Source organism: Enterobacter sp. LU1, assembly GCF_008271405.2.
GTDB classification, from domain to species: Bacteria; Pseudomonadota; Gammaproteobacteria; order Enterobacterales; family Enterobacteriaceae; genus Enterobacter; species Enterobacter hormaechei_C.
Genome location: NZ_CP043438.2, coordinates 1,433,111 through 1,888,565, shown reverse-complemented (window position 1 = coordinate 1,888,565; position 455,455 = coordinate 1,433,111). Strand labels below are relative to the sequence as shown.

Annotated in this window: 426 protein-coding genes, 4 tRNA genes, 4 pseudogenes, 2 CRISPR repeat arrays, 1 riboswitch and 1 other annotated feature (2 of these 438 cut by a window edge); of the genes and pseudogenes, 202 read left to right on the top strand and 232 right to left on the bottom strand. The window is 55.8% G+C overall.

From position 1 onward, the window contains the following. The 5 genes in view from FZF21_RS09085 to FZF21_RS09065 are tightly spaced (at most 35 nt apart) and all read left to right on the top strand, a layout consistent with a single transcriptional unit that may run on beyond the window. Positions 1-1,371, top strand: partial view of a TonB-dependent hemoglobin/transferrin/lactoferrin family receptor gene (locus FZF21_RS09085; protein WP_149120978.1) — the 3' portion only. 612 nt of this gene lie to the left of the window's left edge; the window shows 1,371 of its 1,983 coding nt (coding positions 613-1,983); the start codon falls outside the window, past its left edge; the stop codon is at positions 1,369-1,371. Positions 1,372-1,406: 35 nt separating this feature from the next. Beyond that, positions 1,407-2,435: a hematinate-forming heme oxygenase ChuS gene (chuS, locus tag FZF21_RS09080; protein WP_023296351.1), complete on the top strand. Its 1,029-nt coding sequence runs from the start codon at positions 1,407-1,409 to the stop codon at positions 2,433-2,435. Further along, on the top strand, positions 2,432-3,250 hold the full coding sequence (locus FZF21_RS09075; RefSeq protein ID WP_032104821.1) for a hemin ABC transporter substrate-binding protein: 819 nt from the start codon (positions 2,432-2,434) through the stop codon (positions 3,248-3,250). Before chuS ends, FZF21_RS09075 begins: the two co-directional genes overlap by 4 nt. Then, positions 3,250-4,242: an iron ABC transporter permease gene (locus FZF21_RS09070; protein WP_063945793.1), complete on the top strand. Its 993-nt coding sequence runs from the start codon at positions 3,250-3,252 to the stop codon at positions 4,240-4,242. The genes FZF21_RS09075 and FZF21_RS09070 overlap by 1 nt, the downstream gene beginning before the upstream one ends. After that, positions 4,235-5,014, top strand: a complete 780-nt coding sequence (locus FZF21_RS09065; protein WP_015570728.1) for a heme ABC transporter ATP-binding protein — start codon at positions 4,235-4,237, stop codon at positions 5,012-5,014. Before FZF21_RS09070 ends, FZF21_RS09065 begins: the two co-directional genes overlap by 8 nt. On the opposite strand, the gene selO is transcribed toward FZF21_RS09065, so the two are convergent. From selO to thrS, 14 genes are all read right to left on the bottom strand, one after another. Next, positions 5,011-6,453 carry a protein adenylyltransferase SelO gene (selO, locus tag FZF21_RS09060; protein ID WP_039270979.1) on the bottom strand — a complete coding sequence of 481 codons (1,443 nt, stop codon included), beginning with the start codon at positions 6,451-6,453 and terminating at the stop codon, positions 5,011-5,013. The genes FZF21_RS09065 and selO overlap by 4 nt on opposite strands. 61 nt (positions 6,454-6,514) lie before the next feature. Further along, positions 6,515-7,228 (bottom strand): EAL domain-containing protein, encoded by a 714-nt coding sequence (locus FZF21_RS09055; protein WP_032104825.1) that lies wholly within the window; start codon positions 7,226-7,228, stop codon positions 6,515-6,517. Between the two features lie 293 nt (positions 7,229-7,521). Next, positions 7,522-7,986 carry an NlpC/P60 family protein gene (locus tag FZF21_RS09050; protein ID WP_015570730.1) on the bottom strand — a complete coding sequence of 155 codons (465 nt, stop codon included), beginning with the start codon at positions 7,984-7,986 and terminating at the stop codon, positions 7,522-7,524. A gap of 72 nt (positions 7,987-8,058) precedes the next feature. Next, on the bottom strand, positions 8,059-8,814 hold the full coding sequence (gene btuD, locus FZF21_RS09045; protein WP_032619830.1) for a vitamin B12 ABC transporter ATP-binding protein BtuD: 756 nt from the start codon (positions 8,812-8,814) through the stop codon (positions 8,059-8,061). Beyond that, positions 8,814-9,365, bottom strand: a complete 552-nt coding sequence (locus FZF21_RS09040; RefSeq protein ID WP_017384653.1) for a glutathione peroxidase — start codon at positions 9,363-9,365, stop codon at positions 8,814-8,816. Before FZF21_RS09040 ends, btuD begins: the two co-directional genes overlap by 1 nt. 33 nt (positions 9,366-9,398) lie before the next feature. Then, the gene (btuC, locus tag FZF21_RS09035) at positions 9,399-10,379 is read right to left on the bottom strand and encodes a vitamin B12 ABC transporter permease BtuC (RefSeq protein ID WP_017693588.1); all 981 of its coding nucleotides are present in this window, start codon (positions 10,377-10,379) and stop codon (positions 9,399-9,401) included. A 103-nt stretch (positions 10,380-10,482) separates the two neighbouring features. Next, positions 10,483-10,782: an integration host factor subunit alpha gene (ihfA, locus tag FZF21_RS09030; RefSeq protein WP_003857805.1), complete on the bottom strand. Its 300-nt coding sequence runs from the start codon at positions 10,780-10,782 to the stop codon at positions 10,483-10,485. Positions 10,783-10,786: 4 nt separating this feature from the next. Beyond that, positions 10,787-13,174: a phenylalanine--tRNA ligase subunit beta gene (gene pheT / locus FZF21_RS09025; RefSeq protein WP_015570734.1), complete on the bottom strand. Its 2,388-nt coding sequence runs from the start codon at positions 13,172-13,174 to the stop codon at positions 10,787-10,789. 15 nt (positions 13,175-13,189) lie between these two features. Further along, complete coding sequence (gene pheS, locus FZF21_RS09020; protein WP_003857809.1) at positions 13,190-14,173, bottom strand: phenylalanine--tRNA ligase subunit alpha; 984 nt, start codon at positions 14,171-14,173, stop codon at positions 13,190-13,192. Positions 14,174-14,235: 62 nt separating this feature from the next. Further along, positions 14,236-14,360 (bottom strand) — a sequence feature (Phe leader region). Beyond that, positions 14,311-14,355 carry a pheST operon leader peptide PheM gene (pheM, locus tag FZF21_RS09015; RefSeq protein ID WP_001386830.1) on the bottom strand — a complete coding sequence of 15 codons (45 nt, stop codon included), beginning with the start codon at positions 14,353-14,355 and terminating at the stop codon, positions 14,311-14,313. (Overlaps the previous feature by 45 nt.) A 117-nt stretch (positions 14,361-14,477) precedes the next feature. Continuing rightward, positions 14,478-14,834, bottom strand: coding sequence for a 50S ribosomal protein L20 (rplT, locus tag FZF21_RS09010; protein ID WP_000124850.1), 357 nt, complete (start codon positions 14,832-14,834; stop codon positions 14,478-14,480). A gap of 50 nt (positions 14,835-14,884) precedes the next feature. Next, positions 14,885-15,082, bottom strand: a complete 198-nt coding sequence (gene rpmI / locus FZF21_RS09005) for a 50S ribosomal protein L35 (protein ID WP_001124225.1) — start codon at positions 15,080-15,082, stop codon at positions 14,885-14,887. Between the two features lie 97 nt (positions 15,083-15,179). After that, a complete protein-coding gene (gene infC, locus FZF21_RS09000) occupies positions 15,180-15,722 on the bottom strand; it encodes a translation initiation factor IF-3 (RefSeq protein WP_023616141.1) in 543 nt (180 codons plus the stop codon). 3 nt (positions 15,723-15,725) lie between these two features. Continuing rightward, a complete protein-coding gene (gene thrS / locus FZF21_RS08995; RefSeq protein WP_003857814.1) occupies positions 15,726-17,654 on the bottom strand; it encodes a threonine--tRNA ligase in 1,929 nt (642 codons plus the stop codon). Positions 17,655-17,975: 321 nt separating this feature from the next. Between thrS and yncL (FZF21_RS08990) the strand changes: the two genes are divergently transcribed. Then, positions 17,976-18,068, top strand: coding sequence for a stress response membrane protein YncL (yncL, locus tag FZF21_RS08990; RefSeq protein WP_071842885.1), 93 nt, complete (start codon positions 17,976-17,978; stop codon positions 18,066-18,068). Positions 18,069-18,166: 98 nt separating this feature from the next. Further along, complete coding sequence (gene yniD, locus FZF21_RS08985) at positions 18,167-18,274, top strand: small membrane protein YniD (RefSeq protein WP_003857815.1); 108 nt, start codon at positions 18,167-18,169, stop codon at positions 18,272-18,274. A 149-nt stretch (positions 18,275-18,423) separates the two neighbouring features. On the opposite strand, the gene FZF21_RS08980 is transcribed toward yniD, so the two are convergent. After that, the gene (locus tag FZF21_RS08980; RefSeq protein ID WP_015570736.1) at positions 18,424-18,657 is read right to left on the bottom strand and encodes a hypothetical protein; all 234 of its coding nucleotides are present in this window, start codon (positions 18,655-18,657) and stop codon (positions 18,424-18,426) included. 262 nt (positions 18,658-18,919) lie between these two features. After that, positions 18,920-19,678: a YdiY family protein gene (locus FZF21_RS08975; RefSeq protein WP_026080717.1), complete on the bottom strand. Its 759-nt coding sequence runs from the start codon at positions 19,676-19,678 to the stop codon at positions 18,920-18,922. A gap of 296 nt (positions 19,679-19,974) precedes the next feature. Between FZF21_RS08975 and pfkB the strand changes: the two genes are divergently transcribed. The 3 genes from pfkB (at position 19,975) to FZF21_RS08960 (ending at position 22,255) form a co-directional block, all read left to right on the top strand. Further along, the gene (gene pfkB, locus FZF21_RS08970; protein ID WP_047737655.1) at positions 19,975-20,907 is read left to right on the top strand and encodes a 6-phosphofructokinase II; all 933 of its coding nucleotides are present in this window, start codon (positions 19,975-19,977) and stop codon (positions 20,905-20,907) included. 91 nt (positions 20,908-20,998) lie between these two features. Continuing rightward, positions 20,999-21,289, top strand: coding sequence for a type V toxin-antitoxin system endoribonuclease antitoxin GhoS (gene ghoS, locus FZF21_RS08965; protein WP_003857822.1), 291 nt, complete (start codon positions 20,999-21,001; stop codon positions 21,287-21,289). A gap of 105 nt (positions 21,290-21,394) precedes the next feature. After that, complete coding sequence (locus FZF21_RS08960) at positions 21,395-22,255, top strand: fructosamine kinase family protein (protein ID WP_015570740.1); 861 nt, start codon at positions 21,395-21,397, stop codon at positions 22,253-22,255. 36 nt (positions 22,256-22,291) lie between these two features. On the opposite strand, the gene FZF21_RS08955 is transcribed toward FZF21_RS08960, so the two are convergent. Next, entirely contained in the window at positions 22,292-22,828 is a 537-nt protein-coding gene (locus FZF21_RS08955) for a YniB family protein (protein ID WP_015570741.1), read from the bottom strand. 141 nt (positions 22,829-22,969) lie between these two features. Here FZF21_RS08955 and hxpB point away from each other — a divergent pair, with 141 nt between their 5' ends. The 4 genes from hxpB to tcyP all read left to right on the top strand — a co-directional run bounded on the left by hxpB (position 22,970) and on the right by tcyP (position 26,736). Further along, positions 22,970-23,641 carry a hexitol phosphatase HxpB gene (gene hxpB / locus FZF21_RS08950; protein WP_045329688.1) on the top strand — a complete coding sequence of 224 codons (672 nt, stop codon included), beginning with the start codon at positions 22,970-22,972 and terminating at the stop codon, positions 23,639-23,641. Between the two features lie 128 nt (positions 23,642-23,769). Then, on the top strand, positions 23,770-24,531 hold the full coding sequence (kduD, locus tag FZF21_RS08945; RefSeq protein WP_017384658.1) for a 2-dehydro-3-deoxy-D-gluconate 5-dehydrogenase KduD: 762 nt from the start codon (positions 23,770-23,772) through the stop codon (positions 24,529-24,531). Positions 24,532-24,626: 95 nt separating this feature from the next. After that, positions 24,627-25,217: a metal-dependent hydrolase gene (locus tag FZF21_RS08940; RefSeq protein ID WP_045329686.1), complete on the top strand. Its 591-nt coding sequence runs from the start codon at positions 24,627-24,629 to the stop codon at positions 25,215-25,217. A gap of 127 nt (positions 25,218-25,344) precedes the next feature. Further along, on the top strand, positions 25,345-26,736 hold the full coding sequence (gene tcyP, locus FZF21_RS08935) for a cystine/sulfocysteine:cation symporter (protein WP_045329684.1): 1,392 nt from the start codon (positions 25,345-25,347) through the stop codon (positions 26,734-26,736). 48 nt (positions 26,737-26,784) lie between these two features. Here tcyP and cedA read toward each other — a convergent pair whose 3' ends face one another. After that, the gene (gene cedA / locus FZF21_RS08930) at positions 26,785-27,024 is read right to left on the bottom strand and encodes a cell division activator CedA (RefSeq protein ID WP_015570744.1); all 240 of its coding nucleotides are present in this window, start codon (positions 27,022-27,024) and stop codon (positions 26,785-26,787) included. Positions 27,025-27,226: 202 nt separating this feature from the next. Here cedA and katE point away from each other — a divergent pair, with 202 nt between their 5' ends. Then, on the top strand, positions 27,227-29,476 hold the full coding sequence (gene katE, locus FZF21_RS08925) for a catalase HPII (protein WP_017384660.1): 2,250 nt from the start codon (positions 27,227-27,229) through the stop codon (positions 29,474-29,476). Positions 29,477-29,565: 89 nt separating this feature from the next. Here the strand turns inward: katE and chbG are convergent, their stop codons facing one another. From chbG to osmE, 7 genes are all read right to left on the bottom strand, one after another. Beyond that, positions 29,566-30,315 carry a chitin disaccharide deacetylase gene (gene chbG, locus FZF21_RS08920; protein ID WP_045334058.1) on the bottom strand — a complete coding sequence of 250 codons (750 nt, stop codon included), beginning with the start codon at positions 30,313-30,315 and terminating at the stop codon, positions 29,566-29,568. Between the two features lie 11 nt (positions 30,316-30,326). After that, positions 30,327-31,682, bottom strand: coding sequence for a 6-phospho-beta-glucosidase (locus FZF21_RS08915; protein WP_017693596.1), 1,356 nt, complete (start codon positions 31,680-31,682; stop codon positions 30,327-30,329). Positions 31,683-31,791: 109 nt separating this feature from the next. Beyond that, positions 31,792-32,610 carry a transcriptional regulator ChbR gene (gene chbR / locus FZF21_RS08910; RefSeq protein WP_017384663.1) on the bottom strand — a complete coding sequence of 273 codons (819 nt, stop codon included), beginning with the start codon at positions 32,608-32,610 and terminating at the stop codon, positions 31,792-31,794. 29 nt (positions 32,611-32,639) lie between these two features. Continuing rightward, on the bottom strand, positions 32,640-32,987 hold the full coding sequence (chbA, locus tag FZF21_RS08905; RefSeq protein WP_003857835.1) for a PTS N,N'-diacetylchitobiose transporter subunit IIA: 348 nt from the start codon (positions 32,985-32,987) through the stop codon (positions 32,640-32,642). A 47-nt stretch (positions 32,988-33,034) separates the two neighbouring features. Next, positions 33,035-34,393 (bottom strand): PTS N,N'-diacetylchitobiose transporter subunit IIC, encoded by a 1,359-nt coding sequence (chbC, locus tag FZF21_RS08900; protein WP_017384664.1) that lies wholly within the window; start codon positions 34,391-34,393, stop codon positions 33,035-33,037. Between the two features lie 80 nt (positions 34,394-34,473). Beyond that, positions 34,474-34,791, bottom strand: coding sequence for a PTS N,N'-diacetylchitobiose transporter subunit IIB (gene chbB / locus FZF21_RS08895; RefSeq protein ID WP_015570750.1), 318 nt, complete (start codon positions 34,789-34,791; stop codon positions 34,474-34,476). Positions 34,792-35,072: 281 nt separating this feature from the next. Next, positions 35,073-35,417 (bottom strand): osmotically-inducible lipoprotein OsmE, encoded by a 345-nt coding sequence (gene osmE / locus FZF21_RS08890; RefSeq protein ID WP_003857836.1) that lies wholly within the window; start codon positions 35,415-35,417, stop codon positions 35,073-35,075. A 231-nt stretch (positions 35,418-35,648) separates the two neighbouring features. Here osmE and nadE point away from each other — a divergent pair, with 231 nt between their 5' ends. Next, positions 35,649-36,476, top strand: a complete 828-nt coding sequence (gene nadE, locus FZF21_RS08885) for an ammonia-dependent NAD(+) synthetase (RefSeq protein ID WP_003857837.1) — start codon at positions 35,649-35,651, stop codon at positions 36,474-36,476. 115 nt (positions 36,477-36,591) lie between these two features. Further along, positions 36,592-37,470, top strand: coding sequence for an excinuclease Cho (cho, locus tag FZF21_RS08880; protein ID WP_072204511.1), 879 nt, complete (start codon positions 36,592-36,594; stop codon positions 37,468-37,470). Here the strand turns inward: cho and ves are convergent. The 7 genes from ves to FZF21_RS08845 all read right to left on the bottom strand — a co-directional run bounded on the left by ves (position 37,448) and on the right by FZF21_RS08845 (position 45,027). After that, on the bottom strand, positions 37,448-38,005 hold the full coding sequence (gene ves, locus FZF21_RS08875) for an environmental stress-induced protein Ves (RefSeq protein WP_017384666.1): 558 nt from the start codon (positions 38,003-38,005) through the stop codon (positions 37,448-37,450). The genes cho and ves overlap by 23 nt on opposite strands. A 167-nt stretch (positions 38,006-38,172) precedes the next feature. After that, the gene (spy, locus tag FZF21_RS08870) at positions 38,173-38,667 is read right to left on the bottom strand and encodes an ATP-independent periplasmic protein-refolding chaperone Spy (RefSeq protein ID WP_015570753.1); all 495 of its coding nucleotides are present in this window, start codon (positions 38,665-38,667) and stop codon (positions 38,173-38,175) included. Between the two features lie 337 nt (positions 38,668-39,004). Next, on the bottom strand, positions 39,005-39,970 hold the full coding sequence (astE, locus tag FZF21_RS08865) for a succinylglutamate desuccinylase (RefSeq protein ID WP_045141489.1): 966 nt from the start codon (positions 39,968-39,970) through the stop codon (positions 39,005-39,007). A gap of 9 nt (positions 39,971-39,979) precedes the next feature. Next, positions 39,980-41,305, bottom strand: a complete 1,326-nt coding sequence (gene astB / locus FZF21_RS08860; RefSeq protein WP_047737659.1) for an N-succinylarginine dihydrolase — start codon at positions 41,303-41,305, stop codon at positions 39,980-39,982. Further along, positions 41,292-42,779 carry a succinylglutamate-semialdehyde dehydrogenase gene (gene astD, locus FZF21_RS08855; protein WP_017384669.1) on the bottom strand — a complete coding sequence of 496 codons (1,488 nt, stop codon included), beginning with the start codon at positions 42,777-42,779 and terminating at the stop codon, positions 41,292-41,294. Before astD ends, astB begins: the two co-directional genes overlap by 14 nt. Further along, complete coding sequence (gene astA / locus FZF21_RS08850; RefSeq protein WP_015570755.1) at positions 42,776-43,810, bottom strand: arginine N-succinyltransferase; 1,035 nt, start codon at positions 43,808-43,810, stop codon at positions 42,776-42,778. The genes astD and astA overlap by 4 nt, the downstream gene beginning before the upstream one ends. Beyond that, a complete protein-coding gene (locus tag FZF21_RS08845; RefSeq protein ID WP_045141487.1) occupies positions 43,807-45,027 on the bottom strand; it encodes an aspartate aminotransferase family protein in 1,221 nt (406 codons plus the stop codon). Before FZF21_RS08845 ends, astA begins: the two co-directional genes overlap by 4 nt. A 433-nt stretch (positions 45,028-45,460) precedes the next feature. Between FZF21_RS08845 and xthA the strand changes: the two genes are divergently transcribed. From xthA to FZF21_RS08815, 6 genes are all read left to right on the top strand, one after another. Next, positions 45,461-46,267 carry an exodeoxyribonuclease III gene (gene xthA / locus FZF21_RS08840; protein ID WP_015570756.1) on the top strand — a complete coding sequence of 269 codons (807 nt, stop codon included), beginning with the start codon at positions 45,461-45,463 and terminating at the stop codon, positions 46,265-46,267. A gap of 6 nt (positions 46,268-46,273) precedes the next feature. Further along, on the top strand, positions 46,274-46,957 hold the full coding sequence (locus FZF21_RS08835) for a TVP38/TMEM64 family protein (protein WP_149120979.1): 684 nt from the start codon (positions 46,274-46,276) through the stop codon (positions 46,955-46,957). Between the two features lie 15 nt (positions 46,958-46,972). Further along, positions 46,973-48,133, top strand: coding sequence for an ABC transporter substrate-binding protein (locus FZF21_RS08830; protein ID WP_236298399.1), 1,161 nt, complete (start codon positions 46,973-46,975; stop codon positions 48,131-48,133). After that, positions 48,106-49,635: an ABC transporter permease subunit gene (locus FZF21_RS08825; protein ID WP_032670969.1), complete on the top strand. Its 1,530-nt coding sequence runs from the start codon at positions 48,106-48,108 to the stop codon at positions 49,633-49,635. The genes FZF21_RS08830 and FZF21_RS08825 overlap by 28 nt, the downstream gene beginning before the upstream one ends. Beyond that, positions 49,635-50,255 carry an ATP-binding cassette domain-containing protein gene (locus FZF21_RS08820; RefSeq protein ID WP_149120981.1) on the top strand — a complete coding sequence of 207 codons (621 nt, stop codon included), beginning with the start codon at positions 49,635-49,637 and terminating at the stop codon, positions 50,253-50,255. The genes FZF21_RS08825 and FZF21_RS08820 overlap by 1 nt, the downstream gene beginning before the upstream one ends. A gap of 73 nt (positions 50,256-50,328) precedes the next feature. Beyond that, positions 50,329-51,636, top strand: a complete 1,308-nt coding sequence (locus tag FZF21_RS08815; protein WP_047737736.1) for a sulfurtransferase — start codon at positions 50,329-50,331, stop codon at positions 51,634-51,636. On the opposite strand, the gene FZF21_RS08810 is transcribed toward FZF21_RS08815, so the two are convergent. Then, the gene (locus FZF21_RS08810; RefSeq protein ID WP_047737670.1) at positions 51,633-52,250 is read right to left on the bottom strand and encodes a CDP-alcohol phosphatidyltransferase family protein; all 618 of its coding nucleotides are present in this window, start codon (positions 52,248-52,250) and stop codon (positions 51,633-51,635) included. The two genes, FZF21_RS08815 and FZF21_RS08810, sit on opposite strands and share 4 nt — an antisense overlap. Beyond that, positions 52,240-52,812 carry a carboxymuconolactone decarboxylase family protein gene (locus FZF21_RS08805; protein ID WP_039271064.1) on the bottom strand — a complete coding sequence of 191 codons (573 nt, stop codon included), beginning with the start codon at positions 52,810-52,812 and terminating at the stop codon, positions 52,240-52,242. Before FZF21_RS08805 ends, FZF21_RS08810 begins: the two co-directional genes overlap by 11 nt. 75 nt (positions 52,813-52,887) lie before the next feature. Between FZF21_RS08805 and FZF21_RS08800 the strand changes: the two genes are divergently transcribed. After that, on the top strand, positions 52,888-53,304 hold the full coding sequence (locus FZF21_RS08800) for a pyrimidine (deoxy)nucleoside triphosphate diphosphatase (RefSeq protein ID WP_047737673.1): 417 nt from the start codon (positions 52,888-52,890) through the stop codon (positions 53,302-53,304). Here FZF21_RS08800 and FZF21_RS08795 read toward each other — a convergent pair. After that, positions 53,264-53,536 (bottom strand): YnjH family protein, encoded by a 273-nt coding sequence (locus FZF21_RS08795; RefSeq protein WP_003857857.1) that lies wholly within the window; start codon positions 53,534-53,536, stop codon positions 53,264-53,266. The genes FZF21_RS08800 and FZF21_RS08795 overlap by 41 nt on opposite strands. A gap of 225 nt (positions 53,537-53,761) precedes the next feature. On the opposite strand from FZF21_RS08795, the gene gdhA reads away from it, so the two are divergent. Continuing rightward, positions 53,762-55,105 (top strand): NADP-specific glutamate dehydrogenase, encoded by a 1,344-nt coding sequence (gene gdhA, locus FZF21_RS08790; RefSeq protein ID WP_017384680.1) that lies wholly within the window; start codon positions 53,762-53,764, stop codon positions 55,103-55,105. A 113-nt stretch (positions 55,106-55,218) separates the two neighbouring features. Here gdhA and FZF21_RS08785 read toward each other — a convergent pair whose 3' ends face one another. The 3 genes from FZF21_RS08785 to FZF21_RS08775 form a co-directional block, all read right to left on the bottom strand. Next, complete coding sequence (locus FZF21_RS08785; protein ID WP_017384681.1) at positions 55,219-57,141, bottom strand: DNA topoisomerase III; 1,923 nt, start codon at positions 57,139-57,141, stop codon at positions 55,219-55,221. Between the two features lie 4 nt (positions 57,142-57,145). Beyond that, positions 57,146-58,189: a selenide, water dikinase SelD gene (gene selD / locus FZF21_RS08780; RefSeq protein WP_047737676.1), complete on the bottom strand. Its 1,044-nt coding sequence runs from the start codon at positions 58,187-58,189 to the stop codon at positions 57,146-57,148. Positions 58,190-58,305: 116 nt separating this feature from the next. Beyond that, complete coding sequence (locus tag FZF21_RS08775) at positions 58,306-58,857, bottom strand: NAD(P)H nitroreductase (RefSeq protein WP_023296329.1); 552 nt, start codon at positions 58,855-58,857, stop codon at positions 58,306-58,308. 167 nt (positions 58,858-59,024) lie between these two features. Between FZF21_RS08775 and sppA the strand changes: the two genes are divergently transcribed. The 4 genes from sppA (at position 59,025) to FZF21_RS08755 (ending at position 64,084) form a co-directional block, all read left to right on the top strand. Continuing rightward, a complete protein-coding gene (sppA, locus tag FZF21_RS08770) occupies positions 59,025-60,881 on the top strand; it encodes a signal peptide peptidase SppA (protein WP_047737678.1) in 1,857 nt (618 codons plus the stop codon). Positions 60,882-60,943: 62 nt separating this feature from the next. Then, positions 60,944-61,960, top strand: a complete 1,017-nt coding sequence (gene ansA / locus FZF21_RS08765; RefSeq protein WP_023303507.1) for an asparaginase — start codon at positions 60,944-60,946, stop codon at positions 61,958-61,960. A 9-nt stretch (positions 61,961-61,969) separates the two neighbouring features. Continuing rightward, positions 61,970-62,611 carry a bifunctional nicotinamidase/pyrazinamidase gene (gene pncA, locus FZF21_RS08760; RefSeq protein WP_017384686.1) on the top strand — a complete coding sequence of 214 codons (642 nt, stop codon included), beginning with the start codon at positions 61,970-61,972 and terminating at the stop codon, positions 62,609-62,611. Between the two features lie 219 nt (positions 62,612-62,830). After that, positions 62,831-64,084 (top strand): glycoside hydrolase family 18 protein, encoded by a 1,254-nt coding sequence (locus FZF21_RS08755; RefSeq protein ID WP_047737684.1) that lies wholly within the window; start codon positions 62,831-62,833, stop codon positions 64,082-64,084. Positions 64,085-64,134: 50 nt separating this feature from the next. On the opposite strand, the gene FZF21_RS08750 is transcribed toward FZF21_RS08755, so the two are convergent. Together FZF21_RS08750 and msrB are read right to left on the bottom strand one after the other, a co-directional pair. After that, positions 64,135-64,407, bottom strand: coding sequence for a YeaC family protein (locus FZF21_RS08750; protein WP_017384688.1), 273 nt, complete (start codon positions 64,405-64,407; stop codon positions 64,135-64,137). Between the two features lie 41 nt (positions 64,408-64,448). Continuing rightward, complete coding sequence (gene msrB, locus FZF21_RS08745) at positions 64,449-64,862, bottom strand: peptide-methionine (R)-S-oxide reductase MsrB (RefSeq protein WP_045329655.1); 414 nt, start codon at positions 64,860-64,862, stop codon at positions 64,449-64,451. A 341-nt stretch (positions 64,863-65,203) separates the two neighbouring features. Between msrB and gapA the strand changes: the two genes are divergently transcribed. Both gapA and FZF21_RS08735 read left to right on the top strand, forming a co-directional pair. Continuing rightward, positions 65,204-66,199 carry a glyceraldehyde-3-phosphate dehydrogenase gene (gene gapA, locus FZF21_RS08740; RefSeq protein WP_006809136.1) on the top strand — a complete coding sequence of 332 codons (996 nt, stop codon included), beginning with the start codon at positions 65,204-65,206 and terminating at the stop codon, positions 66,197-66,199. A 74-nt stretch (positions 66,200-66,273) separates the two neighbouring features. Further along, positions 66,274-67,158 (top strand): D-hexose-6-phosphate mutarotase, encoded by an 885-nt coding sequence (locus FZF21_RS08735; protein WP_032104146.1) that lies wholly within the window; start codon positions 66,274-66,276, stop codon positions 67,156-67,158. A 66-nt stretch (positions 67,159-67,224) separates the two neighbouring features. Here the strand turns inward: FZF21_RS08735 and FZF21_RS08730 are convergent, their stop codons facing one another. Then, a complete protein-coding gene (locus FZF21_RS08730; RefSeq protein ID WP_017384691.1) occupies positions 67,225-67,971 on the bottom strand; it encodes a MipA/OmpV family protein in 747 nt (248 codons plus the stop codon). Between the two features lie 432 nt (positions 67,972-68,403). Here FZF21_RS08730 and yeaG point away from each other — a divergent pair, with 432 nt between their 5' ends. The 3 genes from yeaG (at position 68,404) to FZF21_RS08715 (ending at position 72,311) form a co-directional block, all read left to right on the top strand. Next, entirely contained in the window at positions 68,404-70,338 is a 1,935-nt protein-coding gene (yeaG, locus tag FZF21_RS08725) for a protein kinase YeaG (protein ID WP_006809140.1), read from the top strand. Positions 70,339-70,427: 89 nt separating this feature from the next. After that, positions 70,428-71,711, top strand: coding sequence for a YeaH/YhbH family protein (locus tag FZF21_RS08720; RefSeq protein ID WP_017384692.1), 1,284 nt, complete (start codon positions 70,428-70,430; stop codon positions 71,709-71,711). Positions 71,712-71,810: 99 nt separating this feature from the next. After that, a complete protein-coding gene (locus tag FZF21_RS08715) occupies positions 71,811-72,311 on the top strand; it encodes a YbaK/prolyl-tRNA synthetase associated domain-containing protein (protein WP_047737687.1) in 501 nt (166 codons plus the stop codon). A gap of 20 nt (positions 72,312-72,331) precedes the next feature. Here the strand turns inward: FZF21_RS08715 and yoaI are convergent, their stop codons facing one another. Continuing rightward, a complete protein-coding gene (gene yoaI, locus FZF21_RS22190; protein ID WP_017384693.1) occupies positions 72,332-72,433 on the bottom strand; it encodes a small membrane protein YoaI in 102 nt (33 codons plus the stop codon). Positions 72,434-72,719: 286 nt separating this feature from the next. On the opposite strand from yoaI, the gene FZF21_RS08710 reads away from it, so the two are divergent. From FZF21_RS08710 to FZF21_RS08700, 3 genes are all read left to right on the top strand, one after another. Then, a complete protein-coding gene (locus FZF21_RS08710) occupies positions 72,720-74,051 on the top strand; it encodes a glycoside-pentoside-hexuronide (GPH):cation symporter (RefSeq protein WP_015570785.1) in 1,332 nt (443 codons plus the stop codon). Between the two features lie 15 nt (positions 74,052-74,066). Next, a complete protein-coding gene (locus tag FZF21_RS08705) occupies positions 74,067-76,103 on the top strand; it encodes a glycoside hydrolase family 31 protein (RefSeq protein ID WP_063157896.1) in 2,037 nt (678 codons plus the stop codon). A 106-nt stretch (positions 76,104-76,209) separates the two neighbouring features. Then, positions 76,210-76,656 carry a DUF441 domain-containing protein gene (locus FZF21_RS08700; RefSeq protein ID WP_003857881.1) on the top strand — a complete coding sequence of 149 codons (447 nt, stop codon included), beginning with the start codon at positions 76,210-76,212 and terminating at the stop codon, positions 76,654-76,656. On the opposite strand, the gene FZF21_RS08695 is transcribed toward FZF21_RS08700, so the two are convergent. Then, on the bottom strand, positions 76,640-77,431 hold the full coding sequence (locus tag FZF21_RS08695) for a helix-turn-helix transcriptional regulator (protein ID WP_017384695.1): 792 nt from the start codon (positions 77,429-77,431) through the stop codon (positions 76,640-76,642). The two genes, FZF21_RS08700 and FZF21_RS08695, sit on opposite strands and share 17 nt — an antisense overlap. A gap of 99 nt (positions 77,432-77,530) precedes the next feature. Here FZF21_RS08695 and FZF21_RS08690 point away from each other — a divergent pair, with 99 nt between their 5' ends. Continuing rightward, a complete protein-coding gene (locus tag FZF21_RS08690; protein WP_017384696.1) occupies positions 77,531-78,718 on the top strand; it encodes a CynX/NimT family MFS transporter in 1,188 nt (395 codons plus the stop codon). Positions 78,719-78,749: 31 nt separating this feature from the next. Here the strand turns inward: FZF21_RS08690 and FZF21_RS08685 are convergent, their stop codons facing one another. Beyond that, positions 78,750-79,457 (bottom strand): CTP synthase, encoded by a 708-nt coding sequence (locus FZF21_RS08685; protein ID WP_023296323.1) that lies wholly within the window; start codon positions 79,455-79,457, stop codon positions 78,750-78,752. A gap of 151 nt (positions 79,458-79,608) precedes the next feature. Between FZF21_RS08685 and FZF21_RS08680 the strand changes: the two genes are divergently transcribed. Then, positions 79,609-79,953: a DUF488 domain-containing protein gene (locus tag FZF21_RS08680; protein ID WP_015570789.1), complete on the top strand. Its 345-nt coding sequence runs from the start codon at positions 79,609-79,611 to the stop codon at positions 79,951-79,953. On the opposite strand, the gene FZF21_RS08675 is transcribed toward FZF21_RS08680, so the two are convergent. Both FZF21_RS08675 and FZF21_RS08670 read right to left on the bottom strand, forming a co-directional pair. Beyond that, positions 79,954-80,259: a hypothetical protein gene (locus tag FZF21_RS08675; RefSeq protein ID WP_015570790.1), complete on the bottom strand. Its 306-nt coding sequence runs from the start codon at positions 80,257-80,259 to the stop codon at positions 79,954-79,956. 80 nt (positions 80,260-80,339) lie between these two features. Next, positions 80,340-80,594 carry a DUF333 domain-containing protein gene (locus FZF21_RS08670; protein ID WP_045341642.1) on the bottom strand — a complete coding sequence of 85 codons (255 nt, stop codon included), beginning with the start codon at positions 80,592-80,594 and terminating at the stop codon, positions 80,340-80,342. A gap of 311 nt (positions 80,595-80,905) precedes the next feature. On the opposite strand from FZF21_RS08670, the gene FZF21_RS08665 reads away from it, so the two are divergent. Continuing rightward, complete coding sequence (locus FZF21_RS08665) at positions 80,906-81,934, top strand: sensor domain-containing diguanylate cyclase (RefSeq protein ID WP_045141474.1); 1,029 nt, start codon at positions 80,906-80,908, stop codon at positions 81,932-81,934. Positions 81,935-81,979: 45 nt separating this feature from the next. Further along, positions 81,980-82,078, top strand: coding sequence for a YoaK family small membrane protein (locus FZF21_RS08660; RefSeq protein ID WP_015570793.1), 99 nt, complete (start codon positions 81,980-81,982; stop codon positions 82,076-82,078). A gap of 128 nt (positions 82,079-82,206) precedes the next feature. Here the strand turns inward: FZF21_RS08660 and FZF21_RS08650 are convergent, their stop codons facing one another. Then, positions 82,207-82,455 carry a GlsB/YeaQ/YmgE family stress response membrane protein gene (locus FZF21_RS08650; RefSeq protein ID WP_003857896.1) on the bottom strand — a complete coding sequence of 83 codons (249 nt, stop codon included), beginning with the start codon at positions 82,453-82,455 and terminating at the stop codon, positions 82,207-82,209. Positions 82,456-82,824: 369 nt separating this feature from the next. On the opposite strand from FZF21_RS08650, the gene yncL (FZF21_RS08645) reads away from it, so the two are divergent. Further along, positions 82,825-82,917 carry a stress response membrane protein YncL gene (gene yncL / locus FZF21_RS08645; RefSeq protein ID WP_071524166.1) on the top strand — a complete coding sequence of 31 codons (93 nt, stop codon included), beginning with the start codon at positions 82,825-82,827 and terminating at the stop codon, positions 82,915-82,917. A 124-nt stretch (positions 82,918-83,041) separates the two neighbouring features. After that, complete coding sequence (locus FZF21_RS08640; protein ID WP_023296321.1) at positions 83,042-84,541, top strand: cyclic diguanylate phosphodiesterase; 1,500 nt, start codon at positions 83,042-83,044, stop codon at positions 84,539-84,541. A 4-nt stretch (positions 84,542-84,545) separates the two neighbouring features. Here FZF21_RS08640 and FZF21_RS08635 read toward each other — a convergent pair whose 3' ends face one another. Both FZF21_RS08635 and icd read right to left on the bottom strand, forming a co-directional pair. Then, positions 84,546-84,791, bottom strand: coding sequence for a YmjA family protein (locus tag FZF21_RS08635; RefSeq protein ID WP_022650806.1), 246 nt, complete (start codon positions 84,789-84,791; stop codon positions 84,546-84,548). Positions 84,792-84,866: 75 nt separating this feature from the next. Then, complete coding sequence (gene icd, locus FZF21_RS08630; RefSeq protein WP_003857898.1) at positions 84,867-86,117, bottom strand: NADP-dependent isocitrate dehydrogenase; 1,251 nt, start codon at positions 86,115-86,117, stop codon at positions 84,867-84,869. A 117-nt stretch (positions 86,118-86,234) separates the two neighbouring features. On the opposite strand from icd, the gene rluE reads away from it, so the two are divergent. Genes rluE through purB form a run of 5 tightly spaced genes read left to right on the top strand, consistent with a single transcriptional unit; the run spans position 86,235 to position 90,570 of the window. Then, complete coding sequence (rluE, locus tag FZF21_RS08625) at positions 86,235-86,897, top strand: 23S rRNA pseudouridine(2457) synthase RluE (protein WP_017693618.1); 663 nt, start codon at positions 86,235-86,237, stop codon at positions 86,895-86,897. Beyond that, positions 86,897-87,370 carry an NUDIX hydrolase gene (locus FZF21_RS08620; protein WP_032619915.1) on the top strand — a complete coding sequence of 158 codons (474 nt, stop codon included), beginning with the start codon at positions 86,897-86,899 and terminating at the stop codon, positions 87,368-87,370. Before rluE ends, FZF21_RS08620 begins: the two co-directional genes overlap by 1 nt. 40 nt (positions 87,371-87,410) lie before the next feature. Next, positions 87,411-88,523, top strand: coding sequence for a tRNA 2-thiouridine(34) synthase MnmA (mnmA, locus tag FZF21_RS08615; protein ID WP_032667904.1), 1,113 nt, complete (start codon positions 87,411-87,413; stop codon positions 88,521-88,523). Positions 88,524-88,550: 27 nt separating this feature from the next. Next, a complete protein-coding gene (hflD, locus tag FZF21_RS08610) occupies positions 88,551-89,180 on the top strand; it encodes a high frequency lysogenization protein HflD (protein ID WP_006809213.1) in 630 nt (209 codons plus the stop codon). Between the two features lie 19 nt (positions 89,181-89,199). Then, positions 89,200-90,570 carry an adenylosuccinate lyase gene (gene purB, locus FZF21_RS08605; RefSeq protein WP_017693620.1) on the top strand — a complete coding sequence of 457 codons (1,371 nt, stop codon included), beginning with the start codon at positions 89,200-89,202 and terminating at the stop codon, positions 90,568-90,570. 86 nt (positions 90,571-90,656) lie between these two features. On the opposite strand, the gene FZF21_RS08600 is transcribed toward purB, so the two are convergent. Continuing rightward, on the bottom strand, positions 90,657-91,049 hold the full coding sequence (locus FZF21_RS08600; RefSeq protein ID WP_167497061.1) for a hypothetical protein: 393 nt from the start codon (positions 91,047-91,049) through the stop codon (positions 90,657-90,659). Positions 91,050-91,523: 474 nt separating this feature from the next. Here FZF21_RS08600 and phoP point away from each other — a divergent pair, with 474 nt between their 5' ends. The 3 genes from phoP (at position 91,524) to FZF21_RS08580 (ending at position 94,872) form a co-directional block, all read left to right on the top strand. Continuing rightward, positions 91,524-92,195: a two-component system response regulator PhoP gene (gene phoP, locus FZF21_RS08590; protein WP_026094318.1), complete on the top strand. Its 672-nt coding sequence runs from the start codon at positions 91,524-91,526 to the stop codon at positions 92,193-92,195. Then, entirely contained in the window at positions 92,196-93,659 is a 1,464-nt protein-coding gene (phoQ, locus tag FZF21_RS08585; RefSeq protein WP_015570801.1) for a two-component system sensor histidine kinase PhoQ, read from the top strand. It abuts the gene before it with no gap. A 91-nt stretch (positions 93,660-93,750) separates the two neighbouring features. After that, positions 93,751-94,872 (top strand): cupin domain-containing protein, encoded by a 1,122-nt coding sequence (locus FZF21_RS08580; RefSeq protein ID WP_017384706.1) that lies wholly within the window; start codon positions 93,751-93,753, stop codon positions 94,870-94,872. A gap of 91 nt (positions 94,873-94,963) precedes the next feature. On the opposite strand, the gene FZF21_RS08575 is transcribed toward FZF21_RS08580, so the two are convergent. Beyond that, a complete protein-coding gene (locus FZF21_RS08575; RefSeq protein WP_047737704.1) occupies positions 94,964-95,455 on the bottom strand; it encodes a transposase in 492 nt (163 codons plus the stop codon). A gap of 97 nt (positions 95,456-95,552) precedes the next feature. Then, positions 95,553-96,776, bottom strand: a complete 1,224-nt coding sequence (gene pepT / locus FZF21_RS08570; RefSeq protein ID WP_006809220.1) for a peptidase T — start codon at positions 96,774-96,776, stop codon at positions 95,553-95,555. A 237-nt stretch (positions 96,777-97,013) separates the two neighbouring features. On the opposite strand from pepT, the gene potA reads away from it, so the two are divergent. Genes potA through potD form a run of 4 tightly spaced genes read left to right on the top strand, consistent with a single transcriptional unit; the run spans position 97,014 to position 100,822 of the window. Next, positions 97,014-98,162 carry a spermidine/putrescine ABC transporter ATP-binding protein PotA gene (potA, locus tag FZF21_RS08565; RefSeq protein WP_180240388.1) on the top strand — a complete coding sequence of 383 codons (1,149 nt, stop codon included), beginning with the start codon at positions 97,014-97,016 and terminating at the stop codon, positions 98,160-98,162. After that, positions 98,146-99,003, top strand: a complete 858-nt coding sequence (gene potB, locus FZF21_RS08560) for a spermidine/putrescine ABC transporter permease PotB (RefSeq protein WP_047737711.1) — start codon at positions 98,146-98,148, stop codon at positions 99,001-99,003. The genes potA and potB overlap by 17 nt, the downstream gene beginning before the upstream one ends. Continuing rightward, a complete protein-coding gene (gene potC, locus FZF21_RS08555; RefSeq protein ID WP_015570805.1) occupies positions 99,000-99,791 on the top strand; it encodes a spermidine/putrescine ABC transporter permease PotC in 792 nt (263 codons plus the stop codon). Before potB ends, potC begins: the two co-directional genes overlap by 4 nt. Then, on the top strand, positions 99,788-100,822 hold the full coding sequence (gene potD / locus FZF21_RS08550; protein WP_015570806.1) for a spermidine/putrescine ABC transporter substrate-binding protein PotD: 1,035 nt from the start codon (positions 99,788-99,790) through the stop codon (positions 100,820-100,822). Before potC ends, potD begins: the two co-directional genes overlap by 4 nt. Positions 100,823-100,856: 34 nt before the next feature. Here the strand turns inward: potD and cobB are convergent, their stop codons facing one another. From cobB to lolC, 5 genes are read right to left on the bottom strand one after another with little or no spacing between them, the layout of a single operon-like run. Next, positions 100,857-101,678: a Sir2 family NAD+-dependent deacetylase gene (gene cobB, locus FZF21_RS08545; protein WP_006809226.1), complete on the bottom strand. Its 822-nt coding sequence runs from the start codon at positions 101,676-101,678 to the stop codon at positions 100,857-100,859. A 14-nt stretch (positions 101,679-101,692) separates the two neighbouring features. Then, positions 101,693-102,604 (bottom strand): N-acetylglucosamine kinase, encoded by a 912-nt coding sequence (nagK, locus tag FZF21_RS08540; RefSeq protein WP_032670943.1) that lies wholly within the window; start codon positions 102,602-102,604, stop codon positions 101,693-101,695. Positions 102,605-102,658: 54 nt separating this feature from the next. Further along, a complete protein-coding gene (gene lolE, locus FZF21_RS08535) occupies positions 102,659-103,903 on the bottom strand; it encodes a lipoprotein-releasing ABC transporter permease subunit LolE (protein WP_017384711.1) in 1,245 nt (414 codons plus the stop codon). Continuing rightward, positions 103,903-104,604 (bottom strand): lipoprotein-releasing ABC transporter ATP-binding protein LolD, encoded by a 702-nt coding sequence (lolD, locus tag FZF21_RS08530; protein WP_015570809.1) that lies wholly within the window; start codon positions 104,602-104,604, stop codon positions 103,903-103,905. Before lolD ends, lolE begins: the two co-directional genes overlap by 1 nt. Beyond that, a complete protein-coding gene (gene lolC, locus FZF21_RS08525; protein WP_017384712.1) occupies positions 104,597-105,796 on the bottom strand; it encodes a lipoprotein-releasing ABC transporter permease subunit LolC in 1,200 nt (399 codons plus the stop codon). Before lolC ends, lolD begins: the two co-directional genes overlap by 8 nt. Positions 105,797-106,052: 256 nt before the next feature. Here lolC and FZF21_RS08520 point away from each other — a divergent pair, with 256 nt between their 5' ends. From FZF21_RS08520 to FZF21_RS08510, 3 genes are all read left to right on the top strand, one after another. Beyond that, complete coding sequence (locus FZF21_RS08520) at positions 106,053-107,126, top strand: acyltransferase family protein (RefSeq protein ID WP_047737715.1); 1,074 nt, start codon at positions 106,053-106,055, stop codon at positions 107,124-107,126. A 145-nt stretch (positions 107,127-107,271) separates the two neighbouring features. Then, positions 107,272-110,718, top strand: a complete 3,447-nt coding sequence (mfd, locus tag FZF21_RS08515) for a transcription-repair coupling factor (RefSeq protein WP_149120982.1) — start codon at positions 107,272-107,274, stop codon at positions 110,716-110,718. A 144-nt stretch (positions 110,719-110,862) separates the two neighbouring features. Further along, on the top strand, positions 110,863-111,828 hold the full coding sequence (locus tag FZF21_RS08510; RefSeq protein WP_023303432.1) for a L,D-transpeptidase family protein: 966 nt from the start codon (positions 110,863-110,865) through the stop codon (positions 111,826-111,828). 77 nt (positions 111,829-111,905) lie between these two features. Here FZF21_RS08510 and bhsA read toward each other — a convergent pair whose 3' ends face one another. After that, complete coding sequence (gene bhsA / locus FZF21_RS08505; protein WP_006809234.1) at positions 111,906-112,163, bottom strand: multiple stress resistance protein BhsA; 258 nt, start codon at positions 112,161-112,163, stop codon at positions 111,906-111,908. 245 nt (positions 112,164-112,408) lie between these two features. Here bhsA and comR point away from each other — a divergent pair, with 245 nt between their 5' ends. After that, complete coding sequence (gene comR / locus FZF21_RS08500) at positions 112,409-113,044, top strand: TetR family copper-responsive transcriptional repressor ComR (RefSeq protein ID WP_047731318.1); 636 nt, start codon at positions 112,409-112,411, stop codon at positions 113,042-113,044. A 60-nt stretch (positions 113,045-113,104) separates the two neighbouring features. Here the strand turns inward: comR and FZF21_RS08495 are convergent, their stop codons facing one another. The 8 genes from FZF21_RS08495 to hinT all read right to left on the bottom strand — a co-directional run bounded on the left by FZF21_RS08495 (position 113,105) and on the right by hinT (position 119,188). Further along, positions 113,105-113,644, bottom strand: coding sequence for a glycine zipper 2TM domain-containing protein (locus FZF21_RS08495; protein WP_017384715.1), 540 nt, complete (start codon positions 113,642-113,644; stop codon positions 113,105-113,107). Between the two features lie 193 nt (positions 113,645-113,837). Further along, positions 113,838-115,142 carry an NAD(P)/FAD-dependent oxidoreductase gene (locus FZF21_RS08490; RefSeq protein ID WP_017693633.1) on the bottom strand — a complete coding sequence of 435 codons (1,305 nt, stop codon included), beginning with the start codon at positions 115,140-115,142 and terminating at the stop codon, positions 113,838-113,840. Between the two features lie 236 nt (positions 115,143-115,378). Then, a complete protein-coding gene (gene ycfP / locus FZF21_RS08485) occupies positions 115,379-115,921 on the bottom strand; it encodes an alpha/beta hydrolase YcfP (RefSeq protein WP_006809239.1) in 543 nt (180 codons plus the stop codon). 31 nt (positions 115,922-115,952) lie between these two features. Further along, positions 115,953-116,978, bottom strand: a complete 1,026-nt coding sequence (gene nagZ / locus FZF21_RS08480) for a beta-N-acetylhexosaminidase (RefSeq protein WP_032653224.1) — start codon at positions 116,976-116,978, stop codon at positions 115,953-115,955. Positions 116,979-116,989: 11 nt separating this feature from the next. Then, positions 116,990-117,814 (bottom strand): thiamine kinase, encoded by an 825-nt coding sequence (thiK, locus tag FZF21_RS08475; protein WP_039271102.1) that lies wholly within the window; start codon positions 117,812-117,814, stop codon positions 116,990-116,992. After that, on the bottom strand, positions 117,795-118,439 hold the full coding sequence (gene lpoB, locus FZF21_RS08470) for a penicillin-binding protein activator LpoB (protein WP_085929697.1): 645 nt from the start codon (positions 118,437-118,439) through the stop codon (positions 117,795-117,797). Before lpoB ends, thiK begins: the two co-directional genes overlap by 20 nt. A gap of 13 nt (positions 118,440-118,452) precedes the next feature. After that, positions 118,453-118,827: a YcfL family protein gene (locus FZF21_RS08465; RefSeq protein ID WP_003857939.1), complete on the bottom strand. Its 375-nt coding sequence runs from the start codon at positions 118,825-118,827 to the stop codon at positions 118,453-118,455. Position 118,828: 1 nt separating this feature from the next. Further along, positions 118,829-119,188, bottom strand: coding sequence for a purine nucleoside phosphoramidase (hinT, locus tag FZF21_RS08460; RefSeq protein WP_006809243.1), 360 nt, complete (start codon positions 119,186-119,188; stop codon positions 118,829-118,831). 353 nt (positions 119,189-119,541) lie between these two features. On the opposite strand from hinT, the gene fhuE reads away from it, so the two are divergent. Next, on the top strand, positions 119,542-121,731 hold the full coding sequence (gene fhuE, locus FZF21_RS08455) for a ferric-rhodotorulic acid/ferric-coprogen receptor FhuE (protein WP_017384719.1): 2,190 nt from the start codon (positions 119,542-119,544) through the stop codon (positions 121,729-121,731). Between the two features lie 141 nt (positions 121,732-121,872). Here the strand turns inward: fhuE and ptsG are convergent, their stop codons facing one another. The 14 genes from ptsG to yceD all read right to left on the bottom strand — a co-directional run bounded on the left by ptsG (position 121,873) and on the right by yceD (position 134,200). Further along, positions 121,873-123,306 (bottom strand): PTS glucose transporter subunit IIBC, encoded by a 1,434-nt coding sequence (gene ptsG, locus FZF21_RS08450; RefSeq protein WP_006809245.1) that lies wholly within the window; start codon positions 123,304-123,306, stop codon positions 121,873-121,875. A gap of 297 nt (positions 123,307-123,603) precedes the next feature. After that, positions 123,604-124,398 carry a metal-dependent hydrolase gene (locus FZF21_RS08445; protein ID WP_015570819.1) on the bottom strand — a complete coding sequence of 265 codons (795 nt, stop codon included), beginning with the start codon at positions 124,396-124,398 and terminating at the stop codon, positions 123,604-123,606. Positions 124,399-124,408: 10 nt separating this feature from the next. Continuing rightward, entirely contained in the window at positions 124,409-125,413 is a 1,005-nt protein-coding gene (gene holB / locus FZF21_RS08440) for a DNA polymerase III subunit delta' (RefSeq protein WP_015570820.1), read from the bottom strand. Further along, the gene (gene tmk / locus FZF21_RS08435; RefSeq protein WP_015570821.1) at positions 125,410-126,051 is read right to left on the bottom strand and encodes a dTMP kinase; all 642 of its coding nucleotides are present in this window, start codon (positions 126,049-126,051) and stop codon (positions 125,410-125,412) included. Before tmk ends, holB begins: the two co-directional genes overlap by 4 nt. Next, positions 126,041-127,063 carry a cell division protein YceG gene (gene yceG / locus FZF21_RS08430; protein WP_017384722.1) on the bottom strand — a complete coding sequence of 341 codons (1,023 nt, stop codon included), beginning with the start codon at positions 127,061-127,063 and terminating at the stop codon, positions 126,041-126,043. The genes tmk and yceG overlap by 11 nt, the downstream gene beginning before the upstream one ends. A 2-nt stretch (positions 127,064-127,065) precedes the next feature. Further along, positions 127,066-127,875 (bottom strand): aminodeoxychorismate lyase, encoded by an 810-nt coding sequence (gene pabC, locus FZF21_RS08425; protein ID WP_047737719.1) that lies wholly within the window; start codon positions 127,873-127,875, stop codon positions 127,066-127,068. Between the two features lie 121 nt (positions 127,876-127,996). Beyond that, a complete protein-coding gene (fabF, locus tag FZF21_RS08420; RefSeq protein WP_003857950.1) occupies positions 127,997-129,238 on the bottom strand; it encodes a beta-ketoacyl-ACP synthase II in 1,242 nt (413 codons plus the stop codon). Positions 129,239-129,329: 91 nt separating this feature from the next. Beyond that, the gene (gene acpP / locus FZF21_RS08415; protein ID WP_003857954.1) at positions 129,330-129,566 is read right to left on the bottom strand and encodes an acyl carrier protein; all 237 of its coding nucleotides are present in this window, start codon (positions 129,564-129,566) and stop codon (positions 129,330-129,332) included. A gap of 154 nt (positions 129,567-129,720) precedes the next feature. After that, complete coding sequence (gene fabG / locus FZF21_RS08410; protein WP_003857956.1) at positions 129,721-130,455, bottom strand: 3-oxoacyl-ACP reductase FabG; 735 nt, start codon at positions 130,453-130,455, stop codon at positions 129,721-129,723. 12 nt (positions 130,456-130,467) lie between these two features. After that, positions 130,468-131,397 carry an ACP S-malonyltransferase gene (gene fabD, locus FZF21_RS08405; protein ID WP_015570824.1) on the bottom strand — a complete coding sequence of 310 codons (930 nt, stop codon included), beginning with the start codon at positions 131,395-131,397 and terminating at the stop codon, positions 130,468-130,470. A gap of 15 nt (positions 131,398-131,412) precedes the next feature. Further along, entirely contained in the window at positions 131,413-132,366 is a 954-nt protein-coding gene (locus tag FZF21_RS08400; RefSeq protein WP_045338050.1) for a beta-ketoacyl-ACP synthase III, read from the bottom strand. A gap of 6 nt (positions 132,367-132,372) precedes the next feature. Continuing rightward, positions 132,373-133,407 carry a phosphate acyltransferase PlsX gene (plsX, locus tag FZF21_RS08395; protein ID WP_202816776.1) on the bottom strand — a complete coding sequence of 345 codons (1,035 nt, stop codon included), beginning with the start codon at positions 133,405-133,407 and terminating at the stop codon, positions 132,373-132,375. An 81-nt stretch (positions 133,408-133,488) separates the two neighbouring features. Further along, a complete protein-coding gene (gene rpmF / locus FZF21_RS08390) occupies positions 133,489-133,662 on the bottom strand; it encodes a 50S ribosomal protein L32 (protein ID WP_003857964.1) in 174 nt (57 codons plus the stop codon). A 16-nt stretch (positions 133,663-133,678) separates the two neighbouring features. Next, positions 133,679-134,200 carry a 23S rRNA accumulation protein YceD gene (gene yceD / locus FZF21_RS08385; RefSeq protein WP_003857966.1) on the bottom strand — a complete coding sequence of 174 codons (522 nt, stop codon included), beginning with the start codon at positions 134,198-134,200 and terminating at the stop codon, positions 133,679-133,681. 140 nt (positions 134,201-134,340) lie between these two features. Between yceD and FZF21_RS08380 the strand changes: the two genes are divergently transcribed. Further along, positions 134,341-134,925: a nucleoside triphosphate pyrophosphatase gene (locus FZF21_RS08380; protein WP_032653209.1), complete on the top strand. Its 585-nt coding sequence runs from the start codon at positions 134,341-134,343 to the stop codon at positions 134,923-134,925. A 77-nt stretch (positions 134,926-135,002) separates the two neighbouring features. On the opposite strand, the gene rluC is transcribed toward FZF21_RS08380, so the two are convergent. Next, complete coding sequence (rluC, locus tag FZF21_RS08375) at positions 135,003-135,950, bottom strand: 23S rRNA pseudouridine(955/2504/2580) synthase RluC (RefSeq protein WP_003857970.1); 948 nt, start codon at positions 135,948-135,950, stop codon at positions 135,003-135,005. Positions 135,951-136,520: 570 nt separating this feature from the next. On the opposite strand from rluC, the gene rne reads away from it, so the two are divergent. Then, entirely contained in the window at positions 136,521-139,637 is a 3,117-nt protein-coding gene (gene rne / locus FZF21_RS08370; RefSeq protein WP_045347281.1) for a ribonuclease E, read from the top strand. A 40-nt stretch (positions 139,638-139,677) separates the two neighbouring features. Here rne and FZF21_RS08365 read toward each other — a convergent pair whose 3' ends face one another. Beyond that, positions 139,678-140,631, bottom strand: coding sequence for a LysR family transcriptional regulator (locus FZF21_RS08365; RefSeq protein WP_032671510.1), 954 nt, complete (start codon positions 140,629-140,631; stop codon positions 139,678-139,680). Positions 140,632-140,725: 94 nt separating this feature from the next. On the opposite strand from FZF21_RS08365, the gene FZF21_RS08360 reads away from it, so the two are divergent. Then, on the top strand, positions 140,726-141,937 hold the full coding sequence (locus FZF21_RS08360; protein ID WP_063945807.1) for an MFS transporter: 1,212 nt from the start codon (positions 140,726-140,728) through the stop codon (positions 141,935-141,937). 75 nt (positions 141,938-142,012) lie between these two features. On the opposite strand, the gene flgL is transcribed toward FZF21_RS08360, so the two are convergent. The 11 genes from flgL to flgB form a co-directional block, all read right to left on the bottom strand. Beyond that, complete coding sequence (gene flgL / locus FZF21_RS08355) at positions 142,013-142,966, bottom strand: flagellar hook-associated protein FlgL (protein WP_017384730.1); 954 nt, start codon at positions 142,964-142,966, stop codon at positions 142,013-142,015. A gap of 16 nt (positions 142,967-142,982) precedes the next feature. Then, a complete protein-coding gene (gene flgK / locus FZF21_RS08350; protein ID WP_017384731.1) occupies positions 142,983-144,623 on the bottom strand; it encodes a flagellar hook-associated protein FlgK in 1,641 nt (546 codons plus the stop codon). 75 nt (positions 144,624-144,698) lie between these two features. Beyond that, on the bottom strand, positions 144,699-145,652 hold the full coding sequence (gene flgJ / locus FZF21_RS08345) for a flagellar assembly peptidoglycan hydrolase FlgJ (RefSeq protein ID WP_063933326.1): 954 nt from the start codon (positions 145,650-145,652) through the stop codon (positions 144,699-144,701). After that, the gene (locus tag FZF21_RS08340; protein ID WP_017384733.1) at positions 145,653-146,750 is read right to left on the bottom strand and encodes a flagellar basal body P-ring protein FlgI; all 1,098 of its coding nucleotides are present in this window, start codon (positions 146,748-146,750) and stop codon (positions 145,653-145,655) included. Positions 146,751-146,762: 12 nt separating this feature from the next. After that, positions 146,763-147,461 (bottom strand): flagellar basal body L-ring protein FlgH, encoded by a 699-nt coding sequence (gene flgH / locus FZF21_RS08335; protein ID WP_003857987.1) that lies wholly within the window; start codon positions 147,459-147,461, stop codon positions 146,763-146,765. A gap of 57 nt (positions 147,462-147,518) precedes the next feature. Further along, a complete protein-coding gene (gene flgG, locus FZF21_RS08330) occupies positions 147,519-148,301 on the bottom strand; it encodes a flagellar basal-body rod protein FlgG (protein ID WP_000625853.1) in 783 nt (260 codons plus the stop codon). A gap of 11 nt (positions 148,302-148,312) precedes the next feature. Beyond that, positions 148,313-149,068, bottom strand: coding sequence for a flagellar basal body rod protein FlgF (locus tag FZF21_RS08325; protein WP_003857990.1), 756 nt, complete (start codon positions 149,066-149,068; stop codon positions 148,313-148,315). Between the two features lie 20 nt (positions 149,069-149,088). Beyond that, positions 149,089-150,339 carry a flagellar hook protein FlgE gene (gene flgE, locus FZF21_RS08320; protein WP_045615689.1) on the bottom strand — a complete coding sequence of 417 codons (1,251 nt, stop codon included), beginning with the start codon at positions 150,337-150,339 and terminating at the stop codon, positions 149,089-149,091. Between the two features lie 26 nt (positions 150,340-150,365). Further along, positions 150,366-151,076, bottom strand: a complete 711-nt coding sequence (gene flgD / locus FZF21_RS08315; protein ID WP_003857994.1) for a flagellar hook assembly protein FlgD — start codon at positions 151,074-151,076, stop codon at positions 150,366-150,368. A gap of 11 nt (positions 151,077-151,087) precedes the next feature. After that, positions 151,088-151,492, bottom strand: a complete 405-nt coding sequence (gene flgC, locus FZF21_RS08310) for a flagellar basal body rod protein FlgC (protein WP_003857997.1) — start codon at positions 151,490-151,492, stop codon at positions 151,088-151,090. A gap of 3 nt (positions 151,493-151,495) precedes the next feature. Beyond that, positions 151,496-151,912: a flagellar basal body rod protein FlgB gene (gene flgB, locus FZF21_RS08305; RefSeq protein ID WP_003857999.1), complete on the bottom strand. Its 417-nt coding sequence runs from the start codon at positions 151,910-151,912 to the stop codon at positions 151,496-151,498. 157 nt (positions 151,913-152,069) lie between these two features. On the opposite strand from flgB, the gene flgA reads away from it, so the two are divergent. From flgA to flgN, 3 genes are all read left to right on the top strand, one after another. Further along, positions 152,070-152,729, top strand: a complete 660-nt coding sequence (gene flgA, locus FZF21_RS08300; protein ID WP_023296301.1) for a flagellar basal body P-ring formation chaperone FlgA — start codon at positions 152,070-152,072, stop codon at positions 152,727-152,729. A gap of 93 nt (positions 152,730-152,822) precedes the next feature. Continuing rightward, positions 152,823-153,116: a flagellar biosynthesis anti-sigma factor FlgM gene (gene flgM / locus FZF21_RS08295; protein ID WP_003858002.1), complete on the top strand. Its 294-nt coding sequence runs from the start codon at positions 152,823-152,825 to the stop codon at positions 153,114-153,116. A gap of 4 nt (positions 153,117-153,120) precedes the next feature. Then, positions 153,121-153,546, top strand: a complete 426-nt coding sequence (flgN, locus tag FZF21_RS08290; protein ID WP_003858003.1) for a flagella biosynthesis chaperone FlgN — start codon at positions 153,121-153,123, stop codon at positions 153,544-153,546. A 59-nt stretch (positions 153,547-153,605) separates the two neighbouring features. Here flgN and murJ read toward each other — a convergent pair whose 3' ends face one another. The 4 genes from murJ to rimJ form a co-directional block, all read right to left on the bottom strand. Then, positions 153,606-155,141, bottom strand: a complete 1,536-nt coding sequence (murJ, locus tag FZF21_RS08285; RefSeq protein WP_017384735.1) for a murein biosynthesis integral membrane protein MurJ — start codon at positions 155,139-155,141, stop codon at positions 153,606-153,608. Between the two features lie 129 nt (positions 155,142-155,270). Beyond that, positions 155,271-156,194, bottom strand: coding sequence for a Gfo/Idh/MocA family oxidoreductase (locus tag FZF21_RS08280; RefSeq protein ID WP_047736782.1), 924 nt, complete (start codon positions 156,192-156,194; stop codon positions 155,271-155,273). 2 nt (positions 156,195-156,196) lie between these two features. Continuing rightward, complete coding sequence (locus FZF21_RS08275; protein ID WP_023303423.1) at positions 156,197-156,847, bottom strand: YceH family protein; 651 nt, start codon at positions 156,845-156,847, stop codon at positions 156,197-156,199. 9 nt (positions 156,848-156,856) lie between these two features. After that, positions 156,857-157,441: a ribosomal protein S5-alanine N-acetyltransferase gene (gene rimJ, locus FZF21_RS08270; RefSeq protein ID WP_039271122.1), complete on the bottom strand. Its 585-nt coding sequence runs from the start codon at positions 157,439-157,441 to the stop codon at positions 156,857-156,859. A gap of 236 nt (positions 157,442-157,677) precedes the next feature. On the opposite strand from rimJ, the gene mdtH reads away from it, so the two are divergent. From mdtH to FZF21_RS08225, 9 genes are all read left to right on the top strand, one after another. Beyond that, positions 157,678-158,886, top strand: a complete 1,209-nt coding sequence (mdtH, locus tag FZF21_RS08265) for a multidrug efflux MFS transporter MdtH (protein WP_149120983.1) — start codon at positions 157,678-157,680, stop codon at positions 158,884-158,886. Positions 158,887-158,985: 99 nt separating this feature from the next. After that, positions 158,986-159,546, top strand: coding sequence for a lipoprotein (locus FZF21_RS08260; RefSeq protein ID WP_017384739.1), 561 nt, complete (start codon positions 158,986-158,988; stop codon positions 159,544-159,546). 128 nt (positions 159,547-159,674) lie between these two features. Then, positions 159,675-160,721 carry a dihydroorotase gene (pyrC, locus tag FZF21_RS08255; RefSeq protein ID WP_017384740.1) on the top strand — a complete coding sequence of 349 codons (1,047 nt, stop codon included), beginning with the start codon at positions 159,675-159,677 and terminating at the stop codon, positions 160,719-160,721. A gap of 74 nt (positions 160,722-160,795) precedes the next feature. Next, complete coding sequence (dinI, locus tag FZF21_RS08250) at positions 160,796-161,041, top strand: DNA damage-inducible protein I (protein ID WP_003858011.1); 246 nt, start codon at positions 160,796-160,798, stop codon at positions 161,039-161,041. 274 nt (positions 161,042-161,315) lie between these two features. Then, the gene (gene bssS, locus FZF21_RS08245) at positions 161,316-161,570 is read left to right on the top strand and encodes a biofilm formation regulator BssS (protein ID WP_015570838.1); all 255 of its coding nucleotides are present in this window, start codon (positions 161,316-161,318) and stop codon (positions 161,568-161,570) included. A 114-nt stretch (positions 161,571-161,684) separates the two neighbouring features. After that, entirely contained in the window at positions 161,685-162,803 is a 1,119-nt protein-coding gene (gene solA / locus FZF21_RS08240) for an N-methyl-L-tryptophan oxidase (protein WP_047736784.1), read from the top strand. Between the two features lie 50 nt (positions 162,804-162,853). Further along, positions 162,854-162,967 (top strand): YceO family protein, encoded by a 114-nt coding sequence (locus FZF21_RS08235; RefSeq protein WP_032668750.1) that lies wholly within the window; start codon positions 162,854-162,856, stop codon positions 162,965-162,967. A 226-nt stretch (positions 162,968-163,193) separates the two neighbouring features. Then, entirely contained in the window at positions 163,194-163,760 is a 567-nt protein-coding gene (locus FZF21_RS08230; RefSeq protein WP_047736786.1) for a cytochrome b, read from the top strand. A gap of 1 nt (position 163,761) precedes the next feature. Further along, a complete protein-coding gene (locus tag FZF21_RS08225; protein WP_017384744.1) occupies positions 163,762-164,340 on the top strand; it encodes a YceI family protein in 579 nt (192 codons plus the stop codon). 38 nt (positions 164,341-164,378) lie between these two features. Here FZF21_RS08225 and FZF21_RS08220 read toward each other — a convergent pair whose 3' ends face one another. Further along, the gene (locus FZF21_RS08220) at positions 164,379-165,428 is read right to left on the bottom strand and encodes a rhodanese-related sulfurtransferase (RefSeq protein WP_015570841.1); all 1,050 of its coding nucleotides are present in this window, start codon (positions 165,426-165,428) and stop codon (positions 164,379-164,381) included. A gap of 218 nt (positions 165,429-165,646) precedes the next feature. Between FZF21_RS08220 and FZF21_RS08215 the strand changes: the two genes are divergently transcribed. The 3 genes from FZF21_RS08215 (at position 165,647) to FZF21_RS08205 (ending at position 168,404) form a co-directional block, all read left to right on the top strand. Further along, positions 165,647-166,573, top strand: coding sequence for a Kdo(2)-lipid IV(A) acyltransferase (locus FZF21_RS08215; protein WP_003858019.1), 927 nt, complete (start codon positions 165,647-165,649; stop codon positions 166,571-166,573). A 141-nt stretch (positions 166,574-166,714) separates the two neighbouring features. Next, complete coding sequence (gene mdtG, locus FZF21_RS08210) at positions 166,715-167,950, top strand: multidrug efflux MFS transporter MdtG (RefSeq protein WP_017384746.1); 1,236 nt, start codon at positions 166,715-166,717, stop codon at positions 167,948-167,950. A gap of 79 nt (positions 167,951-168,029) precedes the next feature. Beyond that, positions 168,030-168,404 (top strand): MysB family protein, encoded by a 375-nt coding sequence (locus tag FZF21_RS08205; protein WP_003858026.1) that lies wholly within the window; start codon positions 168,030-168,032, stop codon positions 168,402-168,404. Between the two features lie 7 nt (positions 168,405-168,411). Here the strand turns inward: FZF21_RS08205 and FZF21_RS08200 are convergent, their stop codons facing one another. The 3 genes from FZF21_RS08200 to mdoG form a co-directional block, all read right to left on the bottom strand. Continuing rightward, positions 168,412-168,639, bottom strand: coding sequence for a YceK/YidQ family lipoprotein (locus FZF21_RS08200; protein WP_003858030.1), 228 nt, complete (start codon positions 168,637-168,639; stop codon positions 168,412-168,414). Positions 168,640-168,723: 84 nt separating this feature from the next. Further along, a complete protein-coding gene (mdoH, locus tag FZF21_RS08195) occupies positions 168,724-171,252 on the bottom strand; it encodes a glucans biosynthesis glucosyltransferase MdoH (RefSeq protein ID WP_015570846.1) in 2,529 nt (842 codons plus the stop codon). Continuing rightward, entirely contained in the window at positions 171,245-172,798 is a 1,554-nt protein-coding gene (mdoG, locus tag FZF21_RS08190; protein WP_015570847.1) for a glucans biosynthesis protein MdoG, read from the bottom strand. Before mdoG ends, mdoH begins: the two co-directional genes overlap by 8 nt. Before the next feature lie 255 nt (positions 172,799-173,053). Between mdoG and mdoC the strand changes: the two genes are divergently transcribed. Further along, positions 173,054-174,193 carry a glucans biosynthesis protein MdoC gene (gene mdoC, locus FZF21_RS08185; protein WP_017384749.1) on the top strand — a complete coding sequence of 380 codons (1,140 nt, stop codon included), beginning with the start codon at positions 173,054-173,056 and terminating at the stop codon, positions 174,191-174,193. Between the two features lie 41 nt (positions 174,194-174,234). Here mdoC and ymdB read toward each other — a convergent pair whose 3' ends face one another. The 5 genes from ymdB to csgB all read right to left on the bottom strand — a co-directional run bounded on the left by ymdB (position 174,235) and on the right by csgB (position 176,665). Further along, positions 174,235-174,771, bottom strand: a complete 537-nt coding sequence (gene ymdB / locus FZF21_RS08180; protein WP_015570849.1) for an O-acetyl-ADP-ribose deacetylase — start codon at positions 174,769-174,771, stop codon at positions 174,235-174,237. Positions 174,772-174,851: 80 nt separating this feature from the next. After that, positions 174,852-175,172 (bottom strand): type 1 fimbrial protein, encoded by a 321-nt coding sequence (locus tag FZF21_RS08175; protein WP_017384751.1) that lies wholly within the window; start codon positions 175,170-175,172, stop codon positions 174,852-174,854. A gap of 153 nt (positions 175,173-175,325) precedes the next feature. Further along, entirely contained in the window at positions 175,326-175,658 is a 333-nt protein-coding gene (gene csgC, locus FZF21_RS08170; RefSeq protein ID WP_017384752.1) for a curli assembly chaperone CsgC, read from the bottom strand. A gap of 56 nt (positions 175,659-175,714) precedes the next feature. Continuing rightward, positions 175,715-176,170: a curli major subunit CsgA gene (gene csgA / locus FZF21_RS08165; protein ID WP_003858043.1), complete on the bottom strand. Its 456-nt coding sequence runs from the start codon at positions 176,168-176,170 to the stop codon at positions 175,715-175,717. Positions 176,171-176,209: 39 nt separating this feature from the next. Continuing rightward, positions 176,210-176,665 (bottom strand): curli minor subunit CsgB, encoded by a 456-nt coding sequence (gene csgB, locus FZF21_RS08160; RefSeq protein WP_017384753.1) that lies wholly within the window; start codon positions 176,663-176,665, stop codon positions 176,210-176,212. Between the two features lie 743 nt (positions 176,666-177,408). On the opposite strand from csgB, the gene csgD reads away from it, so the two are divergent. Genes csgD through csgG form a run of 4 tightly spaced genes read left to right on the top strand, consistent with a single transcriptional unit; the run spans position 177,409 to position 179,756 of the window. Then, positions 177,409-178,059: a biofilm master transcriptional regulator CsgD gene (gene csgD / locus FZF21_RS08155; RefSeq protein ID WP_017384754.1), complete on the top strand. Its 651-nt coding sequence runs from the start codon at positions 177,409-177,411 to the stop codon at positions 178,057-178,059. Between the two features lie 4 nt (positions 178,060-178,063). Beyond that, complete coding sequence (csgE, locus tag FZF21_RS08150) at positions 178,064-178,453, top strand: curli production assembly/transport protein CsgE (protein WP_032619945.1); 390 nt, start codon at positions 178,064-178,066, stop codon at positions 178,451-178,453. A gap of 26 nt (positions 178,454-178,479) precedes the next feature. Continuing rightward, positions 178,480-178,896: a curli production assembly/transport protein CsgF gene (gene csgF / locus FZF21_RS08145; RefSeq protein WP_003858054.1), complete on the top strand. Its 417-nt coding sequence runs from the start codon at positions 178,480-178,482 to the stop codon at positions 178,894-178,896. A 26-nt stretch (positions 178,897-178,922) separates the two neighbouring features. Then, positions 178,923-179,756 carry a curli production assembly/transport protein CsgG gene (gene csgG / locus FZF21_RS08140; RefSeq protein ID WP_003858055.1) on the top strand — a complete coding sequence of 278 codons (834 nt, stop codon included), beginning with the start codon at positions 178,923-178,925 and terminating at the stop codon, positions 179,754-179,756. A 43-nt stretch (positions 179,757-179,799) separates the two neighbouring features. On the opposite strand, the gene FZF21_RS08135 is transcribed toward csgG, so the two are convergent. The 4 genes from FZF21_RS08135 to ghrA all read right to left on the bottom strand — a co-directional run bounded on the left by FZF21_RS08135 (position 179,800) and on the right by ghrA (position 182,713). Beyond that, positions 179,800-180,282 carry a DUF1097 domain-containing protein gene (locus FZF21_RS08135; protein ID WP_074173090.1) on the bottom strand — a complete coding sequence of 161 codons (483 nt, stop codon included), beginning with the start codon at positions 180,280-180,282 and terminating at the stop codon, positions 179,800-179,802. Between the two features lie 96 nt (positions 180,283-180,378). Beyond that, on the bottom strand, positions 180,379-180,933 hold the full coding sequence (locus FZF21_RS08130) for a molecular chaperone (protein ID WP_023303414.1): 555 nt from the start codon (positions 180,931-180,933) through the stop codon (positions 180,379-180,381). A 19-nt stretch (positions 180,934-180,952) separates the two neighbouring features. Then, a complete protein-coding gene (locus FZF21_RS08125) occupies positions 180,953-181,690 on the bottom strand; it encodes a phosphatase (RefSeq protein WP_003858061.1) in 738 nt (245 codons plus the stop codon). Positions 181,691-181,774: 84 nt separating this feature from the next. Beyond that, complete coding sequence (gene ghrA, locus FZF21_RS08120; protein ID WP_017384758.1) at positions 181,775-182,713, bottom strand: glyoxylate/hydroxypyruvate reductase GhrA; 939 nt, start codon at positions 182,711-182,713, stop codon at positions 181,775-181,777. 229 nt (positions 182,714-182,942) lie between these two features. On the opposite strand from ghrA, the gene FZF21_RS08115 reads away from it, so the two are divergent. Beyond that, positions 182,943-183,030, top strand: a tRNA-Ser gene (locus tag FZF21_RS08115). Between the two features lie 120 nt (positions 183,031-183,150). On the opposite strand, the gene FZF21_RS08110 is transcribed toward FZF21_RS08115, so the two are convergent. Then, positions 183,151-184,056, bottom strand: coding sequence for a LysR family transcriptional regulator (locus FZF21_RS08110; protein ID WP_017384759.1), 906 nt, complete (start codon positions 184,054-184,056; stop codon positions 183,151-183,153). A gap of 109 nt (positions 184,057-184,165) precedes the next feature. Between FZF21_RS08110 and FZF21_RS08105 the strand changes: the two genes are divergently transcribed. From FZF21_RS08105 to FZF21_RS08095, 3 genes are all read left to right on the top strand, one after another. Beyond that, entirely contained in the window at positions 184,166-185,026 is an 861-nt protein-coding gene (locus FZF21_RS08105) for a pirin family protein (protein WP_047736792.1), read from the top strand. A 19-nt stretch (positions 185,027-185,045) separates the two neighbouring features. Further along, positions 185,046-185,723 carry an isochorismatase family protein gene (locus tag FZF21_RS08100; protein WP_003858068.1) on the top strand — a complete coding sequence of 226 codons (678 nt, stop codon included), beginning with the start codon at positions 185,046-185,048 and terminating at the stop codon, positions 185,721-185,723. Between the two features lie 137 nt (positions 185,724-185,860). Beyond that, positions 185,861-185,948: transfer RNA gene (locus FZF21_RS08095), tRNA-Ser, on the top strand. Positions 185,949-186,192: 244 nt separating this feature from the next. Here FZF21_RS08095 and FZF21_RS08090 read toward each other — a convergent pair. The 5 genes from FZF21_RS08090 to efeU all read right to left on the bottom strand — a co-directional run bounded on the left by FZF21_RS08090 (position 186,193) and on the right by efeU (position 192,697). Beyond that, entirely contained in the window at positions 186,193-187,698 is a 1,506-nt protein-coding gene (locus FZF21_RS08090) for an alanine/glycine:cation symporter family protein (protein WP_047736794.1), read from the bottom strand. Between the two features lie 418 nt (positions 187,699-188,116). Then, positions 188,117-188,908, bottom strand: coding sequence for a phosphate starvation-inducible protein PhoH (phoH, locus tag FZF21_RS08085; protein ID WP_047736796.1), 792 nt, complete (start codon positions 188,906-188,908; stop codon positions 188,117-188,119). 500 nt (positions 188,909-189,408) lie between these two features. After that, positions 189,409-190,692: an iron uptake transporter deferrochelatase/peroxidase subunit gene (gene efeB, locus FZF21_RS08080; protein ID WP_023296295.1), complete on the bottom strand. Its 1,284-nt coding sequence runs from the start codon at positions 190,690-190,692 to the stop codon at positions 189,409-189,411. Between the two features lie 3 nt (positions 190,693-190,695). Then, positions 190,696-191,823 (bottom strand): iron uptake system protein EfeO, encoded by a 1,128-nt coding sequence (gene efeO / locus FZF21_RS08075; RefSeq protein ID WP_039271135.1) that lies wholly within the window; start codon positions 191,821-191,823, stop codon positions 190,696-190,698. 40 nt (positions 191,824-191,863) lie between these two features. Continuing rightward, entirely contained in the window at positions 191,864-192,697 is an 834-nt protein-coding gene (gene efeU / locus FZF21_RS08070; protein ID WP_023303410.1) for an iron uptake transporter permease EfeU, read from the bottom strand. A 251-nt stretch (positions 192,698-192,948) separates the two neighbouring features. Between efeU and FZF21_RS08065 the strand changes: the two genes are divergently transcribed. Continuing rightward, entirely contained in the window at positions 192,949-194,133 is a 1,185-nt protein-coding gene (locus FZF21_RS08065; RefSeq protein WP_017384766.1) for a nucleoside transporter C-terminal domain-containing protein, read from the top strand. Positions 194,134-194,204: 71 nt separating this feature from the next. On the opposite strand, the gene FZF21_RS08060 is transcribed toward FZF21_RS08065, so the two are convergent. Then, positions 194,205-194,624, bottom strand: coding sequence for a DUF3574 domain-containing protein (locus tag FZF21_RS08060; protein WP_033487255.1), 420 nt, complete (start codon positions 194,622-194,624; stop codon positions 194,205-194,207). A 72-nt stretch (positions 194,625-194,696) separates the two neighbouring features. Continuing rightward, complete coding sequence (putP, locus tag FZF21_RS08055) at positions 194,697-196,205, bottom strand: sodium/proline symporter PutP (protein WP_017384768.1); 1,509 nt, start codon at positions 196,203-196,205, stop codon at positions 194,697-194,699. Between the two features lie 422 nt (positions 196,206-196,627). Here putP and putA point away from each other — a divergent pair, with 422 nt between their 5' ends. Together putA and FZF21_RS08045 are read left to right on the top strand one after the other, a co-directional pair. Next, complete coding sequence (putA, locus tag FZF21_RS08050) at positions 196,628-200,590, top strand: trifunctional transcriptional regulator/proline dehydrogenase/L-glutamate gamma-semialdehyde dehydrogenase (RefSeq protein ID WP_149120984.1); 3,963 nt, start codon at positions 196,628-196,630, stop codon at positions 200,588-200,590. Positions 200,591-200,690: 100 nt separating this feature from the next. Then, on the top strand, positions 200,691-201,086 hold the full coding sequence (locus tag FZF21_RS08045) for a lysozyme inhibitor LprI family protein (protein WP_047736801.1): 396 nt from the start codon (positions 200,691-200,693) through the stop codon (positions 201,084-201,086). Here the strand turns inward: FZF21_RS08045 and rutR are convergent. Further along, positions 201,083-201,721, bottom strand: a complete 639-nt coding sequence (rutR, locus tag FZF21_RS08040; RefSeq protein WP_023324433.1) for an HTH-type transcriptional regulator RutR — start codon at positions 201,719-201,721, stop codon at positions 201,083-201,085. The genes FZF21_RS08045 and rutR overlap by 4 nt on opposite strands. A 245-nt stretch (positions 201,722-201,966) precedes the next feature. Between rutR and rutA the strand changes: the two genes are divergently transcribed. Genes rutA through rutG form a run of 7 tightly spaced genes read left to right on the top strand, consistent with a single transcriptional unit; the run spans position 201,967 to position 207,401 of the window. After that, positions 201,967-203,058 carry a pyrimidine utilization protein A gene (rutA, locus tag FZF21_RS08035; protein WP_023296289.1) on the top strand — a complete coding sequence of 364 codons (1,092 nt, stop codon included), beginning with the start codon at positions 201,967-201,969 and terminating at the stop codon, positions 203,056-203,058. Next, entirely contained in the window at positions 203,058-203,747 is a 690-nt protein-coding gene (gene rutB, locus FZF21_RS08030) for a pyrimidine utilization protein B (protein ID WP_023296288.1), read from the top strand. Before rutA ends, rutB begins: the two co-directional genes overlap by 1 nt. An 11-nt stretch (positions 203,748-203,758) precedes the next feature. Then, a complete protein-coding gene (gene rutC, locus FZF21_RS08025) occupies positions 203,759-204,145 on the top strand; it encodes a pyrimidine utilization protein C (protein ID WP_015570870.1) in 387 nt (128 codons plus the stop codon). 7 nt (positions 204,146-204,152) lie between these two features. Beyond that, entirely contained in the window at positions 204,153-204,953 is an 801-nt protein-coding gene (gene rutD / locus FZF21_RS08020; protein WP_023296287.1) for a pyrimidine utilization protein D, read from the top strand. A gap of 9 nt (positions 204,954-204,962) precedes the next feature. Then, on the top strand, positions 204,963-205,553 hold the full coding sequence (locus tag FZF21_RS08015) for a malonic semialdehyde reductase (RefSeq protein WP_062934089.1): 591 nt from the start codon (positions 204,963-204,965) through the stop codon (positions 205,551-205,553). Between the two features lie 12 nt (positions 205,554-205,565). Beyond that, positions 205,566-206,057: an NADH-dependent FMN reductase RutF gene (gene rutF / locus FZF21_RS08010; RefSeq protein WP_015570873.1), complete on the top strand. Its 492-nt coding sequence runs from the start codon at positions 205,566-205,568 to the stop codon at positions 206,055-206,057. Between the two features lie 21 nt (positions 206,058-206,078). Further along, complete coding sequence (gene rutG / locus FZF21_RS08005) at positions 206,079-207,401, top strand: pyrimidine utilization transport protein G (RefSeq protein WP_032670921.1); 1,323 nt, start codon at positions 206,079-206,081, stop codon at positions 207,399-207,401. Positions 207,402-207,459: 58 nt separating this feature from the next. Here rutG and FZF21_RS08000 read toward each other — a convergent pair whose 3' ends face one another. The 4 genes from FZF21_RS08000 to FZF21_RS07985 all read right to left on the bottom strand — a co-directional run bounded on the left by FZF21_RS08000 (position 207,460) and on the right by FZF21_RS07985 (position 209,523). Then, positions 207,460-207,981, bottom strand: coding sequence for a GNAT family N-acetyltransferase (locus FZF21_RS08000; protein ID WP_032647926.1), 522 nt, complete (start codon positions 207,979-207,981; stop codon positions 207,460-207,462). 6 nt (positions 207,982-207,987) lie between these two features. Then, positions 207,988-208,257 carry a DUF1778 domain-containing protein gene (locus FZF21_RS07995; protein WP_015570876.1) on the bottom strand — a complete coding sequence of 90 codons (270 nt, stop codon included), beginning with the start codon at positions 208,255-208,257 and terminating at the stop codon, positions 207,988-207,990. Positions 208,258-208,330: 73 nt separating this feature from the next. Continuing rightward, entirely contained in the window at positions 208,331-209,236 is a 906-nt protein-coding gene (locus FZF21_RS07990; RefSeq protein ID WP_032653183.1) for a DMT family transporter, read from the bottom strand. A gap of 116 nt (positions 209,237-209,352) precedes the next feature. Next, complete coding sequence (locus FZF21_RS07985) at positions 209,353-209,523, bottom strand: general stress protein (RefSeq protein WP_001273664.1); 171 nt, start codon at positions 209,521-209,523, stop codon at positions 209,353-209,355. 391 nt (positions 209,524-209,914) lie between these two features. On the opposite strand from FZF21_RS07985, the gene wrbA reads away from it, so the two are divergent. Further along, positions 209,915-210,511, top strand: a complete 597-nt coding sequence (gene wrbA / locus FZF21_RS07980) for an NAD(P)H:quinone oxidoreductase (protein WP_006809323.1) — start codon at positions 209,915-209,917, stop codon at positions 210,509-210,511. Positions 210,512-210,529: 18 nt separating this feature from the next. Then, entirely contained in the window at positions 210,530-210,757 is a 228-nt protein-coding gene (locus FZF21_RS07975; protein WP_006809324.1) for a YccJ family protein, read from the top strand. A gap of 32 nt (positions 210,758-210,789) precedes the next feature. On the opposite strand, the gene agp is transcribed toward FZF21_RS07975, so the two are convergent. Continuing rightward, a complete protein-coding gene (gene agp, locus FZF21_RS07970) occupies positions 210,790-212,031 on the bottom strand; it encodes a bifunctional glucose-1-phosphatase/inositol phosphatase (protein WP_045333952.1) in 1,242 nt (413 codons plus the stop codon). Between the two features lie 152 nt (positions 212,032-212,183). Here agp and FZF21_RS22185 point away from each other — a divergent pair. Then, positions 212,184-212,279 (top strand): annotated as a pseudogene (locus tag FZF21_RS22185) (transcriptional regulator); the annotation flags it as partial. A 78-nt stretch (positions 212,280-212,357) separates the two neighbouring features. Here the strand turns inward: FZF21_RS22185 and FZF21_RS07960 are convergent. Then, on the bottom strand, positions 212,358-212,717 hold the full coding sequence (locus tag FZF21_RS07960; protein WP_017384779.1) for a helix-turn-helix domain-containing protein: 360 nt from the start codon (positions 212,715-212,717) through the stop codon (positions 212,358-212,360). A 100-nt stretch (positions 212,718-212,817) separates the two neighbouring features. On the opposite strand from FZF21_RS07960, the gene FZF21_RS07955 reads away from it, so the two are divergent. Beyond that, positions 212,818-213,567: an SDR family oxidoreductase gene (locus tag FZF21_RS07955; RefSeq protein ID WP_017384780.1), complete on the top strand. Its 750-nt coding sequence runs from the start codon at positions 212,818-212,820 to the stop codon at positions 213,565-213,567. A gap of 1 nt (position 213,568) precedes the next feature. On the opposite strand, the gene FZF21_RS07950 is transcribed toward FZF21_RS07955, so the two are convergent. Continuing rightward, complete coding sequence (locus tag FZF21_RS07950) at positions 213,569-214,072, bottom strand: DedA family protein (protein ID WP_017384781.1); 504 nt, start codon at positions 214,070-214,072, stop codon at positions 213,569-213,571. 159 nt (positions 214,073-214,231) lie between these two features. Beyond that, a riboswitch (M-box (ykoK) riboswitch) is annotated at positions 214,232-214,401 on the top strand. 60 nt (positions 214,402-214,461) lie between these two features. On the opposite strand from FZF21_RS07950, the gene FZF21_RS07945 reads away from it, so the two are divergent. After that, positions 214,462-215,463, top strand: coding sequence for a magnesium transporter (locus tag FZF21_RS07945; RefSeq protein ID WP_015570882.1), 1,002 nt, complete (start codon positions 214,462-214,464; stop codon positions 215,461-215,463). Positions 215,464-215,505: 42 nt separating this feature from the next. Here the strand turns inward: FZF21_RS07945 and FZF21_RS07940 are convergent. Then, a tRNA-Ser gene (locus tag FZF21_RS07940) sits at positions 215,506-215,593 on the bottom strand. Between the two features lie 254 nt (positions 215,594-215,847). On the opposite strand from FZF21_RS07940, the gene FZF21_RS07935 reads away from it, so the two are divergent. Continuing rightward, positions 215,848-216,366, top strand: a complete 519-nt coding sequence (locus FZF21_RS07935) for a LuxR C-terminal-related transcriptional regulator (protein ID WP_023303404.1) — start codon at positions 215,848-215,850, stop codon at positions 216,364-216,366. Between the two features lie 40 nt (positions 216,367-216,406). Here FZF21_RS07935 and FZF21_RS07930 read toward each other — a convergent pair whose 3' ends face one another. Next, positions 216,407-218,020, bottom strand: a complete 1,614-nt coding sequence (locus FZF21_RS07930) for a mechanosensitive ion channel domain-containing protein (RefSeq protein WP_149120985.1) — start codon at positions 218,018-218,020, stop codon at positions 216,407-216,409. A gap of 173 nt (positions 218,021-218,193) precedes the next feature. Between FZF21_RS07930 and FZF21_RS07925 the strand changes: the two genes are divergently transcribed. Genes FZF21_RS07925 through FZF21_RS07915 form a run of 3 tightly spaced genes read left to right on the top strand, consistent with a single transcriptional unit; the run spans position 218,194 to position 220,987 of the window. After that, positions 218,194-219,201: an ABC transporter substrate-binding protein gene (locus tag FZF21_RS07925; protein ID WP_063945836.1), complete on the top strand. Its 1,008-nt coding sequence runs from the start codon at positions 218,194-218,196 to the stop codon at positions 219,199-219,201. Next, a complete protein-coding gene (locus tag FZF21_RS07920; protein WP_017384785.1) occupies positions 219,198-220,229 on the top strand; it encodes an iron ABC transporter permease in 1,032 nt (343 codons plus the stop codon). The genes FZF21_RS07925 and FZF21_RS07920 overlap by 4 nt, the downstream gene beginning before the upstream one ends. After that, entirely contained in the window at positions 220,226-220,987 is a 762-nt protein-coding gene (locus FZF21_RS07915) for an ABC transporter ATP-binding protein (protein ID WP_032671209.1), read from the top strand. Before FZF21_RS07920 ends, FZF21_RS07915 begins: the two co-directional genes overlap by 4 nt. Before the next feature lie 60 nt (positions 220,988-221,047). On the opposite strand, the gene FZF21_RS07910 is transcribed toward FZF21_RS07915, so the two are convergent. Next, a tRNA-Ser gene (locus FZF21_RS07910) sits at positions 221,048-221,135 on the bottom strand. 144 nt (positions 221,136-221,279) lie between these two features. After that, positions 221,280-222,908: an ABC transporter substrate-binding protein gene (locus FZF21_RS07905; RefSeq protein ID WP_045333948.1), complete on the bottom strand. Its 1,629-nt coding sequence runs from the start codon at positions 222,906-222,908 to the stop codon at positions 221,280-221,282. 270 nt (positions 222,909-223,178) lie between these two features. On the opposite strand from FZF21_RS07905, the gene yccA reads away from it, so the two are divergent. Further along, on the top strand, positions 223,179-223,838 hold the full coding sequence (gene yccA / locus FZF21_RS07900; protein ID WP_003858127.1) for an FtsH protease modulator YccA: 660 nt from the start codon (positions 223,179-223,181) through the stop codon (positions 223,836-223,838). An 88-nt stretch (positions 223,839-223,926) separates the two neighbouring features. Continuing rightward, on the top strand, positions 223,927-224,256 hold the full coding sequence (gene tusE, locus FZF21_RS07895; RefSeq protein ID WP_047736814.1) for a sulfurtransferase TusE: 330 nt from the start codon (positions 223,927-223,929) through the stop codon (positions 224,254-224,256). Here the strand turns inward: tusE and yccX are convergent. Then, positions 224,253-224,534, bottom strand: coding sequence for an acylphosphatase (yccX, locus tag FZF21_RS07890; protein ID WP_017693676.1), 282 nt, complete (start codon positions 224,532-224,534; stop codon positions 224,253-224,255). The two genes, tusE and yccX, sit on opposite strands and share 4 nt — an antisense overlap. A 93-nt stretch (positions 224,535-224,627) precedes the next feature. On the opposite strand from yccX, the gene rlmI reads away from it, so the two are divergent. Both rlmI and hspQ read left to right on the top strand, forming a co-directional pair. Continuing rightward, positions 224,628-225,818 (top strand): 23S rRNA (cytosine(1962)-C(5))-methyltransferase RlmI, encoded by a 1,191-nt coding sequence (gene rlmI, locus FZF21_RS07885; RefSeq protein WP_017693677.1) that lies wholly within the window; start codon positions 224,628-224,630, stop codon positions 225,816-225,818. 60 nt (positions 225,819-225,878) lie between these two features. Continuing rightward, positions 225,879-226,196, top strand: coding sequence for a heat shock protein HspQ (hspQ, locus tag FZF21_RS07880; RefSeq protein WP_003858136.1), 318 nt, complete (start codon positions 225,879-225,881; stop codon positions 226,194-226,196). A 32-nt stretch (positions 226,197-226,228) separates the two neighbouring features. Here hspQ and FZF21_RS07875 read toward each other — a convergent pair whose 3' ends face one another. Then, positions 226,229-226,642 (bottom strand): CoA-binding protein, encoded by a 414-nt coding sequence (locus FZF21_RS07875; RefSeq protein WP_006809337.1) that lies wholly within the window; start codon positions 226,640-226,642, stop codon positions 226,229-226,231. Between the two features lie 171 nt (positions 226,643-226,813). On the opposite strand from FZF21_RS07875, the gene FZF21_RS07870 reads away from it, so the two are divergent. Together FZF21_RS07870 and mgsA are read left to right on the top strand one after the other, a co-directional pair. After that, the gene (locus tag FZF21_RS07870; protein ID WP_047736816.1) at positions 226,814-227,476 is read left to right on the top strand and encodes a DUF2057 family protein; all 663 of its coding nucleotides are present in this window, start codon (positions 226,814-226,816) and stop codon (positions 227,474-227,476) included. Positions 227,477-227,556: 80 nt separating this feature from the next. Further along, complete coding sequence (mgsA, locus tag FZF21_RS07865) at positions 227,557-228,015, top strand: methylglyoxal synthase (RefSeq protein ID WP_003858146.1); 459 nt, start codon at positions 227,557-227,559, stop codon at positions 228,013-228,015. A 53-nt stretch (positions 228,016-228,068) separates the two neighbouring features. Here mgsA and helD read toward each other — a convergent pair whose 3' ends face one another. Next, positions 228,069-230,123, bottom strand: coding sequence for a DNA helicase IV (gene helD / locus FZF21_RS07860; RefSeq protein WP_045338026.1), 2,055 nt, complete (start codon positions 230,121-230,123; stop codon positions 228,069-228,071). 122 nt (positions 230,124-230,245) lie between these two features. Between helD and FZF21_RS07855 the strand changes: the two genes are divergently transcribed. Then, positions 230,246-230,692 (top strand): YccF domain-containing protein, encoded by a 447-nt coding sequence (locus tag FZF21_RS07855; protein WP_149120986.1) that lies wholly within the window; start codon positions 230,246-230,248, stop codon positions 230,690-230,692. Positions 230,693-230,710: 18 nt separating this feature from the next. Continuing rightward, positions 230,711-232,873, top strand: a complete 2,163-nt coding sequence (yccS, locus tag FZF21_RS07850; RefSeq protein ID WP_015570895.1) for a YccS family putative transporter — start codon at positions 230,711-230,713, stop codon at positions 232,871-232,873. Here yccS and FZF21_RS07845 read toward each other — a convergent pair. After that, complete coding sequence (locus FZF21_RS07845) at positions 232,830-233,456, bottom strand: TfoX/Sxy family DNA transformation protein (protein ID WP_047736820.1); 627 nt, start codon at positions 233,454-233,456, stop codon at positions 232,830-232,832. The genes yccS and FZF21_RS07845 overlap by 44 nt on opposite strands. A gap of 217 nt (positions 233,457-233,673) precedes the next feature. Here FZF21_RS07845 and sulA point away from each other — a divergent pair, with 217 nt between their 5' ends. Then, the gene (sulA, locus tag FZF21_RS07840) at positions 233,674-234,183 is read left to right on the top strand and encodes an SOS-induced cell division inhibitor SulA (protein ID WP_026094322.1); all 510 of its coding nucleotides are present in this window, start codon (positions 233,674-233,676) and stop codon (positions 234,181-234,183) included. A 356-nt stretch (positions 234,184-234,539) separates the two neighbouring features. Next, positions 234,540-235,592 carry a porin OmpA gene (ompA, locus tag FZF21_RS07835; RefSeq protein ID WP_017694761.1) on the top strand — a complete coding sequence of 351 codons (1,053 nt, stop codon included), beginning with the start codon at positions 234,540-234,542 and terminating at the stop codon, positions 235,590-235,592. Positions 235,593-235,657: 65 nt separating this feature from the next. On the opposite strand, the gene matP is transcribed toward ompA, so the two are convergent. Further along, positions 235,658-236,110: a macrodomain Ter protein MatP gene (gene matP / locus FZF21_RS07830; RefSeq protein ID WP_006809347.1), complete on the bottom strand. Its 453-nt coding sequence runs from the start codon at positions 236,108-236,110 to the stop codon at positions 235,658-235,660. 186 nt (positions 236,111-236,296) lie between these two features. Here matP and FZF21_RS07825 point away from each other — a divergent pair, with 186 nt between their 5' ends. Continuing rightward, positions 236,297-238,057, top strand: coding sequence for a Lon protease family protein (locus FZF21_RS07825; protein ID WP_047736822.1), 1,761 nt, complete (start codon positions 236,297-236,299; stop codon positions 238,055-238,057). Between the two features lie 68 nt (positions 238,058-238,125). Next, entirely contained in the window at positions 238,126-238,644 is a 519-nt protein-coding gene (gene fabA, locus FZF21_RS07820; RefSeq protein ID WP_000227926.1) for a bifunctional 3-hydroxydecanoyl-ACP dehydratase/trans-2-decenoyl-ACP isomerase, read from the top strand. 71 nt (positions 238,645-238,715) lie between these two features. On the opposite strand, the gene rmf is transcribed toward fabA, so the two are convergent. The 6 genes from rmf to rlmKL form a co-directional block, all read right to left on the bottom strand. Beyond that, the gene (gene rmf / locus FZF21_RS07815; protein ID WP_003858162.1) at positions 238,716-238,883 is read right to left on the bottom strand and encodes a ribosome modulation factor; all 168 of its coding nucleotides are present in this window, start codon (positions 238,881-238,883) and stop codon (positions 238,716-238,718) included. A gap of 254 nt (positions 238,884-239,137) precedes the next feature. After that, on the bottom strand, positions 239,138-239,704 hold the full coding sequence (gene pqiC, locus FZF21_RS07810) for a membrane integrity-associated transporter subunit PqiC (RefSeq protein WP_017384809.1): 567 nt from the start codon (positions 239,702-239,704) through the stop codon (positions 239,138-239,140). Continuing rightward, positions 239,701-241,341 (bottom strand): intermembrane transport protein PqiB, encoded by a 1,641-nt coding sequence (pqiB, locus tag FZF21_RS07805; protein ID WP_015570901.1) that lies wholly within the window; start codon positions 241,339-241,341, stop codon positions 239,701-239,703. The genes pqiC and pqiB overlap by 4 nt, the downstream gene beginning before the upstream one ends. 4 nt (positions 241,342-241,345) lie before the next feature. Further along, positions 241,346-242,599 carry a membrane integrity-associated transporter subunit PqiA gene (pqiA, locus tag FZF21_RS07800; RefSeq protein WP_017693685.1) on the bottom strand — a complete coding sequence of 418 codons (1,254 nt, stop codon included), beginning with the start codon at positions 242,597-242,599 and terminating at the stop codon, positions 241,346-241,348. A gap of 13 nt (positions 242,600-242,612) precedes the next feature. Then, complete coding sequence (locus FZF21_RS07795) at positions 242,613-244,520, bottom strand: ABC transporter ATP-binding protein (protein ID WP_023296269.1); 1,908 nt, start codon at positions 244,518-244,520, stop codon at positions 242,613-242,615. Positions 244,521-244,532: 12 nt separating this feature from the next. After that, a complete protein-coding gene (gene rlmKL / locus FZF21_RS07790) occupies positions 244,533-246,641 on the bottom strand; it encodes a bifunctional 23S rRNA (guanine(2069)-N(7))-methyltransferase RlmK/23S rRNA (guanine(2445)-N(2))-methyltransferase RlmL (RefSeq protein ID WP_040118285.1) in 2,109 nt (702 codons plus the stop codon). Positions 246,642-246,739: 98 nt separating this feature from the next. On the opposite strand from rlmKL, the gene FZF21_RS07785 reads away from it, so the two are divergent. Further along, the gene (locus FZF21_RS07785; RefSeq protein WP_017384813.1) at positions 246,740-247,849 is read left to right on the top strand and encodes a YcbX family protein; all 1,110 of its coding nucleotides are present in this window, start codon (positions 246,740-246,742) and stop codon (positions 247,847-247,849) included. Here the strand turns inward: FZF21_RS07785 and zapC are convergent. Then, positions 247,846-248,388 carry a cell division protein ZapC gene (gene zapC, locus FZF21_RS07780; protein WP_015570906.1) on the bottom strand — a complete coding sequence of 181 codons (543 nt, stop codon included), beginning with the start codon at positions 248,386-248,388 and terminating at the stop codon, positions 247,846-247,848. The two genes, FZF21_RS07785 and zapC, sit on opposite strands and share 4 nt — an antisense overlap. A gap of 166 nt (positions 248,389-248,554) precedes the next feature. Beyond that, positions 248,555-249,565 carry a quinone-dependent dihydroorotate dehydrogenase gene (gene pyrD, locus FZF21_RS07775; protein ID WP_015570907.1) on the bottom strand — a complete coding sequence of 337 codons (1,011 nt, stop codon included), beginning with the start codon at positions 249,563-249,565 and terminating at the stop codon, positions 248,555-248,557. Between the two features lie 249 nt (positions 249,566-249,814). Between pyrD and ssuE the strand changes: the two genes are divergently transcribed. The 5 genes from ssuE to ssuB are packed head-to-tail and all read left to right on the top strand — an operon-like array spanning position 249,815 to position 254,055. Continuing rightward, positions 249,815-250,390: an NADPH-dependent FMN reductase gene (gene ssuE / locus FZF21_RS07770; protein ID WP_003858180.1), complete on the top strand. Its 576-nt coding sequence runs from the start codon at positions 249,815-249,817 to the stop codon at positions 250,388-250,390. Next, the gene (locus tag FZF21_RS07765) at positions 250,383-251,345 is read left to right on the top strand and encodes a sulfonate ABC transporter substrate-binding protein (RefSeq protein ID WP_047736824.1); all 963 of its coding nucleotides are present in this window, start codon (positions 250,383-250,385) and stop codon (positions 251,343-251,345) included. The genes ssuE and FZF21_RS07765 overlap by 8 nt, the downstream gene beginning before the upstream one ends. Continuing rightward, the gene (gene ssuD, locus FZF21_RS07760) at positions 251,342-252,487 is read left to right on the top strand and encodes an FMNH2-dependent alkanesulfonate monooxygenase (RefSeq protein WP_017384817.1); all 1,146 of its coding nucleotides are present in this window, start codon (positions 251,342-251,344) and stop codon (positions 252,485-252,487) included. The genes FZF21_RS07765 and ssuD overlap by 4 nt, the downstream gene beginning before the upstream one ends. 9 nt (positions 252,488-252,496) lie before the next feature. Continuing rightward, positions 252,497-253,288 (top strand): aliphatic sulfonate ABC transporter permease SsuC, encoded by a 792-nt coding sequence (gene ssuC / locus FZF21_RS07755; protein ID WP_003858185.1) that lies wholly within the window; start codon positions 252,497-252,499, stop codon positions 253,286-253,288. Further along, complete coding sequence (gene ssuB, locus FZF21_RS07750; RefSeq protein ID WP_015570909.1) at positions 253,285-254,055, top strand: aliphatic sulfonates ABC transporter ATP-binding protein; 771 nt, start codon at positions 253,285-253,287, stop codon at positions 254,053-254,055. Before ssuC ends, ssuB begins: the two co-directional genes overlap by 4 nt. Before the next feature lie 100 nt (positions 254,056-254,155). Here ssuB and pepN read toward each other — a convergent pair whose 3' ends face one another. After that, on the bottom strand, positions 254,156-256,768 hold the full coding sequence (gene pepN / locus FZF21_RS07745; RefSeq protein ID WP_015570910.1) for an aminopeptidase N: 2,613 nt from the start codon (positions 256,766-256,768) through the stop codon (positions 254,156-254,158). Positions 256,769-257,022: 254 nt separating this feature from the next. On the opposite strand from pepN, the gene pncB reads away from it, so the two are divergent. The 4 genes from pncB (at position 257,023) to FZF21_RS07725 (ending at position 262,834) form a co-directional block, all read left to right on the top strand. After that, the gene (gene pncB / locus FZF21_RS07740; protein ID WP_015570954.1) at positions 257,023-258,225 is read left to right on the top strand and encodes a nicotinate phosphoribosyltransferase; all 1,203 of its coding nucleotides are present in this window, start codon (positions 257,023-257,025) and stop codon (positions 258,223-258,225) included. 168 nt (positions 258,226-258,393) lie between these two features. Then, positions 258,394-259,794, top strand: coding sequence for an asparagine--tRNA ligase (asnS, locus tag FZF21_RS07735; RefSeq protein WP_015570955.1), 1,401 nt, complete (start codon positions 258,394-258,396; stop codon positions 259,792-259,794). A 606-nt stretch (positions 259,795-260,400) separates the two neighbouring features. Then, a complete protein-coding gene (gene ompF, locus FZF21_RS07730) occupies positions 260,401-261,459 on the top strand; it encodes a porin OmpF (protein ID WP_015570956.1) in 1,059 nt (352 codons plus the stop codon). Positions 261,460-261,643: 184 nt separating this feature from the next. Continuing rightward, positions 261,644-262,834 (top strand): amino acid aminotransferase, encoded by a 1,191-nt coding sequence (locus FZF21_RS07725; protein ID WP_017384820.1) that lies wholly within the window; start codon positions 261,644-261,646, stop codon positions 262,832-262,834. Positions 262,835-262,887: 53 nt separating this feature from the next. On the opposite strand, the gene FZF21_RS07720 is transcribed toward FZF21_RS07725, so the two are convergent. From FZF21_RS07720 to cmoM, 7 genes are all read right to left on the bottom strand, one after another. Then, the gene (locus FZF21_RS07720) at positions 262,888-263,535 is read right to left on the bottom strand and encodes an MBL fold metallo-hydrolase (RefSeq protein ID WP_017693691.1); all 648 of its coding nucleotides are present in this window, start codon (positions 263,533-263,535) and stop codon (positions 262,888-262,890) included. Between the two features lie 20 nt (positions 263,536-263,555). Then, on the bottom strand, positions 263,556-264,107 hold the full coding sequence (locus FZF21_RS07715; protein ID WP_003858202.1) for a YcbK family protein: 552 nt from the start codon (positions 264,105-264,107) through the stop codon (positions 263,556-263,558). 175 nt (positions 264,108-264,282) lie between these two features. Beyond that, positions 264,283-266,106 carry a L,D-transpeptidase gene (gene ldtD / locus FZF21_RS07710; RefSeq protein ID WP_032682248.1) on the bottom strand — a complete coding sequence of 608 codons (1,824 nt, stop codon included), beginning with the start codon at positions 266,104-266,106 and terminating at the stop codon, positions 264,283-264,285. A 179-nt stretch (positions 266,107-266,285) separates the two neighbouring features. Next, complete coding sequence (mukB, locus tag FZF21_RS07705) at positions 266,286-270,734, bottom strand: chromosome partition protein MukB (protein ID WP_017693693.1); 4,449 nt, start codon at positions 270,732-270,734, stop codon at positions 266,286-266,288. Beyond that, positions 270,734-271,438, bottom strand: coding sequence for a chromosome partition protein MukE (gene mukE / locus FZF21_RS07700; RefSeq protein ID WP_149120987.1), 705 nt, complete (start codon positions 271,436-271,438; stop codon positions 270,734-270,736). The genes mukB and mukE overlap by 1 nt, the downstream gene beginning before the upstream one ends. After that, positions 271,419-272,741 (bottom strand): chromosome partition protein MukF, encoded by a 1,323-nt coding sequence (gene mukF, locus FZF21_RS07695; RefSeq protein ID WP_015570962.1) that lies wholly within the window; start codon positions 272,739-272,741, stop codon positions 271,419-271,421. Before mukF ends, mukE begins: the two co-directional genes overlap by 20 nt. A 3-nt stretch (positions 272,742-272,744) precedes the next feature. Further along, positions 272,745-273,524, bottom strand: coding sequence for a tRNA uridine 5-oxyacetic acid(34) methyltransferase CmoM (gene cmoM, locus FZF21_RS07690; RefSeq protein ID WP_003858212.1), 780 nt, complete (start codon positions 273,522-273,524; stop codon positions 272,745-272,747). 120 nt (positions 273,525-273,644) lie between these two features. Between cmoM and elyC the strand changes: the two genes are divergently transcribed. Next, positions 273,645-274,424 (top strand): envelope biogenesis factor ElyC, encoded by a 780-nt coding sequence (gene elyC, locus FZF21_RS07685; protein WP_015570963.1) that lies wholly within the window; start codon positions 273,645-273,647, stop codon positions 274,422-274,424. Here the strand turns inward: elyC and FZF21_RS07680 are convergent. The 13 genes from FZF21_RS07680 to FZF21_RS07620 all read right to left on the bottom strand — a co-directional run bounded on the left by FZF21_RS07680 (position 274,401) and on the right by FZF21_RS07620 (position 289,324). Next, positions 274,401-275,294, bottom strand: coding sequence for a YcbJ family phosphotransferase (locus tag FZF21_RS07680; protein ID WP_003858216.1), 894 nt, complete (start codon positions 275,292-275,294; stop codon positions 274,401-274,403). The two genes, elyC and FZF21_RS07680, sit on opposite strands and share 24 nt — an antisense overlap. A 142-nt stretch (positions 275,295-275,436) precedes the next feature. Next, positions 275,437-276,183, bottom strand: a complete 747-nt coding sequence (gene kdsB, locus FZF21_RS07675) for a 3-deoxy-manno-octulosonate cytidylyltransferase (protein WP_015570964.1) — start codon at positions 276,181-276,183, stop codon at positions 275,437-275,439. Beyond that, positions 276,180-276,362, bottom strand: coding sequence for a protein YcaR (gene ycaR / locus FZF21_RS07670; RefSeq protein WP_003858220.1), 183 nt, complete (start codon positions 276,360-276,362; stop codon positions 276,180-276,182). The genes kdsB and ycaR overlap by 4 nt, the downstream gene beginning before the upstream one ends. Positions 276,363-276,407: 45 nt before the next feature. Beyond that, on the bottom strand, positions 276,408-277,637 hold the full coding sequence (locus FZF21_RS07665; protein ID WP_015570965.1) for a winged helix-turn-helix domain-containing protein: 1,230 nt from the start codon (positions 277,635-277,637) through the stop codon (positions 276,408-276,410). Between the two features lie 43 nt (positions 277,638-277,680). After that, positions 277,681-278,658: a tetraacyldisaccharide 4'-kinase gene (gene lpxK / locus FZF21_RS07660; RefSeq protein WP_015570966.1), complete on the bottom strand. Its 978-nt coding sequence runs from the start codon at positions 278,656-278,658 to the stop codon at positions 277,681-277,683. Next, on the bottom strand, positions 278,655-280,403 hold the full coding sequence (gene msbA, locus FZF21_RS07655) for a lipid A ABC transporter ATP-binding protein/permease MsbA (RefSeq protein ID WP_063945838.1): 1,749 nt from the start codon (positions 280,401-280,403) through the stop codon (positions 278,655-278,657). The genes lpxK and msbA overlap by 4 nt, the downstream gene beginning before the upstream one ends. A 36-nt stretch (positions 280,404-280,439) precedes the next feature. Further along, positions 280,440-282,704: a ComEC family protein gene (locus FZF21_RS07650; protein ID WP_047736837.1), complete on the bottom strand. Its 2,265-nt coding sequence runs from the start codon at positions 282,702-282,704 to the stop codon at positions 280,440-280,442. A 212-nt stretch (positions 282,705-282,916) separates the two neighbouring features. Next, positions 282,917-283,204 (bottom strand): integration host factor subunit beta, encoded by a 288-nt coding sequence (gene ihfB, locus FZF21_RS07645; RefSeq protein WP_003858233.1) that lies wholly within the window; start codon positions 283,202-283,204, stop codon positions 282,917-282,919. A gap of 170 nt (positions 283,205-283,374) precedes the next feature. Next, a complete protein-coding gene (gene rpsA / locus FZF21_RS07640) occupies positions 283,375-285,048 on the bottom strand; it encodes a 30S ribosomal protein S1 (protein WP_003858235.1) in 1,674 nt (557 codons plus the stop codon). 111 nt (positions 285,049-285,159) lie between these two features. Beyond that, positions 285,160-285,843 carry a (d)CMP kinase gene (cmk, locus tag FZF21_RS07635; protein WP_015570968.1) on the bottom strand — a complete coding sequence of 228 codons (684 nt, stop codon included), beginning with the start codon at positions 285,841-285,843 and terminating at the stop codon, positions 285,160-285,162. 185 nt (positions 285,844-286,028) lie between these two features. Further along, complete coding sequence (gene aroA, locus FZF21_RS07630; RefSeq protein ID WP_017384828.1) at positions 286,029-287,312, bottom strand: 3-phosphoshikimate 1-carboxyvinyltransferase; 1,284 nt, start codon at positions 287,310-287,312, stop codon at positions 286,029-286,031. Between the two features lie 68 nt (positions 287,313-287,380). After that, positions 287,381-288,469, bottom strand: a complete 1,089-nt coding sequence (gene serC / locus FZF21_RS07625) for a 3-phosphoserine/phosphohydroxythreonine transaminase (RefSeq protein WP_017384829.1) — start codon at positions 288,467-288,469, stop codon at positions 287,381-287,383. A 162-nt stretch (positions 288,470-288,631) separates the two neighbouring features. Further along, positions 288,632-289,324, bottom strand: coding sequence for a DUF421 domain-containing protein (locus tag FZF21_RS07620; RefSeq protein WP_017384830.1), 693 nt, complete (start codon positions 289,322-289,324; stop codon positions 288,632-288,634). Positions 289,325-289,451: 127 nt separating this feature from the next. Between FZF21_RS07620 and ycaO the strand changes: the two genes are divergently transcribed. From ycaO to pflA, 4 genes are all read left to right on the top strand, one after another. After that, positions 289,452-291,212, top strand: coding sequence for a 30S ribosomal protein S12 methylthiotransferase accessory factor YcaO (gene ycaO, locus FZF21_RS07615; RefSeq protein ID WP_015570974.1), 1,761 nt, complete (start codon positions 289,452-289,454; stop codon positions 291,210-291,212). Positions 291,213-291,618: 406 nt separating this feature from the next. After that, on the top strand, positions 291,619-292,476 hold the full coding sequence (focA, locus tag FZF21_RS07610; protein WP_017384832.1) for a formate transporter FocA: 858 nt from the start codon (positions 291,619-291,621) through the stop codon (positions 292,474-292,476). A gap of 51 nt (positions 292,477-292,527) precedes the next feature. Next, positions 292,528-294,810 (top strand): formate C-acetyltransferase, encoded by a 2,283-nt coding sequence (pflB, locus tag FZF21_RS07605; protein WP_015570975.1) that lies wholly within the window; start codon positions 292,528-292,530, stop codon positions 294,808-294,810. 204 nt (positions 294,811-295,014) lie between these two features. Beyond that, positions 295,015-295,755 (top strand): pyruvate formate lyase 1-activating protein, encoded by a 741-nt coding sequence (gene pflA / locus FZF21_RS07600; protein WP_003858250.1) that lies wholly within the window; start codon positions 295,015-295,017, stop codon positions 295,753-295,755. Positions 295,756-295,791: 36 nt separating this feature from the next. Here the strand turns inward: pflA and FZF21_RS07595 are convergent, their stop codons facing one another. The 10 genes from FZF21_RS07595 to lrp form a co-directional block, all read right to left on the bottom strand. Next, the gene (locus FZF21_RS07595) at positions 295,792-296,313 is read right to left on the bottom strand and encodes an anti-virulence regulator CigR family protein (protein ID WP_017384833.1); all 522 of its coding nucleotides are present in this window, start codon (positions 296,311-296,313) and stop codon (positions 295,792-295,794) included. 122 nt (positions 296,314-296,435) lie between these two features. Next, entirely contained in the window at positions 296,436-297,584 is a 1,149-nt protein-coding gene (locus FZF21_RS07590; RefSeq protein WP_003858254.1) for an MFS transporter, read from the bottom strand. 274 nt (positions 297,585-297,858) lie between these two features. After that, positions 297,859-298,722 (bottom strand): dimethyl sulfoxide reductase anchor subunit family protein, encoded by an 864-nt coding sequence (locus FZF21_RS07585; protein WP_017693703.1) that lies wholly within the window; start codon positions 298,720-298,722, stop codon positions 297,859-297,861. Position 298,723: 1 nt separating this feature from the next. Next, positions 298,724-299,341, bottom strand: a complete 618-nt coding sequence (locus FZF21_RS07580; RefSeq protein WP_017384835.1) for a DMSO/selenate family reductase complex B subunit — start codon at positions 299,339-299,341, stop codon at positions 298,724-298,726. A 10-nt stretch (positions 299,342-299,351) separates the two neighbouring features. Further along, a complete protein-coding gene (gene dmsA / locus FZF21_RS07575; RefSeq protein ID WP_015570977.1) occupies positions 299,352-301,796 on the bottom strand; it encodes a dimethylsulfoxide reductase subunit A in 2,445 nt (814 codons plus the stop codon). 211 nt (positions 301,797-302,007) lie between these two features. Beyond that, a complete protein-coding gene (gene serS, locus FZF21_RS07570) occupies positions 302,008-303,300 on the bottom strand; it encodes a serine--tRNA ligase (RefSeq protein WP_003858266.1) in 1,293 nt (430 codons plus the stop codon). 92 nt (positions 303,301-303,392) lie between these two features. Then, complete coding sequence (gene rarA, locus FZF21_RS07565) at positions 303,393-304,736, bottom strand: replication-associated recombination protein RarA (protein WP_023296220.1); 1,344 nt, start codon at positions 304,734-304,736, stop codon at positions 303,393-303,395. Between the two features lie 9 nt (positions 304,737-304,745). Next, positions 304,746-305,360 carry an outer membrane lipoprotein chaperone LolA gene (lolA, locus tag FZF21_RS07560; protein ID WP_003858270.1) on the bottom strand — a complete coding sequence of 205 codons (615 nt, stop codon included), beginning with the start codon at positions 305,358-305,360 and terminating at the stop codon, positions 304,746-304,748. A gap of 127 nt (positions 305,361-305,487) precedes the next feature. Beyond that, positions 305,488-309,156: a DNA translocase FtsK 4TM domain-containing protein gene (locus FZF21_RS07555; protein ID WP_039271201.1), complete on the bottom strand. Its 3,669-nt coding sequence runs from the start codon at positions 309,154-309,156 to the stop codon at positions 305,488-305,490. 135 nt (positions 309,157-309,291) lie between these two features. Next, entirely contained in the window at positions 309,292-309,786 is a 495-nt protein-coding gene (gene lrp, locus FZF21_RS07550) for a leucine-responsive transcriptional regulator Lrp (RefSeq protein WP_000228469.1), read from the bottom strand. A gap of 543 nt (positions 309,787-310,329) precedes the next feature. Here lrp and trxB point away from each other — a divergent pair. The 7 genes from trxB (at position 310,330) to FZF21_RS07515 (ending at position 318,286) form a co-directional block, all read left to right on the top strand. After that, complete coding sequence (gene trxB, locus FZF21_RS07545; RefSeq protein ID WP_023324402.1) at positions 310,330-311,298, top strand: thioredoxin-disulfide reductase; 969 nt, start codon at positions 310,330-310,332, stop codon at positions 311,296-311,298. A 114-nt stretch (positions 311,299-311,412) separates the two neighbouring features. Continuing rightward, positions 311,413-313,179, top strand: a complete 1,767-nt coding sequence (cydD, locus tag FZF21_RS07540; protein WP_047737738.1) for a cysteine/glutathione ABC transporter permease/ATP-binding protein CydD — start codon at positions 311,413-311,415, stop codon at positions 313,177-313,179. Continuing rightward, positions 313,179-314,900 (top strand): cysteine/glutathione ABC transporter ATP-binding protein/permease CydC, encoded by a 1,722-nt coding sequence (gene cydC / locus FZF21_RS07535; protein ID WP_047737741.1) that lies wholly within the window; start codon positions 313,179-313,181, stop codon positions 314,898-314,900. Before cydD ends, cydC begins: the two co-directional genes overlap by 1 nt. Before the next feature lie 45 nt (positions 314,901-314,945). Continuing rightward, positions 314,946-315,650 (top strand): leucyl/phenylalanyl-tRNA--protein transferase, encoded by a 705-nt coding sequence (gene aat / locus FZF21_RS07530; protein ID WP_047737743.1) that lies wholly within the window; start codon positions 314,946-314,948, stop codon positions 315,648-315,650. A 284-nt stretch (positions 315,651-315,934) separates the two neighbouring features. Then, a complete protein-coding gene (gene infA / locus FZF21_RS07525; RefSeq protein WP_002211347.1) occupies positions 315,935-316,153 on the top strand; it encodes a translation initiation factor IF-1 in 219 nt (72 codons plus the stop codon). A 172-nt stretch (positions 316,154-316,325) separates the two neighbouring features. Continuing rightward, positions 316,326-317,134: a CRISPR direct-repeat array (repeat unit 28 nt; unit sequence TTTCTAAGCTGCCTGTACGGCAGTGCAC). A gap of 238 nt (positions 317,135-317,372) precedes the next feature. Next, on the top strand, positions 317,373-317,816 hold the full coding sequence (locus FZF21_RS07520) for an antitoxin Xre/MbcA/ParS toxin-binding domain-containing protein (protein ID WP_023296216.1): 444 nt from the start codon (positions 317,373-317,375) through the stop codon (positions 317,814-317,816). Further along, a complete protein-coding gene (locus tag FZF21_RS07515; RefSeq protein ID WP_032647883.1) occupies positions 317,813-318,286 on the top strand; it encodes an RES domain-containing protein in 474 nt (157 codons plus the stop codon). Before FZF21_RS07520 ends, FZF21_RS07515 begins: the two co-directional genes overlap by 4 nt. A 22-nt stretch (positions 318,287-318,308) precedes the next feature. On the opposite strand, the gene cas6f is transcribed toward FZF21_RS07515, so the two are convergent. The 7 genes and pseudogenes from cas6f to clpS all read right to left on the bottom strand — a co-directional run bounded on the left by cas6f (position 318,309) and on the right by clpS (position 325,432). After that, complete coding sequence (gene cas6f, locus FZF21_RS07510) at positions 318,309-318,863, bottom strand: type I-F CRISPR-associated endoribonuclease Cas6/Csy4 (protein WP_023296214.1); 555 nt, start codon at positions 318,861-318,863, stop codon at positions 318,309-318,311. A gap of 9 nt (positions 318,864-318,872) precedes the next feature. Continuing rightward, positions 318,873-319,871, bottom strand: coding sequence for a type I-F CRISPR-associated protein Csy3 (csy3, locus tag FZF21_RS07505; RefSeq protein ID WP_149120988.1), 999 nt, complete (start codon positions 319,869-319,871; stop codon positions 318,873-318,875). Positions 319,872-319,884: 13 nt separating this feature from the next. Next, positions 319,885-320,130, bottom strand: a pseudogene (locus FZF21_RS07500) (type I-F CRISPR-associated protein Csy2); the annotation flags it as partial. After that, positions 320,126-320,557: pseudogene (gene cas1f, locus FZF21_RS07495) on the bottom strand (type I-F CRISPR-associated endonuclease Cas1f); the annotation flags it as partial. The pseudogenes FZF21_RS07500 and cas1f, both read right to left, overlap by 5 nt. 263 nt (positions 320,558-320,820) lie before the next feature. Then, a CRISPR array of direct repeats spans positions 320,821-321,751; the repeat unit is 28 nt; unit sequence TTTCTAAGCTGCCTGCACGGCAGTGAAC. 177 nt (positions 321,752-321,928) lie between these two features. Then, the gene (locus tag FZF21_RS07490; RefSeq protein WP_047737756.1) at positions 321,929-322,372 is read right to left on the bottom strand and encodes a hypothetical protein; all 444 of its coding nucleotides are present in this window, start codon (positions 322,370-322,372) and stop codon (positions 321,929-321,931) included. A 432-nt stretch (positions 322,373-322,804) separates the two neighbouring features. Beyond that, the gene (clpA, locus tag FZF21_RS07485) at positions 322,805-325,084 is read right to left on the bottom strand and encodes an ATP-dependent Clp protease ATP-binding subunit ClpA (protein ID WP_006809407.1); all 2,280 of its coding nucleotides are present in this window, start codon (positions 325,082-325,084) and stop codon (positions 322,805-322,807) included. A 27-nt stretch (positions 325,085-325,111) separates the two neighbouring features. After that, on the bottom strand, positions 325,112-325,432 hold the full coding sequence (gene clpS, locus FZF21_RS07480; RefSeq protein WP_006174393.1) for an ATP-dependent Clp protease adapter ClpS: 321 nt from the start codon (positions 325,430-325,432) through the stop codon (positions 325,112-325,114). A 267-nt stretch (positions 325,433-325,699) separates the two neighbouring features. Here clpS and cspD point away from each other — a divergent pair, with 267 nt between their 5' ends. Then, a complete protein-coding gene (cspD, locus tag FZF21_RS07475; protein WP_006809408.1) occupies positions 325,700-325,921 on the top strand; it encodes a cold shock-like protein CspD in 222 nt (73 codons plus the stop codon). 70 nt (positions 325,922-325,991) lie between these two features. On the opposite strand, the gene macB is transcribed toward cspD, so the two are convergent. After that, on the bottom strand, positions 325,992-327,932 hold the full coding sequence (macB, locus tag FZF21_RS07470; protein ID WP_015570984.1) for a macrolide ABC transporter ATP-binding protein/permease MacB: 1,941 nt from the start codon (positions 327,930-327,932) through the stop codon (positions 325,992-325,994). After that, the gene (gene macA, locus FZF21_RS07465; RefSeq protein WP_017384842.1) at positions 327,929-329,044 is read right to left on the bottom strand and encodes a macrolide transporter subunit MacA; all 1,116 of its coding nucleotides are present in this window, start codon (positions 329,042-329,044) and stop codon (positions 327,929-327,931) included. Before macA ends, macB begins: the two co-directional genes overlap by 4 nt. Positions 329,045-329,203: 159 nt before the next feature. On the opposite strand from macA, the gene FZF21_RS07460 reads away from it, so the two are divergent. Continuing rightward, positions 329,204-330,160 (top strand): VirK/YbjX family protein, encoded by a 957-nt coding sequence (locus FZF21_RS07460; RefSeq protein WP_047737761.1) that lies wholly within the window; start codon positions 329,204-329,206, stop codon positions 330,158-330,160. Here FZF21_RS07460 and FZF21_RS07455 read toward each other — a convergent pair. Continuing rightward, the gene (locus FZF21_RS07455; RefSeq protein ID WP_017693708.1) at positions 330,157-331,815 is read right to left on the bottom strand and encodes an ATP-dependent endonuclease; all 1,659 of its coding nucleotides are present in this window, start codon (positions 331,813-331,815) and stop codon (positions 330,157-330,159) included. The genes FZF21_RS07460 and FZF21_RS07455 overlap by 4 nt on opposite strands. Positions 331,816-332,105: 290 nt before the next feature. Here FZF21_RS07455 and aqpZ point away from each other — a divergent pair, with 290 nt between their 5' ends. The 8 genes from aqpZ to FZF21_RS07415 all read left to right on the top strand — a co-directional run bounded on the left by aqpZ (position 332,106) and on the right by FZF21_RS07415 (position 342,279). After that, on the top strand, positions 332,106-332,801 hold the full coding sequence (gene aqpZ / locus FZF21_RS07450) for an aquaporin Z (RefSeq protein ID WP_026080729.1): 696 nt from the start codon (positions 332,106-332,108) through the stop codon (positions 332,799-332,801). Between the two features lie 177 nt (positions 332,802-332,978). Continuing rightward, a complete protein-coding gene (locus FZF21_RS07445) occupies positions 332,979-333,878 on the top strand; it encodes a lysine exporter LysO family protein (protein ID WP_015570988.1) in 900 nt (299 codons plus the stop codon). Between the two features lie 144 nt (positions 333,879-334,022). Continuing rightward, complete coding sequence (gene hcp / locus FZF21_RS07440; RefSeq protein WP_047737765.1) at positions 334,023-335,675, top strand: hydroxylamine reductase; 1,653 nt, start codon at positions 334,023-334,025, stop codon at positions 335,673-335,675. Between the two features lie 10 nt (positions 335,676-335,685). Continuing rightward, positions 335,686-336,654 (top strand): NADH oxidoreductase, encoded by a 969-nt coding sequence (hcr, locus tag FZF21_RS07435; RefSeq protein WP_017384848.1) that lies wholly within the window; start codon positions 335,686-335,688, stop codon positions 336,652-336,654. A 313-nt stretch (positions 336,655-336,967) separates the two neighbouring features. Beyond that, positions 336,968-338,686, top strand: a complete 1,719-nt coding sequence (gene poxB, locus FZF21_RS07430) for a ubiquinone-dependent pyruvate dehydrogenase (RefSeq protein WP_017693711.1) — start codon at positions 336,968-336,970, stop codon at positions 338,684-338,686. A gap of 38 nt (positions 338,687-338,724) precedes the next feature. Next, positions 338,725-339,726: a low-specificity L-threonine aldolase gene (gene ltaE, locus FZF21_RS07425; RefSeq protein ID WP_015570991.1), complete on the top strand. Its 1,002-nt coding sequence runs from the start codon at positions 338,725-338,727 to the stop codon at positions 339,724-339,726. A 10-nt stretch (positions 339,727-339,736) separates the two neighbouring features. Continuing rightward, on the top strand, positions 339,737-341,173 hold the full coding sequence (locus FZF21_RS07420) for an SDR family oxidoreductase (RefSeq protein ID WP_063135296.1): 1,437 nt from the start codon (positions 339,737-339,739) through the stop codon (positions 341,171-341,173). A gap of 92 nt (positions 341,174-341,265) precedes the next feature. Further along, the gene (locus FZF21_RS07415) at positions 341,266-342,279 is read left to right on the top strand and encodes an NAD(P)-dependent oxidoreductase (RefSeq protein WP_017384852.1); all 1,014 of its coding nucleotides are present in this window, start codon (positions 341,266-341,268) and stop codon (positions 342,277-342,279) included. 146 nt (positions 342,280-342,425) lie between these two features. On the opposite strand, the pseudogene FZF21_RS07410 reads toward FZF21_RS07415, so the two are convergent. Beyond that, positions 342,426-343,100, bottom strand: a pseudogene (locus FZF21_RS07410) (PKD domain-containing protein); the annotation flags it as partial. Between the two features lie 100 nt (positions 343,101-343,200). On the opposite strand from FZF21_RS07410, the gene FZF21_RS07405 reads away from it, so the two are divergent. Beyond that, on the top strand, positions 343,201-343,839 hold the full coding sequence (locus tag FZF21_RS07405; protein ID WP_047737774.1) for a hypothetical protein: 639 nt from the start codon (positions 343,201-343,203) through the stop codon (positions 343,837-343,839). Here FZF21_RS07405 and FZF21_RS07400 read toward each other — a convergent pair. The 3 genes from FZF21_RS07400 to FZF21_RS07390 all read right to left on the bottom strand — a co-directional run bounded on the left by FZF21_RS07400 (position 343,836) and on the right by FZF21_RS07390 (position 345,878). After that, positions 343,836-344,459: a helix-turn-helix domain-containing protein gene (locus FZF21_RS07400; RefSeq protein ID WP_047727942.1), complete on the bottom strand. Its 624-nt coding sequence runs from the start codon at positions 344,457-344,459 to the stop codon at positions 343,836-343,838. The two genes, FZF21_RS07405 and FZF21_RS07400, sit on opposite strands and share 4 nt — an antisense overlap. 268 nt (positions 344,460-344,727) lie before the next feature. Further along, on the bottom strand, positions 344,728-345,558 hold the full coding sequence (locus tag FZF21_RS07395) for an N-acetylmuramoyl-L-alanine amidase (RefSeq protein ID WP_040117433.1): 831 nt from the start codon (positions 345,556-345,558) through the stop codon (positions 344,728-344,730). Then, entirely contained in the window at positions 345,555-345,878 is a 324-nt protein-coding gene (locus tag FZF21_RS07390; protein WP_006174327.1) for a heavy metal-binding domain-containing protein, read from the bottom strand. Before FZF21_RS07390 ends, FZF21_RS07395 begins: the two co-directional genes overlap by 4 nt. Before the next feature lie 97 nt (positions 345,879-345,975). On the opposite strand from FZF21_RS07390, the gene FZF21_RS07385 reads away from it, so the two are divergent. From FZF21_RS07385 to artJ, 6 genes are all read left to right on the top strand, one after another. Beyond that, positions 345,976-346,494, top strand: coding sequence for a lipoprotein (locus tag FZF21_RS07385; RefSeq protein ID WP_015571007.1), 519 nt, complete (start codon positions 345,976-345,978; stop codon positions 346,492-346,494). Between the two features lie 226 nt (positions 346,495-346,720). Then, positions 346,721-347,449 carry an arginine ABC transporter ATP-binding protein ArtP gene (artP, locus tag FZF21_RS07380; protein WP_006809439.1) on the top strand — a complete coding sequence of 243 codons (729 nt, stop codon included), beginning with the start codon at positions 346,721-346,723 and terminating at the stop codon, positions 347,447-347,449. 18 nt (positions 347,450-347,467) lie between these two features. Further along, positions 347,468-348,199, top strand: a complete 732-nt coding sequence (gene artI, locus FZF21_RS07375; RefSeq protein ID WP_006174322.1) for an arginine ABC transporter substrate-binding protein ArtI — start codon at positions 347,468-347,470, stop codon at positions 348,197-348,199. Positions 348,200-348,205: 6 nt separating this feature from the next. Further along, the gene (artQ, locus tag FZF21_RS07370; protein ID WP_003858367.1) at positions 348,206-348,922 is read left to right on the top strand and encodes an arginine ABC transporter permease ArtQ; all 717 of its coding nucleotides are present in this window, start codon (positions 348,206-348,208) and stop codon (positions 348,920-348,922) included. Next, the gene (artM, locus tag FZF21_RS07365; RefSeq protein ID WP_003858369.1) at positions 348,922-349,590 is read left to right on the top strand and encodes an arginine ABC transporter permease ArtM; all 669 of its coding nucleotides are present in this window, start codon (positions 348,922-348,924) and stop codon (positions 349,588-349,590) included. The genes artQ and artM overlap by 1 nt, the downstream gene beginning before the upstream one ends. 179 nt (positions 349,591-349,769) lie before the next feature. Continuing rightward, positions 349,770-350,501: an arginine ABC transporter substrate-binding protein ArtJ gene (gene artJ / locus FZF21_RS07360; RefSeq protein ID WP_015571008.1), complete on the top strand. Its 732-nt coding sequence runs from the start codon at positions 349,770-349,772 to the stop codon at positions 350,499-350,501. Positions 350,502-350,577: 76 nt separating this feature from the next. On the opposite strand, the gene FZF21_RS07355 is transcribed toward artJ, so the two are convergent. The 11 genes from FZF21_RS07355 to nfsA all read right to left on the bottom strand — a co-directional run bounded on the left by FZF21_RS07355 (position 350,578) and on the right by nfsA (position 361,537). Then, complete coding sequence (locus FZF21_RS07355; protein WP_047737777.1) at positions 350,578-352,047, bottom strand: HAMP domain-containing sensor histidine kinase; 1,470 nt, start codon at positions 352,045-352,047, stop codon at positions 350,578-350,580. Next, positions 352,031-352,738: a response regulator transcription factor gene (locus tag FZF21_RS07350; RefSeq protein WP_022650690.1), complete on the bottom strand. Its 708-nt coding sequence runs from the start codon at positions 352,736-352,738 to the stop codon at positions 352,031-352,033. The genes FZF21_RS07355 and FZF21_RS07350 overlap by 17 nt, the downstream gene beginning before the upstream one ends. A 313-nt stretch (positions 352,739-353,051) precedes the next feature. Next, on the bottom strand, positions 353,052-354,182 hold the full coding sequence (rlmC, locus tag FZF21_RS07345) for a 23S rRNA (uracil(747)-C(5))-methyltransferase RlmC (protein ID WP_040117432.1): 1,131 nt from the start codon (positions 354,180-354,182) through the stop codon (positions 353,052-353,054). A 40-nt stretch (positions 354,183-354,222) separates the two neighbouring features. Beyond that, a complete protein-coding gene (locus FZF21_RS07340; RefSeq protein ID WP_085929694.1) occupies positions 354,223-354,720 on the bottom strand; it encodes a YbjO family protein in 498 nt (165 codons plus the stop codon). Between the two features lie 42 nt (positions 354,721-354,762). After that, the gene (gene potI / locus FZF21_RS07335) at positions 354,763-355,608 is read right to left on the bottom strand and encodes a putrescine ABC transporter permease PotI (protein WP_032668746.1); all 846 of its coding nucleotides are present in this window, start codon (positions 355,606-355,608) and stop codon (positions 354,763-354,765) included. Then, entirely contained in the window at positions 355,605-356,558 is a 954-nt protein-coding gene (potH, locus tag FZF21_RS07330; protein ID WP_017693731.1) for a putrescine ABC transporter permease PotH, read from the bottom strand. The genes potI and potH overlap by 4 nt, the downstream gene beginning before the upstream one ends. Before the next feature lie 9 nt (positions 356,559-356,567). Further along, entirely contained in the window at positions 356,568-357,701 is a 1,134-nt protein-coding gene (gene potG / locus FZF21_RS07325; protein WP_017693732.1) for a putrescine ABC transporter ATP-binding subunit PotG, read from the bottom strand. A 143-nt stretch (positions 357,702-357,844) separates the two neighbouring features. Continuing rightward, the gene (gene potF / locus FZF21_RS07320; RefSeq protein ID WP_015571013.1) at positions 357,845-358,957 is read right to left on the bottom strand and encodes a spermidine/putrescine ABC transporter substrate-binding protein PotF; all 1,113 of its coding nucleotides are present in this window, start codon (positions 358,955-358,957) and stop codon (positions 357,845-357,847) included. A 350-nt stretch (positions 358,958-359,307) separates the two neighbouring features. Further along, the gene (locus FZF21_RS07315) at positions 359,308-359,784 is read right to left on the bottom strand and encodes a YbjN domain-containing protein (RefSeq protein ID WP_003858385.1); all 477 of its coding nucleotides are present in this window, start codon (positions 359,782-359,784) and stop codon (positions 359,308-359,310) included. 63 nt (positions 359,785-359,847) lie between these two features. After that, positions 359,848-360,750, bottom strand: a complete 903-nt coding sequence (gene rimK, locus FZF21_RS07310; protein WP_017384877.1) for a 30S ribosomal protein S6--L-glutamate ligase — start codon at positions 360,748-360,750, stop codon at positions 359,848-359,850. Positions 360,751-360,814: 64 nt separating this feature from the next. Further along, positions 360,815-361,537: a nitroreductase NfsA gene (gene nfsA / locus FZF21_RS07305; RefSeq protein ID WP_045327987.1), complete on the bottom strand. Its 723-nt coding sequence runs from the start codon at positions 361,535-361,537 to the stop codon at positions 360,815-360,817. A 184-nt stretch (positions 361,538-361,721) separates the two neighbouring features. Between nfsA and FZF21_RS07300 the strand changes: the two genes are divergently transcribed. Then, positions 361,722-361,991 carry a GrxA family glutaredoxin gene (locus FZF21_RS07300; protein WP_006809455.1) on the top strand — a complete coding sequence of 90 codons (270 nt, stop codon included), beginning with the start codon at positions 361,722-361,724 and terminating at the stop codon, positions 361,989-361,991. Between the two features lie 30 nt (positions 361,992-362,021). Here FZF21_RS07300 and FZF21_RS07295 read toward each other — a convergent pair whose 3' ends face one another. Then, positions 362,022-362,396: an inner membrane protein YbjM gene (locus FZF21_RS07295; RefSeq protein WP_017384878.1), complete on the bottom strand. Its 375-nt coding sequence runs from the start codon at positions 362,394-362,396 to the stop codon at positions 362,022-362,024. Positions 362,397-362,670: 274 nt separating this feature from the next. Between FZF21_RS07295 and FZF21_RS07290 the strand changes: the two genes are divergently transcribed. Then, entirely contained in the window at positions 362,671-364,356 is a 1,686-nt protein-coding gene (locus FZF21_RS07290; protein WP_026080732.1) for an aspartate:alanine antiporter, read from the top strand. Positions 364,357-364,644: 288 nt separating this feature from the next. Here the strand turns inward: FZF21_RS07290 and FZF21_RS07285 are convergent, their stop codons facing one another. Then, complete coding sequence (locus FZF21_RS07285) at positions 364,645-365,202, bottom strand: TetR family transcriptional regulator (RefSeq protein WP_063946121.1); 558 nt, start codon at positions 365,200-365,202, stop codon at positions 364,645-364,647. An 82-nt stretch (positions 365,203-365,284) separates the two neighbouring features. Here FZF21_RS07285 and FZF21_RS07280 point away from each other — a divergent pair, with 82 nt between their 5' ends. Then, on the top strand, positions 365,285-366,499 hold the full coding sequence (locus FZF21_RS07280; protein WP_040117426.1) for an MFS transporter: 1,215 nt from the start codon (positions 365,285-365,287) through the stop codon (positions 366,497-366,499). Beyond that, the gene (locus FZF21_RS07275) at positions 366,489-367,301 is read left to right on the top strand and encodes a Cof-type HAD-IIB family hydrolase (protein WP_047737781.1); all 813 of its coding nucleotides are present in this window, start codon (positions 366,489-366,491) and stop codon (positions 367,299-367,301) included. Before FZF21_RS07280 ends, FZF21_RS07275 begins: the two co-directional genes overlap by 11 nt. Before the next feature lie 90 nt (positions 367,302-367,391). Here the strand turns inward: FZF21_RS07275 and FZF21_RS07270 are convergent, their stop codons facing one another. Beyond that, complete coding sequence (locus FZF21_RS07270; protein WP_017693739.1) at positions 367,392-368,624, bottom strand: MFS transporter; 1,233 nt, start codon at positions 368,622-368,624, stop codon at positions 367,392-367,394. Positions 368,625-368,791: 167 nt separating this feature from the next. Between FZF21_RS07270 and FZF21_RS07265 the strand changes: the two genes are divergently transcribed. From FZF21_RS07265 to deoR, 3 genes are all read left to right on the top strand, one after another. Continuing rightward, a complete protein-coding gene (locus FZF21_RS07265) occupies positions 368,792-369,520 on the top strand; it encodes a phosphatase PAP2 family protein (RefSeq protein ID WP_032653080.1) in 729 nt (242 codons plus the stop codon). A gap of 7 nt (positions 369,521-369,527) precedes the next feature. Then, positions 369,528-370,136, top strand: coding sequence for an undecaprenyl-diphosphate phosphatase (ybjG, locus tag FZF21_RS07260; protein WP_015571025.1), 609 nt, complete (start codon positions 369,528-369,530; stop codon positions 370,134-370,136). A gap of 67 nt (positions 370,137-370,203) precedes the next feature. Further along, a complete protein-coding gene (gene deoR / locus FZF21_RS07255) occupies positions 370,204-370,962 on the top strand; it encodes a DNA-binding transcriptional repressor DeoR (protein ID WP_017384886.1) in 759 nt (252 codons plus the stop codon). 86 nt (positions 370,963-371,048) lie between these two features. Here the strand turns inward: deoR and dacC are convergent, their stop codons facing one another. Further along, positions 371,049-372,254 carry a serine-type D-Ala-D-Ala carboxypeptidase gene (gene dacC / locus FZF21_RS07250; RefSeq protein ID WP_023296184.1) on the bottom strand — a complete coding sequence of 402 codons (1,206 nt, stop codon included), beginning with the start codon at positions 372,252-372,254 and terminating at the stop codon, positions 371,049-371,051. A gap of 243 nt (positions 372,255-372,497) precedes the next feature. On the opposite strand from dacC, the gene FZF21_RS07245 reads away from it, so the two are divergent. Beyond that, complete coding sequence (locus FZF21_RS07245) at positions 372,498-373,124, top strand: glutathione S-transferase family protein (protein ID WP_017384888.1); 627 nt, start codon at positions 372,498-372,500, stop codon at positions 373,122-373,124. Here FZF21_RS07245 and FZF21_RS07240 read toward each other — a convergent pair whose 3' ends face one another. Next, entirely contained in the window at positions 373,125-374,243 is a 1,119-nt protein-coding gene (locus FZF21_RS07240) for a PQQ-dependent sugar dehydrogenase (RefSeq protein ID WP_017384889.1), read from the bottom strand. Between the two features lie 106 nt (positions 374,244-374,349). Further along, entirely contained in the window at positions 374,350-374,733 is a 384-nt protein-coding gene (gene bssR / locus FZF21_RS07235; protein ID WP_003858412.1) for a biofilm formation regulator BssR, read from the bottom strand. Positions 374,734-374,950: 217 nt separating this feature from the next. Between bssR and rimO the strand changes: the two genes are divergently transcribed. Continuing rightward, positions 374,951-376,276 carry a 30S ribosomal protein S12 methylthiotransferase RimO gene (rimO, locus tag FZF21_RS07230; protein WP_017693743.1) on the top strand — a complete coding sequence of 442 codons (1,326 nt, stop codon included), beginning with the start codon at positions 374,951-374,953 and terminating at the stop codon, positions 376,274-376,276. Between the two features lie 63 nt (positions 376,277-376,339). Here the strand turns inward: rimO and gsiD are convergent, their stop codons facing one another. The 5 genes from gsiD to iaaA are packed head-to-tail and all read right to left on the bottom strand — an operon-like array spanning position 376,340 to position 382,562. Continuing rightward, on the bottom strand, positions 376,340-377,251 hold the full coding sequence (gene gsiD, locus FZF21_RS07225; RefSeq protein WP_015571027.1) for a glutathione ABC transporter permease GsiD: 912 nt from the start codon (positions 377,249-377,251) through the stop codon (positions 376,340-376,342). 1 nt (position 377,252) lies between these two features. Continuing rightward, positions 377,253-378,173 (bottom strand): glutathione ABC transporter permease GsiC, encoded by a 921-nt coding sequence (gene gsiC, locus FZF21_RS07220; RefSeq protein WP_006809475.1) that lies wholly within the window; start codon positions 378,171-378,173, stop codon positions 377,253-377,255. A gap of 5 nt (positions 378,174-378,178) precedes the next feature. After that, the gene (gsiB, locus tag FZF21_RS07215; protein ID WP_015571028.1) at positions 378,179-379,717 is read right to left on the bottom strand and encodes a glutathione ABC transporter substrate-binding protein GsiB; all 1,539 of its coding nucleotides are present in this window, start codon (positions 379,715-379,717) and stop codon (positions 378,179-378,181) included. A 23-nt stretch (positions 379,718-379,740) separates the two neighbouring features. Next, positions 379,741-381,612: a glutathione ABC transporter ATP-binding protein GsiA gene (gene gsiA / locus FZF21_RS07210; RefSeq protein ID WP_023296179.1), complete on the bottom strand. Its 1,872-nt coding sequence runs from the start codon at positions 381,610-381,612 to the stop codon at positions 379,741-379,743. 11 nt (positions 381,613-381,623) lie between these two features. Next, positions 381,624-382,562, bottom strand: coding sequence for a beta-aspartyl-peptidase (gene iaaA, locus FZF21_RS07205; protein ID WP_017384893.1), 939 nt, complete (start codon positions 382,560-382,562; stop codon positions 381,624-381,626). A gap of 189 nt (positions 382,563-382,751) precedes the next feature. Here iaaA and moeA point away from each other — a divergent pair, with 189 nt between their 5' ends. Together moeA and moeB are read left to right on the top strand one after the other, a co-directional pair. After that, positions 382,752-383,984 carry a molybdopterin molybdotransferase MoeA gene (gene moeA / locus FZF21_RS07200; RefSeq protein WP_063946119.1) on the top strand — a complete coding sequence of 411 codons (1,233 nt, stop codon included), beginning with the start codon at positions 382,752-382,754 and terminating at the stop codon, positions 383,982-383,984. 1 nt (position 383,985) lies between these two features. Beyond that, the gene (moeB, locus tag FZF21_RS07195; RefSeq protein ID WP_063933201.1) at positions 383,986-384,738 is read left to right on the top strand and encodes a molybdopterin-synthase adenylyltransferase MoeB; all 753 of its coding nucleotides are present in this window, start codon (positions 383,986-383,988) and stop codon (positions 384,736-384,738) included. Positions 384,739-384,824: 86 nt separating this feature from the next. Here moeB and fsa read toward each other — a convergent pair whose 3' ends face one another. Next, complete coding sequence (fsa, locus tag FZF21_RS07190; protein ID WP_017384896.1) at positions 384,825-385,487, bottom strand: fructose-6-phosphate aldolase; 663 nt, start codon at positions 385,485-385,487, stop codon at positions 384,825-384,827. A gap of 127 nt (positions 385,488-385,614) precedes the next feature. Here fsa and FZF21_RS07185 point away from each other — a divergent pair, with 127 nt between their 5' ends. From FZF21_RS07185 to FZF21_RS07170, 4 genes are all read left to right on the top strand, one after another. After that, positions 385,615-386,514: a glycyl-radical enzyme activating protein gene (locus tag FZF21_RS07185; protein WP_063946118.1), complete on the top strand. Its 900-nt coding sequence runs from the start codon at positions 385,615-385,617 to the stop codon at positions 386,512-386,514. A gap of 4 nt (positions 386,515-386,518) precedes the next feature. Then, complete coding sequence (locus FZF21_RS07180) at positions 386,519-388,951, top strand: formate C-acetyltransferase/glycerol dehydratase family glycyl radical enzyme (RefSeq protein WP_149120989.1); 2,433 nt, start codon at positions 386,519-386,521, stop codon at positions 388,949-388,951. Between the two features lie 165 nt (positions 388,952-389,116). Beyond that, entirely contained in the window at positions 389,117-389,932 is an 816-nt protein-coding gene (locus FZF21_RS07175; RefSeq protein ID WP_017384898.1) for a Cof-type HAD-IIB family hydrolase, read from the top strand. Between the two features lie 150 nt (positions 389,933-390,082). Beyond that, a complete protein-coding gene (locus FZF21_RS07170) occupies positions 390,083-391,339 on the top strand; it encodes a DUF1479 domain-containing protein (RefSeq protein ID WP_149120990.1) in 1,257 nt (418 codons plus the stop codon). Here the strand turns inward: FZF21_RS07170 and FZF21_RS07165 are convergent. Next, a complete protein-coding gene (locus FZF21_RS07165; RefSeq protein WP_047737791.1) occupies positions 391,336-392,409 on the bottom strand; it encodes a LacI family DNA-binding transcriptional regulator in 1,074 nt (357 codons plus the stop codon). The genes FZF21_RS07170 and FZF21_RS07165 overlap by 4 nt on opposite strands. 286 nt (positions 392,410-392,695) lie before the next feature. Between FZF21_RS07165 and FZF21_RS07160 the strand changes: the two genes are divergently transcribed. Both FZF21_RS07160 and FZF21_RS07155 read left to right on the top strand, forming a co-directional pair. Continuing rightward, positions 392,696-393,997, top strand: a complete 1,302-nt coding sequence (locus tag FZF21_RS07160) for an MFS transporter (RefSeq protein ID WP_015571039.1) — start codon at positions 392,696-392,698, stop codon at positions 393,995-393,997. A gap of 17 nt (positions 393,998-394,014) precedes the next feature. Continuing rightward, the gene (locus FZF21_RS07155) at positions 394,015-396,378 is read left to right on the top strand and encodes a glycoside hydrolase family 31 protein (protein ID WP_149120991.1); all 2,364 of its coding nucleotides are present in this window, start codon (positions 394,015-394,017) and stop codon (positions 396,376-396,378) included. An 83-nt stretch (positions 396,379-396,461) separates the two neighbouring features. On the opposite strand, the gene FZF21_RS07150 is transcribed toward FZF21_RS07155, so the two are convergent. Then, positions 396,462-398,057, bottom strand: coding sequence for an ABC-F family ATPase (locus tag FZF21_RS07150; RefSeq protein ID WP_023296172.1), 1,596 nt, complete (start codon positions 398,055-398,057; stop codon positions 396,462-396,464). Positions 398,058-398,279: 222 nt separating this feature from the next. Between FZF21_RS07150 and ldtB the strand changes: the two genes are divergently transcribed. Further along, positions 398,280-399,200 carry a L,D-transpeptidase gene (ldtB, locus tag FZF21_RS07145; protein WP_015571042.1) on the top strand — a complete coding sequence of 307 codons (921 nt, stop codon included), beginning with the start codon at positions 398,280-398,282 and terminating at the stop codon, positions 399,198-399,200. Between the two features lie 41 nt (positions 399,201-399,241). Here ldtB and FZF21_RS07140 read toward each other — a convergent pair whose 3' ends face one another. The 6 genes from FZF21_RS07140 to FZF21_RS07115 form a co-directional block, all read right to left on the bottom strand. Beyond that, complete coding sequence (locus FZF21_RS07140; RefSeq protein WP_015571043.1) at positions 399,242-399,958, bottom strand: GntR family transcriptional regulator; 717 nt, start codon at positions 399,956-399,958, stop codon at positions 399,242-399,244. Between the two features lie 14 nt (positions 399,959-399,972). Then, the gene (locus tag FZF21_RS07135) at positions 399,973-401,295 is read right to left on the bottom strand and encodes a PTS transporter subunit EIIC (protein ID WP_023296170.1); all 1,323 of its coding nucleotides are present in this window, start codon (positions 401,293-401,295) and stop codon (positions 399,973-399,975) included. A 51-nt stretch (positions 401,296-401,346) separates the two neighbouring features. Further along, on the bottom strand, positions 401,347-402,723 hold the full coding sequence (locus FZF21_RS07130) for a glycoside hydrolase family 1 protein (protein ID WP_047737798.1): 1,377 nt from the start codon (positions 402,721-402,723) through the stop codon (positions 401,347-401,349). A 184-nt stretch (positions 402,724-402,907) separates the two neighbouring features. After that, entirely contained in the window at positions 402,908-404,278 is a 1,371-nt protein-coding gene (locus tag FZF21_RS07125) for an efflux transporter outer membrane subunit (protein ID WP_149120992.1), read from the bottom strand. Positions 404,279-404,281: 3 nt separating this feature from the next. Then, positions 404,282-406,222, bottom strand: a complete 1,941-nt coding sequence (locus FZF21_RS07120) for a MacB family efflux pump subunit (RefSeq protein ID WP_149120993.1) — start codon at positions 406,220-406,222, stop codon at positions 404,282-404,284. Then, on the bottom strand, positions 406,219-407,376 hold the full coding sequence (locus FZF21_RS07115) for an efflux RND transporter periplasmic adaptor subunit (RefSeq protein WP_101677586.1): 1,158 nt from the start codon (positions 407,374-407,376) through the stop codon (positions 406,219-406,221). Before FZF21_RS07115 ends, FZF21_RS07120 begins: the two co-directional genes overlap by 4 nt. A gap of 700 nt (positions 407,377-408,076) precedes the next feature. On the opposite strand from FZF21_RS07115, the gene iroB reads away from it, so the two are divergent. From iroB to FZF21_RS07095, 4 genes are all read left to right on the top strand, one after another. Continuing rightward, the gene (gene iroB / locus FZF21_RS07110) at positions 408,077-409,192 is read left to right on the top strand and encodes a salmochelin biosynthesis C-glycosyltransferase IroB (protein ID WP_017384908.1); all 1,116 of its coding nucleotides are present in this window, start codon (positions 408,077-408,079) and stop codon (positions 409,190-409,192) included. Positions 409,193-409,333: 141 nt separating this feature from the next. Continuing rightward, complete coding sequence (gene iroC, locus FZF21_RS07105) at positions 409,334-412,993, top strand: salmochelin/enterobactin export ABC transporter IroC (RefSeq protein ID WP_047717914.1); 3,660 nt, start codon at positions 409,334-409,336, stop codon at positions 412,991-412,993. 101 nt (positions 412,994-413,094) lie between these two features. Continuing rightward, a complete protein-coding gene (locus FZF21_RS07100) occupies positions 413,095-414,324 on the top strand; it encodes an esterase family protein (protein WP_017384910.1) in 1,230 nt (409 codons plus the stop codon). Between the two features lie 83 nt (positions 414,325-414,407). After that, complete coding sequence (locus tag FZF21_RS07095; RefSeq protein WP_047737804.1) at positions 414,408-415,352, top strand: alpha/beta hydrolase; 945 nt, start codon at positions 414,408-414,410, stop codon at positions 415,350-415,352. A 44-nt stretch (positions 415,353-415,396) separates the two neighbouring features. On the opposite strand, the gene iroN is transcribed toward FZF21_RS07095, so the two are convergent. From iroN to mntR, 7 genes are all read right to left on the bottom strand, one after another. After that, entirely contained in the window at positions 415,397-417,571 is a 2,175-nt protein-coding gene (gene iroN, locus FZF21_RS07090; protein WP_023303341.1) for a siderophore salmochelin receptor IroN, read from the bottom strand. Positions 417,572-417,917: 346 nt separating this feature from the next. Beyond that, entirely contained in the window at positions 417,918-418,898 is a 981-nt protein-coding gene (locus tag FZF21_RS07085; protein WP_244323627.1) for an aldo/keto reductase, read from the bottom strand. 162 nt (positions 418,899-419,060) lie between these two features. Next, positions 419,061-420,584 carry an efflux transporter outer membrane subunit gene (locus FZF21_RS07080; protein WP_045328026.1) on the bottom strand — a complete coding sequence of 508 codons (1,524 nt, stop codon included), beginning with the start codon at positions 420,582-420,584 and terminating at the stop codon, positions 419,061-419,063. After that, positions 420,584-422,155, bottom strand: a complete 1,572-nt coding sequence (locus tag FZF21_RS07075; protein ID WP_015571056.1) for a DHA2 family efflux MFS transporter permease subunit — start codon at positions 422,153-422,155, stop codon at positions 420,584-420,586. The genes FZF21_RS07080 and FZF21_RS07075 overlap by 1 nt, the downstream gene beginning before the upstream one ends. Beyond that, positions 422,152-423,246 carry an HlyD family secretion protein gene (locus FZF21_RS07070; protein ID WP_015571057.1) on the bottom strand — a complete coding sequence of 365 codons (1,095 nt, stop codon included), beginning with the start codon at positions 423,244-423,246 and terminating at the stop codon, positions 422,152-422,154. Before FZF21_RS07070 ends, FZF21_RS07075 begins: the two co-directional genes overlap by 4 nt. A 101-nt stretch (positions 423,247-423,347) precedes the next feature. Beyond that, positions 423,348-424,457 (bottom strand): anion transporter, encoded by a 1,110-nt coding sequence (locus FZF21_RS07065; protein ID WP_045328028.1) that lies wholly within the window; start codon positions 424,455-424,457, stop codon positions 423,348-423,350. Then, complete coding sequence (gene mntR, locus FZF21_RS07060) at positions 424,454-424,927, bottom strand: manganese-binding transcriptional regulator MntR (protein WP_022650657.1); 474 nt, start codon at positions 424,925-424,927, stop codon at positions 424,454-424,456. The genes FZF21_RS07065 and mntR overlap by 4 nt, the downstream gene beginning before the upstream one ends. A gap of 183 nt (positions 424,928-425,110) precedes the next feature. Between mntR and mntS the strand changes: the two genes are divergently transcribed. Both mntS and FZF21_RS07050 read left to right on the top strand, forming a co-directional pair. Next, a complete protein-coding gene (gene mntS, locus FZF21_RS07055; RefSeq protein WP_017384915.1) occupies positions 425,111-425,239 on the top strand; it encodes a manganase accumulation protein MntS in 129 nt (42 codons plus the stop codon). Positions 425,240-425,508: 269 nt separating this feature from the next. Further along, positions 425,509-427,092, top strand: a complete 1,584-nt coding sequence (locus tag FZF21_RS07050) for a phosphoethanolamine transferase (RefSeq protein WP_017384916.1) — start codon at positions 425,509-425,511, stop codon at positions 427,090-427,092. A gap of 114 nt (positions 427,093-427,206) precedes the next feature. Here FZF21_RS07050 and ompX read toward each other — a convergent pair whose 3' ends face one another. After that, positions 427,207-427,725, bottom strand: coding sequence for an outer membrane protein OmpX (gene ompX / locus FZF21_RS07045; protein WP_003858450.1), 519 nt, complete (start codon positions 427,723-427,725; stop codon positions 427,207-427,209). Between the two features lie 354 nt (positions 427,726-428,079). Here ompX and rhtA point away from each other — a divergent pair, with 354 nt between their 5' ends. From rhtA to ybiO, 6 genes are all read left to right on the top strand, one after another. Then, entirely contained in the window at positions 428,080-428,967 is an 888-nt protein-coding gene (rhtA, locus tag FZF21_RS07040) for a threonine/homoserine exporter RhtA (protein WP_047737810.1), read from the top strand. Between the two features lie 298 nt (positions 428,968-429,265). Next, positions 429,266-429,769: a DNA starvation/stationary phase protection protein Dps gene (gene dps / locus FZF21_RS07035; RefSeq protein WP_000100801.1), complete on the top strand. Its 504-nt coding sequence runs from the start codon at positions 429,266-429,268 to the stop codon at positions 429,767-429,769. Positions 429,770-430,130: 361 nt separating this feature from the next. Further along, on the top strand, positions 430,131-430,874 hold the full coding sequence (gene glnH, locus FZF21_RS07030; RefSeq protein WP_003858455.1) for a glutamine ABC transporter substrate-binding protein GlnH: 744 nt from the start codon (positions 430,131-430,133) through the stop codon (positions 430,872-430,874). 93 nt (positions 430,875-430,967) lie between these two features. Next, positions 430,968-431,627 carry a glutamine ABC transporter permease GlnP gene (gene glnP, locus FZF21_RS07025; protein WP_003858462.1) on the top strand — a complete coding sequence of 220 codons (660 nt, stop codon included), beginning with the start codon at positions 430,968-430,970 and terminating at the stop codon, positions 431,625-431,627. After that, a complete protein-coding gene (glnQ, locus tag FZF21_RS07020; protein ID WP_023296158.1) occupies positions 431,624-432,346 on the top strand; it encodes a glutamine ABC transporter ATP-binding protein GlnQ in 723 nt (240 codons plus the stop codon). The genes glnP and glnQ overlap by 4 nt, the downstream gene beginning before the upstream one ends. A 120-nt stretch (positions 432,347-432,466) precedes the next feature. Then, positions 432,467-434,677, top strand: a complete 2,211-nt coding sequence (gene ybiO, locus FZF21_RS07015; RefSeq protein WP_047737811.1) for a mechanosensitive channel protein — start codon at positions 432,467-432,469, stop codon at positions 434,675-434,677. A 45-nt stretch (positions 434,678-434,722) separates the two neighbouring features. Here the strand turns inward: ybiO and rlmF are convergent, their stop codons facing one another. Beyond that, positions 434,723-435,634 carry a 23S rRNA (adenine(1618)-N(6))-methyltransferase RlmF gene (rlmF, locus tag FZF21_RS07010; protein ID WP_017384919.1) on the bottom strand — a complete coding sequence of 304 codons (912 nt, stop codon included), beginning with the start codon at positions 435,632-435,634 and terminating at the stop codon, positions 434,723-434,725. A 242-nt stretch (positions 435,635-435,876) separates the two neighbouring features. Here rlmF and mcbA point away from each other — a divergent pair, with 242 nt between their 5' ends. From mcbA to ybiJ, 3 genes are all read left to right on the top strand, one after another. After that, on the top strand, positions 435,877-436,140 hold the full coding sequence (gene mcbA / locus FZF21_RS07005; RefSeq protein WP_003858470.1) for a DUF1471 family periplasmic protein McbA: 264 nt from the start codon (positions 435,877-435,879) through the stop codon (positions 436,138-436,140). Between the two features lie 123 nt (positions 436,141-436,263). Beyond that, complete coding sequence (locus tag FZF21_RS07000) at positions 436,264-436,530, top strand: DksA/TraR family C4-type zinc finger protein (protein ID WP_017693765.1); 267 nt, start codon at positions 436,264-436,266, stop codon at positions 436,528-436,530. 285 nt (positions 436,531-436,815) lie between these two features. Next, the gene (ybiJ, locus tag FZF21_RS06995; RefSeq protein WP_003858474.1) at positions 436,816-437,076 is read left to right on the top strand and encodes a DUF1471 family protein YbiJ; all 261 of its coding nucleotides are present in this window, start codon (positions 436,816-436,818) and stop codon (positions 437,074-437,076) included. A gap of 116 nt (positions 437,077-437,192) precedes the next feature. Here ybiJ and ybiB read toward each other — a convergent pair whose 3' ends face one another. Beyond that, positions 437,193-438,155 carry a DNA-binding protein YbiB gene (ybiB, locus tag FZF21_RS06990; protein WP_017693766.1) on the bottom strand — a complete coding sequence of 321 codons (963 nt, stop codon included), beginning with the start codon at positions 438,153-438,155 and terminating at the stop codon, positions 437,193-437,195. Between the two features lie 255 nt (positions 438,156-438,410). Between ybiB and FZF21_RS06985 the strand changes: the two genes are divergently transcribed. The 5 genes from FZF21_RS06985 to FZF21_RS06965 all read left to right on the top strand — a co-directional run bounded on the left by FZF21_RS06985 (position 438,411) and on the right by FZF21_RS06965 (position 443,781). After that, a complete protein-coding gene (locus FZF21_RS06985) occupies positions 438,411-438,947 on the top strand; it encodes a fimbrial protein (RefSeq protein WP_015571068.1) in 537 nt (178 codons plus the stop codon). 69 nt (positions 438,948-439,016) lie between these two features. Then, positions 439,017-439,691 carry a molecular chaperone gene (locus FZF21_RS06980; protein ID WP_017693767.1) on the top strand — a complete coding sequence of 225 codons (675 nt, stop codon included), beginning with the start codon at positions 439,017-439,019 and terminating at the stop codon, positions 439,689-439,691. A gap of 26 nt (positions 439,692-439,717) precedes the next feature. After that, positions 439,718-442,261, top strand: coding sequence for a fimbria/pilus outer membrane usher protein (locus FZF21_RS06975; RefSeq protein WP_149120995.1), 2,544 nt, complete (start codon positions 439,718-439,720; stop codon positions 442,259-442,261). 21 nt (positions 442,262-442,282) lie between these two features. Further along, positions 442,283-443,272 carry a fimbrial protein gene (locus FZF21_RS06970; protein WP_047718772.1) on the top strand — a complete coding sequence of 330 codons (990 nt, stop codon included), beginning with the start codon at positions 442,283-442,285 and terminating at the stop codon, positions 443,270-443,272. Between the two features lie 5 nt (positions 443,273-443,277). Continuing rightward, positions 443,278-443,781 carry a fimbrial protein gene (locus tag FZF21_RS06965; RefSeq protein ID WP_015571072.1) on the top strand — a complete coding sequence of 168 codons (504 nt, stop codon included), beginning with the start codon at positions 443,278-443,280 and terminating at the stop codon, positions 443,779-443,781. Here FZF21_RS06965 and dinG read toward each other — a convergent pair. Continuing rightward, the gene (dinG, locus tag FZF21_RS06960; RefSeq protein WP_045347398.1) at positions 443,768-445,945 is read right to left on the bottom strand and encodes an ATP-dependent DNA helicase DinG; all 2,178 of its coding nucleotides are present in this window, start codon (positions 445,943-445,945) and stop codon (positions 443,768-443,770) included. The genes FZF21_RS06965 and dinG overlap by 14 nt on opposite strands. Before the next feature lie 97 nt (positions 445,946-446,042). Further along, complete coding sequence (gene rhlE / locus FZF21_RS06955) at positions 446,043-447,425, bottom strand: ATP-dependent RNA helicase RhlE (RefSeq protein WP_017693771.1); 1,383 nt, start codon at positions 447,423-447,425, stop codon at positions 446,043-446,045. A gap of 204 nt (positions 447,426-447,629) precedes the next feature. Here rhlE and cecR point away from each other — a divergent pair, with 204 nt between their 5' ends. Genes cecR through FZF21_RS06930 form a run of 5 tightly spaced genes read left to right on the top strand, consistent with a single transcriptional unit; the run spans position 447,630 to position 453,318 of the window. Beyond that, on the top strand, positions 447,630-448,307 hold the full coding sequence (cecR, locus tag FZF21_RS06950; RefSeq protein WP_003858489.1) for a transcriptional regulator CecR: 678 nt from the start codon (positions 447,630-447,632) through the stop codon (positions 448,305-448,307). Continuing rightward, positions 448,304-449,299 carry a secretion protein HlyD gene (gene hlyD / locus FZF21_RS06945; RefSeq protein ID WP_023296152.1) on the top strand — a complete coding sequence of 332 codons (996 nt, stop codon included), beginning with the start codon at positions 448,304-448,306 and terminating at the stop codon, positions 449,297-449,299. The genes cecR and hlyD overlap by 4 nt, the downstream gene beginning before the upstream one ends. Next, positions 449,292-451,031: an ATP-binding cassette domain-containing protein gene (locus FZF21_RS06940; protein ID WP_032102648.1), complete on the top strand. Its 1,740-nt coding sequence runs from the start codon at positions 449,292-449,294 to the stop codon at positions 451,029-451,031. The genes hlyD and FZF21_RS06940 overlap by 8 nt, the downstream gene beginning before the upstream one ends. Beyond that, positions 451,021-452,154, top strand: a complete 1,134-nt coding sequence (locus FZF21_RS06935) for an ABC transporter permease (protein ID WP_045906632.1) — start codon at positions 451,021-451,023, stop codon at positions 452,152-452,154. The genes FZF21_RS06940 and FZF21_RS06935 overlap by 11 nt, the downstream gene beginning before the upstream one ends. 57 nt (positions 452,155-452,211) lie before the next feature. Then, complete coding sequence (locus FZF21_RS06930; protein ID WP_017384932.1) at positions 452,212-453,318, top strand: ABC transporter permease; 1,107 nt, start codon at positions 452,212-452,214, stop codon at positions 453,316-453,318. Here FZF21_RS06930 and FZF21_RS06925 read toward each other — a convergent pair. Next, positions 453,280-453,690, bottom strand: a complete 411-nt coding sequence (locus FZF21_RS06925) for a YbhQ family protein (protein ID WP_003858499.1) — start codon at positions 453,688-453,690, stop codon at positions 453,280-453,282. The two genes, FZF21_RS06930 and FZF21_RS06925, sit on opposite strands and share 39 nt — an antisense overlap. Before the next feature lie 133 nt (positions 453,691-453,823). Between FZF21_RS06925 and FZF21_RS06920 the strand changes: the two genes are divergently transcribed. Both FZF21_RS06920 and clsB read left to right on the top strand, forming a co-directional pair. After that, positions 453,824-454,585 carry an endonuclease/exonuclease/phosphatase family protein gene (locus tag FZF21_RS06920; RefSeq protein ID WP_017384933.1) on the top strand — a complete coding sequence of 254 codons (762 nt, stop codon included), beginning with the start codon at positions 453,824-453,826 and terminating at the stop codon, positions 454,583-454,585. Beyond that, positions 454,582-455,455, top strand: partial view of a cardiolipin synthase ClsB gene (clsB, locus tag FZF21_RS06915; RefSeq protein WP_032670294.1) — the 5' portion only. It continues 365 nt past the right edge of the window; 874 of the gene's 1,239 nt are visible here — the first part of the coding sequence; the start codon lies at positions 454,582-454,584; its stop codon lies off the right edge, out of view. Before FZF21_RS06920 ends, clsB begins: the two co-directional genes overlap by 4 nt.

Sequence of the window (455,455 nt, the reverse complement as noted above, 5' to 3'; positions counted from 1 at the left end):
CGCGGCGACATTCGCCAGAGTGACGGCGCGAGGGCGCCAAACGACGAATCCATCAACAATATGCTGGCGAAAGGCAGCTGGAAAATCGATCCGGCGCAGACGCTGAGTGGCTCCCTGCGCTACTACAACAACGACGCGCAGGAGCCGAAAAATCCGCAGACCACGGATGCCAGCAGCAGTAACCCGATGACCGATCGTTCCACCATTCAGCGCGATGCCCAGCTTGGCTACCGCATTGCGCCAGCCGGAAACGACTGGCTGAACGCCGATGCGAAAATTTACTGGTCCGAAGCGCGGATCAACGCCCAGAACATCGACGCCAGCGGCGAGTTCCGTAAGCAGACTACCAAAGGCGGCAAAGTGGAAAACCGCACCCGCCTGTTCAGCGACTCCTTCGCCTCGCACCTGCTGACCTACGGCGGGGAATACTATCGTCAGGAGCAACACCCTGGCGGCGCGACCACCGGCTTCCCGGACGCGAAAATCGACTTCAGCTCCGGCTGGTTGCAGGATGAGATCACTCTGCGCGACCTGCCGGTAACGCTTCTCGGCGGGACGCGTTACGACAACTACCGCGGCAGCAGCGACGGTTACGACGACGTGGATGCGGATAAGTGGTCATCACGCGCCGGGTTAACCGTGAGTCCAGCCGACTGGCTGATGCTGTTCGGCTCTTACGCCCAGGCCTTCCGTGCGCCAACGATGGGCGAGATGTATAACGACTCGAAGCACTTCTCTATCGGCAGCTTCTACACCAACTACTGGGTGCCGAACCCGAACCTGCGTCCGGAAACTAACGAAACCCAGGAGTTCGGTTTTGGGCTACGTTTTGACGATCTGCTGCTCGCCAACGACGCGCTGGAGTTCAAAGCCAGCTACTTCGACACCAAAGCGAAAGATTACATCTCCACTACCGTCGATTTTGCGGCGGCCACCACCATGTCCTATAACGTACCAAATGCCAAAATCTGGGGCTGGGACATGATGGCGACCTACGCGACCAGTCTGTTCAACCTGGACGTGGCCTACAACCGCACACGCGGGAAAGATACCGACACGGGCGAATACATCTCCAGCATCAACCCGGACACCGTCACCAGCAAGCTGGATATCCCCGTGGCGCAAAGCGGCTTCTCCGTGGGCTGGATCGGCACCTTCGTCGAACGTTCAACGCACATCAGCAGCAGCTACAGCGAGCAGCCTGGCTACGCAGTGAATGATTTCTACGTCAGCTATAAAGGCCAGCAGCAGTTCAAAGGCATCACCACCACCCTCGTGCTGGGGAACGCCTTCGACAAAGCCTACTGGTCACCACAAGGCATCCCGCAGGATGGCCGCAACGGCAAGATCTTCGTCAGTTATCAATGGTAATTCCCTTCGGGGCAACGATTCAGAAGGATAAGATTATGGGTCACTACACACGCTGGCTTGAGCTTAAAGAAGAACATCCGGGTAAGTACGCCCGTGATATCGCCGGATTAATGCACATCAGCGAAGCAGAGCTGGCATTTGCGCGCGTTGGACACGACGCCTGGCGGCTGCGCGGTGAAATCCGTGAGATTCTGGCAGCGCTGGAGTCGGTGGGGGAAACCAAATGCATCTGCCGTAACGAATACGCCGTTCACGAACAGGTCGGGGCGTTTACTAACCAGCACCTCGGCGGCCACGCCGGACTGGTGCTGAATCCGCGCGCGCTGGATCTGCGTTTGTTCCTCAACCAGTGGGCGAGCGCGTTCCACATAAGTGAAACGACCTCCCGCGGCGAACGTCAGAGCATTCAGTTCTTCGATCATCAGGGCGACGCTTTACTGAAGGTCTACACCACGGATCACACCGACGTTGCCGCCTGGGGCGACGTGCTGACCCGTTTTATCATTGCCGATAACCCCACTCTGGCACTGAAGGCTGTCGATGCCCCTGCGCATTCCGACGGTGCTGATGCAGGCTCGGTGGAGAAAGAGTGGCGCGCCATGACCGATGTGCATCAGTTCTTTAGCTTACTAAAGCGCCATAACCTGAGCCGCCAGCAGGCGTTTCGTCTGGTGAGTGACGATCTGGCCTGTAAAGTGGATAACAGCGCGCTGGCACAGCTGCTGGAGACGGCGCGACAGGACGGAAACGAAATCATGATCTTCGTCGGCAACCGCGGCTGCGTGCAGATCTTCACCGGTGTGGTGGAAAAACTGACGCCCATGAAGGGCTGGCTGAACATCTTCAACCCAACCTTTACCCTGCATCTGCTGGAGGAGACTATCGCCGAGACGTGGGTAACGCGTAAGCCTACGGCGGACGGACACGTTACCAGCCTGGAGCTGTTTGCTGCGGACGGCACTCAGATCGCCCAGCTCTACGGGCAGCGTACCGAAGGCGAGCCTGAGCAGAGCCAGTGGCGCCGCCAGATTGACGCCCTGACGCCAGAAGGGCTGGCCGCATGAAAAACTGGTTCGCCCTGCTCTGCGCCCTGCCGCTGGTCGCCGTCGCCGCGCCGGAGAGAATTGTCGCCCTCGGCGGCGACGTGACGGAGATCGTCTACGCCCTCGGCGCGGAGTCTTCTCTGGTTGCGCGCGACAGTACCAGCCAGTGGCCGCAGGCGACAAATGCGCTGCCTGACGTGGGGTATCTTCGCCAGCTGAATGCGGAGGGAATTTTGTCCGTACGCCCGACGCTGGTGCTGGCAAGCGACCAGGCGCAGCCCTCTCTGGCGCTGAAACAGGTTGAACAGAGCCACGTCCGGGTGGTTACCGTTCCCGGCACGCCTGACCTGCGCGCGATTGACGAAAAAGTACGGGTGATAGCTCAGGCGACGCATCATGAGGCGCAAGGGGAAACCCTGCGCAACTCGCTGCGTCAGGCGCTGGCGGCACTGCCCTCAACACCGCTCAACAAGCGGGTGCTGTTTATCCTCAGCCACGGCGGAATGACCGCAATGGCGGCCGGGCAACAGACCGGCGCGGATGCGGCAATACGCGCCGCCGGGTTGCAGAACGCCATGCAGGGCTTTACCCGCTATCAGCCGCTTTCCCAGGAGGGGGTGATGGCCAGCCAGCCGGATCTGGTGGTGATTTCGCAGGACGGTCTTAACGCGCTGGGCGGCGAAGAAAATCTGTGGAAACTGCCCGGCCTGGCGCAAACGCCAGCGGGACGAAGCAAGCAGATGCTGGCTATTGATGATATGGCCCTGCTGGGCTTCAGCGTCCGCACGCCGAAAGCCATACAACAGCTGCGTGCCAGAGCGGAGCAACTGCCCTGATGTCCCGGCGCATCACGTTATCGTTATGGCTTCTGGCGGGGTTGCTTACCGTCATGACGTTCATGGCCACCGGTTTTGGGGCGTTACGCCTGCCGGTGAACGTGCTGTGGAGCGGCAGCGATGAGACGCTACGCCAGATCTGGCTTACCATCCGTCTGCCCCGCGTGCTGCTGGCGCTGGTGATTGGCGGGTCGCTGGCGCTCGCCGGCTGCGTCATGCAGGGGCTGTTCCGCAATCCACTGGCCGACCCGGGCCTGCTCGGGATCAGCAGCGGTGCGGCGCTGGCCGTCGCCCTGTGGGTGGTGCTCCCGCTCTCGCTGCCCGCGCTGGTGATGCTTTACGCCCCTATGCTGGCGGCATTTCTTGGGGCGCTGGCAGCCACTGGCGTGATCTTCCTGCTCAGCAAGCGGCGTGACCCCTCTCTGTCACGTCTGTTGCTGGTGGGTATCGCCATCAATGCCCTGTGCGGTGCGGCAGTGGGTGTGCTTTCGTGGGTCAGCAATGACGCCCAGCTGCGTCAGCTTTCACTCTGGGGAATGGGAAGTCTTGGTCAGGCACAGTGGTCAACGCTGCTCGCCGTGACCTCGCTGATGGTGCCTGCCGTTCTGGCGATCTGGCGTTGTGCCAGCGCATTAAATTTACTGCAACTGGGTGAAGAGGAAGCGCATTACCTTGGCGTGGACGTTGCCTTTGTACAGCGAATATTACTGTTATGCAGCGCCCTGCTGGTCGCTGCGGCTGTCGCCGTCAGCGGCGTGATTGGCTTTGTCGGACTCGTGGTGCCGCACCTGATGCGCATGTGGCTGGGCGCCGATCACCGGGCAACCCTCCCCGGCACGGTACTCGCGGGCGCTTTACTGCTGCTGGTGGCGGATACGGTCGCGCGCACCCTGGTCGCTCCGGCAGAAATGCCGGTCGGCCTGCTCACCAGTATCCTTGGTGCTCCCTGGTTCTTATGGCTCATTTTTCGTCGTGGAGAACAGCATGGCTGAACGTTATACGGCTGAAAATCTTACTTTTACCCGATCTGGCCGCACGCTGACAGATAACGTTTCGCTGTCACTGTCGCAGGGAGAGCTGGTTACATTGATCGGCCCCAACGGCGCGGGGAAATCCACGCTGCTGCGGCTGCTGACCGGCTACCTGAAACCCGACAGCGGCGGCTGTTCGCTGGCGGGAAAAGCGCTGGATGAATGGCATCCGCAGACGCTGTCCCGCTATCGGGCAGTGATGCGCCAGCAGTCTCAGCCTGGATTTGACTGGCAGGTGGAGGAGATCGTTGGCATGGGGCGTGCGCCCTGGACGCGTCACCCGGAACCGTCGATTGTGCGTGAGGTGTTGCAGCTGACCGGTTGCCTGCCGCTGGCCGGCAGGCGTTATCATGCCCTCTCCGGCGGCGAGCAGCAGCGCGTCCAGCTCGCCCGCGCGCTGGCGCAGCTGTGGCGTGACGGAACGCCGCGCGGCTGGCTGTTTCTCGACGAACCCACTTCAGCGCTGGATCTCTACCACCAGCAGCATCTGCTGCGCCTGTTGAAATCGCTGACCCGTCAGGGCCATCTTCACGCCTGCGTGGTGCTGCACGATCTCAATCTTGCCGCATTATGGTCGGACCGGATCCTGCTGTTACACAACGGCAGGATTGTTTCTCAGGGCATACCGGAGACGGTTTTGCAGGCCGACGCGCTGGCACACTGGTACGGTGCGCAGGTGCACGTCGGCAGACATCCGGCGCACGCCGCACCGCAGGTTTTTCTCGCTCCTTAGCTTGAGCAGCTCACTTCCAGCCGCTTGCCCCAGTCCGGCGGGCGGCTGACATAGTCATCCTCCCGGTCGGCAAACGGCGTGCGCAGGGCGATATGCAGCCGATGCAGCTCGGTATAATCCCCCTGCTCTGCCTGCTCAATGGCCCGCTGCGCCAGCCAGTTGCGCAACACCATCGCCGGGTTAACCGCCTTCATCCGCGTCTGGCGGGTATCGTCATCAATCTGTTCCTGCTGTAAACGCGTCCGGTAAACGGCAAACCAGTCATCAAACGCCTGACGATCGATGAACTCGTCGCGCAGCGGTGACGCGGCGCTCTGCTGCGCGGTCTGGCTCAGCATACGGAAGGTTCGGGTATAGTCGCTGCCTTCACGCACCATGATGGCAAACAGCCCATTCAACAGCGCGTTATCGCCTTTTTCCTGCGTCATCAGCCCCAGCTTGTTGCGCATTAACACACCATATTCCCGCAGCAGGATCTCCTGATAGCTGTCCAGCGCATCGTTCAGGGCATCGACGTCGATAAACGGCGACAGGCTTTGCGCAAGCCGCTGAAGGTTCCACAGCCCCACCGCAGGCTGGTTGTCGAAACGGTAACGCCCCTGATAGTCCGAATGGTTACAGATGTAACCCGGCTGATAGTCATCAAGGAAGCCGTACGGACCGTAGTCAAACGTCAGCCCTAACAGGGACATGTTGTCGGTATTCATCACCCCGTGGGCAAAGCCGACGGCCTGCCAGCGGGCAATCATTGCGGCAGTGCGCGCGACAATATCACGGAACCAGAGAACATAGCGGTCCGGCTCGTTTTGCAGGTGCGGCCAGTGACGGCGAAGGGCGTAATCGGCAAGCTGGCGGACCTTATCCGGCTCGCGGCGATAGTAGAAGTGTTCAAAATGACCGAAACGCAGATGGCTTTCCGCCACGCGGACCAGCATCGCCCCCTGCTCCATCGTTTCCCGGGCCACCGGCGTGTCGCTGGTGACAATGGACAGCGCGCGTGAGGTGGGGATCCCCAGGGCATGCATCGCCTCGGAAGCCAGACCTTCACGGATGGTTGAACGCAGCACCGCGCGGCCATCCCCCATGCGTGAGTACGGGGTTAGCCCTGCCCCTTTCAGGTGCCAGTCGAGCGTTTCGCCATTCGGCAGAAGCTGTTCACCCAGCAGGATGCCGCGGCCATCGCCGAGCTGTCCCGCCCAGACGCCAAACTGATGTCCGCTGTAGACCTGAGCCAGCGGCTTCATGCCCGGGAGCAGCGTTTCGCCGCCCCAGACGCCGGCGCCTTTTTCTGGCTGAAAAAGCGTCGAAGGGATGCCAAGCGAATCCGCTAATGCATCGTTATGCCAGATAAGACGCGCGTTCTGTAATGGCGTTGGCTTAAGCGCGGTGTAAAAGCCGGGTAATTCATCGTGCCAGTGAGCAGTAAAAGACAGGGTCATAAGTCCTCCTGCTTTAAGTGTAGAGGGTTTCCCTGGACGTAAACACGGGCGAAGAAAGGGGTTATTGCTGAACGAGAGTCGTGACCCGCTCTGCCGGGACGGCAGGCCACAGGCTTCCCTGCATTGCACCGAAATTGAAGGGCAGCACGCGTTCTAAGATGCCGTGATCGTCAATTCCCGAGACCATGACCGACTGACAATGCGGCGCGATCTGCCAGAGAATGGCGCGCATAAAAGGCTCAAACGAGAGTGCCGACGCGCGCTGCTGGATAAAGTTTTTATCCAGAATCACCCGTTTGAACAGACCATCATAAACCGGTTTAAGGGAAGATGCCCCTGCACCAAAGTTAGCCAGTACTAAGGGGAAATGGATCGCCATTCTTGCCAGACAGGGATCGTCTTTCCCGTTATTTAAACCTGGATAGTTCTCATTAACAGTAAACTCAAGAAACGGATAACGCTCGAGGATTGAAACAGCGTTCTCATTAGTTAATAAAAACTCAACAATTGCAGGTGTAATATTGATCCATGCAATTAACTGATGCTGAATAAAAAATAGCTTACAGGTATCGAGTAATTGCAGTTTCTCCTGAAACAGCGCTAATTCATCTTCCTGAGAAAGATGTGGGATAACCAGTTCAGTCGGGATCCGTACGTCCGCACCCACGCCAGTAAAGTTAACCAAAATCTCTAAACCTTTAAGCAAACCTGCACTATCACGCGCCGGAAGGAGTAAAAGTTCAGACTGGTAAGCATTATCTAGCGTAATAATCATCGCGCTTGTCCTGCATTAAAGATGAGAGAGAACATCCTGGAGCAATTGCAGGCACAATTCCACTGTCTTGATTTTAATAAGATTAATTTCATTCTTTCCGTATTAATTTTCAGATTTTTCCCTGAATCTTAATTAATTTTATCCTGGTTATTGAATAATAGCCAGTTTTAGATAAAACAGGCACATGCAGCCATAAATAATTGGGCAAAAAATTTAACTTTAATCAACCCGTAAGAAAAGCCTGACGTCTATTTTCACCGCCAGGCCCTCAGCACTGCATTTTTATGCAGCGGTTAAATACGTCTGGCCTGCCAGAAGTTTTTACGCCAGTAAACATTATCCAGAGAGGAGCGCATCACGCCACGGCTGGTCGAGGCATGAATGAACTGATTATCGGTATCATAGATGCCGACATGAAGGCCGCTTTCACCAGAGCCCGTTTTAAAAAAGACCAGATCGCCGGGCAGGAGCTCGTCTTTATCAATTTCAGTGCCGATTTTCGCCTGCATACGCGTTTCACGCGGAAGCTGGAGGTCAAATTTATCGCGGAAGGTCATCAGCACGAATCCCGAGCAATCCACCCCGCCCCGGCTCATGCCGCCGTAGCGATAAGGTGTGCCGCGCCAGTTGCTGAGCTGATCGTTCAGGCTGGCAATGACCGTAATGGAATCGGAAAGCCGTGGGTTGGGCGGAGGTGCACGATGGCTGCTGCATCCTGCAAGAAAGAGCGCCGCAACAAGGAGAAACCAGAATCGCATTTCAGACGAATCCTCTGCTTTTTTTGTTCTTTCGGTAATTTAGCGTGCATCTATGCAGCTGTGCAAGAAAGGTTATTCCTGCGCCGTGGAAATGAGCATCTTGTGGCCTTCAATATCCAGCCTCCGGAACGACATGTGGTAAGCGCTCGCAAGATTGGCGGCCGTCAGCACGCTGTCGCGCGTTCCGCTGGCAATCAGTTTGCCACGCGCCAGCAACCACACCCGATGCGCGTGGCGCAACGTATGGTTCAAATCATGGCTGCTCATCACGATGGCGATCCCCTTGCGACACAGCGCGCTGAGCAGGGTATCCAGCGCTGCCTGCTGGGCAACGTCCAGCCCACTCATCGGCTCGTCCAGCAGCAGCAACCGCCCGTGAGGATTTCCCGCCGGATGGATCTGAAGGATAACGGCCGCCAGACGCACGCGCTGCCACTCGCCGCCGGAAAGCTGATTTGCCTGCCGGGTAAGCTTGTCGTCTAACCCGAGTGCCGCAGCAACCTCGTTGAGCAATCCCACCTGATTTTTGTCAGGCAGATGCAGCGTCAGGTAGTGCCAGACGGGCATCGCAAAGGGCGGAACCTGCTGCTGAACCAGATAGCTTCGACGGGAGGCAAGTGTAGCGGGTAGCCAGTCGACGAGCGATTGCCCGAGAAAGGTAATCTTTCCTTCCCCGGTGGTCAGCCCTGCCATGCGCGCCAGCAGCGTGCTTTTTCCGGCGCCGTTTGGCCCAACCAGGTGAAGGATTTCACCTGCGTTGACTGCGGCAGTCACAGGCTCAAGACGTCCCTTCCCGGCAACGTCCGTGAGCTGCATCAGCAGCGTCATTATTTCGCCAGCGCCAGCTTGATTGATTCCATCACGATAGGATCTTCAGGCGTCATGTCAGGCGAAAAACGCTGCACGACCTCACCGTCACGGCCAATCAGGAATTTTTCGAAGTTCCACAGAATATCATCCGGATAGAGCGGCGCACGGCCTTTACTTGCCATACGCTCATAGAAACCACTCTCTTCAGGCGCAACGGCGGTCGGCGCCGCGGCCACCAGTTTGGCATACAGCGGATGACGATTTTCCCCGTTCACGTCAATTTTGCTGAACATCGGGAACGTCACGCCATAGGTTGTGCTGCAAAAGGTCTTAATCTCCTCTTCGCTACCCGGCTCCTGGCCCAGGAACTGGTTGCACGGGAAGCCGAGTACGGTAAAGCCGTCTTTTTCCCAGGCTTTATGAATGTTTTCCAGCTGTTCATACTGCGGCGTAAGGCCACATTTCGACGCCACGTTCACGATGAGCAGCACCTTGCCCTTGTAGCCTTCCAGCGTGGTTTTCTCGCCGTCAATGGTCGTCACTTCGGTATTCAGAATATCAGACTGCATAGCATTCCCTCAGGTTGACTTACAGGTTGTGTTTTAACGTCCAGCTTTTAATAGTAGCCAGATAAAGACCGGTGCGCCCAGCGTTGCGGTCACCACGCCTATGGGCAACTCAGCGGCCGTCAGGGCGAGCCGGGCGATGATATCGGCAACCAGCAGCGTTGCCGCCCCGGCAACCGCCGAGGCCGGGAGCAGAGTTCGGTGGTCCGTAATGCCGCACAGGCGCAGCATATGCGGGATCACCAGCCCAATAAAGCCAATCGCCCCCGCCAGCGCCACGCTTACGCCTACCATCCAGCCAATGGCGATAACCAGCACGTTGCGCCAGAATCCAATCGGCATCCCGAGCTGGCGAGCAGACGTTTCGCCCAGCGCGAGAATATTAAGAGGCTGCGCCTGGAACGCCGTCCACAGGATGACCGGGATCAGGAGCACCATCAGCCACCCCTGACGCCAGTCAACACCCCCAAATCCCCCCATCATCCAGTACATTAACTGGCGCAGATCGAAGGAGGTAGAAAAGTAGACGGCCCAGGTCATCAGCGCACTACAGATGATCCCCAACGCTACCCCGGCAAGCAGCAGCCGACTGGTGGATAAGTGGCGGCGGGCAAAGCGCAGAAGGATAAGGGTTATCAACAGCGCGCCAAGGATGGCGCTGAGGCTAATCCCCCAGCCGGAGAGCTCGCCTCCCCCCAGCATCACGGCGGCGATAAGCCCGACGCCTGCGCCATTTGACACCCCGAGAAGCCCGGGTTCCGCCAGAGGGTTTTCAAATAATGCCTGCATGATCGTGCCGCACAGCGCCAGCGCAGCGCCAACTAAAAGGACAGCCAACGTCCGCGGCAGGCGGATCTGCCAGACAAAGAGCTGTCCTTCAGGCGTAAACCAGCTTTCCGGCCCCAGCCACCGATCGCCCGCACACAGGCTGACGGTGGTGGCGACAATCAACAGCACCCCGAGCAGACACAGGCGGCGAAGATCGGAGCGGTGCTGGCGGCGGGCAAGATCAAGCATAGACGATAGGTTATCCGGTTGAGATATCATTGATTTTACGGCGGGTTTAGCAAATAGCGCAAAGAAAAAAGGCCGCGTGAGCGGCCTTTTTAGTTAGTTCATATTACTCTGCTTTGGGCGTTGCGTTTTCGACACGGCTTTTTAACTTCTGTCCGGGTCTGAAGGTCACCACGCGGCGGGCTGTAATGGGAATATCTTCCCCCGTCTTCGGGTTACGGCCCGGACGTTGGTTTTTGTCTCGCAAATCAAAATTGCCAAAACCGGAGAGTTTAACCTGCTCACCATTTTCCAGAGCACGACGGATCTCTTCGAAAAACAGCTCTACCAGCTCTTTGGCATCCCGTTTGCTAAGCCCAAGCTTATCAAACAGATATTCTGACATTTCAGCTTTTGTAAGCGCCATAGGTTCAATCCCTCAATGATGCCTGGAATCGCTCTTTTAATGCCTCTACACATTTGGCGACGGTAGCGGCAATCTCCTCTTCTTCGAGTGTACGGCTGGTATCCTGAAGGATAAGGCTAATAGCGAGGCTCTTGAAACCTTCTGCTACGCCCTTGCCGCGGTACACGTCAAATAAGTTTACGCCAACTACCTGATTTACGCCAACTTTCTTACATTCGGCCAAAATATCTGCTGCGGGCACATTTTCAGCGACCACAACCGCGATATCACGGCGGTTTGCCGGGAAGCGGGAGACGTCCTGCGCCTGAGGAATGACGCGGTCTGCAACCGGGTTCCACTCCAGTTCGAATACGATGGTACGGCCATTCAGATCCAGCTTACGTTCCAGTTCCGGGTGAACAACCCCAATGAAACCAACACGTTTGCCGTCTAAATAGATCGCCGCACTCTGACCCGGATGCAGGGCTGGAATCGCTTCTGCGCGGAATTCAATTTCGGATAATTTACCGGTCAGATCGAGAATCGCTTCCAGATCGCCCTTCATATCGTAGAAATCAACCGTCCCTTTTGCCAGGTCCCAGTGCTCTTCAAAGCGGTTACCGCTGATGGCGCCGGCCAGCATGAGATCCTGACGGATGCCTAAATTCGCCTGAGTATCCGGTACAAAGCGCAAACCGCTTTCGAAAATACGCACGCGGTTTTGCTGACGGTTCTGGTTATAAACGATAGTACCCAGCAGTCCCGTCCACAGGGACAGACGCATCGCTGACATCTCGCTGGAAATCGGGCTTGGCAGGATCAGCGCTTCCTGACCCGGGTGGATCAGCTGTTGCAGCTTAGGATCAACGAAGCTGTAGGTGATCACTTCCTGGTAGCCTTTGTCGTTCAGCATGGTTTTCACACGCTTCAGAGACAGATCGGCCTCGCGATGGCTGCCCATCACCAGACCCGCCTGCACCGGCTCGTCAGGGATGTTGTTGTAGCCGTAAACGCGGGCCACTTCTTCCACCAGATCTTCCTCGATCTCCATGTCAAAACGCCAGGACGGCGCAACGGCTTTCCACTCGTCCTGACCCTCAGTAACTTCGCAGCCCAGACGCGTCAGAATGTCGGTCACCTGCGCATCGGCAACGTGGTGACCAATCAGACGATCCAGTTTGCTGCGGCGCAGGGTAATGGTCGCACGCTTCGGCAGCGTCGCTTCGTTGGTCACATCGATAACCGGACCCGCTTCGCCGCCGCAGATGTCGATCAGCAGGCGAGTCGCACGCTCCATCGCTTTGTATTGCAGCGCAGGATCCACGCCACGCTCGTAGCGGTGAGAAGCATCAGTGTGCAGACCGTGACGGCGTGCGCGGCCGGTGATGGAGAGCGGGCTGAAGAACGCGCATTCCAGCAGGACGTTTTGCGTCTCGTCGTTGACGCCAGAGTGCTCGCCGCCGAAGATCCCGCCCATCGCCAGCGCTTTGTTGTGATCGGCAATCACCAGGGTGTCAGCGTTCAGTTTCGCTTCGCTGCCGTCCAGCAGAACCAGGGTTTCTCCCTCTTTCGCCATGCGCACGACGATCCCACCTTCGATACGATCTTTATCAAAGGCGTGCATTGGCTGGCCCAGCTCCAGCAGAACATAGTTGGTGACGTCGACGACTGCATCGATAGAACGGATACCGCAGCGACGCAGTTTCTCTTTCATCCACAGCGGGGTTGGCGCTTTAACGTTAATACCTTTCACCACACGACCGAGGTAGCGTGGGCAGGCCTCAGGCGCGTCTACCTGTATCGGCAGCACGTCACTGATGGTTGCCTCAACCGGAGCGATCTCCGGCACGTTCAGTTCAGTCTGGTTCAGCACGGCCACGTCGCGGGCCACACCGATGATGCCTAAACAGTCAGCACGGTTTGGCGTTACGCTGATTTCGATGGTGTTGTCATCAAGCTTCAGGTATTCGCGGATATCAGTACCAACTGGCGCATCCTGCGGCAATTCAATAATGCCAGAGTGATCGTCGGAAATACCCAGTTCGGAGAAGGAGCACAGCATGCCTTCAGACGGCTCACCGCGCAGCTTAGCCGCTTTGATTTTGAAATCGCCCGGCAGCACCGCACCGACGGTCGCCACGGCCACTTTCAGGCCCTGACGGCAGTTTGGCGCACCGCAGACGATATCCAGCAGACGGTCACCGCCCACATTGACTTTTGTTACGCGCAGTTTGTCAGCGTTAGGGTGCTGACCGCACTCAACCACTTCACCCACGACCACGCCGGTGAAGGCGCCAGAAACCGGCTCTACACCGTCAACTTCCAGACCCGCCATGGTGATCTGGTTGGAAAGCGCGTCGCTGTCCAGCGTGGTGTTCACCCATTCGCGTAACCACAGTTCACTGAATTTCATTGTTCTGTCCTGCCCTTATTTAAACTGTTTGAGGAAACGCAGATCGTTTTCGAAGAACGCACGTAAATCGGTCACGCCGTAGCGCAGCATGGTCAGACGCTCCATACCCATACCGAACGCAAAGCCGGAATACACTTCCGGATCGATACCCACGTTGCGCAGCACGTTTGGATGCACCATGCCGCAGCCCAGCACTTCCAGCCATTTGCCGTTTTTACCCATCACGTCAACTTCCGCAGACGGTTCGGTGAACGGGAAGTAGGACGGGCGGAAGCGAACCTGCAAATCTTCCTCAAAGAAGTTGTTCAGGAAATCGTGCAGCGTGCCTTTCAGGTTGGTAAAGCTGATGTTTTTATCAACAATCAGACCTTCCATCTGGTGGAACATTGGGGTGTGGGTCTGATCGTAGTCGTTACGGTATACGCGACCCGGCGCGATGATGCGGATTGGCGGCTCCTGCTCCTTCATGGTGCGGATCTGCACGCCGGAAGTCTGAGTACGCAGCAGACGGGTAGCGTCAAACCAGAAAGTGTCGTGGTCAGCACGTGCCGGATGATGGCCAGGAATGTTCAGGGCATCGAAGTTGTGGTAGTCATCTTCAATTTCCGGGCCAGTCGCCACGGTAAAGCCGAGCTCACCGAAGAAACTTTCAATACGATCGATAGTACGAGTCACCGGATGCAGACCGCCGTTTTCAATACGACGACCCGGCAGAGAAACGTCAATCGTTTCTGCCGCCAGACGCGCATTCAGTACTGCGCTTTCCAGCTCGGCTTTACGCGCGTTCAGCGCCTGCTGTACCTGCTCTTTGGCTTCGTTAATCACTGCACCGGCTGCCGGGCGCTCCTCTGCTGGCAGTTCACGCAGGGTAGTCATCTGAAGGGTCAAATGCCCTTTCTTGCCCAGATATTCGACGCGGACATTGTCTAACGCGGCAACATCTGAGGCCTGGTTAATGGCGGCCGTTGCACTGGCAACCAGCTCTGCGAGATGTGACATGGTTTTCCTCATTATGTCGGTGCAGACACCGAATTGTTGGACGTATTCTCTTAACTTCAGGCACAAAAAAAGCCTCCATCGGGAGGCTTATCTGGCGCTGTTTTTCGTTTCATCTTTCACGCGCTAGCCTCCTGAAGTCAGGTGCTAAAGTAAAAGAAGAAGCGGAAAATAGCAGCATTCATGCTTGCGTTACCTTGTAGGGTAAAAACCGTTAAGACCTTATTGAAAAGCCTGCACGGATAAATGTCAATCTTCTGATGGTGTTAAATGAAAAGAGGAGGCAAAGCCCCCTCTCTCAACTGGCTTATGCCAGTGCTGCTTTCGCTTTTTCGACCAGAGCGGTGAACGCTACTTTGTCGAATACTGCGATGTCAGCCAGGATCTTACGGTCGATTTCAACAGAGGCTTTTTTCAGGCCGTTGATGAATTTGCTGTAAGAAATACCGTTCTGACGTGCTGCTGCGTTGATACGCGCAATCCACAGTTGACGGAACTGACGCTTACGCTGACGACGGTCACGGTAAGCGTACTGACCTGCTTTGATAACAGCCTGGAAGGCAACGCGGTATACGCGTGAACGCGCACCGTAGTAGCCTTTAGCTTGTTTCAAAATTTTCTTGTGACGTGCACGTGCAATTACACCACGTTTTACGCGAGCCATGTGTGCTCTCCTGTATCTATTCTAAGTTAAAAAAGTTAAACGTTAACGACTTATGCGTACGGCAGGCACGCGATGACCAGGCCCAGATCGCCTTTAGAAACCATGGCTTTTGGACGCAGGTGACGTTTACGCTTGGTAGCTTTCTTAGTCAGAATGTGACGCAGGTTAGCGTGCTTGTGCTTAAAACCACCTTTACCGGTTTTTTTGAAGCGCTTAGCAGCACCGCGTACGGTCTTAATTTTTGGCATTTTAATAACTTCCACTTCGCATTGTTAAATAAACGAAACATAGGCGAACAAAACCTATGGGGCCCGAAGGCTCCACAGATTTTGCTGCTTGAAGGCCTTACTGTTTCTTCTTAGGAGCGAGCACCATGATCATCTGGCGGCCTTCGATCTTCGTAGGGAAGGATTCGACTACTGCCAGTTCACTCAGATCGTCACGGACGCGGTTAAGCACTTCCATACCAATCTGTTGGTGGGCCATCTCACGACCGCGGAAACGCAGCGTGATCTTGGCCTTATCGCCATCTTCCAGAAAGCGAATCAGGCTGCGGAGTTTTACCTGATAATCGCCATCGTCGGTACCAGGACGGAATTTAATTTCCTTAACCTGGATAACTTTTTGCTTCTTCTTCTGTTCCTTAGAAGACTTACTCTTTTCATAAAGGAACTTGCCGTAGTCCATGATACGACAAACTGGCGGTTCGGCGTTAGGGCTGATTTCAACTAAATCTACTCCAGCTTCTTCAGCCTTTTCGATCGCTTCTCTCAGACTCACAATCCCCAGCTGCTCGCCTTCCAGACCTGTTAAGCGAACTTCCTGGGCGCGAATCTCGCCATTGATACGATTCGGACGTGCCGTTTGAACTCGTTTTCCGCCTTTAATACCTTATTCCTCCAGTTGTTGAAGACTGCGGCTGCGAATCTCTTGTTGCAGCTTCTCAATCACTTCACTTACGTCCAGGCTCCCCAGGTCTTTACCACGGCGGGTGCGAACGGCAACTTTGCCTGCTTCCACCTCTTTATCACCACAGACCAACATATACGGGACACGACGTAAAGTGTGCTCGCGGATTTTAAAGCCAATCTTCTCATTTCTCAAGTCTGCTTTTACGCGAATGCCCGCATTTTGTAGTTTCTGCGTCAATTCTTTAACGTAATCCGCCTGAGAATCGGTAATGTTCATCACCACTACCTGCACTGGCGCAAGCCAGGTTGGGAAGAAGCCCGCGAACTCTTCGGTCAGGATGCCGATGAAGCGCTCCAGTGAACCGAGAATCGCACGGTGAATCATAACCGGCACCTGACGCTCGTTGTCTTCGCCAACATAAGAGGCGCTTAAACGCTGCGGCAGGGAGAAGTCCAGCTGTACCGTTCCGCACTGCCATGCGCGATCGAGGCAGTCATACAGGGTAAATTCAATTTTCGGACCGTAGAATGCGCCCTCGCCCAGCTGGTATTCGAACGGAATACCGTTCTCTTCCAGCGCTACGGCAAGATCCGCCTCTGCGCGATCCCATGTCTCATCGCTGCCGATACGTTTTTCCGGACGCGTTGAGAGTTTGACCACGATCTTCTCGAAGCCAAAGGTGCTGTACATATCGTAGACCATACGAATACAGGCGTTAACTTCTTCACGGACCTGATCTTCAGTACAGAAGATATGCGCATCATCCTGAGTAAAGCCACGAACACGCATCAGACCGTGCAGCGCACCTGATGGCTCGTTACGGTGGCAGCTACCGAACTCCGCCATACGCAGCGGCAGATCGCGGTAGGATTTCAGACCCTGGTTGAAGATCTGAACGTGGCCCGGACAGTTCATTGGCTTGATGCAGTATTCTCGGTTCTCAGACGAAGTGGTGAACATTGCATCTTTGTAGTTGTCCCAGTGGCCGGTCTTTTCCCACAGCACACGGTCCATCATGAACGGGCCTTTCACTTCCTGATACTGGTACTCTTTCAGCTTGGAGCGCACGAACGTTTCCAGTTCACGGAAGATAGTCCAGCCGTCGTTATGCCAGAACACCATCCCCGGCGCTTCTTCCTGCATATGATACAGGTCAAGCTGCTTACCGATTTTACGGTGGTCACGCTTAGCCGCCTCTTCCAGGCGTTGCAGGTACGCGTTCAGGGCCTTCTTATCGGCCCACGCGGTACCATAAATACGCTGCAACATTTTGTTGTTGCTGTCGCCACGCCAGTAAGCGCCTGCGATTTTCATCAGTTTGAAGTGATGACAGAAGCGCATGTTCGGCACGTGCGGTCCACGGCACATGTCGACGTATTCCTGGTGATGGTACAAGCCAGGCTTGTCATCATGAGCGATGTTTTCATCAAGAATCGAGACTTTGTAGCTCTCGCCGCGCTTCACGAAGGTTTCACGCGCTTCGTGCCAGCTGACTTTCTTCTTAATGACGTCATAGTTGGTTTCGGCGAGCTCGTGCATTCGTTTCTCGAGCGCGTCGATATCTTCCTGAGTCAGGGTGTGGTCAAGGTCAACGTCGTAGTAGAAACCGTTGTCGATAACCGGGCCGATTGCCATTTTGGTGTTTGGCCACAGCTGCTTGATAGCATGGCCTAACAGGTGCGCACAGGAGTGACGAATGATCTCCAGACCTTCTTCGTCTTTCGCGGTGATGATCGCAAGCGTTGCATCGCTTTCAATCAGATCGGACGCGTCTACCAGCTCGCCGTTTACGCGACCTGCGATGGTTGCTTTTGCGAGTCCAGGACCGATATCCAGGGCAACATCCATTGGGCTAACAGCATGGTCGAAATGGCGTTGGCTGCCATCAGGAAGAGTAATTACAGGCATTTTATATCCTTATTTGCAGTGATGCCCCACACATAAGAGCATATACAAAGAAAATAATCGTGATTAAACAGTAGATTACGAAACCATCTGACCAACAATCGTCAAATTGGTTCGTCATCATGCACCTGCCGATTCAGATAAATGCGAATTTACGGCAAGCAGGGTAATGGTAACACTATTGAAAGGGCGAATGCACCTTCTGCGACCGTTTGAACCGTTCATCCTTTTGTCTGCGTTCATGAACTTTTGCTGACGGAGGCTCGCAATCCGAAAGTGCTGAGCTATTCTTGACTTGGTCCTTAAACATCGAAGGGGTATCACATGAATGTATCCAGCAGAACCGTTGTGATATTGAATCTACTTTCCGCTGCTTGCCTGGTATTGATTCTGGCTGACAGATTCCATTGGTTTTAAGCCGAACCGGTGTTCCGGCATAACCTGTTGTCCAGGGTTGAGCGCTTTCTGGCGCAGATTTTGGTAGACTAAGGGTATCAACTGACAAGGATTAGGTTATGCCAACAAAAAGATTTGCCGTGAAGCACTGGAAAATGGTCGTGGTGTTAATTGCTATTTGCGGCGCGATGTTGCTGCTGCGCTGGGCCGCAATGATCTGGGGCTAATATTTTGTCAGCGAAAACGTGCCGTGAATTTACTGAATAAATCTTAACTATCTTTACGATAATTTATGGCCCAAAACCGGTACGTCATAATCCGGTTTTCGACAGGCTGTGACAGCGTATATATTCCGTCACACGTGGCAGTTGAAATATCAGGACCACTCACCCGCCACCAGCTTGTGTACATCAAATGCATCATTCATTGACTGGCCGGTAGACTGAGAGCCAGGGGCAATGTTGGAGCCTGCTTCTACATCCGAGGCTTTAGCGATCCCGATTGGGCTGTTAACGTCACTGGCAGGTTGCGTCATATTATCAGCAGCAAATACGCCAAATGAAAGTGCGGACAGCACCATCGCTGCTGTAGCGGTTTTGATTTTTTTCATAATTTTATTCTCATACTTATTTAATGCGATATGCCTGAGGCGAGTTTTTCGCCTGTGTCGTAAGTGTAGATCTGGATCACATTCTTGCCTAGTCAAATTATTTATCAATTCGTGTCAAATAAACTGAATAAGCCCTGCCGGCTAATTATGGAGAAATTATGAAGATGAAACCAGACCCATTATTTTAAAACGCCGTTTAATATAAATAAGCACAGTTTCAGAAAATAAAAAACGGGCCGAGAATAATCCCGGCCCGACGATATTACATTTTATAACCTAAAGAAATCGTGGTTCGGCGATCGGTATGTTCCGGTGCAGAATCAGGTGGTGATGAGTTCCAGGTTACGTTGTACGCCACCTTGAGTCCAAAGTGTTCGTTGATGGCCACGTTCAACGCACTTTCTGAGTTCAGCGTTGTATCTTCAGCACCAAACACCGACACACCCTGGGTGAATTTTGCGTTGTCCGTCATCTGCCATGCATAGGTGCCCGATGCATAACCCAGCGGCTGGGTTTCATCTTCGCCGTTGGTGTACTCGTCGTAACGGACACCCGGACCGAATTCAAAACGCAGGCTGTGCACCGGCCCATTGAGGAACTGACGACCATAACCCGCAGTCACGACATCACGCTGGCGATAGCCGTTGTAGCGGTCAGTCAGCCAACTCGCCTGCCCGAACAGGTAGTCATAATCGGTCATGTTGTATCGGCTACGTCCGCCTACCGCGTATTTCTCCGATGAGCGTTGATCGTTAGCAGAGGTGTTGCTGGCATTTCCCCACAGCGACCAGGCCGTGGTGTTGCCGTACCAGGTCAGGGTGCTGTCTGCGGTCAGGGAGGAGCTTTTCGTATTACCGGATTGCGCCAGATACCCGGCATTCACGTTACCTTCAAAGGGTTTTTTGGCAGTGGAGGGATCGTCCATGACAGTAAAAACGGTATCATCGGCGGTTGCATTCAGTGACGCAAATACGCCACCCGCCAGCATCAGTGCTGCGGGTACTGTCTTCAAAAGCTTCATTTTATTTAAGGAGTCCGTACAACATAAAAAGAGACCGTCACGGTCTCGGAAACTTTCTTGCGGATCAATGACAAGGCGACCATAGAAAGGTAACAAATTATAAAAAGCCGCAAATAACATAGCAATATTTTCTTCTTTCATTTTTTGAATAAGAACGATCCCAAAACGCGTTTTATTTTATATGCCCGGCGCAGGTTATTTGTCAGCATTCATATTTAAAATCATACTGTTATTTACGTTGCCTTCCTGCCAAACGGTGCCAGACTTAAAAGAACCCATGATAAAAGGAGGTCATGATGGCTTCGATTTATACGCTGACACTCTCCCCTTCCCTCGACTCCGCGACCATGACGCCGCAAATCTACCCGGAAGGTAAGCTGCGCTGTAGCGCGCCGGTGTTTGAGCCGGGCGGCGGCGGCATCAACGTGGCGCGCGCTATTACCCATCTCGGCGGAAAAGCCACCGCCATCTTCCCCGCTGGCGGCGCCACGGGAGAACATCTGGTTGCGTTGCTGGCAGATGAACAGGTGGCCGTAGACACCGTCGATGCTAAAGACTGGACCCGGCAGAACCTGCATGTCCATGTTGAATCCAGCGGCGAGCAATATCGTTTTGTGATGCCGGGGGCGAAATTGAGCGATGATGAGTTTCGTCAACTGGAAGAGAAAGTGCTGACCATTGAAAGCGGCTCATTACTGGTGATCAGCGGTAGCCTGCCGCCGGGCGTCAAAACAGGAAAACTGACGGCGCTGGTTCAGGCGGCGCTCCAGCGCGGCATCCGCTGCATTGTCGATAGCTCGGGCGAAGCCCTGAAGGCGGCGTTAGAACCCGGACAACTTGAACTCGTTAAACCTAACCAGAAAGAGCTCAGTGCCCTGGTTAATCGAGAACTCAGCCAGCCTGATGACGTTCGTACTGCCGCAGAAGAGCTGGTACGTACGGGCAAAGCGCATCGCGTTGTGGTCTCTCTCGGTCCTCAGGGTGCGCTGGCCGTCGACAAGACGGGCTTTGTACAGGTTGTGCCACCGCCGATGAAAAGCCAGAGCACCGTGGGTGCCGGTGACAGTATGGTTGGCGCGATGGTGCTGAAGCTAGCGCAGGGCGCTTCGCTTCTGGAGATGGCACGCTATGGCGTCGCGGCAGGGAGTGCAGCCACCATAAACCAGGGAACGCGTCTGTGTTCGCTTGCGGATACCCAGAAAATTGTCGATTACCTGGCGAGAAGCTGAACCTGCTTCCCCTTCCCATGGAGGGGGAAGTCGCTAAACAGGGCATATCGACTATGCTAAGAAAACTTTCAGGATAACAACGAGGTGAATTATGAGCAGTGGTGATATCACCCGCTACGTCGTAACCGTGAATATTCATGAGGCGTCGCTGACCGAACTGAATGAACTCAACAACGCGTTCACGCGCGCCAATTTTCTGCTCACGCTGACGGACGATGAGGGCAATATCCACGATCTCGGCTCACTGGCATTTGGCCTGATAAGCCCGCTGAGTCAGGAAGAGGTGAAGGCGCTGGCCAGTAGCCTGGTGGAAAGCGTGACTGACAAAGCCACGGAAATTGATGTGGATAGCTGGGAAAACTGGCATAAAAAAGAACAATAAGTGCCCTGTACAAAATTAAACCGCTCAGTTGTGCGTTAGTTCCTGTTTTTTTATAGCCGTTTTGCGCTAACTTTATGATCTGGCAGACAACATGGGAGAGACATCATGTGGCAGGCTATCAGTCATCTTTTAAGTGAGCAGCTGGGTGAAGGTGAAATTGAACTGCGTAACGAACTGCCAGGCGGAGAGATCCATGCCGCATGGCATTTACGTTACGCCGGGCGCGATCTTTTCGTTAAATGTGATGAGCGTGAATTGCTCCCCATTTTTACTGCCGAAGCCGATCAGCTTGAGCTGTTATCGCGCAGTAAAACAGTCACCGTTCCGCAGGTATTAGCCGTCGGCAGCGATCGTGACTATAGCTTTCTGGTGATGAACTATCTTCCCGCGCGCCCTCTGGATGCGCACAACGCCTTTATTCTCGGGCAACAGATCGCCCGTTTGCACCAGTGGAGCGATCAACCTCAGTTCGGGCTCGATTTTGATAACGACCTCTCCACTACCCCACAGCCAAACGCATGGCAGCGCCGTTGGTCGACCTTTTTCGCCGAGCAGCGCATCGGCTGGCAGCTGGAGCTGGCCGCTGAAAAGGGATTAGCGTTCGGCAACATCGACGCGATTGTTGAACACATTCAGCAGCGTCTGGCTTCGCATCAGCCTCAGGCTTCCCTTCTGCACGGAGATTTATGGTCAAACAACTGTGCACTTGGGCCTGATGGTCCCTATATATTTGACCCGGCCTGCTACTGGGGCGACAGAGAATGTGACCTCGCAATGCTGCCGTTGCACCCTGAACAGCCGCCGCAAATTTATGATGGCTATCAGTCTGTCTCGCCGTTACCTGCGGGTTTCCTTGATCGTCAGCCGGTTTATCAGCTGTACACCTTGATAAACCGGGCTATTTTGTTTGGCGGGAGTCATCTGGTGAATGCCCAGCGGGCGCTGGACCGCATTCTGGCGGCATAGCGGGAGGGGGCGGCTTCACGCCCCTTCCCTTAGGATTTACAGGAAGCCAAGCAGCGTAAAGAAGAAATACCCGGCCACAATGATAATGACCGGCAGGATGTAGAGCGGGAAAAACTGCACAAAAATGGTATGACGCGGAACGACAATGCGCGATTCGATCTGCTCGCGGCTCATCCCGTCAGGGCCTTTCGCCTTCTCAAGGATCAGCTGGTCTTCCACCCCTTCGCGCAAAAAGCGGGTCTGGCGACTCATGCGCGCGCCGGAGGCCTGCAACGCCATCGCGATAAATATCAACGCATAGATTATCCAGAAACCGACATTCAGCTGGTGGTGAAAATCCGGCGTGGGCGAGTTGAACCAGAAGACGTTCAGGAACGGGGTGTTAAACCGCATCATCTCAATCATGACGTGCGCAAAATCAAGCATGACGGCATTGATGCCCGGCTGTTTTTCGCTGTGATCGTACATAAATTTGAGTACGGAGATCAGCGTTGAAATCAGGGCGGGAATGAAAATAACCCAACCAGCAATACGTTTTAAGACCGCGATGCGTCCAGCTTGTTGATACGTCATTAGTTCCTCTTCATAAAGACGCGTTATTTGTGCCTAAGTCTACCTGCTGTCGGTCATTTTCGCCCGCTCTTTGAATGCAATATGCTAAATTGCTTGTGCTTAGCACCGTTCGTCTTACCCCCAAGATAAGGAGATGTTGTAATGTCGACCCCGCGCCAGATACTTGCCGCTATTTTTGACATGGATGGATTGCTGATTGATTCCGAACCCCTGTGGGATCGGGCTGAACTGGACGTGATGGCCGGCCTCGGCGTCGATATCAGTCGTCGTAACGAGCTTCCCGATACCCTGGGGCTGCGCATCGATATGGTGGTTGACCTCTGGTATGCCCACCAGCCATGGGTTGGCCCGGATCGCGACGAAGTTACGGCGCGCATTATCAACCGCGCCATTTCTCTCGTAGAAGAGTATAAGCCTCTGTTACCGGGCGTACGCGACGCTATCGCCCTGTGCAAGGCGCAAGGGCTGAAAGTGGGGCTGGCCTCCGCCTCACCGCTGCATATGCTGGAAAAAGTGCTGACGATGTTCGGGCTGCGCGACAGCTTCGACGCGCTGGCCTCGGCCGAAAAGCTTCCTTACAGCAAGCCACATCCGCAGGTGTATATGGACTGCGCCGCGAAACTGGGGCTGGATCCGCTTACCTGTGTGGCGCTGGAAGATTCGGTTAACGGCATGGTGGCGTCCAAAGCCGCACGTATGCGCTCCATCGTTGTGCCGGCTGAAGAAGGCCGACACGACCCCCGTTTTGCCCTCGCGGATGTCAGGCTGACGTCTCTTGAAGAATTGACTGCCCGCCATCTGCGCGGGGAGTAACGCCCTCTCAGGCAGCTTCGGCTGCCTGCCTCGTCAAATCAAAACATCGTTTTAGTTTATTTGCTTTTCTCATTCCAGACTCCTATTCTTACGTGCAGAATGACAATAACCTGACTTCTGAGGCGCGTATGATACTGGATGCTTTTACTCTGGCAGGAAAAGTGGCGATGGTGACCGGGTGCGATACCGGTCTGGGGCAAGGCATGGCCATTGCCCTCGCCCAGGCAGGATGCGATATCGTGGGGGTTAACCGCAAGGTTCCTGACGAAACGGCAGCGCGCGTTACGGCGCTGGGACGACGCTTTATCGCGATTCGCGCCGATCTTGGCAAGCAGGAGAGTATTCAGAGCGTGGTGGATACCGCAGTCGCTGAGATGGGCCGCATCGATATTCTGGTTAACAATGCCGGCACCATCCGCCGTGCCGATGCGCTGGAATTTAGCGAGAAGGACTGGGACGAGGTCATCGATCTCAATCTGAAATCGGTCTTTTTCCTCTCTCAGGCAGTGGCGAAACAGTTTATCGCGCAGGGTCAGGGCGGCAAAATTATTAACATTGCCTCCATGCTCTCCTTCCAGGGCGGCATCCGGGTGCCCTCCTATACGGCGTCCAAAAGCGGCGTGCTGGGCCTCACCCGCCTGCTGGCGAACGAATGGGCAACGCTGGGCATTAATGTGAATGCTATTGCGCCGGGTTATATGGCGACCAATAACACCCGGCAGCTTCGCGATGATGAGCAGCGCAGCCAGGCGATCCTCGACCGTATTCCGGCGGGTCGCTGGGGTCTGCCGGAGGATTTACAGGGTCCGGTGGTGTTCCTGGCCTCGTCGGCCTCTGATTACGTTAACGGCCATACCCTCGCCGTAGACGGTGGCTGGCTGGCGCGCTAACCGCGCGTTTGTGACAAAGAGTTACACCGTCACCTCTTTCACACACTGTATAAAAACCCTATACTGTATGAATCGACAGTTTACCGGGTTTTATCATGACGGCGGAAGGCCACCTGCTTTTTTCACTTGCCTGTGCAGTGTTTGCCAAAAACGCTGAACTGACCCCTGTGCTGGCACAGGGGGACTGGTGGCATATTGTCCCTTCCGCCGTGCTGACCTGCCTGCTGCCGGACATAGATCATCCAAAGTCATTCCTTGGCCAGCGGCTGAAGTGGATTTCAAAACCCATCGCCAGAGCCTTTGGTCATCGCGGGTTTACCCACAGCCTGCTGGCCGTATTCGGCCTGCTTATACTCTTCTATTTGAAGGTTCCGGAGAGCTGGATCGTCCCGGCGGATGCCATTCAGGGCATGGTGCTCGGCTACTTAAGCCATATCCTCGCCGATATGCTGACGCCAGCGGGCGTACCGCTGCTCTGGCCCTGCCGCTGGCGTTTCCGTCTGCCAATCCTCGTGCCGCAAAAAGGCAACCAGCTGGAGCGCGTTCTGTGTATGGCGCTGTTTGCGTATGCCGTGTGGATGCCGCAGACATTGCCCGAAAATGGTGCAGTGCGCTGGTCATCGCAAATGATCAACTCGCTACAATTTCAGTTCAATCGTTTTATTAATCACCAGATTGAACATTAAACCGACAATATAATCACTTTTGTCATAAACCATTCCATATGGATATAAGCGCGACATCACACTTCTGATAACCTTGCGCCAACAGGTTCGGTAAAAACCGACCGTATAATAAATCAGGAGAACGGGGATGAATTTTCCACTCATCGCGAACATTGTTGTGTTCGTCGTATTGCTATTGCTTCTCGCCCAGGCTCGCCACAAACAGTGGAGCCTGGCGAAAAAGGTACTGGTCGGTCTGGTCATGGGCGTGGTGTTTGGCCTGGCCTTACACGCCATTTACGGCTCCGATAGCCCGGTACTGAAAGATTCTATTCAGTGGTTCAACATTGTCGGTAACGGCTATGTACAGCTGCTGCAAATGATCGTTATGCCGCTGGTATTCGCCTCTATTCTGAGCGCCGTAGCCCGCCTGCATAATGCCTCTCAACTGGGTAAAATCAGTTTCCTGACCATTGGTACCCTGCTCTTCACCACGCTGATTGCGGCGCTGGTGGGTGTGCTGGTAACCAATCTGTTTGGCCTGACTGCTGAAGGTCTGGTGCAGGGTAGCGCTGAAACCGCGCGTCTGACGGCGATTGAGACCAACTACGTGGGTAAAGTGGCCGATCTGACCGTTCCGCAGATGGTGCTCTCCTTCATTCCGAAGAACCCGTTCGCTGACCTGACCGGTGCAAGCCCAACCTCCATTATCAGCGTGGTGATCTTCGCGGCATTCCTGGGCGTGGCTGCGCTCAAGCTGCTGAAGGACGATGCGCCGAAAGGCGAGCGCGTTCTGACAGCCATCGATACCCTGCAAAGCTGGGTGATGAAGCTGGTGCGTCTGGTCATGCAGCTGACGCCGTACGGTGTCCTGGCGCTGATGACCAAAGTCGTGGCAGGCTCTAACCTGCAAGACATCATCAAGCTTGGCAGCTTTGTGATCGCCTCTTATCTGGGGCTGGGCATTATGTTTGTGGTGCACGGTATCCTGCTGGGCGTGAACGGCGTTAGCCCGCTGAAATATTTCCGCAAAGTCTGGCCGGTGCTGACCTTCGCCTTCACCAGCCGGTCCAGCGCGGCATCTATCCCGCTGAACGTGGAAGCACAGAACCGTCGTCTGGGCGTACCGGAGTCTATCGCCAGCTTCTCGGCCTCCTTTGGCGCCACCATCGGGCAGAACGGTTGTGCGGGTCTCTACCCGGCGATGCTGGCCGTGATGGTTGCCCCAACCGTGGGGATTAACCCGCTGGATCCGGTCTGGATTGCGACGCTCGTGGGTATCGTGACTATTAGCTCCGCCGGTGTTGCGGGCGTGGGCGGCGGCGCGACCTTCGCTGCGCTGATCGTTCTGCCTGCGCTGGGACTGCCGGTGACGCTGGTTGCCCTGCTGATCTCTGTTGAACCGCTGATCGATATGGGGCGTACCGCCCTGAACGTGAGTGGCTCAATGACCGCCGGTACCCTGACCAGCCAGTGGCTGAAGCAGACCGACAAAACGATTCTCGACAGTGAAGAAGATGCGGAACTGGCCCATCGTTAATCACGGCTGAAATAAAAAAACCGCCTGCGGGCGGTTTTTTTATGGCTGTTATTCTTCAACCTCTTCATCCTGGCGGGTCTGCACAGCCCATCGCTGCGCCGATTCCGGCACCGTAAACGCAGGGGAGCGACGGAAGTGCTCGCCAATCAGCACGAAGGCAACGTATTTACCCCGTAACATCCAGACATCGCGAAAACCATCCACTTTCAGGGCATGGTCAGGCGGCGCGGGTTCAACGCGGGGCACATAGCTAATAACCTGGCGGTTTTGTTGACGAAGAGGTTTCATAAGCGACGGGTTCACTAAAGCAAATTCTTAAAGCAGGAAATTTCTATCATAGCCGATTCTCCCCCCGCCCGTCGCGCCTGACGTGAGGCAGATGGCTCCTTTCGCTAATCACTTATCTGAAAACGCTTAGTTCGCCTGCTAATTCATCACATTGTTCTATCCTTAATAGGGTTTTCAGGAACGAACAAAGGAGAATCGTGCAATGTCGAACAATGATAAACCACATCAAGCCCCTATTCATGGCACCGAAGAATCTCAACCGGGAATGGACTCACTCGCCCCTGCGGATGGCTCTCATAAACCGTCGCCGGGCCTGTCCGCGCCGGGCGAGCAACCTACTGCACCGGGAAGCGTGAAGTCGCCCGATGCGGATAACGAGAAGTTAAAATCTCTCGACCCACACCGCAAAGGGGGTGAAGGCTATGCGCTGACCACCAATCAGGGCGTGCGTATCGCCGATGACCAGAACTCCCTGCGCGCCGGAACGCGCGGCCCGACGCTGCTGGAAGATTTCATCCTGCGGGAAAAAATCACCCATTTCGACCATGAGCGTATTCCTGAGCGTATCGTTCACGCTCGCGGCTCCGCGGCGCACGGCTATTTCCAGCCGTACAAGAGCCTGAAGGCGATCACGAAGGCGGATTTCCTTTCCGATCCGAACAAAATCACACCGGTATTTGTGCGCTTCTCTACAGTACAGGGCGGCGCGGGTTCGGCCGATACGGTGCGTGATATCCGCGGCTTCGCCACCAAATTCTATACCGAAGAGGGCATTTTCGACCTCGTCGGGAATAACACCCCGGTTTTCTTCATTCAGGATGCGCATAAGTTCCCTGACTTTGTCCATGCGGTAAAACCAGAGCCACACTGGGCCATACCGCAGGGACAAAGTGCGCATGACACCTTCTGGGACTACGTCTCCCTGCAACCGGAAACCCTTCACAACGTGATGTGGGCGATGTCTGACCGGGGGATCCCACGCAGCTATCGCACCATGGAAGGGTTTGGTATTCATACCTTCCGTCTGATTAACGCTGAAGGTAAAGCGACGTTTGTGCGTTTCCACTGGAAACCGGTCGCGGGGAAAGCATCCCTGGTGTGGGATGAAGCACAGAAGCTGACCGGGCGCGATCCGGACTTCCACCGTCGCGAACTGTGGGAATCCATTGAAGCCGGTGATTTCCCGGAATACGAGCTGGGATTACAGCTGATCCCGGAAGAGGACGAGTTCAAATTCGACTTCGACCTGCTCGACCCGACCAAGCTTATTCCTGAAGAGCTGGTGCCGGTTCAGCTGGTGGGCAAAATGGTGCTTAACCGCAACCCGGATAACTTCTTCGCGGAGAATGAGCAGGCTGCGTTCCACCCGGGCCATATTGTGCCGGGGCTGGATTTCACCAACGATCCGCTGCTACAGGGCCGTCTGTTCTCTTACACCGATACGCAGATCAGCCGTCTCGGTGGACCGAACTTCCACGAAATTCCTATCAACCGTCCGACCTGCCCGTACCATAACTTCCAGCGTGACGGGATGCATCGCCAGGATATCGATACCAACCCGGCGAACTACGAGCCAAACTCCATTAACGATAACTGGCCGCGTGAAACCCCGCCGGGGCCAAAACGTGGCGGATTTGAGTCGTATCAGGAGCGCGTGGACGGAACAAAAATTCGCGAGCGCAGCCCGTCATTCGGCGAATATTACGCTCAGCCTCGCCTGTTCTGGAACAGCCAGACCCCGATTGAACAGCAGCACATTATCGGCGGTTTCAGCTTTGAGCTGAGCAAAGTGGTGCGTACCTACATTCGCGAGCGCGTGGTCGACCATCTGGCGCATATTGATATCCAGCTTGCTCAGGGCGTGGCGAATAATCTCGGCATCACGCTGACTGACGAGCAATGCCATGCCGCACCGCCAAAAGACGTGAACGGGCTGAAGAAGGATCCGTCCCTGAGCCTGTACGCGGTACCTGGCGGGTCAATTAAAGGCCGCGTAGTGGCTATCCTGCTGAATGATAAACCGCGCGCCAGCGACGTGCTGGGGATCATGAAGGCGCTCAAAACCCAGGGCGTACATGCCAAACTGCTTTACTCCCGCATGGGTGAAGTGACAGCCGACGATGGCTCTGTCCTGCCAATTGCCGCGACCTTCGCCGGGGCACCGTCGCTGACGGTTGACGCGGTGATTATGCCGTGCGGTGACGTTGAGAGCCTGCTCGGTAACGGTGATGCCGCCTATTATCTGCTGGAAGCCTATAAGCACCTGAAGCCAATCGCCCTGGCAGGCGATGCGCGGAAGTTTAAATCTCTGCTGAAGGTACCGGATCAAGGGGAAGAAGGCATTGTCGAAGGTGATAACATTGACGATGCGTTTATGACCCGGTTGTTTGACCTGCTTGCCGCGCACCGCGTGTGGTCGCGCAGCAGTAAGATTGACCAGATACCGGCGTAAAAAAAAGCCGGGTGGCGCTGCGCTTACCCGGCCTACATTTCGATTGCTTTTGTAGGCCCGGTAAGGCGAAGCCGCCACCGGGCTTTAACTCAAAGATCCCTGAACGTCCCCAGACGATACCCACGCTCGGCAATCGCGTACTTTAACGACGCCGACGTCAGCACATCCAGTTCTGCCAGACGCGGCCAGCAGTAGGCGCTCTTACGTACGATGTTATCGACAAACGCCGGGTGCGCCATTACCTCAAGCGAGCGCTCCCCTTTTGCGGCGGAGTCATCCAGCACCTTCAGGAACAGCGCTTCGTCGATCTCGTCGCCATAAAATGCGCTGCTGAACCCCTCCGTTGACGTCACCGCGACGTCCGGCAACCCGCGCACCTCACGATCCACGCGCATCGCCACGCCTTTACGTTGCGCAAACTCTGCCACAAGCGGGAAAATCGCCGGGATCATATGCACATGATGATGGCTGTCAATATGGGTAGGCTCGCGGCCAAACACATCCACAAAGCGGTTAAACTGGCAATCCAGCTCGCGGGCAATCTCATCGAGCGGCAGAGCGTCCTGCTCCGCCATTTCCCAAATCCATTTCCCCAGCTGGCCGTCGCGCGTCAGGCCCGGCATTGGCGAAAGGGGCAACCCAAGCGTCAGCACAAAGTGCATGCCCACGCCCAGCTCGGGCAGCTCACGGCTTAACTGCGCCGCATGTTCCACCGCCTCACCGTTGATGAGCGCTGTTGTAGAGGTCACGACGCCCCGGCGACAGGCTTCAATAATGCCGTAGTTCTGCCCTTTTGACAGGCCAAAATCATCGGCATTGACGATCAGCAGGTTTTCCATCGCGCCTCCTCTTAACGGTGTGTGAGTTTCAGTTTCTCAACCGTTGCAGCAAAGTTTGGCAGCCATTTTTCATGCGCCAGGATCATCTCACTCGCGAGTTTTTCAGCGTCACGGTCAGAATGCACCAGCGGGCTGAGGTTCAGCGCCAGCAGCACGTCATTCAGTTCGCCGCTCAGGGCCGCATTGCTCGCCGCCACTTCAAAGCCTTTGATGGTGTGAATCAGGCCCATCACCTTATCGTCGAAGTGGGTAATGCGGGGATGTGGTTTTGCACCCTCGCGCCCAAGAATGCAGGTCATCTCAACGGCCCAGTCTGCCGGGATATTGTCGATGTGCCCGTGATGGGGAACGTTTACATAGTGCTCGGCCTGCTTGTCATTGTAAATGGCGTTAATCACTTCACACGCGGCATCCGAATAGTATGCCCCGCCGCGCTGCTCCAGCTCTTTCGGTTTGACGTTCAGGTTCGGATCTTTATACAAATCAAAAAGCTGCTTCTCTACTTTCTGTACAACCTGAGCGCGTGCGCCACCTTTGTAGTATTCGCCCATTTCAATGGCCAGCATCTCTTTCTGCTTGAAGTAGTAGAGCAGATACGAGCACGGCAGCAGATTCAGGGAGCGGATCAGCCCTTCGCTGAACGGCAGATCGAAAATGTTTTTCACCGAGGCCGCGGTCAGGCGACCAGAGGCGACGCCGTCGAGCAGTTCCGCAAAGCGCGATTGCCCGTTCACTATCACATCTTTGATAAAGACCATGTGATTCAGGCCGAACAGATCAATGGACAGATCATCGTTATCGGTCAGTTCCAGTACATCGCGGATGAACATCTTCATGCCAATCGGAATATTGCAGACGCCGATAAAGCGTTTGAAACCGGTGTGGCGATAGACTGCCTCGGTGACCATCCCGGCCGGGTTGGTAAAGTTGATCACCCAGGCGTTCGGGCAGATCTCCTCCACGTCTTTAATGATGTCAAAAATGACCGGAATAGTACGCAGGCCTTTAAACAGGCCACCTGCCCCGTTGGTTTCCTGGCCCAGATAACCGTGGCTCAGCGGAATGCGCTCGTCCAGCTCACGCGCCTTCAGCTGGCCGACGCGCAGCTGCGTGGTCACGAAGTCAGCATCTTTCAGTGCCAGGCGGCGATCCAACGTTTTATGCACGGTTAAGGGCACGCCCGCTTTTTCAACCATGCGTTTGCACAGTTCAAAAATAATATTCAGCTTCTCCTGACCTTCTTCAACATCCACCAGCCATAATTCGCTGACCGGTAATTCATGATACCGTTTCAGGAAACCTTCAAGTAATTCCGGGGTATAGCTGCTGCCGCCACCAATGGTTACGACTTTTAATTTCTGTTGCATAATATCTCCCTTAGCGTATCAGGTTAATCGCCTGCAAGGTATAGCGTACTCTTCCCGCTATTTGGGCAAGCCATTACGTCACTGTTCCTGGCGGATAAACCGCCGAAAGTTAATTAATTACCGTTAAATTTTTGCGGTAACTGTTCGGTGTGAATGAAGTCAATTTTTTAAAGGTTTTAATAAACAGGCTGGGGCTGCTGTAACCCGATTCGTAAGCGATATCGGTGACAGAGTAGTTAGTAATTTCCAGCTGTTTTTTGGCAAAGTTAATGCGGATTTCATTAATGATTTGCACAGGCGTTTTACGGTAATAACGCTGCGTGGCGCGCGTCAAATATTCCTGCGATTTACCCGACAGCGCCACCATATTCTCCAGGGCGTTATCGCTGAACTGTCCTTTATCGTGCATCAGCTCCACGGTACTGCGCAGCCACTGAGGAATATCATCCACCACCTGCTGTTCTTCACGGTGATGGCGGAGGCGATTCATGACGTAGAACGTCACGGTTTCAATAAATTCATCAAATTCATTGTCGCGGAAATTCAGCGAGGCGATAACCGTTTCAATCCAGGTCATAAACTCATTTTTAACGCGATACACCTGTGACGCCACAAAGCAGAACGGCACCAGCGGCAGATAGTGCTTCTCGAAGAAACGCCTGCTCACCCCTACGTTCAGAATGCGTGTCGCACCAAACTCATAAAAGCTCTGGTGATAAGATCCCATTGGCAGGAAGACGAAATCGCCACGCTCAAGCAGGACGCGCTTACCGTTGATCTCCTGATAGTAGCGGCCGGTCAGAACAATCGTGAACTCGTAGTAGTCATGCTGGTGCAGACCGCTGGCGCTCTCCGTTTTGTTGTAAATCACCACGTGAAAATTTTTGCCATTAAACAGCTGTTGCTCATGTGCGGTTTTGATTTCCATCGTGCTGACCTCCTGCTACTTCAACTGACTTATTGCATCTTCTCGTGAAGCTCGATGAGCTCCGCGACCAGCTCGCGTGCCAGCATGGAGGTCATCAGATGATCCTGCGCATGTACCAGCACCAGACTCACTTTCATCTTCCCTTCGCCCTGGTCGCTTTCGATGAGCTTCGTCTGCACCAGATGCGCTTCGTTTAACGCTGTACGGGACTGCTCCATCATGGTTTTCGCGGCAACGAAGTCGCCCTGCTTAGCCTGCTTAAGCGCCGCATACGCCAGGCTGCGTGCCTGCCCGGAGTTGATGATGAGGCCCATCACCACCTCTTCCAGATCGTTCTCTGCGGTTTCTTCGGCAACGATACTCTCTAAATCTAACATCTTTAAGCTCCTTTCCGCTGGCGCGAGTTGCCCCGCGCCGTGCAATTTTAGAATTTCAGTGCGAGGGCGATATCCTCTTCGCTCTCTTCTTCATCGATAACCGTTGCGGCCTTGTTCGCAATCGCCACGAACGGCATGTAGAGCAGGGTTGCAATCCCGAGGTTGAATATCGCCAGCAGGAAGGCCGCCACGCTACCGTTGGTGTTGAAGAACGCGCCCAGACCAGCCGGCATCGTCCACGGCGCAATGTTGGTCACCGGCGGGATAATGCCCAGGTAGTACGCCGTCAGCGTAATCGCGGCCAGCAGCGGCTGAACCAGGATGAAGGGAATGAACATCACCGGGTTCATGATAATTGGCAGACCAAACAGGATCGGCTCGTTAATCTGGAAGATGCCTGACGGCAGGGCCAGCTTCGCAACCTGACGATGGTCGGCGCGGCGAGAGACAATAAAGACCGCGATGATCAGACCCAACGTCGCCCCGGTACCGCCCAAGAAGATATAGGAGTCAAGCATCGGCTTCGCCCACACATGGAAGGTTTTACCGGCCGCCAGCGCCGCATCGACGGAGCCGTACTGCTGGTAAAGCGCGACGTTTTCCAGTGCCCATGGGGTCATAATACCGCTGTCCAGCGCCGCCAGTGCCAGTGAACCATGCACGCCAAAGAACCACAGCAGGGAGGTAAAGATGACATACGCCCAACCGACCACGCTACCCATCGACGCCAGCGGCGTTGAGATAGAGTCCATAATGATCTGGTGGAAGTTTGTGCCCCAGTGAGAGAGCGCCCAGGCAATAATCCCCATGATGGAGAGAATAATGAAGCCCGGAATCAACGCGGAAAATGAACGAGAAACGGAGGCCGGAACGCTATCCGGCAAGCGGATAACCCAGTTACGGCGAATAATGAAGGTGAACATTTCGGCCACCACCAGTCCGATAATAATACCGGAAATGATGTTTGCCCCACCCAGCCAGTTGGCGCCAACGGCGTAAGCGTCACCCACGCTGTACGGTGTGACGGTCATGAACGCGGCAATGGACAGTAAGCCTGCCGCCAGCGGATCCACTTTACGCTCTTCCGCCAGCGCCATTCCGATAAAGAAAGGCGCCATTAGCGACATAATACCCAACGTACCGTTGTATACGTTGCCGCCAATGGCTTTTAAACCATTAAGGGTTTCAATAGTTGAAGCATCTAACCTAATTCCTAATGAATAAAAAAAGGAACCTTCTCCAAAGCTCAGAAAAACGTTGTTAATTAAAACGAACATTGCCCCGGCTAATGTCAACGGCATTAATTTAATAAAGCCGTTCTTAATGGCATTAACGTGAGGCTGCTTTCCTATTTTAACAGCAAAAGGAAGGAGTACCTTTTCAAGTGAAGCGATGACTTTACTCATAGGAAAATACCCTTAAATGCCGCAACGACCGTTACGGCGTATTGTGTGTGAAATAACTCTTTGACGGGAAAAATAAAAAATTAATTAGCAGCTTTTTTAATCGCCGCAACGGCAGCTTTTAATACACCTAAACCATCAATCTTGCCGTATAAAACGGAATCGATCACTTCGACCGGCTTATTGGGTAGCAGACGCTGAATTTCTGGCAGCATATAAGCGATTTGTGGCCCGAGTAAAATAACGTCGGCTGTCTGACCCTTCTCGCCCGCCAGCGTTTCCGGAAACGCCTCAATCACCACAGGGACTTCATATTTTTCGGCCTGCGCGCGCATTTTGGAAACCAGCAGCGAAGTGGACATGCCCGCAGAGCAAAACAGATAGATATGTTTCTTTTCCATGATAACTTCCCTCTTGTTTGGCTACCCGCCGTCTCGCTATCACTCGACTCGCTATCCTGGCTGACGGGCAGTGTGCTGAACATTGTTTGTCGTTGAAGTGAGTATACGCAATGGTACAGGGAGGGGATAATTCTGGATAGACTGAAATTGTCTCTCATTGACCTGGCTTGTTGACTACCTTCACATTTCAGGCAAATAATTCGCGCCAAGAAATAAGATTCACGTATGCATAAAAAAACCGGCCTTCCGGCCGGTTTGTTAACGCTCTCAGGCAAGCAGGCTTACTGTGCCTTAGGTGCCTGTGGGTCGGTGTCGTATTCGGCACAGGTCTGGTAACCAGAATTGATCACGTGACCCGTATCATCCAGGGCGACAAAATAGGTCTCTGCCTTACCATCACGTTGACCCAGAATATAGGTCTGGCAGGTACCACGCGCGTGGATCATAGTGACTTCTGAAGAAGGTTTACCGGCAATGGCTGCAACCTGGGAACGCGTCATGCCTTTTTTGACGTCTTTTACCACTGGCTGTGTGAACTGATCTTTAGTGCGATCGTAAGCTGTACACCCTGCCAGCATAGTCAGTACCGCCGCTGCGCTTAAAATTCCTGCTACGTTCTTGTTCATATTCCGTCCTCTTGTTTATCAGCGTGTTAACTAAGCATGGGATAAAAATTACTATTGTTCAACTTTGCGAGTTACGCCAGACGAATTTCGGAAAATTCTAATAAAACAACGGTAAGCTGCTAAATCGCTGTAAAACAGTACACTCAAAACTGTGATCCTTGTCGTTTCCCCGACAAAGGGTTAGTTTTAACAGATCACACTTTCTGTTTGGTTCTGCATAGGGAGGGCGTAATGGCTCTGCAACAAGAAATTATTCAGGCGCTGGGCGCGAAACCTGCGATTGATGCCAATGAAGAGATCCGTCGTAGCGTTGATTTTTTGAAAGCTTACCTGTCTGCACACCCTTTCCTGAAGACGCTGGTGCTGGGCATCAGCGGCGGTCAGGATTCCACTCTGGCCGGTAAGCTGAGCCAGATGGCCATCTCCGAGCTGCGTGACGAGACCGGTGACACCGCGCTGCAATTTATTGCCGTACGTCTGCCGTATGGCGTGCAGGCCGACGAGCAGGACTGTCAGGATGCGATTGCGTTTATTCAGCCGGACCGTGTTCTTACCGTAAACATCAAAGGTTCGGTACTGGCCAGCGAGCAGGCCCTGCGTGAAGCCGGTATTGAACTGAGCGATTTTGTCCGCGGCAACGAGAAAGCCCGTGAGCGCATGAAAGCGCAGTACAGTATCGCAGGGATGACCAAAGGGGTCGTCGTCGGCACCGACCACGCCGCGGAAGCCATCACCGGCTTCTTCACCAAATACGGCGATGGCGGCACGGATATTAACCCCCTCTTCCGTCTGAACAAGCGTCAGGGCAAGCAACTGCTGGCGGCGTTGGGCTGCCCGGAGCACCTGTATAAGAAGGCGCCAACGGCGGACCTGGAGGACGATCGCCCTTCCCTGCCGGATGAAGCGGCGCTGGGCGTTACGTATGACAACATCGATGATTATCTGGAAGGCAAAACGCTCGACGAAGGTACCGCTAAAATTATCGAAGGCTGGTATCTGAAAACCGAGCATAAGCGCCGTCCGCCCATTACGGTGTTTGATGATTTCTGGAAAAAGTAAAAGCAAAACGGTAACTCCGCTTTGCAGGCCGGGTAAGGCGTAGCCGCCACCCGGCTCTTTTTTAACCACCGAACACCTGCTACACTGTATGCCTGAACAGTATATGGAGCAGTATGTGAGCAGGCGTCAATCCGCCCCGCGTCTTGAGTTTGAAGCGGCGGCTATCTACGAATATCCCGAGCATCTTCGCCCCTGGCTTGAGGCACTGCCTAAACAGCCTGGCGTCTATTTCTTCCACGGCGACAGCGACACCATGCCGCTCTATATCGGCAAAAGCGTGAATATCCGCAGCCGGGTGATGTCGCACCTGCGTACGCCGGATGAAGCATCGATGCTCAGGCAGTCCCGGCGGATCACCTGGATCGAGACGGCAGGCGAACTGGGCGCGCTTCTGCTCGAAGCCCGGCTCATCAAGGAACAGCAGCCGCTGTTTAACAAACGCCTGCGCCGCAACCGCCAGCTGTGTTCCTTGCAGATTAACGCAGGAAAACCGCAGATCGTTTATGCCCGGGAAGTGGATTTTTCGCATGAACCCAATCTTTACGGTCTGTTTGCCAACAAACGTGCCGCACTGCAAACCCTGCAATCCCTGGCTGATGAATTACAGCTTTGTTACGGCCTGTTAGGACTGGAAGCCACCACCCGTGGTCGCGCCTGTTTCCGCTCAGCGCTGAAACGCTGCGCCGGGGCGTGCTGTGGAAAAGAGAGCGTTGAAGAACATCATGCCCGGTTTATGGCTGGCCTTGCCTCTATCAGCGTTAACTGCTGGCCGTGGGAAGGCGCGGTGGCGCTGAAAGAAACCCGCGATGGGATGACGCACTATCACATCATCCGCAACTGGCTCTGGCTTGGCGCCGTTGAAAATCTGGATGACGCTACCGCTCTGCTGCGCACCCCTGCCGGTTTCGATCAGGATGGTTACAAAATTCTCTGCAAGCCACTGTTAACCGGAAAATATGAGATCATCGTCCTCAATGACCCGGCAGCCAGGTAATTTCACTGAACAGCAGCGACCCCTTCGTTTCCAGTAAACGGAGGGTATGACTGCCCGCTTCCCAGCTGGCGCCCTGATCGGCGGTCAGTAATTTGTCGCCCAGTTGCCAGGCGCCGCTTAATACGAATGCCACCCCACCGCGTGATGCGAAGGTAGTGAACGTCCGGGTAGCAACGCGCACCTTTGCCTGGCAGCAATCCCGTCGGGTCATGATGTTGAAGTCCATCGACATCTGCCCCTCTGTGAGCACGGCTTTCACCGCCAGATCGCCCGCAAATCGGTAAGGCTGATGATGCTTCAGGGTATGACAAAACGCCCTGCCTGCATCCAGGGTCACCTCGCCGCCCTCCAGCAGCGTAATCACCCGGTCGACGCCCGGGAACGCGGAAAATTCGCCGTTACTGGCGATGGAGGCAATACTGGCCCGCCAGAAAAAATCCCGCGTCGCGGGAGGAAAACAGCAAATCTCACGCGTCTCACCCGCACCATTACGCCAGAGACTGACCGGCATTTTACGGATATCAAAGAATTCCATGACCACTCCTGAAGGACGCACCGTGCGCCAGCGCATTTTCACAGACGTATTATCGGCAGCAGTCAGGCCAGACCTTAGGCATGGGATAAAAGAAAAACCGCCGGTCCTGTCCACAGCGTTTTCGCTTTTGTAGACAGGAGCCCGGCGGTCTTAAGAGAGTGAACCGATTATTCGGTTGGTGCAGGCATTTTACCTTCCGGCGCTGCACGTTCTGTCAGACGCTTCTCAAAATTGGCATTAAATTGCTTTTTCTGTTCCGGCGTCAGAATGTTGTAAATCTTGTTCTGGGTTTCCATGTGGGCCAGCATGCGCGCTTTATGCTGCTCGGCCATTTTGTCGATCTGCGCTTCCGCTTTTGCTTTATCGAAGCTGTCGCTGGCAATGATGTCATGCATTGCGCGGCGCTCTTCCAGCGGAGGACGTTTCATCTGGTCACGCTGGCTTTTCATGATGTCGCGTATCTGCTGCTTCTGCGCATCGGTGAGGTTCAGATCTTTAAACATCATCATCTCATGGTGCATACCCGGCTTGCCTTTATGATGCATCATCATTTTGCCTTCCGTCGGCGCGGCGGTAGTGGTCGCGGTATCGGCGGCGAACGCCATGCTGGTAGCGCCCAGAGCCAGGGTAGAGGCAACAAACAGTGCAGTTAATTTACGCATAATGTCTTTCCTTACTTTCAGTTATTCTTCGGCGCTATGCCGTGTTGACGAGATTAACTTTACGGGGTTTATCGTCAATTAGTCAGAGCAACGGTAAAACAATGAAAGTGTAAAAAACAACTTTTCGCCAATTGTGGAGAAATTAAGGAAAAAGCGTGAAGAGATGAAACAAAAATATTCAACAGGATGATTTTAAAGAGATTATGGAGAAGTATAGCGAAGTGCCGTTTAATAATAAAGCAATTCTCCAGGAATATTCCGCAAACAATACCAGAGCGCTTTTAACGCTAAGAAATTTATTCTTCATTTCCCCTCCGGTCTGCGCGAGGGGAGACGATCAGGGCATTTTTTCCAGCATCAGGCCTGCTCGCAAACCAAACGCGACCGACGGATTAGGAAATAAAACATATTCCGTGGATTTCTGTACCGCATAGCGCGTCTCACCATCTTCCGCCAGCAGGACGCCCTGGCGAAACGGCGTAAAGTTCAGCGTATGGGGCGCCATATGTAGCTGGAAAGCCTCGCTTTGACGCGTGATCTGCTGCACGACCCGATAGCGCACAACGGGTTCCCGGGAGGGTTCCGGCGCAACCCCGGCGAGCAACGCCCGAAGCGCCTGATGCGTAGGGGCAAAACGCGTCAGGTCGTTTTGCCCGAACGGCAGCGCTTTTCCCAGCTCCAGGGTGCAGGATAACGCGCCAACATTCTCGCAGGTGAAGTGGGTAAACGTGCCGCCTGGCGTCTGGTGGAAAACCAGCGCCTCCAGCCCCGCGTCGCCAAGCCAGGTCAGAAACGCCTCATCCCACGGCTGATGACGCTGCGGTAACACGCCAAAACGCACGTGGTACGAGGCGCGAATGGCCGTATGCAGATCGAGGTGCCAGCGTGTTTCCCCCGCCCCGGCAAAAAACGCCGTGACCACCTTCTCCAGCCATTGCGCGCGTGTCGTCTCAACACTCTGTGGAAACTGCGCCCAGCGACCACCAAACATGCGGTTGATGTCGCTCACGAGATACCGTTTATTTTGCGCCAGCGCAGGCGGATTTCCCAGCACCACCAGCAGACGGCAGTGCAGCGTGATCTCTGCGCGAAACAGCGCGCGCAGCAAAAGATCGACAATCTCCACGGGCGCGGTTTCGTTTCCGTGAATGCCGGTCGAAAGCAGCAGCGACAGGTCATATTCCCCCGTCGGCGTCAGTTCAAGCACGCCCCGCCCCAGCCATCGCCAGTGGAACGAGGGGCCTTCCCCCTCTTGCCGCTCCGGTGTCTCTTCGGCCAGCGTCAGCGCCAGTAAGTTTTCCATATCATCTCCTTAGCGCTGGAACGGATAAACCGATCCCAGTTGCAGGATGGTCGATAATGCATCCAGCGCCTCGCGGCCTTCGCGCAGCAGCTGCGGATCGACCAGATCGGCCTGAACCAGACGGTCGCGATAATAGCGGTCCACCCAGTCATTGAGGGTATTGAACAGCGTGTCGTTCATCATCACCGCCGGATTCACGGCCTGCATCTCCTCCGGCGTTAACACCACGCGCAGTCGCAGGCACGCCGGTCCCCCGCCGTTGGCCATACTTTCCCGCAGATCAAACACGCGCAGTTCATCAATCGGGTTATCCGCCTGCACCAGTTCGCTGAGATAGCGCCAGACGCCCTGATGGTTGCGGGACTCCTGCGGCAATACCAGCATCATGCTGCCGTCATCCCGGCTCAGCAGCTGGCTGTTGAACAGATACGTTTCGACCGCATCCTGCACGCTTACCGCCTGCGTGGGCACCTGAATCGACATAAATCCCGGCACGCGTTCGCGCAGCGTGGCCAGCAACTTTTCCTGATGGGCAAACGCCTGCTCGTGGCAGAACAGCACCTGACGGTTGGAAACGGCAATGACGTCGTTATGAAACACGCCCTGGTCGATCACCTGCGGATTTTGCTGGGCAAAAATCACCTGAGAAGGATTAACCTGGTTCAGCCGCGCAACCGCCTGGCTTGCGGCTAAAGTTTGTCTCGCCGGATAACGAACCGGCGCGGCGTGGCCGCCCTCTTCCCGTCCATAGATAAACAGCTGCAAACCCGGCTCGCCATAGTCGCCGCCCAGACGGTTGTGGTTTGCCGCCCCTTCATCGCCAAACATCGCGACCTGCGGCAGCGCCGAATGCACCTCGAAATGCGCTTCATGATTAAAAATGGCGCGCAGCACGCGCCCGGTGGTCTCCGCTTCGCTGGCGCGGTGGAATTTGTTGTTCAGGTTAGCAACGGTCAGATGCACTTTGCCGTCCAGCGTATCCGCCGACGGCGCAACGGTGGCGGCATTCGCCACCCACATCGAGGAGGCTGAACTGGCCGCCGAAAGCAGGTGTGGCGTCTGCGTGCCTGCTTTTTCCACCACCTGTTCATCCGTACCGCTGAACCCCAGCTGGCGCAGCACGTCCACGTTTGGTCGCTCCTGAGGCGGGATCACCGCCTGCGGGAAACCGGCATCGGACAGCGCCTTCATTTTCAATAGCCCCTGCTTCGCCGCCAGCTTAGGGTTCGAGACCTGGAAACGGTGCTTCGTCGAGGCTTCATTACCGAACGACAGCCCGGCATAGTGGTGTGTCAGCCCCACGAGGCCGTCAAAGTTAACCTCACGCGCTTTCATGGGCGTCACCCTCTGTAAAATCCAGCCCCGGATTCAGCGTCTCCGGCAGCGTCAGCGCCGGGGTTTCCAGGCTTGCCATCGGCCACGCGCAGTAATCGGCGGCATACCAGGCGCTGGCGCGATGGTTGCCCGACGCCCCTACGCCACCAAACGGCGCGGTGCTCGCCGCACCGGTCAGCGGTTTGTTCCAGTTCACGATCCCGGCGCGCGCTTCAAGCAGCAGTTGTTCGAATTTCTCGCGATGCGGCGATATCAGGCCGCTCGACAGGCCGTAGCGGGTGTTGTTGGCCATCTCGATCGCCGACTCAAAATCGTCATAGCGCCAGACGCACAGCAGCGGGCCAAAGACCTCTTCATCCGGCACGTTGCTCGTCGCACTCATCTCAATAATCCCCGGCGTCAGCAGCGACGTGCCCGGCTGAACCAGCTTCGGCTCCAGCAGGGTTTTCGCCCCGCGCGCCACGTGCTCCTGCCACGCTTTCAGCACGTTCAGCGCCGCCTGCGCGGAGATCAGCCCGCCGATAAACGGCTGCGGCTCGGCATCCCATTTCGCGGGAACCAGACGCGCGCTCACCTCCACCAGACGCTTCAGGAACGCATCCCCCTGCGCGCCGCGTTTAACCAGCAGGCGGCGGGCGCAGGTGCAGCGCTGTCCGGCGGTAATGAACGCCGACTGAATGGTCAGATGGACCGCGGCATCGATATCATCCGGATCTTCCACAATCAGCGGGTTGTTGCCGCCCATCTCCAGCGCCAGAATTTTTTCCGGCTGCCCCGCCAGCTGACGATGCAGCTGATAGCCCGTTCCGGCACTGCCGGTGAACAGCAGACCGTCAATGTCGCTCAGCGCACTCAGCGCCTGACCTGTTTCACGCCCGCCCTGCACCAGATTCACCACCCCCGGCGGCAGCCCCGCCTGCTCCCAGAGTTTTATGACTGCTTCTCCGGTTAAGGGGGTTAACTCACTCGGCTTGAAGATGACGGTATTCCCCGCCAGCAGCGCAGGCACAATGTGCCCGTTCGGCAGATGTCCGGGGAAGTTATACGGGCCAAACACCGCCAGCACCCCGTGCGGACGGTGGCGCAGCGTGGCGGCGCCGTCTGGCATCTCGGTATGCTGCTCGCCGGTGCGGGTATGGTACGCCTTCACCGATATCGCAATTTTGTTGATCATCGCCGTGACTTCGGTTGTTGCCTCCCAGCGCGGCTTGCTGGTTTCGCAGGCAATGATGCGGGTCAGCTCGGCTTTATTGGCCTCCAGCAGCGCAGCAAATTTCTCAACCAGCGCCTGGCGCTCGGAGAATGGCCGTTTCGCCCATGCCGGAAACGCGCGGCGTGCAGCCTGGCAGGCCTGCTCAACCTGCCCGGCGCTGGCGTCGTTCCCCGACCAGAGCACCTCCTGACCGACCGGGTTAGTTTTTGTCCGCGCGTCACCTTCGCCCGTTACCCAGTCACCGTTAATCCATAGAGTCATGCTGTTTTCTCCTCAGGGCAGAGCCGCACCAGGCGAACCGTGTCGCCAGCGTTACATTTCAGGGCATCCAGTTGCGCAGCCGTCAGTACCAGACGCTCGCATGTTGGGTTGGTTCGCACCAGCATGGCGCGGAAGTTGGTGTAATTCTCGTTCGAGACCAGGCAGGCTGGCCACTCGCCCGGCGCGGGCTGGCCTTCTGAAACCTCAACCAGGCGGCTTTTACGGATGGCGCGAACGCGGTCAATGTCGCATTCCAGCGTCGGGCCGCCGTCGAAGATGTCGACGTAGTTACGGTAGCGAAATCCCTCTTTCTCCAGCACTGCGCGGGCCGGGGCGGTTTGCGGGTGAACTTCGCCGATCACCGCCTGCGCTTCAGGCGTTAAGAAATGGGTATAAATAGGATGCTTCGGCATCAGCTCGGCGATAAACGCCTTCTGACCGGTCCCGCACAGGTAATCCGCCCGGCTAAATTCCATGGAGAAGAAGCGTTCGCCCAGACTCTCCCAGAACGGCGAGTAGCCCGTCTCATCAATCACGCCGCGCATCTCCGCGACCACTTTTTCGTTGAAGCGGTCGCGAAAGGCGGCCATAAACATAAAGCGCGATTTGGAGAGCAGATAACCGTTGCCCTCTTTGCGCCAGTCCGGATCGAGAAACAGGGTGCAGAGTTCGCTGGCGCCGGTATGGTCATTACAGAGGAAGAGCGTCGGCAGCGCGTTGTAAACGTTCAGCTCTTTCGAGGCGTGGACCATCGTGCCGACGCGGTAGTTGTACCACGGATCGTTAAGCCCGACGGCCACCTCGATGGCGCAAATCCCCGCCACGGTTCCCGTGTCGGTATCTTCCAGCACGAACACATAGCCCTGTTCGCTTTTTGGCAACGTCCCCTGCCAGGTTTGCAGGGCGCGCTCAATGCGCGCCGACAGCGTTTTTTCATCGGCAGGCAGCGAGGTTAGCCCGCCCCCTGTCTTACCGGCAAGCTGCATAAGCCCGGCGAGATCGCCGTGCGCAACGGGACGGATGACCATCATGATGACACCCCGGACTTCACCTGTTCGCAGGCCAGCGCAAAACGATCCAACCCGGTTCTGACCTCTTCCTCGCTGACGATCAGCGCAGGGGCAAACCGCACCACGTTAGCACCGGCAATTAGCACCATTACGCCCTGCTTTGCCGCTTCCTGTGAAATCAGCTTCGCTTTGCCGGCAAACTCAGGGGCAAGCTCACAGCCTATTAACAGCCCCAGACCGCGGATCTCTTTGAACAAGCCGGTCTGGTTATTGATGGCAGTAAGGCGCTCAACAAACCACTGGTGACGCTGCTTCACGCCGTTCAGCACCTCAGGGGTGTTGATGATATCCAGCACCTGTCCGGCGACAGCGGTTGCCAGCGGGTTGCCGCCGTATGTGGTGCCATGGGTGCCCACGGTCATCACGCTGGCGAATTTATCGGTGGTCAGCATCGCCCCCACCGGGAAACCGCCGCCGAGCGCTTTGGCTGTTGAGAGCACATCCGGGGTCACGCCATAGTGCATGTAGGCGTACAGCTCACCCGTGCGGCCCACGCCGGTCTGGACTTCGTCAAAAATCAGGACCGCGTTATGCCGATCGCACAGCTCGCGCAGCCCTTGCAGGAACGCTTTCTGGGCGGGCATGACGCCGCCTTCCCCCTGCATGGGCTCGACAATCACCGCACAGGTGGTGTCGTCAATCAGCTCGCTGGCAGAGTGTAAATCGTTATACGCCGCATGCCGGATATCCGGCGGCAGCGGCGCAAAATCCTGAGAATATGAGGGCTGACCACCCGCGCTGACGGTAAACAGCGTGCGGCCATGGAAGGCATTTTTAAAGGCTACGATGCCGCTCTTGTGCGCGCCGAATTTATCGTGCGCATATTTTCGCGCCAGCTTTAGCGCCGCTTCGTTCGCTTCCGCGCCGGAGTTACAGAAAAAGACTTTGTCTGCGAAAGTGGCGTCGATCAGCTTCTTCGCCAGACGCAATGCCGGTTCGTTGGTATAACCGTTGCCGGTATGCCAGAATTTCGCTGCCTGGTCATTCAGCGCCTGCCGCAGCGCCGGGTTTGCATGCCCCAGCGCATTCACCGCAATCCCACCCGCAAAGTCGATATACTCTTTGCCCTGCTGATCCCACAGGCGAGAGCCTTCCCCACGTACCGGAATAAAAGCCGCCGGAGCGTATACCGGCATCATCCATTCATCGAAATTTTCACGCGTAACTGACAGAGACATAGCGACCTCATCCGGTAAATAAAAGGTTGTTTAAATGTTAAATAATTGAGTGTTTGCACTGTGAATGTAGATTGCAGCCTTCGTGCCAGCCAGCGATAAAAATGCATAAACGGGTTGGGGTAACACAATATCAATGAGTTACAATATGGAGTTATTCACTGTTAATGCATAAATAGTGAATATTTTTACGACAAGCGGCGCTTTGCCGCATGAAAACAAGAAAGAGTATGCAGAGGCCAAATATAATTCTGGAATTGTGATCGCTCGCGAAATTTATCGGTCCTTTATGCCCTGTTCGAGGGCAAAACGCGCCGAAATGGTGCAAATATTGCACCGTCGGCATTATCTGTCGCAGTAATTGGGCGAAGCGGATAACAGACGACGTAAATTCTGCTACCATCCTTGCACTATTCACCTTGCATTGGCAGCGACTATGAAATTTGTCTCTTTTAATATCAACGGCCTGCGTGCCCGCCCTCACCAGCTTGAAGCGATTGTTGAGCAACATCAGCCAGATGTGATCGGCTTGCAGGAGACAAAAGTTCACGACGATATGTTCCCGCTCGAAGAGGTAGCGAAGCTGGGCTATAACGTTTTTTACCACGGTCAGAAAGGCCACTACGGCGTTGCGCTGCTGACCAAAGATACGCCGGTGTCGGTGCGTCGTGGCTTCCCGGGTGACGATGAAGAGGCGCAACGCCGCATCATCATGGCGGAAATTCCTTCCGCGCTCGGCAATGTGACCGTCATCAACGGCTATTTCCCGCAGGGTGAAAGCCGCGATCATGAAACCAAATTCCCGGCCAAAGCGAAGTTTTATCAGGATCTGCAAAACTACCTGACAACCGAACTCAAAAAAGAAAACCCGGTGCTGATCATGGGCGACATGAATATCAGCCCGACGGATCTGGATATCGGTATTGGCGAAGAGAACCGTAAGCGCTGGCTGCGCACCGGCAAATGCTCTTTCCTGCCGGAGGAGCGCGAGTGGATGGAGCGCCTGCTGGGTTGGGGGCTGGTGGATACTTTCCGCACGGCTAACCCGGCGACGCAGGATCGCTTCTCGTGGTTTGACTATCGCTCTAAAGGCTTCGATGACAACCGGGGCCTGCGTATTGATCTGCTGCTGGCGAGCGCCCCCCTGGCCGAACGCTGCATCGAAACCGGTATCGACTATGACATCCGCAGCATGGAAAAACCGTCCGACCATGCGCCGGTATGGGCAACGTTTAAGCTGTAAACTTCAGTGAATATTAAAAAAATCAGTCTCCTGTGCGCCCTTTTGGGCGCATTTGTTTTGACCGTTGTTTTGCTTCCTCCAGGCATGCTCTCCCTCGACACGCTAAAAATGCACCAGCAAACGTTGATCGATCGTGTGGAGCAGGCGCCTCTTCAGAGCGCGCTGATCTATTTTGCGGTTTACGTTCTGCTCTCCGCGCTGTCGATCCCCGGAGCCGCGCTTCTGACGCTGCTCGGCGGGGCGCTTTTCAGCCTGTGGGAGGCGACGCTGTTGGTGTCATTTGCCTCGACGCTCGGCGCCACGCTTGCCATGCTCGTTAGCCGTTATCTGCTGCGCGACTGGGTGCAACGGCGCTTTGCCGCACAGATGAGCACGATAGATGCGGGGATGGATCGCGACGGCGCACGCTACCTTTTTGCCCTGCGCCTGATGCCGTTGTTCCCGTTCTTTCTGGTTAATTTGCTGATGGGGCTAACCCGTCTCAGGGTGAGTCACTACTGGTGGGTCAGCCAGCTTGCAATGCTACCTGCCACCGTCATTTATCTGAACGCCGGACGCGAGCTGGGGAAACTCACCTCGCTGCGCGATATTCTGTCGCCGGGACTGCTGTTCGCCTTTACACTATTAGGGTTATTACCGCTGGTCACTCGCTGGCTGTTTTCCCGTTACATCCCTTCGATTAAAAAGTGAGGCATTATGCGCCGGGTGCGTTTTTGCGCGTTTCTGACGAGTCTGCTGCTGGCAACCTCTGCCTTCGCCGCAGAGAGCTGGCAATCCATTCAGCAACAGGCCACCGGGCAGACCGTCTGGTTTAACGCCTGGGGCGGTGACGAGGCCGTTAACCGCTACCTCGACTGGGTAAGCGGCGAGATGAAAACGCACTACGCCGTCAACCTGAAGATCGTTCATCTGGCCGATGCCGCCGACGCGGTGAAGCGGATCCAGACGGAACATGCCGCAGGACGCAGCAGTAACGGGTCGGTGGATCTACTCTGGGTAAACGGGGAAAACTTCCGCAACCTGAAAGCGGCAAACCTGCTGCTCATCGGCTGGGCGCAAACCCTGCCCAACTGGCGCTACGTCGATACCCGTAAACCGGTAACGGAAGATTTTGCCATCCCGACCGATGGGGCAGAATCCCCGTGGGGTGGCGCGCAATTAACCTTTATCGCCCGTAAAAGGAGTACGCCGACACCACCGGCAGATCCCCACGCGCTGCTGGTATACGCCCGACAGCACCCTGGCAAGGTGAGCTATCCGCGACCGCCGGATTTTACCGGCACGGCGTTTCTTGAGCAGCTACTGCTGGCGCTGACCGCCCATCCGGAGGCGCTAAAAAACGCGCCAGACAGTACCTTTGCGCAGGTCACCGCGCCGCTGTGGGATTACCTTGATACGCTGCACCCCCTGCTGTGGCGCGAAGGGAACGATTTTCCTCCGTCGCCTGCGCGCATGGATACGCTGCTGGCCAGCGGCAGCCTGAACCTGTCGCTCACCTTTAACCCCGCCCATGCGATGCAAAAGGTGGCGAGCGGTGAACTGCCTGCCGACAGCTACAGTTTCGGCTTTCTCAAAGGCATGATCGGCAACGTCCATTTTGTCGCTATCCCGGCAAACGCCAGCGCGAGCGCAGGCGCGAAGGTGGTGGCGAATTTCCTGCTGTCACCGCAGGCGCAGATCCGCAAAGCTAATCCTGCCGTCTGGGGTGACCCGAGCGTGCTGGATGGCGAAAAACTGCCTGCGAAAGCGGCAAAACAGCTTCGCGCCTTTACCCCCTCAGGCACGCCTGATGTACTTCCCGAACCTCACGCCGCCTGGGTTAACGCCCTGGAGCAGGAATGGCTTCGCCGCTACGGAACCCGCTAAGCGGGCTGGTCTGGGCGGCAATGGCGGTCATCTATCTGCCACTGCTTCCCGCCAGCGGCATGCTGCTGGCCCCGGCGTTTTCTCCCGGCAACTGGGCGACGCTGTTTGCCGACCCGCAGCTGCCGCAGGCGCTGGCCGCCACGCTGGTTTCCACGCTTATCGCGACGCTGGGCTCACTGTTTATCGCCCTGACCCTGCTTGCGCTTCTCTGGCCGGGTGAAGGCTGGCAGCGCCTGAGCACCCGTCTGCCGTGGCTGTTAGCCGTGCCGCACGTCGCCTTCGCCACCAGCGCGCTGCTGCTGTTTGCGGAAGGGGGGCAGTTTTACCGGATCTGTACGGTCTGTTCGCCGCAGCTTGACCGCTACGGTATCGGGCTTGGCCTGACGCTTGCGGTCAAAGAGAGCGCGTTCGTTCTGTGGGCAATCTACGCCGCGCTGCCTGAAAAGCGTCTCGCACAGCAGAAAATCGTCCTGCATACCTTCGGCTACGGACGAATGCAGGCGCTCAACTGGCTCGTCCTCCCGGCAATCGCCCCCGCGCTGGGCGCAGTCATGCTGGCGGTGCTGGCCTGGTCGCTTTCCGTGGTGGATGTGGCGATCGTGCTCGGGCCAGGCAACCCGCCTACGCTGGCGGTACTGGCCTGGCAGTGGCTCGCCCAGGGCGATGCACAACAGCAAACAAAGGGAACGCTGCTGTGTCTGGTGTTGCTCCTGCTGCTGGCGGCGCTTGCCGCGGTGGGATACGGCTTCTGGACGGCATGGCGGCGCGCCCAGCGTGACCCCTCCGGAATTCGTCACGCTTCGCATACTGCGCTGCCCGCACGGACGCTGGGCGGGTTACTGCCGCTGTGCGGCGTCCTCTGTGCGCTGGTTCTGCTGATGCTGGCACGCCGGGACGACATCGGCCCCGTCAGCGACAGCCTTTCACTGGGACTGCTGTCCAGCCTGACAGCGCTGGCCATCCTCATGCTCTGGCTTGAGTGGGGACCCCAGCGCGGCGCGGTGTGGGTCTGGCTGCCGCTCGCCCTCCCGGCGCTGCCCCTCGTGTCCGGGCAATATGCCGTGGCGCTGTGGCTGGGCATCGACGGCCAGTACGCTGCGGTGCTCTGGAGCCATATGCTCTGGGTTCTCCCGTGGATGCTCCTGGTGCTGCAACCGGCCTGGCGCAGGCTCGATCCCCGGCTTATCCTCACCGCCAGAACGCTGGGCTGGCGACAGGCGAAAATTTTCTGGCTGGTGAAATGCCCCCTGATGATTCGTCCGGCCCTGCTGGCCTTTGCCACCGGTTTTTCCGTGAGCATGGCCCAGTACATGCCGACCCTCTGGCTGGGAGCGGGACGTTTCACCACCCTGACGACGGAGGCGGTCGCCCTCAGCAGCGGCGGCAGCATTCCGATCCTCGCCAGCCGGGCGCTGGGTCTGTTGCTGTTGACCAGCAGCGTATTTGCCCTTGCCGCGCTGCTCTCCCGGCTCGTGGGCCGTCACAGACAAGGATTACGTTAATGCTGAACGTGAAAAATCTCACCATTGCGCCACTCTTCTGTGAGGTCAACTTCCGCGTCCCGGCGGGGGAGATTGTCACGCTGATGGGGCCCTCCGGGAGCGGAAAATCGACCCTTTTCGCCTGGATGGTGGGGGCGTTATCCGCTGATTTTATGGCGCACGGCGAGCTATGGCTGAACGATCGCCGCTGCGATATGCTCCCCGTGGAAACGCGCGGGATCGGCATTCTGTTTCAGGATGCCCTGCTGTTTGACGCCTTCAGCGTGGGGCAAAACCTGATGCTGGCGCTGCCGGCGCACATCGTCGGGCGCGCCCGCCGCAACGCGGTAGAACAGGCCCTGGACACTGCCGGGCTGGCAAACCACTACGCCAGCGATCCGGCGACCCTGTCCGGCGGCGAGCGCGCCCGGGTCAGCCTGTTGCGCGCTCTTCTCGCCCAGCCGCAGGCATTGCTGCTCGACGAGCCGTTCAGTCGACTGGATAAAACGCTGCGCGCCTCATTCCGGGCGTGGGTATTCGAGGTTACTCGCCAGCGCAGGATCCCGGTGGTGCTGGTCACGCATGATGAGGACGATATTCCGCCCGGCGGCGAGGTGATTGAGATTTCTCGCTGGCAATAATGTGCTAACGCAATGTTTTTGGCTTCAGGAGAGACGACAATGCCCCCCTCTTTTAATGACGTCAGGTTTTTCGATGAAACGTGTTTCTCAACTGACCGCGCTGGCCCTGCTCTGCGGCCTCGCCTCACTCTCCTCCACGGCGGCTGATATGCCCCACTCCCTCACGCTGGACCAGCTCCAGGCGCAAAACGGCGCGGTAATTGATACGCGCGTCAGTGCGTTCTTTAACGGCTGGCCGCAGACCCTGAGCGGAACGTCCGGGCATGAACCCGCCGCGCTTAATCTCTCTGCCAGCTGGCTTGGGGCAATGAGCGATGAACAGCTCAGCGGCTGGGCAAAACAACATCGGCTTACGCCAGACATGCCGGTTGCGCTCTATGGCAACGATGATGACAACCAGACCGTCAAAGCGCGGCTGGAGAAAGCGGGCTTTACCCACGTCTCCACCCTGAGCGATGCCCTGCAACAATCCGACCGTCTGCAACGTCTGGCGCATTTCGAACAGCTGGTTTATCCGCAGTGGATCCGCCAGTTGCAGCAGGGCAAACCCGTTACCGCCGCACCAGCCGGAGAATGGAAGGTGATCGAGGCTGGCTGGGGTGCGCCGAAGCTTTATCTCCTGAACCACATTCCCGGTGCGGGCTATATCGACACCAATGAAGTGGAAAGCGAACCGCTGTGGAATAAGGTCTCTGACGAAAAGCTGAAAGCGATGCTGGCGAAGCACGGGATCCGTCACGATACCACCGTCATTCTGTACGGTCGCGACGTGTATGCCGCCGCGCGCGTGGCGCAGATCATGCTCTACGCGGGCGTGAAGGATGTGCGGATTCTGGATGGCGGCTGGAAGGCGTGGTCCGACGCCAGCCTGCCCGTTGAGCGCGGAACGCCTGCAAAGGTGAAGCCAGCCCCTGATTTTGGCGCGCCGATCCCGGGCCAGCCCCGGCTGATGGTGGATATGGAGCAGGCCCGGGGAATGCTGCACCGTCAGGACGCGTCGCTGGTGAGCATTCGTTCCTGGCCAGAGTTTATCGGTGAAACCAGCGGCTACAGCTATATCAAGCCAAAAGGTGAGATTGCCGGTGCGCGCTGGGGCCATGCGGGCAGCGACGCGACCCACATGGAAGATTTCCACAATCCGGATGGCACCATGCGCAGCGCCGATGATATTGCCGCCATGTGGAAAACATGGAATATCCTGCCGGAGCAGCACGTTGCGTTTTACTGTGGTACCGGCTGGCGCGCGTCTGAAGCCTTTATGTACGCCCGCGCGATGGGCTGGCAGAACGTTGCCGTCTACGACGGCGGCTGGTACGAATGGAGCAGCCATCCGCAGAACCCGGTCTCCACCGGGGAGCGCGGACCGGAAAGCGCACGCTAGCGGGGAAGTGATTTCAGCGTGATATAACCGCTCCAGATGCGCGTTGTGGTGGTCAGCCAGCACAACGCGCCAAACGTCCAGGCAAACAGCGCGAAATGCGCCGGAAACAGGCAGCACAGCACAAACAGCGCGATGGTCTCCGTTCCTTCCGTTAACCCTCCGAGGTAATAAAACGACTTGTGCGCGTAGCCGGGGTTGTCGATATCATGTTTCCCCGCCAGCGCGGCAAAGGCCAGAAAGCTGCTGCCCGTACCGATAAACGCGAACAGCAGCCAGGCGGCGGCAATCGCATTTTCAGCCGGTGCGGCCAGCGCGAAGCCAAACGGCACCAGGGCATAAAACAGGAAGTCGAGGGCGATATCAAGAAACCCTCCCGCATCCGTCAGGCCACGGCGACGCGCCAGCGCGCCGTCCAGCCCGTCCAGCAGCCGGTTCAGCACTATGGCGACCAGCGCCGCCGGATACCAGCCCAGCGCCAGAAACGGTAACGCCAGCACGCCAATCGCAAACCCGGCGAGCGTTAAGCCATCAGGCGTGATAAACGGTTTATCCAGCGCGGCGGCCAGCTGATTTAACCCGGGTTTCAGCCGGGGGTGCAGATGTTTATCCAGCATGCGGTTTACCTTTAAACGTGGCGCACAGCCCCTGAGCCGGAATATCCAGCGCGGCGTTAAAGCGGGCGGAAAGATTCTGAAAGGCAATCAGAGCCGTCATTTCGGTGATGGTCTCTTCCGTAAAGTGGCGCTTCAGCAGACTTTTGATATTTTCATCCACCTGAGGCGGCGTGGCGGTGACCGCTTCCGCATAGGCCAGCGCCGCGCGCTCCTCTTCGCTGAACAGGGTGGAATTTTGCCAGTCGCTGACGGCCTGCACTTTATCCAGCGCCCCGCTCCGCTCGGCCAGACGCAGGCTGTTGGCATCAATACAAAATGCGCAGTGGCAGATCTGCGAGATCCGCGTCATTAGCAGCGATCGCAGAACCGGGGTCAATCGCGCATTGCGCCGCTCCAGATAGCCGACAAACAGCGCCACCAGCCAGAAAAGACGCGGCATACGCCCCCACCAGCGCGTGGGGTTCAGCACCGCGCCGAAGTGTTTTTTCTGCATGGCGGCGATGGGGCTGAGGCTGACGGGAAGGGTTTCCATGGGCGCAACCCAGGCGGATGTCTCTTTCACCTGATTCTCCTGATGACTGGACTCTTTGGAAGGGCACGATAATATGTCGTTTTTCGCTATTAATTATTGACGAACATGCTGAAAACACTCGATGTGGTTGCGGCCATCCTCGAAAAAGAGGGCAAGATTTTGCTGGCGCAGCGTCCCGAACATGCCGATCAGCCAGGAATGTGGGAATTTGCAGGCGGGAAGGTTGAAGCCGGTGAGACACAGCCGGAAGCGCTGATCCGCGAACTGCGCGAAGAACTCGGCATTGAAGCCGTGCCCGCGCGGTATGTGGCAAGCCACCAGCGGGAGGTGTCGCAGCGGCTGATTCACCTCCACGCCTGGCATGTGCCTGAATTTAGCGGTCAGCTGAAGGCGTATTATCACTCGGCGCTGGTATGGTGCACGCCAGAAGACGCGTTCACGTATGATTTAGCCCCGGCGGATATACCGCTGCTGGAAGCGTTTATTCTTTTACGCGACGCCAGACCAGCGGGTTTGTACTGAGGGTGCGTTCATCACGCTGGCACTGCAACAGTACGCCATCCGCCCTGACTACTGCGCCTTCGGAATAGTTTTGATCCTGATAGATACAGCACTGATTACACGGCTGCGCACGCTGGCCGCCAGCGCTAAAAACCTCTGGCGGCACGTTGACCTCGACATCCGGGCGAATGCGGTCAGCCTGTGCCCCGGCGGACACCATCAAACATAACGCGGCCATTGCGTAACGGTTCATAGACTTTATTTCCTTTGCATCGTTTATATCTATAACGGTCGATCCGGACGGGATCTTTAATTTATCTCGTCATCGCTTTTGGTTATGACGCGCGCCCTGTCATTAATTTCCCTTGCGGCATAAATTTCTGCTTGCCTCTCAAAGCGGTGCGGGTGGTATAGTCAAAAAAACGACACAAAACATCTACGCCACACGCATAAATTATTATAAGAGGTTCTTATATCTATGGATCAGACACGCTCTCTGGAAAGCTTTCTTGCCCATGTTCAGCAGCGCGACCCGCACCAAAGCGAGTTTGCCCAGGCCGTTCGTGAAGTCATGACCACCCTGTGGCCCTTCCTTGAGGAAAATCCGCGTTACCGTCAGATGGCGCTGCTTGAACGTCTGGTAGAGCCGGAGCGCGTCATCCAGTTCCGCGTGGCGTGGGTGGACGACCGCAATCAGGTGCAGGTCAACCGCGCGTGGCGCGTGCAGTTTAACTCCGCCATTGGGCCGTTTAAGGGCGGGATGCGCTTCCACCCCTCGGTGAACCTGTCGATTCTGAAATTCCTCGGCTTCGAGCAGACCTTTAAAAATGCGCTCACTACCCTGCCGATGGGCGGCGGTAAAGGCGGGAGTGATTTCGATCCGAAAGGCAAGAGCGAAGGCGAAGTGATGCGCTTCTGCCAGGCGCTGGTCACTGAGCTCTATCGCCACCTTGGGCCGGACACCGACGTTCCTGCCGGGGATATCGGCGTGGGGGGGCGTGAAGTGGGCTTTATGGCCGGGATGATGAAAAAGCTCTCCAACAACAGCGCCTGCGTCTTTACCGGCAAAGGTCTGTCGTTTGGCGGTAGCCTGATTCGCCCGGAAGCGACGGGTTATGGTCTGGTCTATTTCACCGAAGCGATGCTTAAGCGTCACGGGCTGAGCTTCGAGGGGATGCGCGTGGCGGTCTCCGGCTCCGGCAACGTGGCGCAGTACGCTATCGAGAAAGCGATGGCGTTTGGCGCGCGCGTGGTGACCGCCTCCGATTCCAGCGGTACCGTGGTGGATGAAGCTGGCTTTACGGCAGAAAAACTGGCGCGTATGTGCGAAATCAAAGCCAGCCGTGACGGTCGGGTAGCGGATTATGCCCGTGAATTTGGCCTGACCTATCTGGAAGGTAAACAGCCGTGGGGCGTGCCGGTGGATATCGCCCTGCCGTGCGCGACGCAAAACGAACTGGACGTGGATGCCGCCCGGACGCTGATTAGCAATGGCGTGAAAGCGGTAGCGGAAGGGGCAAATATGCCCACCACTATTGAAGCGACCGACCTGTTCCTGGACGCGGGCGTGCTGTTTGCGCCAGGCAAGGCGGCGAACGCTGGCGGCGTGGCAACATCCGGTCTGGAAATGGCGCAAAACGCCGCGAGAATGGGCTGGAAGGCAGAGAAAGTGGATGCCCGTCTGCACCACATCATGCTCGATATTCATCACGCCTGCGTGGAGTACGGCGGCGAGGCCTCGCAAACTAACTACGTGCGCGGGGCGAATATCGCCGGGTTCGTGAAGGTGGCCGATGCGATGATCGGACAGGGTGTGATTTAGTTTCGCTGCATTCTCGCCCTTGTAGGCCCGGTAAGCGCTGGCGTTACCGGGCTTTTTTCAGGCCGCAGAGGGGCTTTCGCCGGGTGGCGGCTTCGCCTTACCCGGCCTACGGTTTAAGCGGTTGTATTTTTGGCTGCGCTTTTCTTCTTTTTGAACGGTTTCTTCGCCCCGCCGCCCGGGGCGACCATTCCCCGGAATCGCTTCACTGGCGTACTGCGCGCCTGGTCAATCAGCTGATAAAGCGTCCCTACCAGCGGCTGCATAAAGTCCTGATAACGGCACTGCTTTTCGCTGATCTGCGTCAGCACCGACTCCCAGTGCGCGGTCATGTCCGGTCTGGCCGCCAGTTCAGGGAGGGAGTGGATGAGCGCCCGTCCCGGCTCTGTTGAGTGGATGTAACGCCCCTTCTTCTCAAGGAAACCACGCTTGAACAGTAATTCGATAATTCCCGCGCGGGTCGCCTCCGTACCCAGACCGTCGGTGGCGCGCAGGATCTTCTTCAGATCTTTATCCTGCACAAAACGGGCGATGCCGGTCATGGCCGACAGCAGCGTCGCGTCGGTGAAATGGCGCGGCGGCTGGGTTTGTCGTTCAACCACTTCGCCCTTCTCGCACAGCAGTTCGTCGCCTTTGGCCACGACCGGCAGCGGCGTGCCGTCGTTCTCTTCGTCACGTTCTTTGTTGCCGAGCAGCGTGCGCCAGCCCGCTTCCGCGAGGAAACGCGCTTTGGCGATAAATTTGCCTTTGGCAATTTCCAGTTCAATAACGCACTTGCGGAACACCGCGTCCGGGCAGAACTGCATCAGATACTGACGCGCGATCAGGTTATAGACCTTTGCTTCGTTGTCGGTCAGGTTGACGTTGCTGGTGCGCGCCGTCGGGATTATCGCGTGGTGAGCATCGACTTTTTTATCGTCCCAGCAGCGGTTATGGGTATCCGGGTTTACCGCCGGTTGCGGCAACAGATCCGGCGCATGGACGCCAATGGCATTCATCACCGAGTGGCGTCCGGCGAAGTGTTCTTCCGGCAGATAGCGGCTGTCCGAACGCGGATAGGTGATCAGCTTGTGGGTTTCGTAGAGCTTCTGGCAGATATCGAGCACGTTCTGCGCGCTAAGACCAAAGCGCTTAGCCGCCTCAATCTGCAACGCCGAAAGGGAGAACGGCAGCGGTGCGGGCTCCGTTTCCCGTTTGTCGTTATAGCTGGTGACGATTGCGGGCTGGCCGGTAATGCGGTTGACCACGTGCTCCGCCAGCGGGCGATGCAGCAGCCGTCCCTCTTCGTCCTGATATGACTCACAGGCATCGCTTGGCTGCCAGACGGCGGTAAAGCGTTCGTCTTTCGGCGTGACGATATGCGCTTTGACTTCGAAGAAGTCTTTGGCGACGAAATTTTCGATCTCTTCGTCGCGACGCACCACCAGCCCCAGCACCGGTGTCTGGACACGACCGACGGAGAGCACGCCCTGATAACCCGCGTTGCGCCCGAGAATGGTGTAGGCGCGGGTCATGTTGATCCCGTATAGCCAGTCCGCACGGGCACGCGCCAGCGCGGAGACACACAGGGGAATAAATTCGCTGTTGGCGCGCAGGCGTGAAATGGCCCGCTCTACCGCCTGAGGGTTGAGGTCGTTGATCAGGCAGCGCTGCACCTGCTGGCGCTTTTCCGGCGCCAGCTCCAGGTAGTCCAGCACTTCATCGACCAGCAGTTGCCCTTCCCTGTCCGGGTCACCCGCGTGGACCACTTCCGTCGCCTCATGCAGGAAGCGCTTAATGACGTTGAGCTGTTTGGTGACGGAAGGACGCGGTTGGAGACGCCACTTTTCCGGCACAATCGGTAGATCGTTGAGATTCCAGCGGGCGTAGCGGCTGTCGTAGACATCCGGCTGCGCCTGTTCAAGCAGGTGACCGATACACCAGGTGACCACCTGCCCGTTACCGCATTCGATAAAGCCGTCGCCTTTGCGATGCGGCCTGGGCAGCACATCGGCGATGGCACGCGCCAGACTCGGCTTTTCGGCAATGAACAACCGCATCGAATTAACGGATCTCAATCATCGGGCGACCACCGCGGGCGGTCACCAGCTCACCAATGGCCGTCAGGGTGATGCCAAACTCGGCAGCCGTCGCCTGAACGTCAGCTTCAGCTTCCGGCGTCACCGCCAGCAGCAGGCCGCCGGAGGTTTGCGGATCGCACAGCAGGTTACGCCACGCTTCCGGCATTTCGCCCATTAAATGGCCGTAGCTGGCGAAGTTGCGCTGCGTCCCGCCCGGCACCGCGCCCTGAGCAATGTACTCTTCCACGCCCGGCAGCTTCGGCACATCCTGATACCAGACCTGCGCCTGCACGCCCGCGCCCTGACAGACTTCAGAGAGGTGCCCCAGCAGACCAAAACCGGTCACGTCGGTCATGGCCTTCACGCCGTCGATATTGGCGAATGCCGCACCGGCGAGGTTCATCTGGCACATGACCTCCGTCGCAAGCCCGACGTGTTCAGGCTTAAGGAGTGATTTTTTCTCTGCGGTCGTCAGTACGCCAATGCCCAGCGGCTTAGTGAGGAACAGCTTGCAGCCCGCCTGCGCGGTGCTGTTGCGCTTCACGCGCTCGGTCGGCACCACGCCGGTGACGGCCAGGCCGAAGATCGGCTCCGGCGCATCGATAGAGTGACCACCGGCCAGGGCAATACCCGCCTGCTGGCAGGCAAAGCGTCCGCCTTCGATCACGTCGCGGGCAATCTCCGGCGGGAGGGTGTTAATCGGCCAGCCCAGAATGGCGATCGCCATAATCGGTTTACCGCCCATCGCAAAGATATCGCTGATGGCGTTGGTGGCCGCAATGCGCCCGAAGTCGAACGGGTTGTCGACAATCGGCATAAAGAAGTCAGTGGTGCTGATAATGCTGGTGCCGTTACCTAAGTCATAAACCGCTGCATCGTCACGCGTTTCGTTACCGACAAGCAGGTTCGGGTCGACAAACTTCGCCTGTTCACTGTGCAGGATGGTCTCCAGCACTTTCGGGGAAATTTTACAACCGCAACCGGCTCCGTGGCTGTATTGCGTTAAACGAATGGTTTGCTCGCTCATGGACGTCTCCTGTCATCTCAATCGCGCTATGGTAGCGCTCATTCCATAAAGAGGTAAGTATGACTGTCTGAATTCTGCGGCGGATGCTCAGAATCCAGACAGTTTAGCGCGGCTTATCAGAAACGGCTGACGAAAGGCGTGGTGTCTGGCACGCTGATGGTGCTGGAGGCTTTAAGCTGCGGGGTGCCAAGATAGAGGAAGCCGACAATTTTATCGTGCTCACCACAGGCAAAGCCATCACGCACGACCGAACTCTCGGTCAGCGGTCCGGTGCGCCAGATGCCATTGAAGCCCTGCGCGACGGCGGCCATTTGCATCGCCATTACCGCGCAGCCTGCGGACATTTCCTGCTCCCAGACCGGCACCTTATGGTCGGCCTGACATTTCGCCACGACAGCGATGATCATCGGCGCGCGGAATGGCGCACTGCGGGCTTTATCAATCCCCTTCTCATCCTGGCCTGCGGCAACAGCCCCCTGCTCCAGCAGCTGGCTGAAGCGGTCGCGCCCTTCGCCTTCAATGATAAAGAAGTGCCACGGCTGCAATGTGCCATGGTCCGGCGCACGCATTCCGGCACGCAGAATGTTTTCCAGCTGCTCGCCGACGGGTGCCGGTTCGGCCAGGCGGGAAGCGCTACGACGGTTAACAAGCAGTTCAAGTGCGTCCATTGGTTAACTCCTTTCATGAAATTTACTCACAAAATTAACACGACAGCAGAATTTGTTACAGCGTGGCAGGCGATTCCTGCTGACAAGTGGCGGTTGGGTCATTACGATAACCGCACATTACCGTCCCGTGGCGACGGAAACAGTCCTTTTCTGGTTAGGGAGAATACATGCGAACCCTTTGGCGAATCTTTGCCGGTTTCTTTAAATGGACGTGGCGACTGCTCAACTTCGTCCGCAACCTGGTGATGAACATCTTCTTCATCTTCCTGGTCCTGGTATGCGCAGGTATCTGGATGCATATCAGCAACGCAAACCAGTCGCAGCATTCGACGCGCGGCGCGCTGTTACTCGATATCACCGGGGTGATTGTTGATAAGCCATCGACCAGCAACCGTCTGGGCGTGATTGGTCGCCAGCTGTTCGGCGCAACGTCAGACCGTCTTCAGGAAAACTCCCTGTTTGATATCGTCGACACCATCCGTCAGGCTAAAGACGATCGTAACATTACCGGTATCGTGCTGGACCTGAAAGATTTTGCCGGCGCCGATCAGCCGTCAATGCAGTACATCGGTAAGGCGCTGCGCGAATTCCGCGACAGCGGTAAACCGGTTATTGCCATTGGCGACAGCTACACCCAGGGACAATATTATCTGGCGAGCTTTGCCAATAAGATCTGGCTTTCGCCACAGGGCACGGTCGATCTGCATGGCTTCGCCACTAACGGTCTGTACTACAAATCGCTGCTCGATAAGCTGAAGGTCACTACCCACGTCTTCCGCGTCGGGACCTATAAATCCGCCGTGGAGCCGTTTATCCGCGATGATATGTCCCCTGCCGCCCGTGAAGCGGACAGCCGCTGGATTGGCGAGCTGTGGCAGAACTACCTCGGCACCATTGCCGCTAACCGTCAGATTACCGCTGAGCAGGTCTTCCCGGGCGCGCGCGGCGTGCTGGACGGCCTGCGCAAGGTGGACGGCGATACAGCGAAATACGCGCTTGATAACAAACTGGTCGATCAGCTGGGTTCCAGCGCTGAAATTGAAAAAGCGCTGACCAAACAGTTCGGCTGGAGTAAAGAGGATAAAAACTACAGCGCCATCAGCATGTATGACTACGCCGCGAAAAAGCCGGACGACAGCGGTGACAGCATCGCCGTGGTGTTTGCTAACGGGGCCATTATGGACGGCGAAGAAACGCCGGGGAACGTCGGCGGGGAAACCACCGCGTCGCAGATCCGCGATGCGCGCCTGGATCCGAAAGTGAAGGCGATTGTCCTGCGGGTGAACAGCCCTGGAGGCAGCGTCAGCGCCTCTGAAGTGATCCGTGCTGAACTGGCCGCCGCGCGCGCCGCAGGCAAGCCGGTAGTGGTCTCGATGGGCGGCATGGCGGCTTCCGGGGGCTACTGGATCTCGACGCCAGCCAACTACATTGTGGCTAACCCAAGCACGCTGACCGGCTCGATTGGCATCTTCGGCGTGATCAACACCGTAGAGAACAGCCTGGATTATCTCGGCGTCCACACCGACGGCGTCTCCACCTCGCCGCTGGCGGATGTGTCCGTTACCAAATCCCTGCCGCCTGAGGTGTCTGAGATGATGCAGCTCAGCATTGAGAGTGGCTATAAACGTTTCATCACGCTTGTTGCGGACTCCCGTAAAAAGACGCCCGATCAGATTGACCAGATCGCTCAGGGCCACGTCTGGACCGGCCAGGACGCGAAGAGCAACGGCCTGGTAGACAGCCTGGGTGACTTCGACGACGCCGTGAAGAAAGCGGCGGAGCTGGCGAAGCTCAAGCAGTGGCACGTGGACTATTATCAGGACGAACCAACGTTCTTCGATATGGTCATGGACAGCATGTCCGGCTCCGTTCGTGCCATGCTGCCGGACGCGCTTCAGGCTTATCTGCCGGCGCCGGTGGCGACCGCGGCGAAAGCCATGAAAGCGGAGAGCGACAAGCTTGCAGCCTTTAATGATCCACAAAGCCGCTACGCGTTTTGCCTGACCTGTGCGAACGTGCGTTAAAAACCGTCCCCTCTTCCCGTGAAGAGGGGATTTTTTCTTTTGAAGAACAAGAACTCATTACCATGCAGAAGAAATCAATTTATGTCGCCTATACCGGCGGTACCATCGGTATGCAGCGCTCAGAAAATGGCTATATCCCGGTTTCCGGCCACTTGCAGCGCCAGCTGGCGCTGATGCCTGAATTCCACCGTCCGGAAATGCCTGACTTTACCATCCACGAATATGAGCCGCTGATGGACTCCTCCGACATGACGCCGGAAGACTGGCAGCATATTGCGGACGATATTAAAGCCCATTACGACCAGTATGACGGCTTCGTGATCCTGCACGGTACCGACACCATGGCGTTCACCGCCTCGGCGCTCTCCTTCATGCTGGAGAACCTGAGCAAGCCCGTCATCGTGACCGGCTCGCAGATCCCGCTGGCGGAACTGCGTTCAGACGGGCAGATCAACCTGCTTAACTCCCTGTACGTGGCCGCTAATTACCCGATCAACGAGGTAACGCTGTTCTTCAACAACCGGCTGTACCGCGGGAACCGTACCACTAAAGCGCACGCCGATGGCTTTGACGCTTTTGCCTCACCTAACCTGCAACCGCTGCTGGAAGCGGGGATCCATATCCGTCGTCTGGGCACGCCGCCCGCGCCAAATACCGCAGGCGAACTGATCGTTCACCCGATCACCCCGCAGCCGATCGGCGTGGTGACGATTTATCCGGGTATTTCCGCCGACGTGGTGCGCAACTTCCTGCGCCAGCCGGTGAAGGCGCTGATCCTGCGCTCCTATGGTGTGGGTAACGCCCCGCAGAACGGTGAATTCCTGAAAGAGCTTCAGGAGGCGAGCGATCGCGGGATTGTGGTGGTCAACCTCACCCAGTGTATGTCCGGCAAAGTCAATATGGGCGGCTACGCCACCGGTAATGCCCTGGCGCACGCTGGGGTGATCAGTGGTTTCGATATGACCGTTGAGGCAACGCTGACTAAACTTCACTATTTACTGAGTCAGGATCTGGATATTGATTCCATTCGCCGCGCCATGATGCAAAACCTGCGCGGTGAACTGACGCCGGACGAATAAGGAGGTCCCATGAAGCAACGCGCCCTGTTACTGGTCGATTTGCAAAATGATTTCTGTGCGGGCGGTGCGCTGGCCGTCGCGGAAGGCGACAGCACCGTAGACGTCGCGAATTCGCTGATTGAGTGGTGTAAAGCTCGTGGTGAAGCGGTGGTGGCGAGTCAGGACTGGCATCCGGCAAACCACGGCAGCTTTGCCAGCCAGCACAACGTTGAGCCTTACAGCCAGGGCGAACTGGACGGGCTGGCGCAAACCTTCTGGCCCGATCACTGCGTGCAGCAGACGGAAGGCGCTGAGCTGCATCCGCTGCTGAACCAGAAGGCCATCGACGCGGTGTTCCACAAAGGTGAAAACCCAACCATCGACAGCTACAGCGCGTTCTTTGATAACGGTCATCGTCAGAAGACGGCGCTGGACGCGTGGTTGCGCCACCATGAGATCACCGAGCTGATTGTGCTGGGCCTGGCGACGGATTACTGCGTGAAGTTCACCGTGCTGGATGCGCTCCAGTTGGGCTATACCGTGAATGTCATCACCGACGGCTGTCGCGGGGTGAATATTCAGCCGCATGACAGCGCTCAGGCGTTTATGGATATGGCCGCAGAAGGCGCAACGCTGTATACGCTGGCTGACTGGATGGAGACGCAGGCGTAAGCTTTTTAGCCGGGTGACGGCTTAGCCTTACCCGGCCTACTTTCTCTGGTTTTGTAGACCGGGTAAGCGTCAGCGCCACCCGGCATTTCTTCCCCAATCCCCATAAAGTGAACTCCCTCGCATCACAAGCGAAACGGCGATGCTATTCTCTTCAGGCTGTTTTTTCGCCACGCCTTTTCTGTGGCGTGGTTATTTTTATTCAGTCAAAGAGGAAATTATATGAAACGTTTGCCCTTGCTGGCAGCATTACCCTTGCTTTGCGCGTCACTGGCTTCCGCCGCGCCCCTGATGTCCGTGGGTTACTTCAATGGGGGTGGCGATGTTACCGCCGGACCGGGTGGCGATATTAATAAACTCGACGTCCGCCAGATCACCCACCTCAACTACTCGTTTGGTCTGGTCTATAACAACGAGAAAGACGAAACCAACGCCGCGCTGAAAGATCCGGCAAAACTGCATCAAATCTGGTTATCACCTAAGGTGGCATCCGATCTGGCGTTACTTCCTCAGCTTCGTAAACAAAACCCGAACCTGAAAGTCCTGCTTTCCGTTGGCGGCTGGGGCGCGCGTGGTTTTTCTGGCGCAGCGGCAACCAAAGAGAGTCGCGCGGTATTTATTCGCTCCGCGCAGGAGATCGTCAGTAAATACGGCCTGGACGGGATCGACCTGGACTGGGAATATCCGGTCAACGGCGCGTGGGGACTGGTCGAGAGCACCCCTGCCGACCGGGATAATTTCACCGCGCTGTTAAAAGAGATGCGTGACGCGTTTGGTAAGAAAAAGCTGGTCACGATTGCGGTGGGCGCGAATGCGGAAAGTCCGAAAAGCTGGGTGGATGTGAAAGCCATTGCCCCCCTGCTCGATTACATCAACCTGATGACCTACGACATGGCGTACGGTACTCAGTATTTTAACGCGAATCTGTATGTCTCCAGCGCCTGGCCAACGGTGGCTGCCGCAGACAAATACAGCGTCGATTTTGTGGTGAATAACTATCTGGCCGCCGGGCTGAAGCCGCAGCAGATGAACCTCGGAATTGGTTTCTATGGGCGCGTGCCGAAGCGCGCCGTTGAACCGGGTATCGACTGGAGCAAATCGGACGCGCAGAACAATCCGGTGACGCAGCCCTACTTCGGGCCGCAGGAACTGGGCCTGTTCAAATCGCTTGGCTATGATCTGACCAAAGATACCTATGTGAAATACAACGATATCGTCCGCAAGCTGCTGAACGATCCGCAGAAACGCTTTACCGAGCACTGGGACGAACAGGCGAAGGTGCCGTGGCTGTCGGTGAAATCCGCCGACGGGAAGGCGCTGTTTGCGATTTCCTATGAGAACCCGCGCTCCGTGGCGATCAAAGCGGATTACATTAAGGAGAAAGGTCTGGCTGGCGCCATGTTCTGGGAGTACGGTGCTGACGACGAAAACCAGCTCGCGAAACAGCTGGCGGAGTCGCTTGGGATCCCGCACTAAGATGTAGTGTGCCGGGTGGCGCTAGCGCTTACCCGGCCTACATGGGAGCTTTATTTGAAGGTCGCAATCGGCTTCGGCGCGATGCCGAACTCTTCTTTCAGCTCGCGCTTGCTTTTCATCACCATCTGACCGTTAGTGTCGATAGTCATGTGCTGGGCGTCGGTATTGTGACGCGCCTGCCACAGCATCACCAGCTGCAAACTGTTCTCTTTTTGCTCAGGTGTGAGCGCCACACCGTCCGGCCATTTTCCCAGCTCAACGGCCGTTACCAGACGCTGATAAACCTCCGGGGTCATACCTGCAATCATGTCATCAATATTCATGATCTCTCCCTTTCAAAGGAATAATTTGCTGAATCGTTTTTTCAACCCTTGGTCTGGTCGCCGTTTTCATCATCGGTAAAGCTCATGGAAGCCGAATTTACGCAGAAACGCTCCCCCGTCGGCTGCGGGCCATCCAGGAAGACATGCCCGAGATGGGCGTCACAATTCCCGCAGCGAATTTCGGTGCGCACCATGCCGTGCGAGGTGTCCGTCAGGTAGCGGATCGCATCATCGCTGACAGGCTCGTAAAAGCTCGGCCAGCCGCAGCCAGAATCGTACTTCGTCTGGGAGTTAAACAGCGGTGCATCACACACCAGGCAGTGGTAGACGCCTTCCCGTTTATTGTGCAGCAAACGCCCGGAAAACGGCGGTTCTGTGCCGTGATTTTGCGTCACGTAAAACTGCATCTCTGTAAGGTTTTTTTTCAAATCGTCGGGGTTACGTTGGTTCGACATATGCTTACATCTCGCTGTTGAAACAGACATCTTTTAACCCAGATTCTAACAAAACATTAACACCCGCGCGTGCACTTTTGTTCTAAACTTATGTGTCGCGAAAAGGCGGTCAGGCAATTGTGATCAATTTCACATTTTAATCCTGCGAGGCCTTTAAAATTCCGGGCGCAGCCCCCATGTGGTTGCTAGCTCAAAGGGAAAGTGAGGCGAGTCAGTCGCACAAACGTTAGTCACAGGATTGATTTGTCGCAATGATTGACACGATTCCGCTTGACGCTGCGTAAGGTTTTTGTAATTTTACAGGCAACCTTTTATTCACTAACAAATAGCTGGTGGAATATATGACTATCAAAGTAGGTATCAACGGTTTTGGCCGTATCGGCCGTATTGTTTTCCGTGCTGCTCAGAAACGTTCTGACATCGAAATCGTTGGTATCAACGATCTCCTGGACGCTGAATACATGGCGTACATGCTGAAGTACGACTCAACTCACGGTCGTTTCGACGGCACCGTTGAAGTGAAAGACGGCCACCTGGTTGTTAATGGCAAAACCATCCGCGTTACTGCTGAGAAAGACCCAGCTAACCTGAAATGGAACGAAATCGGTGTTGACGTTGTAGCTGAAGCTACCGGTATCTTCCTGACCGACGAAACTGCACGTAAACACATCACTGCGGGTGCGAAGAAAGTTGTTCTGACTGGTCCTTCCAAAGACAACACCCCAATGTTCGTTCGCGGTGCAAACTTCGAAACTTACGCTGGCCAGGACATCGTTTCCAACGCATCCTGCACCACCAACTGCCTGGCACCGCTGGCTAAAGTTATCAACGACAACTTCGGCATCATCGAAGGTCTGATGACTACCGTTCACGCAACCACCGCTACTCAGAAAACCGTTGATGGCCCGTCTCACAAAGACTGGCGCGGCGGCCGTGGCGCGGCTCAGAACATCATCCCATCTTCTACCGGTGCTGCTAAAGCAGTAGGTAAAGTACTGCCAGAACTGAATGGCAAACTGACTGGTATGGCGTTCCGCGTTCCAACTCCTAACGTATCCGTTGTTGACCTGACCGTTCGTCTGGAAAAAGCTGCTTCTTATGAAGAAATTAAGAAAGCAATCAAAGCTGCTTCCGAAGGCCCAATGAAAGGCGTTCTGGGTTATACCGAAGACGACGTTGTATCTACCGATTTCAACGGCGAAGTGTGCACTTCCGTGTTCGATGCTAAAGCAGGTATCGCACTGAACGACAACTTCGTGAAACTGGTTTCCTGGTACGACAACGAAACTGGCTACTCTAACAAAGTACTGGACCTGATCGCTCACATCTCCAAATAAGTTGAGATGAGTGCTTGATCCTAAAAGGCGACTTCGGTCGCCTTTTTTATTGTTTTTAGACAGAGGATTGCTTAATGATTAATAAAATTTTTGCACTTCCGGTAGTCGAACAACTTACCCCTGTGCTCTCCCGCCGTCAGATCGACGGTGCCGATATCATCGTCGTTGATCATCCGCGCGTTAAAGCCTCCGTAGCGCTCAATGGCGCCCACCTGCTCTCCTGGAAACCAGAAGGTGAAGAAGAAGGCCTGTGGCTGAGCGAGGCCACCTCGTTCAAAAAAGGGGCGGCGATCCGCGGCGGCGTACCGATCTGCTGGCCATGGTTTGGCCCGTCAGCGCAGCAGGGTTTACCCTCACACGGTTTCGCCCGTAACCAGCAGTGGACGCTGAAAGCCCACAATGAAGATGAAAACGGTGCGGTGTTGACCTTTGAACTCCAGGCGAATGATGAAACGCGTGCCCTGTGGCCACACGAGTTTACCCTGTATGCCCGCTTCAAGCTGGGTAAAACCTGCGAAATTGAACTGGAAGCGCACGGCGAATTCGAAACAACATCCGCCCTGCACACCTATTTCAACGTAGGCGACATTCAGGCCGTTAAGGTGAGCGGACTTGGCGATACCTTTATCGACAAAGTGGATAACGCGAAAGAAGGCAAGCTGGACGACGGCGTGCAGACTTTCCCGGATCGTACCGACCGCGTGTATCTGCACCCGGAAGCCTGTAGCGTCATCCACGACAGCGCGCTGAACCGCGGTATTGATGTGGTTCATCACCACCACAGCAACGTGGTGGGCTGGAACCCGGGCCCTGCCCTTTCCGTCAGCATGGCGGATATCCCGGATGACGGTTACAAGACCTTCGTGTGCGTGGAAACCGCGTGCGTGACCGCGCCGCAGAAAACCAGCGAAGAAAAACCGTCCCGCTTAGGCCAGACGATCAAGATTGTGAAGCGCTAATATTGTTCAGGCATCATAAAAAACAAACGGGGCGCTAGCGCCCCGTTTTAATGCATCACGTTCTGGTCAGAACTTGTAGGTCACACCCACGGAGAAGATGCCAGACCAGGACTTGTCGACCATCGGGCTGTCTTTCACTTCATCGCTCAGACGAATGTAACGGCCAGTACCGTACACATTCCAGTCACCGAGGAAGTTATACGAGGCGGTGAGTTCCAGGTACGGGTCCCAGCCATCATCCGCGCTGTAGCTCTTCAGACCACTGCGGCGAGACTCCGCTTTAGACACGCCATAGTAGTAGTCGTTGTAATTCTCGCTGCTGTACTGCACACCGATACCCGGCGTCAGCGTCACTGCGCCGTTGGTATAGCGATAAAGCCACGCCAGATCCCAGATGAAGCCGTTGCTGTTGTCCAGGGTATCGCCCGCCAGCGCAGTGCGCAGGAAGCCATACTCGGTATTATGGACGTAAGAAAGCCCCGCCATCAGTGAGCTTCTGCGTTTGTCCAGCTGACGAAGCGCATTGCTGTCGCTGTCGCCTGGTTTAAAGTGCGTTGGATCGTAATAGGCCATGATGGAGAGCTTATCGGCCGTATCGTTCCACAGATAGTAGCCACCGCCCAACCCACGGAACCAGAAGTTATCGCCTTCATAGGTGACAACGGGGACAGGATAAACGTCGCGGTCATACTGCTTGTACGGGCTGTTAATCACGCCAGCACCCGCGCCAACAGTCCACTGGCTCTCAGCCTGTACGGTGCTCGCTGCGGTAGCGGCAAGGATGCCCAATGCCAGAAGTTTGAGTTTGGTCACAATCCATTCTTTCCTGTAGTCAAATAATCAGCGGGTGAAGTGTAACCGCCATTCCCGTACATCCCAAAATTTTTTGCGCGCTAATCCGTTTGATTAACCCGTTATTTTTCATTTTTCAGATGACATCCCGCTTTCATTTATGTGACCGATAAATGAAAAACCCGCTTTTCGCTTATAACCGCAGTGGAAATTTTTGGATGAGTTATTGATATGTCATTGAAAGTAGATTTTATCCGTATGCAAGTTTTGCAATTGCCATCTACGCTTTAATTTAAGAAGAGGTTTTGCTGAACACCCTGCGGTTCATAGCCTTCGACCTGGCACACAGGTTGCTGCTCTGGCAGTGAGGTGCGAAAAATTCTCTTCCGGGAGCCTCCACTACTCATACGAACGGCTCTTATCCTGTGCTAAAAAACGAAAGGACGGCATGCCATGAATATATTCGATCACTATCGCCAGCGCTACGAAGCTGCCAAGGACGAAGAGTTCACACTGCAGGAGTTTCTTACCATTTGTCGGCAAGATCGCAGTGCCTATGCCAATGCGGCAGAACGGCTATTGATGGCTATTGGTGAGCCAAACATGGTTGATACTGCCCTGGAGCCACGGCTTTCCCGTCTCTTTTCGAATCGGGTGGTCGCCCGATACCCGGCGTTTGAAGAGTTCTATGGCATGGAAGATGCCATTGAGCAGATCGTCTCCTACCTGAAGCATGCCGCTCAGGGGCTGGAAGAGAAGAAACAGATCCTTTACCTGCTGGGTCCTGTCGGTGGGGGTAAATCCTCCCTGGCTGAACGGCTGAAAGCGCTGATGCAGCGCGTGCCGATCTATGTGCTGAGCGCCAACGGCGAGCGCAGCCCGGTCAATGACCATCCGCTGTGCCTGTTTAATCCGCAAGAGGATGCGCAAATTCTGGAAAAAGAGTTTGGCATTCCGCATCGCTATCTCGGTACGATCATGTCGCCATGGGCGGCAAAACGTCTGCACGAGTTTGGCGGGGACATCACCAAATTCCGCGTCGTGAAAGTGTGGCCGTCTATCCTCGAGCAGATCGCCATTGCCAAAACTGAACCCGGTGACGAGAACAACCAGGATATCTCGGCGCTGGTGGGTAAAGTCGATATCCGTAAGCTGGAGCATCACGCGCAAAACGACCCGGATGCCTACGGTTATTCCGGTGCGCTGTGCCGCGCCAACCAGGGGATTATGGAATTTGTCGAGATGTTTAAAGCACCGATCAAAGTGCTGCATCCGCTGCTGACCGCCACCCAGGAGGGGAACTACAACGGGACGGAAGGTATTTCCGCCCTGCCGTTTAACGGGATTATCCTTGCCCACTCTAACGAATCTGAATGGGTGACCTTCCGTAACAACAAAAACAATGAGGCGTTCCTTGACCGCGTGTACATCGTCAAAGTGCCTTATTGCCTGCGGATCTCCGAGGAGATCAAGATTTACGAAAAACTGCTCAACCACAGTGAGCTGGTTCATGCCCCTTGCGCACCGGGAACGCTGGAAACGCTGTCGCGCTTCTCGATCCTGTCGCGCCTGAAAGAGCCGGAAAATTCCAGCATCTACTCAAAAATGCGCGTGTATGACGGCGAAAGCCTGAAGGATACCGACCCGAAAGCGAAATCGTACCAGGAATACCGCGATTACGCCGGGGTCGACGAAGGGATGAACGGTCTGTCGACGCGTTTCGCGTTTAAGATCCTCTCCCGCGTCTTTAACTTCGACCACGCGGAGGTGGCCGCCAACCCGGTACATCTGTTCTACGTGCTGGAACAGCAAATTGAACGTGAACAGTTCCCACAGGAGCAGGCTGAACGCTACCTGGAGTTCCTGAAAGGCTACCTGATCCCGAAATACGCCGAGTTTATCGGCAAAGAGATCCAGACCGCCTACTTGGAATCCTATTCCGAATACGGCCAGAACATCTTCGACCGGTACGTCACCTACGCTGACTTCTGGATCCAGGATCAGGAGTATCGCGACCCGGATACCGGCCAGCTGTTTGACCGTGAATCCCTGAACGCGGAACTTGAAAAAATCGAGAAACCAGCCGGGATCAGCAACCCGAAAGACTTCCGAAACGAGATTGTGAACTTCGTGCTGCGCGCCAGAGCGCATAACAACGGCCGCAATCCGAACTGGACCAGCTACGAAAAACTGCGCACGGTTATAGAGAAGAAAATGTTCTCTAACACGGAAGAGCTGTTGCCGGTCATCTCGTTCAACGCCAAAACCTCAACCGACGAGCAGAAAAAGCACGACGATTTTGTCGACCGTATGATGGAAAAAGGCTATACCCGCAAACAGGTCCGCCTGCTCTGTGAATGGTATCTGCGCGTGCGTAAATCGTCTTAAAACAAGTGCCCGGTAACGCGCTTACCGGGCCAACAAAATGTCCGGTACTTACGGACGCTGCAAGTTGGCAAATGCAGTACGGGGGATATATGACCTGGTTTATTGACCGGCGTCTTAACGGCAAAAACAAGAGCACGGTGAATCGCCAGCGCTTCTTGCGCCGTTATAAAGCGCAAATTAAACAGTCGATCTCCGAGGCCATCAACAAACGCTCGGTGACCGACGTCGACAGCGGCGAATCCGTCTCCATCCCCAACGATGACATCAGCGAACCGATGTTTCATCAGGGGCGTGGCGGCCTTCGCCATCGCGTGCACCCAGGTAATGACCACTTCGTCCAGAATGACAGAATCGAGCGGCCCCAAGGCGGAGGCGGCGGTTCTGGCAGCGGTCAGGGGCAGGCCAGCCAGGACGGTGAAGGCCAGGACGAGTTCGTCTTTCAGATTTCAAAAGACGAATATCTCGACCTGCTGTTTGAGGATCTGGCCCTGCCGAATCTGAGAAAGAATCAGCACCGTCAGCTCAACGAATACAAAACCCACCGCGCGGGTTATACCGCAAACGGGGTGCCCGCCAACATCAGCGTGGTGCGTTCACTGCAAAACTCGCTGGCGCGACGCACGGCGATGACGGCAGGCAAACGGCGCGAACTGCGCGAGCTGGAAACCAGCCTGAAAGTGGTGGAAAACACGGAGCCGGCACAACTGCTGGAAGAGGAGCGCCTGCGAAAAGAGATCGCCGAACTGCGGGCGAAGATCGACCGGGTGCCGTTTATCGACACGTTCGACCTGCGCTACAAGAACTACGAAAAACGGCCGGAGCCTTCCAGTCAGGCGGTGATGTTCTGCCTGATGGACGTATCAGGTTCAATGGATCAGGCCACCAAGGATATGGCTAAGCGTTTTTATATTCTGCTCTATCTGTTCCTGAGCAGAACGTATAAGAACGTGGAGGTGGTCTACATCCGCCATCACACTCAGGCGAAAGAGGTGGATGAACATGAGTTCTTCTACTCGCAGGAGACCGGCGGCACCATTGTGTCGAGCGCCCTGAAGCTGATGGACGAGGTGGTGAAGGAGCGCTACGATCCGGCGCAGTGGAATATCTACGCCGCGCAGGCATCGGATGGCGATAACTGGGCGGATGACTCGCCGCTGTGTCATGAAATTCTGGCGAAGAAGATCCTGCCGGTGGTGCGTTACTACAGCTACATTGAAATTACCCGTCGCGCCCACCAGACGCTGTGGCGTGAGTATGAGCATCTGCAAGCGATGTTCGATAACTTTGCGATGCAGCACATTCGTGACCAGGATGACATCTACCCGGTCTTCCGGGAACTGTTCCAGAAACAGTCGTCCACCAGCAACGCATGACCCAACAGCCAGCGCACCCGCTGGCTGTTTTCTTTCCGCCCTCTTCGTCCCGTGCTAATGTAACAAGCTACGTATTGGCAAATCACAGGTGAAATCGTTATGTCTGATGACGTGATCGGGACGACGACCCATCAGCGGCTAATCAGCTTATTAACCGAGCAGGAGGCGCGCTTTCGCGTGGTGGCGCATGAGGCCGTTGGGAAATGCGAAGCGGTCAGTGAAATTCGCGGGACCGATCTCCGACAGGGTGCAAAAGCACTGGTCTGCAAGGTAAAAGGCAAAGGTGTTAAGAAACATATTCTGGCAATCCTCGCCGCCGATCGGCAGGCCGATCTGAGCCTGCTGGCCAGTCATTTCGGTGGGCTAAAGGCCTCGCTCGCCAGTCCGGCTGAAGTGGATGCGCTTACCGGCTGCGTTTTCGGCGCCATTCCCCCCTTCAGCTTTCACCCGGATCTGAAGCTGGTCGCCGATCCGCTGCTGTTTGAGCGCTTCGACGAGATCGCCTTTAACGCTGGCCTGCTGGAAAAGTCGGTGATTATGGATACCCAGGACTATCTGCGTATCGCCCGTCCTGAACTGGTGACGTTCCGTAAACAATAAATACAGCGGCTGGCTAACGGTCAGCCGTTTTCCAGCAGCAGCACGGAAGCAATCAAAATAATCGCGATAATAAAAAACGATGAGGAGATAATCAGCGTTTCGACAAACATAGGATCGTTCATGATGCCCTCTGCTTTGCCCATTTGCCTCTTTTTTACCCCCGCACAATGACAGTTAAATGACAATGACGCGTCCGTAAAATGACTATTTTTTCGCTGAAACGATTCGCTGTTACCTATCCTCCACCGTATAAAGTCACTGTTTAAATACTTTATTTGTTACCGGTATCACGAAAAGAAATTTACGTAACCCCGATGCCAGATCTCGCAATTGTTAACCTTTTCATCATGGTTAACCTTGTTTACGGAGCACCTCAAAAATAAACCTTACACTGGCAAGGTGAATACAATGACCGAAATAATTACCCGTAAAGAAAAGATCAGTTATGGGTTAGGCGATATGGCGAGCCATATTGGGCTGGATAACGTCATTATTTTTCTGACGTTTTACTATACGGACGTGGTGGGGCTACCTGCCGCATTCGTGGGCACCATGTTTCTTCTGGCGAGAACCGCCGATGCCATAATAGACCCGGCGATGGGCTATATCGCAGACAGGACGCGCACGCGCTGGGGCAAATTCCGCCCCTGGATGCTGTGGCTGGCGCTGCCCTTTGGCGCAAGTTGTCTGCTGACCTACGCCGTGCCGGCGTCGCTCGATCTGCACGGTAAAATGATTTTCGCCACCGTCAGCTATACCCTGATGATGCTGATGTACACCGCAATCAATATTCCCTATTGCTCCATGGGCGCGGTGATCACGCCCGACAACGATGCGCGAATTTCCCTCCAGTCCTATCGTTTTTTCCTGGCCACGCTGGGTGGCGCGCTGTCGACATTCTTTATGATGCCGCTCGCAGAGTTTTTAGGCGGCGATGATAAATTACTGGGCTACCGCTGGGCGATGGCCATTATGGCGACCATCGCGGTCATCATGTTCTGGATCTGCTTCGCCAATACGCGTGAACGTATTAAGGCTCCCGCTACCCACAATAATTATCTTGCGGAACTGCGGGATTTATTACGAAACGACCAATGGCGGGTTGTCGCCGTCCTGGTATTAACCAACATTGGTTTTGGCGTTATTCGCCTTGGCGCAATGATGTATTTCGTCACTTATTATCTCGGTAGCGCAAGCTATTTTATGTGGATGCTCGGGGCGCATATTCTCGGGAAAGCCGCAGGCAGTGCGCTGGCCAAACGTCTGACGCAGAACGTCAGCAAAGTGCAGATGTTTGGATACTGTTCCGTACTGGCGGGGGTACTCAGCATCGCCCTGTTCTTTGCGCCTAAGTCAGTGCTTATTCTGGTGCCCATGACGTTTATCGTCTCCACCCTTTACCAGGCCACCACCACGCTGATGTGGGTAATGATGGCGGACGTCGCCGATTACGGCGAATGGAAACAGGGGAAACGCATGGACGGCGTGATCTTCTCCACCTTCCTCGCCGTACTCAAGCTGGGAATGGCGATCAGCGGCGCGATTGTTGGCTGGACGCTGGGCTTAAGCGGCTATGTCGCCAACGCCCCGGAACAGACCACCACGGCCATGTACTGCATCATCGCCCTCTTCACCGTCGTGCCTGGCGTCTTGTCACTCTGCGCGTTTGCCACGCTGCGCTGGTACAAGCTCGACGACAGCACAATGCAATCCATCCATCTTGCCAAACACCCTGTTTAGAAGGACGCGTTTTCCATGAGTGAGCTGATCCAACATTCCAACAGTATCGAATGGCGTTTTGAACGCCAGATCCTGCGTATTGAACCGTGGGGTGAAAACAGCCTGCGCGTCAGGGCCACCTGCTCCCCGACTTTTGATGACGCCTTACAGGCACTGTTGCCCGCCGCCCCTTGCCAGGCTGAGATTGTCGCCGAAGCGGAAAGCCTGACGCTGCGCAACGGCAATATTACCGCGACGCTGAACCTTAAAGGTCAGCTGGCCTTCTACAATCAGCGCGGCGAACTGCTGCTGGAAGAGATGTGGCGCCAGCGTTCAACGGTGGGTATCGGTGCCAGCGAGAAGAGCCAGGATAAATATGTCAGCGCCCTGAAGCTGGATGGCCGCGAATTTAAGCCGCTAATGGGGGGGAAATATCAGCTCACCGTCCGGTTTGAATCGCGTCCGGATGAACGCATCTATGGCATGGGTCAGTATCAACAGCCGTGGCTGGATCTGAAAGGCTGTACGCTGGAACTGGCGCAGCGCAACTCCCAGGCCAGCGTGCCCTTTATGCAGTCCAGCCTTGGCTATGGCCTGCTGTGGAACAACCCGGCGATTGGTGAAGCCAGCTTTGCAAAAAATCAGACGGAATGGCGCGCCCGCGTCACAGGAGAAATGGACTACTGGATCACCGCCGCCGACACGGTGGCGGATATCACCCGCCAGTATGTGAAAGCCACCGGCACTCCGCCCTCCGCCCCGGCGTTTATCAGCGGGCTGTGGCAGTGCAAATTACGCTACCGCACCCAGCAGGAGGTGCTGGAGGTTGCGCGGGAGTATCGCCGCCGTAATCTGCCGCTATCGGTGATGGTCATCGACTTTTTCCACTGGCCGAATCAGGGCACCTGGTGCTTCGACCCCGTAGACTGGCCCGATCCTGAAGGGATGGTCGACGAGCTGCGCGAAATGGGTATTGCGCTGATGGTGTCGGTGTGGCCAACGGTAGAGGCGCGCAGCCCTCTCTACCCGCTGATGAAAGCCAAAGGCTGGCTGGTCAGCAGTGAACGTGGCGTGCAGGTCAACCTCGATTTTATGGGCAATACAACCTTCTTTGATGCGACCCATCCTGAGGCGCGGAAATTCGTCTGGGATACGGTGAAGAAAAATTACTACGACATGGGCATTAAGCTGTTCTGGCTGGACGAAGCCGAACCGGAATACCGAGCCTATGATTTTGACAACTATCGCTACCACGCCGGTCCGGTGCTGGAAGTGGGCAATCGCTACCCGCGTGACTTTGCGCAGGGCTTTTACGATGGGCTCCAGGCAAATGGTGAAACCGACATTGTTAACCTGGTACGCTGTGCCTGGGCAGGCAGCCAGCGCTTCGGCGTGCTGGCGTGGTCGGGTGATGTCCACTCCTCGTTCCATGCTTTTCGCAATCAACTCGCCGCGGGACTGAATATGGGGCTGGCGGGGATCCCATGGTGGACAACCGATATCGGTGGCTTCCAGGGAGGGAACGTTAACGACCCGGCGTTCCACGAATTGCTGATCCGTTGGTTCCAGTGGGCGGTGTTTACACCGGTTCTGCGCATGCACGGCTATCGCGAACCGCAGATCCAGCCCCCGGAGCGCTACCGTGACGGCATTCCTCAGTGTAACAGCGGTTCGCCTAATGAGCTGTGGAGTTACGGAGAAGAGAATTACGCCATCATGCAGCACTGGCTTACCGTGCGCGAAACCCTGCGCCCCTATATTGACGCGTTGTACCAGCAGGCTCATCTGCACGGAGACCCTCTCATGCGTCCGCTGTTCTGGCACTATCCGCAGGATAAGCAGAGCTGGACGTGTGAAGATCAGTATCTGTTTGGCGAAGATCTGCTGGTGGCGCCGGTTATGCAGGCCGGTCAGCGTGAGCGCGATGTCTGGCTGCCGACGGGCAATAGCTGGGTCGCTCTCAACGGTGAGCGCTACGCCGGTGGGGAGCATATCCGGGTGCCTGCGGCGCTGGAAACCATCCCGGTGTTTATCCGCGAAGGAAGTCCACTTATCCAGCAGCTGGTGGACTAACGTCAGGCAAGTGCCCAAAAATAGACAATTTTTTCAGTAAAGCCTGCCTGCCGTCGCGTTTGCGCGTAAAGTAAGCAGGCTTACTATTTTTGGCAAGGATCCCGTCATGTTCGACCCTACACTGCTCATACTTTTGGCCCTGGCTGCTCTGGGTTTTGTCAGCCACAACACCACCGTCGCGATTTCCATTCTGGTCCTGATCATCGTTCGCGTCACACCATTGAATACCTTCTTCCCGTGGATAGAAAAACAGGGGCTTACCATCGGGATCATTATTTTGACCATCGGCGTGATGGCCCCGATTGCCAGCGGAACGCTACCGGCCTCAACGCTGCTGCACTCCTTTGTAAACTGGAAATCGCTGGTGGCGATTGCGGTGGGCGTTTTTGTCTCATGGCTTGGCGGGCGCGGCGTGACGCTGATGAGCAGCCAGCCTTCACTGGTGGCCGGGCTGCTGGTGGGCACCGTGTTAGGCGTGGCGCTGTTTCGTGGCGTGCCGGTTGGCCCGCTGATTGCTGCCGGACTGGTTTCGCTGTTTATCGGGAAGTCGTAGTCAGGCTGGCGATATAGCGGGCGGGCGTCTGTCCCAGTCCTTTCTTAAACATGGTGATGAAGGCGGTGGTGGAGTCATACCCCAGCGCCTGCGCCGCCTGCTGAACCGACTTTCCGCCGATCAAAAACTGCAATGCGACAATCAGCTGGAGCTGGTGCCGCCAGCGGCGAAAGCTCAAGCCAGTCTCTTTCACCACCAGCCGCGCCAGATTGCGTTCGCTCATGGCAAAGTGGCTGGCCCACTGCGCCAGCGTCTGCCAGGCGGCAGGTTCGTTTGCCATGGTCTCACTCATCAGGCGAATTTTTGGATGCGGAGATACCGGCAGCTGTAGATGCTCCTGCGGTTGCAGGGGCAGTTCATCAAACAGGACGTCAACCAGCCTTCCGGTAGCGGGAAGAGGCAGTTCCTCCCGTGACCTGTCCGCAAGCGCCAGCACCAGCTCCCGCACCAGGGGCGATATTTTCAGCGTACAGGTACGCGTCGGCAATTCGAGCGCACCGGGTTCAATAAACAGCAGACAGAGCTGCGCGCCGGGCGTCGCCTTGTTGCTGTGCGGCGTTTGTCCCGGGATCCACACCGCATACTGGGGCGGCACCATCAGCATCGCGTTCTCCACTTCACAGGTGATCGCTCCCCCCAGCGCCATAATCAGCTGCCCTTTGCGGTGCTGATGCAGCGGAATATATTGTTCCTGTGCCACCACGCGGATGCGAAAGGCCACCGCCGCGTCGTGCTGGCTATCGGGATCGTAGCCATCGAGCCCCAGTCCGTACATAAAGTTGTCCGATATTAGCGATAAACTGTCATTTTAGCCTGATTTCAACCACGACTTAAATCGGTATGGTATGCGCTCGCCTGAACGTAAGAGACAATAATGACTACTGCTATTCAACCTTCCGGGAAACAGGGTGCGCTGCTGATTGCAGGCATCCTGATGATTGCCACGACGCTGCGCGTCACCTTTACCGGTGTCGCCCCCCTGCTCGATACCATCCGACAGGACTATGGCTTAAGCACGGCGCAAACCGGCCTGCTCACGACGCTGCCTCTGCTGGCCTTCGCCTTTATCTCTCCCCTTGCCGCAGGCGTCGCCCGGCGCCTGGGCATGGAGCGCAGCCTTTTTATCGCTCTGCTGCTGATTTGCATCGGGATTGGCGTACGTTCGCTGCCGTCGGCCTCGCTGCTGTTTATCGGTACGGCGATCGTAGGCTGTGGGATTGCGCTGGGCAATGTCCTGTTACCTGGCTTAATCAAACGTGATTTTCCGGGCCAGGTCGCAAAACTGACGGGGGCTTATTCGCTGACGATGGGAGCCGCTGCTGCCGCAGGGTCGGCGCTGATCGTCCCGCTGTCGCTGGGGAGTGGTGGCTGGCACGGGGCGCTGTTGATGCTGATGTTCTTCCCGCTGGTGGCGCTGCTGCTGTGGTTACCGCAATGGCGCCAGAAGCCGGCCGCCACCCTGACCGGAGCGGGCGCGCTGCACAATCGGGCTATCTGGCGCTCGGCGCTCGCCTGGCAGGTGACGCTTTTTCTGGGCATTAACTCGCTGATTTACTACGTCATTATCGGCTGGTTACCCGCGATTTTGCTTAGCCATGGCTACAGCGAAACGCAGGCTGGCTCCATGCACGGGCTTCTCCAGCTGGCAACCGCGGTTCCCGGTCTCGCCATTCCGCTGATCCTGCACCGTCTTAACGATCAGCGTGGCATTGCCGGGCTAGTCGCCCTGATGTGCGCCGTCAGCGCGGCCGGGTTCTGGTTCGCGCCGGGGCTGGCCGTCGTCTGGACGCTGGTGTTTGGCTTTGGATCCGGCGCCACCATGATCCTCGGCCTGACGTTTATCGGGCTGCGCGCCAGCTCGGCCCATCAGGCCGCGGCGCTCTCCGGCATGGCACAGTCGATTGGCTATCTTCTGGCGGCATGTGGCCCACCGCTGATGGGGAAAATTCATGATACCGCCGGAGACTGGCGCATTCCGCTGCTCGCCTGCGCGCTGGCCGCGGTGGTGATGGCGTTATGCGGTATGCTTGCCGGGCGTGACCGGGAGATCACACCCCGCTGACATTCAAGGCAGACCCGGAGGTCTGCTTTTTTTAACCCTGCGCCGCCCGCATCATGGCCTGTACCAGCACGACCGGGCGCCCTTGTAGCGCGGCCCGCTCATGCTGGAACAGGGTGAGGACAAAGAAAGGATGGGTTACCAGCTCTGCCGCTCGGATCTCGCCCTGCTCGTCCCAGCCCGTTACGCGCATGTCGCCCCGCTCAAGCTGGTCGGCAAACTCAGGTGAGACGCCGTAATTGCAGTGATACCCCTCCTGAATTTCCGGCTTGCCATACGCTTTAGCAATCAGCGTGTTATTCCGCAGCTCGATCGCGTCGGTTTTTTCCACCAGCGAGCAGGTCAGCGGCGCAATTACCATCCTTCCCTCGGTGTCGGTTTCGGCATGGCCTGCATCGTGCCAGCCCAGTACATTACGCGCATACTCAATCAGCGCATGCTGGAACCCGCCGCAGGTGCCGAGAAAGGGGATGCTGTTCTCACGCGCGTAACGGGCCGCAATAAACGCCGCCTCGGTGTTTTTATACGGGCTTGCCGGTACCAGCCAGATGGCATCGTACCCGACCAGGTCTTCGGGGCTGGTCAGCTCAGGCGTGGCGAGCCAGTCATAATCAGCGGTGAGCTCCAGAACCGCAGCGGCGTCGTCAATCGCCAGCGGGATCGCCTGGTGCGCAATAACATCGGGATTGTAATCACCAACCAGCGCAATGCGCAGCGTCGTTTTAACCGGGGAGAGTTCCATCAGAGATTCCTTATGCCGGAGGATTTTCAGATAACATAAGGAACCTCAGACTACCGATCTTTTGCAATTATCACAATACCTTAAATTGGGTGGATAAAAGCCGGGTGCTATAGTGTTCTTGCAGAACGTCGTAAGGAAATGAGGAGGACCCATGATTCAATGTAAACGCGTGTATGAGCAGGCGACCTCAAAAGACGGTTACCGGATCCTGGTCGACAGACTCTGGCCGCGCGGGATAAAAAAGACCGACCTCGCCTGTGATGAGTGGTGTAAAGCGCTAACGCCGTCCAGCGAACTGCGAAAAGCCTTTCACAGTGAAACGATAGATTTCACCGCGTTCAGTGAAGCCTATCGTAAAGAGCTGGCGCAGCATCCGGATGAAGGCAAACGCCTGGCGGCTCTCGCCAAACAGCAGACCGTGACGCTACTCTATGGGGCGAAAAATACGGAGCAGAATCACGCGCAGGTACTGGCGGACTGGCTGCGTAAACTGTGATTAACCGATCGCCAGCTCATCCACGTTGTGTGGCATCTCGTCGGGAGTAAGCGGCATCAGATGTTCCGGGCGAACAAACGCAAAACCGTGCTGATTATCAAAGGCGTAAACATCACCGGTGACCAGCCACAGCGCACGCGCTGACGTGGCGGGTAATTGCGTCATGACGCCGTTAACCGGGTTCACAAAACGCTGGCCCGGCTGACAAAGTCCAAACAGCTCGACGGATTTACCGATATTTCGACGGCCTGCCGCCGTACGCGCACCCACGATCATCGCCATGCTGCCCGGTTTTAACTGAAACATACTTCTTCTCGCAAACGTACTGCCAGAAACTGGCTAAGAATAATCCTAAAGAGAAGTGTATCGCAGTTTTATTGCCGTTGTCATCTGGTCGGTTGCGGGTGATCGCGGCGGTAGAGATCCCATTCATCGATCACTTCCCCGTCTGGCAATTTGCACTCGGTACGTACGCCCTGCGGGCTTTGAACAGGGATTTGCTCTCCCCCTTTCTCCAGACAGTACACTGACGCCGGGTTTGCCATACCAATAGCGTGCGGCGGTTGAGGCGCATCAGGAGGGGTTGTCTTTGTTGAGCAGGCGGCCAGCGGTAAAACCAGCGCCAGGAGAAGATATTTCATTATCATGATCCTTCAGGGTGTAAAAATGTCAGAGTAACGGGTCATCGCCGTTTTCTCCATGATTTCTCCATTAAACCTGCACGATTCCCCCTTATAGTGATGCCTGTTCTCACACTGACCAGAGAACATCATTCCGTAATCAAGATGTTTTGCCCCGATCTCAACATCGGGGCTTTTTTTAGTCTTCCCCTCATCTGCCTTCAGAAGAATCTATAAAATTAATCCTGTTCATGTTTTACTATGACCGGAGTCTATATTTTCAGCATAACATGCAGATACAGAGGTCTTCTGCATGGGAGTCATCCTGCCTCATGTCAGATATCATTCTTGCCCGTGTTTCAGAAACCCTCTCCACTGAGCAATCTCTCGACAGTCTGGTGCGTCAGCTACTGGAAATGCTGGAAATTGTGACGGATATGGAATCAACCTACCTGACGAAAGTCGATATCAATGCGCGTTTGCAGCACATTTTATATGCCCGTAACAGCAAGCAAATGCAGATCCCGGAAGGGTTCAGCGTGCCCTGGGACGAAACACTGTGTAAGCGCGCCATCGACAGCGACACGTTGTTCAGTAACGAGGTGCCCGACCGCTGGCCGGAGTGTGAAGCGGCCAAAGCACTGGGCATTACAACCTATATGAGCGTGCCGGTTCACCTGGCTGACGGTTCTCTGTATGGCACGCTTTGCGCTGCCAGCACCGCACAGAAACAGTTCAGCGAGCGTGGCGAGCAGGTAATCAGACTCTTTGCCGGTTTAATTGGTCAGTACATTCAGAAAGAGTCGCTTGTGCTTCAGCTTCGCGAAGCAAATGCGGCGCTCATTGCTCACTCTTACACCGACGCCCTCACCGGCCTGCCGAATCGTCGCGCCATTTTTGAAAACCTTACCACCCTGTTCTCACTGGCGCGCCATCTTAACCGCAGGGTCATGATGGCCTTTATTGACCTCGATGATTTCAAGCGAATCAATGACCAGTACGGGCATGAGGCGGGCGATCGCTTCCTCGTACAGGTTGGCAAGCGGCTGACTCACGAGCAAACGCAGGATGAGATTATTGGCCGGCTCGGCGGCGATGAATTTCTGGTTGCCAGCCTGAGTCACAGCGATGATGGCGACGCCAGTACAGAGGTCAACGCAATCAAAACCCGCCTCAATGGTCTTATTGCGGGCGAATACGGGTTGGGCAATGCCACTATTCTTTATCCCGGCGCAAGCCTTGGCGTCGTTATTGTTGATCCTCACAGCACGGATGAAGATAGCGCCCTGCGCACCGCAGACCTCGCGATGTATCAGGATAAAAAAGGAAAAAGCAAAACAGGCTTTGTCGCGTTAGATTAAAACCGTACACTCTACGGCCTTATACAAACTCAAACAGGTGATGGCATGAGAATAGGGATCCTCTTTCCGGTGGTTATTTTTATCACAGCGGTGGTGTTTTTAGGCTGGTTTTTCCTTGGCGGTTACGCCGCGCCGGGGGCTTAAATGAGAAAAACGACCATCATCATGTTGATTGTCGCCATCGTGGCCGTCGCCGGTACGCAGTTAGGCTGGTGGTAACGCCCAAAGTAAAAAGGCCGCCGTCAGGCAGCCTTTTTTAACACAGGTCAGATTTAGCTTTTGATTTTTCTGTAGATAAACAGAACAACCAGCGCGCCAATCACCGCGACGACAAAGCTGCCGAAGTTGAAGCCATCAACTCTGCCAAAGCCGAACAGGGTACTGATCCAGCCACCGACGACTGCACCCACAATCCCCAGAATGATCGTGACGATGAAACCGCCGCCATCTTTGCCCGGCATAATCCACTTCGCCAGGATCCCCGCAATCAGCCCAAAGATAATCCAGGATAAAATTCCCATAGCTTTCCTCTCTGTATGGTTTTTGTCATTAAATCAACGACACAGAAAAGGATAGCACAGGATCTGAGAAAGGAAATTTGTGATAAGAATCACACGGTTCGTTTGATTAAAATATGAGCAGTAAAAAAATGCCGTTCCACACTCATCGTGGGGTTGCATCTTTTACTGAGAAAGATTATCTTTCTCATTACTGAATAGTTGAGCAAATCACTCAGGTATTCAGTACGACATTGCTCACATTGCTTCCAGTATTTCTTGCCCACTCTTGAGTGGGCTTTTTTTTGCCCGAACCCACCAAAATCTGGCGTTTCTTAAGTGGAGGTGAAACGCTATTCTCTGTGGCTACTGAACAACAAAAACGTTGATAACATGAACGTATCAAGCAAGTTTGTCATCTGCCTTAATCTTGTTTCTGCCAGTACGTTACTGCTACTGCTCTCAACACGGTTTGAGTGGTTCTGAGATGAAAGGAGCCTGGCATGGTGGCTTTCCTTTCGATTCCGTGCAGCCTCAACTCTCATACTTGTAGCTTTTATGACCTGTGTTAAGATCCCTGCACCTCAGGACGTGGTGGGACAACAGGAAAATGAAGAAGGCCATTGCCGTTGCTATCATCTCAACCTTTATGGTCGTCCTGTCGCTGTATGCTGTTAACGCCATTATCGCTGAGCAGCAAAAGAACCGGCAGAGGGAGATCTCCCACACGCTCTTAAGCTATTCTGAAGAGTTAACGCAAAATATCGCCAGTACGCTTAAAAATACCTCCGCGCAGGGATGCGATAGCGCCAGTCTGAACGTCTACCGAAAATTAAAGATGCGAAGTCTCTATTTCGCCGATGTGGGGTTTATTGAAAAGGGGAAAATCACCTGCACCGCGTTTTGGGGCAAGCTGGCAAATCCCATCGCCCTTCCCTCTGAGCTGCATAATACCCAGAACGGTTTCAGCCTGGCGCAGTTTTCGCAGAAAGATTTCTTTGTCGGCAATGCGACAATCTATAACCACCTTATTATCTTCACCTCCCGTTCAGCCTACGATAAATTTGCCCCCGTTACCGCCAACTATTCGCTTCGTTCTTCCACTAAAGATTTCGGCCGCACCTTTTTCACCGTTACGCCGCCATCAGAAAACTTCAGCCGCTTACAGTCTCTGTTATTTACGCTGGCTGTGACAGAGTGCAGTACACGCTGGGATTTGTGCGTTACCGTCACACACCATGATGCCGGACTGGCTTCGCTCTCCCACGTAGTGATGGTGCTTCTGTGCTTGTTTTTATACTTTATCTGGGTATCCCTGACGCTGTTTTCTCTTCGACTTTATGAAGACCGACGTTCTCTGGAACGAACGCTGGTCAAAGCGGTAAAAGCGAATACCATCAGCGTTCATTTTCAGCCTGTTATTCGGGTTGCTGATAAGAAAATCGTCGGGGTTGAAGTGTTATCAAGATGGCAGGATAACAATCACAAAGAGGTTTCTCCTGAGCTGTTTATCCCGTTAATTAAAAAAATTGGCCTGTATAACGTTTATTATCAGAACATGATAAAGAAATCCCTGGCGGAAATTGCCGCGCTGGCCGCTGAACATCAGTTAATGATTTCACTGAACGTTGGCCGGACGGAAATTGAAGACGGCAAATTCCTGGCGGTATTACGTCATGAATGCTCAGAGAACGCGATTCCCTTATCGTTAATCAAAGTTGAGTTATCCGAAAATGGCGTTTCCACCGCGGCCATCCTTGAAGAGTTTTGTGAGGAGCTTAAATCGGCAGGCGTCAAAATTTCAATAGACGATTTTGGTGTGCAAAACTCTAATCTGGCCAGGCTATCAAATCTCAAATATGACGAAATCAAGGTGGATAAGTCGTTAGTGGACGGCATCAGCGAGCACTATAAACAGGATATCCTGGTGATCTTCAGCGACGCGCTCGCTAAACTGCACAAAACCCTGGTTTTTGAAGGGGTTGAAAGCGAAACGCAATATCAGTTCATCGCGCAGAGATACCCCGATGCCCTCGTACAAGGCTGGTACTTTTCAAAGTCGCTAACCCGGCACGACCTCGCCAGGCTGCTGGCAGACTCAGCGCGATGACGCGTTATTCATTGCCCCACTGATTCAGGAAGTTTGCAATATCGTCAATGCGCGCTTCGTCTATCTCGGCCTGGACAGCCATCTCCCGCTGCGCCTCTTCACTGATTTCCTCATTGTTGTATAAGCGAGTGAGCAGCAGCTGGAAATAGTGTGCCAGCGGCGTACGCTCTGCCTCTTCTACCGGTTTCGCCGTTTCAGTCGCATACTCGTCGACGATGTCATAATACTTGAGCGGGATATCATGGGTCATAGCGTTGTTTCCGTCTTGTGTGCATAAAAAACGGGAACCCTCAGGCTCCCGTTGTCATTTAACCCAGCGAGTGGATTACATGTTCGCGATAATCGCGTCGCCAAACTCTGAGCATTTCAGCAGTTTAGCGCCTTCCATCAGACGTTCAAAGTCATAGGTGACGGTTTTCGCGTTAATCGCGCCTTCCATACCCTTAACGATCAGGTCTGCGGCTTCGAACCATTCCATATGACGCAGCATCATCTCTGCGGACAGAATGATAGAGCCTGGGTTGACTTTGTCCTGGCCTGCGTATTTAGGTGCAGTACCGTGAGTTGCTTCGAACAGGGCGCACTCGTCACCGATGTTCGCGCCCGGGGCGATACCGATACCACCCACTTGCGCGGCCAGCGCATCGGAGATGTAGTCACCATTCAGGTTCATACAGGCGATCACGTCATACTCAGCAGGTCGCAGCAGGATCTGTTGCAGGAACGCATCGGCAATCACATCTTTAATGATGATCTCTTTACCGGTGTTCGGGTTCTTAATTTTCTGCCATGGGCCGCCGTCGATCAGTTCACCGCCGAACTCTTCGGTCGCCAGCTGGTAGCCCCAGTCTTTGAACGCGCCTTCGGTGAACTTCATGATGTTGCCTTTGTGAACCAGGGTCACAGAGTCACGATCGTTGGTGATAGCGTATTCGATGGCGGCACGCACCAGACGCTTGGTCCCTTCTTCGGAGCATGGCTTGATGCCGATGCCGCAATGCTCAGGGAAGCGAATTTTCTTCACACCCATCTCTTCGCGCAGGAATTTAATCACTTTTTCTGCATCAGCAGAGTCCGCTTTCCATTCGATACCGGCGTAGATGTCTTCTGAGTTTTCACGGAAGATAACCATGTCGGTCAGTTCCGGGTGCTTAACCGGGCTTGGGGTGCCCTGGTAGTAACGCACCGGACGCAGACACACATACAGATCCAGTTCCTGACGCAGCGCCACGTTCAGGGAGCGAATGCCGCCGCCAACTGGCGTGGTCAGAGGGCCTTTGATAGCAACGCGATAGTCGCGGATCAGGTCCAGCGTTTCGGCTGGCAGCCAGACGTCCTGGCCATAAACTTGAGTCGATTTTTCACCGGTGTAAATTTCCATCCAGGAAATTTTACGCTCGCCTTTGTAGGCTTTCTCAACAGCGGCATCAACCACTTTCAGCATTGCCGGGGTAACGTCTACGCCGATACCGTCGCCTTCAATGAACGGGATAATCGGGTTGTGAGGAACGTTAATCTTGCCGTTTTGCAGGGTGATCTTTTTACCTTCCGCCGGAACAACTACTTTGCTTTCCATTAACCTCTCCTTCGAGCGCTTCTGGTTGTTACTGATCTTATGTTAATAAATTGTAATGAGCCTTCCGATAGTACCTGATTGTCCGACGCCATGAAAGGTCTTCGTTATTAGGCTATAATGCGGCAATTGATAACGCCTGAAAATACCATGACGAAAACTTCTTTTAGAAAACACCGGGTTGAGCGATTCAGCTCACGACAAGCCACCAGAAGAACGCCAGAACCCCAGCCAACGCGGGTCATACTGTTCAATAAACCCTACGATGTATTGCCACAGTTTACCGACGAGGCCGGGCGCAGCACGCTGAAGGACTTTATTCCCGTTCAGGGAGTGTACGCGGCGGGACGTCTGGATCGTGACAGCGAAGGGTTGCTGGTGCTCACCAATGACGGCGTGCTCCAGGCCAGGCTCACTCAGCCGGGCAAGCGTACCGGGAAAATTTACTTTGTGCAGGTTGAAGGCGAGCCGGACGACGCGTCGCTGGCAAAACTGCGTAACGGCGTAACGCTGAACGACGGTCCCACCCTGCCGGCTGGTATTGAGCGCGTGAATGAACCCGAGTGGTTGTGGCCGCGCAATCCACCGATTCGTGAGCGGAAATCCATTCCCACCAGCTGGCTTAAAATAACCCTTTATGAAGGCCGCAACCGACAGGTCAGGCGCATGACTGCGCATGTGGGCTTCCCTACCCTGCGACTCATTCGCTATGCCATGGGCAGCTACACGCTGGACTCGCTGGCAAACGGGGAATGGCGGGATGTTACCCCTAAGGAGAACTGATGTTTAAACCTCATGTTACGGTCGCCTGCGTGGTCCATGCGCAGGGGAAATTCCTGGTGGTGGAAGAGACCATCAATGGCAAAGCGCTGTGGAACCAGCCTGCCGGGCATCTTGAAGCCAATGAAACCTTACGCCAGGCGGCAGCCCGTGAGCTGTGGGAGGAGACGGGTATCCGCGCCGAACCGCAGCATTTTATCCGTATGCATCAGTGGATAGCGCCTGACCAGACGCCTTTCCTGCGCTTCTTATTCGCCGTTGAACTTAACGAAACGTGCGCCACTGAACCGCACGACGACGATATCGATCGCTGCCTGTGGGTGACTGCCGAGGAGATCCTGAACGCGCCAAACCTGCGTTCGCCGCTGGTGGCGGAAAGCATCCGCTGCTGGCAGTCTGCGGCGCGCCTGCCGCTGGATGTCATTGCAGAATTTAACTGGCCGTTTACAGAGGGTGTCAATGGTGGGGGGGCGTGATAGAATACGCCGCCTTGAAGTTCAATGTCGTGAGTATTCCATGTCAGATAACAGCCAGAAAAAAGTAATCGTCGGCATGTCCGGCGGTGTCGATTCCTCCGTTTCCGCCTACCTGTTGCAGCAACAGGGCTATAAGGTGGAGGGCCTGTTCATGAAGAACTGGGAGGAAGACGATGGCGAGGAATACTGCACTGCCGCTGCGGATCTCGCCGATGCGCAGGCCGTGTGCGATAAGCTCGGCATCGAACTGCACACCGTTAACTTTGCCGCAGAATACTGGGACAACGTTTTTGAACTCTTCCTCGAAGAGTACAAAGCGGGCCGCACGCCAAACCCGGATATCCTGTGCAACAAAGAGATCAAATTCAAAGCCTTCCTGGAATTCGCCGCGGAAGACCTGGGCGCAGACTACATTGCGACCGGCCACTACGTGCGTCGCGCGGATGTGAATGGCAAAAGCCAGCTGCTGCGCGGCCTGGACGGCAACAAAGATCAGAGCTACTTCCTCTATACGCTGAGCCACGAACAGATTGCCCAAAGTCTGTTCCCGGTCGGCGAGCTGGAAAAGCCGGAAGTGCGTAAGATTGCTGAAGATCTGGATCTGATCACCGCGAAGAAAAAAGACTCCACCGGTATTTGTTTTATCGGCGAGCGTAAATTCCGCGAGTTCCTGGGGCGCTACCTGCCTGCACAGCCGGGCAAAATCGTCACCGTTGACGGCGATGAGATTGGTCAGCACCAGGGGCTGATGTACCACACTCTCGGCCAGCGTAAAGGTCTGGGTATCGGCGGCACCAAAGAGGGCAGCGAAGATCCGTGGTACGTGGTCGACAAAGACGTCGAAAACAATATTCTGGTTGTGGCTCAGGGTCACGACCACCCGCGCCTGATGTCCGTTGGACTGATCGCGCAACAGCTGCACTGGGTCGATCGCGAGCCGCTGAAAGGCACGCTACGCTGCACAGTGAAAACGCGCTACCGCCAGACGGACATCCCTTGCACCGTAACCGCACTGGATGACGATCGCATTGACGTGCGTTTCGACGAGCCGGTTTCCGCCGTTACCCCTGGCCAGTCTGCTGTTTTCTACCGCGGCGAAATTTGCCTCGGCGGTGGGATCATTGAACAGCGCCTGCCGCTGCCTGCTGTTTAAACCGTTTGCACACATAAAGGAGACCGTGTGGCGAAGAACTATTATGACATCACCCTGGCGCTGGCGGGAATTTGCCAGTCAGCCCGTCTGGTGCAACAGCTGGCGCATCAGGGTCATTGCGACGCTGATGCCCTGCACGTTTCACTCAACAGCGTTATCGATCTTAACCCAGGCTCCACGCTGGGCGTCTTTGGCGGCAGTGAAACCAATCTTCGTCTCGGTCTTGAAACTCTGCTCGGCGTGCTCAACGCCAGCAACCGTCAGGGGTTGAACGCGGAACTGACCCGCTACACCTTAAGCCTGATGGTGCTGGAACGTAAGCTTAATGCGGCAAAAGGCGCAATGAATACCCTGGGCGACCGCATCGCCGGGCTACAGCGCCAGCTCGACCACTTTGACCTCCAGTCTGAGACCCTGCTCAGCGCGATGGCCGGTATCTACGTTGACGTGATTAGCCCGCTCGGCCCGCGTATTCAGGTCACCGGTTCGCCTGCCGTATTGCAAAGCCCACAGGTACAGGCGAAGGTACGCGCTTCGCTGCTGGCAGGCATCCGTGCCGCCGTGCTGTGGCAACAGGTCGGCGGTGGCCGCCTACAGTTAATGTTTTCTCGTCATCGCCTGACGACTCAGGCAAAACAAATTCTTGCTCATTGTTAACCTCCCGGAGTTGCGAATTATGGAATTATCCTCACTGACCGCCGTATCCCCTGTCGATGGACGCTACGGCGATAAAGTCAGCGCGCTGCGCGGGATCTTCAGCGAATATGGCCTGCTGAAGTTCCGTGTTCAGGTTGAAGTACGCTGGCTGCAAAAGCTGGCCGCCCAGACAGCAATCAAGGAAGTTCCTGCTTTTGACGCAAAGGCAAACGATTACCTTGATAAAATCGTTGCTGAGTTCAGCGAAGAAGATGCCGCGCGCATTAAAACCATCGAACGCACCACCAACCACGACGTGAAAGCGGTTGAATACTTCCTGAAAGAGAAAGTGGCAAGCGTCCCTGCCCTGCACGCGGTATCTGAATTTATTCACTTCGCCTGTACGTCTGAAGATATTAACAACCTGTCTCACGCACTGATGCTCTCTACCGCGCGGAAAGAGGTAGTACTCCCTTACTGGCGTAAAATCATTGATGCGGTGAAAGCGCTGTCCGTGGAATACCGCGACATTCCGCTGCTGTCCCGTACTCACGGCCAGCCAGCAACCCCATCCACCATGGGTAAAGAGATGGCGAACGTGGCGTACCGCATGGAACGCCAGTATCGTCAGCTGGAGCAGGTTGAGATCCTCGGCAAAATCAACGGCGCGGTGGGTAACTACAACGCCCACATCGCCGCGTACCCGGAAGTGGACTGGCACCAGTTCAGCGAAGAGTTTGTGACCTCTCTGGGGATCCAGTGGAACCCGTACACCACCCAGATTGAGCCGCACGACTACATCGCCGAGCTGTTTGACTGCATTGCGCGCTTCAACACCATCCTGATCGACTTCGATCGTGACGTATGGGGTTACATCGCCCTGAACCACTTCAAGCAGAAGACCATCGCCGGGGAAATCGGTTCGTCCACCATGCCGCACAAAGTGAACCCAATCGACTTCGAAAACTCCGAAGGTAACCTGGGTCTGGCGAATGCCGTGTTGCAGCATATGGCGAGCAAGCTGCCGGTATCCCGCTGGCAGCGCGACCTGACTGACTCCACGGTGCTGCGTAACCTGGGCGTAGGTATTGGCTACGCGCTGATCGCCTACCAGTCCACCCTGAAAGGTGTGAGCAAACTGGAAGTTAACCGCGACCGTCTGCTGGACGAGCTGGATCACAACTGGGAAGTGCTGGCGGAGCCGATTCAGACCGTGATGCGTCGTTACGGCATCGAAAAACCGTACGAGAAACTCAAAGAGCTGACCCGCGGTAAACGCGTTGATGCTGAAGGTATGAAACAGTTTATCGACGGTCTGGCGCTGCCAGAAGAAGAAAAAGCGCGCCTGAAAGAGATGACCCCGGCAAACTATATTGGCCGTGCCATCGCTATGGTTGACGAGCTGAAGTAATCGCCCTTCCCCCTTTCCACCTGGAAAGGGGGCTGCTTTACATCATCGAGCCGACATTTCACGTCACATTATCTGTTTTGCCGGGATTAGAGCCTGCCGTCAGGCTGATTGTTATTTTTTGCCGTGGGATAACTTTCCGGAATATACCGTTTTAAGCCGAACGGGCACAGTTTGAACTGGCACGGGGTTTCAGCCGTGCACGGGCGATCCATCTCCTGTCGGTTGCCTGGACACGCGTTTTTCTGTTTGAACCCCATCCAGCCTATTGATGTAAAGGGCATTGCCTGCGCTATCCATACTCTACGCCGCCGATCGTTAATCAGGATCCCCTGGTTTGAAGTGGTGATGATTTCACCTGTACGAACGTAATAATCTCCCTTTAACCACAGGATATAATTCAGGCCATACTGTGTTTCAACTTTGCAAAAGATGGTTCCGCTTTCCGGGCTCGCAATAGCCTCAACAACCTTCCATTCCATAAAATCCTCTTTACTCGCTATATTGCTGTTTTGTTGTGTAAAAATGCTGCTTTTCTGGCACATCTTATGCAAATCTAATTTCGCACCATAAAATAAGCGTAGACAAAGCCAGGCATAGTGAGAACATCCTTACAAAAAAAAGGGCAATATTTACAAAACTGGCGTGCCCGTGCTGTCCAAAAAGCGACTCGCCTTCAACAGTTCATAAACGGATGGCTGTTTTATCGGGATTGCGAAAGCTTGCGAAAACAAGTCAGTTTATATTACCCGCGCCTGCTGGGGGCGCATGAGGCTTACGTGAGTTGGGTGGGTGATATGAACCAGGCTCAGGTCAACATACTTAATAATCAGGTGCCTGGCGTCATCCCCCCTGTGTTCGGGAGCATGAAAAAATCATTTAATTTCATTGCGCTGGTGTCAACCTGAATAATCAGCGTTAAACTATTCATACCATTTATAAAGGGAGAAGTGATGATGCGCGTACTGGTTGTTGAGGATAACGCATTGCTACGTCATCACCTGAAAGTTCAACTTCAGGAGATGGGTCATCAGGTGGATGATGCTGAAGACGCAAAAGAGGCCGATTATTATCTCAATGAACACCTGCCGGACATCGCCATTGTCGATTTAGGGCTGCCGGATGAAGACGGATTGTCCCTTATCCGCCGCTGGCGTAGCCATGACGTTTCCCTGCCGGTACTGGTGCTGACTGCCCGCGAAGGCTGGCAGGACAAGGTTGAAGTCCTGAGCGCTGGCGCGGATGACTACGTGACCAAACCCTTCCATATTGAAGAAGTCGCTGCGCGTATGCAGGCGCTGCTGCGCCGCAACAGCGGGCTGGCGTCACAGGTTATCTCTCTGCCGCCGTTCCAGGTGGACCTCTCTCGCCGCGAATTTTCTATTAATGATGAAGTGATCAAGCTGACCGCATTCGAATACACCATCATGGAAACGCTGATCCGTAACAACGGTAAAGTGGTGAGCAAAGATTCCCTGATGCTTCAGCTCTATCCGGATGCCGAGCTGCGCGAAAGCCACACCATTGACGTGCTGATGGGTCGCCTGCGTAAAAAAATTCAGGCGCAGTACCCGCATGACGTGATCACCACCGTGCGTGGTCAGGGCTACCTGTTCGAATTACGCTAAATGAAAGGGATATTGCGCCACATTTTACCCCTTTCGCTGCGGGTTCGCTTTTTGCTGGCAACCGCCGCCGTCGTGCTGGTGCTGTCGCTCTCTTATGGGATGGTGGCGTTGGTCGGTTATAGCGTGAGCTTCGATAAAACCACCTTCCGCCTGCTTCGCGGCGAAAGTAACCTGTTTTATACCCTGGCGAAGTGGGAGAACAACCGAATCACCGTCGAGATGCCGGAAAACCTGAATCAGCAGAGCCCGACGCTGGCGCTGATCTATGATGAAAAAGGGAAATTGCTTTGGGCCCAGCGCGATGTCCCGTGGTTGAAAAAGCGCATCCGTCCGGAATGGCTGAAAACCAACGGTTTTCATGAAATAGAAGCCGACCTCAACTCCACCAGCAGCCTGCTGCGTGACGATCGCGCCTTACAGATTAAGCTTAATGAGATCCGGGCCGAAGATGACGACACGGAGATGACCCACTCTGTGGCCATCAACCTTTACCCCGCCACCCTGAACATGCCGCAGTTAACCATTGTGGTGATCGATACCATACCGGTTGAGCTGAAACGCTCGTATATGGTCTGGAACTGGTTTGTGTATGTTCTGGCTGCCAACCTGCTGCTGGTGATCCCTCTCCTGTGGGTTGCTGCGTGGTGGAGCCTCCGCCCGATTGAATCCCTTGCCAAAGAGGTGCGCGAGCTGGAGGAACATCACCGCGAGAAGCTAAACCCGGAGACCACGCGTGAGCTGACCAGCCTGGTGCGCAACCTCAACCGCCTGCTGAAAAGCGAACGTGAACGCTACGACAAGTATCGCACGACGCTCACCGACCTTACGCACAGCCTGAAAACCCCGCTGGCCGTGATGCAGAGTACCCTGCGTTCCATGCGCAGTTCGAAAATGAGCGTGGATGACGCCGAGCCGGTGATGCTGGAACAAATCAGCCGTATTTCACAGCAGATCGGCTATTACCTGCACCGCGCGAGCATGCGTTCCGGAAGCGCCCTGTTGAGCCGTGAACTGCACCCGGTAGCCCCGCTGCTGGATAACCTCACCTCTGCGCTAAACAAGGTGTACCAGCGTAAAGGGGTCAACATCAGTCTGGATATCTCACCGGAAATTAGCTTTGTCGGTGAGAAAAATGACTTTATGGAAGTGATGGGAAACCTGCTCGATAACGCCTGCAAATATTGTCTGGAGTTTGTCGAGGTGTCCGCGCGGGTAACGGATAACGAACTGCATATTATCGTTGAGGATGATGGTCCTGGCATTCCCCGTAATAAACGCGAAGTGGTGTTCGATCGCGGCCAGCGCGCCGATACGCTGCGGCCAGGCCAGGGCGTCGGATTATCCGTCGCCAGGGAAATCGTCGATCAGTACGAGGGCAAGATTGAAACCGGTGAAAGTTTGCTGGGCGGTGCCCGTATGGAAGTCATTTTTGGCCGCCAGCATCCCGTATCGAACGATAGTTGACCCGAAATGTGAAAAATACGCGGATCTCGCAGTCAGGGGGCGGTGCTTCCGTTATAATCCGTCTCAGTAAGAGCCTGCGGAATACAAAAATATGGATTATCAATTAACGCTTAACTGGCCCGAATTTATTGAACGTTACTGGCAAAAACGCCCGGTCGTTCTTAAACGCGGGATCAGCAATTTTATCGACCCTATTTCTCCTGACGAACTCGCTGGTCTGGCGATGGAAAACGAGGTAGACAGCCGTCTGGTGAGCCACCAGGACGGGAAATGGCAGGTCAGCCACGGTCCCTTTGAAAGCTACGATCACCTGGGCGAAAACAACTGGTCTTTACTGGTGCAGGCGGTCAACAACTGGCACGAACCCACCGCAGCCTTAATGCGTCCCTTCCGCGCCCTGCCAGACTGGCGAATGGACGATCTGATGATCTCCTTCTCCGTTCCCGGTGGCGGCGTGGGTCCGCATCTGGATCAGTACGACGTGTTTATCATTCAGGGTACCGGGCGCCGTCGCTGGCGCGTGGGCGAAAAAGTGCCAATGAAGCAGCACTGCCCGCACCCGGATCTGCTTCAGGTTGATCCGTTTGAAGGGATCATTGATGAAGAGCTGGAGCCAGGTGACATTCTCTATATCCCACCGGGCTTCCCGCATGAAGGTTATTCCCTGGAAAACTCGCTGAACTATTCGGTTGGTTTCCGCGCGCCAAGCGGGCGCGAGATGATCAGCGGATTTGCTGACTATGTTTTACAGCGTGAGCTGGGCAGCTACCGTTACAGCGATCCGGACGTTCCGGCGCGTGAGCACCCGGCGGATATTCTGCCAGAGGAGCTGGATAAGCTGCGCGGGATGATGCTGGATCTGATCAACGAACCGGAGCACTTCAGACAGTGGTTTGGCGAGTTTATCAGCCAGTCGCGTCACGAACTGGACGTCGCACCGCCAGAGCCGCCGTATCAGGCAGATGAAATTTATGATGCGCTCCAGCAGGGCGATAAGCTGGTTCGTCTGGGCGGATTACGCGTACTGCGCATTGGCGAAGAGGTATTCGTCAACGGCGAGCGCCTGGACTCTCCGCATCGCCCGGCGCTGGAAGCGATTGCCAGCCATATGGTGCTGACTGCGGATACCTTTGGCGACGCACTGGACGATCCCTCCTTCCTCGCCATGCTGGCCGCGCTGGTGAACAGCGGGTACTGGTTTTTTGAGGACTGAGCCATGATGTTTGCCGGGTGGCGGCTACGCCTTACCCGGCCTACATATTGCACCCGTAGGCCCGGTAAGCGAAGCGCCACCGGGCTTTGTTTTACTTCCGCTCCCCCGCCGCAAAATCCTCAATCTCACCCGCCCAGTCTGCCGGATATACCCCTTCCCGCACGTCCCGATGAAACGTTGAATATGGCCAGTCGACGACTTTCCCGACATAGCCATGCTTCAGCGGATTGATGTAGATGTAATCCATATGCCGCCGATAATCCTGCTCATTGCGAATAGTGTGCTCCCAGAAACGCGGTTGCCAGACGTGGCGCATTTCAATGTTGCGGCTAAACGTTTTTTTGATGTCGCGCCAGCGCGCTGAAAAGTCACTGTCCCCTTCCGGCAGGGTCCAGATACAGTGCATATGTTCAGGCAGGATAACCCAGGCGTTAATGGTAAAGGGCTTCGCACGCTTAACCGTGGCGGTAGCGGAACGCAGGCTGTCGATGTGGCGAGTAAGTAAATCGCTCTGGCGGTTTTGCAGATTGACGGTGAAAAACCAGGTCCCACCGGGGATGTAGTGGCGGCGGTAGTTTGACATTGGCACTCCTTGCCCATTGCCCGGTGGCGCTGCGCTTACCGGGCCTACGATCGAAATGTAGGCCCGGTAAGGCGTAGCCGCCACCCGGCATAAAACATTACCGCTTCGCGGTTAACTCCGCTATCCGCACGATCACCTGCACCGCTTTCTCCATCCCTTCCAGCGTCACGAACTCATGCTTGCCGTGGTAGTTATATCCACCGGTAAACAGGTTCGGGCACGGCAGGCCCATAAACGACAGCTGTGAACCATCGGTACCGCCACGGATCGGTTTCATCACCGGCTCGATGTCACAATCGCGCATCGCCTGCTGGGCGATATCAAGAATATGCGGATGCTCCATCACCTTATCGCGCATATTGTAATAGCTGTCTTCGATGATGAGTTCAATATAGCAATCCGGATGCAGCCCCTTGCCGACCTTTTTCGCGATCTCCATCATCTTACGTTTGCGCGCTTCAAAGGCTTTGCGGTCGAAATCGCGGACAATATAGTGCATCTGCGCGCTGTCCACGGTCCCCTTGATGCTGGTCAGATGATAAAAACCCTCATACCCTTCCGTCATCTCCGGGCTCTCTTCGGCGGGCACTTCCGCATGAATACGCGCAGCCAGCGACAGCGCATTCACCATCACCCCTTTCGCAGACCCCGGGTGCACGTTATTCCCGACGATTTTGATCGTTACCGATGCCGCGTTAAAGTTTTCATACTCCAGTTCACCCACGCCGCCACCGTCGACGGTGTAGGCCCACTGCGCGTTAAACGCCTCAACGTCAAAGTGTTTTGCGCCTTTTCCAACCTCTTCATCCGGCGTGAAGGCCACGCGGATATCGCCATGTGGGATATTTTTGCCCTTCAGCACCGCCAGCGCCGTCATGATCTCGGCGATGCCCGCTTTGTCATCGGCCCCCAGCAAGGTTTTGCCGTCAGTGGTGATTAACGTCTGCCCCAGCAGCTGATGCAGTACCGGGAACATCACCGGCGACAGCACTTCGTCGCCAATGCCCAGCGCAATATCACCGCCGCGGTAGTTTTCAACAATCTGCGGGTTTACGTGTTTACCGCTAAAATCAGGTGAGGTATCGACATGAGAAATAAAGCCAATTGCCGGGATATCGCCGTCAATATTCGCCGGCAGCGTTCCCATCACGGTCCCTTTTTCGCTGAGCGTGACATCAACCAGCCCCATGGCCTCCAGCTGCTCTTTCAGCAGATTTAGCAGCTTCCACTGGCCTTCGGTGCTTGGCACCTGTCGGACCCCCGGCTTAGATTGGGTATCCAGCGAAACGTAATGTAAGAAACGCTCAAGTAGTTTATCCATGCAGTCACCCTCACTTTTTGTGACAACATTATCATTAAGCAGCAAAACGCAAATATTGCGTCAGGTCACTTTTATCCCGCAAACGAGAACTTTTTACGTTTATATCGTTGTGCGTTAATAAATGTAGCTTATGAATAAGTGAGAAGGATTGGCGATTCAATGGGTTTGCCGTAGAATGTCCGCCCTCATTACGAGTCACCAAGGTGGTTACACACAAACCCCGCTTCAGTCTGCTGCCTGAGGCGTCTATATGGGACAGCGCGAAAATTGAATACACAACCCCGTTCCCTTTCACCGCTGGTGCAACTGGAACGAATTCGTAAAAGTTTCGATGGCAAAGATGTCATTTCCGACCTTAATCTGACCATCAATGACGGTGAGTTTCTCACGCTGCTCGGCCCCTCCGGCTGCGGCAAAACCACCGTCCTGCGCCTTATCGCCGGGCTGGAAAGCGTCGATAACGGCCATATCCATCTTGAGAACCAGGACATAACCCAGGTTCCAGCCGAAGATCGCCACGTCAATACCGTCTTTCAGAGCTATGCCCTGTTCCCGCACATGACCGTGTTTGAGAACGTGGCGTTTGGCCTGAGGATGCAAAAAACACCGACCAGCGAGATCCCGCCCCGCGTCACCGAAGCCCTGCGCATGGTGCAGCTGGAAGAGTTTGCCCAGCGCAAGCCGCATCAACTTTCCGGCGGTCAGCAGCAGCGTGTGGCCATTGCCCGCGCCGTGGTCAACAAACCTCGCCTGCTCCTGCTGGATGAATCCCTTTCCGCGCTGGACTACAAGCTGCGCAAGCAGATGCAGAACGAGCTGAAAGCGCTTCAGCGTAAGCTCGGCATCACGTTCGTGTTTGTCACGCACGATCAGGAAGAAGCCCTGACCATGTCAGACCGTATCGTGGTGATGCGCGACGGCAAGATTGAGCAGGATGGCACCCCGCGTGAAATTTACGAAGAGCCGAAAAACCTGTTCGTCGCCAGCTTTATTGGCGAAATCAATATCTTTAACGCCACGGTGATCGAGCGTCTGGACGAGCAGCGCGTTCGCGCGAACGTGGAAGGCCGCGAATGCAATATTACCGTCAACTTTGCCGTCGAGAAGGGGCAAAAGCTCAACGTCCTGCTGCGCCCGGAAGATCTCCGCGTTGATGAGATCCACGACACGGCTGACGTCGAAGGTCTGATCGGTTACGTTCGCGAACGCAACTACAAAGGGATGACCCTCGAATCCGTTGTGGAACTGGAAAACGGCAAAATGGTGATGGTCAGCGAGTTCTTTAACGAGGACGATCCGGACTTCGACCACTCGCTGGATCAGAAAATGGTCATCAACTGGGTAGAAAGCTGGGAGGTTGTACTGGCTGATGAAGAACACAAGTAAGTTCCAGAATGTGGTGATTGCCACGATCGTCGGTTGGCTTGTGTTGTTTGTCTTTCTACCCAACCTGATGATCATCGTGACCAGCTTCCTGACCCGCGACGACGCGAACTTCGTCGCGATAGTCTTTACGCTGGACAACTACGCGCGCCTGCTCGATCCGCTCTATTTTGACGTGCTGCTGCACTCGCTCAATATGGCGCTGATTGCTACCCTCGCCTGTCTGGTGCTGGGGTATCCATTCGCCTGGTTCCTGGCCCGCCTGCCGCAAAAAGTACGGCCGCTGCTGCTGTTTTTACTGATTGTACCCTTCTGGACCAACTCGTTAATCCGCATCTACGGGCTGAAAATCTTCCTCAGCACCAAAGGTTATCTGAACGAGTTTCTGCTGTGGCTGGGGGTGATCGAGACGCCGATCCGCATCATGTTCACCCCGGGCGCGGTGATTGTCGGCCTGGTCTATATCCTGCTGCCGTTTATGGTGATGCCGCTCTACTCCAGCATTGAAAAGCTCGATAAACCGCTGCTGGAAGCGGCGAAAGACCTGGGCGCCAGTAAGTTACAAACCTTTGTCCGCATCATTATTCCGCTGACCATGCCGGGTATTATCGCCGGCTGTCTGCTGGTCATGCTGCCTGCGATGGGCCTGTTCTACGTATCGGACCTGATGGGCGGGGCGAAAAACCTGCTGATCGGTAACGTGATTAAGAGCCAGTTCCTGAATATCCGCGACTGGCCGTTCGGCTCGGCCACCAGCATAACGCTGACGGTGGTGATGGGGCTGATGCTGCTGGTTTACTGGCGTGCATCACGCCTGCTGAATAAGAAGGTGGAGCTGGAATGATCGGTCGACTGCTTCGCGGCGGTTTTATGACCGCCATTTATGCGTATCTCTATATTCCGATAATCATTTTGATCGTGAACTCCTTTAACAGCTCACGCTTCGGGATCAACTGGCAAGGGTTTACCACCAAATGGTATGGCCTGCTGATGAACAATGACAGCCTGCTACAGGCCGCTCAGCACTCGCTGACGATGGCGGTATTTTCTGCCACCTTCGCGACGCTGATTGGCTCACTGACCGCCGTGGCGCTGTACCGCTACCGTTTTCGCGGTAAGCCGTTCGTCAGTGGCATGCTGTTTGTGGTGATGATGTCCCCGGATATCGTGATGGCCATTTCACTGCTGGTGCTGTTTATGCTGCTGGGCGTCCAGCTCGGTTTCTGGTCGCTGCTGTTCTCGCATATCACCTTCTGTCTGCCGTTTGTGGTGGTAACCGTCTACGCGCGTCTGAAAGGGTTCGACGTACGCATGCTGGAAGCGGCGAAAGATCTGGGTGCGAGCGAGATGACCATTCTGCGCAAAATCATTCTGCCGCTGGCGATGCCCGCCGTGGCAGCAGGATGGCTGCTCAGCTTTACCCTGTCGATGGACGACGTGGTCGTGTCCTCCTTCGTCACCGGGCCGAGCTATGAAATTCTGCCGTTGAAGATCTACTCAATGGTTAAAGTCGGTGTTTCACCCGAAGTGAACGCGCTGGCGACTATTCTGTTGGTGTTATCGCTGGTTCTGGTAATTGCCAGCCAGGTTATTGCTCGTGATAAAACAAAATCTCAGGGGACACAGAAATGAAAAAAATGCTTGCCGCTGCGGCACTGGTGCTCGGAATGGGCGCCGCGCATGCTGATGACAGCAAAACGCTCTATTTCTACAACTGGACCGAGTATGTGCCGCCGGGCCTGCTGGAGCAGTTCACCAAAGAGACGGGCATCAAGGTGATCTATTCGACCTACGAGTCGAATGAAACCATGTACGCCAAGCTCAAAACCTATAAAGATGGCGCGTATGACCTGGTGGTGCCGTCGACCTATTTCGTCGACAAGATGCGCAAAGAAGGCATGATCCAGAAGATCGACAAAACGAAGCTAACCAATTTTTCAAACCTCGATCCTGAGATGCTAAACAAGCCGTTCGACCCGAACAACGACTACTCCATTCCGTACATCTGGGGCGCGACGGCAATTGGCGTCAACAGCGATGCCATTGATCCAAAAACGGTTTCATCCTGGGCTGACCTGTGGAAGCCGGAATACAAAAGCAGCCTGCTGTTAACCGACGATGCGCGCGAAGTGTTCCAGGTTGCGCTGCGTAAACTCGGCTATTCCGGTAACACCACCGATCCGAAAGAGATCGAAGCGGCGTATAACGAACTGAAAAAGCTGATGCCAAACGTGGCGGCGTTCAACTCGGATAACCCGGCTAACCCGTATATGGAAGGTGAAGTGAATCTGGGTATGGTCTGGAACGGCTCTGCGTTTGTGGCGCGTCAGGCCGGGACGCCGCTGGAGGTGGTCTGGCCGAAGGAGGGCGGCATCTTCTGGATGGACAGCCTCGCGATCCCGGCGAATGCGAAAAACGTCGAGGGCGCCCTGAAGCTGATCAATTTCCTGCTGCGCCCGGATGTGGCAAAAGAGGTGGCGGAAACCATCGGCTACCCGACGCCAAACCTGGCCGCGCGGAAGCTGTTAAGCCCTGAAGTGGCAAATGATAAATCGCTTTATCCGGACGCTGAAACCATCAGCAAAGGGGAATGGCAGAACGACGTCGGTGACGCGAGCCGCCTGTATGAAGAGTATTATCAGAAGCTAAAAGCAGGCCGTTAATGCACAACGGGCGACGCAATGTCGCCCGTTACTCTTACAGCCCCTTCAGGAGTTTATCCACAAAGGCTGGCACCACCTCGCTCGCCAGACCGTAATGTTTCTCTTCAAACTCGCTCCCGACCTGGCTTGGCTCCAGATTAAGCTCCACCGTATGGGCACCTTGCAGTCGCGCTTCGTGAACAAATCCTGCCGCCGGATAGACATGTCCTGAGGTACCAATGGCGATAAAGACGTCCGCCATAGCCAGGGCGCTGTAGATCTCATCCATTCCCAGCGGCATTTCGCCAAACCAGACCACATGCGGACGCAGACGCGAAGGGAACTGACAGCAGTGGCAGCGGTCTTCGTCCAGCACGTCCTCTTTCCAGTCCAGCACCTGACCACTCCATGCGCACCGCACCTTGAGCAGTTCGCCGTGCATGTGAATGATGTTGTGGTTTCCGGCCCTTTCGTGAAGATTGTCGATGTTCTGCGTGACCAGCAGAAAACGATCCCCCAGCGCTTCCTCCAGCTTTGCCAGCGCCAGGTGCGCCGCATTCGGCGCAATCTCCGGCTGCTGAAGCTGGCGACGGCGGGCGTTGTAGAACGCCTGCACCAGCGCCGGGTCGCGGGCGAAACCTTCCGGCGTCGCCACATCTTCAACTCGGTGTTCTTCCCACAGTCCGTCCGCCGCGCGGAAGGTCTGAATACCGGATTCGGCGGAGATCCCCGCCCCGGTCAACACCACCACTCTGGGTTTATCCATCGCTTCTGGCATCATCCTGTCTCTGAAAAAGATCCGCTGACGCAGGCGTTCACGTAAGCGGCGTTTATTTTTGCGAAAACGGCTGAGTCGACCCTGGCGACGCGACAGCATAATAACCTCGTAAACTAATCGGTGAGATGAAGGAATGCGGCTCCGCGCATGCCTCCTGCGTCCCCGTGTCGCGCACGCTCAATGCGCGGCACGCGGGCGACCGGCAATAAATGTCGGGGCAGACGCCCGGACAACTGTTCCGTAATCGCAGTGAAATTTGACAGCCCTCCCCCGATCACCAGCAGATCCGGATCGACGATGGTCAGGATATTCCCCAGGCACACGGCCAGCAGGTCGAGATAGCGTTCAACGTGCTCTCGCGCCTGCGCATCCCCTTGTTCCCACAGGGTAATGATTTGGGGGGCGTCATGTTTCTGATGATAGAAGTGTTCATAAAGCCATGCAAACCCACGGCCTGAAAGGTAACTCTCAATACAGCCGTGCTGACCACAACCGCAGCGGATCAACGGGAAATCACGTCCGACAACATCCAGCGCATCCACCGGCAGACGGATATGACCAAATTCGCCGGTAATGTAGCTGCGCCCGGTAATGGGCTTACCGTTAATGACTATCCCGCCCCCCACGCCGGTTCCGAGGATCAGCCCCATCACCAGCGGATAGCGACGAAACTCGTCGTCCCAGGCCTCTGAGAGAGCAAAACAGTTGGCATCGTTGTCTAAGCGCACGTCGCGCTCAAGGAGAGCAGAGAGATCGGCACGCAGCGGTTTGCCGCTGGCGGCAGGAACGTTGGCGGCATACAGCGTGCCATCGTCGGTTTCGGGCATACCCGGAATACCAATGCCGACGCTGCCTTTGACGCCAAAGCGTTCATCCGCTTGCGCCACCAGCGCGGCAATGGCGGTTAAAAATTCATCGTAGCTTTCGCGCGGCGTGGGTACGCGGGTTTCCCATTGTAGCTTAAGGTCTTTATCGAACACGCCGAGCGCAATCTTGGTGCCGCCAATATCAAATCCGTAATACATGATGCATTCCTCTGTTTGATTCAGCGGCCAAAAGACCGCTAAACCATGACGAAATTACTGGCCACTTAATACCCTCGCCGGATCAATTCGGCTTGCGCGACGCGCCGGATACCAGCTTGCCAGCAGACTCAGTAAAAGTGCTGTAACCAGCACATAAATAACGTCCAGCCAGTGCAGTTCAGACGGCAGGAAGTCAATAAAATAGATATCGCCTGACAGGAACTGATGGCCAATAAGCGCTTCAATCCCGTTGATAATCGGCGTCAGCTGAAGGGAAACCACCACGCCGATCGCCACGCCGCAGAGGCTGCCAAACAGCCCCGCCAGCAAACCGTACCAGACGAAGATGGCGCGAATAAGACCGTCTTTCGCCCCTAAGGTACGCAGCACGGCGATGTCGCCGCTCTTATCCTTAACGGCCATGACCAGCGTCGAGACGATATTAAAACACGCCACCCCAATCACCAGCACCATCGCCAGATACATAATCGCGCGGATCATCTGGATATCACGGTACATATACCCGTAAGTGCCGATCCAGCTTTTGATGTAGACATAGTTATTGGTCACGCTGCCAGCGTCACGCACCAGTTTATTGGCGTTGAAGACGTCGTTAACCTTAATGGCAATGCCCGTCACGCTGTCGCTCATATCCAGATACTGGCGCGCATCTTCCAGCGGCACCATCGCGAAGCTGTGATCGAGCTGGCCGCTCAGTTGCAAAATACCGGTGACGTGCAGACGTACGCGCTTAGGCTGCTGCAATTTGTGATCAGCGCTGGCGTTCGGGATCATGATCGAGACCCAGTCGCCCTGCTTCACCTTCAGCGCATCGGCAACGCCTTTGCCCATGATGATCTGCTGCTCGCCAGCCTTAAAGTTTGCCCATGCGCCATTTTGCACATAGCGCGGCAGCGCGCTCAGACGCTCTTCCTGACGAGGATTTACCCCTTTCACCTGAATGGCGCGCAGGTTTACTCCGCTCTCTACCAGCCCGGTAAAGTTGATGTAAGGTGCAGCCGCCGCAATGCCGGGCACCTTTTCCACTTTGTTAAGGGCATCACGCCAGCTGGACCACGGCTGGTTAACCGGCTCGATTTCACCGTGGGGGACAACGGCCAGAATGCGGTTATTCAGTTCACGCTCAAAGCCGTTCATGGCGCTTAAGCCCACGATCAACACCGCCACGCCCAGGGCGATACCGATGGTGGAGATCACGGAGATAAGGGATACCATCCCGCTCCGGCGGCGTCCGCGGCTAAAGCGTAACCCGATGAGTAACGATAACGGTGAAGCCATTACTCCGCTCCCATCAGCGTCAGTTCAGCATTCAGACGACCGTCGCGCATTTCCAGCTGACGCCCCATCCGCTTAGCCAGTTGTAAATCGTGGGTGACCACCAGAAACGCGGTTCCCTGCGCGGCGTTCAGTTCGCCGAGAAGCTGGAAAATGCTGTCTGCGTTACGCGCATCGAGGTTACCTGTCGGTTCATCCGCCAGCACCAGGCGCGGGTTGTTGACCAGCGCACGGGCGATGGCCACACGCTGACGCTCACCGCCGGAAAGCTCAGACGGACGGTGATTCCCGCGATGACCCAGCCCTACCGCTTTTAGCATGTCGCTGGCGCGGGCATTAATTTCCGCGGGTTTCTTTTTACCAATCAGCAGCGGCATAGCGACGTTTTCCAGCGCCGTAAAGTCCGGCAGCAGATGGTGGAACTGATAGATAAAGCCCAGCTCGCGGTTACGCAGCTCGGCTTTCGCCGTAGACGACATTTTACTCAGCGGCTGCCCGGAGAAGATCACATCGCCTTCGGTTGGCGTGTCCAGCCCGCCAAGCAGGTGCAGCAACGTACTTTTACCGGAGCCAGAGCTACCGACAATCGCCATCATCTCGCCTTCGCCCACGCTAAAACTCACATTGTGCAACACGTCGGTCTGCACAGTGCCTTCCTGATAGCGTTTGGACAGGTTGTCGCACTGCAACAGGATCTTATTCATAACGTAAAGCCTCAGCGGGTTGAGTGGCGGCAGCCCGCCAGGAAGGATAAAGCGTAGAAAGCAGCGCAATGGCCATCGCGGCCAGCGCAATACCGACCACCTGGAGCGGCTCGATTGCCACCGGCAGCGCCGCGCCATCAAGCAGCGCGCCGATAATCGGCATGAGATTGTTGAGCTGGCTGGCGAGCAGCGCCCCCAGCGCCGCGCCGAGCAGCGCGCCGATGATGCCAGCGCTGGCGCCCTGGACCATAAATACCGCCATGATCTGGCGCGGAGTCAGCCCCTGAGTTTGCAGAATGGCGACTTCGCCTTGCTTCTCCATCACCATCAGCCCGAGCGAGGTGATGATATTAAACGCGGCAACGGCCACGATCAGGCTCAGCAGCAGCCCCATCATGTTTTTCTCCATGCGCACGGCCTGGAACAGTTCGCCCTTCCGGTCGCGCCAGTCCTGCCATTTCGTCCCTTCCGGTAGCGTCTGCTGGCTAAGGGTATCCACCTTCAGCGGCGCATCAAGCCACAGACGCCAGCCGGTGATATTTCCCGCCGGGTAGCGCATCAGACGCGAGGCGTCCTGAATGTTAACCAGCATCTGGTAACCATCAACTTCGCTGTTCGCCGCAAACGTGCCAATCACGTTGAACAGGCGCTGGCTTGGCAGACGCCCCATCGGCGTAAACTGACTGGCTGACGGCACCATCACGCGCAGCTGATCGCCACGGTTGACCCCGAGCTGCCCGGCAAGCTGCTCGCCGAGGATGACGTTGTATTTACCCGCTTCCAGGTCGGTTTGTTTCACATTGACCAGGAACGGCGTCAGCGGATCTTTTTGCGCCGGATCGATACCCAGCATCACCCCGACCGCCACGCTACGGGCGCTTTGCAGCACCACATCGCCCGTCGTGAGCGGCGCAACGCGCGTGACACCCTGTAACTTCACCGCGCTTTCCGGCAGCTGTTGCGGATTAACGGAACCCTGAGTGGAAGAGAGAACGGCCTGCGGCATCAGCCCCAGGATATTGTTTTGCAGCTCGCGCTCGAAGCCGTTCATGACGGAAAGCACCGTCACCAGTGCCATCACGCCAAGCGTAATGCCAATAGTCGAAAGCCAGGAGACAAAGCGACCGAAGCGGTCCGCGGCGCGCCCACGCATGTAACGTAAGCCTATAAAGAGTGCGACAGGTTGATACATGAAATCCGTCTGTTTGCTGATAGCAGACCCACGAGTATATAAGCGAATCCGCTAAGCGTAAATGACTGAAACCGTAAGATTCGGTAATCATTTTTCCGAAAAATTCAGATAAATCATCATGCTACTGACTGAACTTCCGCCAGACAGCCTCCACCTTTTCCGAAAATCGTCCTGATACAGACTGTTACCCGTTACATCAGGGTTTCATTTTACAACAATCGTCCTTTCGTTTATGGCAACAAGGTCGTCACGCACAATGAAACAAAAAGCATTATGGATTAACCAGATAAAAGGTCTGTGCATCTGCCTGGTGGTGATTTACCACTCGGTGATCACCTTTTATCCTCACCTGGACGGGCTACAGCATCCGTTATCGGGCCTGCTCGCCAAATGCTGGGTCTACTTCAATCTTTACCTTGCCCCGTTCCGTATGCCGGTGTTTTTCTTTATCTCCGGCTATTTGATCCGTCGATATATTGACGAGGTGAACTGGCGCACCAGTCTCGACAAGCGGATCTGGAGCATTGTCTGGGTTTTGGCCCTGTGGGGCGTCCTGCAATGGCAGGCGCTGACTCATCTGAATGCCTGGCTCGCCCCCGAGCGAGAGCTGGCGACAGCATCCAATGCGGCCTACGCCGATTCCGTTTCAGGGTTTGTACGGGGAATGCTCACGGCCAGCACCAGCCTATGGTATTTGTACGCCTTAGTGGTCTACTTTACGCTCTGTAAGCTGCTGAGCCGCTGGAAACTGCCGATGCTGGGGCTTCTGGCGCTGGCAAGCATCGCCATCAACTTCCTGCCGTTACCGTGGTGGGGAATGAACAGCGTGGTGCGCAACATGGTCTACTACAGCCTCGGCGCATGGTACGGCGCGCAGTTGATGGCGTGGATGAAAGGGATGAATTTGCGCCGCAGCTGGCTGATCCTCATCGCCTCTGGTGCGGTGTCGGTGGTGCTGTGGTTCGCTAATGTCCCTCTGCCGCTCTCTCTGCTGTCAATCGTGGTTATCATGAAGATCTTTTACAGCTTCGAGCAGCGTTATGCCGTTCATCCCAATAATCTGCTGAACGTCATCGGTTCAAACACCATCGCGATATATACCACCCACCGCATTTTAATTGAGGCGTTTAGCCTGCTCATGATCCGCGAAATGAATGCGGCGTACTGGCCGATCTGGGCGGAGTTAACGCTGATTCTGGTCTACCCGTTTATCAGCCTGCTCGTCTGCACGCTGGTTGGGCTGGGGGCACGTAAGCTCTCGACCGCCCTCTTTGGCGATCTTTTCTTCTCCCCTCCCGCGCGGCTTTCACCACAAACTGCTACCCGTTAATCTCCTCGGCCCCCATCCGGGGGCACTTTCCCTCTTGTGCGGTTACGATTTGCTTATGTAAAACGATCGAGGATAATAAAGACATTGCGTATCAGTGATATGCCCCAATACTGTTGGTATATCCCCAAGAGACTCTGACATAGCCATGCCTGAACACTATCGTTACTCCTTGCCTGTCAAAGCGGGCGACCAGCGCCAGCTGGGCGAACTCACGGGCGCGGCCTGCGCCACCCTGGTGGCGGAAATTGCTGAGCGGCATCCAGGGCCGGTGGTGCTGGTTGCCCCGGACATGCAAAACGCCCTGCGCCTGCACGACGAAATTCGTCAGTTCACCGACAGTCTGGTATTCAGCCTGGCCGACTGGGAAACGCTTCCCTACGACAGTTTTTCTCCGCACCAGGAGATCATCTCTTCACGCCTGTCGACGCTGTATCAGCTTCCCACCATGCAGCGCGGCGTGCTGATTGTACCAGTGAACACCCTGATGCAGCGCGTCTGTCCGCACAGCTATTTGCACGGCCATGCGCTGGTGATGAAAAAAGGCCAGCGCCTGTCGCGCGATGCCCTGCGCGTGCAGCTGGACGGAGCCGGCTATCGACATGTCGACCAGGTGATGGAGCACGGCGAATATGCGACGCGCGGTGCGCTGCTGGATCTCTATCCGATGGGCAGCGATCGGCCATATCGTCTGGATTTCTTTGATGATGAGATCGACAGCCTGCGCGTGTTCGACGCTGACACCCAGCGCACGCTGGAGGAAGTGGACTCCATTAACCTACTGCCCGCCCATGAGTTCCCGACGGATAAAACCGCCATCGAGCTGTTCCGCAGCCAGTGGCGCGACAGGTTCGACGTGAAGCGCGATGCCGAACATATCTACCAGCAAGTCAGCAAGGGCACCCTTCCGGCCGGGATCGAGTACTGGCAGCCCCTGTTCTTTAACGAACCGCTGCCGGCGCTGTTCAGCTACTTCCCGGCGAATACGCTGATTGTTAACACCGGGGATATCGACGCCAGTGCCAGCCGCTTTGAAAGCGAAACGCGCGCCCGCTTTGAAAACCGGGGCGTTGACCCGATGCGTCCGCTGCTGCCGCCGGAAATGCTGTGGCTACGTACCGACGAGCTCAACGCCGAGCTGAAACGCTGGCCGCGCATGCAGCTCAAAACCGACGCGCTTGCCGAGAAGGCGGCGAACACCAATCTCGCGTTCCGGACGCTGCCTGATCTGGCCGTCCAGGCGCAGCAGAAATCCCCCCTTGATAATCTGCGTAAGTTTCTTGAGTCCTTCACCGGGCCGGTGGTCTTCTCCGTTGAAAGTGAGGGTCGCCGTGAAGCGCTGGGCGAACTGCTGGGACGGATCAAAGTTGCGCCGAAGCGCATTCTTCGCCTGAGCGAAGCGACCGGAAATGGCCGTTACCTGATGATCGGCGCCGCCGAGCACGGATTCATTGATACGCTCAATAACCTGGCGTTGATTTGTGAAAGCGACCTGCTGGGCGAGCGCGTCGCGCGCCGTCGTCAGGACAGCCGTCGCACCATCAACCCGGACACCCTGATCCGTAACCTGGCCGAACTGCACCCCGGTCAGCCGATCGTTCACCTTGAACACGGGGTGGGTCGCTATCAGGGGATGACCACCCTCGAAGCAGGCGGCATCAAAGGTGAATACCTGATGCTGACCTACGCCAACGACGCCAAACTGTACGTGCCGGTGTCGTCCCTGCACCTGATCAGTCGCTACGCCGGGGGCGCGGAAGACAACGCGCCGCTGCATAAGCTGGGCGGCGATGCCTGGGCGCGTGCGCGCCAGAAGGCGGCGGAAAAAGTGCGCGACGTGGCCGCCGAGCTACTGGATATTTACGCCCAGCGTGCGGCCAAAGAGGGCTATGCGTTTAAGCATGATAAAGAGCAGTATCAGCTGTTCTGCGACAGCTTCCCGTTTGAAACTACGCCGGATCAGGCCCAGGCCATTAACGCCGTGCTGAGCGACATGTGCCAGCCGCTGGCCATGGACCGCTTGGTCTGCGGTGACGTGGGCTTCGGCAAAACCGAAGTGGCAATGCGTGCCGCCTTCCTGGCGGTGGAAAACAACAAGCAGGTGGCGGTGCTGGTGCCGACTACCCTCCTCGCCCAGCAGCACTTCGACAACTTCCGCGACCGCTTCGCCAACTGGCCGGTGCGCATTGAGATGCTGTCGCGTTTTCGCAGCGCCAAAGAGCAGACGCAAATCCTGGAACAGGCAAGCGAAGGCAAAATCGATATTCTGATCGGCACTCACAAGCTGCTGCAAAGCGACGTGAAGTGGAAAGATCTGGGGCTGCTGATCGTGGATGAAGAGCACCGCTTCGGGGTGCGCCATAAAGAGCGCATCAAAGCGATGCGCGCCGACGTCGACATTCTGACCCTGACCGCAACGCCGATCCCGCGCACCCTGAACATGGCGATGAGCGGCATGCGCGATCTGTCGATAATCGCCACCCCACCGGCGCGCCGTCTGGCGGTGAAAACCTTTGTTCGCGAGTACGACAATCTGGTGGTGCGCGAGGCGATCCTGCGCGAAGTGCTGCGCGGCGGCCAGGTGTATTACCTGTATAACGACGTCGAAAATATTCAGAAAGCCGCCGACAGGCTGGCAGAGCTGGTACCGGAAGCGCGCATCGCCATTGGTCACGGCCAGATGCGCGAGCGTGAGCTGGAGCGGGTGATGAACGATTTCCACCACCAGCGTTTCAACGTGCTGGTGTGTACCACCATCATTGAGACCGGGATCGACATTCCGACGGCGAACACCATCATTATCGAACGTGCGGATCACTTCGGCCTGGCCCAGCTGCACCAGCTGCGCGGGCGCGTCGGGCGCTCGCACCATCAGGCCTACGCCTGGCTGCTGACGCCGCATCCGAAGGCGATGACCACCGACGCGCAAAAGCGTCTGGAAGCTATCGCCTCGCTGGAAGATCTGGGCGCTGGCTTTGCGCTGGCGACCCACGACCTGGAGATCCGCGGCGCCGGTGAGCTGCTGGGTGAAGACCAGAGCGGCTCCATGGAAACCATCGGTTTCTCGCTGTATATGGAGCTGCTGGAAAATGCCGTCGATGCGCTTAAAGCCGGACGTGAACCATCTCTGGAAGATCTCACCAGCCAGCAGACCGAAGTGGAACTGCGCATGCCTTCTCTGCTGCCGGATGATTTTATTCCTGACGTGAATACCCGTCTGTCGTTCTACAAACGCATTGCCAGCGCGAAAAGCGAAGGCGAGCTGGAAGAGATCAAAGTCGAACTGATTGACCGTTTTGGGATATTGCCCGATGCGGCGCGCAACCTGCTGGATATTGCCCGCCTGCGTCAGCAGGCGCAGAAGCTGGGCATTCGCAAGCTTGAAGGCAATGAGAAAGGCGGCGTCATTGAGTTTGCCGAGAAGAACCACGTCGATCCGATGTGGCTGATTGGCCTCCTGCAAAAACAGCCGCAGCATTTCCGTCTTGATGGCCCGACTCGCCTGAAATTTATTCAGGATCTGACGGAACGTAAAACCCGCATGGACTGGGTGCGTAACTTTATGCGTCAGCTGGAAGAGAACGCCATCGCATAACGGTTTCCCCGCCAGCGCCCGGCTGGCGGGGGGACAATTTACAAACTCTTTGCACTTCGCCCGAACTTCCCGACTATACATTCGCCATAATTATCATTAACGCCTTATAAAACAATAACCTTATCATTTGTATGGATTATGATAATGATGATTTCTTCGCGTTTTACCCGCTGGTTAACTCTGTTTGCGCTGGCCGCGACGGTTGCCGTCGCGCTCCCTGCTCGCGCCAATACCTGGCCTCTTCCGCCTGCCGGCAGCAACGTCGTAGGTGAAAACCGCTTTCACGTGGTTGAAAACGATGGCGGTTCGCTGGAAGCGATTGCCAAAAAATATAACGTCGGGTTCCTGGCGCTGTTGCAGGCCAACCCGGGGGTAGATCCGTACGTGCCCCGGGCGGGCAGCGTACTGACGATTCCGCTGCAAACCATCCTGCCGGACGCGCCGCGTCAGGGCATTGTGATTAACCTCGCCGAGCTGCGTCTGTATTACTACCCGCCGGGCAAGAACGAAGTGACCGTCTACCCTATCGGTATTGGTCAGCTGGGGGGCGATACGCTCACGCCTACCATGGTCACCACCGTCTCTGATAAGCGCGCTAATCCAACCTGGACCCCGACGGCAAATATTCGCGCCCGTTATAAAGCTCAAGGTATCGACCTGCCTGCCGTGGTGCCTGCTGGTCCGGATAACCCGATGGGGCACCATGCGATTCGCCTGGCGGCATACGGTGGGGTTTATCTTCTGCACGGAACGAATGCGGATTTCGGGATCGGGATGCGCGTCAGCTCCGGCTGCATTCGCCTGCGCGATGACGATATCAAAACGCTCTACCGCGTGATCGCCCCTGGCACGAAAGTGAATATCATCAATACGCCGATTAAAGTGTCTGAAGAGCCGGGTGGCGTCCGTCTGGTTGAGATCCACCAGCCGCTATCGAAAAACATCAATGACGATCCGCAGACGCTGCCGATTAATCTGAATGCCTCGATGGTGAGTTTTAAAACGAATGCCAACACCGATGGTGCGGTGATGGAGCGGGCGATGGAAGCACGCTCGGGGATGCCAACCGATGTCACGCGGCATCATGAGGTTGCTCAGCAGTCAATGTAAAGCAGTAATAACGACAAACGCCCTGCATGAGCAGGGCGTTTTTTATTGCAGTGGCATAACGGAGGGTTGCGTTACGCTTATTTGTAGATAACTGCGGTACCGTGCAGGGTGTTAGGACCGGTCACAGAGGTGATGCGGAATGATTTCGCACCCATTTCGTCAGCTTTTTGTGCCAGCTGATCTTCCAGAGAGCCCAGGTTAGTCCCGGCAGTGGCAGAGATGGTACCGACTTTCTGCTGGTCTGCTGGCGTGGATTGCACTTCAACAGCAGCGAAGCTTGCGAAAGAGAGTGAGCTCAGAACGGCGGCAGCGATGAGGGTTTTAACGTTTTTCATGATTTTATACCTTTAGGCAGATGATGTAGTGGTCGTTAGTTATTTAGTTAACGATCGATAGGTAAATGATAGATGTGATCCAGGTCACACGTCAACTCATTTTTATAATGGTCGTTAAATTAATTTCATTTGCCTTATATTTCATAAAGATAAAATTAAATTATTTTTCAGAAATCACCGCTGGTCGTTGCAGACGTTTATTTTTATAATGACTATTCAACAAAACAACAGAGGACCAACGGCACATGACAACCGATGTCACGCGTTGCGCGAAGAAAAGCCGTGGCCGACCAAAAGTGTTCGACAGGGATGCGGCGCTCGATAAGGCCATGACGCTCTTCTGGCAGCATGGGTATGAAGCTACGTCGCTTTCCGATCTCGTGGAAGCAACGGGCGCGAAAGCCCCTACCCTGTACGCAGAGTTCACCAACAAAGAAGGCTTATTCCGGGCCGTTCTGGACAGATACATCGCGCGCTTCGCGGCAAAACATGAAGCCCAGCTGTTCTGCGAAGAAAAAACGGTTGAGCAGGCATTGCAGGATTATTTCTCGGCAATCGCGACCTGCTATACCAGCAAAGACACGCCTGCGGGCTGTTTTATGATCAACACCTCCGCGACCCTCGCGGCATCCTCAAAAGAGATTGCCAACACGGTCAAATCGCGACATGCGATGCAGGAGGAGACGCTCAGCACGTTTCTGGCTCAGCGTCAGCAGCGCGGCGAAATCCCGGCGCATTGCCGTCCGCAGGAACTGGCCCAGTATCTGAGCTGTATTTTACAGGGGATGTCCATCAGCGCCCGTGAAGGCGCGACGCTGGAAAAATTGCAGGGGATTACGCAAACAACGCTGCGCCTGTGGCCTGAACTTCTTAAACTCTGACGCAAAAAAAAAGCTCCTCAGCCTGAGCGCATGAGGAGCTAAGTTCAGAGAACATCTTTTTTACACTTTGTTATTCAGTATCAGCTGACCATTGCTGTCGAGAGGGATCTGCGTACCAGGATCTTTATCCATGCGGATTTTGCCCTGCTGATCGCCAATTTTGTAGGTTACGTCGTAGCCCAACATTTTTTCAGACTTGTCATACACGGTTTTACAGCGCTGCTGCGTTGTAGTGTAGGTATCATTTTCCTGCATCGCGCCCTGCACCTGGTTTCCGGCATAACCGCCACCCAGCGCACCAACTACCGTCGCGACATCCTTACCACGGCCGCCACCAAACTGATGACCAATCACCCCACCAGCAACCGCGCCGAGCACGGAGCCCGCGATACGGTTTTCATCCTGAACCGGACGACGATGGGTGACAGAAACATTTCGGCACTCCTGACGAGGCGTCTTGACCGTCTCTTTGATCGGTGTAGCGGAAACCACCTGCGCATACTGCGGGCCACGATCAAGTACGTTCAGACTGGCAACGGCAGCCACACCTAACGCAGCTGCGACGCCAATCCCTATACCCGCCAACATTGATTTATTCACGGGACTTCCTCCTTTGTTGCAATTGGTAGCAATTTTGCAGCGCAATAAACGCTTCGCCAATAAGATAAAGGATCAAAATCAGGGCTGTTGGCCGGGACAACGAGGGTTTAAGAGAACTCTTAAGTGTCAGGAGCGAAATGTACAGCATGATGTGCTAAGAATTCCCTCCGGAGGGCCCGGAGGGAGAGAGAAATTAGTGCAGCTTCAGGCGTGGACGGATCACGCGGTTGATGCGGCCAACCAGCATCATCAGGCCGGTTTTGAAGTAGCCGTGCAGCGCAATCTGGTGCATACGGTACAGAGAAATGTACACGAAGCGGGCGATGCGCCCTTCCACCATCATGGAGCCGCGCATCAGGTTACCCATCAGGCTGCCCACGGTGGAGAAGTTTGAGAGCGACACCAGAGAGCCGTGGTCTTTGTAGACATAGGCTTTCATCGGTTTGCCTTTCATCTGCGCCAGGATGTTATGCAGCACGAGGCTTGCCATCTGGTGCGCGGCCTGAGCGCGAGGCGGTACAAATCCGCCTTCCGGACGTGCGCAGGAGGCACAGTCGCCAATGGCGAAGATGTCCGGATCGCGCGTGGTTTGCAGCGTCGGCTCTGTCACCAGCTGGTTAATGCGGTTCGTCTCCAGCCCACCGATATCTTTCATGAAATCAGGCGCTTTGATCCCCGCAGCCCAAACCATCAGGTCGGCCTGGATATATTCGCCGTCTTTGGTATGCAGGCCGCCCTCATCCGCGCTGGTCACCATGGTCTGGGTCAGCACGCGCACGCCCAGTTTGGTCAGCTCGTTGTGCGCCGCGCCGGAAATACGCGGCGGCAGCGCAGGCAGAATACGTTCACCTGCTTCCACCAGCGTCACATTCAGCGCTTCGTTAGTCAGCCCTTTGTAGCCGTAGCTGTGCAGCTGTTTGACCGCATTGTGCAACTCCGCCGATAATTCAACGCCCGTTGCGCCGCCGCCCACGATAGCAATGTTGACCTTGCCGTTAGCACCCATGTTGTTGGTGTACTTCAGGAACAGGTTAAGCATCTCCTGATGGAAACGACGCGCCTGATGCGGGTTATCCAGGAAGATGCAGTGCTCTTTTACGCCTGGGGTGTTGAAATCATTGGAGGTACTGCCCAGGGCCATCACCAGCGTGTCATAGGCCAGCTTGCGCTCAGGAACCAGCAACTCGCCTTTATCATCACGCAGCTCAGCCAGCGTGATGGTTTTGTTTTCACGATTGATATCCACCACCGAACCCAGCTGGAACTGGAAGTGGTGGTTACGCGCATGCGCCAGATAGCTCAGCGCATCCACGCCCTCATCCAGCGACCCGGTCGCCACTTCGTGCAGTAACGGCTTCCACAGATGACTGTGGTTACGATCCACCAGCGTGATTTTGGCTTTCTTACCGCGACCCAGCTTCTTACCCAGCTGTGTCGCGAGCTCCAGTCCGCCAGCACCACCGCCGACAATCACTATCTTTTTCAATGGCGTAGTCAACGTGACCCCCTCAAATTATTAACCAATTGTTAATTAAAAGTTATATAAATAACCCTTAATTAACAACAGGTTACTGCGCTGAAACCATTCAGATTCATTGAGAATAGCACGTCAGGCGCATTGGTCATACCAAAATTGATATGTATCAAGTTTTGATGGTTTAAAAGTAGACAACTCTGACAAAAAAGAGGCCCGGTACGCTTTCACGTACCGGGCCTTTATCAGGTTCAGGGAGATCAGCCCAGCGTTTTAAAGGCTTTAATACGCTGCAAGTGCGGGGAAATGTTTTTGAACTTATGGGTCTGCTCTTCGTCCCAGACAATTTCGTAGTAATGGTGCAGAAGCTCGGCGGCGCGGGAGCTGTTCAGCGCTTCATCGTTGCGGGAGAGGATCACCAGACACCGATCGCGGTTCTTTTCACGGAAATTGCTCACGCATTTAGTTGCGATGTCGGCGTACTCCTCCGGGCGATCGATTTTGCCTTCCATGTTTTCGTTCGGAAAGAGGTTAGGATTAAAAATGACCTGACGGATATCGCACAAAAAACCGATGCGCTCTGCCCAGTATCCTCCTAACCCCACGCCGCAGATCAGCGGGCGATCGTCGATATTGAGCTGCAACATTTTATCCACTTCTTTAAGCAGATGCTGCATGTCATGCTTCGGATGACGTGTGCTGTAACTGATCAGCCGGACATCCGGATCGATAAACTGCAATTGCAGCACTTTCTCATGATTACCAGGACTGTTTGAGTCAAAACCGTGTAAATAAATGATCATCGTCTCACCACGCTACGCCTTCCGGGATGAATTAAAGGGCTGCTTTATGTGCCTGCCAGCGCTCGTTCAGGGCTTCAAGCCGGGCGTTTACCGTTTTCCAGCGCGCCGAGTCCATCAGCTCCTGACGACTAAATGAACCTTTATGATACAATTGTGTAACACGTTCAGCATTGATCGGCGACAGGTTATCCAGCACGCTCACCGCCCCTTTACGATTATTGCAGACGAGGATCATATCGCAACCCGCATCCAGCGAAGCCTGCCCACGTTCGGCATAGCTACCCATAATTGCCGCCCCCTCCATGGATAAATCGTCAGAGAAAATTACGCCATTGAAGCCTAATTCCTGACGCAGTACGGTTTTCAGCCAGTGCGGAGAGCCGCTGGCCGGACGCGGATCGATCTCACTGTAGATGACGTGCGCAGGCATGATGGCATCCAGCTTGTTATCAGCGATCAGCGAGCGGAAAACCGACATGTCTTTAGCGCGAATGTCTGCTTCCGGGCGCGGATCGCGCGGGGTTTCTTTATGGGAATCCGCCGTCACCGCCCCGTGGCCCGGGAAATGTTTGCCGGTGGTTTTCATGCCCGCAGCATGCATACCGTCAATAAAGCGCGTCGCCATTGCCAGCGCAATACGCGGATCGTCATGATACGAACGCTCACCAATTGCCGCGCTAATGTGTCCTACGTCCAGCACCGGGGCGAAGCTGATGTCGATATCCATGGCGATCATCTCGCTGGCCATCAGCCAGCCGGCGTCCTGCGCCAGTTGACCGCCCTCTTCGATCCCCAGCAGCGCAGCAAAAGATTGCGCGGCGGGTAAACGGGTAAACCCTTCGCGGAAACGCTGCACACGCCCACCTTCCTGGTCTACGGCCACCACCAGGTGATTGCGCGACGCCGCACGGATCTGGCGAACCAGCTCACGCAACTGCTCCGGATCATGATAATTGCGGGTGAAAAGAATCAGCCCCCCTACCAGCGGATGCGCCAGAATTTCGCGCTCTTCCGCATCCAGCTCAAACCCTTCGACATCCAACATTACTGGACCCACACCTACCTCTCTTATCCTTTCGTTTGTAACTGACGCCAGGCATCATTTGCCAGCGCAATAAATTGTTTGTCATCTGTCTGCTGAAGGCGCATTTCAAACCATCCCGCCATCAGCATCAACACCCACGGACGCCAGCGCGCGACCTGCCGCGCAAGGGTGAGCGCATTGATGTTGGCGTTTCGGGCATAGGCGGTTATCAGCTGCTCGCGCGACGCCTCATCAGGCATCCAGACCGCAGCGAGTTCGAGCGCCACGTCACCGTCTCCGGCATATTCCCAGTCGATAAGTTTCTCGCCTGCCGTGGTATGAACGATATTACCCGCGTGGACATCCATATGCAGCGGCGCCAGACGTAACGCCTGCGGCTCTCCCGCTCTGCGTAGCCGCTTAAGCTGCGCCAGCCAGTAGGGCGTGCGTCGTCCAGGCGCAGCCTGCTGCCAGTAGTGATCCAGCAAAGGAAGTAACGTTACCCGCCAGCCCAGACGCGGCTGGCGATGCAGATGATACAGCATGGCTGCAAGCGCAGGCGTATCGGGAAGCTCGCTTTTGATCTCACCCGTAATAAACGCCACCGCCATCCAGTCTCTGATAAAGAGATGAGGTTGTGGCGCAAGGTCGGCGGGCAGGCGCTTCAGGGCGCGGAACTGGCGACGAAAATGGGAGGCAGGCGCGGCGGCATCGTGATGCTGACGTAAAACCAGCCGATGGTCGCCACGCTCAATAATGCAACTCGCGCCGCCAAGCCCGGCGGGGGCTTGCGGCGCGATAACACGGTACTGAGGGAAATAACGCGTCAGGACGTCATGACGCGTGCGCTTATTGTTGCGTAACGGCACCTTTACCTGACCAGATAATTTCGCCGGTCTGAACCAGCATTAACTGCATCTGCAACGACGGCGTGTTCACGTTGCCTGTCGCGTTAGAATAAAGGACATACTGCGCGCCAACGTTGCGGGCAATACCAATCGCTTTACTGCGCGAACCCAGGCTGTCCTGAGGCGACAGACCAAGCTGCTGCTTGGCGACCGCGAGCTGCTGAGCTGAGACCAGCGTAAATTTACCGTTGTTTGCCAGCGCGTTGCGCAGGGTTTCCGTCGCTTCTCCCGCATTCAGGGAACCGTTTGTACGGTTGTTCACGCTGTCCACCAGCAGCACGCTGCCGGGCGTAACGCCCTGTGCCTGCAACATTTTGCCCACCATCGGCTGCATCGCGCCGTTCCAGTCATAGTGGCGTACTCGCGGCGCAGGCTGTGCGGTGTCGTCCGGATGTTCGATCGGGCCAGGCTGCGCCGGAATGGTCGGTACAGACGGCACGGTTGGAACAGGCTGCGCTGGCGTTGTTGGCTGTTCCGTTCCCGGCTTCGCCTGATCTACCGGTGCTGGTTCTTCCGTTCGCGTCACACAACCCGCCAGAAAGAGTGCAAAAGCACTCAGGAGCGCATAACGGCTCATTGTTTTAATCAAGGTTCACTCCTTACAAATAAAGATAAAGTCTCACCTTATGTGCACCCAGATAGCTGGCGCTGCCGTAGAGCGTGACTGACGATCTTGCCGGGATGGTCACGCTGCGCGGCGCCTCAAGCGGGTGCATCTCAAGACCTCTCACGTCATACCAGTAGAAGCGATAATGCACCGTCACTGGCTCTTGCCTTTCGTTATAGAGCGTAGAGGAGGCTGAAGACTGGATTTCGCTTATGGTCAGCGAAGGTTTCTCCGCCGTGATGCCCGCAGCAAGCACTGAGGACTCCATCACCAGCGTCTGTTCTTCACTGACCGGGATGGCGGGACGCGCGCTGCACCCAACCATTACCAGCGTCACGATCAGCGCTGCAATACGCCCAGTTAACATATTAAAGACCTTTATGTGCCAGCATCGGTCCCAGTGGACGTCCACCCAGCAGATGCATATGAATATGATAGACTTCCTGGCCGCCATGGCGATTACAGTTCATGATCAGACGGTATCCGTCCTCAGCAATCCCTTCCTGCTCTGCGATTTTCGCGGCTACCGTAAGCATACGGCCCAGCGCCACTTCATGCTCGGTTTTAACGTCATTAACGGTCGGGATCAGAATATTGGGAATAATAAGGATGTGCGTCGGCGCCTGGGGAGAAATGTCGCGGAAAGCCGTGACCAGTTCATCCTGATAGACAATATCCGATGGAATTTCGCGGCGGATAATTTTACTGAAAATCGTTTCTTCAGCCATGACCTTTTCCTTTTAAGTTTAATCTGGCGTCGTGCGTCCGTTGTTAACACACATTGTCTGATTTACTGCGTGACACAAGACAAGAGTATGAGCGAGTTTCTCCTGTCCTTTCAACCTTCTCCCGTGATTTCTTTCCTGATTGTCCGCCATCTGGCTGAAGAGGCATCGCTTTAGGACATTTCTTTTCTGAAACCTTATTTCAGTTCATCCCGAAACATCTGTTTACAGCGTTAATCACAATGCGTATATTTCGCATTTGCATTTTCATGCGCATTTTTAACATAGAAAACGACGTCAGCCCGTGCTAGCGGGACTGTCGCGAATTACCTTCACCATTCACTAAGGGTTTGATGATGTCTTTCATTAATCACACCAGGGATGGGCAACATCAGCCTGCCGCAACACCTTCGTTGCTGGCCGCCTGCATTGCTATGGCATTGACGCCAACCGCCGCTTTCGCTGCTTCAACCACCGAAGATACCGTCGTCGTAGACGGGGGTTTTGACAACACACAGGATCTTTCTGCCAGCCAGGATCAGGATTACAGCGTAAAAACCACCACCACCGGCACCAAACTGTTGCTGGTTCCCCGCGACATCCCACAGTCCGTCAGCGTTATCAGCCAGCAACGTATGGCTGACCAGAATCTGCAATCCATCGGACAGGTGCTGACGAATACCACGGGCATTACGGCCCAGGTGCAGGACAGCGACCGTACCGTGTTTTACTCACGCGGCTTTTTCGTCAGCAACTACGCCTATGACGACCTGCCAACCTCCATCAGTGAAGTGTGGAACTTTGGTGATACCGCCGCGGATACCGCGATTTATGACCGCATCGAAGTGGTTCGCGGCGCCACCGGCCTGATGTCCGGCACGGGCAACCCGGCGGCGTACGTTAATATGGTGCGTAAGCACGCGGACAGCCCGGAATTTAAAGGTAACGTCTCCGCCAGTTACGGCAGCTGGGACAAGCAGCGCTACGTGCTGGATCTCCAGGCGCCGCTGGTAGAGTCAGGTAAGGTACGGGGCCGTCTGATTACGGGTTATCAGGACAACGACAGCTTCGTGGATAACTACCACTACCGGAAGAAATTCCTCTACGGCGTGATGGACGCGGATGTCACCGACAGCACCACCCTCTCGGTAGGGTATGAATATCAGGAAAGCCATACCGCCGACCCGACCTGGGGCGGGCTGCCGACCTGGTACAGCGACGGAAGTAAGACCCACTACAATCGTAGCCAGACCGTCGCACCTGACTGGGCTTATTCAGATAAAGACAGCACCCGCATCTTCGCTAACCTGACTCAGCGTTTCGATAATGGCTGGGAAGCGCACATCAACGGTATGCACGCTGAAACCAACTTCGACTCCAAACTGATGTATATGTCCGGCTATCCGGATAAAGAGACCGGCGCGGGCCTGGTAGGTTACGGCGGCTGGAACCGTGGGGAACGTAAACAGGATGCGGTTGACGCCTTCCTGCGCGGCGGCTTCGATCTCTTTGGCCGTCAGCACGAAATGATGTTCGGCGGCAGCTTCAGCCGTCAGCGTAACCATTACGACAACTCCATGCCGGATGCGGTATACGGCATGGTTGATGTCGGCAACTTTAAGAACTGGAACGGGAACATCGCCGATCCCCAGTGGACGCCGTGGAAACTCTACAGCAAGGATGATATTCGCCAGTCTTCAGCCTATTCGTCGGCTCGTTTCTCGCTGGCCGATCCGCTGCACCTGATCCTGGGCGCGCGCTACACCCAATATAACATTCGTTATAACCCGGCAGGATCGCCGAATACCCGTCTGGAAAGCACCAAAGATGATGTCACGCCGTACGCCGGCCTGGTGTATGACATCAATGAGGACTGGTCGACCTACGTCAGCTATACCTCTATCTTCCAGCCGCAGGATAAGCGCGACGCCAGCGGACGTTATCTCGACCCTACCACGGGTAAAAGCTACGAAGCCGGGGTGAAGGCGGACTGGTTTAATACCCGCCTCACCACCTCGCTGGCGATTTTCCGCATTGAGCAGGATAACGTCGCCAGCAACACCTATACCTACATGCCGAGCGGTGAGTCGATCTATGAATCGCTGGACGGGGTGGTCAGCAAAGGGGTCGAGTTCGAGCTCAACGGTGCCCTGACCGATAACTGGCAGCTGACCTTCGGCGCGACGCGTTACATCGCAGAAGATAAGAATGGAAACGCCGTCAGCGCCGATCAGCCGCGCACAACCATGAAGCTCTTCACCCGCTATCAGTTGCCAATGCTGCCGGAACTGACCGTGGGCGGCGGCGTAAACTGGCAGAACAAAGTGTGGACGGACGTGGAAGGCGGCCCGGCAGGACGTTCCCGCGCGGAGCAAGGCAGCTATGGGCTGGTGAACCTGTTCAGCCGTTATCAGGTCACCAAAGATTTTGCGGTGCAGGCTAACGTCAACAACCTGTTCGACAAAGAGTATTACGATTACGTCGGTTCTTATGTAGTGTATGGCGCGCCGCTGAACGTCTCGGTGAGCGCGAGCTACGATTTCTGAGTGACAGAAGCCCGGTGGCGCTGCGCTTACCGGCCCTACCCATCACGTAGGCCGGGTAAGACGCAGCCGCCACCCGGCACCACAAACCGCAGTAATAAAAAAGGCAGCCAGTCGGCTGCCTTAGTCTCCCCAGGTCACAGCTTAGTTGTTGCGGATGTACTCATCCATTTCGGTTTTCAGGTTATCGGATTTCGTACCGAAGATTGCCTGAACACCAGAACCTGCAACAACGACGCCCGCTGCGCCCAGTTTTTTCAGACCCGGCTGGTCTACTTTCGCAACGTCGGCAACGCTCACACGCAGACGAGTGATACACGCGTCCAGGTTAGTGATGTTCTCTTTACCGCCGAAAGCAGCTACCAGAGCAGGCGCCATTTCGCTGGTCACACCGGCTTTGCTGTCTTCCGTTGCATCTTCACGACCCGGCGTTTTCAGGTCCAGTGCTTTGATCAGCACGCGGAAGACGGTGTAGTACACCACTGCGTAGCCCGCACCCACAATTGGGAACAGCCACAGCTTGCTGCTGTTACCGGACAGAACGATGAAGTCGATCAGACCGTGAGAGAAGGACGTACCGTCACGCATACCCAGCAGGATACAGATTGGGAATGCCAGACCTGCCAGTACCGCGTGGATGATGTACAGGATCGGCGCAACGAACATGAAGGAGAACTCGATCGGCTCGGTGATACCGGTCAGGAACGAGGTCAGCGCTGCGGAGATCATGATACCGCCCACTTTTGCACGGTTCTCTGGTTTAGCAGAGTGCCAGATCGCAATTGCGGCGGCCGGCAGACCGTACATTTTGAACAGGAAGCCACCAGACAGTTTACCTGCCGTTGGGTCACCCGCCATGTAGCGTGGGATGTCGCCGTGGAACACCTGGCCTGCTGCGTTGGTGTATTCACCAATCTGCATCTGGAATGGAACGTTCCAGATGTGGTGCAGACCAAATGGTACCAGGCAGCGCTCAATGAAGCCGTAGATACCGAACGCCACAACCGGGTTCTGGTAAGCCGCCCACTGAGAGAATGTCTGGATTGCTGTACCGATTGGTGGCCAGATGAAAGACAGAACCACACCGGTGAAAATCGCGGCCAGACCAGAAATGATCGGCACAAAACGTTTACCCGCGAAGAAGCCCAGATACTCAGGCAGCTTGATGCGATAGAAGCGGTTAAACATATACGCTGCAATCGCACCGGAGATGATACCACCGAGAACACCGGTGTCCGCCAGATGCTTAGCGGCAATCTCTTCAGCAGGTAAATGCAGTACCAGCGGCGCAACCACAGCCATGGTTTTCACCATGATGCCGTAAGCAACAACGGACGCCAGCGCGGATACACCGTCGTTATTGGTGAAGCCCAGAGCAACACCGATAGCGAAGATCAGCGGCATGTTAGCAAAAACAGAACCGCCTGCTTCGGCCATCACGTGGGAAACTACGGCTGGCAGCCAGCTGAAGTTTGCAGAACCGACACCCAGCAGGATACCTGCGATAGGCAGTACGGATACTGGCAGCATCAGCGATTTACCGACCTTTTGCAGGTTAGCAAATGCATTCTTAAACATAATTGAGAGTGCTCCTGAGTATTTGTGCTTTTTTTACGTTTTCACGCATTGGCCCGGGGGGAGTACCGCGCCGTGGACAGGACATCTAAGCGCCCTTTATTTATTACACAGAGTAAAATAATTCCCTCTGAGTTTGTTTGACGGCTATCACGTTTCAGTTCAAGACGGCCAAAAAACTTGCAGATATTTACATAAAGCATGTCTGGATGTGTCTAAAAACGCCATCACCGCCCCAAATGAGGCGGTGAACTTTACTCGTTTTACTTATTAATTACGAGCCTAAAAATAACAGGCGTATCAGACAGATTGCAGGCGGGCGGGGTCGATATGGAACAGACTGGCGAAGTTTTCCGTTGTCACGCGAGCCAGCTCTTCAATACTGACACCTTTCAGAACGGCCATATACTCAGCGACATCCCGGGTCATCGCTGGCTGATTCTCTTTGCCGCGATGAGGCACCGGCGCCAGGTACGGTGAATCGGTTTCCACCAGAATACGATCCAGCGGAACATAGCGCGCCGCATCACGCAGTTGCTCGGCATTGCGGAACGTGACGATCCCCGAAAACGAGATATAAAAGCCTAAATCAAGCAGCTTACCCGCCGTTTCTCTGTCTTCAGTGAAACAGTGTAGTACGCCACCGCAATCCGTCACCTTTTCTTCCCGCAGGATCGCCAGCGTGTCGGCACGCGCATCGCGGGTATGAACGATAACCGGCTTATTCAGTTCACGGCCAATACGGATATGGTTGCGGAAGGATTCCTGCTGGCGAGGTTTCGTTTCCGGGGTGTAGAAATAGTCCAGGCCGGTCTCGCCCATCGCCACTACGCCCTCTTCTGCGGCAAGACGGCGTAAATCCTCAACGTCGTATGCTTCATCCTGATTCAGCGGATGCACGCCGCAGGAGAAGACGACATTATCGCGCTCGCCTACCAGTTCACGCATGGAGCGGTAACCCGGCAACGTGGTCGCCACGGCCAGGCAAAATTTCACATCGCGCGCGGCGGCTTTCGCCAGCACGTCGTCCACATTTTTATGCAGGGACTGATAATCCAGGCCATCGAGATGGCAGTGTGAGTCGACTAAAAACATAATGTCTCTCTCAGAGGTGGGAAACCGGCGGTATGACGCCCGGTTGCAGGTAGTGTTCGATACGCAGTAACTGGTCGGTCAGTAAAAGCTCGCGATTGAGACCGGTCACTGTCAAAAGTTGTTCACGGCTCTGGCAGATATCATGAAGGATAGCGTGCAGCGACTGCCCTGACAGGCGATTCGCCAGCGTGGTGACCAGCGCCCACACGTCAGGGTTAGTCAGAAGCGTCGCCCCCTGCTGGATTTTGAGCGCATCCAGCAGCAGTGCGGCCAGCCAGTGTAGCCGTTCCGGAGCCTGATCGCTGTTCAGCGCTGGCAGCACGCTCAGCCAGTCATGGCTGTCGAGGGCTGATTCAACCGCACGACACAGCGTTTCACGCTGAGACCACACTTCCGGCTGCAATAAGGCCAGCGCAGCCGCAGGCGCACCGCTGCACAGGCGCAACGCCGAGCGCGCCGCATCTTGTGACACCGTCACTTCTCGCTCAAGCCAGGCGAGCGCCCAGGATTCCTGAGGGACAGCGAGGTGGTGAAGACGGCAGCGACTGCGCAGCGTCGCCAGCAAGCGTTCCGGCTCGCGGCAGGAGAGGAAAAACCAGGTATTCTCTGGCGGCTCTTCCAGGGTTTTTAACAGGGCGTTGGCTGCGGCTTCCGTGAGCAGCGCGGCGTCTTTCAGCCACACCACTTTCGCCCCCCCCAGACGCGCATATTCGTACAGTTTCTCACTGACCTCACGCACCGCGTCGATACCGAGCGTATTTTTGCCCTTCTCGGGTTCGAGGGTGTAATAGTCAGGATGCGTGCCCGCCTGCATGAGCTGGCAACCCCGGCATTTACCGCAGCTTTTATGTCCTTCCGGCTGTTGGCACATCAGAAAGCGGGTGATGGCGTAAATCAACGCATCATCACCCATTCCCGGCAGCGCCTGGATCAGTAACGCATGATGCCCCCGACCAACCTGATAGCTGCCGATCAGCTGTTCAAAGTGTGGGCGCAACCATGGATACCATTTCATGCCTGCTGCTCCTGTAGCCACTGCGTAACGGTCTGCTGAATATCACGCGTAACGTCTTCAAGGGATTGCGTCGCATCGATGGTACGAATGGTCTTGTCCTGCCCGGCCAGTTCCAGATAACGCGCACGGGTGCGGTTAAAGAAATCAAAAGACTCCTGTTCAATGCGGTCCAGTTCGCCGCGGGCACGGGCGCGCTTCAGGCCCACCTCAGGAGTTACGTCCAGATACAGCGTCAGGTCAGGACGGAAATCGCCCAGAACCGCGTCGCGAAGCGTAGCCAGCATGGCCTGATCGATACCCCGGCCCCCGCCCTGATACGCCTGGGTTGAGAGATCGTGGCGATCGCCAATCACCCATTTCCCTTCTGCCAGAGCGGGTTTGATCACCGTCTCCACCAGCTGAACGCGCGCAGCATAGAACATCAGCACTTCCGCTTTGTCGGTAATAACTTCATCGCCAACGGATTTGATATCCAGAACCAGGCTGCGCAGTTTTTCCGCCAGCTGCGTACCGCCCGGCTCGCGGGTAAAGACCATGTCGGCAACGCCAAGCGACGTAAGCGTATCCACCACCACGTTACGGGCAGTTGTTTTGCCCGCCCCTTCGAGTCCCTCAATGACAATGTATTTACTGCGCATTTTTTTCCTTAAGTGCCTTCAGATAGTCCTGAACGGAGCGATTGTGGCTGGCCAGGTTGGTATTAAACGTATGCCCCCCTTTTCCGTCAGCCACAAAATAGAGATACGGCGTTTTGGCCGGGTGCGCGGCGGCCTTCAACGATGCTTCACTCGGCGTCGCGATCGGTCCAGGCGGCAGGCCGCTAATCACGTAGGTATTATACGCCGTTGGCGTCTCCAGATCTTTTCTGGAAATCCTGCCGTTGTAGTTTTCGCCCATGCCGTAGATGACGGTAGGATCGGTTTGCAAACGCATGCCGATGCGCAGACGGTTAATAAACACCGAGGCAACCTGGTCACGTTCGGCAGCAACGGCCGTCTCTTTCTCGATGATCGAGGCCATCGTCATGAACTGGTTTTGATCTTTATAAGGCAGGCCCTCTGCTCGCCCTTTCCAGGCAGCGTCTACCGCCGCGACCATTTTGTTGTGCGCGCGCTTCAGAATGGCCACATCCGTCGTGCCTGCCGTATACATCCACGTATCGGGCCAGAACCAGCCTTCCACCCACTCGGGATGTTCGAATTTTAAGGCGTCTGCCACGGTCTGGTAGCGGTCATCTTTCAGCGTATGCTTAATGTATGGCGCGTCCCGCAGCTGCCTGAGGTAATCGCTCAGACGCATACCTTCCACAAAACGCAGCGGGAACTGGGCTTCTTTACCACTCTCCAGCAGTTGCAGCATCTCGCGCACGGTCATGCCAGGGGTAAAGCGATAGGTGCCGGCCTTGAAATGGGACAGGTCCGGTTCAATACGCAGCAGCCACTGGAATACGCGTGGGCGATTGATAATTTTGTCGTCATACAGCTGCTGACCAAGCGCCTGCCGCCCGGTCCCCGCTTTCAGGGTAAAAATCGTCTCGTCTTTTATCAGGATCTGACTCTCCGCCAGCTGACGGACTTTCCACACTCCCGCTCCGCCAGCGATACCGAACGCAACGATAAGAAGGAGGACAAAGCGTAACATTTTCTTCATGACTACCTGGTTTGCTCACATAACGGGGCCAGAAACTGGAACAGCTCGCGGGCTGACCAGCATTTGCGGCCATAAGCGCGAACGGGGACAACGGGCATCAGCGCATTGCAGATTACGACTTCATCGGCAGACAGCAGCGCCTCTTCCTTAGCGTTGACTTCGACAACGCGAAAGCCTGCGCGTGCCAGCTGGTGCAGACAAAGCTGCCGCATAATGCCGTTGACGCCGGCCTGCTCCAGCGAAGGCGTGAACACATCACTGCCCTTCCGCCAGAGTAAATTAGCCGCACAGCATTCCGTAATGTACCCTTCGCTGTCAAGAACCAGCGCCTCCCCGGCCTCCGTCTGCTCAAGATGAGTACGAATAAGCACCTGTTCAAGGCGGTTGAGATGTTTTATGCCAGCGAGCATCGGGTTTCGCCCCAGACGTACCGGACTTAACGCCAGGGCTACGCCCTCTTCACGCCAGTGCGCATAATGGGAAGGATAATCTGAAACGGAAAGGACCCGCGTAGGATGCAGACAGGCAGAACCGCTATAGCCCCGGCCACCGCTCCCGCGGCTGATAATGACTTTCAGGACGCCGCTTGCTTTATCTGACGCCAGCCGACGCATTTCACTTTCAAGAATGTCCCACTGCGAGAAAGGGATCAGTAGTGCTTCGCAGGCTTTTTGTAAACGAAGGATATGGGCCCCGAGCAGACACACGCCACCGTCGAGAATACGTGCAGTCGTGAAACAGCCATCGCCAAACTGGGTCGCCCTGTCGCTTGCCGGCAGCGTTTCTTGCTCAAGGCCATTAATTAAAAACATGGTGGCTCCTTATGCGTGGAGGCTCAGTCTGGCAGGATGTGGGCAGCCGGACAAGGGGATTTCACCTAATAAAAAAGGCCCGGCAAGCGGACCTTTTTTTATCGTCAGCGACTAACCAGACTCAGACCTTTTTGAAGATCAGAGAACCGTTAGTCCCACCGAAGCCGAAGGAGTTACACAGGGTATACTCCATACCGCTAACCTGGCGCGCTTCGTGAGGAACGAAGTCCAGATCGCAACCTTCATCTGGATTATCCAGGTTGATGGTTGGCGGTACAGCCTGATCGCGCAGCGCGAGAATAGAGTAGATTGACTCTACTGCCCCCGCAGCACCCAGCAGGTGACCGGTCATGGATTTCGTGGAGCTCACCAGCACACGGCTGGCAGATTCACCGAAGATAGACTTAACAGCCTGCGCTTCTGCTTTATCGCCCGCAGGGGTAGACGTCCCGTGCGCGTTAACGTAGCCAATCTGTGCCGGGGTAATGCCCGCATCACGGATGGCGTTTTCCATCGCCAGCGCAGCGCCTGCGCCGTTCTCTGGAGGAGACGTCATGTGATAAGCATCGCTGCTCATGCCAAAGCCAACAACTTCAGCATAAATTTTCGCGCCACGTTTTTTCGCGTGTTCGTACTCTTCCAGTACGATCATGCCTGCACCGTCACCCAGCACGAAACCGTCACGGTCTTTATCCCACGGACGGCTCGCCGCCTGAGGATTATCGTTTCGGGTAGAGAGCGCACGCGCTGCACCGAAGCCACCGACGCCCAGCGGGGTACTGGCTTTTTCAGCGCCGCCCGCAACCATAGCATCTGCATCGCCGTACGCAATGATACGCGCGGCCTGGCCGATGTTATGCACGCCAGACGTACAGGCTGTCGCGATTGAGATGCTTGGGCCACGCAGGCCGAACATAATGGTCAGGTGACCTGCCACCATGTTGACAATCGTAGACGGAACGAAGAACGGGCTGATTTTACGCGGGCCGCCATTCATCAGAGATGTATGGTTTTCTTCAATCAGACCAAGACCGCCAATCCCGGAGCCGATAGCGGCGCCGATACGGGTCGCGTTCTCTTCCGTAATCTCAAGGCCAGAATCCTGCATGGCCTGAACGCCAGCGACAATTCCATATTGAATGAAGGCATCCATCTTGCGCTGTTCTTTGCGCGAGATGATCTCTTCACAGTTAAAATCCTTTACTAAGCCAGCAAATTTCGTTGCATAGGCGCTAGTATCGAAATGGTCGATTAGGCTGATGCCGCTCTGACCGGCAAGGAGAGCTTTCCAGGTGGACTCTACGGTATTGCCGACAGGAGACAACATGCCAAGTCCGGTCACAACTACACGACGCTTAGACACGCTTGTCCTCCAGGGAGGGATAAAAAAAGAGATTCGTGGGACAACAAAAGATAAAACTCAGGCGGTCGAATGACCGCCTGGAGATGTTCACTTACGCCTGGTGACCGTTGATGTAATCAATGGCAGCCTGAACGGTGGTGATTTTCTCAGCTTCTTCGTCCGGAATCTCAGTATCAAACTCTTCTTCCAGAGCCATTACCAGCTCAACGGTGTCAAGAGAATCTGCGCCCAGGTCTTCAACAAAGGAAGCGGAGTTCACAACTTCTTCCTGCTTAACGCCCAGCTGTTCGCCGATAATTTTCTTAACGCGTTCTTCGATAGTGCTCATACTCTTAAATTTCCTATCAAAACTCGCTTTCGCGATGGTTTTCGTAGTGTATAAAATGTTGAAAAATTTGCAACTAAATCCCGGCAGGTCTTACCACGATTTTACGTTATTTTGAGGCCATTTGCCCAAATAACGCAAATATTTTCGATCGTGATTAAACCATGTACATCCCGCCGTTGACGTGGAGGGTTTCACCAGTGATGTAACCCGCTTCGTCAGAGGCTAAAAATGCAACCGCGCTGGCGATTTCTTTAGGGTCGCCAAGACGACCCGCCGGAACTGCCGCCAGCGTACCCGCACGCTGCTCATCAGTCAGCGCACGCGTCATGTCCGTTTCAATAAAGCCCGGAGCAACAACGTTTACAGTAATTCCGCGGGACGCGACTTCACGCGCCAGCGACTTACTGAAACCGATCAGACCTGCTTTCGCCGCAGCGTAGTTAGCCTGACCAGCATTTCCCATGGTACCAACCACAGAACCTACAGTGATAATACGACCATGACGCTTTTTCATCATAGCGCGCATTACCGCTTTTGACAGACGGAATACAGATGACAGGTTGGTTTCGATAATATCGTTCCACTCGTCGTCTTTCATTCGCATCAGCAGGTTGTCGCGAGTGATCCCGGCATTATTGACCAGAATATCCACTTCGCCAAACTCTGCGCGAATATTTTCCAGAACAGATTCGATAGATGCTGGTTCAGTCACATTCAGTACCAGACCTTTACCGTTCGCACCCAGATAGTCGCTGATGGCCTGTGCGCCATTCTCGCTGGTCGCAGTCCCGATCACCGTCGCGCCGCGCGCAACCAGTGTTTCAGCAATAGCGCGCCCAATACCGCGGCTTGCGCCGGTCACCAGGGCAATTTTTCCTTCAAAACTCATGGTATTCCTCTTTTATTGCGAGAGTGCCGCTTTCATGGCTTCCGGCTCGTTAATCGCCGAGGCAGTCAGGGTGTCTACAATACGTTTTGTCAGACCGGTAAGTACCTTACCTGGACCAACTTCATACAGATGTTCAACGCCCTGAGACGCCATAAATTCAACGGTTTTAGTCCACTGAACCGGGCTGTAGAGCTGGCGAACCAGCGCGTTACGGATAGCCTCCGGCGCGGTTTCGCACTGCACATCGACGTTATTCACAACGGAAATCGTCGGTGCGTTAAAGGTCATTTTTTCCAGCTCAACCGCCAGCTTATCGGCAGCGGGCTTCATCAGCGCGCAGTGAGACGGTACGCTCACCGGCAGGGGCAGTGCACGTTTTGCGCCCGCAGCTTTACAGGCAGCGCCTGCACGCTCAACCGCTTCTTTATGACCCGCGATAACCACCTGGCCTGGCGAGTTAAAGTTTACCGGAGAAACGACCTGACCTTCAGCAGATTCTTCACAGGCTTTAGCGATAGAAGCATCATCCAGACCGATGATGGCAGACATGCCGCCCGTGCCCTCTGGCACCGCTTCCTGCATGAATTTACCACGCAATTCAACCAGGCGTACCGCGTCAGCGAAGGCAATCACCCCTGCGCAGACCAGCGCAGAGTATTCACCCAGGCTATGACCCGCCATCAGCGTCGGCGCTTTGCCGCCCTGCTGCTGCCATACGCGCCACAATGCGACGGAGGCTGCCAGCAGTGCCGGTTGAGTCTGCCAGGTTTTGTTCAGCTCTTCAGCGGGGCCCTGTTGGGTCAGCGCCCACAGATCATAACCCAGCGCGTCAGAGGCTTCACGGAAAGTCTCTTCAATAACCGGATAGTTTGCTGCCATTTCAGACAACATCCCAACAGTTTGCGAGCCCTGTCCCGGGAACACAAAAGCAAATTGCGTCATTTTTTAATCCTTATCCTAGAAACGAACCAGCGCGGAACCCCAGGTGAACCCGCCACCAAAGGCTTCAAGCAAGACCAGTTGGCCCCGTTTAATTCGTCCATCGCGTACCGCTTCGTCAAATGCGCACGGTACCGATGCCGCAGAGGTGTTGCCGTGGCGATCAAGCGTCACCACAACGTTATCCATAGACATGCCCAGCTTCTTCGCCGTCGCGCTGATGATACGCAGGTTCGCCTGATGCGGTACCAGCCAGTCGAGTGCGGCGCGGTCCAGATTGTTCGCTTCCAGCGTCTCATCAACGATGTGAGCCAGTTCAGTCACGGCCACTTTAAACACTTCGTTACCTGCCATTGTCAGGTAAATCGAACTGTCCGGATTAACGCGATCGGCGTTAGGCAGCGTTAACAGCTCGCCGTAGCGGCCATCGGCATGCAGGTGCGTGGAGATGATGCCCGGCTCTTCGGACTGCCCCAGCAGCACCGCACCCGCGCCATCGCCAAAAATAATGATCGTGCCGCGATCGGTCGGATCGCAGGTACGCGCCAGCACATCAGCGCCGATCACCAGCGCATATTTTACGGCGCCCGATTTTACATACTGATCGGCGATGCTCAGCGCATAGGTGAAACCCGCGCACGCTGCTGCAACATCAAATGCCGGGCAGCCTTTGATGCCGAGCATGTTCTGCACCTGGCACGCTGCGCTTGGGAAGGCATGCGTGGCAGAGGTTGTCGCCACCACAATAAGCCCGATCTGTTCTTTATCAATGCCAGCCATCTCAAGCGCTCGCTGAGCGGCTTCGTAGCCCATGGAGGACACAGTTTCGTCTGGCGCGGCGATACGACGTTCACGGATACCTGTGCGCGTGACAATCCACTCGTCAGACGTATCTACCATTTTTTCAAGATCGGCGTTGGTACGCACTTGTTTTGGCAGGTAGCTGCCGGTACCTAAAATCTTCGTATACATGTACGCTCAGTCACTTTTAGCTAATACAGATCCCAGGCGAGCGGCAATCCTCTGAGGGACTTGTCGCTGCACCGCCTGCACTGCCTGTTCAATCGCGACGGTAAATGCTCGCTGATTGGCGGCGCCATGACTCTTAATCACGATGCCGCGCAATCCTAACAGACAGGCGCCATTATACTGGTCGGGGTTGAGGTGACTGAATCGCCGCGTCAGGCTTTTTTGTAACCAACGCTTTAATAAAATCAGCCACCAGGACCTTTTTTTACCTTCTCCCTGCGATTTCAGCAGAGAAAGGAACATTCGTACGACCCCTTCCATGGTCTTCAACGTCACGTTTCCGGTGAAGCCATCACACACTAATACATCCGTTTTGCCCGTCAGCAACTCATTGGCTTCGAGATAACCAATATAGTTGATGGAGGGGACCTGTTTGAGTATTTCCGCAGCGTCGCGGATACTGTCCAGGCCTTTAGTCTCTTCTTCACCAATATTCAGTAAAGCAACGCGGGGATTGTTAATCCCGACCACGTCTTCAGCCAGCACCGACCCCATAACGGCAAACTGAGCCAGCATTGTACTATCACAATCCACGTTAGCGCCCAGATCCAGCACCACCGTTTTGCCCTTCTGCTGATGCGGTAATACCGTCACCAGCGCCGGACGCTCAATGCCCTCAATCGGCTTGAGCAATAATTTCGACAGCCCCATCAGCGCGCCAGTATTTCCCGCGCTGACGCAAGCCTGCGCTCGCCCTTCTTTCACCAGCTCCAGCGCCATTCGCATAGAGCTGCCGCGGCTATTACGAATAGCCTGCGATGGCCGGGCATCACTGGCAATAACTGACTGCGCAGGAATAATCTGCAGACGCGAACGTTGTTCAAAGTCAGCTTTTGCAAGTAATGGCGTGATTGTGTCGGGACTACCGACTAAAAGAAGTGTGAGTTGCGAATTAGAATTCAGTGCCTGCAATGCTGCAGGCACTGTCACGGTAGGGCCAAAATCTCCCCCCATGACATCTAACGCCAGGGTTAGACGTGTCAAGGTATCGTCGCAGCCTGGTTCGGTAAACTCCCCGTTTGCACGGGGAAGTTCCTCACTAAGCCTAATCACGCTGACGCGTGATTACTTAGTGATAACCTTGCGGCCGCGGTAGAAACCGTCAGCGGTGATGTGGTGACGCAGGTGTTTCTCACCAGAAGTCTTGTCTACAGACAGGCTGGTAACTGCGGTCAGCGCGTCATGGGAACGACGCATGCCACGTTTGGAACGGGTTGGTTTATTCTGTTGTACGGCCATGGACCTTACTCCTCAATTACTTACGCTTTAAGCTGGCTAATACGGCAAATGGGTTTGGTTTTTGCGCTTCATCAGGCAGTTCCCCAAAGACCATGTCCGCCTCGGACACTTCACAGTGTTCAGAATCATGCACCGGAACGACTGGCAGGGAGAGGATGACTTCATCTTCAACCAGCGCCAGAAGATCGATTTCACCGAATTCGTTAACCTCAATCGGCTCATACGCTTCCGGGAGTGCTTCAGCCTGTTCGTCAGAACGAACCGGACTAAAACAATACGTTGTGTGAACATGCTGTACAAACGGTTTCCCGCAACGCTGACATTCGAGCGTTACCGTCACCTTTGCATCACCGGTTAACACGGCGAGGCGCTGGTTGTCGATAGCGAACGACATGGAGCATTCTACATCACTGTCCACACTGACTACAGATTCGGCAATACGCTCAGCCTGATCGGAAGAATAGATTCCTTCGTAATCGAGGCGTTTTTGAGCCGTACGAACCGGATCAAGAGTCAGGGGTAATTTTACCTTTTGCATAGGGCGCGCATATTAACTTTGTAACGTCATAGAGTCAAAGAAAAAGGCAACCAGAGCTGCCTTTTGCCAATTATTCGCACACATTGCGGCCTGTAGTTTAAAATGGCTGGCATCGATACGCTATATCTGGTGATAAAAATATGCCAAATCTCGTCCTTGCTTCCACTTCACCTTATCGCCGAATGCTGCTGGAAAAGCTCGGGATCCCGTTTGAATGCGCTGCGCCGGAAGTGGATGAGACACCACAGCCGGGCGAGTCACCGCGTCATCTGGTGACCCGTCTCGCGAAAGAGAAAGCACAGTCGCTGGCCGTCCGTTACCCCGCTCATCTGATTATAGGATCCGATCAGGTTTGTGTGCTGGACGGCGAAATCACCGGCAAACCGCATACGGAAGAAAACGCCTGCCAGCAGCTTTTGCGTGCGCGGGGCAGTATCGTGACCTTTTATACGGGCCTGGCGCTTTATAATTCTGCCTCCGGTCATCTGCAAACCGAATGCGAGCCGTTTGATGTCCACTTCCGTCATCTTAGCGAGCAGGAGATTATGGATTATGTGCGTCGGGAACGTCCGCTAAACTGTGCAGGGAGCTTTAAAAGTGAAGGACTAGGGATTGCGTTGTTCGACAAGCTCGATGGCCGCGATCCCAACACGCTGGTGGGGTTGCCGCTGATTGCACTGTGCCAGATGTTAAGGCGAGAAGAGTGTAATCCGCTGACGATGTGACCGTTGCGGCCTGATGCTCACAGGGAGAGGGAGAAAAACATGTTGGCCGGGTAAGCGCAGCGCCACCCGGCACAAAATCAGCCGCGCAGAACTTTCAGACAGCGTTTGAGCTGCTCATCCAGCGGCGCTTCAATACGGATAACTTCGCCGGTATTAGGATGGGTAAATTTCAGCGCTGCCGCGTGCAGGAACAGACGCGACAGCCCTGTTCCCGCCAGCTGCTTATCAAATTCGCGATCGCCATAGCGGTCATCAAACGCAATCGGATGGCCCGCAAACTGGGTATGGACGCGAATCTGGTGGGTACGCCCCGTCACCGGACTACAGCGCACCAGCGTGGCGAATTCGTAGCGCTCTTCAACTTTAAAGCGCGTCTCAGACGGTTTCCCTTCCTGATTAACACGAACAATGCGCTCGCCGCTTTGCAGAATATTTTTCAGCAGCGGCGCCTGCACCACTTTCACGTGGGACTGCCACTGGCCGCGAACCAGCGCCAGGTAATCTTTCTGCATCCCTTTTTCACGAAGTTGCTCGTGCAAAGAACGCAGCGCAGAACGTTTTTTCGCCACCAGCAGCACGCCAGAGGTATCGCGGTCAAGACGGTGAACCAGTTCGAGGAAACGCGCTTCCGGGCGCAGCGCGCGTAACCCTTCAATCACGCCGAAGCTCAGACCGCTCCCCCCGTGTACCGCCGTTCCGGACGGTTTATTCAGCACCAGAATGTGGTCGTCCTCATAAAGGATAACGTCGCTCAGGGCCGCGACTTTTTGCAGCTTCGGAGAAACGACCTCTTCTTCACGCTCTGCAACACGTACCGGTGGAATCCGGACTTCATCGCCCGCCTCGAGCTTATACTCTGGCTTCACGCGTTTTTTGTTCACCCGCACCTCGCCCTTACGCAAGATGCGATAAATCATACTTTTTGGCACGCCCTTCAACTGGGTGCGCAAAAAATTATCGATACGTTGCCCCGCCTCGTCGTCGGCGATGGCAACCATTTTTACGGCTGGAGTCTCTGTTTTCATGGTTGGCGATTCTAAATAGCGTCAGACATTAGCGCCACTCATTTTTCTATGCTTATATTTACTTTTATCCGGACCACTCCCCTTTCGCGCAATCGATTTGGTGGTTATTAAACCAATCACCCCGTTGAAGTGAAGAAACTGTGAGTAACCGGGTGATAATTGGTAAAAGTCATCTTGCTATAACCCGGCGAGCAGTGGAATAATGAATCCGTTTTCCGCGTTAAATCCGGGTTTTGTAAGGATGTCGACGGAATGACCAATTTTGTCTGACCGATCATCCACGCAGCAATGGCGTAAGACGTATTGATCTTTCAGGCAGTTAGCGGGCTGCGGGTTGCAGTACTTCCCGGTATAAGGATTGTTCTCTGGAGAGTTTTCCCAGGCAATTCCCCTGATAATTGCGCTGTGTTTCCGTATGAAACACAGGCAACCGACACTCTGCGCCTCTTAAGCGAGCGACAACCGTGAGGTTGGCGACGTGAATAGACACGAGGCCATCGGTTCATACCCCGGAAAGCGTCACCTTGCCCGCAGCTTTGTCGTCAATGTAAGAATAACGAGTAAGTTACGATGAAAAGAATGTTAATCAACGCAACTCAGCAAGAAGAGTTGCGTGTCGCCCTTGTGGATGGGCAGCGCCTGTACGATCTGGATATCGAAAGTCCTGGACACGAACAGAAAAAAGCGAACATTTACAAAGGCAAAATCACCCGCATTGAACCAAGCCTTGAAGCTGCATTTGTCGATTACGGTGCTGAGCGTCACGGTTTCCTTCCTCTCAAAGAAATCGCCCGCGAATATTTTCCTGCAAACTACAACTCCCATGGCCGTCCGAACATTAAAGATGTTCTGCGTGAAGGTCAGGAAGTTATCGTCCAGATCGATAAAGAAGAGCGTGGCAACAAAGGTGCCGCACTGACCACCTTTATCAGCCTGGCAGGAAGCTATCTGGTATTGATGCCAAACAACCCGCGTGCGGGTGGCATCTCTCGCCGTATCGAAGGCGATGACCGTACCGAGCTGAAAGAAGCGCTGGCAAGTCTCGAGCTGCCAGACGGCATGGGCCTTATCGTGCGCACCGCAGGCGTCGGCAAATCTGCCGAAGCGTTGCAGTGGGACCTGAGCTTCCGTCTGAAGCACTGGGAAGCCATCAAGAAAGCGGCTGAGAGCCGTCCTGCTCCGTTCCTGATCCACCAGGAAAGCAACGTTATTGTGCGTGCCTTCCGTGATTATCTACGTCAGGACATCGGTGAAATTCTGATTGATAACCCGAAAGTGCTTGAGCTGGCTCGCCAGCACATCGCCGCGCTGGGTCGCCCGGATTTCACCAGCAAAATTAAACTGTACACCGGTGAAATCCCGCTGTTCAGCCACTATCAGATTGAATCCCAGATCGAGTCTGCCTTCCAGCGTGAAGTGCGTCTGCCGTCCGGCGGTTCTATCGTAATTGATACCACCGAAGCGCTGACCGCTATCGACATCAACTCCGCGCGTGCAACCCGTGGCGGCGACATCGAAGAGACCGCCTTCAACACCAACCTTGAAGCCGCTGATGAAATCGCCCGCCAGCTCCGCCTGCGCGACCTGGGTGGTCTGATTGTTATCGACTTCATCGACATGACCCCGGTTCGCCATCAGCGTGCGGTTGAAAACCGTCTGCGTGAAGCGGTGCGCCAGGATCGCGCACGTATCCAGATTAGCCATATCTCGCGCTTCGGCCTGCTGGAAATGTCCCGTCAGCGTCTGAGCCCGTCACTCGGCGAGTCCAGCCATCACGTCTGCCCGCGCTGTTCCGGTACGGGTACCGTGCGTGACAATGAATCGCTCTCCCTCTCTATTCTGCGTCTGATTGAAGAAGAAGCGCTGAAAGAGAACACCAAAGAGGTTCACGCCATCGTTCCGGTGCCGATTGCCTCCTACCTGCTGAACGAAAAACGTGCAGCGGTAAGCGCAATTGAAGCGCGTCAGGGCGGTGTTCGCTGCATCATCGTGCCAAACGACGAGATGCAAACCCCGCACTATCACGTGCTGCGCGTGCGTAAAGGCGAAGAGACAAGCACCCTCAGCTACCTGCTACCGAAGCTGCATGAAGAAGAAATGGCGCTGCCATCGGATGAAGAGCCTGCCGAGCGTAAACTGCCTGAGCAGCCTGCATTAGCAACCTTCATCATGCCGGAAGCCCCGCCGGAAGCGACGCTGGAAAAACCAGCGGCAAAACCTGCCGTGCAAAAGGCGGCCCCTGCCGCGCCAAAAGCGCAGCCTGAGCAGCCGGGTCTCCTGAGCCGCATCTTCGGCGCGTTGAAAAAAATGTTTGCTGGCGAAGAAGTTCAGCCTGAGCAGCCGAAAGAAGCGCCAAAAGAAGCGAAACCAGAGCGTCAGCAGGACCGTCGTAAGCGTCAGAACAATCGTCGCGATCGTAATGACCGCAACGACCGTAGCGATCGTAACGAGCGCCGTGATAATCGTTCCGAGAACAACGAAGGTCGTGAACAACGCGAGGACAACCGTCGCAACCGTCGCGAGAAGCAACAGCAGAACGTTGAAGATCGTGAGATTCGCCAGCAGGCGGGCGATGAGTCCGAGAAGAGCAAACAGCGTGACGAGCAGCAACCTCGCCGCGAGCGTAACCGTCGTCGTAACGACGAGAAACGCCAGGCCCAGCAGGAAGTCAAAAACCTGAACCGCGAAGCGCCTGTTGAACAGCAGGACACGGAGCAGGAAGAGCGTACTCAGGTTATGCCGCGTCGTAAGCAGCGTCAGCTGACCCAGAAAGTACGTGTGGGTGCTGTTCAGACGGAAGAAAACGACGTTATCGCGGTTGAAACAGCAGAAAGCACAACGGGTACCCAGGTTGCAAAAGTTGACCTGCCAGCCGTAGTGGAAAATCAGGTTGAGCAGGACGAAAGCAGCGAAAACCGTGACAACGCAGGTATGCCGCGTCGCTCCCGTCGTTCTCCGCGTCACCTGCGCGTGAGCGGCCAGCGTCGTCGTCGCTACCGTGACGAGCGTTACCCGACTCAGTCGCCAATGCCGCTGACTGTGGCGTGCGCCTCACCTGAGATGGCATCCGGTAAAGTCTGGATCCGTTATCCGGTTGCTCGCCCGGAGCAGGCTGTTGAAGAACAGGCTGTGACCGAAGGGGTGATTGCACCGGTAGCAGCGGTGGAAGACGTCGTGACTGAAGCGGCAACCGTGGTTGAACCGCAAGTTGTTGACACGGTGGCACCGCAGGCTGTGGAAGTGGAAACGACCCATCCTGAAGTCATTGCTGCGCCGGTTGATGCCGCTCCGCAGATCATTGCCGAAGAAGATACCGTGGTGGCTGAAGAAGTCGCGGAGGAAGCTGAGCCGGTCTCCGCAGCAGAAGAACCCGCAGACGTTACCGTCGAAACGGTGACGGAAGAGGTTGTTCAGGACGTCGAGATTCAGGTTGAGCCTGTTGTCGAAGAGGTCAAAGAGGCTGAAGTGAAATCCGAGCCGGTTGAGGTCGTTGCCGCTCCAGCACCTGCTCACGTTGCTACCGCGCCGATGACTCGCGCCCCGGCACCTGAGTATGTACCTGAAGCGCCACGCCATAGCGACTGGGTTCGTCCGGCATTCAACTTCGAAGGCAAAGGTGCTGCCGGTGGTCACAGTGCAACGCACATGGCTACTGCGCCAGCTACTCGTCCTCAGCCTGTTGAATAACGCACGCTAAGACTGAAAGCCGACCTTCGGGTCGGCTTTTTTATGGCTGTTGCAGGGGCTTTCTCATTCCGGTGACCTCCGGCATTATCTGCCGCATCAGCTCCAGAAAACGCCGCAAGCGCGCCGGATAATAACGAGACCAGGGGTAAACCAGATGTACCGGTAACGCTGCCGGCTGCCACTCTGGCAGTAGATGCACCAGTCTTCCTTCCTGAATATCATCCTGTACTGTCCAGCTGGATACCACCGCCACGCCCAGCCCGGTGAGTGCCGTATTGCGCGCCACATACAGGCTGTCGGTACTCAGGCGTGGCGTAATGGTAACCCGCGCCGGGGCAGATGATGCATCGTGGAAAAGCTCCACATGGCGTTGATAAAAAGAGCTGATGGCAATCCAGGGAAGCTGCTGCAAATCTTCCGGCGTTTTAACCGCGGGATAACGGGCCAGTAATTCCGGTGAAGCCACCACCGAGCGCGGCACTTCAGCCAGCAGCACGGACACGGTTGCCGGATCGACTTCCACACCCACCCGAATAGCACAGTCAAGGTTGTCGCCGAGGAAATCAACCGAGCGATCGTTGAGCATCCACTCTACAGAAAGCTGGGGATAGCGCTGTAAAAATTCGGTTAACGGTTTCAGAAGCTGATCCTGGCCAAACGCGTGCGGGGCGCGCACCCTCAGCACCCCAACCGGTTCATCTTCCGTCTGCCCTACCTCGTCTTCCAGCGCCAGCCAGCTGTCAATCACCCGTCGGGCATGCTGATAGCAGCGTTCGCCGTCATCGGTCAGCCGGGTCGTATGGGTTGTGCGCAGCATCAGGCGTACTCCCAGCATGGTCTCAAGCGACTGCAACCGTCGGCTCACCGTGGCCTGGGTTGTTGCCAGCTGACGTGCCGCCGCAGAAAGAGACCCCGCCTCCACAATGCGAACAAACGTTCGCATCAGTTCTACCCGATCTATACGCTCAGACCTTTTCATACCATTTTTACCCATACGCCACACGTATAAGCGTTTTACCACCGCGCCCGCTACCGTCGCAAGGCGTACTGATAAAAAATAGCCGCACACGACGAATGAGGAACATCTTATGAACACAACCACCACCCGGGCCGTAAGCCGCTGGGTAATCTTAATGCTGGCGCTCGGTGCGGGCTTTAGCGTGGCATCCATCTATTATGCCCAGCCTCTGCTGCCGCTGATGGGCTCAGACCTGCATCTGAGCATCGAAGGCATGGGCATGGTCCCGACGCTCACCCAGGCGGGTTATGCCCTGGGCATCCTGTTTCTGCTCCCGCTCGGCGATCGTCATGACCGCAGAACGCTGATCCTGATAAAAAGTGCGGCTCTGGCGCTGTTCCTGCTGGGTTGTAGCCTGACCGGACAACTGCACTCCCTGCTGCTCACCAGCCTGCTGATTGGCATGGCCGCCACCATGGCGCAGGATATTGTCCCGGCCGCAGCGATCCTCGCGCCGGAAGGCAAACAGGGAAAAACGGTCGGCACGGTGATGACCGGCCTGCTGCTGGGGATTTTGCTCTCCAGAACCGTGAGCGGCGTGGTGGGTGAGGCCTTTGGCTGGCGGGTGATGTATCAGCTGGCTGCTGCAAGCATTGCCTTTGTCGGCGCGGTGATGTGGGCCGTACTCCCACGTTTTGCTATTCACTCCACGCTGAGCTATCCCGCGCTGATGCGTTCCATGGAGCACCTGTGGCGTCGTTACCCGGCACTGCGTCGCGCGGCGCTGGCTCAGGGTTTTCTGTCGATTGCCTTTAGCGCATTCTGGTCAACGCTGGCGGTCATGCTGCTGGAACGGTATCACCTTGGCAGTGCCATAGCGGGTGGATTTGGTATTGCCGGAGCCGCTGGCGCGCTGGCCGCACCGCTGGCGGGTGGTCTTGCCGATAAGCTGGGCGCCGGTAAAGTGACCCAGTTGGGTGCCGCGCTGGTGACCCTCTCGTTTGCCCTGATGTTCCTGATGCCGGCACTGGGTGTACACGGTCAGTTGATCCTGATTGCCCTCTCAGCGGTCGGTTTCGATCTCGGCTTGCAGTCCAGCCTCGTGGCCCACCAGAACCTGGTCTACAGCCTTGAGCCGCAGGCCCGCGGACGCCTGAACGCCCTGCTGTTTACCGTCATTTTCATCGGAATGGCGCTGGGTTCGGCATTAGGCAGCAATATCTATACGCTGGCAGGCTGGTCTGGCGTGGTGGCTCTGGCAACCCTGTGTGGTGCCATTGCGCTGGCTATCAGAGTGATTGAAAGCACCCGGGTGCTGTCCGCACAGGCAGAACGTGTGTAAAAAAAATGCCCAACCCGGACGGGTTGGGCAGTCAAAACATGCCCAGTTTCAAGACATGTCAAACAGGTCAGAGTCTTATTTGTTCATCTGGAACAAAGACATACCCTGCATATCGCTAAAGGCTTTATACGAGGCCTGCAACGCCGCCTGCTGCATGGTGTAGGACGAAATCACCGAGTTCCAGTCCACGTCAACCAGGTTACTCATCTGCTGCGTCTGACCCAGCGCGCGGTCTTCACCCAGAGCGTCCAGCTTGCCCAGCTCATCCAGCTTGATGCCGAGGTCGGCGCGCACGGTCAGCACGTTGTTGAGGGAGTTGCTCAGGCCACGGTTGGCTTTATCAATAGCCGCCGTAAACGCCTCGGCTTTCGTTTCGTCCTCCCCAATCGGCGTATTCAACGCTTCAATTGCGGAGTCGAGGATCTTGAACAAATTCGTTTCCGGCGCACTACCATCTGGCTCTGGCTTTGCATTGCTGGTGAAGCTATCGAAAACTTCAGTGCCCGTATGGCTAATTTGCATCGTGCGCGCGGAGTCAACCTGCTGGCTGATTGGCGTTCCGCCGCCCTTATAATCACCCGTCGCCTGGTCGAAAGCCGCCGCTTCGGTCTTGTAACCGGAAAAAATATAGCGACCGTTACCGTCCGTGCTGTTAGCCAGGTTCATGAGCTGATCGCGAATACCTTGCAGGTTCGTGGCCAGCGAAGCGCGGTCATCGTCACTTAACGTACCGTTGCCCGCATTGACAATCTTTTCCTGAGCAGCCTGGATGGCGGTTGTCACTTGCGATAACACGTTCTCTTCCAGCGAGACTTTCGTCGTAGCGAAGGAGCGTGCCAGCGCATACTGGCTGTTTTGCGTTTGAGCCTGAGAGAGCACAACGGCCTGCGAGGCGGCAATCGGATCGTCAGACGGACGGTTGATACGCTTCCCCGTAGACATCTGCTCGCCGTAGCTGAGCCAGAGACTTTGGGAGTTCGTCACGCCGCGCATGCTTTGCTCATACATCATTTGAGTACTAATACGCATTTTTTATGCCTCAGCCTTAGCGGATATTGATCAATGCATCAAACAGCGTGCTCGCCGTTTGCAGCACCTGCGCATTCGCCAAATAGTACTGCTGATAGCGTTGCAGGTTGCCATACTCTTCATCCAGGTTAACCCCGGAGATTGACTGCTGTTGTTTGGTCAGCTGCGTCACCACGTTAACTTTGGTTTCGCTGCTGGTTTTCAGCGACGCCGTGGTGCTGCCCACCGTACTGACCAGCGCGGCATAAGCATCGTTAAAGGTTTTGTTCCCTCCCACCAATTTGGCGCTCTGTAAATCCAGCAGCTTCTGGCCATTGGTATTGTCGCTTTCGCCGCTTCCTTTCGCGGAGGCCATCGCCAGTTTGGATTCGTCGCTGATCGCTACGTCCATATTCACAATGACGTCATTCACCGGTTTGACGATGAAACTGTCTTTATTATCGGCTGAGCCGCTAATCTTAACGTTGAGACCATCAAACGACAGATTACCGCTGGCGTCAGGCTTGGCCGTGAAGCTGGTATTGTCCGACAGACGCGTGATTGTCCAGTCAGTACCGTTGTACTCAACTTTATAGTTTGTCGCCTGAACCTTTGTACTGTCCGTCATCGTGGCCGTAACGGACGCGCTTCCGGTGTTTTTACCGTTACTCAGCACTGCCGGAGAGCCAAAATCAAACAGCTTGCCGCCTGCATCCCCGTTGGCATCAAAGCCAGCCTGGTGCTGGGTATTCATGGCATCCGCAAACGCCAGCGCCATCTGGTTAAGGGTGTTTCGCGCCTGATCCAGATCCTGAGAACGGAACGTTAACAGCCCCCCAAGCGACCCCGTGGTGATCTGTTTTTCTGAGATCTCCACGTTGCCCGCTGCGGTATCCACATACGCAATTGTTGTACGCGCTGGGTCCGCACTGGATTTCACCGCCGCCAGCTGGCTGGCGTTGCTGCCCTGTACCAGGGTGTAACCGTTGGCGATAGAGATGTTGTAGGTGCCGCTGTCCTGTACGGTGACGTCCACACCGACAATCTTGTTCAGTTCACTCACCAGCTGATCGCGCTGATCGAGCAGTTCATTCGGGGATGCGCCCGCACCGACGCCAGTCAGCCGGGAGATCTGATCGTTAAGATTGGCAATCTGTTTCGCGTAGTTATTGATCTGATCGACGCTGGTAGAAATCGCCGTATTGACCTGCGCATCCTGATCGCGGAGATATTGATCGTTGGTTTTAAACTGGTTTACCAGACCATCCGCCTTCCCGAGTACCGTCTGGCGAGCAGCCGGATCTTCTGCGTTACTCACCAGCGTTTGCAGGCTTTTAAAGAAATCCTGGAGGTTGGCAGAAAGCGAGTTCGTGGTATCAGAAAGCACGTCGTCAATTTTTGACATCTGCTGGTAGCGCGTGGTCAGCCCACTGCTCTGGTTCTGCGCCGCGCGCAGCTGGTTGGTGATAAACGCATCATATTCACGCTGAACACCGGAGACATAGACCCCGTTACCCACCCAGCCACCGCCGGTCAGGGTGCTGTTTGATGCCCCCAGAATGGTGGTCTGGCGGGTATAACCTGCCACGTTGTAGCTTGAAATATTATTACTGACGGTATTGAGTGCCGACTGCGCAGCACTGAGGCCACTCATGGCGCTGTTAATCAAACTGGACATGGGGGTTCCTTTTATACGTTCAGACACGAGTCCTGATGAAGGTTATCGGCAACCTCCACCGGGACTTGAGAACTTTCAGAACAGATTTTCGAGATCTGTGCTATACGCTTTGCTGACCTTCTCAGACATGGATTTCAGCTGCTGGATCATGCTGGTCAGCTTGCGCGCATAGTTTGGATCGGTCGCGTAGCCAGCATTCTGCAATGCCTGAGCGCCCTGCTCTGGCGTGGCGGCCTGGGTCACGGCGGTGTAGCGCGGATTCCGGCTCAGCAGCCCGACATAATCCGACAACGCTTCCAGATACGAGCTGTAGACGCGGAATTTGGCTTTCACCTTCACTGCCGCACCGTTCTCATATTCGGTGGTGGTGATCTCGGTGGTCGGCCCTTTCCAGCTGGAGGTGGCCTTCACGCCAAAGATGTTGAAGCTCGGCTCACCGTTCTCCCTGCGGATCTGACGTTGCCCCCAGCCCGACTCCAGCGCCGCCTGCGCCAGAATCAGATGGTGCGGCACGCCGCTCTCTTCACTGGCAAGACGCGCCGGCAGGGAGAGCTGCGCCAGGAAGTCTTTGCTGTCGCCGGAGAGCGGCTCGTCACGCGTTTCTGTCGGCTTCGGCATCGCCTTACGCACCATCTGCGTCAGCGCCTGATTTTGATAACTGGTCACCTTTTCCAGATCAAACTTCAGCGGCACCTGCTGCGGGGCCTCTTCAGGCGGGAGCCCCTGAGCGGCTGCGGTCTGCTTCACAATCATGTCCGCCAGGCCGAGCCCCTTTCCGGCGGTCATTTGCTGGGCAATCTGCTGATCGTACATGCTGGTGTAAAGCCGCGTGGAATCGCTGCTGAACATGCCATCTTTCGGCAGGGTTTCACGCATGCTTTTCAACATCATTTGTACGAACATGCCTTCCACCTGACGGGCCACCGGGCGGATATTCGCCGCCGGATCCTTGCCCGCTTTGGTTTTCAGCTCGTTGAGCGACTGGGCATCCCAGGCGGCACTGGTCAACAGTTTGCTATCGGTCAGCATTTAGATGATTTCCAGTCTGGCGCGCAGGCATCCTGCACTTTGCATGGATTGCAGAATGGACATCAGATCCATTGGCGTTGCACCCAGCGCATTCAGAGCACGCACCACGCTGTTCAGGTTGGCGCTGGAGCGCACACTCTGCAACGAACCGCCGCTCTGTCGTAAATCAATCTGCGTTTGCGGGGTCACTACCGTCTGACCGCCACCAAACGGGGTATCCGGCTGGCTGACGTTGGCCGAGCGGTTAACCGTGACGGAGAGATTGCCCTGCGCCACGGCGCAGCTGTCCAGCGTCACTTCGCGGTTCATCACCACCGAGCCGGTACGGGAGTTGATAATGACTTTCGCATCCTGCACCGGCACGTTCACTTCCATATTCTGGATATCGGCCAGCAACCGCACCTGGTTGCTGCTGCCGGTTGACGTGCGGATCTGCACGGTACGGGCATCCAGCGCGGTGGCGCTGCCGTAGCCCCGGCTGCGGTTGATGGTGTCAGCGATCTGCTGCGCCATCGTAAAGTCTTCGTTATTCAGTTGCAGGTTAATGGTGTTGCCGGTGCCGAACTGGGTCGGCAGCTCACGTTCGATGATCGCGCCGTTGGTAATACGTCCCCCGTTCAGCTGGTTCACCTGCACGCTGCTGCCGCCCGCCGACGCGCCTGCTCCGCCAACCAGAATGTTGCCCTGCGCCAGAGCATACACCTGGCTGTCGACGCCTTTCAGCGGCGTCATCAGCAACGTACCGCCGCGCAGGCTTTTGGCGTTACCCATCGACGAGACAACCACGTCGATGGTCTGCCCCTGACGCGCAAAGGCCGGATAAGACGCGGTCACCATCACGGCCGCCACGTTTTTCAGCTGCATGTTGGTCCCGGCCGGTACGGTAATACCGAGCTGCGAGAGCATATTGTTCAGGCTCTGGGTGGTGAACGGCGTCTGGGTCGTCTGGTCACCCGTCCCATCCAGCCCCACCACCAGGCCGTAGCCAATCAGCGAGTTTTCGCGCACGCCCTGCACGCTGGTGAGATCGCGTATGCGATCGGCCTGCGCAACGGTAGCGACCAGCGACAGCGCCACGGCGAAGAGAAATTTATACATAGGTCACCTCGCTTACATCGGCGATAAGTTAAGGAAGAAGCGTTGCAGCCAGCCCATATTTTGCGCTTCGTTGATGTAGCCGTTGCCGACGTACTCAATGCGCGCATCCGCCACCTGGGTGGACGGTACGGTATTGGTGCCGCTGATGGTGCGAGGGTTAACCACACCGGAGAAGCGAATGAATTCCGTACCCTGGTTAATGGCGATCTGTTTTTCGCCCACCACGTGCAGGTTGCCGTTCACCAGAACCTGGTCAACCGTAACCGTCAGCGTTCCGCTGAAGGTGTTGCTGGCGTTCGCACCACCTTTACCGTTAAAGGTGTTGCCGCCGGAGGCTTCCACATCCGCACGGGCGTTGCCGAACAGCCCTTGCAGATAGCGCGGCACGGTGTCGAAGCCAAAATTGGTTTTGCCATCGCGGCTGGCGTTCGCCGACGAGCTCTTACTCGCACTGACGTTTTCCTGCAACACAATGGTCAGCGTATCGCCAACGTTACGCGGACGACGGTCTTCAAACAGCGGCTGATAACCGTAGTTAATCGGCTGCGCGGTCTGGAAAATAGAGCCGTTCACCACCGGCGCGGGGCCGGGAACGGGTTGGGCGGTAGTCGCACCCTGTACCAATGGTTTAGACGGGATCCAGGCACACCCGCTGAGGGTGACGGCCAGAACAGTCAGGATCGGATAACGAAACGCCGCGTTTTTTTGCATTGCCTTCATCTTCGAAAACAGGGAGCCGGTGCGACGTTTACCGCACCGGGCTACACCTTAGAGTTGCGTCAGTTTTTGCAGCATCTGGTCGGTCGTCGACACTGCTTTACTGTTAATTTCATAGGCGCGCTGGACCTGGATCATATTCACCAGCTCTTCCGCCACGTTAACGTTCGAGGTTTCCACATACCCCTGATACAGCAGCCCCGCCCCGTTCAGGCCCGGGGTACTTTCATTTGGCGTGCCGGAAGACTGCGTTTCGGTGTAGAGGTTCTCGCCGATGCTTTCCAGTCCGGTATCGTTCATGAAGGTGGTCAGGTTGAGCTGTCCAACCTGGACCGGCGCGGCCTGACCTTGCTGAGTGACGCTGACGATGCCGTCACGACCAATGGTGATACTCAGCGCGTTCGCCGGTATGGTGATCGCAGGCTGAACCTGGAAACCGCCCGCCGTCACCAGCTGGCCGTTCTGATCCACCTGGAACGAACCATCGCGGGTATAGGCGGAGGTCCCGTCAGGCAGCTGCACCTGGAAGAAACCCTGACCTTTAATGGCAACGTCTTTACTGTTGTTGGTCTGGGACAGGTTGCCCTGGCTGTGCAGACGCTCGGTGGCGACCGGGCGCACGCCGGTACCAATTTGCAGACCGGACGGCAGCGTGGTTTGCTCAGAAGACTGCGCCCCTGGCTGACGAATCGTTTGATAAAGCAAATCTTCGAAAACCGCACGCTGGCGCTTGAAACCATTGGTGCTGACGTTTGCCAGGTTGTTGGCAATCACATCCATATTGGTTTGCTGTGCGTCCAGACCGGTTTTCGCGATCCATAAAGAACTGATCATAGGGAGTCCTGTTAACTCATAGCCAGAAGTTGGTTAGCCTTGCCTGCGTTTTCATCGACGCTGCTGATGATTTTCATCTGCATTTCGAAGCGGCGGGCGCTGGCGATCATGTCGGTCATGGCTTCCACCGGTTTGACGTTACTGCCTTCCAGCACGCCGGACATCACGCGGATGGTCGGGTCGGCCTGTAACGTGGCGCCACGCGTGGCCTGCGCCGCCTGGGTCAGACGGAACATCCCGTCATCGCCACGCTGCACTTCGTTGCCTTCCGCTTTCACCAGCTTCAGACGACCGACAGGCGCAACGGTGTTCGCCGGGTCGCCCGGGTTTAACGCCGAGATCGTCCCGTCTGCCGCAATGGTCAGCTCGGACCCTTCCGGCACCGTCAACGGACCGGCTTCGCCCATCACCGGATGCCCCTGAATCGTCAGCTGCCCGGTGGCGCTTACCTGGATATTACCGTTGCGGGTATACCCTTCCCCGCCGTCCGCCGTTTGCACCGCCAGCCAGCCGTCCTGCTGAAGGGCAACGTCCAGCGGACGCGCGGTGTAATCCATCTGGCCTGGCGTCATGTCGGCGCCCGGCGTGGAGGCGGTGACCAGCGTACGCGTAGGCAATGACAGACCTTCTACCGGCACCGCACGCAGCGCGTTGAGCTGCGCACGAAAACCTGGCGTGGAGGCGTTTGCCAGGTTGCTGGCGGTAACAGCCTGCTGATTGAGCGTCTGGCTTGCTGCGCCCATCGCTGTATATATTGCGTGATCCATTGCGCTTTCCCGTCAGCTGCTTAACGCAGGTTAACCAGCGTGTTGAGGATCTGATCCTGGGTTTTGATGGTCTGCGCGTTGGACTGGTAGTTACGTTGCGCGACGATCATGTTCACCAGCTCTTTACTCAGATCGACGTTGGAGGCTTCCAGCGCGCCGTTAGTCAGCGTGCCGAAGTTACCGGAACCCGCGGTACCCAGCAGGGCAACACCGGAAGACTGCGTGGCAGACCAGACGTTATCCCCTTCGGATTTCAGGCCTTCGTTGTTGGCGAAGTTTGCCAGCACGATCTGGCCCAGCACCTGGGTCTGTTCGTTCGAATAGTTACCGACAACGGTACCGTCATCGTTGATCTGGTAGCTCACCAGATCGCCCGGCTTATAGCCGTTCTGGCTCGTCGCCACGATGTTGTTCGCACCGGTGTTTTGCTGCATGGAGCTCTGGAAACTCAGAGAGAACACGGCAGGATCCGCACCGCTAATGGTGCCTGTAGTGATATTGATAGCTGGGGTGGCATTTGGCGTAGCGCTTATTACGCCAGCAGCATTGTAGTTGTAAACTCCCGCCAGGTTACCGTTGCTGTCGAAGTTCATCTGTGCTGCTTTTCTTGCAGAAGCACCCGCTACGCTTCCATCCTGGGTATACACATCCCATTTGTTGTCAGCTGTTTTGACATAAAACAGGTTCATGTTGTGCGCATTACCCTGGCTGTCAAACACCGTCACGGTGCCTTTCTTGTTGTAAGAGTCAGGGTTGGACGGATCGAAGGCGACGGTTGGCGCGGTATCGGTGGAGTTCAGGTTGATCTGCTGAGAGGCCGTGGTGGTGGACTTCGCCGCCATCAGCGTCGTTGGGATGGAGATCGCCTGCGGATTCGCACCGGTTTGCACCGTAGGCGGCGTGCCGGCAACCGGATAACCGGTTAACTGAAGCCCCTGCATGTTCACCAGGTTACGGTTTTCATCCAGCTTGAACTGGCCGTTGCGGCTGTAGAACACGGAACCGTTGGCATCCACCATACGGAAGAAACCGTTCTGGCTGATGGCGACGTCCAGACCGCGACCGGTGTTGGTGGTCGTCCCGTCGGTGAAGTCCTGGGTGATACCCGCAACCTTCACGCCCAGGCCCACTTTAGAGCCTGCAAACATATCTGCAAAAGACGCAGAACCGGATTTAAAACCATAGGTCGCGGAGTTGGCGATGTTGTTGCCAATGACGTCCAGGTTGGTGGCCGCAGCATTCAGGCCGCTGACCGCTTGAGAAAAGGCCATGACTTACTCCTGATAAGTATTAAGGCTTAGATAATCTGCCGAACTTCGTCGAGTGTGGTGGTACCGGAGGTACCCAAATCCAGTTTGTTGCCATCGCTACCCTTGATGACGCCCTGAACCAGGGCAAACTGTAGCGGCTGAGCCACCAGCTGAGTGGTGCCGTTGCTGGCGCTAATCGCAACCTGATACGAGCCGTTAGGCGCTTTAGTGCCGTCGGTCAGGCTGCCATCCCAGGTAAAGGTATGAACGCCCGCTTTAAGCTCGCCAATCTCAATCGTGCGCACCACGTTGCCGCTGGCGTCTTTGATTGTGGCGGTGACTTTGTCGGCCGGCTGCTGCAACTCAACGCCAAACGGCGTCGTGGTGGTGGTGGACGTGCCATCGGTAGTGCTGGTGCCCGCCAGAATCGTGGTCCCCGGGATCATCACCCCGTGACCGATCAGGTTGGCGGCCTGCAAGGACTGGCTGTTATCGATTTGACCGGAGACCGAGCCGAGCGTGGTGTTCAGTTTCTCAATGCCGCTGACGGTACTGATCTGCGCAAGCTGCGTGGTCAGTTCGTTGTTCTGCATCGGATTGGTCGGGTCCTGATTTTTCAGCTGCGCCACCAGCAGGGTCAGAAAACTGCTCTGTAAATCGGAGGCATTGCTCCCGGTGAGAGAGCTGGAACCGGTCGCACTGCTGGTGCTGTTGACGCCGGTATTTGTCGGGTCATTCACGTTTACGGCGATGGACATGCGTGTCTCCTTTACTGGCCGAGAGTGAGTGTTTTGAGCATCATGCTCTTCACGGTATTAAGCACTTCGACGTTTGCCTGGTAGCTACGCGACGCGGACATGGAGTTCACCATCTCCCCGACCACATCCACGTTCGGCATTTTCACGTAGCCGCTGGCATCCGCGAGCGGGTTGCCTGGCTCGTAAACCAGCTTGTCGGGTGCCTGGCTCTCAACCACGTCCGCCACTTTTACGCCGCCCGTTGCCGCACCCGGTGCAGCATCAACCTGGAAGACAACCTGTTTAGCGCGATACGGTTGCCCGTCAGGGCCGGTCACGCTGTCGGCGTTGGCCAGGTTACTGGCGGCCACGTTCAGTCGTTTGGACTGCGCCGTTAATGCCGAACCGGCGATATCAAAAATATTCAGCAAGGCCATTTACTAATTGCCCCCCTGTAGGACGGTCATCATGCCTTTAATTTGCCCGCCGAGTAGCGTCAGACCTGTCTGGTATTGCAGGCTGTTATCGGCAAACTGTGTGCGCTCCCGGTCCATGTCGACGGTATTGCCATCAAGTGAGGGCTGATCGGGAATACGGTAAAGCAGGTCGGTCGTTGGCGCGGTCATCGCCTGAGCGGGAATATGACGTGAGGATGTCAGGGCCAGTGAGACACCCGTTCCTTCGGCACGTCCACGCTCCATCACTTTTTTGAGTTCACTGGAAAAATCAATATCGCGCGCCTGATACCCGGGGGTATCCGCGTTGGCGATATTGGCGGCTAAAATCTCCTGCCGCTGGGCGCGTAAATTGAGCGCTTCCTGCTGAAAACGTAACGCGGCGTCGAGTTTATCGAGCATGTCTCCTCCGCTGATGAGAAAATTTCAGTTCACAGCTTAAATCTCACCCCGTCTCCCCTATCGACGGAATAAGCGCAAAATGCGTCGCTATTTGTTGCGTTGATGGAAAACCACTGCGGGTAGAATTTGCTAAATTCTGGACATGGTGGAACGTGCGATGCGGACTTTTAAACGTGGCCTGGCGGCGACCCTACTGCTTTTAAGCCCTCTGGTGCAGGCTGAGGGGTTAGAGGACCAGCTCAATGCATTCTTTGCGCAGAAGCTGGCCGGTTTCAGCGATGACGTACGCGTGACCGTGCGCACCCCGCCTAACCTTTACCCTTCCTGCGAAGCCCCGTCATTTAGCGTGACCGGCAGCACCCGCTTATGGGGCAACGTGAACGTGCTGGCGCGTTGCGCCAATGAAAAACGCTACTTACAGGTTGCGGTTCAGGCGACGGGCAATTATGTTGTCGCCGCCGTTCCCATTCCCCGGGGCAGCCTGCTGCAACCTGACAGCGTAACGCTGAAGCGAGGCCGTCTGGATCAGCTTCCACCGCGGACGATGCTGGATATCAACCAGGCTCAGGAGGCGGTCAGCCTGCGCGATGTCGCTCCTGGACAGGCGATACAGCTATCCATGCTGCGCCAGGCGTGGCGGGTGAAAGCGGGACAACAGGTGATGGTGGTCGCCAATGGCGAAGGCTTTAGTATCAATAGTGAAGGAAAAGCGCTGAATAATGCCGCAGTGGCGCAAAATGCCCGGGTCAGAATGTCCTCAGGCCAGGTGGTCAGCGGCACGGTCGGTCCTGATGGGAATATTCTGATTAACCTGTAATCTTTTTAAAGATTTCGCGGCGACTGCCGATAAATATTCAACAAATGATGATGTCAGGCGCAAACGCCGCGAACCCTCGATGAGGACAACACTATGAGCATTGATCGTACATCAGCCCTGAAGCCGGTTAGCACTGTACAACCTCGCGAAACGAATGAGGCTGCCCCGCAAAAAACGCGTCTGGAAAAAACGTCGACGGCTAACAGCACCAGCGTCACGCTGAGCGATGCGCAGTCGAAGCTGATGCAGCCAGGCAGCAGCGATATCAATATGGAACGTGTTGAAGCGCTGAAAACGGCTATCCGTAACGGCGAACTGAAAATGGATACCAGCAAAATCGCTGATGCGCTGATTCAGGACGCACAGAGTTTCCTCCAGAGTAACTAACCGTATGAGTCGACTGTCAGAAATACTGGATCAGATGACGGTGGTCCTGAACGACCTGAAAACGGTGATGGATGCAGAACAGCACCACCTCTCTTCTGGTCAAATCAACGGCAGCGCGTTGCAACGCATAACTGAAGATAAAAGCTCGCTGCTGGCGACCCTGGATTATCTGGAAAAACAGCGACGCGCTGAGCAAGACGCGAAACGCAGCGCCAATGATGAGATCAACGAACGCTGGCAGACCATTACAGAAAAAACCCAGCATCTTCGCGATCTCAACCAGCATAACGGCTGGCTGCTGGAAGGACAGATTATCCGTAATCAGCAGGCGCTTGAAGTGTTAAAGCCCTATAAAGAGCCGGGGCTGTACGGTGCGGATGGTCAGACGGCCACGGCACGTATCACGGGTGGGAAAAAGATTTCGATTTGACGAAGTAGCGGCACGTCATGAAGCGGGGAGCACCTTCTGGTGAACTCCCCTTTTGGCGTTTATACCGTGCGGCGGGTGAACTCTTTCACTTTGAAGCCAAGCACCGCCAGCGTGGCAAAGTACGCCACCACACCGACCACCACCACGGCCATCAGACGCATCAGGCGGTAAGGCATGGTGCCCTGCGCCCACTCAGGCATGACATACAACATGCCAACCAGCGCGGCCGCCATCACCACTACCGCAATCGCCAGACGCAGCAGGAAGCTTGCCCAGCCCGGCTGCGGTGTGAAGATATCCTGCTTGCGCAGCTGCCAGTACAGCAGCCCGGCGTTCAGACAGGCCGCCAGACCAATCGACAATGACAGCCCCGCGTGTTTCAGCGGTCCAATAAACGCCAGGTTCATCAGCTGCGTCATGATCAGCGTCACAATGGCAATCTTAACCGGCGTTTTGATGTCCTGACGTGAATAGAAACCGGGCGCAAGCACCTTCACGACAATCAGCCCCATCAGCCCCACCGAGTAGGCTACGAGCGCACGCTGGGTCATAGCGGCATCAAAGGCGGTGAACTTTCCATACTGGAACAACGACACCGTCAGCGGTTTCGCCAGGATCCCCAGCGCCACCGCGCTTGGCAGCGCCAGCAGAAAACAGAGACGCAGGCCCCAGTCCATCAGGCGGCAGTATTCATCGTGGTTGCCGCTGGCGAAACTTTTCGACAGCGACGGCAGCAGAATAGTCCCCAGCGCCACGCCCAGCACCCCGGATGGAAACTCCATCAAACGATCGGCGTAGTACATCCAGGACACCGAGCCCGACACCAGGAAAGAGGCGAAGATGGTATTGATGATCAGCGAGATCTGGCTAACGGACACACCGAGTATCGCCGGTCCCATCTGTTTGATAACGCGCATTGCGCCCGCATCTTTGAAATTAATGCGCGGCAGAACCAGCATGCCGATTTTTTTCAGGTGCGGAAGCTGGTAAGCAAGCTGTAACACGCCGCCGACGGTCACGGCCCAGGCCAGCGCCAGCACCGGTGGGTTAAAATGCGGCGCGGCGAACAGCGCAAAGCCAATCATGCTGACGTTGAGGAACGTGGGGGCAAAGGCCGGAACGGAGAAGCGGTTCCAGGTATTCAGGATGGCACCCACCAGCGACGCCAGCGAAATCAGCAGAATATAGGGGAAGGTTATACGCAGCAGTTGGGTGGTCAGGGCAAATTTATCCGCTGTGTCAGCAAAACCCGGCGCCGTCACCATGATCACCCAGGGCGCTGCCAGCATCCCCAGGACGGTCACGATCGCCAGCGCCAGCGTCAGTAATCCGGAAACGTAGGCCACAAAGACGCGGGTGGCATCTTCGCCCTGTTTGCTTTTATATTCTGCGAGGATCGGAACAAATGCCTGTGAAAAGGCCCCTTCGGCAAAAATACGGCGCAGCAGGTTTGGCAGCTTAAAGGCGACGAAAAAGGCGTCAGTCGCCATCCCGGCGCCAAAAACCCTTGCCACAATGGCATCGCGCGCAAAGCCAAGCACGCGGGAAAACATGGTCATCGAGCTGACGGCCGCCAGCGATTTTAATAAGTTCATTAACGTGAAGTTCCACAACCCTACGGATTTCCAGGACGGGCAAGCGTTAGCGCCACCCGGCAAAGCCAACAAGCGGCGCTTAGTCTAACCGGATTTCAACGAATTACTATCGGCAGATGTTACAACGCGTTATTCCGACATGGCTTCGCGCCAGAGTCGTTCCACAATGCGCTGCGCCAGAATAGCCTGCTCCCCGGACGTTTCAGGAACCGTCTGATTCTGCACGCAGGTGATGAAGTGACGCGCGCAGCCCACAAAGCCACGCTGCTCCAGGGTGCTCTGCCAGCCGGGAACGGGTAACGTGACCACGCCATTGCCCTTCTCTTCCCGCCACTCTCGCATATCGGTGACGTCATACAGCGCGCCATCCGTAACGGCCTGCACGGACTCGCGCTGGCTGCCCGCCCGACGATGCATGCTGGTCGTCACCTGCAAATGCTCAACGGCAAAATGATGTTCGGCGTAAACCATCTCACCCTGCTCGTTGGTCAGCAGCGTGCCGCTTTGCAGCTGGGCTTTTCCGTTACTCAGCCACAGGGCCGTATCCACGACGTGGAGATAATCATCCAGCAGCGTGAAGCGCAGGTCGTTCGGTCCCACGCTGTCGGTACGGTGCTTATCCATACGCAGAGAGGCGAACGAGCCGGGCTGCGCTTTAAGCTGCTGATAGAGCGGTGCAAAACGGCGGTTGAAGCCGACCATCAGCGTCAGCTTTTTACGCGCGGCCAGCTCAATCAGTCGTTCAGCATCCTGTACATTTTCCGCAAGGGGTTTATCCACGCAGACGTGAACGCCTGCGTTCAGCAACTCGCTTACCACCTGGTAGTGCGTCGCGGTTGAAGTATGCACAAATACCGCATCACATTCACGGGCTAAATCCTGTAGCGAACCGGCATAAGGGATGCGCCAGGTTTTGCAGATGCGCTCTGCTTTCTCGCGGGTGGGCGACCACGCCCCTTGCAGCGTCCAGTCGGACGCTGCGCCTAAAACGGGCAGCCAGGCTTTTTGCGCGATCCCTCCCAGCCCCACAACACCAATGCGTAATGTTGTCACGATTAATCTCCCAGATGTGCGAGTAACGCATCCAGACGCTGCTTCAGCCCGGCAACCTCGTCTTCCAGGGCCGCCACGCGCGCGTTCAGGCTGTCGTTTGATGCTGGCGTGTCGGATTCTACGGCCAGCGCAGAGGGCTCAACGTCGCCGCTAAAAAGGTGCATGTAGCGGCTTTCACGCTTGCCCGGCTCGCGTGGCAGACGCACCACGTAAGGACCGTCCTCGCGTGAGGCTAATCGCTCCAGCGTCTGTTCAACGTCCTGCATATCCTGAAACTCATGCATGCGGGAGGCGCGCGTGCGCAGTTCACCCGGCGTCTGCGCCCCGCGCAGCAGCAGCGTGGTAATCACTGCCACTTCCGCGGCACTGAGTTTTAAATCGCCAAATTCGGAATTACAAAAGCGCTGTTCATATTTAGTGACGCGATTACCGAAGCCGCTGACGGTGCGCAGGTAGTGGCGCTTCACCAGCTCATCAAGGATATCCTGCACCTCGTGCTCGCCAAGGTTCATCACCGGCTCACGGTTCGTCTTCTGGTTGCAGGCCATCGTGACGGAATTCACGGACAGAGGATACTGTTCCGGCGTGGTGACCTGCTTTTCCAGAAGGCAGCCGACCACGCGCGCTTCGGCGCCATTTAACTGATATTTCATTTTTTCTCCTTAACGACCCGCGCTCCACTCCTGGGTGGTGAGCGCGGTGAGCACATGGTCCCGCCACTCGCCGTCAATCAGCAGATAATCTTTGGCATAGCCCTCTTTCTCAAACCCCAGGCGGGCCAGCAGATCGCCGCTGCGCTTATTGTGCGGCATGTAGTTGGCCATAATGCGATGGATATGTTGCGTGCGCTGCATGTAGCGAATCGCCGCCGTCAGCGCCTCAAACATGAGCCCCTGCCCCTGCCATTTCTGACCGATGGAATACCCGAGGTAACAGGCGTGAAACGACCCGCGTACCACGTTTGAAAAATTGGCAATGCCAACGATCTCTTTCTCTTCCGGATCGAGAAGCGCGAAATAAAACGCACTTCCCTGTTTATGAAATTCCGCAATCATACTGAGGCGCGCCTGCCAGCCAGAGGGGTAGCAGTGGCTCTCGTCCCGAACGGGTTCCCAGGGTTTTAAAAACTGGCGATTCTCGGCGTAATAATCCGCCAGACGCCAGGCATCACGCTCATGCACCAGACGAACGACCAGCCTGTCCGTCGTCAGACGCACTTTTGGCACATTACTGCGATAGCCAAACATCGTTACCACTCCTTCCCGTCGCTTCTGCTCTGCCTGTTAGCTTTACTATACCTGCGCCTGTGCCTTCTGTGAAAACAGTGACATACCATTTTGATCGCTTTTCACATTTTTCGATGAGAACTCTCTATCAAAGCACCTTTTTGATAAAAAAATATTGTCGCCAGCGGGTATGGGAAAAAGCCCGGCGACACCGCAGAATGTTAGCGTGCTTACCTTTTATTTTCCCTGGAGGGAAAATGTCCCGCGTATCACAGGCCAGGAGCCTGGGTAAATATTTCCTGCTCGTCGATAACATGCTGGTCGTGCTCGGCTTTTTTGTCGTTTTTCCGCTTATATCGATTCGTTTTGTCGATCAAATGGGCTGGGCGGCATTGATAGTCGGGATCGCGCTGGGTCTACGCCAGTTTGTACAACAGGGTCTGGGCGTGTTTGGCGGCGCAATAGCCGACCGCTTCGGCGCGAAACCGATGATCGTCACCGGCATGCTGTTACGTGCGGCGGGATTCGCCACCATGGCAATCGCTCATGAACCCTGGCTGCTGTGGTTCTCCTGTTTCCTTTCCGGGATTGGCGGCACCCTTTTCGACCCACCGCGTACCGCGCTGGTGGTTAAGCTTATCCGTCCGCAACACCGGGGGCGCTTCTTTTCGATTTTGATGATGCAGGACAGCGCTGGCGCGGTGGTGGGCGCCCTGCTGGGAAGCTGGCTGCTGCAATACGATTTCCGCCTGGTCTGCGCCACCGGCGCGGTGTTGTTTATTCTCTGCGCGCTGTTTAACGGTCTGTTTCTGCCCGCGTGGAAGCTGTCGACGGTGAAGGCGCCTGTGCGGGAAGGGCTTGACCGCGTGCTGAGCGATAAACGCTTCGTCACCTATGTGTTAACCCTGACCGGCTACTACATGCTCGCCGTGCAGGTAATGCTGATGCTGCCCATTATGGTTAACGATATTGCCGGCACGCCGGCAGCGGTGAAATGGATGTATGCCATTGAGGCCTGCCTCTCTTTGACGCTGCTCTATCCGATTGCCCGCTGGAGCGAGCGCCGTTTCCGGCTTGAGCACCGTCTGATGGCCGGGCTGTTGCTGATGACGCTGAGCATGATGCCCATCGGCCTGGTGAGTTCGCTTCAGCAACTGTTTATGCTCATCTGCACCTTCTATATTGGCTCAATCATTGCCGAGCCAGCCCGTGAAACGCTGAGCGCGTCACTTGCCGACGCCCGGGCCCGCGGCAGCTACATGGGCTTCAGCCGTCTCGGGCTGGCGCTTGGCGGCGCACTGGGTTACACCGGTGGCGGCTGGCTGTTTGATGCCGGAAAAGCGCTCCATCAGCCGGAGCTGCCGTGGGTCATGCTCGGCATGGTCGGCTTTATGACGCTGATTGCCCTCTGGTGGCAGTTCAGTGATAAACGCAGCACCCGCGGGATGCTGGAGCCTGGCGCCTGACCCTCTTTCACTATCAGTTTTTTCTGCTGGTTTCTGTTGGATCACCCTGACATACTGGCGTATCAGGACAGATGCGCCGATTTTATGTTGAGGAACGCCATGAAAAAGATCGTTATTGCCGCTGCGTTAATTGTCAGTGGTCTGCTGGTGGGATGTAACCAGCTTACGCAGTACACCGTCAGTGAGCAGGAAATTAATCAGGCGCTGGAAAAACATAATAACTTTTCAAAAGATATCGGCGTGCCCGGCCTTGCGGATGCGCATATCGTCCTGACGAATCTCGCCAGCCAGATTGGGCGCGAGGAGCCTAACAAAGTCACCCTTTCCGGCGATGCCAGCCTCGATATGACCTCGCTCTTCGGCAATCAGAAAGCGGATATCAAGCTGAAGCTCAAGGCGCTGCCGGTCTTTAATAAAGAGAAAGGGGCCATTTTCCTGCAAGAGATGGAAATCGTCGATGCAGTTGTGACGCCGGAAAAAATGAAACCGGTGCTGCAAACGCTGATGCCGTATCTCAACCAGTCGTTGCAGAACTACTTTAACCAACAGCCTGCCTATGTTCTGAGCGAAGACAAGAGCAAAGGCGAATCTCTGGCGAAAAAATATGCCAAAGGGATAGAGGTGAAACCGGGTGAAATCATCATCCCTTTCACCGACTAAACACTCCGGGCGCTCAGGCGCCCGTTTTTTTTAACGGAATAGTGTGCAAACGAAAACGTTTCCGCTTATGATTTGTGTCCGGCAAAAACAGCCCTCTTATGACTGATCTCTTTCAAGCCGGAGCTTACATGACTGTACAATCCCAGGTTCTCAAAATCCGCCGCCCAGACGACTGGCATATCCATCTTCGTGATGGCGACATGCTGAAAACCGTCGTGCCGTATACCAGCGAAATTTATGGCCGTGCGATTGTTATGCCTAACCTGGTTCCGCCAGTCACTACCGTCGAGGCCGCGATTGCCTATCGCCAGCGTATCCTTGACGCCGTTCCGGCCGGACACGATTTTACCCCATTGATGACCTGCTACCTGACGGACTCGCTGGATCCGAATGAAGTTGAGCGCGGGTTTAACGAAGGTGTATTTACCGCCGCGAAGCTCTACCCGGCGAATGCCACCACCAACTCCAGCCATGGGGTGACCAGTATTGATGCCATCATGCCTGTTCTGGAGCGTATGCAAAAACTGGGCATGCCGCTGCTGGTGCATGGGGAAGTGACCCACGCTGACATTGATATTTTCGATCGCGAAGCACGTTTTATCGAAACGGTCATGGAGCCGCTGCGCCAGCGTCTTCCGGGGCTGAAAGTGGTGTTTGAACACATTACGACTAAAGATGCCGCAGAGTATGTCCGGGATGGAAACGAGCTGATTGCCGCCACCATCACCCCGCAGCACCTGATGTTTAACCGTAACCACATGCTGGTGGGCGGCGTTCGCCCACATCTGTATTGTCTGCCGATCCTCAAGCGCAACATCCACCAGCAGGCGCTACGTGAGCTGGTCGCCAGCGGCTTCCCGCGCGCGTTCCTCGGCACGGATTCCGCCCCGCATGCCCGTCACCGTAAAGAGGCGAGCTGCGGCTGTGCAGGCTGTTTTAACGCCCCGACCGCCCTGGCAAGTTACGCAACCGTGTTTGAAGAGATGAATGCGTTAGACCATTTCGAAGCCTTCTGCTCCCTTAACGGCCCGCGTTTCTACGGTCTGCCGGTCAATGACACGTTCATTGAGCTGGAGCGCAAAGAAAGCCAGGTTGAAGCGTCGATTGCGCTCACCGACGATACGCTGATCCCCTTCCTGGCCGGTGAAACCGTAAACTGGACGGTAAAACGCTAAAAAAATCGCGCCCCCTGTTGTCAAACCGACAATATAACTGTATAAATAAACAGTATATTACACAGGGGGCATTTATGCGTATCGAAGTCACCATAGCCAAATCCACCGTCCTGCCTGCTGGCGCACTCGACGCTCTGGCGGGTGAACTATCCCGACGTATTAACAGCACTTTTCCTGAAAACGATGGCGCCGTAACGGTACGTTATGCGACAGCAAACCATCTTTCCGTCATCGGCGGCGCGAAAGAAGACAAAGAACGCATCAGCGAAATTTTGCAGGAAACATGGGAAAGCGCCGACGACTGGTTCATCACTGATTAAAATTTGCTCCCTCATTGTGTTTTTTTGCCGGGTCGCCCCGGCTTTTTTTCGTTTCGTCTCCTGAAAGTTCAAAATATTTCAGCATCTTCTTAGAAAATCGTGAACAAGATGGCGTTTTATTGTTCGAACAATCCTAAAAAGCATAAAAATGTGTTGCTACCCGTTTATTTTTTCCTTCTGAACCCTTATTAATTGATATACTGAAATTGCTTTCAGAAAAACATGCATTGAACCTCAAAGTCGTTGTCTTCTAACACGCATTAAGGGGGTTATAATGGAAAAGAATAGTGAAGTCATCCAGACCCATCCGCTTGTTGGCTGGGATATCAGCACCGTAGACAGCTACGATGCGCTGATGCTGCGTTTGCACTACCAGACCCCAAATCAGCAAAACCGTGATGAAGCGGAAGTTGGACAGACGCTGTGGCTTACAACAGACGTCGCCCGTCAGTTTATCTCTATTTTAGAAGCAGGCATCGCAAAAATAGAATCTGGCGACTATCAGGAAAATGAGTATAAACGGCATTGACCTTATGCCCCTTTTCACTCAACAGGCACCCTCGCGGTGCCTTATTTATTTCGCTCTTGTATAAGCCCACTTAGTTAATTACTCTGCTAACAAAGCGTTAGTAAAGAGAAGCCTATGAAATACGATTTAATCATTATCGGAAGCGGCTCCGTAGGATCTGCCGCCGGTTATTACGCCACGCAGGCGGGTCTGAAAGTGCTGATGATTGACGCCCACCTTCCCCCCCACTCTGAAGGAAGCCATCACGGCGATACCCGTCTGATCCGTCACGCTTACGGTGAAGGTGAACGTTATGTACCGCTGGTGCTTCGGGCTCAGACGCTGTGGGATGAGCTGACCGCCCTCACCGAAGATCGCATTTTTGAGCGCACCGGGGTCGTTAACCTGGGGCCAGCCAGCTCCACGTTTCTGGCGACCGTCGAGGAGAGCGCGAAAGCCTACCGCCTGGACGTCGAGCGTCTGGATGCAAACGGCATCATGGCGCGCTGGCCGGAAATTTCTGTCCCTGACGACTACATTGGGTTGTTTGAAGCCAACTCTGGCGTGCTGCACAGCGAAACGGCCATTAAGACCTGGATTGATCTCGCCGCCAAAGCGGGCTGCGCGCAGTTGTTCAACTGTCCGGTCACGGGCATCACCCACCATGCAGAGGGTTCAACCGTCACCACCTCTGAAGATGAATATACCGCCACGCGTCTGCTGGTGAGTGCGGGAACGTGGGTGACGAAACTGCTGCCGGACCTGCCCATCCAGCCAGTGCGCAAAGTCTTCTCCTGGTTCCAGTCTGACGGGCGTTACAGCAGTCAGAACAAATTCCCGGCGTTTACAGGCGAGTTACCCAATGGCGACCAGTTCTACGGTTTTCCCTCGGAAAAAGACGCGCTCAAGATTGGCAAACATAACGGCGGGCAGGTAATTTCCTCTGCGGAAGAACGCAAGCCGTACGGCGCTTATCCGCAGGATGGTTCCGAAGCCTTCACGTTCCTGCGTAATATCCTGCCGGGCGTAGGCGGGTTGCTTTACGGCGCAGCGTGCACCTACGACAACACCCCGGATGAAGACTTTATCATCGACACCCTGCCGGGACACGACAACACCCTGCTCATAACCGGGCTCAGCGGCCACGGGTTTAAATTTGCCTCTGTGTTAGGTGAAATCGCCGCCCAGTTTGCTCAGGGGATCGCGCCTTCGTTTGATCTCAAGCCCTTCGCGCTTTCGCGCTTTGATCGATAATACCTCTACAGGCTCCGAATAACCGGGGCCTGTTTAGCGAGAGGGGCATGATGCGCAGACTGGTGAATTACCTTATCAATAACATCCGCGAGCATTTCATGCTCTACATTGCTCTTTGGTCGCTGCTGGCGATCATTGACGTTATCTATATTGTATTCTTCTGAAAGTTCTTGCTGACGTTTATTGACACTCCTTTAAACTTATTTAACTTATATTTTTTAAAAAACGTCACCTCAAATTTATTGAACGAAGCGATTGAAATACATTGCGGAAACATATTCAAATTCGCTGAAATAAATTAAATAAAATACATTATTCATTTTTTTCAGTTGCATTATTTATTTAAGCCGTCCATTTTTATTGCTCAGTCATTTGAGAACGGAAATTCATATGCAATGGCGTAACTCCTCCCGTCGCTACGGAATAATATCCATGTGTTTACACTGGCTATTTGCACTTGCCGTCTATGCCATGTTTGGTCTCGGCCTGTGGATGGTGACATTAAGCTATTATGACGGTTGGTATCATCAGGCCCCCGAATTGCACAAAAGCATTGGGGTTCTGCTGATGATGGGTCTGGTTTTTCGCGTGATCTGGCGACATATCTCTCCGCCCCCTCCAGCAACCAAAAGCCATGGCCGACTTACCCGCATAAGCGCTGTTGGCGCACATATCGCACTCTATGCCCTGCTGTTTGCCATTCTGATCAGCGGCTATCTTATTTCGACCGCAGACGGTAAACCGATCAGCGTGTTTGGGCTTTTTGACGTCCCAGCCACGCTGGCTGACGCCGGTTCACAGGCTGACACCGCAGGTGTGGTTCATCTGTGGCTGGCATGGAGCGTGGTGATCCTGTCTGTCCTGCATGGCCTTGCGGCCCTGAAACATCACTTTATTGATAAAGACGATACGCTGAAGCGCATGCTTGGCCGTTCGTCAGTTGACTCTGGAGCATAAAATGAAAAAACGCCTGTTGGGTATCGCATTAGGTTCGCTGCTATTTACCACCGGTTCGGCCATTGCCGCTGACTATAAAATTGATAAGGAGGGCCAGCATGCCTTTGTCAATTTCCGTATTCAGCATCTGGGTTACAGCTGGTTATATGGCACATTCAATGATTTCGATGGCACATTTACTTTCGACGAGAAAAACCCTGCTGCCGATAAAGTGAACGTCACCATTAATACCAACAGCGTCGACACTAATCACGCCGAGCGTGATAAACATCTGCGCAGCGCTGAATTTCTGAACGTGGGCAAATTCCCGCAAGCTACTTTCGCGTCGACAGAGGTGAAGAAAGACGGTGATAAGCTCGCTATTACCGGTAATCTGACGCTGAACGGCGTAACAAAACCGGTCACACTGGATGCCAAATTAATTGGACAGGGCGACGATCCGTGGGGTGGCAAACGTGCTGGCTTTGAAGCCGCAGGCAAAATTCATCTGAAAGATTTTAATATCACCACGGATTTAGGCCCGGCATCGCAGGATGTTGAGTTGATTATTTCGGTGGAAGGCGTTCAGCAGAAGTCATAAAACAGGCCCGGCAGGCTTTCGCGCCGCCGGGCAGTGTTTTACTCCGGGTCCGGAATACCCAGTTTGGTATTCAGTCGGCCCCGGGATTTATTAAAGATCTTATTCCCGTTCTCGCGTCCGGCACGGCGACGACGTTGCTCTTCTTCAGGCAAGATACTCTCTTCACTGCACAGCTCGCTACAGCAGCCATTAAACTTCTCGGCACATGCAGGGCACTGAATAAACAGCAGATGACATCCGTCGTTTTTGCAGTTGGTATGCGTATCGCACGGCGTACCGCACTGGTGGCAGTGCGCGATCACGTCCTCTGAAATTCGCTCGCCCATACGCTCGTCAAACACAAAGTTCTTACCGATAAAACGCACCGGTAAACCCTGCTCACGGGCGCGACGGGCATACTCAATGATCCCACCCTCAATGTGCCAGACTTTATTAAATCCGTTGTGCTTCATCCAGGCGCTGGCTTTTTCACAGCGGATCCCCCCGGTGCAGTACATTACGATCTTTTTGTCTTTATGCTCCTGCATCATCTCAACGGCTTTTGGCAGTTGCTCGCGGAAGGTGTCGGCAGGAATTTCCATCGCATTCTCGAAGTGACCCACTTCATATTCGTAGTGGTTACGCATATCAATGAACACCGCATCCGGATCGTCGAGCATCGCGTTCACTTCAGCGGCCTTCAGGTACTCCCCCACATTAGCGGCATTGAAGCTCGGATCGTCAATGCCATCCGCCACAATACGCTCGCGCACCTTCATGCGCAGCACCCAGAATGATTTACCGTCATCATCCAGCGCAATGTTCAGGCGTAAGCCGTTAAGCGCCGGATCAAACCCGTAAAGGAGGTCGCGGAAGGCGCTGACCTTGCTTTCCGGCACGCTGATCTGCGCGTTAATCCCCTCACGCGCCAGATAGACGCGACCAAACACGTTCAGGGCGGTGAAAGCCTGGTAAAGCGCATCGCGGGTCGCCTGGGGATCATCGATGGTGAAATACTTATAGAAAGAGATCGTTGTGCGCGGTTCGGTTTCGGCCAACATACGCGCTTTCAACATCTCATTCGAAACGCGGTTGTGTAACACTGGCATGGTGTACAAGTCCTGCAATCGTTGAGAAATAAAAATCGGTCGGCATGATATAGCAAACAAAGACAATTTACATCCACACAATTTACGCTACATTTCAGTCAACCTGATTAATCAGACTTAACATTTGCATATTCTTTCATGTTTCGATGACAGACATTTTGGCTATGCCTTAAAAAATGAGACAATATCCTTTCAGGACGTTAGAACACAGGACAGACATGACCCAGTTACCGAAATTTACTGCCGCGCTTTTGCATCCCCGCTATTGGTTAACATGGTCAGGCATTGGCTTGTTGTGGCTAATTGTACAGCTGCCTTATCCCGTCATTTTCCGCATGGGTAAAGGACTGGGCCGCATTGCTCAGCAGTTTATGAAGCGTCGCGCCAGGATCGCGTATCGTAACCTTGAGCTTTGTTTTCCTCAGATGAGTGAATCTGAGCGCCACGACATGGTGGTTAAAAACTTCGAATCTGTCGGCATGGGGCTGATGGAGACCGGTATGGCCTGGTTCTGGTCGGATAAACGCATGGCGCGCTGGACGGAAGTGGCCGGGACCGGCATGGAGCCGGTGCATACTCTTCAGGCCAACCAGACTGGCGTCCTGCTGATTGGCGTTCATTTCCTGACGCTCGAAATTGGCGCGCGCATGTTCGGCATGCAGGCCCCGGGTATTGGCGTTTATCGTCCTAACGATAATCCGGTGATCGATTTGATCCAGACCAACGGACGCATGCGCTCCAATAAAAGCATGATCGATCGCAAAGACCTGAAAGGGATGATCCGCGCCCTGAAATCAGGTGAAGTGGTCTGGTATGCCCCGGATCATGACTATGGCCCGCAATCCAGCGTGTTTGTCCCGTTCTTTGCGGTGGAAGATGCAGCGACGACCACCGGGACCTGGATGCTGGCGCGGATGTCCAAAGCGGCTATCGTGCCGTTTGTACCGCGCCGTAAACCAGACGGTTCAGGCTATCAGCTCATCATGCTGGAGCCGGAACTCGCGCCACCGCTGATTGATGCAGAAACCACCGCCCGCTGGATGAACGGCGTTGTCGAGAAATGCATTATGCTCGCGCCGGAGCAGTACATGTGGTTGCATCGCCGCTTTAAAACCCGGCCTCAGGGCGTCCCTTCCCGGTATTAACCTGCGTGCGGCCTTCCGGGCCGCATGTTGTTTTAGCTTTAAAAGCTCCCCGTCATTGCGGCAATCATACCCCGGGCGCATAATTAGCAGGCTTATTACCTCACTGTTCACGGTGCCCTGCACCTCATTATGCGGATAGTTATGTCCCCCACAGATGCTCCCATAAACTGGAAACGTAACCTGACGGTTGCGTGGCTGGGTTGTTTTCTTACTGGCGCCGCCTTTAGCCTGGTGATGCCCTTCCTGCCCCTCTACGTTGAACAGCTCGGCGTCACCGGACATAGCGCCCTGAATATGTGGTCCGGCCTGGTGTTCAGCATTACGTTCCTGTTCTCCGCCATTGCGTCGCCTTTCTGGGGTGGGCTGGCGGATCGCAAAGGCCGCAAAATTATGCTGCTGCGCTCCGCGCTCGGCATGGCGATCATTATGCTGCTGATGGGGGTGGCGCAGAATGTCTGGCAGTTCCTGATACTACGCGCGCTTCTGGGCCTGCTCGGGGGATTTATCCCTAACGCCAACGCCCTGATCGCCACCCAAATCCCGCGCCAGAAAAGCGGCTGGGCGTTGGGCACGCTATCCACTGGCGGCGTAAGCGGCGCACTGCTGGGCCCACTGGCGGGCGGGCTGCTGGCCGACCACTACGGACTGCGGCCGGTATTCTTCATTACCGCCAGCGTGCTGTTCCTCTGCTTCCTGGTGACGCTTATCTGTATCCGCGAGAATTTCACGCCCGTGGCCAAAAAAGAGATGCTGCACGCCCGGGATGTGCTGGCCTCGCTGAAAAACCCAAAGCTGGTGCTGAGCCTGTTTGTAACCACCATGATTATCCAGGTGGCCACCGGTTCAATCGCGCCTATACTGACGCTCTACGTACGCGACCTGGCGGGAAACGTCAGCAATATCGCCTTTATCAGCGGCCTAATCGCCTCTGTTCCCGGCGTGGCGGCGCTACTGAGCGCGCCGAGGCTCGGCAAGCTGGGAGACCGTATCGGCCCGGAAAAGATCCTGATCTGCGCCCTGATCGTCTCCGTCCTGCTGCTGATCCCCATGGCGTTGGTGCAGTCTCCGTGGCAGCTCGGCGTCCTGCGCTTCCTGCTGGGGGCTGCGGATGGTGCGCTACTCCCGGCTGTACAGACGCTGCTGGTCTATAACTCCACCAACCAGATAGCCGGTCGTATTTTCAGCTATAACCAGTCGTTTCGCGATCTGGGTAACGTCACCGGACCGCTGGTCGGCGCGGGGATTTCGGCCAGCTTCGGTTTCCGGGCGGTCTTTATCGTGACGGCAGGCGTCGTGCTGTTCAACGCCGTTTATTCGTGGCTCAGCTTATCCCGGGCGCTACGCCCGGCGCGAATAAGACAACATCGTGACGGCTAATTTTCGCATTCATACTTGCAAAATCACATAATCAGCTATTCTTTCCCTGAATACCTTCACGAAAAACAGGGAGACACCAATGACCATGTACGCCACGCTGGAAGAAGCAATTGATGCCGCTCGCGAAGAGTTCCTCGCCGATAATCCCGGCATTGAGGAAGAAGATGCTGACGTGCAACAACTCAATATCCAAAAATACGTCCTACAGGACGGCGATATTATGTGGCAGGCCGAATTCTTTGCTGATGAAGGTGAAGACGGTGAATGTCTGCCGATACTCAGTGGTGAAGGTGCACAGGCGGTATTCGACGGCGACTATGACGAAATTGAGTTACGTCAGGAGTGGCTGGAAGAAAATACGCTGCACGAATGGGACGAAGGTGAGTTTCAGCTCGAACCGCCGCTGGATACCGAAGAGGGTCAGGCCGCAGCGGACGAATGGGACGAGCGATAAGTCACCGCTACTCGTAGGGGCCGTGGCTGGCATCGATGGGCAGCAGTAGCGTGTCGAAAATCAGCGAAAACGGCAGATCGAGCACGGTGAGATAGCGCCATGCGGAATCACGGACATCCCACTGTACGCCGGGGTAGTACTGATTCCCGTGGCCCTGCCCGGGGATGGTGCGGCTGATGATGCTGCCGCAACCGCTGAGCAGGCATGCCATCATGACGACAATGATTACTTTCATTTCTGACCTCTAAAAAAATACCGGCGATTAAGCCGGTATTTTATTTGGCGGGTGGCGCTTCGCTTACCCGCCCTACTTAACAACTTACTTCGCCTTCAGGGCCAGCGGATTGAGCTTCACGTCCTTGTAGTAGTTCACCCACGAAGAGTATCTCTCCGGCGCGGACCACACGCGGTAGTGAAGCCGTGCCATCGTCACCGGATCGCTCAACAACACCAGACGACGGTCGCGGTTAAGCTTTTCTGGCGTCTCGTTCAGCGCCTGCTCAACGTGGCGATCGCGGGCGATCTCCAGCACCTGGCTGGCGCGGTGACGCGCCGTCGCCATCGCGGTTGCCAGCGCGTTGAATGACGGGTTAAACACGGCATGCATAAAGCCATCATCCAGCGTGCGTTTGCGGTTCTGCTCCAGATAGGTATCGGTATCCACCAGCACCTGCGGCGGAGAATACTCTTCCGGGATCAGGAACAGCTTCCAGCGTTTGGTACGCAGGCCCACCGTGGAACGGCTGGAGATCACCGATACAAACGGCGACAGGATCAGCGAGAACACAATCGGCGCAAGCCAGAACAGGAAACGCAGATCCAGCCAGGCCATACCAACGGCCCACACCAGGCCCAGCAGCAGCTGAGAGCCGTGGCGCATAAAGGCTTCACTCCACGGCGTAGAGTCATCGTCACGCTGCGGTGAATTCCACACCACTTCCCATCCCAGGAACGCGCTCACCACAAACACCGTATGGAACAGCATACGCACCGGCGCCAGCAGGACCGAGAACAGCACTTCCAGCAGCAGTGAAAGGGTCACGCGGCAGAAACCACCGTACTCCTTCGAACCTTTGCACCAGATCAGAATGATACTGAGCAGCTTAGGCAGGAACAGCAGCACCATGGTCGACGCGAACAGCGCGATCGCAAGCTCCGGACGCCACTGCGGCCACACCGGGAACAGCTGGCGCGGTTGCAGGAAATACTGCGGCTCCGTCAGGGCATGCACAACCTGCAACGCGGTTGAGAGCGCCAGGAACATAAACCACAGCGGCGCAGACAGATAGGACATAACGCCCGTCAGGAACACCGCACGGTGAACAGGGTGCATCCCTTTCACCAGGAACAGGCGGAAGTTCATCAGGTTACCGTGACACCAGCGGCGGTCGCGTTTGAGTTCATCCAGCAGGTTCGGCGGCAGCTCTTCATACGAGCCAGGCAGATCGTAAGCAATCCAGACGCCCCACCCTGCACGGCGCATCAACGCCGCTTCCACAAAGTCATGCGACAGAATGGACCCGGCAAACGACCCTTCACCCGGCAGCGGTGCCAGGGCACAGTGCTCGATGAATGGCTTCACGCGGATAATGGCGTTGTGGCCCCAGTAGTGAGATTCACCCAGCTGCCAGAAGTGCAGACCGGCGGTAAACAGCGGGCCGTAAACGCGGGTCGCAAACTGCTGGCAGCGCGCATACAGCGTGTCCATACCGGATGCTTTTGGCGAGGACTGAATAATACCCGCGTTCGGGTTGGCTTCCATCAGACGGACCAGCCCGCTCAGGCAGTCGCCGCTCATCACGGAGTCCGCGTCCAGTACCACCATGTAGCTGTACTGGTTACCCCAGCGACGACAGAAGTCATCGATGTTCCCGCTCTTACGCTTCACACGACGACGACGGCGGCGGTAGAAGATCTGCCCTTCGCCCTGCACTTCAGCAATCAGCTCCATCCAGGCTTTTTGCTCTGCCACGCAGATATCCGGGTTGTAGCTGTCGCTCAGGATATAGACGTCGAAATGCGCTGCGTTACCGGTCGCCTTTACAGACTCCCAGGTAGCACGCAGCCCGGCGAATACGCGGTCAACGTCTTCGTTACAGATAGGCATGATCAGCGCGGTACGGTGCTCAGGATTGAGGGGCTCATCCCCGACCGTCGACGCGGAAATGCTGTATTTGTCACGCCCCATCAGCAGTTGCAGGAAGCCCATCAGCGCCGTCCAGAACCCGGCGGAGACCCAACAGAACAGCACCGCGAACAGCAGAAGAATGCCGCTCTGTAAAATATACGGCAGCAGCTGCATGAAGGAGACCCAGATATCCTGGCCAATCATGTCAGCAGGGTTAATCAACGCCCAGCCCTGGTACGGCAGAATGGTTTTCATGTACCAGGTGGCGACAACCGTCTGCGCCAGCGTCAGCAGCAGCAGAATGTAACGACGAATCGTTCCCACGGTACGCCATTTCTGCTCGGATGCCTGCTGTTCTTTAGTCAGACGTGACAGATAGCGCGGCGTCACGTCACGCCCACGCAGGCGATCCCAGAAGCGGCCCACCGGGTTGGTGCGCCACGGATCGGGGAACATGGAGGAACGCGTGGCCTTCGGCATCGCCTGTAGCTGGTCACGCCCTTCGTCATCCTTGATTAGCTGCCCTTCTGCCAGCGAGTCCGGCCATGCCTGCTCCAGACGTGCCTTCACTGACCCCAGCGGCGTATCATCATCACGGGAAAAGTGACGATGTTCACCATCCAGCGCGGTGTGAACCGCGCGGATGTCGCTCGCAGGGAGTGCCGCTTTTTCAATGTCCGTCAGCGGCATGGCATCAATATATTCAGATGTATTATTCATTGGCAGGTAGCTGATAGCTCCAGGTTTCACTCAGCGGCTTATCGTTACTGACCAGCGCGGCGCGCATTTCAGTGGTCTGTTTCGGATCTTTCACCTTCACGCGCAGGGTCAAACGCCACCCTTTGGTGACCGGGTTGTAACGCACGGCGTTCTCAACGATTTCACCGTTATCGCCAATGCTGGCCTGTGCCGTCACGGCAGTATCCGGGGCCAGTTTTTTCATATCCTGCCCGGTGAAGTCCACGATAAATGCCAGCGTGCCATCCGGCTGACGAATCAGATTGGACTGCTTCACGTCACCCGTCGAACGACGCGTCTGCATCACATACGCGTTATCCGGCGCATGCAGCTTGTCTTCGTCACGGCTGAAGGTGATCGCATACTTGAAGTTCATCTCTTTACCGGCTTCCGGCAGCTGATCCGGTGTCCAGTACGCCACAATGTTATCGTTGGTTTCATCGTTAGTTGGAATTTCAACCAGCTCAACCTTGCCTTTACCCCAGTCGCCTTTCGGCGTAACCCAGGCGCTTGGACGGAGATCGTAGCGGTCATCCAGATCTTCAAAGCGGGAGAACTGACGGCCACGTTGCAGCAGACCAAAGCCCTGCGGGTTTTCCATCGCAAAGCTGCTGACGGCGAGGTGTTTCGGGTTGTTCAGCGGACGCCAGATCCACTCGCCGTTACCCGCATGAATGGAAAGGCCATTGGAATCATGCAGTTCAGGACGGAAGTTGGTCGCCGGAGAGGGCTGGTTCGGCCCGAACAGGAACATGCTGGTCAGCGGCGCGACGCCCAGTTTGCCCACTTTATCGCGCAGGTAAACTTTAGACTGTACGTCAACCACCGTGTCACGCCCTGGCATGATCACGAAGCGATAAGCGCCTGTCGCACGAGGGGAGTCCAGCAGCGCATAAATTGTCAGACGTTTGTCGGTTGGTTTTGGACGTTCGATCCAGAACTCGCGAAAACGTGGAAATTCTTCACCTGATGGCAGCGCGGTATCAATTGCCAGACCGCGCGCAGAAAGCCCGTACACCTGCCCCGCGCCAATCACGCGGAAGTAGCTGGCGCCAAGCATGCTGACGATTTCGTCGTTTTTATCTTTGCTGTTAATCGGATAAAGCACCTTGAAGCCTGCGAAGCCGAGGTCTTTTACCGTGTCTTTATCGTGTTGCACATCGCCAAAATTGAAATAATCCGGGCTGTACTTGATTTTGCGTACCGCGGTCGCCGTCACTTCGTTGATGGCAACCGGCGTGTCGAAGTACATACCCTGGTGGTAAAATTCAAGCTTGAACGGGGTTTTAATATTGTTCCAGTACGCTTTATCGTGATTGAACTGGATCTGCTGATAGTCCGCGTATTTCATGTCGCGGAAAACGGAGGGCAGGTTACTTTTTGGCGCTTCGTAGCTCTTGCCCGCCATCGATTTAGCCTGTTTTGCGACATCATCGATGTTAAAGGCCAGTGCAGATGAGGTATACAGTGACAACAGCACTGCTACACCCAACCAACGCATTTTCATCATTTGTGGTTTATGTTTCATAATAAGTAAGCACTTCCCCCTTTGTGTGCTTATATCGATCCGATCCATTTTAATGGAAACTCAGGCAATCCGACAACATTATCACTGCTTTGTTCAGCTCGCTGGCTCATGGATTAAGCAAATGAAAGAACCCGCTTTTCACTTTGCGTGCTTATCCTGGAGACAGGGTGTCGGTCTTGGTGTAGGGTTGGCTCCGAATGTAACCATTATGAGCCTTAGGGATAAGGCGAAAAGTCTGAGAATGCGCAAAGTTATATGAGCACAACCCCTGTACAACGTGAATATTTCCTCGACTCGATCCGCGCATGGCTCATGCTATTGGGGATCCCTTTTCATATTTCACTGATCTATTCCAGCCACACCTGGCACGTGAACAGCCAGATGCCCTCCTGGTGGCTGACGCTGTTTAATGATTTTATCCATGCCTTCCGCATGCAGGTGTTTTTTGTCATTTCCGGTTATTTCTCTTACATGCTCTTCTTGCGCTATCCCCTCAAACGATGGTGGAAAGTGCGCGTGGAGCGCGTGGGCATACCGATGTTGACGGCCATTCCGCTGCTGACGCTGCCGCAGTTCATCATGTTGCAGCATGTTAAAGGCAAGGCGGAAAACTGGCCGAATCTCTCCTTCTATGAGAAATACAACACCCTGGTCTGGGAGCTGATTTCCCACCTCTGGTTCCTGCTGGTACTGGTGGTGCTAACCACGGTGAGTTTGTTGATCTTCAGCCAGCTGCGCCAGCGTGCGAGCACCGCATCCTCGACCTTCTTCGCCAACATCACCCTGGGCAAGCTGTCTCTGCTGTTTCTTGCGCTGGGGGTCGCGTATGCCGCCGTCAGGCGTACCCTGCTCATTGTCTACCCTCCCATTCTGAGCGATGGGCTGTTTAATTTCGTGGTGATGCAGACCCTGTTTTACATTCCCTTCTTCCTGATTGGGGCGCTGGCATTTATTCATCCTCGGCTTAAAGCGCTGTTTACCACCCCCTCCCCCTGGTGTGCGGTGGGTGCTGCGCTGGCCTTTGCCGCCTATCTTCTCAATCAGCGCTATGGCAGCGGGGACGCGTGGATGTATGAGACAGAGAGCGTGATAACGATGCTGATGGGCCTGTGGATGGTTAACGTGGTGTTCGCCCTTGGCCATCGTCTGCTGAATTTTAAATCCAGTCGCGTCACCTATTTCGTTAATGCTTCGCTGTTTATCTACCTGGTTCACCATCCGCTGACGCTGTTTTTCGGGGCGTACATAACGCCGCATATCGCCTCGAATGCGCTGGGCTTCTTCACCGGCCTGGTCTTTGTGGTTGGCATTGCCATCGTGTTGTATGAAATCCATCTGCGGATCCCGCTTTTGCGTTTCCTGTTCTCAGGCAAACCTCAGGTTAAAGCGGGATAACAAAACGGCGCCTCCAGGGCGCCGTTTTTGCACTTCAGACATCAAAATGCCTGGCTGCGCGCGGTCAAAATCCGCTGATACAGGTCGGCGGTGTGCTCATCGAAACAGACAAAAATGACTTTTTCCGGCATGGGTTTGAGGGAAAGGTAGTGATAAACGGTATTCACGGCGATTGTAGCTGCCGCTTCCTTTGGATAACCGTACACGCCGGTGCTAATGGCGGGGAACGCCATGGTCTTATACCCGTTATCCGCCGCAAGCCGCAGGCAGTTCCGATACGCCTGCTCCAGAATCTCAGCCTCATGGCGGTCGCCACCGTGCCAGACGGGTCCAACGGTATGGATCACCGCTTTGGCCGGGAGATCGCCTGCAAGCGTAATAACAGCATGCCCCGGCGGGCACTCTCCCTGCTGCTGACGCACGGTTTTGCATGCTTCAAGGAGTTGAGGGCCTGCGGCCCGGTGAATGGCACCGTCCACCCCGCCCCCACCCATCAGGGAGGAATTGGCTGCGTTGACGATCACGTCAACGTGTACCGTCGTGATATCGCCATGAATAACGTCGATTTGCGGTCTCATAAACACCCTCTGCAACCCGCCTTTTTCATCAGTGTATCGCAGAGGGAGAAGGAGAAAAACTGCCGTGAAAAAAACGTCGGTTATCGGTAATCGACCTGAACGACCGCAAGCGTTTTCTGTTCATTCAGGTATTTCATGCTGACAGCGGCCAGAGCTGAATGAGGATGATGGCCCCGGAGCGCCTCGTCATAACTGATGGTATGCGTTTTCATACGGTTATTTTCCGGACAGGAGATCGCAAACTGCTGATGCCGGGGCGTGACTTCGCACGGGTCAGCGACCACCGCGCCACGAAAATGAATCACCCCACCATTTTCTATAGTTGCTGAATAAGCCGGAGATAAAAAAGAGGACAGGATCAGTCCCAGACCAGAAATAATACACGCTGCGGATTTGAACATTATTTGTACTCCTCAATGAAATTCGTCCTTGAGGGGTAAAAACGCTCCGTTATGACGTATCAATTTAAGCAACCCGATGACTGGGTTCTTGATATCAGCATAGCTTACCTGTGCAGCGCCGCCACTTTATTAAATCATTGATTTCATGAATTATTAAAGCGTACTTACCGGTGCGTTCCACTGCTGTGATAAATGAAGCGATTTTCCATCGGAAACGGTGACGATTATTTTTACCGCATCCCCTGAACGAATATTTAAACTGATTCGCGTTAAATCAATCGGCTGATTAGCGGGTATAAAAAGAGTATTTTTCTGCCGCGATGTACTTTGTCCCGCTTGCCCCTGTCGGACAGATAACACCTCAACCTGACATTCGCAGGCGTCTGCCAGCGTGACCTGAGGAATAATGGTTGTCATATTTGCCTGCTGTGAGGTGCTGAACGTTATCTGGCTGGCAAGCGCAGCAAGGAGAATGAAGGTGCTCATGAGATCCTCCCGAAAAAAAACAGGGCACATGCCCTGTTTTTTGGTACAGAATTGAATCAGTACTGATGTGCGGTCGCGTTGTTGCCAAAGCCAACCTGGTGCACAGTCACCGTTGAGCCGGACGCTGTCTGGTCTACCGCCGCGCCGTTGCCGCCGCCGAACTGTTTCACGTTGATAACAGAGTCTTTGCTATTCCACTGGTCGATGGTGGCGCTGTTACCAAAGCCTTTTTGCAGCAGATCGATAGAACTGTCATCAGAGCCCTGACCAACATCTGCGCCGTTACCGCCACCGTGCTGGGTAATGGTCAATTCAGAATCTCGGGCGTCCGTCTGCAAAGCAAGCGCGGAGTTACCGCCGCCGTACTGGTAAATGCTCAGGGTTGAGTCAGGGCCGTTATTGCCGCCACCCCAGCCACCACCGTGGCCGCCGCCAAATTGTGGTACCGCACCTGCGAAAGCACTGCCAGAAACTACGATTGCTGCAATAACTGCCACTTTGAAAAGTTTCATGGTAAACCCCCATCGGATTGATTAAGGCGTCACACATCGCTAGCGTTGAATAACGCGAATAGCCATTTGCGACTGTCTCTGTACTACAACTGCTGTTTTCTGCGTACCATACTGCGTTATATTCGCCCTGTTACCCGAGCCTTTCTGGATAATCATGGCGGTGTTGCCAAAAGCGCCCTGCTTAATACTCGCATCGTTGCCGTTACCGGTCTGATCGATATAAGCAAGGTTATACGTCCCTGACTGATCAACATGCGCGCGGTTATTCCCGCCCTCCTGGGAAATAATGGACAGCAATTTAGAACCGCCCTGGCGTACATCAGCATTATTACCTGAGCCCTGTTGACCAATAATGGCTGCCTGATTGTATGAAGCTTTACTTAATTCATTTATCGCAAAATTATATTCAGAACTGGCTAAATCTGAATCACCTGCGATTACAAACCCAGGCGCACCCAGTAATGTAAACATCATAAACAACATTTTGTTTTTCATGCTGTCACCCTGGACCTGGCTATAAAATAGGTATGTCTTTACCCGTTAACGCGATTCGTTTTGTTAACGCCGCGTTACGGAAAAGAGTATGTCTGCCGAAACATATTTAATATCTCACCCGTGTGCCTTATTTTTATATGCTCATTCACCTCAAAGTCGTAAATCTCGCCTGAAACGACGCGACACACCACTAATGCAGAAATAAATTCTTGTCTGAGCGCCTGGACAACAGCGAGACAGGCTGTCCAACCTGTACCGGCTTCTACAGACAAACATGGCAATGTCTTTTGCCCGGTGCGTGACACGAAGCAAGTTTTCTTAAGAAAAATTTCCAGCTTAGAGAAGTCTTAACTTTTTAGCTGAGTTCATACTTTTTACCGGCTGGCTTACAATAATTAAAAGCTCAATAATTCAATTCTTTATAATATATTGTATGACTTTCAAAATCTATGCACGTTTATACACCTGTACAACTTTCCCCTTATCTTAAAATCTATTTACCCTGCAAAATACACAACTTAATATCGAATTTTACATTCTGTTACATGATTAACACTTGCTTTAAAGTTTGCAATAGCTAGATTGAAAACAGCAGTACGTTATTTGTTTTTAATTTTACCGCCTCCTTTGGAGGAAGGTTTTTTAACTACACACAGCAGTGCCACACCTGTCAGTACTTCTGGTGCCTTTTTCAATAATACGAGGGCAGCTGCCGGGTGTCATAAATAACGTGGGGTTTCATCATGTTTAATGAAGTCCATAGCTTACCCGGTCATACATTATTGTTGATCACAAAACCTTCCCTACAAGCGACAGCGTTATTGCAGCATTTAAAACAATGCCTCTCGCTTAACGGGAAACTGCATAATATTCAACGTTCTTTTGATGATATCGCTCCTGGCAGCATCATTCTTCTCGATATGATGGAAGCGGATAAAAAACTGGTCCATTACTGGCAGGATAATTTAAGCAGGAAAAACAATAATATCCGCGTATTGTTATTAAATACGCCTGATGAGTATCCTTTCCGCGATATTGAGAGCTGGCCGCATATTAACGGCGTGTTTTACGTCACTGAAGAAGAAAACCGTGTCGTGGAGGGTTTGCAGGGCATATTGCGGGGGGAGTGTTATTTCTCGCAAAAACTGGCCAGCTACCTCATTACCCACTCCGGAAATTATCGCTATAACAGTTCAGAATCTGCACTTTTGACGCACCGTGAGAAAGAGATCCTGAACAAACTGCGTATTGGTGCTTCAAATATTGAAATCGCCCGTTCGTTATTTATCAGCGAAAATACGGTTAAGACGCATCTTTATAATCTTTTCAAAAAGATAGCTGTTAAAAATCGCACGCAGGCGGTGTCGTGGGCAAACGATAACCTCAGGCGTTAATAGCATGAAACGCACCCTAAGTTGGATTGCCGCAGCAGGCATTATGCTTGCTGCCGGAAACCTTCAGGCTGTTGAGGTGGAAGTTCCCGGACTGTTGACCGACCACACCGTCACCTCTGTCGGACACGATTTTTATCGTGCCTTCAGCGATAAGTGGGAAAGCGATTATCCGGGTAACTTAACCATCAACGAACGGCCCAGTGCGCGGTGGGGAAGCTGGATCACAATAACCGCTAATCAGGACGTTATTTACCAGACTTTTTTATTCCCAACGAAAAGAGACTTCGATCAGAACGTCGCTTTCGCGCTGGCACAAACAGAAGAAGCTATTAACCGCCTACAGTTAAACAAAGCCCTTTTGAGCACAGGCGATTTAGCAAAAGATGAGTTCTAGCAACGACACCTATTTCGGAGGCTGTAATGCGTCTCGCACACACAGTGATTTCGTTAATGCTCATTGCGCCGTTGAGCTGGGCCGGAAATATGACATTCCAGTTCCGCAACCCTAATTTTGGCGGCAACCCGAATAACGGAGCCTTTATGCTTAACCAGGCTCAGGCTCAAAACTCCTATAAAGACCCCAGCTATGACGATGATTTCGGTATCGAGACCCCGTCGGCCCTGGATAATTTCACTCAGGCCATCCAGTCGCAAATATTAGGTGGCTTATTAACCAACATTAATACCGGAAAACCCGGCCGGATGGTCACTAACGACTTTATCGTCGATATTGCCAATAAAGACGGGCAGCTTCAGCTAAATGTGACAGACCGAAAAACCGGTAAAACGTCGACAATCCAGGTTTCCGGTTTGCAGACCAGTTCAACTGATTTCTAAACAACCCCGAAATAAGGACAATTATTATGCAGCGCTTTTTTATTTTAGTTGCAGTGTGCTTATTAAGCGGTTGTTTAACTGCCCCGCCAAAAGAAGCCGCTAAACCCACCCTAATGCCTCGTGCCCAGAGCTACCGGGATCTGACGCATCTGCCGGTCCCTACCGGGAAGATATTCGTCTCGGTCTATAACATTCAGGATGAGACGGGCCAGTTCAAACCGTATCCGGCCAGTAACTTCTCGACGGCCGTACCGCAGAGCGCCACCGCGATGCTGGTCACCGCCCTGAAAGATTCTCGCTGGTTTATCCCGCTGGAACGTCAGGGGCTGCAAAACCTGCTTAACGAACGAAAAATCATTCGTGCCGCGCAGGAGAATGGTACCGTTGGCGTCAATAACCGCATGCCGCTACAGTCTCTCACCGCAGCCAATATCATGGTGGAAGGCTCGATTATCGGCTACGAAAGTAACGTGAAATCGGGCGGCGCGGGTGCGCGTTACTTTGGCATCGGGGCCGACACGCAGTATCAGCTGGATCAGATTGCCGTCAACCTGCGCGTGGTTAACGTGAGCACGGGTGAGATATTATCCTCCGTGACCACCAGCAAAACGATTCTCTCTTATGAAGTGCAGGCCGGGGTGTTCCGCTTTATCGATTACCAGCGTCTGCTGGAGGGTGAAATTGGCTATACCTCTAACGAGCCGGTCATGCTGTGTCTGATGTCGGCCATCGAAACCGGCGTGATTTTCCTGATTAATGACGGTATCGATCGCGGCTTGTGGGATCTTCAGAATAAAAGTGACGTGAGTAATGCGGTGCTGGTGAAATACCGAGAGATGTCGGTGCCGCCAGAGTCATAATCGGCGGCGCATAAAAAAGGCGAGATTTCCGTCTCGCCTTTTTTTATTTACTTACCGCAGGAACGCTCTGGCTCTTCTCGCGTCGGGCCGCAAGCCAGAGGCCGCTGTTCTTCATGGCGTAGCCAAACAGTAATCCCAGCATGAGCGAAGGGACCACAAGCTTCCAGTCCCCCTGCCCCGCAAAGGTCGCGCAGGCACCCATGAACGTGCCGGGCACAAAGGACAACAGCAGATGTTTTGCCTGAACGCACATCAGGAAGGCCACAATGCCGGTGATGGCGTACCCCAGGATTTCCACATGCGGCGCCAGCGCGCTGCCTTTCATAATGACCAGCGCCCAAATCACACCGCTCATCAGAGTACAGCCGGAGATGAAGAGCCCTTTGAGACCACCCCGCGGGCAGGCGAAATAGGCCGTGCAGCCAAGAAAACCAGCCCAGCTCAACAAGCCGAGAGAGACAGCCACCCACCCCCAGAGGCCGGAGAGGATGCCAGTCGTGATTGCAATACAAAGTAGTATGTTCATGGTGTGCATCTTAGCAGATGCGCACCATAGAAATGAGATCAGAAGCACATTACGTGCAAGTTGAAATGTATCGTTGCAGGATTTTTGTGATTCAAATCACTCTTCGTTCTCTTCTTCCAGCTCGTCCCACATGGCAGCGATGGCGTCACGCGTCAGCGGAGCCAGCGTTCTCCAGAACGGCGAGGTGGCGTGGGCTTCAACTTTACCCAGGAAGGTGCCAACCCACGGAAGCAAATACGTTTCGAACAGGGTTTCAATCGCCTCGTTCTCATCATCACCTGCATTATCTTCAATCCAGGAGGCCGCCAGCAGCAGGGTACCGATATGATCGGCAGGCATATCCGTCAGCGGCATGCCGCGTTCTGACAGAAACGCCCGAACTTCCGCTTCGGTCGTACCTTCCTGCCAGGCAGAACGATACGGCGACACGCGACACTCTTCTCCCACAAACAGCGCGTTGTAATCCGTTGAAATCTGCTGCATATCGCAGCTTTTTTGCAAGCGTTCCAGCAACTCATCCTGTTCCAGCGGCCAGCTCTGCGCCAGTTTACCTTCACGAATCAGGGTAAACAGCGGAACCAGCAGCGGATCCTGCGGCTGGCGGTAATATAAGGTGCCCAGCACGCGGCAAAGGATGGAAAACTCATTCATGTTTTTATTCCGTTATTAATTAAAGATCGGCAAATTCATCAATCGGCGCCATGCCGCGCGACTCAAGGAAGTCGAGCATACGACGCGGCGTGACGTTCAGGATCTGTTCTTCCGGGAAATTCACGTCCCGCAATATTTTCAGGCACTCGCTAAAATCACCCAGCGTGAAGGCCGTGTGTGAATCAGAGCCCAGCGCCACCATGCCGCCCGCGTCACGCACGGCCGCCGCCACTTCGCGGCAGTTGGCTTCACTGCCCTTACGCGAGTGAACAAAGGAGGAGTTGTTAATCTCCAGCGCCACGCGGTGCTTCGCTGCCGCCTGCGCCACGGCCTGAATATCAATCGGGTATTTCGGATTTCCCGGGTGGCTGATAATGTGCACGTTGCCGCTGGCAATAGTGGCAATCATCGCTGCGGTGTTGGTCTCTTTATCCTGGGGCGCAAAGACCGGCTCGTGGAAGCCGGCGAGGATCAGATCTAAGGAGGTCAGCATCGGGCCGGTGCAGTCAATCTCACCGTCAGTATTTTTGATGTTCGCTTCGATGCCGCGCAGTATCCCGATACCGTCCACCAGGCGTGGCCAGATACGCATATTCACAAAATGCCAGTAGTGCGGCGCATCCGCCATATCCGGACCGTGATCGGTTATCGCAAACAGTTTAATGCCTTTCAGCTTCGCCTGAGCGATATAATCATGGAGGTTACTGTAAGCGTGGGTACTGGCGACGGTGTGCATATGCAGGTCAACGGGATACATCTTTCTCTCCTCTGCGGTTTTTCCAAAGGATAGCAGTTATCAGCGGCGAATATTAGCAAAAACCCGGCGAACGCCGGGTTTCTCTCAGTAGCCTCGCTGTCTGTCGACCTGTCCGGTCACCGCGTTGCCCTTCTCTATTTCGCTGATGGTATGCGAGATGTACGCCACGGCCTCCGCCGGTCGCGTCACGGCCGCAATATGAGGCGTCATCGCCACGCGCGGATGTGCCCAGAGCGGGCTGTCTGTCGGCAGCGGTTCGCGGCTATAGACATCCAGCATTGCGCCTTTCAGTTTACCGCTATCCAGCGCTTTCAGCAGATCGTCTTCCACAACGTGTACCCCGCGCGCCAGGTTCATTAAGTAGCTGTCTTCTGCCAACTGGTTGAGGAGCGTGCCATTGATAATGCCGACCGTTTCCGCCGTATTCGGCAGCAGGTTAATGAGGACGCGAGTCCCTTTCAGGAACGCCGGGAGTTCGTCCGTTCCGGCAAAGCTCTCGACGCCTGGATAATCCTTACGGCTCCGGCTCCAGCAGCGCAGTGGGAAGCCCCACGGCGCGAGCGCTTCGGCGACTTTCGAACCCAGTACACCCGCGCCGAGGATGCCGATGGTGAAATCTTCATGCTGATAATCCGGAAGCGGTTCCCAGTGGGATTGCTGTTTAAACGCCTGATAATCGTCGAAGCGGCGGAACCAGTGCAGCACCTGGCTCACGGCATATTCCTGCATCTGCTGCCCCATACCGGTATCTTCCAGACGAAACAGGGGAATATCCTCCGGCAGCATTTCAGGGTGTGCCTTCAGCTTACTGAGAATGGAATCCACACCCGCACCAAGAGCAAACACCGCCTTCAAACGGCGTCCCTGAAGCATTTCGACCGGGGGATGCCAGACCAGCGCGTAGTCGGCATGTTCATTATCGCCCTGTTTCCATTCGCGAACGCGTGCGCCAGGCAGTGCCGCCGTGAGCGCGTTAATCCAGTAAGCCGTATCAAAAGTGGGGTGATAGAAGATAATATCCATAGTCATTGCCTTTTATTGCGCTGTTTTATTTTCATTTTCAACTGGCTTGCCAGCATAACAAATTTATCGCTAAACCGCGTTGCTGATAAAAGAGGCGCATTTCGCACATTTCGGAATCAGGTTGCCTGAAGTTTGTCTAAACACGCTAAATTACTGAAAAAGTGGGTTGACGGCAGTACGGCTTTTCCTTACATTAGCGCCCGTCCCGACAACAACGGGATGACAATATGGTGAGGTGTCCGAGTGGCTGAAGGAGCACGCCTGGAAAGTGTGTATACGGCAACGTATCGGGGGTTCGAATCCCCCCCTCACCGCCATATTCAAGACAAGAGCTCGTACGAAAGTACGGGCTTTTTTCTTTTATATTCTCCGTAAGGAGATTCGCTCCCTGCGTTCTTTATGTCGGGTGGCGCTACGCTTACCCGACCTACAAAAAGCTAGTCTTCAACCATCTTTGCATACTCTTCGGTGAGAAAATCCACCAGCGTCCTGACCGATGGCAGCAGGCCGCGCCGGGATGGATACACCGCGTGGATCACTTCCCGTCTGGGTTCCCAGGCATTCAGCACCCGAACAAGTTCACCTGAAGCCAGCTGATCCTTCACCATCAAAATGGGCAGCTGTACCACGCCCACGCCCGCCATCGCCGCCTCCCGCAGCGCCAGCATGTCGGTAGTCACCAGGCGCGGCGTGAAGTGAATTTCTGCCTTTGCGCCCTCCGGCCCGCTCAATTCCCACTTATGCAGGTGCTTGCCCGCCCCCATACTTAACCCCGGCCACTCGCTGAGTTCAGAGGGCATCGCCGGGTTGCCCATCCGTTCAATCAGTGCCGGCCCGGCAACCAGACAGTGCCCCCTGTCCGCCAGCACCCTTAATACCAGATCGCTGTCATCAAACGGGCGCGGACGAACGCGGATCGCCACATCCACCCCCTCCGCCACCAGATCGACCCGGCGGTTGGTGGCTTCAAGCTGGAGGTTGATCCCTGGATAGCGCGCCATAAACCGTGCCAGCATGGGCCCCACGTGAACGTGCAGCAAGGTGACAGGACAGGTGATCCGGACCATACCGCGCGGCTCAGCCTGTAAAGCAGCCACCGCCTCCTCCGCAGCTTCAGCTTCCACCAGCATGGCTTTACAGTGCTGATAGAACGTCTGCCCCACCTCCGTCACCGCAAACTGCCGCGTGGTACGTTGGATCAACCGAACGCCCAGGCGTTCTTCCAGCTGCGCAATCCGACGGCTCAGTTTCGACTTAGGCTGATCGAGCGCCCGACCCGCCGCCGCAAAGCCACCATGCTCCACCACCTTCACAAACCATACGAAATCATTGAGATCCTGCATACGCCTCCATTGTTCCATTTAAGGAACAGTGAATGTCATTTTTGCTATCTACCGGGATATTAACCCTGAATATAAGCTAATTCCATCAACAGGACATCAGGAGTTAATCATGAAAAACGTAACAGGCGTGTATACCGCACCTCGTCCGCACTGGGTCGGTGACGGTTTTCCGGTTCGTTCGATGTTTTCTTACCAGACGCACGGCGAGCCCCTGAGCCCGTTCCTGCTGCTGGACTACGCCGGACCGCATATCTTCCCGGCGGACGGCGCGAAACGCGGCGTGGGCGAGCATCCTCATCGCGGCTTTGAAACGGTGACCATCGTCTACTCAGGCGAAGTGGAGCACCGTGATTCCACCGGCAGAGGCGGCGTTATTGGCCCAGGCGACGTGCAGTGGATGACGGCAGGCGCAGGCATTTTGCACGAGGAGTTCCACTCCAGCGCGTTTTCGCAGAAAGGCGGTGAACTGAAAATGATGCAGCTGTGGGTCAACCTGCCCGCCAAAGACAAAATGGCGACGCCTGGCTACCAGAGCATCACTCAGTCGGATATCCCGGTGGTCACCCTGCCGGATAACAGCGGAACATTGCGCGTGATTGCTGGCCGTTTTGGAGAGGTAACCGGCCCGGCGCATACCTTCTCACCGCTGAACGTGTTGGATCTCGCGCTGCGCCAGGGTAGCCATCTGACGCTCAATCAGCCCGAAGGCTGGAGCACGGCGCTGGTTGTCGTTGAAGGCAGCGTGACGGTGAACGGCACCACGCCTGCCGGTGAGGCGCAACTGGTCGTGCTGAGTCAGAGCGGTGACAAACTGCATCTCGAAGCCAGCAGCGATGCCAAAGTGCTGCTGATGGCCGGGGAGCCGCTGAATGAACCCATCGTGGGCTATGGCCCGTTTGTGATGAACAGTAAAACCGAAATTGCCGAGGCTATTCGCGATTTCAACTCCGGCCGCTTTGGCCAAATCTAAACGTAATAAGGAGCGCATTATGTCTACCCCTGCAAACTTCAACGGTGCACGTCCCGTTATTGACGTAAACGATGCCGTTATGCTGCTTATCGATCACCAGAGCGGGCTGTTCCAGACCGTAGGAGACATGCCAATGCCTGAGCTGCGCGCCCGTGCAGCAGCGCTGGCAAAAATCGCCTCGCTGGCGAAGATCCCGGTGATCACCACGGCGTCGGTTCCACAGGGACCGAACGGCCCGCTTATCCCGGAGATCCACGCCAACGCGCCGCACGCACAGTATGTGGCACGCAAGGGTGAGATCAACGCCTGGGATAACCCGGAGTTCGTGGCGGCGGTGAAAGCCACCGGGCGCAAAACGCTGATTATCGCGGGGACGATCACCAGCGTCTGCATGGCCTTCCCGTCCATCAGCGCGGTGGCGGACGGATATAAAGTGTTTGCGGTGATTGATGCCTCCGGCACCTACAGCAAAATGGCGCAGGAGATCACCCTGGCGCGCGTGGTGCAGGCAGGCGTGGTGCCGATGGACACGGCTGCTGTTGCTTCCGAAATTCAGCGCACGTGGAACCGTGAAGATGCGGGTGAATGGGCTGAGGTGTACACACACATCTTCCCGGCCTACCAGCTGCTGATCGAAAGCTACAGCAAAGCGCAGGACGTGGTGAAAAATAGCGAAGTGCTCGATTCGCAGCGTTAATCCTGCGCGCTGCGACATAAGCTGATTAAGGCTTAACCGAACAAGCACGAATGCTGAAAATCTGCTTGACCGTTTTAGCGCAACTCCCTATAGTAGCGCCCCGTTGCCCCCCAAGCGGTCAGGCAGCAAAACAATATGGTGAGGTGTCCGAGTGGCTGAAGGAGCACGCCTGGAAAGTGTGTATACGGCAACGTATCGGGGGTTCGAATCCCCCCCTCACCGCCATATTTAAGATGAGAGCTCGTACGAAAGTACGGGCTTTTTTCTTTTATATTCTCCGAAAAGGGGGGGATGAGAACCCCCGACTGGGGTTCGACAACTGGCGGCAGCCAGTTGGACAGACTGAGAGCATAGCGAACAGGCTGCCCGCAGGGCGAGCGAAGCGAGTCAATCCCCCCCGGTGCGACACGAGCTGCCTCACCTACAAAAAAAAGCCCGTACAAAAGCACGGGCCTGTCTCAACCATTCCTCAGCTATTCAGCTTTCCAGCCGGTTGCTTTCCCTCGGGAGCAAGTCTCTGGCCAATATTCAAACCCGCTTCATCCTTACGCTCCTCCAGCCAGTAATCCGCATTTTTAATCCCCAGCCGAACCGGGTCAAAGTGTGGATCCAACCCCTGTGCATTCTGGATTTCATAATCATTCAGGCTGGCAAACGCTTTTTTATGCAACAGAACGATGGCAATAATGTTGAGCCATGCCATCAGCCCTACGCCGATATCCCCTAATCCCCAGGCCAGATCCGCGGTGCGTACCGTGCCATATACCGTCGAAGCCATCAGACACAGCTTGAGCAGGAACGTCAGCCACGGGCGATGAATCTTACGGTTGATGTAGGCGATATTCGTTTCAGCGATGTAGTAGTAAGCAATGATCGTGGTGAAGGCAAAGAAGAACAGCGCGATGGCAACAAAGTAATTACCGAAGCCCGGCATCATACTTTCCATTGCCGTCTGGACATATCCCGGTCCTGCGGCCACGCCTGCTATTCCGGTATAGAGCGCTGCGCCGTCGACGCCCTGCACGTTATACAGCCCGGTGATCAACAGCATAAACCCGGTCGCGGAGCAGACAAACAGCGTGTCGATGTACACGGAGAACGCCTGAACCAGCCCCTGTTTCACCGGATGGCTTACGGCAGCCGCCGAGGAGGCATGTGGCCCGGTACCCTGCGCCGCCTCGTTGGAATAGACGCCACGCTTGACGCCCCACATGATGGCCTGGCCCAGAATAGCGCCAAACCCAGCTTCAAGGCCAAAAGCACTTTTCCAGATCAGCAATATAACTGAAGGAAGCTGATCAATATTGATAGCGATAATCACGCACGCCACAATAATATAGCCGAGCGCCATAAACGGAACCACCATGCTGCTAAAGCTGGCAATCCTTTTTACGCCACCAAAAATAATAAAACTCAACAGCACAGCAAGTAACGCCGCCGTGACATTTGGGCTCAGACCAAAGGCAATATCCAGGCTCGCACCAATAGAGTTTGCCTGCACACCTGGCAGTAATAATCCGCAGGAGAAAATCGTTACGATAGCAAATAACCATGCGTACCACTTCACGCCTAACCCTTTCTCAATATAAAAGGCAGGACCACCACGATATTCGCCGTTAATTTTCTCTTTATAAACCTGACCTAACGTGGATTCGACAAAAGCAGAGCTTGCCCCCAAAAATGCCACGATCCACATCCAGAAAAGCGCACCGGGTCCACCAAAGGTAATGGCGGTCGCTACACCGGCAATATTCCCTGTCCCCACGCGGCCCGCCAGCGTCATCGTCAGCGCCTGAAACGACGACACGCCTGCCTCGGTAGGACGCCCCTGAAACATCAGGGTAATCATAAGTTTTATATGCCGTAATTGCAGAAAGCGACTACGCAGCGAGAAATAGAGGCCGACACCCAGACATAAAAATATTAACGCCGGGCTCCAGATAACACCATTAATTGCACTAACCAGTTCGTTCATGTATGACCCTTAGCGTGATGTTCCAGAGGAAACGATCCCCTGGAGAGTTTCTTTTTAGAATTTTGTCTGAACAAGTACGAAACATAGATAATTACCCAAAAGACACCAACTTAATTTTTACTGTTTAGTCATGTTCTGTGACAACTTTCACGTTTAATTTTAAACCAATAATTAGCATGATCATTATATTCATCGATATTTTGTGGGTATTATAAATACATATCACATTTCCGTGACCTGTATAAAAAGCGTTCGCAGCAAATTAACAGTAATATTATTATTACCGCAAAACGGGGCGTAAATCCCGTTGAATGCTATAGGAAATAAATATGATTTAAAAAAGCCACGCGTGCAGAGGGAATAAAGGAAGCTTCCCGGCATAACGCCGGGAAGAAATGACTTAAAATGTGAAATGATCTTAGTCGGAGTACACTTCCAGCGTTCGTTGGCACAGCGCTGAGCGGACGCAGTCCTCTTTTGTGAAGCGGACCACCCCTATCATCTCATCTTCATCAAAACGTGACATGGCATCGCTCAGGCCGGACTTCACGCCCGACGGCAGGTCACACTGGGTAATATCGCCGTTGACGATAACCGTCACGTTCACCCCGAGGCGCGTTAAAAACATCTTCATTTGCGCAGCGGTCACATTCTGAGCCTCGTCAAGAATAACGACCGCATTTTCAAATGTACGTCCGCGCATATAGGCGAACGGCGCGATTTCCACCTTGCCAATCTCTGGTCGCAGGCAGTACTGCATAAAGGAAGCGCCCAACCGCTTCACCAGCACGTCATAGACGGGCCTGAAGTACGGGGCAAACTTCTCGGAAATATCGCCGGGCAGGAAGCCCAAATCTTCATCCGCTTGCAGTACCGGACGGGTAACGATGATCCTTTCCACGTCCTTATGAATCAGCGCCTCCGCCGCTTTGGCGGCGCTGATCCAGGTTTTCCCGCATCCGGCTTCCCCGGTTGCAAAGATGAGCTGTTTACTCTCGATAGCATTCAGGTAGTGCGCCTGAGCTTCATTCCGCGCCACAATTGGCGATGCATCGCGGCTGTCCCGCGCCATGCCAATGGATTCTACGCCGCTCATCTGCACAAGCGAGGTGACCGATTCTTCTTCACGCTGCTTATGGCTACGTGAATCCCGTCTCAGCACACGTTTTGCTTCACGACGAGCTTTGATCACTGCTTTCTGTCTTCCCATGGATAGCACCTTGAGTTGTTGGTATTCATCACACGCGCCAGCATCGGCACGATTATGCGCACGAACATCAGAGGGTTGGCTTCCTTGTAAGCCATTGCTTGCATTACCGGATGACGATATACAACGGCTACGCGCACCGTTATGCACGTCGGTAGAAAAAGGTTCTTGAGGTGAAGGAGAGAATTTGGTGGTGAAGAAATCGCTGCCGGAGTCTGAGCCTCCGCGCCGGGTACTGCGGTTGATGTGTTTACCTTGTCCAGTACAGGACGCAACCATTCGCGATCTCCATAGTGAGTTAGCATCACTGCCGGGAACTACCGCTGTCTTCTCTTAAGTACATCAGGAATTATCATAAATGCAACATTTATTTTACCTGAATGCAACTTTTAGGACTGCCCCTACATGGAAAATCAGTCTTATATAGAAATATTACAGAAATATAACAATAAGATAGTCCTTCGAAAAAATAATGTCCCCGCGAACTGTCGCAGGGACGATTATCAGGCTTCTATCAGACCCTGAGCGAGCCAGGCGTTCGCGTCACGCGCGCCGGGCAGGGCAAAGAAATAGCCGCCGCCGATGGGCTTAATATATTCCTCCAGCGCTTCGCCGTTGAGCCGCTTCTGCACGGTGAGGAATCCCTTCTCCAGATCGTGCTGATAGCAGACAAACAGCAGTCCCATATCAAGCTGACCGGAGTTGGTCACCCCCAGCGAGTAGCTGTAGCCCCTGCGCATCATCAGGCTGGATTGCGTCTCTTTGGTGCGAGGATTGGCGAGGCGAATATGGCTGTCCAGCGCGATGACATCCCCGTTCGGATCGCGGGCGTAGTCGGGTTCATCGTGCTCGTGCTTCATGCCGAGCGGTGCGCCGGTTTGCTTATCGCGACCGAAGATAGTTTGCTGCTCTTTCAGCGGCGTGCGGTCCCAGAACTCCACGTGGAACTGAATGATACGCACCGCCTGATAGGTGCCTCCGACCGCCCAGGCCGGTTCGCCCTGATCCGCCGTCACCCATACCACGTTCTTCATCAACGCGGTATTGCTGCTGTCCGGGTTGGCGGTGCCGTCTTTGAAGCCCAGCAGGTTGACCGGCGTCTCTTTCCCTTTACTGCGCGCGGCGTGGTCAGAGATAAAACCTTCCCGCTTCCAGCGCACGCTCAGCAGATCCGGGGTGTGCTTGATAATATCGCGCAGGGCATGGATCACCGTATCCTGGGTATTAGCGCAGATCTGCAACAGCAGATCGCCGTGGCACAGCGCCGCGTCGAGAGAATCATTCGGGAATCGCGTCATTTTTTGCAGCGCTTTCGGCTTCTGCTTCGCCAGTCCGTAGCGATCATCAAACAGCGATTCCCCCACCGACACGGTGATGGTCAGATTATCGGGAGCGATAAACGCGCCGAGGATGCCGGAATCCATCGGCGGCAGGCGCGGATTCGGTGTTTCCGGTGCGGGACCGCCGGCGGTGAGGAAGGCAATACGCGTGGTCAACAGCCTGAACAGACGCTCAAGGTCGGCTTTATCACTCGCCAGCGAATCGAAAGCCACCAGCATCATCGAGGCCTGCTGCGGCGTCAGGATCCCCGCCTGGTGCTCACCATAAAACGGCTGCGTTTCCATACGCGCATCCGGGGAGAGCGTGCCAGGGGCGCTTTGCGGTTTTGCCGCATGCGCCACCGGACAGCCTCCCGCCAGGGCAAACGCGCCGCCCAGCGCCCCTACCCCTTTTAACAACCGACGTCGGGAAGGTTCCGCCACGTCGTATTCGTCATGCTTGTTCATCGCTTAATCCAGACCCAGTACGCCACGCAGCAGGGAGAGATCTTCCGCCAGGGTGGTTATCGGGCCTTTCAGCGCGTTACGGTCAGCATCGGTCAGCTTGTCGTAGGTTTCGAACCCGTCTTTGGTGCGGTATTTCGCCAGGATAGCGTCAACTTTCTTAAAGTTGGCATCCACTTTCGCCAGCAGCTCGCCGTTCTCTTTTTGCAGCTGAGGCCGCAGCAGCTCGACAATTTTCTGTGCGCCGTCGACGTTCGCCTGGAAGTCCCACAGGTCGGTGTGGCTGTAACGATCTTCTTCACCGCTGATTTTGCTGGCGGCCACTTCTTCAATCAGGCCCGCTGCGCCACCCACCACTTTCGACGGTGGGAATGCCAGCTCGCTGATGCGTTTTTGCAGCTCCAGCACGTCGCTGTTGAGCTGCTCGGCGTATTTCTCCATCCCACTGGTGGAGTTATCGCCAAACAGGGCTTTTTCCAGACGGTGGAAGCCGGTGAATTTCGGATCGGCGGCCTTCTGCTCGTAGTCGTCTTCACGGGCGTCAATGCTGCCATCGAGGTCAGAGAACAGTTCGGCAATCGGCTCAATGCGCTCGTAGTGCTGACGGGTAGGCGCATACAGGGATTTCGCTTTTTCGATGTCGCCCGCTTTCACCGCGTCGGTAAAGGCTTTGGTGCCTGCCACCAGATCCGCTGTCTCTTTGGTGACGTAGGCTTTATAGGCGGTAATGGCGTCGCCGAGGCTCAGCAGCGCCGTGCCTTTGGCCGCGTCCGCCGTCGCTGCGCCTTTGACGATCAGCTTACCTTTCGGGTTAGTCAGCAGGCCGCAGGTCATGTCATATTCCCCGGGCTGAAGATTTGCGGTCATCTTCTGGCTGAAGCCCGGCGCGATATTCTCGCGCTCTTCCACCACCATCACGCCTTTCAGGATTTCCCACTCCAGCGCCTTCTGGCTGTGGTTCTGAATAATAAACTGCGTTTTACCGCTGTTAACCGTGATGGTCATCGGCTCGCACTGTTTATCGTTGACGGTGACTTTTACCTGCGGAATATCTGCCGCCTGAGCGGTGAAGGCAGACACGAACAGCGCGGCAATGCCTGCGCATAACGCACTACGACGGAACTGAATGGCCATGACTCTTCCCTTTAAAAGTATGTTGTAACTAAAACAGCACTTACGGCGCTACGCGCGACGTCTGCGAGCCGGTACGCGGCGGCATAGCGAACAGGATCAACGCCGGAACCAGATAGATAAAGTACATCGCCACTTCGCTGACGCTCGGCGTTTCCTGGTAGCCGAAGATCCCTTCGAGCAGGGTACCGGTCAGTGAATGGGTCGACAGGACGTTGCTGAGATCGAACGCCACGTCCTGGAAGTGGTTCCACAGACCCGCTTCGTGGAAGGCGCGGATCGCCCCTGCCGCCAGCCCTGCGGCCACCAGCAGAATAAACAGGCTGGTCCACTTGAAGAACACCCCCAGGTTAAGACGAATGCCGCCCCAGTAGAGCAGGAAGCCAAGCACAACCGCCGTGGCCAGCCCGAGCACCGCGCCCAGTGGGGGCCAGATGCCCACGTCCTGCTGAAAAGCCGCGAGCAGGAAGAACACAGACTCCAGGCCTTCACGCGCCACGGCGAAAAAGACCATCATGATCAGCGCCCAGCCGTGGTGGTTGCCTTTTTGCAAGGCGTTATCCACCGCCTGCTCAAGCTGTACCTTCACGTTACGGGAGACCTTGCGCATCCAGAACACCATCCAGGTGAGGATCACCACCGCAATCACGGCGACGATCCCTTCAAACAGCTCCTGCTCTTTCTGCGGGAACTCCCCGGTGGTTTCGTTGATGAGGATACCGAGGCCCAGGCAGAGCGCCGCAGCAAGGAAAACCCCAACCCACATGACGCCAATCCAGCGTCCGCGCTGGGTACGCTTCAGATAACTGGCGATAAGGCTAACAATCAGGGCCGCTTCAAGGCCTTCACGTAACATAATGAGAAAAGGAACAAACATGCCGACACCTTAAATGTTTATCGCGGTCAACTGATGCAAAGAAAAGTAAATTCTTGTGATAGTGATTATCATTACGGCAACAAGAAAAACAAGCGAAATGTGTTGCGTTTTGATGACCAGATGTAAACGCATTGCGGAGTAATAATTGCCTGAGTAACCGTTACGTTTATAAGGTATAACGAAAATGCCCATTTACGGTTAACCGGGGCTGTGGCTAAATGTCCGCCTCGAAAACCAACTGAAAATAAGCCATGTTTAAAATTGTCCATTTCCTGCTGGCGCTGGTGATTATTCTTGCGCTCGCCTGGCTGGTGAGTTTCGACCGCCGAAAAATTCGTATTCGTTTCGTTTTACAGCTGATCGTGATCGAAATCGCGCTGGCGTTCTTTTTCCTCCACGCAGAAAGCGGCCTGTTTATTATTAAATACGTTTCCGGTTTCTTTGAGTCGCTGCTTAAATTCGCTGCCGAAGGGACGAATTTTGTCTTTGGCGGGATGGGTGAAAAAGGGCTGGCGTTCATTTTCCTTGGCGTGCTCTGCCCCATTATTTTTATCTCGGCGCTGATTGGTATTCTTCAGCACTGGCGTATTCTGCCGATCTTTATTCGGGTGATCGGGACGCTGCTGTCAAAACTGAACGGCATGGGCAAGCTGGAATCCTTTAACGCGGTGAGTTCGCTGATCCTCGGTCAGTCGGAAAACTTCATTGCCTACAAAGGCGTGCTGGGCGATCTCTCCTCGCGTCGTCTGTTTACGATGGCTGCCACGGCCATGTCGACGGTTTCGCTGTCGATTGTCGGGGCCTATATGACTATGCTCGACGCCAGGTTTGTCGTCGCGGCGCTGATCCTGAACATGTTCAGCACCTTTATTATTCTTTCGGTCATTAACCCGGCCCGCCCGGAAGCGGAGCCGGATATCAGGCTGGAAAAACTGCACGAATCCCAGAGCTTCTTTGAAATGCTGGGCGAGTATATTCTGGCCGGTTTTAAGGTGGCGATGATTATTCTGGCGATGCTGATTGGCTTTATCGCCCTTATTAGCGCCATTAACGCCCTCTTCTCCGGCATATTTGGCATGAGCTTCCAGCAGATTCTGGGTTATGTGTTTTATCCGCTGGCGTGGCTTATTGGTATTCCGCTGAGCGATGCCTTAAGCGCGGGGAGCATTATGGCAACTAAACTGGTGGCGAATGAATTTGTGGCGATGATCGAGCTGCAAAAAATAGCCCATCAAATGTCACCGCGCGGGCTGGGGATTTTGTCCGTGTTCCTGGTGTCGTTCGCTAACTTCGCTTCCATCGGCATTGTGGCGGGGGCAATAAAAGGTCTGAATGAGCAACAGGGTAACGTGGTGTCGCGGTTTGGTTTACGCCTTGTATACGGGGCAACGCTGGTAAGCCTGCTGTCGGCGAGCTTTGCGGGGTTGGTGCTGTAAGTTTTGTGCCCGGCGGCGCTTCGCTTGCACGGGCCTACGATACAACAACGGCGGGTTTCCCGCCGTTTTCATTAAAACTGCACGCACACCGGCTGGTCGACCCGCATCACCGACTCCTGCGCGAAGCGTGACTTATAGATCCCGCGCAACGCTTCGATATTCTTCTCACTCTGCGCGTCTTTAGCGTGGATCAGCATCAATGCCTTGCTCGGCTCGCGCGCCACTTTTCCATCATTCCCCAGCCACTGACCGCGCGCATCAAATACCGTTAAACCATCGCGAAAGCGTGGCGTCACGTCCTGGTCGACAAACTGCTGCCATTCGTTGCCTGTGATTTGCGCCCCGGCAGGACGGTTTAAGCCGAAATAAAGCGTGGTCTGCTGCATCTGATTTTCTGCTTTGCAGGTTTCCACCGCCGCGTGCTGTGCGGGTGCGCTACAGCCCGCCAGCATCACGAATGCTGCCACCATTAACCCTGTTTTAATTCTCATTGATGAAGACTCACATAGGTGAAAGGACTATCCCCTCTCCCCACCGGGGAGAGGGTTAGGGTGAGGGGAAAATTACTCAGCCTGGAGCTTAGACGGCGGCGCTGAGTGATAGTGCGCGTCCGCCTCCGCAAAGCGTTTCTGCATAGACGCAGACGGCGCTTTACCCAGCAGGCTAAACACCACGATACCGAGGCTGCCGAAGATGAAGCCCGGAATGATTTCGTACAGGCCCAGCCACGCGAACTGTTTCCAGACGATAACGGTTACCGCACCGATAATCATCCCCGCCAGCGCGCCGTTGCGGGTCATGCGTGACCACAGTACAGAGAACAGCACCACCGGACCAAATGCCGCACCGAAGCCCGCCCAGGCGTAGCTCACCAGCCCCAAGACGCGGTTTTCCGGGTTTGCCGCCAGCGCAATCGCCACCAGCGCAACCACCAGCACCATAAAGCGCCCTACCCACACCAGCTCTTTCTGGCTCGCGCCCTTACGCAGGAACGCTTTGTAGAGGTCTTCGGTGATGGCGCTGGAGCACACCAGCAGCTGACAGCTCAGGGTGGACATCACCGCCGCGAGGATCGCGGAGAGCAGAATACCGGCAATCCACGGGTTGAACAGGATCTGCGCCAGCTCGATGAATACGCGCTCGGCGTTCTGGTTCACCGCGCCCGCCTGCGCCGGGTTGTTGTTGAAGTACGCGATACCGAAGAAGCCGACCGCACACGCCCCCGCCAGACACAGGATCATCCACGTCATGCTGATGCGACGCGCGTGAACGATGGTGTGGTGAGAATCCGCCGCCATGAAGCGCGCCAGAATGTGCGGCTGGCCGAAGTAGCCCAGGCCCCAGCCCATCAGAGAGACGATGGCGACGAAGTTCAACCCTTTCAGCATATCGACGTTTTCGATGCTCTTCTGCTTGATCACTTCCAGCGATTCGCCAAAGCCGCCGACGGTGAAAATGACAATCACCGGAGTCAGGATCAGGGCGAAGATCATCAGGCTCGCCTGCACGGTATCGGTCCAGCTTACCGCCAGGAATCCGCCCACGAAGGTATAGAGGATGGTTGCTGCGGCGCCGGCCCACAGGGCGGTTTCATAGCTCATGCCGAAGGTGCTTTCGAACAGGCGCGCGCCCGCCACGATGCCGGAGGCACAGTAGATGGTGAAGAACAGCAGGATCACCACCGCGGAGATAATGCGCAGGATACGGCTGTTATCTTCAAAGCGTCCGGTGAAGTAGTCCGGCAGCGTCAGGGCGTTGTTGTTGGCTTCGGTGTGCACGCGCAGACGGCCTGCCACCAGCTTCCAGTTGATCCACGCGCCAACGGTCAGGCCGATGGCGATCCAGCTTTCGGAGATACCGGAGATGAAAATCGCGCCCGGCAGGCCCATCAGCAGCCAGCCGCTCATGTCGGAAGCGCCCGCAGAGAGTGCGGTGACCATCGGGCCTAAGCTGCGCCCGCCGAGGATGTAGTCGTCAAAGTTTTTAGTGGAACGCCATGCCAAAAACCCTATCAGGATCATGCCAAAAATATAAACGAGAAATGTCACCAGCATCGGTGTGCTAATAGCCATTCAAATTCTCCAAAATGTCGAGCGACAACCGTCCGGGTTGCCTTGTTATGTCATCACCGGAACGTAGTGATGTGTGTATGTGTTTCCGTTGGGCGCGCTATCCTGCCGTATACGCATCCCACTGACAAACGATTTAACACTGCATTTACATGAATTTCATCCCTGGTTTTATACGTCTTTCCTATAGGTTGCACTCGCTCACGCTTTTACGGGTTGCACCTTTAAAAAGTGTTAAGCACCGCATAAAAACTGGGCTCAGAAACCGCCGCACGTTCTTTTTCACAGCTAACTAATCGTTAACAATCCATTCATTTTCCAGCTTGCAGACCAGGTCACATTTAACACGGTTGCACAAAGTTGCAACATGGTGGATATTTCACGCTATCAACAGAACGCTATTACAGAACAACAGGAGTTTTGGCATGGGGATGACCACCATGGGGGTTAAGCTGGATGACGCTACCCGCGAACGGATTAAAACCGCTGCGACCCGCATCGACCGCACACCGCACTGGTTAATCAAGCAGGCGATTTTTAACTATCTGGAAAGACTGGAGAGTGAAGAAGGTCTGCCGGAGCTGCCTGCCCTGCTGGCGGGTGCAGCGAACGAAAGCGAAGAGGCCGCGACGGCCGTTGAAGAGAACCACCAGCCGTTCCTGGAATTTGCCGAGCAGATCCTGCCGCAGTCCGTCAGCCGCGCCGCCATTACCGGCGCCTACCGCCGTGCCGAAACCGACGCCGTGCCGATGCTGCTGGAGCAGGCGCGCCTGCCGGAAGCCGTTGCCGCTCAGGCGCACAGCCTCGCGTATCAGCTCGCCGACAAGCTGCGTAACCAGAAAACCGCCAGCGGACGCGCCGGTATGGTGCAGGGTCTGTTGCAGGAGTTCTCCCTCTCCTCGCAGGAAGGCGTGGCGCTGATGTGTCTGGCGGAAGCGCTGCTGCGTATTCCGGATAAAGCCACCCGCGATGCCCTGATCCGCGACAAAATCAGCAACGGCAACTGGCACTCCCACATTGGCCGCAGTCCGTCCCTGTTCGTTAACGCCGCCACCTGGGGCCTGCTGTTTACCGGCAAGCTGGTCTCCACCCATAACGAAGCCAACCTGTCGCGCTCTCTGAACCGCATCATCGGCAAAAGCGGCGAGCCGCTGATCCGCAAGGGCGTGGACATGGCGATGCGCCTGATGGGCGAGCAGTTCGTCACCGGGGAAACCATTGCCGAAGCGCTGGCGAACGCCCGCAAGCTGGAAGACAAAGGCTTCCGCTACTCCTACGACATGCTGGGTGAAGCGGCGCTGACCGCCGCCGACGCGCAGGCCTACATGGTCTCTTACCAGCAGGCGATCCACGCCATCGGTAAAGCGTCCAACGGTCGCGGTATTTATGAAGGTCCGGGCATCTCTATCAAGCTTTCCGCCCTGCACCCGCGCTACAGCCGTGCGCAGTACGACCGGGTGATGGAAGAACTCTACCCGCGCCTGAAGTCCCTGACCCTGCTGGCGCGCCAGTATGACATCGGCATCAACATCGACGCCGAAGAGGCGGACCGTCTGGAGATCTCCCTCGACCTGCTGGAAAAACTGTGCTTCGAGCCGGAGCTGGCGGGCTGGAACGGGATTGGTTTCGTTATCCAGGCCTACCAGAAACGCTGTCCGTTCGTCATTGACTACCTGATTGACCTGGCCAGCCGCAGCCGTCGCCGCCTGATGATCCGTCTGGTGAAGGGCGCCTACTGGGACAGCGAAATCAAACGCGCCCAGATGGAAGGTCTGGAAGGTTATCCGGTCTATACCCGCAAGGTCTATACCGACGTCTCTTACCTCGCCTGCGCGAAAAAACTGCTCGGCGTGCCGAACCTGATTTATCCTCAGTTCGCCACCCACAACGCCCACACCCTGGCGGCGATCTACAGCCTCGCGGGTCAGAACTACTATCCGGGCCAGTACGAGTTCCAGTGCCTGCACGGCATGGGTGAACCGCTGTACGAGCAAGTGACCGGTAAAGTGGCCGACGGCAAGCTGAACCGTCCGTGCCGAATCTATGCCCCGGTAGGTACCCACGAAACCCTGCTGGCCTACCTGGTGCGTCGTCTGCTGGAGAACGGGGCGAACACCTCCTTCGTTAACCGCATCGCCGATACCACCCTGCCGCTGGACGAACTGGTGGCCGATCCGGTACAGGCCGTTGAGAAGATGGCGGCGCAGGAAGGCCAGATTGGTCTGCCGCATCCGAAGATTGCCCTGCCGCGCGAGCTGTATGGTGCAGGTCGCGTCAACTCGGCGGGTCTGGATCTCGCCAACGAACACCGTCTGGCGTCGCTCTCTTCTGCCCTGCTAAACAGCGCATTGCAGAAGTGGCAGGCCAGGCCGATCCTTGAGCAGTCCGTTGAGGACGGTGAAATGCAGCCGGTGATCAACCCGGCAGAGCCGAAGGATATCGTCGGCTACGTGCGCGAAGCCACGGAAGCGGAAGTGGAGCAGGCCCTGGAGAGCGCGGTGAACAACGCGCCAATCTGGTTTGCCACCCCGCCGCAGGAGCGTGCCGCCATTCTGGAACGCGCGGCGGTGCTGATGGAAGATCAGATGCAGCAGCTTATCGGCATTCTGGTGCGTGAAGCGGGTAAAACCTTCAGCAACGCCATCGCCGAAGTGCGCGAGGCGGTCGACTTCCTGCACTACTACGCCGGTCAGGTGCGCGATGATTTCGACAACGAAACCCACCGTCCGCTCGGCCCGGTGGTGTGTATCAGCCCGTGGAACTTCCCGCTGGCGATCTTCACCGGCCAGATTGCCGCGGCGCTGGCCGCAGGCAACAGCGTGCTGGCGAAACCGGCAGAGCAGACCCCGCTGATCGCCGCCCAGGGCATTAGCATTCTGCTGGAAGCGGGCGTACCGGCGGGCGTGGTGCAGCTGCTGCCAGGGCGCGGTGAAACGGTCGGGGCCAAACTGACCTCCGATAACCGCGTACGCGGCGTGATGTTTACCGGTTCTACCGAAGTGGCCTCCCTGCTACAACGCAACATCGCCAACCGTCTGGATGCGCAGGGCCGTCCTACCCCGCTGATCGCTGAAACCGGCGGCATGAACGCCATGATCGTGGACTCCTCCGCGCTCACCGAGCAGGTCGTCGTTGACGTGCTGGCCTCTGCCTTCGACAGCGCGGGCCAACGCTGTTCCGCCCTGCGCGTACTGTGCTTACAGGATGACGTGGCTGACCACACGCTGAAGATGCTGCGCGGTGCGATGGCGGAATGCCGCATGGGCAACCCGGGCCGTCTCACCACCGACATCGGGCCGGTGATCGACGCGGAAGCCAAAGCCAACATTGAAAATCACATTCAGACCATGCGTGCCAAAGGCCGTCCGGTGTTCCAGGCGGTGCGCGAGAACAGCGAAGATGCCCGCGAGTGGCAGACCGGCACCTTCGTGCCGCCAACGCTGATTGAGCTGGCAAGCTTCGACGAGCTGAAAAAAGAGGTCTTCGGCCCGGTACTGCACGTGGTGCGCTACAACCGTAACAACCTCAACGAGCTGATCGATCAGATCAACGCCTCGGGTTACGGCCTGACGCTTGGCGTGCATACCCGTATCGACGAAACCATTGCCCAGGTGACCGGCAATGCTAAAGTCGGCAACCTGTACGTCAACCGCAACATGGTTGGCGCGGTCGTGGGCGTGCAGCCGTTCGGCGGTGAAGGTCTCTCCGGCACCGGCCCGAAAGCGGGCGGTCCGCTCTATCTGTACCGCCTGCTGGCAAACCGTCCGGAAAATGCGCTGGGCGTGACGCTGGCGCGTCAGGACGCGGAATATCCGGTGGATGCGCAGGTGAAAGCCGTGCTGACCCAGCCGCTGGACGCGCTGATTAAGTGGGCTGAAAATCGTCCCGAGCTGCATGCGATTGCACAGCAGTACGGCGAGCTGGCGCAGGCGGGAACACAGCGTCTGCTGCCGGGTCCAACCGGTGAGCGCAACACCTGGACGCTGATGCCGCGCGAGCGTGTGCTGTGCGTGGCGGATAACGAGGAGGATGCGCTGGTGCAGCTGGCAGCCGCAACGGCAACGGGCTGTGAGGTGCTGTGGCCGGAAGATGCCCTGCATCGCGACCTCGCCAAACAGTTGCCAAAAGCGGTCTCGGCCCGCATTCGCTTTGCGAAGGCCGATGCCCTGCTGACCCAGCCGTTTGACGCGGTGATCTACCACGGTGATTCCGACCAGCTGCGCGAACTGTGCGAGCAGGTGGCGGCCCGCAGCGGCGCGATTGTCTCGGTGCAGGGCTTCGCCCGCGGGGAGACCAACCTGCTGCTGGAGCGCCTGTACGTTGAGCGCTCGCTCAGCGTCAACACCGCGGCGGCGGGCGGTAACGCCAGCCTGATGACAATCGGTTAATCGTGTAAACTCTCCCCGGTGACGCTACGCTTACCGGGGCTACAAAACAGCCCAGGCCGGATAAGCACAGCGTATCCGGCTTTTTTACATGGAGGGGATGATGAAAAGAGTATTTCTCGCAGGTGCAGCCCTGCTCATGAGCGCCAGCGCGCTGGCCGACGAGTGCGACAACGCGACCACCCAGCTTGAACTGAACACCTGTAGCGCGCAACAGTACCAGGCCGCCGATAAAAAGCTCAACGAGACGTATCAGGCCGCCATCAAACGTGCGGCATCGCCTCAGCGCGATCTCCTGAAAAAGGCGCAGCAGGCGTGGATTAGCCTGCGCGACGCGGACTGTGCGTTTATCGGTTCGGGTACGGAAGGCGGGAGCGTTCAGCCAATGATTGTTAACCAGTGTCTGGCGGAGAAAACCGCGGAGCGCGAAGCGTTTCTGGCCACGCTGATGCAGTGTGAAGAGGGCGACTTAAGCTGTCCTCTTCCGCCGGGAAACTAGCGCACGCGGATCCCTTCGATAATCATCCGCTGTACGTTTTCCAGGGTGCTCTGGAAAAACGCCTCGTCCTGGAGCGTTTTACCGGTCACCGCCTCGACCTGGGCCGCAAAGTCAGCGTAATGCTGGGTGGAGGCCCAAATCATAAAGATCAGATGATGCGGATCGACGGGCGCCAGTTTTCCGCTGGCGACCCATCCGGCAATAATGGCCGATTTATCGTCCACCAGCTGCTTTAAATCGCCGGTCAGCTCCGCCTGCAACAGCGGCGCGCCCTGCAACATCTCCAGGCAGAACAGCCTTGATGCCTGCGGGTAATCACGCGATACCTCCAGCTTCAGGCGTATGTACTCCTCTATCGCCACCAGCGGGGCCAGCTCTTCGCGAAATGCTTTAAGTGGTGCGAGCCAGATATCCAGGATCTGCTGCATCACCGCCACATACAGCGCCTCTTTCGACGGGTAGTAGTAGAGCAGATTGGTCTTGGACACCCCGGCCTGCTCCGCCACCTGCTCAAGGCGCGTACCGTGAATACCAAACTGCGAAAATGTCTCCAGCGCGGCGCTGAGGATCGCCTGTTTCTTGGCGCTCACCGCCTGCGAACGTTTACCGGGTGTTTTCACTGCGCCTTGTGTCATTTTCGCTCTCCATTTTCTGTCCTGCGCTCAGCATAGCAAAACCCCCGTCTCGCCACGACCTTCTGCACCCTCAGCGCGCATGAGTGCCTGTTTTCTGTGCAATGATTTTGACCATCCAGTCCACATTTTCGCTGTTAATTTTAACAACCATCATTTAACACATTAATAACAAAGCGATTTTCAAAACTGGCACTGCCTTTGCAAAAACATCGTGACACCTGCGACGTAATGAAGAGAGGTTCGTGATGAAAATTGGCGTATTTGTACCGATCGGCAACAACGGCTGGCTTATCTCGACCACTGCCCCGCAATACATGCCGACCTTTGAGCTGAATAAAGCCATCGTGCAGAAAGCGGAGCACTACCACTTCGACTTTGCGCTCTCGATGATCAAGCTGCGCGGTTTCGGCGGTAAGACCGAATTCTGGGACCACAACCTGGAGTCTTTCACCCTGATGGCGGGCCTGGCGGCGGTAACCTCGCGCATCCAGATTTACGCCACCGCCGCCACCCTTACCCTTCCCCCGGCAATCGTGGCGCGGATGGCCTCCACCATCGACTCCATCTCCGGCGGGCGCTTTGGCGTTAACCTGGTCACCGGCTGGCAAAAGCCGGAGTACGAGCAGATGGGGATCTGGCCGGGGGACGATTACTTCTCCCGTCGCTACGACTACCTGACTGAATATGTGCAGGTGCTGCGCGATCTATGGGGCACCGGCAAAAGCGATTTCAAAGGCGACTTCTTTACCATGAACGACTGCCGCGTCAGCCCGCAGCCGTCGGTGCCGATGAAGGTGATATGCGCCGGACAGAGCGACGCGGGAATGGAATTCTCGGCGAAATACGCCGACTTCAACTTCTGCTTCGGCAAAGGCGTTAACACCCCGGCCGCCTTCGCGCCCACCGCGGCACGCATGAAAGCGGCCGCCGACAAAACCGGGCGCGACGTGGGCTCCTACGTGCTGTTTATGGTGATTGCCGACGAAACCGACGACGCCGCGCGCGCCAAATGGGAACGATACAAGGACGGCGCGGATGACGAAGCGCTGAGCTGGCTTACCGAGCAGAGCCAGAAGGATACCCGCTCCGGCGCGGACACCAACGTTCGCCAGATGGCCGACCCGACGTCTGCCGTCAATATCAACATGGGCACCCTGGTTGGCTCGTATGCCAGCGTGGCCAGAATGCTCGACGAAGTGGCTGCCGTGCCCGGCGCCGAAGGCGTGCTGCTGACCTTCGATAATTTTCTCACCGGCGTGGAAACTTTCGGCGAGCGCATTCAGCCGCTGATGCAGTGCCGCGCCCACATCCCTGCCGTGACGAAGGAGGTGGCGTAATGACGACCCTCAACGCTCGCCCGGAAGCCATTACCTTAGACGCGCAGCGCAGCGCGCTGATCGTGGTGGATATGCAAAACGCCTATGCCAGTAAAGGCGGGTATCTGGATCTGGCCGGGTTTGACGTCTCCACCACGCAGCCGGTGATTGAGAACATCAAAACCGCCGTGAGCGCCGCACGTGCTGCGGGCATGCTGATCGTCTGGTTCCAGAACGGCTGGGACGACCAGTACGTCGAGGCTGGCGGTCCCGGCTCACCCAACTTTCACAAATCCAACGCCCTGAAAACCATGCGCCAACGGCCCGAACTCCAGGGCACGCTGCTGGCGAAAGGCGGCTGGGATTATCAGCTGGTGGATGAGCTGGTACCGGAGGCCGGCGATATCGTGCTGCCGAAACCGCGCTACAGCGGCTTTTTCAATACCCCGCTCGACAGCCTGCTGCGCAGCCGGGGCATTCGTCATCTGGTGTTCACCGGCATCGCCACCAACGTGTGCGTGGAGTCGACCCTGCGCGACGGCTTTTTCCTCGAGTATTTTGGGGTGGTACTGGAGGATGCCACCCATCAGGCCGGGCCGGATTTTGCCCAGAAAGCCGCCCTGTTCAATATCGAAACCTTTTTTGGCTGGGTCAGTAACGTCAATGATTTCTGCGACGCGCTGGATCCCCCGCTCGCCCGCATCGCCTGAGGAGAACCGCTATGCCGAAATCCGTGATTATTCCGCCGGGCACCAGCACCCCGATTGCCCCGTTTGTGCCCGGCACCCTCGCCGACGGCGTGGTGTATGTATCGGGCACGCTGCCGTTTGATAAAGACAACAACGTGGTGTTTATCGATGACCCAAAGGCGCAAACCCGCCACGTGCTGGAGACGATCAAAACCGTGATCGAAACGGCGGGTGGCACTATGGAGGACGTGACCTTCAACAGCATCTTTATCACCGACTGGAAAAACTACGCCGCGATTAACGAAATCTACGCGGAGTTTTTCCCCGGCGATAAACCGGCGCGGTTTTGCATCCAGTGCGGGCTGGTAAAGCCCGAAGCGCTGGTTGAAATTGCCACCGTTGCGCACATCGCGAAGTGAGGCGGCCATGAAACTGTCCATTTCACCGCCCCCCTTTGCGGGCGCGCCCGTGGTGGTGCTGATTGCCGGGCTCGGCGGCAGCGGCAGCTACTGGCTGCCCCAGCTCGCCGTGCTGGGGCAGGAGTATCAGGTGGTGTGCTACGACCAGCGGGGCACGGGGAATAACCCGGATACCCTGCCGGAAGACTACACCCTCGCACACATGGCCGACGAGCTTGCGCTGGCGTTAGCCGAGGCCGGGATCGCCCGTTACTGCGTGGTCGGCCACGCGCTGGGGGCGCTGGTCGGCCTGCGGCTGGCCATCGATAAGCCCGACGCCCTCACCGCGCTGGTCTGCGTCAACGGCTGGCTGACCCTCAATGCCCATACCCGCCGCTGTTTTGACGTTCGCGAACGTCTGCTGCATGCGGGCGGCGCGCAGGCGTGGGTAGAGGCACAGCCGTTGTTCCTCTACCCGGCAGACTGGATGGCCGCCCGCGCCCCGCGGCTGGAGGCCGAGCACGCGCTGGCGCTGGCCCATTTTCAGGGCAAAGCCAATCTGCTGCGCAGGCTGCATGCCCTGAAACAGGCCGATTTCAGCCGCCACGCTGCACGCGTTCGCTGCCCCGTACAGATTATCTGTTCCACCGACGATCTGCTGGTGCCGTCCGTCTGCTCCGCTGAACTGCACGCCGCCCTCCCGCACGCCCGCAAAACGGTCATGCGCCAGGGCGGGCATGCCTGCAATGTGACCGCGCCGGACATCTTTAACACTCTGCTGCTGAACGGGCTTGCCAGCCTGCTGCACAGCCCAGAACCCGCTTTGTAAGGAGCTTGAATGAGCGAAGCCATCACGCCCGCCGCGCTGGAAACGCTGTTTACCGGCGCACGTACCCATAACGGCTGGCTGGATATACCGGTCAGTGACGAGACGCTGCGCGAGATTTATGACCTGATGAAATGGGGGCCGACGTCCGCCAACTGCTCCCCGGCGCGCATTGTGTTTGTGCGAAGCCCGGAAGGAAAAGAGAAGCTGCGCCCGGCGCTCTCCAGCGGCAACCTTGAGAAAACGCTCACTGCCCCGGTCACGGCGATTGTCGCCTGGGACAGCGAGTTTTATGAGCGCCTGCCTGAACTGTTCCCACACGGCGATGCCAGAAGCTGGTTTACCTCCAGCCCCGCGCTGGCGGAAGAGACCGCCTTTCGCAACAGCTCAATGCAGGCCGCGTACCTGATTTTCGCCTGCCGCGCGCTCGGGCTGGACACCGGGCCGATGTCGGGTTTTGACCGGGAAAAAGTGGACGCGGCCTTTTTCACGGGCACGCTACTCAAAAGCAATCTGCTGATTAACATCGGCTATGGCGATATGAGCAAACTTTACGGACGCCTGCCGCGTCTGGCCTTTGACGATGCCTGCGGGCTGGCGTAAGGAGCGAACGTGATGACACCGGATAAACAAACCTTTCGCGACGCTATGGCCTGCGTCGGCGCAGCGGTCAATATCATTACCACCGACGGCCCGGCAGGCCTGGCGGGCTTCACCGCCAGCGCGGTATGCAGCGTCACGGATTCCCCGCCTACCCTGCTGGTGTGCCTGAACCGCGGCGCGTCGGTCTGGCCGATTTTCAGCGAGAACCGCACCCTGTGCGTTAACACGCTGAGTGCCGGACAGGAGCCTTTATCCAACCTGTTTGGCGGAAAAACGCCGATGGCGGACCGCTTTGCCGCTGCCCGCTGGCAGACAGGCGACACGGGCTGCCCGCGTCTGGAAAATGCGCTGGCCTCGTTCGACTGCCGCATCAGCCAGGTGGTGAGCGTTGGCACTCACGACATTCTGTTTTGCGACATCGTATCCATTGTACGCCACCCGGCGCCGCAAGGGCTGGTGTGGTTCGACCGCGGCTATCACGCACTTATGCGACCCGCCTGTTAATCCGCATTCAGGAGACAGATCATGTTCGGACTTCCCCACTGGCAGTTGAAATCGACCTCCACAGAAGAAGGCGTGGTCGCGCCGGATGAAAGGCTCCCGCTCGGGCAGACCATGGTGATGGGCGTGCAGCATGCGGTCGCGATGTTTGGTGCGACGGTGCTGATGCCCATGCTGATGGGGCTGGATCCTAACCTCGCCATTTTGATGTCGGGTATGGGTACCCTGCTGTTCTTTTTTGTCACCGGCGGGCGTGTGCCCAGCTATCTGGGCTCCAGCGCCGCCTTCGTGGGGGTGGTCATTGCAGCGACCGGGTTTAACGGTCAGGGTATTAACCCCAACCTGAGCGTGGCCCTCGGCGGCATTATCGCCTGTGGGCTGGTCTACACCCTGACCGGTCTGGTGGTGATGAAAGTCGGCACGCGCTGGATCGAGCGGATGATGCCCCCCGTCGTCACCGGGGCGGTGGTGATGGCGATAGGCCTGAACCTCGCGCCGATTGCGGTGAAGAGCGTATCCGGCTCGCCGTTTGAAAGCTGGATGGCGGTGATAACGGTGCTGTGCATCGGCGTGGTGGCGGTCTTTACGCGCGGCATGATCCAGCGTCTGCTGATCCTGGTCGGGCTGATTGCGGCCTGTCTGGTCTACGCGCTGCTGGCGAACGTGTTCGGTCTCGGCAAACCGGTTGATTTCACACTGATTCACCAGGCCGCCTGGTTCGGCCTGCCGCAGATGACCTCACCCACCTTTAACGCTCAGGCGATGATGCTCATCGCGCCTGTCGCGGTGATTCTGGTGGCTGAAAACCTGGGCCACCTGAAAGCCGTAGCGGGAATGACCGGGCGCAATATGGATCCGTATATGGGGCGGGCGTTTGTGGGAGACGGTCTGGCGACCATGCTCTCCGGCTCGGTCGGCGGCAGCGGCGTGACGACCTACGCGGAAAACATCGGCGTGATGGCTGTGACCAAAGTCTACTCGACGCTGGTCTTCGTGGCGGCGGCGGTGATGGCGATGCTGCTCGGCTTTTCCCCGAAATTCGGCGCATTGATCCACACCATCCCGGCCCCCGTGATTGGCGGCGCCTCGATTGTGGTATTTGGTCTGATTGCCGTGGCAGGGGCACGTATCTGGGTGCAGAATCATGTTGATCTGAGCCAGAACGGTAACCTGATCATGGTGGCGGTAACGCTGGTGTTGGGGGCGGGTGATTTCGCCCTGACGCTGGGCGGATTTACGGTGGGCGGGATTGGCACGGCGACCTTCGGCGCGATCCTGCTCAATGCCCTGCTGAGCCGCCGGGTGGCTGCCGCGCCGCAGGGCGCCGTGGCGACTCAGGATCCATGAGATCTGCACGTCGGGTGACGGCGACGCCTTACCCGACGTGCATGTTCCTTAAGAGCGATCACGCCTGCTCAAACAGTCGTTCGATAGATTGCGTGGGGAAGAACAGCGAACTGCTGTTTTCACCTGCCAGCGGGATAAACCCCAGCTTCAGATAAAATCGTTTGGCCCGTTCGTTAAGCGCATCCACAAAAATTCCGTGGACGCCAACAGCCTGCGAGGCCAGATAAACAACGCGCATAGCGTGTGTGACAAGCGTTGTTCCCCACTCGTTTCCCTGGAGTTCTTTATGGACAGCCAGACGCCCCAGCGTCACGCTGGGGACGTTGCTGTATGGGATGCGGCGCTGCTGAGTCTTTGAAGGAAGCATCGCTTTTTCAAAGCAACTTCCCGAGAGTGTGTAATAGCCCAGGACACGCGGATGGTCGCGTTCTTTAAGGAGGTAGCCGCGTAAAATACGCCCGCCGTGCTGACGTATCAGGTGCTCGGTAAGGAAGGCATTTAGCGAGGGTTCACCACAATCGAAATCGCCGAAATCGTAATCGGTTCCCTCTGATAACATTTCGATCGTGAGATTTGCCACGACGCTTCACTCCATGTTTCGAAGACGTTTCGCCGCTCGCTTCAGGCGTTCATTTGGCTCTGGCGGATTGTCGATGGCATCCATAACGGCAATCCATGAGGCTTCGTTTAATACGAGACGCCGATGCTGTTCGATGACTTCGGCAGCACGCTCTGACGCACTGTTCACCATAAACTGGGTGATCGTTTGGTTGGTCATCGCCGCCGCTTCTTCAATCATTGTTTTGTCTTCGTCCGACAGGCGAAGATCGATACGCTGTTTTTTGAGTGCTGGCATGGTTTCATTTATCATGTACAGTTTTCATCCGTACACATCGTAGTTAAACCTGCCCTTTATTTCAATCAAAAGCTTATTCGGCCGTTAAATCGTTCACCGCATTCCGACGCTTTCTGAGCTTTAACTCACTCACCAGCACGCCGAGAACAATAAACGCCGCGCCCACCAGCGCCAGCAGCGGCAGACGCTCCCCGGCGAGTCGCCCGAAAATACCCGCCCATACCGGTTCACCGGTATAAATGACCGTCGCCCGTGTCGGGGATACGCTGCGCTGCGCCCAGTTCATGGTGACCTGGATAATGGCGCTGAAAATGCCCAGCCCCAGCGCCACGACGATAAGCCCGGTAGACATCGGCGGGACAGACTCCCCTGCCGGCACCATCGTCGCGAACGCCACCAGCGACGCGGTGGCAAGCTGCACCACCGTCACCCGCTTGACGTCCACTTTTCCTGCCCAGGCGCTAATCAGAATAATTTCTGCCGCAATGGCAACGGCCCCCACCAGAGTGATGATCTCCCCCGGCCCCAGCGCCAGCAGATTATTTTCCGGCCCGGCTAATAAAATAAGGCCGATGAACGCCAGCACGATGCCAATGCACGACATCAGGCCCGGCATTCTGCCGAGGCACAGCCACTGCAACAGCGGCACCAGCGGTACGTACATGGCGGTGATGAAGGCAGATTTACTGCTGGAGATAGACTGGAGCCCCCACGTTTGCAGGCTGTAGCCCATGGCAATCGCCACGCCAATGGCGACACCCGCTTTAAGCTCTCTCAGGGTCAACCCGCGCAGGGTTTTCAGCGAAATAAGTGCCACGGCAATCGCCGCGGTTGCAAAGCGCAGCCCCACGAAGAAAAACGGATCGCTCATCGTGACCGCGTACTGAACGGCAAGAAAGGTTCCGCCCCAGAACATGGTGATCAAAATCAGGATCGCTTCCTGAGGCTTAATGGAGAAGGTAAAACGGGAAACGGACATGGGACACCAGCACGAAGAATCAATCCTGTAGTGTGCGATGCCTTTGATGACAGTTCAATGTAGCAGACATAAAAAAACCGCCGGGAAACCCGGCGGCAGGGAGTTGACCCGGCGTACTACTTGTTGCTGCCGTGGCTATTTTTACCCCCTTTTTTACCAGCCTCTGATGCGCGCTGAGGGTCGTTTTTGAAGTTGCCCCCGCTAGACTGGCCACCTTTACGACCTGCTTCTGATGCTCTTTCACGGTCTTCAGCGAAATTACCTGAACCACCACGATGGTTTGCCATCTCTAACCTCCAGAGTGTGAAACATTAGACATCATATTGCATTCAGTAAAAGAGGATTCTTTCACCTCGCGGCTCAAGGGCAGTGCCTTTATCTGTGCCGCGTGAAACTAAGCTTAGTGTAATGCGGCTATCCGGCAAGCGAGAGGTAATATTCTGCAACATGATCTCAGCCTTTCGTATGAAATATCGGGGAAGTCATTCATAAGCCATTCTTATATTTTGAAAAATCCGCGCCGCGAAAGTTGTTTCATTTTGCTACAAGGCGCGTATCCAAAAGATATTGTTATATATCAAAGAAATGCCGTTCATTTTTGCAGTCTGGCTGTGATGTCATATCTTTAAAGGAACGCAGCGATCCGCTGTAAGAAAAACCAACGAGGAGTGATGCAAAATGGCAAAAGTTCTGGTGCTCTATTATTCCATGTATGGACACATTGAAACCATGGCTCACGCAGTAGCAGAAGGCGCAAACAGAGTAGACGGCGTTGAGGTCGTGGTTAAACGCGTACCGGAAACCATGCAGGCGGAAGCCTTCGCCAAAGCCGGGGGGAAAACACAAAACGCCCCGGTCGCCACCCCGCAGGAGCTCGCGGACTATGATGCCATTATCTTCGGCACCCCGACCCGCTTCGGCAATATGTCCGGCCAGATGCGCACCTTCCTCGACCAGACGGGCGGGCTCTGGGCCTCCGGCGCGTTATACGGCAAGCTGGCCAGCGTGTTCAGCTCTACCGGCACGGGCGGCGGCCAGGAGCAGACGATCACCTCCACCTGGACTACTCTTGCCCATCATGGGATGGTGATTGTGCCGATTGGCTACGGCGCACAGGAACTGTTCGATGTTTCGCAGGTTCGTGGCGGGACACCGTATGGTGCGACCACCATTGCCGGTGGCGATGGTTCACGTCAGCCAAGCAATGAAGAACTTTCAATCGCCCGCTATCAGGGTGAATACGTCGCGGGTCTTGCCAAAAAACTGAACGGCTAACCCAACAGGAGGACAAGTATGCCAACTCAAGAATCCAAAGCTCACCACGTGGGCGAATGGGCAAGTTTACGCAATACCTCTCCGGAGATTGCCGAAGCCATCTTTGAAGTCGCCAATTATGACGAAAAGCTGGCTGAGCAGATTTGGGAAGAAGGCAACGATGAAGTGCTGGTTCGCGCCTTCGAAAAAACCGACAAAGACTCGCTGTTCTGGGGCGAGCAAACCATCGAACGTAAAAACGTCTGAACGTTCCCCCCGCCCACGCGGGGGGTTATCTTCTATTTCGCCGCGTTGTTCATCACCGCATTGAATTTATCGACAGGACAGAAGCCGTTGCCATCCACCGGACAGCCCTTCAGCTCCAGCGTCACGCGCTGCGCAGGGGATTGCAGCGACAGTACGCTGGCGTTACGCAGTTGATCTGAACTCTGGTAGACATACTCAATTTTCATCAGCTCCTGATTAGTGTTTTTGTCATGCCAGCGCTGGAAGACAATTTTACCGCCAATCGGGGTTCGTTCCTGCTGGTCGTGCAGCTGATAAGGCCTGAAGTCCAGCGCGGTCAGCAGCGAGGCGATGTTAGAGTCGTGCCCCACCAACAGGGTGATTTTTGGCGCTTTTGCCTGTTCGGTCACCAGCGCTTTATCAATGTACTTCACCAGCGGTTTAGCCACGTTCTGCGCCACCTCCGTCGACGTAAACAGCGAGTCCTGATAGCCGTTTTTCAGCTTCGACAGCACGCGCCACTGCTGATCGGTTTTGATTTCCCCCCAGGCCACCTGGTCTGTCGGGAAGCCTTCGTAATACTGTAGCGTGAACGCATCCACCAGCGAGTTACCCACCTTCAGCGGCCCGGAGACGCCCGGTTCTTTTTCATAATCGGCGCTGAACGTATCTTTCGCCTCCGTCAGGGAGCAGACTTTTTTCTCCTTGCAGGACGGCGAGTCGCTGTAGTTTGTCAGCTGTTCCAGCAGTTTGTAGCTTTCATCCAGCTGCATTTTCTGCCGTTCCGTCTCCATCGCTTTCAGCGCTTTCTCGCGAAACTCAGGGGAGTTATCGGTAATGACCGGATTGAAGGTGGGGTCCATGGTGCCCATTTTTTCCTGGTGATGCACAGGAACATCGCACCCGGGGAACGCGCCGGTGATAAAGAACTGCGCGGTCGCCACGGTGCGCTGGAGGCTGTTGGCGTAGGCATAGACGGTATCCGCTGGCGGGCATTCACCCGTCTTCACCATCCCCTGCTCTGCCAGCCACTCGCGCATATAGTGACCCATATACACTTCCAGTACGCCACCTTTGGTGGTGAGCTGTCCACCCGGGACGTCCCACTCCGGCCACTGCTTCGGCGTGGACTGCTCCAGCACGCTGCCGTTATTGGCAAGCGGCGCGCGCAGGTTGTGGCGGCTCATGATGAGCACCTGTTCCAGCTGATAGCCGTCCGGCGTGTCCTGCGCCTGTGCGCCAAAGGTCACGGAAAGGGTACCTGCCACGGCAACTGCGAGTAGTGCTTTTCTCATCCCTAATTCCTCACACGTTTTTAATGTCGCCCTGAGTGTGACAGATCCGTGACAGGTTTTTCGGGAAGCATTTCTCAAACTGATGATTAACGTGCTTACGGCGTGTGCCGATGAGTTTTATGAAAAAACCATACCCCACCGGAGAATTCGCTGTGAAACGTACCCGCCTTGAAGAGAGCACCTGCCCCGTCGCCCGTTCGCTGGATATTATCGGCGACTGGTGGTCGCTGCTGATTGTTCGCGACGCGCGCTACGGGGTCGCAGTCGATATTCTGGTGGCCTATCTCACCGATGAAGCGGGGATCCGCGCTACGTAAAACAGTAGCCTAACGCTGAAGCTGGTCACCGTATTCGCTCATCCAGGCGGCCAGCGGCGAGAGTGCGTCCTGAAGGGTTAGCCCCAGCTCGGTGATCTGATACTCCACGCGCGGCGGGATCTCCGGGTAGACCGTTCGCGTCACCAGACCGCGCTGCTCAAACAGGCGCAGCTGCTTCGTCAGCTCTTTCTGGGTGATGGGGGCAGCGGCACGCAGCAGATCGCCAAAGCGAACGGGCGTATTGAACACAATCAGGCGATAGAGAATGGGGATCGCCCACTTACCGGAAATCAGATTCACAAACTGCGTCATCGGGCAGGTATACGCCTCAGATTTTTTTTCGCAGCACGCTTCCAGCAGCTCTGCCATTTCACACCTCTTGCCTCGTTAGTATCCAGTTGGTACCTGGTTTCCTTTCGATACTAACGTTTCTATAGTGCTTTCTCCAGAGACATTTCAGGAGAAGAACATGGGTCGTTTAACCGATAAGTATACGTTGATTACCGGCGGCACCAGCGGTATCGGTCTCGCCACCGCGCAGGCGTTTATCGCCGAAGGGGCGCGCGTCGCCGTGACCGGACGCAACCCGGATACCCTCGCCGAAGCAGAGCGCATTCTGGGCGATAAGGCCTGGGTGATCCCAACCGACGCAGGCGATATTTCGTCGCAAAAAGCGCTGGCGGAGTCCCTCACCGCCCGCTGGCCACGCCTGGATGCGGTCTTTCTCAACGCCGGTGACGTAACGCACGCGCCGCTGGAAGTCTGGCAGGAAGAGGCCTGGGACCGTCTGATGAACATCAACCTGAAGGGACCGTTCTTTTTAATTCAGGCGCTGCTGCCGCTGCTGAATAACCCATCCTCGGTGATCCTCTGCGGCTCCGTGAGCGCGCGCATCGGCCTGCCCACCAGCAGCGCGTATGCCGCGAGCAAGGCCGCCCTGCTGTCGCTGGCGCGTACACTGTCGGCGGAGCTGCTGCCGCGCGGGATCCGCGTCAACGGTCTGAGTCCCGGTCCGGTGGAAACCCCGGCGTTTACGAAAACGGGCTTAAGCGACGAGGCGCTTAACGCGATGATGGCAGAGGTCATTAAGCTGGTGCCGCTGGGCAGAATGGGCTCGACGACCGAGCTGGCAAAAGCCGCACTCTATCTGGCCTCCGACGAGTCGAGCTACACGGTGGGAACGGAACTGCTGGTGGACGGCGGAATGGGGAGCCTGTAATTCAAAAGGCGCTGATGCCGGTGACCGCGCCGACATACAGCGCCGCCCACGCACAGGCGGAAAGCAGGCTGACGGCGTAGACCTTGACGGCGTTCAGCCTGAGCATCCCGGCCGCCAGCGGAACGATGTAACGCAACACCGCCAGGAAGCGCGACGTAAAAAGCACGATGACCCCGTTCTTTTGCAGCTGATGCTGGACCCGCAGGAACTTATTGGCATGCTTTGAGGTGAAGCGCGTGACCATCCGGGTATGCCCCATCAGTTGGCCGATATGGTAATTCAGCATCGAACCTGCCGTTGCCCCCATCACTACGGCGAGCCACGTCAGCGCAGGATGCATGCTCCCCTGGCTGACGGTAATACCCGCCAGCAGCATCACCGACGCAGGCGGCAGCACGGAGGAGATCAGCACCGTCGATTTGCTCAGCGCCATCACGAATAACAGCACAAACAGATGTGCCGGATACAGCGCAAAATGATTCAGCAGGTTATCAACCCATGCCATTTTCCCCTCCCCCGCTAATAATTTAATTGTCCATTTAAAATGAATAACCTTAAATAAACCCTCAACATTTTATTAATAAGATTTACCTAAACCGTTCTTAAACATTATTTAATTTTCTGAGCACTAAATTTAAACAGGCGTATTATCCCTCTCGTTTTACAACGATCTCGTTATGGCGAGGCTCCTGTACAAATACACGTTATCGCTCTGGTGGGTTCGAGAGAACCGGCACAGGGTAAAACAGGCACTGTCGAATCAAGGCTTTGTCAGTATAACTTCCCTTGTGGGATACGGTGTACAGTGCTGAACCCAGGACGTGGGGATCTCCTTTCCGACATGCCCTGTCTTGCTCGCCCCTGAGAGATTTTATTATTCAAAGGGAATTTACTATGTCTTACGCTATTCACAACCAAAACCTGGCTTTTAATGACAGCGCCATCGCGCAATATATGAATACCGATTTTATCGTTATCGATATTTCATTATGCGTAGCTCTGGCACGCGAGCAGTTCTTTGAAAAATTAAAAGATGATGATATTCCGTCGCATATTTTTATCGAAGATAACGGTCGCCTCGCGGGTTTAATCGCCGTACGCAAATTATTGCAGGCCACGGACACCGTGCAGCCTGTTAAGGGGTTGATGATATCGGATTTTATTCAGCTCAAACCGGAAGATGAGCGGGCGGATGTCGCCGGGCTGCTGGCGCACGCGGGTGCGGATGTGGTGCCGGTGGTGACCCACGGCAAGCTGGTGGGCTGCCTTACCGAGCGTGAAATCGCCCATCTGCTGGAAGATGACGTTACTGAAGATGCCCAGCTTCAGGGGGCGACGCTGCCGCTGGAGAAGCCCTATCTGGAAACCAGCGCCTTCAGCCTGTGGAAGAAACGCTCCGTCTGGCTGCTGCTGCTGTTTGTTGCGGAAGCGTATACCAGTTCGGTGATCCAGCATTTTGAAGAGGCGCTGGAATCTGCCATCGCGCTGGCGTTCTTTATTCCGCTGCTGATTGGCACCGGCGGAAACAGCGGGACGCAGATCACCTCGACGCTGGTGCGCGCCATGGCGCTGGGTGAAGTCCACCTTCGCGATGTGGGTCGCGTGCTGCGCAAAGAGATCAGCACCTCGTTAATGATTGCCGCCACGCTGGGTCTGGCGGGCTGCGTTCGCGCCTGGATGATGGGTATTGGGATGGAAATCACGCTCATCGTCAGCCTGACGCTGGTCTGCATTACGCTGTGGAGCGCCATCGTCTCGTCGGTGATCCCGATGGTACTGAAACGCTGCAAAATCGATCCGGCGGTGGTCTCCGCACCGTTTATCGCCACGCTAATCGACGGGACCGGGCTGATTATCTACTTCAAAATCGCGCAGTATACGCTGGGGCTGGAATAACGAAAAAACCCTGCGATATTGCTATCGCAGGGTTTTCGAATTTGGCGGAAGCGTAGAGATTCGAACTCTAGAACCCTTTCGGGTCGCCGGTTTTCAAGACCGGTGCCTTCAACCGCTCGGCCACGCTTCCAAAGTGAGGCGCACTATAAACATCTCTGAGCATGATGTAAAGCACGAAATTGCATAACATTACACGTCTTCCGTCCTCCCCTTCCGCCCCGCTGATTTCTTCGTCATCGGCTGGCTAAAATGTAAACATTTATTTTTACATTCATAACGTTTATTAGATTCGCAGGTGGTCATTTAGACTCTTTTTCGTACAACACCCATTAACCGTGGATCACTGCGATAAGAGATTAGCCATGACTTTATTTAACGACGATTATGAATTTTTTATTTATCAGTGATAACTACTACCTTTGCCAGGGTGTATCAAGCTCCCTGACATCAACCCATTTGATTCGCGATGACGCGGATATTCACGATCTTGATGGGGTCGATCAGGCGATGGATTTTATCATTGCGATTGAACAGGATAAGTTACGCAATAAAACCATTCGGCAGGTCAAAAAAGTTAAGCGTGATTACATTGTCCTGATGCATGAGATAGAAGCCAACCGCGCAGTGAGAATCGATAATATTATCTATTCGTCGATGCATTTTACTGCTCACCCTTTTCAGCAGCTGATGCGCTTTTACCGGGCGCTCAGAACACACTCCTTTACGCGACGCGAATATGACGTGCTGAAGCTGTTTCATTTGGAAAACCATGAGATCGCGAAAAAGCTGCAATTGTCACAAAAAACGACCAGCACCTACCGCGTGAGGATCCTCGAGAAATTAAATATGCGCTCAAAAAACATTCTGGCGATGACCCGTGTAAAATCGGCGATCGTCGATTAAAAGCTGTGACATTTTGCCTTGCCACGGAAAAACCGGGCCGTCACGTTTCGCCCTGAGGGGGTTTGGCTGGCGCGGTATACCAGTTCTCTTTGGCAACCATTACGCTGCCCTCTGGCTGCATAACAAAATTCGGGGACATGATCTGCACGTTAAATTCGTTAAACACATCCTGTATCTGGCTATGCAGTTCATTGCGGGCAACCGCGAGGGACTGTTCGGGCAGCAGACGGACCTGCAATTCGTAAGCGATATACCAGTCCATTAACCCTAACTGGCGTACCAGCGGCGGCTCGGAAAGGTCAATCCCTTTTGCCCGTTTCGCGGCCAGCTCCAGCATGGCATGCACCTGACGCCATGGGGTGTCATAACCGATCGTGACGCTGGCCGTCAGATTGAGGCTGCCATCGGGCTGTAGCGCGCTCAGATTGGTGATCTTACCGCTCACCACCACCGCGTTGGGCACGGTAACGACATAATTTTCCCGGGTAATAATTTTGGTCGCCAGCATGCCAATTTCACTGACCTTGCCTTCGTTATCCGCCACCCGAATGACATCGCCTTTGCGCAGAGCGCGGGAGTAAATCAGGACCAGACCGCTCATGGCATGGTTCATCACCCCTGCCGAGCCCAGCGTTAACATCAGGCCAAAGAAGACGCTAATACCTTTAAACGCCAGCGAGTTCGCACCGGGAAGAAACGGCCAGGCGGCGGAGAGAGCAAATAGCCAGACGGCAACGGAAATGAGCTTACGGGTAGCCCCCACGGTTTCCGGATGTACGCCGGGAAGTTGCAGACGACATGCCTCCACCTGATTGAGCACCATCCTGAGAAGCTTCAGAATAAATGCGGTAATGAGGAAAATGATCAGCACAATCGTCAGCCCCGGCAAGGCCGAGACAATCGCCAGGGCGATTTGCTGCACCACGCGAAGCGTCCAGTCTCCCAGCGACGTGCCCCACACCCGCGTCCACGGAAACAGACTGAACGCCCAGCTCAGCCAGACGTAAAAGCCGATCAGCCCCAGCAGGAACATCAGCAAGGCGTAAAGCCGAATCTCAATGGCGCCAATGTATCGCCGCCAGCTTTGCGGCACCCGGCTGCGATTCTCCACAATACGCCGACGGTAGACGCGCCGGAACCAGCGCCAGGAACGCCACGCGCCATAGCAGAGCAGCAACAGCCCCAGCAGGCCAGCGGCAGTTTTTACCGTAGACAGCGCCAGCCAGCCGGTATCGTATTGATCGCGCAGCGCCATTCTCTGCGCTTCCATGCGCGCCAGCACGCGCTGTGCGGCCTGATCGAGGGTAAGGTCGTCCCCTTCGTCCAAATCCCCTTCGGTCAGCAGCATCACAGGTTTACCGTTCATCACTATCAGCCGTCCCTGCTGGTTATAGCGGGTCACGGGGACGATGCTGAGCGGCTCACGCACATCCGCCTCGGTAAAATTGCGCAGGGTGTTGCGGATGCGTAAAACGCGCTCTTCCGGCGTGGTCAGGCCAAATTTCGCCTGTAGCATGACGATGGGCTGATGAAAGATATAGACCGTTCGGGCGCGCTCCTGCTCCGTAGGCGCCTGGCGGGGCTCTGCGGCATACGATGAGAAGCCGCTCAGGGCGGCAAAACAGAACGCAAACGCGAGCAGGATCTTTTTCATCCTTACTACCCCAGGTCAGAAATCTTGTTATTTTTCAGGCAACCCGCGAATGCCAGGTGGGTATGTTGAGAATAGTCCAGCCTTTCGTTTCTGCAACAAGCGACGGTGAGCGTGTTGCTCTCAATCACAATATATGTATTATGTTATAACATAACAATTTTGGATTGCGTTTTATGTTACTCAAAAAAGGGTTATTTCTGGCTTCACTGCTCACCATAGCGCCTGCCGCTTTCGCCGCTACCACCTGGCCACTCACGATTGAAAATTGCGGCGTAAAGCAGACCTTTACGCAGGCTCCTCAGCGCGTCGTGACCGTGGGTCAGCATGAAACAGAATTACTGCTCGCACTGGGGCTGGAGAAAACGATCGCCGCGACGTCAGTCTGGTTCGGCAAGCTCCCGGCCCCGCTGGAGGATGCCGGAAAAAACCTCCCCCGGCTTGCAGATAATTCCCCCTCCTTTGAAGCCGTGGCAGGGCAGAAACCTGAACTCGTTCTCGCACAGTATCACTGGCACATTGGTCCGCAGGGAGAAGTGGGAACCCGTGAGCAGTTTGCGTCGCTGGGGATTAAGACGTGGATCTCCCCTGCCGACTGCACGGATAAAACGGTAACGGAAACCTCAAACGCAGACGGAGCACGTAGCGCGCCGTTTTCACTGGCGGAAATTACACGGGAAGTGACAGATCTGGCGAGGATTTTTGATGTTTCCGCGCGAGGTGAGCAGCTCAATCGTGCGCTGGCGGAGCGTATTAAAAAGGCCCAGGCGCGCGCCTCCGCGAAACCGCTTAGCGTTGTATTCTGGTTCTCCAGCAGCCGTCTGAATGGCGATCCCTGGGTGGCCGGGAATTACGGCGCGCCTGGCTGGATCAGCCGCACGCTGGGGTTGAAGAACATTATTGACTCTCACGACGAATGGCCCGCTGTAACGTGGGAACATATAGCCCGATCGCAGCCGGACGTGATTGTTATCGCCGGGATGTCCCGCAGGCTCTACCCTGCCGATGACGTTGAGGTAAAAAAAGCGTTCTTGCGCAGTGACCCGGTGACAAAGAACATGCCTGCGGTCAGGAACAACCACATCATCGTGGTGCCAGCGATGTCGTTAAACCCTTCATTGCGTAACGTCGATGCGGTTGAGCTTATCAGCGATCGGCTGGCTTCTTTCCAGGATGAACAATGAGTCATTTCGCTTTTGACCGCCGCCAGCAGGGTTTACTGGCAGCAGGTGCCATGGCGCTGCCGCTGATGCTGGTCTTTGCCGCCAGTATCGGTGATATGCCGGTGTCGTATGCCAGTACCGGGAAAGCGATCCTCAACGGACTGGGTTTGACCTCTTATGCGTTGCCGCAAACGGAGGAAGGTATCGTCTGGCAATATCGCATGAGCCGGGCAGTAATGGCCGCGTGCAACGGCGGCGGCCTGGCGTTGTGCGGGCTGGTGTTACAGTCGATCCTGCGTAACCCTCTGGCTGAGCCTTATCTGCTGGGGATTTCCGCGGGCGCATCGCTGGGGGCCGTCTGCGTGATGCTTCTCGGCATCGGGGGGAGCGTGATTGGCGTAAGCAGCGGTGCGTTTGTCGGCTCGTGCGCCGCCTTTGCGCTCATCATGGTGATTACGAACGGGATGAGTGAAAGCCCGTCGCGCATTTTGCTGGCTGGCATTGCGGGCACCCAGCTCTTCAACGCCATGACCGCGTACGTCGTCAGTACGTCCGCCAATGCCGAGCAGTCCCGTAGCGTCATGTTCTGGCTGCTGGGAAGTCTGAGCGGCGTGCGCTGGCCTGACGCGCTGCTGGCGCTGGCCGTTACGCTTGCGGGTTTACTGGTGGTATTGCTCTTTTCACGGGCGCTGGACACCTTCACCTTCGGGGATGAGGTCTCCACCACGCTGGGGATCCCGGTTACCGCCGTGCGTATTGTCTTATTGCTGACCTGTGCCATTGTTACCGCAACGCTGGTGAGCGCCACGGGCGCAGTGGGGTTTGTCGGGCTGGTCATTCCCCATGTAACGCGCATGCTATGTGGGCCGGGCCATCGTCTATCTATCCCGCTGACGTTTCTTATCGGCGCCCACTTTATGATCCTCGCCGATATCGTCTCACGCACGCTGATTGTGCACCAGGTTCTGCCCATCGGGGTGGTGACTGCGCTGGTAGGCGCCCCCGTCTTTGTGGCGTTGCTTTATCAAAACCGAAAGGAGCATCCATGAATATTACTGTGGCCGGGTTAACCGTAACCCGACAAGCGCAGACGGTGCTTAAGGATATCGATCTCGACCTGCCATCCGGGCAGATTATCGGCCTGTTAGGGCCAAACGGCTCGGGCAAGTCGACGCTGCTGCGCTGTCTCGCCGGGCTGTTTCCACGACTCAGCGAACGCGTGGCGCTTAATGGCACAACGCTCGGCATGATGCCGCTGAAAAAACGCGCGCAGCACATGGCGTTTGTCCCGCAACATGCTGAGGTCGACGGAGAACTGACCGTTGAGGACATTGTCAGACTGGGGCGTACGCCCTACCGGAAAACATTCCAGAGAACCTCGCGCGACGATGAGGCTGCGGTTGAGCAGGCGATTGGCCTGATGCAGTTATGCCGCTTACGCCAGCGGCGATGGCACTCTTTGTCTGGCGGAGAGCGCCAGCGAAGCCAGATAGCCCGCGCGCTGGCCCAGCAGCCGCAGGTGCTGTTGCTCGATGAACCGACAAACCACCTGGACATTCAGCACCAGCTGGAGCTGATGCGGCTCGTTTCACAGCTGCCGCTTACGGTGGTGGTTGCACTGCACGATCTCAATCTTGCGGCCAATTATTGCCAGCGTCTGATCCTCCTGAAGGCCGGGCAGATCGCCGCCACGGGCGCGCCAGAAGCGGTTCTGACGCCGGCAAACATCGAGGACACCTGGTGCGTAAAAGCTCAGGTCTGCAAGGCCGACGCCGGGATCACGATAAGCTACAACATGGTGGCATGACGGAAGACTGGCGCAAAAACAAAAACCCCTGCGATATTGCTATCGCAGGGGTTTCGAATTTGGCGGAAGCGTAGAGATTCGAACTCTAGAACCCTTTCGGGTCGCCGGTTTTCAAGACCGGTGCCTTCAACCGCTCGGCCACGCTTCCTAAGTGAGGCGAACTATAAACACCTCACCGCGCGCTGTAAAGAGTGCGCGCATTCGTTCGCTTTAAAAATAGCCAAAATGCGTTTAATCGGTTGAATAGACGACAGATTGGCCGTTTTGGCAGCATAATATCCACCGCGGATCGTTAGTGCTTTTTGATGTACATATCTTTGGTGTAGTAGTACCCGAGCTTGTCTGGCGTGAACCCCCCTACCCACGGTTTCACCAGGTGCGTGCGCACGTAATGATAGACCGGGATCGCCGGTACATCCCGTCCCAGCAGATCTTCTGCCTGCTGGTAGAATTTACCGCGCTCCTCCGCCGTTTTCGATTTCGCCGCGTTCACCAGTGCCCGATCGTAGTCCGGATTGCTGTACTGAGTGGTGTTTTGGCTGTCCCCGGTACGGAAGTTGTTCAGGAAGGTTGCCGCATCGTCGTAATCGGCAATCCAGGCGTAGCGTACCGCGTCAAAGTTATGGGTGTGCATGGTATCAAGCATGGTTTTCCACTCCTGATTTTGCAGCTTCGCCTCCACGCCGAGGTTCTTCTTCCACATTGAGCTGGCGGCAATGGCAATACGCTGGTGCGATTCCGAAGTGTTATAGAGAAGATTAAAGCTGAGCGGATGGCTGTCGTTAAATCCGGCTTCGGCCAGCAGCTTTTTCGCCTCAGCAATGCGTTTATCCATCGGCCAGCTGGCGTAATCCGGGTTCTGAAGCTTGACGCCGCCAATATCCGGCTGGCTGATCAGCCATGCCGGGCGCTGGCCCTGCCCTAATACTTTATCGGCGATGATGTCTTTATCCAGCGCCAGGTTCAGCGCCTTGCGCACGCGGGCGTCGTTGAACGGCGGCCGGGTGGTGTTGAACTGATAATAATAGGTGGCAAGCTGCGGTGAAACGTCCAGCTCGCTCCCCAGCGTTTTCTTCAGCTGAGCAAACTGGTTGATCGGCACCGTGTAAACAATGTCGATTTCGCCCGCTTTGTAGCGGTTGACGTCAGCAGCTTCAGAGGAAATGGGCAGATAGGTCACCTTGTTGATGACGGTATGTTTGTTATCCCAATATTTCGGGTTACGCACCGCCACAATGCGTTCGTTAACCACCCACTGTGACAGTTTATAGGCCCCGCTGCTGACGAAGTGCTCCGGTTTGGTCCACTTATCACCGAAACGGCCCACCAGGACTTTATCAATTGGCACCAGAGACGGGTGAGCCAGCATCGCCAGGAAAGCGGCGTTAGGTTGCGTGAGCGTAACTTCCAGCGTGGTGTCATTGATGGCTTTCACCCCCAGCGACTCGGGCGCTTTTTTGCCTTCTGCGATATCAGTGCCGTTGACGATACGCATACTACCGGGATAGCTGGCATACGGAGAGGCGGTTTTCGGGTCGACCAGCCGCTGCCAGCTCCAGACAATATCTTCCGCGGTGATGGGGGTTCCGTCGCTCCAGGTAATACCCGGACGCAGATGGAACGTCCAGACGGTGTTGTCTTTATTTTCCCATTTCTCCGCCAGGCGCGGCTGGATTTCACCTGCCGGAGAGACGCTGACCAGCCCGTCGAATAAATCGCTGATAATATTGAATTCGACATCGCTTTCGACTTTATGCGGGTCGAGCGAGGCGGGTTCACTGCCGTTGTTCCTGACCAGTTCCTGCTTATCTGCCAGCTGGGTTCCTGCCGGCACGTTAGCCGCCCAGGTTGCCGTGCTGGCGCACAGGATCCCTGCGGTTAACAAAGAGAGTGTAAAGTGCGTGCGTGTTTGTGGTTTCATTTCCTTCGCCTTATTGTCTGTTTTTATGACGATCCGGAAATAACTCTTAGCGGCCTTAGGGAAATAACGCAATATTTTTCAGTGACCTATAAGAGGTTGATCTGAATACGCCCTACAAACCGCACTTCATTCTGAGTACAAAGGCTTTGCCAGAATAAAAAACCAGCATAATCCCTAAGGGGCTGAGTAAAGATGGGTAAAACCACTTTGCGTCTGCCGCGCCGTTTCCTATTCTTTGCGCTAATTACATCTGTCATAAGAGAGTGACTCATGGATCGTATAATTACTTCTTCACGCGACCGCACATCGCTACTCAGCACCCATAAGGTGCTGCGCAATACCTATTTCATGCTCAGCCTGACGCTGGCGTTTTCGGCGATCACCGCGACGGCCAGCACCGTACTGATGCTGCCTTCTCCGGGCCTGATCCTCACGCTGGTAGGTATGTACGGTCTGATGTTCCTGACCTACAAAACCGCGGATAAACCGGTGGGTATTCTCTCCGCGTTCGCCTTTACCGGCTTCCTGGGCTACATTCTGGGGCCAATCCTGAATGCCTATCTGTCTGCCGGAATGGGCGACGTGATTGGTATGGCGCTGGGCGGTACCGCGCTGGTGTTCTTCTGCTGCTCGGCCTACGTGCTGACCACCCGTAAGGACATGTCCTTCCTTGGCGGTATGCTGATGGCAGGTATCGTGATTGTGCTGGTCGGTATGCTGGCGAACATCTTCCTGCAATTGCCTGCGCTGCATCTGGCAATCAGCGCGGTGTTTATCCTGATTTCATCCGGCGCAATCCTGTATGAAACCAGCAACATCATTCACGGCGGTGAGACGAACTATATCCGCGCCACCGTGAGCCTGTATGTGTCGCTGTACAACATTTTTGTCAGCCTGCTGAGCATCCTGGGCTTCGCCAGCCGCGATTAACTCACCGTGCTGTGAACAGGGCCCCGCTTATGCGGGGCTTTGTTTTTTTGGTAGACTTAGGCGGTTTTTGACTAACGCGTGAATGAATATGTTGAATTTTGAAGGCAAAGAGATCGAAACCGATAACGACGGTTATCTGAAAGAGAGCAGCCAGTGGAGCGAAGCGCTGGCGGAGAAAATTGCGGAAAACGAAGGAATTACCCTCTCCCCGGAACACTGGGAAGTGGTGCGCTTCGTGCGAGAATTTTACCTTGAATTCAACACCTCGCCGGCTATCCGCATGCTGGTCAAAGCCATGGCGAATAAATTTGGCGAAGAGAAAGGCAACAGCCGTTATCTGTATCGCCTGTTTCCGAAAGGCCCGGCTAAACAGGCGACAAAAATCGCCGGCCTGCCAAAGCCGGTAAAATGCATTTAATAGCGAATACTGAAGTCAGCGTATTCCCGGTCGGGTTGATGCGGTTCCGTTAGCACCTTATCAACCCGCGCGCTGCGCGGTCCGCCCGCTTTCAGCCACGCCACCAGCTTCTCAACCCGATCCGCCTCACCGCAGGCCACAACCTCCACGCTGCCATCATCCATGTTACGCGCATACCCTGTCAGCCCGAGCTGAAGGGCTTCGCGCTGGGTGCTGTAGCGGAATCCGACGCCCTGTACAAGGCCATGGACCCAGGCAATGGTGCAAACATTTGACATCATCCTTCTCCTTATCCGACTGGCGCGTTGCATTTCCTCACTGAAGTCGGGAAAATGGCGGCCATTTCATTGGAATCGACAGAATAGCAAATTATGAGTGTACGTTTAGTGTTAGCCAAAGGGCGCGAGAAGTCATTACTGCGCCGTCATCCCTGGGTCTTTTCCGGCGCGGTTGCCCGCATGGAAGGTAAAGCCAGCCTCGGTGAAACCATCGATATTGTTGACCATCAGGGGAAATGGTTAGCACGCGGCGCATACTCGCCAGCATCTCAGATCCGCGCGCGCGTCTGGACGTTCGATAAAGACGAAACCATCGATATCGACTTCTTTGTCCGTCGTCTGCAACAGGCGCAGCAGTGGCGCGAGTGGCTGGCAAAGCGTGACGGGCTGGACAGCTATCGTCTGATTGCCGGAGAGTCCGACGGGCTGCCGGGCGTGACCATTGACCGCTTCGGCAATTTCCTGGTGTTGCAGCTGCTGAGCGCCGGGGCGGAATACCAGCGTGCCGCGCTGATTAGCGCCTTGCAAACCCTGTTCCCGGAATGTGCCATTTACGACCGCAGCGACGTGGCGGTACGTAAAAAAGAGGGCATGGAGCTGACGCAAGGCCCGGTCACCGGCGAACTGCCGCCTGCCCTGCTGCCTATCGAAGAACATGGCATGAAGCTGCTGGTGGATATCCAGGGCGGCCATAAGACCGGTTATTACCTCGACCAGCGTGACAGCCGTCTGGCAACGCGCCAGTACGTTGCCGATAAACGCGTGCTGAACTGCTTCTCTTATACCGGCGGCTTTGCGGTCTCTGCCCTGATGGGCGGCTGTGCTCAGGTGGTGAGCGTCGACACCTCACAGGAAGCGCTGGACGTGGCGAAGCAGAACGTTGAGCTGAATAAGCTGGATCTGAGCAAAGCGGAGTTTGTGCGCGACGACGTATTCAAACTGCTGCGTAAATACCGCGACCAGGGCGAGAAATTTGACGTAATCGTGATGGACCCGCCGAAGTTTGTTGAAAACAAAAGCCAGCTGATGGGCGCCTGCCGTGGCTATAAAGACATCAACATGCTGGCGATCCAGCTGCTGAACCCGGGCGGCGTGCTGCTGACGTTCTCCTGCTCTGGCCTGATGACGACAGATTTATTCCAAAAAATCATCGCCGATGCCGCAATAGATGCGGGTCGTGATGTACAATTTATAGAGCAGTTCCGTCAGGCCGCCGATCACCCGGTGATCGCTACCTACCCGGAAGGGCTGTATCTGAAAGGGTTTGCCTGTCGCGTCATGTAACTTGAAAAGAGAAATATTGCCCGCACATAGTGTGTATGTAATGTTTCCCGGGAGGTGACTATGATTGCCAGCAAATTCGGTATCGGCCAGCAGGTCCGCCACACCTTGCTTGGATATTTGGGTGTGGTCGTGGATATCGACCCGGAGTATTCCCTTGATGAACCGTCAGCAGACGATCTGGCCGTTGACGCAGAGCTTCGCGCCGCGCCCTGGTATCATGTGGTTATGGAGGGCGACGATGGTCAGCCTGTCCATACCTATCTTGCCGAAGCGCAGCTGAGTGGTGAACTACAGGATGAGCATCCGGAACAACCCACTATGGACGAGCTTGCTCAGACCATCCGCAAACAGTTACAGGCACCAAGACTGCGCAACTAAAGGTGTAAAAAAGCCCGTCAAACGGGCTTTTTTTATTTTGCCAGCCCCAGACGGGGAATATCGATTGCCGGACAGCGATCCATCACCACCTTCAGCCCGGCATCGCGCGCCAGCACGGCCGCCTGCTCATTAATCACGCCCAGCTGCATCCACAGCGTTTTCGCGCCAATGGCAATTGCCTCCTGCGCCACGCCCCAGGCCGCCTCTGAATTACGAAAAACGTCCACCATATCCACCTTTTCCGGCACGTCCGCGAGCGTCGCATAGCCCTGCTGGCCCAGCAGCGTTTTCCCCGCCACCTTCGGCGAGACCGGGATCACGTGATAACCCTGATCCAGAAGGTATTTCATGACCCGATAGCTTGGGCGATCCGGTTTATCGCTCGCGCCGACCAGCGCGATAGTGCGCGTGGACGTCAGAATCTCGACGATGTCGTTCTCTTTCATGCTCTTCCTCCTGGCTTTTTTCAAAGTGTACGTCAAAGCGGACATCTCAACCACGCATCCCATACAGAAGTATGAGGGCAAAACGGCAGAATATGTCTATATGTTAGTAAACGTGTTTGTCGAAAACTTTTGATACATTCTTACCGGGTAGTTTGTCTACAGGAGTCTGCTATGAAAACCGGCATTGCCTGGGCTATGGTTGTGTTAATCATGCCGGTTTGTGTTTTCGCAACCACCCTCAGACTCTCAACCGACATTGACCTGCTGGTGCTGGACGGGAAAAAAGTCTCCAGCTCCCTGCTGCGGGGTGCAGACAGTATCGAGCTGGATAACGGCCCGCACCAGGTGGTTTTTCGGGTGGAAAAGACCATTCGCCTCGCCGACAACGAACAGCAGGTGTACATTTCGCCTCCGCTGGTGGTCAGCTTTAATACCCACCTTATCAGCCAGGTCAATTTTCGTCTCCCGCGCCTTGAGACAGAAAAGGAGTCACTGGCATTTGATGCCTCGCCGCGCATTGAACTGGTGGACGGGGACTCCATGCCCATCCCGGTAAAACTGGATATTCTGGCGCTGACAAAAAGGTCAAAGGGAACAGACTATGAAGCGGACACCGAGACCTACAACAGGGCCAGCAGGCGCGCCTCGCTGCCCCAGTTCGCCACCATGATGGCGGATGACAGTACCCTGCTTTCGGGCGTATCGGAGCTGGATGTACTCCCCCCTCAGTCGCAGACCCTTACTGAGCAACGCCTCAAGTTCTGGTTCCAGAATGCCGATCCGGACACGCGCGCCCGTTTTCTGCAATGGGCGAAGCAACAACCTTCGTCGTAAGCCACATTTTTTCGTCCTTTCTCTTGCAGCATCAGCCAGTTCCCGTCATCGTGTAACGAGGTAACCTCACGGATAAGATTATGGAACTGACAACACGCACACTTCCGGCGCGCAAGCACATTGCTCTGGTTGCGCACGATCACTGTAAACAAATGCTGCTTAACTGGGTTCGTCGCCATCAGCCTCTTTTACAGCATCATGCCCTTTCTGCCACGGGAACAACCGGCAACCTGATCCACCGCGAAACCGGTCTGGAAGTGAATGCCATGCTGAGCGGCCCGATGGGGGGTGACCAGCAGGTAGGTGCTCAGATTTCAGAAGGTAAAATTGACGTTCTGATTTTCTTCTGGGATCCGCTGAACGCGGTTCCGCATGATCCGGACGTTAAAGCGCTGCTGCGTCTGGCGACGGTGTGGAACATTCCGGTAGCCACCAATCTTTCAACGGCAGATTTCATCATTGAATCGCCGCAGTTTAACGATCCGGTGGAGATTTTGATCCCGGATTATCAGCGTTATCTTGCGGAGAGACTGAAGTAGTTTTTTGCCCGGTGGCGCTGCGCTTACCGGGCCTACAGAATTTGCCCGGCGCGTTACGGCTTTCTCGCCACCGGCACGTCAATACTTTTCAAAATATCGACAAACACCGACGGCTCCTCTTTGTTGAACAAGAGCCACACGCGATGGCGCGCGCGGGTTATCGCCACGTACAGTAAACGCCGCTCCTCTGCATCCGGGAAATCTTCCGGAACAGGTAATAACGCCTCTTCCATCACGGATTCCCGCGCCGGTGCAGGGAAACCGTCACTCCCCTCTTTTAGCCCCACCACAATCACGTAGTCGGCCTGCTGCCCTTTACTGGCGTGAATGGTCATAAAATCGAGCTGAAGTTTTGGCCAGCGCGTCGCCGCTTTTTCCAGCGCCGTCGGCTTGAGGTGATGATAACGCGCCAGGACCAGAATGCGCTCATCCGGTTTCGCATAGCCGCTCAGTTTATCCAGCAGCGGTTCCAGCTGATCGTCCGCCAGCAGCGTGACGGCCTTTTTATCACCCGACGTCAGGCTGTTAAGCGGTTTCGACAGCTGATGCGGGTTCTGCTGAATAAAACGGTTGGCTATTTCGCCAATCCGCGCGTTGAAGCGGTAGGTGGTGTCCAGATCGCTGCGATCGCCTTCCCCAAAATAGTGGTGGAAGGCCGTCGTGAGGGATAGTTGCGCCCCGCTGAAACGGTAGATAGCCTGCCAGTCATCGCCCACGGCAAACAGCGACGTGTGTTTATTCTGCGCCCGCAGCGCCGAAAGCAGCGCAGCGCGCTGCGGCGAGATATCCTGAAACTCATCCACCAGAATGTGTTTCCACGGGCTGACGAAGCGCCCTTTCTCCAGAATGATAATGGCCTGATGGATCAGCCCGGAAAAATCGACCGCGTTTTCGTCTTTCAGCGCGGTTTTCCACGCTTTCAGCATCGGCGCCATCAGCTTAACCCGCTTAGAAAACACAGCGCGGATCGACTCCGGTGCGCTTTCTATCATCTCCGCCTGAGAGCCGCCGTGCATGCGCATCAGGCTTACCCACCGGTCGAGACGAGAGCCAAGCCGGCGCGCCAGCTTTTCATCCTGCCAGAAGCTGCCCTCCGGCACCTCCCAGTTGAGTTCCTCTTCAAGCCACTGACGCCAGCCTTTCGCCTGCGCCTTTTTTTCACTGCACTGCTGACGCCATGCCTTGATAAACAGCGCCTGGCGAGCCTGAGCGTCGTTCTCCAGCTTGCTGACAACAGGAACTTTTTTGCTGCCCTGTTGAATGATGTGTAAAGCGAGGGAGTGGAACGTGCGTGCCGAGATATCCTGGGTATGCAAACGCGCCTGAATGCGCTCATCCATCTCCTGCGCAGCCTTGCGACCAAAGGCCAGCAGCAAAATCTGGTCGGCAACCGCCTCGCCCGTTGTCAGAAGCCAACCCGCGCGCGCCACCAGCACCGACGTTTTGCCGCTCCCGGCACCTGCCAGCACCAATAAAGACTGCTCGCCATTCACCACGGCGCGCGCCTGGGCAGGATTGAGGGGCGATGACTCCACCGTACTGAAGAAGTCGGCATATTGCGTAAGCATCGCCTCAGTCCAGGCCTGGTTATGCGCCAGACGGCTTTTCTCGATATCGCTCAGCCAGGCCTGGCACTTCCGCCACGCGTCGCGGCAGTTATCAAATTCCTCAAGCCGCGCCACCGGTAAAGGCAATGCCGTCAGCGCCTGGGCGATTTTTTGCTGAAGCCCGGTGGTTTGCTGGCGCGTCAGCCACTTCTGCTGCGTATTGCTTAGCGCGATATCGTCCAGCACCTGTTGCAGAACCTGTGCGGCAATCACGCTCATCTCCTGGCTCCACTGCTGCCAGCGCGTGTTCAGATGATGGTGGAAGCGTTGGGTTTCCGCCCACTCGGTCCCGTGGAGTCGCACCACTTTGTCTGCCGGCAGGACGAACTCCAGCTCCCCCCATACCAGCCCTCGTTTACAATGAATGGCCAGTAGCTGATTAAACGGAATAAGGTATTCGTGGCGTTCACCGGAGACTTTCACTCCTGCATTGAGCAGGACAATCTTGTCGTAAGGGTGCTGCGCCAGGCGTTTGCCCATTGAAGTTGCTTTCAGTTCCATATCCTGCCGGATCCACGAGGTCATAATTTGTCAGACAGTTTAACTGCCAGTTTTAAGGTGCTCCAGCCCAAAAAAACGTTACAATCACCGGGCGTTAATCATATCGAAGGAAATGAGGGTTTATGCGTACCGTTCTGAATGTGTTGAATTTTGTCCTTGGCGGTTTTGCCACCACCTTTTCCTGGCTTTTTGCCACTCTGGTGAGCATCGTGCTCATCTTCACCCTTCCGCTGACGCGCTCCTGCTGGGAAATCACCAAACTGTCCCTCGTTCCTTATGGAAATGAAGCCGTACACGTGGATGAGCTGGAGCCGGAAAGAAAAAATGCCTTCATGAATACCGGCGGCACGCTGCTGAATATTTTATGGCTGATCTTCTTTGGCTGGTGGTTGTGTCTGATGCATATCTTCGCCGGTATCGCCCAGTGCATCACGATTATAGGCATTCCGGTTGGCATCGCTAATTTCAAAATTGCTACCATCGCCCTGTGGCCGGTAGGACGCCGTGTTGTCCCGGTCGAAGTCGCGCAAGCCGCGCGTGAAGCCAACGCCCGTCGCCGTTTTCAGTAATAAGGACTGGCCGCACTCATGCTAAGCCCCCTGCTTCGTCGCTATACGTGGAACAGTAACTGGCTGTATAACGTCAGGATCTTTATCGCCCTCTGCGGCACCGTCGCTCTGCCGTGGTGGCTAAATGATGTGAAGCTCACCATCCCCCTCACGCTTGGGGTGGTGGCCGGCGCGCTGGCGGATCTCGACGACCGCCTGGCCGGTCGTTTGCGTAATCTGGTCATTACGCTGGTCTGCTTCTTTATTGCTTCCGCCTCCGTTGAGCTGCTTTTCCCCTGGCCCTGGCTGTTTGCCTTAGGGCTGACGGTGTCCACCAGCGGCTTCATTTTGCTCGGCGGCCTCGGGCAACGCTACGCCACTATCGCGTTTGGCGCCCTGCTGATTGCCATTTACACCATGCTGGGCGTCTCTCTTTACGATCAGTGGTATCAACAACCGGTCCTGCTGCTGTTGGGCGCTATCTGGTATAACCTGCTGACCTTAACCGGGCATCTTATTTTTCCGGTTCGTGCCTTACAGGACAACATTGCCCGCAGTTACGAACAGCTGGCCCACTATCTGGAGCTGAAATCCCGGCTGTTTGATCCGGATATTGAAGAGGACAGCCAGGCGCCCCTGTACGATCTGGCGCTGGCAAATGGCCAACTGGTCGCCACGCTGAATCAGACCAAAGCGTCTCTGCTCACCCGTCTGCGCGGCGATCGCGGTCAGCGCGGTACCCGGCGCACACTGCACTACTACTTTGTCGCCCAGGATATTCACGAGCGCGCCAGCTCCTCGCATGTGCAGTACGCTGACCTGCGCGAGAAATTCCGCTACAGCGACGTGATGTTCCGTTTCCAGCGCCTGCTGTCAATGCAGTCTCAGGCCTGCCAGCAACTTGCGCGCTCAATACTGCTGCGCACGCCCTATCAGCACGATCCTCGCTTTGAACGCGCATTCAGTCATCTGGATGCGGCCCTCGATCGCGTTCAGGCCAGTGGGACATCGCCGGAACAGTTCAAAGCCCTGGGATTCTTGCTCAACAACCTGAGAGCCATCGATGCTCAGCTCGCCACCATTGAGTCTGAACAGGCGATGGCAATGCCGGGCAATGACGCCGACAACCAGCTTGCCGACGACAGTCTCAACGGTTTCAGCGATATGTGGCTGCGCCTGAGCCGTCATTTTACGCCGGAATCCGCCCTCTTTCGCCATGCGGTAAGGATGTCGCTGGTTCTGTGCGTCGGCTACGCGTTTATCCAGATAACAGGGTTGCACCACGGTTACTGGATCCTGCTGACCAGCCTGTTTGTCTGCCAGCCGAACTATAACGCTACCCGCCATCGGCTCGCGCTGCGTATTGTCGGGACATTAGTCGGGGTCGCCATCGGGCTGCCGGTGCTCTACTTTGTGCCATCCGTAGAAGGGCAACTGATCCTGATTGTGATTACCGGTGTACTGTTTTTCGCCTTCCGCAATGTGCAGTACGCCCACGCCACGATGTTCATCACGCTGCTGGTGCTGCTCTGCTTCAATCTGCTGGGTGAAGGCTTTGAAGTGGCCCTTCCTCGCGTTATCGACACGCTAATCGGCTGCGCCATTGCCTGGGCAGCGGTGAGCTTTATCTGGCCGGACTGGCGTTTTCGTAACTTACCGCGCGTGTCCGACAGAGCAATGAACGCCAACTGCCGCTATCTGGATGCTATTCTTGAGCAATACCATCAGGGTCGCGATAACCGTCTGGCCTATCGGATTGCCCGTCGCGATGCGCATAACACGGACGCAGAGCTGGCTTCCGTTGTCTCGAATATGTCAACTGAGCCGCGCGCCACGGCAGAAATCCGGGAGACAGCCTTCCGCCTGCTGTGTCTGAACCACACGTTCACCAGCTATATCTCTACCCTTGGCGCCCACCGTGAGAAACTGACAAATCCGGGCATCCTGGCGCTGCTGGACGACGCCGTTTGCTACGTTGATGATGCGCTTCATCATCAACCTGCGGATGAGCCACGGGTTCACCAGGCACTGGATGAACTGGTGCAACGTATCGCACACCTTGATCCTGGCACCGACAACAAAGCTCCGCTGGTCCTACAGCAAATTGGCCTGCTTATCGCTTTGCTGCCGGAAATTTGTCGGCTGCGACAGAAGATCGCTACATGGCGGAATGATGGCCCTGCGACTCAGGCAGCGCATTAAACCACTCCATAAGCTCCCGGCGAATATCCGCCGGGAGTGCCGCTTCATGTAACCCTTCGATGGCGCCTTCAAGCGCGAACAATACCCGGATACTCAGCGCTTTATTCTTAGAGCGCATTTTCAGCCAGCTCGTCTTCGCCCCCAACTGTCGTAGCGTCTCTTCATTGGTAATGCCCGCCTCCATAAGCAGGACCTCAATCTGAAAGGTCAGGTTCGGCAGATCCTTAAGCCGGTTACGCTGATGGCGCTGGTAGCGCTCTTTCCTGGCGGCATCGAGAGCAAACGAGGAGAGCTGAAGCAGCTTTTCCCTGTTTTGCCACAGACCTTCATCCACACGGTAGTAATTAAGCAGCACTGGCCGTCCTCGTTTCATCAGGGTCAGAAAAGAGGAGGCGTTTTTTACACAGTATTTTGCACTTTGCTCACAGGCGCGAAGGTACAGCTCGCCGTCAGACACCATCGCGAACACCGCTTCATCCACGGCCAGGGTATAACCGCCAAACAGGGCGCGATGATGAATTTCGCCCAGCGGAGAGAGGTATTCCTGAGATTGATAAATCCGATCATAAGATATCTTTTTCATGATAATTCCATTAAAAATCATACAGTAAACACGATATTTCTTACTAACGGATCCGTTAGCAGGAAAATAGGCAACTTATTGCCGTTGGGCAAGATGATTTTTTCAGGTTCACCAGGAATGGATGAAATTTGCGAGTCGCTTTCCGAAAATGAGGTTGATCTTTATGCACACAGGGGTTACTGTATATCCATACAGTAACTACAGGGCTGGAATGAATATGTACACTTCAGGCTATGCAAATCACTTAACACCTTCCACTTCTGCCGCAGGCAATGCTGCGCAGAATTCTATCGGGCGTGTATCGACAGGGCTTATCAGTGAAGTGGTTTACCGTGAAGACCAGCCGCTGTTAACACAACTCTTACTCCTGCCGCTTTTGCAGCAGCTCGGGCAACAGTCTCGCTGGCAGCTCTGGCTGACGCCACAGCAAAAATTAAGTCGTGAATGGGTTCAGTCGGCTGGCCTGCCGTTAGCGAAGGTGATGCAGATTAATCAACTCTCCCCTTGCGATACGGTCGAGTCGATGGTCCGGGCATTACGTACCGGGAACTATAGCGTCGTGATTGGGTGGTTGCCTGAGGATCTGTCGCAAGAGGAACATTTGCGTCTGACTGAAGCGGCTGAAGAAGGTAACGCGATGGGTTTCATCATGCGGCCGGTTCGTGGAGATTCCTATCGCAGAGGACAACATCCCGGGCTAAAAATTCACTCAAATGTGTACCATTGAGTCATTTTAAGAGTTTTCCTGGAATTTTTTTCGACCGCAGTATGCAAAAAAAGTTCAACGCGCCAAAACTGCGGCAAGGCTTGTCTGACGCGGTTCTCGTTAATTTTACTGCACAAAATTCGTTCAAAAATTGTTAAATATTAGGTATACGGAACTTTTTTTTTCATATGCCTGACGGACTTCACACTTGTAAGTTTTCAGCTACGTTGTAGACTTTACATCGCCAGGGGTGCTCGGCCTAAGCCGAAGATATCGGTAGGTTTATATTTGACCACGCCCCCCGGTGAAGGATTTAACCGTGATTCCTCCGATGGAGATATTCATGGCAAATTTTGGATGATAACGAGGCGCAAAAAATGAAAAAGACAGCTATCGCGATTGCAGTGGCACTGGCTGGCTTCGCTACCGTAGCGCAGGCCGCTCCGAAAGATAATACCTGGTATGCAGGTGGTAAACTGGGCTGGTCTCAGTTCCATGACACCGGTTGGTACAACAGCAGCCTGAACAACGATGGCCCTACTCACGAGAGCCAGCTGGGTGCAGGTGCGTTCGGTGGCTATCAGGTTAACCCGTATGTTGGCTTTGAAATGGGTTACGACTGGTTAGGTCGTATGCCTTACAAAGGCGACAACGTAAATGGCGCTTTCAAAGCTCAAGGCGTACAGCTGACCGCTAAACTGGGTTACCCAGTGACTGACGACCTGGACGTGTACACCCGTCTGGGCGGCATGGTATGGCGTGCAGACTCCAGCAACAGCATCGCTGGTGACGACCACGACACTGGTGTTTCCCCAGTATTCGCTGGTGGCGTTGAGTGGGCAATGACCCGTGACATCGCTACCCGTCTGGAATACCAGTGGGTTAACAACATCGGTGACGGTGCTACCGTTGGCGTTCGTCCAGACAACGGCATGCTGAGCGTTGGTGTTTCTTACCGTTTCGGTCAGCAGGAAGATGCGCCAGTCGTAGCTCCAGCTCCGGCTCCAGCTCCAGAAGTACAGACCAAGCACTTCACTCTGAAGTCTGACGTTCTGTTCAACTTCAACAAAGCTACCCTGAAACCAGAAGGTCAGCAGGCACTGGATCAGCTGTACACCCAGCTGAGCAACCTGGATCCTAAAGACGGTTCTGTAGTGGTTCTGGGCTTCACCGACCGTATCGGTTCTGACGCTTACAACCAGGGTCTGTCTGAGAAACGTGCTCAGTCTGTAGTTGATTACCTGGTATCTAAAGGTATCCCAGCTAACAAGATCTCCCCACGTGGTATGGGCGAATCTAACCCAGTTACCGGTTCTACCTGTGACAACGTGAAACCACGCGCTGCACTGATCGACTGCCTGGCACCAGATCGTCGCGTAGAGATCGAAGTTAAAGGTATCAAAGACGTTGTAACTCAGCCTGCGGCATAAGTTATCGTCTTATAAAAAAACCCCGCGATGCGGGGTTTTTTATTATCTGAAGAAAAGTAAAAAGCTTATTTTTTACCTAACAGTGCCTGTAGATCGTTCTTCAGCGTCGACATCTGGCTGGCATACTTCTCTTTGTGCTCGGCATCTTCAATCAGCTGCACCACCGTTTCCGACAGGGTTTTCCCGCGCCGCTGCGCAAGCCCGGCCAGACGCTGCCAGACCATGAACTCGAGGTCGATGGATTTCTTACGGGTGTGCTGATGCTCGGCATTGAAATGCCGTTTACGACGAGCACGGATAGTTTGCTTCATCCGGTTTAACAAGGCCGGATTAATGTGTTTCTCAATCCAGCCGTTGACCTGTACCGGTTCGTTTTCGAGGGTCAGCAACATATCCACAGCTTCTTGTGCCGCGCTGGCTTCGATGTAGCAGGTGATCAGCTCCCCTTCACGGTGCTTTTTGACCAGGTACTTCCATTTCCAGCCGCTTTCGAGGTTTTCCAGTTGTTGATATTTCATTGCGATCTCAGTGTTACCGTGTAACTCTGTTCAGAATATCAGTTTTTTGGCAATCTGCTGAAAAGAAATCATATCCTGTGAAACACGGCAGGCGATCCGCATGACGAAAACCCTAATCCTGATTGGGCAGAGTGCGCCGCTTACGGTATACTCCACGGTTTTACTTCTGACTAAAAAACATCAACTTTGACCATTACGAAACTTGCATGGCGTGACCTGGTTCCGGATACCGAGAGCTATCAGGAGCTGTTTGCACAGCCAGACCTCACAAAAGAACACGAATTCATACTTAGCGATACACAACCGCGTTTGCATTACGCGCTGGAGCAGATGTCATCCCCATGGGCTACATCTCCTTTCATGCTGCTCAAAGCCCCGGAAGAAGCCGAGTATCTGACGCTTCTCGGTGATGCCATGCGCCAGTTGCATCCAAAAACGAATGCCGTTTTTGGTGGTCAGTATCATATTGCCGGACGTGACGTGACCTTCGAACCTGCCACGCAGGCAGACGGACAATTCGCTGTAAAAGGCGAAGTGATCACCGCCAACTGGGTGGAAGCAGAACAGCTGTTCGGCTGCCTTCGTCAGTTCAATGGCGATATGTCACTGCAACCCGGTCTGGTACACCGCGCGAACGGTGGTGTGTTGCTCATCTCCCTTCGCACCCTGCTCGCACAGCCTTTGCTGTGGATGCGCCTGAAAACGGTGGTGATGCAGCAACGTTTTGAATGGATAGGCTACGACGATTCACGTCCGCTGCCTGTTTCCATTCCGTCTATGCCGCTGTCGCTGACCGTCGTGCTGACGGGTGACCGTGAATCTCTGGCTGATTTCCAGGAAATGGAGCCAGAACTCGCGGAGCAGGCGGTTTACAGTGAATTTGAAGACAATATTCAGATCGCCGATGCCGATGACATGGCGCAGTGGTGTCAGTGGGTTATGGCCGTGGCGGAACGTTTCGCGCTGCCCTCGCCTGCCGAGGATGCGTGGCCGGGCTTAATCCGCGAGGCCGTACGCTACACTGGCGATCAGGAAACCCTGCCGCTCTGCCCGCTCTGGATCGGTAAACAGCTGCGTGAAGTGGGCGTTATCAGCGGCAACGGTCCGTTTACTGGTGAGCAGCTTAGCCAGATGCTGGCCCAGCGTGAATGGCGTGAAGGTTATCTTGCTGACCGTATGCAGGATGAAATTCTGCTGGAACAGATTCTGGTGGAGACCGAAGGCGAACGTATCGGGCAAATCAACGCCTTGTCCGTCATCGAGTTCCCCGGACACCCGCGCGCCTTTGGCGAGCCTTCCCGTATCAGCTGTGTCGTGCACATTGGTGACGGCGAATTTACCGATATCGAACGCAAGGCCGAACTGGGCGGAAACATTCATGCCAAAGGCATGATGATCATGCAGGCATTCCTGATGTCTGAACTTCAGCTGGAGCAGCAGATCCCCTTCTCTGCCTCGTTGACCTTTGAGCAGTCCTACAGTGAAGTCGACGGCGACAGCGCCTCGATGGCAGAGCTGTGCGCCGTGATCAGCGCGCTTGCAGACGTACCGATTAATCAGAATATTGCGATTACCGGTTCCGTAGATCAGTTTGGTCGTGCTCAACCGGTGGGTGGACTGAATGAGAAAATCGAAGGCTTCTTTGCTATCTGCCAGCAGCGCGGTTTAAACGGCAAACAGGGCGTGATTATTCCGGCGCCTAACGCTCGCCATTTGAGCCTGAGCCAGGCGATTCTGGATGCGGTAGAGCAGGAACAATTCGCCGTCTGGGCCATCGAAGGGGTTGAGGATGCTCTACCCTTACTGACAAACCTGGTCTGGGACGGCGAAGGCCAGACAACCCTGATGCAGACCATTCAGGAACGTATAGCTCAGGCGACACAGCAGGATGCTCGTCATCGTTATCCGTGGCCGTTACGCTGGTTAAGTTGGTTTAGTGCTAACTGATCGGACTTGTTCAGCGTACACGTGTTAGCTATCCTGCGTCCTTCACTAAAATAAGGCTTACTGAGAACATGGTAGATAAACGCGAATCCTATACTAAAGAAGACCTTCTTGCCTCTGGTCGCGGTGAACTGTTTGGTGCGAAAGGCCCGCAGTTACCGGCCCCAAATATGCTGATGATGGACCGTGTCGTGAAAATGACCGAAACCGGCGGCAACTTTGATAAGGGTTACGTAGAAGCAGAACTCGATATCAACCCGGACCTGTGGTTCTTCGGTTGCCACTTTATTGGCGATCCGGTAATGCCTGGCTGCCTGGGCCTCGATGCCATGTGGCAGCTGGTTGGCTTCTATCTGGGCTGGCTTGGCGGTGAAGGTAAAGGCCGTGCGCTGGGCGTAGGCGAAGTGAAATTCACCGGTCAGGTTCTGCCTACCGCGAAGAAAGTCACCTACCGTATCCATTTCAAACGCATCGTTAACCGCCGCCTGATTATGGGCCTGGCGGACGGTGAAGTGCTGGTAGATGGTCGTCTTATTTATACCGCGAACGACCTGAAAGTGGGTCTGTTCCAGGATACCTCCGCTTTCTGATAACGGCATTTAGCCCCTTCCAGAAAGGCGAAACCTCCGCATTGCGGAGGTTTCTTTTTAAAGAGACGGTATCAAGCAAGTACTGCCCTGTCTCCGATGGCTTCTCGCCAGCCCCCTAGCCATTGGGACCTTTGATTCAGGGCCTGATAGGGACACATTTCTTTTGAACGTCCGGCGATGCCAGCCTGATAACCACGTTGATGAGCCCTTTCCAGGCGATCTCGTTTCTGTCTCTTCATGCCTCGTTTCCCTCATTCTTTTGTCTGGTGGAAAGAAAACAGTGATTGCAATATGTGCAAGCACAGTTAACGAATACCCCGAATCGGCGTCAGCGTCAACGTTCAAAATTCATACGGGTGTCATATTTGTGAGCTACATGGAAGATCGTTTGTACAAAAAATGTGACGCGGGACAAGTAACAAAATGAACATAAAACGAAAAAAAAGCCGCAATCAGCAAGAAGCTGAGTGCGGCTTTCGTCGATGAATTTTACTTATGGCAGCCGGGAAATCTCTCTTGCGATAGCAGCCGACTCCTGTGCCCACCCCTGCGCAAGCACTTTCACCATTTCGTCATAGCCATCTTTCTGCTGCTTCAGTTCCAGATGGAAAGGACGCTTAATCAGCTGGCCCTGATGATTCAAGAGCCACTCCCCGCTGATAACAACCGCACCATCATAGCGGCCATGGAATCCCGTCACGTTAACATTCAGAGTGTCCTGATCGCTTCCCAGAGGCTGCGAGGCGACTACCCAACCAGGAAGCTGGCTGCTCAGATTCGCCACCAGCGTATTGCGTAGCTGCTGATCCAGCGGGCTGGCCCACAGGTTATTGTTGGCAATAACGTACTGCACATCGCTGGTCTGGTAGACCACCCCGTTGCCCGCCAGATAATCTGGCACGGCAACCTGTTCAACCCACAGCAGACGGCTGCCCTGCGAGGTGCTACTCTGCGCACCGGATTGCGCGCTTAACGGCAGCTGGTAGTAGCTTTTGTTATCGCTTCCAGAGCTACAGGCCGTTAATACCAGTGCGCCTGCGATGATTAGCCATTTTTTCATTGTTTCGCCCTCTTAGGCTCAGGATCCTTTTTGTCTTTCGCTTCAAACACCAGCGCGTTGCTCTTTTCATTGAGCGTTTTCAGAACGGGCTGTAGCTCGCGTAAAACCTGATCAAGACGTTGCATATCCGCCACCATCTTGTTGTAAGCCGCTGAGCCCGGCTGGAAGCCCTGCATACTGCGATTCAGTTCGCGCAACGTTTTCTGCATATCCTGCGGCAGCTGCTGCATGGACTGGTTGGCAGTGATCTTGTTGATATTATCCAGCGTGGTTTGCAGACGTTGCATCGTCGCCTGGCTCTGATGCAGTGATCCCGTCGCGGCCTCAAGCATTGGATTCAGCGGCAGATTGTTGATCTTATCCAGCGTTTCCATCAGGCGCTGTTGGATCTGCGCCAGGCCACTGCTGACCGTAGGAATAATTTTGTAGCCGCCAAATTCACGGATCCCCGTCATTGGTGGCGCTTTTGGATAGAAGTCCATATCGACATATAACGCCCCTGTGACCAGGTTGCCAGTTTTCAGCGAGCCACGCAGACCGCGATTCATCAGATCGCTGATATGCTCCCCAATATCCTGGTCCTCGCCTATCTGGTTAATCAAACGCTCAGGCTCAATGCGGATCAGCACCGGAATACGATAATCATCATCAAGCATCTGCTTGAGTCCCGGAACAAAGTAAGGCACTTGTCCCACGGTCCCCAGACGGATACCCCGGAACTCAACTGGCGCCCCAGGCTGCAAGCCGCGTACAGAGTCCTTAAAGAACATCAGGTAGTCGATGTGATCGGTATAGAGCGCATCCTGAATGCTTTTTTGATCGTCAAACAGCCTGAAGGCGGTTTTCTCCGCCACCGGTTGTCCCAGATCGATACCTTCCGGCACATCAAAACTGACGCCCCCACCAAACAGCGTGGTGAGTGAACCCATCTCAACGCGCATCCCCGCAGAGGTCAGATCCACCGCGATCCCGCTGTCTTTCCAGAAGCGAACGTTGCTGGTCACCAAGCGATCATTAGGCGCATTGATAAAAAGCTGATAGCTGATGGTCCGTTTTTGCGGATCGAAGGTGCTTGTTTCAACCGAACCGACGCGATACCCACGGAACAGTACCGGATCGCCCGGCGAGAGCTGGCCCGCTTTTTTGCTGTCCAGAATAACGCGGATCCCTTTTGCATCCGGTGGCGCAAGCGGCGGTGAATCCAGCAGCTGATAGTTTGCTGGCTGGGCGCCTTTGTTGCCAGGCTGGAGTTCGATGTAGGCCCCTGACAATAGCGTCCCTAAGCCGCTGATCCCTTCTCTTCCGACCTGCGGTTTCACTACCCAAAAAACAGAATCTTCATGGAGCAGTTTTTCCATGCCGGCATTCAGGCGGGCCTTGATTTCAACATGGGTTAAATCATCCGTCAGGGTCGCGCTTTCCACGACACCCACATCCACGCTGCGGCTCTTGATGGTGGTTTTTCCGCCCTCAATCCCCTCTGCATTGGTGGTAATTAGCGTGACTTCCGGTCCCTGATGGCTGTAATGATAAAACAGGATCCATGCACCGATCAGCGCGGTCACGATGGGGAAAATCCACACCGGCGACCAGTTTCTGACCTTCTGCACTTTAGCCTCTCCACTCTTATTTTCCATGCTCTTACTCTTCCTCATGGCTTGAATCGGGCTCACGATCCCACGATAAACGAGGGTCGAAGGTCATGGCCGCAAACATGGTCATAATGACGACCAACGCAAACATCAGCGCCCCCATAGCGGGATAAATACTCATCAGCCCCCCCATACGCACCAGCGCTGAGAGAACTGCAATCACGAACACGTCAATCATCGACCAGCGGCCAACAAATTCCACGACCTCATAAATCAGATGCATACGCTCGCTGTCTCGCTTACCGTGCCCTTTTGCATCCCAGCAAAGCCAGGCAATGGCAATCATCTTTAAGGTCGGAACCATAATACTGGCGAGGAATATGACGCCTGCCACAGGGTATGACCCCTCGCTCCACAGCAAAATCACCCCGGCCAGTATGGTCGAGGGCATTCTGTCGCCGAGCAGATCGGTGATCATGATCGGCAAGATATTGGCGGGCAGATAGAGCATGACAGAGGTCACCAGCAGCGCCATGGTCCATTGCAGGCTATTTTTACGCCGGACGTGACCTTTTGTTTCACAGCGCGGGCACACCTCGACATCCGCGGGCAGCACGGCGGTGCAGCACGAGCAGGAGCGAAGCCCCTGACGGATACCCGGTACGCCCACCTTTACCGTCTGCGAGAGCGTCGGCGCCGGGGCAATATCGTCCCAGGCCCAGCGTCGGTCCACGCACTGGAACGCGCGCAGTTGTAGCACGCAGTACAGACACCACGGAATAAAGCTGCTGCCAATCCCCACATCGCCGTAGGCCATCAGCTTCACGAAGCTGACCAGGATACCCGCGAGAAAAATTTCCGCCATGCCCCAGCTTTTCAACTGGAACAGGATCCGCGCGAGTTTGATTTTAAGGACAGTGGGCATCCTGACGCGGTTGACCAGCAGCAGAATGACGACCAGGCAAAAAGCCGGGACGATCTGCACGAAAAGAAGAAAGAAGGTGCCAAGGCTGGCGTAATCTTCCGAGAACATCACGCCTGGTATTTCCAGTAAATCCACCTGGCTGGTCATCCCGCCCACTTTCATATAGATGAAAGGGAAGAGATTGGAGAGCAGTAACATGAATAAGGCTGCCAGCGCATAAGCCGTAGGACGCTGCCTTGGCGCGTCCCACTCGGTCGTCAGCGTAGCGCCGCAGCGCGGGCAGGCAGCCTTATGTCCGTGACCAAGCTCTGGCAACGCCACGAGCATATCGCATTGCGAGCATAATATATGCCGATCGGCATGGTGCTGGTCACACATAGATTATCCCTGTTTATGCGCCGTTTTTCAGAGACTCAAGGTACTCCCAGCGCTCAAATGCCTCTTCCAGCGCCTGTTCAGCCTGGGAGAGTTCAGCCAATACTTTCTGAGTATAGTCGTGAGGCTGCGTAAAGAATGACGCATCAGCGACCTGGATTTGCAGTGCTTCCAGTGCAGCTTCCAGCTCTTCCAGACGCTGCGGCAGCCCTTCCAGCTCGCGCTGCAAGTTATAACTCATTTTAGCAGGAGACTTTTTGACAGTTTCTGCCTTTGCAACAACAGGTTCAGCGACATTTTTGGTCTTCGCCTGTTTTTGCGCCAGCGACTGCGATTGCTGTCCACGCGCGTCATGATAGCCGCCCACATATTGCCCGATGCGTCCTTTGCCTTCGAAGATCCAGCACTCGGTCACGGTGTTATCGACAAACTGACGATCGTGGCTGACCAGCATCACGGTTCCCTGATAACCATCAATCAACTCTTCCAGCAGTTCCAGCGTTTCGACATCCAGATCGTTAGTCGGTTCATCGAGAATCAATAAGTTACTGGGTTTCAGGAACAGACGCGCCAGCAAAAGACGGTTACGTTCTCCCCCGGACAGCGCGCGCACCGGCGTCATAGCGCGTTTCGGGTGGAACAGGAAGTCCTGAAGGTAGCCCAGCACGTGACGCGGCTTGCCATTAACCATGACCTCCTGTTTACCCTCGGCGAGGTTATCCATCACCGTACGGTCTGGATCCAGCTCGGCGCGGTGCTGGTCGAAGTACGCCACTTCCAGTTTGGTACCGCAGTGGATACGACCGCTGTCGGCCTGGAGCTGACCGAGCATCAGTTTCAGCAGTGTGGTTTTACCGCACCCGTTCGGGCCGATCAGCGCAATTTTGTCGCCGCGCTGAACCTGAGCGGAGAAATCGTTCACCAGCACTTTGCCGTCAACCGAATAATTCACGTTCTCCATTTCGAAGACAATCTTGCCCGAGCGGGACGCCTCTTCCACCTGCATTTTGGCGCTACCCATGACTTCGCGGCGTTCGCTACGTTCGCGGCGCATCGCCTTCAGGGCGCGAACGCGGCCTTCGTTACGGGTACGACGCGCTTTAATGCCCTGACGGATCCATACCTCTTCCTGGGCCAGCTTGCGGTCGAACTCGGCATTTTGCAGCTCTTCCACGCGCAGGTTTTCTTCTTTCTCCAGCAGATAGGTATCGTAATCGCCCGGATAGGTCACCAGCTTGCCGCGATCAAGATCGACAATGCGCGTGGCCATGTTGCGGATGAACGAACGGTCGTGGGAGATGAAGATAATGGTACCGTTAAAGGTTTTCAGGAACCCTTCCAGCCAGTCAATCGCTTCGATATCCAGGTGGTTCGTCGGTTCGTCCAGCAGCAGCACCTTAGGCCCGCTCACCAGGGCACGACCCAGCGCCGCTTTACGCAGCCAGCCGCCGGAGAGCGCCGACAGCTCCATATCCGCTTCCAGGCCAAGCTGGGCCAGCACTTCGTTAATGCGGTTTTCCAGCTGCCACAGGCCGTGGTGATCGAGCATCTCCTGCACTTTTGCCAGCTCGTTGAGATTCTTGTCGCTCGGGTCCGTCATCACCAGATGCGAAATCTCGTGGTAACGCTTGAGGTATTCCGCCTGCTCTGAAATCCCTTCGGCCACAAAATCGTACACGCTGCCGGTGACGTTACGCGGCGGATCCTGTTGCAGACGAGAGACGATCAGATCCTGCTCGTAAACAATACGGCCGTCATCCAGCCCCTGCTCACGGTTGAGGATTTTCATCAGCGTCGATTTACCTGCGCCGTTACGGCCCACCAGACAGACGCGCTCGTTATCTTCGATATGCAGCTCTGCATTATCGAGAAGCGGTGAGTCGCTGAAAGAGAGCCACGCGCCGTGCATACTAATTAAAGACATTTATTTTTCCTTTCAGACCGCGGAGATCAGCCAGCAGTTGTGGATTTGACGGTTACGGGCAAAGTCCTGAGACAGCGTTTTTTGGCTGATTTCTTGTGCTTTCAGTCCCAGTTCGGCCAGGCCGTCGTGATCCATGCGGAATCCGCGCTTGTTATTCGAGAACATAATGGTGCCGCCTTTACGCAGCAGACGCTTCAGGTCGGTCATCAGGCGCAGGTGATCGCGTTGAACATCAAAGCTATCCTCCATACGCTTGGAGTTAGAGAAGGTCGGCGGATCGATAAAGATCAGGTCAAACTGCTCGTCGGTATCGCGCAGCCAGCCCAGCACGTCGGCCTGTAACAGGCGATGCTGACGGCCGGTTAAGCCGTTAAGACGCAGGTTGCGCTCTGCCCACTCCAGATAAGTCCGGGACATATCTACCGTGGTGGTGCTACGCGCGCCGCCAAGCCCCGCATGAACGCTGGCGCTGCCGGTATAGGAGAAAAGGTTCAGGAAGTCTTTCCCCTTGCTCATCTGGCCCAGCATGCGGCGGGCGATACGGTGATCGAGGAACAGACCGGTATCAAGGTAGTCGGTCAGGTTAACCCACAGGCGCGCGTTATATTCGCCCACTTCGAGGAAGTCGCCTTTCTCGCCCATCTTCTGATACTGATTTTTACCTTTCTGACGCTCACGGGTTTTCAGCACCAGCTTGTTTGGCGAAATGCCGAGTACGGCGATGGTGGCCGCAATCACATCCAGCATACGCTGACGCGCTTTTTGCGCATCGATAGTTTTCGGCGGGGCGTATTCCTGAACCACCACCCAGTCCGCATAGCGGTCAACCGCCACGTTGTACTCGGGCAGGTCAGCGTCGTACAGGCGATAACATTCGATGCCTTCTTGCTTCGCCCACTTCTCAAATTTCTTCAGGTTTTTGCGCAGGCGGTTGGCGTAATCTTCCGCCACGCCTGACGGTTTGCTATCCGCCGCTACTTCTGCCAGATGGTAGTTTTTCTGCACGCAGTCCAGCGGGCCGTTTTTCGCTTTGAACTGGCGATCGGCACGCAATTGCAGGCAGCTCAGCAGCTCCGGCGAGGCGCTAAACAGGGAGAGGTTCCAGCCGCCGAAATGCGCTTTCATGTTGCGGCCCAGCAGGCTGTGCAGTGCAATCAGCGCCGGCTCGCTGTCCAGACGCTCACCATACGGCGGGTTGCTGATCACCGTACCGTACGGGCCTTTTGGCAGCGGATTGGTCAGGTTCGCCACGTCCTTCACCTCGAAGGTCACCAGCTCGCCGATACCGGCACGACGGGCGTTGCTGCGCGCGCGTTCAATCACCCGTGCATCGCTGTCCGAACCGTAAAAGTGAGAGGTGTACTCCGCCAGCCCTTTACGGGCGCGGGTCTGCGCATCGTCTTTGACCTCTTTCCAGATGGCTTCATCGTGCTGCGCCCAGCCTTTGAAGCCCCAGTGGCCGCGGTGCAGCCCTGGCGCACGGTCGGTGGCCAGCATCGCGGCTTCAATCAGCAGCGTACCGGAACCGCACATCGGATCGAGCAGCGGCGTACCTGGCTGCCATCCGGAGCGCATCACGATAGCGGCAGCCAGCGTTTCTTTGATCGGCGCCATTCCGGTGCGATCGCGATAGCCGCGCAGATGCAGGCCTGCGCCACTCAGATCCAGGGAAATACTGGCCGTATCGCCGTTCAGCCAGACGTTGATACGCAGATCCGGGTTGTCACGGTCAACGTTCGGACGTTCTTTATTGCGACGCGTGAAGCAGTCCACAATGGCATCCTTAACGCGCAGGGCACCATACTGGCTGTTGCGGATCTCATCGTTGACGCCGTTGAAATGCACCGCAAAGGTAGCGTCCGGGGTGAAGATCTCTGTCCAGTCGATCATCTGTACGCCGGTGTAGAGATCAAGATCGCTGTAGACCTTGCACTCTTTCATCGGCAGCATGATGCGCGACGCCAGACGGCTCCACATCAGGCTCTGGTAAATAAGCCGCGTGTCGCCCTCAAAATGGACACCACCCTGAACCACCCGGCACTCTTTCGCGCCCAGGGCTTCCAGTTCAGTTTTTAACAGCTCTTCCAGCCCACGGGCCGTACTGGCAAACAGAGAATTCATATCGTCACTTTTACTCATAGAAAATTGTCGCGCATTATAGCTAATATGGCGTGTATGTCATAAAGTTGAAGGCTTATTTTCTTTAGCGGGAGTGTGCAGTGGCGACGTTATCCAGGCTTTTTATTCATCCGGTGAAATCCATGCGCGGCATCGGCGTCTCTCACGCGCTGGCCGATATGAGCGGATTCGCCTTTGATCGTATTTTTATGGTCACCGAGCCTGACGGTACGTTTATCACCGCACGTCAGTTCCCGCAGATGGTTCGCTTTACCCCTTCCCCGCTTCATGACGGGCTGCATTTGACTGCGCCGGACGGTTCAAGCGTCGTGATCCGCTTTGCTGATTTTGCGCCGCTTGATGCGCCAACGGAAGTGTGGGGCAATCATTTTACCGCGCGTATCGCGCCGGATAACATTAACCAGTGGCTGAGCGGCTTTTTCTCCCGTGACGTTCAGCTGCGCTGGGTTGGGCCTGCGCTGACCCGTCGCGTGAAGCGCCACGATGCGGTTCCTCTCTCCTTCGCGGATGGTTTTCCCTTCCTGCTGACCAGCGAGGCCTCGCTGCGTGATTTACAAAATCGTTGCAAAGCCAGCGTGCAGATGGAGCAGTTTCGCCCGAATCTGGTGGTGACCGGAGCGAATGCCTGGGATGAAGATACCTGGAAAGTGATCCGCATCGGCAGCGTTATTTTTGATGTCGTGAAGCCGTGCAGCCGCTGTATTTTTACCACCGTCAGCCCGGAGAAAGGTCAGAAACACCCTTCCGGCGAACCGCTGAAAACCTTGCAGTCATTTCGTACCGCGCAGGATAACGGCGATGTCGACTTCGGCCAGAACCTGATCCCCCGCTCCAGCGGCGTGATCCGCGTGGGCGACGAGGTCGAAATTCTCACCCGCGGGCCTGCCAGGGTGTACGGCGCAGGTCAGGAAGAAGAGATGGTTGACGTTGTCACCAACGTCGCTTCCGCGGTGGATATTCACTGGGAAGGCAAGGTTATCCGTGGTAACAATCAGCAGGTGCTACTGGAACAGCTGGAGCAGGCAGGTATCCGCGTACCGTATTCCTGTCGCGCGGGGATTTGCGGATGCTGTCGCATTAAACTGGTCGATGGTGAAGTAAGTGCCCTGAAGAAATCTGCGATTGGCAGTGACGGCACGATCCTGTGCTGTAGCTGTGTCCCGAAAACATCCGTACAGCTGGAAGCTTAAACTGCCTGTTCAAGGCTGAAGGAATCAACGCGCAGCTGTGGCTTCAGCCTGTCATTCATCACTTTGATGGCATCACCTAACTGCATAACTCGCCCGGCAATGGTCACGCCGGGTTGGGCCAGCAAACAGAGCGCAGCGTTTTCACCGGGTTCAACCACCAGCAAATTCACCTCTTCTTCGGTATCGCTCAGATTGACGCTCGCCGCATCGCCGATAGCCGGGGTCCAGCACATGCCGTGGGCGAGAAAATGCCAGCTTTTCGGCATTTGCGGTTTCAGGAAACGGATCGCCACCAGCGCATTTAGTACCAGTTCAGCGCGCTGTTCTTTGGAGAGATCGAACTCGCGGCATTTTTCTTCAAAAGAGAAATAGAGTGCAGCGTCGTCAACGCAAAAGCCTGAGGGAGCAAACGCGTCTGGCGTTAACATTCGGCGCGCAAAACGAGAGCGAAACAACATGCCATTGGCTAAGTCGAGCATCATACGGTCATGCTCGTCACAAAAATACCAGCGCCAGTTATCGTCAGGTTTAATTCGCATGTTTCTCTCCCGTCCCCTAAACGTACTGTACTAAAAATGTCCTGTTTGCCGCTTCGCTTATAACACTAGTAATAAAAGACTATAATGTTTAAATAAGCAACAATGACGGAATATAAAACAACCAGGGCTGGAAATAAAGCCCTGGTTGTCTGATTAAGAGAAAAGATTAGATATGCGTGACGATTTCTTTAATCAGCGGCGGCCCTTTAAAAATAAAGCCGGAATAAATTTGCACCAGCGATGCACCTGCCGCCATCTTCTCACGTGCAGCGATGACAGAGTCAATGCCACCCACGCCAATAATCGGCAGCTGACCTTTTAATTCTGCGGAGAGTGCGCGAATAATTTCGGTGCTTTTTAATTGTACCGGACGGCCACTTAATCCACCCGCTTCGTCACAGTTTTTCATTCCCTGAACGAGAGAGCGATCGAGTGTTGTATTGGTTGCAATCACACCATCAATATTATGGCGAACTAAACTGTCGGCAACCTGGATCAATTCTTCTGCCGAAAGATCCGGGGCGATCTTAACCGCGACCGGAACATATTTATGGTGGATCGCCTGTAGCGCCGTTTGTTTATTTTTAATGGCGCTAAGAAGATCGTCGAGCGCTTCGCCATATTGTAATGAACGCAGTCCTGGGGTGTTAGGCGAAGATATATTCACCGCAATATAACCGGCATAGGCATAGACTTTTTCCATACAAATCAGATAGTCATCTTTACCCTGCTCGACCGGCGTGTCTTTATTTTTGCCAATATTAATACCCAGCACGCCATCAAAATGGGCTTTCTTAACGTTCTCAACCAGATGATCGACGCCAAGGTTATTAAAGCCCATGCGGTTGATCAGCCCCTCGGCTTCAACCAGGCGAAACAGACGTGGCTTGTCATTTCCCGGCTGCGGACGCGGCGTCACCGTCCCGATTTCGATCGAGCCAAAGCCCATCGCACCGAGTGCATCAATGCATTCGCCATTTTTGTCCAGACCGGCCGCCAGGCCCAGTGGATTTTTGAAAGTCAGGCCCATGCACTGAACTGGTTTTTCCGGCACGTTTTGACGCACCAGCGCGGCCAGAGGCGTTCCTGTAATACGGCGTAACTGCTGAAATGTAAATTCATGAGCGCGCTCAGGATCGAGCTGGAAAAGGGCTTTACGAACGAAGGGGTAGTACATGAACTCTCCTGGATTCCCGGTGTGCAAACCGGGAGGGGATTATGTGCGATTCCGCCCGGAAAGGGAATTGACCTGTGGCAAAAAAAGCCACGTAAAACGCAATCGTTTACTTATCGGTTCGCTTCTTATGCATTTTTCTGCATTCATCCTGAGGATAAATCATTTAGTGGAATAACCACGCAATGTCACACTCCTGAAAATTGTTATGAATGTTAGATAAAAGCAAACAATTAGTTATAAGGAGCAACCATGCGCGTCATTACCCTGGCCGGAAGCCCCCGCTTCCCCTCTCGCTCCAGCGCACTGCTGGAATACGCTCGCGAAAAGCTTAATGCTCTGGATGTCGAAGTGTGTCACTGGAATTTGCACAATTTCGCGCCTGAAGATCTGCTCTACGCCCGTTTCGACAGCCCGGCGCTGAAAACCCTGATCGAACAACTTAAGAGTGCTGACGGGCTGGTCGTCGCGACACCGATTTACAAAGCCTCTTTTTCCGGCGCACTGAAAACGCTGCTCGATCTGCTGCCCGAACGCGCGCTGGACGGTAAGGTCGTCCTGCCGCTGGCCACAGGCGGTACGGTAGCCCATTTACTGGCGGTGGATTATGCCCTCAAGCCGGTTCTGAACGCGCTGAAAGCGCAGGAGATCCTGCATGGCGTCTTCGCTGACGACTCACAGGTAATCGACTACCAGCATAAACCCCATTTCACGCCGAATCTGCAAACCCGCCTCGACAGTGCGCTCGAAACCTTCTGGCACGCCCTGAACCGTCGGGATCGCCACGCGGCAGCATTTCATCAATCACAAGGAGTGGCGCATGTTTAAAACAGTTACCCGTATCGGGCTGGCAGGTCTGCTGGCAGTGGCGTCGCTGGCTCAGGCGGCGGAGAAAACGCCGGAGAGCCTGCGTATCGGTTATCAGAAAGGCAGCGTCAGCATGGTGTTGGCGAAAAGCCATGCGTTGCTTGAGAAGCGTTTCCCGGAGACCAAATTCTCATGGGTCGAGTTCCCTGCCGGACCACAGATGCTGGAGGCGCTGAACGTCGGGAGTATTGATTTAGGCAGCACCGGCGATATCCCGCCAATCTTTGCGCAGGCTGCCGGGGCGGATCTGGTTTACGTTGGCGTTGAGCCCGCCAAGCCGAAGGCAGAGGTTATTTTGGTGCCGGAAAACAGCGAGATCAAAAGCGTCGCCGACCTCAAAGGCCATAAGGTTGCTTTCCAGAAAGGTTCAAGCTCGCACAACCTGCTGCTGCGCGCGTTGCAGGAGGCCGGCCTTAAATTCACCGATATCCAGCCCGTTTACCTGACGCCTGCCGATGCGCGCGCGGCGTTTCAGCAAAAAAATGTTGATGCCTGGGCTATCTGGGATCCGTACTACTCCGCCGCACTGTTGCAGGGCGGTGTGCGGGTGCTGAAAGACGGCACCACCCTGAAGCAGACCGGTTCGTTCTACCTGGCGGCACGTCCTTACGCTGAGAAAAATGGCGCATTTATTCAGCAGGTGCTGGATACCTTCTCTCAGGCCGATGCGCTGACCCAAAGCCAGCGTCAGCAGAGCATCACGCTGCTGGCAAAAACCATGGGCCTGCCTGAACCGGTGATCGCCACCTATCTTGACCACCGTCCTCCCACCACCATAGCACCGATTGACGCCCACGTTGCCGCTCTCCAGCAGCAAACGGCAGACCTCTTTTATCAAAACCGCCTGGTTCCAAAGCAGGTGAATATTCGCGAACGCATCTGGCAACCCGCTGGCATTGAAGGAAAAAAATCATGAGTCTGAATCTTTTCTGGTTTTTACCCACCCACGGTGATGGACACTATCTTGGCACAGAAGAAGGCGCCCGCCCGGTCGATCACGGCTATCTACAGCAGATCGCCCAGGCGGCAGACCGCATCGGTTTTACCGGGGTACTGATCCCGACGGGCCGCTCGTGTGAGGATGCGTGGCTGGTTGCCGCGTCAATGATCCCCGTCACCCAGCGTCTGAAATTCCTGGTAGCCTTGCGCCCGAGCGTGGTGTCACCCACCGTCGCGGCGCGTCAGGCGGCAACGCTGGACAGGCTTTCCAACGGCCGTGCGCTGTTCAACCTGGTGACGGGCAGCGATCCGCAGGAGCTGGCGGGCGATGGCGTCTTTCTCGATCATACCGAGCGCTATGAAGCCTCCGCAGAGTTCACCCGCGTCTGGCGACGTCTGCTGGAAGGGGAAACTGTCACCTTCGAAGGGAAACATATCCACGTTCGCGATGCACAGCTCTACTTCCCGCCGGTACAGCAGCCGCGCCCTCCCCTCTATTTCGGCGGATCGTCGGACGTGGCGCAGGAGCTGGCGGCTGAGCAGGTCGATCTCTATCTGACCTGGGGCGAGCCACCGGAGCTGGTGAAAGAGAAAATTGCTCAGGTACGCGCTAAAGCCGCAGAACATGGCCGTACGGTACGCTTTGGTATTCGCCTGCACGTGATCGTACGTGAAACCAACGACGAGGCCTGGCAAGCCGCCGACCGTCTGATCGCTCATCTGGACGACGACACTATCGCTAAAGCACAGGCGGCGTTTGCCAAAACCGACTCCGTGGGCCAGCATCGGATGGCTTCCCTGCACAACGGCAAGCGTGAAAATCTTGAGATCAGCCCGAACCTGTGGGCCGGGGTAGGTCTGGTGCGCGGCGGTGCCGGCACGGCACTGGTCGGCGACGGTCCAACCGTAGCGGCACGCATTAATGAATACGCGGCGCTGGGGATCGACAGCTTTATCCTGTCTGGCTACCCACATCTGGAGGAGGCGTACAAGGTGGGTGAACTGCTGTTCCCGCATCTGGATGTCGCTATCCCGGAAATTCCGCAGCCACGTCAGCTTCAGTTGCAGGGCGAAGCCGTGGCGAACGCGTTTATCCCGAGAAAAGTCGCGCAAAGCTAAGGAGCCACCATGTCTGCAACCGCACAAAAATGGCTGCTGCGCGCCGCGCCGTGGTTTCTGCCCGTCGGCATTGTCCTCGTCTGGCAACTGGCGTCTTCAACTGGCTGGCTGTCGAGCCGCATTTTGCCCTCTCCGGAGGGCGTTGTGGAAGCGTTCTGGTCGCTAAGCGCCAGCGGTGAGCTGTGGCAACATCTTGCCATCAGCTCCTGGCGCGCGGTAATTGGCTTTTCGATTGGCGGAAGCATCGGCCTGACGCTGGGGCTGATCAGCGGCCTGTCACGCTGGGGTGAGCGGCTGCTGGATACCTCCGTTCAGATGCTGCGCAACGTGCCGCATCTGGCGCTTATTCCGCTGGTTATCCTGTGGTTTGGCATTGATGAGAGCGCCAAAATTTTCCTCGTGGCGCTGGGAACGTTATTCCCGATTTATATCAATACCTGGCATGGGATCCGTAATATCGATCGCGGTCTGGTGGAGATGGCCCGCAGCTATGGCCTGTCAGGTTTTGCCCTGTTTACCCATGTGATCCTGCCGGGCGCCCTGCCCTCCATTATGGTTGGGGTGCGTTTTGCGCTCGGCCTGATGTGGCTAACCCTGATCGTGGCGGAAACCATTTCGGCTAACTCCGGCATTGGTTATCTGGCGATGAACGCCCGCGAGTTCCTGCAAACGGACGTGGTGGTGGTTGCCATTATCCTTTATGCCCTGCTCGGCAAACTTGCGGACGTCAGCGCCCAGTGGCTGGAACGTAGCTGGCTGCGCTGGAACCCGGCCTACACCGCTCAGGAGGCGAAAGCATGAATACTGCACGACTGAACCAGGGAACACCGTTACTGCTGAACGGCGTGACCAAACGCTACGGCGACAACACCATTCTGAATGCACTGGATCTGCATATTCCTGCCGGACAGTTCGTGGCCGTTGTCGGCCGCAGCGGTGGCGGCAAGAGTACCCTGCTGCGTCTTTTAGCCGGGCTGGAAGCGCCAAACAGCGGTGACATTCTGGCAGGCACTACGCCGCTGGCCACGATTCAGGATGATACGCGCATGATGTTTCAGGACGCGCGTCTGCTGCCGTGGAAAACGGTGATGGATAACGTCGGGCTGGGCCTGAAGGGCAGCTGGCGGGAGGACGCCCGGCAGGCACTCGCTGCGGTAGGGCTGGAGAATCGCGCGGGAGAGTGGCCTGCGGCCCTGTCGGGTGGACAAAAGCAGCGCGTAGCGCTGGCACGCGCGCTGATTCACCGTCCCGGCCTGTTGCTGCTTGATGAACCGCTCGGCGCGCTTGATGCGCTGACGCGGATCGAGATGCAGGATCTGATTGAAACCCTCTGGCAGACGCACGGCTTTACGGTACTGCTGGTGACGCATGATGTCAGTGAAGCCGTGGCAATGGCAGACAGGGTGCTGTTAATAGAAGAGGGCAAAATTGGTCTGGATCTGACGGTAGATATTCCACGTCCTCGCCGCGTGGGATCGGCCAGACTGGCGGAGCTGGAAGCCGAAGTACTGGATCGGGTGATGAAACGTGGGGAAGCGGAGATTCAGCGGATAAAGGCTAATGCCTGATGCCCTCACCCCGGCCCTCTCCCACAGGGAGAGGGAGAAAACCGATGCCCCGCGACCCCACGTAGGCCCGGTAAGCGTAGCGCCACCGGGCTTTTTTACATCAGGCCAGCGCCTTAGCAATCTTCTCGTACAGATCGCCAGACAGATTTTCCAGCCCTTTCAGCTGCTCAAGCGCGGCGCGCATTTTCGCCTGACGCTGCGCATCGTAACGTTTCAGGCGGATCAGCGGCTCAATCAGACGAGACGCCACCTGCGGGTTACGGCTGTTAAGCTCGGTCAGCATTTCAACCATGAACTGATAACCGCTGCCGTCTTCGGCATGGAACGCGGCCGGGTTGCTGCTGGCGAAGGCACCAATCAGAGAGCGGACGCGGTTCGGGTTGCTCATGGTGAACGAACGGTGCTTCAGCAGGCTGCGTACTTTGCTGAGTACATCGGCTGCCGGGCTGGTGGCCTGAAGGATGAACCACTTGTCCATCACCAGACCATCCTGATGCCACTTGTCGTCGTACTCCTGCATCAGCGCATCGCGGCACGGTAGCTCGGCGGCAACGCTTGCGGCCAGCGCGGCCAGGGCATCCGTCATGTTATCGGCTTCGTGGTACTGCTTGCTGACCAGCGTGTTCGCCAGCTCTGCCTCACCAAACGCCAGATAGCGCAGGCAGGTATTGCGCAGGGAACGTTTACCGATATCCGCATGTTCCACCCGATACGCGTCCAGCTTGTTGGCGTTGTAAATGGCGAGGAACTCATCTGCCAGTTCGGTCGCCAGCGTGCGGGTCAGCGCTTCACGCACGGCGACGATGGCAATCGGGTCGATGATGTCAAACAGCTCGGCGATTTCAGTCGCAGACGGCAGCGTCAAAATTTCAGCCGCCAGCGCCGGGTCAATGTTCTCATCCAGCAGGATGGCACGGAACGCGTCTGCCACATGAACCGGCAGCGTCAGCGGCTGGCCCTGCTGGTAACGGTTGACGTTCAGCTTGATGTAGGTCGCCAGCAGGCTTTGTGCCGCATCCCAGCGCGAGAAATCGTTGCGCGCGTGACGCATCAGGAACGTCAGCTGCTGATCGCTCCACTTATATTCGAGTTTCACCGGCGCGGAGAATTCGCACAGCAGGGCAGGAACGGGCTGGAAATAGACGTTATCGAAGATAAAGGTCTGCTCTGCCTGGGTCACGTTCAGCACGTTATGCACCGGGTGGCCGCCCTTCTGTAAAGGGATCACGTTGCCTTCGTTGTCGTACAGCTCAACGCTGAATGGAATGTGCAGCGGATGTTTCTCTTCCTGCTCGGCCGTTGGCGGCGTGCGCTGGCTGATGGTCAGCGTGTACTGCTCGGTTTCCGGGTTGTAGTCGTCTTTGACCGTCACAATCGGCGTACCGGCCTGGCTGTACCAGCGGCGGAAATGAGACAGATCGACGTTAGAGGCGTCTTCCATCGCCTGAACAAAATCGTCGCAGGTGGCCGCACTGCCGTCGTGACGCTCAAAGTAAAGCTGCATCCCTTTCTGGAAATTCTCTTCACCCAGCAGGGTGTGGATCATACGGATAATTTCAGCGCCTTTTTCATACACCGTCAGGGTGTAGAAGTTATTCATCTCAATGACTTTATCCGGGCGGATCGGGTGCGCCATTGGGCTGGCATCTTCTGCAAATTGCAGACCACGCATGGTGCGCACGTTATTGATGCGGTTCACCGCCCGCGATCCCAGATCGGAGCTGAACTCCTGATCGCGGAAGACGGTTAAGCCCTCTTTCAGGCTCAGCTGGAACCAGTCGCGACAGGTGACGCGGTTCCCGGTCCAGTTATGGAAATATTCGTGGCCGATAACGCGTTCGATATCGAGGTAATCTTTATCCGTGGCGGTATCGGTACGCGCCAGCACGTATTTAGAGTTAAAGATGTTAAGGCCTTTATTCTCCATCGCGCCCATGTTGAAGAAATCGACCGCAACGATCATATAGATGTCGAGGTCATATTCGAGGCCAAAGCGCGTTTCATCCCACTTCATGGAGTTGATGAGGGAGGTCATTGCCCACGGTGCGCGGTCAAGGTTGCCACGGTCCACGAACAGCTCCAGCGCGACTTCACGGCCAGAGCGCGTTTTAAAGGTGTCGCGCAGGACATCGAAATCTCCCGCCACCAGCGCAAACAGATAGCAGGGTTTCGGGAACGGATCCTGCCACTGTACCCAGTGACGGCCATTCTCCAGTTCCCCTTCACCAATCCGGTTGCCGTTGGAAAGCAGGTACGGGTACAGCGTTTTGTCGGCAATAATTTTGGTGGTAAAGCGCGCCAGGACGTCCGGGCGATCCAGATACCAGGTAATGTGGCGGAAACCTTCGGCTTCACACTGGGTACACAGGGCTACGCCTGACTGGTAAAGTCCTTCCAGCGCGGTATTGGCGGCAGGGCTAATTTCATTCACGATGCGCAGGGTAAAGCGTTCCGGCAGGTTGTCGATGACCAGCTGGTTGCCTTCTTCTTTATAGTCTGACCAGGCTTCATCGTTAATATGCAGGGAAACCAGCGTCAGGTCTTCACCATCCAGACGCAGCGGCACGGCTGTCGCGCTCTGGCGCGTCACCTGGCTTACCGCCGTCACCACGGTTTTTGTGGCATCCAGGTCGAAAGTCAGATCGATATCGCTTATCAGGTATTCCGGCGCACGATAGTCGTGGCGGTATTTAGCTTGTGGCTGTTGTGTCATAGAAAACCTTATGCATCGTTTGTCGAGTAACGATTCAATATATTCCTGTTGTGTAAAACGCGCTATGCAGAATGTTCATCTTTTCAGGCACAACGCCCTTTTTAGCTACATTTTTATAACACGGGGCACGAAATGCTCTCGACCATAAAGTGTGCTTATGTTGTGATCGGGGTTCAATAAATCACTAAACAGGGTATACTCCGGAGTTGTTTATTGTACTAAACGCTCCCGTGAGAGGATGCTACAGCGCACCTATGACTCAATTCGCTTCTCCGGTTCTGCATACGTTGCTGGATACCGACGCGTACAAGCTGCATATGCAGCAAGCCGTGTTTCACCACTATCATGATGTCCATGTTGCGGCGGAATTTCGCTGCCGGGGTGACGACTTGCTGGGTATCTACGCAGATTCCATTCGTGAACAGGTCGAGGCCATGCAGCATCTGGCGCTCACCGATGACGAATATCAGTGGCTTTCAGGCCTGCCTTTCTTTAAAGCGGATTATCTGAACTGGCTGCGTGAGTTCCGCTATAACCCGGAACAGGTCACCGTCACCAATGATAACGGCAAGCTGGACATTCGTCTGACCGGCCCGTGGCGCGAGGTGATCATGTGGGAAGTGCCGCTTCTGGCCGTGATCAGCGAGCTGGCCCACCGCTATCGCTCCCCTGAAACCGGTGTGACGCAGGCGGTTGCCGCTCTGGAGAATAAACTCGTTGAGTTTTCCAGACTGACCGAAGGGCTCGATATGTCCCGATTCCGTCTGATGGACTTTGGCACGCGCCGCCGCTTCTCTCGCGAGGTTCAGGAAGCCATTGTCAGACGTCTGCAACAGGAGCCGTGGTTCGTTGGCACCAGTAACTACGATCTTGCACGTCGCCTTGATTTAACGCCGATGGGCACCCAGGCGCACGAATGGTTCCAGGCGCACCAGCAGATCAGCCCTGACCTTGCCAACAGCCAGCGCGCCGCCCTCGCCGCGTGGCTAGAGGAATACCCGGATCGGCTGGGTATTGCCCTTACCGACTGCATTACCATGGACGCGTTCCTGCGCGACTTTGGCCCTGAGTTTGCCGAACGCTACCAGGGTTTGCGCCATGATTCCGGGGACCCGGTTGAATGGGGTGAGAAAGCCATCGCCCATTACGAAAAACTGGGCATCGACCCCATGAGTAAGGTGCTGGTCTTCTCCGATAACCTTGACCTGGCGAAAGCCGTCGACCTTTATCGCCATTTCTCATCGCGGGTGAACCTGAGTTTCGGGATTGGTACGCGGTTAACCTGTGATATTCCTCAGGTGAAACCGCTGAACATCGTCATAAAACTGGTGGAATGTAACGGTAAGCCGGTCGCGAAGCTCTCCGACAGTCCGGGCAAAACCATCTGCCATGACAAAGCGTTTGTCCGCGCATTACGTAAAGCCTTCGATCTGCCTCAGGTTAAAAAAGCCAGTTAACGGCTTCGGGGGAGCCTTCATGGCTCCCCTTCTCTTATTAATTTCTTATTTCTTCTCATAAGACGGTGAAATTTACTTGTCTGATAGCGGATGGCAGGTAACATAGATATCCCCCCTATAAGGGCGGACAAGTGTTTATTTTTTCCGACTATTAACAGAGAGAATATTATGAGCGTTGTGCCTGTAGCCGACGTACTCCAGGGCCGTGTCGCCGTTGACCAGGAGGTCACCGTGCGCGGATGGGTGCGTACTCGCCGAGATTCTAAAGCTGGCATCTCCTTCCTCGCCGTCTATGACGGTTCCTGCTTTGATCCTGTACAGGCCGTCATTAATAATTCTCTGCCCAATTACAATGATGACGTTCTGCACCTGACAACCGGCTGTTCCGTGATCGTCACCGGTGTTGTGGTGGCCTCTCCGGGCCAGGGTCAGAGCTACGAAATTCAGGCGACCTCGGTGGAAGTGACCGGCTGGGTTGAAGATCCTGACACCTACCCGATGGCTGCAAAGCGTCACAGCATCGAATATCTGCGTGAAGTCGCGCACCTGCGTCCGCGCACCAACCTGATTGGTGCGGTTGCCCGCGTGCGTCATACGCTGGCGCAGGCGCTGCATCGTTTCTTTGACGAGCAGGGTTACTTCTGGGTTTCTACTCCGCTGATCACGGCTTCCGATACCGAAGGCGCAGGTGAAATGTTCCGCGTTTCAACGCTGGATATGGAAAACCTGCCGCGTACGCCGGAAGGTAAAGTCGATTACGACAAAGACTTCTTTGGTAAAGAAGCCTTCCTGACGGTTTCCGGCCAGCTCAACGGTGAAACCTACGCCTGTGCGCTGTCTAAGATCTACACCTTCGGCCCAACCTTCCGTGCGGAAAACTCCAACACCAGCCGTCACCTGGCGGAATTCTGGATGCTGGAGCCGGAAGTGGCCTTTGCCGATCTAAATGACGCGGCAGCCCTGGCAGAAGCGATGCTGAAATACGTGTTTAAAGCCGTTCTCGAAGAGCGTGCAGACGACATGAAATTCTTCGCTGAGCGTGTCGATAACGACGCCATCGCCCGTCTTGAGCGCTTCGTCTCAGCAGACTTCGCGCAGGTGGATTACACCGACGCGGTCGCAATCCTGGAAAAATGCGGTGAGAAATTCGAAAACCCGGTTTACTGGGGCGTGGATCTCTCCTCCGAGCACGAACGTTATCTGGCAGAGAAGCACTTTAAAGCACCGGTTGTGGTGAAAAACTATCCGAAAGACATTAAGGCGTTCTATATGCGCCTTAACGAAGACGGTAAAACCGTTGCCGCGATGGATGTCCTCGCGCCGGGCATCGGTGAGATCATCGGTGGCTCCCAGCGTGAAGAGCGCCTGGATGTGCTGGACGCGCGTATGCAGGAGATGGGCCTTAACCCGGCGGACTACAGCTGGTATCGCGATCTCCGTCGCTACGGCACCGTTCCACACTCCGGCTTTGGCCTGGGCTTCGAACGTCTGATTGCTTACGTAACAGGTGTTCAGAACGTACGTGATGTGATTCCGTTCCCACGCACACCGCGTAACGCAAGTTTCTAACCGACCAAATCATTAATGGCCAGCAAATGCTGGCCATTATTTTATCCTGCAATGTCAGTTTTCGTCAGTCAGAAGTAAGCGTCTTTAAACCACAACCCCGCTATTACCTCTACCTGTTACGTTTTGTTTCCACGAAATATCCTGAGACAAAAAAATAACCCCATTCTTATTGCGCTTAAAACAATTCTTACGCATTAGCATAAAAAACAATCAATTTCACAGCCATCTGGATGGCTTTTGTCAATCATAAGAAAAAATGAGCCGTTTAACTTCTGTTTATACGAAAGGCCTTTAGCTAAATTAAACATAAGGAAATCATATATATAAGAATAAAGCGGATGTTTAATTCGCCAGGCGGCACTGAAATTTGAGGTGCTTCACAAAGTTCCCAAAAATACATATTTAGTTACACATATTTTCTTTTGGTAACTGAATCTTGAAGATTGTAGCACTTTCAGTGTAGCGAAACGGTTCTATGAATGGAAAGATGCCTGTCAGACACATAAAGACACCTAACTCTCATCAATAGTTCCGGAAATATTTATTGACAGAATTTATTGGCGGCAGTGGCGAGTGTCATAAAAAAACCAATGAGGGTAATAAATAATGATGAAGCGCAATATCCTGGCAGTGGTAGTCCCTGCCCTGCTGGTAGCCGGTGCAGCAAACGCTGCTGAAATCTATAACAAAGACGGCAACAAATTAGATCTTTACGGGAAAGCAGTTGGCCTGCATTACTTCTCTGATTACGCGGGCAACGATGGCGACAACACTTACGCGCGTCTGGGCTTCAAAGGTGAAACTCAGATCAACGATCAGCTGACTGGCTACGGTCAGTGGGAATACAACTTCCAGGGTAACAACTCTGAAGGTGGCGATGCACAGAACGGCAACAAAACCCGTCTGGCATTCGCAGGTCTGAAATTTGGTGACGCAGGCTCCTTCGACTACGGTCGTAACTACGGTCTGGTCTATGACGCAATCGGCATCACCGATATGCTGCCTGAGTTCGGCGGCGACACCGGCGCGAGCGATAACTTCTTCGCAGGCCGTACGGGTGGTCTGGCGACTTACCGTAACAGCAACTTCTTCGGCCTGGTTGACGGTCTGAACTTTGGTGTTCAGTACCTGGGCAAAAATGAACGTGATGACGCAGTACGTTCCAACGGTGACGGCTGGGCAACCTCTCTGAGCTATGATTTCGACGGTTTCGGCATTGTGGGTGCTTATGGTGCAGCTGACCGTACCAACAACCAGCAGACGCTGGATTGGGGTAAAGGCGACAAAGCTGAGCAGTGGGCAACCGGCCTGAAATATGACGCGAACAACATCTACCTGGCAGCTATTTATGGCGAAATGCGTAACGCAGCGCGTCTGGGCAGCCGTGGTTTCGCTAACAAGTCTCAGGACTTCTCTGTCGTCGCTCAGTACCAGTTCGATTTCGGTCTGCGTCCATCCATCGCTTACTACAAATCTAAAGCGAAAGACGTAGAAGGTATCGGTGACGAAGACTACATCAACTACATCGACGTTGGTGCGACATACTACTTCAACAAAAACATGTCTACCTATGTTGACTATCAGATCAACCAGCTGAAAGATGACAACAAGCTGGGCATCAACAACGACGACATCGTGGCTCTGGGTCTGGTTTACCAGTTCTAATCAGCACACCTCGTTGTTATATGCTTAATGAACAGGGCTTCGGCCCTGTTTTTTTATTCCTGAGAGAAAATAATAGCGACTTTTGAAAAGCCGCACGCTTTTCGTCGCAAACGGTTGGCATTTTGTAAATCTACCGTTAACCTGATAGCGGATTTCACTTCTGTAATCACAATGGAACTTCGTCATGTTTGAGAACATTACTGCCGCTCCTGCCGACCCAATTCTGGGCCTGGCCGATCTGTTTCGTGCCGACGACCGCCCTGGCAAAATCAACCTGGGTATTGGTGTATATAAAGATGAAACCGGCAAAACTCCGGTACTGACCAGCGTCAAAAAAGCTGAGCAGTATCTGCTGGAAAACGAAACCACCAAAAACTACCTCGGTATTGATGGTATCCCTGAATTTGGTCGCTGCACCCAGGAGCTGCTGTTCGGCAAAGGCAGCACCATTGTGAGCGAAAAACGCGCCCGCACGGCGCAGACCCCAGGCGGTACCGGCGCACTGCGCGTGGCGGCAGATTTCCTGGCGAAAAACACCTCTGTGAAGCGTGTGTGGGTAAGCAATCCAAGCTGGCCGAACCACAAGAGCGTTTTTAATTCTGCGGGTCTGGAAGTGCGTGAATACGCCTACTACGACGCGGCAAACCACGCGCTGGATTTCGACGGTCTGCTGGCCAGCCTGAGCGAAGCCCAGGCGGGCGATGTGGTGCTGTTCCACGGCTGCTGCCATAACCCAACCGGTATCGATCCTACGCTTGAGCAGTGGGAACAGCTGGCTAAGCTGTCCGTTGAAAAAGGCTGGCTGCCGCTGTTCGACTTCGCTTACCAGGGCTTTGCCCGTGGTCTGGAAGAAGATGCAGAAGGTCTGCGCGCATTCGCCGCCGTCCATCAGGAGCTGATTGTCGCAAGCTCCTATTCCAAGAACTTTGGTCTGTATAACGAGCGTGTCGGCGCCTGTACGCTGGTGGCTGCTGACGAAGCAACCGTCGATCGCGCATTCAGCCAGATGAAGTCCGTGATCCGCGCTAACTACTCTAACCCACCGGCACACGGTGCGTCTGTGGTCGCGACGATCCTGAGCAACGATGCGCTGCGCGCAATCTGGGAACAAGAGCTGAACGATATGCGTCAGCGCATTCAGCGCATGCGTCTGCTGTTTGTGAACACGCTGGCTGAGAAAGGCGCTGACCGTGACTTCAGCTTCATCATCAAGCAGAACGGCATGTTCTCCTTCAGCGGCCTGACCAAAGAGCAGGTGCTGCGCCTGCGTGAAGAGTTTGGCGTGTATGCCGTTGCCTCTGGCCGCGTGAACGTTGCAGGTATGACGCCTGACAACATGGCGCCGCTGTGCGAAGCCATTGTCGCGGTGCTGTAACCTGCACCCATAAAAAAAGCCTGCATCGCGCAGGCTTTTTTATTTTACCGGGTTTACCAGACAGGCATTTCATCCTGAAGGAACGGGTTATGCAACCGCTCATCGCCCAGCGTCGACATCGGTCCGTGTCCAGGGATAAACGTCACATCATCACCTAACGGCAATAACTTCTGCTTAATCGACTGAATCAGCTGACCGTGATCGCCGCGTGGGAAATCACTGCGTCCTACGCCCCCTTTGAAAATCACGTCACCGGAAATCAGCAGGCGCGACACGTCATCAAAGAAGACAATATGGCCGGGCGTATGCCCGGGGCAATGCAACACCTGTAAAGTTACATTCCCTACGTTAACGCGATCGCCTTCGTTCAGCCAGCGGTCCGGTGTCAGTGGCTGACAGTCATCCAGACCAAACATACGGCTTTGGGCAGGTAGCCCCTGAAGCCAGAACTCATCTTCTTTTTCCGGGCCGATAATCGGCACACCGTAGTGTTCAGCCAGTTCTGCCGCTGCACCCACATGGTCGAGATGGCCATGGGTGAGTAAAATCTGCATCAGCGTTACACCGCTGGCAGCGACTTCCTGCTTGATTGTCCCGGCGTCTCCACCGGGATCGACAAGCGCGGCCAGTTTAGTTTGTTCACACCAGATCAATGAACAGTTCTGTGAGAACGCGGTAACCGGAATAATACGATAGTTCATACTGCTCCTGTGTTTCGTTATTACCAGTGCCGAACCGGCCCGGTATCAATATGCACAAAGTTGCTACGTGGGTAGTATCCTACACCACCTGCGCGCATAGATAACGCCGCTTTGCGAATATTGGCTAACGAAACGCCTTCAATATGGAAATCCATCGCCTGCCCTTTAGTGTGATAGCTTTTTTTCGCTACCCCACGGCTGTGGGCGCGCAGTTCATTGTTGGTATCCAGAGAGCGATAGCCAGAAATGAGTTGCACCGGCCTTTTGGTTCCCAGCAGTCCCTGCAAGCGGTAAAGCTGATCGAATAATCCAGGGTCGATGGCTTTGATTTTATTCGCGCGGAAATCACGGAAAAAATGGTTGAGTCTTGCTAATTCATCCTGAATATAGCCTCTGCCATCGAAAAATTCCGCTTTAAGCGTCTCACCAGTATGCAGATTGTTGAGCGTTAAAATACGCGGACGAGGTGTCGAGAGGGTGGCAAATGCTGGCGTCGGAAGGATGGCTGCTGCGCCCAGCGCAACGCCACCTAACGCCAGCAATTTGCGGCGATTAGCGTCAAATTTGTCCATGATAATCAGGTCTACAGGTAAAAGAAATTGTCAATATGCTTAGCGCACGAAGGGCACCATAACTGGCAAAGCCTGCTACGTCAAGGCGCCCAACCCCAGTGAATACGCGGCTTGCAGCCAGATCGCCTCATATTCACCATAACTTACGACAATCATTTTTACCGAACTACTTCATTTACCTGATTAATTGTTCCGCTTTTGGCAAAATTTGTGCGCCGGATCGCGCTGTCAGATCATAATTGTAAATATCTGTACGATACTGGGTGCGTCCGTCCGCGCCTACAAACGCCGTCAGATAGTAAAGATTGACCGGGATATTGTGACGGATATTGACGTAACGCGTATCCCCCTGCTTCAGGGCATCTGATATCCGCGTATCGTTCCAGCCTGCATCCTGCAACAGCATATTCGCCAGCTCCGAGGCCTTATTCACGCGAACGCAGCCCGAGCTGAGCGCGCGAGCGTCTTTCTGGAACAGATTATGGTTCGGGGTATCATGCAGGTAGATAGCGTCCGAACTTGGCATATTGAATTTGTAACGTCCCAGCGAGTTATGCGCGCCCGGTGCCTGCTGGAAACGGAACGGCATGTTCGAAGGCGTAATCGTTGACCAGTCCACCATCCAGGGATCAATCGCTTCTTTGCTGTTCCAGCCGCGCATTACCGTATAGTTATGTCGCTCCAGATAACCGGGATCATTCCAGACCTTAGGCAGGATATCTTTGCGCGCCAGCGTCGGCGGCACGTTCCACGGCGGGTTAACCACCACGTTATTCAGCGCGCTGCTCATCATTGGCGTTTTACGGTCAGGTCGGCCGACAATCACGCGGGACGCCAGCACTTCGCTACCGTCCTGATAGTAGACCAGGGAGTACGCCGGAATGTTGACCATAATGCCGGTGGATAGCGTGCCCGGCAGCAAGCGCAAGCGCTGGATATTCAACGCCAGCACCCCTGCCCGCTGGGCCGGAGAGACGTTCAACCAGTCGCGGGTAGATGGACCAATCACGCCGTCAGCGCCAAGCCCCTGCGCGGCCTGGAACTGCTTCACTGCGGCGACCAGCTCGCGATCGTAAGCGGCGGGCTTATTGCTCAACGCAACGGCCGTTTTCTCTTTTACCGGCGCCGACGGGCTAATGACCGCATTTTGCGTCTCGTCACCGGGCAGAGCAATTTTAGGGCCGCTGTCAAGAATGCCGGAGCGTTTCATAATTTCGCGGATCGCAGGCACATCGCTGCTCCACTGCCCCGGACGCAGCGTTGTAGTGCCACGCAGCTGAGGCCACGGGCGGGAATCCGCAACCAGCTCAAGAAGCGACTGATGCATCGTGGCATATTGCGGATGGGCAGGCGCAAGGCTTGCGATAAAGCGCGGCAGTTCGCCGTTATCCAGCGACAGCTGCCACTGATTAATGACGGACAGCGCAGGCGTCGCCAGCTTGTACGGTTTACTGCTGTATAACCAGCGGTTGCCGTTCACCGAAATCCCCGCCACAAACTGTAAGTAGCCCATCATGGCATCAGACAGCACCACGTCACGCGCCTGTCCGGAAACGGCAGGGTCGGTCAGGAGCTCAACCCAGGTCGTGAACTGCGGCTGAAAGCCTGCAATCGCCACTTCAGCCAGCTGCTGCTGGAAGGCTCGTACCGCCTCGCGATTTTCCCACATCGGTTTCATATCACGCGCAGCGTAAAGCAGCGTGAGCTGGTTAATATAAGCGGGAGTATAGCCCGAGGGCAGGCCGGTCATAAGCTGCTGGCGTAATGATTCAGTATCGATGCCTTCCGGCAGCGGTTTAATGCCGGCCATGATGGCCGTCGCCGGAGACTGATCCAGCGGTTGTGACAGCGACGTCGGCTGCGCGCCCATCGTCGCGGAGCTGTCAGTCGGTACAATTTCAGGCTCATCGGCCTGAGCGGTAAACAGTGGAGCAAACATCACTGTCAGGCACAAACTCAGCGCAGACAGCTGACGACCACGATTTTTCTTAAGCAACATCCCTTGCCCCCTGTTTTTCACGACATGCCCATTATTCTGGAGCTTTCCTTCAGTATAGAAAGGCATACTCGCTGCTGCCTTACCTTATGTAAAGAAGTTTAAAGATAACGCAGCCCTGAACACAAGTTAAGTGAATAAAAAAAGCGGCGCATGAGCGCCGCTATTTGTCGCACCCCGGGTTAAGAGGCGTCAGCCGTGCCCGGTAATGACTCCGGTGGCTGCGGGGCGAAACCACGCAGGCCCACGACGTGTACGTGTTCACTGTTCTGAAACACCTTACGCACCAGCTTATAGGTTGTCCCTTTTTCCGGACTGATGTTTTCCGGCGCCGCGATGATGAGCTGCATATCGAGTCGCTCGCAAAGCTCAAACAGCGTGGCGATGGAGCGGGCGTCGAGACGCGCGGCTTCATCGAGGAACAGCAGACGGCATGGCGAGATGTCTTTGCCGCGCAGACGACGCGCTTCATCTTCCCAGCTCTGCACCACCATCACCAGAATCGACATACCGGTACCGATGGCTTCACCGGTAGAGAGCGCACCGGATTCCGCGCGCAGCCAGCCGTCTGAGCCACGGTTAACCTCAACTTCCATTTCCAGATAGTTGCGGTAGTCCAGCAGCTCCTCGCCGATGGTTTGCGGCGTACGCTGGCCCATGTCAATCTGCGGATTCAGACGCTGATATAGCTTCGCCAGCGCTTCGGAGAAGGTCAGGCGGTTACTGTTGAACAGATCCTGATGCTGTTCGTGCTGTTCAGACAACACGTCCAGCAGCGTGGAGTGCGCCTCACGCACGTTCACGTTCAGCCGCACGCTGTTGACCTGGCCAAACGACACGCTTTGCAGGCCCTGGTTCAGCTGACGGATACGGTTCTGCTCGCGCTGAATGGTTTTACGAATAATATTCGCCACGCTGCGGGAGCTGATTGCCAGCTTCTGCTCGCGGGAGGTCAGCTCCTCCGTCAGTCGGCCCAGCTCGATCTCCATCTGTTCGATCGCTTCCACCGGATCGTCGGTACGGATGATGTCCTGACGAATACGCTCGCGTAAGTGCTGATAAACCGCCACGAAGAACTGAATTTTGCGCTCAGGACGCTTCGGATCTTCGGACATACGCAGCACGTCGCGCAGGTGTTCGTTATCCGCCACCGCCAGACGCAGCGCCCCCAGCGCCTTATCCGACATAGAGCGCAGTTCATCGGCTGACAGGTACGCCAGCTCGCGACGATGCAGACGACGCTCCACGTTGTTATCTTTCACCATGCGCATCACCGCGCACCACCCCGCCTTCGCGGTCACAACCTGTTCACGCATCTCATGATAGTCACGCTCCAGCTTGCGCAGGCGTCGCGTCAGGTTGTCCATCTCTGCTTCACAGAAGGTCAGCGCTTTTTCCAGCTGATTACGACGCGCGCGGTTGTTACTGAGCTGAGCATGCAGCTCATCGCGGCGAATACGCGCCCGCTCTTCTGCACCGCTGTCGGCGCGCACGCCGATGTCCTGCAACTCTTTATGCAGATCGTTTAACAGCTCTTTCTTGGTGTCGAAGGAGCTTTTCAGCGAGGCCATGACCTGGCTGTACTGGCTCAGCTGTGCGGCGTGAGTACGCATCGCTTCACGGGCGCGCGTACGCTCTGCTTCGGCCTGCTCAAGACGCTCGCGCAGCTTTTCATTAAGATCACTGTTCCCGCTCAGCATTTCTGCTGAATCGGAGTAGCCGAAGTGTGCGCGACGTTGCACCACTTCCGTCAGGGCAAACGCCTGCTGACGCGCTTCGCGCTGCACCTGCTGTGACCAGGCGTAATCTTCTTTTAACTGCTCAAACTGTTCCGGGTCGCTCTGGAGAACGGAAACCATCGGCTCCAGTTTTGCCAGCTGATTGCCGTGCTGCTGCACAAAGCGCGCCGCTTCCTGCGCTTCGTCCAGACGTTCCTGAATTTCGTCCACGCGGTCGGCGAGCGTATCGTCCGCCAGCAGGTTCAGGCGCGGCAGGATGCGGTTAAGGGCCGCAACGCCCTCTTTCGCCTGCTCGAACTGCACGCGGCTTTGCTGGTTGTCATTTTCATGGCTGGCAAGCGCACGCTCCAGCTCACCACGGCGGGTGTTGAGCTTGCGGATTTCAGCTTCCGGATCGGGCTCAAAGGCAACGCCCAGGTGGCTGCCGATAAAGCGGCTGAACGCCTGATGCAGACGCTGCGTTTTTTGAACATCAAACGACAGGGTTGCAAAACGTTCAGAAAGCGTTTCGCGCTCAGCGTGCAGGCTTTCAATACGGTTTTCACGCGCGGCGCGGCCAAACAGCGGCAGTTCCGGGAAGCGCGAATAGCGCCACTGGCGATCGGCGATTTTCACCACCACCGCTTTTTCCAGCTCGTCGACGCTGAATACGCTGTCATCAAACGACTGCGGATCCCCTTCGATGAGGTAGAGATCTTCCGGGCAGTCTTCCAGCCCTGCAAGCTGGTCCGAAATCAGCGACAGATCCGGCACCACAATCGCGTTACGGGATGGACCGTACAGCGCGGAGAAGTACGGCGCATCGTCCAGGCCGACATCGTCGTAAATTTCAGACAGCAGCACGCCGCCGAAACGCTCGGCTAAGGCATTCAGGCGCGGATCTTCTGAGCCGCCAGGCTGGCTTAAACGCTCAATCTCTTCATCGACGTCACGCTTGCGCGCACCCACTTCGTCACGCTCAACAATCGCTTCACGCTCGCGCTCCAGCAGCTGTTGCATGTATTCGGTGACGTCCTGGCTGGAGGCAAACTCCTGGCCACACTGTTCGCTGAGCTGGTTCAGGCTGCTTTGTGCAGCCAGCCAGATCGGCGCACGCTGTAAGAGCGTCTTTGAACGCGACTGAAGCTGTTCCAGCTCCTGACGCAGCGTCATGCGCTGTTCGCTGGCGTTCGATACGGTATCCGACAGGGCTGCAATACGCGCTTCCAGCTCCTGGTGCAGGGCCTCAAGCTCGTCGAAATCGTAATTTTTACCCTGACGCTTGCAGAATTCCGCCAGCAGACGCTCGGCTTCCTGCTGTTCACGCAGACGCTGTTCCAGCTCGTTCAGGCGCATGCGCAGCGGCTGCACCTGCTCGGCCAGATGGCGTTGATTGACGCCGTCGCGCAGCAACTCACGGGCAACGTCCCACGCTTCGTTACGCGCCAGCGGACCGTTAATCGCCACCACCAGCTGGTACGCCTGCTCAAACTGGCTGTGCGCCGTTTGCGCCACGCTCATTTTCTGATCGAGAGAAAGCAGTTTCTCAGTGGCTTCCTGCTCTTTGGCCTGGAAGGTATCCAGCCATTCGTCAGCGCTTTCCGGGGTCAGGTCCGGCAGATGGCACAGCTCTTTGGCACGCTGCAACGCCTGCAACGCCTGGTTGTACTGAATCGCACGCGTCTGCTGCACGTCCAGCGCCTGCTGGTAATCAGCAAGCTGGCTTTTCAGCTCATCCACTTCCAGCTCGGCGGCTTCCGCGCGGGCTTCGTTCTCTTCCTGCAATTCGGCAGCTTCGGCCACCACTTCATTTTGCTCTTCAAGACGAATTTGCAGCTCATCCAGATCGGCTTCATAGCGCTCGATTTTTTCCTGCTGACGCAGCGCGGTCTGCACCAGGTTCAGGTGATCGCTGGCCGCCTGGTAATCGGCTTCCAGATCCCCTTCCGCACCGTTGTGCTCGCCCAGTTCGCGCGCCATTTCGACATGCTTATACTGCTCAGCCACCAGCTGTTTGCGGGAGGTAAACAGCTCGCGGCGATACTCCAGCGCCTGGTCGAGATGAATACGGCGCTCGTTGGCGTGGCGCATATAGTCCGCCGCCACGTAGTTGGTGGCTTCGCTGATCAGGTGCTTAAACAGGTCGCGGTCAGACTGTGTGACGCGAATCGCTTCCAGCGTCATGCGGTTTTCACGCAGCGCGGCTTCCATATCCTGGAAGGCCTTACGCACGCCGCTGTTTTCCGGCAGCAGGTAGTCGCGCAGGGAGCGCGTAATGGCGCTGGAGATACCGCCGTACAGGGAGGCTTCAATCAGACGGTAGTATTTACTACGATCTGACGCGCTGCGCAGACGACGGGCTACCACGCCGAGATCGAACATCAGAGAGTGATAGTCGGTAATGGAGTTAAACTGCTTAAACTGCACGCCTTCGATAGCTTCCAGCTTGTCTTTCAGCTCCTGGAGCGTGAGGACGCGCGCCTGACGTTCATTCAGGGTTTCCGTCAGCAGCGCAGTTGGCTGTACGGAGGTTGGCAGCCCCTGGATCGCAAACGGTTTGATATCTACTTTACGGTCGCGGCCAGCAACCTGTTGCAGGCGCACGCCTACAACCACGCGCTGATGACGGGAGTTGATCACGTCCAGTACGGAATAACAGACGCCCGCTTTCAGCTTACCGTGCAGACCTTTATCTCGGGAGCCGCTCGTGGCGCCCGCTTCGGTGGTGTTACGGAAGTGCAGCAGGGTCAGGTCAGGGATCAGCGCCGTCACGAAGGCCGCCATGGTGGTGGATTTACCCGCCCCGTTACCGCCGGAGAGCGTTGTCACCAGCTCATCCAGATCGAAGGTTCGGGCAAAGAAGCCGTTCCAGTTAATCAGCGTTAGTGAGCGAAATTTACCGCGTTCAATCATTACTCTTCCTCCCCGCTATCCGGCTGATCCTCTTCGTGCTCGTCATTGAGCTGCAAATGGTTTTCCACCGGCATCGCTTCACCGTCACGGATCATGCGCAGCTGCGCTTCACGCGCATCGTCACCTGCACGCACGTCGGCGCCAAAACGGAAGACCGATTCGGTAATACGGAACTTGCTGCTGTCGTGACCCATGAACCAGACCATTCCCAGACGGCGCAGACGGTTCAGGGAAGAGCGAACTTTTTCCTGTAATTTCTGACGGTCCAGATCGGACCCCGTTGAGCGGTTATTGACCAGCTTGAGCAGCTTGCTTTCATCCGCCAGCGACAGCAGCTCATCGTAAAGCTCCTGCTGGGTGAAGATCCCTTCATTCGCCAGACGTTCCGGGCTGAGATAGAGGTAGCAGAGAATTTTGCCGACCATCATATCCAGTTCGGAAAGCACCGAGCGCGGAATAAGCGTGGTAGAGCGCGGACGCAGGTAGAAAAACCCTTCCGGCGCGCGGATCAGCTCAACGTTATAGCGAGCGTAAAACTCTTCCAGGTACTCCTGAAAGTCCATCAAAAAGGCGTGATTATCCAGCTCGTCAAGGCCAATGTGACGACCGGCACGCAGCTGGCTATCCAGCGCCGGAAACAACGGATTCGCCAGCGCCTGTGCCAGCTTAACTGGCATCACGTGTTCAATATTTGTCAATGACATGCGCCTGTACCTTGGCTCCGTAATCGTTAATCGGCTGCCACTTCGGCGGCAGTCCGGTGAAATCGGCTTGTGCGATGCCCAGGCGCACCGCCTGGTCTACAACAATGCGGGCAACATCGAAGTGGCGCGCGCGCGGATACTGCGCCAGATAGTCGCGTACCACGAGGCCAAGATCCAGCGGTGCTTGTCTGGTTTTGTAGACAGCGAGCTGTTCTTCGATCATCGCCGCAAGCTGCTCGCGAATTTCGTTAAATTCTTCGTATTCCAGATCCGGTGGCAGTTCACCGGTGACCTCTTCATCACGCAGCGCCATCTCTTCGTCGCGCATATCCAGCAGACGATCGGCGTTGGCGTAGGTCAGCGCCCACGGCGCATCGAAGTAGGTCTGTACCGATTGGCGCAGACGTTGAGCAAAGACGCGATTCTTATCCATATCGATGGCGGTACGGATAAATTTATGCACGTGGCGGTCGTAACCGATCCACAGGTCGATCGACTGCTGGCCCCAGCTGATAATGCGGTCAAGCTTGCTCTGCAAATCAAACACCAGACGGTCGATAAAATGCAGATCGTCGTGCGCCATCGTCGCGTCCTGAATGCGTAGCAGATTGGCCTGTAGCTTATCTCCCGCCGCCTCCAGCGTATCCTGCAACTCACGCAGCGTACCCGACGTTTCTGACAGCAAGAGTTCACAGCTGGAGATGGCCGCACGCCAGTCTTTATTAAGCAGTTGAGCGATATCGTCTTTCACCTGCTGCTGCTGTTCGTCCATCAGACGTTGAGTCAGATCGATACTGTCGAAAATCTCGGCGACCGAGTATTTCAGCGGCGCGTAAACGTTGCGATGCCAGTGGAATTCGTCACCGTTTTCATCAGCCGCGTCGGCGGCACGCTTCAGCTCGCCTGCAACAATAGAGAGCTGCATGGAGAGACGCAGCGTGGAAAATTCGCGCTGGCGGATGTAATAGTCGGTAATGCCAATGCCCAGTGGCGTAAGACGATAGATGGCGTTTCCTTCCGCCTGCTCGCTGGTAAAGCGGTTCAGCAGACGTTGACGCACCATATCATTGATTGCGTTGTTGGCACGCACGCTAATGGTTTCGCTGGTTTGCTCAAACGCATCACTGACGTGGCGGAACGCATCCACCAGTTCGCCTTCACTCATTTCGCCATCCAGGCGTTCGCCGTTTAGCGTCGCAACCGCCAGCAGGAATGAGAGTCTGTCTACCGGCAGCGAGATGGAGAAATCGTTTTTCCTGGCCCAGGCAACCAGTTCGGGGACTGTCTGGGAAAATTCACTCATAGATTATCCTTGCATCTGCGGCTTGCGCGCGGTGACGTGTATATAGCGGCCAAGGCTCAGATAAGGCTCCTGGCGGCAGTACCGCGTCTCTATTTCTGTTAAGGCGTCTAAACAGTCATCCTGTTTTTGTTTATCACGCAGATAATCATGAAACACCCTCACGCCGGTTTTGCCGGTAATTTCCCAACCGATCTCCTCCAGCCAGCCATAGACCTGCTGCGGTTCACGAGGGAAATCCGGTGAAAGCGTGCGTCGTTTCTTTTTATACATGCCCTGCTGTACATAGCCAAAATTGCCGACCAGCACGTTTCGCATTAGCAGGCCGTTGGCATTGTAAAACATCAGCGATAACGCACCGCCCGGGCGCAACATCGACCACAGCGTTTTTAACATCGCTTGTGGTTCGGCGATCCATTCGAGCACAGCATGAAACAATATCAGATCAACCTGCGTTTCCAAATGCTGCGGAATGTCCTGAGCGGCGCAATGTATAAAATGCATGTTGTCGCTCACACCTTTCTCTTCTGCCGCTCGCCCTGCGCGCGCAACCATCTCGGCAGAAAGATCGCAAAGCGTGACGTGATGTCCCCGCTGCGCCATCAGAATTGCAGTCTGACCTTCCCCACCGCCGGCATCCAGCACGCGCAACGGTCGGTCACCGAATTCAGCCAGCAGCTTGTCCAGATCCTGCCAGAGGATCGTCTGACGAAGCTGACCTTTGGTGGTGCCATAAATGTTGCGCGAAAACTTTTCCGCGATGTCATCAAAATTGCGATCCCGCATTGGGAGGGTTCCACTCACTGCAAAACCGCTATTTTGTCACACCCGCGCGGAGAATGAACCACTCTGGTGTAATATCACCGACAATCGCCTGCTGTATGGTTAAAAAAGGAACCAAAAAGGATGCTTTTTACCCTAAAAAAATATATCGGAGGCATGATGCTTCCCCTTCCCCTGCTGTTGCTTCTCATCGCGCTGGGGCTGGCATTGATATGGTTTAGCCGCTTTCAGAAAAGCGGTAAATCCCTCGTTACCGTGGGCTGGCTGGCGCTGCTGTTACTCAGCCTGCAACCGGTCGCTGACGGTTTATTACGTCCGATTGAAAACACCTACCCGACATGGCAGGGAAATCAGAAGGTGGGCTATATCGTCGTGCTGGGCGGCGGGTATACCTGGGATCCGAACTGGGCGCCCAGCTCGAACCTGATCAACAACAGCCTGCCGCGCCTGAACGAGGGGATCCGCCTGTGGCTGGCCAATCCTGGATCGAAGATGATCTTCACGGGCGCTGCGGCAAAAACCAACCCGGTCAGTACCGCTGAAGCAGGAGCAAGAGTGGCTGAATCGCTTGGCGTACCGCGTTCCGCCATCATCACGCTGGATAGCCCAAAAGATACCGAAGAAGAGGCGGCGGCGGTGAAACAGGCCATCGGTGATGTACCGTTCCTGCTGGTGACCTCTGCTTCACACCTGCCGCGCGCAATGATTTTCTTTGAGAAGCAGGGCCTGCATCCGCTTCCTGCTCCGGCAAACCAGATGGCTATTGACGCCCCGCTCAATCCGTGGGAACGGATAATCCCGTCCCCGGTATGGCTGATGCACAGCGATCGCGTCGGCTACGAGACGCTTGGCCGCCTCTGGCAGTGGCTCAAAGGTTCGTCAGGCAAGCCAGGGCAGGAGTGATTTTGCGGCCAGATCGAAACTGGCGCGATTAAAGCGCCCGGTGTTGACCAGCTGCGCCACCTCATCCCAGAGAAGATAGAGCCAGCGTCGCCAGAGAAAGGCCTCCGCAACGGGGGCGCGCTGAAGATAGTGCCAGAGCAAATCTTCCGCCGCCCCGCCCTCGCTCAGCCTGAACAGTTCGTACTCGCGCGGCGCCCAGAGCATGATCCCCGGCCCGACCATCGCCAGCAGCTGGTCGCTGCGCGAGTCTTTAAGCATACTGCGCAGCGTGAAATTGCCGTGAACCAGCACGCAGTTGTCGTTAAAGCCCTCAAACAGCGTCGGCAGACACTCCCGGGTGCGGAATAAAATACGTTTGTCCTGCATCGTTAAACCGGTGTTGTTGAACTGGTTCAGCGTGCCCCACAGCACTTCAACACGCTGGCGATACCACAGCGGCCACAGGTTTTCCTGCGTGCTGTCCACCGCGCCAACAAGGCCCCGGCTGTCCTGCCGATGCCAGGCAAGCAGAGCCTCGACAATCTGATCTTTCAGCTGTTCCCAGCGCTCCGGTGTACGCGTCGGGGCTTCAACAGAAACCCCGCGTAAACGCTCGATAAGCAGAACATCCGGGCCGGGATGCTCCTCATGGGTCATCACGCCGTAGACCGTCGGCATGCGGACAGTCCCTTCCCGCGCCAGCATCGACATTTTCCAGGCCAGCTGTCTGGCGACGCCCGGCGAGGTAAAACTTCTGGCCATCAGCGGCATGGGGTTTCCCTGACTGTCGTACAACGACCAGAGTGCGGTATCGGCCTTTTCATTCACGCATTCCACCCGGCTTAGCTTTTCGCCAAGGAGATGGCTGAGTTCAGCACGCAGCTGTTCCATATGAGATTACCCCCATTAAGACTACTGCTTTTATAATGAGCGCGCGAAACCCGGATGTCACCCGGTAGAGATCAATAATGAAAAAGAAAAGGAAAATAGCCTGGCGGGAGAGCATCCCCCCAGACGAGGGGATGCCAGCGAATTAACGCATTTCGACGCGTACGCGCTCGAGATCTTCAGGGGTATCCACGCCGGTGCCTGGGATTTCCTGGGCAACCGCAACGTGAATTTTCTCGCCGTACCACAGCACGCGAAGCTGTTCGAGCATTTCAATATGCTCCAGCGGGCTTGGTGCCCAGGCGACGTAGCGACGAATAAAGCCAGCGCGGTAGCCGTAAATACCGATGTGGCGCAGGAAGGTTTCGCCGATTGTCTCTTTCGATTGCGCGAAACGATCGCGATCCCACGGAATGGTGGCGCGGGAGAAATAGAGCGCGTAGCCCTCTGCGTCCATGACCACTTTCACCGCATTCGGATTGAACGCCTCTTCAGCGTGGTGAATCGGCACCGCGAGGGTCGCCATCCCGACCTGACGCTGTGCCAGGTTGTCGGCCACCTGACGGATAATCGCCGCCGGGATCATCGGCTCATCGCCCTGCACGTTCACAATCACCGTCTCGTCGCTGAAACCGCATTTTTCGACGACTTCCGCCAGGCGCTCGGTGCCTGACTGATGATCGGCACGGGTCATGCACACTTCCCCACCCGCGGCCTCAACCGCGCGCGCAACATCCGGGTGATCGGTGGCGACGATGACGCGTCCGGCGCCCGATTCGCGTGCCCGTTCAAGGACATGCACAATCATCGGTTTGCCATTGATATCCACCAGCGGTTTACCTGGCAGGCGCGTTGAAGCATAACGCGCAGGGATAATGACAACAAAACTCATGGTTTGATCTCTTCTGCCACCAGGGAACGGGCTTCATTTTCCAGCAGGACCGGAATACCGTCACGCAGCGGGAACGCCAGGCTGTCCAGTTTGCAAATCAGCTCTTGTTTATCCTGGCTGTAATACAGTTTGCCGTTGCACACCGGGCAGGCAATAATTTCAAGTAAACGGTGATCCATAGTTCCTCCGTATGGGTAATCGCTAAAGCTTATCACATTCCCTTTTCAGGGAGTGCCTGTTTCCCAGCCACCTCGACAGGTCGTAAACAGCCCCGCAGGCACGCGACCGAGTACAATTTCATGCGCCCCCTGCCAGCGGGCAAATTCACTGAGCGCAGTCGTTAACCCTTTTTCCAGGCCAGCCGTCACCTTTATGCCCTCTTCAAGCCAGAGCGCGATAATTTCAAGCATGCCGGTTTTACGGTGCATTTTAGCGTCCATGCGCCCGACTAGCTGGCCTTTGTGCAGCAGCGGCAAAACAAAATAACCATACTGCCGTCTGGGCGCCGGAGTGTAGCATTCCAGACGGTAGCTGAAATTAAACAACTGCCCGGCCCGCTTTCTGTCCCAGACAACGGGGTCGAACGGCGACAGCACGGCACTGTGGGTCGCCTGGAGTTTGCCCTCCTGCGCCTGCGCCAGCAGAGGGAACAAATCCGCATGCAACCACATTTCACCTAACGACTCTACCGAGACCGGCATGACGCGCTGTTCGCGCTGCCACGATTCCAGCAGTGGTTTTAGCTGCGGCTGACGCAGACGATAATAATCCGCCAGCCACTGTGGGCGGAAGATGCCAAGGCTGCGGGCGCTGTTCCCGAGCATGATGGCTTCGGCTGCGTCCTGAGACAGCAGGTCACGCGTATCGTCCCAGTGAGGCATAACACGGTGCGTGAGGTCATAGACGCGCTGAAAGTTGCGGCGCTCGACCACCATCACTTTGCCCGACGTAAACAGCCCTTCAAGATGGCGTTTGTGCGGTTTCCACTCCCACCATCCGCTTGCGCCTTTTCGCGGGTGTTCAAAATCCGCAGAGCGTACCGGCCCGTTTTCCTGAATATGGGCAATCAGTTGCTCTATTTCATCCGCGTGTTCCACCATCCACTCCTGACGGTATTTCCAGCCCATTTTGTCCGGGGCGAGCATGCGGTGACGCATCAGGGCAAAATCGCTTCGCGGGAGAAAACAGGCTTCATGCGCCCAGTATTCCATCAGTTCGCCCTGACTTAGCGCATTATCCAGCCACTGCGGAGGATAGTTTCCCAGGCGGCTAAACAGGACCAGATACGGGCTACGCGCCACGATGTTAATGGTGTCGATTTGCAGCAACGACATGCGTTGCACGGTAGAGAGGATATCAGCTGGCTGCGCGCGGCGGCGGGGCTTTTTCAGAAGCCCCTGGGCGGCAAGATGCAGGTTTCGTGCGGCTGCAAGTGAGAATTGCGGTAGAGACATGCGTTTTCCTGTCAGTCAAAGCGCCACCGGAACCGCGTAGAAGTTACTGCACTAACGCGAGCAGTTCCTTGAGCAAATGTTCCGGCTGTTCGCCGCTGAGTTCAGCGTCAACCGGCAGATACCACCAGTTTTCTTTCGCAAAGGCCCGGCATTTTACCGCGTCTTTTTCCGTCATGATCAGCGTCTGTCCCGGCGCTGCCAGCCTTTCAACCTCTTCGGCAACTAACGCCTGGTGATCGGCGAGCGGCACCCGTTTATCAAGCTTTGCGCCGCACTGCTCCAGCGTTGCGAAGAAACGCGGCGGATGACCTATACCGGCCATCGCAACCAGATGTTCCAGTTGCGCGACGTCTTTACGCACGCCGGTCAACATATTCACGGCCTGTCCGGGACGAAGATGCATCGGGATTTCGCCCGCTCTGGCTTCACCACCGTTTACAATCACAGCATCGACGCTCTTCAGGCGCGACGCACGCTCACGCATTGGACCGGCTGGCAGCCACCAGCCGTTGCCAAAACGCCGCACGCCGTCAATGACCACGATCTCTTTGTCACGCGCCAGCGCGTAATGCTGCAAACCATCATCGGTAATAACGATTTGTACGTCATGCTCCGCAAGCAGTGCCTTCACGGCATCACTGCGCACCGGCGATACCGCAACCGGCGCGCCGGTACGCTGGTAAATCAGTACCGGCTCATCACCGGCTTCAGCGGTTGTCGTAGCTGGGCTCAGCACCAGTGGATACTGCGCCGCTTTACCACCGTAACCGCGTGAGACAACTCCCGGGCGGATACCGCGTTTATGGAGCTGTTCTACCAGCCAGATCACCACCGGGGTTTTGCCGTTTCCACCCGCCGTCAGGTTGCCGACCACCACCACCGGTACCGGTGCGCGCCAGGCGCGCTTGATCCCGAGGCGGTAAAGCAGACGAATAGCACCGCTCACCAGGCCATACAGCCAGGAGAGCGGGAGAAGCAGCACCCACAGAGGGGATTCCCCCGACCAGATGCGTGCAATCATTGACCGAACTGCATTTTATGAAGCTGCGCGTAAACACCACGCTGTTCCAGCAGGTCCGCATGGCTGCCGCGTTCAACGATCACGCCATCTTCCACCACCACGATTTCGTCAGCCTGTTCGATGGTCGACAGACGGTGCGCAATAACCAGCGAGGTACGGTTTTTCTGTAATTCATCCAGAGCAGACTGGATAGCGCGTTCAGATTCCGTATCCAGTGCGGACGTTGCTTCATCGAGGATCAGAATCGAGCTGTTGCGCAGCAGCGCACGGGCAATCGCGATACGCTGACGCTGACCACCTGAGAGCAGCACCCCGTTTTCGCCAATGATCGTATCCAGACCGTTATCCATTTTGTTAATGAAGTCCATCGCATAGGCCATACGCGCCGCATTCTCAATCTCTTCACGGCTGTACTCTTCGGTACGGGCATACGCAATGTTGTTCGCCACCGTATCGTTGAACAGATGCACGTTCTGCGAGACCAGCGCGACCTGGTTACGCAGCGACTGGAGGGTATATTCCCGCAGGTCGTGACCATCAAGCAGGATCTCGCCCTGGTCGATATCGTAGAAACGGGTAATCAGGCTGGCAATGGTCGACTTGCCCGAACCGGAACGACCGACCAGCGCAACGGTTTTACCCGCCGGGATGGACAGGCTGATATCACGCAGCGCCGGCACTTCACGGCCTGGATAGGTAAAGGTGACGTTACGGAATTCCAGGTCGCCTTTAGCGCGCTCGATCACGCGTGTACCTTCATCTTTTTCCTGTTCGGAATCGAGGATGCTGAACAGCGTCTGACAGGCTGCCATCCCGCGCTGGAACTGGGCGTTGACGTTAGTCAGCGATTTCAGCGGACGCATCAGCGCAATCATGGATGAGAACACCACCGTAATGGTACCCGCAGTCAGGGTTTCCATGACGCTCGGGAAACTGGCGGCATACAGGACGAAGGCCAGGGCCAGAGAGGCAATCAGCTGAATGATCGGATCGGAAATCGACGAGGCCGATACCATTTTCATTCCTTGCAGGCGCATTCTGTTGCTGACCTTGTCAAAGCGTTTGGTTTCGACTTCCTGACCGCCGAAAATCAACACTTCCTTATGGCCTTTCAGCATCTGCTCGGCGCTGGTAGTCACCTGCCCCATCGTATTCTGCATATTTTTACTGATGTTGCGAAAACGCTTTGATACCACGCGGATCGCGATGGAGACAATCGGCGCCAGCACAATAAGGATCAGCGACAGTTGCCAGCTGTAATAGAACATCATCGCGAACAGGCCGATGATGGATGCGCCTTCACGCACAACGGTAATCAGTGCGCTGGAAGAGGACGACGCCACCTGCTCTGAATCGTAGGTAATACGCGACAGCAGGGTGCCGGTTGACTGTTTGTCAAAGAATGAGACCGGCATCCCCATCATATGGCTGAACAGCCGGCGGCGCATGGTCATCACCACTTTACCGGATACCCAGGAGATGCAGTAGCTGGATACATAGCTGGAGATTCCGCGTAAGATCATCAGCCCAATAACCACCAGCGGCATCCATAGCAGCACTGAACGATCCGTTTTACCGAAACCGTCATCCAGTAACGGTTTGAGAAGCGATAACATAAACGTATCGCTGGCTGCGTTGAGGATTAACGCTACGCCCGCCACGATCAAGCCTGCTTTGAAAGGAGCAATCATCGGCCAGAGCCGGCGGAACGTTTGCCACGTGGAGAGATCTTTGTCGTTATGCATTCAAAAAACCAGCATTTGTTGAAATAGCCGCATATTCTACCCGTTATCTACGGGCGCGCCAAACCACTGATGATACCAACGCGGTAAATAGTGTTCGCGTAAGCGACGAATTTGCCGACTATGGTGCGAAAAGGTCACAGATATCTGCCCGGAATGCGGGGTATCAAGCCAGAGATATCCCTCCGTTCGATAACGCCGGACCACTTTAATAGAAGGGAAACGCCACGCGTTATAGCGAGCCATCGAGGCCAGCGAAACCTGCCCCTCTACGCGCTGTAGCAACGGTGTTGAAGATGACGTGTTACTTCCATGATGTGGCACCTGGATCAGTGTAGACGCAAGCTGACGCCAGCGGTGGCTTAGCATTGCCAGTTCTGCCTGCGCTTCAATGTCTCCGGTCAGTAACACGCTCTGTTCGCCGTCATCGATTTTTACCACACAGGAGCGGTTGTTACCTTTCGCCGAGGTGTTTTCGGGTGGCCAGTGCACGGAGAACGTTAAACCCTGCCACTGCCATCGCTGTCCTCGAAAGCACGGAAGATGTCCGGACCAGGATAAGGGGCTCCTGATCCACATTGCGGGCCAGGCAGCTTTTAGCGATGCCAGTCCCCCCGCGTGGTCGAGATGTTCATGGCTCAGGATCGCCCCTTCCGGTTTCAGATGATGCCAGCGTAGCCAGGGGATAATCAGCTGCTGCGCACTGTCCCCACCGGGCCATGCCAGCCCGGTGTCATACAGAATGGCCTTCCCGTGACGCTCAATGACCATCGCCAGCCCCTGCCCTACATCCAGCATATGCAGGGACCAGCTGTCTGTTTTAACCCTGTGCCAGAGTGGAAAGGCCAGCACCACGCTGCCTGCCAGACAGACTGCGGGTGCTGCGCTGAAGGCCCTGAATCGCCAGCCAATGATCAGCAGCCACGGCAGTAACGTCAGGTATTGCCAGCGTTCATCAACGTCCTGCCAGCCATTCGGTAAACGCATCAATAGCCAGAAAAGCCCTGCCAGAGATTTATCAGTAGCCAGCCAGACGATACTTTCCAGCGCAGCGACCGGAAACAGATGCAGAAACATGCCGAGCAGGATCAGCGGAACTGAGATAAACGTGACCAGGGGAACGGCAAACAGGTTCGCCACCAGCGAGGAGAGGCTGAAACCATGGAAAATCAGGACCTGAAGCGGCAACAGAAGCAGCAACATTCCGACCTGCAAATACACTAGCGTAACCAGCGGCCGCAGGCACCGGCCACGTTGCCAGTGCGGGAGAGGCAACCACTGATACCAAAAAATAAGCGCGGCGACCGCAAACGCTGACAACGCCAGGCTTTGTGACAGTATCGCCAGTGGGTCGAAAATCAGGATCGCTGCCACGCAGGTAAGCCATACCTGCCAGGGCGACCACTGGCGACCGCTCATTTTTAATGCAGCCAGTACCACAAGCGCGATAACCGTGCGCAGCGCGGGCGGCTGCAAGCCCGTTAGCCATGCGTAAAACGCGGCAAAAATCAGCCCTGCCAGCAAGGGGATTTGCCAGATAATCCAGCGGCCCGGCAGGAAGAACTGAATGCCCCGCGCCAGAAACCAGATGACAGAAGCGGCCAGCGCAATATGTAATCCCGAGATTGCCATCAGATGCATCGTTCCGGTATCACGCATCAGGTTTTTTATCTCCCGCGAGACCGACAGCCGCTCCCCCATCCCCAGCCCCAGGATCACGGGTCCCCACTGATATGCTGAAAGAGTATTCTGTAGTGATGTCAGGTATTGCGCACGCAGACTACAGCCTTCGTCAACGAGCGCCGCATGGGTAAACCGTCCACTCAGCGTCTGGTGTCGGGCAAAGGCATTTTTCTGTGAATCATAGCCGCCATCGTTGAGTTCTCCGTGTACCGCCCTGAGCCGCAGGGTCATTGCCCAGCGTTGACCCACGCAGACGTTTTGCGGCAGATAGTTGCCATACAGCGCCACGCCCATGGCAGCCCACACGCGTTTTCCATTGAGTCTGACAATCCTTCCCTGATGCATCGTTGCGCCGTCCGTTGCGGTAATGACCACCTCGGCCTGCTGCGGTGCTTGCGTTAAATAGTTCATCTGCCACACGCTTTCCTGAGCGGCCAGGATCCCCCAGCACATAAAAAGCAATGCGAGGCCTGAAAACCTGAGCCATTTTCTCTGCTGTACGGATAACGCAATTCCTGCGGCAATCAGCAACCAGACAAGATGCACATCTGGCAAAACGGGTAACCAAAAGAGCGGGATTATGGCCAGAATGGCGCACATACTGATAACGTGGATCCCCATCTTCACCTCCATGTTTCAGGCGATTATGCGGCGGGACTGATGCGTCGTCAGACAGAAAAGGCGTGATTTACAGCGGGCGCTGCAACGTTTTTAAGCGTTTACAGCAAAGAGAAAATTTAAATGCGGCGCGTATTCAGAAATGCAGGGGCGGGATACAAAAAAAGCACCCTAAGGTGCTTTCTTTAAACTCAGTTTAACCCTGATGATTAAACTCAGTTACCGTAAATATTGGCGCGATCGCGCAGTTCTTTACCCGGCTTAAAGTGCGGAACATACTTTCCTTCCAGCTCCACTTTATCGCCAGTCTTCGGGTTACGCCCGGTACGTGGTGCACGATAGTGCAGAGAAAAACTACCGAAACCGCGGATTTCAATGCGCTCGCCCTGGGCAAGAGTGGTAGCCATATGCTCCAGCATCTCTTTAACGGCATCTTCCACAGCCTTGGCAGGGATATGCGGTTGCTGACTGGCAAGTCTTTCAATCAATTCTGACTTGGTCATGATTCCTCCGGTTCCTTTCAAACCCATTAGCTGAACAGCTTATTAAACAAGGGCGGCCGTAGCCGCCCTTTGTTATTGATTACAGGACGAATCCTGCAATCTGTCAAGTCTGCTCTCCATCCTTCGCGCTGTAAATGCGTTACAGCTCAAATGATGGTGCGAACCTGAACTTACTCGCCTTTAGCTGCTTTGAAAGCTTCAGCCATTGCGTTGTTAGAGAAGTTTGCATCTTCCTGTTTGTTCACAGTTGCGATTGCATCTTTCTCATCAGCTTCGTCTTTAGCACGAACAGACAGGCTGATTGCACGGTTCTTACGGTCAACACCGGTGAACTTAGCTTCAACGTCGTCACCAACGCTCAGAACCAGAGTTGCATCTTCAACGCGGTCACGTGAAGCTTCGGAAGCGCGCAGGTAACCTTCAACGCCGTCAGCCAGTTCTACGGTTGCGCCTTTAGCGTCAACAGCAGTCACTTTACCGTTTACGATTGCGCCTTTCTTGTTCAGTGCAACCCAGTTGTTGAACGGATCTTCTGCGAGCTGTTTAACGCCCAGGGAGATACGCTCACGCTCTGCGTCAACTTGCAGAACAACTGCTGCGATTTCGTCGCCTTTTTTGTATTCACGAACTGCTTCTTCGCCTGCAACGTTCCAGGAGATGTCAGACAGGTGAACCAGGCCATCGATGCCGCCGTCCAGGCCGATGAAGATACCGAAGTCAGTGATAGACTTGATTTTACCTTCAACACGGTCGCCCTTGTTGTGGGTTTCCGCGAACTGCTGCCATGGGTTGTTTTTGCACTGCTTCAGGCCCAGGGAGATACGACGACGTTCTTCGTCGATATCCAGAACCATCACTTCCACTACATCACCAACGTTAACAACTTTGGATGGGTGGATGTTTTTGTTGGTCCAGTCCATTTCGGAAACGTGCACCAGACCTTCAACGCCTTCTTCGATTTCAACGAAGCAGCCGTAGTCAGTCAGGTTGGTAACGCGACCAGTCAGTTTAGTACCTTCTGGGTAACGCTTAGCGATAGCTACCCATGGATCTTCGCCCAGCTGTTTCAGGCCGAGGGATACACGAGTACGCTCGCGGTCGAACTTCAGCACTTTAACAGTGATTTCGTCGCCCACGTTCACGATTTCGCTTGGGTGCTTAACGCGTTTCCACGCCATGTCGGTGATGTGCAGCAGGCCATCAACGCCGCCCAGGTCAACGAATGCGCCGTAGTCAGTGAGGTTCTTAACGATACCTTTGACTTCCATGCCTTCCTGCAGGTTTTCCAGCAGCTGATCGCGTTCTGCGCTGTTTTCGGATTCGATAACGGCACGACGGGAAACAACAACGTTGTTACGCTTCTGGTCCAGCTTGATTACTTTGAACTCAAGCTCTTTGCCTTCGAGGTGCAGGGTGTCACGGACTGGACGAACGTCTACCAGAGAACCTGGCAGGAACGCACGAATACCATTCAGCTCAACAGTGAAGCCACCTTTAACTTTGCCGTTGATAACACCGACCACAGTTTCAGCTTCTTCGTAAGCTTTTTCCAGCGTGATCCATGCTTCGTGACGTTTAGCTTTCTCACGAGACAGCAGGGTTTCGCCGAAGCCGTCTTCTACTGCGTCCAGAGCAACGTCAACTTCGTCACCAACCTGGATTTCCAGCTCGCCCTGGGCGTTTTTGAACTGCTCAGCCGGGATGGCAGACTCAGATTTCAGACCGGCGTCAACCAGTACAACGTCTTTGTCGATAGCAACAACAACGCCACGAACGATGGAACCCGGACGGGTTTCGATTTCTTTTAAGGATTCTTCAAACAGTTGAGCAAAAGATTCAGTCATGTTTAATCTTCAGGTTAATATTAACGTCCACCTGGCTCCGTGCCGGATGGGGTTGTTTCACATACCCGCCGTCAATCCATTGCAGCGGGGGTACTGCTAAATCGGTCGCGATTACGCGAGTGCCAGTTTTTGGCGCGCATATTGTAGCGCTTTTTCAATCACTTGCTCAATAGTTAAACTGGTTGAATCCAGCACTAATGCGTCTTGCGCGGGAACAAGTGGTGCGACGGCGCGGTTACGATCGCGGTCATCGCGCTCTTTTATCTCGGATAAAAGGCGATCAAAGTTAACACTAAACCCCTTTTCCTGCAACTGAAGCATGCGGCGTTGAGCACGTTCTTCTGAAGAGGCGTCAAGGAAAATTTTCACTGGCGCATCGGGGAATACCACGGTTCCCATGTCGCGGCCGTCGGCGATCAGCCCCGGCGCTTCACGGAAACCGCGCTGGCGACGTAACAGCGCTTCACGAACGCGTGGGAAAGCCGCCACCTGAGAGGCCGCATTGGCCACTTCCTGGGTACGGATTTCACCGCTGACATCTTCCCCTTCCAGGATCACTTCAAGGTTGCCATCGGTCGAGACAAAGCGCACATCCAGATGCGCAGCCAGCGGTACCAGCGCTTCTTCAGACGCAACATCCACATGATGATGCAGCGCAGCCAGCGCCAGCACGCGATAGATTGCTCCCGAATCTAAAAGATGCCATTGCAATGCTTCCGCCATCGCTTTGCACAGAGTACCTTTCCCTGCGCCACTTGGCCCATCAATGGTGATTACCGGGGCAATTGCCGTCATCTTTTTCTCCTTAATTAAGGCATACCGTTTACATGAACGCCGCGCATTATACGCGCCAACGTGCGCAACTGTTACCTTTGCGTGCAAATTACGGAATGATTGAAGCAGAGTGTAGAAGAAATGAAAGAGGATGAGTGTCAGAAAGCGTAAGGAAATGCCGCATCAGGTGATGCGGCATACGATCATCAGGCCAGGGTGCTAATGCGCGCCAGCTGTTCGAAGTAGTCCGGGAACGTTTTTGCCGTACACTTCGGATCAAGGATAGTGACTGGCGTATCTGACAACGCCACCAGCGAGAAACACATCGCCATGCGGTGATCGTTGTAGGTGCCAATTTCTGCAAATTGCAGTTTTGCCGGCGGCGTGACGCGAATGTAGTCTTCGCCCTCTTCTACCTCGGCCCCCACTTTACGCAGCTCGGTTGCCATCGCGAACAGGCGGTCCGTCTCTTTCACACGCCAGTTGTAAATGTTTCGCAGCGTGGTGGTGCCTTTCGCAAACAGCGCAGCGGTGGCAATGGTCATCGCCGCATCCGGAATATGGTTCATATCCATATCGATGGCGTTCAGCTCACCGTGGGTGCAGGAGATGAAGTCATCGCCCCAGGTCACCACCGCGCCCATTTTTTCCAGCACGTCAGCAAAACGGATATCGCCCTGCACGCTGTTGCGGCCAATGCCCGTCACTTTTACCGTACCGCCTTTAATCGCACCTGCGGCAAGGAAATAGGAGGCGGATGAAGCATCGCCTTCAACCAGGTAGTGGCCCGGGGACTGATACTGCTGCGCTCCGCGCACCACGAAACGCTGATAAGACTGGTTTTCCACCTCAACACCAAAGGTGTTCATCAGGTGCAGGGTGATATCAATGTACGGCTTAGAAACCAGGTCGCCTTTAATGTTGATGACGGTGTCCTGTGGTGCCAGCGGTGCGGTCATCAGCAGCGCGGTCAGGAACTGGCTGGAAACGCTACCGTCAACCTCAACATTGCCGCCAGTGAATCCCCCGCGCAGACGCAGGGGCGGGTAATTTTCCTGCTCAAGATAATCAATCTGCGCGCCGCCCTGACGCAGGGCATCCACCAGATGGCCGATCGGACGCTCTTTCATTCGCGGCTCACCGGTCAGCACAATATCGTTACTCCCCAGACACAGCGCTGCGGCCAGAGGACGCATCGCGGTACCGGCGTTACCCAGGAAAAGCTCCAGCGCTTCAGCAGAATGTAACGCGCCGCCGTTACCGGTGACTTCACAACGGGTACGATCGTCAGACAGCGCGTACTGAACGCCCAACGCTTTCAGTGCATTGAGCATATGGCGCACGTCATCGCTGTCCAGCAGATTAGTGAGGACGGTGGTGCCGTTTGCCAGAGCTGCCAGCAGCAGAGCGCGGTTCGAGACACTTTTTGAACCAGGCAGATTAATGGTGCCATCTACCCGCGCGATAGGTTGTAACGTCAGGGATTCCATGAAACTCAACTCTCAACTCAACATAATAAAAACCCCGCAGGAACGCTGCGGGGGTGAAAAACAGCCAATTAACCGTGACGACGTTCGAAGTCGATCATGAAATCAGTCAGGGCTTTAACGCCCTCCAGCGGCATGGCGTTATAGATAGAGGCGCGCATTCCGCCTACCACACGGTGGCCTTTCAGCGCATGCAGACCCGCCGCGAAGGACTCTTCCAGGAACACGTTATCCAGGTTGCTGTCCGCCAGCTGGAACGGCACGTTCATGCGCGAACGGTTAGTTTTGGCGACATCGTTACGGTAGAAATCGCTCTTGTCGATCACGCCGTACAGCAGTTCAGCCTTTTGCTGATTGATCTTATCCATCTGCGCCACACCGCCTTTTTGCTTCAGCCATTTGAAGACCAGGCCGGAGAGATACCAGGCAAACGTTGGTGGGGTGTTGAACATGGAATCGTTGTCGTTCAGGACGGTGTAATCCAGAATTGACGGGCAAGACTTATGGGCTTTCCCCAGCAGGTCTTCACGCACAATAACGATAGTCAGACCCGCAGGACCGATGTTTTTCTGGGCACCCGCGTAGATGACGCCGTAGCGGCTGACATCCAGCGGGGTGGACAGAATGGTTGAAGAGAGATCCGCCGTCACAATGACATTTTCGCCAAAGTCTGGCTCTTCGTGAATGGCAATACCGTCGATGGTTTCGTTCGGGCAGTAGTGAAGATACGCGGCGTTGTCAGAAAGCTGCCACTCACTCATCGGCTTCACGGCGCGCAGACCGTCAACGGTCACTTTGGCATCGATGACATTCGGCGTGCAATATTTGTGCGCTTCTTTTACCGCACTGGCCGCCCAGTAGCCGGCATCAACGTAATCAGCGGTGGTTTTGTCGCCCAGTAGATTGAGCGGGATACCCGCAAACTGGCCGCGTCCACCGCCGTGACAGAACAATACTTTGTAGTTCGAGGGAATGTTCAGCAGATCGCGAAAATCCTTTTCTGCTTCTTCCGCCACCTGAATAAACGCTTTACCCCGGTGGCTGACTTCCATCACCGACGTACCCAGACCGTTCCAGTCACACAGCTCCTGTTGAGCCTGTTTGAGCACGTCTGCCGGTAACATTGCCGGACCTGAACTGAAATTAAAGACTTGAGCCATTTCCCCTCACCACGCTAAAAGCCATAAGTTATAACTGTGGATATCGGTTTTATCATTCAGTGACACGCGCCGCAATGTCTAAAACTGATGGCCGAAGAAATGTGCCCCTCGTCACACAATACAATCTGCCGTACCGTTGTCACAAAACCGACAAAATCGCTGTCAGGTGTTACGTTTAGCCCGGCTAACCTTCGTCCATTCTGGATTCGTACAGCGGGGGCATAATTGATGTTCGCCCGCCTGCATAACCACGACATGACTACATTTTATGCAGGCGTACTCGCCCGCTTCAGGTACAGTTTTGTATCGCTCGATGAGCATATCCGGCAGGATGCACAGGCCGGGCTTCACCTCATCGTCGGAATAGTAATAGACGCTGATTTGACCATTCGTTTCCATAATCGCCAGACGCACCTGCCCCAGTTGCTCAACGCTGCTCAAACGGAGTTCCATAAAGAACTCAAACTCCGTCATATTGGCGCTTTGCACATTCTCCCAGGCCAGTTGACCATCTTCGACAATCACCACCGGCTTCCCTTCGAGCAGATCTTCCAGTTTCTCACTTTTCGACATCAGCCACATGACCAGCCGGTACAGCAGTGCAAGCGTCACGAAGACGATAAAGACCGGCACCATCGGCACATCGTCATAAAAGGCAACGTCCCCTGCCGCCGACCCCAGCGTCAGGATGATCAGCACTTCAAACAGCGACATCTGCCGCACGCCGCGACGTCCGGTGATTTTCAGAAACAGGAAAACGAGTACAAAGGTGTACAGGCTGCGCAGCGCTACTTCGCCTAAAAACTCAGGAGGGACTTTATCAAACGCCATCCGCTGGAGATCGAAAGCTTTCATTTTTTTATGCCTTAACAGTAGGTTACTGCTTATAAGCATAGTCCAGCCATTTATTTTCGCCGGAGATAGCACCCGTCACGCAAAACCCGTATCATTGCGCGCTTTACGTACGATAAAAGTGAACGCCATGACTCAAACGTTTATCCCCGGCAAAGACGCCGCTCTGGAAGATTCCATCGCTCGCTTCCAGCAGAAACTGACCGACCTGGGCTTTAATATCGAAGAAGCCTCCTGGCTGAATCCGGTGCCTCACGTCTGGTCCGTGCATATTCGCGACAAAGACTGTGCGCTGTGCTTTACCAACGGTAAAGGCGCGACCAAAAAAGCGGCGCTGGCCTCTGCACTGGGTGAGTATTTTGAGCGTCTGTCCACCAACTACTTCTTCGCCGACTTCTGGCTGGGCGAAACTATTGCCAACGGTCCGTTCGTTCACTATCCGAACGAAAAATGGTTCCCGCTGACCGAAAACGATGAACTGCCGGAAGGCATTCTCGATGCCCGCCTGCGCGCGTTCTACGATCCGGAAAACGAACTGACCGGCAGCATGTTGATCGACCTGCAATCCGGCAATGAGGATCGTGGGATCTGCGCCCTGCCGTTCACCCGTCAGTCTGACGAGCAGACCGTTTATATCCCGATGAACATCGTCGGCAACCTGTATGTGTCTAACGGCATGTCTGCCGGTAATACCCGCAACGAAGCGCGCGTGCAGGGATTGTCTGAAGTTTTCGAGCGTCATATCAAAAACCGCATTATTGCTGAATCCATCAGCCTGCCGGAGATCCCGGCTGACGTGCTGGCGCGCTACCCGGGCGTGGTGGAATCCATCGCCAAACTGGAAGCAGAAGGTTTCCCAATCTTTGCTTATGACGGCTCTCTGGGCGGCAAATATCCGGTTATCTGCGTGGTACTGTTCAACCCGGCAAATGGCACCTGTTTCGCCTCCTTCGGCGCGCACCCGGACTTCGGCGTGGCGTTGGAGCGTACCGTAACCGAACTGCTGCAAGGTCGTAGCCTGAAAGATCTCGATGTCTTTACTCCGCCAACCTTTGATGACGAAGAAGTCGCCGAGCACACCAACCTCGAAACGCACTTCATCGACTCCAGCGGTTTGATCTCCTGGGATATGTTCAAACAGGACGCGGACTATCCGTTCGTGGACTGGAGCTTTGCCGGTACGACGGAAGAAGAGTTCGCCACCCTGATGGCGATCTTCAACGCGGAAGATCAGGAAGTCTACATTGCCGACTATGAACACCTCGGTGTTTACGCGTGCCGTATTATTGTGCCAGGTATGTCGGACATTTATCCGGCAGAAGATTTATGGCTGGCGAACAATAGCATGGGCGCACATCTGCGTGAAACCCTGCTGGCCCTGCCAGGCAGCGAGTGGGATAAAGAAGATTATCTGAACCTGATCGCCCAGCTGGACGAAGAAGGACACGATGATTTCACCCGCGTGCGCGAACTGCTGGGTCTGGCGACCGGAAAAGATAACGGCTGGTACACCCTGCGCATCGGCGAGCTGAAAGCGATGCTGGCGCTGGCGGGCGGCGATCTGGATCAGGCTTTGGCCTGGACCGAGTGGACGATGGAGTTTAACCAGTCCGTCTTCTCCGCCGAGCGCACTAACTATTACCGTTGCCTGCAAACGCTGCTCCTGCTTTCTCAGGAAGACGACCGCGAGCCATTGCAGTATCTGAACGCCTTTGTACGTATGTACGGTGCGGATGCCGTTGAAGCTGCCAGCGCGGCGTTGAGCGGTGAAGAACCATTCTACGGCCTGCAAGCGGTTGACAACGATCTGAAAGCCTTCCCGGCGCATCAGTCACTGCTGAATGCGTATGAAAAATTGCAGAAGGCAAAAGCCGCTTACTGGTCAAAATAAGCGCATATAACATTAATGGCTGTAGGCGTATTCAATCGCCTGAGCTATATTACGGGGCAATTTCATTGCCCCTTTTTTTTTATTTTTCCGCAATGACGTTTAATTGTAATAATTAAGTTAACCACGGGTAAATATAAAAACGCTTACCTGAGCTTTACTGTTACTAATTATAATAAATACTCCATTTTAATTAACTGTTCCACGGGAGGCTGAAGGAAAAAATTCAACTCTTTTCATAACTTTTAAAATTTATTTTTATATGGATAATCAAATACTTACTCCGCTTTTGCTGTAAAACCATACACACTGCGGGCCTATAAGCCAGGCGAGATATGATCTATATCAATTTCTCTTCTATAATGCTTTGTTAGTATCTCGTCGCCGACTTAATAAAGAGAGAGTTAGTGTGAAAGCTGACAACCCTTTTGATCTATTACTCCCCGCTGCGATGGCGAAAGTTGCCGAAGAAGCGGGTGTCTACAAAGCCACGAAACATCCGATGACGACGTTCTTTCTGGCCATTACGGCTGGGGTGTTCATCTCCATCGCTTTCGTCTTCTATATCACAGCCACCACCGGCACTGCCGGGATGCCTTTCGGCATAGCGAAATTGATTGGTGGTATTTGCTTCTCACTGGGCCTGATTCTCTGCGTCATCTGCGGCGCCGACCTCTTCACCTCAACGGTGCTGATTGTGGTGGCAAAAGCCAGCGGAAGAATTACCTGGGGTCAACTGGGGCGCAACTGGCTCAACGTTTACGTTGGCAACCTGATTGGCTGTCTGCTCTTTGTTCTGTTGATGTGGCTCTCTGGCGAGTATATGACCGCCAACGGCGGCTGGGGGCTTAACGTCCTGCAAACCGCCGACCACAAAATGCACCATACATTTATCGAAGCTGTTGCTCTCGGCATCCTCGCAAACCTGATGGTCTGCCTGGCGGTCTGGATGAGCTACTCTGGTCGTAGCCTGATGGATAAAGCCATGATTATGGTTCTGCCGGTTGCGATGTTTGTTGCCAGCGGCTTTGAGCACAGTATTGCGAATATGTTCATGATCCCGATGGGGATTGTTATCCGCAACTTTGCAAGCCCGGAGTTCTGGACTGCTGTAGGTTCAACCCCGGAAAGTTTTTCACACCTGACTATTATGAACTTCATTACTGATAACCTGATCCCCGTCACTATCGGGAACATTATCGGTGGGGGTCTGTTAGTTGGGTTGACATACTGGGTCATTTACCTGCGTGGCGGCGATCATCATTAATGGTTGTCTCAGGCAGTAAATAAAAAATCCACTTAAGAAGGTAGGTGTTACATGTCCGAGCTTAATGAAAAGTTAGCCACAGCCTGGGAAGGTTTTACGAAAGGTGACTGGCAGAATGAAGTCAACGTCCGTGACTTTATTCAGAAAAACTATACCCCGTATGAAGGTGACGAATCCTTCCTGGCTGGTGCAACTGACGCAACCACCAAGCTGTGGGACAGCGTAATGGAAGGCGTTAAACTGGAAAACCGCACTCACGCGCCAGTTGATTTTGACACCTCCGTTGCTTCTACCATCACTTCTCACGATGCTGGCTACATCAACAAAGCCCTTGAGAAAATCGTTGGTCTGCAAACTGAAGCACCACTGAAACGCGCAATCATCCCGTTCGGTGGTATCAAAATGGTTGAAGGTTCCTGCAAAGCGTATAACCGCGAGCTGGACCCAATGCTGAAAAAAATCTTCACCGAATACCGCAAAACCCATAACCAGGGCGTATTCGATGTTTACACCAAAGACATTCTGAACTGCCGTAAATCTGGCGTTCTGACCGGTCTGCCAGATGCCTATGGCCGTGGCCGTATCATCGGTGACTACCGTCGCGTTGCGCTGTACGGTATCGACTTCCTGATGAAAGACAAATACGCGCAGTTCGTCTCTCTCCAGTCTGACCTGGAAAACGGCGTAAACCTGGAAGCGACTATCCGTCTGCGTGAAGAGATCGCTGAACAGCACCGTGCGCTGGGTCAGATCAAAGAGATGGCGGCTAAATACGGCTGCGATATCTCTGGTCCTGCTACCAACGCTCAGGAAGCTATCCAGTGGACCTACTTCGGCTACCTGGCCGCTGTTAAGTCTCAGAACGGTGCAGCAATGTCCTTCGGCCGCGTATCCACCTTCCTGGATGCGTACATCGAACGTGACCTGAAAGCAGGCAAAATCACTGAACAAGACGCTCAGGAAATGATTGACCACCTGGTCATGAAACTGCGTATGGTTCGCTTCCTGCGTACCCCAGAATATGATGAGCTGTTCTCTGGTGACCCAATCTGGGCAACCGAATCTATCGGCGGTATGGGCGTAGACGGCCGTACTCTGGTAACCAAAAACAGCTTCCGCTTCCTGAACACCCTGTACACCATGGGTCCTTCTCCGGAGCCGAACATCACCGTTCTGTGGTCTGAAAAACTGCCTCTGAACTTCAAGAAATTCGCCGCTAAAGTGTCCATCGACACTTCTTCTCTGCAATACGAGAACGATGACCTGATGCGTCCTGACTTCAACAACGATGACTACGCTATCGCTTGCTGCGTAAGTCCAATGGTTGTTGGTAAGCAAATGCAGTTCTTCGGTGCGCGTGCAAACCTGGCGAAAACCATGCTGTACGCAATCAACGGCGGCGTTGATGAAAAACTGAAAATGCAGGTTGGTCCTAAGTCTGAACCGATCAAAGGCGACGTGCTGAACTATGACGAAGTCATGGAGCGCATGGACCACTTCATGGACTGGCTGGCTAAACAGTACGTGACCGCGCTGAACGTTATCCACTACATGCACGACAAGTACAGCTACGAAGCCTCTCTGATGGCGCTGCACGACCGTGACGTCGTTCGCACCATGGCGTGTGGTATCGCAGGTCTGTCCGTTGCGGCTGACTCCCTGTCTGCAATCAAATATGCGAAAGTTAAACCAATTCGTGACGAAGATGGTCTGGCTATCGACTTCGAAATCGAAGGCGAATATCCGCAGTTTGGTAACAACGACGCTCGCGTTGATGACATGGCGGTTGACCTGGTAGAACGTTTCATGAAGAAAATTCAGAAACTCACTACCTATCGTAACGCTATCCCGACTCAGTCTGTTCTGACCATCACCTCTAACGTTGTGTATGGTAAGAAAACCGGTAACACCCCAGACGGTCGTCGTGCTGGCGCGCCATTCGGCCCAGGTGCTAACCCAATGCACGGTCGTGACCAGAAAGGTGCGGTTGCCTCTCTGACCTCCGTTGCTAAACTGCCGTTTGCTTACGCGAAAGATGGTATCTCTTACACCTTCTCTATCGTGCCAAACGCGCTGGGTAAAGACGACGAAGTGCGTAAAACTAACCTCGCGGGTCTGATGGATGGTTACTTCCACCACGAAGCGTCCATCGAAGGTGGTCAGCACCTGAACGTGAACGTGATGAACCGTGAAATGCTGCTCGACGCGATGGAACACCCTGAGAAATATCCTCAGCTGACCATCCGCGTATCTGGTTACGCAGTACGTTTTAACTCCCTGACGAAAGAACAGCAGCAGGACGTTATTACTCGTACTTTCACTCAGTCCATGTAAGTGGAATTGACTGAAATCACGCGTTAAAAAGCGTACAATAAAGGCTCCACGCAAGTGGGGCCTTTTTAACACCCTCGCTTCATCAGTCTCTTTTGTCCGCTATCTATACTTTAATGGATAACAGCCAAAACAGACTCGACATAGCCTTTGAGCTGTGCATCTACATAGGCCCCCGGATGGGCCAAATTCGGAGATATCACCGCAATGTCAATTATTGGTCGCATTCACTCCTTTGAATCCTGTGGCACCGTCGATGGCCCGGGGATCCGCTTTATCACTTTCTTCCAGGGCTGCCTGATGCGCTGCCTGTACTGCCATAATCGTGACACCTGGGACACCCATGGCGGTAAAGAAGTCACCGTTGAAGATCTGATGAAAGAGGTGGTGACCTATCGCCACTTCATGAACGCGTCCGGCGGTGGCGTGACGGCATCCGGCGGTGAAGCCATTCTTCAGGCTGAGTTTGTGCGCGACTGGTTTCGCGCCTGCCACAAAGAAGGCATTCATACCTGCCTCGACACCAACGGCTTTGTGCGCCGTTACGATCCGGTTATTGATGAACTGCTTGAAGTGACCGATCTGGTGATGCTCGATCTCAAGCAGATGAACGATGAGATCCACCAGAATCTGGTTGGCGTTTCAAACCACCGTACGCTGGAATTTGCCAAATACATTGCCAATAAAGGCGTCAAGACCTGGATCCGCTACGTGGTGGTGCCGGGCTGGTCAGATGATGATGACTCTGCACATCGTCTGGGTGAATTTACCCGGGATATGGGTAACGTGGAGAAAATTGAACTCCTGCCCTATCACGAGCTGGGTAAACATAAATGGGTGGCGATGGGTGAAGAGTACAAACTCGATGGCGTGAAGCCGCCGAAAAAAGAGACGATGGAGCGCGTCAAAGGTATTCTTGAGCAGTATGGCCACAAGGTCATGTATTAACGAAAAGGCCCGGTGAAAACCGGGCCTTTTTATATTCTATTTAAAGACGCCGTTAATAACGGAAGTCACAATCGCCGTACTTAGCGCAATTAAGACCAGGTCGTCACCTACCACGCGCCATTCATAGCCCGGATAGGAAGGAAGCTGACCCAGCATATCGGCTGGCACGGTTTTCTTCGCAATGCCCGGAGGCAGTGGCTTACCGCGCGCCAGGTTTTTCGCAATTCCCGGAGGCAGAGAGTCGTAGCCTGTTAAGCCGTAATTCAGTGCCAGATGGCGGGCATGATCGAAGCTCACGCGAGCATCCACATCATTACCGACATCTTTGCTGTTTTTAAAGCTCTTATCCGATTTCCCAGGGTTATCCTGACCGTTATTGTGTTTATTACCATGGTTACCAGCGTTCCCGTTACCATGATTGCCGCTATTACCTTGTCCGCCACCGTTTCCGTGACCACCACCATTCCCGTTTCCAGGATTAGCCATGGCCGGAGCCGTTGCAAACGTTAAAGCCAACACTACGGCAAGTGCGGTAGTGGAAAAACGACGAGTAGACATGATTGCTGCCTTTTAGTGGTAAACTCATTTGAATTATCGCCAGGCAGTAAAAACTCACAATAAGTAAAAGTCTTATATGTGACAGGGACAAAAAAGCCTGTCATCGACAGGCTTTTAATAAGTCATGCATGGGCCACTGGCGTTGGATGTTCGCCCACTTTGCGCAGCAGCATTAACAGATAAATAAACGACACGCTGGCGATCATAATAAACAGCAGATTGTCAGAATAATTTTGCATGAGCATAGCGGTAAACGTCGGACCCAGTAAACTGCCGATGGTGTAACTCAGCAACAAAGCCTGGTTCATTGCAACCAGCTGGTGATGCTCAACTTTCTCACAGGCCCAGGCCATCGCGACCGGATAGAGCGTAAAGCCCGCAGCTCCCAGAATGAACAGCGCAGGCGCCATTGCGGCGTTGCTGAGCATGGCGAGACAGCCCATGATGACCACGAAAACCTGGACGCGCAGCACCAGCAGACGACCAAAGCGGTCCGCCAGGCGGCCAATCGGCCACTGGCCGACAATCCCCGCGCTGACCATCACCGCCATCCAGAAACCGATCCCGGAATCACTGACGCCCTGATGGTTAAGATAGAGCGGCATCAGGCCATAGAGCGAGCCCAGCACAATCCCGGAAATAATGCAGCCGTTAACCCCCAGACGCGCCTGGCGCAGTCTCAGCATCGGCCAGACGTGGGTAGCTTCCTGATGCTCGCTGTTTTGATTCACAATGCGGGTAAAGAGCAGCGGCAGGATCGCCGCCAGAACCATGCCCGTCACCCACGGCAGCACGCTCATCAGGTCGGTTGGCAGTTTGCTGACCATCAGCTGTCCCAGAACGGTACCGACGTAGTAAACCATCATATAGGCCGCCAGCAGACGCCCGCGATTACGGGACGTTCCGCTGCACATTAGCGCACTTTCAACCACCACCCAGATCATGGCGCAGCCGACGCCCGCAATAAAGCGCCAGACCATCCAGCTCCAGAAGCCGACCATGAGGCCTAAACCGGCGCAGCCGACGGCAAAGATCAGCGACGCCAGATAATAACTGCGGTTAAAACCAAAGCGCTTAATAAGGCTGCCCGTTAATAAGGTGCCCAGCAGATTGCCCGTAAAAAAGGACGAGCTAACCATACCCACCTGCCAGGTCGGTAAGTTTTCATGGGCGAGCCATAGCGGGACGAGTGTGTTTAACACCGCGATCGCCAGGGTCAGCAAAAGCAGGCCACAGAGCAACAAAAGCACCGGGCGGGTATAGGTGGTCATGGATTAAAAACCGTGAGGAAGTTCAGATTTCGTGCGCATCATGCCACTGGCAAAAACAAAGTCAATCCACCGGTTCAGGCGTCACGCACGTTATGCGCCTTGTCGATTTAAAAAACTCATCCTGCTAATGCAAAGCCTGTTACTGATATTAATTATCTATTTGTTTTTATTTATTTCCGGGAATTTTTACAACGAAACATCAGTCGAAAAATTTCATGAATGAAAAAAGAAAAGCCGGGCGCTATGTCCCGGCTTTTTATAACAAAATCTAAAATTAGCTGGCGATAGCCATACCGACCGTCATATGCAGACCGTAAAATACGCCGCGACCAATTAACTCCCCTGCCAGCACCAGCACAAAGGCCAGGGACAGCAACGGCAGCGCAGGCGAGTAACCTTTAAGCTGAGGGGCAATCCAGCACACCAGCGCCGCCGTCAGCAGCACCACACGCCAGGCCATCAGCGAACCGTAATCCGGCACCAGCGCCGAAGCCTGCTGGATAGAGCTGTGAATGGTCGCCAGCTCCGCTCCCTGCATGAGCGCGACAACGGTACTGATTACCAGCGCCAGCAGCGAGACCGCGGGCAGCAGGCGCATCGCCCAACCATTAATGCCAGCCACACGCAGCAGCAGATAACCCAGCAGCGGCCCGCCAATAAACATGGTCAGGAAGAAGCTCATCGGCGTCCAGACGCTGTACCAGGTCGGAACGGTATCGATAGTGTTGTACACCCGGACCATCATCCAGACGAAGACAACGCCCAGTACCATGGTGACGATGAGCCACAACGCGCGTAACCCTGACGGCAGCTTTTTCACCGCTGCCAGTAACCACCCCAGCCCGCCAACGGCAAAGAAGATTGCCCCGCTGGCAATCTCGTTACTCAGCGAAGAGGCACCTACGCGGTTCAGGGAGTTAAACGCGCGCATCGGTGAGCCCAGGTGCAGCGTAGAGGCGATAAACCCAATGCCCATCAACACCCACAGGCCAAACATGCTTAACACCAAACGCTGCTGCTGTTCAGCATTGAGGTTCCCTTTTAACAGCGCCAGCGCAAGGACGATAAACCCGCCCGCCACGCACTGCCCAAAGACCGTGAAGATCATCAGCGGCCATTCATGCCATCCACTTCCCATCTCACACCTCCTTCGGGTTTGCCAGGTAGCCGGTGGTGTCACCCGTCGGACGGCTGTTGGCGTTAGGTTTAATCACAATACTCGGCTTCGTGAAGTGCGCAGACGGCAGCGGCGCGACGGCAGCAAGCTGACCGTGTTTTTTGCGCAGCTCTTCAATCGGGCCAAAGTCCAGCGCGCGCAGCGGGCAGGATTCGACGCAGATGGGCTTTTTGCCGTCCGCCACGCGGCTATGGCAGCCGTCGCACTTGGTCATGTGGCCTTTGGCGGCATTGTACTGCGGCGCGCCGTACGGGCAGGCCATGTGGCAGTAGCGACAGCCGATGCAGACATCCTCGTCCACCACCACAAAACCGTCGTCGCGCTTGTGCATTGCCCCGCTCGGGCAGACCTTGGTGCAGGCCGGATCTTCGCAGTGGTTGCAGGCAATCGACAGGTAATAGGCGAAGACATCCTGATGCCAGACGCCGTTGTCCTCCTGCCAGTCGCCGCCCGCGTATTCATAAATACGACGGAAGCTAACGTCCGGGGTCAGATCTTTGTAATCCTTGCAGGCCAGCTCGCAGGTTTTGCACCCGGTGCAGCGGCTGGAATCAATAAAAAATCCATACTGGGTTGTCATCGGTTACTCCTTACGCCTTTTCAACCTGAACGAGGTTTGTGTGGGATGGGTTGCCCTTCGCCAGCGGCGACGGACGCTGCGTAGTGAGAACGTTGATGCAGCCCGCCTGATCGATACGGTTCGCATCCGGGTTATACCAGGCCCCTTCCCCCAGCGCGACAACGCCAGGCATCATACGCGGAGTCACTTTAGCTTCGATATGCACTTCGCCACGTCCGTTGAAGATACGTACGCGATCGCCATTACTAATGCCGCGCGCTTTCGCATCCATCGGGTTGATCCACATCTCCTGTCGGCAGGCCGCTTTCAGTACGTCAACGTTGCCGTAGGTGGAGTGAACACGCGCTTTGTAGTGGAAACCGGTCAACTGAAGCGGGAATTTCGCCGTCAGCGGATCGTTGTAGTTTTCGAAGCCTGGCGTATAAATCGGCAGCGGATCGATAACATCCCCTTCCGGCAATTCCCACGTTGCAGCAATTTTTGCCAGCTCTTCGGAGTAGATCTCGATTTTGCCCGACGGCGTGGTCAGCGGATTGGCCTGCGGATCGTCGCGGAAGGCTTTATACGCCACGTGATGCCCTTCGGGATCGCGCTGCTTGTACATGCCCTGCTTGCGGAAGGTATCGAAGTCCGGCAGGTCAGGAATGGCTTTGCGTGAGAGCTCGTGCAGATGGCGCATCCACCCTTCCTGAGTACGTCCTTCAGTGAACTGCTGCTCAACGCCAAGACGTTTCGCCAGCTCGGAAGTCATCTCATAAATGGTTTTGCACTCGAAGCGCGGTTTGATGGCCTGGTCAGTGAAGATCACATAGGACATGTTGCCGCAGGAGGCGTCCAGCGCGAAATCCATCTGCTCAGACGCAGTGCAGTCTGGGAGCAGAATATCGGCATACTTGGCCGATGAGGTCATGTGGCAGTCGATCACCACAATCATTTCGCACTTCTTGTCGTCCTGCAAAATTTCATGGGTGCGGTTGATTTCAGAGTGCTGGTTGATCAGGCAGTTACCGGCGTAGTTCCAGATCATTTTGATCGGCACGTCCAGCTTATCTTTGCCCCGAACACCGTCACGCAGCGCGGTCATTTCCGGGCCGCGCTCGATCGCGTCCGTCCACATAAACATGGAGATGCTGGTCTGAACCGGATTATCCAGCGTTGGCATACGTTCAAACGGGACTTCATACGAGCCTTCACGCGCCCCGCTATTACCGCCGTGAATACCAACGTTGCCAGTCAGAATCGAGAGCATAGAAATAGCGCGGGTGGCAATTTCGCCGTTCGCGTGGCGCTGTGGTCCCCATCCCTGGCTGATATAAGCCGGTTTGGCTGAACCAATTTCACGGGCCAGCTGAACAATACGCTCGACTGGAATGCCGGTAATGGTGGATGCCCACTCAGGGGTTTTCGCTACCCCGTCGCTGCCCTGACCAAGAATGTACGCTTTGTAATGCCCGTTAGCCGGTGCGCTGGCTGGCAGGGTCTTCTCGTCATAACCAACGCAGTATTTATCAAGGAACGGCTGATCGACGAGGTTTTCAGTGATCATCACATACGCCAGCGCATTGACCAGCGCCGCATCGGTACCAGGGCGAATAGGGATCCACTCGTCTTCACGTCCCGCGCCGGTATCGGTATAGCGCGGATCGACGATGATCATACGTGCGTTGGATTTGGCGCGCGCCTGCTCAAGATAATAGGTTACCCCACCGCCGCTCATCCGGGTTTCGCCTGGGTTGTTACCGAACAACACCACCAGTTTACTGTTTTCGATATCCGACGGGCTGTTACCGTCTGCCCAGCCGCCGTAGGTGTAGTTCAGCCCCGCAGCAATCTGTGCGGAAGAGTAGTCGCCGTAATGATTGAGATAGCCGCCGCAGCAGTTCATCAGGCGCGCCACCAACGTTTTACCCGGCGGCCAGGAGCGGGTCATGGTACCGCCCAGCGTGCCGGTGCCGTAGTTGAGGTAGATGGATTCGTTGCCATACTCTTTGATCAGGCGCTGCATGTTAGTCGCGATAATATCGTAGGCTTCGTCCCAGCTAATACGCTCGAACTTCCCTTCCCCACGCTTACCGACGCGCTTCATTGGGTATTTCAGACGATCCGGGTTATAAACGCGACGGCGCATTGAACGGCCACGCAGACAGGCACGAACCTGATGTAACCCTTCGTAGTTATCATCGCCGGTATTGTCTGTTTCGACATATTTGATTTCACCGTCCACAACATGCATACGCAGAGGACAACGGCTACCACAGTTAACGGTACAGGCACTCCACACCACTTTTTCCGGGGCTGAAGCGGGAGACAGAGCCTCCGCCGCCGACGCCAGACGGGTAAAAGGGAGCGTAAAGGCGCTGCTGGCAACCGCCAGACCGCCTATTGCCGTGGTTTTCATCAACCCACGGCGAGTGACCTCGGCAGCCATTAACGCTTCAGGCGCTTTGATTTTCATAAAGACTCACTTTGGTTGCTCACAAAGAAATAAAGGGCGGCATACACCGCTATATAGTTTTATGTATAACGATATTTTTGGTTATCAGTGTTTTATGCTGACTTTCGTTCGGAGGAGTATTACTACTTTAGAGGGAGGGGTTATTGCTTCGTATCAAATCAGAGGCATAAAAAAAGCGCCCTGAGGCGCTTTTTTGTCTTAGAGCAAATAATTAGCCGATGAACTGCTGGCCTTTCATGTAAGGGCGCAGCACTTCCGGGATCTCAATGCGTCCGTCAGCCTGCTGGTAGTTTTCCAGCACAGCAACCAGCGTACGGCCTACTGCCAGACCGGAACCGTTCAGGGTATGAACCAGACGGGTTTTCTTGTCAGATTTGCTGCGGCAACGCGCCTGCATACGACGCGCCTGGAAATCCCAGACGTTGGAGCAGGAGGAGATTTCACGGTAGGTGTTCTGCGCGGGCACCCAGACTTCAAGGTCGAAGGTTTTGCAGGCACCGAAGCCCATGTCGCCGGTGCACAGCGCCATACGGCGGTACGGCAGGCCCAGCAGCTCCAGCACTTTCTCAGCATGACCGGTCATCTCTTCCAGCGCGTCCATAGACTCTTCCGGACGAACGATCTGCACCATCTCAACTTTATCGAACTGGTGCATACGGATCAGACCGCGCGTATCGCGACCGTAAGAACCGGCTTCAGAACGGAAACATGGAGAGTGCGCGGTCAGTTTGATTGGCAGATCGTCTTCGTCGATGATCTCATCACGCACGAGGTTGGTCAGCGGCACTTCCGCGGTTGGGATCAGTGCGTAGTTGCTGCTGTCTGCTTCCTCGTCCAGCGGACGGGTGTGGAACAGATCGCCGGCAAATTTCGGCAGCTGGCCTGTACCGTACAGCGTATCGTGGTTAACCAGATACGGAACGTAGGTTTCGCTGTAGCCGTGCTGCTCGGTGTGCAGATCCAGCATGAACTGCGCCAGAGCGCGATGCAGATGGGCAATTTGACCTTTCATGACCACAAAGCGAGAACCCGTCAGCTTAACCGCAGCCGCAAAGTCCAGGCCCGCGTGCATTTCGCCCAGCGTGACGTGATCGCGCACCTCGAAGTCAAACTCGCGAGGCGTGCCCCAGCGTTTCACTTCAACGTTGTCGTTTTCGTCTTTGCCGACAGGCACGCTGTCGTCAGGAATGTTCGGGATCGCCAGAGCGATATCACGAATTTCAGCCTGAAGAACATCCAGTTCAGCTTTCGCCTGATCCAGCTCTTCACCCAGTTTGTTCACTTCCAGGCGTAATGGCTCAATATCTTCCCCGCGCGCTTTCGCCTGGCCAATGGATTTCGATCGAGAATTACGCTCTGCTTGCAGATTTTCAGTTTGTACCTGCAAAACTTTACGACGCTCTTCAAGAGCGCGCAGCTTATCTACATCCAGCTTAAAGCCCCGGCGTGCCAGTTTTTCAGCGACTGCGTCTGGCTCATTACGCAGCAGATTGGGATCGAGCATGCTTATCCTGTGCTTATCGAATTAAAAAAGGAAAAAGTGACCACAGCCTGCGGCCACAGAGATATATTGCCAACATTACCGCAACGATTGAACTAACGGTAGCGTTTTATAGGGCTATTTTGATCCTGTCCGGCAAGCCAGGCGAGCTTTTCGCCAATCTTACCCTCAAGACCTCTGTTTGTGGGATGATAATAGCGGGTTTGTGCCATCTCCTGTGGGAAATACTCTTCCCCGGCGGCGTAGGCATTGGGTTCATCATGGGCGTAGCGATACTCCTGCCCGTAACCCATCTCTTTCATCAATTTGGTTGGCGCATTGCGCAGATGAACCGGCACATCGTAGTCCGGACGTTCACGTGCATCTGACATCGCCGCTTTGAAGGCGGTATACACCGCGTTACTTTTCGGCGCGCAGGCCAGATAGACAATTGCCTGCGCAATGGCACGCTCACCTTCCGCGGGTCCGACGCGGGTAAAGCAGTCCCAGGCGGAAATAGCGACCTGCATGGCGCGTGGATCGGCATTACCGACATCTTCTGACGCGATGGCCAGGCAGCGACGCGCGACATATAACGGATCGCCACCGGCGGTAATGATCCGCGCGTACCAGTAGAGCGCCGCATCCGGGGCGCTGCCGCGCACGGACTTATGTAATGCCGAGATCAGATCGTAAAAACGATCGCCTTTATTATCGAAGCGTGCGCTGCGTTCACCGGCTATTTCGGTGAGCAACTCAGGTTTCAGTACCCGCTTGCCCGCATCGTCCACTTCGGCCATATCGGCCATCATTTCCAGCGTGTTCAGCGCGCGGCGCGCATCGCCGTTGACCAGTTCCGCAATCGCCCGACGCGTGTCGTCTGGCAGAACGATATCCTGCCCGCCGTAGCCGCGCGCCTTATCCTCCATCGCCTGCGTCAGAACCTTTTCGATATCCTCTGTGGTCAGGGATTTAAGCAGGTAAACGCGGGCGCGGGAAAGCAGCGCGGAGTTGAGTTCAAACGACGGGTTTTCCGTGGTTGCGCCGATGAAGAAAATCGTGCCGTCTTCAATGTGCGGCAGAAACGCATCCTGCTGGCTTTTATTGAAACGGTGGACTTCATCGACAAACAGAATGGTGCGGCGCCCGGCATTACGGTTTTGCCGCGCGCGCTCGATCGCCTCACGAATCTCCTTCACGCCGGAGGTAACCGCCGAGATGCGCTCAACGTCCGCGTTAGCATAGCGGGCGATCACTTCAGCGAGGGTTGTTTTGCCGGTGCCGGGTGGCCCCCAGAGGATCATGGAGTGCAGATGCCCCGCCTCTATGGCGCGCGGCAAGGGTTTCCCCGCAGCCAGCAGGTGTTGCTGGCCGATGTACTGCGCTAAATTTTCTGGCCGCATACGGGCGGCCAGAGGTTGAAACGCATTATCTGAAAAATCGAGCGACAGGTTGCTCACTCATGCCTCTTACTTATTACGTTGGTCGTCCACCGTTACGCCCTGCGGCGGGGTAAAGGTGAATTTCGAAGCATCTACGGCGCCGTTTTGCTGAGACTTAAGCTGATAGCTACTGCGCTGATCGTCCTGCTCAACCGCACCGAACTGATTGATGGTACCGTTGCTGCTCACGTTAATGGTGAACTGCTTCAGGTTACCGTTGCTGCCTTTTGGCGTCAGGACGAACTCATCACCGTTTTGTTTAATGTTGTACTGCTGCCAGTCGCTGGACTGGTTACGGGCAATGAGCATAAACGGCGTATTGCTGGTCGCGTCTTTCAACCAGGTGGCGGTCGCCTGCTCAACAAACGGGTTGTAGAACCATAAGGTTTTCCCGTCGGACACCAGCACGCTTTCATCCGGCTGGGTCATGTGCCAGTTGAAGAGATTCGGGCGTTTCACCCACAAATCCCCCTGACCTTCCTGCACCGCGTTGCCACTGCCGTCAGTCACTTTTTGCGTGAAGCTGGCGTGGAAGCTGCTCACTTTATCCAGTCGGCTTTTAAGGTCGCTGGCTGCATCAGCCCAGACGCTGCTGGCAACAAAACTGGAGAGTAATGCACAGGCGATGGCGATTTTTTTCATTGTTATTCCTTAAAATACGTCTTCCCGATATGGGGGTTCCGTTTCTATTCTGGACCTGCCCGAAGGCAGGCGACAGAAGAATATGCTTAATTTTTGCTGATTTACCCTTCTTTGCAATCGCTGAAGGTTAATCAAACGGCGGTGGCGCCAGCACCTCACGGTTACCGTTATGCCCCTGTTCGCTCACAATACCCTGGGCTTCCATCTGCTCGATAATACGCGCCGCGCGGTTGTAGCCAATACGGAACTGGCGCTGGACGCCGGAGATGGACGCCTTACGTTTTTCGGTAACGAAATTAACCGCCTGGTCAAATAACGGATCCAGCTCTTCGCCGCCGTCAAAACCACCGCCGCCACCTTCGCTTTCACTGTCGGAGGTGATGCCGTCAACGTATTGCGGCCGACCGCGCGCTTTCCAGTCCTGCACCACCGCATGCACTTCCTGGTCGCGAACAAACGCACCGTGTACGCGCACCGGCGAGGTGGAGTTCGGGCCGGAATAGAGCATATCGCCCATCCCCAGCAGCGACTCTGCACCGCCCTGGTCAAGGATAGTACGCGAGTCAATTTTACTCGACACGGTAAACGCGATACGGGTCGGGATGTTTGCCTTAATAAGACCGGTGATAACGTCTACGGACGGACGCTGCGTTGCCAGTACCAGATGGATGCCCGCCGCACGCGCTTTCTGCGCCAGACGCGCAATCAGCTCTTCCACTTTCTTGCCAACGGTCATCATCAGGTCGGCGAACTCATCCACCAGCACCACGATGTAAGGCAGTTTTTCCAGCACCGGATGCTGGGTATCCATGCTGTCCCCCGGCTTCCAGTATGGGTCCGGAATCGGACGGCCCATACGTGCCGCCTCAGCGATTTTCTCGTTATAACCGGCCAGGTTACGCACGCCCAGCGCAGACATCAGCTTATAGCGACGCTCCATTTCATTGACGCTCCAGCGCAATGCGTTGGCGGCGTCCTTCATGTCGGTCACCACTTCCGTTAACAGGTGCGGAATGCCTTCGTAGACGGACAGTTCAAGCATTTTCGGGTCGATCATGATGAAACGCACATCTTCAGGCTGCGCTTTGTAGAGCATACTGAGGATCATGGCGTTCACCCCGACCGATTTACCGGAGCCGGTGGTACCCGCAACCAGCAGGTGCGGCATCTTCGCAAGATCGGCAACCACCGGATCGCCAGCGATATCTTTACCCAACACCACGGTCAGAGGGGACGGGTTGTCGCGGAATTTGGTGTTATCCAGAACTTCACGCAGATAAACGGTCTGGCGTTTCTTGTTTGGCAGCTCAAGGCCAACGTAAGGCTTACCTGGGATCACTTCCACCACGCGTACCGCCACGGTCGACAGAGAACGCGCCAGGTCACGGGAGAGGTTAGAAATACGCGCCGCTTTTACGCCTGGCGCCAGATTCAGTTCGAAACGGGTGATCACCGGGCCAGGTGAGTAGTTCACCACGTCCGCTTTAATACGGAAGTCAGCCAGACGCGCTTCCACCAGACGGGCCATCTGCTCAAGAGCAAAAGTATCCACCGGTTCGACTTCCGCTGGCGGCGGCGTTAACAGATCCAGCGACGGCAACGGCGTACTTGGTCGTTGCAGCGGACGGCTGTCTCCGTTACGCATCAGCAGCGGGTGAATCAGGCTTTCCTGCGGCTGTGGTGCTGGCTGCTGGAACTGCGGCTGCGGCGGTTGGGCCGACGGTGTATGCGGCTGCGCATAAGCCTGCGGCGCTGGCTGTTGTGGCTGCGCATTAACCTGCGGCGCTGGCGCCTGACGCACCGGTTCCGCTTCTGGCATCACGCTCGGCGTGAACAGCGGTTCGCTCGGACCGTCATCCACCAGATCTTTCATCGGTGAAAATTCAAAATCCGAGAGCGAGAACGGGTTTGCCCCCGAAGGCTGCTCACCGGAATAACGTTGCTGTTGCGTGGCCGCAAACTGACGCGCTAATTCCGCTTCGGCAGCATCATCTTCATCCTGCTGAGAATGAACATCGTGTTGGTACTCATTCCCGTAGCGTTGAGTCTGCTGGGCGGCAAACTGACGCGCCAGCTCATCCTGATGCAGTTCGTCGGCATCATCTTCGTAGTCGGACTCACGGGCTTTCTCTTCCGCCATACGCTGGGAAGGCAGTTTAATGCCATAAGAGGCCAGCTCCCGGCGCGTCGGTACGCGCACGCGATTAGGACGCGGCAATTGTGGACCAATGCCCTCTTTTACCTGAGGACGTGGCGCACCATCGGTTGCCGGGCTGAATAGCGGAGCGGACGCGGCAGCGGCTGCCGTTGCCTGCTTCACGGTTTCCGCTCTCGACGCAACGGCTGGCGCTGGGTCTACAGGTGCAACGCTCGCAGAAGGCGCTTTTACAACAGGCTCCTGCACCGGCTCAGGCACGGGCTGATACCAGGCGGCAAGCTGCTCGCGCTCTCGGGCACGGCGCTCTTCCACCTCTTCAAAATAGTACAATGGCGGACGGGATGGCTTCGCTTCCTCCACCACTTCGGGTTCAGACACCGGCGCAACGTATGGCTGTTCAGGTTCAGCAGGTTCGGGCGTATAGGCCTGATACGGCTGTTGCGGCTCGCTGGCAGGCTCAGGCGTCTGATACGGTTGCTGCCACTGTTCCTGCTGCACAGGAATATAGCTTTCAGGCTCCGGCGCAATGGTCGGTTCAGGCGTATGGACGCCTGGCGCAGTCTGCCAGTCCACCTGCGGTTGCTGGATCGCGGATTCCGGTGCCGGAACAGGCGAGGACGGCATCACGGCTTCAACAGGCGCAACATGGGCCTGCGCAGCCGTCGTTGCGGCAGCAGCAGCGGCTACCGGTTCAGTCACGGAATGACCATGCAACAGCGGATCGTATTCGTCATACTCACCCGGCGTAGCTCGATGACCAGAGAACAACACATCATCAGGATCGACGGCCGCGCCGCGATACTCAATCTGCTCCTCTTCATCCATACGTTTGCCGGAGAAAAGCGCGGCATCCGTTTTACGGCCTAACGGGTTAGCAAATTTTTCAGCAACGCGCTGGCGGCGCGCCAGAGCACCGCGCAGAATACGGGCACGGCGGGATTCACGACGCTGCACGGGTGCCTCGTCTTCCTCTTCGTACTCATCTTCATATTCATCTTCATCGACCCACGTATCATCACGACGGGTGCGATTGCTGGCAAACGTCAGCAGAGTCAGAATAAAGCTGCCGATTTTTTCGGCAATGCTCACCCAGGACCAGCCGGTAAACAGCGTCAGGCCCGCTGCCCAGATACAAAGCAGCGCCAGCGTGCCGCCGCTGCTGTGAAGCATCGGTTGCAGCGCGGAGCTCAACAGGCTGCCAATCACCCCGCCGGAGGCGAAGTACCAGATGTCATCGGCGTTGATCGCCGCCAGTCCGCAGGAGGTGAGGATCAGCGCCAGGGCGCCAATCAGGCGCAGCGAAACGGCAAAATAATCGATGTAGTCGTCGTTCTGTCGATGACGCCAGGCAAACCAGCATCCGCCAATAATGATGACGGGAAGGGTATAGGCCATCACACCGAAAATGAAGAAGAGTGTGTCCGCAAGCCAGGCGCCGGGAACGCCACCTAAATTATGGATAGGCTCATGCCATGCGGTTTGCGACCAGCTGGGGTCTGAGGGGTTGAAACTGAGTAAGGCAGCCATCAGCCAGACGGCAAAAAGGGCAATAACAATCAGTAACGCCTCAAGGAGACGACGTCCGCTGCTTAGCTTAGATAATGTGACTTCTTTGTCTTCAGTGTATTCCTGGCTCAAGAAAGGCTCTCCAGGTATCAGGCATGTCCTGCCTGTGTGCTAAAACGGACAACAGCGCCGGGACTCCCCGGCACTGTTGCTGTATGGATTAACAGGAGTGTAATCAAACTACACTGATTTTGCACCTGTTCCGTGTTAGCGCGTCTTAATAACCAGACGATTGCTCTGTTTGACCTCTTCCATCACCACATAAGTACGGGTGTCGTTCACGCCTGGCAGACGCAGCAGGGTTTCACCCAGCAGCTTACGGTAGGCGGACATATCAGGCACACGGGTTTTCAACAGGTAGTCAAAATCACCGGAAACCAGATGACACTCTTGAATTTCTTCAAGTTTTTGTACAGCGGCGTTAAATTGCTCAAACACATCTGGTGCACCACGATTCAGAGTAATCTCAACAAATACCAGAAGTGAGGCATCCAGATAATGCGGGTTCAGCAGAGCCGTATAGCCCTGAATAAAACCCTGTCTTTCCAGTCGACGCACACGCTCAAGGCACGGCGTCGGGGAAAGTCCCACACGTTTTGAAAGCTCGACGTTGGAAATACGCCCATCCTTTTGCAATTCATTAAGAATGTTACGATCGATACGGTCGAGATCTTTGCCAGGGCGCTTCTTGCTATCTACCATTATTATTGTCTCTCTGTATTCCTTCCCTACTCCTGCCTGGACCCTGTGCACATCACTGTTCAGAGCCTGGACCCGTTATTCATCACATCGCCTGGTTATGTATTAGACGCGATGTAGATTCGGGTTCTGCGGTAAGAAGACCGTTGCCCGAAAGCAGTCACAGACATCACGTATGGCGTCTGTCCACACCATGCGTAGATTTCACTGACCCGGTAAAAATGGCATTTCCGTGCATGTCTATGCGGCATGCAGTTCGTGCGTCTTTTTTTCTTCCTTGAATGTTTTCGCAAAAGCGCAGGGGATTGTCAAAGCAAAACATCGATTTTTAGTACAACATGCCGGATATTCATTACGGAGGGGTATTAATCCTCATTTTATTGCCTTATAAACGCGCGGTTTTCAGTAGCAGAAGTGATGTGACCGCCTCTGACCCATAGGGCGCGTCTATTGCATATATCGGAAGCAAAACTCTCCTGCTCTTTTTTTACGGCAACAAATTCCCTACAATCCAGCCCATTGCCTGCCAACAACAATGGGGATCTCATGGGCACGACCAAACACAGTAAGCTGCTAATCCTTGGTTCTGGACCTGCGGGATATACCGCAGCGGTCTATGCTGCACGCGCTAACCTGCAACCGGTACTGATCACCGGGATGGAAAAAGGCGGTCAGCTGACCACCACCACGGAAGTGGAAAACTGGCCTGGCGACCCGAACGACCTGACCGGGCCGCTGCTGATGGAGCGCATGCACGAGCATGCCGCCAAATTCGAAACCGAAATCCTGTTCGACCACATCAATAAAGTGGATTTGCAGAACCGTCCGTTCCGCCTGACGGGTGACAGCGGCGAATACACCTGCGATGCGCTGATCATCGCCACCGGCGCCTCTGCCCGCTATCTCGGCCTGCCGTCTGAAGAAGCGTTCAAAGGCCGCGGCGTGTCAGCCTGCGCGACCTGCGACGGTTTCTTCTATCGCAACCAGAAAGTTGCGGTTATCGGCGGCGGCAACACCGCTGTGGAAGAAGCGCTGTATCTGGCAAATATTGCCTCAGAAGTACACCTGATTCACCGTCGCGACACCTTCCGCGCGGAGAAGATCCTGATTAAACGCCTGATGGACAAAGTGGCGAGCGGCAACATTGTGCTGCATACCAACCGTACGCTGGAAGAAGTGACTGGCGATCAGATGGGCGTGGCGGGACTGCATATCCGTGATACCCAGAACACCGATAACGTCGAAACGCTGGAAGTGGCAGGCCTGTTTGTGGCAATCGGTCACAGCCCGAACACGGCTATCTTTGAAGGCCAGCTGGAGCTGGAGAACGGCTACATCAAAGTGCAGTCTGGCATTCACGGCAACGCCACCCAGACCAGCGTTCCGGGTGTCTTCGCAGCTGGCGACGTGATGGACCATATTTATCGTCAGGCGATCACCTCTGCGGGCACCGGTTGTATGGCCGCGCTGGACGCAGAACGCTACCTGGACGGGCTGGCTGAACAAGGCAAATAATCTTTACAAGTCAGTAACAAACGTAAATAAAGGCGGCCACTGGTCGCCTTTATTTTTGCTCGCGTGTAACATGCAGAGGTCTAATTTCTTATAACGTCACCTGCAAAGTACGCAATGGAAAAAACCCGTCAACAAGAGTTAACCCGCTGGCTGAAACAGCAAAGCGTTCTGTCCCGCCGCTGGCTTATGATTTCCCGCGTTTTGGGATTCATCAGCGGTCTGTTGATTGTTGCCCAGGCATGGCTGCTGGCCCGCATTCTCAACCATATGATCATGGAGAACATCCCGCGCGAAGCGCTGCTGTTGCCGTTTATCGTTCTGGTGCTGGTTTTCGTTCTGCGTGCGTGGGTGGTCTGGCTGCGCGAGCGGGTTGGGTTCCACGCCGGGCAGCACATCCGCTATGAGATTCGCCGCAAGGTACTCGATCGGCTTTCGGAAGCCGGACCTGCGTGGATCCAGGGTAAGCCAGCCGGCAGCTGGGCGACGCTGATCCTTGAGCAAATCGACGATATGCACGATTACTACGCGCGTTATCTTCCCCAGATGGCGCTGGCGGTGTTTGTGCCCCTGATGATTGTTATCGCCATCTTCCCTGTTAACTGGGTGGCGGCGTTGATCCTGCTAGGCACCGCCCCGCTCATCCCGCTGTTTATGGCGATGGTCGGCATGGGCGCGGCAGATGCTAACCGTCGTAACTTCCTGGCGCTGGGTCGGTTGAGCGGTCATTTCCTGGACCGTCTGCGCGGAATGGAAACCCTGCGGATCTTCGGTCGTGGTGAAGCGGAAACCGAAAACATTCGCCTGGCGTCGCAGGATTTCCGTCAGCGCACCATGGAAGTGTTGCGCATGGCCTTTCTCTCTTCTGGCGTGCTCGAATTTTTCACCTCCCTGTCGATTGCGCTGGTGGCGGTTTACTTTGGCTTCTCCTACCTCGGCGCGCTGGACTTTGGCCACTACGGTACGGCGGTCACGCTTTCCGCCGGGTTCCTGGCGCTGATCCTGGCCCCGGAATTTTTCCAGCCGCTTCGCGATCTCGGCACCTTTTACCATGCCAAAGCGCAGGCGGTGGGTGCTGCCGACAGCCTGAAAACCTTCATGGAAACGCCGCTGGCGAATCCGGAGCGTGGTGAGGTAACGCTGAATACGAACGATCCGGTGACCATTGAAGCACAGGATTTTTCTGTTCTGTCGCCTGAAGGCAAAGTGCTGGCCGGTCCGCTGAACTTTACCCTGCCTGCCGGGCAACGTGTGGTGCTGGTGGGTACCAGCGGCTCAGGTAAAAGCTCATTGTTGAATGCTCTGTCAGGTTTTATGGCGTACACCGGATCGCTGCGTATCAACAAAACGGAGCTGCGCGAGCTCGATCCTGATGCCTGGCGTAAACAGCTGAGTTGGGTGGGGCAAAACCCGCAGCTGCCAGCTCCGACGCTGCGCGAGAATGTGCTGCTGGCACGCCCGGATGCGCGTGAAGATGAGCTGCAATCGGTCCTCGACCGCGCCTGGGTCAGCGAGTTTCTGCCGCTGCTTGCGCAGGGTGTCGATACCGTCATTGGCGATCAGTCTGCCGGGCTGTCAGTTGGCCAGGCACAGCGCGTCGCGGTCGCCCGTGCGCTGCTGAATCCCTCTTCGCTAATGCTGCTGGACGAACCTGCGGCCAGCCTGGACGCTCACAGCGAGCAGCGCGTGATGGATGCGCTTAACGCAGCCTCACGCCAGCAAACCACCCTGATGGTGACTCACCTGCTGGAAGGTATTGCCGACTGGGATCAGATCTGGGTGATGGAAAACGGACACATTGTTGAACAAGGCGATTACGCCGCGCTTGTTGCCGCGCAGGGGCCGTTTGCGACCCTGCTGGCGAACCGTCAGGAGGATATCTGATGCGCGCCCTGCTTCCGTATCTTGCACTGTATAAACGCCACAAATGGATGCTGACGCTCGGGATCGTGCTGGCGATCGTTACTCTGCTGGCCAGCATCGGTCTGCTTACGCTTTCCGGCTGGTTCCTCTCCGCGTCTGCGGCCGCAGGCTTTGCCGGGCTGTACAGCTTTAACTACATGCTGCCTGCCGCCGGGGTGCGCGGCACGGCGATTACGCGAACTGCCGGACGCTACTTCGAACGTCTGGTCAGCCACGACGCGACCTTCCGCGTGCTGCAACACCTGCGTATTTACACCTTCAGCAAACTGCTGCCCCTCTCCCCTGCCGGGCTGGCACGTTTTCGACAGGGCGAATTACTCAACCGCGTGGTCGCAGATGTGGATACGCTGGATCACCTCTATCTGCGCGTCATTTCACCTATGGTGGGCGCGTTTGTAGTGATTGTCGTGGTCACGCTGGGGTTGAGTTTCCTGGATGTTCCCATCGCACTGACGCTCGGCGGCATCATGCTGATGACGCTGATTATTCTGCCGCCCCTGTTTTATCGTGCAGGTAAAACCACCGGGGAAAACCTGACGCGCCTGCGAGGGGAATATCGCCAGCAGCTCACCGCCTGGTTGCAGGGACAGGCCGAGCTCACCCTTTTTGGTGCCAGCAAACGGTACCGCGCCCGCATGGAAAATACGGAGCTGAACTGGCATGAAGCCCAGCGTCGCCAGTCTGAACTGACCGCGTTCTCCCAGGCGCTGATGATGTTAATTGGTGGGATTGCCGTAATCGCCATGCTCTGGATGGCCTCCGGTGGCGTGGGCGGTAACGCGCAGCCTGGCCCGCTGATTGCGCTGTTTGTTTTCTGCGCCCTGGCAGCCTTTGAAGCCTTAGCCCCGGTCACGGGCGCCTTTCAGCATCTCGGCCAGGTGATTGCCTCTGCGCTGCGCATTACGGATATTGCCGAGCAGGAGCCGGAAGTGAAGTTCAGCGCGGGTCAAACCGCTGTGCCGGAGCAGGTCGCGCTGACGCTCAGCAATGTCACTTTCGCCTACGACAAGCAGGCGCAATACGCGCTGGAAGACATCACCCTTTCTGTTGATGCCGGGCAGCGCATTGCGATCCTTGGCCGTACGGGATGTGGGAAATCGACACTTCTGCAACTTCTCACGCGCGCGTGGGACCCACAGCAGGGCGAGATTCGGTTTAACGACGTTCCGCTGTCTGGTTTTAGCGAAGCGGCCTTGCGTAAAACGGTCAGCGTCGTGCCCCAGCGGGTGCATCTGTTCAGCGCTACGCTGCGCGATAATCTTCTTCTCGCGGCGCCAAACGCCTCCGACGATACGCTGCGAGCAATGCTGGAGCAGGTTGGGCTGCACAAGCTGCTTGAAGACGACGGCTTGAACAGCTGGCTGGGTGAAGGAGGTCGACAGCTTTCCGGCGGCGAACTACGTCGTCTGGCCATTGCGCGTGCGCTGCTGCACGATGCGCCGCTGATGCTGCTGGATGAGCCGACAGAAGGACTGGATGCCACGACAGAGAGTCAAATCCTTGATTTACTGGCGAATGTGATGAAAGGTAAAACCGTACTGATGGTCACGCACCGTCTGCGCGGGCTGGTGAATTTCGATCAGATAATTGTGATGGACAACGGACACATAATTGAGCAAGGTAGTCACGCAGAGCTGCTGGCAAAACAGGGTCGCTACTACCAGTTTAAACAGCGCCTGTAGACTATATTTGTAGCGTCCTCTCTCGCGTACTGGAGTTCTGTTGTCATGCGCCTGGTGCAGCTTTCTCGCCATAATATTGCGTTCCCTTCACCGGAGGGGGCGCTGCGTGAACCTAACGGCTTGCTGGCTCTGGGCGGCGATCTTAGCCCAGCACGGCTCTTAATGGCTTACCAGCGCGGCATCTTCCCGTGGTTTTCTCCCGGCGACCCGATCTTATGGTGGTCTCCCGACCCGCGAGCCGTGCTGTGGCCTAAACAGTTTCACCTGAGCCGCAGCATGAAGCGTTTTCATGCTAAATCCCCCTTTCGCGTCACGCTCAATCACGCCTTCGGCCAGGTTATCGAAGGCTGCGCTGAAGATCGTCATGAAGGCACCTGGATAACCCGCGATATCATTATCGCCTACCACCAGCTTCATGAGCTGGGTTACGCGCATTCGATCGAAGTGTGGAGCGGCGACGACCTCGTCGGTGGCATGTACGGCGTGGCGCAGGGTACGCTGTTCTGCGGCGAGTCGATGTTCTCCCGCTCCACGAATGCGTCGAAAACCGCGCTGCTGGTTTTTAGCCAGGAATTTGCCCGACGTGGAGGACAGTTAATGGATTGTCAGGTGCTGAATGAGCATACCGCCTCGCTCGGCGCCGTTGAAATCTCCCGCCGACACTATATCGAACACCTGGAACAGTGCCGAAAGGAGACCCTACCACGCGATTTTTGGGTTCCCAGAACGCTCTTTATACCCAATGCCTAAATGTTTTCCGCATATTTTTTATGAGGGTGTTATAATTACGCCGCAGAGTAGCTTCTGCCTGTTGCCCCGCCGCCGTTTGGGACCCTCGCTTCAGATAACGTCCTTACGTTTATCCTGTCGTCTCCCCTTTACGAATGCGCTTTCCGTTCGGTTGTACCGTGACGCTTGGGCAATACGCTGAGACTGTTTTGCTGCGTTTTAAACGCGCAATTCTTTACTTAATTGAGGAATTTCGGCATTATCTTGCCGGTTCAAAACTTGGTAGTGATACCCCAGAGGATTAGATGGCCAAAGAAGACAATATTGAAATGCAGGGTACCGTACTTGATACGTTGCCTAATACCATGTTTCGCGTAGAACTGGAAAACGGTCACGTGGTAACTGCGCACATCTCCGGTAAAATGCGCAAAAACTATATCCGCATTTTGACGGGCGACAAAGTGACTGTTGAGCTGACCCCGTACGACCTGAGCAAAGGCCGCATTGTCTTCCGTAGTCGCTAATTGTTTTCGCCTGTAATGGCAGATGAATATTAAATAAGGCCGGGATATTCCCGGCCTTATTTTTTTGTTAGTACAGTCGATTATTTGAACGATTGGTTGGGTTTTGTTTCGGGTTTTGTGTTGGTTGTACGGTGGTGCGCACAATAAAATCACACAGCCTTACACTCGATGATTTCTAAGCTGCCTCTTAGGCAGTGCACTGGCGTTACGGAGCAGGAGGACAGGCCGACTTTTTCTAAGCTGCCTGTACGGCAGTGCACAATTTGCATCTTAAATGAAACTTCGCGCGCAGTTTCTAAGCAGCCTGTACGGCAGTGCACGTTCTGCTAAACAGCGGTCTGGTGCCGGTACATTTCTAAGCTGCCTGTACGGCAGTGCACTTGAGAGCGAGATGCGCCAGCTGCACGACGAATTTCTAAGCTGCCTGTACGGCAGTGCACTTGGGGGTCGCGTAGACCCCTCTTTTCGTCGATTTCTAAGCTGCCTGTACGGCAGTGCACACAGTGCTCAGGCCCTTTGCGCTGTTCATTGGTTTCTAAGCTGCCTGTACGGCAGTGCACATTGACGAATACGGAATAGAACCGAGCTCATCTTTCTAAGCTGCCTGTACGGCAGTGCACTTTGCTTTTGAGGCCATCGAGCTGGCGAGCCATTTCTAAGCTGCCTGTACGGCAGTGCACCGATTATCGTCTGGTCATCGGAATCTGGTGACTTTCTAAGCTGCCTGTACGGCAGTGCACTTGAAGTGGTGACGGGGGAGGCTGAATATACCTTTCTAAGCTGCCTGTACGGCAGTGCACGCTTTGTGTGTCCCATTTCTGTCTCACATCACCTTTCTAAGCTGCCTGTACGGCAGTGCACACCGGCAACGCCAGCCCCAGCAGGAGGCTTATTTTCTAAGCTGCCTGTACGGCAGTGCACAAAAGAAGAATTTTATTCCCCTTCCGGAAAATTTTCTAAGCTGCCTGTACGGCAGTGCACTGAAATAATACCTCTCCACCATCATGATTTTCATACAAAAAAAGCTAAAATCCCTGCTCAAACCCTTTTTTGCGCTCCAGGATATTTAACCGAAAAATCAATACATTACATTCTGGGCAAAAATCAGGGTCAATTCCCATCCTTCTTTTACCCCACCCTGAACAAAAAACACCCGTTCCATACCCCCTGACAAATGGCTATACTTACTCATGACAAATGACATCATCCAGGAGGTATCATGAGAACATGGGTTCCTGCGCAAAGGCCGGCTGATAACACGCTGTGGCGCTACGCCGGTTTACCTGCAAGTAGAGGCATGCGGTTGATTGAATATCTCAATCAAGGATTACCCGTCAGCGTCCTCGACAATATTCACGAGTGGACGGACATGTCGAAAGCGGAGATTTTACGCGTCACGGGAATCAACGAGCGTAACGTTGCCCGCCGCAAAAGTACGGGCCGGACGCTGACGCCCGACGAGAGCGAACGTGTGGCGCGTTTCGTTCGGGTACTGGATGCGGCTGTCGATTATTTCGGCAGTAAAGAAGAGGCATGGAACTGGTTGCAGTTACCGGTACGTGGGCTTGGCAATGTTGCACCTGTCGATCTGATTGCCACGGAAACCGGTGCGCTGGAAGTTACCGATTTGATTGGTCGACTGGAGCACGGAGTGTTCGCATGATTTTTTATCGTCTGGTGACAGGACGTTTTGCCAGCGAAGCATGGAGTGGAAGTGGTGCAAACCAGTATGGCGGACGCTGGAATCATAAAGGCCATCCTGCCGTGTATGTCTCCACCTCCATCTCGCTGGCTTCACTGGAAATTCTGGTGCATGTCAGAAAAGACACCGTGCTGAACCAGTACCAGCTTTTCAGCATTAATATCCCGGATGATCAGATTGATTACCTGGATAAAGCGTGGCTGCCCGAGGACTGGCAGGAAAATCCGGCGCCGGTATCAACGATGGATCTGGGTACCGGTTGGTTGCAGGCTAACAGCGCTCTCGCACTCATCTTACCCTCCTGCATCATTCCCTATGAAAACAACGCCATACTTAATCCATTGCATCCGGCATTCCGCAAAGCACTTAATTCTGTTGAGTTACTGCCTTTTAATTTTGATACCCGTCTCGCAGAAAAAACCGCACCCTGAAAGCTGATGCGGCTGTGATTTATCAGAACCAGGGAACTGTCGCTGTCGCGCTGAGTCCGTAGGTTGAAAACATGCCAACCACAGGTGCGGAAAGCAACTCACCATGACGGATAAAAAGCCTGAAAGACTGGCCCGTCGAGAGGCTACGTAAATTGAGCCAGGGTAAATCGGTCCTCGCTTCCTCCATTGTGCGTATCCTTTGCTGCGCCTCTTCTTCGGTTATCCAACCTTTTTTTACCGAACGACGCATAAGCCGCGGCGCGCTGCTTTTCACCTGGACACGGGATACGCATCGCCAGTGATATACCTCTGGCACGGCTTTAATTGCCGAGCACAGACAGTAATCGCTCAGACCTTTTCGCCATGCCAGCGATTCGAGTTCGCTTAACGCCTGGTGTTCGCCGTGCAGGCGTAACACCGCGCCGGGCTTAATACCGTGCGCAGGGAAGCTAACGCCAATATCCCCTTTCCCTCGCTGACCCAGCGCACGATGAAGTTTGGCCATCAGCGCGGCCATTAGCATCTCCTCGCTAAACTCCGGGTCGGGCAGCACGCGGATCTCAATGTAGTGATCCATAATCACTCCTTACTCGCCCTTCTCGCCGAAGACACCGCCACGGATCAGTACGGCCATCACATAATGCTGCTGCTCAACGTCGGGTTTCTGCCCTTTCGTCACCCAGTTATCAAGAAGCGTGTAGAAGTCCATTTTCTCTTTTGGCTGACGGCAGGCCACGCCGCGGCTGGTGACCGATCCATACGGTTCAACGGCTATCGCGCCAAGTTCATCCACCTTTGGATGCCAGGTATCGATCGTCCGAATCGCATTGCCGATTTTCTGCGAGTGCATGCCAGCCACATTATCAACCTGATACAGCAGGCGACTCTTGCTGCTGTTGCTGTCAAGAACCAGCTCCTGCGACGGGAAGATCTCCTGTCCGGCACCGAGCAACACCTGTGCCTCTACGTTCAACAGCACAAATCCCTCACCGCTAAGCCCTTTTTCAATTTCCTGCGCCAGCGCTTCAAGATCCTTATCGCTTGCAGAAAAATCTCGCAGTGCGTAGCAATAAGCATCAAACGTCCACGTTTTACTGCCCGTCACGCGCACGATAATTTTTTCAGCGCCGACGCGGTTACGCCATAAAAAACGCCCGTTCGCCAGGTTAGTTGCATAGCGGCGCGCCAGTTCTGCAAAGCCGTGTTCACTGATATAGCCGTCAATAACCTGCTGAAGCGCATCCTGATAGGCGCGGTCATTGCACACGGAAGGTGTTGACAGGTTGCCCAGCACGCGTAGGGTAAACTTCACCTGTAAGGTGTCAGTGTCTGCGGGCAGCGCAGCCACATCCACCCGCTGGAGGTTAGCTTTCTGAATCTCGGCATCCAGTTTTGCCGGATCGTTAGTAAGCGCGTTCTTCAGGCGGTTGGAAATCGTGCCACGCACCGCTTTTTCCTGAATGCGGATCGGTTGCCAGGTTTCACCCTGCCAGCTTCCGGAATACATCACCGCATCCGACGTCGCCAGTTTACGTTCAAATGCCAGAACAGATGCCGTTTTAACGGCAGTTGGAGCCTTTGCCATAGCTAAATCCTTTTTATTTTGAATGTGCAGATGTCACCGGCGCGCCCGCGCCCTGACAGTAATAGCCCGTTTCTGTCGTATGAAAACGCCAGAAAATTTCATTAAGAGACTGAATCCGGTGCAGACCGCACCACTCGCCCACGCCATACACCGCCTCCGTAAACGCAAAGGGTGTTTCTGCATCACGTGCGTTACTTACCATGCCGGGGGAATAGAGTTCAGAAATCCGCTGATAGCCAGTCATCAAGGGCACCAGATAATCGAATAAACTGAAAGTGTTTTGCCGCCTGCAAGCGCTTTTCTTCATTAAACCAGAAGGAGACCCAGTTCTGTAAATATTCCGTCGGACGATATTCACTCTGCGGGCATAGCCAGGAGACATCAATATCCACTTCATTCGCGGAATAGAGTGGCGTGCCATCCGTGCCACAAAAACCGACCATCACGCCCGCTCGCGCGAACTCCCGCATCGCCATTTGCGTAACGGATGTTCCCATTCCCAACATTACCGCCGTCGTATTAGCGATGGGAATATTCCAGTAAAAAGACTCTTTACCTTCCTGAGTGACATATTCAACGCGTCCACCATTTACCTGAATACGACATTTCTCCAGGTAATAGATATTGGCACGTTTTGAATGAAGAATGGTTTTTAAGTCGGATGGGGTAATGCTGTTCGCTGGCATAGCAAGTGCTTTTTATTTCAATGTGTTGAATGCGGGGTATGTTAGCGGAGATAAGATGAAGACAAATGTGACGCGTATCAAATGAATAATAATTATCGGAGTGTCGAGATAAAAAATCTCTGACATATTTAATGTATTATTTTTATGAATAATATATATGAGGGAATATGGTTGTCGGATGAATGAGTATTGAGCTTATTAAAAATACAACGAGGATTGTGGTGATAATTGTGGATTTTAAAATAGTTGGAGTGAATGTTTGGGGAGTATGCTGCCTGCACGGCGGTGAACGTGCTCAGTAACTAACATCCAGCAAGACAAATTTTCTACGCTGCCTGTACGGCAGTGAACTATTTCCGCCTCATATTGAGCGGGCTTAATGTTTTCTAAGCTGCCTGCACGGCAGTGAACAACACCCGAGACGCTAACAACCGTATCGCCATTTTCTAAGCTGCCTGCACGGCAGTGAACGCTGGCGCTCAACGTAGTCCGTAGCTGGTGAATTTCTAAGCTGCCTGCACGGCAGTGAACGTGGCTTTTTGCTGTGCGGCAGCTACTTTTTCCTTTCTAAGCTGCCTGCACGGCAGTGAACACGAGACGGGCGCAATGGTCTTTGCGCTTGAATTTCTAAGCTGCCTGCACGGCAGTGAACATCAATGCCAATATTTTTTCTTGCTGATTGCTTTTCTAAGCTGCCTGCACGGCAGTGAACTTAAGAAGTTCCTTTGCTGCCGCTTCGCCGCCATTTCTAAGCTGCCTGCACGGCAGTGAACCTGTGCCACGCGGGTGTGTCGGCATTGCGTCATTTCTAAGCTGCCTGCACGGCAGTGAACTTTCTGACCTGGTCTTCGACGTTGTCAAAGTATTTCTAAGCTGCCTGCACGGCAGTGAACATCTTGAAGCGTTTTTGTCGGAGGTTTGCGGGTTTCTAAGCTGCCTGTACGGCAGTGAACTCCGTTACCTGGCTATTGTCGGTTGATGCGCTTTTCTAAGCTGCCTGTACGGCAGTGAACCCCGTAGCGCTGGCGCATTACGACAGCTTGCATTTCTAAGCTGCCTGTACGGCAGTGAACGGCAGGGTGCTCGAAACTGATTTGGGGTTTGCTTTCTAAGCTGCCTGTACGGCAGTGAACTTTAAGGCATTGTCATTCAATCTGACTAATCATTTTCTAAGCTGCCTGTACGGCAGTGAACTGGAAGAAATCTTCGCCATCTTATTGTTCGAAAAGAAAATAATCAACATATCTACCTCAAACCCTTTTTTCTGCGGCCTTTATTCGCACAATAAAAATCAATAACTTAAAGAACTACTCGAAAAAAGGGTTTCGCCATACCCCGCCGGAGTCCCTTCCCCGACGCACGAGACTAAACTTAATTAATGATATGAACTACAGGCTTTCCACATTCAGGTGCAGCCACATCTGCCGCCATCGAATGTGTAATGTCATGCAGCAATCCTGTCAGGTGGGGCAGCATCTCGCGGTCAAAATGCGACACCAGCAGCACGTGGTTCAATGCCCGGCAGTAATCGCATTTGGTTTCGGTATCCTCCAGAAGCCACTCTTTTTCCTTCAGCCGTTCCGTCTCGTCGTCAAATTCAACCACCCGGAAATCACTCATTGATTCTGCGAGTTCGGTTTTGACTACGTCCAGATAAGCACCGAGACAACGGCAAACGGGCTGCGTTTGCGGAAGCGAATGGCAGTCCAGCAGGATTTCCGTGAGCAGATTACAGCGCTCAACAAGGGTTGGGAGATCGGGATTGAGGGAGAGTTCACTATAAAGTTGGGAGATAGACTGGTTTTCCATATTCATAATTTCCATATCAAGAGCTGAAAACTACCACCAAAAACGCCAACTTCGGGTGGCAGACTGAACCGGTTTGGCGTACCGACCATATGGAAAATCGGCGCTTCAAAAGAAGCCCCGGTTCAGCCCACCATATTTGAAGATACGGATTATACCGCACCTAAAAAAAGTGTGAACGAAACCAGTGACGTTGCTGTGCGCAACATCTTTCCATATGTGTGTAATCAGGACGCCAATCCCGACACCTGATTTTGCAGGTGCGCAGCCATTTTATTACTGTGGTTTTATCCAGCAACAGACAGCGAAAGAAACTGGAAAGCGCCTCGCAAAATTTCGTTGCGGTCTGATGCCCTCACCCTGACCCTCTCCCACAGGGAGAAGGAGAAAAGCGGACACAAAAAAGCCGGGTTAAAAACCCGGCTTTTACACTAAAGAAAATCAGTGAGCCGCTTCCGGCTTGTGCTTCGCCGCACTCTGGAAATCGTACGTCAGTTCGTTCTTCGCCTGATCCAGCCCCACCGTTACCTGACCGCCGTCCACCAGCGAGCCAAACAGCAGCTCGTTCGCCAGCGGTTTCTTCAGGTTGTCCTGAATCACGCGCGCCATCGGACGGGCGCCCATCGCACGGTCGTAGCCTTTCTCAGCCAGCCAGTTGCGGGCCTCCTGGCTCACTTCCAGCGACACGCCTTTCTGATCCAGCTGAACCTGCAACTCGACGATAAACTTGTCCACCACCTGATGGATCACCTCGGTAGACAGGTGATCGAACCAGATAATGTTGTCCAGACGGTTACGGAACTCCGGCGTGAAGATCTTCTTGATCTCTTCCATCGCATCGGTGCTGTTATCCTGGTGGATCAGGCCGATGGATTTACGCTCGGTTTCCCGCACGCCCGCGTTGGTGGTCATCACCAGCACCACGTTGCGGAAATCGGCCTTGCGCCCGTTGTTATCGGTCAGCGTCCCGTTGTCCATCACCTGCAACAGGATGTTGAACACGTCCGGGTGCGCTTTCTCGATTTCATCGAGCAACAGTACCGCGTGCGGATGCTTGATAACCGCGTCCGTAAGCAGGCCGCCCTGGTCAAAGCCCACGTAACCCGGAGGCGCACCAATCAAACGGCTGACGGTGTGACGCTCCATATACTCGGACATATCAAAGCGCAGCAGCTCAATGCCCAGCGCTTTGGAAAGCTGAACCGTCACCTCGGTTTTACCCACCCCGGTCGGGCCGGCGAACAGGAAGGAACCAACCGGCTTGTGGTCATGCCCCAGGCCAGCACGGGCCATCTTGATCGCTTCGGTTAAGGCCTCAATGGCTTTATCCTGACCAAAGACCAGCATTTTCAGGCGATTGCCGAGGGTGCGCAGCGTATCACGGTCGCTCTGAGAAACGCTCTTCTCAGGAATACGCGCGATGCGGGCCACCACGGACTCGATATCCGCCACGTTCACAGTTTTCTTACGCTTGCTGGCTGGCATCAGGCGTGCACGCGCACCCGCCTCATCAATCACGTCGATCGCTTTATCCGGCAGATGACGATCGTTGATGTATTTCACCGCCAGTTCCACCGCCGCACGGACCGCTTTCGCGGTGTAACGCACGTCGTGGTGTGCTTCGTACTTGGTTTTCAGGCCATTGATGATCTGCACCGTTTCGTCAACCGACGGCTCGGTCACGTCGATTTTCTGGAAACGACGCGCCAGCGCACGATCCTTCTCAAAGATGTTGCTGAACTCCTGGTACGTCGTGGAGCCCATCACGCGGATCTTGCCGCTGGAGAGCAGCGGTTTGATCAGGTTAGCGGCATCCACCTGGCCACCGGAGGCCGCACCTGCGCCGATGATGGTGTGGATCTCATCGATAAACAGAATGCTATTGGTGTCCTGCTCCAGCTGTTTTAACAGCGCTTTGAAACGTTTTTCGAAATCACCGCGGTATTTGGTGCCCGCCAGCAGCGAGCCAATATCCAGCGAGTAGATGGTGCAGTCGGCAATCACTTCCGGCACGTCGCCCTGCACAATGCGCCAGGCCAGCCCTTCGGCAATCGCGGTTTTACCCACGCCAGATTCCCCCACCAGCAGCGGGTTGTTCTTACGGCGACGGCACAGTACCTGGATGGCACGCTCCAGCTCTTTGTCGCGGCCAATCAGCGGGTCGATACCGCCAACGCGAGCAAGCTGGTTAAGGTTGGTGGTGAAGTTTTCCATACGATCCTCCCCGCCTGCTTGCTCTTCATTGCTGTTGATCTGTCCGCTGGGATCCGATGCCTGGTTAGGCTCGTCTTTTCGCGTTCCGTGAGAGATGAAGTTGACCACGTCGAGCCGGCTGACTTCGTGTTTACGCAGCAGGTAGGCCGCCTGGGACTCCTGCTCGCTGAAGATGGCGACCAGGACATTGGCGCCAGTCACTTCGCTACGTCCGGAAGACTGGACGTGGAAAACCGCGCGCTGCAACACGCGCTGGAAGCTGAGCGTCGGCTGCGTGTCGCGCTCTTCTTCACTGGCTGGCAGCACCGGTGTAGTTTGTTCGATGAAGGCTTCGAGTTCCTGACGTAGCGCCACCAGATCCACGGAGCAGGCTTCCAGCGCTTCGCGGGCAGATGGGTTGCTAAGCAGTGCGAGCAGCAGGTGCTCGACGGTCATAAACTCATGTCGGTGCTCACGCGCTCTGGCGAAAGCCATGTTTAAACTGAGTTCCAGTTCTTGATTGAGCATAGGCACCTCCCCCAATTTTATGCCTTATCAGGCCTTTTCCAGCGTACACAGCAACGGATGCTCGTTCTCCCTTGCATAGTCGTTCACCATCGCTACTTTGGTTTCCGCAACCTCGGCAGTAAAGATGCCGCAGATCGCTTTGCCACGATAATGAACGGTAAGCATCAGTTGCGTTGCACGTTCAACATCATAAGAAAAGAACTTTTGTAGCACGTCAATAACAAATTCCATCGGCGTGTAATCATCGTTCATTAACATAACTTTATACATAGATGGCGGTTTTAGCGCGTCGCGCACTTTATCTTCCGCCAGCTGGTCAAAATCCAGCCAATCGTTGGTCTTACCCATTATGCATAACCACTTTGAATCTACCTCAGATGTTAGATAACAATCATCTATTACTGTCATCCGCGATGTCTGTCACAAACTGTTGCAATAGCGTTAACTGCCTCAAATTTTGGTTGATTATTGTCCCAACTCCAGCGCCAAACGCTTGACGGCTTCTTCCGTTTCTCTAAATTGTACAAGCGTGAGTTGGCGAGGTTTTGAACAGCCCCCACTCCACCACCGGTTCATTCCATCTTAATTTATAAGATTTACGAAGGATGTCGAAGCATGGAAATGGGTACTGTTAAGTGGTTCAACAACGCCAAGGGGTTTGGCTTCATTTGCCCCGAAGGCGGCGGCGAGGATATCTTCGCTCACTATTCCACCATTCAGATGGATGGTTACAGGACGCTCAAAGCCGGGCAGTCCGTCCGGTTCGATGTACACCAGGGGCCAAAAGGCAATCACGCCAGTCTTATCGTGCCCGTTGAAGCAGAAACGGTTGCATAGCTCTCTGATTCATTGTGTACACCCCGCAGGCAAAATGCCAGCCCGATCGGCTGGCATTTTTATTTTCGGGTTATTCCCGCGCCAGCGCATCCACCGGATCCAGCCGCGCCGCGTTTCGTGCCGGCAGCCAGCCAAACAAAATGCCGGTAAAGGTGGAGCACAAAAACGCGGTGAGGATCGCCATCGGTGAGAAGCCAATCTCCCACCCCGGTAAAAAGAGCTGGAGCGCGAAGGCGATCATCATCGAGAGCGCAATCCCCATCGCGCCTCCCACCAGACACACCAGCACCGCTTCAATCAAAAATTGCTGGAGCACATCGCTGGCTCTGGCCCCGACCGCCATGCGAATGCCGATCTCGCGCGTACGTTCGGTCACCGACACCAGCATAATGTTCATCACCCCTATCCCGCCGACGACCAGCGAAATCACCGCCACCAGCGTCAGGAACAGCTGAAGAGTACGTGTGGTCTTTTCGGCCGTTTTCAAGAGGCCGTCCATGTTCCAGGTGAAGAAATCCTTTTTCCCGTGGCGCAACGTTAACAGCCGCTCGAGCTGCTGTTCCGCCAGCGCGCTGTCGTAGCCCTCTTTCACTCGCACGGTAATGGAGTTGAGCCAGGACTGTCCCATAATGCGCCCGGAAATGGTGCTGTACGGCAGCCAGACGCGCAGGATCTTGCTGCTGCCAAACATGGACTGTTTCTCTTCCGCCACACCAATCACCGTGGCAGGCATGTTACCCACCAGGATCACTTCCCCCACCACACGGGTTTTATTGGGGAAAAGCTGTCTGCGCGAGTTAGCGTCTAACACCACCACCTGCGCCCTGCCCGCCAGCTGTTCCGCGTTGAAGGTCGCCCCTTCGCTGAAGGTCATGCCGTAGACGTTGAAGTAATCTCCGCTGACGCCGTTAGCGCTGGCCGCCACGTCGATGTTGCCGTAGCGCAGACGCAGGTTTTGCGACACGGCAGGCGTGGCGGAGTTCACCCACGGCTGCTTCTGAATAGCCGCCAGATCGTCGTATTTCAGCGCCTGCTGATACTGCGGCTCGTCGTCGCCAAAATCTTTGCCGGGGTAAACGTCGATGGTGTTAGTCCCGATGGCGCGAATATCCGCCAGCACCAGCTGTTTCGCCGCATCGCCCACCACCACAATCGACACCACCGAGGCAATACCGATAATGATGCCGAGCATGGTCAGCAGGGTGCGCATTTTGTTGGCCGCCATCGCCAGCCAGGCCATGGTCAGCGCTTCACGAAAGCCGCTGGAGAACTGTCCCCAGCCGGTGGACGCAGGTAAGGCTTCTTTCGGCGCCGCCGCTCTGGACTGACGTGGCGGCGGGTTGCTGACCAGCTCGCCGTCGTGGATCTCAATGATGCGTTCCGCCTGCGCTGCCACCTGCGGATCGTGGGTGACAATAATCACCGTATGCCCCTGATCGCGCAGCTGATGCAGGATCGCCATCACCTCTTCACCGGAATGGCTGTCGAGCGCACCGGTTGGCTCATCAGCGAGGATCACCTGTCCGCCGTTCATCAGCGCGCGGGCAATACTCACGCGCTGCTGCTGACCGCCTGAAAGCTGCGAAGGCTGATAATCAACACGCTCCGCCAGCCCAAGACGCGTTAACAGCGCCTTCGCGCGTTCAAGGCGTTTTTTGCGCTCGACGCCCGCATACACCGCCGGCACCTCCACGTTCTGCGCCGCGCTCAGGTGTGAAAGCAGATGGTAACGCTGAAAAATAAAGCCAAAATGCTCGCGACGCAGCTTCGCCAGCGCGTCGCCGTCCAGGGTGGAAACATCCGTCCCGGCCACGCGATAGGTGCCGCTGGTGGGCTTATCCAGACAGCCAAGAATGTTCATCAGCGTTGATTTACCCGAGCCCGACGCCCCGACAATCGCCACCATTTCACCGGCTTCAACGCGCAGGGAGATGCCCTTCAGCACCTCAACCGGCCCGTCGCCGGACGGATAGCTGCGACGAATGTCATTCAGCTCAAGCAGCGCCGTCATTGCGCGGCTCCGGGCAGGGTTTCGCTGGTGACCACTTCCTCACCCTCTTCCAGCCCTTTTACCACCACCACATCGGTGTCGTTACGCGCGCCAATCACCACTTCCCGCTCGCGGGTTTCGCCGTTGCGCAGCACTTTCACCTTGTAGCGATTGTCCCCGGCGGATTCACCCAGCGCGGAGAGCGGAACCGTCAGCACGTTTTTCACGCCGGTCAGCTGAATATGCACCTGGGCGGTCATGTCCAGACGCAGCACGCCCTGCGGGTTTGGCACCTCAAAACGCGCATAGTAGAAGATGGCGTCGTTAACCTTCTCCGGCGTCGGCAGGATATCTTTCAGCACCCCTTCATAGCGGGTTTGCGGATCGCCCAGCACCGTAAACCAGGCTTTTTGCCCCGGTTTAAGGTGAATGACGTCCGCTTCGGATACCTGGGCTTTCACCAGCATGGTGCTCATATCCGCCAGGGTCAGGATGTTCGGCGCCTGCTGCGCGGCGATGACCGTCTGGCCTTGCAGGGTGGTTATCTGCGTCACTTCCCCGGCCATTGGCGCAACGATTTGCGTGTAATCGAGGTTGGTTTTCGCCGTATCCAGCGAGGCCTGATTCCGTTTGATTTGCGCATCGATGGTGCCAATCTGCGCCTGCTTCACCGCCAGCTCCGTGGCGGCTGTGTCCAGATCCTGTTTCGAGATAGCCTGCGTTTTCGCCAGCGCCTGCTGGCGCGTCAGGGTGACCTGAGCGAGATTACGCTCCGCCTGAGCCTGCGCGCGCTGCGCGCGCAGCTCCATCAGCGTCGCTTCCACTTCGCGGATTTGGTTTTGCGCCTGCTCAGGATCGATCACGCCCAGCAGCTGGCCTTTTTTAACCTTATCGCCAATCTCAACTGACAGGGTTTTAAGCTGACCGCTGACCTGCGCGCCCACGTCAACCTTACGCAGGGCATCCAGTTTCCCCGTCGCCAGCACGTTTTGTTGCAGCTCGCCAGGACGAACAATCAGCGTTTGATACTGTGGTACCGGCGCGTTCAGTACCTTCCATAACCAGAATCCGCCCGCTAACACCACTACCGCCAGCAGCAGAAACAGCTTTCTGCGTTTTCCCTTCAGGTTCATAAATATTCCAAATAATTGTTCTGGCTATCATCACCGTTGATTTTATCTAAACCACTCCTCAACGAAACCCCCGATCCCCGTAATCGTCGGGAATTGTTTACCCGATGTTGATAAAGCGCCTGCTGAAATAGCGATATTCCACCAGAAGCAGGATCTAACATGTCTTCCATCGTCGATACACCTTATTCAACGCTGCCCCAACCTAAATCGGGCTGGCAACTGTTTAAAAGCCTGGCATCGGGTTCCCTCACGCCGGGGCTGGCGTGGCAAAATCCGGCCTATCGACGTAAGTTTATGTTGCGCTCGCTGGCAACGCCGTTCACCACTGCGCGCCTGCTCGGAGATCTTGCAAAACAGCCCCGTCTGATGCAGATCCTGCGCGTGCAGCCCGGCCTGCCGTGCCGCCTGCACCGGCCGTGGCTGACCGTCAATATGGGCCGTCAGACTACGCTGGACGCATTGAACGATCACTATGAGATGATGAGCCGCCATCTTCCGGCGTCGCTGCTGAATGGCTACCTCTCCAGCCAGGGCATCACGCTGGTGACGTTAACGGGCAAAGAGGAGCAGCAGTTTAGCGTTCGCCTGAGCGCGGATGCGTTTCTGGACAAAGAAGGGGAAGCGACCCTCACTTTTTGCGACCACCAGAACACGGTGCTGGCCGAGCTGACCTTTACGCTGTGCACATACCAGGGCAAGCCAACGCTCTTCATCGGCGGAATGCAGGGGGCGAAAGCGCATGTCCCGCACGAGCACATTCAGCTGGCGACCAAAGCCTGTCACGGACTGTTCCCAAAACGTCTGCTGGTTGAAGCGGTCATGACGCTGGCAGGCGCCTTCCCGGTCGAGCAGATCCTCGCGGTGAGTAACGCCACCCACATCTACCGCAGCTGGCGCTATCGCAAGAAAAAAGAGGGAAAATTGCTGGCTGACTATGACAGCTTCTGGCGCTCCCTTGGCGGACAGCAGCAGGATAACGGCAACTTTGCCCTGCCGCTGACCATGCCACGCAAACCGATGGAAGAGATTGCGAGTAAAAAACGGTCCGAATACCGCCGCCGCTATGCCCTGCTTGATAGCCTGATCCAACAGGTTTCGCAGGCGACTGCCCGTTAATCGGCCCTCCCGCGAGCCAGCCAGAGGACGCGGGAGAACATTTTACGCAGCAGCGTGGGCACCGACTCCACGCCTCGCCTGCCCGCTTCCGTCGCAACTTCAATGGCCAAATCCGGTTTTGACGACCGATGGATAGCTTTGGCAATCACCCGGCGCATATTCATGGGCACATCTACCGGGATCATCGCCACGCGGTGAAAGACGTCGTCAAATCCCTGGCGGTACATAAAGTGCTCCATGTCCATCGCAGGCAGCGCGGTCAGATGTTCCCGCTCCTCTTCACGATCGTTATTGAGCAGGCTGCGCACGGTCGCCGCATATTTTTTACCCGCCTCATCGCCATCCACCAGTACGTGCCACTCTATCCCCATCCGGCGCGCAAATTTGATCAGCGGTTTTAAGCCAGACTGAGCAAATTCGATCACTTTGATCCCTTCGGCATCAAAGTGGTGTCCGCACTGGCGAGCCAGCTCGTTTATCACCCAGGTTTCCGTTTCCCCTTCCACCAGCAACCAGCAGCGGGCAAACAGGGAAGAGGCACGGTTAAAACGGATGTGAAACGCAATTCGTCGGCCATCTTCGGCATTTAACCCGCCGGGCCCGAGCCGGTAGGCGGTGACCCGCGAGGATTCACGCACCAGGCGGCAGACATACTCCACCGGCGTCAGGGAGAGCAGCTCTCCGGAATTCGTGGTGGTGACTCGCTGCAACGGCAGCAAATTAAGAAGATGCCACGCCACGGAAAGCATAATCGGGTGCAGCCGCGTTTCCGGATCTTCCACCAGCAGCAGCGGGCGCGCGTCCCGATCCAGGCGCACCGTCCCTTTCGCCTGTAAAAGCGTGGAGAATAAACCCAGCAGGATCACCCGATGCGTGCGCCCGCCGGGGCGGTCGATCATGCGGTTGATAATATCGAGATAGCGCCAGCTTCGTTGTTCATCGTGCGAGCGGCGACGCATCAGACGGTGGCGCGCCTGCCCCGTTCCCTGCTCGGAGAAGTAGTGCTCCAGCAGTTGCACCATGGCGGACAGTCCCTGACGGATCTGGCCGTCGGTGAGGTTCTGCGGCCGTGAGACCAGTTCACGGGCAAGGAAATCCAGTTCGCGGGCGGTCACCTCCACCTCGGGCATATTCGGCACGGTGCCGTTGCGGATCCGCCGCATAAAGCGCGCGTCTCGTAAGCGCAGCACGGGGGAGAGGCGGATAAGATGGCGGGCAAGCTCGTCAATATTGTCGAGCGGGATCGGATTTCCCTTCTCATCAAGAAATTCACGCAGGGTTAATACCCCGTCGTTTTGCGCCATTTCGCCCTCAAGGCGATAGAAAATACGCTGGAAACCATCTTCACAGGGCACCCAGCAGGGCGACATAGGGCGAAAACGACGCACGCGATGGCGACCGGGCTCGGATTCGCGGAAGGTCAGAATGATATGCAGGTGTTTCTCGCGTCCGTTGACATCCCCCGGCGGAAACCAGAAGTCATCATGAACGAAGTGGTACAAGTTCTCTTCGGGCGAAAGTAGCAGCGTCAGGGCATCCAGCAGGCTGGATTTACCCCAGGCATTTTCGCCTATCAGGACGTTGTTCTGTTCCAGTTGCAGCGACAGGCGGTTAATCCCGCGAAACCCGACAATCTCCACACGTTCGAGTAGCATACATCCCCCGCAATTCGGCCACTTTTTCCTTCAAGTTATCAGCAGTATAGCGGCAGGCTGTGGGTCACGACAGCAGAATATACGCCCCTTAATTATTGGGCTATGCTCTTATTACCTCCGATCTGAACAAGGATTGACATCACATTGCCTTAAATCAAATTTAGTGAATTTATTTGAGTGGCGAAGGGATGTTGATGGTTTCAAAATACTGGCTCTTTGAGTCGTCATCCCTTTATGGCGATATAACCCGCGCGCAGGAATGGGCGCGGACGTTTATTATTGAGGTGGTTATGTTCAGAAAATTAGCGGCAGAATGCTTTGGTACATTCTGGCTGGTGTTTGGTGGCTGCGGTAGCGCAGTACTGGCAGCCGCATTTCCGGAATTAGGTATTGGCTTTGTCGGCGTCGCGCTGGCATTCGGTTTAACTGTATTAACCATGGCATTCGCCGTGGGGCATATTTCCGGCGGTCATTTCAACCCGGCCGTCACATTAGGATTATGGGCGGGCGGACGTTTCCCGGCGAAAGATATTATTGGCTATATTATTGCCCAGGTTATTGGCGGTATTATTGCCGCGGCGGTGCTGTACGTAATTGCCAGCGGAAAAGCCGGGTTTGACGCCGCGGCCAGCGGATTTGCGTCGAACGGCTTCGGCGAACACTCTCCAGGCGGCTACTCGATGCTGTCTGCCATCGTGATTGAAATTGTGCTCACCGCAGGCTTCCTGTTGGTGATCCACGGCGCAACGGACAAATACGCGCCTGCGGGCTTTGCCCCCATCGCTATTGGTCTGGCGTTGACGCTGATCCACCTCATCTCCATTCCGGTGACCAACACCTCCGTTAACCCGGCGCGCAGCACCGCGGTGGCTATTTTCCAGGGCGGCTGGGCGCTTGAACAGCTGTGGCTGTTCTGGGTGATGCCTATTATCGGCGGTATTCTGGGCGGCGTGCTGTATCGCACCCTGCTGGAAAAACGTGATTAATTAAGTGCGGCCTGTTATGTCGGGTGGCGCTAAAGCTTACCCGACCTACGTTAGTGTGCACTTTGTAGGCCGGGTAATGCGCAGCCGCCACCCGGCTTTCTTTTGCCGCTTTACTGTACAGCCTTTATTGGGTAGTGTCTCTGGCGCTTAACTGATACTCAAAAGGACCGGCTGTTCATGTTCTCAGGACTCCTCATCATTCTTCTGCCCCTGATTGTGGGCTACCTTATTCCGCTGCGTCATGAATCGGCCTTAAAGCTTATTAATCGTTTTCTCAGCTGGATTGTTTACGTCATTCTGTTCTTTATGGGGATCAGCCTGGCCTTCCTGGATAATCTGGCGACGAACTTGCTTTCCATCCTGCATTATTCTGCGGTTACGGTAGTGGTTATTCTGCTGTGCAATATTGCTGCGCTGTTCTGGCTGGAACGCACTATTCCCTGGAAAAATCACCACCATCAGGAAAAGCTTCCCTCCCGTATTGCGATGGCGCTGGAATCATTAAAACTGTGCGGCGTGGTGGTACTCGGTTTTTTACTGGGTCTGACCGGCTGGGCATTTTTACAGCACGCAACGGAGGCCAGCGAATATACGCTTATTTTCCTGCTCTTCCTGATTGGTATTCAGCTGCGAAATAATGGCATGACGCTGAAACAGATTGTCCTTAACCGCCGGGGCATGATGGTTGCCGTTATCGTTGTGGCCAGCTCACTGGCGGGGGGAGTGATTAACGCCTTTATTCTCGATCTGCCGCTGAAAACCAGCCTGGCGATGGCGTCCGGTTTCGGCTGGTATTCGCTCTCCGGTATTCTGCTGACCGAATCGTTTGGTCCGGTGATCGGCAGCGCCGCCTTCTTTAACGATCTGGCGCGTGAGCTGATAGCCATCATGCTGATCCCCGGCCTGGTACGCCGCAGCCGCTCTACCGCGCTGGGCCTGTGCGGGGCCACCTCAATGGACTTTACCCTGCCGGTATTACAGCGTTCGGGAGGACTGGAGATGGTTCCTGCCGCCATCGTACACGGCTTTATTCTGAGCCTGCTGGTCCCCATTCTGATGGCGTTCTTCTCAGCCTGATACTGCTTTGGCGGTAGTGAACCTGCCGCCAAAATTGCGCTAAATCAATAACCCTCCACTTAGTATAAGAAAGCACTTTTCTCTGCTGTGGCACAGGCATAACCTTAAACATGTATCTCAAATATAACTTTAACAGGTGTGATTATGTTTTGTGTGCAATGTGAACAAACCATCCGTACCCCAGCAGGCAACGGCTGCTCTTACGCGCAGGGTATGTGCGGCAAAACCGCAGAAACATCCGATCTCCAGGATCTGCTGATTGCGGCGCTGCAAGGCTTGTCCGCCTGGGCCTTCAAAGCCCGTGAATATGGCATTGTTGATCACTATGTCGACAGCTTTGCGCCGCGCGCATTTTTCTCCACGCTGACCAACGTTAACTTCGATTCTCCACGCATTGTGGGCTATGCCCGCGAAGCGATTGCCCTGCGTGAAGCCCTGAAAGCGCAGTGCCTGAATGCCGACGCCAGCGCCCGCGTGGACAACCCGATGGCGGAGCTACAGCTGGTGAGCGACGACCTGGGCGAGCTACAGCGTCAGGCCGCAGAATTTACTCCCAATAAAGACAAAGCGGCGATTGGCGAAAACATCCTCGGCCTGCGCCTGCTGTGCCTGTACGGTCTGAAAGGTGCTGCGGCCTATATGGAACACGCGCACGTACTCGGCCAGTACGACAACGCTATTTACGCCCAGTACCACAAAATCATGGCCTGGCTGGGCACCTGGCCTTCCGATATGAACGCCCTGCTGGAATGCTCGATGGAAATCGGCCAGATGAACTTCAAAGTGATGAGCATTCTGGATGCCGGTGAAACCAGCACCTACGGCCACCCAACGCCAACGCAGGTCAACGTCAAAGCGACCGAAGGCAAATGCATTCTGATCTCCGGTCATGACCTGAAAGATCTCTACAACCTGCTGAAGCAGACCGAAGGCGCCGGCGTTAACGTTTATACCCACGGCGAAATGCTGCCCGCGCACGGTTACCCAGAGCTGCGTAAATTTAAGCATCTGATCGGTAACTACGGCAGCGGCTGGCAGAACCAGCAGGTGGAGTTCGCCCGCTTCCCTGGCCCAATCGTCATGACCTCTAACTGCATCATCGACCCGACCGTCGGCGCGTATGACGACCGTATCTGGACCCGCAGCATCGTCGGCTGGCCGGGCGTGAGCCACCTTGAAGGCGACGATTTCGGTCCGGTTATCGCTCAGGCGCAGCAGATGGCAGGCTTCCCGTACAGCGAAATTCCGCACCTCATCACCGTCGGTTTTGGTCGTGAAACCCTGCTGGGTGCGGCGGATTCCCTGATTGACCTCGTCAGCCGTGAAAAACTGCGTCACATCTTCCTGATCGGCGGCTGTGACGGCGCGCGCGGGGAACGTAACTACTTCACCGATTTCGCCACCCGCGTACCGGAAGACTGTCTGATCCTGACCCTGGCCTGCGGTAAGTACCGTTTCAACAAGCTGGACTTCGGCAACATCGAAGGTCTGCCGCGCCTGGTGGATGCGGGTCAGTGTAACGATGCATATTCAGCCATCATTCTGGCGGTCACGCTGGCAGAGAAACTGGGCTGCGGCGTGAACGATCTGCCGCTGTCGCTGGTGCTCTCCTGGTTCGAGCAGAAAGCGATCGTTATCCTGTTGACCCTGCTCTCTCTCGGCGTGACCAACATCGTCACCGGGCCGACCGCGCCAGGCTTCCTGACGCCGGATCTGCTGGCCATCCTGAACGAGAAATTTGGTCTGCGTTCTGTGACCAACGTTGAAGATGATATGAAGCAACTGCTGAGCGCGTAAGGAGTAACTCATGACCATGCCAACCTCACAATGTCCGTGGCGGATGCAGGTTCATCACATCCATCAGGAGACGCCGGATGTGTGGACGCTGTCGCTGCTGTGCCATGACTATTATCCGTACCGCGCGGGCCAGTATGCGCTGGTGAGCGTGCGTAATTCGGCGGATACTCTGCGCGCCTACACGATCTCCTCCACGCCGGGCGTGAGTGAGTACATTACGCTCACCGTTCGTCGTATTGATGACGGCGCAGGATCCGAGTGGCTGACCCGGGACGTGAAGCGCGGGGATTACATCTGGCTGTCTGACGCGCAGGGCGAGTTTACCTGTGACGACAAGACGGAAGATAAATTCCTGCTGCTGGCGGCGGGTTGCGGCGTGACGCCGATTATGTCGATGCGTCGCTGGCTGGCGAAATACCGTCCTCAGGCCGACGTGCAGGTGATTTTCAGCGTTCGTTCCCCGGAAGATGTGATTTTTGCCGAAGAATGGCGCAACTATCCGGTGACGCTGGTGGCCGAGCACAACGCGACGCACGGTTTTGTCGCGGGGCGCCTGAGCCGCGAGCTGCTGCAAAGCGTGCCGGATATTGCGAACCGCATCGTGATGACCTGCGGCCCGGCGCCGTACATGGAGATCGTGGAGAAAGAAGTGAAAGCGCTCGGCGTGACCCGCTTCTTCAAAGAGCAGTTCTTCACGCCTGTAGCGGAAGCGGCGACTAGCGGGATGAAGTTCACGAAGCTGCAACCGGCGCAGACCTTCTTTGGCCGCGTGGGCACCACGCTGCTTGAAGCGCTGGAAAGCAACAACGTACCGGTGGCAGCGGCCTGTCGCGCCGGGGTGTGCGGTTGCTGTAAGACCAAAGTGGTTTCCGGTGAGTACACGGTCACCAGCACCATGACGCTGACCGACGCGGAAATCGCGGAGGGCTATGTGCTGGCATGTTCGTGCCATCCGCAGGGCGATCTTGTGCTCGCATAATCTGTCGTGGTTCACCTGTAGGCCCGGTAAGCACCAGCGCCACCGGGCTTTTTTGTCCGTGCAGGCCAGCTCATTTGCCTTTGTAACTCCTGTAGGCCCGGTAAGCGTCAGCGCCACCGGGCTTTTTGCCGGGTGGCACTACGTTTACCCGGCCTACGTTGTGCCTACTGCCTGTGCGGCAGCCCGTTATTTGTTTGACTTTGCCAGGCGCGTCGCGCAGAAAAACCATCTGGACTTAAAGAATACTGAGCAGGCAATACAGCGACTTTCTTCTAAGCTTGTAAGCGATATCACATAAAGGAGACGGACAACCATGAAACAAACTGTGGCTGCATACATAGCGAAAACCCTTGAGCAGGCTGGCGTAAAGCGTATCTGGGGCGTCACTGGCGATTCTCTGAACGGACTCAGCGATAGCCTTAACAAGATGAAAACTATTGAGTGGATGCCCACCCGCCATGAAGAAGTCGCCGCCTTTGCCGCCGGTGCCGAAGCGCAGCTTACGGGTGAACTCGCCGTCTGTGCAGGTTCCTGCGGACCGGGAAACCTGCACCTCATCAACGGTCTGTTCGACTGTCACCGCAACCATGTTCCGGTGCTGGCGATTGCGGCTCACATTCCGTCATCTGAAATCGGTAGCGGCTATTTTCAGGAGACGCATCCGCAGGAGCTGTTCCGTGAATGCAGCCACTATTGCGAGCTGGTCTCATCGCCGGAGCAGATCCCACAGGTGCTGGCGATAGCCATGCGTAAGGCGATCCTGAATCGCGGGGTTTCGGTGGTTGTGCTGCCGGGGGACGTGGCGCTGAAGGCCGCACCTGAAACCGCCACCACCCACTGGTACTCTGCGCCCCAGCCAACCATTACCCCTGCCGAAGAAGAGCTGAAAAAGCTGGCACAGCTGCTGCGATACTCCAGCAATATCGCCCTGATGTGCGGCAGCGGCTGCGCCGGCGCGCATAAAGAGCTGGTGGAATTTGCCGGTAAGCTGAAGGCGCCAGTTGTGCACGCCCTGCGCGGGAAAGAGCACGTTGAATACGATAACCCGTACGATGTCGGCATGACCGGGCTGATCGGTTTTTCCAGCGGCTTCCACACCATGATGAACGCCGACACGCTGATCCTGCTCGGCACCCAGTTCCCGTACCGCGCGTTCTACCCGACGGATGCCAAAATTATCCAGATCGACATTAATCCCGGCAGCATCGGCGCGCACAGCAAGGTGGATATGGCGCTTATCGGCGATATCAAATCCACCCTCGCCGCCCTGCTGCCGCTGCTGGAAGAAAAAACGGACCGCAAATTCCTCGATAAAGCCCTGAGCGATTATCGCGATGCGCGCAAGGGGCTGGACGATCTCGCCAAACCGAGCGAAAAAGCGATCCACCCGCAGTATCTGGCGCAGCAGATCAGCCACTTCGCCGACGACGATGCCATCTTCACCTGCGACGTAGGAACGCCCACCGTCTGGGCCGCGCGCTATCTGAAAATGAACGGCAAACGTCGCCTGCTTGGGTCGTTCAACCATGGCTCAATGGCCAACGCCATGCCGCAGGCGCTGGGTGCAAAGGCGACGGCACCGGAACGTCAGGTGGTGGCGATGTGCGGCGACGGCGGGTTCAGTATGCTGATGGGGGATTTCCTGTCGGTGGCGCAGATGAAGCTTCCGCTCAAAATCGTGGTCTTTAACAACAGCGTTCTGGGCTTCGTGGCGATGGAGATGAAGGCCGGAGGCTACCTCACGGACGGCACCGAACTGCACGACACCAACTTCGCCCGCATCGCCGAAGCCTGCGGTATCACCGGTATTAGGGTGGAGAAAGCCTCAGAGGTGGACGACGCCCTGCAACGCGCCTTCGCCATCGACGGCCCGGTGCTGGTGGATGTGGTGGTCGCCAAAGAAGAGCTGGCGATCCCGCCTCAAATCAAGCTGGAACAGGCCAAAGGTTTTAGCCTCTACATGCTGCGCGCCATCATCAGCGGGCGCGGTGACGAAGTGATCGAACTGGCAAAAACCAACTGGCTCAGGTAAAACATTTCACAAGACCTCTTAAATTAAAGGGATGTGAAATGATTGATTTACGTAGTGATACCGTTACCCGTCCGGGCCGCGCCATGCTCGAAGAGATGATGGCCGCCCCGGTCGGGGACGACGTCTACGGCGATGACCCGACGGTCAACGAACTCCAGCGCTATGCGGCAGAGCTGAGCGGTAAAGAGGCTGCCCTGTTCCTGCCCACCGGCACGCAGGCTAACCTGGTGGCGCTGCTCAGCCACTGCGAGCGCGGCGAGGAGTATATCGTCGGCCAGGGGGCGCATAACTACCTGTACGAAGCCGGCGGTGCGGCGGTGCTTGGCAGCATCCAGCCGCAGCCGATCGATGCCGCACCGGACGGTACGCTGCCGCTGGACAAAGTCGCGGCGAAAATCAAAGCCGACGATATTCACTTCGCCCGCACTAAACTGCTGAGCCTCGAAAACACCCATAACGGTAAAGTCCTGCCGCGCGAATACCTGAAAGCGGCATGGGACTTTACCCGCGAGCGTAAGCTCGGCCTGCACGTTGACGGCGCACGTATCTTCAACGCCGTGGTGGAGTACGGCTGCGAGCTGAAAGCGATCACCCAATATTGCGACTCGTTCACCATTTGCCTCTCTAAAGGGCTGGGTACGCCGGTAGGTTCCCTGCTGGTTGGCAGCGCGGACTACATCAGGCGCGCAAACCGCTGGCGCAAAATGACCGGCGGCGGGATGCGTCAGGCGGGTATTCTGGCGGCTGCCGGACTGTACGCCCTGAAAAATAACGTGTCACGCCTGAAAGACGATCACGACAATGCGGCGTGGATGGCAGCGCAGCTGCGTGAAATCGGCGCAGATGTCATGCGTCACGACACTAACATGCTGTTTGTCCGCGTCGGCGATGAGCATGCTGCCGCGCTGGGCGACTTTATGAAAGCCCGAGGCGTGCTGATTAACGCCTCCCCGGTCGTACGGCTGGTGATGCATCTTGACGTTAACCGCGAGCAGCTGACCGAGGTGGTGAAACACTGGCAGGCGTTTTTACAGCGTTAAGGAGCATACCGTGCCGCAACGTATTCTGGTGCTCGGCGCCAGCGGGTATATCGGTCAGCATCTGACCACTGCGTTAAGCCAGCAGGGGCACCAGGTGCTGGCAGCGGCACGCAACACGGAACGCCTGCAAAAGCTACATTTGCCTGGCGTGACGTGTCACAACGTTGACCTTAGCTGGCCGAAAGCGCTTCCTGCGCTGCTGGAAGGGGTCGATACGCTTTACTACCTTGTCCACAGCATGGGCGAAGGCGGGGATTTTATCGCCCACGAGCGTCAGGTGGCGATGAACGTTCGTGATGCGCTGCTGCAAACGCCGGTGAAGCAGGTGATTTTTTTAAGCTCGCTCCAGGCGCCTGAGCACGAGCAGTCGGACCATCTGCGCGCCCGACAGCTGACGGCAGAAACGCTGCGGAGCGCCCGTATCCCCGTTACCGAACTGCGGGCAGGGATCATCGTCGGCGCGGGGTCCGCCGCATTCGAAGTGATGCGCGATATGGTCTACAACCTGCCTGTGCTGACGCCGCCGCGCTGGGTACGCTCGCGCACCACGCCCATTGCGCTGGAGAATTTACTCCATTATCTGGTGGCATTGCTGGCTCACCCGGCGGAGCAGCATCGCGTGCTGGAGGCGGCAGGTCCGGAAGTGCTGAGCTATCAGGCGCAGTTTGAACATTTTATGCGGGTGAGTGGCCGCCACCGCTGGCTGATCCCCATCCCCTTCCCGACCCGCTGGATATCGGTGTGGTTTTTGAATGTGATCACCTCCGTGCCGCCGACGACCGCCAAAGCGCTTATCCAGGGGCTGAAGCACGATCTGCTGGCGGACGATCGCGCGTTGCGCGCCTTAATTCCCCAGGAACTCATCCGCTTTGACGACGCGGTGCGCAACACGCTGAAAGAGGAAGAGAAGCTGGTGAACTCCAGCGACTGGGGTTATGACGCGCAGGCGTTTGCCCGCTGGCGGCCCGAGTACGGCTATTATCCGAAACAGGCGGGCTGTACGGTAAAAACCACGGCCAGCCTGGCAGCGCTGTGGGAAGTTGTGAACCAGATCGGCGGCAAAGAGCGCTATTTCTTCGGCAATATTCTGTGGCAAACGCGCGGCGCGCTGGACCTGCTGGTCGGTCACCGGCTGGCAAAAGGCCGCCCTGCCCATCCCTGGCTGAAGGTGGGCGATACCGTCGACAGCTGGAAAGTGATTATTGTTGAGCCGGAAAAACAGCTGGCGCTGCTGTTTGGCATGAAGGCACCGGGGCTGGGGCGGCTCTGCTTCACCCTCAAGGACAACGGCGACCACCGTGAACTGGACGTTCGGGCATGGTGGCATCCGCACGGAATGCCGGGTCTGTTTTACTGGTTGCTGATGATCCCGGCACACCTGTTTATCTTCCGCGGAATGGCGAAACGGATTGCGCAACTGGCAGAAGAAAAGCGGGAAAATAACTAAATAAAACTCTTAATCTTTCACCTTTCCCATTGCAACACATCGTAATTCACGAAAGAATGCGCACGAAATTCTTTTCAACACAGTGGATTGTTATGAAGGTACTGGTTACCGGGGCGACCAGCGGTTTAGGCCGAAATGCGGTCGAGTTTCTGCGCAACAAAGGCATCAGCGTGAGGGCCACCGGTCGCAATGAGGCGATGGGTAAGCTCCTGCAAAAAATGGGCGCTGAATTTGTCCATGCCGATCTGACGGAGCTGGTCTCCTCTCAGGCCAAGGTGATGCTCGCCGGTATCGATACGCTGTGGCACTGCTCCAGTTTTACCTCTCCGTGGGGTACCCAGGAAGCCTTTGATCTCGCTAACGTGCGCGCCACGCGTCGTCTGGGCGAATGGGCCGTCGCCTGGGGCGTGCGTAACTTTATTCATATCTCCTCCCCGTCGCTCTATTTCGACTATCACCACCATCGTGATATTCAGGAAGATTTCCGCCCGGCGCGCTTCGCCTGTGAGTTTGCCCGCAGTAAAGCGGCGGGCGAAGAGGTGATCGACCTGCTGGCCCAGTCAAACCCGCACACCCGCTTTACCGTGCTGCGTCCGCAGAGCCTGTTTGGGCCGCACGACAAAGTCTTTATCCCGCGACTGGCCCAGATGATGCACCACTACGGCAGCGTGCTGTTACCGCGCGGCGGCGATGCGCTGGTGGACATGACCTATTACGAAAATGCCGTTCACGCCATGTGGCTGGCGAGCCAGCCGGAATGCGATAAGCTGGTATCGGGCCGCGCGTACAACATCACCAACGGCGAACCCTGTACCCTGCGCAGCATTGTGCAAAGGCTGATTGACGAGTTAAAAATCGACTGCCGGATCCGTTCTGTTCCTTACCCGATGCTGGACATGATTGCCCGCAGCATGGAGCGCTTTGGCAGTAAATCGGCGAAAGAGCCTGCGCTGACGCATTACGGTGTATCGAAGCTCAACTTTGATTTTACGCTGGATATTTCGCGGGCGGAGAACGAGCTGGGATATAAACCGATTGTATCGCTGGATGAAGGGATAGTGCGTACGGCGGCGTGGTTACGGGATCACGGGAAGTTGCACCGGTAAGCGTTCCAGCCTCATGTAGGCCGGGTAAGCGCAGCGCCACCCGGCAAAAAACAGAGAGTGCGGACTGATGCCTTCACCCCGGCCCTCTCCCACAGGGAGAGGGTGCAGACACTAAAACGGCAACCCTGGAGGTTGCCGTTTGCTGTTTATAAGGCCGTCCAGGCTTCAGCCCATGCCAGACCTGCGCCAGGTTCATAGTACGTCGGCGCATTGTTACACCAGCCGCTGTACGGGAACGGTTTGCACTGGAACAGTTTACCGTGGTTGTTCACGATATCACCGGCGTTGTACTTGCTGTTCGCGCTCCATGCCGGGTAAGACGTATCTTCTCCGGATGGCGTTGCCGCTTTCGCTTTCACGTTCAGCAGGTAAGACGTGGTGCTGCTCAGTTCGCCATCGCTGACGGTCAGGCTCACTTCATACTGCTGCGCCGTCGCAGACTCTGGCGCTGTAAAGGTCACAACCGCTTTGTCCTGACCGGTAACAGTCTGACCATCCTGGGAACGCCAGGTATACGTCAGCGTGTTACCATCTGGATCGGTAGAGCCTTCGGCGCTCAGAGAAACCTGCGCACCCGCTTCCACTGCACCGATCGGACCGGCAATCTGCGCAACCGGCGCGTGGTTCACCACAACCGGCGTTTCATCCGGCGTTGGGGTTGGTGCCGGCGTTTCATCGTCGGATGGCGTCGGTGTTGGCGTGACCGGCGTTTCGTCCGGGGTCTCGGAAGAACCCTCGTCGTTAACAATTTTCACGTTAAAGAAGTGCTGCACGCACTTGCTGTAGTCACCGTCTTTAAATGCGCTGAACGGGGTCTGGTACGCTGATGCAGCTGATGCGCGTGACCAACAGCACGCCGGGCGTACTGATTCAGGCCACCCGCACCACCCCGGACGCGAAAATGCAGGAGAAGAAAGCCTAATGTCGACCATCTGTCTTGCGGCCCAGCGCAGCTATACAACCGGGGAAGCGGTCTGGTTTTCGTACCGTCTCCCCAGCCTGAAAAACGTATTCGGCAAAACAGTGTTATGGCTGGTCGGGCTTTGCGCCATGCTGGTTGTCGGCCTGTATATGCACGTCTACTGGAACCTGCGCCACCCGGCGCCTGAACCGTTCAACGCCAGCGTTGCGAAACCGGAAACGCAGCTTTCGGATATGCATTACGTGTACGTGAGTAAACCGTTCCCGCATCCGCAGCCTAAAGCTGCGCCAGTGCCAGTTGATGTTCCATCGATGCAGGATCTGCCGATCAACAGTGATGATGGCGACTGGCAGCAGGCGCCCGACGGCGCGGTGCCACACGACGCCTCGCGGGATACCTTACCCGGGACCGAAGCGCATGAGCACGATAACGCTCCCGCCAGCACGGGCAGTGAAGAGTCATCATTAACAGAATTATTTAAGCAGGCGCTAAAAGAGCAGGAGCGGGATTATTCTCAAGGAAAAATTCCCGCGCCGCCGGTTGACGAAACGCAGGATAATTCACAAGCCAGTGTAAAAAACAGTGGAAATAGCCGTTCTCCTTTCAGTGAAAAAGGAGACGGCGGGAGCAGGTATTAATATTTTTCAGGCAGTGCGGTAAGGTTAAGCAGTCGACCTTTTTCCACCACGATATATTGACCCTTTTTCAGATCGGAGAGGATTTTAATAATAGTGCTACGTGCCAGGTTAGTGTATTCCTGAATGTAATCATAAACGTTAATATCACGCTGTTGTTGAACAATCAGGTCGTTAATCTCATATAAAAATTCGCGGACAACGGAATACGCACTGCGGGCAACCAGAACATCATCACGTTTGCTCAGCATGCAGATGTACCAGGAAAGGACTTTGGTCAGTTCTGGCCACAGATTTTTTTCGGTCATCAGCTGGGCGAAGACCTCTTTCTTGATCGAGCGAACAACCGTATTCGTCCGAACAAGGCCGTACATATGGGTGGCGTTGTAATACATTGACGACAGCCCGAAAATGCATTGCCCGGTGACGGTGAACATGCACAGTTCGTCAGATTCACGTCGAAATTCGACTTCACCGCTGACGATAATATGAATATAGTCGGAATCAGAAGTGGAAATTTTCTGCCATTTTTTTAACGTTCTTTCTTCAACGCCTGAGGTTGCAGAAATGATCTTTTCCATTTCATGTTGCGGACGTAATTTTTTTCCATAGATGCTTAACATTGTTATACCCGATTTAAGATGTGATTTTTAAAAAGCATGGCCACGGTGTTGTTACCGAGCCATAAATATTTTTCCTGATGAAAACGTCAAGAATAAAAATAAAAGAGTGAAGCTTTTTATTAATTCGCCAAATTACTTAGCGCGCTATGTGTCCATCTTAAATCCGGATAATTTTAAGTCAATTAACTAAAAATGAAATGAGTTTGTACTTAAGATTAATCTGATAGAAACTTGCTAAAATATACTCATTCGGGGGTAATCCGAAGGTTTACCCCTGTCCGTATTTCTCTAAAAGTGCTTCGGCAATCGCCATGGTTTCCACATCCGCTACGCCATTCCATAACTGCGGACGGAAATGCATCTGGAAAACCATGATGATGCGTTTTTGCTGTTCGGGCGTACTGTTTTCTGGCACTTCGTAACCGTAGCGCGCCAGCAAATCGAGCAGTGCTGCGGTATCAACCTGCTGATAATGCGGTCGCCCGTTGATATAAAAATCTACGCGCGCCGGATCAGGCCAGGCTCCGATACCCTGCTGCGCCAGTTCGCGCCACGGAAACAGTGGCCCAGGATCGTCTTTACGCTGCGGGGCGATATCCGAGTGTGCCACCACGTTCTGCGGTTTAATGTCGTAGCGGGCGATGATGTCTCTGGCAAGCGGGATCAGCGCCGCAATTTGCCCCGGTTCGAAGGGGGTAAAGGTTTTCACGTCACCGGTTTTCCGCCAGCCGCGGTTTTCCAGCTCAATGCCGACGGAGGTATCATTTATGCGGTTGGTGCCACGCCAGAAGCTGATGCCCGCATGCCAGGCCAGTTCGCTCTCCGGGACCAGCTGCCAGATACGCGGTTTGCCCTGCGGAGCTGGCGGCTTTGCGGGGATGAGATAGTGAGAGCTGACGTTTTTATCGGTCAGGGTCGCAAGCGAGGTGTCGAAATCATCGGCGGTGTAGTGAATAACCAGCACCTTTATACGCGGGTAGGCCGCCTGCGCCTGATGGCGCGTATCCAGCTCGTAGGCGCCTTTATCAACAATGCCCTCTTCCGAGGCGCATCCTGCCAGCAACATCGCCAGCAGGAGGGTTGAGAGCGAACGCTTCATCGACGGGTCTTCACCGCCGTGCCGCTTACGCTCACCATTAGCATGCTGGCATCTTTCCCGACCGTTTCGTAGTCGATATCAATGCCCACCACCGCATCCGCGCCCAGCGCTTTGGCCTGCTCGCCCAGCTCCTTAAACGCAATCTCGCGCGCCTTACGCAGCTCTTTCTCGTACGCGCCGGAACGACCCCCGACGATATCCCGAATGCCGGCAAAGAAATCGCGGAAAATGTTTGCGCCCAGAATCGCCTCACCGGTGACCACGCCGCAGTACTCGGTAATCGGTTGACCTTCCAGGGTTGGCGTTGTTGAAAATTGCATACTTTCTCTCCTTCTTTAGCGTTCAATGCGTTAGCGACAGCATTATCGGTTCGTTACGCTATGATTGAAAGGATAGTTAATAAATAAGGAAATCAACATGCGCTACTCTGCTTTAACGCTTTTAGTGCCATGCGCGCTGGTGCTCAGCGCCTGCACAACGCCGGTCACGCCAGCCTTTAAGGATATCGGAACCCGCAGCGGCCCTTGTATTGAGGGTGGCCCGGATGCCGTGGCGCAACAATTTTATGATTACCGTATTCAGCATCGCGGTAATGACCTGACCGCCCTGCGCCCGTACCTGAGCGATAATCTGGCGAAACTGCTCACCGACGCTTCGCGCGATCCGCAGCACAACGCCCTGCTGTCATCCGATCCGTTCTCCAGCCGCGCCACGCTGCCGGACAGCGCCGACGTCGCCAGCGCGTCCACCATACCGAATACCGACGCACGCAATATTCCCCTGCGCGTGAAGCTCACCCAGGGGACGCAAACCTGGCAGGATGAGGTGCTGATGATCCGTGAAGGCCAGTGCTGGGCAATAGACGATGTGCGCTACATTGGCGGCAGCGTTCATGCCCCGGCGGGCACCCTTCGCCAGTCGATCGAGAACCGCTAACGCCTCCGTTCAATAAACGTTAACCCCGTAAAATGTCCGGCATTTCCTGCGGAATGCCGACATTTATACTCGCCCCCCATTCCCGTCGCTATTTTGTGCTATGTTTAAGAGGAAACACGGGTTATATTTAACTTTTAACGCAGAAATATTGCATAACTATTCTGTCAACGGTACTATCTGCGGCCTCAATTGCTATAGATTGCCTGGATGAGTAAAGACTGCCCCGATGAGTATTAAACTAAACGGCATTAACTGCTTCTACGGCGCACACCAGGCGCTGTTCGACATTACGCTGAGTTGCCCGGAGGGCGAAACGCTGGTTTTGCTCGGCCCAAGCGGCGCGGGAAAAAGCTCCCTTCTGCGTGTTCTTAATCTGCTTGAAATGCCCCGTTCGGGGACGCTGGCCATCGCCGGTAACCATTTTGACTTCGCGAAAACCCCGTCTGATAAAGCGATTCGTGAACTGCGTCAAAACGTGGGCATGGTTTTCCAGCAATACAATCTCTGGCCGCATCTGACGGTGGTGCAAAACCTGATTGAAGCCCCGTGCCGCGTGCTTGGCTTAAGCAAAGACCAGGCGATGGCGCGTGCGGAAAAGCTGCTGGAACGTCTGCGTCTGAAACCGTACAGCGACCGGTATCCTTTACATCTTTCTGGTGGTCAGCAACAGCGTGTGGCGATCGCCCGTGCGCTGATGATGGAGCCTGCGGTGCTGCTGTTTGACGAGCCGACCGCGGCGCTGGACCCGGAAATTACCGCCCAGATCGTGAGCATCATTCGTGAGCTGGCGGAAACTAACATTACCCAGGTCATCGTGACCCACGAGGTGGAAGTGGCGCGCAAAACCGCCAGCCGCGTGGTCTATATGGAAAACGGGTATATCGTTGAGCAGGGTGACGCGAGCTGCTTCACTAACCCGCAAACCGATGCCTTCAAAAACTACTTATCACACTAATGTGTTAGGGAAATTATAATGAAAAAAGTATTGATTGCCGCGCTGCTTGCTAGCGTCAGCCTTTCCGCTACCGCAGCCCAGACCATCCGTTTCGCCACTGAAGCGTCCTACCCTCCGTTTGAATCCATTGATGCGAACAACAAGATTGTTGGCTTCGACGTGGACCTGGCAAACGCCCTGTGTAAAGAAATCGACGCGACCTGTACCTTCAGCAACCAGGCGTTCGACAGCCTGATCCCAAGCCTGAAGTTCCGCCGTATCGACGCCGTAATGGCCGGAATGGACATCACTCCGGAGCGTGAAAAGCAGGTTCTGTTCACCACCCCTTATTATGACAACTCGGCCCTGTTCATCGGTCAGAAAGGTAAATACGCCTCCGTTGACCTGCTGAAAGGCAAGAAAGTCGGCGTGCAGAACGGCACCACGCACCAGAAATTCATCATGGATAAGCATCCGGAAATCACCACCGTGCCGTATGACAGCTACCAGAATGCGAAGCTGGACCTGCAAAACGGTCGTATCGATGCGGTGTTCGGGGACACGGCTGTTGTGACTGAATGGCTGAAAGCGAACGACAAGCTGGCCGCCGTGGGTGACAAGGTGACCGATAAAGACTACTTCGGTACAGGTCTGGGTATTGCCGTACGTCAGGGCAATACCGAGTTGCAGCAGAAATTCAACGCTGCGCTGGAAAAAGTGAAGAAAGACGGCACCTACGAAACCATCTACAAAAAATGGTTCCAGAAGTAATTCCTGATGAATGAAATTTTTCCTTTAGCAAGCGCCGCCGGGATGACCGTCGGCCTTGCCGTTTGTGCACTGATTATCGGCCTCGTACTGGCGATGTTCTTTGCGGTGTGGGAGTCCGTTAAGTGGCGCCCTGTCGCATGGCTCGGTTCAGCGCTGGTGACTGTGCTGCGTGGACTGCCGGAAATTCTGGTGGTCCTGTTTATCTATTTCGGCTCCTCACAGCTGCTGTTAACGCTGTCGGACGGCTTCACGATTAATCTCGGCTTTGCGCAGATCCCGGTGCAGATGCAGATTGAGAACTTCGACGTCAGCCCGTTCCTGTGCGGCGTGATTGCGCTCTCCCTGCTCTATTCGGCCTATGCGTCACAAACGCTGCGCGGCGCGCTGAAAGCGGTACCGCAGGGTCAATGGGAATCCGGCCAGGCGCTGGGTCTGTCGAAAGCGGCGATCTTCTTCCGCCTGGTGATGCCGCAGATGTGGCGTCATGCCCTGCCAGGGCTGGGTAACCAGTGGCTGGTACTGCTGAAAGATACCGCGCTGGTGAGCCTGATCAGCGTGAACGATTTGATGTTGCAAACCAAAAGTATCGCCACCCGTACGCAGGAGCCGTTTACCTGGTACATCGTCGCGGCGGCTATCTACCTGGTGATCACGTTGCTGAGCCAGTACGTTCTGAAGCGTATTGATCTGCGCGCAACGCGTTTTGAACGGAGACCAGGCTGATGCTGGATTATTTACCCGAACTGATGAAAGGGCTGCACACCAGCCTGACGCTGACCGTCGCGTCTATCATCGTGGCGCTGATCCTGGCGCTGATCTTCACCATCGTCCTGACGCTGAAAACGCCGGTGCTGGTGTGGATTGTACGTGGCTACATTACGCTCTTCACCGGAACGCCGCTGCTGGTGCAGATCTTCCTGATTTACTACGGCCCGGGCCAGTTCCCGTCGTTACAGGAATATCCGGTTATCTGGCATCTGCTCTCTGAGCCATGGCTCTGCGCCCTGATTGCCCTCTCCCTGAACAGCGCGGCCTATACCACGCAGCTGTTCTACGGCGCCATTCGCGCGATCCCGGAAGGCCAGTGGCAGTCCTGCGGGGCGCTGGGCATGAGCAAGAAGGATACGCTGGCGATCCTGCTGCCCTATGCCTTTAAGCGCGCCCTCTCTTCCTATTCCAACGAAGTCGTGCTGGTGTTCAAAAGCACCTCTCTGGCCTACACCATCACCCTGATGGAAGTGATGGGCCACGGACAGCTGCTGTACGGACGCACCTACGACGTGATGGTGTTCGGTGCGGCGGGTCTGGTCTATCTGGTGGTCAACGGTCTGCTGACCCTGATGATGCGTCTTATCGAGCGTAAGGCGCTGGCGTTTGAGCGCAGAAATTAATCGACTTAATGCATAAAGCTGTTTTCGTAGTGCGGGTAACCTGATGGGTTACCCGCATTTTTTTATGCATTAAATAATATTTAATCATATTTATTGCATATAAATTCATTGAGTGGCATTGTACATCCATGCCGCAGACACGGCGCATAATGACAAGATTGACAGACGGGAGCATTACAATGAAAAAGTTAGTTCTGGCCGCATTACTCGCAACCTTTGCCGCTGGCGCATCCGCCGCCGATAAAATCAATTTCGGCGTTTCTGCCACCTATCCGCCGTTTGAATCGCTGGATGCCAGCAACCAGATCGTCGGCTTCGACATCGACCTGGCGAAAGCGCTGTGCAAGCAGATGCAGGCCGACTGCACCTTTACTAACCACGCATTTGACAGCCTGATCCCGTCCCTGAAATTTAAAAAGTACGACGCGGTGATCTCCGGCATGGACATCACGCCAGAGCGCAGCAAGCAGGTCGCGTTCACCGACCCGTACTACGCGAACTCTGCGGTGGTGATTGCGAAGAAAGGGGCTTATAAATCTTTCGACGAGCTGAAAGGCAAACGCATCGGCATGGAGAACGGCACCACGCACCAGAAATACCTCCAGGACAAGCATCCTGAAGTGAAAACCGTGGCCTACGACAGCTACCAGAACGCCATTATCGACCTGAAAAATGGCCGTATTGATGGCGTATTTGGCGACACCGCGGTCGTGAATGAGTGGCTGAAAACCAACCCGCAGCTGGGTACAGCGACGGAGAAAGTGACCGATCCGCAGTATTTCGGCACTGGCCTCGGTATTGCCGTGCGTCCGGATAACAAGGCTCTGCTTGAGAAACTGAACGGCGCGCTGAAAGCGATCAAAGCTGACGGCACATACCAGAAAATCAGCGAGCAGTGGTTCCCGCAATAACCTTTTTTGCCGGGTGACCTGGCCTACGGGGGTGGTCTGTAGGCCGGGTAAGGCGAAGCCGCCACCCGGCAATTTCTTAAAGCGGCACAAAGAACCTGAACCGTGCCCCGCTCACGGACTCCATCAGCCTGATCCCCCCGCCGTGCAGCTCCAGCATTCTTTTCACGATTAACAACCCTAACCCGCCCCGGTGCTCCCGCGAGGCCTGCGGATTTAACGCTGACGGACGCTGGAACAGATCGTCCCGTAATGCGGCATCAACACCCGTTCCGCTGTCGGCCACTTCAACCTGTAACCGGTCGTTCTCCTGCCACACCGCCAGACGAATGTCTCCACCTGCTGGGGTATGGCGTATCGCATTATCCAGCAGATTCGTCACCACCCGTTCAATCATGGAAACATCGGCCAACACCTGCGGCAGCGGACCCGGGACGTCAATGTGCAGATTTAACTCACGCGTGCGGGCAGCGAGTTCAAACTTTTGCGCCACGTCGGAAATCAGTTCAGCCATGGCAAAACGCTCGCGCTGGGGCTTGATGCCGCCGTGCTCAAGACGCGCCAGCTCGAACAGCTGCTGCGACAGATGGCGTACCTTTTGCCCCTGACGCAGCGCGGTAGCGAGGTACTGCTGATTCTCCTGCGGCGACAGCGTTGCGGATTTCAGCGACAGCGTTTCCAGATAACCCAGCAGCGACGTCAGCGGGGTGCGTAAGTCGTGCGAAATGTTGGCGATAAACTCCCGGCGCTGGCGGTCGCTGTCGGCCAGCCGATCCCACTGAGAGGTGATTTTGCGCGCCAGCTCGATAAAGGTATTGCGCAGGATCGCCACTTCATCCTGGCCGGCAGGCTCAAGCGGCTGGGCCGCCAGCTGCTTAATCGCGCTGATGCTGTCCTGCTCCAGCCCGGCCACGTCCAGCGTGAGCTCTTTAACCGGGCGCGTCACCCAGTACCAGAGCAGCAACCCCGCCAGCAGACCAAACAGCGCCACCAGCAGCATCGACCACAGCGCCGTACTCCAGAGCGCTTTGTGCCAGGCCATCTCCGCCAGCGCGTTGGACTCCTCCCCCTGCAAAATAATGTACAGATACCCCTTCAGCTCACCGTCCTGCCGCAGCGGGGTGGCGCTGAAGACTTTCTTATTCTGGCTTCGGGGATCGTCGCCAAACACCGGCATCACCGTCCCGCTGAGGAAATTCTGTATCGGCGCAAGGTCAATTTTTTGCCGCTGAATGTGCCCCGGCGGGGCGGCATCGGCCAGGATATCGCCATCTGGCGAGACAACATACAGCTCGACGCTCGGATTAAAGGTCATCAGCCGGTCGAACAGCGGTTTTAAGGCGCTGCGATCCACCCTGCCCTGCGCATCCAGAATCGCTTCCCGCTGCACAATCTGCTGCGCCAGCCCACCGGAGAGCCGCTGCACCATCGCATTGCCGTACTGCATGCTACTGTAGAGCTGCACCGCACAGGCGACGGTGGCGCAGAGCAGCAGTAACGCCGTAAACAGCAGCGTCAGGCGCTGGCTCAGGCTAAAGCGACGCATCATGATTCTGCTCCGCAAATTTGTAGCCTTTGCCCCAGACGGTGCGAACGATCTCCGGCTCGGCGGCATCTTTCTCTATTTTAATGCGCAGGCGGTTAATGTGGGTATTGACGGTGTGTTCGTAGCCTTCGTGCTGATACCCCCATACCTGCTCCAGCAGTGCCAGCCGCGAAAAGACCTCTCCGGGATGGCGGGCAAAGAAATAGAGCAGTTCAAATTCGCGCGGGGTGAGATCGACGTGTTGACCGTTAAGGCGCACGGTGCGCGCCAGCGGATCGATAGTCAGTCCGTGCGCCTGAATAATGCCGTCCGTCTGCGCCTGGCCCATCGCCTGCTGACGGCGAAACAGCGCCTTAATGCGGGCAATCAGCTCCTGCACCGAGAAAGGTTTTGCCAGATAATCATCCGCCCCTGTTTCCAGGCCAGTAATACGGTCAGTTTCACTGCTGCGGGCGCTAATGATGATAATGGGCAGGTAGCGGGTCATCTGGCGGATACGGCGGCAAATCTCCAGACCATCAACATTCGGCAGCATCAGATCGAGGATCACCGCGTCCCACGGCTGTGTTTCAAGACGCTGTAAGGCGTTGCCCCCGTCGGGCTCGTGGGTAATGGCGTAGCCTTCATCTTCCAGATTAAGACGCAGGAGTGCCGCGATATCGTGGTCGTCTTCTACCAGCAGGATCTGCTTCATGGGTAAGCCTTCAATCATTTGTTATGACGTAAGCTTACCTGATTTCGAGCGGGGGAAGAGTTCACATTTTGTTGAACATTGTGCGGGGTTTATGCCGGGTGGCGGCTTCGCCTTACCTGGCCTGCGCTTTGGTTAACAACGTGAGCTGACAGGCTATTTTGCCGACCAGTTGAAAGCGCCACGCTGGCTTAAAACAGAGACGGGAGTCGCATTACTGGGTTGAGCAAACAAAGCCGGGTGGCGGCTACGCCTTACCCGGCCTACTCCGGATCGTAGGCCCGGTAAGCGCAGCGCCACCGGGCGATGTTGAGGATTAGCGCGTTTTCACCAACAACGTCAACACTTCATAATGGGCGGTATGGGGGAACATATCGAAAAGCTGAACGCGCGCAATGCGGTAGCCCGGCAGGCTGGCGATATCCTTCGCCATGGTCTGCGCGTTACAGCTGGAGTAGACAATGTACTCCGGCGCCATCTGGCTCAGGTAGTCGCAGAGCGCCTGGCCGATACCCCGGCGCGGCGGGTTCACCAGCACCAGCTCCGGCACGTTGCCCTGCCCGGTCGCGAACTGCGTGGAGTCCAGCGCCTGGAAATGCAGATTCGTTAACCCCAGCTCCGCGGCGGACTGCTTCGCGCAGGCAATCGCTTCGGCGGAGATCTCAATGCCGGTGAGCTGCATGTCTGGCGTGGCACAGTGCAGGCCAAAGCCGCCGACGCCGCAGAACAGATCCCACATGTGATGAACCTGTAACGCACGCACCCAGTCGCGCGCGGTGGCGTACAGCGCGCTGGCGACGGTGGGGTTAGTCTGGAAGAAGCTTTGCGGACGGATCCACAGCGGCACGCCGTTGAAGCTCTCCGCCAGCGCATGCTGTTCGGTGAAGAAAATCTCTTTCTCCCCTTCCATGATCGCCATATGCACCGGCTGAATATTCGCGGTGATAACCTTGAGCTGCGGAAGCTGTTCCTGCAACCCCGGAAGCGCCGCGCGCAGCTGCTCCAGCTTGTTTTCCGAACGCAGCACAAAGCGCAGCATCATCCCGCCGTCGATCTGGCTTTCGGTCAGCAAAAGGTATTTCAGCTCGCCGCGCCTGCGGGCAACGTTATAGGGCGTTAACCCCGCCCGGGCGATAAACGGTTTCAGCGCGCTAAACACCGGCTCAAACGAGGCGGGATACAGCGGGCAGTCGGTTAAATCTTCCGGGGTGCCGTCGCGGTGCAGCATCCCCAGCAGCGGCTTTTCAACGCTGCCGCTGACCACCATTTTGGCTTTATTGCGAAAGCCCTGTTCCGGGCCACTGACGGGTGCGCACCACTCGCCCACCGCGTGTGCTGTCAGCAGCTGTTGCAGGTCGGCCATTTTGGCGGTGAGTTGTTGAGAGACCGGCTGTTCTATCCACTGACAGGAGCGGCAGCGTCCGGCGTCATAGAGTGCGCACTGCATATGAAAACCTTAAGAAACACGAGGGCTGCGATTATACACATTATTGCAGGCGGAAAAACCGCCGACTGGAAGCCGGGAGATAAAGCAGGCAGAGCACCAGCATATCCGGCAGTTTTTGCATCACCAGTGAATGGAAAATCTCGCGTCGCGACTCACCGGGTATGCTGAACAGCTCCGGATAGCCATAGCCCAGCGAGGCGGCCCACAGGTAGCCTGCGGCGGTGATCTGCGTAAGCAGATACACCCAGCGCGCCCAGTTACGTCCTTTCACCAGCGAGAACGCACAGTAGATCTCAATAAACACCAGCATCAGGCTGCTGAGAAACACCAGCGTCAGATTCCACGTCTGCGCGCTGCGGTGAATAAATTCCCCCATTCCGCGCGGACCCAGCGTGTTCATTATCATCAGCACATCCAGGCAGCGGATCATAATAATGGCGAGCGCCGCCACCTGCACCAGTGCAGGGACGTTCGGACGAGCGTGCGAATGACGTGTTTTTTGTAAGAATCCCAATGTTTTTACTTCCCTGAAAAACAGTGCCGCGTCATACGCGGCACATCACTGGAAATAGTAATTCCTTCAGCCGCGTCTTGCACGCTGGATATCGCGCACACGCTGTTTTTCCGCGCGCGCCATCAAATACCAGGCGATAAATCCGACAATTCCGACCACGCCAAGGATGATGGACGCCAGGGCGTTGATCTCCGGATTCACCCCCATCCGCACGCTGGAGAAGACCAGCATCGGCAGCGTCGTCGCGCCCGGTCCCGACACAAAGCTGGCGATAACCAGATCGTCGAGCGAGAGCGTGAACGCCAGCAGCCAGCCGGAGATCACCGCCGGCATAATCATCGGCAGCGTGATGATGAAAAAGACCTTCAGCGGCGTTGCGCCGAGATCCATCGCCGCCTCTTCAATGGAGCGATCCAGCTCGCGCAGCCGCGAGGAGATCACCACCGCCACATACGCCGTACAGAAGGTGACATGTGCCAGCCAGATGGTGAGCATCCCGCGATCCGCTGGCCAGCCGATGGCGTGCGCCAGCGCGACAAACAGCAGCAGTAGCGACAGGCCGGTGATGACGTCCGGCATAACCAGCGGGGCGGTGATCATAAACGCGAAACCATTCGCCCCGCGGAAACGGCCAAAGCGCACCATCACCAGCGCGGCAATCGTGCCCAGCACGCAGGCCATCGTCGCCGCCAGCGCCGCAATGGTCAGGCTCAGCCCCACCGCGCTCATCATCGCATCATCGTGGAACAGCTCGCTGTACCAGCGCGTGGACCAGCCCGCCCAGACGGTGACCAGCTTAGAGCTGTTGAACGAGTAGATCACCAGCATCAGCATTGGCGCATACAGGAAGGTAAAGCCGATCATCAGGATCGCAATTCGCCACGGGGAGCGTACTACCGGTAAGTTGTTCATCCGTGGTCTCCCATCTGTTTCTGCTGATGTTTGTGGAACCACATGATCGGCACGATCAGCAGCAGTAACATGACGATCGCCACCGCCGAGGCCACCGGCCAGTCGCGGTTATTGAAGAACTCCTGCCACAGCACGCGGCCAATCATGATGCTGTCCGGGCCGCCGAGCAGTTCCGGGATCACAAACTCCCCGACCGCCGGGATAAACACCAGCATCGATCCGGCGATGATCCCGCCTTTGGTGAGCGGCACAATGACGCTGAAGAAAGTCTTCAACGGGCGTGCGCCGAGATCCAGCGAGGCTTCCACCAGCGAGTAATCGATTCGCGTCAGCGCCGTATAGATCGGCAGCACCATAAACGGCAGATAGGCATAGACAATCCCGATATACACCGCAAGGTTGGTGTGCAGGATCGTCAGCGGCTGGTCGATGACCCCAAGCCACAGCAGGAAGTTATTCAGTATGCCGTTATTCTTCAGGATCCCCATCCACGCGTACACGCGGATCAGGAACGACGTCCACGACGGTAAAATGACCAACAGCAGTAAAATATTTCGCGTCGACGGCTTGCTGTGCGCCACTGCCCACGCCAGCGGGTAGCCCATCAACAAGCAGCAAATCGTAGAAATAGCCGCAACCTGTAACGACTGCAAATAGGCTTCGAAATAGAGCGGATCGTCGGTCAGTTGCAGGAAATTACCGAGGTTTAAGGTCAGCGTCAGCTGCCCGTCGGCCCACTCCCACAGATCGGTATACGGTGGGATCGCCCGCGCCATCTCCGCCAGGCTGATCTTAAAGACGATCAGGAACGGCAGCAGAAACAGCAGGATCAGCCAGATATAGGGCATGGCGATGACCAGCTTGCGGCCATGCGCCATCTGCATGCGCGCCAGCCAGAGCGCGAAACCGCCCGGTTTTTTGACGCGGGCTGGAGGTTCAAGTGTGCTCATGACCGCTCCTTATACCGTCAGGACTACGCAACTGTCCGCATCCCAGCAGAGGCTCACTTCGTCGCCCCAGGTTGGCTGTCCCTTGCGATACCGGTGTTCGTTCTGTAACTGGGCGCTGAGCATCTGGCCGCTTTTCAGGCGCACATGGTAAATCGACAGATCGCCGAGATAGGCAATGTGCACCACTTCGCCCACGGCAAAGTTATAGCCATCGGCGGGCGGCTCATCGCAAAGCATGATTTTTTCCGGGCGCAGGGCAACGTAAACCGGCACGTTGTCCACCACGGAGTTATCAGAATCAACCTTCAGCGGGTGCACCAGCCCCGGCGATTCAATCACCAGACCGTCGTCCTGGCGTTCCTTCAGTAGCCCTTCGAAGACGTTCACCGAGCCGATGAACTCCGCGCTGTAGCGGGTTGTCGGGTGTTCATAGATCTCTTCCGGCTCGCCGATCTGCACGAACTTACCGCGATTCATGATCGCAATGCGCCCGGCCATGGTCATCGCCTCTTCCTGGTCATGAGTCACCATCACGCAGGTCACCCCCACGCGCTCGAGGATATCCACCACTTCCAGCTGCATCCGGTCGCGCAGCTTTTTATCCAGCGCGCCCATCGGCTCGTCGAGCAGTAATAATTTTGGACGCTTCGCCAGACTTCTTGCCAGCGCCACGCGCTGACGCTGGCCGCCGGAAAGCTGATGCGGCTTACGCTTCGCAAACTCCTGCATATGCACCAGGCTCAGCATCTCTGCCACGCGCGCGGTGATTTCGGCTTTCGGCAGTTTGTCCTGCTTCAGGCCGAAGGCGATGTTCTGCTCAACGGTCATGTGCGGGAACAGGGCATAGGACTGGAACATCATGTTTATGGGCCGCTGGTACGGCGGCACGCTGGAGAGGTCTACCCCATCCAGCACGATCTGCCCGGCGGTAGGCTGTTCAAAGCCTGCCAGCATACGCAGCAGTGTGGATTTGCCGCAGCCCGATGCGCCGAGCAAAGCAAAAATTTCACCTTTGTAGATCGTCAGGCTGACATCGTCCACGGCATGCTGGCCGTCGAAGGATTTGGTGAGGTTACGAATTTCAAGAAGCGGGGTCAGCGCTTTACGGACTTTCGCCTGCGGGCGGGGGATCGCGTCATTCACGGGGTGCTCTCCGGCATAGATCAACACTGGTGCAAACGCACCGTCAGGGTGCGCATCGCCGGGCGGCGCTAACGCTTGCCCGGCCTACGGGATCTGTCGGCCCGGTAAGCGACAGCGCCACCGGGCAACGATATCAAACGCCGTTACTTACCGCTTTTCACCTTGGTCCACGCGCGGGTACGCACACGGTCAATTTTCGGTTCCTGCACTTTCAGGGTGAAGAGCTTGGCAAACACATCGGCTGGCGGATAGATCGCCGGATTATTGCGGATTTCTTCGCTCACCAGCGGCACGGAGGCCTTGTTACCGTTGGCGTAGTAGACATGGTCGCTGATGTGGGCAATCACCTCCGGACGCATCAGGTAGTTGAGGAATTGATACGCTTCCTCTTTATTTTTCGCATCAGCTGGCATCGCGAAGACGTCGAAGAACGCCAGCGCCCCCTCCTTCGGAATGAAGTAGGAAACATTCACGCCGTTTTTGGCCTCTTTCGCGCGGTTCGCCGCCTGCCAGACGTCGCCCGCCCAGCCGATGGCCACGCAGATATCCCCGTTAGCCAGGTCATTGATGTACTGAGAGGAGTGGAAGTAGCGAATATTCGGACGCAGCTTCAGGAGCAGATCGGTCGCCGGACCGGTGTAGTCGTCGGCCTTGCTGCTGTTTGGATCTTTACCGAGATAGTTAAGCACGGTGGCGAAAATCTCTTCCGGCGCATCGAGGAAAGAGACGCCGCAGCTTTTCAGCTTCTCGAGGTTTTCCGGCTTCAGCACCACGTCCCAGCTGTCCAGCTTGACGTCCGGGCCCAGCGCCGCTTTAACTTTATCCACGTTATAGCCAATACCGGTGGTCGCCCACAGGTAAGGCATCGCGTATTTATTCTCCGGATCGTGCTTCGCCACCAGCTTCAACACGTCCGGATCGAGGTTTTTCCAGTTTGGTAATTTGCTCTTGTCCAGCGGCTGGAAGACACCGGCGGTCAGCTGACGCTCCAGGAAGCTTGCCGACGGCACCACCAGATCGAAACCGGTGCTGCCCGCCATCAGTTTGCCTTCCAGCACTTCGTTGGAATCGAATACGTCGTAGACAACCTTAATGCCGGTCTCTTTTTCAAAATTCGCGACGGTGTCCGGCGCAATATAGTCAGACCAGTTATAGACGTGCAGCGTTTTTTGTTCCGCAGCGAGCGTGCCGGCAGAGACGGCCATCAGAGCACCCGCAACCAGACCCGATAACCATTTTTTATTCAAGGCGATCATATTGTTATTCCTTCTGAAAGTTCGTTAACAAACGAACCAAAACTGTGCAGCCTGAAGATATGCAATAATCATGCATAGTTTGTCGCTCTGCCCGAAATAAAATACCCCCCTCTTCCCGGCAGGTTCCGCTCGCTTTTTTAAGCACCGCAAGAATAACTGTAGCCCGTGTCTCCGGCTATAGCCCAGACGAAAAAACGCCTTTTATCAATTTTTTATGCAGATTATGTCTACGTGATAAGCCGAAACGGCCGGAGAGGAGGTGAAAAACTCTTTAAAGAAAGGTTAAAAGCAGCAGAAAAAACGGTGTTATGCAGCCGCTCTGGCAGCGACTGCGCAAAAGTCAGACAGGCTTAGTGGAGAAAATTGGGAGATGCATCATTATTCTCGGCATCATCTTCCGCGCTATACAGCAGGTGATGTGCGTTGGCTTCCATCATTACCATGGAAATTTGCTCTTCGCTCAGGCGCATAAACCAGGCGAACTGCTTGAAGGAGAGCCCCGCGCCGGAGAATAAAGACTGGCAAACCACCAGCTTTGGCAGATTATCATCCTGTATGTCGAGAAACGCTTTCACCGTCAAAGAACTGGCGTTGATCGCTGACAGATCAGACGCCAGCGCCAGCAGCGCAGAAGGCTTTACTTCAGCCAGCGCCGAGAACAGGATCACGTCGTTAATCAGATCGATTTTGGCATCGAAAATGCCATCGAAATTTTGCATGTGAGGCAGATGCAGCGCCTGGCAGGAGTCGCATTCGAAGAAAGTAATACCGGCATCATCGAGCCATTGACGTAACGTATCCAGTGTAGGTACGACCTGTAAATCCATCGCTGTGCAGCCTCTTAAATAAAAACGTTGTCCAGATTACGCAAAAAGTGCGCGCCGATCCATTTAACCGCCCGTTTTCAGGCAAAATCCCGGCGTCGCATGGCGTTCAATCCATGCGATCATTTTACCTGCAATATCGACGCCTGTGGTTTTTTCCACCCCTTCCAGCCCCGGCGAGGCGTTGACTTCCATCACCAGCGGCCCGCGCCCGGCACGCAGCAGATCGACCCCCGCCACGTCCAGGCCCAGCGTCTGCGCTGCTTTCACCGCAATCTCGCGCTCGCGCTCGCTAATAAGGGCCACCCGCGCGATACCGCCGCGGTGCAGGTTAGAGCGGAAGTCGCCCTCTTTTGCCTGCCGCTCTATGGCGGCCACCACCTCATCGCCCACCACAAAGCAGCGGATGTCGCACCCGTTGGCCTCTTTAATATACTCCTGCACCAGAATATGGGCATTCAGACCGCGAAACGCGTCGATCACGCTTTCCGCCGCCTGACGCGTCTCCGCCAGTACCACCCCAATACCCTGCGTACCTTCCACCAGCTTAATAACCAGCGGCGCACCGCCCACCATGTCGATTAAATCGCTGGTGTCGTCCGGGGAGTGGGCAATCCCGGTGACGGGCAGATCGATCCCCTGGCGCGCCAGCAGTTGCAGCGAGCGCAGCTTATCGCGGGCGCGGGAGATCGCCACGGACTCGTTGAGCGGATAGCTTCCCAGCATTTCAAACTGGCGCAGCGCAGCCGTACCGTAATAGGTGATCTGGGAGCCAATGCGGGGAATTACCGCATCAAAATGCGGGAGTTTGCGGCCTTTGTAATGAATCGACGATGCCGCAGGGTCGATGTTCATATAGCAGGACATCGGATCGAGGATCTCAACCTGATGTCCGCGTTTCGCCGCCGCTTCTCGCAGGCGTTTACATGAATAGAGCGTTCCATCCCGGGACAATATGGCAATTTTCACCCTGCACCTCTCTAAAGACATGGTAAAAGCCTGCCTATCATACACGAGGCGCAGGAGGAATGGACTACCGCGTTGCCCAGCCCTGTTTGTGCAGGTAATCAAGAATGAACGGGCGGTTCTCCTTGATGATGGTGCGACGAATATGGTCGCTCCAGGTGTCGCGGCGGTTGTTGCTGTCGCGCGTCAGATAGTAGTTCGCCAGCTCTTCATCGTATTGATGCAGAACGTCCTGGTCGACCGGCTGGTAGTGGTTTTCATGCACCAGCATCGCAGCAGGAATGCGCGGCTTCAGATCCGGGTTATCCGCCGGCCAGCCGAGGCACAGACCAAACAGCGGCAGCACGTGTTTCGGCAGCTTCAGCAGTTCCGTCACGCTTTCGATGTTGTTACGCAGCCCGCCAATATAGACGCCGCCAAGCCCCAGCGATTCCGCCGCCGTGAACGCGTTTTGCGCCATCAGCGCCGTATCCACCACGCCCAGCAGCAGCTGTTCCGCCAGCCCCAGCTCGGCCTCGGGGCAGATTTGCAGATGACGGTTAAAATCGGCGCAGAACACCCAGAACTCAGCCGCCTGGGCAACGTGCTTTTGTCCGCCCGTCAGCGTTACCAGCTGCTCACGCATCGCCGGATCGGTAATGCGGATAATGGAGCTGCACTGCAAAAAGCTGGAGCTGGAGGTGCCTCTTGCACTGTCGATGATCGCCTCCCGCTGCGCCTGGGTAATTGGCTCATCGGTGAAATGGCGAATGGAACGGTGGGAACAAAGCAGGTCAATGGTTGGCGTCATTTTGTCTCTCTTTGTGTTGCGTAAAACGTATGGCAGCCAGTATAGGCAATGATCCACCTGATGTAATTGGCGAAACATAGCCTGACTGTATCAAAGTGACAGGTGAAACCTTCTTTCCATGACGGCAGGTTATCGTGCACTATAGGCGCTATTCGCCGTCAGGCTTGTTTTTGAGGAGAGAGAAATGTTTGCAGTAATTTTTGGTCGTCCAGGATGCCCTTACTGTGTGCGCGCGAAAGAGCTGGCAGAGAAACTGACTGAAGAGCGTGATGATTTCAACTTCCGTTATGTGGATATCCACGCGGAAGGCATCACTAAAGCCGATCTGGAAAAAACCGTGGGTAAACCGGTTGAAACCGTGCCGCAGATCTTCCTCGATCAGAAACACATCGGCGGCTGCACCGATTTTGAGGCCTACGCCAAAGAACACCTGGGCCTGTTTGCGGCTCAGTAATGCGAAGACGCCCTCACCCTGAGGGCGTTTTTATTTACGGTGCTTCCTCTGTTGCAGCAGGCTGCGCGTAAATAAGAAACAGAGCGCGCCCAGCGCACACCAGAAAACGCCACTCAGTAGCCACGCCACTTCCTGCCAGACGCTTCTCGACGAGAGAAACAGCACGCGCATCAGAAGCAGGCAGAGCGGGGCCGCAAGCATTGCCCCAATAAGCGGCATCACCACCTCGCCTTTACGCGAGAGAAAACCGGCGACTACCCCCGGCAGGATGAAGAACAACAGGCCCAGCTCGGGATGACCGGACGCTCTGAAGGCGCCTTTCACGTTAAAAGCGAGCGACATGCAAACGACCGTAAACAGCAAAAAACAGCTGATTACGCCAGCCCAGTTTCGTTTAAAGTTCAAACTATCCTCCTGACTTATCTCTATCAAATACAAAAATCGTCCGGTGGACGCCCAGTCAGATAAAGCAATGCGGCAATCCTTGCCAAAGCACGCACAGAAGTCGTGCGATAATAGGTGGCTGTCGGTAGCTATTACGATTAAACTAACCGACTGCTAGTGTTTAGGGTATTTATCAGGAAGCAGGGAGATGCAAAGTGATTCCCTGACTCTGAAAACAGTAGCCCAAATAGTCCTTTCATTCAACAACTTACTGGTAAACAAGAAGTTAGCCTCCGTGAATATAAACGTCGCAGACTTGTTAAATGGGAATTACATCCTGTTATTATTTGTGGTACTGGCGCTGGGCCTTTGTCTGGGTAAATTACGCCTGGGTTCAGTTCAACTTGGTAATTCCATTGGCGTTTTAGTCGTCTCCCTGTTATTAGGTCAACAACATTTCAGTATTAACACGGACGCGCTTAACTTAGGTTTCATGCTGTTTATTTTTTGCGTAGGCGTGGAAGCTGGTCCGAACTTTTTTTCCATTTTCTTCCGAGACGGCAAAAATTACCTGATGCTGGCGCTGGTGATGGTCGGCAGCGCCCTGCTGATTGCGTTAGGACTGGGCAAACTGTTTGGCTGGGACATCGGCTTAACGGCCGGTATGCTGGCAGGCTCGATGACCTCCACGCCGGTGCTTGTTGGCGCGGGGGATACGCTTCGTCATTCTGGCATGGCAGGCACGCAGCTTTCCTCCGCGCTAGACAACCTGAGTCTGGGCTATGCCCTGACCTATCTGATTGGTCTGGTGAGCCTGATTGTTGGCGCGCGCTATCTGCCAAAACTTCAGCATCAGGATCTCCAGACCAGCGCCCAGACCATCGCCCGCGAGCGCGGCCTGGACACGGACTCCAAACGTAAAGTTTACCTGCCGGTGATCCGCGCCTACCGCGTCGGGCCGGAACTGGTTGCCTGGACCGACGGGAAAAACCTGCGCGAGCTGGGGATCTACCGTCAGACCGGCTGCTACATCGAACGTATCCGTCGTAACGGCATTCTTGCAAACCCGGACGGTGACGCGGTGCTCCAGATGGGCGATGACATCGCCCTTGTTGGCTACCCGGACGCCCACGCGCGTCTCGATCCGAGCTTCCGCAACGGGAAAGAGGTGTTTGACCGCGACCTGCTGGACATGCGTATCGTCACCGAAGAGATTGTGGTGAAAAACCACAACGCCGTGGGCCGCCGTCTGGCACAGCTGAAGTTGACCGACCACGGTTGTTTCCTCAACCGCGTGATCCGCAGCCAGATTGAAATGCCTATCGACGATAACGTGGTGCTCAATAAAGGCGATGTGTTGCAGGTCAGCGGCGATGCCCGACGGGTTAAAACCGTTGCCGACCGTATCGGCTTTATCTCGATCCACAGCCAGGTGACGGACCTGTTAGCCTTCTGCGCCTTCTTCATTGTCGGCCTGATGATCGGGATGATAACCTTCCAGTTCAGCAACTTTAGCTTCGGCATTGGTAACGCAGCCGGTCTGCTGTTCGCCGGGATCATGCTGGGCTTCCTGCGAGCGAACCATCCCACCTTCGGCTATATCCCTCAGGGGGCGCTGAACATGGTGAAAGAGTTCGGTCTGATGGTCTTTATGGCGGGTGTCGGATTAAGCGCCGGGAGCGGCATTGGCAACGGCCTGGGCGCGGTCGGCTGGCAAATGTTGGTTTCCGGACTTATCGTCAGCCTGGTACCGGTGGTGATCTGTTTCCTGTTCGGCGCCTACGTGCTGCGCATGAACCGCGCCCTGCTCTTCGGCGCGATGATGGGCGCGCGCACCTGCGCACCGGCGATGGAGATCATCAGCGACACCGCGCGCAGCAATATCCCGGCGCTGGGCTATGCAGGCACGTACGCAATCGCCAACGTGCTGCTGACGCTGGCGGGTACGCTGATCATCATTATCTGGCCAGGACTCGGATAAATCTCAAGTTTGCGTGTGGCTGAAAAAATTTTCGTTACGCGCAGAACTTTTTACGCAGGGTGCAGTCATAACTAGTGCCACTGCTTTTCTTTGATGTCCCCAATTTGTGGAGCCCATCAACCCCGCCGTTTTGGTTCAAGGTTGATGGGTTTTTTGTTGCCTGAAGAAATACAAATTTAAGATTCAGGATTGTAGGCCGTGTAAGGCGAAGCCGTCACCCGGCAAGCAGGGTAGTCGAATCGACTCCAGGCAAAAGTTTTGGGCCGGTAACATCATGGTGCCCTTCTGCTAATCGCGTGGCATCTGCTCACGGGCAATTCGCCCCACCATCACCCGGATCTCCTCCCGGGTTAACGGCAACCGATCGGTCACAAAATGCAGCGTCATCCCCTCGATAAACGCATCCAGCGCGCGGGCGGTGGCCGGATCAAACCACTGCTCCAGCGTAGCCTGGCTCATCTTCATCCAGTCCTGCATCACCGTTTTCAGCGCGGCGCTGCGGTGCATAAACGCGTATAACTGATACATCAGCGCCATATTGTGTGGCGTGGTCACGGCTGAACTGTGGATCAGCGTGGTAATGGCCTCGCACGCCCTCTCGCGCCCCGTAACCCCCGCGAAGAAATCCCGGTACTGCTGAGACATCTGCTGCGTAAACCACGTGAATGCCTCCTCCAGAAGCGACTCCATCCCGTCGAAATAGTAGGTCATCGACCCCAGCGGCACGCCTGCGCAGGTGGCAATTTTGCGGTGCGTGACGGCATGAATACCGTGCTCAGCAATGGTGTCCAGCGTCGCCTGGAGTATCTTCTCGCGGCGGTTAGGGTCGTTCGGTGGTCTGCTCATAAAATCCTCATCCGGTTTATGTACAAATGTACACAAAGTTGCTAGTGTTGTCGCTATTGTTGTACTTCTGGTGCTGATCCCAATGACGCTAACTTCTCCTCGCAAAGCCCTGCATCTGCGCATGTGGGCGCTGTTTATGTTCTTCTTCATCCCCGGGCTGCTGATGGCTTCCTGGGCAACGCGCACCCCGGCAATCCGCGATACGCTATCCGTTTCGACGGCGGAGATGGGGATCGTGCTGTTTGGCCTGTCGATTGGCTCGATGAGCGGCATCCTCTGCTCGGCCTGGCTGGTGAAGCGCTTTGGCACGCGCGCGGTGATCCGCACCACCATGTGCTGCGCAGTGGTAGGTATGCTCGGTCTGAGCGTGGCGCTGTGGTTCGCCTCGCCGCTGATGTTTGCCCTTGGCCTGATGGTATTTGGCGGCAGCTTTGGTGCGGCGGAAGTGGCCATTAACGTCGAGGGGGCCTCCGTTGAACAGGCGATGAACAAAACGGTGCTGCCGATGATGCATGGCTTTTACAGCCTCGGCACGCTGGCGGGCGCGGGCGTAGGGATGGCGCTGACGGCGCTGGGCATTGCGGCCAATGTGCACATTTTACTCGCGGCGCTGGTCTGCATTATCCCGATCCTCACCGGCATCAGGGCTATTCCCGCAGGCACAGGACAAAATGCCTCGGACGAACAGAAGTCTGCGGCAAAAGGGTTGCCCTTCTATCGCGATTTCCAGCTGATGCTGATTGGTGTGGTGGTACTGGCGATGGCGTTTGCTGAAGGCTCCGCCAACGACTGGCTACCGTTGCTGATGGTGGACGGGCACGGATTTAGCCCCACCTCCGGCTCGCTGATTTACGCCGGGTTTACGCTCGGCATGACCGTCGGACGCTTTACCGGGGGCTGGTTTATCGACCGTTACAGCCGCGTGGCTGTCGTCCGTGCCAGCGCCCTGCTGGGTGGGCTGGGCATCGCGATGATTATCTTTGTGGATGTGGACTGGATTGCCGGCGTGTCGGTGATCCTGTGGGGACTGGGCGCCTCCCTTGGCTTCCCGCTGACCATTTCCGCTGCCAGCGATACCGGCCCCGACGCGCCGACGCGCGTGAGCGTCGTGGCGACCACGGGCTACCTCGCTTTCCTGGTGGGCCCGCCGCTGCTTGGATTCCTCGGTGAGCACTACGGGTTACGCAGCGCGATGCTGGTGGTATTAGGGTTAGTCATTATTGCCGCCCTGGTGGCGCGAGCGGTGGCAAAACCGGAAGCAGAAACAACGTCAATGGAGAAGGGATATGAGCGTTAAACTGATTGCAGTCGACATGGATGGCTCCTTCCTGAGCGATGCGAAAACCTATAACCGCGCGCGTTTTCTGGCGCAGTACGCGCGCATGAAAGCGCAAGGCATCCGTTTTGTGGTCGCCAGCGGAAACCAGTACTACCAGCTGACCTCATTTTTCCCGGAGATCGCCCATGAAATTGCCTTCGTCGCCGAAAACGGCGGCTGGGTGGTAGATGCGGGCGAAGACGTGTTTAACGGCGAACTGTCGAAAGAGCATTTTCTGACCGTCGCCACCCTGTTAAACGACGTGCCCGGCATTGAGATAATTGCCTGCGGAAAAAACAGCGCCTACACGCTGAAAACGTATAACGACCTCTTCAAAGAGATTGCTGCGAAATACTATCACCGCCTTGAAAGCGTCAGCAGCTTTGACAACCTCAACGATATTTTCTTCAAATTCGGGCTAAACGTCTCTGACGACGAAATTCCGCGCATTCAGGCGCTGCTGCATGAGAAGCTTGGCGACATCATGGTGCCGGTGACCACGGGACACGGCAGTATCGACCTGATTATCCCCGGCGTACACAAAGCTAACGGCCTGCGGATCCTGCAAGCGCGCTGGGGCATTGAGGACAGTGAAGTGGTGGCCTTTGGCGACAGCGGTAACGACGTGGAGATGCTGCGACAGGCTGGGTTTGGCTTCGCGATGGCCAATGCCAGACCGCATATTAAAGCGGTGGCCCGCTATGAAGCGCCGAACAATAATGACGAAGGGGTGCTGGACGTAATTGATAGGGTGCTGGATGGGAGGGCGCCGTTTAATTGATTCCGTGCGCTCTGGTGCCCTCACCCTAACCCTCTCCCACAGGGAGAGGGGACTGTCCCGAGCTCGCCCACGGGGGAGAGGGAATAAGAATTACGGTTGCAGGGCGTTTCCGACGCGTTTGTCTTTCAGGAATACCACCATCAGGGCAATCCACAGCACGCCGTTGGCGAGGTTAAACAGGCTGAACAGTCCGTTACCGCCGAAAGCATAGGCATGCTTGCTCACCTCAATACCGACGGTGAAAATCAGCATTTGCAGCATCCCCATCGCGGCAGACACCGTGCCTTTACTCATTTCACTGGCGAACAGCGTCAGGCGCACCAGGCCAGCATTCGCCACGCCAATACCAAACGCATAAACGCTCAGCCCCGCCGTCATCCACAGGTACGCATGGGACGAGACTACGGTCGCCACCGCCGCGATAATCAGCCCTGCCGCTATGGGCCAGCCACCCATAATAATCAGCGAACGCACGGTACGGCGCGACGTCAGACGCGCCAGCACCAGGTTACCGATAATCAGCGCGCCAAAAATCGGCACCTGTAACAGGCCATACTCATAGCTGCTAAGCTGTTCGCCGCTGATGATAATGACCGGCGACTGGGCAATCCACGCCAGCAGCGGCAGGCTGACAAAGCCCGTCGCCAGCGCGCCCGCGACAAAACGGCCGTTTTTCAGCACCGCCTTATAGTCACGCCCCAGCTCTTTAAGCGAGAGCTTTTCGCCCAGGCGGGTGGCGGTCTCCGGCATCGCACGGTGCAGCCCAAAGAAAGAGATGGCCGCAAGCGCGGCAAAGAGGACGAACATCCCTTCCCACGGCGCAACGTGGACCCATGCGGCTCCCACCAGCGGCCCCAGAAGCGGCGCAATCAGCGCCACGTTCGCCATCAGCGCGGTTATTTTGATACATACCGCCTCCTCAAACGACTCCTGAATAGCGGCGTAGCCCACGGCGCCAATAAAGCACAGGCTCACGCCCTGAAGGAAACGCAGCAGCGTGAATTGCTCAATGTTCTGCGCCAGCAGCGTGGCGAGACAGGTGACGATAAACCACACCACGCCCGTCAGCATCACCGGGCGGCGGCCAATACGATCCGACAGCGGCCCTAAAAGCCACTGTAAAAACATGCCGCCCGCCAGATAGGCGGTCATGGATGTAGGTACCCACTCAATACCTGCGTTGTACTGCTCAACCACAGCCAGCATGCCTGGCTGGATCATGTCGTTGCCGATGTAGGTAGAGAATTCGTAAAGCACCAGACACAGAGGAAAAAGTAACGCCTGACGACCCAGACGATTACCGGAAGAAGAACGGTTTATCATGCAATCTCTTTAGTATGAAAAAATCGCGATGAGTGTAATGAATTGCCGCTGTCTGAGATAGCATAATCACGTGAAAACACAGAAATAAGGCACTTATCGTTGTTGTTTAAGGTTTCCTTAAGTTGCCCTCCCTATGATAGTGCTATTTCACGTTATTGACCGAAACTATGACACACGCCGTCAGCCCTTCAGAATTATCTAAGTTACCGACAAATAAGACAAAAAGCCTTTACCGTTTTTCTGCCCGCTTTTATGGTTATCAGCTTTTCGGGCTGATCGTCCTTGCGCTGCTTTTTACCTGGCTTTCGCGCGATGAATCGCTTGACCGATGGATAACCGGCTTCTGGTATGACGCGGCGACGCACCATTTCCCGCTACAGCAAAACCCGCTGCTGGATCTGCTGAACCATCGGCTGGCGAAATATGTGACCATTGCGCTGGCTGCCGCATCGCTGATTTACGGCGCTTACAAACGCAATGCCCGGCTGGTGACGGCCGCGCTTCTGATGGGGCTGGGGGCGCTGGTAGTTGGGGTGCTGAAAAGCATAAGCCACCACAGCTGTCCGTGGGATCTGGTGGAGTATGGCGGCAAAGCCGTCTCGTATCCCCTGTTCAGCGCCGTTCCGGCAGACAGCGGACCGGGACGCTGCTTTCCCGGCGGCCACGCCTCAAGCGGGTTTATGGTGATGGGGTTGTTTTTTGCCTTCTGGCGTGAACGTCCGCGCCTGGCATGGTCCTTTGTCGCGTTAGGCGTTGTTATGGGGCTGCTGATGGGATTCGGCCAGGTCATGCGCGGCGCGCATTTTTTCTCTCACAACCTGTGGGCCGGGTGGTGGGTCTGGTTTTCCCAGGTGCTGGTTTACGGGCTGGTTTCCACCTGGTTTGCTAAAGAGTAACGAGATTATGTTAGAAAATCTGAACTACGAACTGTTTTACCTGCTCAACGCCACGCCAGCATCACCGGAATGGATGATCGATCTCGCCACCTTCATTGCGAAAGATGTGATCAGCATTGTACCGGCGCTGGCGGTGATCCTCTGGTTATGGGGACCTCGTACACAGGTCACCGCCCAGCGCCATCTGGTGATCAAAATGGCGATGGCGATCGGCGTGAGCGTGCTGGCAAGCTACGTGCTGGGCCACGCCTTCCCGCACGATCGTCCGTTTGTCGATCGCGTCGGCTACAACTTCCTGCACCATGCGCCGGATGACTCGTTCCCGAGCGATCACGGCACGGTGATCTTCACCTTTGCGCTGGCCTTCCTGTTCTGGCATCGCCTGTGGTCTGGCATGGTGCTGATGGGGGTGGCGGTCGCCATCGCCTGGTCCCGCGTCTACCTGGGCGTGCACTGGCCGCTGGATATGGTCGGCGGTTTCCTGGTGGGGCTGATGGGCTGCGTCAGCGCAGCCATCCTGTGGAGCCTCTTTGGTCCGGCGCTTTATCGTGGATTATCACAGGCCTATCGCGTTCTGTTTGCCCTTCCGATCCGCAAAGGCTGGATACGTGACTAACCCCGGTCCGTCAGGTTACACTTGAGCCCCCGCCCTGCGGGGGCTCACTTTTTTAGCCCGAGGATCTATGGAAACACGTCGCGATGACCGCATTGCTCAGCTACTTCAGGCGCTGAAGCGCAGCGATAAGCTGCATCTTAAGGAAGCCGCTACCCTGCTTGGCGTGTCTGAAATGACCATTCGTCGCGATCTGAACAGCGACAGCGCCCCCGTTGTGCTGCTTGGCGGGTATATTGTTCTGGAGCCGCGTAGCGCCAGCCATTATCTGTTAAGCGATCAAAAAACACGCCTGGTGGAAGAGAAGCGCAAAGCCGCGCGGCTCGCCGCCTCGCTGGTGCAGCCGCATCAAACGCTGTTTTTTGACTGCGGTACGACAACCCCGTGGATCATCGAGGCCATCGACAGCACCGTTCCCTTTACCGCCGTCTGTTATTCGCTAAACACCTTCCTGGCCTTGCAGGAGAAACCGGCGTGCCGGGTGATTTTGTGCGGCGGCGAGTTTCATGCCAGCAACGCCATCTTCAAACCGCTGAATATTCAGGACACGCTGAGCAATGTATGTCCGGATATCGCCTTTTACTCTGCGGCGGGTGTGAATGTGAAACAGGGGGCAACCTGTTTTAATCTTGAAGAGTTACCGGTGAAACAGTGGGCGCTCAACGCCGCACAGCAGCATGTGCTGGTGGTTGATCACAGTAAATTTGGCAAGGTTCGTCCGGCAAGGATGGGGGAACTGTCGCGCTTTGACGCCATCGTCAGTGATTGCCGCCCGGATGACGAGCTGGTGTCGTATGCAAAGGCGCAGCAGGTGAAGTTGATGTATTGAGGTTGTGCCGGGTGGCGGCTTCGCCTTACCCGGCCTACAACGGCTCAAACGAAGGCCGGGTAAGCGCAGCGCCACCCGGCAAAAACCTAGCTAAACCAGCTGCCAAACCAGCCGTGGAACTTCATTAATACAAAGTCCCACATCCGGCTGAAGAAGCCGCCCTCTTCCACCGCTTCCATCACCACCAGCGGACGCTGCTCAATGGATTTGCCGTTAAGCTGGAAATCTATCGTCCCGACCACCTGGCCTTTTTTCAACGGCGCGGTCAGCTGTGGCTCGGTCAGGGTATAGCTGGCTTTCAGGTTTTTCAGCTGACCGCGTGGAATGGTGACGGAACCCGCTTCACCTGCCCCCAGGTTCACTTCACTTTTATCCCCAAACCAGACGCGCTGGCTGACGAAGGTGGCGTCCGGCTTAATCGGCGTGACGGTTTCAAAGAAGCGGAAACCCCAGGTCAGCAGTTTTTCGGATTCATTAAAACGAATGCGGTCGGTTTTCGTCCCCAGCACCACCGAGATCAGGCGCATGTCGCCCTGCGTCGCAGAAGCCACCAGGTTGTATCCGGCCCCGGCGGTCGTCCCCGTTTTCATGCCGTCCACGTTAACGTTACTGCTCCAGAGCAGACGATTACGGTTAGGCTGGCGGATATTGTTGAAGGTAAACTCTTTCTCTTTATGGATGGCGTACTCATCCGGCACGTCATGGATCAGCGCTTTGCCCAGCAGCGCCATATCGCGCGCGGTACTGAACTGACCGGGCGCATCCAGGCCGTGAACGGTTTTAAAGGTGGTGTTGGTCAGACCCAGTTTTTGCGCGTAGCCATTCATCAACCCAATGAATGAGTCCTGACTGCCTGCGACGTAATCGGCCAGCGCAATACAGGCATCATTTCCCGACTGAATAATGACCCCTTTATTCAGATCGGAAACGGAGACCTGATCGCCGGGCTTCAGGAACATGACGGACGAGCCGCGCAGCGCCGGGTTACCCGTCGCCCAGGCATCTTTGCCGACGGTGACCATGTCATCCAGCTTGATCTTGCCCGCTTTCAACGCCTGGCCCACAACATAGCTGGTCATAATTTTCGTCAGGCTCGCCGGGTCGAGTTTTTCGTCGGCGTTACCTTCCGCCAGCACTTTCCCGCTGGCGTAATCCATCAGGATCCAGGCGCGCGCATCGACAGGCGGCGCTTCGGGCGCCGTCTGTTCCGCCGCATGGAGCGTTGGGGCAAAAAGGAAAAGCAGCGCCGAGCCTGCCGCCAGGCTGCGCAGAGAAGAAGTTTTTTGCGTCATAAATGCCACCCGAGTGTCCATTCTAAAAATCACGTCACAATCACCGTGTCGCAAGAAGCGATGAGTAATAGCGCACTACAGCGTTCAAAGAAACCTGTTCCAGGTAAAGTTTTTAAAGTTTATGCAATAACATTCAGATACGCTTTGATTGCGGCGTTTTTTTTAGCATCTGTTGCGTAATTGTTAGGTTTATCTCACCATGGCGAAAAGCTGACTCGGATTCACATCTCATCGGGAGTAAATATGATTACGCTGTGGGGCAGGAACAATTCGACTAACGTGAAGAAAGTGCTCTGGACGCTGGAGGAGCTGGATTTACCGTTCAACCAAATCATGGCTGGCATGGCGTTCGGGGTGAATAAAGACGCCGACTATCTGGCGATGAACCCAAACGGACTGGTGCCGTTGCTGCGCGATGACGAGACAGACGCCACGCTGTGGGAGTCCAACACCATCGTGCGTTATCTCGCCGCGCAGTACGGCCAGGGTCGGCTGTGGGTTGAAAATCCAGCCCGCCGCGCGCAGGGCGAAAAATGGATGGACTGGGCAAACCAGACGCTTTCCCCCACGCACCGGGTGATCCTGATGGGGCTTGTCCGCACGCCGGAAGCCGAACGTGATTATCCCGCCATTCATGCCGCCCAGGACGCCTGCGAATCCCTGTTCGCGATGATGGACGACGAACTGGCGAAGCACGCCTGGTTCTCCGGCGACACCTTCGGCGTGGGCGATATCGCCGTCGCCCCCTTCGTCTGGAACCTCACTAACATGGGTCTTAGCTGGAGCCCGCGCCCTCACCTGGAGCGCTGGATCCAGCAGCTTAGCGAGCGCCCGGCGTATCGCAACGTGGTGATGATCCCGGTGACCTGATTACGACCTGGACGGGCTGACTTTCAGCAGTTGCCCGTCCGTCTCGTCAGTCAGCACGTACAGATAGCCATCCGGCCCGACGCGCACATCGCGAATACGCTGATCTTTATCGCCCAGAATGCGTCCGTCCTCCGTCACGCTATTGCCCTTCACGCTCAGCACGATGACGTCTTTCTCCTTCAGCGCGCCGATAAACAGCTTGTTTTTCCACTGCGGGAAGACGTCGCTGTTGTAGAACGCCATGCCGCTGACGGCGGGCGATACTTTCCAGACAAACAGCGGCTTTTCGGTGCCCTCAACGTGCTCGCCTTTCGCTTCCGGGATTTTCAGGCCGCTGTAATTGATCCCGTGCGTCGCCAGGGGCCAGCCGTAGTTTTTGCCCTTCTCAGGAATGTTAATCTCATCCCCACCGCGTGGTCCGTGTTCGTTGAGCCACAGCGTGTCGCTCCACGGATTCATCGCCATCCCCTGCGGGTTGCGAATGCCATAGGACCAGATTTCCGGGCGCGCACCGGCGGTGTTCACAAACGGATTATCCGGCGGCACTTTTCCGTCCTCCGTCAGGCGCACCACCTTGCCCTGAAGCTTGTCCAGCTCCTGCGCCGTCGGGCGCTGGTTGTTTTCACCCAGGCCAATAAAGAGATAGCCTTTGCCGTCGAACACCAGCCGTCCGCCAAAGTGGTTGCCGGTAGAGAGCTTCGGCATCTGTCGGAACACCACCTGGAAGCCCTCAATGCGCGAAAGGTCATCGCTCAACCGCCCGTAGCCCACCGCGGTACCCGCTTTGCCATCATTACCTGCCTCGGCGAAGCTGAGCCAGACCCGCCGTGACTGTGCAAAATCCGGGGCCAGCGCGACGTCCAGCAGTCCGCCCTGGCCGCTCGCCCACACTTTCGGCACGCCGACAATCGGATCGGAGAGCCCTTTTCCAGCCTGCCAGTGCTTAAGCTGCCCGTCTTTGAGCGTGATGAGCAGCCCCTTGTTATCTGGCAGAAACGCCAGCGACCAGGGGTGATCCAGTTTTGTCTGTAGCACGTCGACCTTAACCGTCTCAGGCGCTGCAAGCAGTGAAAGCGGGAATAACAAGACTGGAAGGAAAATCAGCGAGGATCGAGGCATAACGCACTCCTTTATCGACATATGGCTTAAAGATTAGCCACTGTTCCCGGGTGCGTTACCACTTTTACAAAAGCTTAATCAGAAGGGGGAGTCGCCTCCCCCGGGTTCAGTGCCGGGCAAGCGTTTCCGGCTTGTTCAGACACATGATGCAAAGCGCGAGCGTGGTCAGGCAGTTTTCAAGCTTCTCCGCGTTAACGGCAATAAAATTCGGGCAGTCGTGACGTCCGTTCATCAAACAGACCCCGGCGATGGAGAGCACCTCGGCGGCGCGGCGCAGCGCCACTAATTCGCTTTCAGCGTAGTGCGCTTTCAGGATGGGTGCTTTTTCACGCATGAAATTGCAAAGTTCAAAGAAGTTATCACGCAGATTTTCGCTTTCGCTGACTGACATATACCCTTTCGCCTTGCGGAGTTGCAGATATGCGGCCAGGTCGATTCGGGCGTTGATCAGCTTGTTAAGCAGATCGCGTTTCAGTCTGTCAACGGACATGCTACTTCCTCCCCTGTCAGCCATGTTACCTTATTAAGGATAAGGTCATTTTTTGTACAATGTAATGCCTGAGATCAATAAACGATAACTGATTAACATTCTTTACAATGTTACAACGATTGCCCGCCTCAACTGCGCCATCAAGAGTGTATAAATCCCCCGCGATACGCTGTAAAATCCCGCCCTGATAACTCCATAATTGATGAATTTTTAACCTATGAGCAATGTTACGCACCCGCCGAAAATCGGCTTTGTCTCCCTCGGCTGCCCGAAGAACCTGGTGGACTCCGAACGCATCCTGACTGAACTTCGCACTGAAGGCTATGACGTGGTGCCAAGCTACGACAACGCCGACATGGTGATCGTCAACACCTGCGGGTTCATCGACAGCGCGGTCCAGGAGTCACTGGAAGCCATTGGTGAAGCCCTGACGGAAAACGGCAAAGTGATTGTCACCGGCTGCCTGGGCGCGAAGGTGGATCAGATCCGCGAAGTGCACCCGAAAGTGCTTGAGATCACCGGCCCGCACAGCTACGAGCAGGTGCTGGAACATGTTCATCACTACGTCCCCAAACCAAAGCACAACCCGTTCCTGAGCCTGGTGCCGGAACAGGGCGTGAAGCTGACGCCGCGCCACTACGCCTACCTGAAAATTTCCGAAGGCTGCAACCACCGCTGTACCTTCTGCATCATCCCGTCGATGCGTGGCGATCTGGTGAGCCGTCCGATTGGCGAGGTGCTGGCAGAAGCCAAACGCCTGGCCGACGCGGGCGTGAAGGAGCTGCTGGTCATCTCCCAGGACACCTCCGCCTACGGTGTGGACGTCAAACACCGCTCCGGTTTCCACAACGGCGAGCCGGTGAAAACCAGCATGGTCGGCCTGTGCGAGCAGCTGGCTAAGCTCGGGATCTGGACGCGCCTGCACTACGTCTACCCTTATCCGCACGTTGACGATGTGATCCCGCTGATGGCGGAAGGCAAAATCCTGCCGTATCTGGATATCCCGCTACAGCACGCCAGCCCGCGCATTCTGAAGCTGATGAAACGTCCTGGCTCCGTGGATCGCCAGCTGGCGCGCATCAAGCAGTGGCGTGAGATCTGCCCGGATCTGACCCTGCGCTCCACCTTTATTGTCGGCTTCCCGGGTGAAACCGAAGAAGATTTCCAGATGCTGCTCGACTTCCTGAAAGAGGCGCGTCTGGATCGCGTCGGCTGCTTCAAGTACAGCCCGGTTGAAGGCGCAACGGCCAACGAGCTGGCGGACCAGGTACCGGAAGAGGTAAAAGAGGAGCGCTGGAACCGCTTTATGCAGCTGCAACAGCAGATCTCTGCTGAACGCTTGCAGGAGAAAGTGGGCCGCGAAATTCTGGTGATTATCGACGAAGTGGACGAAGAAGGCGCGATTGGCCGCAGCATGGCGGATGCACCGGAAATCGATGGCGCGGTGTACCTGAACGGCGAAACACAGGTTAAGCCGGGTGATATTATTCGCGTGAAGGTTGAAAACGCGGATGAGTATGACCTGTGGGGTAGCCGGGTTTAAACACCCTGCTTCCCTTTTGTAGGCCGGGTAAGGCGTAGCCGCCACCCGGCACATTTCACTGCACTACCCCTTAATCCTCGGATCCAGCGCGTCGCGCAGCCCATCCCCCAGCAGGTTAAACGCCAGCACGGTCAGGAAAATCGCCAGGCTCGGGAAGATCGCCACGTGTGGCGCAATCACCATATCCGCCCGCGCCTCGTTCAGCATCGCGCCCCACTCCGGCGTCGGCGGCTGTGCCCCTAACCCCAGAAACGACAGGCTGGCCGCCGAGATAATCGACACGCCTATGCGCATGGTGAAATAGACCACGATAGACGAGACCGTTCCCGGCAGAATATGGCTGAACAGGATGGTGGCATCGCTGGCTCCCATGCTGCGCGCCGACTCGATAAAGGTCTGCTGCTTCAGCACCAGCGTGTTGCCACGTACCAGACGCGCGAAAGCGGGAATCGAGAATACCGCCACGGCGATAATGACGTTCGCCATGCCGCTGCCCATCACCGCCACCACGGCAATCGCCAGCAGAATACCGGGAAAGGCAAACAGCACGTCGCAGATACGCATGATGATGCGGTCCCACCAGCCTTCGTAGTACCCGGCCACCAGCCCCAGCACGGTGCCAATTGCTGCGCCCATCAGCACCGCGAAGACCCCGGCCGCCAGTGAGATCTGCGCCCCTACCAGCACGCGGCTAAAAATATCGCGCCCGAGCGAGTCCACGCCAAACCAGTGCATCATCGACGGACCATCGTTCAGCCGGTCGTAGTCGAAGTAGTTTTCCGCATCAAACGGGGCTATCCAGGGGGCGATAATCGCCACCAGGATCAGCAGTAACACAAACAACCCGGCGACCATAGCGACGGGCTGACGACGGAATCGACGCCAGAACTCAACCCACGGGGTGCGAATATGGTCCGGCCTGATCCCCGGCATAGCGTTTAAAATGGCCTGGCGACGCCAGTTCAGTAATCGCATCTTACTTATACCTGATGGCCGGGTTAATGGCGGCGTAAAGCACATCCACCACTAAGTTGATAAGAATAAACTCCAGCGAGAAAAGCAGGACTTCAGCCTGAATAACCGGATAGTCACGCATATCGACCGAGTCGACCAGCAGGCGCCCCAGCCCCGGCCAGTTAAAGACCTTCTCAACCACGATAGAGCCCCCCAGCAGGAAGCCGAACTGTAGCCCCATCATCGTGACCACCGGGATCATCGCATTACGAAAACCATGCTTCAGAATGACCCATTTCTCACTCACCCCTTTTGCCCGCGCGGTGCGAATGTAATCTTCGCTCAGCACGTCGACAAACGAGGCGCGGGTAAACCGGGCCATAACCGCCGCAACGGCCGCGCCTAGCGTCATAGAGGGCAGAATGTAGTGCTTCCAGGTGTCGGCCCCGACGGTCGGCAACCAGCCCAGCTCGACGGAGAAAATCTGCATCAGCAGCATGCCCAGCGCAAACGCCGGGAAAGAGATGCCGGTGACCGCCAGCGCCATACCGAGCTTATCCGGCCAGCGGTTGCGCCAGACGGCGGCGACAATCCCCGCGCCCAGGCCAAAGACAACCGCCCAGCTCATACTGGCAATCGTTAACCAGAAGGTAGGCATAAAGCGGCTGGCAATCTCCTCCGACACCGGACGACGCGACACCATTGAGATGCCGAAATCGCCCTGAAGGACATTGCCAATGTAACGCAGAAATTGCCTGTACAGCGGCTGATCAAGACCGAGCTGTTTACGCACCAGTTCAATAACCGTCGCATCCGCTTCCGGTCCGGCAATCAAACGCGCCGGATCGCCGGGCAGCATATGGACAAACAAAAACACCAGTACGGCCACAATCAGCAGCGTCGGGATAAGCCCCAGCAGGCGTTTACACACATAATTCAGCATGAGTTTTATTTCAAATCCGCGTCATCAAAGCTAAAGCCCGTATCCGGCATGATGTAAAAACCGGTCAGCGCTTTGTTGTGGGCTGAGACCAGTTTTTCCACCACCAGCGGCACCCACGGCGACTCTTTCCAGATAATGTCCTGCGCCTCTTTGTACAGGCGCGCTTTCTCTTCCGGTTTGGTGGTTTTCAGGGCATCGGCCAGATCTTTATCCACCTGCGGATTACTGTAGAACGCGGTATTGAACAGCGTTGGCGGCCAGTTCTGGGAAGCAAACAGCGGCGACAGGGACCAGTCCGCTTCACCGGTTGAAGCCGTCCAGCCGGTGTAGAACATCCGCACGCCGCTCTCTTTCTGTCCTTTGCCTTCCACTTCCGCCGCTCGCTGTCCGGCATCCATCGCCGTAACCCTGGCTTTAATGCCCACCTGCGCCAGCTGCTGCTGGGTAAATTGCAGCACCTTCTGCGCGGTACTGTGGTTATGCGACGACCACAGCGTAGTGCTAAAGCCGTTCGGATAGCCCGCCTCTTTCAGCAGTTCCCGCGCTTTCGCCGGATCGTAAGGCCACGGCTGATAGCTTTGCGCGTACTCAATGGTTGGCGGCATCACGCCCGTCGCCGGGGTGGCGTAGCCGGCAAAGGCCACCTTCACCAGCGCCTGGCGGTTAATGGCGTAGTTGATGGCTTCACGCACCTTCGGGTTATCAAACGGTTTCTGCGTGACGTTCATGCTGATGTAGCGCTGCATAATAGACGGGCTGGCCACCAGTTCCAGCTTGCTGTTTTTCGCCAGCAGCGCCGCCTGTTCGTACGGGATCGGGAAGGCAAACTGCGCTTCGCCGGTTTGCAGCATTGCGGCGCGGGTGTTGTTGTCCACTACCGGCCGCCAGGTAATGGTATCCAGCTTCGGCAGCCCCTGCTGCCAGTATCCGGCGAATTTTTTCACCTTCACAAAATCGGTCTGGTTCCAGGTGAGCAGTTCGTACGGTCCGGTCCCCACCGGGTGGAAGCCAATCTCTTTGCCGTATTTTTTCAGGGCGGCGGGCGAAATCATCGCCGTCGCGGGATGCGCCAGGATATTGATAAACGCCGAGAACGGCTCTTTGAGGGTGATCTTCACCGTTGCCGGATCAACCACCTCGGTTTGGGCGATATTTTTATACAGGTTGTAGCGTTTAAGACCGTTTTCCGGATTGCTGGCACGATCCAGGTTGACCTTAACCGCCTCGGCGTTGAAGTCAGTGCCATCCTGGAACTTCACGCCGGTACGGAGCTTAACGGTATAGACCAGCCCGTCGTCCGACACGGTATAGCCTTCCGCCAGCACGTTTTTCAGCTTCATTTCGCGGTCCAGGCCGAACAGCCCCTGGTAGAAGGATTTTGCCACCGCCTGAGAAAGAGTGTCGTTGGCATCATACGGATCCAGGGTCGTGAAGTTAGACCCCACAGCCACCACCACATCTTTCGCCGCGAACGCGGGGGCGGCGGCCAGCGCAGCCGTCACGCTCGCGGCCAGCAGCCATTTACGAGCAACAAAAGGAACCATTGTGTTCTCCTGCCTGTTGTAAGTTATAACCGCGAGAATGCATTGCCCTGACGCGGTGGTGCGACAAAATGACCGGGTCCCACCTCACGCAGCGCCACGCGCTCCAGGGTTTCGCCCCGTTTACGAATATTGCTCGGCATTTCGTCCTGCAACAGCACGCGCTGGGCGTGACGATGCTCAGGATCGGCAACCGGTACGGCAGCCATCAGCTTGCGGGTGTAAGGGTGCTGCGGGTTTTCAAACACCGCCCGACGGGGGCCGATTTCAACAATTTGCCCCATGTACATCACCGCCACGCGATGGCTGATCCGCTCCACCACCGCCATATCGTGGGAGATAAACAGAAACGCAATGCCCAGATCCCGCTGTAAATCGAGCAGGAGATTGATGATTTGCGCGCGGATAGAGACATCCAGCGCTGACACGGACTCATCCGCAATCACCACTTTCGGATTGAGGGCCAATGCCCTCGCAATGCAGATACGCTGGCGCTGACCGCCAGAAAATTCGTGCGGATAACGCCAGGCATGCTCCGGCTTCAGGCCCACGCGCTCCAGCAGCCACGCGACGCGGCGCTGCGCGGCTTCACCGTCGAGCAGGTTATGCACCCGCAGCGGCTCCATAATCGAGTACCCCACCGTATGGCGCGGATCGAGCGACGCATAAGGATCCTGGAATATAAACTGAATATCCCGGCGCACCGCCTGCAATTTACTGTTAGGGAGCGTGTCGATGCGCTCACCGTTGAAGGTGATGCTCCCCTCCTGCGACGCCACCAGCCTGAGCAGCGCCCGCCCGGTGGTGGATTTACCGCAGCCGGACTCCCCCACCAGCGCCAGCGTTTCGCCCGGCCAGAGATCAAAACTGACGTTTTCAACCGCATGCACTTCGCGCTTCACGCGATTGAGGATCCCGCTACGCAGCGGGAAACGGGTCACCAGGTCACGCACTTCGAGGATTGGCCTGCCGGGAACCACCGTATCCTGCTCGGTTTCGTCTTCCTGCTGGCCCTGTTCGGTCTGTGAGAACAGCGGAAAACGGCGCGGAAAATCACTGCCATTCATGGCCCCCAGACGCGGGACCGCCGCCAGCAGCGCTTTGGTATAAGGATGCACCGGCGCATGAAAGACCTGCTCCACCGTGCCGGTTTCCACGGCATTGCCCTGATGCATAACCAGCACCCGATCGGCAATATCCGCCACCACCCCCATATCGTGGGTGATGAAAATCACCCCCATCTCCATCTCCTGCTGCAATACCTTAATCAGTTGCAGGATCTGGGCCTGAATGGTGACATCCAGCGCCGTGGTGGGTTCGTCCGCAATGAGCACCGCCGGACGGCACGACAGCGCCATCGCAATCATCACCCGCTGGCGCATGCCGCCGGAAAGCTGATGCGGATAGCGGGACAAAATCGCGTGCGCCTCAGGGATACGCACCAGCTCCAGCATCCGTTTTGCTTCGTTGAGCGCCTCATCACCGCTCAGTCCCTGATGCAGGCGGATAGATTCGGCAATCTGCTCGCCCACCGGAAAAACCGGGTTCAGGGAGGTCATCGGCTCCTGAAAAATCATCGCAATATCTGCCCCGCGCACCCCCTGCATCTGGGACGCACTCAGCTCGTTGAGATCGATAACCTGACGGTTGCGACGGCGCAACAGCATCCGCTCGCTGGTGACCTGCCCGCCCGTCTGCTCAAGCAGACGCATCAGCGCCAGCGCGGTAACGGATTTACCGGAACCTGATTCGCCAACAATCGCCAGCGTCTCGCCGCGCCTGAGCGAAAACGATAAATTCTGTACTGCGGGGATGAACTGCCGCTCTTCCTGAAACGCAATATTCAGTTGGTGGACAGCCAGCACTTCGCAGTTGTCCAGCTCTTCACGGTGCGGCACGCAATGCCCCCTTATTCACGATAAATGCCTGTGCTGGGCGCATCGCCGGCATACCCCCACGCCCGGTACATCCCTTCACTGTTGAACGGCAGAGCCACGTTGCCCTCCCGATCCACCGCAATTAAGCCGCCAATCCCGCCCAGCGCCGGCAGTTTCTCCATCACTACCCGCTCGCAGGCCTCACTCAGGCTTAATCCGCCGTAATCCATTAGCGCGGTAATGTCGTAGGCCGCCAGCGCGCGGATAAACACTTCGCCGGTGCCGGTGCATGACACCGCCGCGGTGGCGTTATTGGCGTAACACCCGGCCCCCGGCAGCGGGCTGTCGCCGACGCGACCGGGAAGTTTGTTGGTCATACCGCCTGTCGACGTCGCGGCGGCGAGATTACCGGCTTTATCCAGCGCCACCGCGCCTACCGTGCCCATTTTGCTGCGTTCATCGAGCGGCGCGGCATGGTCCAGCTGCGTCATCCCCGCTGTACGGGCGTCCAGCAGTTGCCGGTAACGCTCCTCGGTGGAAAAAAGATCGGGCGAGACCGTGTCCATCCCGTGCTCAACGGCAAATTTTTCCGCCCCCGCCCCGGCCAGCAGCACATGCGGGCTTTGTTCCATCACCAAACGCGCGGCCAGCACCGGATTACGCAGACGGCTGACGCCCGCTACCGCGCCCGCCTTCAGGGTGACGCCGTCCATCACGCAGGCATCCAGCTCGTGCGTTTCATCGCGCGTAAAGACCGAGCCAATACCGGCATTAAACAGCGGGCACTCCTCCAGCAGACGTACTGCTTCGGTCACCACGTCCAGCGCGCTGTCGCCCGCTTCCAGCATCCGCTGGCCTGTTTCCACAATGGCGTTCAGCGCATCAATATAACGCTTCTCCTGCTCGGGACTGAGCTGTGCACGGGTGATTGCCCCGGCACCGCCATGAATTGCGATAACCGCTTTACTCATTTCGCATCACCCATCAGCCTGGCTGGCTGCTTTTTCTATAAATATCATTATCGTCGACGAATCTTCAGATGATTTTTGAATATAGAAAGACGCAACTGTGATGTAAAGCGTACACCCATCGGGTCATACAGTTAGCCGCACTTTTCTGCCATAATGAGCGCTTTCGTTGTTACTCCGCAGGAGCCCCCCATGGATTTTACCGCCGGACTGATGCCGCTTGAGACGGCACTCTCGCAGATGCTTGACCGCATTACTCCACTGCACGACGTTGAGACACTGCCGCTTGTGCGCTGTTTTGGCCGTATTGCCGCGCGCGATATCGTCTCGCCGCTGAACGTGCCGGGGTTCGATAACGCGGCGATGGACGGCTATGCCGTACGTCTGGCGGATCTGCAAACGGGTCAGCCGCTGGCGGTGGCAGGTAAAGCGTTTGCCGGGCAGCCGTTTAACGGTGAGTGGCCAGCGGGCACCTGCGTGCGCATTATGACCGGGGCACCGGTGCCAAAGGGCTGTGAAGCCGTGGTGATGCAGGAAGAGACCGAACAAACGGACGACGGCGTGCGCTTTACCACCAGCGTCAAAGCGGGACAGAATATCCGCCACATCGGGGAAGACATTACCCTGGGCGCAACGGTCTTTGCCGCCGGGCAAAAGCTGACGGTCGCCGAACTGCCGGTGCTGGCATCGCTTGGCATCGCGGAGATTGACGTGGTCCGCAAAGTGCGCGTGGCGGTGTTCTCCACGGGAGACGAGCTACAGCTTCCGGGTCAGCCGCTGAACGAGGGGCAGATTTACGACACCAACCGTCTGGCGGTGCACCTGATGCTTGAGCAGCTGGGCTGTGAGGTGATTAACCTCGGTATCATTCCTGACGATCCGCAAAAACTGCGCGCGGCGTTTATCGACGCTGACGCCTCTGCCGACGTGGTGATCAGTTCCGGCGGCGTTTCGGTTGGCGAAGCGGATTACACCAAAACCCTGCTTGAAGAGCTGGGTGAAATCGCCTTCTGGAAGCTGGCGATTAAACCGGGCAAACCGTTCGCGTTTGGCAAACTTCCGCACAGCTGGTTCTGTGGCCTGCCGGGTAACCCGGTCTCTGCCGCGCTGACCTTCTACCAGCTGGTGATCCCGCTGCTGGCGAAGCTTTCAGGCAACAATGCCAGCCCGCTGCCGGAGCGTGTGCGCGTGCGGGCGGCAACGCGCCTCAAAAAATCACCGGGCCGTCTCGATTTCCAGCGCGGCATTCTGGCGCGCAACGCCGACGGCGAGCTGGAGGTGAGCACCACCGGGCATCAGGGTTCACACATCTTTAGCTCCTTCAGTCAGGGGAACTGCTTTATCGTGCTGGAGCGCGATCGCGGCCACGTTGAGGCGGGCGAATGGGTTGAAGTAGAACGCTTTAACCACCTGTTCGGAGGCTGACATGACGGTGGAACTGAGCGACCCGGAGATGATGCGCTATAACCGCCAGATCGTGCTGCGCGGGTTTGATTTCGAGGGCCAGGAAGCGCTCAAGGCAGCCAGCGTGCTGGTTGTGGGTCTTGGCGGGCTGGGCTGCGCGGCAGCGCAATATCTGGCTGCGGCGGGTGTCGGCCGCATGACGCTGCTGGATTTCGACACCGTGTCGGTGTCCAACCTGCAACGCCAGACGCTGCACAGCGACGCGACGGTCGGTCAGCCTAAAGTGGAATCAGCACGCACGGCGCTGGCGCGCATTAACCCCAACGTTCAGTTCACCCTGATTGACGCGATGCTGGATGACGACGCGCTGTTTGCGCAGATTGCACGGCATGACCTGGTGCTGGACTGCACCGATAACGTCGCCATTCGCAACCAGCTCAATGCGGGCTGCTTTGCCCGTAAAACGCCGCTGATTTCCGGCGCGGCCATTCGCATGGAGGGGCAAATCACCGTCTTCACCTACGCTGAAGGAGAGCCCTGCTACCGCTGCCTGAGCCGTCTGTTTGGCGAGAATGCGCTGACCTGCGTCGAGGCGGGCGTGATGGCGCCACTGGTTGGCGTTATCGGTTCCTTGCAGGCGATGGAGGCGATCAAAGTGCTGGCGCACTACGGCACGCCCGCAGCGGGTAAAATCGTGATGTATGACGCGATGACCTGCCAGTTCCGCGAGATGAAGCTGATGCGTAACCCCGGGTGTGAGGTGTGTAGCCAGTAAAAAAGTCGGGTGGCGGCTTTGCCTTACCCGACCTACAACGGCCCGAGCGTAGGCCGGGTAAGCGTCAGCGCCACCCGGCAACAGCGTCAAATAGACGTCCGTCCAAACGCCCCCTGCCAGTCCTGCTCAAACTTCACAATTGCCGCATCCACGGCCGGAGAGGTAATAAACTGCTGCGCCACGTCCAGCGGCAGCGTGATGGATTCGCACCCTGCCAGCAGGCAGTCCAGCGCCTGGCGCGGGGTTTTAAAGCTCGCCGCCAGCACTTTTGACTGCGGGGCATGCAGGGTCAGCAGCTGTTGCAGTTCGACTACCGTCTGGATCCCGTCCCCGCCCTGCGCGTCCACGCGGTTCACATAAGGAGCCACATACTCAGCCCCCGCCAGTGCGGAGAGCATCCCCTGTGCTGCGCCATACACCGCCGTACCCAGCGTCGGGATCCCTTCTGCTTTCAGCATTTTGATCGCCGCCAGCCCTTCAGCGGTCACGGGCACTTTCACCACCAGGTCATTGATTATCGCGCGCAGCTTACGTGCGTCTTCCACCATTCCCTCGGCGGTCTTCGCCATCACCTGAGCGAACAGCCGGCCCTTGCCGCCCAGCGCGTCGTGCAGCGCGGGCAGCAGCTCTTCCAGAGGCGTTTTACCCGCCGCCACAATGCTTGGGTTAGTGGTCACGCCCGCCAGCGGGAAGATACGCGCCAGCTTTTTGACTGCCGCAACGTCAGATGTGTCGAGATAAAGTTCCATGATGTCACCCTCAAAATTAGCCTGCACTTACCCTATCACAGCAAAACCTGCTCAGGAATTGACCCATATCAAGATAACTTTCATTCGAAAGTAATTTAATCTTCATATGTAATTCGAGGGCAAAAAAATGATCTTCAATATACAGCGTTACTCCACCCACGACGGTCCCGGTATTCGAACCGTGGTATTCCTGAAAGGCTGCTCGCTGGGCTGTCGCTGGTGTCAGAACCCGGAAAGCCGCTCCCGCATGCGGGACGTCCTGTTTGATGCCCGCCTGTGCCTGGACGGCTGTGACCTGTGTCAGCAGGCCGCGCCGGGGTGTGTTGAACGCGCGCTGAACGGGCTGGTCATTCATCGTGAGACGCTTAACGACGAGACGCTCACTGCCCTTACCGACTGCTGCCCGACCCAGGCGCTTACCGTCTGCGGTGAAGAGAAGCAGGTGGAGGAGATTATGGCCACCGTGCTGCGCGACAAGCCCTTCTACGACCGCAGCGGCGGCGGGATCACCCTCTCCGGCGGCGAGCCGTTCATGAACCCGGCGCTGGCACACGCCCTGTTTAAAGTCAGCCATGACCAAGGTATTCATACCGCCGTTGAAACCTGCCTTCACGTACCATGGCATTATATCGAGCCGTCACTGCCGTATGTCGATCTATTCCTGGCGGACCTGAAACATGTGGACAGTGACGTATTTAAACAGTGGACCGATGGCTCAGCCAAACGGATCCTGGACAACCTGAAGCGCCTGGCCGCCGCCGGGAAAAAAATCACCATTCGCGTGCCGCTGATCCAGGGCTTTAACGCCGATGAAGCGTCGGTTACCGCCATTACCAATTTCGCCGCCGACGAACTCGGCGTTCACGATATTCATTTTCTGCCGTATCACACGCTGGGCATGAACAAATACACCCTGCTCGGCCAACCCTACTCTGCCCCTGACAAACCGCTGGATAACCCTGCCCTGCTGGACTTCGCGCAGCAGTATGCCTGCCAGAAAGGGTTAACCGCGACCTTACGAGGATAAACTTATGACCACCCTGAATCTCAACACCCTCAGCGAGCGCATCAAGGCGCACAAAACGGCGCTGGTGCATATCGTTAAGCCGCCGGTCTGTACCGAGCGCGCGCAGCATTACACCGAAATGTATCAGCAGCACATGGACAAGCCGATCCCGGTACGTCGCGCCCTGGCGCTGGCGCATCACCTGGCCGAGCGTACCATCTGGATCAAGCATGACGAGCTGATTATCGGTAACCAGGCCAGCGAAGTGCGCGCCGCGCCGATCTTCCCGGAATATACCGTCTCCTGGATTGAGAAAGAGATTGACGATCTGGCGGACCGTCCGGGTGCGGGCTTCGCGGTCAGCGAAGAGAACAAGCACGTCCTGCATGCGATCTGCCCGTGGTGGCGCGGCCAGACGGTGCAGGATCGCTGCTACGGCATGTTCACCGACGAGCAGAAAGGCCTGCTGGAAACCGGCATCATCAAAGCGGAAGGCAACATGACCTCCGGTGACGCACACCTGGCGGTGAATTTCCCGCTGGTGCTGGAGAAAGGGCTTGACGGCCTGCGCGCGAAAGTGGCCGAGCGCCGGTCGCGCATCAACCTGACGGTGCTGGACGATCTGCACGGCGACCAGTTCCTGAAAGCCATTGATATCGTGCTGGAAGCCGTAAGCCTGCACATCAAACGCTTTGCCGACCTGGCGCGTGAAATGGCCGCGACAGAAACCCGCGACAGCCGCCGCGACGAGCTGCTGGCCATGGCGGAAAACTGCGACATCATCGCCCACCAACCGCCAAAAACCTTCTGGCAGGCGCTACAGCTGTGCTACTTCATTCAGCTGATCCTGCAAATTGAGTCCAACGGTCACTCCGTCTCCTTTGCCCGTATGGACCAGTACCTTTACCCGTACTACCGCCGCGACGTGGAGCTGGACCAGAGTCTGGATCGCGAACACGCCATTGAGCTGCTGCACAGCTGCTGGCTGAAGCTGCTGGAAGTGAACAAAATCCGCTCCGGCTCGCACTCCAAAGCCTCTGCGGGCAGCCCGCTGTATCAGAACGTCACCATCGGCGGCCAGAAGCTGGTCAACGGTGAACCGATGGACGCGGTCAACCCGCTCTCTTACGCCATTCTCGAATCCTGCGGTCGCCTGCGCTCCACCCAGCCAAACCTGAGCGTGCGCTACCACGCGGGCATGAGCAACGACTTCCTCGACGCCTGCGTGCAGGTGATCCGCTGCGGCTTCGGGATGCCGGCGTTTAACAACGATGAAATCGTCATCCCGGAATTTATCAAGCTCGGCGTGGAACGAGAGGACGCGTATGACTATGCGGCGATTGGCTGCATCGAAACCGCCGTTGGCGGCAAGTGGGGCTATCGCTGCACCGGCATGAGCTTTATCAACTTCGCCCGCGTGATGCTGGCGGCGCTGGAAGGCGGTCGCGACGCCACCAGCGGCCAGGTGTTCCTGCCGCAGGAAAAAGCGCTTTCTGCCGGTAACTTCGGGAATTTTGATGAGGTCATGGCGGCGTGGGATAACCAGATCCGCTACTACACCCGCAAATCCATTGAGATCGAGTACGTGGTGGACACCATGCTGGAAGAGAACGTCCACGATATTCTCTGCTCGGCGCTGGTGGACGACTGTATCGAACGCGCGAAAAGCATTAAGCAGGGCGGCGCGAAGTATGACTGGGTTTCCGGCCTACAGGTGGGGATCGCCAACCTCGGCAACAGCCTGGCAGCGGTGAAGAAGCTGGTGTTTGACCAGGGCGTTATCGGTCAGCAACAGCTGGCGGCGGCGCTGGCGGATGACTTCGAGGGGCTGACCCACGAGCAGCTGCGCCAGCGCCTGATCAACGGCGCGCCGAAGTACGGTAACGACGACGACAGCGTGGACCTGCTGCTGACCCGTGCCTACGAAACCTACATTGAAGAGCTGAAGCAGTACCATAACCCACGCTACGGCCGCGGCCCGATTGGGGGTAACTACTATGCGGGCACGTCGTCTATCTCCGCAAACGTGCCGTTTGGCGCAGCAACCATGGCAACGCCGGACGGCCGTAAAGCCCACACCCCGCTGGCGGAAGGGGCAAGCCCGGCCTCCGGTACCGACCACCTCGGCCCGACGGCGGTGATTGGCTCCGTGGGTAAACTGCCGACGGAAGCGATTCTCGGCGGCGTGCTGCTAAACCAGAAGCTGAACCCGTCGACGCTGGAAAACGACAGCGATCGCCAGAAGCTGATGGTGCTGCTGCGCACCTTCTTCGAGGTGCATAAAGGCTGGCACATTCAGTACAACATCGTCTCCCGCGAAACGCTGCTGGAAGCGAAGAAACACCCGGATCAGTATCGTGACCTGGTGGTGCGCGTCGCGGGTTACTCGGCGTTCTTCACCGCCCTGTCGCCGGATGCGCAGGACGATATTATCGCCCGTACTGAGCATACGCTGTAAAAAAACGCCCGGTGGCGCTTCGCTTACCGGGCCTACATTGTCCCCCCGTAGGCCGGGTAAGGCGAAGCCGCCACCCGGCTTTCTGACTTTCATTCGAAATTAAATTTGTGCTCCCCGTCACCTTGTTATTAGAATGTTTCAAACGCAGTGACCCAGGAGCACAGTATGACCGTAAAAGTTATCGTCACCGATATGGACGGAACTTTCCTTGATGATGCCAAGCAGTACGATCGTGACCGCTTCCAGGCACAGTTTGAGCAGCTTAAAGCCCGCGACATTGAATTTGTTGTCGCCAGCGGCAACCAGTATTACCAGCTCATCTCCTTCTTCCCGGAGCTGAAAGATCAGATCTCCTTCGTCGCGGAAAACGGCGCGTTGGTCTTCGATCACGGCGAACAGATTTTCCACGGCGAGCTGACGCGTCATGAGTCGCAGATCGTCATTGGCGAGTTGCTGAAAGACAAAGGGCTGAACTTTGTGGCCTGCGGGCTGGAGAGCGCGTACGTCAGCGATAAAGCACCAGAAGCGTTCGTGAAGCTGATGTCGAAACACTACCATCGCTTAAAACCCATCAGCGATTACCGCGAAATTGACGACGTGCTGTTTAAATTCTCCCTGAACCTGCCGGACAGCGATATCCCGAATCTGGTTGATAAACTGCATGTCTCCCTGGACGGCATCATGAAGCCGGTCACCAGCGGTTTCGGTTTTGTCGATTTGATTATCCCCGGCCTGCACAAGGCCAACGGCATCAGCCGCCTGCTTAAACGCTGGAAAGTCTCACCTCAGGCGTGCGTCGGCATTGGCGACAGCGGCAACGATGCGGAAATGCTGAAGCTGGTGAAATACTCCTTTGCGATGGGCAACGCGGCGGACAGCATTAAAGAGGTCAGCCGTTACACTACCGACGATAACAACCATCAGGGCGCGCTGAATGTGATTCAGGCCGTGCTCGACGCGCACTCCCTGTTCGACGCCTGATCCCCCTACCTGCCGGAGCCTCGCTCCGGCCTCTCACTCTTTTCCCATCCTGTGGCGCCCGTCAAGGTTTTAAACTTGCATTAACTTTTTTTTAACTTAAAGTATCACTTGTAGACACTTTTACTTTCGAATGAAAGATGCGAGGCAGTTATGACCTTTACCAGCGAAACGTTGCCAGCGGACCATAAAGCGGCAATCCGTCAGATGAAACGTGAATTACGCGCGCAGATCGGCGACGTGCAGGCGGTGTTCGACCGGCTCAGCGATAAAATCGCCACCCGCGTGGCGGAAATCAACGCCCTCAAAAACAAAGGCGAAACCGTCTGGCCAGTGATCCCTTTTGCCGACGTGAAAAACGGCACGATCACCGCCGAACAGCGCGAAGCCGTTAAACGTCGCGGCTGCGCGGTGATCAAAGGCCACTTCCCGCGCGAGCAGGCGCTGGCGTGGGATCAGTCGATGCTCGACTACCTCGATCTGAACAAATTTGACGAGGTGTACAAAGGACCCGGCGATAACTTCTTCGGCACCTTAACGGCCTCTCGTCCGGAGATTTATCCGATCTACTGGTCTCAGGCGCAAATGCAGGCGCGCCAGAGTGAAGAGATGGCGCAGGTACAGTCATTCCTGAACCGTTTATGGACATTTGAGAGCAACGGTAAACAGTGGTTCGACCCGGACGTGAGCGTGATTTACCCTGACCGCATCCGCCGCCGTCCGCCGGGAACCACCTCGAAAGGACTTGGCGCACACACCGATTCTGGCGCGCTGGAGCGCTGGCTGCTGCCCGCTTATCAGCAGGTGTTCGCCCGCGTGTTTGACGGCAACGTCGAGAAATACGATCCGTGGAATGCCGCGCATCGTACCGAAGCGGAAGAGTACACCGTCGATAACACCACCAAATGCTCGGTGTTCCGCACCTTCCAGGGCTGGACGGCGCTGTCGGATATGATCCCCGGCCAGGGGCTGCTGCACGTGGTGCCGATCCCGGAGGCAATGGCTTACATTCTGCTGCGTCCGCTGCTGGACGACGTGCCGGAAGACGAGCTGTGCGGCGTGGCGCCGGGGCGTGTGCTGCCGATTTCTGAGAAGTGGCACCCGCTGCTGATCGAAGCGTTAACCAGCATTCCGGCGCTGGAAGCCGGTGATTCCGTGTGGTGGCACTGCGATGTGATCCACTCCGTCGCGCCGGTGGAAAATCAGCAGGGCTGGGGCAACGTGATGTACATTCCTGCCGCGCCGATGTGCGAGAAGAATCTCGCCTATGCGAAAAAGGTCAAGGAAGCGCTGGAAACCGGCGCGTCACCGGGCGATTTCCCGCGCGAGGATTATGAGAAAAGCTGGCAGGGCCGCTTTACCGTGAACGATCTCAACATCCACGGCAGGCGCGCGCTGGGCATGGCTTAACCGTCATACAGCCCTTCCCGCTCAACGGCGGTGCGTCGTTTCCCCTGACGTATCCGCCGGACCGACTCCCGCACGGTCAGCGTGCCGTTTAGCAGCAATGTTCCCACCGGCGCATCCGGGCGCATCAGCCGCTGCTGGAGCATATGCACCGCTTCCGTTCCCAGCTCATCACGCGGAACATGTACCGCGGTTAAGGGCACATCCTGAATCGCCGCGAGATTAAAGCCGTCGATGCTCATCACCGAGACATCCTGCGGCACGCGCAGACCGTGGTTTTGCAGCGCGCTGATGGTCCCCGCCGCCATAAAATCGCCACCAACCAGGAACGCCGTCGGCAGGTCCTTCCCTTTCTGCTGGTGAAGCCACTCGCTCACCAGCTGCTCCGTCTCTCTGGCGCTGAAGCTGGACACCATCAGCAGGTCGCGCCTGTCGCTGAACCTGAGGTTATGACCGTGCCACGCGTCGCGGATCCCGGACAGGCGCAGCTCCATGGTGTAGCGACGCAGGCACAGCACGTTCATCACCTCCCGGTGCCCCATCTCGAACAGGTACTTTGCCGCCCGCTCGCCAATCGCGCGATGATCCGGCGCGACGGCGGGCAGGCGCATGTGGCGGTCCCGGCAGTTAATCAGCATGCAGGGTTTGCCCATGTCTACCGCCAGATCGTGGATATGCGGATCGTCGATACCGAGGAGGATCGCCGCCTGAGTGTCCGCTTCGTTCATGCGGGCCAGAAACAGCTGGGCATCGCTGTCGTTCTCCTCCAGCGCACAGTAACGCAGGCGAACCTCGTGCGAGGCCAGCCCTTTGCTCACGCTCTGGATGACGCGGTAGTAAAAGATGTCGGACCGCTCGTCAAACGCCCGCTGCGGGGCAAACACCACCAGGCTGTTAAGCAGCAGACGCCCCGCCGCCATGCCGTCCATTACCCCCAGCTCCCGCGCGCACGCCAGCACCTTTGCCCGTGCTTTTTCGCTGGTGTTTGCCTTCCCCGCCAGCACGCGAGAAACGGTGCTGATGGAGAGCTGCGTCCGGGCGGCGATTTCGGTGATTTTAAGCCTTTTGTCCATTTTGTGATCTGGCTCCGGATGTGAAATGAAAAAATTTTCACAACTTGTTTATCAGGTAATAACTTGCGAGAAGGCCATAATGCCGAAAATTAAACCTCAGTTATGAGAAAGTTTGCACAAAATCCACTATTCCCTGCCCAATTTCTTTCTTAAGGTGAACCTGTCACACAACTTCCATACTAGTTGTATAGCAGCTTAGCGCTCTAAAACAGATAACTTTCAAACGCCTGACGCTGTGTGACACCTGAACCTTTGTCCCCTTACCGTCCGTCTTGTGGAGAAGAAAATGAGTCAGGACATCAATAACACCGTAGCGACAAGCAAAACACGTCGCGTCATCAGGAACCTGCGCTGGTACGTACTGGTGCTGTTTCTTCTCGGCGTGACCGTTAACTACATCACCCGTAACTCGTTAGGTATTCTCGCCCCTGAACTGAAAGAGAGCCTCGGGATCACCACCGAGCAGTACTCCTGGATCGTCGGCGCGTTCCAGATCGCCTACACCATTTTCCAGCCCCTGTGCGGCTGGCTGATTGACGTTATCGGCCTGAAAATCGGCTTTATGGTCTGCGCCGGGATCTGGGCGCTGATGTGTATCTTCCACGCGGGTGCCGGAAGCTGGCTGCACCTGGCGATTCTGCGCTTCTTTATGGGTGCCTCTGAGGCCGCCGCCACGCCAGCGAACGCCAAAACCATCGGTGAATGGTTCCCGAAATCAGAGCGCCCTGTTGCCGCAGGCTGGGCGGGGGTAGGCTTCTCCATTGGGGCCATGCTGGCCCCGCCTATCATCTACTTTGCCCACGCGTCGTTCGGCTGGCAGGGTGCGTTTATGTTTACCGGCGTGCTGGCGCTGCTGTGGGTGATCCTGTGGTGGGCGTTTTATCACAACCCGGAACAGCACCCAAACCTGAGCCGCGATGAGCTGGCGTTTATCAAGCAGGATAACGAACCTGCGCCGGTCAAACTGCCCTTCCTGACCGCGCTGAAAACCGTCTCGAAGAACAAACGGTTCTACGGCATCGCCATCCCGGCCTTTATGGCGGAACCGGCCTGGGCCGTGCTGAGCTTCTGGGTGCCGCTGTACCTCGCCAAAGAGCACGGCATGGATTTGAAACAGATCGCGATGTTCGCCTGGCTGCCGTTCCTGGCCGCCGACCTCGGCAGCGTGGCGAGCGGCTACCTGACCCGGCTCTACACCCGCTGGTTTGGCTGCACCCGCGTCAACTCGGTGGTAGCCAGCTCCGTCACCGGCGCGTTTCTGATGATTTCTCTGGCCGTCGTGGCCGTGACCCGCGACCCGTATATCACCATCGTGCTGATCTCTATCGGCGGCTTCGGGCACCAGATCATCTCCTGCATGCTGAGCGCCCTGGTCGTGGAGTCGTTCGACAAAGGCCAGATGGCGACCGTCAACGGCATGCGCGGCTCGGCGGCGTGGATCGCCAGCTTCCTGTTCTCACTGTTAATCGGTGTGACCGCCGACAAAATCGGCTTTAACCCGCTTTTTATTGCCATGGGCTTCTTTGACCTGATTGGCGCTGTCTTCCTGGTAGCATTTATTGCTGAACGTCGCGCCAAGCGCGCCTGATAGTGGATGTATTGCATATGAAAACCCTGAAAAACTGGACCGTCGATACGCAGTCGGCGAATCATCTGGAACTGCTAATCGATAACCAGCACCGCCTGTGTCTGTATGTGCTGGAAGAGAATCTGTTCCGTGTGCTGATCAAACGTAAAGGCGAGCTGGCGCTGAACCGCACCTGGAGCATCGCGCCGGAACAAGATGTGCCGTGGGAAGGCCGCCGTCGTGACGATGTCAGCGGCTTCACCTGCCCTGCCTGGACGCTGACGCAGCAGGACGACACGTTAACCGTAGCGACTGAACAGCTGCGCGTCACCGTCCACCAGCCGCTGTGGCTGGAGTGGCACTACCGCAATGAGGCGGGCGAGTGGCAGCCGCTGGTCAATGACCGCCCGACCAGCGCCTACCTGCTGAACGCCCACGGTGACGGCGTGGCGCACTATCTTAGCCGTCGTAAGGATGAACGTTTTTACGGTCTGGGTGAGAAAGCGGGCGATTTACAGCGCAACGGCAAACGTTATGAGATGCGTAACCTGGACGCGATGGGCTATAACGCGGCCAGCACCGATCCGCTGTACAAGCACATCCCGTTCACCCTCACCCGTCGCGATGACGTGAGCTACGGTCTGTTCTACGATAACCTGAGCAGTTGCTGGCTGGATCTGGGTAACGAGATCGACAACTATCACACTGCCTACCGCCGCTGGCAGGCGGAAGCGGGCGATATTGACTACTACCTCTTCACCGGCAAGCGCGTGCTGGACATGACCAAAGCCTTCGTGCGCCTGACGGGGAAAACGCTGTTCGGACCGAAATGGAGCCTGGGCTACAGCGGCTCGACCATGCACTACACCGACGCGCCGGACGCGCAAAACCAGCTGATGAACTTCATCCGCCTGTGCGATGAGCATGCCATTCCGTGCGACTCGTTCCAGCTCTCCTCCGGCTATACCTCGATTAACGGCAAGCGCTACGTCTTTAACTGGAACTACGACAAAGTGCCGCAGCCGAAGGTGATGAGCCAGGCGTTCCACGACGCGGGGCTGCGGCTTGCGGCCAACATCAAGCCGTGTCTGTTGCAGGATCATCCCCGCTACAGCGAAGTGGCGGAACGCGGCCTGTTCATTCGTGATTCAGAAACCGATGCGCCTGAACGTTCCAGCTTCTGGGATGACGAAGGATCGCACCTTGACTTTACTAACCCGCAGACGGTGCAGTGGTGGCAGAACGGCGTGACCACGCAGCTGCTGGAGATGGGCATCGACTCCACCTGGAACGACAACAACGAGTATGAAGTGTGGGACGGGGAAGCGCGCTGCTATGGCTTCGGTCAGGAGATCGCCATCAAGCACATTCGCCCGGTGATGCCGCTGCTGATGATGCGCGCCTCGCTGGAAGCGCAGCAGCGCTTTGCGCCGGAGAAACGTCCGTATCTGATCTCCCGCTCCGGCTGTGCCGGGATGCAGCGCTACGTTCAGACCTGGAGCGGCGACAACCGCACCAACTGGGACACCCTGCGTTATAACATCCGCATGGGGCTGGGCATGAGCCTGTCCGGACTGTTCAACGTCGGTCACGACGTCGGCGGTTTCTCCGGCGACAAGCCGGATGCCGAGCTGTTCGTGCGCTGGGTACAGAACGGCGTGATGCACCCGCGCTTTACCATTCACTCGTGGAACGATGATCACACGGTGAACGAGCCGTGGATGTACCCGGGCGTCACGCCTGCGATTCGCAGCGCCATTGAACTGCGCTACCGCCTGCTGCCGTATCTCTACACCCTGCTCTGGCAGGCGCACGCCGACGACGAGCCGATGCTGCGCCCGACCTTCCTCGATCATGAGCACGATGCGCAGACGTTTGAAGAGTGCGACGACTTCCTGCTGGGCCGTGACCTGCTGGTGGCCAGCGTCGTCGAAGCCGGGCAGCGCGAGCGCCGCGTCTGGCTGCCGGATAACGAAACCGGCTGGTACGATTTTTACACTCACGCGTGGTATGCGGGCGGGCAATCGATCGTCCTTGATGCGCCGCTGGAAAAACTGCCGCTGCTGGTGCGCGCCGGTGCCGGTTTGCCGCTCAGCGAACGCATCCGTCACGTGAGCGCCGATAAAGACGATACCCGTGAGCTGAAACTGTTCCCGGTGAAAGGCGTCGGCACCACCTCCGGGCTGCTGTTTGAGGATGACGGCGAAAGCTGGGGCTACCAGAACGGCAATGCGCTGTGGGTGGAATGGGAGATGGTGTGCGACGGCGCAAGTATCAACCTGAAGGTGAATGCGCGCGGCGACTATCGTCCGGCATGGAAGGCGCTGAAGGTGTCATTACCGGCGGGGGAAAAACGTACGCTGCGGGTGAACGGAGTTGAAGGGGGCGAGTGGGTGCTCTGAACAATGCCGGGTGGCGGCTTCGCCTTACCCGGCCTACAAACTGATCCGTAGGCCCGGTAAGCGAAGCGCCACCGGGCTTTTTTTTAGCCGTCGATACCTTTACTGCGCAGGTAATCTTCGTAGTTACCGGTGAAGTCCACCACGCGCTCTGGCGTAATTTCGATCACGCGGGTCGCCAGTGAGCTGACGAACTCCCGGTCGTGAGAGACGAAGATCAGGGTGCCCTGATACATCTCCAGCGCCATGTTCAGCGACTCAATAGATTCCATATCCAGGTGGTTGGTCGGTTCGTCCATCACCAGAATATTCGGTTTTTCCATCATCAGCTTGCCGAACAGCATACGGCCCTTTTCACCACCGGAGAGCACTTTGGCGGGCTTTTTGATATCGTCCTGGCTGAACAGCAGACGCCCCAGAATGCTGCGTACCGCTTGTTCGTCGTCGCCTTCCTGCTTCCACTGGCTCATCCAGTCGAAGACGGTCAGATCGTTTTCAAACTCATATTCATGGTCCTGCGCGTAGTAACCAATCTGCGCGTTTTCAGACCATTTCACGGTACCGTTATCCGGTTGCAGTTCACCGACCAGGGTTTTCAGCATAGTGGATTTACCCACGCCGTTGGCGCCGAGGATAGCTATCTTCTCGCCCACTTCCAGCAGCAGGTTGAAGTTTTTGAACAGCGGGCCTTCATCGAAGCCTTTGGTGAGGGCTTCCACTTCCAGCGCGTTACGGAACAGCTTCTTGTCCTGCTCGAAGCGGATGAACGGGTTCTGACGGCTGGAGGCTTTAACCTCTTCCAGCTTGATTTTGTCGATCTGACGGGCACGCGACGTTGCCTGGCGCGATTTAGAGGCGTTGGCGCTGAAGCGGCTGACGAAGGATTGCAGGTCAGCAATCTGCGCTTTCTTCTTGGCGTTGTCGGCCAGCAGACGCTCGCGCGCCTGGGTTGCCGCCGTCATGTACTCATCGTAGTTGCCCGGATAAACGCGCAGCTCGCCGTAGTCCAGATCCGCCATGTGGGTACACACCATGTTCAGGAAGTGACGGTCGTGCGAGATGATGATCATGGTGCTGTCGCGATCGTTCAGCGTCTGCTCCAGCCAGCGGATGGTGTCGATGTCCAGGTTGTTCGTCGGTTCGTCGAGCAGCAGGATGTCCGGGTTAGAGAACAGCGCCTGCGCCAGCAGCACACGCAGCTTCCAGCCTGGCGCGACTTCGCTCATCGGGCCGTAATGCTGTTCAACCGGAATACCGACGCCCAGCAGCAGTTCGCCCGCACGCGCTTCCGCAGAGTAGCCGTCCATTTCGCCGTATTGCGTTTCCAGGTCGGCCACTTTGTAACCGTCTTCTTCGCTCATCTCAGCGAGACCGTAGATACGATCGCGCTCCTGCTTCACTTCCCACAGCTCCGCGTGCCCCATGATCACGGTGTCGAGCACGGTGAACTCTTCGAAGGCGAACTGATCCTGACGCAGCTTACCGATGCGCTCGTTAGGGTCGAGCGACACGTTACCGAGCGTTGGCTCCAGGTCACCGCCGAGGATCTTCATAAAGGTGGATTTTCCGCTACCGTTGGCACCAATCAGGCCGTAACGGTTGCCGCCGCCAAATTTGACGGAAATGTTTTCGAACAGCGGCTTACTGCCAAACTGCATAGTGACGTTGCTGGTAACTAACACGGAGAGATTCCTGCGAAAAGTGTGATAAACGCGGCATTATGCCACAATTCCGAATTGAGATCCCGTGTTGCGGTAATCCACTAAACTTTAACAAAATCGAAAAAAATGTGATTTCGTACACATCTGAATTCCCAGTTAACGGGAATGCACATATAATGCGCTCCCATTACCGATTCAGACTTATCAACTCATCGCCAGAATGGCTTAGATACCTCGCATAACATGAACATGAAATTAACAACGCTTTTTGCGGCGGCGTTAGCCGTAGTAGGTTTTTGTAAGACCGCGTCTGCGGTGACGTATCCCCTGCCGACAGACGGAAGCCGTCTGGTGGGTGAAAACCAGGTGGTGACGGTGCCGGAAGGGAACTCTCAGCCGCTGGAATACTTCGCGGCGCAGTATCAGCTCGGTCTGTCGAACATGCTGGAGGCGAACCCGGGCGTTGACCCGTATCTGCCGAAAGCGGGTACCGTACTCAACATTCCACAGCAGCTGATCCTGCCGGATACCGTGCACGAAGGTATCGTGATTAACAGCGCCGAAATGCGTCTGTATTACTACCCGAAAGGCACCAACACCGTGATCGTGCTGCCTATCGGTATCGGTCAGCTGGGTAAAGACACTCCGCTGAACTGGACCACCAAAGTGGAGCGTAAGAAAGCGGGCCCAACCTGGACGCCGACCGCCAAAATGCACGCTGAGTACATTGCTGCCGGCGAACCGCTGCCAGCTGTTGTGCCTGCCGGCCCGGATAACCCGATGGGTCTGTACGCGCTGTACATTGGACGTCTGTATGCCATCCACGGTACTAACGCCAACTTCGGTATCGGCCTGCGCGTAAGCCACGGCTGCGTGCGTCTGCGTAATGAAGACATCAAATTCCTGTTCGATAACGTGCCGGTCGGTACGCGCGTGCAGTTCATTAACGAACCGGTGAAAGCGACGTCAGAGCCGGACGGCAGCCGTTACATTGAAGTGCATAACCCGCTGTCCACCAGCGAAGATCAGATCAACAACAACGAAATCGTACCGATTAAGCTGACCAGCGCGGTGCAGTCCGTCACCTCTCAGGCGGATGTTGACACGACCATTGTTGACCAGGCGATTCAGAACCGTTCCGGTATGCCGGTGCGTCTGAACTAATCGTGAGAATTAAAAAAGCGGGCCGCGGGGCCCGCTTTTTTTTATCCGTTATTCACGATAACGATGCCGCCATGGTCATAGCGATAGTGACAATGGGCGTACTCCAGCGGCGTACCATCTTCAAGATAGATCACCTGCTCTACCTCCAGCACCGGGTCGGTTGGCTCGCAGACAAGGTGTTGCATATCCAGCGCACTGGGCTTCAGCGCCCGCACCACCCGATACGATCCCATGATCTTCAGCCCCAGCGTCTCCTGTACATACCGGAATACCGAACTTTCAAGATGGGTTTTGTTCAGACCGGGCACCAGATTGAGCGGCATTACCGTAGCGTCCAGAGACATCGGCTCACCGTTCAGTAAACGCAGACGGATAAAGTCATAGATCGGCGTATCCGGATTTATCATCAGCGATGCCTGCTCTTTCTCGTTCGGGAAGCGCAGTTCGAAGTGCACCACCTGACTCGTCACCGTGCCTAAATGTTCCCAGGTTTTGGTCGCCCCGAAGTAGTCGCTGCCGGAGAGATCCCACTGGGAAAGCTGGAGGAAATTTTTGCGGATGAACGTGCCCTGCCCCTGTCGGGTATAGACCAGCCCTTCTACGATCAGCTGACGCATCGCCTGCTGAATGGTCATCCGGCTGGTGCTGAACTCCGCCGCCAGCGCGAACTGGTCCGGCAGAGGTTCATTGGCGGCGTACTGCTGGGTGATAATGCGTTTCTTAATTTCCCGCGCTATGGTGATGTACTTCGCCGCCATCGTCCTTCCTTAAATTAGTGTTCTGTCCCGCTGTTTTTCAACGCCACTCGCTCGGCAACTTTGAGGAAAGGCAGGTAGAAGAATACACCAAATACGATGATTGCCAACTGCACCACCACCGCCCGCCAGTCCCCCGCCGTCGCCAGCCAGGCGCTGAGGATCGGCGGGGTCGTCCACGGGATCATCACCACGCAGCGCGACATGAGCCCCAGCGTGGTACAGAGCCACGCAAAGTAAATTCCGATAGCGGGCAGCAGCACGAACGGGATCATCAGCGGCAGGTTAAAGACTATCGGCAGGCCGAAAATCACCGGCTCGTTGATGTTAAACAGACCCGGCGCCAGCGACAGACGCGCCACCTGCTTCGCTGATTTCTGTCTTGAGAAGATGAAGATAGCAATCAGCAATGAGATAGTGCTGCCCGTCCCGCCCACCATGCCAAAGGTCGGCACAAAGATGTTGTTGATGATGTGCGGGATCGGCTGGCCGTTGGCAAAGGCCAGCATATTCTCATTGGTATTGATCAGCAGGAATGGCTCCAGCACCACGCTGTTGACCACCGACTGATGAATACCGAGCGTGAACAGGAAGTTACCGAAGCTGTAAATGAAGATCGTCCCGGGCAGGCTGGTGTTGATCAGCCGCAGCGGCTGCTGAATAAATGTCGTAATGAGATGGATCAGATCCGTGTGCAGCACGTTCGCCAGTATAGCCGCCAGCACCGCAAACAGGGAGAGCGTGAGGATCGTCGGGATCAGCGCGGTAAAGGATTTGCTCACCGCTGGCGGTACGTTCTCCCCTAGCGAAATGTGCAGCGCCTTCAGCCGTGAAATGGCGATAAACAGCTCGGTTGAGAGCAGCCCAATCAGCACCCCGGCGAAAATCCCGGTGGAGCCGATATTGGCGAACGTCAGCACCTGGGTAACGTTTACCGTGGCGTCGCTGCCGACGGGGGTAATCTGTAAGCGCATCGGCATCATGATGATGAAACTGCTGACGGCGATAACCACTGCCGAGACCGGATTGTCGAAATCTTTGTTGCGCGCCAGCGACCAGGCGATCATCGGCGCCAGCAGCAGCGCGGCGATGTTCAGCGTGCCGTTGATGATCGCCTCGCCCCACACCTTAAACTGCGTGAGCGTGTCGCCCTCTAAGATCCAGGGGAACACCACGTTATTCACCAGCACAGCCAGACCGGCAAGGATGAAAATCGGCATTACCGTGGCGAAGGCATCGCGCAGGGAGCGAAGATGCACCTGGTTTGCCAGGCGCGCCGAGAACTCAACAAATTTATCGACAAAAGACTGCATGTGCGGTGTTATTTTTGTTTCAGACATAGCGGATAGTTCCCATCAATCAGTCACAAAAACGGCCCGGCAGCGTACGGCTTACATCTCGCGTCCGTTGGTATGGATAACCTGTTTTAACCACGCGTAGCTCTTCTTCGGCACGCGCTTCAGGTCTTTCAGGTCGTGGTTTTCCCGGTTGACGTAGACCACGCCGTAGCGCTTACGCATGTCGCCCTGGGAGCTGAGAATGTCGATTAACCCCCAGCCGAGGTAGCCAATGACCTCAGCCCCGTCCTCGAACATCGCCGCTTTCATGGCCTCGATATGCGCCCGGTGGTAGTCGATGCGGTAGGTGTCCTCAATCGGATTCACGCCATCCCAGGACTCAATCACCCCAATGCCGTTCTCAATCGGGAATACTGGCATCCGCCAGTCGTTGGCATAGCGGGTGATGATGGTGCGAAAGCCCAGCGGGTCGATCTGCCAGTTCCACTCGGTGGCCTTCAGGTACGGATTGTTTTTCTCGCCGTGCAGCAGGTAATAGTTCACCGGCGTGCCTTCCGGGATGGCATCGCTGTCCAGCGTTTTGCTGGCGTAGTAGCTGAAGGCCATAAAGTCGTTCTTCGTGCGCGCAAACAGCGCGAGATCGTCTGCGCGGTAGATATCGCCGAAGCCTTCCTGCTCCACCACCGCCATCACCGCCGGGCTGTAGCCCTGGCCCGCGAAGACGCGCAGCAGGTTCTGGTTGAGGAATTCGTCGTACTGCTGGGCGCAGAAGATGTCACGCGGTTTGCAGGTGGCCGGATAAATCAGCTGGTGCGCCAGCATGCCGCCCATCAGCTTGCCCGGCTTAGTCTGGTGCAGGTACTCGGTCAGCGCCATGTGCGCCACCATGGTGTGATGCTGCACTTCGTACAGCTCGCGCAGGGTTTCCTCCCCCTTCATATAGCCGGAGATGCGGAAGGCTATCGGCATGTGGAAAATATTCTGCTCGTTAAAGGTCAGCCAGTACTTCACCCGGTCACCGTAGCAGTCGATCATCTTTTTGCCGTAGCGGATAAACGCCTCCACGACGCGACGATCGTTAAATCCGTTGTACTCCTGCGCCAGCGCCAGCGGCATATCGAAGTGGTAGAGGCAGACCATCGGCTCGATACCGCGGGCGATCAGATCGTCGATAAAACGGTCATAAAACGCGATGCCTTCGGCGTTGAACTCGCCGTCACCCTGCGGGCAGACGCGGCTCCAGGAGATCTGGAAGCGGTAGCAGTTCATGCCCAGATCCTGCATCAGGTCGAAATCTTCCCGGTAGCGGTGGTAGGAGTCGGTGGCCACTTTCCAGTCAGAGATATTTTCACCGGCTTCGCGAATGTCGTACACCGACATCCCCTTTCCGCCCTCATTCCAGGCCCCTTCCGTCTGCATGCTCGACACCGAGTTGCCCCATAAGAAGTTGGCTGGCAGTGATTGATTCATGGTTGCCTCCTATATGACTAGTCATTTAAATGATATGACTAGTCATATAGCCAGAGATGAAATTTCGATCAAAGGGGAGGAACGATTTTTGTGAGATGGGTTTGAATAATGACGAGGGATGTCTTGCGAACTGCGCCCTGGCAGCAAGTCATATTGCTGCCAGACGTAAATGAGTCTGCGCAATTCAGGGGAAAGATACCGAACCGCCGAACTCCATATAGATTTTTGCCAGATTATTTAACTGGTTAAAGCGATTTTCATACAGTGCCAGTTCGGCCTGACGGCGTTTCTCCTGAGCATCAAGCCAGAAAGAAATTCGCACCGCGCCCTGGCGATAGCGAACTTCGTTTAGCCTCTCTGATTTTTTCGCCAGTTCCAGGCCTTCACGTAGAAGCGTCTCCTGTTCCAGGAGTTGATGACGCAAAGCAAGCGCATCTTCTATGCTACTCATCGCCTTGTAAAGTTCCTGTTTAAACTCCAGAACCCGTTGCTCGTAGTCGTTGCGGGCAATCTTCACGTCCATGCCCCTTTCTCTCCATTCCAGGAACGGCAGGGTCAGGTTTGCTCCAACAGAGCCTACAGGATTTTCCAGGAAGGCCATAAGGCTGCTGCTGCTGGTGCCAAGCGAGCCGGTCAGACTAAACGCTGGATAAAATGCAGTACGCTGGACATCAACGGTTGCCAATGCTTCCCGTACCCGCCACTCTTTAGCGCTGATATCGGGTCGATGCCGCAGCACGTTGACCGGGATCTTTCCACTGACCTGCGGCAGTGGTCCCATTGGTAACGCTTTCGGTTCGACTATCGCGCTGCCCGGCGCGGTTCCAAGCAAAACGGCTTGCTGATTGAGCGCCTGTAAACGTTCATTCTTCAACGCCGCCAGCCTGTTTTCCTGCGAAAGCACGCCCTGCTGAGCATCCACAACATCCAGAGAGGAGGCACCGCCCGCGGCATAACGCGCGTTAGCCAGGCGCAGCGTCTCTTTTGCATAGTCGATGCTTTGTTGCAGGACAGACAGCTGCTGGTTAATAAAGCCTAAGCGCCAGTAATTATTACTGGCATTTGAAAGCAGCGTCAGGCGTGCAGAACGCAGATCTTCTTCCGAGGCAAAACGTGCCCACGCCTTCGCATCGCGCTGCCGCGCTATTTTGCCCCACAGATCCAGCTCATAGCTGGTATTAATACTGGCAACGCTGCCCCTGCTCCAGTGGGCTGAGCTGTTCAGCTGTTTTTTACCGTTAAGCGCGAGCGAACCTTTTAGTCCCGGATCGTTTGTGATGCCAATCCGCTCTTCTTCCAGGCGGGCGCGATAAACACGCAATACTGCTCCAGCGACATCGTTATTGCGCACCATCACCTGCCGCAGCCAGCCGTCGAGGTCTGGATCGTTAAAGGCCTGCCAGTCGAACGGCATCCTCTCCTCCGCAGCATCCGCCTGATACCAGTTGGCAGGATATTTCACCTCAGGAGGCTGATAGTCGCTTTTCAGAGAGTCGGCGCAGCCAGCACTAAGCAGGACAGCAAGGTATACCGTTAAAGGGGATAACATTTTCATGGGTTACTCGCTGGCCAGTGAAACGACCGGATCCATCCTTGCTGCCTTGCGGGCAGGGAGATAACCAAAGATCATGCCGATTAAAGTTGAGCAGAAGAATGCGGCAGTAGCGGCCTGCCACGAATAAATGGCGGTGAAAATGCCCCCTGCCAGCGCGGTGAACAGCGCTCCGGCGGCATACGACAGTGCAATACCTAACACTCCGCCTATTAGACATACCAGCACAGCCTCAATCATAAACTGCTGCATGATATCGCCCTGACGCGCACCGACCGCCATTCGTACGCCAATCTCATGGGTCCGTTCCGTGACCGACACCAGCATGATATTCATCACCCCAATGCTGCCGATCATCAGCGAGATGCAGGCCACCATCAGAATCAGGATGCTAAAGGTCATTGAGGTCCGTTCGATTGATTGTCGAATCTGCTCGAAATTATAAAGCTGGAAGTCTTTCACGCCGTGGCGTTGAGTGAGAAGCTGAGAAATAGCGCTGACCGCTGCCTCGTTGGCAACATCATCCTTAAGCCTTACGCTGATGTTGGTCAACACCGGTTTTCCTGTCATTCGATACATCACCGTGCTGTAAGGCATCCAGACGTTAATGCGATTAGGCGCATAGCTTCGGCTGTTCCCTTTGGCGATGCCGACAACCCGTGCAGGCACGGAACCCAGAAAAACGATTTGCCCAAGTGCCTTGAGTCCCGCATCGTCAAATAACGCCTTGCGGGCGTTTTCATCAATGATGACTTCCTGCGAGGCATTTCGATCGTCCTGGAAAGTTGATCCCTGCAACAGTTCAATACCGTTTACGCGAAAATGATCGCGCCCAACGCCATTGATCGTGGCGGTAGCGGATTTACCCAGAAAGCGAATGTTGTCGGAAGCGTTAACTTCGGGGCTGACGCTGTCAACAAACCCCTGCTTTGCTAATGCTTCGGCGTCTGCCGGGACCAGTGTACGAATGGCTTCAGTGCTGTCGTCAAAGAAATCCCTTCCCGGGTAGATGCTCACCACGTTGGTTCCAAGCTCCTTGATATTATCAAGGGTTCGCTGTTTCGCGCCTTCTCCCAGTGCCACCACCGTAACAACCGCGGCGATACCAAAAATAATGCCCGTCATGGTTAACGTCGTGCGCAGGCGATGCGCATTCATCGCTTTTAACGCCATGTGCAGGGATTCACGGGTACGGTCAACAATACTTTGCCACCAGCTTTGCTGAACGCTGTCAGGTCGTTTAAGGGCAACCCCGGAGGTAACACGACTGCCGGTATCAGAAATAATTTCACCGTCACGCAGCTCAATAATACGGTTAGCATGCTGCGCTACCTTCATATCATGTGTCACCATAACCACGGTATGGCCACGCTGATTCAGTTCACTGAGTATTGACAGTACCTCCTGACCGGACTGCGTATCCAGCGCGCCGGTGGGTTCATCCGCCAGAATGATTTCACCGCCGTTAATCAGCGAACGGGCAATACTCACACGCTGCTGCTGGCCGCCTGAAAGCTCTCCCGGCTTATGATGTTCACGACCTTCCAGCCCGAGTCTTCCAAGCAATGTCGCCGCGCGCAGACGGCGCTTTTCGCGCTCACTATTGGCATAAATCGCCGGAATTTCAACGTTACTTAACGCGCTCAGGTCGGGCATTAAATGATAACGCTGGAAGATAAAACCGATGTGCTCACGGCGGATCCTTGCCAGATCGTCAGGTGAAAGCTGGGCGGCATTTTGACCGCTGATAAAGTAATCGCCACAATCAGGGACATCGAGACAGCCCATAATATTCATCAGGGTTGACTTACCGGAACCGGAGGCGCCGATGATCGCGACCATCTCCCCAGCAGCGATAGTCAAATCAATCCCTTTAAGCACGGTGAGATCCTGTCCACCGTTCCTGTAGGTGCGGCTGATGCCCTTGAGTTCTATGATATTACTCAAGATACAAACCCTTCCCCGGGCGCTTTTTCACCCGGCTGCGATAACACAACATGTTCCCCGACTTTTACACCGTCCAGGATCTGGATATCCACACTGTTAGTAATGCCGGTTTTGACATCACGGGTTTCCAGCCGCTTATCACTGGTCAATATCTGCACCTGCTGTTTGTTGCCACTCACCTTGTGCACAGCCTGAATCGGCACCAGTAACGTATTTTTAGCTTCTCCAGCCAGCAAGGTCACCTGTGCTGTCATGGCAATTCGCAGCCGATTTTCTGGATTGGGGACATCCAGCAGCGCGTTGTAGTACACCGAAGCATTTGACGTGCCTGACCCTGAGGCTGAGCTACTGCTGGCAAGGCTATCATCTTTCATAACCGACTCAGGTGCCAGTTCAACGGTACGTAACGTGGCGTCATAATGCTTATCCGGCTCAGAGAAAATGGTGAATCTGGCTTTCTGTCCCGGTGAAATTCGCGTGATATCCGCCTCAGAGATCTGGGCTTTAATTGTCATCACGTCCAGACGTGCGAGTTTGATAATGGTCGGCGCACTTTGGCTGGAGTTAACCGTTTGGCCCTGTTGGGTGACAACGGCAATAACAATGCCGTCCATGGGAGCAACAACTTTTGTATAACCCAAATCGACCTTTTTCTTGTCGACATCAATTTGCGCCTGGACGAGTTTGGCATTCAGTGCCGATAGCTCAGCGCGGGTACTGGCCAGCGTGGTTTCAGCCGTTTCGAAATCTTCTCTCGAGCTGGCATCCTCATTTAACATCTGGCGCTGGCGCTTAAAACGCAATGAGGCTTGCTTCAACTGCGCCTGCTTAGCCTGAAGGTCCGCTTTTACCACGTTGAGAGCAGCTTCTGCGTTGCGTAAATCATTCCGCTGCGGCACGTCATCAATTTCAGCGATGAGCTGCCCTTTAGTGACACGATCGCCTAACTTCACCTTCAGCGACTTAACCTGGCCAGAAACCTGTGCCCCAACGTTGACCCGCTCAATCGCATCAATTCGACCGGTAGCAAGTACGGCGTTTTCAATATCGCCGATGCGTACTGGAGCGGTAACATACTCAGGAACCTCGGGGCTTCTCAGGAAGAAGAACAAGGCGATGCTAAAAATAATTAGCAGAGCCGCAGCACAGGTCATTACGCGTCGGGGAGGGAATTTTGTTAACATTACGCAGGTTTTCCATAACGATAAACAGCAGTGAATCAGGCATCATAGTAACATCGCCAGTATTTACGGGAGGTAAACCCGCGCTATTTGGTGAAGTAGCGTCATCATAGACCCCCGCCATCAATTACACAGAATCACCAGGTCCGCCTGTAAACCGCCGCAAGCGTGGGATTTTGTGCCTAAATCCACAGAGTCCCCTTTTGCTGAGCCCCACCTGCGATTTTTCCCATAATCGATTCATTGTGCATTAAGTGCTTAATTATAGTTGCAACTCACATATGATAATAGTAATTATTATCATTAGCATTTGCACTGATGGTTTATCTTGCAAGGTATACAGAGGTATCAGGAAACAAGCCTCTCCAGGTTTGTTGAACGGTCTCACACTCAACAAATGCATCTGAACACCGCGGCGTGGCAGCACGACGCCGCCTGGGCTGTTCAAAAGGACAACGGCGCGTAAGCGTTAATGGAAGCCGGGACAAGGAATTCCCGATTCACCAGCCTACGTCACGGAATAGTCAGCGACAGGACCGTTCGTAAGGCTGGTGAAACTCAAAAAGGACGCAGCGTCTGTCAAAGCAGGCTTAACGAAAATTAACGTCCTGCTGCTGGCATATGACTGCGTCGACTTCCTGATTTAATTCGTCAAGCGGAGAGGGATTTTCTCATGCGTATTTTGTTTGTAGGCCCGCCTCTCTATGGGCTGCTGTATCCTGTGCTGTCTCTGGCACAGGCGTTTCGCGTTAACGGCCATGAAGTGCTGATCGCCAGCGGAGGAAAATTCGCCCAAAAAGCGGCAGAAGCAGGGCTGGTGGTATTTGACGCCGCACCCGGTTTTGATTCTGAAGCTGACTATCGCCGCCGCGAGGCACAGCGAAAAGAAAGCAACATCGGCACAAAAATGGGCAACTTCTCATTCTTCAGCGAAGAGATGGCCGACCACCTGGTGGAGTTTGCCGGACACTGGCGGCCCGATCTCATCATCTACCCGCCGCTCGGCGTCATCGGGCCTCTGATTGCCGCCAAATACGATATACCGGTCGTAATGCAAACCGTCGGCTTCGGCCATACGCCCTGGCATATCAAAGGCGTAACGCGTTCGCTCGCGGACGCCTACCATCGCCACGGCGTTGGGGCCGCACCGCGCGATATGGCCTGGATCGACGTAACACCACCGAGCATGAGCATTCTTGAAAACGACGGAGAACCCATTATTCCCATGCAGTACGTCCCGTACAACGGCGGCGCGGTGTGGGAACCGTGGTGGGAGAGGACGCCCGACCGTAAACGTCTGCTGGTGAGTCTCGGTACCGTCAAACCGATGGTCGACGGCCTTGACCTGATCGCCTGGGTGATGGATTCCGCCAGTGAAGTCGATGCCGAGATCATCCTGCATCTTTCGGCCAATGCGCGGTCGGATCTGCGCTCACTGCCCTCAAATGTTCGCCTGGTCGACTGGATACCCATGGGAGCCTTCCTGAACGGCGCAGATGGCTTCATTCATCATGGTGGCGCGGGCAATACCCTGACGGCGCTGCACGCCGGTATTCCACAGATCGTCTTCGGCCAGGGTGCCGATCGCCCGGTAAATGCCCGCGCTGTTGTCGAACGCGGCTGCGGGATCATCCCCGGCGACGACGGCCTGTCGAGCAGCATGATCAATGCTTTCCTCGACAATCGCGCGCTTCGCGACGCCTCTGAAGAGGTAGCGGCGGAAATGGCAGCGCAACCCTGTCCGAGCGAGGTGGCGAAAAGCCTGATCGCGAGGGTACAGAAAGGGTAGCCACTACGCCGTCATGACGATCATACGCCAGCACGCATCCAGGAGATACGCCCGTAACAATGCGGGACCGGATCGGGCTGGCGCTTTTTTTTGCACAGCGATCCGACTTGGATCCTATTGTTTACAGACGGAGGAGGCTTAATGCCTGCGACTCACTCTCCCACTCCTGCGCGGTCCTGGATAGTTCGCCTGGCACGCGTGTGCTGGGAACGTAAGAAACTTAGCATCATCGTAGTGGTAGCGTCGGTCTCGACCATTCTGCTGGCCGCGCTGACGCCGTTGCTGACAAGGCAAGCGGTGAACGACGCGCTGGCGGGCAATCCGACTCGTCTGCCGTGGCTGGCCTGCGGGCTATTGCTGATTGCCTTTTTTGATTTCATCGGTAACTACGTGCGCCGCGGTTATGCCGGGGAGCTCTCGCTCTGGGTGCAGCACACCCTGCGAGGACGGGCATTCGACAGTATTCAAAAACTTGACGGCGCAGGCCAGGACGCACTGCGCACCGGGCAGGTGATTTCACGGACCAACAGCGATCTGCAGCAGGTACATACCCTGCTACAGATGTGCCCGGTGCCGCTGGCGGTGTTCACTTATTACATTGCCGGCATTGCCGTGATGCTGTGGATGTCACCCGCCATGACGCTCATCGTCGTGTGCGTACTGGCATGCCTGGCTATCACTGCGCTGCGCGCGCGTCGCCGGGTCTTTGCGCAAACCGGGCTGGCCTCGGACCGACTGGCAAATCTCACCGAACATATGCGCGAGGTGCTGGCGCAGATCTCAGTGGTAAAATCCTGCGTGGCGGAGCTGCGTGAAACGCGCTGGCTGGATCGCCAGTCGCGGCAGATGGTGCGGGTACGCATCGGCGCGGCCATCTCGCAGGCGATGCCAGGTGCCACCATGCTGGCGCTACCGGTGCTCGGGCAAATCGTCCTGCTGTGCTACGGCGGCTGGTCGGTTATGCACGGGCGCATCGATCTCGGCACCTTCGTGGCGTTTGCCAGCTTCCTCGCGATGCTGACCGGGCCAACCCGTGTACTGGCATCGTTTCTGGTTATCGCCCAGCGCACCCAGGCGTCCGTGGAGCGCGTGTTTGCTCTGATCGACACCCGTTCGCAGATGGAAGACGGGACGGAGGCGGTTAACGGTCAGGTTATCGGGCTGCAACTGGAGAATATGAGCTTCGAGTACCGTGGCGGCAGACGCATCCTCAGCGATGTCTCCTTTTCCCTGCACGCCGGTGAAACGGTGGCGGTAGTGGGCGCATCGGGTTCCGGGAAATCCACGCTGCTGATGCTGCTGGCGCGTTTTTACGATCCCAGCGCCGGAGAGATATGGCTCAACACCAGCGCAGGCCGACAGAACCTCCGCGATCTCAGGCTGGAGGCGCTTCGTCGTCGGGTAGGCGTTGTGTTTGAGGATGCTTTTCTGTTTGCCGGTACGGTGGCGGAAAATATCGCCTACGGGCACCCTCAGGCAACGGCGGACGACATTCGCCTCGCGGCGAGGGCAGCAGGAGCCAGCGATTTTATCAACGCCCTGCCGAAAGGCTTCGATACCCAATTAACCGAACGCGGTACGAATCTTTCCGGCGGACAGAGGCAGCGAATCGCGCTGGCGCGGGCGCTCATTACCGCGCCGGAAGTGTTGATCCTCGATGACACCACCTCTGCGGTCGATGCCGGTACTGAAGCGGAGATCAACACCGCGCTGAGTCGCTATGCTGACGAAAAGCATATGCTGCTGGTGATTGCCCGACGCCGTTCGACGCTTCAGTTAGCCAGCCGGATTGTGGTGCTGGATAAGGGCCGGGTGGTGGACACCGGAACCCAGGCAGAACTTGAAGCGCGCTGTCCGGCGTTCCGCGCGCTGATGACCGGCGACGGCGATTTCCTCGCGCCTTCCCACAGTGGGCCTAACGGATTGTGGCCGACCGTACCAGCGGCACAAGACGATGCGGCGCAGACGGGGGATAAAGGCTTTGTCGCCCGTATGACGCGCGTGCCGGAAAATGCAGTACAGCAGGCGCTGGCCGGTAAAGGCCGCAAAGTCACGTCGCTGCTGAAGCCCGTGGCGTGGATGTTCGTCATCGCCGCCCTGCTGATCGCCCTCGATTCGGCGGCAGGCGTCGGGGTACTGATACTGCTGCAGCGCGGCATTGACTCCGGCGTTGCCACAGGCGATATGTCGACTATCGGCCTCTGTGCCCTATTCGCCCTGTGCCTGGTGGCCGTGAGCTGGTGCTGTTATTCACTACAGACTGTCTTCGCCGCCAGAGCGGCAGAGTCAGTCCAGCATACGGTGCGCTTGCGCAGCTTCGGCCATATGCTGCGTCTTGGTCTCCCCTGGCATGAAAAGCATGTCGATTCACGTCTGACCCGCATGACCGTAGATGTGGACTCTCTCGCCCGCTTTCTGCAAAACGGCCTTGCCGGTGCAGCCACCAGCCTGGTGACAATGTTCGCCATCGCCGCCGCCATGTTCTGGCTCGACCCGCTCCTGGCGCTGACGGCATTAAGCGCGGTGCCAGTGGTCGCACTGGCAACCTGGATTTATCGCCGCCTCAGCTCCCCTGCTTATGCGCAGGCGCGGCTGGAAATAGGCAAAGTCAACAGCACCCTGCAGGAGAAAGTCTCCGGCTTGCGCGTTGTGCAATCGCATGGCCAGCAGGAACAGGAAGCCGCCCGGCTGCGCGCGTTATCGGATCGGTTCCGTGCGACCCGCGTACGTGCGCAAAAATACCTTGCCGTCTATTTCCCGTTCCTGACCTTCTGCACCGAGGCCTCCTATGCCGCCGTTCTTCTGGTGGGTGCATCGCGAGTCGCCGAAGGCGAAATGACCGCCGGGGTGCTGGCGGCTTTCTTCCTGCTGCTGGGGCAATTCTATGGGCCAGTGCAGCAGTTATCAGGAATTGTCGACGCCTGGCAGCAGGCGACGGCCAGCGGCAAACATATCAATGAACTGCTGGCGACCGAAGGCACAGAGAACATCGAGCCCTCTTCCGCACCGCCCGCCACCGGCGCGCTGCATCTTAATGAGCTCACGTTCAGTTATCCCGACAGTCCTCAACCCGCGCTGAACAAACTTACCCTGACAATCCCTGAGGGAAGGGTCGTCGCGGTCGTTGGTCGCAGCGGTGCGGGTAAGTCAACGCTGATTAAGCTGATCGCCGGATTGTATTCCCCCACCCACGGCAGGATCAGCATTGGCGATCGGATAATTGATGATGCCTCGCTTGCCGATTACCGTCGCCAGATTGGGCTGGTCGATCAGGATGTGGCGTTGTTTAGTGGTGATATCGCGGAAAACATTCGTTATTCACGGCCATCCAGTACCAATGACGACGTTGAGATTGCCTCTCAACAGGCAGGGCTGTATGAGACGGTGCGCAATCTGCCGCAGGGATTCCGCACACCGGTGAATAACGGCGGTGCCGATCTGTCCGCAGGTCAGCGCCAGCTGATTGCGCTGGCCCGCGCACAACTGGCGAATGCTCACATCCTGCTGCTCGATGAAGCCACGTCACGCCTGGATCGCACATCCGAAGAGCGATTGATGTCATCGTTAACAGACGTCGCGCACACCGGGAAGCACCTGGCGCTGATTGTGGCGCACCGTCTGACCACCGCGCAGCGCTGCGATCTGATTGCCGTTATCGATAAGGGGCAGCTTGCGGAATACGGCACCCACGAACAGCTGTTAGCGGCCGGCGGCCTCTACACCCGCTTGTGGCATGACAGCGTCGGCAGCTCTGTTCCCCATCGCCAGCACGACATCACGGGGGAAATCGTGGAAGAGTAATTGCGCACGTAAGACATTACAAAACACGCGCTAAAGCGGCTGTTCCCGGAATAGCCGCTTTAGCTATTTATACTGACACCCTTCATATTCAAAGAGAGTGAATGCTGAACATGCAACAACATCCCTCTGCTATCGCCAGGCTGCGCAGCCAGCTGGCAGCAGGCCACATTGCTAACCTTTCTGACTTCTGGCGAGACGCTGAGTCGCTAAATGTACCGCTGGTGACGCCAGTCGACGGAGCGAAAGACGAGCGTGATGTGACATTTCTGTGGCGCGCCAGGCACCCTCTACAGGGCGTTTATCTGCGTCTGAATCGGGTGACGGATAAAGAGCACGTGGCGAAAGGGATGATGACCGCCCTTCCCGCGACGGATATCTGGACTCTGACACTGCGTTTACCCGCAAGCTACTGCGGCTCCTATTCGCTGGTGGAAATCCCCCCCGGCACCCCGGCCGAGACGATTGCACAGTCCGGAGGCCGCTTTGCTACCCTCGTCGGGCACGCCGATCCGCTAAACAAAACGCCGGGGATCAACGTTCGGGGAAGCACACAGGAGTCGGTGCTGGCGCTTGATAAAGCCCCCGCCCAGTCCGAATGGCGCGGCGGCTCACCCAGCGGGCAATTGCTTACCTCGGCGCGCACTCTCGCCGGGGAATCGCGCCGGGTTCGGCTCTATCTGCCGGACGTTGATGTTTCGCAGCCCCTCGGCCTGGTGGTACTGCCCGATGGTGAAACCTGGTTCGATCACCTTGGCGTATGCGCGGCAATTGACGCCGCCATAAACAACGGACGCATCGTGCCCGTGGCTGTACTTGGCATCGACAATATCGATGAACACGAGCGAACTGCGATACTCGGCGGGCGCAGCGAGCTGATAAAGGATATCGCCGACCAGTTGTTGCCGACGATCCGCGCCGAACACCCGCAGCGGCGGTGGGCAGACCGTTCGCGCACCGTGCTGGCCGGACAGAGCCTCGGCGGGGTCAGCGCGCTCATGGCCGCTCGTTACGCACCGGAAACGTTCGGGCTGGCGCTCAGCCACTCCCCTTCGATGTGGTGGACGCCAGAGGGTGCCAGCCGGCCAAACGTGTTCAGCGAAACCGATACGTCATGGGTGAGCGAACATCTGCTTTCTGCCCCGCCGCAGGGCGTGCGCATCCGCCTGTGCGTGGGATCGCTGGAAGGTTCGACGGTACCCCACGTTCAGCGGCTGCATCAGCAGTTGCTTACCGCTGGCGTCGACAGCCATTGCGCAATGTATACCGGGGGTCACGATTACGCATGGTGGCGCGGCGCACTGATTGACGGGCTTGGTTTACTCCAGGGTTGACTTGACCCGCGAACACTTTCAGGCAACTGTACAGGCTTCCTGAATAAAGAAAATGTCACCTGCGGAAAAGGAATAAACATCAGATGTATGCCCGCGAGTATCGCCCAACACGCTCACGCAAGGCGCTTGTCACTCTTCTTTCTGGTCTCACCCTTATCTGGAATGCGCACGCTTTCGCAAAGCCGGATATGCAGCCACTGGGGCCGAATATCGCCGATAAAGGCTCTGCGTTTTACCATTTCAGCGTCAACTCGTTCGACTCCGCCGATGGCAGCCGCCATTATCGGGTATGGACGGCCGTGCCAAATAAAGCCGCACCGGCGTCGGGCTACCCGATTTTATATATGCTCGACGGCAACGCAGTTATGGACCGCCTGAACGACGACCTGCTCAAACAGCTGGCAGAAAAATCACCGCCGGTGATTGTGGCTGTCGGGTATCAGACCAACCTCCCCTTCGATCTCAACGGCAGGGCCTACGACTATACGCCAGCAGCAGAAAGCGGCAAAACGGATACCCGCAGCCGTAAGAGTGGGGGTAGCAACGACTTCCGCCAGTTACTGGAAACGCGTATAGCGCCAAAGGTGGAACAGGGATTGAATATCGATCGGCAGCATCGCGGCCTGTGGGGGCACTCCTACGGCGGCCTGTTCGTGCTGGATGCATGGCTGTCTTCCCCTTATTTCCGGACGTATTACAGCGCCAGCCCGTCGTTGGGCAGAGGCCATGATGCGCTACTGAGCCGCATCACGGCGGTTGAGCCGTCGCAACACTGCGCCAGGCGCCTGATGATAATGGAAGGTTCGGCGACACCGGGCAATAACCGGGAAACGCATGCTGCCGGAGTGCTGACGAAAATTCATGCCACCCTCGCCACGCTGGAAGATAAAGGCGTCAATGCCGCCTTTTGGGATTTCCCAAACCTGGGACACGGGCCGATGTTCAACGCCTCCTTCCGCGGAGCGCTGTTAGATATCAGTGGTGAAAACGCAGGTAACACAGCAGGCTGTCATTCATTAAGCCGCTAAACACTGCCCGCCTTGACGCGGGCAGTACACCTGTAACACTACGATCAAAATGACGCGGTAACACCGGCATAATAAGCCCGGCCAGGCTCGTTATAGGTATTCGCCCCTTCGGAAGATCGGTAAATCTGTTTATCTAAGATATTGCTGACACCAACGTTAAGACGCAGATTTTTATTAATATCGTAATTGAAGTTCGTCCCCACCAGCGAATAAGCGCCCAGCTCTTTACCTGACAGACCGCCAGTATCTTCACTACGAGTTTCCGAATGAGTACGCGGTTTTTGTCTGCCGTATAACGTCCAGTTGACGCTGGCAGAGAACGCCTGGGTGATGGTCCAGTCAAGCGAGTTATTAATGGTGTATTTCGGGATGATCGACAGCGGATTACCGGTGTCTTTTTGCTCCGAGGTGATCATCCAGGTGGCATTGGTATTCCAGTTCAGACGATCTTTCACCAGCGGGAACGCCATGCTGGCTTCGATACCGTCCACCAGCGCTTTCCCGCCGTTCTGCCACTGGAGAATATATGCGCCGGAAGCGGTTTGCCCGATAACATTATCGCCGGCCACGATCTTATTCTGGTAGTCATTGCGGAAGTAGGTCACGCTGGCATGGTAATCTTCCCAGGCGAACTCCAGCCCAATTTCTTTATTGATGCTAATTTCCGGATCGAGATCTTTATTACCGATCAGGTAGCAGCCGCCCGATGTAATATCTTTTGGACAACCGTTGCCTTTCGAGTAGAGCAGATAACCTTCGCTGGATTGATACAGGTTTGGTGCTTTAAAGGTTCGGGCAATCCCCGCTTTGACTTTGAAGTAATCGCCCAATTCCTGCGAGAGGTTCAGGCTGGGGCTGAAGTTACCGCCGGACTCGTTGAGATAATCAAAGCGCAGGCCGGGAATGATATTCGTGCCGGGAACCGGCTCAATATTATCTTCAATATACAGCGCACTGATTTGGGAATGGTTTTTACTGCTGCGATCCGCAGCCGAGCCAGAAATGCCGCCGATATCACTGTCATCCACGGTCAGGCTGGTAGAGGAAGGATCGTCGAGCTCATCGCGGCTCCACTCCGCACCCACGGTCAGCGTTTGATCGACCAGCGCATTCAGCGGAATATTAAGCTCGCCGCTGGTTCGCCAGGAGCTCAGGCGATTGGTCGTGAACTTTTCATCCGCCGAAATACGCCCTTCACCGCCGCCGGATAATCCTTCATTCATGCGGGTGTTATTGGTTTTCTCGTAATAGACACCAAAACGGCTTTGACCCCAGTCCCAGATACCATTATGTGTAATGCCATAATTCTGCCGGTACAGGCGGTTCGTCTCTTCGCCGGATTTCGCCAGGCTTTCAGTGACGGCACTGGAAGAACTGTTTTGCGTATCGCCTGCATAGATATTCCCCTGGCGGCTATATCCGGCTTCGAAATCGATAATTTGCTGCGGATTTAATTTCCACGAGACAACGCCGTTAATATCTTTGTTGCGCACCCCTTCATGCCCGGCCGCGTTTTTCGTACCGGCCGAGGAGTTAATATCCCAGCTGTCGGCATCGGTTTTATTCAGGTTTCCGTACAGGCGCATGGTCAGCGCATCGCCAGCCAGCGGCCCGCTAAGGCTGAAGTTGGCGCGACGCGTAGCGCCTTCGTCGCTGCTTTCCGGCTGGTTGGTGTATAACGACAGCGAACCGTGCCAGTCGTTGGTAGGGCGTTTGGTAATGATGTTCACCACCCCGCCCGCTGCGCCCGAACCGTAGCGTGCCGCCGCAGGGCCGCGGATCACTTCAATACGCTCAACCTGTTCCGGTGGCACCCAGTTGGTGTCGCCGCGGGTATCACGCTCTCCACGCCAGCTATAACGCACGGCGTTGCGCGACGTCACAGGCACACCATCAATTAAAATTAAGGTGTTCTCCGGCCCCATGCCGCGAATGTCGATCTGGCGGTTATTACCACGTGTACCCGAGGCGCTGTTGCCGGTCAGATTGACACCGGGCATTTTGCGAATAATATCGGAGAGATCGTTGACCGGAGGGTTCTTTTTAATATCTTCGCTGGTAATAATCGACACGCCCGGCTGCTGTTTGAGTACCTGCTCAGCGGTGGCTTCCACCACCAGGGTCTCGTCGTTATCATCGGAGGATTTTGCCAGTGATACCTGACTGTTCAACCCTGCCAGGAGCGCAGTGAGCGGCCAGAAGATCTTGATAATTCTCATACCCATTCCCTAATACATGCCTAACGCAAAAGTGATCGATCGTTAAGCTCACATCCTTGCCAGATATTTTAAACTGCCATTATTTTTATAATAAGAATGATAATTAATATCATTTAAGGAGGATTAAGGCAATCCTTAATACACGGATGCGCGCATTAATGAAACGCACGCATTGGCCCGGAGTGATTCTTCCCGGGTGCCGCCCTGTGCGTTCGTAAAGCTGGCATACTGAAACTGCGGAAGAAGAGAACAGCCCATTGGTATTTCGTGTAGTGACATAACGTTAATATGTCATTACAAGGGAACGCAGCCCCGGTAAGCGCAAGCGCCACCGGGGAAAGAAAGGTTATTGTTGCGCTAACTGATTGCGACGGTACTCGCCCTGGCGCTCCAGCATCCAGCCAGGATACTCGCGCGGCAGCGCGCTGACCGCATCCAGCTGTTTCAGCTCATCATCGCTCAGCTGAATGCCGGTTGCGGCAATGTTGTCATCCAACTGATCGACCCGTTTCGCCCCGATGATGACGCTGGTCACCGCTTTCTGGTGCAGCAGCCACGCCAGCGCGATTTGCGCCACGGAAACGCCTTTACTTTCGGCGATGGTACGCATCACGTCCACGCAGTCGAAGGCGCGATCTTTATTCACCGGCGGGAAGTCGAACGCCAGGCGACGACTACCGGCCGCGCTCTGCCCGTCGCGATCGTATTTTCCGCTCAGCAGACCACCCGCCAGCGGGCTCCATACCATCAACCCGACGCCTTCGCTCTGCATCATCGGCACCAGTTCGCGCTCAAGGTCGCGCCCGGCGATGGTGTAGTACGCCTGCAATGAGGCAAAACGCGCCAGCCCCAGACGCTCAGAGATGCCGAGCGCTTTGGCAATCTGCCATGCCGCCCAGTTCGAGACGCCGATATAGCGTACGTGACCGTGCTGCACAAGATTATCCAGCGCGTAAAGCGTCTCCTCGATGGGGGGCGCGGGGTCGAAACCGTGCAGCTGATAGAGATCGATATGATCCAGCTGCAAGCGACGCAGGCTCTCCTTCACGCCGCTGATGATGTGATAGCGCGAGCTACCGCGCGAGTTCACCCCCGCTGTGCCGGTTTCACCGAACACCTTGGTGGCAACGACCACGTTTTCGCGCGGAATTTTCAGGTTCTTCAGCGCCTGCCCGGTGATCTCCTCTGAACGCCCTTCCGAGTAGACATCTGCCGTGTCGATAAAATTGATCCCGGCGTCCAGCGCGCGGCCCACCAGCTGCTCGGCGTCGCTTTGCTGAAGCTGACCAATTTTGCCCCACATGCCGCCTTCACCGCCGAAGGTCATGGTGCCGAGGCAGAGTTCAGAAACAAACAGTCCGGTATTGCCCAGTTTTTGATAACGCTTAACGCTTTCCTCGCATGTCGATTGGATGTCTGTTAGTTATACCCGCCCCTCAGCCATCGCGAATGTGGCGTTCCTGTCCGTTTCTTGCCCAATCCTCTGAATCTATCCGCGTGGGGCGTCGCCAAAGACGCTGTAGTCTGGCAGCCGCACCTGCTGATACGGCTCCCAGCCGCCGCCGAGGGCTTTGTAGAGCGCCACCAGGTCAAGCGCGCTCTGCACCTGCGCCTGCGCCCGCTGCTGTTCGGCCTGAGCGAGCTGACGCTGGGCGTCCAGCACGTCAATAAAGCTGGCGATCCCCTGCCGATAGCTGTCGCTGGCGAGATCAAAGGCGTTTTGCAGCGCGTCGATGGTTTTCGCCAGGCCCGCTTCACGCTGCTGGTCGGTGCGATAGCTCACCAGCGCGTTTTCAACGTCGCCGAGCGCCGTCAGTACCGTCTGGCGATAGTCCAGCACTGCCGCCCCCTGCTGCGCGCGCGCCACCTTGACGCTGGAGACCAGCCGACCGCCCTGGAAAATCGGTATGGAAACCTGCGGGCCAAAGCTGTAGAAGTGGCTGCTCCAGTCGGTCAGCCAGTTAGATTCGCTGTTGCGCAGGCCAAACTGTCCGGAGAGGGTAAAGCTCGGGAACAGCTCTGCCACCGAGACGCCAATCTGCGCCGTGGCGGCGTGGAGATTCGCCTCCGCTTCGCGCACGTCCGGGCGGCGGCGTGCGAGGGTGGACGGAATACCGGTCTGCACAATATCCGGCAGGGCAGGCATCGGCTGCACGGATTGCAGTTCGGCATCCAGCGCGCCCGGCGGCTTACCAAGAAGGATCGCCAGCCCGTTCATCGCCTGGCGTTCCTGCGCCTGATACTGCGGCAGCTGGGCTTCAAGATTGCCCAGCTGCGCCCGGGCATTTTCCACGTCCATCTGCGGCGACAGCCCGCCCCGCTGGCGGCTTTCGGTCAGATCCAGCGTCTGCTGCGCGCTTTCAATTTGCGTATTAAGCGTGGCAATGATGCTCTGCGCCCCACGCAGCTGTAGCCACGCCCGCGCCACTTCGGCTTCCAGCGAGACCAGCGCATCGTTACGCTGCTCGATCGCCGCCCGCTGCTGCGCCTCGGCCGCTTCTACCTGACGGCGCACCTTGCCCCACAGGTCGATTTCCCACTGGGCGTCGAAGCTGCCCTGATAGAGGTTAATCGGCTGCGTCAGCGGGCCTAACGCGCCCCGCAGTTCAGGATCGACATTATTCAACTGGTCGTACACGCCGTGGGATTTCAGCTCCCCTTCCAGCCCAAGCTGCTGGCGCGTCGCCTGCACATTGCCATTCACCGACGGGAAAAACGCCCCGCCGGCCTGGTTAATCTGTTCGCGCGCGCCGGCGATGCGTAATACCGTTTGCTGTAGCGTCAGATTCCCGGCGATGGCGCGTTCAATCAGGCTGTCGAGCTGCGGCGAGCCGAAGGTTTTCCACCAGCGCGGGTTGGTGGCGGCGGAGGAAATTTGCGATTTCACCGCGCTGTCGCCCTTATCGTTCCAGTGCGTGGTAGCGGGCGGTGCTGGCTGTTGGTAGTCCGGCCCGACGGCGCAGCCCACCAGCAGCATCATTATCATCAGAGGGTGTAAACGTCTGTGTATCATCAGTGTGCTCCTGCACTCCCCTCGCTCTTAACCGGCGAGAGCAACAAACAAAACGGAATCAGTAATAGGGCCACCGCGCTCAGAATGGTGAAGACGTCAATGTAGGCCAGAAAGCGCGACTGCTCGATCATCGTCTGGTACATCCGCCCGGTGGCAATGCCGGTCGGATCGCCCACCTGAGTGGTGAAGTTCTGGATCGCCTGGGCGCTTTCGCGTATCGCCAGCTGGAACTGCTCGTTAAACGGCGAAGCGTGGTAAGCCAGATGCGCGCTGTGCGCCTGCGAGCGCTCGGTGATCGCCGCCGTCGAGAGCGAAATCCCAATCGAGCCGGCCACGTTGCGGAACATGGTAAACAGCGCCGCCGCGTCGGCGTTAAGCCGCCTCGGGATCGAGATAAAGGCGATGGTGGTCAGCGGCACAAACAGGAACCCCAGCCCTATAGACTGGGCGCTGCGGAACAGCACCAGCGTTTCGAAATCGATATCCGGCGTCAGCGTGCGGGACCAGAAGAACGACACCGCCAGGCAGGTAAAGCCGAAGGCGATGATCCAGCGCGTCTGCACCACCGGCATCAGCTTCAGCACCAGCGGGATGGTCAGCACAATCAGCACCGCGCCGGGCGAGAGCACCAGCCCGGACCAGGTGGCGGTATAGCCCAAATCCTGCTGCGCCAGCTGAGGAATAACCACCGAACTGCCGTACAGGATCATCGCCATCCCCGCCATCAGCAGGCTGGAGATCGCAAAGTTGCGGTCCTTCATGCAGTGCAGATCCACCACCGGCTTTCTGGCGTACATCAGCCAGTAGATCGCGCCGATAATGCCGACCAGCGTCAGTACCGCAAAGGTGCGGATAAAGTTCGAATAGAACCAGTCATCATCTTCGCCCCGGTCGAGCATTACCTGCAAACAGCCAAGACCGAGGGCGATCAGGCCGATCCCCGTCCAGTCGACGGTGAGCTTCTCTTCCGACTTTTTCTCCCACGGCGGATCTTCCAGCAGCTGATAGATAGCCAGCACCGTCACAATCCCTACCGGGATATTGATAAAGAACACCCAGCGCCAGGAGTAGTTATCGGTGATCCAGCCCCCCAGCGTGGGCCCGAGTACCGGCGCGACGATAATGGCAATGGATGAAAGGCCAAAGGCTTTGCCCCTGTCCTCCGGCTTGAAGTAGTCGAGTAGCACCGACTGCTGGGTGGGCTGCAACCCGCCGCCAAAGAAGCCCTGCATCACGCGGAACAGGATGATTTGCCATAGCTCGGTGGCGATGCCGCACAGGAACGAGCAGATGGTGAACATCACAATGCAGATCAGGAAGAACTGCTTGCGACCAAACAGGCGGCTCAGAAAGGCCGAAATCGGCAGCACGATGCCGTTCGCCACCAGGTAGCTGGTGAGCACCCAGGTGGATTCGTCATAGCTGGCCGAGAGCGACCCTGCGACGTGGGGCAGCGCCACGTTGACGATGGTGGTGTCCAGAATTTCCATAAACACCGCCAGGGTGACCACAATCGCCACCGCCCACGGGTTACTGGCGGGCTTCCAGTTATCGTGGCTGTGATCCGTCATTCCACGGTGACCTTCGGTTCAACCGACAGCCCCAGCGGCAGCGGCTTGTTCGGATCCAGCCCTTTATCAATGACGATTTTCACCGGCACGCGCTGAACGATCTTCACAAAGTTACCGGTGGCGTTTTCCGACGGGAAGGCGGAGAAGCGCGAGCCGCTGCCCTGCTGGATGCTGTCGATATGGCCTTCCAGCTCCATATCCGGCCAGGCATCGACGGACACGGTCACTTTGTCGCCCGGCTTCATGCGCTCAAGCTGCGACTCCTTGAAGTTCGCCACCACCCACACGTTCGGGGAGACCAGCGAGAACAGCGCCGTGCCTGCCTGCACCAGCGTACCGGGCTGGACGTTGCGTTTGGTGACAAAACCGTCGAACGGGGCGCGGACTTCGGTATAAGAGAGGTTCAGGTTGGCGGTTTCCAGCTGCGCTCTGGCCTGATCGACCTGGCGTTCGCGCGCTTCGACGTTGGTCTCCTGCTGGCGAATTTGCAGCTGTACCTGCTCCGCCACTTCCAGCTGCGCCTGGGCGCTGGCAAGGCCAGCCTGGGCACTGCGCAGTTGGGCGTTCGCGGCATCGATACTTTGTTGCGTGGTCGCGCGCGGGTCAACGCCGCGCTGACGGCGGTACTCCGCCTGCGCGTTGGCCATATCCGCCTGGGCTTTAAGCACCTGCGCTTTGGCTTCATCGCGCTGGGCGGGATATTGCACCTTCGAGAGCGCCAGCTGCGCCTGCGCCTGATGCAGCTGCGCAACCGCCAGCCCAAGCTGGGCCTGAGCCTGATCGCGCTGGGCGGTGGTATCACGCGGATCGATCACCACCAGCACATCCCCTTTCTTCACGCGCTGGTTATCCCGCACGCGAAGTTCGGTAACGTAGCCTGCCGTTTTTGGGGCAATGGTTACAACGTCGCCGTCGGTGAAGGCGTCGTCAGTGGTCTCTTCGTTACGGGTTAAAAACCACCAGACCAGCGCCACGATCACCATCACGATGACCACGATGCCAAGGATAATTAACGGTTTTTTGCCCGGGCGCTTGCGCTCGTTATTGTTTTGATCCTGCTCATCAGCAGGTGGGTTTTGATCTTCTGCCATAGTTCAGCAACGGTCCTGTCAGTGAGCGGCATCACACTATGCCGTTCACTAAAGCTAGGACGTTGCTATACATTTGCCAGGAAAAACTGACAAATTGCGCACTATATGAGAAGGAATAGTCCGAAACCGACCGCCGCTGACCAGAGCAGCATCGGGATTGACCATACATGGAAGCGCCACCAGATGCGGCGATCGTTGGCCATCCGCAGGGCGATGAGGTTAGCCAGCGAGCCGGGCAGCAGCCCAAAGCCGCCGACGTTGACCGCCCACGCCAGCAGTACCGTAGGGGGAACATAGTTAAGCAGCAAAATGGTGGACGGCACGTTACTGATCACCTGCGAGAGACCAATCGCCGTCAGCCATAATCCCGGCTGCGACAGACCGCTGACGCTATGGAGAACGTTCTGCAATACCGGGAGCTGGATCAGCAGATGGACGTCAATAAACATCGCCATAAACACCAGCAGCAGCGTCCAGTCGACGCTCACCAGCACCCGCCGGGCGAGGAACAGGAAGCCACACGCCACCAGCAGCGCGCCCGCCAGCGCCTGGTTTAACTCCAGCGCGATAAGAAAAACGATATACAGACCCAGGCAGCTCCAGACGAGACGCGGCTGCCACTGGGGGCCGGTGGTGCCGCTGTGGTACTGCAATGTTTTATTCGGGAAAGCAAACCAGCCCACCGCCAGCAGCGTCGCCACGATCGCCAGCGCCAGCGGCGCCATCTGCCCGGTAAATGCGGTAAACGACAGGCCGGAGCGTCCCCACAGCAGAATATTCTGCGGGTTACCGATCGGCGTGAGCAGCGAGCCCGCATTGACGGCCAGCGCTTCAAAGATAATCAGACGGGTAACCGGTATTTCGCACAGCTTACGCAGCGTGAGCGTAAGCGGCACCACGATAAACAACGCCACGTCATTAGTGAGAAACGTCGACAGCAGCGCCGCCGAAAAGACCATGAACAGGGCCAGCTTGCGCTCGGTGGCGAAGCGGCGCACCATTTTGCGCCCCAGCACATCAAAATAGCCGCTCAGCTCCACGCCTTTGGTGAGCATCATCAAACCGCTCAGGGTAATAATGGTGCGCCAGTCTATGGCCGCCGGCCAGGTGTGCGGCGTGAAGGGCACAAAGACGCTGAGCCCAACGCCAGTAATAAGTAAAAGATGGAAAAAGCGATCGCGTTTCAGGGCCTGCAAGCCGGGGATGTTCATTCAGCGGAGGGACCGTATTTGAGCGTAAATTCGCGGAACTTCACCAGCGTCTCTTCGCTGACGTGGTGTTCCATACCTTCGGCATCCCGACGGGCAATTTCCGGGCTGACGCCCAGCACCAGTAAAAAATTCTCGACGATCTGGTGGCGCTCGCGGCTCTCCTGCGCCAGCTTTTCGCCCTCAGCGGTGAGAAACACCCCGCGCCAGGGGATCATCTCGATCAGCCCGACCGACGCCAGACGTTTTAACATTTTGGCAACGGTTGGCTGCGACACCCCAAGGCGTGCGGCCATATCCACCTGGCGCGCTTCTCCAACCTCACGAATCAGATCAGAGATCAGTTCGACATAATCATCAATCAGCTCCCGGCGGTGCGCCTCACGCACCTGGCGGAAGCCTTCCACATGCTCTTCAACGTTCACCAGTTGCGTCGTTTTTTTTGTTGTTGGCTTACCTGCGCGACGGTTCATTGTGCTTCCTCAATGGGGTTGACGCTTCCAGCGCCCTGTAACGGAGCGCACATTGTAAACCATAGCTCTACAAGCACAAAAAATTAACGAATTAGCCATAGCTATACAATATAGCCTGTGCTATATCTGTATGTAATGCAGTCACCCTTCACGGATCGAAGGGTTCATGAATCAGGAGGTCTTATGAATGAATTCAAGAGGTGTATGAACGTGTTTACCCACTCTCCTTTTAAAGTGCGCCTGATGCTGTTGAACATGCTGTGCGATATGTTTAACGCCAAACCGCAGCAGGACGACAATTCTTCCCACTAAGCGGCGTCGCGGTACGCCGCTTCATTTTCCCGTCACACTTACGTTGTAAACTGGCCTGTTCCCGATTATTTTTGCGGATTTGCAGCCCCCTTCGCAAAACATCTGTTTAGCAACTGTTGACCTTAATTCACGCTCGCACTATCTTCTTGCAGCCCTGCACAATTTGCGGCTCGCTGAAGCGGACCTCTCATTCCCTTTCCACGCACTGTCCGGCAGGCTTTGACCCTTGACGCCAGGGTGAGCACATGGCGTTTTCGTGATAGTGATCTATGAACGTAACCCTGATTGATACACTTGTTACCCGCAGCCGGGCCTTAAGCCCGTGGACGGGATTCTATTTTTTGCAATCGCTGTTGATTAACTTTGCTCTTGGCTACCCCTTTAGCCTGCTTTATGCCGTCGGATTCACCTGTATTCTTCACCTGCTCTGGCGAAGCGCACCGCGCGTGCAGAAAGTGCTTATCGGGATCTGTTCTCTGATTGCTGCCGCCTATTTCCCGTTTGGCCAGGCCTATGGCGCGCCGAACTTTAATACTCTGCTGGCGCTCCACTCCACCAATATGGAAGAGTCCACAGAGATCCTGACGATCTTCCCGTGGTACAACTACGTGGTTGGCCTTTTCATTTTTGCCCTCGGCGTGATTGCGGTTCGTCGCAAGCCCGTCGGGAAAAAGGCATGGGGTAAAATTGAAAGCCTGTGCCTGGCCTTTAGCGTGGTGACGTTTTTTGTTGCACCGGTACAAAATCTGGCCTGGGGCGGCGTGTTTAAGCTTAAAGATACCGGGTATCCGGTGTTTCGCTTCGTCAAAGACGTGGTGGTGAATAACGAGGAAGTGCTCGACGAGCAGGCGCGTATGGCCGAGCTTTCCACCATGAAAGATACCTGGAACGTGCTGGCGGTGAAACCGAAGTATCACACTTACGTGGTGGTGATCGGGGAAAGCGCGCGTCGCGATGCGCTCGGCGCGTTTGGCGGTCACTGGGATAACACGCCGTTTGCCAGCGCCGTTAACGGTACGCTGTTTACCGACTACGTGGCGGCCAGCGGCTCGACGCAGAAATCACTCGGTCTGACGCTCAACCGCGTGGTGGATGGAAAACCGCAGTTTCAGGATAATTTTGTCACCCTGGCCAACCGGGCAGGTTTTCAGACATGGTGGTTCTCTAACCAGGGACAGATCGGCGAGTATGATACCGCCATCGCCAGCATCGCGAAGCGTGCCGACGAGGTACAGTTCCTGAAAAGCGGTGATTTCGAAGCCGATAAAAACACAAAAGATGAAGCGTTGCTAAAAATGACGGCGCAGGTCTTTGCTACTCAGCGCACCCAGCCGCAGCTGATTGTCCTGCACCTGATGGGGTCACACCCGCAGGCATGCGATCGTACCGGGGGAAAATATGCGGAGTTTGTGCAATCCAAAGAGACCTCGTGTTATCTCTACACCATGACGCAAACCGACGATCTGCTCAGCAAGCTGTACGCACAGCTGCGCAACAGCGGCGACAGCTTCTCGATGGTCTATTTCTCTGACCACGGTCTGGCATTTAAGGAGCGCGGTAAACAGGTGCAGTATCTGGCACACGATGACAAGTTCCAGCAAAACTTCCAGGTACCGTTTATGGTGCTGTCGAGTGATGACAAAACGCATCGCATCATCAAAGCGCGCCGTTCCGCGAACGATTTCCTGAAATTCTTCTCACAATGGACGGGGATTAAGGCGAAAGAGATAAAAAATGATTACCCGTTTATCTCCGGGAAGAAGGGCCCGCCAGTTTACATTACCAACTTTAAGTTACAGAAAGTCGACTATAACCATCTTGGGACGGATATTTTCGATATTAAGAGTAAGTAATTTCTGCCGTTTCGTGCGGGCTGATGCCCTCACCGGCCCTCTCCCACGGGGAGAGGGTACAAACAAAAAAAATCCGCCACATTGGGCGGATTTTTTACTGGCTCACCGAAGTGATTAGAAGCGGTAACCTACGCCCGCGATCCAGGTGCCAACGTCAACGTTGCGGATACGGCTCTGCTCATAGGAGAAGTCCAGAGCAACGTTTTCGATTGGGTTGAACTGCATACCTGCGCCATAGGAGAAACCATAGTCGCTGTTGCTTGCAGTACGGTTCAGACCCTGGTTTTCGGTCTGCTGGAATTTACCGTAGCCAACACCTACAACACCGTAGATGCTTGCCCAGTCATTCAGGCGGTAAGCAGGACCCGCGGTGATGCCGTAGTACTGACCTTTATTGTAAGAGCCATTTTCAGTACGATCTTTCTCGGTGTAAGTGAAAGAACCGATCACACCCAGCGGGTTGTTGTCTTGCTCGTAACGGTACTTCAGGTTGAAACCGTTGGTTTTGTTCATCACGCCCTGCATATCGCTCTGAGCGTAACCACCGGTTACAGTAGAAGTTGCCGCTACAGCGGTACCTGCGGAAACAGCCAGAACAGCTGCCAGTGCTGAAAGACATGCAATTTTTTTCATAACCACCTCAAATGTGCTTCAAGTAAGTCCGTAAGTTTTAAATATATCAAAAAATTCTGTGAAACTCTTTGTCATTCACGATGTCTAATGCGACCTTTCCTGTAACAGAACATTTCCAGCACCAGCTATCTCGTTCAAATAACTCCAGATTTTCACCTGTAAATGCTAATAGTGCGCGTCATCGCCATTTAGTTCATCCAGATTATTCCTAATCTTTCAGGCGATAAAATCATCAACGTTTTCTCATTTTACGGATTTTCCCTGGATTTTTTTCAACAGTAGCTCAACCGTTGCAGCTTATTTCCATTACACTGCGACTTTTACCTCATTTGACATAAATTGACAGGAGAAAGGATGCCAGGTTTACCTCGTAAATCGTCGGTCTGGATGCCGGTGGCAGTCATACTTATCGCGATGATGTCCATACAAAGCGGCGCGTCGCTGGCAAAATCGCTGTTTCCGCTGGTTGGTGCGCCCGGCGTCACGGCGCTGCGTATCGCATTAGGCACCCTGATCCTCGTGGTTGTTTTTAAACCCTGGCGGCTACGGTTTAAAAAGGAGCAGCGACTGCCACTGCTTTTTTATGGGCTGGCGCTGGGAGGGATGAACTACATGTTCTATCTCTCTATTCAGACGATCCCGCTGGGGATCGCGGTCGCGCTTGAATTTACCGGCCCGCTGGCGGTTGCCCTCTTCTCTTCTCGTCGTCCGGTAGACTTTATCTGGGTCGTACTGGCCGTGCTGGGGCTATGGTTCCTGCTGCCGCTCGGGCAAAGCGTTTCACAAATCGATCTGACAGGGGCAGCTCTGGCGCTGGGCGCGGGGGCATGCTGGGCGGTGTATATTCTCACTGGCCAGCGTGCGGGGGAAGAGCACGGCCCCGCGACGGTCGCCTTAGGCTCGCTGATTGCCGCCGTTATCTTTGTCCCGATTGGAATGGCACAAGCGACAGACTCAATATGGCAATGGTCAATCCTGCCGGTTGGGCTGGCGGTTGCCATTCTCTCCACGGCGCTGCCCTACTCTCTGGAGATGATCGCCCTGACGCGCCTGCCCACACGCATTTTTGGTACGCTCATGAGCATGGAGCCCGCGCTGGCCGCCATCTCAGGAATGATTTTCCTCGGTGAAACCCTGCCCCTGGTACAAACGCTGGCGCTCTGTTCCATTATCGCGGCGTCAATGGGCTCCACCCTGACCATGCGTCCGGAACCTAAAGTGGAAAAAATAGACCTCAACTAAGCCTTAAATTCTGCATGGCTAACCCGCCATGCAGAATATACGCCACGTCAGTAGCTCAAATAATTTCTTACAAACTCTCTCATATTGCCAAAATATTTCACCTGCTCGCCTTCCTGGAGAGTGGATTAAGATTGATCTGTATCAATTTAAATAAACTACTTATTTTTCAAATAGTTGATAATACAACCTTCCTTTCGCTATTAAACCGATAGGCAGAGCCAAACCGCAGAGAAAAAATCCGGTGCTATACTTAGTCCCGTAATTACCTGGGACACAAACATCAAGAGGATATGAGATTATGAGTACCGCTAAACTGGTGAAAACGAAAGCGTCTAATCTGCTTTATACCCGTAACGATGTATCGGATAGCGATAAAAAAGCGACCATCGAGTTGCTGAATCGCCAGGTGGTCCAGTTCATCGATCTTTCGCTGATCACCAAACAGGCCCACTGGAATATGCGCGGTGCAAACTTTATTGCCGTTCATGAAATGCTGGATGGCTTCCGCACAGCACTGGTGACTCACCTGGATACCATGGCCGAACGTGCCGTACAGCTGGGTGGCGTGGCACTGGGTACCACACAGGTGATCAACAGCAAAACGCCACTGAAAAGCTATCCGCTGGATATCCATACCGTTCAGGATCACCTGAAAGAGCTGGCGGATCGTTATGCGATTGTGGCGAATGATGTTCGTAAAGCGATTGGCGAAGCCAAAGATGAAGATACCGCTGATATCTTCACTGCCGCATCACGCGACCTGGATCAGTTCCTGTGGTTCATTGAGTCCAACATCGAATAATCCCTGCGGATTGTCCGAATAACCCTCGCCCCTGGCGGGGGTTTTGCACATTTATGGTGCGCACTTTTGCCCGCAACGGCCGCAAAAGTGAATAAAATGTAATAATCACCTCACACAACCGTTAACGAAAGATTGTTTTTTCGTCAGATTCTGCGCTAAATATCCCCCTGTCAGAAGACCTTAACGAAGCGCACCAAAACGGTGCTCCATTCTGGTGCAACCTGGCAGAATTGCCACGCTTTTTGTGCAATGCGTGACATCATCCCCTTTGCAAAACAACAGCTTGTAAAATTGGCACGATTTTTTCATTGTGCCTGAGGTTCTCGCAGGGGATCGCCCCGTGGATATAAAAGGAAATGCTATGAAGTCTGTATTAAAAGTTTCACTGGCTGCACTTACCCTGGCGTTTGCGGTGTCCTCGCAGGCTGCCGACAAACTGGTTGTGGCGACTGACACGGCGTTCGTACCGTTTGAATTCAAACAGGGTGATAAATACGTTGGTTTTGACGTGGATCTGTGGGCCGCTGTCGCAAAAGAACTCAAACTGGATTACACCCTGAAGCCAATGGATTTCAGCGGCATTATCCCGGCACTGCAAACCAAAAACGTTGACCTGGCGCTGGCAGGCATCACCATTACCGAAGAACGTAAAAAAGCCATCGACTTCTCTGACGGCTACTACAAAAGCGGCCTGCTGGTGATGGTGAAAGCGGATAACAACGACGTGAAAAGCGTGAAAGATCTCGACGGTAAAGTGGTCGCCGTGAAGAGCGGAACCGGCTCCGTTGATTACGCGAAAGCCAACATCAAAACCAAAGACCTGCGTCAGTTCCCGAACATCGACAACGCTTACATGGAACTGGGCACCAACCGCGCTGACGCGGTGCTGCACGACACGCCTAACATCCTTTACTTCATCAAAACCGCCGGTAATGGCAAGTTCAAAGCGGTAGGTGATTCCCTGGAAGCTCAGCAGTACGGTATTGCGTTCCCGAAAGGCAGCGACGACCTGCGTAACAAAGTTAACGGCGCGCTGAAAACCCTGAAAGAGAACGGCACCTATAACGAAATCTACAAAAAATGGTTCGGTACCGAGCCTAAATAATTTCACCTGACTTCAGGTTTGTAACGCCCGGTGGCGCTTCCGCTTACCGGGCCTACGTTTTTTGTTTTTCACCACGGTATACAGGAATACATCATGCAGTTTGACTGGAGCGCCATCTGGCCTGCCATTCCTCTCTTGCTTGAAGGCGCTAAAATGACCCTGTGGATTTCGGTCCTCGGTCTGGTTGGCGGGTTGATTATCGGTCTGGTGGCCGGTTTCGCCCGCACCTACGGCGGCTGGATTGCAAACCACATCGCACTGGTTTTCATCGAAGTGATCCGCGGCACCCCCATTGTGGTGCAGGTCATGTTCATCTACTTCGCCTTGCCGATGGCCTTCACCGACCTGCGCATCGACCCGTTCAGCGCCGCCGTTGTCACCATCATGATCAACTCCGGCGCCTACATTGCGGAAATTACCCGCGGTGCGGTGCTGTCGATTCATAAAGGCTTCAGCGAAGCCGGCCTGGCGTTAGGTCTTTCCCGTCGCGAAACCATTCGTCACGTGATCCTGCCGTTGGCGCTGCGCCGCATGCTGCCGCCGCTGGGTAACCAGTGGATCATCAGCATTAAAGACACCTCGCTGTTTATTGTTATCGGCGTGGCCGAACTGACCCGTCAGGGCCAGGAGATCATCGCGGGTAACTTCCGCGCTCTGGAAATCTGGAGTGCGGTCGCCGTTGTCTATCTGATTATCACGCTTGTCCTGAGCTTTGTTCTGCGTCGTCTTGAAAGAAGGATGAAAATCCTGTGATTGAATTTAAAAACGTTTCCAAGCACTTTGGCCCAACCCAGGTGCTGCACAATATCGATTTGAACATCAGGCAGGGCGAAGTGGTGGTGATCATCGGGCCGTCCGGTTCCGGTAAATCCACCCTGCTGCGCTGCATTAACAAGCTTGAGGAGATCACCAGCGGCGATTTGATCGTCGATGGTCTGAAGGTTAACGATCCGAAAGTGGACGAGCGCCTGATCCGCCAGGAAGCGGGCATGGTGTTCCAGCAGTTCTACCTGTTCCCGCACCTCACGGCGCTGGAAAACGTGATGTTTGGTCCTCTGCGCGTGCGCGGGGCCAGCAAAGCGGCAGCGGAAGCGCTGGCAAGAGATCTGCTGGCGAAGGTTGGTCTGGCGGAGCGTGCCCACCACTATCCTTCCGAGCTGTCCGGCGGCCAGCAGCAGCGCGTGGCCATTGCCCGTGCGCTGGCGGTGAAGCCAAAGATGATGCTGTTCGATGAGCCAACGTCGGCACTCGACCCGGAGCTGCGTCACGAAGTGCTGAAAGTTATGCAGGATCTGGCGGAAGAAGGCATGACGATGGTGATCGTTACCCACGAAATCGGCTTTGCCGAAAAGGTGGCGTCCCGTCTGATCTTCATTGATAAGGGCCGTATCGCGGAGGACGGGAATCCGCAGGCGCTGATTGCGAACCCACCAAGCCAGCGCCTCCAGGAGTTCCTGCAACACGTCTCCTGATAGCCACACCCAGAGCCGGGCATGCCCGGCTTTTTTACGCCGGATTGTTCCCAAAAACTCCCCTCCGCTCCCCGCGCTCTATACTTATCATTTTGCACGATATTTTTGTCGGAGGACGCCGTGCCGTGGATCCTGTTGCTACTGTTTAGCCTGTTTAGCGCGCCATCACTTGCTGTAACCCTTCCCGGCGTTACCACCGGAGCCACCGCCACCCAGCAAAATGCGCCGCCAGAGCCAGACGCTGAAAAGAAAAAAGCCGCCTACGGCGCGCTGGCCGACGTGCTTGAGAACGACACGTCCCGACAGGAGCTGATCGATCAGCTGAGGAAGGTGGCCGCCACGCCGCCTCAGGATCCGGTTCCTGCTATTGCGCCGCCGGAAGCCGAAGAAGAAAAAACGGTGCTGGAAAACGTCACCGACATCAGTCGCCGCTACGGGGAAGCCCTGTCGTCGCGTTTTGCCCAGCTCTATCGCAACCTGGTTGGCACCTCACATAAGCCTTTTAATCCTCACACCTTTTCCGCAGCCGCCACCCAGTTTGCCATTCTGGCCGGCGCCGTCTTCATTTTTTACTGGCTGTTGCGCCTGTCTGTCTGGCCGCTTTACCGGAAAATGGGCCAGTGGGGGCGCAAAAAGAACCAGCATAAAAGCAGCTGGCTGCATCTTCCGGCAATGATTACCGGGGCGTTTGTCATCGATTTACTGCTGCTGGCCCTGACGCTGTTTGTCGGCCAGATGCTGGCCGACCGCCTTAATACCGGAAACAAAACCATCGCGTTTCAGCAGGGACTGTTCCTCAATGCATTTGCCCTGATTGAGTTCTTTAAAGCCCTCCTGCGGTTGATCTTCTGCCCACGCGTGCCGGACCTTCGCCCCTTCGCCATTTCGGATCAGAGCGCCAAATACTGGGCGGTGCGGCTCAGCGTGCTGAGCGGGTTGATCGGTTATGGCCTGCTGGTTGCCGTGCCGATTATTTCCAACCAGATTAACGTGCAGTTCGGGGCGCTGGCGAACGTGCTGATCATGCTGTGCATTACCGTCTGGGCGCTGTACCTCATCTTCCACAATAAAAAAGCGATCACCGACAGCCTGCTGCACCTGGCCGATCGCTCCCTCTCCTTTTTCAGCCTCTTTATTCGCGCCTTTGCGCTGGTGTGGCACTGGCTGGCCAGCGCCTATTTTATTGTGCTCTGTTTCTTCTCCCTGTTCGATCCGGGCAATAGCCTGAAATTTATGATGGGGGCGACGTTCAAAAGCCTGGCGATTATCGGCATTGCGGCCTTTGTCTCTGGCCTGCTCTCCCGCTGGCTGTCGAAAACGATCACCCTGTCGCCGCAGGTTCAGCGTAACTACCCGGAACTGCAAAAGCGGGTAAATGGCTGGATGACGGTATCCCTGAAGGTGGCGCGTATTCTGACGGTCTGCGTGGCAATTATGCTGCTGCTGAACGCGTGGGGGCTGTTTGATTTCTGGAACTGGCTGCATAACGGCGCGGGGGAAAAGACCGTTGATATTCTTATTCGTATCGCGCTGATCCTGTTCTTCTCCGCCGTCGGCTGGACGCTGCTGGCAAGCCTTATCGAAAACCGTCTGGTGTCGGATGTCCACGGCAGGCCGCTGCCGAGCGCCCGCGCCCGCACGCTACTGACTCTGTGCCGCAACGCGCTGGCGGTTATCATCAGCACCATCACCATCATGATTGTGCTGTCGGAAATCGGCGTGAATATCGCCCCGCTGCTGGCGGGTGCCGGTGCGCTTGGGCTGGCGATCTCCTTTGGTTCGCAGACGCTGGTGAAGGATATTATCACCGGCGTTTTTATCCAGTTCGAGAACGGGATGAACACCGGGGATCTGGTGACCATCGGACCGCTCACCGGCACGGTGGAGAGGATGTCCATTCGCTCCGTCGGCGTACGTCAGGATACCGGCGCGTACCACATTATTCCGTGGTCATCGATTACCACCTTTGCCAACTTTGTGCGCGGCATTGGTTCGGTGGTGGCGAATTATGATGTCGATCGTCATGAGGATGCAGATAAGGCGAAGCAGGCGCTGCGGGATGCGGTGAGCGAACTGATGGAGATGGAGGATATTCGCGGGCTGGTGATTGGTGAACCGTCGTTCGCGGGTATCGTCGGGCTGACGAACACTGCCTTTACCCTGCGCGTGTCGTTCACCACCCAGCCCCTTAAGCAGTGGACGGTGCGCTTCGCCCTCGACAGCATGGTGAAAAAACACTTCGATCTGGCGAACGTGAGAGCGCCAGTGCAGACGTATCAGGTATTGTCGCCGCCCGCTTCGCCGCTGCCTCCGCAGGAGCCGACGCTGTAACCGAGCCGGGTGGCGGCTTCGCCTTACCCGGCCTGCGATGGGGGGCTATTTGCGGCGTTTGTTATCGTCCATAAAGGTCCAGGCGATAAAGCGGCTCTGCTTCTGGCCCTGCGCCATCTCTTTTTTGACTACCTTCACCGCGCCGACGTCGGTCAGCGCGCGGTAAAGCGGCGGCAGGTTATCGCCGCGGGAGACCAGCGTGGTAAACCATTTCACCTGACGACCGAAGCCCTTACTCTCGGCAATCATGCGCAGAATAAATGCCACTTCCCCGCCCTCGCACCATAGCTCCTGCTGCTGGCCGCCAAAGTTCAGCGCGCCGTCTTCAGCCTGGCCCAGGTTACGCCGCTTGCGTTCACTTCCCGCACGTGCGGAGGCGGCGGAGTCGTGGAAGGGCGGGTTGCACAGGGTGGCATCATATTGTTCGTTCTTGTGAATAATGCCGTTGAAAATAGCAGCGGGATCCTTTTGACGACGCAAACGAACGGCCCGGCTTAACCCTGGGTTAGCGTTGATAATGGCCTGTGCGCTGGCAAAGGCCTCGGCGCCGATCTCGCTGCCGGTAAACCGCCACTGGTACTCATGTGCGCCTATCAGGGGGTAGATCAGGTTCGCGCCCGTACCGATATCAAGCACGGTGGCCTGTTTCGGCACCACGCCGCCATTATCATCTGCCAGCAGATCGGCAAGATGATGGACATAATCCGCACGTCCTGGCACCGGTGGGCAGAGAAAGCCATCCGGGATGTCCCAGTGCGTAACGCCATAAAAATGGGCCAGCAGCGCTTTGTTCAGCGTCTTAACCGCCAGCGGATCGGCAAAGTTTACCGACGGTTCACCGGCTGGTGTCTGAACAATAAAATCCTGCAATTCCGGGCAGCTCAGGCACAGGGCTTTCATGTCGTAGCGGCTACGGTGGCGGTTACGCGGGTGCAATCCCGGCTTTTGGGAAGTCATGGCATTCTCCTTTAGACAGCCGCGTAAGATACCCTGTGACGGCGCGGGGGTAAATATCTGTCTGCGCTGCACAAAAAACCGACGAAAATCAGCAACCTGTATGTCTATGATCTGTCAGCAAATTGTCAGAATTTATCGTTCAAAAAATAAGCAGATCATCATCAAATTTTTGCGCTAAATCACGCGCGTCAGGCTTCTAAACTTAAGAGGAATCACCTGTTGTTTCCCCTGAGGATGTGATTATGAAAAAGTATCTGACCTTTATTATTGCGGGTGCGCTGGCAGGCGCATCGTTCTCAGCCTGGTCCGTTCAACCTCTGACCGACAGCAACGACACCAGCCAGCTACGTGCGGCCGGGACGGTCTCTGTCAGCCGGGCAAGCAACCTTGATGACCTTCAGGACAAGCTGGCCGAAAAAGCGCGTCAGGAAGGGGCTAAAGGCTTCGTGGTGAACGCCGCCGGTGGCGATAACCATATGTACGGCACCGCGACCATCTATAAATAATGCCCTCTTTTCCCACACTGCATCTGCCAGGCAGATGCAGTTCTCATTTCCTTCCTTCGCCTTGACTGTGCGTTTTTTAACCCCATATTAAGATGAATGGCTTAAACAGATCAGGAGAACATGATGGCTTCCGGCTGGGCGAATGACGACGCCGTTAACGAACAGATCAACAGTACCATTGAAGATGCGGTCGCGCGTGCTCGCGGTGAAATTCCGCGCGGCGAAAGTTTGACGGAATGCGAAGAGTGCGGGGATCCGATTCCTGAAGCACGGCGTAAAGCCATTCCTGGCGTACGGCTATGCATTGCCTGTCAGCAGGAGAAAGATTCAAAAAATGCGGCACATTCAGGATATAATCGTAGAGGATCGAAAGACAGCCAGTTACGTTGACTTTCCTTTACCGAAGTTAACCGCGCCAGCCGTTTACTTTACGCTCACGACTTTTAGCGAAACGCGTAGCAAAACGTGCCCTTCCGATGGCTTCTGTAAAGCGCATCCCCAAGAAATGTCAATTGCGCTTCTGAATTTATTAATAATCAATAAGTTATTTGTCATTCAATTTTTTTGAGTAACCACGTCAATTCTCTTCGATTTTATCTTCCACTAAAAACCGTGATACTTATCACATCGACGGAACATCGTCCCCTTAACAGAATAACCTGCGAGAATTGACCTATGAAAACAATCAAATATGCTGTTGCCGCTGTTGCCCTGTCCGCTCTGTCTTTCGGCGCTTTCGCCGTAGAGCCAGTCTCCTCTACTCAGGCACAGGATCTGAATAAAATCGGGGTGGTGAGTGCTGAAGGCGCGACCACGCTGGACGGTCTGGAAGCCAAACTGGCGGAAAAAGCTGCCGCTGCCGGCGCAAGTGGATACACCATCACCTCCACTAACGGTAATAACAAACTGAGCGGTACTGCGGTTATCTACAAGTAATCGAACGAATTATGCTCCACCCTCACCCTACCCTCTGGTGAGATGCTCCAACCCTCATTGACCCTGTTGTTGTTACCCTTGTTTGCCCGTCCGCCACTGGACGGGCTTTTTTTTGCTTAAAAAGACTGCGCCACGCGCTGCAACCCGGCGTCCACAGACGCCACTTCCCCTGCCGCCAGCAGACAGCAGGCCATTTGCAGCTTGATAGACTGCGGAACCGGCACCTTTCCGGCCAGACACTGTACGATCCAGTGCGCGGTGACTTGCGGATCTTTCGACTCAGGCAGGATCACATCGCTGTTCTCTTCCCCACGTTCCAGCACGACCCGCGTCCCGGCAGGCTCAATCAGCATCAGCTGTGGACAACGCTGCGGGTTGGCGTAAACCTCCCCTTCAGTCCCGTGCATCAGCAGCGCTCGCCCGCCGATTTTGGCAAAGAATTGACCGACCCGCGTCACGTACTCCGGATGGGAGACGCTGGAAAGACGCAGCGCGGCGTCTTCGGCAAACGGCGTCGCCAGCTTCGCCAGGGTGTGGGCGCTGTTACGCACCCCCATGCGCCAGCGCATGTCCAGCTGCTTTTCCAGCGGCGGGCAGAGCGCGCGCACGGGAATATAGACCGGCTGGTTCCCCTCCAGTTTGGCCTGCGCCTGGCCAGCATGGAGAGTAGGTTCGATGCCTAATAATTCCAGAATGGTCTCTGTCAGCACGCGCGTTGGATCTTCGCTCACGCCATGCACCACCACCGGGAAACCGAGTTTCTGCAACAGAATAGCCAGCAGCGGCGTGAGGTTTGCCTGCTTACGCGCGCCATTGTAGGTCGGGATCACAATCGGCATCGGCTTCGTGACGGGCGGGGTTAAACGCATCGTCTGCGACTGCATGGCCTCATAAAAACCGCGCATCTCCGCCTCACCTTCCCCTTTGATGCGCAGCGCAATCAGAATGCCGCCCATTTCCAGATCCGGCACGTCGCCATTCAGCATATGCGTGTACAACGCACGGGCCGTTTCCTGATCCAGATCGCGAGCATGGTTTTTCCCACGCCCTACCTCTTTGATAATTTTGCGGTAATCCACGACATTTCTCCTGACAGCATCATCTTGTTAACAATATAGCCCGATGAACACGCACCCGATAGTGTTTTGTGATCATTATCAACCTGCTGTTTTCAGGTAAAAAAATAAACTCAAGCACTATTTGCATTATTTGTGATTGGAACTAAAGATTCGTACCTGTCCTTTTTTTGATTAAATAAACATCGGAAAGTTATTAAGGGTCAACGGTAAAAACGTCCAGGCAACGTTTTTGCCAGAAACACATTGGGATTTACTATGAACAAGGTTGCATTAGGGTTGTTTATCGCCACAACGGTGGGGTGTTCTGCATCCGCATTTGCGGAAACCAACGGTGAAGGGCAGATTAATTTCACCGGAGAAATTATCGATTCTGCTTGCCAGGTCGTGAATGGATTAAGTAATCCATTAGATGTTCAGTTAGGAAAAGTATCTAAAACGGTATTTACCGGCGCAGGCTCTACCAGCACACTCACGAAGTTTGATATTAAGTTAACCAATTGTCCGGAAACCGTAACCTCGGCTGCGATTAACTTCGGTGGTACCCCGGATGCGGATAATAATGCCACGCTGGCATTAACGCCCGATACCGATGCGGCTACTGGTGTAGCTATTCAGCTAATGGACGCTTCCGGGCAGCCTGTCACTCTGTATACCCCTTCGAAGCAATATCCTTTAGCCTCCGGAACGGAGGTTAACGACCTGGAGTTCGGTGCGCGTTATATTCAAACTCAGGCGGCAGTTACTGCGGGCCCTGCTAACTCTGTATCGACCTTCACCGTTATTTATAACTGATCTTATCAATCCTGAGATATTAATGCTCTTGCGGGCATTAATATCTCATCTTTTTATTGAGAAATCTTTATGCGCCACGGTTATTTACTGAGCACTCTTTTACTGGTAGCAGCCTCGGCACAGGCGGGTGTCGTGATCAATGGCACCCGTCTGGTCTATCAGGGAGATAAAAAGGAATCATCTCTTGGTCTTTCAAACCCAGATACCACGGATTATCTGGTGCAGTCCTGGGTCGATTCCGGCGGTAAAAACCTGGCCAAAGCCCCGTTCCTGATCACCCCGCCGCTTTTCCGACTGGATGCGAAAGAAGATAACGTACTACGCGTAGTGCGTACGGGAGGAAATTTACCGGAAGACAGGGAATCTCTGTACTGGCTGAATATTAAAGCGATCCCTTCCTCAAAGCAGGTTGAAGGCGTAAATACGCTGCAAATTGCCATTAACACCCGAATTAAATTGCTCTATCGCCCGTCAGCGGTAAAAGGCAAACCAGAAGATATGGCCGATAAACTTGAATGGCATCGCGAAGGGAATGATTTAGTGGTGAACAATCCCACGCCTTTCTATATGAATTTTCAGGCCGTCACCCTGAATGGTCAGAAAATCACGAAAGCCACCTGGGCTGTGCCAAAAACTGAAACGCATTTTGCTTTACCTGGCAATGTCGGAGGCTCGACCGTCGTGTATTCCATTATTACGGATTACGGCAGCATCAGCCAGACATGGTCTAAACCCGTTCATTAATAATATTGCCCGGTAATAAAATCATCATGTACAGCCATAAAAAGCCGTTCACCTGCCGATTTTCGTCATTGCTGATGACTTTTTGTTGCCTGGCAATGGCGATCTTTGCGCAGCAGGTTTTGGCTGATGATTATTTTAACCCTGCCCTGCTGGACATTGATAACCCGCAGCAGGAAAAGACCGATCTGTCTGTCTATGAAAAAGGTCCCGGTCAGGCGCCAGGTAAATATCAGGTCGCGGTATTTATCAATAACAATAAAATTGATACCCGTGACGTGACCTTTAACGTAGTTAAAGATCCGCAGGGCACCAGCACGCTTCAGCCCTGTTTTACACTGGACGAATTAAAGAGCCTCGGGGTCAAAACCCAAAAATATCCGCAGCTGAGGGCAGAAGGTCAGTGCGCCGATCTACACGCCATCCCTTCGGCATCCGCGACCTTTCGCGTGCGCAATCAGCAGCTGCTGCTGAGTATTCCGCAAAAGGCGCTCGGACAGGTGCCACGCGGTTACATCGACCCGAAAGAGTTTGACGAAGGGATCAACGCGGGCCTGCTTAATTACAGCGTCAACGCCAGCCAGAGCCATGCGCGCCAGCAGGGTGAAGAGGATAGCAGCAGCCAGTACGTTAACCTGCGTCCCGGCTTCAACCTCGGGGCATGGCGCGTTCGTAACTACTCCACCTGGAATCGCAGCACCACGGGCCACGAGGAGGAACAGAAATTCACCTCCGTTTATACCTATGCGCAACGCGATATTGTGGCAATGAAAAGTGACGTGACGGTGGGCCAAAGCACCTCACCTTCCGACGTTTTTGACAGCGTCCCCTACACCGGCGTGGAGCTGAAATCCGACAACGACATGCTGCCGGACAGCGAAAAAGGCTATGCCCCTATTATTCGCGGCACCGCCCACAGTAACGCGCTGGTGATGGTCCGCCAGAACGGGTACGTGATTTATCAGAACACGGTCGCGCCGGGCGCATTCGAAATTAACGACCTCTACCCCACCGGCAGCAGCGGCGACCTCCAGGTCACGGTGAAAGAAACTGACGGCAGCGAAAGTCATTTCGTGGTGCCGTTTGCCTCCGTGCCGGTATTGCAGCGTGAAAAAAACCTGCGCTACAGCGTAACCGCCGGGCGTTATCGCTCTTATGACAAAGACGTTGAAAAGACCCCGTTTGCCCAGGGAAGCGCCATCTACGGTTTACCTCACGGCTTCACGGCCTACGGCGGCGTGCAGCAGAGCAGCCACTATCAGTCCCAGGCGCTCGGCGCCGGGAAAAACATGGGCGATCTCGGGGCGTTCTCAATTGACGTGACCCGCGCCAGAGCCCTGCTGAAAAAACAGCAGTCCAGCAAGGGCCAGTCGTGGCGCGTACGCTACAGCAAAGATTTCGCCGGTTCAGGCACCAACTTTTCGCTTGCGGGCTATCGCTATAACAGCAAGGGGTTTTACACCCTGGACGACACTATGGAGTCGTATACCCGCGCTGACGACTGGTCTGCTCCCCAGCAGCGCCGCGCCCGTACAGAAGCCACCATTGACCAGACGCTGCCAGAAGGTTGGGGGTCGGTGACGCTGAGCATGGTGAAGGAAACTTACTGGAGCCAGAGCCAGAACATGACCTCCCTGAGCGTCAGCTACAACAACAGCTGGCACGGCGTGAGCTACAGCCTCAGCTACAGCATGAACAAAAACACCCACGACAGCGATGAAGACGGTAATGAGGTAACAAACGACAACCAGTTCTCGCTGAGCGTTTCGGTTCCGCTGGATCGCTGGATGCATAACACCTGGGCCACGTACAACCTGAACAACACCAAAGATGGCACCACGCAGAACATCGGTCTTAACGGTACGGCGCTGAAAGAAGACAACCTGAACTGGAATATCCAGGAAGGACTCAGCAGCACCGGCAGCGGTAACTCCACCAGCATCAACACCGATTACAAAGCGACCTACGGCGAAGTGAGCGCAGGCGTCAGTCAGGATAAGTATCAGCAGACCCTGAACGTCGGTTTGCAGGGCGGCGTGGTGGCCCACGCTAACGGGATAACCCTGAGCCAGCCGCTCGGTGAAACCATCGCGCTGGTGAAAGCGCCAGGTACGCACGGCACCCATATCACCAACCAGACAGGCGTGGAGACTGACTTCCGCGGCTATACCGTCGTGCCGTTCGTGACCGCGTATCGCCATAACACCATCGCACTGGATACCGAAACGCTGCCGGAGGATGCCGACGTCACCCACGCGGCGCAAATTGTGACGCCGACCCGAGGGGCCGTGGTGCGCGCCAGCTTTACTACCCGCGTGGGTAATCGCGTCCTGATGACGCTTACACAAAATGGTAAACCGCTGCCCTTCGGCGCAACGGTCACCACCGGGGATAAGGACAGCGAATTTATTGTCGGAAATGACGGCCAGACTTACCTCTCGGGTCTGCCACAGGAAGGGCATCTCAACGTTTCCTGGGGACAGGAGGCGAGCGAGCACTGCGTCGCTGACTATGCGCTAACGGATGAGAAAGAGAAAACCAGCATCATTAACGCTGCCGCGCAGTGTCATTGATTACCGTTCAGGCTAACGATTATGCAAATGATTAAACAGTGCTTTTTCTTACTGGTTCTGGGAACCGCCGCGTTATTTATGCCGCATGCGAAGGCGACCTGCACCACGCCGGATCTGCCCAAAATGATTAACGTGGCCTCCATCTCTGTACCGACGACGCTGGCCGTTGGCGCAACTATCCCGGGTACAGAGCAAAGCGTTCATGTTGCCGGGCACTGCGATCAGAGTATTGACAGCGGTCTGGAAATTGTTTCCTGCTACTACGGCACCGGCGCGGAAATTCCCGGGCTCAGGGGCGTTTATGATTCCGGCGTACCGGGGATTGGGGTCGCACTAATGAACGATCAGGGTCAGCGAATCAGCGGAGCAGGCGGAGTACAGTGCGATTCACGCGGAACGCCTGTTGCCTATGTTTCTACCGATGGCACACAGTCGTTTAACTTTGACGTCACGCTTGAACTGGTGAAAACAAGCGACGCCGTGACATCCGGCACGCTGGTGCAGTCTCAGACCGAATTCGGCATTGGCGTTTTTGGCCATGAAGGGATCGGCAGCCCTAATCATATTGCGTATGCAGGTAACGTCATTTTGCATCAGGTCACCTGCTCTGTTTCGCCAAAAAATCTCACCGTTAATTTGGGCGATTTTCCCGTCAGTGATTTTATGAGCGTGGGGTTTTTATCCAGCCCCGCTCAGACGTTTAATATCACCGTTAACTGTGACACAACCGTTCAGCCTGAGCTAAAAATCACCAGTGCTAACGGGTACGAAACGGCATTTGAGGGAGTGATCAAACTGACGAAGCAGACGGGCATGGCAAGGGGCGTCGGGGTAAGAATGCTGTTTGATGACCATATCGCGACCTTTGACTCCTACGTCAACACCCAAAGCCAGGCCGTTGCCAATGAAACGCTGGATATCCCCTTTCAGGTTCGCTACGAGCAGACCAGCGATGTGGTGACGCCCGGCCCCGCCAACAGCGTAGCAACCATCACTCTCGCCTATAAGTGACAAACATGAAAAAGACAATCGCGTTTCTGGCGGTGGGCTTACTGGCCCAGGCTCACGCAGACGACATTCAGATCCAAATGACGGGAAATATTTACGCCAATACTTGCGTCATTGACAGCGCCAGCCGCAACCTGACGGTGGACTTAGGCCAGGCGGTGTCGGGCAGTTTTAGAGACGTGGGGGATACCGGCGAGTGGAAAGACTTTTCCCTGTCAGTATCGCACTGCCCAGCCACGCTGGCGCTTGCCACGGCCTTTTTCTATGGCCAGGCAGACAGCGTGCATCCGACCAAATTTGCCAATATCGGTAGCGCAAAGGGACTGGCGCTGGAGCTGGCAGACCGACAGGACAAAATACTGATTGCCCCGCAGGCCGCCTTTAACGCCGCCATCAATCCGAGCGACCACACGGCAACCTTTCCTCTGTCCGCACGCTACTACGCCACCTCAATGCCCGTCACTGCCGGGACGTTCAGCAGCGTGATTCAGGTGACATTCACTTACCAGTAGGACCGCGCCTCTTTGCACGGATGCTTTTTGTACGCCCGGCAGAGGGTTTTGCCGGGCGTTTTTTTACCTCCGGCACTTCTGGCTGCTCAATCGGGAAGATCGGCAGCGCATTCAGCAGCCGCTGGCCATAGTTTTTGGTAAGCAGGCGTTTGTCATAAATCACCACCTCGCCCCAGCATCCGTGGCTACGGATCAGGCGCCCGACCTGCTGGATCAGGTTAAACGACGCCGCAGGCAGGCTTTGCACTTCAAACGGATAACGGTTAAGGCTTTTCAGCCATTCGCCTTCGGTGATCACCACCGGGCTGTCGATGGGCGGGAAGGCAATTTTATGGATATGCACCTGCGTCAGGTAGTCGCCTTTTAAATCCAGCCCTTCCGCAAAGGACTGTAGCCCCACCAGCACGCTACGCTCGCCGTTATCAATGCGTTTACGGTGGGTTTCCACCAGCCGATAGCGCGGCTGATCGCCCTGCACCAGCAGGAGTAAGCGCAGATCGGTGACGTGCTCCAGGAAGCGTTGCATCGCGCGGCCGCTGGCAAACAGCACCAGCATACCGGGGTATTTTTTACTCTCAACTTGCTCGCGGAAGTAGGCCGCCATTTCCGCAATATGCTGCTCTTCGTTATCGATAAGCGGCTCATAGTTCATGCGCGGGATCACCAGCTTGCCCTGCTCACAGTGGTTGAACGGCGAGTCCAGGGCCACAAAACGGTCCCCCGCTTTCTCTTTCAGGCCGCTCATTTCCTGTAACCTTGAGAAGCTGTTCAGTGAACGCAGGGTTGCCGACGTCACTACCACGTGCGGCACGCTGCGCCAGATCAGCTTTTCCAGCTGATCGGCCACGCGGATGCCCACGCAGTGGAAGAACAGATGTACCTGTCCGTCTCGCACTTCGCGGGTGGCCCACTTTGTCACTGGCGCCCCGGACGCCTGCGCCATCGAGGCCAGCCGCCAGAGTTTGCTCTGCGCCTCAAACATGCCCAGCGCGCGGTTCATTTGCAGCAGAATGCGGTGCAAGCGCACCACGTCATGGGTACCGGTTTTCTCGCTGAGATCGTTTAAGAACATCTCCGCCAGCCCGCGCAGCTTTTCAAGGTGCTTCGCCAGCTGCTGGCAAATCTCCATCACTTCCTGTGGCAACTCACCCATCGCAAAGCGGTGTTCCGCTTCCTGGGTGGCGGGGAGATACAGGTTGAGAATGTTATTCAGCGAGGCGATGAGGCCGTACACCTCTTCACAGTGCTCGCTCAACCGCTCCGGGACCGCCAGCGGCGGCGTGGTTTTCGGGCGGAACTGCTCCATGCAGGTTGCCACCAGCTTGCAGAACAGATCGAGTTGCAGGCGAAACCACGGGGCGGTAATTTCCGCACTCATCTCCAGCGCATCCCGCGCCACGTCGGGCAGATGATGACCTTCATCCAGCACCAGCAGCAGGTTTTTGGGCTCCGGCAGGACCGCTTCACTCTCCAGGGCAGCCATCACCAGCGCATGGTTGGCGACAACCACCTCCGCTTCCTGAATCTCACGCCGGGCGACAAAGAACGGGCACTCGCGATAGTAATGACAGTTGCGGTTCAGGCAGCTCGCTTTATCGGTGCTGAGCCTGCGCCACAGGTCGTCGCCGATCGCCTGGCTGGTGTGATCCCGCAGGCCGTCCCACCTGTAGCCGTCGAGATCGGCCTTTAGCTTTGCGCACTGCTCCTGCTCCGCCTTGTTGTTTGGCGTCAGCTCGTCATCAAGAAACGCGAGCAGATCCTGCTGGGAGGGTTCACTGCTGGCCAGCGCCGCCAGATTGCGCGGGCAGACGTAGCGCCCGCGACCAAAGGCGGCGGTGAACCGTAAATCGGGGATAATTTTGCGCAGCAGCGGCAAATCTTTGCTGAAGATCTGATCCTGCAAGGCCACGTTAGCGGTACTGACCACCAGCGTTTTGTCGTCTTCCCGCGCGATGGCAATGCCGGGAATGAGATACGACAGGGTTTTCCCGACGCCGGTCGGGGCTTCAATCGCCAGATGTCGCCCGTCGTCCCCGGCGAGCGTTTTCGCCACGTCGGCAATCATCTGCCGCTGCGGGGCTCGGGGGATAAAATCGGGGATCTGCTGTTGTAGCGCCTTATACCATGCGCCAATTTGCGCCTTGAGCGCAGCGGTTAAAGCCATTGGAAAACCTGAAACACTGTATAAACAGCCACTATTGTGGCACTTTCTCTTCGCTGCCGCAAAAAGAAAAGCCCGGCTTTACGACCGGGCTTCCAGATTACTGCGGGTTAGCAGGTTTACGCGGGCGGCGTCGGCGCTGCCCCTCGCCTGCCGGTTTCCCTTCGCCGCTACGCCACGGGTTTTCACCGGCTGGTTTGCTGTCGTTATTACGACGCGGCGGTTTGCCCGAAGATTTCGGCGCGCCACCTTCGGCACGACGCGGCTGCTGACCGCGACCACCGCCACCCTGACCGCGACCGCCGCCCTGACGACCGTTCTGAATTGGCTCAGCTTTGATCGACGGGTCCACTTCATAACCCGGGGTTTCAATGCGCGGGATCTCTTTCTTCAGCAGGCGTTCGATGTCGCGCAGCAGCTTGTGTTCATCCACGCAGACCAGAGAGAGCGCTTCCCCGGTTGCCGCCGCACGGCCGGTACGGCCGATACGGTGCACGTAGTCTTCCGGCACGTTTGGCAGCTCGTAGTTCACCACGTGCGGCAGCTCTTCAATGTCCAGGCCACGGGCGGCGATGTCGGTTGCCACCAGCACACGTATGTCGCCGGATTTAAAATCAGCCAGCGCGCGGGTACGCGCACCCTGACTCTTGTTGCCGTGGATCGCCGCGCTGCGAATACCGTCTTTATTGAGCTGTTCCGCCAGGTGGTTAGCGCCGTGCTTGGTGCGGGTAAAGACCAGTACCTGCTGCCAGTTGCCCTGGCCGATCATCTGGGAGAGCAGTTCCCGCTTGCGCTTCTTATCCACAAAGTGCACGTGCTGCGTCACCTGCTCGGAGGCGGTATTGCGGCGCGCGACTTCCACTTCCAGCGGGTTATGCAGCAGCTTTTCCGCCAGTGCCTTGATCTCGTCGGAGAAAGTCGCGGAGAAGAGCAGGTTCTGACGACGCGTCGGCAGCTTCGCCAGCACGCGGCGAATGTCGTGGATGAAGCCCATATCCAGCATACGGTCGGCTTCGTCCAGCACCAGAATTTCGATGTTATCGAGCTTCACCGCGTTCTGGTGTTCCAGATCCAGCAGACGCCCCGGCGTTGCCACCAGCACGTCCACGCCGCCGCGCAGCTTCATCATCTGTGGGTTAATGCTTACCCCGCCGAAAACCACCAGCGAACGAATGTTGAGGTAGCGGCTGTATTCACGCACGTTCTCGCCAATCTGGGCCGCCAGTTCGCGGGTTGGGGTGAGGATCAGCGCACGCACCGGACGACGGCCTTTGGCGTGCGGCTGGTTTTTTACCAACAGCTCCAGCAGCGGCAGGGTAAAGCCCGCGGTCTTACCGGTACCGGTCTGCGCGCTTGCCATCAGGTCACGGCCCTGCAAAACGGCCGGAATGGCCTGCTGCTGGATAGGGGTTGGCTCAACGTAGCCCTGCTCTGCGATGGCGCGCAGAATTTCCGGGTTCAGACCAAGGGAATCAAAAGACATAAAAACTCCGAACCGCCCCGACCATCACAGGTGTAGTTTTCAGGGAGATATAACGAATAGAAGGACAAAAACCACAATGTCGCGAAGGAGCGGAGTGTAGCAGCTTTTGTGACGTGGCGCATAAAATATCCCCGGCGATGACTCGACGTTTGCGCAAATCAGGCATAATCTTAATCAATCGATTGATTAATTTTTAATGCTGCTATGAATACAACCCCAACGACAACCAAAGGCGAACAGGCGAAAAGTCAGCTTATCGCCGCCGCGCTGGCGCAGTTTGGCGAGTATGGTCTGCATGCCACCACGCGGGATATCGCCGCTCAGGCCGGGCAGAATATTGCGGCCATCACCTACTATTTTGGCTCAAAAGAGGATTTATACCTCGCCTGCGCCCAGTGGATCGCGGATTTTATCGGCACCAGCTTTCGCCCGCACGTGGAAGAAGCCACCGCGCTGTTCAGCCAGCCAGAGCCTGACCGGGCTGCCATCCGCCAGCTGATCCTTAACGCCTGTCACAACATGATCCGCTTGCTGACGCACGACGATACGCTGAACCTGAGCAAATTTATCTCCCGCGAGCAGCTCTCCCCCACTGCCGCGTACCAGCTGGTGCACGATCAGGTGATCGCCCCGATGCACAGCCATCTGACCCGGCTGATCGCCGCCTATACCGGACGGGACGCCAGCGATACCGACACCATTTTGCATACCCACGCCCTGCTGGGCGAAGTGCTCGCCTTCCGTCTGGGGCGTGAGACCATCCTGTTACGTACGGGCTGGACACAATTCGATGAGGATAAAGCCGCGCAAATTAGCCAGGTCATTACCTGTCACGTTGATCTGATCCTGCAAGGCTTAACGCAAAGGAGCCAGAAGTCATGAAAAAACCTGTCGCCATCATTCTGGTGGTTGTTGTGTTACTTGCTGCGGGAATCGGTGGCTGGCTGTGGTATCAGAGCCAGCAGGATCGTGGCCTGACGCTGTACGGCAACGTGGATATCCGCACCGTGAACATGAGCTTCCGCGTCGGCGGACGGCTGGCCTCGCTGAACGTTGACGAAGGCGATGCCATCAAAGCCGGGCAGACGCTGGGAATGCTGGACAAAGCCCCGTTTGAGAACGCGCTGATGCAGGCAAAAGCAGGCGTCTCCGTCGCACAGGCGCAATACGACCTGATGCTGGCGGGCTACCGTGACGAAGAGATCTCCCAGGCGGCCGCTGCCGTTAAGCAGGCAAAAGCCGCCTATGACTATGCGCAGAATTTCTATAACCGTCAGCAAGGCTTATGGAAAAGCCGTACTATTTCCGCCAACGACCTGGAAAACGCGCGCTCATCCCGCGACCAGGCACAGGCGACGCTGAAATCTGCCCAGGATAAGTTAAGCCAGTACCGCACCGGTAACCGTGCGCAGGACATTGCCCAGGCGAAGGCCAGCCTTGAGCAGGCGCAGGCGCAGTTAGCCCAGGCGGAGCTGGATCTGCACGACACCACGTTAGTCGCCCCGTCTGACGGCACGCTGATGACCCGCGCCGTGGAGCCGGGCAGCATGCTCAGCGCGGGCAGCACCGTGTTAACGCTCTCCTTAACCCGTCCGGTGTGGGTGCGCGCTTACATTGATGAGCCAAATCTTGGCCAGATGCAGCCGGGCCGCGAACTGCTGCTCTATACCGACGGTCGCCCGGACAAGCCGTATCACGGCAAAGTGGGCTTCGTCTCCCCTACCGCCGAGTTCACGCCAAAAACCGTTGAAACCCCGGACCTGCGTACCGACCTGGTGTATCGCCTGCGCATCATCGTCACCGATGCGGACGACGCGCTGCGTCAGGGCATGCCTGTTACCGTGACCTTAAACGACGGGGAACGACATGAATGATGCGGTTATCCAGCTCAACAATCTGGTCAAACGCTTCCCGGGAATGGCCAAACCGGCGGTCGCGCCGCTGAATTGTACGATTCAGAAAGGCTATGTGACCGGGCTGGTGGGGCCGGACGGCGCGGGTAAAACCACGCTGATGCGGATGCTGGCGGGATTGCTGAAGCCGGATGAAGGCAGTGCCAGCGTGCTTGGCCTCGATCCGATCAAAGACGACGCGGCGCTCCACGGCATGCTCGGCTATATGCCGCAGAAGTTTGGTCTGTACGAAGATCTGACGGTAATGGAAAACCTCAACCTGTATGCCGATCTGCGCAGCGTTACCGGCGAAACCCGGCAGAAAACCTTCCAGCGTCTGCTGGCGTTTACCTCCCTCGGCCCGTTCACCGACCGGCTGGCGGGCAAACTTTCCGGCGGGATGAAGCAGAAGCTGGGGCTGGCCTGCACGCTGGTGGGCGAACCGAAGGTGCTATTGCTGGATGAACCCGGCGTGGGCGTGGACCCGATTTCCCGCCGCGAGCTGTGGCAGATGGTGCACGAGCTGGCGGGTGACGGCATGCTGATCCTCTGGAGTACCTCTTACCTTGATGAAGCAGAGCAGTGCCGCGACGTGCTGCTGATGAATGAAGGCGAACTGCTCTATCAGGGCGAACCCACCGAGCTGACGCAAACCATGGCCGGGCGCAGTTTTCTGCTGCACAGCGCGCAGGAGTCCAACCGCAAGCTGCTGCAACGGGTACTGAAGCTGCCGCAGGTGAGCGACGGGATGATTCAGGGCCGTTCGGTGCGCGTGATCCTCAAAAAAGAGACTACCGCCGACGATATCCGCCGTGCGCAGGGTATGCCTGAGATCGACATGACAGAGACCGCGCCGCGCTTTGAAGATGCGTTTATCGATCTGCTGGGCGGGGCGGGAACCTCAGAATCACCGCTTGGCGCCATCCTGCACACGGTGGAAGGCACGCCGGGCGAAACGGTCATTGAAGCGAAATCGCTCACCAAAAAATTCGGCGATTTCGCCGCCACCGATAACGTCAATTTTGCCGTGAAGCGCGGCGAGATATTTGGCCTGCTCGGGCCGAACGGCGCGGGGAAATCCACCACCTTTAAAATGATGTGCGGCCTGCTGGTACCGACCTCCGGCAAAGCGCTGGTGCTGAACATGGATCTCAAAGTCAGCTCCGGCAAGGCGCGCCAGCACCTGGGCTATATGGCGCAGAAGTTTTCGCTCTACGGCAACCTGACGGTGGAGCAAAATCTGCGATTTTTCTCCGGCGTCTATGGCCTGCGGGGACGGGCACAGAATGAGAAGATCGGTCGCATGTGCGACGCCTTCGGCCTGACCGATATCGCCTCACACGCTACCGACGCTCTGCCGCTTGGCTTCAAACAGCGGCTGGCGCTGGCCTGCTCACTGATGCACGAGCCGGATATCCTGTTTCTTGATGAACCAACTTCAGGCGTGGACCCCCTCACCCGCCGAGAATTCTGGTTGCATATCAATAGCATGGTGGAAAAAGGCGTGACCGTGATGGTCACCACCCACTTTATGGACGAGGCAGAGTATTGCGACCGCATCGGGCTGGTCTATCGCGGCAAGCTGATTGCCCACGGCACCCCGGATGACCTGAAAGCGCAGGCCGCCGACGACGCGCAGCCAGACCCAACCATGGAGCAGGCGTTTATCACCCTCATCCACGACTGGGATAAGGAGAATACTCATGCGCAGTAACGCCCTTTCCTGGCGCCGGGTGCGCGCCCTGTGCGTCAAAGAGACGCGGCAGATTGTGCGTGACCCCAGCAGCTGGCTGATTGCGGTGGTGATCCCCCTGCTGCTGCTGTTTATTTTCGGCTACGGGATTAACCTCGACTCCAGCAAGCTGCGGGTCGGGATTTTGCTGGAGCAGCAGAGCGAAGAGGCGCTGGACTTCACTCACGCCATGACCGGTTCGCCCTACATTGACGCCACCATCAGCGACAACCGGCAGGAATTGATCCAGAAAATGCAGGCCGGGAAAATTCGCGGTCTGATCGTCATTCCGGTCGATTTCGCCGCCAATATGGCGCGCGCTGAAACCGATGCGCCGATTCAGGTGATCACCGACGGCAGCGAGCCGAACACCGCCAACTTCGTGCAGGGCTACGCGGAGGGGATCTGGCAGCTCTGGCAGATGCAGCGCGCCGAAGACCGGGGTGAGGAGTTTGAGCCACTGATCGATGTGCAGACGCGCTACTGGTTTAACCCCGCCGCCATCAGCCAGCACTTTATTATTCCGGGCGCGGTGACCATCATCATGACGGTAATCGGCGCGATTTTGACCTCGCTGGTGATCGCCCGCGAGTGGGAGCGCGGCACCATGGAGGCGCTGCTCTCGACCGAAGTGACGCGCGTCGAGCTGCTGCTCTGCAAGCTGATCCCCTACTACTTCCTCGGCATGCTGGCGATGCTGCTGTGTATGCTGGTCTCGGTATTTATTCTTGGCGTGCCGTACCGCGGCTCGCTGGTGCTGCTGTTCTTTATTACCAGCCTGTTTTTGCTCAGCACGCTGGGGATGGGACTGTTAATTTCCACCATCACCCGCAACCAGTTTAACGCCGCGCAGGTGGCGCTTAATGCCGCCTTCCTGCCGTCGATTATGCTCTCCGGCTTTATCTTCCAGATAGACAGTATGCCGGCGGTGATCCGCGCCGTGACGTACATCATTCCGGCGCGCTACTTTGTGAGCACCCTGCAAAGCCTGTTCCTGGCGGGAAATATTCCGGTGGTGCTGATTATCAACACCCTGTTTTTGCTGGCGTCGGCGGTGATGTTTATCGGGCTGACGTGGATGAAAACGAAAAGAAGATTAGATTAGCCATCGGATTTTGTAGGTCGGGTAAGCGCAAGCGCCCCCCGACAGGAGGACGACGCGATGTTTCACCGTTTATGGACATTGATCCGCAAAGAGCTGCAATCCTTGCTGCGCGAGCCGCAGACCCGCGCCATTCTGGTGCTGCCGGTGCTGCTTCAGGTTGTACTGTTTCCGTTTGCCGCCACACTGGAGGTCACCAACGCCACCATCGCCATTTACAACGAAGACAACGGCAAGCATTCCGTCGAGTTGACGCAGCGTTTCGCCCGCGCCAAAGCCTTTACCCATGTCCTGCTTCTGGAAAGCCCGCAGGCGATCCAGCCCACCATCGACACGCAGAAAGCATTATTGCTGGTGCGCTTCCCGGCGGACTTCTCCCGCAACCTGGACACATTCCAGACCGCGCCGATGCAGCTGATCCTCGACGGACGTAACTCCAACAGCGCCCAGATTGCGGCGAACTATTTGCAACAGGTGGTGAAGGATTACCAGCAGGAGCTGATGGCGGGCAAACCCAAACCCAACAACAGCGAGCTGGTGGTGCGCAACTGGTACAACCCGAACCTGGACTATAAATGGTTTGTGGTGCCGTCATTAATCGCCATGATCACCACCATTGGCGTGATGATTGTCACCTCGCTGTCCGTGGCGCGCGAACGTGAGCAAGGTACGCTGGATCAGCTGCTGGTCTCACCGCTCGCCACCTGGCAGATATTTGTCGGCAAGGCGGTGCCGGCACTGATTGTCGCGACGTTCCAGGCCACCATCGTGCTGGGGGTGGGAATATGGGCGTACCAGATCCCGTTTGCCGGATCGCTGGCGCTGTTTTACTTCACGATGGTGATTTACGGCCTGTCGCTGGTGGGGTTTGGGCTGCTGATTTCCGCGCTCTGCTCAACGCAGCAGCAGGCGTTTATCGGGGTGTTTGTCTTTATGATGCCGGCGATTTTGCTTTCAGGGTATGTTTCGCCAGTGGAGAACATGCCGGTGTGGTTACAGGATTTGACGTGGATAAACCCGATTCGTCACTTCACGGATATCACCAAGCAAATCTATCTGAAGGATGCGAGTCTGGATATTGTGTGGGGAAGTTTGTGGCCGCTACTGGTCATCGCGGCCACAACGGGCTCAGTGGCCTATGCGATGTTTAGACGAAACATCGCGTAGCTTTTTCTCTTTGGTGAGCAACGACACCACCGCAGGCCCTGCGAGGATAGCCAGACCCGCCAGGGCCAGCAGCAGGTTGTTTTGCAGCACGCGTGACAACAGCCACAGGACGATCATTGCCGCACCAAAATACCAGGTGGTGGTGAGCTCTTCGAGCACATCACCCACTTCACGCCAGCGCGCGTCGTGGTGACGCTGTAAAAACAGCATCGACAGCACGGTCACGCCGTAAACCACGCATAACCCTAAGCCGACACGCACCAGCGTGCCGCTCATCCAGCCCATCACCAGTACGGCCACGACCAGTAAATGCAACATTATCTGCCAGCAACTCAAACCGGTTGCGACACGAACGCGTTGTTGCCACTTCATGGCTTCTCTCCTGAAGGATTTTTCTCTGCTAATTCAGACTACCGCACTTTACGGAAAATTCCGTAACGCCGCATCTTTTTGTGACGCCTACTACACTTTATTTTCATCGGGATAGTCACCCAGGAAGGTGTTTATGAGCAAAAAAACGCAGCATTTCTCGCTTAAGGTGCTGACGATAAACATTCATAAGGGCTTCACAGCATTTAACCGCCGCTTCATTTTACCGGAGCTGCGCGACGCGGTACGCACCGTCAGCGCCGATATTGTCTGCCTCCAGGAGGTCATGGGCGCGCACGAAGTGCACCCTATGCATTTCGAAAACTGGCCCGACACGCCCCACTACGAGTTTCTGGCGGATACCATGTGGAGCGATTACGCCTACGGGCGCAATGCGGTCTACCCGGAGGGGCATCACGGTAACGCGGTGCTGTCGCGTTTTCCTATCGAGCATTATGAGAACCGCGACGTCTCCGTTGGCGAGAGCGAAAAACGCGGGCTGTTATACTGTCGTATCACCCCCCCGGCGCTCGATTTTCCCATTCATGTGGGCTGTGTTCATCTTGGCCTGCGTGAAGCCCACCGTCAGGCCCAGCTACAGATGCTGGCAGACTGGACCAATGCGCTGCCGGAGGGCGAGCCCGTAGTGGTGGCCGGTGATTTCAACGACTGGCGACAGCGGGCCAACCATCCGCTGAAGGTGAAGGCGGGGCTGGAGGAGATCTTTACCCGCTCACGCGGTCGTCCCGCGCGGACGTTTCCGGTGCGCTTCCCCCTGCTGCGCCTTGACCGCATTTACGTAAAAAATGCCCACGCCAGCAGCCCGACTGCGCTGGCTTTACTCAACTGGCGACATCTCTCCGACCATGCCCCACTCAGCGCGGAGATCCACTTATGAAATGCACATGGCAGGAAGGTAACCGTATTACGCTGCTGGAAAATGGCGATAACTTTTATCCGGCGGTTTTTGAGGCGATTAGCCACGCACAGCAGAAAGTCTTTCTCGAAACGTTTATCTGGTTTGAAGACGATGTGGGCAGGCAGTTGCACAGCGCACTGCTGCATGCCGCCCGTCGCGGTGTAAAAATCGAGGTTCTGCTCGACGGATATGGTTCGCCGGATCTCAGCGACGAATTTGTTAACGAGCTCACCGCCGCAGGGGTGGTGTTCCGCTATTACGATCCCGGCCCGCGTCTGTTCGGCATGCGCACCAACCTGTTCCGCCGAATGCACCGCAAAATTGTGGTGGTGGATGAAACGGTGGCCTTCGTTGGCGGCATTAACTACTCCGCCGAGCATATGTCGGATTACGGTCCCGAAGCTAAACAGGACTACGCGATCCGTATCGAAGGACCGGTGGTTCAGGACATCCAGCTGTTCGTGCTGGAAAACTTACCCGGCAAAGAGGCCGCTCGCCGCTGGTGGCGACGCCGTCATCGCCCGGAAGAGAACCGCAAGCCCGGCGAGGCGCAGGCGCTGTTCGTCTGGCGGGATAACGAGGAGCACCGGGACGATATCGAGCGTCATTACCTGAAGATGCTGGCGAACGCGAAGCGCGAGGTGATTATTGCCAACGCCTATTTCTTCCCTGGTTACCGGATTTTGCACGCCATGCGCAACGCGGCCCGACGCGGCGTGAGCGTGAAGCTTATCGTGCAGGGTGAGCCCGATATGCCGATTGTGAAGGTCGGCGCGCGTCTGCTCTATCGCTATCTGGTCAAAAGCGGCGTGCAGATCTATGAATATCGCCGCCGCCCGCTGCACGGCA

What these genes read in the sequence shown, in the direction of transcription:
- FZF21_RS07245 (WP_017384888.1), top strand. Translation starts at nt 372,498, where the DNA reads ATGATTACGCTGTGGGGCAGGAACAATTCGACTAACGTGAAGAAAGTG.
- yceD (WP_003857966.1), bottom strand. Translation starts at nt 134,200, where the DNA reads ATGCAAAAGGTAAAATTACCCCTGACTCTTGATCCGGTTCGTACGGCT.
- deoR (WP_017384886.1), top strand. Translation starts at nt 370,204, where the DNA reads ATGGAAACACGTCGCGATGACCGCATTGCTCAGCTACTTCAGGCGCTG.
- icd (WP_003857898.1), bottom strand. Translation starts at nt 86,117, where the DNA reads ATGGAAAGCAAAGTAGTTGTTCCGGCGGAAGGTAAAAAGATCACCCTG.
- lolC (WP_017384712.1), bottom strand. Translation starts at nt 105,796, where the DNA reads ATGTATCAACCTGTCGCACTCTTTATAGGCTTACGTTACATGCGTGGG.
- pncB (WP_015570954.1), top strand. Translation starts at nt 257,023, where the DNA reads ATGACTCAATTCGCTTCTCCGGTTCTGCATACGTTGCTGGATACCGAC.
- FZF21_RS08105 (WP_047736792.1), top strand. Translation starts at nt 184,166, where the DNA reads ATGAAAAACGTAACAGGCGTGTATACCGCACCTCGTCCGCACTGGGTC.
- bssR (WP_003858412.1), bottom strand. Translation starts at nt 374,733, where the DNA reads ATGTCCGTTGACAGACTGAAACGCGATCTGCTTAACAAGCTGATCAAC.
- FZF21_RS07140 (WP_015571043.1), bottom strand. Translation starts at nt 399,958, where the DNA reads ATGGCGGCGAAGTACATCACCATAGCGCGGGAAATTAAGAAACGCATT.
- FZF21_RS08065 (WP_017384766.1), top strand. Translation starts at nt 192,949, where the DNA reads ATGTTTAAAATTGTCCATTTCCTGCTGGCGCTGGTGATTATTCTTGCG.
- FZF21_RS07925 (WP_063945836.1), top strand. Translation starts at nt 218,194, where the DNA reads ATGTTACTCAAAAAAGGGTTATTTCTGGCTTCACTGCTCACCATAGCG.
- FZF21_RS08445 (WP_015570819.1), bottom strand. Translation starts at nt 124,398, where the DNA reads ATGTTTTTAGTCGACTCACACTGCCATCTCGATGGCCTGGATTATCAG.
- FZF21_RS07355 (WP_047737777.1), bottom strand. Translation starts at nt 352,047, where the DNA reads ATGATGCGTCGCTTTAGCCTGAGCCAGCGCCTGACGCTGCTGTTTACG.
- FZF21_RS07135 (WP_023296170.1), bottom strand. Translation starts at nt 401,295, where the DNA reads ATGTCTGAAACAAAAATAACACCGCACATGCAGTCTTTTGTCGATAAA.
- rutF (WP_015570873.1), top strand. Translation starts at nt 205,566, where the DNA reads ATGACACCGGATAAACAAACCTTTCGCGACGCTATGGCCTGCGTCGGC.
- FZF21_RS08815 (WP_047737736.1), top strand. Translation starts at nt 50,329, where the DNA reads ATGAAACGTGTTTCTCAACTGACCGCGCTGGCCCTGCTCTGCGGCCTC.
- FZF21_RS08650 (WP_003857896.1), bottom strand. Translation starts at nt 82,455, where the DNA reads ATGGGAATTTTATCCTGGATTATCTTTGGGCTGATTGCGGGGATCCTG.
- clpS (WP_006174393.1), bottom strand. Translation starts at nt 325,432, where the DNA reads ATGGGTAAGACCAACGATTGGCTGGATTTTGACCAGCTGGCGGAAGAT.
- mnmA (WP_032667904.1), top strand. Translation starts at nt 87,411, where the DNA reads ATGTCAGATAACAGCCAGAAAAAAGTAATCGTCGGCATGTCCGGCGGT.
- pyrD (WP_015570907.1), bottom strand. Translation starts at nt 249,565, where the DNA reads ATGTACTACCCCTTCGTTCGTAAAGCCCTTTTCCAGCTCGATCCTGAG.
- mdoC (WP_017384749.1), top strand. Translation starts at nt 173,054, where the DNA reads ATGAGCACAACCCCTGTACAACGTGAATATTTCCTCGACTCGATCCGC.
- elyC (WP_015570963.1), top strand. Translation starts at nt 273,645, where the DNA reads ATGCTTTTTACCCTAAAAAAATATATCGGAGGCATGATGCTTCCCCTT.
- hxpB (WP_045329688.1), top strand. Translation starts at nt 22,970, where the DNA reads ATGTCGACCCCGCGCCAGATACTTGCCGCTATTTTTGACATGGATGGA.
- rutD (WP_023296287.1), top strand. Translation starts at nt 204,153, where the DNA reads ATGAAACTGTCCATTTCACCGCCCCCCTTTGCGGGCGCGCCCGTGGTG.
- gsiC (WP_006809475.1), bottom strand. Translation starts at nt 378,173, where the DNA reads ATGCTGAATTATGTGTGTAAACGCCTGCTGGGGCTTATCCCGACGCTG.
- ansA (WP_023303507.1), top strand. Translation starts at nt 60,944, where the DNA reads ATGCAGAAGAAATCAATTTATGTCGCCTATACCGGCGGTACCATCGGT.
- FZF21_RS07915 (WP_032671209.1), top strand. Translation starts at nt 220,226, where the DNA reads ATGAATATTACTGTGGCCGGGTTAACCGTAACCCGACAAGCGCAGACG.
- acpP (WP_003857954.1), bottom strand. Translation starts at nt 129,566, where the DNA reads ATGAGCACTATCGAAGAACGCGTTAAGAAAATTATCGGCGAACAGCTG.
- rhtA (WP_047737810.1), top strand. Translation starts at nt 428,080, where the DNA reads ATGCCAGGTTTACCTCGTAAATCGTCGGTCTGGATGCCGGTGGCAGTC.
- yniD (WP_003857815.1), top strand. Translation starts at nt 18,167, where the DNA reads ATGCCAACAAAAAGATTTGCCGTGAAGCACTGGAAAATGGTCGTGGTG.
- aroA (WP_017384828.1), bottom strand. Translation starts at nt 287,312, where the DNA reads ATGGAATCCCTGACGTTACAACCTATCGCGCGGGTAGATGGCACCATT.
- tcyP (WP_045329684.1), top strand. Translation starts at nt 25,345, where the DNA reads ATGAATTTTCCACTCATCGCGAACATTGTTGTGTTCGTCGTATTGCTA.
- pqiC (WP_017384809.1), bottom strand. Translation starts at nt 239,704, where the DNA reads ATGAAAAAATGGCTAATCATCGCAGGCGCACTGGTATTAACGGCCTGT.
- yncL (WP_071842885.1), top strand. Translation starts at nt 17,976, where the DNA reads ATGAATGTATCCAGCAGAACCGTTGTGATATTGAATCTACTTTCCGCT.
- FZF21_RS08980 (WP_015570736.1), bottom strand. Translation starts at nt 18,657, where the DNA reads ATGAAAAAAATCAAAACCGCTACAGCAGCGATGGTGCTGTCCGCACTT.
- rplT (WP_000124850.1), bottom strand. Translation starts at nt 14,834, where the DNA reads ATGGCTCGCGTAAAACGTGGTGTAATTGCACGTGCACGTCACAAGAAA.
- FZF21_RS07590 (WP_003858254.1), bottom strand. Translation starts at nt 297,584, where the DNA reads ATGACCACCTATACCCGCCCGGTGCTTTTGTTGCTCTGTGGCCTGCTT.
- FZF21_RS09050 (WP_015570730.1), bottom strand. Translation starts at nt 7,986, where the DNA reads ATGCGATTCTGGTTTCTCCTTGTTGCGGCGCTCTTTCTTGCAGGATGC.
- mdtH (WP_149120983.1), top strand. Translation starts at nt 157,678, where the DNA reads ATGTCCCGCGTATCACAGGCCAGGAGCCTGGGTAAATATTTCCTGCTC.
- rlmI (WP_017693677.1), top strand. Translation starts at nt 224,628, where the DNA reads ATGAGTGTACGTTTAGTGTTAGCCAAAGGGCGCGAGAAGTCATTACTG.
- FZF21_RS07950 (WP_017384781.1), bottom strand. Translation starts at nt 214,072, where the DNA reads ATGGCATGGGTTGATAACCTGCTGAATCATTTTGCGCTGTATCCGGCA.
- FZF21_RS07875 (WP_006809337.1), bottom strand. Translation starts at nt 226,642, where the DNA reads ATGAAAGAGAACGACATCGTCGAGATTCTGACGTCCACGCGCACTATC.
- FZF21_RS07000 (WP_017693765.1), top strand. Translation starts at nt 436,264, where the DNA reads ATGGCTTCCGGCTGGGCGAATGACGACGCCGTTAACGAACAGATCAAC.
- rluE (WP_017693618.1), top strand. Translation starts at nt 86,235, where the DNA reads ATGCGGCAATTGATAACGCCTGAAAATACCATGACGAAAACTTCTTTT.
- FZF21_RS06970 (WP_047718772.1), top strand. Translation starts at nt 442,283, where the DNA reads ATGCAAATGATTAAACAGTGCTTTTTCTTACTGGTTCTGGGAACCGCC.
- FZF21_RS08940 (WP_045329686.1), top strand. Translation starts at nt 24,627, where the DNA reads ATGACGGCGGAAGGCCACCTGCTTTTTTCACTTGCCTGTGCAGTGTTT.
- FZF21_RS08955 (WP_015570741.1), bottom strand. Translation starts at nt 22,828, where the DNA reads ATGACGTATCAACAAGCTGGACGCATCGCGGTCTTAAAACGTATTGCT.
- osmE (WP_003857836.1), bottom strand. Translation starts at nt 35,417, where the DNA reads ATGAACAAGAACGTAGCAGGAATTTTAAGCGCAGCGGCGGTACTGACT.
- FZF21_RS07300 (WP_006809455.1), top strand. Translation starts at nt 361,722, where the DNA reads ATGTTTGCAGTAATTTTTGGTCGTCCAGGATGCCCTTACTGTGTGCGC.
- btuC (WP_017693588.1), bottom strand. Translation starts at nt 10,379, where the DNA reads ATGCTTGATCTTGCCCGCCGCCAGCACCGCTCCGATCTTCGCCGCCTG.
- FZF21_RS06935 (WP_045906632.1), top strand. Translation starts at nt 451,021, where the DNA reads ATGCGCAGTAACGCCCTTTCCTGGCGCCGGGTGCGCGCCCTGTGCGTC.
- rimJ (WP_039271122.1), bottom strand. Translation starts at nt 157,441, where the DNA reads ATGTTTGGCTATCGCAGTAATGTGCCAAAAGTGCGTCTGACGACGGAC.
- hcp (WP_047737765.1), top strand. Translation starts at nt 334,023, where the DNA reads ATGTTTTGTGTGCAATGTGAACAAACCATCCGTACCCCAGCAGGCAAC.
- artI (WP_006174322.1), top strand. Translation starts at nt 347,468, where the DNA reads ATGAAAAAAGTATTGATTGCCGCGCTGCTTGCTAGCGTCAGCCTTTCC.
- FZF21_RS07275 (WP_047737781.1), top strand. Translation starts at nt 366,489, where the DNA reads ATGAGCGTTAAACTGATTGCAGTCGACATGGATGGCTCCTTCCTGAGC.
- FZF21_RS07180 (WP_149120989.1), top strand. Translation starts at nt 386,519, where the DNA reads ATGACCACCCTGAATCTCAACACCCTCAGCGAGCGCATCAAGGCGCAC.
- astE (WP_045141489.1), bottom strand. Translation starts at nt 39,970, where the DNA reads ATGGAAAACTTACTGGCGCTGACGCTGGCCGAAGAGACACCGGAGCGG.
- cedA (WP_015570744.1), bottom strand. Translation starts at nt 27,024, where the DNA reads ATGAAACCTCTTCGTCAACAAAACCGCCAGGTTATTAGCTATGTGCCC.
- efeB (WP_023296295.1), bottom strand. Translation starts at nt 190,692, where the DNA reads ATGAACAAGCATGACGAATACGACGTGGCGGAACCTTCCCGACGTCGG.
- lrp (WP_000228469.1), bottom strand. Translation starts at nt 309,786, where the DNA reads ATGGTAGATAGCAAGAAGCGCCCTGGCAAAGATCTCGACCGTATCGAT.
- gdhA (WP_017384680.1), top strand. Translation starts at nt 53,762, where the DNA reads ATGGATCAGACACGCTCTCTGGAAAGCTTTCTTGCCCATGTTCAGCAG.
- FZF21_RS08015 (WP_062934089.1), top strand. Translation starts at nt 204,963, where the DNA reads ATGAGCGAAGCCATCACGCCCGCCGCGCTGGAAACGCTGTTTACCGGC.
- poxB (WP_017693711.1), top strand. Translation starts at nt 336,968, where the DNA reads ATGAAACAAACTGTGGCTGCATACATAGCGAAAACCCTTGAGCAGGCT.
- macB (WP_015570984.1), bottom strand. Translation starts at nt 327,932, where the DNA reads ATGACGGCGCTGCTTGAGCTGAATGACATTCGTCGCAGCTATCCGTCC.
- potC (WP_015570805.1), top strand. Translation starts at nt 99,000, where the DNA reads ATGATCGGTCGACTGCTTCGCGGCGGTTTTATGACCGCCATTTATGCG.
- pheT (WP_015570734.1), bottom strand. Translation starts at nt 13,174, where the DNA reads ATGAAATTCAGTGAACTGTGGTTACGCGAATGGGTGAACACCACGCTG.
- cecR (WP_003858489.1), top strand. Translation starts at nt 447,630, where the DNA reads ATGAATACAACCCCAACGACAACCAAAGGCGAACAGGCGAAAAGTCAG.
- cspD (WP_006809408.1), top strand. Translation starts at nt 325,700, where the DNA reads ATGGAAATGGGTACTGTTAAGTGGTTCAACAACGCCAAGGGGTTTGGC.
- mukB (WP_017693693.1), bottom strand. Translation starts at nt 270,734, where the DNA reads ATGATTGAACGCGGTAAATTTCGCTCACTAACGCTGATTAACTGGAAC.
- hinT (WP_006809243.1), bottom strand. Translation starts at nt 119,188, where the DNA reads ATGGCTGAAGAAACGATTTTCAGTAAAATTATCCGCCGCGAAATTCCA.
- FZF21_RS08795 (WP_003857857.1), bottom strand. Translation starts at nt 53,536, where the DNA reads ATGAACCGTTACGCAATGGCCGCGTTATGTTTGATGGTGTCCGCCGGG.
- mdoG (WP_015570847.1), bottom strand. Translation starts at nt 172,798, where the DNA reads ATGAAACATAAACCACAAATGATGAAAATGCGTTGGTTGGGTGTAGCA.
- FZF21_RS08675 (WP_015570790.1), bottom strand. Translation starts at nt 80,259, where the DNA reads ATGTTTCAGTTAAAACCGGGCAGCATGGCGATGATCGTGGGTGCGCGT.
- chbB (WP_015570750.1), bottom strand. Translation starts at nt 34,791, where the DNA reads ATGGAAAAGAAACATATCTATCTGTTTTGCTCTGCGGGCATGTCCACT.
- FZF21_RS07960 (WP_017384779.1), bottom strand. Translation starts at nt 212,717, where the DNA reads ATGGCAGAGCTGCTGGAAGCGTGCTGCGAAAAAAAATCTGAGGCGTAT.
- flgL (WP_017384730.1), bottom strand. Translation starts at nt 142,966, where the DNA reads ATGCGTATTAGTACTCAAATGATGTATGAGCAAAGCATGCGCGGCGTG.
- xthA (WP_015570756.1), top strand. Translation starts at nt 45,461, where the DNA reads ATGAAATTTGTCTCTTTTAATATCAACGGCCTGCGTGCCCGCCCTCAC.
- chuS (WP_023296351.1), top strand. Translation starts at nt 1,407, where the DNA reads ATGGGTCACTACACACGCTGGCTTGAGCTTAAAGAAGAACATCCGGGT.
- FZF21_RS08705 (WP_063157896.1), top strand. Translation starts at nt 74,067, where the DNA reads ATGAGTGAGCTGATCCAACATTCCAACAGTATCGAATGGCGTTTTGAA.
- solA (WP_047736784.1), top strand. Translation starts at nt 161,685, where the DNA reads ATGAAATACGATTTAATCATTATCGGAAGCGGCTCCGTAGGATCTGCC.
- csgC (WP_017384752.1), bottom strand. Translation starts at nt 175,658, where the DNA reads ATGAGCACCTTCATTCTCCTTGCTGCGCTTGCCAGCCAGATAACGTTC.
- FZF21_RS07650 (WP_047736837.1), bottom strand. Translation starts at nt 282,704, where the DNA reads ATGGGGATCCACGTTATCAGTATGTGCGCCATTCTGGCCATAATCCCG.
- cmoM (WP_003858212.1), bottom strand. Translation starts at nt 273,524, where the DNA reads ATGCGGGATCGCAATTTTGATGACATCGCGGAAAAGTTTTCGCGCAAC.
- artJ (WP_015571008.1), top strand. Translation starts at nt 349,770, where the DNA reads ATGAAAAAGTTAGTTCTGGCCGCATTACTCGCAACCTTTGCCGCTGGC.
- FZF21_RS08600 (WP_167497061.1), bottom strand. Translation starts at nt 91,049, where the DNA reads ATGGAATGGAAGGTTGTTGAGGCTATTGCGAGCCCGGAAAGCGGAACC.
- astD (WP_017384669.1), bottom strand. Translation starts at nt 42,779, where the DNA reads ATGACTCTATGGATTAACGGTGACTGGGTAACGGGCGAAGGTGACGCG.
- rimO (WP_017693743.1), top strand. Translation starts at nt 374,951, where the DNA reads ATGAGCAATGTTACGCACCCGCCGAAAATCGGCTTTGTCTCCCTCGGC.
- FZF21_RS06930 (WP_017384932.1), top strand. Translation starts at nt 452,212, where the DNA reads ATGTTTCACCGTTTATGGACATTGATCCGCAAAGAGCTGCAATCCTTG.
- tusE (WP_047736814.1), top strand. Translation starts at nt 223,927, where the DNA reads ATGTTGAATTTTGAAGGCAAAGAGATCGAAACCGATAACGACGGTTAT.
- kdsB (WP_015570964.1), bottom strand. Translation starts at nt 276,183, where the DNA reads ATGAGTTTTGTTGTCATTATCCCTGCGCGTTATGCTTCAACGCGCCTG.
- phoH (WP_047736796.1), bottom strand. Translation starts at nt 188,908, where the DNA reads ATGGGAAGACAGAAAGCAGTGATCAAAGCTCGTCGTGAAGCAAAACGT.
- mgsA (WP_003858146.1), top strand. Translation starts at nt 227,557, where the DNA reads ATGGAACTGACAACACGCACACTTCCGGCGCGCAAGCACATTGCTCTG.
- ymdB (WP_015570849.1), bottom strand. Translation starts at nt 174,771, where the DNA reads ATGAGACCGCAAATCGACGTTATTCATGGCGATATCACGACGGTACAC.
- bssS (WP_015570838.1), top strand. Translation starts at nt 161,316, where the DNA reads ATGGAAAAGAATAGTGAAGTCATCCAGACCCATCCGCTTGTTGGCTGG.
- murJ (WP_017384735.1), bottom strand. Translation starts at nt 155,141, where the DNA reads ATGAACTTATTAAAATCGCTGGCGGCCGTCAGCTCGATGACCATGTTT.
- FZF21_RS08510 (WP_023303432.1), top strand. Translation starts at nt 110,863, where the DNA reads ATGATGATTTCTTCGCGTTTTACCCGCTGGTTAACTCTGTTTGCGCTG.
- FZF21_RS08340 (WP_017384733.1), bottom strand. Translation starts at nt 146,750, where the DNA reads ATGTATAAATTTCTCTTCGCCGTGGCGCTGTCGCTGGTCGCTACCGTT.
- ihfA (WP_003857805.1), bottom strand. Translation starts at nt 10,782, where the DNA reads ATGGCGCTTACAAAAGCTGAAATGTCAGAATATCTGTTTGATAAGCTT.
- fsa (WP_017384896.1), bottom strand. Translation starts at nt 385,487, where the DNA reads ATGGAACTTTATCTCGACACATCTGACGTTGCGGCAGTCAAAAAGCTG.
- FZF21_RS08125 (WP_003858061.1), bottom strand. Translation starts at nt 181,690, where the DNA reads ATGTATCCCGTTGACCTGCATATGCACACCGTCGCCAGTACCCACGCT.
- sppA (WP_047737678.1), top strand. Translation starts at nt 59,025, where the DNA reads ATGCGAACCCTTTGGCGAATCTTTGCCGGTTTCTTTAAATGGACGTGG.
- csgG (WP_003858055.1), top strand. Translation starts at nt 178,923, where the DNA reads ATGCAGCGCTTTTTTATTTTAGTTGCAGTGTGCTTATTAAGCGGTTGT.
- FZF21_RS08660 (WP_015570793.1), top strand. Translation starts at nt 81,980, where the DNA reads ATGAGAATAGGGATCCTCTTTCCGGTGGTTATTTTTATCACAGCGGTG.
- ssuC (WP_003858185.1), top strand. Translation starts at nt 252,497, where the DNA reads ATGTCTGCAACCGCACAAAAATGGCTGCTGCGCGCCGCGCCGTGGTTT.
- agp (WP_045333952.1), bottom strand. Translation starts at nt 212,031, where the DNA reads ATGAGAAAAGCACTACTCGCAGTTGCCGTGGCAGGTACCCTTTCCGTG.
- FZF21_RS08400 (WP_045338050.1), bottom strand. Translation starts at nt 132,366, where the DNA reads ATGTATACGAAGATTTTAGGTACCGGCAGCTACCTGCCAAAACAAGTG.
- FZF21_RS07995 (WP_015570876.1), bottom strand. Translation starts at nt 208,257, where the DNA reads ATGCCAGCACTCAAAAAACAGCGTATCGATCTTCGCCTGTCGGACGAA.
- FZF21_RS07415 (WP_017384852.1), top strand. Translation starts at nt 341,266, where the DNA reads ATGAAGGTACTGGTTACCGGGGCGACCAGCGGTTTAGGCCGAAATGCG.
- dmsA (WP_015570977.1), bottom strand. Translation starts at nt 301,796, where the DNA reads ATGAAAATCAAAGCGCCTGAAGCGTTAATGGCTGCCGAGGTCACTCGC.
- FZF21_RS07715 (WP_003858202.1), bottom strand. Translation starts at nt 264,107, where the DNA reads ATGGACAAATTTGACGCTAATCGCCGCAAATTGCTGGCGTTAGGTGGC.
- FZF21_RS07460 (WP_047737761.1), top strand. Translation starts at nt 329,204, where the DNA reads ATGTCTTCCATCGTCGATACACCTTATTCAACGCTGCCCCAACCTAAA.
- FZF21_RS06940 (WP_032102648.1), top strand. Translation starts at nt 449,292, where the DNA reads ATGAATGATGCGGTTATCCAGCTCAACAATCTGGTCAAACGCTTCCCG.
- putP (WP_017384768.1), bottom strand. Translation starts at nt 196,205, where the DNA reads ATGGCTATTAGCACACCGATGCTGGTGACATTTCTCGTTTATATTTTT.
- pqiB (WP_015570901.1), bottom strand. Translation starts at nt 241,341, where the DNA reads ATGGAAAATAAGAGTGGAGAGGCTAAAGTGCAGAAGGTCAGAAACTGG.
- csgD (WP_017384754.1), top strand. Translation starts at nt 177,409, where the DNA reads ATGTTTAATGAAGTCCATAGCTTACCCGGTCATACATTATTGTTGATC.
- FZF21_RS08275 (WP_023303423.1), bottom strand. Translation starts at nt 156,847, where the DNA reads ATGAAATATCAGTTAAATGGCGCCGAAGCGCGCGTGGTCGGCTGCCTT.
- csgB (WP_017384753.1), bottom strand. Translation starts at nt 176,665, where the DNA reads ATGAAAAACAAAATGTTGTTTATGATGTTTACATTACTGGGTGCGCCT.
- moeA (WP_063946119.1), top strand. Translation starts at nt 382,752, where the DNA reads ATGGATTTTACCGCCGGACTGATGCCGCTTGAGACGGCACTCTCGCAG.
- rpmI (WP_001124225.1), bottom strand. Translation starts at nt 15,082, where the DNA reads ATGCCAAAAATTAAGACCGTACGCGGTGCTGCTAAGCGCTTCAAAAAA.
- FZF21_RS07280 (WP_040117426.1), top strand. Translation starts at nt 365,285, where the DNA reads ATGACGCTAACTTCTCCTCGCAAAGCCCTGCATCTGCGCATGTGGGCG.
- FZF21_RS07445 (WP_015570988.1), top strand. Translation starts at nt 332,979, where the DNA reads ATGTTCTCAGGACTCCTCATCATTCTTCTGCCCCTGATTGTGGGCTAC.
- mukE (WP_149120987.1), bottom strand. Translation starts at nt 271,438, where the DNA reads ATGTCATTGACAAATATTGAACACGTGATGCCAGTTAAGCTGGCACAG.
- csgA (WP_003858043.1), bottom strand. Translation starts at nt 176,170, where the DNA reads ATGAAACTTTTCAAAGTGGCAGTTATTGCAGCAATCGTAGTTTCTGGC.
- ybiJ (WP_003858474.1), top strand. Translation starts at nt 436,816, where the DNA reads ATGAAAACAATCAAATATGCTGTTGCCGCTGTTGCCCTGTCCGCTCTG.
- moeB (WP_063933201.1), top strand. Translation starts at nt 383,986, where the DNA reads ATGACGGTGGAACTGAGCGACCCGGAGATGATGCGCTATAACCGCCAG.
- dinI (WP_003858011.1), top strand. Translation starts at nt 160,796, where the DNA reads ATGCGTATCGAAGTCACCATAGCCAAATCCACCGTCCTGCCTGCTGGC.
- potD (WP_015570806.1), top strand. Translation starts at nt 99,788, where the DNA reads ATGAAAAAAATGCTTGCCGCTGCGGCACTGGTGCTCGGAATGGGCGCC.
- FZF21_RS07350 (WP_022650690.1), bottom strand. Translation starts at nt 352,738, where the DNA reads ATGAAGCAGATCCTGCTGGTAGAAGACGACCACGATATCGCGGCACTC.
- putA (WP_149120984.1), top strand. Translation starts at nt 196,628, where the DNA reads ATGGGGATGACCACCATGGGGGTTAAGCTGGATGACGCTACCCGCGAA.
- FZF21_RS08130 (WP_023303414.1), bottom strand. Translation starts at nt 180,933, where the DNA reads ATGAATGAGTTTTCCATCCTTTGCCGCGTGCTGGGCACCTTATATTAC.
- ycfP (WP_006809239.1), bottom strand. Translation starts at nt 115,921, where the DNA reads ATGATCATTTATTTACACGGTTTTGACTCAAACAGTCCTGGTAATCAT.
- ssuB (WP_015570909.1), top strand. Translation starts at nt 253,285, where the DNA reads ATGAATACTGCACGACTGAACCAGGGAACACCGTTACTGCTGAACGGC.
- FZF21_RS07665 (WP_015570965.1), bottom strand. Translation starts at nt 277,637, where the DNA reads ATGTCTCTACCGCAATTCTCACTTGCAGCCGCACGAAACCTGCATCTT.
- ltaE (WP_015570991.1), top strand. Translation starts at nt 338,725, where the DNA reads ATGATTGATTTACGTAGTGATACCGTTACCCGTCCGGGCCGCGCCATG.
- FZF21_RS08670 (WP_045341642.1), bottom strand. Translation starts at nt 80,594, where the DNA reads ATGAAATATCTTCTCCTGGCGCTGGTTTTACCGCTGGCCGCCTGCTCA.
- yccA (WP_003858127.1), top strand. Translation starts at nt 223,179, where the DNA reads ATGGATCGTATAATTACTTCTTCACGCGACCGCACATCGCTACTCAGC.
- FZF21_RS07185 (WP_063946118.1), top strand. Translation starts at nt 385,615, where the DNA reads ATGATCTTCAATATACAGCGTTACTCCACCCACGACGGTCCCGGTATT.
- spy (WP_015570753.1), bottom strand. Translation starts at nt 38,667, where the DNA reads ATGCGTAAATTAACTGCACTGTTTGTTGCCTCTACCCTGGCTCTGGGC.
- potI (WP_032668746.1), bottom strand. Translation starts at nt 355,608, where the DNA reads ATGAACAACTTACCGGTAGTACGCTCCCCGTGGCGAATTGCGATCCTG.
- FZF21_RS07515 (WP_032647883.1), top strand. Translation starts at nt 317,813, where the DNA reads ATGATTTTTTATCGTCTGGTGACAGGACGTTTTGCCAGCGAAGCATGG.
- phoP (WP_026094318.1), top strand. Translation starts at nt 91,524, where the DNA reads ATGCGCGTACTGGTTGTTGAGGATAACGCATTGCTACGTCATCACCTG.
- hcr (WP_017384848.1), top strand. Translation starts at nt 335,686, where the DNA reads ATGACCATGCCAACCTCACAATGTCCGTGGCGGATGCAGGTTCATCAC.
- FZF21_RS07620 (WP_017384830.1), bottom strand. Translation starts at nt 289,324, where the DNA reads ATGAAAGCTTTCGATCTCCAGCGGATGGCGTTTGATAAAGTCCCTCCT.
- FZF21_RS07585 (WP_017693703.1), bottom strand. Translation starts at nt 298,722, where the DNA reads ATGGGAAGTGGATGGCATGAATGGCCGCTGATGATCTTCACGGTCTTT.
- glnP (WP_003858462.1), top strand. Translation starts at nt 430,968, where the DNA reads ATGCAGTTTGACTGGAGCGCCATCTGGCCTGCCATTCCTCTCTTGCTT.
- hspQ (WP_003858136.1), top strand. Translation starts at nt 225,879, where the DNA reads ATGATTGCCAGCAAATTCGGTATCGGCCAGCAGGTCCGCCACACCTTG.
- FZF21_RS07125 (WP_149120992.1), bottom strand. Translation starts at nt 404,278, where the DNA reads ATGAAAATGTTATCCCCTTTAACGGTATACCTTGCTGTCCTGCTTAGT.
- FZF21_RS08700 (WP_003857881.1), top strand. Translation starts at nt 76,210, where the DNA reads ATGTTCGACCCTACACTGCTCATACTTTTGGCCCTGGCTGCTCTGGGT.
- FZF21_RS07905 (WP_045333948.1), bottom strand. Translation starts at nt 222,908, where the DNA reads ATGAAACCACAAACACGCACGCACTTTACACTCTCTTTGTTAACCGCA.
- FZF21_RS08720 (WP_017384692.1), top strand. Translation starts at nt 70,428, where the DNA reads ATGACCTGGTTTATTGACCGGCGTCTTAACGGCAAAAACAAGAGCACG.
- FZF21_RS08680 (WP_015570789.1), top strand. Translation starts at nt 79,609, where the DNA reads ATGATTCAATGTAAACGCGTGTATGAGCAGGCGACCTCAAAAGACGGT.
- matP (WP_006809347.1), bottom strand. Translation starts at nt 236,110, where the DNA reads ATGAAATATCAACAACTGGAAAACCTCGAAAGCGGCTGGAAATGGAAG.
- rne (WP_045347281.1), top strand. Translation starts at nt 136,521, where the DNA reads ATGAAAAGAATGTTAATCAACGCAACTCAGCAAGAAGAGTTGCGTGTC.
- FZF21_RS08845 (WP_045141487.1), bottom strand. Translation starts at nt 45,027, where the DNA reads ATGTCTCTGTCAGTTACGCGTGAAAATTTCGATGAATGGATGATGCCG.
- pepN (WP_015570910.1), bottom strand. Translation starts at nt 256,768, where the DNA reads ATGACACAACAGCCACAAGCTAAATACCGCCACGACTATCGTGCGCCG.
- rlmKL (WP_040118285.1), bottom strand. Translation starts at nt 246,641, where the DNA reads ATGAATTCTCTGTTTGCCAGTACGGCCCGTGGGCTGGAAGAGCTGTTA.
- mfd (WP_149120982.1), top strand. Translation starts at nt 107,272, where the DNA reads ATGCCTGAACACTATCGTTACTCCTTGCCTGTCAAAGCGGGCGACCAG.
- potH (WP_017693731.1), bottom strand. Translation starts at nt 356,558, where the DNA reads ATGAGCACACTTGAACCTCCAGCCCGCGTCAAAAAACCGGGCGGTTTC.
- FZF21_RS08755 (WP_047737684.1), top strand. Translation starts at nt 62,831, where the DNA reads ATGAAACGTTTGCCCTTGCTGGCAGCATTACCCTTGCTTTGCGCGTCA.
- trxB (WP_023324402.1), top strand. Translation starts at nt 310,330, where the DNA reads ATGGGCACGACCAAACACAGTAAGCTGCTAATCCTTGGTTCTGGACCT.
- gsiD (WP_015571027.1), bottom strand. Translation starts at nt 377,251, where the DNA reads ATGCGATTACTGAACTGGCGTCGCCAGGCCATTTTAAACGCTATGCCG.
- FZF21_RS08960 (WP_015570740.1), top strand. Translation starts at nt 21,395, where the DNA reads ATGTGGCAGGCTATCAGTCATCTTTTAAGTGAGCAGCTGGGTGAAGGT.
- gsiB (WP_015571028.1), bottom strand. Translation starts at nt 379,717, where the DNA reads ATGGTTCCTTTTGTTGCTCGTAAATGGCTGCTGGCCGCGAGCGTGACG.
- nadE (WP_003857837.1), top strand. Translation starts at nt 35,649, where the DNA reads ATGGCTCTGCAACAAGAAATTATTCAGGCGCTGGGCGCGAAACCTGCG.
- FZF21_RS08380 (WP_032653209.1), top strand. Translation starts at nt 134,341, where the DNA reads ATGCCAAATCTCGTCCTTGCTTCCACTTCACCTTATCGCCGAATGCTG.
- FZF21_RS07845 (WP_047736820.1), bottom strand. Translation starts at nt 233,456, where the DNA reads ATGAAAAAGATATCTTATGATCGGATTTATCAATCTCAGGAATACCTC.
- chbG (WP_045334058.1), bottom strand. Translation starts at nt 30,315, where the DNA reads ATGGAAAACCTGCTGATCGTCAATGCCGATGATTTTGGCCTGTCAAAA.
- FZF21_RS08135 (WP_074173090.1), bottom strand. Translation starts at nt 180,282, where the DNA reads ATGAACATACTACTTTGTATTGCAATCACGACTGGCATCCTCTCCGGC.
- flgD (WP_003857994.1), bottom strand. Translation starts at nt 151,076, where the DNA reads ATGTCCATCGCCGTAAACGTGAATGACCCGACAAATACCGGCGTCAAC.
- FZF21_RS07405 (WP_047737774.1), top strand. Translation starts at nt 343,201, where the DNA reads ATGTCGACCATCTGTCTTGCGGCCCAGCGCAGCTATACAACCGGGGAA.
- serC (WP_017384829.1), bottom strand. Translation starts at nt 288,469, where the DNA reads ATGGCTCAAGTCTTTAATTTCAGTTCAGGTCCGGCAATGTTACCGGCA.
- FZF21_RS08785 (WP_017384681.1), bottom strand. Translation starts at nt 57,141, where the DNA reads ATGCGGTTGTTCATTGCCGAAAAGCCGAGTCTGGCGCGTGCCATCGCC.
- iroN (WP_023303341.1), bottom strand. Translation starts at nt 417,571, where the DNA reads ATGAGAATTATCAAGATCTTCTGGCCGCTCACTGCGCTCCTGGCAGGG.
- msrB (WP_045329655.1), bottom strand. Translation starts at nt 64,862, where the DNA reads ATGTCGAACCAACGTAACCCCGACGATTTGAAAAAAAACCTTACAGAG.
- FZF21_RS07165 (WP_047737791.1), bottom strand. Translation starts at nt 392,409, where the DNA reads ATGGACAAAAGGCTTAAAATCACCGAAATCGCCGCCCGGACGCAGCTC.
- yoaI (WP_017384693.1), bottom strand. Translation starts at nt 72,433, where the DNA reads ATGAACGATCCTATGTTTGTCGAAACGCTGATTATCTCCTCATCGTTT.
- FZF21_RS07945 (WP_015570882.1), top strand. Translation starts at nt 214,462, where the DNA reads ATGTCTTACGCTATTCACAACCAAAACCTGGCTTTTAATGACAGCGCC.
- flgK (WP_017384731.1), bottom strand. Translation starts at nt 144,623, where the DNA reads ATGTCCAGTTTGATTAACAGCGCCATGAGTGGCCTCAGTGCTGCGCAG.
- FZF21_RS07595 (WP_017384833.1), bottom strand. Translation starts at nt 296,313, where the DNA reads ATGTCTACTCGTCGTTTTTCCACTACCGCACTTGCCGTAGTGTTGGCT.
- astA (WP_015570755.1), bottom strand. Translation starts at nt 43,810, where the DNA reads ATGATGGTCATCCGTCCCGTTGCGCACGGCGATCTCGCCGGGCTTATG.
- cydC (WP_047737741.1), top strand. Translation starts at nt 313,179, where the DNA reads ATGCGCGCCCTGCTTCCGTATCTTGCACTGTATAAACGCCACAAATGG.
- flgA (WP_023296301.1), top strand. Translation starts at nt 152,070, where the DNA reads ATGCGGACTTTTAAACGTGGCCTGGCGGCGACCCTACTGCTTTTAAGC.
- pyrC (WP_017384740.1), top strand. Translation starts at nt 159,675, where the DNA reads ATGACTGTACAATCCCAGGTTCTCAAAATCCGCCGCCCAGACGACTGG.
- ybjG (WP_015571025.1), top strand. Translation starts at nt 369,528, where the DNA reads ATGTTAGAAAATCTGAACTACGAACTGTTTTACCTGCTCAACGCCACG.
- pfkB (WP_047737655.1), top strand. Translation starts at nt 19,975, where the DNA reads ATGGCTTCGATTTATACGCTGACACTCTCCCCTTCCCTCGACTCCGCG.
- FZF21_RS08090 (WP_047736794.1), bottom strand. Translation starts at nt 187,698, where the DNA reads ATGAACGAACTGGTTAGTGCAATTAATGGTGTTATCTGGAGCCCGGCG.
- FZF21_RS07990 (WP_032653183.1), bottom strand. Translation starts at nt 209,236, where the DNA reads ATGTCCGTTTCCCGTTTTACCTTCTCCATTAAGCCTCAGGAAGCGATC.
- artP (WP_006809439.1), top strand. Translation starts at nt 346,721, where the DNA reads ATGAGTATTAAACTAAACGGCATTAACTGCTTCTACGGCGCACACCAG.
- flgB (WP_003857999.1), bottom strand. Translation starts at nt 151,912, where the DNA reads ATGCTCGATAAACTCGACGCCGCGTTACGTTTTCAGCAGGAAGCGCTC.
- lpxK (WP_015570966.1), bottom strand. Translation starts at nt 278,658, where the DNA reads ATGATTGCACGCATCTGGTCGGGGGAATCCCCTCTGTGGGTGCTGCTT.
- FZF21_RS07985 (WP_001273664.1), bottom strand. Translation starts at nt 209,523, where the DNA reads ATGGCAAACCATCGTGGTGGTTCAGGTAATTTCGCTGAAGACCGTGAA.
- FZF21_RS08520 (WP_047737715.1), top strand. Translation starts at nt 106,053, where the DNA reads ATGAAACAAAAAGCATTATGGATTAACCAGATAAAAGGTCTGTGCATC.
- FZF21_RS07455 (WP_017693708.1), bottom strand. Translation starts at nt 331,815, where the DNA reads ATGCTACTCGAACGTGTGGAGATTGTCGGGTTTCGCGGGATTAACCGC.
- FZF21_RS06985 (WP_015571068.1), top strand. Translation starts at nt 438,411, where the DNA reads ATGAACAAGGTTGCATTAGGGTTGTTTATCGCCACAACGGTGGGGTGT.
- FZF21_RS08715 (WP_047737687.1), top strand. Translation starts at nt 71,811, where the DNA reads ATGTCTGATGACGTGATCGGGACGACGACCCATCAGCGGCTAATCAGC.
- FZF21_RS08635 (WP_022650806.1), bottom strand. Translation starts at nt 84,791, where the DNA reads ATGACCCATGATATCCCGCTCAAGTATTATGACATCGTCGACGAGTAT.
- clpA (WP_006809407.1), bottom strand. Translation starts at nt 325,084, where the DNA reads ATGCTCAATCAAGAACTGGAACTCAGTTTAAACATGGCTTTCGCCAGA.
- ycaO (WP_015570974.1), top strand. Translation starts at nt 289,452, where the DNA reads ATGACTCAAACGTTTATCCCCGGCAAAGACGCCGCTCTGGAAGATTCC.
- flgG (WP_000625853.1), bottom strand. Translation starts at nt 148,301, where the DNA reads ATGATCAGTTCTTTATGGATCGCGAAAACCGGTCTGGACGCACAGCAA.
- FZF21_RS08220 (WP_015570841.1), bottom strand. Translation starts at nt 165,428, where the DNA reads ATGCCAGTGTTACACAACCGCGTTTCGAATGAGATGTTGAAAGCGCGT.
- flgH (WP_003857987.1), bottom strand. Translation starts at nt 147,461, where the DNA reads ATGCAAAAAAACGCGGCGTTTCGTTATCCGATCCTGACTGTTCTGGCC.
- FZF21_RS07400 (WP_047727942.1), bottom strand. Translation starts at nt 344,459, where the DNA reads ATGTTAAGCATCTATGGAAAAAAATTACGTCCGCAACATGAAATGGAA.
- FZF21_RS08825 (WP_032670969.1), top strand. Translation starts at nt 48,106, where the DNA reads ATGGCTTCGCCGCTACGGAACCCGCTAAGCGGGCTGGTCTGGGCGGCA.
- FZF21_RS07170 (WP_149120990.1), top strand. Translation starts at nt 390,083, where the DNA reads ATGACCTTTACCAGCGAAACGTTGCCAGCGGACCATAAAGCGGCAATC.
- FZF21_RS07390 (WP_006174327.1), bottom strand. Translation starts at nt 345,878, where the DNA reads ATGCAATTTTCAACAACGCCAACCCTGGAAGGTCAACCGATTACCGAG.
- FZF21_RS08695 (WP_017384695.1), bottom strand. Translation starts at nt 77,431, where the DNA reads ATGTACGGACTGGGGCTCGATGGCTACGATCCCGATAGCCAGCACGAC.
- thrS (WP_003857814.1), bottom strand. Translation starts at nt 17,654, where the DNA reads ATGCCTGTAATTACTCTTCCTGATGGCAGCCAACGCCATTTCGACCAT.
- yceG (WP_017384722.1), bottom strand. Translation starts at nt 127,063, where the DNA reads ATGAAGAAAATGTTACGCTTTGTCCTCCTTCTTATCGTTGCGTTCGGT.
- FZF21_RS07265 (WP_032653080.1), top strand. Translation starts at nt 368,792, where the DNA reads ATGACACACGCCGTCAGCCCTTCAGAATTATCTAAGTTACCGACAAAT.
- FZF21_RS07100 (WP_017384910.1), top strand. Translation starts at nt 413,095, where the DNA reads ATGCTGAACATGCAACAACATCCCTCTGCTATCGCCAGGCTGCGCAGC.
- FZF21_RS09040 (WP_017384653.1), bottom strand. Translation starts at nt 9,365, where the DNA reads ATGCAGTCTGATATTCTGAATACCGAAGTGACGACCATTGACGGCGAG.
- FZF21_RS08215 (WP_003858019.1), top strand. Translation starts at nt 165,647, where the DNA reads ATGACCCAGTTACCGAAATTTACTGCCGCGCTTTTGCATCCCCGCTAT.
- ompF (WP_015570956.1), top strand. Translation starts at nt 260,401, where the DNA reads ATGATGAAGCGCAATATCCTGGCAGTGGTAGTCCCTGCCCTGCTGGTA.
- FZF21_RS09070 (WP_063945793.1), top strand. Translation starts at nt 3,250, where the DNA reads ATGTCCCGGCGCATCACGTTATCGTTATGGCTTCTGGCGGGGTTGCTT.
- FZF21_RS07075 (WP_015571056.1), bottom strand. Translation starts at nt 422,155, where the DNA reads ATGACGGATCACAGCCACGATAACTGGAAGCCCGCCAGTAACCCGTGG.
- fabD (WP_015570824.1), bottom strand. Translation starts at nt 131,397, where the DNA reads ATGACGCAATTTGCTTTTGTGTTCCCGGGACAGGGCTCGCAAACTGTT.
- bhsA (WP_006809234.1), bottom strand. Translation starts at nt 112,163, where the DNA reads ATGAAAAACGTTAAAACCCTCATCGCTGCCGCCGTTCTGAGCTCACTC.
- FZF21_RS08915 (WP_017693596.1), bottom strand. Translation starts at nt 31,682, where the DNA reads ATGCAACAGAAATTAAAAGTCGTAACCATTGGTGGCGGCAGCAGCTAT.
- kduD (WP_017384658.1), top strand. Translation starts at nt 23,770, where the DNA reads ATGATACTGGATGCTTTTACTCTGGCAGGAAAAGTGGCGATGGTGACC.
- FZF21_RS07580 (WP_017384835.1), bottom strand. Translation starts at nt 299,341, where the DNA reads ATGACAACCCAGTATGGATTTTTTATTGATTCCAGCCGCTGCACCGGG.
- FZF21_RS07240 (WP_017384889.1), bottom strand. Translation starts at nt 374,243, where the DNA reads ATGCCTCGATCCTCGCTGATTTTCCTTCCAGTCTTGTTATTCCCGCTT.
- yeaG (WP_006809140.1), top strand. Translation starts at nt 68,404, where the DNA reads ATGAATATATTCGATCACTATCGCCAGCGCTACGAAGCTGCCAAGGAC.
- ihfB (WP_003858233.1), bottom strand. Translation starts at nt 283,204, where the DNA reads ATGACCAAGTCAGAATTGATTGAAAGACTTGCCAGTCAGCAACCGCAT.
- ldtB (WP_015571042.1), top strand. Translation starts at nt 398,280, where the DNA reads ATGAACATGAAATTAACAACGCTTTTTGCGGCGGCGTTAGCCGTAGTA.
- holB (WP_015570820.1), bottom strand. Translation starts at nt 125,413, where the DNA reads ATGAAATGGTATCCATGGTTGCGCCCACACTTTGAACAGCTGATCGGC.
- mdoH (WP_015570846.1), bottom strand. Translation starts at nt 171,252, where the DNA reads ATGAATAATACATCTGAATATATTGATGCCATGCCGCTGACGGACATT.
- rutA (WP_023296289.1), top strand. Translation starts at nt 201,967, where the DNA reads ATGAAAATTGGCGTATTTGTACCGATCGGCAACAACGGCTGGCTTATC.
- FZF21_RS07520 (WP_023296216.1), top strand. Translation starts at nt 317,373, where the DNA reads ATGAGAACATGGGTTCCTGCGCAAAGGCCGGCTGATAACACGCTGTGG.
- cydD (WP_047737738.1), top strand. Translation starts at nt 311,413, where the DNA reads ATGGAAAAAACCCGTCAACAAGAGTTAACCCGCTGGCTGAAACAGCAA.
- FZF21_RS08710 (WP_015570785.1), top strand. Translation starts at nt 72,720, where the DNA reads ATGACCGAAATAATTACCCGTAAAGAAAAGATCAGTTATGGGTTAGGC.
- FZF21_RS07680 (WP_003858216.1), bottom strand. Translation starts at nt 275,294, where the DNA reads ATGGAACAGCTGCGTGCTGAACTCAGCCATCTCCTTGGCGAAAAGCTA.
- mntS (WP_017384915.1), top strand. Translation starts at nt 425,111, where the DNA reads ATGAATGAATTCAAGAGGTGTATGAACGTGTTTACCCACTCTCCTTTT.
- potB (WP_047737711.1), top strand. Translation starts at nt 98,146, where the DNA reads ATGAAGAACACAAGTAAGTTCCAGAATGTGGTGATTGCCACGATCGTC.
- wrbA (WP_006809323.1), top strand. Translation starts at nt 209,915, where the DNA reads ATGGCAAAAGTTCTGGTGCTCTATTATTCCATGTATGGACACATTGAA.
- pqiA (WP_017693685.1), bottom strand. Translation starts at nt 242,599, where the DNA reads ATGTGTGACCAGCACCATGCCGATCGGCATATATTATGCTCGCAATGC.
- serS (WP_003858266.1), bottom strand. Translation starts at nt 303,300, where the DNA reads ATGCTCGATCCCAATCTGCTGCGTAATGAGCCAGACGCAGTCGCTGAA.
- FZF21_RS07050 (WP_017384916.1), top strand. Translation starts at nt 425,509, where the DNA reads ATGAACGTAACCCTGATTGATACACTTGTTACCCGCAGCCGGGCCTTA.
- potF (WP_015571013.1), bottom strand. Translation starts at nt 358,957, where the DNA reads ATGATCGCCTTGAATAAAAAATGGTTATCGGGTCTGGTTGCGGGTGCT.
- FZF21_RS07870 (WP_047736816.1), top strand. Translation starts at nt 226,814, where the DNA reads ATGAAAACCGGCATTGCCTGGGCTATGGTTGTGTTAATCATGCCGGTT.
- FZF21_RS07720 (WP_017693691.1), bottom strand. Translation starts at nt 263,535, where the DNA reads ATGAACTATCGTATTATTCCGGTTACCGCGTTCTCACAGAACTGTTCA.
- FZF21_RS08620 (WP_032619915.1), top strand. Translation starts at nt 86,897, where the DNA reads ATGTTTAAACCTCATGTTACGGTCGCCTGCGTGGTCCATGCGCAGGGG.
- cmk (WP_015570968.1), bottom strand. Translation starts at nt 285,843, where the DNA reads ATGACGGCAATTGCCCCGGTAATCACCATTGATGGGCCAAGTGGCGCA.
- glnH (WP_003858455.1), top strand. Translation starts at nt 430,131, where the DNA reads ATGAAGTCTGTATTAAAAGTTTCACTGGCTGCACTTACCCTGGCGTTT.
- fabA (WP_000227926.1), top strand. Translation starts at nt 238,126, where the DNA reads ATGGTAGATAAACGCGAATCCTATACTAAAGAAGACCTTCTTGCCTCT.
- iroB (WP_017384908.1), top strand. Translation starts at nt 408,077, where the DNA reads ATGCGTATTTTGTTTGTAGGCCCGCCTCTCTATGGGCTGCTGTATCCT.
- FZF21_RS07085 (WP_244323627.1), bottom strand. Translation starts at nt 418,898, where the DNA reads ATGACCTTCGGCGGTGAAGGCGGCATGTGGGGCAAAATTGGTCAGCTT.
- FZF21_RS07130 (WP_047737798.1), bottom strand. Translation starts at nt 402,723, where the DNA reads ATGAATCAATCACTGCCAGCCAACTTCTTATGGGGCAACTCGGTGTCG.
- ghoS (WP_003857822.1), top strand. Translation starts at nt 20,999, where the DNA reads ATGAGCAGTGGTGATATCACCCGCTACGTCGTAACCGTGAATATTCAT.
- ghrA (WP_017384758.1), bottom strand. Translation starts at nt 182,713, where the DNA reads ATGGATATTATCTTCTATCACCCCACTTTTGATACGGCTTACTGGATT.
- FZF21_RS08640 (WP_023296321.1), top strand. Translation starts at nt 83,042, where the DNA reads ATGAAGAAGGCCATTGCCGTTGCTATCATCTCAACCTTTATGGTCGTC.
- yncL (WP_071524166.1), top strand. Translation starts at nt 82,825, where the DNA reads ATGAACGTATCAAGCAAGTTTGTCATCTGCCTTAATCTTGTTTCTGCC.
- chbC (WP_017384664.1), bottom strand. Translation starts at nt 34,393, where the DNA reads ATGAGTAAAGTCATCGCTTCACTTGAAAAGGTACTCCTTCCTTTTGCT.
- FZF21_RS07080 (WP_045328026.1), bottom strand. Translation starts at nt 420,584, where the DNA reads ATGATACACAGACGTTTACACCCTCTGATGATAATGATGCTGCTGGTG.
- FZF21_RS07795 (WP_023296269.1), bottom strand. Translation starts at nt 244,520, where the DNA reads ATGTCTTTAATTAGTATGCACGGCGCGTGGCTCTCTTTCAGCGACTCA.
- dacC (WP_023296184.1), bottom strand. Translation starts at nt 372,254, where the DNA reads ATGACGCAAAAAACTTCTTCTCTGCGCAGCCTGGCGGCAGGCTCGGCG.
- macA (WP_017384842.1), bottom strand. Translation starts at nt 329,044, where the DNA reads ATGAACCTGAAGGGAAAACGCAGAAAGCTGTTTCTGCTGCTGGCGGTA.
- FZF21_RS08750 (WP_017384688.1), bottom strand. Translation starts at nt 64,407, where the DNA reads ATGAATATTGATGACATGATTGCAGGTATGACCCCGGAGGTTTATCAG.
- FZF21_RS09075 (WP_032104821.1), top strand. Translation starts at nt 2,432, where the DNA reads ATGAAAAACTGGTTCGCCCTGCTCTGCGCCCTGCCGCTGGTCGCCGTC.
- comR (WP_047731318.1), top strand. Translation starts at nt 112,409, where the DNA reads ATGACAACCGATGTCACGCGTTGCGCGAAGAAAAGCCGTGGCCGACCA.
- mukF (WP_015570962.1), bottom strand. Translation starts at nt 272,741, where the DNA reads ATGAGTGAATTTTCCCAGACAGTCCCCGAACTGGTTGCCTGGGCCAGG.
- ssuD (WP_017384817.1), top strand. Translation starts at nt 251,342, where the DNA reads ATGAGTCTGAATCTTTTCTGGTTTTTACCCACCCACGGTGATGGACAC.
- zapC (WP_015570906.1), bottom strand. Translation starts at nt 248,388, where the DNA reads ATGCGAATTAAACCTGACGATAACTGGCGCTGGTATTTTTGTGACGAG.
- rluC (WP_003857970.1), bottom strand. Translation starts at nt 135,950, where the DNA reads ATGAAAACAGAGACTCCAGCCGTAAAAATGGTTGCCATCGCCGACGAC.
- flgC (WP_003857997.1), bottom strand. Translation starts at nt 151,492, where the DNA reads ATGGCCTTGCTGAATATTTTTGATATCGCCGGTTCGGCATTAACGGCG.
- FZF21_RS08325 (WP_003857990.1), bottom strand. Translation starts at nt 149,068, where the DNA reads ATGGATCACGCAATATATACAGCGATGGGCGCAGCAAGCCAGACGCTC.
- rpmF (WP_003857964.1), bottom strand. Translation starts at nt 133,662, where the DNA reads ATGGCCGTACAACAGAATAAACCAACCCGTTCCAAACGTGGCATGCGT.
- pflA (WP_003858250.1), top strand. Translation starts at nt 295,015, where the DNA reads ATGTCAATTATTGGTCGCATTCACTCCTTTGAATCCTGTGGCACCGTC.
- nagK (WP_032670943.1), bottom strand. Translation starts at nt 102,604, where the DNA reads ATGTATTACGGATTTGATATTGGCGGCACCAAGATTGCGCTCGGCGTG.
- FZF21_RS08465 (WP_003857939.1), bottom strand. Translation starts at nt 118,827, where the DNA reads ATGTTAACTGGGCGTATTGCAGCGCTGATCGTGACGCTGGTAATGGTT.
- FZF21_RS08800 (WP_047737673.1), top strand. Translation starts at nt 52,888, where the DNA reads ATGCTGAAAACACTCGATGTGGTTGCGGCCATCCTCGAAAAAGAGGGC.
- btuD (WP_032619830.1), bottom strand. Translation starts at nt 8,814, where the DNA reads ATGACGCTGCTGATGCAGCTCACGGACGTTGCCGGGAAGGGACGTCTT.
- FZF21_RS08360 (WP_063945807.1), top strand. Translation starts at nt 140,726, where the DNA reads ATGAACACAACCACCACCCGGGCCGTAAGCCGCTGGGTAATCTTAATG.
- ompX (WP_003858450.1), bottom strand. Translation starts at nt 427,725, where the DNA reads ATGAAAAAAATTGCATGTCTTTCAGCACTGGCAGCTGTTCTGGCTGTT.
- FZF21_RS08230 (WP_047736786.1), top strand. Translation starts at nt 163,194, where the DNA reads ATGCAATGGCGTAACTCCTCCCGTCGCTACGGAATAATATCCATGTGT.
- cobB (WP_006809226.1), bottom strand. Translation starts at nt 101,678, where the DNA reads ATGCTGTCGCGTCGCCAGGGTCGACTCAGCCGTTTTCGCAAAAATAAA.
- FZF21_RS08175 (WP_017384751.1), bottom strand. Translation starts at nt 175,172, where the DNA reads ATGTTCAAATCCGCAGCGTGTATTATTTCTGGTCTGGGACTGATCCTG.
- FZF21_RS08060 (WP_033487255.1), bottom strand. Translation starts at nt 194,624, where the DNA reads ATGAGAATTAAAACAGGGTTAATGGTGGCAGCATTCGTGATGCTGGCG.
- pncA (WP_017384686.1), top strand. Translation starts at nt 61,970, where the DNA reads ATGAAGCAACGCGCCCTGTTACTGGTCGATTTGCAAAATGATTTCTGT.
- yccX (WP_017693676.1), bottom strand. Translation starts at nt 224,534, where the DNA reads ATGTCAAATGTTTGCACCATTGCCTGGGTCCATGGCCTTGTACAGGGC.
- FZF21_RS08100 (WP_003858068.1), top strand. Translation starts at nt 185,046, where the DNA reads ATGTCTACCCCTGCAAACTTCAACGGTGCACGTCCCGTTATTGACGTA.
- sulA (WP_026094322.1), top strand. Translation starts at nt 233,674, where the DNA reads ATGTACACTTCAGGCTATGCAAATCACTTAACACCTTCCACTTCTGCC.
- rutB (WP_023296288.1), top strand. Translation starts at nt 203,058, where the DNA reads ATGACGACCCTCAACGCTCGCCCGGAAGCCATTACCTTAGACGCGCAG.
- FZF21_RS07930 (WP_149120985.1), bottom strand. Translation starts at nt 218,020, where the DNA reads ATGAAAAAGATCCTGCTCGCGTTTGCGTTCTGTTTTGCCGCCCTGAGC.
- FZF21_RS08580 (WP_017384706.1), top strand. Translation starts at nt 93,751, where the DNA reads ATGGATTATCAATTAACGCTTAACTGGCCCGAATTTATTGAACGTTAC.
- FZF21_RS07725 (WP_017384820.1), top strand. Translation starts at nt 261,644, where the DNA reads ATGTTTGAGAACATTACTGCCGCTCCTGCCGACCCAATTCTGGGCCTG.
- FZF21_RS07395 (WP_040117433.1), bottom strand. Translation starts at nt 345,558, where the DNA reads ATGAAGCGTTCGCTCTCAACCCTCCTGCTGGCGATGTTGCTGGCAGGA.
- FZF21_RS08205 (WP_003858026.1), top strand. Translation starts at nt 168,030, where the DNA reads ATGACCATGTACGCCACGCTGGAAGAAGCAATTGATGCCGCTCGCGAA.
- ssuE (WP_003858180.1), top strand. Translation starts at nt 249,815, where the DNA reads ATGCGCGTCATTACCCTGGCCGGAAGCCCCCGCTTCCCCTCTCGCTCC.
- pepT (WP_006809220.1), bottom strand. Translation starts at nt 96,776, where the DNA reads ATGGATAAACTACTTGAGCGTTTCTTACATTACGTTTCGCTGGATACC.
- ves (WP_017384666.1), bottom strand. Translation starts at nt 38,005, where the DNA reads ATGGAATTCTTTGATATCCGTAAAATGCCGGTCAGTCTCTGGCGTAAT.
- FZF21_RS08575 (WP_047737704.1), bottom strand. Translation starts at nt 95,455, where the DNA reads ATGTCAAACTACCGCCGCCACTACATCCCCGGTGGGACCTGGTTTTTC.
- FZF21_RS07490 (WP_047737756.1), bottom strand. Translation starts at nt 322,372, where the DNA reads ATGAATATGGAAAACCAGTCTATCTCCCAACTTTATAGTGAACTCTCC.
- csgE (WP_032619945.1), top strand. Translation starts at nt 178,064, where the DNA reads ATGAAACGCACCCTAAGTTGGATTGCCGCAGCAGGCATTATGCTTGCT.
- ompA (WP_017694761.1), top strand. Translation starts at nt 234,540, where the DNA reads ATGAAAAAGACAGCTATCGCGATTGCAGTGGCACTGGCTGGCTTCGCT.
- FZF21_RS08110 (WP_017384759.1), bottom strand. Translation starts at nt 184,056, where the DNA reads ATGCAGGATCTCAATGATTTCGTATGGTTTGTGAAGGTGGTGGAGCAT.
- FZF21_RS08685 (WP_023296323.1), bottom strand. Translation starts at nt 79,457, where the DNA reads ATGGAACTCTCCCCGGTTAAAACGACGCTGCGCATTGCGCTGGTTGGT.
- mntR (WP_022650657.1), bottom strand. Translation starts at nt 424,927, where the DNA reads ATGAACCGTCGCGCAGGTAAGCCAACAACAAAAAAAACGACGCAACTG.
- FZF21_RS07315 (WP_003858385.1), bottom strand. Translation starts at nt 359,784, where the DNA reads ATGGATTTACAGGTCGTACCTACACTGGATACGTTACGTCAATGGCTC.
- aqpZ (WP_026080729.1), top strand. Translation starts at nt 332,106, where the DNA reads ATGTTCAGAAAATTAGCGGCAGAATGCTTTGGTACATTCTGGCTGGTG.
- FZF21_RS08260 (WP_017384739.1), top strand. Translation starts at nt 158,986, where the DNA reads ATGAAAAAGATCGTTATTGCCGCTGCGTTAATTGTCAGTGGTCTGCTG.
- FZF21_RS08665 (WP_045141474.1), top strand. Translation starts at nt 80,906, where the DNA reads ATGTCAGATATCATTCTTGCCCGTGTTTCAGAAACCCTCTCCACTGAG.
- artQ (WP_003858367.1), top strand. Translation starts at nt 348,206, where the DNA reads ATGAATGAAATTTTTCCTTTAGCAAGCGCCGCCGGGATGACCGTCGGC.
- yccS (WP_015570895.1), top strand. Translation starts at nt 230,711, where the DNA reads ATGCTAAGCCCCCTGCTTCGTCGCTATACGTGGAACAGTAACTGGCTG.
- selD (WP_047737676.1), bottom strand. Translation starts at nt 58,189, where the DNA reads ATGAGCGAGCAAACCATTCGTTTAACGCAATACAGCCACGGAGCCGGT.
- FZF21_RS08235 (WP_032668750.1), top strand. Translation starts at nt 162,854, where the DNA reads ATGCGCAGACTGGTGAATTACCTTATCAATAACATCCGCGAGCATTTC.
- FZF21_RS08810 (WP_047737670.1), bottom strand. Translation starts at nt 52,250, where the DNA reads ATGCTGGATAAACATCTGCACCCCCGGCTGAAACCCGGGTTAAATCAG.
- selO (WP_039270979.1), bottom strand. Translation starts at nt 6,453, where the DNA reads ATGACCCTGTCTTTTACTGCTCACTGGCACGATGAATTACCCGGCTTT.
- FZF21_RS07935 (WP_023303404.1), top strand. Translation starts at nt 215,848, where the DNA reads ATGAATTTTTTATTTATCAGTGATAACTACTACCTTTGCCAGGGTGTA.
- FZF21_RS09055 (WP_032104825.1), bottom strand. Translation starts at nt 7,228, where the DNA reads ATGATTATTACGCTAGATAATGCTTACCAGTCTGAACTTTTACTCCTT.
- pflB (WP_015570975.1), top strand. Translation starts at nt 292,528, where the DNA reads ATGTCCGAGCTTAATGAAAAGTTAGCCACAGCCTGGGAAGGTTTTACG.
- lolA (WP_003858270.1), bottom strand. Translation starts at nt 305,360, where the DNA reads ATGAAAAAAATCGCCATCGCCTGTGCATTACTCTCCAGTTTTGTTGCC.
- ptsG (WP_006809245.1), bottom strand. Translation starts at nt 123,306, where the DNA reads ATGTTTAAGAATGCATTTGCTAACCTGCAAAAGGTCGGTAAATCGCTG.
- dinG (WP_045347398.1), bottom strand. Translation starts at nt 445,945, where the DNA reads ATGGCTTTAACCGCTGCGCTCAAGGCGCAAATTGGCGCATGGTATAAG.
- rlmC (WP_040117432.1), bottom strand. Translation starts at nt 354,182, where the DNA reads ATGCAGTGCGCACTCTATGACGCCGGACGCTGCCGCTCCTGTCAGTGG.
- rpsA (WP_003858235.1), bottom strand. Translation starts at nt 285,048, where the DNA reads ATGACTGAATCTTTTGCTCAACTGTTTGAAGAATCCTTAAAAGAAATC.
- astB (WP_047737659.1), bottom strand. Translation starts at nt 41,305, where the DNA reads ATGAAAGCGCGTGAGGTTAACTTTGACGGCCTCGTGGGGCTGACACAC.
- FZF21_RS06920 (WP_017384933.1), top strand. Translation starts at nt 453,824, where the DNA reads ATGAGCAAAAAAACGCAGCATTTCTCGCTTAAGGTGCTGACGATAAAC.
- pabC (WP_047737719.1), bottom strand. Translation starts at nt 127,875, where the DNA reads ATGTTTTTAATTAATGGCCTTGAGCAAGAAACGCTGCCGGCAAGCGAC.
- FZF21_RS08735 (WP_032104146.1), top strand. Translation starts at nt 66,274, where the DNA reads ATGATTAATAAAATTTTTGCACTTCCGGTAGTCGAACAACTTACCCCT.
- FZF21_RS07095 (WP_047737804.1), top strand. Translation starts at nt 414,408, where the DNA reads ATGTATGCCCGCGAGTATCGCCCAACACGCTCACGCAAGGCGCTTGTC.
- FZF21_RS06980 (WP_017693767.1), top strand. Translation starts at nt 439,017, where the DNA reads ATGCGCCACGGTTATTTACTGAGCACTCTTTTACTGGTAGCAGCCTCG.
- helD (WP_045338026.1), bottom strand. Translation starts at nt 230,123, where the DNA reads ATGGAACTGAAAGCAACTTCAATGGGCAAACGCCTGGCGCAGCACCCT.
- FZF21_RS07920 (WP_017384785.1), top strand. Translation starts at nt 219,198, where the DNA reads ATGAGTCATTTCGCTTTTGACCGCCGCCAGCAGGGTTTACTGGCAGCA.
- asnS (WP_015570955.1), top strand. Translation starts at nt 258,394, where the DNA reads ATGAGCGTTGTGCCTGTAGCCGACGTACTCCAGGGCCGTGTCGCCGTT.
- FZF21_RS08975 (WP_026080717.1), bottom strand. Translation starts at nt 19,678, where the DNA reads ATGAAGCTTTTGAAGACAGTACCCGCAGCACTGATGCTGGCGGGTGGC.
- mdtG (WP_017384746.1), top strand. Translation starts at nt 166,715, where the DNA reads ATGTCCCCCACAGATGCTCCCATAAACTGGAAACGTAACCTGACGGTT.
- rmf (WP_003858162.1), bottom strand. Translation starts at nt 238,883, where the DNA reads ATGAAGAGACAGAAACGAGATCGCCTGGAAAGGGCTCATCAACGTGGT.
- lolD (WP_015570809.1), bottom strand. Translation starts at nt 104,604, where the DNA reads ATGAATAAGATCCTGTTGCAGTGCGACAACCTGTCCAAACGCTATCAG.
- katE (WP_017384660.1), top strand. Translation starts at nt 27,227, where the DNA reads ATGTCGAACAATGATAAACCACATCAAGCCCCTATTCATGGCACCGAA.
- FZF21_RS07975 (WP_006809324.1), top strand. Translation starts at nt 210,530, where the DNA reads ATGCCAACTCAAGAATCCAAAGCTCACCACGTGGGCGAATGGGCAAGT.
- FZF21_RS07065 (WP_045328028.1), bottom strand. Translation starts at nt 424,457, where the DNA reads ATGAACATCCCCGGCTTGCAGGCCCTGAAACGCGATCGCTTTTTCCAT.
- flgM (WP_003858002.1), top strand. Translation starts at nt 152,823, where the DNA reads ATGAGCATTGATCGTACATCAGCCCTGAAGCCGGTTAGCACTGTACAA.
- rhlE (WP_017693771.1), bottom strand. Translation starts at nt 447,425, where the DNA reads ATGTCTTTTGATTCCCTTGGTCTGAACCCGGAAATTCTGCGCGCCATC.
- FZF21_RS08200 (WP_003858030.1), bottom strand. Translation starts at nt 168,639, where the DNA reads ATGAAAGTAATCATTGTCGTCATGATGGCATGCCTGCTCAGCGGTTGC.
- chbA (WP_003857835.1), bottom strand. Translation starts at nt 32,987, where the DNA reads ATGTTAGATTTAGAGAGTATCGTTGCCGAAGAAACCGCAGAGAACGAT.
- flgJ (WP_063933326.1), bottom strand. Translation starts at nt 145,652, where the DNA reads ATGCTGACCGATAGCAAACTGTTGACCAGTGCCGCCTGGGATGCCCAG.
- FZF21_RS07855 (WP_149120986.1), top strand. Translation starts at nt 230,246, where the DNA reads ATGCGTACCGTTCTGAATGTGTTGAATTTTGTCCTTGGCGGTTTTGCC.
- FZF21_RS08690 (WP_017384696.1), top strand. Translation starts at nt 77,531, where the DNA reads ATGACTACTGCTATTCAACCTTCCGGGAAACAGGGTGCGCTGCTGATT.
- csgF (WP_003858054.1), top strand. Translation starts at nt 178,480, where the DNA reads ATGCGTCTCGCACACACAGTGATTTCGTTAATGCTCATTGCGCCGTTG.
- FZF21_RS07155 (WP_149120991.1), top strand. Translation starts at nt 394,015, where the DNA reads ATGAAAACCCTGAAAAACTGGACCGTCGATACGCAGTCGGCGAATCAT.
- ycaR (WP_003858220.1), bottom strand. Translation starts at nt 276,362, where the DNA reads ATGGATCACCGTTTACTTGAAATTATTGCCTGCCCGGTGTGCAACGGC.
- pheS (WP_003857809.1), bottom strand. Translation starts at nt 14,173, where the DNA reads ATGTCACATCTCGCAGAGCTGGTTGCCAGTGCAACGGCCGCCATTAAC.
- dps (WP_000100801.1), top strand. Translation starts at nt 429,266, where the DNA reads ATGAGTACCGCTAAACTGGTGAAAACGAAAGCGTCTAATCTGCTTTAT.
- mcbA (WP_003858470.1), top strand. Translation starts at nt 435,877, where the DNA reads ATGAAAAAGTATCTGACCTTTATTATTGCGGGTGCGCTGGCAGGCGCA.
- FZF21_RS06975 (WP_149120995.1), top strand. Translation starts at nt 439,718, where the DNA reads ATGTACAGCCATAAAAAGCCGTTCACCTGCCGATTTTCGTCATTGCTG.
- msbA (WP_063945838.1), bottom strand. Translation starts at nt 280,403, where the DNA reads ATGCATAACGACAAAGATCTCTCCACGTGGCAAACGTTCCGCCGGCTC.
- FZF21_RS08820 (WP_149120981.1), top strand. Translation starts at nt 49,635, where the DNA reads ATGCTGAACGTGAAAAATCTCACCATTGCGCCACTCTTCTGTGAGGTC.
- FZF21_RS09065 (WP_015570728.1), top strand. Translation starts at nt 4,235, where the DNA reads ATGGCTGAACGTTATACGGCTGAAAATCTTACTTTTACCCGATCTGGC.
- rlmF (WP_017384919.1), bottom strand. Translation starts at nt 435,634, where the DNA reads ATGACTTCCCAAAAGCCGGGATTGCACCCGCGTAACCGCCACCGTAGC.
- fabG (WP_003857956.1), bottom strand. Translation starts at nt 130,455, where the DNA reads ATGAGTTTTGAAGGAAAAATTGCCCTGGTGACCGGCGCAAGCCGCGGT.
- tmk (WP_015570821.1), bottom strand. Translation starts at nt 126,051, where the DNA reads ATGCGCAGTAAATACATTGTCATTGAGGGACTCGAAGGGGCGGGCAAA.
- infA (WP_002211347.1), top strand. Translation starts at nt 315,935, where the DNA reads ATGGCCAAAGAAGACAATATTGAAATGCAGGGTACCGTACTTGATACG.
- FZF21_RS07955 (WP_017384780.1), top strand. Translation starts at nt 212,818, where the DNA reads ATGGGTCGTTTAACCGATAAGTATACGTTGATTACCGGCGGCACCAGC.
- fhuE (WP_017384719.1), top strand. Translation starts at nt 119,542, where the DNA reads ATGTCTTTCATTAATCACACCAGGGATGGGCAACATCAGCCTGCCGCA.
- aat (WP_047737743.1), top strand. Translation starts at nt 314,946, where the DNA reads ATGCGCCTGGTGCAGCTTTCTCGCCATAATATTGCGTTCCCTTCACCG.
- FZF21_RS08225 (WP_017384744.1), top strand. Translation starts at nt 163,762, where the DNA reads ATGAAAAAACGCCTGTTGGGTATCGCATTAGGTTCGCTGCTATTTACC.
- FZF21_RS07285 (WP_063946121.1), bottom strand. Translation starts at nt 365,202, where the DNA reads ATGAGCAGACCACCGAACGACCCTAACCGCCGCGAGAAGATACTCCAG.
- flgE (WP_045615689.1), bottom strand. Translation starts at nt 150,339, where the DNA reads ATGGCCTTTTCTCAAGCGGTCAGCGGCCTGAATGCTGCGGCCACCAAC.
- FZF21_RS07175 (WP_017384898.1), top strand. Translation starts at nt 389,117, where the DNA reads ATGACCGTAAAAGTTATCGTCACCGATATGGACGGAACTTTCCTTGAT.
- FZF21_RS08775 (WP_023296329.1), bottom strand. Translation starts at nt 58,857, where the DNA reads ATGGACGCACTTGAACTGCTTGTTAACCGTCGTAGCGCTTCCCGCCTG.
- rutG (WP_032670921.1), top strand. Translation starts at nt 206,079, where the DNA reads ATGTTCGGACTTCCCCACTGGCAGTTGAAATCGACCTCCACAGAAGAA.
- csy3 (WP_149120988.1), bottom strand. Translation starts at nt 319,871, where the DNA reads ATGGCAAAGGCTCCAACTGCCGTTAAAACGGCATCTGTTCTGGCATTT.
- FZF21_RS07160 (WP_015571039.1), top strand. Translation starts at nt 392,696, where the DNA reads ATGAGTCAGGACATCAATAACACCGTAGCGACAAGCAAAACACGTCGC.
- FZF21_RS06965 (WP_015571072.1), top strand. Translation starts at nt 443,278, where the DNA reads ATGAAAAAGACAATCGCGTTTCTGGCGGTGGGCTTACTGGCCCAGGCT.
- ldtD (WP_032682248.1), bottom strand. Translation starts at nt 266,106, where the DNA reads ATGTTGCTTAAGAAAAATCGTGGTCGTCAGCTGTCTGCGCTGAGTTTG.
- flgN (WP_003858003.1), top strand. Translation starts at nt 153,121, where the DNA reads ATGAGTCGACTGTCAGAAATACTGGATCAGATGACGGTGGTCCTGAAC.
- nfsA (WP_045327987.1), bottom strand. Translation starts at nt 361,537, where the DNA reads ATGACGCCAACCATTGACCTGCTTTGTTCCCACCGTTCCATTCGCCAT.
- lolE (WP_017384711.1), bottom strand. Translation starts at nt 103,903, where the DNA reads ATGGCTTCACCGTTATCGTTACTCATCGGGTTACGCTTTAGCCGCGGA.
- FZF21_RS07765 (WP_047736824.1), top strand. Translation starts at nt 250,383, where the DNA reads ATGTTTAAAACAGTTACCCGTATCGGGCTGGCAGGTCTGCTGGCAGTG.
- cas6f (WP_023296214.1), bottom strand. Translation starts at nt 318,863, where the DNA reads ATGGATCACTACATTGAGATCCGCGTGCTGCCCGACCCGGAGTTTAGC.
- efeU (WP_023303410.1), bottom strand. Translation starts at nt 192,697, where the DNA reads ATGTTTGTTCCTTTTCTCATTATGTTACGTGAAGGCCTTGAAGCGGCC.
- chbR (WP_017384663.1), bottom strand. Translation starts at nt 32,610, where the DNA reads ATGGAAATCAAAACCGCACATGAGCAACAGCTGTTTAATGGCAAAAAT.
- gapA (WP_006809136.1), top strand. Translation starts at nt 65,204, where the DNA reads ATGACTATCAAAGTAGGTATCAACGGTTTTGGCCGTATCGGCCGTATT.
- rutC (WP_015570870.1), top strand. Translation starts at nt 203,759, where the DNA reads ATGCCGAAATCCGTGATTATTCCGCCGGGCACCAGCACCCCGATTGCC.
- FZF21_RS08365 (WP_032671510.1), bottom strand. Translation starts at nt 140,631, where the DNA reads ATGGGTAAAAATGGTATGAAAAGGTCTGAGCGTATAGATCGGGTAGAA.
- FZF21_RS06925 (WP_003858499.1), bottom strand. Translation starts at nt 453,690, where the DNA reads ATGAAGTGGCAACAACGCGTTCGTGTCGCAACCGGTTTGAGTTGCTGG.
- rutR (WP_023324433.1), bottom strand. Translation starts at nt 201,721, where the DNA reads ATGACACAAGGCGCAGTGAAAACACCCGGTAAACGTTCGCAGGCGGTG.
- efeO (WP_039271135.1), bottom strand. Translation starts at nt 191,823, where the DNA reads ATGGCCATTCAGTTCCGTCGTAGTGCGTTATGCGCAGGCATTGCCGCG.
- FZF21_RS07270 (WP_017693739.1), bottom strand. Translation starts at nt 368,624, where the DNA reads ATGATAAACCGTTCTTCTTCCGGTAATCGTCTGGGTCGTCAGGCGTTA.
- hlyD (WP_023296152.1), top strand. Translation starts at nt 448,304, where the DNA reads ATGAAAAAACCTGTCGCCATCATTCTGGTGGTTGTTGTGTTACTTGCT.
- FZF21_RS07385 (WP_015571007.1), top strand. Translation starts at nt 345,976, where the DNA reads ATGCGCTACTCTGCTTTAACGCTTTTAGTGCCATGCGCGCTGGTGCTC.
- FZF21_RS08045 (WP_047736801.1), top strand. Translation starts at nt 200,691, where the DNA reads ATGAAAAGAGTATTTCTCGCAGGTGCAGCCCTGCTCATGAGCGCCAGC.
- iaaA (WP_017384893.1), bottom strand. Translation starts at nt 382,562, where the DNA reads ATGAGTAAAGCGGTTATCGCAATTCATGGCGGTGCCGGGGCAATCACC.
- FZF21_RS07115 (WP_101677586.1), bottom strand. Translation starts at nt 407,376, where the DNA reads ATGACCTGTGCTGCGGCTCTGCTAATTATTTTTAGCATCGCCTTGTTC.
- artM (WP_003858369.1), top strand. Translation starts at nt 348,922, where the DNA reads ATGCTGGATTATTTACCCGAACTGATGAAAGGGCTGCACACCAGCCTG.
- iroC (WP_047717914.1), top strand. Translation starts at nt 409,334, where the DNA reads ATGCCTGCGACTCACTCTCCCACTCCTGCGCGGTCCTGGATAGTTCGC.
- phoQ (WP_015570801.1), top strand. Translation starts at nt 92,196, where the DNA reads ATGAAAGGGATATTGCGCCACATTTTACCCCTTTCGCTGCGGGTTCGC.
- FZF21_RS07070 (WP_015571057.1), bottom strand. Translation starts at nt 423,246, where the DNA reads ATGGCAGAAGATCAAAACCCACCTGCTGATGAGCAGGATCAAAACAAT.
- purB (WP_017693620.1), top strand. Translation starts at nt 89,200, where the DNA reads ATGGAATTATCCTCACTGACCGCCGTATCCCCTGTCGATGGACGCTAC.